General features: G+C 71.8%; 403 protein-coding genes, 8 tRNA genes, 1 other RNA gene, 1 pseudogene and 1 riboswitch (1 of these 414 only partly in view). Of the genes and pseudogenes, 256 read left to right on the forward strand and 157 right to left on the reverse strand.

The window, feature by feature from the left end:
- The 6 genes from ACWGO8_RS14615 to ACWGO8_RS14640 form a co-directional block, all read left to right on the forward strand.
- A protein-coding gene (locus ACWGO8_RS14615) for a peptide ABC transporter substrate-binding protein (RefSeq protein WP_452043768.1) crosses the window boundary here: on the forward strand, positions 1–1511 show its 3' portion. 109 nt of this gene lie to the left of the window's left edge; only the last 1511 of its 1620 coding nucleotides appear in the window; its start codon lies off the left edge, out of view; the stop codon is at positions 1509–1511.
- Between the two features lie 186 nt (positions 1512–1697).
- Positions 1698–2627, forward strand: coding sequence for an ABC transporter permease (locus tag ACWGO8_RS14620; RefSeq protein WP_376955498.1), 930 nt, complete (start codon positions 1698–1700; stop codon positions 2625–2627).
- On the forward strand, positions 2617–3573 hold the full coding sequence (locus ACWGO8_RS14625) for an ABC transporter permease (RefSeq protein ID WP_452043769.1): 957 nt from the start codon (positions 2617–2619) through the stop codon (positions 3571–3573). The genes ACWGO8_RS14620 and ACWGO8_RS14625 overlap by 11 nt, the downstream gene beginning before the upstream one ends.
- Positions 3570–5336, forward strand: a complete 1767-nt coding sequence (locus ACWGO8_RS14630) for a dipeptide ABC transporter ATP-binding protein (protein ID WP_452043770.1) — start codon at positions 3570–3572, stop codon at positions 5334–5336. Before ACWGO8_RS14625 ends, ACWGO8_RS14630 begins: the two co-directional genes overlap by 4 nt.
- 228 nt (positions 5337–5564) lie before the next feature.
- Positions 5565–7469 (forward strand): translational GTPase TypA, encoded by a 1905-nt coding sequence (typA, locus tag ACWGO8_RS14635; protein WP_452043771.1) that lies wholly within the window; start codon positions 5565–5567, stop codon positions 7467–7469.
- Positions 7470–7672: 203 nt separating this feature from the next.
- Positions 7673–8548 (forward strand): M23 family metallopeptidase, encoded by an 876-nt coding sequence (locus tag ACWGO8_RS14640; RefSeq protein WP_452043772.1) that lies wholly within the window; start codon positions 7673–7675, stop codon positions 8546–8548.
- Positions 8549–8637: 89 nt separating this feature from the next.
- On the opposite strand, the gene ACWGO8_RS14645 is transcribed toward ACWGO8_RS14640, so the two are convergent.
- Entirely contained in the window at positions 8638–9459 is an 822-nt protein-coding gene (locus ACWGO8_RS14645) for an enoyl-CoA hydratase/isomerase family protein (RefSeq protein ID WP_452043773.1), read from the reverse strand.
- 158 nt (positions 9460–9617) lie between these two features.
- Between ACWGO8_RS14645 and ACWGO8_RS14650 the strand changes: the two genes are divergently transcribed.
- The 5 genes from ACWGO8_RS14650 to ACWGO8_RS14670 all read left to right on the forward strand — a co-directional run bounded on the left by ACWGO8_RS14650 (position 9618) and on the right by ACWGO8_RS14670 (position 13412).
- On the forward strand, positions 9618–10061 hold the full coding sequence (locus tag ACWGO8_RS14650; protein WP_452043774.1) for a hypothetical protein: 444 nt from the start codon (positions 9618–9620) through the stop codon (positions 10059–10061).
- Positions 10058–10465: a histidinol dehydrogenase gene (locus ACWGO8_RS14655; protein ID WP_452043775.1), complete on the forward strand. Its 408-nt coding sequence runs from the start codon at positions 10058–10060 to the stop codon at positions 10463–10465. Before ACWGO8_RS14650 ends, ACWGO8_RS14655 begins: the two co-directional genes overlap by 4 nt.
- 38 nt (positions 10466–10503) lie before the next feature.
- Positions 10504–10824 carry a ferredoxin gene (fdxA, locus tag ACWGO8_RS14660; RefSeq protein ID WP_148734475.1) on the forward strand — a complete coding sequence of 107 codons (321 nt, stop codon included), beginning with the start codon at positions 10504–10506 and terminating at the stop codon, positions 10822–10824.
- 2 nt (positions 10825–10826) lie between these two features.
- A complete protein-coding gene (dapC, locus tag ACWGO8_RS14665) occupies positions 10827–11942 on the forward strand; it encodes a succinyldiaminopimelate transaminase (RefSeq protein ID WP_452043776.1) in 1116 nt (371 codons plus the stop codon).
- A gap of 159 nt (positions 11943–12101) precedes the next feature.
- Positions 12102–13412: a citrate synthase gene (locus ACWGO8_RS14670; protein WP_452043777.1), complete on the forward strand. Its 1311-nt coding sequence runs from the start codon at positions 12102–12104 to the stop codon at positions 13410–13412.
- Between the two features lie 3 nt (positions 13413–13415).
- Here ACWGO8_RS14670 and ACWGO8_RS14675 read toward each other — a convergent pair whose 3' ends face one another.
- Positions 13416–15995 (reverse strand): penicillin acylase family protein, encoded by a 2580-nt coding sequence (locus tag ACWGO8_RS14675; protein WP_452043778.1) that lies wholly within the window; start codon positions 15993–15995, stop codon positions 13416–13418.
- Positions 15996–16079: 84 nt separating this feature from the next.
- Positions 16080–17039 (reverse strand): 2,3,4,5-tetrahydropyridine-2,6-dicarboxylate N-succinyltransferase, encoded by a 960-nt coding sequence (gene dapD / locus ACWGO8_RS14680; protein ID WP_452043779.1) that lies wholly within the window; start codon positions 17037–17039, stop codon positions 16080–16082.
- A gap of 72 nt (positions 17040–17111) precedes the next feature.
- On the opposite strand from dapD, the gene dapE reads away from it, so the two are divergent.
- The 3 genes from dapE to ACWGO8_RS14695 all read left to right on the forward strand — a co-directional run bounded on the left by dapE (position 17112) and on the right by ACWGO8_RS14695 (position 19788).
- The gene (gene dapE, locus ACWGO8_RS14685; RefSeq protein WP_452043780.1) at positions 17112–18212 is read left to right on the forward strand and encodes a succinyl-diaminopimelate desuccinylase; all 1101 of its coding nucleotides are present in this window, start codon (positions 17112–17114) and stop codon (positions 18210–18212) included.
- 11 nt (positions 18213–18223) lie between these two features.
- Positions 18224–19453 carry a hypothetical protein gene (locus ACWGO8_RS14690; RefSeq protein WP_452043781.1) on the forward strand — a complete coding sequence of 410 codons (1230 nt, stop codon included), beginning with the start codon at positions 18224–18226 and terminating at the stop codon, positions 19451–19453.
- Between the two features lie 161 nt (positions 19454–19614).
- The gene (locus tag ACWGO8_RS14695) at positions 19615–19788 is read left to right on the forward strand and encodes a DUF3117 domain-containing protein (RefSeq protein WP_067875042.1); all 174 of its coding nucleotides are present in this window, start codon (positions 19615–19617) and stop codon (positions 19786–19788) included.
- Position 19789: 1 nt separating this feature from the next.
- Here the strand turns inward: ACWGO8_RS14695 and ACWGO8_RS14700 are convergent, their stop codons facing one another.
- On the reverse strand, positions 19790–20422 hold the full coding sequence (locus tag ACWGO8_RS14700) for an O-methyltransferase (protein ID WP_452043782.1): 633 nt from the start codon (positions 20420–20422) through the stop codon (positions 19790–19792).
- A gap of 84 nt (positions 20423–20506) precedes the next feature.
- Here ACWGO8_RS14700 and ACWGO8_RS14705 point away from each other — a divergent pair, with 84 nt between their 5' ends.
- Positions 20507–20905: a twin-arginine translocase TatA/TatE family subunit gene (locus ACWGO8_RS14705; RefSeq protein WP_376955478.1), complete on the forward strand. Its 399-nt coding sequence runs from the start codon at positions 20507–20509 to the stop codon at positions 20903–20905.
- A gap of 27 nt (positions 20906–20932) precedes the next feature.
- On the opposite strand, the gene ACWGO8_RS14710 is transcribed toward ACWGO8_RS14705, so the two are convergent.
- A complete protein-coding gene (locus ACWGO8_RS14710) occupies positions 20933–22483 on the reverse strand; it encodes a succinic semialdehyde dehydrogenase (RefSeq protein ID WP_452043783.1) in 1551 nt (516 codons plus the stop codon).
- Between the two features lie 56 nt (positions 22484–22539).
- On the opposite strand from ACWGO8_RS14710, the gene ACWGO8_RS14715 reads away from it, so the two are divergent.
- Together ACWGO8_RS14715 and ACWGO8_RS14720 are read left to right on the forward strand one after the other, a co-directional pair.
- A complete protein-coding gene (locus ACWGO8_RS14715) occupies positions 22540–23907 on the forward strand; it encodes an MFS transporter (RefSeq protein ID WP_452043784.1) in 1368 nt (455 codons plus the stop codon).
- Positions 23904–25499 (forward strand): pyridoxal phosphate-dependent decarboxylase family protein, encoded by a 1596-nt coding sequence (locus ACWGO8_RS14720; RefSeq protein WP_452043785.1) that lies wholly within the window; start codon positions 23904–23906, stop codon positions 25497–25499. Before ACWGO8_RS14715 ends, ACWGO8_RS14720 begins: the two co-directional genes overlap by 4 nt.
- Positions 25500–25519: 20 nt before the next feature.
- Here ACWGO8_RS14720 and ACWGO8_RS14725 read toward each other — a convergent pair whose 3' ends face one another.
- From ACWGO8_RS14725 to ACWGO8_RS14745, 5 genes are read right to left on the reverse strand one after another with little or no spacing between them, the layout of a single operon-like run.
- A complete protein-coding gene (locus ACWGO8_RS14725; protein WP_452043786.1) occupies positions 25520–25939 on the reverse strand; it encodes a hypothetical protein in 420 nt (139 codons plus the stop codon).
- 55 nt (positions 25940–25994) lie between these two features.
- Entirely contained in the window at positions 25995–26915 is a 921-nt protein-coding gene (locus tag ACWGO8_RS14730; protein ID WP_452043787.1) for a hypothetical protein, read from the reverse strand.
- Between the two features lie 4 nt (positions 26916–26919).
- Positions 26920–28086 (reverse strand): Mrp/NBP35 family ATP-binding protein, encoded by a 1167-nt coding sequence (locus ACWGO8_RS14735; protein WP_452043788.1) that lies wholly within the window; start codon positions 28084–28086, stop codon positions 26920–26922.
- Positions 28073–28594: a DUF1003 domain-containing protein gene (locus ACWGO8_RS14740; protein ID WP_376955469.1), complete on the reverse strand. Its 522-nt coding sequence runs from the start codon at positions 28592–28594 to the stop codon at positions 28073–28075. The genes ACWGO8_RS14735 and ACWGO8_RS14740 overlap by 14 nt, the downstream gene beginning before the upstream one ends.
- A complete protein-coding gene (locus tag ACWGO8_RS14745) occupies positions 28581–29912 on the reverse strand; it encodes a magnesium transporter MgtE N-terminal domain-containing protein (RefSeq protein WP_452043789.1) in 1332 nt (443 codons plus the stop codon). The genes ACWGO8_RS14740 and ACWGO8_RS14745 overlap by 14 nt, the downstream gene beginning before the upstream one ends.
- A gap of 79 nt (positions 29913–29991) precedes the next feature.
- Between ACWGO8_RS14745 and ACWGO8_RS14750 the strand changes: the two genes are divergently transcribed.
- Positions 29992–30693, forward strand: a complete 702-nt coding sequence (locus ACWGO8_RS14750) for a general stress protein (RefSeq protein WP_452043790.1) — start codon at positions 29992–29994, stop codon at positions 30691–30693.
- 71 nt (positions 30694–30764) lie between these two features.
- On the opposite strand, the gene ACWGO8_RS14755 is transcribed toward ACWGO8_RS14750, so the two are convergent.
- Both ACWGO8_RS14755 and ACWGO8_RS14760 read right to left on the reverse strand, forming a co-directional pair.
- Positions 30765–32324: an aminopeptidase P family protein gene (locus tag ACWGO8_RS14755; RefSeq protein ID WP_452043791.1), complete on the reverse strand. Its 1560-nt coding sequence runs from the start codon at positions 32322–32324 to the stop codon at positions 30765–30767.
- Between the two features lie 29 nt (positions 32325–32353).
- The gene (locus ACWGO8_RS14760) at positions 32354–33373 is read right to left on the reverse strand and encodes an endonuclease/exonuclease/phosphatase family protein (RefSeq protein ID WP_452043792.1); all 1020 of its coding nucleotides are present in this window, start codon (positions 33371–33373) and stop codon (positions 32354–32356) included.
- Positions 33374–33459: 86 nt separating this feature from the next.
- Between ACWGO8_RS14760 and ACWGO8_RS14765 the strand changes: the two genes are divergently transcribed.
- A complete protein-coding gene (locus tag ACWGO8_RS14765; protein WP_452043793.1) occupies positions 33460–34329 on the forward strand; it encodes a PHP domain-containing protein in 870 nt (289 codons plus the stop codon).
- A 64-nt stretch (positions 34330–34393) separates the two neighbouring features.
- Here ACWGO8_RS14765 and ACWGO8_RS14770 read toward each other — a convergent pair whose 3' ends face one another.
- On the reverse strand, positions 34394–35872 hold the full coding sequence (locus tag ACWGO8_RS14770) for a DEAD/DEAH box helicase (protein WP_452043794.1): 1479 nt from the start codon (positions 35870–35872) through the stop codon (positions 34394–34396).
- Positions 35873–36139: 267 nt separating this feature from the next.
- Between ACWGO8_RS14770 and ACWGO8_RS14775 the strand changes: the two genes are divergently transcribed.
- Complete coding sequence (locus tag ACWGO8_RS14775) at positions 36140–36847, forward strand: ferritin-like fold-containing protein (protein ID WP_452043795.1); 708 nt, start codon at positions 36140–36142, stop codon at positions 36845–36847.
- Positions 36848–36929: 82 nt separating this feature from the next.
- Here the strand turns inward: ACWGO8_RS14775 and ACWGO8_RS14780 are convergent, their stop codons facing one another.
- On the reverse strand, positions 36930–37241 hold the full coding sequence (locus ACWGO8_RS14780) for a hypothetical protein (RefSeq protein ID WP_376955459.1): 312 nt from the start codon (positions 37239–37241) through the stop codon (positions 36930–36932).
- 2 nt (positions 37242–37243) lie between these two features.
- Positions 37244–37468, reverse strand: coding sequence for a DUF3107 domain-containing protein (locus ACWGO8_RS14785; protein WP_376955458.1), 225 nt, complete (start codon positions 37466–37468; stop codon positions 37244–37246).
- A 92-nt stretch (positions 37469–37560) separates the two neighbouring features.
- On the opposite strand from ACWGO8_RS14785, the gene ACWGO8_RS14790 reads away from it, so the two are divergent.
- Positions 37561–40707: a PD-(D/E)XK nuclease family protein gene (locus tag ACWGO8_RS14790; RefSeq protein WP_452043796.1), complete on the forward strand. Its 3147-nt coding sequence runs from the start codon at positions 37561–37563 to the stop codon at positions 40705–40707.
- Positions 40704–44267: a UvrD-helicase domain-containing protein gene (locus ACWGO8_RS14795; RefSeq protein ID WP_452043797.1), complete on the forward strand. Its 3564-nt coding sequence runs from the start codon at positions 40704–40706 to the stop codon at positions 44265–44267. The genes ACWGO8_RS14790 and ACWGO8_RS14795 overlap by 4 nt, the downstream gene beginning before the upstream one ends.
- On the opposite strand, the gene ACWGO8_RS14800 is transcribed toward ACWGO8_RS14795, so the two are convergent.
- Positions 44156–45421: a phosphotransferase gene (locus ACWGO8_RS14800; protein WP_452043798.1), complete on the reverse strand. Its 1266-nt coding sequence runs from the start codon at positions 45419–45421 to the stop codon at positions 44156–44158. The two genes, ACWGO8_RS14795 and ACWGO8_RS14800, sit on opposite strands and share 112 nt — an antisense overlap.
- 119 nt (positions 45422–45540) lie before the next feature.
- On the opposite strand from ACWGO8_RS14800, the gene nudC reads away from it, so the two are divergent.
- Complete coding sequence (gene nudC / locus ACWGO8_RS14805; RefSeq protein ID WP_452043799.1) at positions 45541–46515, forward strand: NAD(+) diphosphatase; 975 nt, start codon at positions 45541–45543, stop codon at positions 46513–46515.
- Positions 46500–48299, forward strand: coding sequence for an ATP-dependent helicase (locus tag ACWGO8_RS14810; RefSeq protein ID WP_452043800.1), 1800 nt, complete (start codon positions 46500–46502; stop codon positions 48297–48299). The genes nudC and ACWGO8_RS14810 overlap by 16 nt, the downstream gene beginning before the upstream one ends.
- 977 nt (positions 48300–49276) lie before the next feature.
- Here the strand turns inward: ACWGO8_RS14810 and ACWGO8_RS14815 are convergent.
- Entirely contained in the window at positions 49277–50596 is a 1320-nt protein-coding gene (locus ACWGO8_RS14815) for a zinc-dependent metalloprotease (RefSeq protein ID WP_452044572.1), read from the reverse strand.
- A gap of 213 nt (positions 50597–50809) precedes the next feature.
- Between ACWGO8_RS14815 and ACWGO8_RS14820 the strand changes: the two genes are divergently transcribed.
- The 7 genes from ACWGO8_RS14820 (at position 50810) to ACWGO8_RS14850 (ending at position 57546) form a co-directional block, all read left to right on the forward strand.
- Positions 50810–51913 carry a YlbL family protein gene (locus tag ACWGO8_RS14820; RefSeq protein WP_452043801.1) on the forward strand — a complete coding sequence of 368 codons (1104 nt, stop codon included), beginning with the start codon at positions 50810–50812 and terminating at the stop codon, positions 51911–51913.
- Between the two features lie 99 nt (positions 51914–52012).
- Positions 52013–54922 (forward strand): UPF0182 family membrane protein, encoded by a 2910-nt coding sequence (locus ACWGO8_RS14825; RefSeq protein ID WP_452043802.1) that lies wholly within the window; start codon positions 52013–52015, stop codon positions 54920–54922.
- A gap of 1 nt (position 54923) precedes the next feature.
- Positions 54924–55781, forward strand: coding sequence for a class I SAM-dependent methyltransferase (locus ACWGO8_RS14830; RefSeq protein WP_452043803.1), 858 nt, complete (start codon positions 54924–54926; stop codon positions 55779–55781).
- A 105-nt stretch (positions 55782–55886) separates the two neighbouring features.
- Entirely contained in the window at positions 55887–56261 is a 375-nt protein-coding gene (locus tag ACWGO8_RS14835) for a DUF1304 family protein (protein WP_452043804.1), read from the forward strand.
- Between the two features lie 53 nt (positions 56262–56314).
- Positions 56315–56391: transfer RNA gene (locus ACWGO8_RS14840), tRNA-Met, on the forward strand.
- Between the two features lie 115 nt (positions 56392–56506).
- On the forward strand, positions 56507–56665 hold the full coding sequence (locus ACWGO8_RS14845; RefSeq protein WP_452043805.1) for a hypothetical protein: 159 nt from the start codon (positions 56507–56509) through the stop codon (positions 56663–56665).
- 47 nt (positions 56666–56712) lie between these two features.
- Complete coding sequence (locus ACWGO8_RS14850; RefSeq protein WP_452043806.1) at positions 56713–57546, forward strand: carbon-nitrogen hydrolase family protein; 834 nt, start codon at positions 56713–56715, stop codon at positions 57544–57546.
- A gap of 30 nt (positions 57547–57576) precedes the next feature.
- On the opposite strand, the gene ACWGO8_RS14855 is transcribed toward ACWGO8_RS14850, so the two are convergent.
- A complete protein-coding gene (locus ACWGO8_RS14855) occupies positions 57577–58794 on the reverse strand; it encodes a pyridoxal phosphate-dependent aminotransferase (RefSeq protein WP_452043807.1) in 1218 nt (405 codons plus the stop codon).
- Between the two features lie 168 nt (positions 58795–58962).
- On the opposite strand from ACWGO8_RS14855, the gene ACWGO8_RS14860 reads away from it, so the two are divergent.
- From ACWGO8_RS14860 to ACWGO8_RS14880, 5 genes are all read left to right on the forward strand, one after another.
- Entirely contained in the window at positions 58963–60759 is a 1797-nt protein-coding gene (locus ACWGO8_RS14860) for a S1C family serine protease (RefSeq protein ID WP_452043808.1), read from the forward strand.
- A 111-nt stretch (positions 60760–60870) separates the two neighbouring features.
- Entirely contained in the window at positions 60871–61926 is a 1056-nt protein-coding gene (locus ACWGO8_RS14865) for a glycosyltransferase family 2 protein (protein WP_452043809.1), read from the forward strand.
- A gap of 5 nt (positions 61927–61931) precedes the next feature.
- On the forward strand, positions 61932–62744 hold the full coding sequence (locus ACWGO8_RS14870) for a CDP-alcohol phosphatidyltransferase family protein (RefSeq protein WP_452043810.1): 813 nt from the start codon (positions 61932–61934) through the stop codon (positions 62742–62744).
- Between the two features lie 193 nt (positions 62745–62937).
- Positions 62938–63783, forward strand: a complete 846-nt coding sequence (locus tag ACWGO8_RS14875) for a glycosyltransferase family 2 protein (RefSeq protein ID WP_452044573.1) — start codon at positions 62938–62940, stop codon at positions 63781–63783.
- Positions 63784–63867: 84 nt separating this feature from the next.
- Positions 63868–65160, forward strand: a complete 1293-nt coding sequence (locus tag ACWGO8_RS14880; RefSeq protein WP_452043811.1) for a CDP-glycerol glycerophosphotransferase family protein — start codon at positions 63868–63870, stop codon at positions 65158–65160.
- Positions 65161–65184: 24 nt separating this feature from the next.
- Here ACWGO8_RS14880 and ACWGO8_RS14885 read toward each other — a convergent pair whose 3' ends face one another.
- The 4 genes from ACWGO8_RS14885 to ACWGO8_RS14900 all read right to left on the reverse strand — a co-directional run bounded on the left by ACWGO8_RS14885 (position 65185) and on the right by ACWGO8_RS14900 (position 68671).
- Positions 65185–66267 (reverse strand): hypothetical protein, encoded by a 1083-nt coding sequence (locus ACWGO8_RS14885; RefSeq protein WP_452043812.1) that lies wholly within the window; start codon positions 66265–66267, stop codon positions 65185–65187.
- 121 nt (positions 66268–66388) lie between these two features.
- Positions 66389–66976: a VOC family protein gene (locus ACWGO8_RS14890; RefSeq protein WP_452043813.1), complete on the reverse strand. Its 588-nt coding sequence runs from the start codon at positions 66974–66976 to the stop codon at positions 66389–66391.
- Between the two features lie 103 nt (positions 66977–67079).
- Positions 67080–67853, reverse strand: a complete 774-nt coding sequence (locus tag ACWGO8_RS14895; protein ID WP_376955435.1) for an ABC transporter ATP-binding protein — start codon at positions 67851–67853, stop codon at positions 67080–67082.
- Complete coding sequence (locus tag ACWGO8_RS14900; RefSeq protein WP_452043814.1) at positions 67853–68671, reverse strand: ABC transporter permease; 819 nt, start codon at positions 68669–68671, stop codon at positions 67853–67855. Before ACWGO8_RS14900 ends, ACWGO8_RS14895 begins: the two co-directional genes overlap by 1 nt.
- A 101-nt stretch (positions 68672–68772) precedes the next feature.
- Here ACWGO8_RS14900 and ACWGO8_RS14905 point away from each other — a divergent pair, with 101 nt between their 5' ends.
- Positions 68773–69333: an ECF transporter S component gene (locus tag ACWGO8_RS14905; protein ID WP_452043815.1), complete on the forward strand. Its 561-nt coding sequence runs from the start codon at positions 68773–68775 to the stop codon at positions 69331–69333.
- A 55-nt stretch (positions 69334–69388) separates the two neighbouring features.
- On the opposite strand, the gene ACWGO8_RS14910 is transcribed toward ACWGO8_RS14905, so the two are convergent.
- Positions 69389–70078 (reverse strand): phosphocholine cytidylyltransferase family protein, encoded by a 690-nt coding sequence (locus tag ACWGO8_RS14910; protein WP_376955430.1) that lies wholly within the window; start codon positions 70076–70078, stop codon positions 69389–69391.
- Between the two features lie 280 nt (positions 70079–70358).
- Positions 70359–70898, reverse strand: a complete 540-nt coding sequence (locus tag ACWGO8_RS14915) for a hypothetical protein (protein ID WP_452043816.1) — start codon at positions 70896–70898, stop codon at positions 70359–70361.
- 61 nt (positions 70899–70959) lie between these two features.
- On the opposite strand from ACWGO8_RS14915, the gene ACWGO8_RS14920 reads away from it, so the two are divergent.
- The 3 genes from ACWGO8_RS14920 to ACWGO8_RS14930 all read left to right on the forward strand — a co-directional run bounded on the left by ACWGO8_RS14920 (position 70960) and on the right by ACWGO8_RS14930 (position 74708).
- Positions 70960–72636 carry an ATP-binding cassette domain-containing protein gene (locus ACWGO8_RS14920; protein WP_452043817.1) on the forward strand — a complete coding sequence of 559 codons (1677 nt, stop codon included), beginning with the start codon at positions 70960–70962 and terminating at the stop codon, positions 72634–72636.
- 135 nt (positions 72637–72771) lie between these two features.
- Positions 72772–74346, forward strand: a complete 1575-nt coding sequence (locus tag ACWGO8_RS14925; protein WP_452043818.1) for a hypothetical protein — start codon at positions 72772–72774, stop codon at positions 74344–74346.
- 74 nt (positions 74347–74420) lie between these two features.
- A complete protein-coding gene (locus tag ACWGO8_RS14930; RefSeq protein ID WP_376955424.1) occupies positions 74421–74708 on the forward strand; it encodes a DUF3039 domain-containing protein in 288 nt (95 codons plus the stop codon).
- A 21-nt stretch (positions 74709–74729) separates the two neighbouring features.
- Here the strand turns inward: ACWGO8_RS14930 and ACWGO8_RS14935 are convergent, their stop codons facing one another.
- Together ACWGO8_RS14935 and ACWGO8_RS14940 are read right to left on the reverse strand one after the other, a co-directional pair.
- Complete coding sequence (locus ACWGO8_RS14935; protein ID WP_452043819.1) at positions 74730–76049, reverse strand: nicotinate phosphoribosyltransferase; 1320 nt, start codon at positions 76047–76049, stop codon at positions 74730–74732.
- Positions 76046–76957 carry an EamA family transporter gene (locus tag ACWGO8_RS14940; protein WP_452043820.1) on the reverse strand — a complete coding sequence of 304 codons (912 nt, stop codon included), beginning with the start codon at positions 76955–76957 and terminating at the stop codon, positions 76046–76048. The genes ACWGO8_RS14935 and ACWGO8_RS14940 overlap by 4 nt, the downstream gene beginning before the upstream one ends.
- 68 nt (positions 76958–77025) lie before the next feature.
- Here ACWGO8_RS14940 and ACWGO8_RS14945 point away from each other — a divergent pair, with 68 nt between their 5' ends.
- The 5 genes from ACWGO8_RS14945 (at position 77026) to ACWGO8_RS14965 (ending at position 81261) form a co-directional block, all read left to right on the forward strand.
- Positions 77026–77952, forward strand: a complete 927-nt coding sequence (locus tag ACWGO8_RS14945; protein WP_452043821.1) for a LysR family transcriptional regulator — start codon at positions 77026–77028, stop codon at positions 77950–77952.
- A gap of 11 nt (positions 77953–77963) precedes the next feature.
- Positions 77964–78797 carry a glutamate racemase gene (gene murI, locus ACWGO8_RS14950; protein ID WP_452043822.1) on the forward strand — a complete coding sequence of 278 codons (834 nt, stop codon included), beginning with the start codon at positions 77964–77966 and terminating at the stop codon, positions 78795–78797.
- Positions 78798–78873: 76 nt separating this feature from the next.
- On the forward strand, positions 78874–79665 hold the full coding sequence (gene rph / locus ACWGO8_RS14955) for a ribonuclease PH (protein WP_376955418.1): 792 nt from the start codon (positions 78874–78876) through the stop codon (positions 79663–79665).
- A complete protein-coding gene (gene rdgB / locus ACWGO8_RS14960; RefSeq protein ID WP_452043823.1) occupies positions 79662–80282 on the forward strand; it encodes an RdgB/HAM1 family non-canonical purine NTP pyrophosphatase in 621 nt (206 codons plus the stop codon). Before rph ends, rdgB begins: the two co-directional genes overlap by 4 nt.
- A 58-nt stretch (positions 80283–80340) precedes the next feature.
- Complete coding sequence (locus ACWGO8_RS14965; RefSeq protein ID WP_376955410.1) at positions 80341–81261, forward strand: cation diffusion facilitator family transporter; 921 nt, start codon at positions 80341–80343, stop codon at positions 81259–81261.
- Positions 81262–81307: 46 nt separating this feature from the next.
- Here the strand turns inward: ACWGO8_RS14965 and ACWGO8_RS14970 are convergent, their stop codons facing one another.
- Both ACWGO8_RS14970 and ACWGO8_RS14975 read right to left on the reverse strand, forming a co-directional pair.
- Complete coding sequence (locus ACWGO8_RS14970; RefSeq protein WP_452043824.1) at positions 81308–82570, reverse strand: epoxide hydrolase family protein; 1263 nt, start codon at positions 82568–82570, stop codon at positions 81308–81310.
- Positions 82571–82593: 23 nt separating this feature from the next.
- Positions 82594–83271 carry a helix-turn-helix domain-containing protein gene (locus ACWGO8_RS14975; protein WP_452043825.1) on the reverse strand — a complete coding sequence of 226 codons (678 nt, stop codon included), beginning with the start codon at positions 83269–83271 and terminating at the stop codon, positions 82594–82596.
- Between the two features lie 65 nt (positions 83272–83336).
- On the opposite strand from ACWGO8_RS14975, the gene ACWGO8_RS14980 reads away from it, so the two are divergent.
- The gene (locus ACWGO8_RS14980) at positions 83337–84410 is read left to right on the forward strand and encodes an epoxide hydrolase family protein (protein WP_452043826.1); all 1074 of its coding nucleotides are present in this window, start codon (positions 83337–83339) and stop codon (positions 84408–84410) included.
- Between the two features lie 64 nt (positions 84411–84474).
- Here the strand turns inward: ACWGO8_RS14980 and ACWGO8_RS14985 are convergent, their stop codons facing one another.
- Positions 84475–85218, reverse strand: a complete 744-nt coding sequence (locus ACWGO8_RS14985) for a DedA family protein (protein ID WP_452043827.1) — start codon at positions 85216–85218, stop codon at positions 84475–84477.
- A 138-nt stretch (positions 85219–85356) separates the two neighbouring features.
- The gene (locus tag ACWGO8_RS14990; protein WP_452043828.1) at positions 85357–86100 is read right to left on the reverse strand and encodes a biliverdin-producing heme oxygenase; all 744 of its coding nucleotides are present in this window, start codon (positions 86098–86100) and stop codon (positions 85357–85359) included.
- A gap of 132 nt (positions 86101–86232) precedes the next feature.
- On the opposite strand from ACWGO8_RS14990, the gene ACWGO8_RS14995 reads away from it, so the two are divergent.
- Positions 86233–87105 carry an LLM class flavin-dependent oxidoreductase gene (locus tag ACWGO8_RS14995; RefSeq protein WP_452043829.1) on the forward strand — a complete coding sequence of 291 codons (873 nt, stop codon included), beginning with the start codon at positions 86233–86235 and terminating at the stop codon, positions 87103–87105.
- A gap of 18 nt (positions 87106–87123) precedes the next feature.
- A complete protein-coding gene (locus ACWGO8_RS15000; protein ID WP_452043830.1) occupies positions 87124–87756 on the forward strand; it encodes a TMEM175 family protein in 633 nt (210 codons plus the stop codon).
- Here the strand turns inward: ACWGO8_RS15000 and ACWGO8_RS15005 are convergent.
- Together ACWGO8_RS15005 and ACWGO8_RS15010 are read right to left on the reverse strand one after the other, a co-directional pair.
- Positions 87753–88472 carry a response regulator gene (locus ACWGO8_RS15005; protein ID WP_452043831.1) on the reverse strand — a complete coding sequence of 240 codons (720 nt, stop codon included), beginning with the start codon at positions 88470–88472 and terminating at the stop codon, positions 87753–87755. The two genes, ACWGO8_RS15000 and ACWGO8_RS15005, sit on opposite strands and share 4 nt — an antisense overlap.
- Complete coding sequence (locus ACWGO8_RS15010; protein WP_452043832.1) at positions 88465–90144, reverse strand: sensor histidine kinase; 1680 nt, start codon at positions 90142–90144, stop codon at positions 88465–88467. The genes ACWGO8_RS15005 and ACWGO8_RS15010 overlap by 8 nt, the downstream gene beginning before the upstream one ends.
- Positions 90145–90325: 181 nt before the next feature.
- Here ACWGO8_RS15010 and ACWGO8_RS15015 point away from each other — a divergent pair, with 181 nt between their 5' ends.
- Together ACWGO8_RS15015 and ACWGO8_RS15020 are read left to right on the forward strand one after the other, a co-directional pair.
- The gene (locus ACWGO8_RS15015) at positions 90326–91783 is read left to right on the forward strand and encodes a cation:dicarboxylate symporter family transporter (RefSeq protein WP_452043833.1); all 1458 of its coding nucleotides are present in this window, start codon (positions 90326–90328) and stop codon (positions 91781–91783) included.
- Complete coding sequence (locus tag ACWGO8_RS15020) at positions 91773–92693, forward strand: HpcH/HpaI aldolase/citrate lyase family protein (protein WP_452043834.1); 921 nt, start codon at positions 91773–91775, stop codon at positions 92691–92693. The genes ACWGO8_RS15015 and ACWGO8_RS15020 overlap by 11 nt, the downstream gene beginning before the upstream one ends.
- Before the next feature lie 43 nt (positions 92694–92736).
- On the opposite strand, the gene ACWGO8_RS15025 is transcribed toward ACWGO8_RS15020, so the two are convergent.
- Both ACWGO8_RS15025 and ACWGO8_RS15030 read right to left on the reverse strand, forming a co-directional pair.
- On the reverse strand, positions 92737–93660 hold the full coding sequence (locus ACWGO8_RS15025; protein WP_452043835.1) for an alpha/beta hydrolase: 924 nt from the start codon (positions 93658–93660) through the stop codon (positions 92737–92739).
- Between the two features lie 31 nt (positions 93661–93691).
- Entirely contained in the window at positions 93692–94780 is a 1089-nt protein-coding gene (locus ACWGO8_RS15030; RefSeq protein WP_452043836.1) for an SDR family NAD(P)-dependent oxidoreductase, read from the reverse strand.
- Between the two features lie 71 nt (positions 94781–94851).
- On the opposite strand from ACWGO8_RS15030, the gene ACWGO8_RS15035 reads away from it, so the two are divergent.
- The 3 genes from ACWGO8_RS15035 (at position 94852) to ACWGO8_RS15045 (ending at position 97874) form a co-directional block, all read left to right on the forward strand.
- Positions 94852–95433, forward strand: coding sequence for a TetR family transcriptional regulator (locus tag ACWGO8_RS15035; RefSeq protein WP_452043837.1), 582 nt, complete (start codon positions 94852–94854; stop codon positions 95431–95433).
- A 70-nt stretch (positions 95434–95503) separates the two neighbouring features.
- Positions 95504–97387, forward strand: a complete 1884-nt coding sequence (locus tag ACWGO8_RS15040; protein WP_452043838.1) for a glycoside hydrolase family 15 protein — start codon at positions 95504–95506, stop codon at positions 97385–97387.
- Positions 97388–97508: 121 nt separating this feature from the next.
- Complete coding sequence (locus tag ACWGO8_RS15045; protein ID WP_376955391.1) at positions 97509–97874, forward strand: hypothetical protein; 366 nt, start codon at positions 97509–97511, stop codon at positions 97872–97874.
- Positions 97875–97912: 38 nt separating this feature from the next.
- Here ACWGO8_RS15045 and ACWGO8_RS15050 read toward each other — a convergent pair whose 3' ends face one another.
- Positions 97913–98131 carry a hypothetical protein gene (locus tag ACWGO8_RS15050; RefSeq protein WP_452043839.1) on the reverse strand — a complete coding sequence of 73 codons (219 nt, stop codon included), beginning with the start codon at positions 98129–98131 and terminating at the stop codon, positions 97913–97915.
- A gap of 157 nt (positions 98132–98288) precedes the next feature.
- Here ACWGO8_RS15050 and msuE point away from each other — a divergent pair, with 157 nt between their 5' ends.
- Positions 98289–98888: an FMN reductase gene (msuE, locus tag ACWGO8_RS15055; protein WP_452043840.1), complete on the forward strand. Its 600-nt coding sequence runs from the start codon at positions 98289–98291 to the stop codon at positions 98886–98888.
- A gap of 70 nt (positions 98889–98958) precedes the next feature.
- Here msuE and ACWGO8_RS15060 read toward each other — a convergent pair whose 3' ends face one another.
- Complete coding sequence (locus tag ACWGO8_RS15060; RefSeq protein WP_452043841.1) at positions 98959–99981, reverse strand: VOC family protein; 1023 nt, start codon at positions 99979–99981, stop codon at positions 98959–98961.
- Positions 99982–100144: 163 nt separating this feature from the next.
- Here ACWGO8_RS15060 and ACWGO8_RS15065 point away from each other — a divergent pair, with 163 nt between their 5' ends.
- The 9 genes from ACWGO8_RS15065 to ACWGO8_RS15105 all read left to right on the forward strand — a co-directional run bounded on the left by ACWGO8_RS15065 (position 100145) and on the right by ACWGO8_RS15105 (position 108892).
- Positions 100145–100909 carry an IclR family transcriptional regulator gene (locus ACWGO8_RS15065; protein ID WP_452043842.1) on the forward strand — a complete coding sequence of 255 codons (765 nt, stop codon included), beginning with the start codon at positions 100145–100147 and terminating at the stop codon, positions 100907–100909.
- 118 nt (positions 100910–101027) lie between these two features.
- Complete coding sequence (locus ACWGO8_RS15070) at positions 101028–102221, forward strand: 4-hydroxybenzoate 3-monooxygenase (RefSeq protein ID WP_452043843.1); 1194 nt, start codon at positions 101028–101030, stop codon at positions 102219–102221.
- A gap of 2 nt (positions 102222–102223) precedes the next feature.
- On the forward strand, positions 102224–103021 hold the full coding sequence (gene pcaH / locus ACWGO8_RS15075; RefSeq protein ID WP_452043844.1) for a protocatechuate 3,4-dioxygenase subunit beta: 798 nt from the start codon (positions 102224–102226) through the stop codon (positions 103019–103021).
- Complete coding sequence (gene pcaG, locus ACWGO8_RS15080; protein ID WP_452043845.1) at positions 103014–103613, forward strand: protocatechuate 3,4-dioxygenase subunit alpha; 600 nt, start codon at positions 103014–103016, stop codon at positions 103611–103613. The genes pcaH and pcaG overlap by 8 nt, the downstream gene beginning before the upstream one ends.
- A gap of 13 nt (positions 103614–103626) precedes the next feature.
- Entirely contained in the window at positions 103627–104808 is a 1182-nt protein-coding gene (locus ACWGO8_RS15085) for a lyase family protein (RefSeq protein WP_452043846.1), read from the forward strand.
- An 88-nt stretch (positions 104809–104896) separates the two neighbouring features.
- The gene (gene pcaDC / locus ACWGO8_RS15090; protein WP_452043847.1) at positions 104897–106108 is read left to right on the forward strand and encodes a bifunctional 3-oxoadipate enol-lactonase/4-carboxymuconolactone decarboxylase PcaDC; all 1212 of its coding nucleotides are present in this window, start codon (positions 104897–104899) and stop codon (positions 106106–106108) included.
- 62 nt (positions 106109–106170) lie between these two features.
- The gene (locus ACWGO8_RS15095) at positions 106171–107025 is read left to right on the forward strand and encodes a CoA transferase subunit A (RefSeq protein WP_452043848.1); all 855 of its coding nucleotides are present in this window, start codon (positions 106171–106173) and stop codon (positions 107023–107025) included.
- Positions 107025–107678: a CoA transferase subunit B gene (locus ACWGO8_RS15100; RefSeq protein ID WP_452043849.1), complete on the forward strand. Its 654-nt coding sequence runs from the start codon at positions 107025–107027 to the stop codon at positions 107676–107678. Before ACWGO8_RS15095 ends, ACWGO8_RS15100 begins: the two co-directional genes overlap by 1 nt.
- Positions 107678–108892, forward strand: coding sequence for an acetyl-CoA C-acetyltransferase (locus ACWGO8_RS15105; RefSeq protein ID WP_452043850.1), 1215 nt, complete (start codon positions 107678–107680; stop codon positions 108890–108892). The genes ACWGO8_RS15100 and ACWGO8_RS15105 overlap by 1 nt, the downstream gene beginning before the upstream one ends.
- 7 nt (positions 108893–108899) lie before the next feature.
- Here the strand turns inward: ACWGO8_RS15105 and ACWGO8_RS15110 are convergent, their stop codons facing one another.
- Positions 108900–109412 carry a TetR/AcrR family transcriptional regulator gene (locus ACWGO8_RS15110; RefSeq protein ID WP_452043851.1) on the reverse strand — a complete coding sequence of 171 codons (513 nt, stop codon included), beginning with the start codon at positions 109410–109412 and terminating at the stop codon, positions 108900–108902.
- Between the two features lie 61 nt (positions 109413–109473).
- On the opposite strand from ACWGO8_RS15110, the gene ACWGO8_RS15115 reads away from it, so the two are divergent.
- Positions 109474–109824 carry a VOC family protein gene (locus ACWGO8_RS15115; RefSeq protein WP_452043852.1) on the forward strand — a complete coding sequence of 117 codons (351 nt, stop codon included), beginning with the start codon at positions 109474–109476 and terminating at the stop codon, positions 109822–109824.
- 69 nt (positions 109825–109893) lie between these two features.
- Here ACWGO8_RS15115 and ACWGO8_RS15120 read toward each other — a convergent pair whose 3' ends face one another.
- The 4 genes from ACWGO8_RS15120 to ACWGO8_RS15135 all read right to left on the reverse strand — a co-directional run bounded on the left by ACWGO8_RS15120 (position 109894) and on the right by ACWGO8_RS15135 (position 115162).
- Entirely contained in the window at positions 109894–111198 is a 1305-nt protein-coding gene (locus ACWGO8_RS15120) for a DUF222 domain-containing protein (RefSeq protein WP_452043853.1), read from the reverse strand.
- Between the two features lie 270 nt (positions 111199–111468).
- Complete coding sequence (locus ACWGO8_RS15125; RefSeq protein ID WP_452043854.1) at positions 111469–112659, reverse strand: ArgE/DapE family deacylase; 1191 nt, start codon at positions 112657–112659, stop codon at positions 111469–111471.
- Positions 112656–113873: a pyridoxal-phosphate dependent enzyme gene (locus ACWGO8_RS15130; protein WP_452043855.1), complete on the reverse strand. Its 1218-nt coding sequence runs from the start codon at positions 113871–113873 to the stop codon at positions 112656–112658. Before ACWGO8_RS15130 ends, ACWGO8_RS15125 begins: the two co-directional genes overlap by 4 nt.
- The gene (locus tag ACWGO8_RS15135) at positions 113870–115162 is read right to left on the reverse strand and encodes a hydantoinase/carbamoylase family amidase (protein WP_452043856.1); all 1293 of its coding nucleotides are present in this window, start codon (positions 115160–115162) and stop codon (positions 113870–113872) included. Before ACWGO8_RS15135 ends, ACWGO8_RS15130 begins: the two co-directional genes overlap by 4 nt.
- 82 nt (positions 115163–115244) lie before the next feature.
- On the opposite strand from ACWGO8_RS15135, the gene ACWGO8_RS15140 reads away from it, so the two are divergent.
- Positions 115245–116165: a LysR substrate-binding domain-containing protein gene (locus ACWGO8_RS15140; RefSeq protein ID WP_452043857.1), complete on the forward strand. Its 921-nt coding sequence runs from the start codon at positions 115245–115247 to the stop codon at positions 116163–116165.
- Here ACWGO8_RS15140 and ACWGO8_RS15145 read toward each other — a convergent pair.
- Together ACWGO8_RS15145 and ACWGO8_RS15150 are read right to left on the reverse strand one after the other, a co-directional pair.
- Positions 116140–116490, reverse strand: a complete 351-nt coding sequence (locus tag ACWGO8_RS15145) for a cupin (protein WP_452043858.1) — start codon at positions 116488–116490, stop codon at positions 116140–116142. The two genes, ACWGO8_RS15140 and ACWGO8_RS15145, sit on opposite strands and share 26 nt — an antisense overlap.
- A gap of 131 nt (positions 116491–116621) precedes the next feature.
- On the reverse strand, positions 116622–117422 hold the full coding sequence (locus ACWGO8_RS15150) for an SDR family NAD(P)-dependent oxidoreductase (protein WP_452043859.1): 801 nt from the start codon (positions 117420–117422) through the stop codon (positions 116622–116624).
- A gap of 146 nt (positions 117423–117568) precedes the next feature.
- On the opposite strand from ACWGO8_RS15150, the gene ACWGO8_RS15155 reads away from it, so the two are divergent.
- The 6 genes from ACWGO8_RS15155 to ACWGO8_RS15180 all read left to right on the forward strand — a co-directional run bounded on the left by ACWGO8_RS15155 (position 117569) and on the right by ACWGO8_RS15180 (position 123709).
- Positions 117569–118384 (forward strand): SDR family NAD(P)-dependent oxidoreductase, encoded by an 816-nt coding sequence (locus ACWGO8_RS15155; RefSeq protein WP_452043860.1) that lies wholly within the window; start codon positions 117569–117571, stop codon positions 118382–118384.
- A 98-nt stretch (positions 118385–118482) separates the two neighbouring features.
- The gene (locus ACWGO8_RS15160; protein ID WP_452043861.1) at positions 118483–119466 is read left to right on the forward strand and encodes a fumarylacetoacetate hydrolase family protein; all 984 of its coding nucleotides are present in this window, start codon (positions 118483–118485) and stop codon (positions 119464–119466) included.
- The gene (locus tag ACWGO8_RS15165; RefSeq protein WP_452043862.1) at positions 119463–120476 is read left to right on the forward strand and encodes a cyclase family protein; all 1014 of its coding nucleotides are present in this window, start codon (positions 119463–119465) and stop codon (positions 120474–120476) included. Before ACWGO8_RS15160 ends, ACWGO8_RS15165 begins: the two co-directional genes overlap by 4 nt.
- A gap of 40 nt (positions 120477–120516) precedes the next feature.
- Positions 120517–121650: an FAD-dependent oxidoreductase gene (locus ACWGO8_RS15170; RefSeq protein ID WP_452043863.1), complete on the forward strand. Its 1134-nt coding sequence runs from the start codon at positions 120517–120519 to the stop codon at positions 121648–121650.
- Complete coding sequence (locus ACWGO8_RS15175; RefSeq protein ID WP_452043864.1) at positions 121647–122696, forward strand: amidohydrolase family protein; 1050 nt, start codon at positions 121647–121649, stop codon at positions 122694–122696. Before ACWGO8_RS15170 ends, ACWGO8_RS15175 begins: the two co-directional genes overlap by 4 nt.
- On the forward strand, positions 122693–123709 hold the full coding sequence (locus ACWGO8_RS15180; RefSeq protein ID WP_452043865.1) for a fumarylacetoacetate hydrolase family protein: 1017 nt from the start codon (positions 122693–122695) through the stop codon (positions 123707–123709). Before ACWGO8_RS15175 ends, ACWGO8_RS15180 begins: the two co-directional genes overlap by 4 nt.
- Before the next feature lie 6 nt (positions 123710–123715).
- Here the strand turns inward: ACWGO8_RS15180 and ACWGO8_RS15185 are convergent, their stop codons facing one another.
- Entirely contained in the window at positions 123716–124648 is a 933-nt protein-coding gene (locus ACWGO8_RS15185) for a LysR family transcriptional regulator (RefSeq protein WP_452043866.1), read from the reverse strand.
- Positions 124649–124786: 138 nt separating this feature from the next.
- The gene (locus tag ACWGO8_RS15190) at positions 124787–125491 is read right to left on the reverse strand and encodes a hypothetical protein (RefSeq protein ID WP_452043867.1); all 705 of its coding nucleotides are present in this window, start codon (positions 125489–125491) and stop codon (positions 124787–124789) included.
- Between the two features lie 177 nt (positions 125492–125668).
- Between ACWGO8_RS15190 and ACWGO8_RS15195 the strand changes: the two genes are divergently transcribed.
- On the forward strand, positions 125669–125896 hold the full coding sequence (locus ACWGO8_RS15195) for a YkvA family protein (protein ID WP_452043868.1): 228 nt from the start codon (positions 125669–125671) through the stop codon (positions 125894–125896).
- A 24-nt stretch (positions 125897–125920) separates the two neighbouring features.
- On the opposite strand, the gene ACWGO8_RS15200 is transcribed toward ACWGO8_RS15195, so the two are convergent.
- From ACWGO8_RS15200 to ACWGO8_RS15220, 5 genes are all read right to left on the reverse strand, one after another.
- Positions 125921–126478, reverse strand: a complete 558-nt coding sequence (locus ACWGO8_RS15200) for a putative immunity protein (RefSeq protein WP_452043869.1) — start codon at positions 126476–126478, stop codon at positions 125921–125923.
- Between the two features lie 103 nt (positions 126479–126581).
- A complete protein-coding gene (locus tag ACWGO8_RS15205; RefSeq protein ID WP_452043870.1) occupies positions 126582–127586 on the reverse strand; it encodes a restriction endonuclease subunit R in 1005 nt (334 codons plus the stop codon).
- A 47-nt stretch (positions 127587–127633) separates the two neighbouring features.
- Complete coding sequence (locus tag ACWGO8_RS15210; protein WP_452043871.1) at positions 127634–128038, reverse strand: hypothetical protein; 405 nt, start codon at positions 128036–128038, stop codon at positions 127634–127636.
- A gap of 6 nt (positions 128039–128044) precedes the next feature.
- Positions 128045–128920, reverse strand: coding sequence for a ThuA domain-containing protein (locus ACWGO8_RS15215; protein ID WP_452043872.1), 876 nt, complete (start codon positions 128918–128920; stop codon positions 128045–128047).
- 82 nt (positions 128921–129002) lie between these two features.
- A complete protein-coding gene (locus ACWGO8_RS15220; RefSeq protein WP_452043873.1) occupies positions 129003–130268 on the reverse strand; it encodes an ROK family protein in 1266 nt (421 codons plus the stop codon).
- 52 nt (positions 130269–130320) lie between these two features.
- Between ACWGO8_RS15220 and ACWGO8_RS15225 the strand changes: the two genes are divergently transcribed.
- From ACWGO8_RS15225 to ACWGO8_RS15260, 8 genes are all read left to right on the forward strand, one after another.
- Complete coding sequence (locus ACWGO8_RS15225) at positions 130321–131448, forward strand: Gfo/Idh/MocA family protein (RefSeq protein WP_452043874.1); 1128 nt, start codon at positions 130321–130323, stop codon at positions 131446–131448.
- Positions 131445–132269 (forward strand): hypothetical protein, encoded by an 825-nt coding sequence (locus tag ACWGO8_RS15230; protein ID WP_452043875.1) that lies wholly within the window; start codon positions 131445–131447, stop codon positions 132267–132269. The genes ACWGO8_RS15225 and ACWGO8_RS15230 overlap by 4 nt, the downstream gene beginning before the upstream one ends.
- A 128-nt stretch (positions 132270–132397) precedes the next feature.
- Positions 132398–133912, forward strand: a complete 1515-nt coding sequence (locus tag ACWGO8_RS15235) for an MDR family MFS transporter (RefSeq protein ID WP_452043876.1) — start codon at positions 132398–132400, stop codon at positions 133910–133912.
- 29 nt (positions 133913–133941) lie between these two features.
- Positions 133942–135537 carry a GMC oxidoreductase gene (locus ACWGO8_RS15240; protein WP_452043877.1) on the forward strand — a complete coding sequence of 532 codons (1596 nt, stop codon included), beginning with the start codon at positions 133942–133944 and terminating at the stop codon, positions 135535–135537.
- A gap of 38 nt (positions 135538–135575) precedes the next feature.
- Positions 135576–136877 (forward strand): C-glycoside deglycosidase beta subunit domain-containing protein, encoded by a 1302-nt coding sequence (locus ACWGO8_RS15245; protein ID WP_452043878.1) that lies wholly within the window; start codon positions 135576–135578, stop codon positions 136875–136877.
- Positions 136878–136921: 44 nt separating this feature from the next.
- Entirely contained in the window at positions 136922–138406 is a 1485-nt protein-coding gene (locus ACWGO8_RS15250) for a C-glycoside deglycosidase beta subunit domain-containing protein (protein ID WP_452043879.1), read from the forward strand.
- A gap of 39 nt (positions 138407–138445) precedes the next feature.
- Entirely contained in the window at positions 138446–139405 is a 960-nt protein-coding gene (locus ACWGO8_RS15255; RefSeq protein ID WP_452043880.1) for an alpha/beta hydrolase, read from the forward strand.
- Positions 139402–140886 (forward strand): family 43 glycosylhydrolase, encoded by a 1485-nt coding sequence (locus ACWGO8_RS15260; protein ID WP_452043881.1) that lies wholly within the window; start codon positions 139402–139404, stop codon positions 140884–140886. Before ACWGO8_RS15255 ends, ACWGO8_RS15260 begins: the two co-directional genes overlap by 4 nt.
- Before the next feature lie 24 nt (positions 140887–140910).
- On the opposite strand, the gene ACWGO8_RS15265 is transcribed toward ACWGO8_RS15260, so the two are convergent.
- The 5 genes from ACWGO8_RS15265 to ACWGO8_RS15285 all read right to left on the reverse strand — a co-directional run bounded on the left by ACWGO8_RS15265 (position 140911) and on the right by ACWGO8_RS15285 (position 151027).
- Complete coding sequence (locus ACWGO8_RS15265) at positions 140911–142158, reverse strand: BtrH N-terminal domain-containing protein (RefSeq protein WP_452043882.1); 1248 nt, start codon at positions 142156–142158, stop codon at positions 140911–140913.
- A 215-nt stretch (positions 142159–142373) separates the two neighbouring features.
- Complete coding sequence (locus ACWGO8_RS15270; RefSeq protein ID WP_452043883.1) at positions 142374–144008, reverse strand: DUF5597 domain-containing protein; 1635 nt, start codon at positions 144006–144008, stop codon at positions 142374–142376.
- A gap of 5 nt (positions 144009–144013) precedes the next feature.
- The gene (locus ACWGO8_RS15275) at positions 144014–146230 is read right to left on the reverse strand and encodes a glycoside hydrolase family 3 N-terminal domain-containing protein (RefSeq protein WP_452043884.1); all 2217 of its coding nucleotides are present in this window, start codon (positions 146228–146230) and stop codon (positions 144014–144016) included.
- A 94-nt stretch (positions 146231–146324) separates the two neighbouring features.
- Positions 146325–147473, reverse strand: coding sequence for an extracellular solute-binding protein (locus ACWGO8_RS15280; RefSeq protein ID WP_452043885.1), 1149 nt, complete (start codon positions 147471–147473; stop codon positions 146325–146327).
- 287 nt (positions 147474–147760) lie between these two features.
- Positions 147761–151027, reverse strand: coding sequence for a glycosyl hydrolase (locus tag ACWGO8_RS15285; protein WP_452043886.1), 3267 nt, complete (start codon positions 151025–151027; stop codon positions 147761–147763).
- Positions 151028–151181: 154 nt separating this feature from the next.
- On the opposite strand from ACWGO8_RS15285, the gene ACWGO8_RS15290 reads away from it, so the two are divergent.
- From ACWGO8_RS15290 to ACWGO8_RS15345, 12 genes are all read left to right on the forward strand, one after another.
- Entirely contained in the window at positions 151182–152147 is a 966-nt protein-coding gene (locus tag ACWGO8_RS15290; RefSeq protein WP_376955319.1) for a carbohydrate ABC transporter permease, read from the forward strand.
- A 3-nt stretch (positions 152148–152150) separates the two neighbouring features.
- A complete protein-coding gene (locus ACWGO8_RS15295; protein ID WP_452043887.1) occupies positions 152151–152987 on the forward strand; it encodes a carbohydrate ABC transporter permease in 837 nt (278 codons plus the stop codon).
- Positions 152988–152993: 6 nt separating this feature from the next.
- On the forward strand, positions 152994–153368 hold the full coding sequence (locus ACWGO8_RS15300; protein WP_452043888.1) for a nuclear transport factor 2 family protein: 375 nt from the start codon (positions 152994–152996) through the stop codon (positions 153366–153368).
- A gap of 15 nt (positions 153369–153383) precedes the next feature.
- Positions 153384–154178, forward strand: coding sequence for a TIM barrel protein (locus ACWGO8_RS15305; protein ID WP_452043889.1), 795 nt, complete (start codon positions 153384–153386; stop codon positions 154176–154178).
- A complete protein-coding gene (locus ACWGO8_RS15310; protein WP_452043890.1) occupies positions 154175–155752 on the forward strand; it encodes a GMC oxidoreductase in 1578 nt (525 codons plus the stop codon). Before ACWGO8_RS15305 ends, ACWGO8_RS15310 begins: the two co-directional genes overlap by 4 nt.
- A 103-nt stretch (positions 155753–155855) precedes the next feature.
- On the forward strand, positions 155856–156254 hold the full coding sequence (locus ACWGO8_RS15315) for a C-glycoside deglycosidase beta subunit domain-containing protein (RefSeq protein WP_452043891.1): 399 nt from the start codon (positions 155856–155858) through the stop codon (positions 156252–156254).
- Complete coding sequence (locus tag ACWGO8_RS15320) at positions 156251–157351, forward strand: sugar phosphate isomerase/epimerase family protein (RefSeq protein WP_452043892.1); 1101 nt, start codon at positions 156251–156253, stop codon at positions 157349–157351. Before ACWGO8_RS15315 ends, ACWGO8_RS15320 begins: the two co-directional genes overlap by 4 nt.
- Positions 157352–157356: 5 nt before the next feature.
- Positions 157357–158397, forward strand: a complete 1041-nt coding sequence (locus tag ACWGO8_RS15325) for a sugar phosphate isomerase/epimerase family protein (protein ID WP_452044574.1) — start codon at positions 157357–157359, stop codon at positions 158395–158397.
- Entirely contained in the window at positions 158390–159190 is an 801-nt protein-coding gene (locus tag ACWGO8_RS15330; protein WP_452043893.1) for a nuclear transport factor 2 family protein, read from the forward strand. The genes ACWGO8_RS15325 and ACWGO8_RS15330 overlap by 8 nt, the downstream gene beginning before the upstream one ends.
- A gap of 11 nt (positions 159191–159201) precedes the next feature.
- Entirely contained in the window at positions 159202–159618 is a 417-nt protein-coding gene (locus ACWGO8_RS15335; RefSeq protein ID WP_452043894.1) for a C-glycoside deglycosidase beta subunit domain-containing protein, read from the forward strand.
- Positions 159615–160805, forward strand: coding sequence for a Gfo/Idh/MocA family protein (locus tag ACWGO8_RS15340; protein WP_452043895.1), 1191 nt, complete (start codon positions 159615–159617; stop codon positions 160803–160805). The genes ACWGO8_RS15335 and ACWGO8_RS15340 overlap by 4 nt, the downstream gene beginning before the upstream one ends.
- Positions 160806–161036: 231 nt before the next feature.
- On the forward strand, positions 161037–162950 hold the full coding sequence (locus ACWGO8_RS15345; RefSeq protein ID WP_452043896.1) for an FAD-binding monooxygenase: 1914 nt from the start codon (positions 161037–161039) through the stop codon (positions 162948–162950).
- Between the two features lie 15 nt (positions 162951–162965).
- Here the strand turns inward: ACWGO8_RS15345 and ACWGO8_RS15350 are convergent, their stop codons facing one another.
- Both ACWGO8_RS15350 and ACWGO8_RS15355 read right to left on the reverse strand, forming a co-directional pair.
- Complete coding sequence (locus tag ACWGO8_RS15350; RefSeq protein WP_452043897.1) at positions 162966–163682, reverse strand: IclR family transcriptional regulator; 717 nt, start codon at positions 163680–163682, stop codon at positions 162966–162968.
- A 49-nt stretch (positions 163683–163731) separates the two neighbouring features.
- Positions 163732–164382 carry a uracil-DNA glycosylase gene (locus ACWGO8_RS15355; protein WP_452043898.1) on the reverse strand — a complete coding sequence of 217 codons (651 nt, stop codon included), beginning with the start codon at positions 164380–164382 and terminating at the stop codon, positions 163732–163734.
- 193 nt (positions 164383–164575) lie between these two features.
- Between ACWGO8_RS15355 and ACWGO8_RS15360 the strand changes: the two genes are divergently transcribed.
- The gene (locus ACWGO8_RS15360) at positions 164576–164761 is read left to right on the forward strand and encodes a hypothetical protein (RefSeq protein WP_452043899.1); all 186 of its coding nucleotides are present in this window, start codon (positions 164576–164578) and stop codon (positions 164759–164761) included.
- A gap of 43 nt (positions 164762–164804) precedes the next feature.
- Here ACWGO8_RS15360 and ACWGO8_RS15365 read toward each other — a convergent pair whose 3' ends face one another.
- Entirely contained in the window at positions 164805–165032 is a 228-nt protein-coding gene (locus ACWGO8_RS15365) for a hypothetical protein (protein WP_452043900.1), read from the reverse strand.
- Between the two features lie 224 nt (positions 165033–165256).
- On the opposite strand from ACWGO8_RS15365, the gene ACWGO8_RS15370 reads away from it, so the two are divergent.
- Positions 165257–165619 carry a nuclear transport factor 2 family protein gene (locus ACWGO8_RS15370; RefSeq protein ID WP_452043901.1) on the forward strand — a complete coding sequence of 121 codons (363 nt, stop codon included), beginning with the start codon at positions 165257–165259 and terminating at the stop codon, positions 165617–165619.
- Between the two features lie 245 nt (positions 165620–165864).
- Here the strand turns inward: ACWGO8_RS15370 and ACWGO8_RS15375 are convergent, their stop codons facing one another.
- Both ACWGO8_RS15375 and ACWGO8_RS15380 read right to left on the reverse strand, forming a co-directional pair.
- On the reverse strand, positions 165865–166359 hold the full coding sequence (locus ACWGO8_RS15375; RefSeq protein ID WP_452043902.1) for a DUF1801 domain-containing protein: 495 nt from the start codon (positions 166357–166359) through the stop codon (positions 165865–165867).
- Positions 166360–166485: 126 nt separating this feature from the next.
- Positions 166486–168387: an alkyl/aryl-sulfatase gene (locus tag ACWGO8_RS15380; protein ID WP_452043903.1), complete on the reverse strand. Its 1902-nt coding sequence runs from the start codon at positions 168385–168387 to the stop codon at positions 166486–166488.
- A gap of 261 nt (positions 168388–168648) precedes the next feature.
- Between ACWGO8_RS15380 and ACWGO8_RS15385 the strand changes: the two genes are divergently transcribed.
- Positions 168649–168912 carry a hypothetical protein gene (locus tag ACWGO8_RS15385; RefSeq protein ID WP_452043904.1) on the forward strand — a complete coding sequence of 88 codons (264 nt, stop codon included), beginning with the start codon at positions 168649–168651 and terminating at the stop codon, positions 168910–168912.
- A gap of 525 nt (positions 168913–169437) precedes the next feature.
- A complete protein-coding gene (locus ACWGO8_RS15390) occupies positions 169438–169833 on the forward strand; it encodes a hypothetical protein (RefSeq protein WP_452043905.1) in 396 nt (131 codons plus the stop codon).
- 143 nt (positions 169834–169976) lie between these two features.
- Here the strand turns inward: ACWGO8_RS15390 and ACWGO8_RS15395 are convergent, their stop codons facing one another.
- A complete protein-coding gene (locus tag ACWGO8_RS15395) occupies positions 169977–170645 on the reverse strand; it encodes a hypothetical protein (protein ID WP_452043906.1) in 669 nt (222 codons plus the stop codon).
- 502 nt (positions 170646–171147) lie between these two features.
- On the reverse strand, positions 171148–171465 hold the full coding sequence (locus tag ACWGO8_RS15400) for a hypothetical protein (protein WP_452043907.1): 318 nt from the start codon (positions 171463–171465) through the stop codon (positions 171148–171150).
- Positions 171466–171796: 331 nt separating this feature from the next.
- On the opposite strand from ACWGO8_RS15400, the gene ACWGO8_RS15405 reads away from it, so the two are divergent.
- Entirely contained in the window at positions 171797–172966 is a 1170-nt protein-coding gene (locus tag ACWGO8_RS15405; RefSeq protein ID WP_452043908.1) for a site-specific integrase, read from the forward strand.
- A gap of 1 nt (position 172967) precedes the next feature.
- Here ACWGO8_RS15405 and ACWGO8_RS15410 read toward each other — a convergent pair.
- A tRNA-Leu gene (locus ACWGO8_RS15410) sits at positions 172968–173049 on the reverse strand.
- Positions 173050–173168: 119 nt separating this feature from the next.
- Between ACWGO8_RS15410 and zwf the strand changes: the two genes are divergently transcribed.
- The 3 genes from zwf to ACWGO8_RS15425 all read left to right on the forward strand — a co-directional run bounded on the left by zwf (position 173169) and on the right by ACWGO8_RS15425 (position 176482).
- Positions 173169–174737 carry a glucose-6-phosphate dehydrogenase gene (gene zwf / locus ACWGO8_RS15415; RefSeq protein ID WP_452043909.1) on the forward strand — a complete coding sequence of 523 codons (1569 nt, stop codon included), beginning with the start codon at positions 173169–173171 and terminating at the stop codon, positions 174735–174737.
- 74 nt (positions 174738–174811) lie between these two features.
- Positions 174812–175210, forward strand: coding sequence for a PPOX class F420-dependent oxidoreductase (locus ACWGO8_RS15420; protein ID WP_452043910.1), 399 nt, complete (start codon positions 174812–174814; stop codon positions 175208–175210).
- 129 nt (positions 175211–175339) lie between these two features.
- Positions 175340–176482: a hypothetical protein gene (locus tag ACWGO8_RS15425; protein WP_452043911.1), complete on the forward strand. Its 1143-nt coding sequence runs from the start codon at positions 175340–175342 to the stop codon at positions 176480–176482.
- Positions 176483–176702: 220 nt separating this feature from the next.
- On the opposite strand, the gene ACWGO8_RS15430 is transcribed toward ACWGO8_RS15425, so the two are convergent.
- The 4 genes from ACWGO8_RS15430 to ACWGO8_RS15445 form a co-directional block, all read right to left on the reverse strand.
- Positions 176703–176879: a YegP family protein gene (locus ACWGO8_RS15430; protein WP_452043912.1), complete on the reverse strand. Its 177-nt coding sequence runs from the start codon at positions 176877–176879 to the stop codon at positions 176703–176705.
- A 148-nt stretch (positions 176880–177027) separates the two neighbouring features.
- Positions 177028–177267: a hypothetical protein gene (locus ACWGO8_RS15435; RefSeq protein WP_452043913.1), complete on the reverse strand. Its 240-nt coding sequence runs from the start codon at positions 177265–177267 to the stop codon at positions 177028–177030.
- A 57-nt stretch (positions 177268–177324) separates the two neighbouring features.
- A complete protein-coding gene (locus tag ACWGO8_RS15440) occupies positions 177325–177528 on the reverse strand; it encodes a hypothetical protein (RefSeq protein WP_452043914.1) in 204 nt (67 codons plus the stop codon).
- Between the two features lie 229 nt (positions 177529–177757).
- Positions 177758–178489, reverse strand: coding sequence for a hypothetical protein (locus ACWGO8_RS15445; RefSeq protein ID WP_452043915.1), 732 nt, complete (start codon positions 178487–178489; stop codon positions 177758–177760).
- Positions 178490–178691: 202 nt separating this feature from the next.
- On the opposite strand from ACWGO8_RS15445, the gene ACWGO8_RS15450 reads away from it, so the two are divergent.
- The 8 genes from ACWGO8_RS15450 to ACWGO8_RS15485 are packed head-to-tail and all read left to right on the forward strand — an operon-like array spanning position 178692 to position 183646.
- On the forward strand, positions 178692–179924 hold the full coding sequence (locus ACWGO8_RS15450; protein ID WP_452043916.1) for a CpaF family protein: 1233 nt from the start codon (positions 178692–178694) through the stop codon (positions 179922–179924).
- Positions 179921–180781 carry a type II secretion system F family protein gene (locus tag ACWGO8_RS15455; RefSeq protein ID WP_452043917.1) on the forward strand — a complete coding sequence of 287 codons (861 nt, stop codon included), beginning with the start codon at positions 179921–179923 and terminating at the stop codon, positions 180779–180781. Before ACWGO8_RS15450 ends, ACWGO8_RS15455 begins: the two co-directional genes overlap by 4 nt.
- Positions 180769–181716 (forward strand): type II secretion system F family protein, encoded by a 948-nt coding sequence (locus ACWGO8_RS15460; RefSeq protein ID WP_452043918.1) that lies wholly within the window; start codon positions 180769–180771, stop codon positions 181714–181716. The genes ACWGO8_RS15455 and ACWGO8_RS15460 overlap by 13 nt, the downstream gene beginning before the upstream one ends.
- 60 nt (positions 181717–181776) lie before the next feature.
- Complete coding sequence (locus ACWGO8_RS15465) at positions 181777–181941, forward strand: hypothetical protein (protein ID WP_376955275.1); 165 nt, start codon at positions 181777–181779, stop codon at positions 181939–181941.
- Positions 181942–181973: 32 nt separating this feature from the next.
- A complete protein-coding gene (locus ACWGO8_RS15470) occupies positions 181974–182363 on the forward strand; it encodes a TadE/TadG family type IV pilus assembly protein (RefSeq protein ID WP_452044575.1) in 390 nt (129 codons plus the stop codon).
- Positions 182338–182832: a TadE family protein gene (locus ACWGO8_RS15475; protein WP_452043919.1), complete on the forward strand. Its 495-nt coding sequence runs from the start codon at positions 182338–182340 to the stop codon at positions 182830–182832. The genes ACWGO8_RS15470 and ACWGO8_RS15475 overlap by 26 nt, the downstream gene beginning before the upstream one ends.
- Complete coding sequence (locus ACWGO8_RS15480; RefSeq protein WP_452043920.1) at positions 182829–183278, forward strand: pilus assembly protein TadG-related protein; 450 nt, start codon at positions 182829–182831, stop codon at positions 183276–183278. The genes ACWGO8_RS15475 and ACWGO8_RS15480 overlap by 4 nt, the downstream gene beginning before the upstream one ends.
- A gap of 20 nt (positions 183279–183298) precedes the next feature.
- Positions 183299–183646, forward strand: coding sequence for a hypothetical protein (locus ACWGO8_RS15485; RefSeq protein WP_452043921.1), 348 nt, complete (start codon positions 183299–183301; stop codon positions 183644–183646).
- A 6-nt stretch (positions 183647–183652) separates the two neighbouring features.
- On the opposite strand, the gene ACWGO8_RS15490 is transcribed toward ACWGO8_RS15485, so the two are convergent.
- Together ACWGO8_RS15490 and ACWGO8_RS15495 are read right to left on the reverse strand one after the other, a co-directional pair.
- Positions 183653–183904, reverse strand: a complete 252-nt coding sequence (locus tag ACWGO8_RS15490; RefSeq protein WP_452043922.1) for a hypothetical protein — start codon at positions 183902–183904, stop codon at positions 183653–183655.
- A gap of 14 nt (positions 183905–183918) precedes the next feature.
- Entirely contained in the window at positions 183919–184638 is a 720-nt protein-coding gene (locus ACWGO8_RS15495) for a hypothetical protein (RefSeq protein WP_452043923.1), read from the reverse strand.
- 203 nt (positions 184639–184841) lie between these two features.
- Here ACWGO8_RS15495 and ACWGO8_RS15500 point away from each other — a divergent pair, with 203 nt between their 5' ends.
- Together ACWGO8_RS15500 and ACWGO8_RS15505 are read left to right on the forward strand one after the other, a co-directional pair.
- Positions 184842–185123 (forward strand): hypothetical protein, encoded by a 282-nt coding sequence (locus ACWGO8_RS15500; RefSeq protein WP_452043924.1) that lies wholly within the window; start codon positions 184842–184844, stop codon positions 185121–185123.
- Between the two features lie 40 nt (positions 185124–185163).
- Positions 185164–186117 (forward strand): hypothetical protein, encoded by a 954-nt coding sequence (locus tag ACWGO8_RS15505; RefSeq protein WP_452043925.1) that lies wholly within the window; start codon positions 185164–185166, stop codon positions 186115–186117.
- On the opposite strand, the gene ACWGO8_RS15510 is transcribed toward ACWGO8_RS15505, so the two are convergent.
- The 3 genes from ACWGO8_RS15510 to ACWGO8_RS15520 are packed head-to-tail and all read right to left on the reverse strand — an operon-like array spanning position 186110 to position 188730.
- Complete coding sequence (locus tag ACWGO8_RS15510) at positions 186110–186766, reverse strand: hypothetical protein (protein WP_452043926.1); 657 nt, start codon at positions 186764–186766, stop codon at positions 186110–186112. The two genes, ACWGO8_RS15505 and ACWGO8_RS15510, sit on opposite strands and share 8 nt — an antisense overlap.
- Positions 186767–186798: 32 nt before the next feature.
- Positions 186799–188157, reverse strand: coding sequence for an MFS transporter (locus tag ACWGO8_RS15515; protein WP_452043927.1), 1359 nt, complete (start codon positions 188155–188157; stop codon positions 186799–186801).
- Between the two features lie 54 nt (positions 188158–188211).
- On the reverse strand, positions 188212–188730 hold the full coding sequence (locus tag ACWGO8_RS15520) for an Hcp family type VI secretion system effector (RefSeq protein WP_452043928.1): 519 nt from the start codon (positions 188728–188730) through the stop codon (positions 188212–188214).
- Between the two features lie 87 nt (positions 188731–188817).
- Here ACWGO8_RS15520 and prfB point away from each other — a divergent pair, with 87 nt between their 5' ends.
- The gene (gene prfB / locus ACWGO8_RS15525; protein WP_376955264.1) at positions 188818–189924 is read left to right on the forward strand and encodes a peptide chain release factor 2; all 1107 of its coding nucleotides are present in this window, start codon (positions 188818–188820) and stop codon (positions 189922–189924) included.
- A 79-nt stretch (positions 189925–190003) separates the two neighbouring features.
- Here prfB and ACWGO8_RS15530 read toward each other — a convergent pair whose 3' ends face one another.
- Positions 190004–190753, reverse strand: a complete 750-nt coding sequence (locus ACWGO8_RS15530; protein WP_376955263.1) for a gamma-glutamyl-gamma-aminobutyrate hydrolase family protein — start codon at positions 190751–190753, stop codon at positions 190004–190006.
- Between the two features lie 117 nt (positions 190754–190870).
- Between ACWGO8_RS15530 and ftsE the strand changes: the two genes are divergently transcribed.
- The 4 genes from ftsE (at position 190871) to ACWGO8_RS15550 (ending at position 194545) form a co-directional block, all read left to right on the forward strand.
- Complete coding sequence (gene ftsE, locus ACWGO8_RS15535) at positions 190871–192181, forward strand: cell division ATP-binding protein FtsE (RefSeq protein WP_452043929.1); 1311 nt, start codon at positions 190871–190873, stop codon at positions 192179–192181.
- Positions 192178–193089, forward strand: a complete 912-nt coding sequence (gene ftsX, locus ACWGO8_RS15540) for a permease-like cell division protein FtsX (protein ID WP_376955259.1) — start codon at positions 192178–192180, stop codon at positions 193087–193089. Before ftsE ends, ftsX begins: the two co-directional genes overlap by 4 nt.
- Before the next feature lie 135 nt (positions 193090–193224).
- Positions 193225–193701 (forward strand): SsrA-binding protein SmpB, encoded by a 477-nt coding sequence (gene smpB / locus ACWGO8_RS15545; protein ID WP_376955258.1) that lies wholly within the window; start codon positions 193225–193227, stop codon positions 193699–193701.
- Positions 193702–193807: 106 nt separating this feature from the next.
- A complete protein-coding gene (locus ACWGO8_RS15550) occupies positions 193808–194545 on the forward strand; it encodes a tyrosine-protein phosphatase (protein WP_452043930.1) in 738 nt (245 codons plus the stop codon).
- A gap of 138 nt (positions 194546–194683) precedes the next feature.
- Here ACWGO8_RS15550 and ACWGO8_RS15555 read toward each other — a convergent pair whose 3' ends face one another.
- The 3 genes from ACWGO8_RS15555 to ACWGO8_RS15565 all read right to left on the reverse strand — a co-directional run bounded on the left by ACWGO8_RS15555 (position 194684) and on the right by ACWGO8_RS15565 (position 199034).
- Positions 194684–195346 carry an SIMPL domain-containing protein gene (locus ACWGO8_RS15555; protein ID WP_452043931.1) on the reverse strand — a complete coding sequence of 221 codons (663 nt, stop codon included), beginning with the start codon at positions 195344–195346 and terminating at the stop codon, positions 194684–194686.
- Between the two features lie 107 nt (positions 195347–195453).
- Complete coding sequence (locus ACWGO8_RS15560) at positions 195454–196743, reverse strand: glycosyltransferase (RefSeq protein WP_452043932.1); 1290 nt, start codon at positions 196741–196743, stop codon at positions 195454–195456.
- A 95-nt stretch (positions 196744–196838) separates the two neighbouring features.
- Positions 196839–199034: a glycoside hydrolase domain-containing protein gene (locus ACWGO8_RS15565; protein ID WP_452043933.1), complete on the reverse strand. Its 2196-nt coding sequence runs from the start codon at positions 199032–199034 to the stop codon at positions 196839–196841.
- 237 nt (positions 199035–199271) lie between these two features.
- Between ACWGO8_RS15565 and ssrA the strand changes: the two genes are divergently transcribed.
- The 5 genes from ssrA to ACWGO8_RS15590 all read left to right on the forward strand — a co-directional run bounded on the left by ssrA (position 199272) and on the right by ACWGO8_RS15590 (position 205577).
- Positions 199272–199640, forward strand: a transfer-messenger RNA (tmRNA) gene (gene ssrA / locus ACWGO8_RS15570).
- 182 nt (positions 199641–199822) lie between these two features.
- The gene (mgrA, locus tag ACWGO8_RS15575; protein ID WP_452043934.1) at positions 199823–200878 is read left to right on the forward strand and encodes an L-glyceraldehyde 3-phosphate reductase; all 1056 of its coding nucleotides are present in this window, start codon (positions 199823–199825) and stop codon (positions 200876–200878) included.
- A gap of 153 nt (positions 200879–201031) precedes the next feature.
- Complete coding sequence (gene tatA, locus ACWGO8_RS15580; protein ID WP_452043935.1) at positions 201032–201244, forward strand: twin-arginine translocase TatA/TatE family subunit; 213 nt, start codon at positions 201032–201034, stop codon at positions 201242–201244.
- A 292-nt stretch (positions 201245–201536) separates the two neighbouring features.
- On the forward strand, positions 201537–202694 hold the full coding sequence (locus ACWGO8_RS15585; protein ID WP_452043936.1) for a sugar phosphate isomerase/epimerase family protein: 1158 nt from the start codon (positions 201537–201539) through the stop codon (positions 202692–202694).
- A 108-nt stretch (positions 202695–202802) separates the two neighbouring features.
- On the forward strand, positions 202803–205577 hold the full coding sequence (locus ACWGO8_RS15590) for a PQQ-dependent sugar dehydrogenase (RefSeq protein ID WP_452043937.1): 2775 nt from the start codon (positions 202803–202805) through the stop codon (positions 205575–205577).
- A 579-nt stretch (positions 205578–206156) separates the two neighbouring features.
- Here the strand turns inward: ACWGO8_RS15590 and ACWGO8_RS15595 are convergent.
- Together ACWGO8_RS15595 and ACWGO8_RS15600 are read right to left on the reverse strand one after the other, a co-directional pair.
- Positions 206157–207203, reverse strand: coding sequence for an ABC transporter permease (locus tag ACWGO8_RS15595; protein ID WP_452043938.1), 1047 nt, complete (start codon positions 207201–207203; stop codon positions 206157–206159).
- Complete coding sequence (locus ACWGO8_RS15600; RefSeq protein ID WP_452043939.1) at positions 207200–208720, reverse strand: sugar ABC transporter ATP-binding protein; 1521 nt, start codon at positions 208718–208720, stop codon at positions 207200–207202. Before ACWGO8_RS15600 ends, ACWGO8_RS15595 begins: the two co-directional genes overlap by 4 nt.
- A 281-nt stretch (positions 208721–209001) precedes the next feature.
- Here ACWGO8_RS15600 and ACWGO8_RS15605 point away from each other — a divergent pair, with 281 nt between their 5' ends.
- From ACWGO8_RS15605 to ACWGO8_RS15615, 3 genes are all read left to right on the forward strand, one after another.
- A complete protein-coding gene (locus ACWGO8_RS15605; protein WP_376955243.1) occupies positions 209002–210039 on the forward strand; it encodes a substrate-binding domain-containing protein in 1038 nt (345 codons plus the stop codon).
- 145 nt (positions 210040–210184) lie between these two features.
- Entirely contained in the window at positions 210185–211348 is a 1164-nt protein-coding gene (locus ACWGO8_RS15610; protein WP_452043940.1) for a Gfo/Idh/MocA family protein, read from the forward strand.
- A gap of 34 nt (positions 211349–211382) precedes the next feature.
- Positions 211383–212384 (forward strand): sugar phosphate isomerase/epimerase family protein, encoded by a 1002-nt coding sequence (locus ACWGO8_RS15615; protein ID WP_376955241.1) that lies wholly within the window; start codon positions 211383–211385, stop codon positions 212382–212384.
- Positions 212385–212482: 98 nt separating this feature from the next.
- On the opposite strand, the gene ACWGO8_RS15620 is transcribed toward ACWGO8_RS15615, so the two are convergent.
- The 12 genes from ACWGO8_RS15620 to hisN all read right to left on the reverse strand — a co-directional run bounded on the left by ACWGO8_RS15620 (position 212483) and on the right by hisN (position 224753).
- Positions 212483–213706, reverse strand: coding sequence for an ROK family transcriptional regulator (locus tag ACWGO8_RS15620; protein ID WP_376955239.1), 1224 nt, complete (start codon positions 213704–213706; stop codon positions 212483–212485).
- A gap of 120 nt (positions 213707–213826) precedes the next feature.
- Positions 213827–214417, reverse strand: a complete 591-nt coding sequence (gene idi / locus ACWGO8_RS15625) for an isopentenyl-diphosphate Delta-isomerase (RefSeq protein ID WP_452043941.1) — start codon at positions 214415–214417, stop codon at positions 213827–213829.
- On the reverse strand, positions 214414–215817 hold the full coding sequence (locus tag ACWGO8_RS15630) for an alkaline phosphatase family protein (protein ID WP_452043942.1): 1404 nt from the start codon (positions 215815–215817) through the stop codon (positions 214414–214416). Before ACWGO8_RS15630 ends, idi begins: the two co-directional genes overlap by 4 nt.
- Complete coding sequence (gene eboE, locus ACWGO8_RS15635) at positions 215814–217037, reverse strand: metabolite traffic protein EboE (protein ID WP_452043943.1); 1224 nt, start codon at positions 217035–217037, stop codon at positions 215814–215816. Before eboE ends, ACWGO8_RS15630 begins: the two co-directional genes overlap by 4 nt.
- Positions 217037–217927 (reverse strand): TatD family hydrolase, encoded by an 891-nt coding sequence (locus ACWGO8_RS15640; protein ID WP_452043944.1) that lies wholly within the window; start codon positions 217925–217927, stop codon positions 217037–217039. The genes eboE and ACWGO8_RS15640 overlap by 1 nt, the downstream gene beginning before the upstream one ends.
- Before the next feature lie 3 nt (positions 217928–217930).
- On the reverse strand, positions 217931–218599 hold the full coding sequence (locus ACWGO8_RS15645; RefSeq protein ID WP_452043945.1) for an EboA domain-containing protein: 669 nt from the start codon (positions 218597–218599) through the stop codon (positions 217931–217933).
- Positions 218596–219525 (reverse strand): sugar phosphate isomerase/epimerase family protein, encoded by a 930-nt coding sequence (locus ACWGO8_RS15650; RefSeq protein WP_452043946.1) that lies wholly within the window; start codon positions 219523–219525, stop codon positions 218596–218598. The genes ACWGO8_RS15645 and ACWGO8_RS15650 overlap by 4 nt, the downstream gene beginning before the upstream one ends.
- Complete coding sequence (locus ACWGO8_RS15655; RefSeq protein ID WP_452043947.1) at positions 219522–220394, reverse strand: SCO3242 family prenyltransferase; 873 nt, start codon at positions 220392–220394, stop codon at positions 219522–219524. The genes ACWGO8_RS15650 and ACWGO8_RS15655 overlap by 4 nt, the downstream gene beginning before the upstream one ends.
- Complete coding sequence (locus ACWGO8_RS15660; protein ID WP_452043948.1) at positions 220391–221653, reverse strand: inositol-3-phosphate synthase; 1263 nt, start codon at positions 221651–221653, stop codon at positions 220391–220393. The genes ACWGO8_RS15655 and ACWGO8_RS15660 overlap by 4 nt, the downstream gene beginning before the upstream one ends.
- Positions 221654–221679: 26 nt before the next feature.
- Complete coding sequence (locus tag ACWGO8_RS15665; RefSeq protein ID WP_452043949.1) at positions 221680–222789, reverse strand: polyprenyl synthetase family protein; 1110 nt, start codon at positions 222787–222789, stop codon at positions 221680–221682.
- Positions 222790–223035: 246 nt separating this feature from the next.
- Entirely contained in the window at positions 223036–223959 is a 924-nt protein-coding gene (locus ACWGO8_RS15670; RefSeq protein WP_452044576.1) for an LLM class F420-dependent oxidoreductase, read from the reverse strand.
- An 8-nt stretch (positions 223960–223967) separates the two neighbouring features.
- A complete protein-coding gene (gene hisN, locus ACWGO8_RS15675; protein WP_452043950.1) occupies positions 223968–224753 on the reverse strand; it encodes a histidinol-phosphatase in 786 nt (261 codons plus the stop codon).
- 153 nt (positions 224754–224906) lie between these two features.
- Between hisN and ACWGO8_RS15680 the strand changes: the two genes are divergently transcribed.
- A tRNA-Lys gene (locus tag ACWGO8_RS15680) sits at positions 224907–224982 on the forward strand.
- Between the two features lie 689 nt (positions 224983–225671).
- On the opposite strand, the gene ACWGO8_RS15685 is transcribed toward ACWGO8_RS15680, so the two are convergent.
- Positions 225672–226220: an RNA polymerase sigma factor gene (locus tag ACWGO8_RS15685; RefSeq protein ID WP_452043951.1), complete on the reverse strand. Its 549-nt coding sequence runs from the start codon at positions 226218–226220 to the stop codon at positions 225672–225674.
- Positions 226217–226972 (reverse strand): hypothetical protein, encoded by a 756-nt coding sequence (locus ACWGO8_RS15690; RefSeq protein WP_452043952.1) that lies wholly within the window; start codon positions 226970–226972, stop codon positions 226217–226219. Before ACWGO8_RS15690 ends, ACWGO8_RS15685 begins: the two co-directional genes overlap by 4 nt.
- Before the next feature lie 516 nt (positions 226973–227488).
- Here ACWGO8_RS15690 and ACWGO8_RS15695 point away from each other — a divergent pair.
- Complete coding sequence (locus ACWGO8_RS15695; protein ID WP_452043953.1) at positions 227489–228541, forward strand: hypothetical protein; 1053 nt, start codon at positions 227489–227491, stop codon at positions 228539–228541.
- Between the two features lie 232 nt (positions 228542–228773).
- On the opposite strand, the gene ACWGO8_RS15700 is transcribed toward ACWGO8_RS15695, so the two are convergent.
- The 14 genes from ACWGO8_RS15700 to ACWGO8_RS15765 all read right to left on the reverse strand — a co-directional run bounded on the left by ACWGO8_RS15700 (position 228774) and on the right by ACWGO8_RS15765 (position 240590).
- On the reverse strand, positions 228774–229370 hold the full coding sequence (locus tag ACWGO8_RS15700) for a hypothetical protein (RefSeq protein ID WP_452043954.1): 597 nt from the start codon (positions 229368–229370) through the stop codon (positions 228774–228776).
- A gap of 90 nt (positions 229371–229460) precedes the next feature.
- Entirely contained in the window at positions 229461–230339 is an 879-nt protein-coding gene (locus ACWGO8_RS15705; protein ID WP_452043955.1) for a helix-turn-helix domain-containing protein, read from the reverse strand.
- Positions 230340–230354: 15 nt separating this feature from the next.
- Complete coding sequence (locus ACWGO8_RS15710; protein WP_452043956.1) at positions 230355–230600, reverse strand: helix-turn-helix domain-containing protein; 246 nt, start codon at positions 230598–230600, stop codon at positions 230355–230357.
- Between the two features lie 300 nt (positions 230601–230900).
- Positions 230901–232097, reverse strand: coding sequence for a site-specific integrase (locus tag ACWGO8_RS15715; protein WP_452043957.1), 1197 nt, complete (start codon positions 232095–232097; stop codon positions 230901–230903).
- A 293-nt stretch (positions 232098–232390) separates the two neighbouring features.
- On the reverse strand, positions 232391–233251 hold the full coding sequence (locus tag ACWGO8_RS15720) for a hypothetical protein (protein WP_452043958.1): 861 nt from the start codon (positions 233249–233251) through the stop codon (positions 232391–232393).
- Between the two features lie 94 nt (positions 233252–233345).
- Entirely contained in the window at positions 233346–234284 is a 939-nt protein-coding gene (locus tag ACWGO8_RS15725; protein ID WP_452043959.1) for a 5'-3' exonuclease, read from the reverse strand.
- Between the two features lie 38 nt (positions 234285–234322).
- A complete protein-coding gene (locus ACWGO8_RS15730; protein ID WP_452043960.1) occupies positions 234323–235120 on the reverse strand; it encodes a metal-dependent hydrolase in 798 nt (265 codons plus the stop codon).
- Positions 235121–235362: 242 nt separating this feature from the next.
- Positions 235363–235956: an energy-coupling factor transporter transmembrane component T family protein gene (locus ACWGO8_RS15735; protein ID WP_376955203.1), complete on the reverse strand. Its 594-nt coding sequence runs from the start codon at positions 235954–235956 to the stop codon at positions 235363–235365.
- A gap of 10 nt (positions 235957–235966) precedes the next feature.
- A complete protein-coding gene (locus ACWGO8_RS15740) occupies positions 235967–236647 on the reverse strand; it encodes an energy-coupling factor ABC transporter ATP-binding protein (RefSeq protein ID WP_452043961.1) in 681 nt (226 codons plus the stop codon).
- Positions 236644–237804: a thiolase family protein gene (locus ACWGO8_RS15745; protein ID WP_452043962.1), complete on the reverse strand. Its 1161-nt coding sequence runs from the start codon at positions 237802–237804 to the stop codon at positions 236644–236646. The genes ACWGO8_RS15740 and ACWGO8_RS15745 overlap by 4 nt, the downstream gene beginning before the upstream one ends.
- Positions 237801–239021, reverse strand: a complete 1221-nt coding sequence (locus ACWGO8_RS15750; protein ID WP_452043963.1) for a class I adenylate-forming enzyme family protein — start codon at positions 239019–239021, stop codon at positions 237801–237803. Before ACWGO8_RS15750 ends, ACWGO8_RS15745 begins: the two co-directional genes overlap by 4 nt.
- Positions 239018–239692: a biotin transporter BioY gene (locus ACWGO8_RS15755; RefSeq protein WP_452043964.1), complete on the reverse strand. Its 675-nt coding sequence runs from the start codon at positions 239690–239692 to the stop codon at positions 239018–239020. The genes ACWGO8_RS15750 and ACWGO8_RS15755 overlap by 4 nt, the downstream gene beginning before the upstream one ends.
- A 117-nt stretch (positions 239693–239809) precedes the next feature.
- Positions 239810–240244, reverse strand: a complete 435-nt coding sequence (locus tag ACWGO8_RS15760) for a hypothetical protein (protein WP_452043965.1) — start codon at positions 240242–240244, stop codon at positions 239810–239812.
- A 157-nt stretch (positions 240245–240401) separates the two neighbouring features.
- Entirely contained in the window at positions 240402–240590 is a 189-nt protein-coding gene (locus ACWGO8_RS15765; RefSeq protein ID WP_452043966.1) for a hypothetical protein, read from the reverse strand.
- Positions 240591–240688: 98 nt separating this feature from the next.
- On the opposite strand from ACWGO8_RS15765, the gene ACWGO8_RS15770 reads away from it, so the two are divergent.
- The 3 genes from ACWGO8_RS15770 to ACWGO8_RS15780 are packed head-to-tail and all read left to right on the forward strand — an operon-like array spanning position 240689 to position 246351.
- On the forward strand, positions 240689–241294 hold the full coding sequence (locus ACWGO8_RS15770; protein ID WP_452043967.1) for a TetR/AcrR family transcriptional regulator: 606 nt from the start codon (positions 240689–240691) through the stop codon (positions 241292–241294).
- 9 nt (positions 241295–241303) lie between these two features.
- Complete coding sequence (locus ACWGO8_RS15775; protein ID WP_452043968.1) at positions 241304–244231, forward strand: MMPL family transporter; 2928 nt, start codon at positions 241304–241306, stop codon at positions 244229–244231.
- Positions 244228–246351 (forward strand): YhgE/Pip family protein, encoded by a 2124-nt coding sequence (locus ACWGO8_RS15780; RefSeq protein WP_452043969.1) that lies wholly within the window; start codon positions 244228–244230, stop codon positions 246349–246351. Before ACWGO8_RS15775 ends, ACWGO8_RS15780 begins: the two co-directional genes overlap by 4 nt.
- A 91-nt stretch (positions 246352–246442) precedes the next feature.
- Here the strand turns inward: ACWGO8_RS15780 and ACWGO8_RS15785 are convergent, their stop codons facing one another.
- The gene (locus tag ACWGO8_RS15785; protein ID WP_452043970.1) at positions 246443–247303 is read right to left on the reverse strand and encodes a sugar phosphate isomerase/epimerase family protein; all 861 of its coding nucleotides are present in this window, start codon (positions 247301–247303) and stop codon (positions 246443–246445) included.
- Between the two features lie 96 nt (positions 247304–247399).
- Between ACWGO8_RS15785 and ACWGO8_RS15790 the strand changes: the two genes are divergently transcribed.
- The 7 genes from ACWGO8_RS15790 to ACWGO8_RS15820 all read left to right on the forward strand — a co-directional run bounded on the left by ACWGO8_RS15790 (position 247400) and on the right by ACWGO8_RS15820 (position 257327).
- Entirely contained in the window at positions 247400–249646 is a 2247-nt protein-coding gene (locus ACWGO8_RS15790) for a bifunctional alpha,alpha-trehalose-phosphate synthase (UDP-forming)/trehalose-phosphatase (RefSeq protein ID WP_452043971.1), read from the forward strand.
- 10 nt (positions 249647–249656) lie between these two features.
- The gene (gene ilvD, locus ACWGO8_RS15795; RefSeq protein ID WP_452043972.1) at positions 249657–251351 is read left to right on the forward strand and encodes a dihydroxy-acid dehydratase; all 1695 of its coding nucleotides are present in this window, start codon (positions 249657–249659) and stop codon (positions 251349–251351) included.
- 47 nt (positions 251352–251398) lie between these two features.
- The gene (locus ACWGO8_RS15800; protein WP_452043973.1) at positions 251399–253204 is read left to right on the forward strand and encodes an acetolactate synthase large subunit; all 1806 of its coding nucleotides are present in this window, start codon (positions 251399–251401) and stop codon (positions 253202–253204) included.
- A gap of 2 nt (positions 253205–253206) precedes the next feature.
- Positions 253207–253716: an acetolactate synthase small subunit gene (ilvN, locus tag ACWGO8_RS15805; protein WP_376955185.1), complete on the forward strand. Its 510-nt coding sequence runs from the start codon at positions 253207–253209 to the stop codon at positions 253714–253716.
- Positions 253717–253822: 106 nt separating this feature from the next.
- Positions 253823–254851 (forward strand): ketol-acid reductoisomerase, encoded by a 1029-nt coding sequence (ilvC, locus tag ACWGO8_RS15810; RefSeq protein ID WP_376955184.1) that lies wholly within the window; start codon positions 253823–253825, stop codon positions 254849–254851.
- 188 nt (positions 254852–255039) lie between these two features.
- Positions 255040–256899, forward strand: coding sequence for a 5'-nucleotidase C-terminal domain-containing protein (locus tag ACWGO8_RS15815; protein ID WP_452043974.1), 1860 nt, complete (start codon positions 255040–255042; stop codon positions 256897–256899).
- A gap of 134 nt (positions 256900–257033) precedes the next feature.
- Positions 257034–257327 (forward strand): hypothetical protein, encoded by a 294-nt coding sequence (locus tag ACWGO8_RS15820; RefSeq protein ID WP_452043975.1) that lies wholly within the window; start codon positions 257034–257036, stop codon positions 257325–257327.
- Positions 257328–257429: 102 nt separating this feature from the next.
- Here ACWGO8_RS15820 and ACWGO8_RS15825 read toward each other — a convergent pair whose 3' ends face one another.
- Positions 257430–261653, reverse strand: coding sequence for an nSTAND1 domain-containing NTPase (locus tag ACWGO8_RS15825; protein ID WP_452043976.1), 4224 nt, complete (start codon positions 261651–261653; stop codon positions 257430–257432).
- A gap of 115 nt (positions 261654–261768) precedes the next feature.
- Between ACWGO8_RS15825 and ACWGO8_RS15830 the strand changes: the two genes are divergently transcribed.
- Complete coding sequence (locus ACWGO8_RS15830; protein WP_452043977.1) at positions 261769–262035, forward strand: hypothetical protein; 267 nt, start codon at positions 261769–261771, stop codon at positions 262033–262035.
- Between the two features lie 25 nt (positions 262036–262060).
- On the opposite strand, the gene merB is transcribed toward ACWGO8_RS15830, so the two are convergent.
- Complete coding sequence (gene merB, locus ACWGO8_RS15835; RefSeq protein ID WP_452043978.1) at positions 262061–262750, reverse strand: organomercurial lyase; 690 nt, start codon at positions 262748–262750, stop codon at positions 262061–262063.
- 94 nt (positions 262751–262844) lie between these two features.
- On the opposite strand from merB, the gene ACWGO8_RS15840 reads away from it, so the two are divergent.
- A complete protein-coding gene (locus tag ACWGO8_RS15840; protein WP_452043979.1) occupies positions 262845–263588 on the forward strand; it encodes a copper homeostasis protein CutC in 744 nt (247 codons plus the stop codon).
- Positions 263585–264838, forward strand: coding sequence for a hypothetical protein (locus tag ACWGO8_RS15845; RefSeq protein ID WP_452043980.1), 1254 nt, complete (start codon positions 263585–263587; stop codon positions 264836–264838). The genes ACWGO8_RS15840 and ACWGO8_RS15845 overlap by 4 nt, the downstream gene beginning before the upstream one ends.
- On the opposite strand, the gene ACWGO8_RS15850 is transcribed toward ACWGO8_RS15845, so the two are convergent.
- Complete coding sequence (locus ACWGO8_RS15850) at positions 264823–269055, reverse strand: nSTAND1 domain-containing NTPase (RefSeq protein WP_452043981.1); 4233 nt, start codon at positions 269053–269055, stop codon at positions 264823–264825. The two genes, ACWGO8_RS15845 and ACWGO8_RS15850, sit on opposite strands and share 16 nt — an antisense overlap.
- 113 nt (positions 269056–269168) lie before the next feature.
- Between ACWGO8_RS15850 and ACWGO8_RS15855 the strand changes: the two genes are divergently transcribed.
- From ACWGO8_RS15855 to serA, 4 genes are all read left to right on the forward strand, one after another.
- The gene (locus ACWGO8_RS15855; protein WP_452043982.1) at positions 269169–269456 is read left to right on the forward strand and encodes a hypothetical protein; all 288 of its coding nucleotides are present in this window, start codon (positions 269169–269171) and stop codon (positions 269454–269456) included.
- 54 nt (positions 269457–269510) lie between these two features.
- On the forward strand, positions 269511–270014 hold the full coding sequence (locus tag ACWGO8_RS15860) for a hypothetical protein (RefSeq protein WP_452043983.1): 504 nt from the start codon (positions 269511–269513) through the stop codon (positions 270012–270014).
- 1 nt (position 270015) lies between these two features.
- Complete coding sequence (locus tag ACWGO8_RS15865) at positions 270016–270420, forward strand: hypothetical protein (RefSeq protein ID WP_452043984.1); 405 nt, start codon at positions 270016–270018, stop codon at positions 270418–270420.
- 169 nt (positions 270421–270589) lie between these two features.
- A complete protein-coding gene (gene serA, locus ACWGO8_RS15870; RefSeq protein ID WP_452043985.1) occupies positions 270590–272182 on the forward strand; it encodes a phosphoglycerate dehydrogenase in 1593 nt (530 codons plus the stop codon).
- A 40-nt stretch (positions 272183–272222) separates the two neighbouring features.
- On the opposite strand, the gene ACWGO8_RS15875 is transcribed toward serA, so the two are convergent.
- Complete coding sequence (locus ACWGO8_RS15875) at positions 272223–272786, reverse strand: TetR/AcrR family transcriptional regulator (RefSeq protein WP_452043986.1); 564 nt, start codon at positions 272784–272786, stop codon at positions 272223–272225.
- An 88-nt stretch (positions 272787–272874) separates the two neighbouring features.
- Between ACWGO8_RS15875 and ACWGO8_RS15880 the strand changes: the two genes are divergently transcribed.
- Positions 272875–274458: an MFS transporter gene (locus tag ACWGO8_RS15880; RefSeq protein ID WP_452043987.1), complete on the forward strand. Its 1584-nt coding sequence runs from the start codon at positions 272875–272877 to the stop codon at positions 274456–274458.
- 77 nt (positions 274459–274535) lie between these two features.
- On the opposite strand, the gene ACWGO8_RS15885 is transcribed toward ACWGO8_RS15880, so the two are convergent.
- Positions 274536–274799: a DUF6458 family protein gene (locus tag ACWGO8_RS15885; protein ID WP_452043988.1), complete on the reverse strand. Its 264-nt coding sequence runs from the start codon at positions 274797–274799 to the stop codon at positions 274536–274538.
- A 138-nt stretch (positions 274800–274937) separates the two neighbouring features.
- Here ACWGO8_RS15885 and ACWGO8_RS15890 point away from each other — a divergent pair, with 138 nt between their 5' ends.
- From ACWGO8_RS15890 to ACWGO8_RS15905, 4 genes are read left to right on the forward strand one after another with little or no spacing between them, the layout of a single operon-like run.
- Complete coding sequence (locus ACWGO8_RS15890; protein WP_452043989.1) at positions 274938–275999, forward strand: 3-isopropylmalate dehydrogenase; 1062 nt, start codon at positions 274938–274940, stop codon at positions 275997–275999.
- 25 nt (positions 276000–276024) lie between these two features.
- Entirely contained in the window at positions 276025–277140 is a 1116-nt protein-coding gene (locus tag ACWGO8_RS15895; protein WP_452043990.1) for a branched-chain amino acid aminotransferase, read from the forward strand.
- Positions 277140–277637 carry a GNAT family acetyltransferase gene (locus ACWGO8_RS15900; RefSeq protein WP_452043991.1) on the forward strand — a complete coding sequence of 166 codons (498 nt, stop codon included), beginning with the start codon at positions 277140–277142 and terminating at the stop codon, positions 277635–277637. Before ACWGO8_RS15895 ends, ACWGO8_RS15900 begins: the two co-directional genes overlap by 1 nt.
- 9 nt (positions 277638–277646) lie before the next feature.
- Complete coding sequence (locus ACWGO8_RS15905) at positions 277647–278420, forward strand: fumarylacetoacetate hydrolase family protein (RefSeq protein WP_376955157.1); 774 nt, start codon at positions 277647–277649, stop codon at positions 278418–278420.
- A 30-nt stretch (positions 278421–278450) separates the two neighbouring features.
- Here the strand turns inward: ACWGO8_RS15905 and ACWGO8_RS15910 are convergent, their stop codons facing one another.
- Positions 278451–279506, reverse strand: a complete 1056-nt coding sequence (locus tag ACWGO8_RS15910; RefSeq protein WP_452043992.1) for an aminotransferase class V-fold PLP-dependent enzyme — start codon at positions 279504–279506, stop codon at positions 278451–278453.
- Between the two features lie 82 nt (positions 279507–279588).
- Between ACWGO8_RS15910 and ACWGO8_RS15915 the strand changes: the two genes are divergently transcribed.
- The 3 genes from ACWGO8_RS15915 (at position 279589) to ACWGO8_RS15925 (ending at position 282296) form a co-directional block, all read left to right on the forward strand.
- Positions 279589–280527, forward strand: a complete 939-nt coding sequence (locus tag ACWGO8_RS15915; RefSeq protein ID WP_452043993.1) for a LysR family transcriptional regulator — start codon at positions 279589–279591, stop codon at positions 280525–280527.
- An 81-nt stretch (positions 280528–280608) separates the two neighbouring features.
- Positions 280609–282123 (forward strand): glutamate--tRNA ligase, encoded by a 1515-nt coding sequence (gene gltX / locus ACWGO8_RS15920; protein WP_452043994.1) that lies wholly within the window; start codon positions 280609–280611, stop codon positions 282121–282123.
- 101 nt (positions 282124–282224) lie between these two features.
- Positions 282225–282296 (forward strand) — tRNA-Gln (locus ACWGO8_RS15925).
- A gap of 229 nt (positions 282297–282525) precedes the next feature.
- Here ACWGO8_RS15925 and ACWGO8_RS15930 read toward each other — a convergent pair.
- On the reverse strand, positions 282526–283059 hold the full coding sequence (locus ACWGO8_RS15930; protein WP_452043995.1) for a hypothetical protein: 534 nt from the start codon (positions 283057–283059) through the stop codon (positions 282526–282528).
- A gap of 347 nt (positions 283060–283406) precedes the next feature.
- On the opposite strand from ACWGO8_RS15930, the gene ACWGO8_RS15935 reads away from it, so the two are divergent.
- On the forward strand, positions 283407–283790 hold the full coding sequence (locus tag ACWGO8_RS15935; protein WP_452043996.1) for a RidA family protein: 384 nt from the start codon (positions 283407–283409) through the stop codon (positions 283788–283790).
- Positions 283791–283834: 44 nt separating this feature from the next.
- Here ACWGO8_RS15935 and ACWGO8_RS15940 read toward each other — a convergent pair whose 3' ends face one another.
- The 3 genes from ACWGO8_RS15940 to ACWGO8_RS15950 all read right to left on the reverse strand — a co-directional run bounded on the left by ACWGO8_RS15940 (position 283835) and on the right by ACWGO8_RS15950 (position 286823).
- Positions 283835–284470: a TetR/AcrR family transcriptional regulator C-terminal domain-containing protein gene (locus tag ACWGO8_RS15940; protein WP_452043997.1), complete on the reverse strand. Its 636-nt coding sequence runs from the start codon at positions 284468–284470 to the stop codon at positions 283835–283837.
- A 342-nt stretch (positions 284471–284812) separates the two neighbouring features.
- Positions 284813–285013: a hypothetical protein gene (locus ACWGO8_RS15945; protein WP_452043998.1), complete on the reverse strand. Its 201-nt coding sequence runs from the start codon at positions 285011–285013 to the stop codon at positions 284813–284815.
- Between the two features lie 208 nt (positions 285014–285221).
- Positions 285222–286823: a M28 family peptidase gene (locus ACWGO8_RS15950; RefSeq protein ID WP_452043999.1), complete on the reverse strand. Its 1602-nt coding sequence runs from the start codon at positions 286821–286823 to the stop codon at positions 285222–285224.
- 550 nt (positions 286824–287373) lie between these two features.
- On the opposite strand from ACWGO8_RS15950, the gene ACWGO8_RS15955 reads away from it, so the two are divergent.
- Positions 287374–288132: a class II glutamine amidotransferase gene (locus tag ACWGO8_RS15955; RefSeq protein WP_452044000.1), complete on the forward strand. Its 759-nt coding sequence runs from the start codon at positions 287374–287376 to the stop codon at positions 288130–288132.
- Between the two features lie 41 nt (positions 288133–288173).
- Here ACWGO8_RS15955 and ACWGO8_RS15960 read toward each other — a convergent pair whose 3' ends face one another.
- Positions 288174–289361 carry a hypothetical protein gene (locus ACWGO8_RS15960; RefSeq protein ID WP_452044001.1) on the reverse strand — a complete coding sequence of 396 codons (1188 nt, stop codon included), beginning with the start codon at positions 289359–289361 and terminating at the stop codon, positions 288174–288176.
- Between the two features lie 173 nt (positions 289362–289534).
- Here ACWGO8_RS15960 and ACWGO8_RS15965 point away from each other — a divergent pair, with 173 nt between their 5' ends.
- Positions 289535–291886 carry a transglycosylase domain-containing protein gene (locus ACWGO8_RS15965; protein WP_452044002.1) on the forward strand — a complete coding sequence of 784 codons (2352 nt, stop codon included), beginning with the start codon at positions 289535–289537 and terminating at the stop codon, positions 291884–291886.
- Between the two features lie 77 nt (positions 291887–291963).
- Positions 291964–293466 (forward strand): serine hydrolase domain-containing protein, encoded by a 1503-nt coding sequence (locus ACWGO8_RS15970; protein WP_452044003.1) that lies wholly within the window; start codon positions 291964–291966, stop codon positions 293464–293466.
- Positions 293467–293482: 16 nt separating this feature from the next.
- Here ACWGO8_RS15970 and ACWGO8_RS15975 read toward each other — a convergent pair whose 3' ends face one another.
- Complete coding sequence (locus ACWGO8_RS15975; RefSeq protein WP_452044004.1) at positions 293483–294121, reverse strand: MBL fold metallo-hydrolase; 639 nt, start codon at positions 294119–294121, stop codon at positions 293483–293485.
- A 61-nt stretch (positions 294122–294182) separates the two neighbouring features.
- Here ACWGO8_RS15975 and ACWGO8_RS15980 point away from each other — a divergent pair, with 61 nt between their 5' ends.
- From ACWGO8_RS15980 to ACWGO8_RS16070, 19 genes are all read left to right on the forward strand, one after another.
- Complete coding sequence (locus tag ACWGO8_RS15980; RefSeq protein WP_452044005.1) at positions 294183–295085, forward strand: diacylglycerol/lipid kinase family protein; 903 nt, start codon at positions 294183–294185, stop codon at positions 295083–295085.
- Between the two features lie 67 nt (positions 295086–295152).
- A tRNA-Glu gene (locus ACWGO8_RS15985) sits at positions 295153–295225 on the forward strand.
- A 308-nt stretch (positions 295226–295533) separates the two neighbouring features.
- The gene (locus tag ACWGO8_RS15990) at positions 295534–296574 is read left to right on the forward strand and encodes a TerC/Alx family metal homeostasis membrane protein (RefSeq protein ID WP_452044006.1); all 1041 of its coding nucleotides are present in this window, start codon (positions 295534–295536) and stop codon (positions 296572–296574) included.
- Between the two features lie 133 nt (positions 296575–296707).
- Positions 296708–297601 (forward strand): PP2C family protein-serine/threonine phosphatase, encoded by an 894-nt coding sequence (locus ACWGO8_RS15995; RefSeq protein ID WP_452044007.1) that lies wholly within the window; start codon positions 296708–296710, stop codon positions 297599–297601.
- Positions 297582–298745: an FHA domain-containing protein gene (locus tag ACWGO8_RS16000; RefSeq protein ID WP_452044008.1), complete on the forward strand. Its 1164-nt coding sequence runs from the start codon at positions 297582–297584 to the stop codon at positions 298743–298745. Before ACWGO8_RS15995 ends, ACWGO8_RS16000 begins: the two co-directional genes overlap by 20 nt.
- The gene (locus tag ACWGO8_RS16005) at positions 298745–300427 is read left to right on the forward strand and encodes a protein kinase domain-containing protein (protein WP_452044009.1); all 1683 of its coding nucleotides are present in this window, start codon (positions 298745–298747) and stop codon (positions 300425–300427) included. The genes ACWGO8_RS16000 and ACWGO8_RS16005 overlap by 1 nt, the downstream gene beginning before the upstream one ends.
- On the forward strand, positions 300415–301140 hold the full coding sequence (locus tag ACWGO8_RS16010; RefSeq protein ID WP_452044010.1) for a hypothetical protein: 726 nt from the start codon (positions 300415–300417) through the stop codon (positions 301138–301140). The genes ACWGO8_RS16005 and ACWGO8_RS16010 overlap by 13 nt, the downstream gene beginning before the upstream one ends.
- 147 nt (positions 301141–301287) lie before the next feature.
- A complete protein-coding gene (locus ACWGO8_RS16015; protein WP_452044011.1) occupies positions 301288–306576 on the forward strand; it encodes an Ig-like domain-containing protein in 5289 nt (1762 codons plus the stop codon).
- A gap of 15 nt (positions 306577–306591) precedes the next feature.
- Positions 306592–307560 carry an AAA family ATPase gene (locus tag ACWGO8_RS16020; RefSeq protein WP_376955121.1) on the forward strand — a complete coding sequence of 323 codons (969 nt, stop codon included), beginning with the start codon at positions 306592–306594 and terminating at the stop codon, positions 307558–307560.
- Positions 307557–308870: a DUF58 domain-containing protein gene (locus ACWGO8_RS16025; RefSeq protein WP_452044012.1), complete on the forward strand. Its 1314-nt coding sequence runs from the start codon at positions 307557–307559 to the stop codon at positions 308868–308870. Before ACWGO8_RS16020 ends, ACWGO8_RS16025 begins: the two co-directional genes overlap by 4 nt.
- A complete protein-coding gene (locus ACWGO8_RS16030; protein WP_452044013.1) occupies positions 308867–311209 on the forward strand; it encodes a transglutaminase family protein in 2343 nt (780 codons plus the stop codon). The genes ACWGO8_RS16025 and ACWGO8_RS16030 overlap by 4 nt, the downstream gene beginning before the upstream one ends.
- Before the next feature lie 9 nt (positions 311210–311218).
- Entirely contained in the window at positions 311219–311788 is a 570-nt protein-coding gene (locus ACWGO8_RS16035) for an FHA domain-containing protein (protein ID WP_452044014.1), read from the forward strand.
- A 118-nt stretch (positions 311789–311906) separates the two neighbouring features.
- Positions 311907–313433, forward strand: a complete 1527-nt coding sequence (gene leuC / locus ACWGO8_RS16040) for a 3-isopropylmalate dehydratase large subunit (protein ID WP_452044015.1) — start codon at positions 311907–311909, stop codon at positions 313431–313433.
- A 2-nt stretch (positions 313434–313435) separates the two neighbouring features.
- Entirely contained in the window at positions 313436–314056 is a 621-nt protein-coding gene (gene leuD / locus ACWGO8_RS16045; RefSeq protein WP_452044016.1) for a 3-isopropylmalate dehydratase small subunit, read from the forward strand.
- Positions 314053–315423 carry a UDP-N-acetylglucosamine 1-carboxyvinyltransferase gene (murA, locus tag ACWGO8_RS16050; protein ID WP_452044017.1) on the forward strand — a complete coding sequence of 457 codons (1371 nt, stop codon included), beginning with the start codon at positions 314053–314055 and terminating at the stop codon, positions 315421–315423. The genes leuD and murA overlap by 4 nt, the downstream gene beginning before the upstream one ends.
- Positions 315424–315430: 7 nt before the next feature.
- On the forward strand, positions 315431–316219 hold the full coding sequence (locus ACWGO8_RS16055) for a lysophospholipid acyltransferase family protein (RefSeq protein WP_452044018.1): 789 nt from the start codon (positions 315431–315433) through the stop codon (positions 316217–316219).
- The gene (locus tag ACWGO8_RS16060) at positions 316216–317352 is read left to right on the forward strand and encodes an NAD(P)H-dependent glycerol-3-phosphate dehydrogenase (protein ID WP_452044019.1); all 1137 of its coding nucleotides are present in this window, start codon (positions 316216–316218) and stop codon (positions 317350–317352) included. Before ACWGO8_RS16055 ends, ACWGO8_RS16060 begins: the two co-directional genes overlap by 4 nt.
- Entirely contained in the window at positions 317252–318343 is a 1092-nt protein-coding gene (locus ACWGO8_RS16065; protein WP_452044020.1) for a D-alanine--D-alanine ligase family protein, read from the forward strand. The genes ACWGO8_RS16060 and ACWGO8_RS16065 overlap by 101 nt, the downstream gene beginning before the upstream one ends.
- A gap of 86 nt (positions 318344–318429) precedes the next feature.
- The gene (locus ACWGO8_RS16070) at positions 318430–318864 is read left to right on the forward strand and encodes a pyridoxamine 5'-phosphate oxidase family protein (protein WP_452044021.1); all 435 of its coding nucleotides are present in this window, start codon (positions 318430–318432) and stop codon (positions 318862–318864) included.
- A gap of 31 nt (positions 318865–318895) precedes the next feature.
- Here the strand turns inward: ACWGO8_RS16070 and ACWGO8_RS16075 are convergent, their stop codons facing one another.
- Complete coding sequence (locus ACWGO8_RS16075; RefSeq protein WP_452044022.1) at positions 318896–319402, reverse strand: DUF3515 domain-containing protein; 507 nt, start codon at positions 319400–319402, stop codon at positions 318896–318898.
- A gap of 25 nt (positions 319403–319427) precedes the next feature.
- On the opposite strand from ACWGO8_RS16075, the gene thiL reads away from it, so the two are divergent.
- Positions 319428–320426, forward strand: a complete 999-nt coding sequence (gene thiL, locus ACWGO8_RS16080; protein ID WP_452044023.1) for a thiamine-phosphate kinase — start codon at positions 319428–319430, stop codon at positions 320424–320426.
- Here thiL and rsmD read toward each other — a convergent pair.
- A complete protein-coding gene (rsmD, locus tag ACWGO8_RS16085) occupies positions 320396–320983 on the reverse strand; it encodes a 16S rRNA (guanine(966)-N(2))-methyltransferase RsmD (protein ID WP_452044024.1) in 588 nt (195 codons plus the stop codon). The two genes, thiL and rsmD, sit on opposite strands and share 31 nt — an antisense overlap.
- A gap of 141 nt (positions 320984–321124) precedes the next feature.
- Between rsmD and ACWGO8_RS16090 the strand changes: the two genes are divergently transcribed.
- From ACWGO8_RS16090 to mutM, 10 genes are all read left to right on the forward strand, one after another.
- Positions 321125–321883, forward strand: coding sequence for a tetratricopeptide repeat protein (locus ACWGO8_RS16090; protein ID WP_452044025.1), 759 nt, complete (start codon positions 321125–321127; stop codon positions 321881–321883).
- Positions 321880–324072, forward strand: coding sequence for an ATP-dependent DNA helicase RecG (locus ACWGO8_RS16095; protein ID WP_452044026.1), 2193 nt, complete (start codon positions 321880–321882; stop codon positions 324070–324072). The genes ACWGO8_RS16090 and ACWGO8_RS16095 overlap by 4 nt, the downstream gene beginning before the upstream one ends.
- 51 nt (positions 324073–324123) lie before the next feature.
- A complete protein-coding gene (coaD, locus tag ACWGO8_RS16100) occupies positions 324124–324615 on the forward strand; it encodes a pantetheine-phosphate adenylyltransferase (RefSeq protein WP_376955100.1) in 492 nt (163 codons plus the stop codon).
- A complete protein-coding gene (locus ACWGO8_RS16105) occupies positions 324612–325646 on the forward strand; it encodes an AAA family ATPase (RefSeq protein WP_452044027.1) in 1035 nt (344 codons plus the stop codon). The genes coaD and ACWGO8_RS16105 overlap by 4 nt, the downstream gene beginning before the upstream one ends.
- 2 nt (positions 325647–325648) lie before the next feature.
- A complete protein-coding gene (locus ACWGO8_RS16110) occupies positions 325649–327025 on the forward strand; it encodes a DUF58 domain-containing protein (protein ID WP_452044028.1) in 1377 nt (458 codons plus the stop codon).
- On the forward strand, positions 327015–329354 hold the full coding sequence (locus ACWGO8_RS16115) for a transglutaminase family protein (RefSeq protein WP_452044029.1): 2340 nt from the start codon (positions 327015–327017) through the stop codon (positions 329352–329354). Before ACWGO8_RS16110 ends, ACWGO8_RS16115 begins: the two co-directional genes overlap by 11 nt.
- 8 nt (positions 329355–329362) lie before the next feature.
- The gene (locus ACWGO8_RS16120) at positions 329363–329929 is read left to right on the forward strand and encodes a YceD family protein (protein WP_376955638.1); all 567 of its coding nucleotides are present in this window, start codon (positions 329363–329365) and stop codon (positions 329927–329929) included.
- A gap of 9 nt (positions 329930–329938) precedes the next feature.
- Positions 329939–330142 carry a 50S ribosomal protein L32 gene (rpmF, locus tag ACWGO8_RS16125; RefSeq protein WP_022887809.1) on the forward strand — a complete coding sequence of 68 codons (204 nt, stop codon included), beginning with the start codon at positions 329939–329941 and terminating at the stop codon, positions 330140–330142.
- 76 nt (positions 330143–330218) lie between these two features.
- Positions 330219–330881 carry a ribonuclease III gene (rnc, locus tag ACWGO8_RS16130; protein WP_452044577.1) on the forward strand — a complete coding sequence of 221 codons (663 nt, stop codon included), beginning with the start codon at positions 330219–330221 and terminating at the stop codon, positions 330879–330881.
- Position 330882: 1 nt separating this feature from the next.
- A complete protein-coding gene (gene mutM / locus ACWGO8_RS16135) occupies positions 330883–331854 on the forward strand; it encodes a bifunctional DNA-formamidopyrimidine glycosylase/DNA-(apurinic or apyrimidinic site) lyase (protein ID WP_452044030.1) in 972 nt (323 codons plus the stop codon).
- Here the strand turns inward: mutM and ACWGO8_RS16140 are convergent.
- The gene (locus ACWGO8_RS16140) at positions 331742–332872 is read right to left on the reverse strand and encodes a GNAT family N-acetyltransferase (RefSeq protein WP_452044031.1); all 1131 of its coding nucleotides are present in this window, start codon (positions 332870–332872) and stop codon (positions 331742–331744) included. The genes mutM and ACWGO8_RS16140 overlap by 113 nt on opposite strands.
- A 164-nt stretch (positions 332873–333036) precedes the next feature.
- Between ACWGO8_RS16140 and smc the strand changes: the two genes are divergently transcribed.
- Positions 333037–336555 (forward strand): chromosome segregation protein SMC, encoded by a 3519-nt coding sequence (gene smc, locus ACWGO8_RS16145; protein WP_452044032.1) that lies wholly within the window; start codon positions 333037–333039, stop codon positions 336553–336555.
- Positions 336556–336585: 30 nt separating this feature from the next.
- Here smc and ACWGO8_RS16150 read toward each other — a convergent pair whose 3' ends face one another.
- Both ACWGO8_RS16150 and ACWGO8_RS16155 read right to left on the reverse strand, forming a co-directional pair.
- Positions 336586–338250, reverse strand: coding sequence for an alpha-amylase family protein (locus ACWGO8_RS16150; protein ID WP_452044033.1), 1665 nt, complete (start codon positions 338248–338250; stop codon positions 336586–336588).
- Positions 338247–339215, reverse strand: coding sequence for a TIGR03885 family FMN-dependent LLM class oxidoreductase (locus tag ACWGO8_RS16155; RefSeq protein WP_452044034.1), 969 nt, complete (start codon positions 339213–339215; stop codon positions 338247–338249). Before ACWGO8_RS16155 ends, ACWGO8_RS16150 begins: the two co-directional genes overlap by 4 nt.
- Positions 339216–339291: 76 nt before the next feature.
- Here ACWGO8_RS16155 and ftsY point away from each other — a divergent pair, with 76 nt between their 5' ends.
- The 3 genes from ftsY to ffh are packed head-to-tail and all read left to right on the forward strand — an operon-like array spanning position 339292 to position 342316.
- Entirely contained in the window at positions 339292–340167 is an 876-nt protein-coding gene (ftsY, locus tag ACWGO8_RS16160; RefSeq protein WP_452044035.1) for a signal recognition particle-docking protein FtsY, read from the forward strand.
- Positions 340168–340183: 16 nt separating this feature from the next.
- Positions 340184–340672 (forward strand): hypothetical protein, encoded by a 489-nt coding sequence (locus ACWGO8_RS16165; protein ID WP_452044036.1) that lies wholly within the window; start codon positions 340184–340186, stop codon positions 340670–340672.
- Positions 340673–340726: 54 nt separating this feature from the next.
- A complete protein-coding gene (gene ffh, locus ACWGO8_RS16170) occupies positions 340727–342316 on the forward strand; it encodes a signal recognition particle protein (RefSeq protein WP_452044037.1) in 1590 nt (529 codons plus the stop codon).
- Between the two features lie 68 nt (positions 342317–342384).
- On the opposite strand, the gene ACWGO8_RS16175 is transcribed toward ffh, so the two are convergent.
- From ACWGO8_RS16175 to ACWGO8_RS16185, 3 genes are read right to left on the reverse strand one after another with little or no spacing between them, the layout of a single operon-like run.
- Positions 342385–343041 (reverse strand): DUF305 domain-containing protein, encoded by a 657-nt coding sequence (locus tag ACWGO8_RS16175; RefSeq protein ID WP_452044038.1) that lies wholly within the window; start codon positions 343039–343041, stop codon positions 342385–342387.
- Positions 343038–344933: an LVIVD repeat-containing protein gene (locus ACWGO8_RS16180; RefSeq protein ID WP_452044039.1), complete on the reverse strand. Its 1896-nt coding sequence runs from the start codon at positions 344931–344933 to the stop codon at positions 343038–343040. The genes ACWGO8_RS16175 and ACWGO8_RS16180 overlap by 4 nt, the downstream gene beginning before the upstream one ends.
- 1 nt (position 344934) lies before the next feature.
- Positions 344935–345747 carry a spermidine synthase gene (locus ACWGO8_RS16185; protein WP_452044040.1) on the reverse strand — a complete coding sequence of 271 codons (813 nt, stop codon included), beginning with the start codon at positions 345745–345747 and terminating at the stop codon, positions 344935–344937.
- A gap of 255 nt (positions 345748–346002) precedes the next feature.
- On the opposite strand from ACWGO8_RS16185, the gene ACWGO8_RS16190 reads away from it, so the two are divergent.
- Together ACWGO8_RS16190 and ACWGO8_RS16195 are read left to right on the forward strand one after the other, a co-directional pair.
- Complete coding sequence (locus ACWGO8_RS16190; protein WP_452044041.1) at positions 346003–346947, forward strand: lipid II:glycine glycyltransferase FemX; 945 nt, start codon at positions 346003–346005, stop codon at positions 346945–346947.
- A 145-nt stretch (positions 346948–347092) separates the two neighbouring features.
- A complete protein-coding gene (locus tag ACWGO8_RS16195) occupies positions 347093–348556 on the forward strand; it encodes a GH1 family beta-glucosidase (protein ID WP_452044042.1) in 1464 nt (487 codons plus the stop codon).
- A gap of 48 nt (positions 348557–348604) precedes the next feature.
- Here the strand turns inward: ACWGO8_RS16195 and ACWGO8_RS16200 are convergent, their stop codons facing one another.
- A complete protein-coding gene (locus ACWGO8_RS16200) occupies positions 348605–349753 on the reverse strand; it encodes a glutamate--cysteine ligase (protein WP_452044043.1) in 1149 nt (382 codons plus the stop codon).
- Positions 349754–349883: 130 nt separating this feature from the next.
- Between ACWGO8_RS16200 and ACWGO8_RS16205 the strand changes: the two genes are divergently transcribed.
- The 7 genes from ACWGO8_RS16205 (at position 349884) to ACWGO8_RS16235 (ending at position 356880) form a co-directional block, all read left to right on the forward strand.
- A complete protein-coding gene (locus ACWGO8_RS16205; protein WP_452044044.1) occupies positions 349884–350549 on the forward strand; it encodes a GntR family transcriptional regulator in 666 nt (221 codons plus the stop codon).
- A gap of 123 nt (positions 350550–350672) precedes the next feature.
- The gene (locus tag ACWGO8_RS16210; protein WP_452044045.1) at positions 350673–351830 is read left to right on the forward strand and encodes an NAD(P)/FAD-dependent oxidoreductase; all 1158 of its coding nucleotides are present in this window, start codon (positions 350673–350675) and stop codon (positions 351828–351830) included.
- Positions 351827–352069 (forward strand): (2Fe-2S)-binding protein, encoded by a 243-nt coding sequence (locus ACWGO8_RS16215; RefSeq protein WP_452044046.1) that lies wholly within the window; start codon positions 351827–351829, stop codon positions 352067–352069. Before ACWGO8_RS16210 ends, ACWGO8_RS16215 begins: the two co-directional genes overlap by 4 nt.
- Positions 352066–353436: an FAD-dependent oxidoreductase gene (locus ACWGO8_RS16220; protein ID WP_452044047.1), complete on the forward strand. Its 1371-nt coding sequence runs from the start codon at positions 352066–352068 to the stop codon at positions 353434–353436. The genes ACWGO8_RS16215 and ACWGO8_RS16220 overlap by 4 nt, the downstream gene beginning before the upstream one ends.
- Entirely contained in the window at positions 353433–354365 is a 933-nt protein-coding gene (locus ACWGO8_RS16225; RefSeq protein ID WP_452044048.1) for a dihydrodipicolinate synthase family protein, read from the forward strand. The genes ACWGO8_RS16220 and ACWGO8_RS16225 overlap by 4 nt, the downstream gene beginning before the upstream one ends.
- Positions 354365–355366, forward strand: coding sequence for a proline racemase family protein (locus ACWGO8_RS16230; protein WP_376955069.1), 1002 nt, complete (start codon positions 354365–354367; stop codon positions 355364–355366). The genes ACWGO8_RS16225 and ACWGO8_RS16230 overlap by 1 nt, the downstream gene beginning before the upstream one ends.
- Before the next feature lie 32 nt (positions 355367–355398).
- On the forward strand, positions 355399–356880 hold the full coding sequence (locus ACWGO8_RS16235; RefSeq protein WP_452044049.1) for an aldehyde dehydrogenase (NADP(+)): 1482 nt from the start codon (positions 355399–355401) through the stop codon (positions 356878–356880).
- 24 nt (positions 356881–356904) lie between these two features.
- Here ACWGO8_RS16235 and ACWGO8_RS16240 read toward each other — a convergent pair whose 3' ends face one another.
- Positions 356905–357888, reverse strand: a complete 984-nt coding sequence (locus ACWGO8_RS16240) for a proline racemase family protein (protein WP_452044050.1) — start codon at positions 357886–357888, stop codon at positions 356905–356907.
- A complete protein-coding gene (locus tag ACWGO8_RS16245; protein WP_452044051.1) occupies positions 357888–358832 on the reverse strand; it encodes an ornithine cyclodeaminase family protein in 945 nt (314 codons plus the stop codon). Before ACWGO8_RS16245 ends, ACWGO8_RS16240 begins: the two co-directional genes overlap by 1 nt.
- 63 nt (positions 358833–358895) lie before the next feature.
- On the opposite strand from ACWGO8_RS16245, the gene ACWGO8_RS16250 reads away from it, so the two are divergent.
- The 7 genes from ACWGO8_RS16250 (at position 358896) to ACWGO8_RS16280 (ending at position 364820) form a co-directional block, all read left to right on the forward strand.
- A complete protein-coding gene (locus ACWGO8_RS16250) occupies positions 358896–360221 on the forward strand; it encodes an alpha/beta fold hydrolase (protein ID WP_452044052.1) in 1326 nt (441 codons plus the stop codon).
- On the forward strand, positions 360218–361669 hold the full coding sequence (locus tag ACWGO8_RS16255; protein ID WP_452044053.1) for an aminopeptidase P family protein: 1452 nt from the start codon (positions 360218–360220) through the stop codon (positions 361667–361669). Before ACWGO8_RS16250 ends, ACWGO8_RS16255 begins: the two co-directional genes overlap by 4 nt.
- A 164-nt stretch (positions 361670–361833) precedes the next feature.
- Complete coding sequence (rpsP, locus tag ACWGO8_RS16260) at positions 361834–362256, forward strand: 30S ribosomal protein S16 (RefSeq protein WP_452044054.1); 423 nt, start codon at positions 361834–361836, stop codon at positions 362254–362256.
- Positions 362257–362259: 3 nt separating this feature from the next.
- Positions 362260–362496, forward strand: coding sequence for an RNA-binding protein (locus ACWGO8_RS16265; protein ID WP_148734738.1), 237 nt, complete (start codon positions 362260–362262; stop codon positions 362494–362496).
- A 1-nt stretch (position 362497) separates the two neighbouring features.
- Positions 362498–363163, forward strand: coding sequence for a ribosome maturation factor RimM (rimM, locus tag ACWGO8_RS16270; protein WP_452044055.1), 666 nt, complete (start codon positions 362498–362500; stop codon positions 363161–363163).
- A gap of 10 nt (positions 363164–363173) precedes the next feature.
- Complete coding sequence (gene trmD / locus ACWGO8_RS16275) at positions 363174–363863, forward strand: tRNA (guanosine(37)-N1)-methyltransferase TrmD (RefSeq protein ID WP_452044056.1); 690 nt, start codon at positions 363174–363176, stop codon at positions 363861–363863.
- Positions 363864–364058: 195 nt separating this feature from the next.
- A complete protein-coding gene (locus tag ACWGO8_RS16280; RefSeq protein ID WP_376955059.1) occupies positions 364059–364820 on the forward strand; it encodes a sirohydrochlorin chelatase in 762 nt (253 codons plus the stop codon).
- Positions 364821–364940: 120 nt separating this feature from the next.
- On the opposite strand, the gene ACWGO8_RS16285 is transcribed toward ACWGO8_RS16280, so the two are convergent.
- The 6 genes from ACWGO8_RS16285 to nirB form a co-directional block, all read right to left on the reverse strand.
- Positions 364941–366572, reverse strand: coding sequence for an FAD-dependent oxidoreductase (locus tag ACWGO8_RS16285; protein ID WP_452044057.1), 1632 nt, complete (start codon positions 366570–366572; stop codon positions 364941–364943).
- The gene (locus ACWGO8_RS16290) at positions 366569–368782 is read right to left on the reverse strand and encodes a molybdopterin oxidoreductase family protein (RefSeq protein WP_452044058.1); all 2214 of its coding nucleotides are present in this window, start codon (positions 368780–368782) and stop codon (positions 366569–366571) included. Before ACWGO8_RS16290 ends, ACWGO8_RS16285 begins: the two co-directional genes overlap by 4 nt.
- An 11-nt stretch (positions 368783–368793) precedes the next feature.
- Entirely contained in the window at positions 368794–370194 is a 1401-nt protein-coding gene (locus tag ACWGO8_RS16295) for an MFS transporter (protein ID WP_452044059.1), read from the reverse strand.
- 140 nt (positions 370195–370334) lie between these two features.
- On the reverse strand, positions 370335–371465 hold the full coding sequence (locus ACWGO8_RS16300) for a uroporphyrinogen-III synthase (RefSeq protein ID WP_452044060.1): 1131 nt from the start codon (positions 371463–371465) through the stop codon (positions 370335–370337).
- Complete coding sequence (cobA, locus tag ACWGO8_RS16305) at positions 371462–372238, reverse strand: uroporphyrinogen-III C-methyltransferase (RefSeq protein WP_452044061.1); 777 nt, start codon at positions 372236–372238, stop codon at positions 371462–371464. The genes ACWGO8_RS16300 and cobA overlap by 4 nt, the downstream gene beginning before the upstream one ends.
- Positions 372235–374841, reverse strand: coding sequence for a nitrite reductase large subunit NirB (nirB, locus tag ACWGO8_RS16310; RefSeq protein ID WP_452044062.1), 2607 nt, complete (start codon positions 374839–374841; stop codon positions 372235–372237). The genes cobA and nirB overlap by 4 nt, the downstream gene beginning before the upstream one ends.
- A gap of 201 nt (positions 374842–375042) precedes the next feature.
- Between nirB and nirD the strand changes: the two genes are divergently transcribed.
- Positions 375043–375393: a nitrite reductase small subunit NirD gene (gene nirD, locus ACWGO8_RS16315; RefSeq protein WP_376955051.1), complete on the forward strand. Its 351-nt coding sequence runs from the start codon at positions 375043–375045 to the stop codon at positions 375391–375393.
- Positions 375394–375413: 20 nt separating this feature from the next.
- Here the strand turns inward: nirD and map are convergent, their stop codons facing one another.
- A complete protein-coding gene (gene map / locus ACWGO8_RS16320) occupies positions 375414–376181 on the reverse strand; it encodes a type I methionyl aminopeptidase (RefSeq protein WP_452044063.1) in 768 nt (255 codons plus the stop codon).
- Between the two features lie 87 nt (positions 376182–376268).
- Between map and ACWGO8_RS16325 the strand changes: the two genes are divergently transcribed.
- The 14 genes and pseudogenes from ACWGO8_RS16325 (at position 376269) to ACWGO8_RS16390 (ending at position 387117) form a co-directional block, all read left to right on the forward strand.
- Positions 376269–376781 carry a hypothetical protein gene (locus tag ACWGO8_RS16325; protein ID WP_452044064.1) on the forward strand — a complete coding sequence of 171 codons (513 nt, stop codon included), beginning with the start codon at positions 376269–376271 and terminating at the stop codon, positions 376779–376781.
- Between the two features lie 197 nt (positions 376782–376978).
- On the forward strand, positions 376979–377326 hold the full coding sequence (gene rplS, locus ACWGO8_RS16330; RefSeq protein WP_376955048.1) for a 50S ribosomal protein L19: 348 nt from the start codon (positions 376979–376981) through the stop codon (positions 377324–377326).
- A gap of 89 nt (positions 377327–377415) precedes the next feature.
- The gene (lepB, locus tag ACWGO8_RS16335) at positions 377416–378162 is read left to right on the forward strand and encodes a signal peptidase I (RefSeq protein ID WP_452044065.1); all 747 of its coding nucleotides are present in this window, start codon (positions 377416–377418) and stop codon (positions 378160–378162) included.
- Between the two features lies 1 nt (position 378163).
- Positions 378164–378850, forward strand: coding sequence for a ribonuclease HII (locus ACWGO8_RS16340; protein WP_452044066.1), 687 nt, complete (start codon positions 378164–378166; stop codon positions 378848–378850).
- A 6-nt stretch (positions 378851–378856) separates the two neighbouring features.
- Positions 378857–379180, forward strand: coding sequence for a DUF2469 family protein (locus tag ACWGO8_RS16345; RefSeq protein ID WP_130352672.1), 324 nt, complete (start codon positions 378857–378859; stop codon positions 379178–379180).
- A 118-nt stretch (positions 379181–379298) separates the two neighbouring features.
- Positions 379299–379370 (forward strand) — tRNA-OTHER (locus ACWGO8_RS16350).
- Between the two features lie 120 nt (positions 379371–379490).
- Positions 379491–380189 (forward strand): annotated as a pseudogene (locus ACWGO8_RS16355) (carboxylesterase family protein); the annotation flags it as partial.
- A gap of 164 nt (positions 380190–380353) precedes the next feature.
- Positions 380354–381037 carry a carboxylesterase family protein gene (locus ACWGO8_RS16360; protein ID WP_452044067.1) on the forward strand — a complete coding sequence of 228 codons (684 nt, stop codon included), beginning with the start codon at positions 380354–380356 and terminating at the stop codon, positions 381035–381037.
- 37 nt (positions 381038–381074) lie between these two features.
- On the forward strand, positions 381075–381941 hold the full coding sequence (locus ACWGO8_RS16365) for a 2-oxo acid dehydrogenase subunit E2 (RefSeq protein ID WP_452044578.1): 867 nt from the start codon (positions 381075–381077) through the stop codon (positions 381939–381941).
- Positions 381942–382076: 135 nt separating this feature from the next.
- Positions 382077–382433, forward strand: a complete 357-nt coding sequence (locus tag ACWGO8_RS16370; RefSeq protein WP_148734753.1) for a YraN family protein — start codon at positions 382077–382079, stop codon at positions 382431–382433.
- A complete protein-coding gene (locus ACWGO8_RS16375) occupies positions 382433–383974 on the forward strand; it encodes a YifB family Mg chelatase-like AAA ATPase (RefSeq protein WP_452044068.1) in 1542 nt (513 codons plus the stop codon). Before ACWGO8_RS16370 ends, ACWGO8_RS16375 begins: the two co-directional genes overlap by 1 nt.
- Positions 383971–385245, forward strand: coding sequence for a DNA-processing protein DprA (dprA, locus tag ACWGO8_RS16380; protein ID WP_452044069.1), 1275 nt, complete (start codon positions 383971–383973; stop codon positions 385243–385245). The genes ACWGO8_RS16375 and dprA overlap by 4 nt, the downstream gene beginning before the upstream one ends.
- 52 nt (positions 385246–385297) lie before the next feature.
- Entirely contained in the window at positions 385298–386203 is a 906-nt protein-coding gene (locus ACWGO8_RS16385) for a phosphodiesterase (RefSeq protein WP_452044070.1), read from the forward strand.
- Positions 386200–387117 (forward strand): tyrosine recombinase XerC, encoded by a 918-nt coding sequence (locus tag ACWGO8_RS16390; protein WP_452044071.1) that lies wholly within the window; start codon positions 386200–386202, stop codon positions 387115–387117. The genes ACWGO8_RS16385 and ACWGO8_RS16390 overlap by 4 nt, the downstream gene beginning before the upstream one ends.
- 32 nt (positions 387118–387149) lie before the next feature.
- Here ACWGO8_RS16390 and ACWGO8_RS16395 read toward each other — a convergent pair whose 3' ends face one another.
- Complete coding sequence (locus tag ACWGO8_RS16395; protein WP_452044072.1) at positions 387150–387749, reverse strand: M23 family metallopeptidase; 600 nt, start codon at positions 387747–387749, stop codon at positions 387150–387152.
- Between the two features lie 274 nt (positions 387750–388023).
- Between ACWGO8_RS16395 and rpsB the strand changes: the two genes are divergently transcribed.
- From rpsB to ACWGO8_RS16440, 9 genes are all read left to right on the forward strand, one after another.
- Positions 388024–388956 (forward strand): 30S ribosomal protein S2, encoded by a 933-nt coding sequence (gene rpsB / locus ACWGO8_RS16400; RefSeq protein WP_148734758.1) that lies wholly within the window; start codon positions 388024–388026, stop codon positions 388954–388956.
- 37 nt (positions 388957–388993) lie between these two features.
- Positions 388994–389824, forward strand: a complete 831-nt coding sequence (gene tsf / locus ACWGO8_RS16405) for a translation elongation factor Ts (RefSeq protein WP_452044073.1) — start codon at positions 388994–388996, stop codon at positions 389822–389824.
- A 172-nt stretch (positions 389825–389996) separates the two neighbouring features.
- Positions 389997–390728, forward strand: a complete 732-nt coding sequence (gene pyrH, locus ACWGO8_RS16410; protein WP_376955035.1) for a UMP kinase — start codon at positions 389997–389999, stop codon at positions 390726–390728.
- Between the two features lie 33 nt (positions 390729–390761).
- Positions 390762–391316: a ribosome recycling factor gene (gene frr, locus ACWGO8_RS16415; protein WP_376955034.1), complete on the forward strand. Its 555-nt coding sequence runs from the start codon at positions 390762–390764 to the stop codon at positions 391314–391316.
- Positions 391317–391403: 87 nt separating this feature from the next.
- A complete protein-coding gene (locus ACWGO8_RS16420; RefSeq protein ID WP_376955032.1) occupies positions 391404–392309 on the forward strand; it encodes a phosphatidate cytidylyltransferase in 906 nt (301 codons plus the stop codon).
- Between the two features lie 20 nt (positions 392310–392329).
- Positions 392330–392884, forward strand: coding sequence for a DivIVA domain-containing protein (locus tag ACWGO8_RS16425; protein WP_376955031.1), 555 nt, complete (start codon positions 392330–392332; stop codon positions 392882–392884).
- 206 nt (positions 392885–393090) lie between these two features.
- A complete protein-coding gene (locus ACWGO8_RS16430; RefSeq protein WP_452044074.1) occupies positions 393091–393657 on the forward strand; it encodes an aggregation-promoting factor C-terminal-like domain-containing protein in 567 nt (188 codons plus the stop codon).
- A 117-nt stretch (positions 393658–393774) separates the two neighbouring features.
- A complete protein-coding gene (locus tag ACWGO8_RS16435) occupies positions 393775–394083 on the forward strand; it encodes a hypothetical protein (protein ID WP_452044075.1) in 309 nt (102 codons plus the stop codon).
- Positions 394080–394826 carry an alpha/beta hydrolase gene (locus tag ACWGO8_RS16440; RefSeq protein ID WP_452044076.1) on the forward strand — a complete coding sequence of 249 codons (747 nt, stop codon included), beginning with the start codon at positions 394080–394082 and terminating at the stop codon, positions 394824–394826. The genes ACWGO8_RS16435 and ACWGO8_RS16440 overlap by 4 nt, the downstream gene beginning before the upstream one ends.
- 25 nt (positions 394827–394851) lie before the next feature.
- Here ACWGO8_RS16440 and ACWGO8_RS16445 read toward each other — a convergent pair whose 3' ends face one another.
- Both ACWGO8_RS16445 and ACWGO8_RS16450 read right to left on the reverse strand, forming a co-directional pair.
- Positions 394852–395916, reverse strand: a complete 1065-nt coding sequence (locus tag ACWGO8_RS16445) for an AI-2E family transporter (protein ID WP_452044077.1) — start codon at positions 395914–395916, stop codon at positions 394852–394854.
- 20 nt (positions 395917–395936) lie between these two features.
- Positions 395937–397550 carry a DivIVA domain-containing protein gene (locus ACWGO8_RS16450; RefSeq protein WP_452044078.1) on the reverse strand — a complete coding sequence of 538 codons (1614 nt, stop codon included), beginning with the start codon at positions 397548–397550 and terminating at the stop codon, positions 395937–395939.
- A gap of 229 nt (positions 397551–397779) precedes the next feature.
- Between ACWGO8_RS16450 and ACWGO8_RS16455 the strand changes: the two genes are divergently transcribed.
- Both ACWGO8_RS16455 and ACWGO8_RS16460 read left to right on the forward strand, forming a co-directional pair.
- A complete protein-coding gene (locus ACWGO8_RS16455) occupies positions 397780–399630 on the forward strand; it encodes a hypothetical protein (RefSeq protein ID WP_452044079.1) in 1851 nt (616 codons plus the stop codon).
- A complete protein-coding gene (locus ACWGO8_RS16460; protein ID WP_452044080.1) occupies positions 399627–400562 on the forward strand; it encodes a tetratricopeptide repeat protein in 936 nt (311 codons plus the stop codon). Before ACWGO8_RS16455 ends, ACWGO8_RS16460 begins: the two co-directional genes overlap by 4 nt.
- Positions 400563–400569: 7 nt before the next feature.
- Here ACWGO8_RS16460 and glgB read toward each other — a convergent pair whose 3' ends face one another.
- Together glgB and ACWGO8_RS16470 are read right to left on the reverse strand one after the other, a co-directional pair.
- Positions 400570–402762, reverse strand: coding sequence for a 1,4-alpha-glucan branching protein GlgB (glgB, locus tag ACWGO8_RS16465; RefSeq protein ID WP_452044081.1), 2193 nt, complete (start codon positions 402760–402762; stop codon positions 400570–400572).
- Between the two features lie 8 nt (positions 402763–402770).
- A complete protein-coding gene (locus ACWGO8_RS16470; protein ID WP_452044082.1) occupies positions 402771–404831 on the reverse strand; it encodes an alpha-1,4-glucan--maltose-1-phosphate maltosyltransferase in 2061 nt (686 codons plus the stop codon).
- Positions 404832–404861: 30 nt separating this feature from the next.
- Between ACWGO8_RS16470 and glgP the strand changes: the two genes are divergently transcribed.
- Positions 404862–407429 carry an alpha-glucan family phosphorylase gene (glgP, locus tag ACWGO8_RS16475; protein ID WP_452044083.1) on the forward strand — a complete coding sequence of 856 codons (2568 nt, stop codon included), beginning with the start codon at positions 404862–404864 and terminating at the stop codon, positions 407427–407429.
- 206 nt (positions 407430–407635) lie between these two features.
- Here the strand turns inward: glgP and ybaK are convergent, their stop codons facing one another.
- Both ybaK and glgX read right to left on the reverse strand, forming a co-directional pair.
- Positions 407636–408133 carry a Cys-tRNA(Pro) deacylase gene (ybaK, locus tag ACWGO8_RS16480; RefSeq protein ID WP_452044084.1) on the reverse strand — a complete coding sequence of 166 codons (498 nt, stop codon included), beginning with the start codon at positions 408131–408133 and terminating at the stop codon, positions 407636–407638.
- Complete coding sequence (gene glgX / locus ACWGO8_RS16485; protein WP_452044085.1) at positions 408133–410244, reverse strand: glycogen debranching protein GlgX; 2112 nt, start codon at positions 410242–410244, stop codon at positions 408133–408135. Before glgX ends, ybaK begins: the two co-directional genes overlap by 1 nt.
- Positions 410245–410332: 88 nt before the next feature.
- Here glgX and ACWGO8_RS16490 point away from each other — a divergent pair, with 88 nt between their 5' ends.
- From ACWGO8_RS16490 to gatB, 10 genes are all read left to right on the forward strand, one after another.
- Positions 410333–411565 (forward strand): cysteine desulfurase family protein, encoded by a 1233-nt coding sequence (locus ACWGO8_RS16490; protein ID WP_452044086.1) that lies wholly within the window; start codon positions 410333–410335, stop codon positions 411563–411565.
- A gap of 314 nt (positions 411566–411879) precedes the next feature.
- Complete coding sequence (gene mnmA / locus ACWGO8_RS16495; RefSeq protein WP_452044087.1) at positions 411880–412986, forward strand: tRNA 2-thiouridine(34) synthase MnmA; 1107 nt, start codon at positions 411880–411882, stop codon at positions 412984–412986.
- A gap of 158 nt (positions 412987–413144) precedes the next feature.
- A complete protein-coding gene (locus tag ACWGO8_RS16500; protein ID WP_452044088.1) occupies positions 413145–414056 on the forward strand; it encodes a hypothetical protein in 912 nt (303 codons plus the stop codon).
- A gap of 146 nt (positions 414057–414202) precedes the next feature.
- A complete protein-coding gene (locus ACWGO8_RS16505; RefSeq protein WP_452044089.1) occupies positions 414203–414907 on the forward strand; it encodes a hypothetical protein in 705 nt (234 codons plus the stop codon).
- A 63-nt stretch (positions 414908–414970) separates the two neighbouring features.
- Positions 414971–417322, forward strand: a complete 2352-nt coding sequence (ligA, locus tag ACWGO8_RS16510) for an NAD-dependent DNA ligase LigA (RefSeq protein WP_452044090.1) — start codon at positions 414971–414973, stop codon at positions 417320–417322.
- 27 nt (positions 417323–417349) lie between these two features.
- A complete protein-coding gene (locus tag ACWGO8_RS16515; protein WP_452044091.1) occupies positions 417350–419164 on the forward strand; it encodes an alkaline phosphatase family protein in 1815 nt (604 codons plus the stop codon).
- Between the two features lie 43 nt (positions 419165–419207).
- Positions 419208–419699, forward strand: coding sequence for a carboxymuconolactone decarboxylase family protein (locus ACWGO8_RS16520; protein WP_452044092.1), 492 nt, complete (start codon positions 419208–419210; stop codon positions 419697–419699).
- A 26-nt stretch (positions 419700–419725) separates the two neighbouring features.
- Positions 419726–420028, forward strand: a complete 303-nt coding sequence (gene gatC / locus ACWGO8_RS16525) for an Asp-tRNA(Asn)/Glu-tRNA(Gln) amidotransferase subunit GatC (protein ID WP_376955005.1) — start codon at positions 419726–419728, stop codon at positions 420026–420028.
- A complete protein-coding gene (gene gatA, locus ACWGO8_RS16530; RefSeq protein ID WP_452044093.1) occupies positions 420025–421557 on the forward strand; it encodes an Asp-tRNA(Asn)/Glu-tRNA(Gln) amidotransferase subunit GatA in 1533 nt (510 codons plus the stop codon). The genes gatC and gatA overlap by 4 nt, the downstream gene beginning before the upstream one ends.
- On the forward strand, positions 421557–423080 hold the full coding sequence (gene gatB, locus ACWGO8_RS16535; protein ID WP_452044094.1) for an Asp-tRNA(Asn)/Glu-tRNA(Gln) amidotransferase subunit GatB: 1524 nt from the start codon (positions 421557–421559) through the stop codon (positions 423078–423080). Before gatA ends, gatB begins: the two co-directional genes overlap by 1 nt.
- A gap of 89 nt (positions 423081–423169) precedes the next feature.
- Here gatB and ACWGO8_RS16540 read toward each other — a convergent pair whose 3' ends face one another.
- Positions 423170–424468, reverse strand: a complete 1299-nt coding sequence (locus tag ACWGO8_RS16540) for an acyltransferase family protein (protein WP_452044095.1) — start codon at positions 424466–424468, stop codon at positions 423170–423172.
- Positions 424469–424661: 193 nt separating this feature from the next.
- Here ACWGO8_RS16540 and ACWGO8_RS16545 point away from each other — a divergent pair, with 193 nt between their 5' ends.
- The 8 genes from ACWGO8_RS16545 to ACWGO8_RS16580 all read left to right on the forward strand — a co-directional run bounded on the left by ACWGO8_RS16545 (position 424662) and on the right by ACWGO8_RS16580 (position 431152).
- The gene (locus ACWGO8_RS16545) at positions 424662–425360 is read left to right on the forward strand and encodes a hypothetical protein (protein ID WP_452044096.1); all 699 of its coding nucleotides are present in this window, start codon (positions 424662–424664) and stop codon (positions 425358–425360) included.
- A gap of 74 nt (positions 425361–425434) precedes the next feature.
- Positions 425435–426724 (forward strand): DNA polymerase IV, encoded by a 1290-nt coding sequence (locus tag ACWGO8_RS16550; RefSeq protein WP_452044097.1) that lies wholly within the window; start codon positions 425435–425437, stop codon positions 426722–426724.
- Between the two features lie 30 nt (positions 426725–426754).
- The gene (locus ACWGO8_RS16555; RefSeq protein WP_376954998.1) at positions 426755–427117 is read left to right on the forward strand and encodes a hypothetical protein; all 363 of its coding nucleotides are present in this window, start codon (positions 426755–426757) and stop codon (positions 427115–427117) included.
- 55 nt (positions 427118–427172) lie between these two features.
- Positions 427173–427282, forward strand: a riboswitch (TPP riboswitch).
- Between the two features lie 37 nt (positions 427283–427319).
- Positions 427320–427949 (forward strand): ECF transporter S component, encoded by a 630-nt coding sequence (locus ACWGO8_RS16560; protein WP_376954997.1) that lies wholly within the window; start codon positions 427320–427322, stop codon positions 427947–427949.
- 1 nt (position 427950) lies between these two features.
- Positions 427951–429444, forward strand: coding sequence for an ABC transporter ATP-binding protein (locus ACWGO8_RS16565; RefSeq protein WP_452044098.1), 1494 nt, complete (start codon positions 427951–427953; stop codon positions 429442–429444).
- Positions 429441–430220 carry an energy-coupling factor transporter transmembrane component T family protein gene (locus ACWGO8_RS16570; protein ID WP_452044099.1) on the forward strand — a complete coding sequence of 260 codons (780 nt, stop codon included), beginning with the start codon at positions 429441–429443 and terminating at the stop codon, positions 430218–430220. Before ACWGO8_RS16565 ends, ACWGO8_RS16570 begins: the two co-directional genes overlap by 4 nt.
- A complete protein-coding gene (locus tag ACWGO8_RS16575) occupies positions 430204–430875 on the forward strand; it encodes an AAA family ATPase (RefSeq protein ID WP_452044100.1) in 672 nt (223 codons plus the stop codon). The genes ACWGO8_RS16570 and ACWGO8_RS16575 overlap by 17 nt, the downstream gene beginning before the upstream one ends.
- Before the next feature lie 16 nt (positions 430876–430891).
- Positions 430892–431152, forward strand: coding sequence for a hypothetical protein (locus tag ACWGO8_RS16580; protein WP_376954993.1), 261 nt, complete (start codon positions 430892–430894; stop codon positions 431150–431152).
- Positions 431153–431194: 42 nt separating this feature from the next.
- Here the strand turns inward: ACWGO8_RS16580 and ACWGO8_RS16585 are convergent, their stop codons facing one another.
- From ACWGO8_RS16585 to orn, 4 genes are all read right to left on the reverse strand, one after another.
- A complete protein-coding gene (locus tag ACWGO8_RS16585) occupies positions 431195–432448 on the reverse strand; it encodes a hypothetical protein (RefSeq protein WP_452044101.1) in 1254 nt (417 codons plus the stop codon).
- Between the two features lie 24 nt (positions 432449–432472).
- Positions 432473–432820 (reverse strand): metallopeptidase family protein, encoded by a 348-nt coding sequence (locus ACWGO8_RS16590; RefSeq protein WP_452044102.1) that lies wholly within the window; start codon positions 432818–432820, stop codon positions 432473–432475.
- Between the two features lie 102 nt (positions 432821–432922).
- Positions 432923–432998, reverse strand: a tRNA-His gene (locus ACWGO8_RS16595).
- A gap of 44 nt (positions 432999–433042) precedes the next feature.
- Positions 433043–433663, reverse strand: a complete 621-nt coding sequence (gene orn, locus ACWGO8_RS16600) for an oligoribonuclease (RefSeq protein WP_376954990.1) — start codon at positions 433661–433663, stop codon at positions 433043–433045.
- A gap of 121 nt (positions 433664–433784) precedes the next feature.
- Between orn and ACWGO8_RS16605 the strand changes: the two genes are divergently transcribed.
- Positions 433785–434360 carry a uridine kinase family protein gene (locus tag ACWGO8_RS16605; RefSeq protein WP_452044103.1) on the forward strand — a complete coding sequence of 192 codons (576 nt, stop codon included), beginning with the start codon at positions 433785–433787 and terminating at the stop codon, positions 434358–434360.
- 3 nt (positions 434361–434363) lie between these two features.
- Here ACWGO8_RS16605 and ACWGO8_RS16610 read toward each other — a convergent pair.
- A tRNA-Arg gene (locus tag ACWGO8_RS16610) sits at positions 434364–434436 on the reverse strand.
- A 31-nt stretch (positions 434437–434467) separates the two neighbouring features.
- Positions 434468–435694, reverse strand: coding sequence for a cation:proton antiporter (locus tag ACWGO8_RS16615; protein WP_452044104.1), 1227 nt, complete (start codon positions 435692–435694; stop codon positions 434468–434470).
- 137 nt (positions 435695–435831) lie between these two features.
- Between ACWGO8_RS16615 and nadE the strand changes: the two genes are divergently transcribed.
- A complete protein-coding gene (gene nadE, locus ACWGO8_RS16620; protein ID WP_452044105.1) occupies positions 435832–436653 on the forward strand; it encodes an ammonia-dependent NAD(+) synthetase in 822 nt (273 codons plus the stop codon).
- 74 nt (positions 436654–436727) lie between these two features.
- Here the strand turns inward: nadE and ACWGO8_RS16625 are convergent, their stop codons facing one another.
- The 3 genes from ACWGO8_RS16625 to ACWGO8_RS16635 all read right to left on the reverse strand — a co-directional run bounded on the left by ACWGO8_RS16625 (position 436728) and on the right by ACWGO8_RS16635 (position 438963).
- Positions 436728–437369, reverse strand: a complete 642-nt coding sequence (locus tag ACWGO8_RS16625) for a hypothetical protein (RefSeq protein WP_452044106.1) — start codon at positions 437367–437369, stop codon at positions 436728–436730.
- Between the two features lie 77 nt (positions 437370–437446).
- Positions 437447–437800 carry a hypothetical protein gene (locus ACWGO8_RS16630; RefSeq protein ID WP_452044107.1) on the reverse strand — a complete coding sequence of 118 codons (354 nt, stop codon included), beginning with the start codon at positions 437798–437800 and terminating at the stop codon, positions 437447–437449.
- 155 nt (positions 437801–437955) lie between these two features.
- On the reverse strand, positions 437956–438963 hold the full coding sequence (locus ACWGO8_RS16635; protein ID WP_452044108.1) for an aldo/keto reductase: 1008 nt from the start codon (positions 438961–438963) through the stop codon (positions 437956–437958).
- Positions 438964–438980: 17 nt separating this feature from the next.
- Here ACWGO8_RS16635 and msrA point away from each other — a divergent pair, with 17 nt between their 5' ends.
- From msrA to ACWGO8_RS16660, 5 genes are all read left to right on the forward strand, one after another.
- Positions 438981–439505 carry a peptide-methionine (S)-S-oxide reductase MsrA gene (msrA, locus tag ACWGO8_RS16640; protein ID WP_452044109.1) on the forward strand — a complete coding sequence of 175 codons (525 nt, stop codon included), beginning with the start codon at positions 438981–438983 and terminating at the stop codon, positions 439503–439505.
- A gap of 231 nt (positions 439506–439736) precedes the next feature.
- Entirely contained in the window at positions 439737–440285 is a 549-nt protein-coding gene (locus ACWGO8_RS16645) for a single-stranded DNA-binding protein (protein WP_452044110.1), read from the forward strand.
- A gap of 112 nt (positions 440286–440397) precedes the next feature.
- Positions 440398–440907 carry a DUF6993 domain-containing protein gene (locus ACWGO8_RS16650; protein WP_452044111.1) on the forward strand — a complete coding sequence of 170 codons (510 nt, stop codon included), beginning with the start codon at positions 440398–440400 and terminating at the stop codon, positions 440905–440907.
- A 5-nt stretch (positions 440908–440912) separates the two neighbouring features.
- The gene (gene ettA / locus ACWGO8_RS16655) at positions 440913–442595 is read left to right on the forward strand and encodes an energy-dependent translational throttle protein EttA (RefSeq protein WP_452044112.1); all 1683 of its coding nucleotides are present in this window, start codon (positions 440913–440915) and stop codon (positions 442593–442595) included.
- 1 nt (position 442596) lies between these two features.
- The gene (locus ACWGO8_RS16660) at positions 442597–443073 is read left to right on the forward strand and encodes an acyl-CoA thioesterase (RefSeq protein ID WP_452044113.1); all 477 of its coding nucleotides are present in this window, start codon (positions 442597–442599) and stop codon (positions 443071–443073) included.
- A gap of 21 nt (positions 443074–443094) precedes the next feature.
- Here the strand turns inward: ACWGO8_RS16660 and ACWGO8_RS16665 are convergent, their stop codons facing one another.
- From ACWGO8_RS16665 to ACWGO8_RS16675, 3 genes are all read right to left on the reverse strand, one after another.
- Entirely contained in the window at positions 443095–443625 is a 531-nt protein-coding gene (locus ACWGO8_RS16665; RefSeq protein ID WP_452044114.1) for a hypothetical protein, read from the reverse strand.
- Positions 443626–443635: 10 nt separating this feature from the next.
- Positions 443636–444127: a QcrA and Rieske domain-containing protein gene (locus tag ACWGO8_RS16670; protein ID WP_452044115.1), complete on the reverse strand. Its 492-nt coding sequence runs from the start codon at positions 444125–444127 to the stop codon at positions 443636–443638.
- Between the two features lie 181 nt (positions 444128–444308).
- Positions 444309–444687: acyl-CoA thioesterase (locus ACWGO8_RS16675; RefSeq protein ID WP_452044116.1), on the reverse strand; the 379-nt coding region annotated here is incomplete at its 5' end.

The following is a 444687-nucleotide window of genomic DNA, read 5'->3' on the forward strand; positions in this document are numbered from 1 at the left end:
GCTCGACCGCGGTCATCACGACCAACGGCTCGGAGCCGCAGAACCCGCTGGTTCCCACCAACACCAACGAGACCGGTGGTGGCAAGATCCTCGACGCGATCTTCGCGGGCCTCGTCTACTACGACGCCGACGGTGCTCCGCACAACGACATGGCCGAGTCGATCGAGACCGAGGACGCGCAGAACTACACGATCAAGATCAAGGCCGACCAGAAGTTCTCGAACGGCGAGCCGGTGACGGCGAACTCGTTCGTCGACGCCTGGAACTACGGCGCGCTCCTCTCGAACGAGCAGCTCTCGAGCTACTTCTTCGAGTCGATCGAGGGCTTCAGCTACGACGAGGACTCGGAGCTCACGGGCCTCGAGGTCGTCGACGACCTGACCTTCACGGTCAAGCTCAAGCAGCCCGAGTCGGACTTCCCGCTGCGCCTCGGCTACTCGGCGTTCTTCCCGCTCCCCGAGTCGGCCTTCGAGGACATCGCCGCGTTCGGTGAGAACCCGGTCGGCAACGGCCCGTACATGCTCGACGGCGAAGGCGCCTGGAAGCACAACGAGAAGATCGACCTCGTCGTGAACCCCGACTACGACGGCCCCCGTGTCGCGCAGAACGGCGGACTCGACATCATCTTCTACGCCACGCAGGAAGCGGCGTACGCCGACCTCCAGGGCGGCAACCTCGATGTGCTCGACGCCATCCCCGACGGCGCGCTCTCGACCTTCCAGGACGAGTTCGGCGACCGCTCGGTCACGCAGGCCGCGGCGATCTTCCAGTCGTTCACGATCCCGGCGCGTCTCCCGCACTTCGACGGCGAGGAGGGCAACCTCCGTCGCGCCGCGATCTCGAAGGCGATCAACCGCGAGGAGATCACCGACGTGATCTTCTCGGGCACCCGCACCCCGGCGCACGACTTCACGTCGCCCGTCATCGACGGCTACTCGGAGGACATCCCCGGCTCCGACGTGCTCGACTTCGACGCCGACGCCGCGAAGGACCTGTGGGCCCAGGCTGACGCCATCTCCCCGTGGAGCGGCTCCTTCCAGATCGCGTACAACGCCGACGGCGGCCACCAGGCCTGGGTCGACGCAGTCGCGAACCAGCTGAAGAACAACCTCGGCATCGACGCGTCGGGCGCTCCGTACCCGACCTTCGCCGAGGTCCGCACCGCGATCACCGACCGCACCATCCAGACCGCGTTCCGCACCGGTTGGCAGGCCGACTACCCGGCCCTGTTCAACTTCCTCGGCCCGATCTACGCGACCGACGCCGGCTCGAACGACGGTGACTACTCGAACGCCGACTTCGACGCGCTCCTCAAGGAGGGTCTCGCCGAGACCGACCTCGACAAGGCCAACGAGAAGTTCCAGCAGGCTCAGGAGATCCTCTTCAAGGACCTCCCCGCGATCCCGCTGTGGTACTCGACGGTCAACGGTGCCTGGGGTCAGACGGTCGAGAACGTCCAGTTCGGCTGGAACTCGGTCCCGCTGTACTACGAGGTGACCAAGAGCGAGTAATTCTCGTTCAGGCGTGACTCGGGGTTAGACTCTGAGGCGCCCGTGGGGCGGCAGTCTAATCGACTGCCGCCCCACTCCCACGTATCCCCGGTGCCCGGCCGATCGGCGTAGCATCGTGTGGACGAACTTCCAAACGGTGAGGTTTCTTTCAACATGTCAACATCCACGAACAGCGGGGCCTGATCAATGGCCGGCTACATCGTGCGCCGACTGCTTCAGGCGATCCCTGTCCTGCTCGGCACCACCTTCCTGATCTACTTCATGGTCTTCGCAATGCCGGGAGACCCGATCGTCGCCCTGTTCGGCGACAAGACCCCGCCCCCGCAGGTCATCGAGCAGCTGCGCGAGCGCTACCACCTGGACCAGCCGTTCATCGTCCAGTACTTCATCTTCCTCGGCAACATCTTCCGCGGAGACCTCGGCACCTCGTTCTCGGGCCAGCCCGTCTCGGAGATCCTGGCGGCGACCTTCCCCGTCACGCTCCGCCTCGCGGTGCTCGCCATCTTCTTCGAGATGATCGCCGGCATCTCGGTGGGCCTCATCTCGGGCCTCCGCAAGGGCGGCATCTTCGACGCGAGCGCGCTCGTCGTGAGCCTCATCCTGATCTCGCTGCCGATCTTCGTGGTCGCGTTCGTCGCGCAGTACATCTTCGGCATCCAACTCGGCTGGTTCAGAACCACCGTGGGCGTCGGAGCCCCGACGCAGGACCTGATATTGCCAGCGCTGGTGCTGGCGACGATCAGCTTCGCGCAGATCACCCGACTGACGAGGGCGTCGGTCATCGACACGGACACGCAGGACTTCGTTCGCACCGCCGCGAGCAAGGGCCTGTCGCGCACCCGCATCGTGCCCGTGCACATCCTGCGCAACTCGCTCATCCCCGTCGTCACCTATCTCGCCGTCGACTTCGGCGTGCTGATGGTCGGCGCGACGGTCACGGAGGGCATCTTCAACGTGCCCGGCGTCGGCCGCACCCTCTACCAGGCGATCATCCGCGGAGAGGGACCCACCGTCGTCTCCTTCGTGACCGTCATGGTGCTGATCTACCTCGTGGTGAACCTGCTGGTGGATCTGCTGTACGCCGTTCTCGACCCGAGGATCCGCTATGCCAAGTAACACCACCAGACCCGATCAGCAGCACTTCGTCGCGCCGATCGAGGAGACCCCGCTCGTCGCGATCGACAAGGTCCAGACCGAGGGCAAGCCCTCGAACCTCTGGCGCGACGCCTGGAACGACGTGCGCAAGCGCCCGATGTTCTGGATCTCCTCGGCGCTCATCCTGCTCGTCGTGATCGTCGCGCTCTTCCCGGGCCTGTTCACGCAGGTCCCGCCGAACAACGACTGCCAGCTCGCGAACAGCAACGGCGCGCCCACCGATGGCCACCCGCTCGGCTTCACGAAGCAGGGCTGCGACATCTACTCGCGCATCATCCACGGCACGTCGACGTCGCTCTCGGTCGGCATCATCGTGACCGTGCTGGTCTTCGTGCTCGGCATCGTCTTCGGCGCCTTCGCGGGCTTCTACGGCGGCTGGATCGACTCGGTCCTCTCGCGCCTCGGCGACATCTTCTTCTCGATCCCCTACATCCTCGCGGCCGTGGTCATCATGTCGGTGTTCTCGCAGTACGCGAACGTGTGGGTGATCTCGCTCGCCATCGGCATATTCGCGTGGCCGGCGACAGCACGTGTGCTGAGAGCCGAGATCCTGAGGGTGAAGAACGCCGACTTCGTCATGGCGGCCACCGCCCTCGGCGTCTCGCGGTTCCGCATCCTGGTGCGCCACGTGCTTCCGAACTCGATCGCGCCCGTCATCGTCATCACGACGATCTCGCTCGCGTCGGCGATCGTCGCGGAGGCGACCCTGTCGTTCCTCGGCGTCGGACTGCCCTCGTCCACCATGTCGTGGGGCAACGACATCAGCGCCGCGCAGACCGACCTCCGCACGGCGCCGCAGGTGCTCATCCTCCCGTCCATCGCGCTGTCGATCACCGTGCTGAGCTTCATCATGCTCGGCGAGGTCATCCGTGACGCGCTCGACCCGAAGGCGAGGGCGCAGCGATGACCGAGATCGTCAACACCGACGTCCAGCAGACCAGCGTCGACACCGGCGAGCGTCCCCTCCTCGAGATCAAGGACCTCCAGGTCGGCTTCACCACCCAGGACGGCCTCGTGAAGGCCGTGGACGGCGTGAACATCACGCTCTACCGCGGCCAGAGCCTCGCCATCGTGGGCGAGTCGGGTTCGGGCAAGTCGACGACCGCGCACGCGATCATCAACCTGCTCCCCGGCACCGGCCACATCTCCGGCGGCCAGATCCTCCTCGACGGCCAGGACCTCACCAAGGCGTCGAAGAAGGAGATGGAGTCGATCCGCGGTCGCAAGATCGGCTTCGTCCCCCAGGACCCGATGTCCAACCTCAACCCGGTGTGGTCGATCGGCTTCCAGGTCGAGGAGGCCATCAAGGCGAACGGCATCGCGACCGGGCGCAAGGAGGTCAAGAAGCGCGCGATCGAGGTGCTGAAGCAAGCCGGCCTGCAGGACGCCGACCGGCGCCTGAAGCAGTTCCCGCACCAGTTCTCGGGCGGCATGCGCCAGCGCGTGCTCATCGGCATGGGCCTGGCGGCCGACCCGCAGCTGCTCATCGCCGACGAGCCCACCTCGGCGCTCGACGTCACGGTGCAGCGCGTGATCCTCGACCACCTCGAGTCGCTCACCCGGGAGCTCGGCACGACCCTGCTGTTCATCACGCACGACCTCGGCCTCGCGGCCGAGCGCGCCGAGCAGCTCGTGGTCATGTACAAGGGCCGCGTGGTGGAGTCCGGTCCGTCGGCGCAGATCCTGCAGAACCCGCAGCACCCGTACACGCAGCGCCTCGTGGCCGCGGCCCCGAGCCTCGCCTCGCGTCGCATCCAGGCGTCGGGCAGCATCGCGGCGGCCGAGTCGTCGATGGCCGAGGACGCCTCTGCGGCGGCCGGGGACGCCATCGACCTCATCGCCACCGCCGAGGCACGCGCCGAGGCGCTCGAGGCCCTGGCATCCGCCCCGCCCGCGATCGTCGTCGAGAACCTCACCAAGGTCTTCAAGATCCGCGGCTCGGGCGACTTCACGGCGGTCGACGACATCTCGTTCCAGATCGCGAAGGGCACCACCACGGCGCTCGTCGGCGAGTCGGGCTCCGGCAAGTCGACCGTCGCCAAGATGCTGCTGAAGCTCGAGGACACCACGAGCGGCAAGATCGTGGTCGGCGGCAGGGACCTGGCGAGCGTCACCGGCAAGGAGATGTTCGAGCTCCGCAGTCGGATGCAGCCGGTGTTCCAGGACCCGTACGGCTCGCTGAACCCGCTGCGCAACATCGGCAACACCATCTCGGAGCCGCTGTACACGCACAAGGTCGGCACTCGTGCCGACCGGCGCGCCCGCGTCTACGAGCTCCTCGACCAGGTGTCGCTGCCGCGCACGCTGGTCGGTCGGTACCCGAACGAGCTGTCGGGCGGCCAGCGCCAGCGCATCGCCATCGCGCGCGCGCTCGCGCTGAAGCCCGAGATCGTGGTGCTCGACGAGGCCGTGTCGGCGCTCGACGTGCTCGTGCAGGCCCAGATCCTGCGCCTGCTCGCCGACCTGCAGTCCGAGCTCGGGCTGACCTACCTGTTCATCACCCACGACCTCGCGGTGGTGCGCGTCATCGCCGACCACGTGTGCGTGATGCAGCGCGGCAAGATCGTGGAGACGGCGACCACCGACGAGGTGTTCGACAACCCCAAGGAGCAGTACACCCGCGACCTGCTCGCGGCGATCCCCGGGGCCGGCATCCAGCTCGGCGCCTAGTCACGCGACGACCGGAGCGCCCGGCATCCGCTCATCCGGATGCCGGGCGTTCGGCGTTCCCAGCCGAACCCGCGCCGCGCACGGTAGGATCGGATGGCGCGCGCCGCGCTTCGGCGCCGCGCCATCCCACCGACCTCCACACACAGCGCTTCCGCGCTGCCGTCGTGCCGCCCGCCCAGGGCTGCGCCGGTGCCATGTGACGACACGTACCCCACTGAGGACCCACCAATGGCCAACGCCACCCGCAACGACCTGCGCAACGTCGCGATCGTCGCCCACGTCGACCACGGCAAGACGACCCTCGTCGACGCCATGCTCAAGCAGACCAACTCGTTCGCCGAGCACGCCCACGTCGACGAGCGCGCGATGGACTCGAACGAGCTCGAGCGCGAGAAGGGCATCACGATCCTCGCGAAGAACACCGCGGTCGAGTACCGCGGTGCGCACGCGAACGGCGGCGCCGTCACCATCAACGTGATCGACACCCCGGGCCACGCCGACTTCGGCGGCGAGGTCGAGCGCGGCCTCTCGATGGTCGACGGCGTGGTGCTCCTCGTCGACGCCAGCGAGGGACCGCTGCCCCAGACGCGCTTCGTGCTGCGCAAGGCGCTCGAGGCCCGCCTCCCGGTGATCCTGCTCGTCAACAAGACCGACCGGCCCGATGCGCGCATCGACGAGGTCGTCGCCGAGAGCCAGGACCTGCTCCTCGGCCTCGCGAGCGACCTCGCCGACGACGTCCCCGACCTCGACCTCGACGCGATCCTCGACGTGCCCGTCGTCTATGCGTCGGGCAAGGCCGGCCGCGCCTCGAGCACGAAGCCGGCCAACGGCAGCCTGCCCGACAGCGACGACCTCGAACCGCTCTTCGCGGCGATCCTCGAGCACGTTCCCGCGCCGACCTACGACGACGAGGCGCCGCTGCAGGCGTGGGTGACGAACCTCGACGCGTCGCCGTTCCTCGGCCGCCTCGCGCTGCTGCGCGTCTTCAACGGCACCATCCGCAAGGGCCAGACGGTCGCGTGGGTGCGTCACGACGGCTCGCACTCGAACGTGCGCATCACCGAGCTCCTGAAGACGAAGGCGCTCGAGCGCTTCCCCGCCGAGGAGGCGGGCCCCGGCGACATCATCGCCGTCGCGGGCATCGAGGACATCACGATCGGCGAGACCCTCGCCGACTCCGAGGACGTGCGCCCGCTGCCGGCGATCCACGTCGACGACCCCGCGATCTCGATGACGATCGGCACGAACACGTCGCCCATCGTGGGCAAGGTCAAGGGCCACAAGCTCACCGCGCGCATGGTGAAGGACCGCCTCGACCGCGAGCTGGTCGGCAACGTGTCGCTGAAGGTGGTCGACATCGGCCGCCCCGACGCGTGGGAGGTGCAGGGCCGCGGCGAGCTCGCGCTCGCGATCCTCGTCGAGCAGATGCGCCGCGAGGGCTTCGAGCTCACGGTCGGCAAGCCGCAGGTGGTCACCCGCACCGTCGACGGCAAGGTGCACGAGCCCTTCGAGCACCTCACGATCGACGCGCCTGAGGAGTACCTCGGTGCGATCACGCAGCTCCTCGCCGCGCGCAAGGGCCGCATGGACAACATGGCGAACCACGGCACGGGCTGGGTGCGCATGGAGTTCATCGTGCCGAGCCGCGGGCTCATCGGGTTCCGCACCGAGTTCCTCACCATCACGCGCGGCACCGGCATCGCGAACGCGATCTCGCACGGCTACGACGAGTGGGCCGGCGCCATCATGACGCGCAACAACGGCTCCATCGTGGCCGACCGCGCCGGCGTGGTCACCCCGTTCGCCATCATCGCGCTCCAGGAGCGCATGACCTTCTTCGTGAACCCCACGGAGGAGGTCTACGAGGGCATGGTCATCGGCGAGAACTCGCGCAACGACGACATGGACGTGAACATCACGAAGGAGAAGAAGCTCACGAACATGCGTTCGTCGACGGCCGACACCTTCGAGTCGATGACGCCCTCGCGCCAGCTCACGCTCGAGGAGTGCCTCGAGTTCGCCCGCGAGGACGAGTGCGTCGAGGTCACGCCCGAGAAGGTGCGCATCCGCAAGGTCGAGCTCGACCAGACGGCGCGCGCCCGCGCGGCGTCGCGCCTGAAGAAGCAGGGCTAGCACGCCCGTACGAAGGACGCCCGGGAGTGCACCTCGGGCGTCCTTCGGCGTCTCCGGTGGGCCCGGCCATTGAATCGTTTCGGGAAAGCGTTCTCAGGGCTTTCCCAGATAACGGTTCGATAACGGAGGAACCTCCCAGACTCGGTGCGTACGGTAGGCGAGATTGTCTCAACGCCCCCGAACCCGAATACGTAACGCACTGCATGACTTCCCCCAAGCACGGCCGTCGAGCCGCCTCAACGCCCCCTGTCCGCTTCACCACCCGCAGCACCCGAGCGACCCGTGAGTCCGCCGCACGCTCCAGCGAGCGTCGCGAGGCCGCGGCAGCCACGGCCTCGACGCCGACGACCCGTCCCGACGGCCGTCGTCGGTCGCTCCGCCCGGCCGTCTCGGTGCTCGCGATGTCGTTCGTCGGCGGCATGATGATCGCCACGAGCGTGCCGGCGCTCGCCATCAGCGCGACCGACGCCGAGCCTCGCGCCTCGGTCTACGCCCCCGTCGACGACACGATCTCGCTCGACCCGCAGACGCTCGACGTCGCGAGCGAGGCCGTGCTCGAGCCCATGATGCCCGGCGGCTACTCGGTCGAGGCGGCTCCGCCGCCCATCACGAGCGAGGTCGCCGGCCTCGGCTCGGTCTCGGTCGTCGAGTCCGGCCGCATCGTCTGGCCGGTCGTCGACTGGTCGAAGCGCGCCTCGGGCTTCGGCCCCCGCGAAGCGCCGTGCGACGGCTGCTCGACGTATCACGACGGCGTCGACTTCAATCCCGGCAACGGCACGCCCGTCATGTCCGTCGCCGACGGTGTCGTCGTGCTCGCCACCGAGGACGGCGGCGGGCTCGGCGTGAACGTCGAGGTGCAGCACAACATCGGCGGCGAGCTCGTCACGACCTCGTACGGCCACATGCAGTACGGCTCGCTCCAGGTGTCCGAGGGCCAGCAGATCACCGCCGGCCAGCAGATCGGCCTCGTCGGCACCACCGGCCAGTCGACCGGCCCGCACCTGCACCTCGAGATGTTCGGCGCCGACGGCGTCCGCTTCGACGGGTTCGCCTGGCTCTCCGAGCACGTCAACGCCTGACGAGTGCCGCGGATGCCGCGGGGCGGGCGCGTGCGTGCGCCCGCCTCGCGCTGCATCCGGCGCCGTCGCCGCCGTGATGCCCTGACGTCTCAGGCGCCCCCGAACCGCGGCTCGCGCTTCTCGAGGAAGGCGGCGACGCCCTCCCGCATGTCCTCGGTGCGGAACGCGTCCTCGAACGCGCCGACCTCGAGGTCGCTCGCGACCGCGGTGGGCTGGCCGGCCGCCTCGACGAGCACGCGCTTGGCGGTGCCGACCGCGGTGGGGGAGTTCGTCGCGATCAGGTCGATCGTCGCACGGGCTCCGTCGAGGAGCGCCGCGCGGTCGGCGAAGCTGCGGGCGACGAGGCCCGAGTCGAGCGCCTCGTCGATCCCGATCCGCCGTCCGGAGTAGATGAGCTCCTTCGCGCGTGCGAGGCCCACCGCGCGCGGCAGCCGCACGGTGCCGCCGAAGCCGGGGATGAGGCCGAGCTTCACCTCTGGCTGGCCGAACGTCGAGGCATCCGTCGCGTAGATGAGGTCGCATGCGAGCGCCATCTCGAGCCCGCCGCCGAGTGCGTAGCCGTCGACGCAGGCGATGACCGGTGCCGGGAGCGCCTCGATCGCGGCCGCGGCGCGGTGCCCGCGACGCGAGAGCTCGGCGGCCTCCTCGGGTGTCAGCGCGGTCATGGCGCGGATGTCCGCCCCGGCGACGAACGCCCGCCCGCCCTCGCCGACGAGCAGGACGCCGCGGATCTCCGGCACCTCGTCGGCCAGCGCCGTGAACGCGGCCTCGAGCTCCTCGAGCACCGACGCCGAGAGCGCGTTGAGCGCGGCGGGCCGGTCGATCACGACGATCGCGACGTTGGCATCGCGCTCCACGCGCACCGCCCGCTCGCCGTCGCCCCCGGTCGCTGCAGCATCCGACATCGTCATCGCGTCCTCTCCCGGCGGCGCCGGCGCCGCGCCTCACCCACGCTACGGCATCGTCGCGCCCGGGCGCCGGGAGATAGACTCCGAGCGAGCGGATGCCGCGGCTCCGTGCCGCGCACACGGCTCGCCCTCCGCCATCGACCGCCACCGAGGAGTCCGCCATGTCGACCCCGACCCGCACACGTGCCGCGATCGCCCTGGCGGTCGCCGGCGTCACCGCGTCGCTCCTGACCGGCTGCAATCCCGTCGACGCCGTGCAGCAGGGGGTCGAGGAGGCGATCGAGAGCGCGACCGGCGGCGACGTCAGCCTCGGCGAGCTGCCCGAGGGCTTCCCCGAGTCGGTCCCCGTGATCGACGGCTCGATCGCGGGCGGCGCCGGCGGATCGGCCGAGGGCACCGAGGGATGGACGGTCGTGGTCACGTCCGACGCCGCCGACCCGATGGCCGATGCGGCGGCCGCGCTGGAGGGCGCGGGCTTCACCAAGGACCCGTCGATCGCGACCGGCGGCATGGGTGCCGAGCTCTACTCCGACGGCGAGTACACCGTGCTGCTCGTGGGCCAGGGCAAGAACGTCTCGTACACCGTCACCCCGACGCAGCAGTGAACGACCAGCAGAGCCCGACGCTGCTCGCGCGCGTCGGCACGTACGCCCTCGCGTTCCTCATCGGCGTGATCTACGGCGCGGTCGCCACGGTCGGGCACCGGCAGAGCCTCCGCATCGGCGACGTCGAGGTCCCCTGGGGCCTCGCGCTCGCCCTCGTCGGCGTCTTCGCACTCCTCCTCGGCATCCGGCTCGTGGCCGGCGGTCGCTGGGCCGCCGCGGCCGCCGGCGCCGGCATCGTGGGGATCGTCGCGCTGCTCACGCTGCCCGGCCCCGGCGGCTCCGTGCTCGTCGCCGGCGACCTCGTCGGCACCATCTGGGCGGTGGGACCGGCTCTCATCGCCGTGTTCGTCGTGGCGTGGCCGAGCCTGCCCGCACGACGCACCGCCGTCGCCGACGGCGCATAGACTGGTATCCCAGCCATCCGAGAGGACAGCGAGTCACCGTGACCTATGTCATCGCCCTGCCGTGTGTCGACGTCAAGGACCGGGCCTGCATCGACGAATGCCCCGTCGACTGCATCTACGAGGGTGAACGCTCGCTGTACATCCACCCCGACGAGTGCGTCGACTGCGGCGCCTGCGAGCCCGTGTGCCCCGTCGAGGCGATCTACTACGAGGACGACCTCCCCGAGGAGTGGGCCGACTACTACAAGGCCAACGTCGAGTTCTTCGACGAGGTCGGCTCGCCGGGTGGCGCTGCGAAGGTCGGTGTGATCCCAAAGGACCACCCGATCATCGCCGCCCTGCCTCCGCAGGGCCACTGAGCATGGCGAGAGGCGACCTGCCCGACTACCCCTGGGACCTCATGGGCCCCTACCGGGACCGGGCCGAGTCGCACTCCGGCGGTATCGTCGACCTGTCGATCGGCTCGCCCGTCGACCCCACGCCCACGATCGTGCGCGAGGCGCTCGCCGTCGCGACCGACGCGCACGCGTACCCGACCACCGTCGGCACGCCCGAGCTGCGCGCCGAGATCGTGCGCTGGTTCGAGCGGCGCCGCGGCGTGCCCGGGCTCACCGAGGCGAACGTGCTGCCGACGATCGGCTCGAAGGAGCTCGTCGCGCTGCTGCCGTTCCTGCTCGGCCTCGGCGACGGCGACATCGTCGTGCACCCGCGCGCGGCGTACCCCAGCTACGAGATGGGCGCGGTGCTCGTCGGCGCGACCGCCATGGCCGCCGACGACCCGGCCGACTGGCCCGTCGGCACGCGGCTGATCTGGCTGAACAGCCCCGGCAACCCCGACGGGCGCGTGCTCACGATCGAGGAGCTCCGCGCCGCCCGCGCCCGCGCCCGCGAGCTCGGCGCCGTGATCGTCGGCGACGAGTGCTACGCCGAGCTCGGCTGGGAGGGCCGCTGGGTCGACGAGCCCGTGCCGAGCCTGCTCGACCCGGCCGTCACCGACGGCGACCGGCGCGACACCCTCGTCATCTACTCGCTCTCGAAGCAGTCGAACATGGCCGGCTACCGCGCGGCGTTCATGGCCGGATGCCGCACGCTCATCGCGCGCATCACCAACGTGCGCAAGCACGCGGGGCTCATGCTGCCGCAGCCGCTCCAGCACGCGATGGTCGCCGCCCTCGGCGACGAGGCGCACGTCGCGGAGCAGAAGGAGCGGTACCGGGCGCGCCGCGGCATCTTGAAGTCGGCACTCGAGGACGCCGGGTTCCGCATCGACCGCAGCGAGGCCGGGCTCTACCTCTGGGCGACCGAGGGTCGCGACGCGTGGGACAGCCTCGGCCGCCTCGCCGATCTCGGCATCCTGGGCGGGCCCGGGCACTTCTACGGGGTGCACTTCCCCGAGCACGTGCGGCTCTCGCTCACGGCGAGCGACGAGCGCATCTCCGCGGCCGCGGAGCGGCTCCGGGCGGTCGCCTCGGCGTGAGCCGGGGCAACCCTGTGTGTACCCCCAACGGAAGCCCTGATCTCTTGGCGGATGCCACAGTGTGCCGCGAGCACGTCTAGGCTGTATTCGGATCCGCGGCCCTTCGGCCCCCAATTCGGAAAGCAGGTGACCGCGAACGTGACGATCACAGGAGGCGCCGTGAGCGACGTCGTGACCCCGGCGAGCGGGCAGAACCCCCAGGCCGCCACCCTGTCCTTCCCGGGCGGCACCGCGGAGTTCCCGATCCGCACGGCCGTCGACGGCAATTCGAGCATCGACCTGTCGACCCTCACCCGCCAGACCGGCCTCACCGCGCTCGACTACGGCTTCGTCAACACCGCGTCGACCCAGTCGAAGATCACCTACATCGACGGCGAGCAGGGCATCCTGCGCTACCGCGGATTCCCGATCGAGCAGCTCGCCGAGCATTCCACGTACCTCGAGGTGGCGTGGCTGCTCATCTACGGCAGCCTGCCGACGACCGACCAGCTCGGGGAGTTCGACGAGAAGATCCGCCGGCACACGCTGCTGCACGAGGATCTCAAGCGGTTCTTCTCCGCGCTCCCGCACACCGCGCACCCGATGGCCGTGCTCTCGAGCGCCGTCTCCGCGCTCTCGACCTACTACGAGGACTCGTCGGACCCCCATGACCTCGACGACGTCGAGCTCACGATGGTGCGCCTGCTCGCGAAGCTTCCCGTCATCGCCGCCTATGCGCACAAGAAGAGCATCGGCCAGGCGTTCCTCTACCCAGACAACTCGCTGAGCTTCGTCGACAACTTCCTGCGGCTCAACTTCGGCAACATGGCGGAGCCGTATGCGATCGACCCGGTGCTCTCGAAGGCGCTCGATCGGCTGCTCATCCTCCACGAGGACCACGAGCAGAACGCGTCCACGTCGACCGTGCGACTCGTCGGCTCGACGGGTGCGAACCTCTACGCGTCGATCTCCGCCGGCATCCAGGCGCTCTCGGGCCCGCTCCACGGCGGCGCGAACGAGGCCGTGCTGCAGATGCTCGCACGCATCCGCGACTCGGGCGAGGGCGTCGCGAAGTTCGTCGAGCGCGTCAAGCGCAAGGAGGACGGCGTCAAGCTCATGGGCTTCGGCCACCGGGTCTACAAGAACTACGACCCGCGCGCGAGGCTCGTGAAGGAGTCGGCCGACGAGGTCCTCGCGGGCCTCGGCGTCAACGACCCGCTCCTCGACCTCGCGAAGGAGCTCGAGCAGATCGCGCTGGAGGACGACTACTTCAAGGAGCGTCGCCTCTACCCGAACGTGGACTTCTACACGGGCGTGATCTACAAGGCGATGGGCTTCCCCACGCGCATGTTCACCGTGCTGTTCGCGATCGGCCGCCTGCCCGGCTGGATGGCGCACTGGCGCGAGATGAACCTCGACCCGCAGACGAAGATCGGCCGTCCGCAGCAGCTGTACGTGGGCGAGCCGGCGCGCGGCTACCCCTCGGCCTGAACCTCAGCCTCCGGCCGGCTGCAACTGCAGCGTGTCGCCGGCGGCCTCGCGCACGGCGTCCATGGTGAACGGCCACTCGCGCGTCTCGCCGTCCTGCCAGAGCGGAGCCTGGTCGGCGTAGTGCGGGTGGAACGCGTGCCCCGACGCGCCCGTGAGGTTGACCCACCGTGACGCGTCGAGGTCGTCGAGGTCCACGATCATGCGCATCGACGGCACCCAGTCCACGCCGTACCCGATGCTCGCATCCCAGCCGATCGCGTTCACGATCGACGAGCCGCCGCCGACCTCGTACGGCCCGCGGTTGAACAGCCACTCGATCGGGCCGATGCCCGACTGCCCGAAGCTCTGGTTGGTCAGCGTGAGCGTGTGCAGGAGGCCCCAGCGCCACCGGTCGGGGTCGGCGCCCATGCGGTTGGACGACTCGTCCCACGCGTCGTCGAGGGCCTGCGCGAGCATGGCGTCGCGACCGGCGACGCCCTGGTCCTCATTCGTCCACCAGCGTGCATCGGGCTCGTCGAGCAGCCCGTCGACCACGCCATACCAGCGGTCGCCGCCCACGGGCCGGGTCGCCTCGGGCAGCGAGCCGAACATGTCGTCGAGGAGGTTGCGCCAGAACACCGCGAAGTACGCGGCCTGGCCGCTGTCGACGTCGGCGCGGCCGTCCCAGCCGTCGAGCAGGTCGGCGCCGCGGGCCGCGTCGCCCTCGAGCGACAGCTCTGCGATGACGGGCAGGATCGCCGCGGCGTTCATGTCCGCGGTGTCGAGCTGCATCTCGGCGAGGTCGTCGGCGGTGAGCTTCTCGCCGTCGGCGATGCGCTCCTGCAGCATCCGCTCGATCGTCTCGGCCCGGTAGCCGAGGTCCCAGTCCTGGGTGAGGACGGGCCCGTCGCGGCTGACGGCGTTGTTGGCGGTGATGATCCACCCGCGGTCGGGGTTGAGCATCGAGGGCAGCTGGTCGAAGGGCACCATGCCGCTCCAGCCGTTGTCGCTCGTCCAGCCGGGCATGGGCACGGTGCCGTCGCCCGAGCGCCGGATCGGGATGGAGCCGGGCGCCTGGTAGCCGATGTTGCCGTCGACGTCGGCGTAGACGAGGTTCTGGGCGGGCACGTCGAAGAGGTCGGCCGCGGCGCGGAAGGCGGCCCAGTCCTTGGCCCGGTTCAGCGCGAAGACGGAGGCGGCGGTGGTGCCCGGGGTCAGGGCCGTCCACTGGAGCGACAGCTCGTACCGACCGTCGGGGGCGCCGGATGCCGCGGGGTACTCGGCCGCGATCTCGCCGAAGTCCGAGCCGATGTCGGTCACGATCGGCCCACGCGCCGTGGAGCGCACCGTGATGGTGACGGGGTCGCCGCCGGCCACGTCGATGGTCTCCTCGCGGAGCGTGAGCGGCACGACCTGCCCGTCGAGCTGGTAGGTGTCGCCGTCGACCTTCTCGAGGTAGAGGTCGGCCACATCGGGCCCGAGGTTGGTGAAGCCCCAGGCGATGCGCTGGTTGTGGCCGATGATCACGCCCGGCAGGCCCGAGAACGTGTAGCCCGCGACGTCGAAGTCGCAGTCCTCACGGAGCTCGGCGCAGTGCAGGCCCATCTGGGTCCAGATGGAGGGCATCGCGGGCCCGAGGTGCGGGTCGTTGGCCAGGAGCGGCATCCCCGACTCGGTGAGCGCGCCCGAGACGACCCACGAGTTCGAGCCGAGCTCGCCGCCGTCGGGCCCGAGCAGCTCGGGCACGTCGTCGAGCAGCGCCGCGAGCGACGACAGGGGCTCGGCGATCGCCGCGGCCGTCTCGGGGTCGAGGGTCGAGGGCGAAGCGGATGCCCCGTCGGGCAGCGCCTCGGCGTCGAGGCCGGCCGGCGCCGCCTCGGCCGGCATCCCCTTCATGATGGTCGGCATCGAGTCCCACGCGAATCCGGGGTGCAGCCGCGCGACCTCCTCGGCGGGCAGCTCGCTCGCGAGGAGCGCGCGGTCGACCTCGTCGACGAGGTTGGATCGGAGGTCCCAGGCCATGGCCTTGAGCCACGCGATGGAGTCGACGGGCGTCCACGGCTCGGGCGTGTAGCCCGGGTTCTGCAGGCCCAGCACGGCGTACTCGAGGGAGAGGTCGGCGCCGGTGCGCTCCTGGAGGTACGCGTTGACGCCCTGGGCGTACGCCTCGTAGTAGCCGCGCGTGGCCGGATCGAGCAGCGCGTACTCCTGCTCGGCGATGCCGCGCCAGTCGAGCGTGCGCACGAACGCGTCGGTGGCGACCTGCGACTCGCCGAAGAGCTCCGCCACGCGTCCGGCGGTCACGTGTCTGCGGAAGTCCATCTCCCAGAACCGGTCCTGCGCGTGCACGTAGCCCTGCGCGAGGAAGAGGTCGTGGTCGGTCTCGGCGACGAGCTGCGGGATGCCGGCGTCGTCGCGGTAGACCGTCACCGCGGCCGTGAGGCCCGGCACCTCGAGGCGGCCGCTCGTGGTCGGGAAGGAGCGCTGCACCGTCCACCAGCCGAGGCCCGCCGCGGCGACCACGAGCACGAGCACCGCGATGAGCAGGCCCGTCAGGAACGCGAGTCCCCGGTGCCGGTGGGTCCTGGGTGCGTCGGTCCCCACGTCACTCCTTCGTGATGCGCACGGCGACGGCCGCCGACCGGCGGCCTGAGGACCCCACTGTAGTCGACGTCGCCGTGCGTCGCGTCAGGCGTGCAGCGCGGCGTTCAGGGCGACCCCGTCGCCCGTGCGCGAAAGCACCTCGACCTGTCCGTTGAGCGAGTTGCGACGGAACAGCAGGTTCGGCACGCCCGAGAGCTCGAGGGCCTTCACGGTGCGGCCGGCCTCGCCCGAGCCGCCCACGACGACCACCTTCGTGCCCGCCGTGACGTAGAGCCCCGCCTCGACGACGGAGTCGTCGCCGATGGAGATGCCGATGCCCGAGTTCGCGCCGAGCAGGGCGCGCTCGCCGATCGCGACGCGCTGCGTGCCGCCGCCCGAGAGGGTGCCCATGATGGACGCGCCGCCGCCGATGTCGCTGCCGTCGCCGACCACGACGCCCTGCGAGATCCGGCCCTCCACCATCGACGTGCCGAGGGTGCCGGCGTTGAAGTTCACGAAGCCCTCGTGCATGACCGTGGTGCCGGGCGCGAGGTGGGCGCCGAGGCGCACGCGCGAGGCATCCGCGATGCGCACGCGCTCGGGCACGACGTAGTCGAGCAGGCGCGGGAACTTGTCGACCCCGGTGGCGTGGATGCCGTCGCGCTGCAGGGCGGGGCGCAGCCGGGCGAAGTCGGTCGGATGCACCGGGCCCGCGTTCGTCCACACGACCGCGGGCAGGTGGCCGAACACGCCGTCGAGGTTGACCTCGTTGGGCCGCACGACGAGGTGCGACAGCAGGTGCAGGCGCAGGTAGGCGTCGGACGTTCCCGCGGGCGGCGCGTCGAGGTCGATCACGACGGTGACGGGCTCCACCGACACCGCGCGGCGTTCGTCGCGCTCGGCGAGCGCGCGCAGCTCGACCGGCACGGGCGATCCGTCGTCGACGCCGAGCGCGGGCGACGGGTACCACGTGTCGAGCACGGTCCCGTCGGCGGCGACCGTCGCCAGGCCGTGACCCCAGGCGGTGCGGGCAGGGGAGGAGGCGGCGTCGTTCGTGGCGGGCATGACTCCAGCGTATCCGCGGGCCGCCCGCCCGCGGCATCCGTGACGCACGTGGTCGCTCCGTAGACTCGGAGCATGCCTGCTGACGCCTCGCCCCGGCCCGTCCTCGACCTCACCGCCGACTCGGTGGCCATCACGCAGGCGATCTGCGACGTGCCGAGCGTCTCGGGCGACGAGACGCTGCTCGCCGACCTCGTCGTCGAGGCCCTCGCGGATGCCGGGCACCTCGACCTCATCCGCGACGGCGACACCGTGGTGGCCCGCACGAACCTCGGCCGGGAGCGCCGCGTCGTGATCGCCGGGCACCTCGACACCGTGCCGGTCAACCGCAACCTGCCGACCCGGTTCGAGACGGTCGACGGCGAGCGCTACCTCTGGGGTCGGGGCACGGTGGACATGAAGGGCGGCGTCGCGGTGCAGCTGAAGCTCGCTTCGGAGCTCGCGGATCCCGCGTACGACATCACCTGGATGTGGTACGACCACGAGGAGGTCTCCGCCGAGCTCAACGGCCTCGGACGCCTCGCGCGCAACCGGCCCGACCTGTTCACGGGCGACTTCGCGATCCTCGGCGAGCCGTCGAACTCCCGCGTCGAGGGCGGCTGCAACGGCAACCTCCGGGTCGAGCTGCGCGCCTACGGCGTGCGCGCGCACTCCGCGCGCAGCTGGGTCGGCGACAACGCCGTGCACAAGCTCGCGCCCGCGCTCGAGCGGCTCGCCGCCTACGAGGCCGAGACCGTCGAGGTCGACGGGCTCGCCTACCGAGAGGGACTGAACGCCGTGGGCGTCTCGGGCGGCATCGCGGGCAACGTGATCCCCGACGAGGCGATGCTGCACGTGAACTACCGCTTCGCGCCGAGCCGCACGGTGGCCGAGGCGATCGAGATCGTGCGCGACCTGTTCCCCGAGTACGAGCTCACGGTCGTCGACGAGGCGGAGGGCGCCCGGCCGGGCCTCGACGCCGAGTTCGCGCAGCGGTTCGTGGCCGCGGTGGGCGGGCCGGCGCATCCGAAGTACGGCTGGACGGACGTCGCGCGGTTCAGCGCGATGGGCATCCCCGCAGTGAACTTCGGGCCGGGCGACCCGCTGAAGGCGCACGCCGACGACGAGCGCGTCGCGACCGACCAGATCCTGCAGTGCGAGCGCGCGCTGCGGTCGTGGCTCACCGGCGCGGCCTGAGCGGGGCCGCCGTGACGAGCACGCCGATCGAGCGGGAGCGCGATCCGTTCCGCGCCACCCGGTCGTCGCCGCGCGTGCGGTGGCGACTGCTGCCGTGGTGGGCGAAGGTCGCGATCGTCTACGCCGCGTCCCGCCTCGTCACCACGGTCATCGTGCTGTCGCTCGCGAGCGCGCAGGGCCCGAACCCGTGGACGCCGGCCAAGCCCGGCTACTTCGAGTACGCGAACATGTGGGACGCGCTCTGGTACCAGCTCATCTGGCTGGGCGGCTACCCGTCGACCCTGCCGCTCACCGCCGAGGGGCACGTCGGAGAGAACGCGTGGGCGTTCCTCCCGGTCTACCCGGCGCTCGTCGGCTCGCTCACGTGGCTCGCCGTGCCGTGGAACGTCGCGTCGGTGCTCGTCTCCGTGGCCGCCGGGCTCGGGGCCGCGCTCGTGTTCCACCGGCTCATGTCGCGCTTCCTCGAGCCCGACCGCGCCCTGTTCGCGGTCGTGCTGTTCTGCGTCGCGCCCGTCGCGCCGATCATGCAGTTCGGCTATGCCGAGTCGCTCGGATTCCTCTGGCTGGCGCTCGCGCTCCTGTTGCTCGTCGACCGTCGCTACGGCTGGCTCTTCCCGGTGGTGCTCGCGTGGTCGTTCACGCGCCCCGGCGCGCTCGCGTTCGCGCTGGCGCTGGTACTGCATTGGGCGTGGCGTTGGTTCCGCCGCGACACGGAGCCGTTCCCCGTGCGCGAACGCGTGCTCGCGGCATCCGCCGCCGTGTTCTCGGGGCTCGCAGGCCTCGCCTGGATCGCCATCGCCGGGATCGCGACCGGCGACCTCATGGCCTACTTCGACACGGAGCTCGCGTGGCGCTCGGCCTACATCGGGTACCGCGAGCTCGTGCCGTTCACGGCGTGGTTCCTGTCGGGGGAGTGGTGGCTGCAGCAGCCGATGGGCACCATCGCGGTCATCGCGCTCATCCTCGCCTTCGCGGTGTTCCTGGCCTCGCCGGCGGTCCGGCGCCTCGGGACCGACATCCGGTTCTGGTCGATCAGCTACGCGCTCTACCTGCTGGCCGTGTTCTTCCCGCAGTCGAGCACGTTCCGCATCCTCGCGCCGCTCTTCCCGCTGCTCGGCGCGTTCGCCCTGCCGCGGTCCAAGTGGTACCGCTCGGGACTCGTCGTGCTCTTCCTGCTGCTCCAGGTCGGCTGGCTCCTCATCTGCTGGGGCGTCGACGGGCGCGACTGGACGCCGCCGTGATGCGTGCGCACATCTCCTGATGAGCGGCGGAATCGAGCGTGCGGATGCCGCGTCGCGCGCGCTCGGGGCGTTGGAAGCGTTGTCCACAAGCCGGCCGGGATTTCCCAGCGCCGCTCGGGATGGCCGATAATGGGAAGATCAGCCACGAAAGGGGTAGCTCAATGGCGGCCATGAAGCCACGCACCGGAGACGGGCCTATGGAGGCTGTGAAGGAGGGTCGCCTCATCATCGTGCGGGTTCCGCTCGAGGGAGGCGGTCGTCTCGTCGTCTCGGTGAACGACGCTGAGGCCAAGGAGCTCTACGACGTCCTCGGCGGCGTCGTGAATCCCGCCTGAGTCAGGCCCCCAGCTTCACGATCTGGAGCAGGCCGTCTCCCGCAGGGGAGACGGCCGTCGCAACTGCCGACGAGGCCGAGAGCTCGGAGATGAGCTCGCGGAAGGCGGTCGCGGCGTCGTCCCGGCGCGCCGGGTCGGCGACGCGACCCTTCCAGAGCGCACGGGCGACGAGCACCGAGCCGTAGGGCTTCGCCAGGCGCAGCCCGTGCTCGACGTACTCGATCACCGACGGGGCATCCGCGTCGATGACGACGATGTCGTAGGAGCTCTCGTTCATGCGCGGGAGCACCTCGCTGGCGCGTCCGGCGATGAGCCGGACGCGCGCGGGCGCGATCCCGGCGTCGGCGAAGTGCTCGCGGGCGTGCTGCTGGTACTCGTTCTCGGTGTCGATCGACGTCAGCATCGCGCTGCGCACGGTCTGCAGCATCCACAGGCCCGACACGCCCACGCCGGTGCCCACCTCGATGACGGACTCGGCGCGCGCGGCCGCGGCGATGACGCCGAGCTGGGCGCCGACGGCGGGTGAGACCGGGTCGATGCCGAGCTCGAGGGACTGCTGCCTGGCCTTCGCGATGGCGTCGGACTCCACGACCGACTCGTCGACGTACTTCCAGTTCAGGTCTCGATCGGACACTTCGGCTCCCGGTGATCTCTCGACCCCCAAGCCTACGGTGAGGCGCTTGCGGCGAACACACGCCTCGCCGCCCACTATCCTGTAGTGGTGTTCGGTCTGACGTTCGAGAAGCTCCTCATCATCGGGGTGATCGCCGTCTTCCTGCTCGGGCCCGAGCGACTCCCGCACTACGCCGCGCAACTCGGCCGTCTCGTGCGCTCGCTGCGCGACATGGCGAGCGGCGCGAAGGACCGCGTCAAGGAGGAGATGGGCTCCGACTTCGACGACGTCGACTGGCGCAAGCTCGACCCCCGGCAGTACGACCCGCGGCGCATCATCCGCGAGGCGTTGACCGATGTCGACCCGTTCGCCGAGCCCGAACCGGCGAAGCCCGTCGTGGCCCGCGCGACCGTGAACGAGAACTCGGCCTACCTGCAGCACAAGCGCAAGCGCGAGGTGCTCGGCGCCGGCGAGACCGCACCGTTCGACTCCGAGGCCACCTAGCCTCGAACCACCTCGGCGTCGCGCACCTCAGCGGCGACGGATGCCGCGCAGCACGCGTGCGAGCAGCATGAACGGCTCGGCGAGCAGCGCCACCTCGCGCCCGCTCCGGGGCAGCTGCAGGAGCCCGGTCGCCCTCGAGATCGTGACGGGCTCCACGAACCGCATGAGGCCCTCGGGTCCGTTGCGGCGGCCGACGCCCGACGACTTCACGCCGCCCATCGGGGCGTCGACCGAGGCGAAAGAGCCGCGGTACGCCTCGTTGATGTTCACGCTGCCCGCCTCGAGCGCCTCGGCGACCCGCCGCGCGCGTCTCGGCGACGTCGTGAAGACGGAGGCGTTGAGGCCGTAGTCGCTCGCGTTCGCAGCGAGCACCGCCTCCTCCTCGGAGTCGACGAGGTAGAGCGACGCGACCGCGCCGAAGGTCTCCTCGGCGTGCACGCGCATCTCGGGCGTGACGCCCGTGAGCACCGTGGGCTCGAAGAACCACGGTCCGACGTCGGGGCGCGCGTGGCCGCCGGCGAGCACGGTCGCGCCCTTGCCGAGCGCGTCGTCGAGGTGCGCCTGGACGCGGTCGAGCTGCGCGGCGGTCGCGAGCGAGCCGAAGTCGGAGCCGTAGTCGAGCGACGATCCGAGGGTCGCGGACCCGAGGCGGTCGACGAGCGCCTTCGTGAACGGCCCGGCGACCTTCCGCTGCACGTAGATGCGCTCCATCGAGACGCAGAGCTGGCCCATGGCCGAGAAGCAGCCGAACGCGACATCCGCCGCGGCGCGCTCGGGGTCGACGTCGTCGAGGACGATCGCGGCGTTCTTGCCGCCGAGCTCGAGCGACGCGCCGACGAGGCGGCGGCCGGCCTTCTCGGCGATCCGCCGGCCGACGGCCGTCGAACCGGTGAAGCAGATGAAGTCGACCTCGTCGGTGAGCGCCTCGCCCACCTCGTCGGCCGGCCCGGCGACGACCGCCCACAGCGCCTCGGGCACGCCGGCGTCGACGAACGCCCGCCGCAGGGCGAGGATCGACAGCGCACCCTGGTCGTCGGCCTTCTGCACGACGGCGCAGCCGGCCGCGAGCGCGGGCACGACGTCCATCGCGGCGAGGCTGAGCGCGTAGTTCCACGGCGTGATGACGCCCGCGACGCCCTTCGGGCGGTAGCGCACGCGCGTGGTCATGACGAGGGGGATGCCGGCGCGACGCCGTCGGCCGTGCAGCACGCGCCGCGCGGCGAGCGCGTTGTAGCGGGTCACGGATGCCGCCTGGAAGACCTCCTCGAGCGCCTGCCCGCGCGTCTTTCCGCTCTCGAGCTGCACGAGGTCGAGCAGGAGCTCGCGTCGGTCGAGGAGCAGGTCGTGCGCGCGCAGGAGCACGCGGCGACGCTCGGCGAACCCGGCGCGCGCCCAGGCGAGCTGCGCGAGGCGGGCGCGGGCGACCGCGTCGCGCACGTCGTCGGCGCTCGAGCGTGGCAGCTCGTGCAGGGTCCCGCCGGTCGAGGGGGTGGGGACGGCGGTGGTCTCGGAACCCGACGCGACGACGTCGTCGGCGAGGCTCCGGTACAGGTCGGGGGAGGCCATCGTGGCACGCATGAGGCACAGTCTAGGTCAGTTGTCCCACTTCGCCGTTCGATGAGTACACTGCCTCCATGACCGCACCGGAGCGATCCCTGTCCCGTGGCGTCGTGACCAGGTATGCGATCGGCTCGATCGGCACCGGCGGGTTCGCGACGCTGCCCGGCCTCGTGCTCGTGTACTACCTGACCGACACCCTCGGCGTCGCCGCGCTCGTGGCCGGGCTGGTGGTGACCGCCGCCAAGGTGTGGGACGTCGTGATCGACCCCTGGATCGGGGAGCGCAGCGACCGGGCGCTCGCCCGCACCGGCACGCGCCGCACGTGGATGATCGTCGGCGCGGTCGCGCTGCCCGTGGGCTTCGTGCTCACGTTCGCGGTGCCCGCGGGGCTCGACCCCGCGGCATCCGGCACCTGGGTGTTCATCGCGTTCCTCGCGACGGCGACGGCCTTCAGCCTGTTCCAGGTGCCGTACATCGCGCTGCCGGCCGAGCTCACGAGCGACTACGACGCCCGCACGCGACTCCTCACCTGGCGCGTGGTGGTGCTCACCGTGGCGATCCTGCTGTTCGGCGCGGGCGGCCCCGAGGTGCGCGCCGCGTTCGCCGACGAGCACGTCGGCTACCTCGTGATGGCGGTCGTCGCCGGCGTCGTGATCGGGGCGGGCATGCTCGTGGCATCCTTCACTGCTGTTCGCGGCGCGCCGACCGGCCCGCACGAGCCGCGGAGCCTCCGCGCCGGATACGCCGAGGGCTTCGGGGCGCTCCGCCGCAGTCGCCCGTTCCGCGACCTGCTCGCGGCCTTCGTGCTGCAGGGGCTCGCGACCGGCGTCATGCTCGCGGGCGCCCAGTTCGTCGCGACCTGGGTGCTGCACGACGAGAGCGCCGTGACGTTCCTGTTCATCGCGCTCATCGCGCCCGCGGTGCTCTGCGCGCCCGTCTGGCAGCAGGTCGCCCGACGGGTGGGCAAGGAGCGCGGTTTCGCCATCGCGAGCATCCTGTTCGCCGTGGCCGCGGCGTCGCTCGTCGGCATGCTCTGGGCGCCCGGCGCCTGGGTGTACGCACCCGTCGCCCTCGCGGGCGCCGCCTACGCGGGCATGCAGTCCCTGCCCATGGCGATGCTGCCCGACGTGATCTCGCACGACGCCCGCCAGCACGGCGAGGGTCGCGCGGGCAGCTTCGGCGGCATCTGGACCGCCGGCGAGACGGCCGGCATGGCGCTCGGCGCGACGTTGCTCACCATCGCGCTCGCGATCACGGGCTACGTCGAGTCGGCCGGATCGACGGTCGTCGAGCAGCCCGCCGCGGCGGTCGTCGGCATCGTCGTCAGCTTCAGCCTGCTGCCCGCGGCGCTCGTGCTGCTGAGCCTCGTGCCGATCGGACGCTACCCGCTCAGAAGGCATGACATCCAGGCGGATGCCGCGCTCCGGGCGGTGGCCCTGTGAGCGTCTTCCGGCGCGACCCCGCCGAGGTCATCGCCGAGCTCGAGTCCCTCCGCGCCGCCGACGCGCCGACGCACGGCGGACGCGTGCTCTCGTACGTGTACGACTCCGGCGAGCACGCGCTCGACGAGCTGGCGGGCGAGGCCGCACGCCTCGTGCAGCCCGTGAACGGGCTCGACCCGACCACGTTCACGTCGGTCGCCGCGATGGAGTCGGCCGTGGTCGGCTTCGCCCGACGGGTGTTCCACGGCGAGGCTGGCGGCGCGGGTGCTGGCGACGGGGATGGCGCCGAGGCCGACGCCGACGTCGTGGTCGGCTCGGTGACATCGGGCGGAACCGAGAGCTGCATCCTCGCGGTGAAGACGGCCCGCGACGCCTGGCGCGCGGCCCGCGAGGGCACGCCGCGCATCCCTCGGCTCGTCGCGCCCGTCACGGTGCACGCGGCGTTCCACAAGGCGGCGGAGCTGCTCGGCCTGGCGCTCGACCTCGTCCCCGTCGACCCCGCGACCGGCGCCCCGCGCGTCGACGACCTCGAGGAGCGCCTCGGCGACGACGTCGCGCTCGTGGTCGTCAGCGCGCCCTCGTACCCGTTCGCGACGCTCGACCCGGTCGCCGAGGTCGCCGCGATCTGCGCCACCCGCCACATCGCGCTGCACGTCGACGCCTGCATCGGCGGGTTCGCGCTCGCGTTCTGGCCCGGTGAGCTGCCGGCTTGGGACTTCGCGGTGCCGGGCGTGACGAGCCTCTCGGCCGACCTGCACAAGTACGGCTACGCCCCGAAGGGCGTCTCGGTGCTGCTCACCCGAGGACGCGACCGCCAGCGCCGCCAGTACTTCGCGACGACGGCGTGGCCCGGCTACCCGGTCGTCAACCCGACGCTCGCGGGCTCCCGGCCGGCCGGACCGCTCGCGGCGTCCTGGGCGATCGTGCAGGCGCTCGGCGAGCCCGGCTTCGTCGAGCTCACGGGCCGCGCGGCCCGGGCGACCGCCGCGCTCCGCTCGCTCGTCGACGGCATCGAGGGCCTCCGCGTGGTCGGCGACCCCACCGGTCCGCTGCTCGCGGTCGCGACCGACGACGAGGTCGCGCCCCGTGGTCGGGTCGACCCGCATCACTGGGCGGATGCCGCACGCACCGCGGGCTGGCACCTGCAGCTGCAGCCCGGACTCGTGCAGTCCGACGGCACGCGACTGCCGCACACGACGCACCTCACGATCACGCCCGTGACGGAGTCCGTGCTGCCCGAGCTGTCGGCCGCGCTCGTGGCGGCGGCCGACGCCGTGCGCGGCGCGCCGCCGATCGACGGCGGCGAGCTGCTCGCCGGACTCTCCGCGCAGCTGCCCGGCGGCGCGGACGCGCTCGCCGTGGCATCCGTTCGACAGGCTCAGGGCGCCGCCGCGGGCCTCGACAGCGATTCGGCCGCGTCGCTGCTCGCCGCGTTCGGGCTGCTCGGCGGCGCGGGCGCGACGGGTGCACTGCCCGATCGGCTGGCACCGGTGCTCGCGCTCGTCGAGGCGCTGCCCGGCCCGCTCACCGAGCGGCTGCTCGTGGAACTGCTCGCCCGGGTGGTCGAGCCGCGCCCGGCGGGATCCGACTAGCGCTGCTCAGCCTGCGCTGCTCAGCCCCCGAAGCGGACGCTGGCGACCGTCATCGTGCCGTCCTCGTCGACCCGCACCACGCAACGGACCGTGCGCTCCTGGCTCTCGCCGTCCTCCTCGTAGGACACCGATCCCTGCGTGCGGTACTCCGCGTCGTCGACCTGCTGGACGTCGGAGAACAGCGGCAGGTCCTCGACGGTGTTGCCGCGGGCCTCGAGGTCGTCCTGCACGGCGGTCAGGCACAGCGACTGCACCTGCGCGTCGGGGTCGGACGACGACGCGCCGCCGGTGTAGCGGAGGAAGGTCGCGACCAGGCCGATGCCGAGGAACACGAGCATCACCGGGATCGCCCACCGCGCCCACTCGGGGAGGTCCGAGAACCAGCCGCCGCCCTTCGACCCGGAGGATGTGGATCCACTCGACTGCGGCGCGTCCGTCATGCGTCGCATGCTAGTCCGCGGTCGTCGCCGCGTCGATGGACCTGTCGGGGGGGTCCTAGCCGGCGGGAGCCTCCAGCCCGCAGCGCTCGCCGTAGTACGCGTACAGCTCGGCCTTGAGCCCCCGATCGCTCGGCACGTCGAGGCGACCGGCCCGTCCGTCGCTCGTCTCGATCTCGAAGGGCAGGATCGTGCCGCGCTTGTCGTCGGCGATGGCGTGCGCGTCGCAGCGCGCCGGCCGCACCGGCAGGGTGAGCACGAGCGGCGGGTCGCCGGCCGCGACGTCGACGCCGAGCGTCCAGTCGATGCCGTCCTCGGCGTTGAGCAGCGTGGTGCCGTACACCCGGTCGATGCGCATGGTCGTGTCGCCGGCGGCCACGGGCTCGATCGTCACGTCGATGAACGCGCGCCGATCGGGGCCGCTGCCGGTCGAGCGCAGGTGCTCGGGCAGCACGATCGCGGCGACGTCGGCGACGGACTCGGCCAGGCAGTCCTCCGCGTTCACACGCGCGACGGTGTCGAACGGATCGTCGGCGGTGAGGTCGCCGGACGCCTCGATGCCGGACGCGGTGCGGGTGCTCACGTGCACGACGACCGGCCCGGGTTCGGCGTCGCACCGGCTCTCGGGCAGGTCGAGCCGGATCGCGATCGCGTCGCCGCTGCCGCCCAGCTCGAACGGCTTCGTGCGCTCGAGCCCCTCGGCGAACGTCGGCGTCTCGACCTCGAACCCCTCGACCGTGATCGGCTCGGCGCCGGAGTTGACGAACCGCACCACGAGCCGCCCGTTCACGACGTCGAGGCGGCCCTGCTGGATGGCGACGGCGAGGCCGTCGGGCAGCGGTTCCTGGGCCGGCGCCGCGGGTGCAGCACAGCCGGCGAGCACGGTCGCAGCGGTTGCGATGGCGCCGACGAGCGCGAGCGAGCGGATGACGCGGCGGTGCGGCATCCCGTCGACGAGCTCAGGGCGGCGCCTGCTCACCGTCTCACCGCACCGTGACGTCGAGCCGGCGGCCGTCGAGCGAGCGGGGGAGCGCCGCGAGCTGCGCCGCGACGTCCTCGATCGCCCGAGCGGCGGGATCGTCGGGCGCGGCCACGACGACGGGCACGCCGGCGTCGCCGCCCTGCCGCAGCGCGATGCTCAGGGGCACGCTCGCGAGGAGCGGGACCGGCGCCGGCCGTCCCTCGGAGAGACGCTCGGCGACGAGCTCGCCGCCGCCCGAGCCGAACAGCTCGACGAGGCCGTCGGGGCCGGCGAAGCCCGCCATGTTCTCGACGACGCCGACGATGCGCTGCCCGGTCTGCCGGGCGACGACGCCCGAGCGCTCGGCCACGTCGGCCGCGGCGGGCTGCGGCGTCGTGACGACCACGACCTCCGCGTTCGGCAGCAGCTGGCCGAGCGAGATGGCCACGTCGCCCGTGCCGGGCGGCAGGTCGACGAGCAGCACGTCGAGGTCGCCGAAGTACACGTCGGTGAGGAACTGCGAGAGCGTGCGGTGCAGCATCGGCCCGCGCCACGCCACGGCGACCGACGACGCCCGCCCACCGGGCTCGGTCGGCTCGACGAACATGCCGATCGAGATCACCTTCACGCCGTGCGCGACGGGCGGCAGGATCATCTCGTCGACGCGCGTGGGCCGCGCGGCGTTGCCGTGCTCGTCGACGAGGCCGAGCAGGCCGGGGATCGAGAACCCGTGCACGTCGGCGTCGACGAGCCCGACCGAGAGGCCGCGCGCGGCGAGCGCGACGGCGAGGTTCGCGGTGAGCGTCGACTTGCCGACGCCGCCCTTGCCGCTCGTGATCGCGATGACGCGCGTGAGGCTCCCGGGTCCGAACGGGTTGCCGCGTGCGGCGCGTCCGCCGCGGAGCCGCTCGGTGAGCGCGGCGCGCTGCTCGGGCGTCATGACCGAGAGGGTCACGTCCGCGTTGCCGGCGCCGGCGACGGCCTCGGCCGCCTGCCGAACGTCACGTTCGATGCGGTCGGAGGCGGGGCATCCGACGATCGTGAGCCGGATGCCCACGTGCACGCGCCCGTCGTCGCCGGCCGTCACCGAGTCGACCATGTCGAGCTCGGTGATGGGCTTGCGGATCTCGGGATCGATCACCGACCCGAGCGCCGCACGCACCGATGCCTCGAGGTCAGGACGCGGCATGCTCGCGTTCCTCCTCGTCGCGCCGGTCGAGCTCCTCGAGCACCGCCTTCAGCTCGGCGCGGATGAAGTCGCGCGACGCGAGGTCGCGCACGGCGAGCCGCAGCGCCACGACCTCGCGGGCGAGGTACTCGGTGTCGGCGAGGTTGCGCTCGGCGCGCTGGCGGTCCTGCTCGATCTGCACGCGGTCGCGGTCGTCCTGCCGGTTCTGCGCGAGCAGGATCAGCGGCGCCGCGTACGAGGCCTGCAGCGAGAGCACGAGGGTGAGGGCCGTGAACCCGATCGCGATGGAGTCGAACCGATAGGGCTCGGGCGCGAAGGTGTTCCACGCCATCCAGGTGATCGCGAACACCGAGAGCCCGAGCAGGAAGCCCGGGGTGCCCATGCCGCGCGCGACCCACTCCGTGAAGCGGCCGAAGCGGTCGTTGTCGCCCGTTCCACGGAAGGGCGCAGATCGGCGGATGCCTTTCGGGGTGTCGAACCGGCGGTCCTCGACGTCAACGCGTGCCATCTCCTGCCCTCCTTCCGTTCGGGATCGGGATGCTTCCGGTGGTCAGCTGGGCACGCGCCGCGGCGCGGCGGCCCACCTCGGTCTCCTCGGGATGACTTCGCCAGTCATCGGGCAGGAGGTAGTCGAGCACGTCGTCAATGGTCACCACCCCGACGAGTCGATGCTTCTCGTCGACGACCGGCACCGACACGAGGTCGTAGCTCGCCAGGATGCGGCTGACCTCGGCGGCGGAGGTGTCGGCGGTCACGGGCTCGAGGCCCGCGTCGATGAGGGTGCCCAGGCGCTCGTGCGGCGGGTAGCGCAGCATCCGCTGGAAGTGCACCATGCCGAGGAACCGGCCCGTGGGCGGCTCGTAGGGCGGGAGCGTGACGCACACCGCGGCACCGAGCGCGGGCGGCAGGTCGTGCCGGCGGATGAGCGCGAGGCCTTCGGCCACGGTCGCGTCGGCCGACACGATGATCGGCTCGGTCGTCATGAGGCCGCCCGCGGTGTCGGGTCCGTACGAGAGGAGGAAGCGCACGTCGTCGGCCTCCTCGGGCTCCATGAGCTCGAGGAGGTGCTCGCCGCGCTCCTCGGGCAGCTGCGCGATCAGGTCGGCGGCGTCGTCGGGCTGCATGTGGTCGAGCACGTCGGCGGCACGGTCGTCGCCGAGCCGGGCGAGGATGTCGACCTGGTCGGACTCGGGCATCTCCTCCAGCACGTCGGCGAGCCGGTCGTCGGAGAGCTCCTCGGCGACCTCCTGCCGGCGCTGGGCGGGCAGGTCGAGGAGGGTGTTCGCGAGGTCGGCGGGCTTCAGCTCGGAGTAGGTCGCGATGAGCTGCTCGGCCGACTGGGCCTCGCCCTTCGGAGCGAGCTCGCGCACCTCCCGCCAGGTGACGTAGGCGGACTGGCCCTTGGCGAACGGCGACGCGCTGGTCTTCGGGCGGCGCACGAAGAGCTGGTCGACCTCCCACTCGCCGGGCTCCTGCTCCTCGATCGCGACGTCCTCGATGGTCGCCTCGCCGGAGCCGTCGTTGAACACGACCTTGCGGCCGAGCATCTCGGCGATGACGCGCACCTCGCCGCCGCGCTGCTCGAACCGGCGCAGGTTGATGAGCCCGGTCGTGATGATCTGGCCGCCGCCGATGGACGTGACCCGCCCGATCGACACGAACACGCGGCGCTTGCCCGGGATCTCGACGATGAGGCCCACGACGCGCGGAGGGTCGTTCTTGCGGTACACGACGAGGACGTCGCGCACCTTGCCGACCCGATCCCCGGCGGGGTCGAAGACGGCGCACCCGGCGAGTCGGGCGACGAAGACTCTCGCGGCGCTCACGACTACCAACTTAGCCCCCGGAACCGGGAAGAACGCCCGTTCCCCGGCCCTGCGCGGGCGCCCATGGGAGAATGACCGGGTGAGCAACCCTGGACCCTTCGGCGGCCGCACGGCCCGTCAGTTCCCGACCCTGCCGAAGGGCGAGACCGTGGCGAGCTTCGAGACCTACCAGGAGGCGCAGGCCGCGGTGGACAAGCTCGCGAAGGCCGCCTTCCCGGTGAAGGAGCTCGCGATCGTCGGCACCGACCTCACGAGCGTCGAGCGGATCACGGGCGTCCTGACCTGGGGTCGCGCGGCCGGCGCCGGCGCGCTCTCGGGCGCCTGGTTCGGCACGTTCCTCGGGCTGCTCTTCTTCATCTTCTCGCCCACGGGCGCGGGCCTCGGCATCCTCGGCTCGGCCATCCTCATCGGCGCCGGGTTCGGCATGATCTTCGGCCTCGTCTCGTACTCGATCAACCGACGCCGGCGCGACTTCACGTCGGTCATGCAGGTGCTCGCCACGCGCTACGCGATCATCGCGGAGCCCGAGCACGTCGCCCGGGCCAGGACGGTGCTGGGCACGGATGCCGCGGGCCTCGCGCCCGTCGCATCGGCCCCCGTCGTGCCGCCGACCCCGCCGACCGCACCCGCCCAGCCCGCCGCCGGCGAGCCCGAGGCACCCCTCGCGCCCCAGCCCGGCAGCGCCGAAGGCCAGGACGCGTCCCGCCCGCTCACCTACGGCGAGGCGCAGGACGCCGCCCGCCGGGCTGCGCGAGAGCGCCGCGACGCCGGCGAGTCCTGAGGCACGGATCCCTCGGCCGCGGCTCCCGCGCGCGGACGCAGCGCGACGCCGGCGAATGACGTCCTGACCCGTCAGCCGCGGCTGCCGCGGACCCAGGCCTCGACCTCGTCGACCGTGCGCGGGATGCGCGCCGAGAGGTTCTCGGCGCCGTCGGCCGTCACGAGGATGTCGTCTTCGATGCGCACGCCGATGCCGCGGAACTCGGCGGGCACCGTGAGGTCGTCGGGCTGGAAGTACAGGCCCGGCTCGATCGTGAAGACCATGCCCGGCGCCAGCTCGCCGTCGAGGTAGAGCGACCGGCGCGCCTGCGCGCAGTCGTGCACGTCGAGGCCGAGGTGGTGGCTGGTGCCGTGCACCATGTAGCGGCGGTGGAACTGGTTCTCGGGCTCGAGCGACTCCTCGGCCGAGACGGGGAGGAAGCCCCACTCCGCGGTCTTGCGCGCGATGACCGCCATCGCGGCGGCGTGCACCTCGCGGAAGACCGCACCCGGCCGCACGACGGCGAACGCGGCATCCGCGGCCTCGAGCACTGCCTCGTAGACCTGGCGCTGCACGGCCGAGAAGGTGCCGTTCACCGGGAACGTGCGCGTGATGTCGGCGGTGTAGTAGCTGTCGCGCTCGACGCCCGCGTCGAGCAGCACGAGGTCGCCCGGCACGACGGGGCCGTCGTTGCGCGTCCAGTGCAGGATCGTCGCGTGCGGGCCGGCCGCGGCGATCGAGCCGTAGCCGACGTCGTTGCCGTCGAGTCGGGCGCGCGTCGCGAACACGCCCTCGATGACGCGCTCGCCGCGCACCTCGGACGTGATGCGCGGGAGCTCCTCGAGCACCTCGGTGAATCCGCGCTGCGTCGCGTCGACCGCGGCCCGGAGCTCGGCGACCTCGTAGTCGTCCTTCACGAGGCGCAGCTCGGACAGGACCCGGGCCAGCTCGGCGTCGGGCTCGTGCTCGGCGTTGACCTCGAGCGAGAACGGGGTGTCGGCGGCGTTCGTCGACAGCGCCGTCTCTGCCGCCCAGCGGATGCGGGCGTGGTCGACGCGCTCGGTGATCGCGGCGTCGGCCTCGCGCACCACGAGCGTCGCGGTGTCGACGGTCGAGAGCAGGTGGTCGAGGTCGGCCAGGTCGCGCGTCGCGAGCGCGAGGTCGGCGGCCACGTGGACGAGCGAGGGGCGTGCGCCGATCCAGAACTCGCCGATGGCGGGGTTGGCGTAGAACTCCTCGGAGTCGCGTCCGGCGCGCTCGCGGAAGTACACGGTCGCCTCGTGGCCGTCGGCCGTCGGCTCGAGGATGAGGACGGCCCCCGGTTCGGAGTCCGAGCCCCAGCCCGTGAGGTGCGCGAACGCGGAGTGGGCGCGGAACGGGTAGTCGGTGTCGTTCGAGCGCTGCTTCATGTCGCCGGCGGGCACGATGAGCCGCTGGCCGGGGAACGCGGCCGAGACGGTGGCACGGCGCGCCGCAGCGTGGGCGGCCTGCTCGCGCGCGGGCGGCAGGGTCTCGTCGCGCTCGGCCCAGCCATCGCCGATGAACCGCTTGAAGCCCTCGGAGCCCGGAGTGGTCGAGCGATTCGCGTTGCGGCCCTCCTCGTCGGGGGCGGTGGGTGCGGTGGTCGTGCTGGTGTCGCTCGTCTCGGACATGTGCTCCATTCTCGCACCGTCCGAGGTCCTCACCCGACGGGGGTGAGGGTCGCGACGACGGGCCGGTGGTCGCTGCCCGACTGGTCGACGTCGCCGATCACGCGAAACGCGTCGACGCGCCAGCCCGGGGTCGCGAGCACGTGGTCGATCGGGCTGCCGAGGAGCTCGGGCACGTCGGTCGGCCAGGTCCCGAGGCCGCCGGCACCCGCCGCCACGGCCGCGTCGCGGCACCGGCCGAGGTCGCCGCCGTCGACGCCGCGACCCGCGAAGTGGTCGACGGTCGCGTTGAAGTCGCCCGCCATGATCACGTTCCCGCCCGAGCACTGCTCGGCGAGCCAGTCGAGGTCGCTGCGCCAGTTGCGCAGCTCCCAGCGGATGGGCGCGACCGCGTGCACGGCGACGATCCGCGGGCCGTCGCCGTCGACGGGCTCGGCGACGATCGACGGCAGGGTGTTGGTGTTGCCGGGCGGCCCGGGGGAGAGCGCCGACACCACCTCGTACTCGCCGAGGTCGGGCGAGATGAGGATCGTCGTCGATCGCGCCTTCGCGATGTCGTCGAACGCGACCGTGTGCACCCACATCGGCCGTCCGCCCTCGCGCATCGCGATCGCGACCTCCTCGCCGAGCGGATCGGTCGTCTCGGGGAGCACGACCACGTCGGCGCCCTCGTCGAGCGCCAGGCCCGCGATGGTCGCGGCGTCGGGCACCTCGCCGAGCGTGTTCCAGCTCAGCACGGTCACGGATGCCGCCTCGCCTGCGGCATCCGACCCGCCCGTGCCGCGCGCGGCGATCACCGCGACGTTGCCGACCGCGAAGAGCGCCAGGATGAGCGCCATCGCGACGCCGAACACGCGAGTGGCGCGGGGGATCGCGGCCAGCGCGAGCACGAGCGCGGCGACGCCGGCGCAGGCTGCCGCCGCGCCGCGCAGCGCCACGACGTGCGCCGCCACCCACTGGTTCTGCAGCCCGAAGCCCTGCGGCCACAGGAGCACGGCCGCGACCAGGGCGGTGCCGAGCACGAGAGCCCAGCCGAGGATGCGGGGGAGCATTCCACCCAGCCTAGGCGAGGCTCGGCGCGCGCGGCCGAGGCGCCGCCGCCGATCGGCTGGGAGGATGCCGGGACTAGCATGAGGGGATGCCAGCAGCCCCCCTCACCGTCGGCGAGGCGGACCTGCACGCGCATTCGACGGTGTCCGACGGCACGGAGTCGCCGGCCGAGCTGATGGCGCAGGCGGCCGCGGCGGGACTCTGGGGCGTGGCACTCACCGACCACGACTCGACGAGCGGCTGGGCCGAGGCGGCCGCGGCGGTGCCGGCCACGGGCGTGGTGCTCATCCCGGGCATGGAGCTGTCGACGCGCGAGGGCTTCATGAGCGTGCACATGCTCGCCTACCTCGTGGACCCGCTCGACGGGCGGCTGCTCGCCGAGACCTCGCGCATCCGCGAGTCGCGCCTCACCCGCGCCGAGGAGATCGTGCGGCGCATCGGCCGCGACTACGACCTGAGCTGGGACGACGTGCTGGCGCAGACGAGCGAGGGCGCGACGATCGGCCGTCCGCACATCGCGGACGCGCTCGTCGCCCGCGGGCACGTGGCCACGCGGTCCGCTGCCTTCGCCGGCATCCTGCACCCGCGCGCGGGGTACGCCCAGCCGCACTACGCGCCCGACCCGCTCACCGGCGTGCGGCTCATCCGCGCCGCTGGCGGCGTGCCCGTGCTCGCGCATCCCGGCACGCGCGGCGCCGAGCGCGTCATTCCGCCCGAGCGCCTCGGGCGGCTGGTCGACGCCGGGCTCTTCGGCCTGGAGATCGACCACCCCGAGAACCGCGCCGACGCGAAGGCCCGGCTGCGCGAGCTCGCGCGCACGCACGGACTCGCCGTGACCGGCTCGAGCGACTACCACGGCACGGGCAAGCCGAACCGGCTCGGCGAGCTGCGCACCGCGCCCGAGGTCGTCGAGCGCATCATCGCCGAGGGTCGCGGCTCGGCGCCCGTCACGCCGTAGGGCGCGGGCGCTCGGCCTTGGCGCGGGCGCGCGGCGCGTCTCACGCGCCGTCGCCCGCGCGTGCTCAGGCCTGCGGCGCGGCCCCGCCGGTGCGCGGACCGCGACGGCGGCGACGACGACGCGGTGCCGCGTTGCCGTCGTGGTGCTCGTGGCCCTTGCCGTCGTGCGTGCCGGTGCCGGGCTCCTTGGCCGCGGCGACCGCCGTGTCGGACTTCTCGGCCTGCTCGCCGCCGTCGCCGGCCGGCTGGCCGGCACGGGTGCGACGACGCGAGCGCGACCGGGGTGCGCGCTCGGCGCCCTCGGCGCGGCCCTCGCTGCGGCCCGCCGTGCTCGAACGCGTCGGCGCCGCGGCGGCCGTGGGCTTCAGGCGGCCCTTGGTGCCCTCGGGGATGTCGAGGTCGGAGAACAGGTGCGGGCTCGACGAGTAGGTCTCGGTGGGCTCGGGCTGGCCGAACTCGAGGGCGCGGTTGATGAGCGCCCACTTGTGCAGGTCGTCCCAGTCGACGAACGTCACGGCGATGCCGGTCTTGCCGGCGCGGCCCGTGCGACCCACGCGGTGCAGGTACGCCTTGTCGTCGTCGGGGATGGTGTGGTTGATGACGTGCGTCACGTCGTCGACGTCGATGCCGCGCGCCGCGACATCCGTGGCGATGAGCACGTCCTTCTTGCCGGCCTTGAAGGCGGCCATGGCGCGCTCGCGCTGGTCCTGGTTGAGGTCGCCGTGCACGGCGGCGGCGTTGAAGCCGCGGTCGTTGAGCTCCTCGACGAGCTTCGCCGCCGCGCGCTTGGTGCGCGTGAAGATGACGGTCTTGCCGCGGCCGTCGGCCTGGAGGATGCGCGAGATCACCTCGTCCTTGTCGAGCGAATGCGCCCGGTAGACCAGGTGCTTGATGTTCGCCTGCGTGAGGCCCTCGTCGGGGTCGTTCGCGCGGATGTGGATGGGGCGCGTCATGAAACGGCGCGCGAGCGCGACGATCGGGCCCGGCATCGTCGCCGAGAACAGCATGGTGTGGCGGACCGCCGGAACCTTGGAGAAGATCTTCTCGATGTCGGGCAGGAAGCCGAGGTCGAGCATCTTGTCGGCCTCGTCGAGCACCATCTCGCGCACGTCGGCGAGGGAGAGGAGGCGCTGGTTGACGAGGTCGATGAGGCGGCCGGGCGTGCCGACGACGATCTGCGCGCCCGCCTTGAGCTGCTCGATCTGGCCCTCGTACGCCTTGCCGCCGTAGATGGAGACGACGGTCGTCGGGCGGTTGGAGGCGGCGAGCTCGAGGTCCTCGGTCACCTGCACGCAGAGCTCGCGGGTCGGCACCACGATGAGTGCTTTCACGCCGGGCTCGGGCGCGTCGCCGAGGCGCTGGATCAGCGGGAGGCCGAAGCCGAAGGTCTTGCCGGTGCCGGTCTTGGCCTGGCCGATGATGTCCTGCCCGGAGAGGGCGAGGGGGATGGTCTGCTCCTGGATGGGGAAGGCATCGACGATGCCCTTCCCGGCGAGGGCGTCGACGATGTCGGACGCGACGCCGAGGTCGGTGAAAGTAGTCAAAGATCTGCCTGTCGAAGTTCGTGATGAGGGGGATGCGCCTCGTCTCGATCACAGGCGCATGGCCGCGGATCCAATGCCCGCATGCCCCTCCACCCTATCGGAGTGCGCCTGAGAGACTGTCGCGGGGCCGCGCGGGGGCCGCGGAAAGGCCTTGGGAAGGCCGCTCGGAGGCCGCGCGGAGGCCGCGGGAAGGCCGCTCGGAGGCCGCGAGAACGCGCCCGCCGGCCTCCACGGGGCACCCGGGAGGCTCGGATATAGGCTGGGCCCGTGGTGTTCTGGACGAATCGGCGGGTCCCCCGCCCCGAGACGCCGCGCCTGCGTCCCCGCGTCGCCCCCACCGAGCTGGCGAAGGTCGACTTCACCGAGCTGGTGCCCGAGCCCGTGCCGTTCCTCGGCCAGGCCGCGTACATCCAGCTCGAGTTCTTCGAGAACCTCGCCAAGGCCGTGGCCACCGCGCCGACGCTGCCCGCGAAGGAGGGCCTCAGCGCCGCGGCGGGCGTCGCGTTGCGCAAGCACCACGCCCTCATCGCGGAGCTCCGCCGCCTGGGCGTCGAACCCGACGACGTGATGGCGCCGTTCGCGCCGGCGACCGACCGGTTCCGCCAGGTCTCCTCGGGCGCCGACTGGTACGAGCTCCTGCTCGGCATCCACGTCACGGCAGGGATGCTCGACGGCTACTTCTCGCGCCTCGCCGAGGGACTGCCGGTCGAGCTCGGCTCACGCGTGCGCGCCATCCTCGACGAGGAGGGTGCGTCGGCCGTGCTCGAGACCGAGCTGAAGGCGGCCGTCTCGACCGACCCGCACCTCGCCGACCGGCTCGCGCTCTGGGGGCGCAGCCTCGTCGGCGACACGCTGCTCATCGCGCGGTCGGCGCTGCGGGCGTCCGAGGCATCCGGTGACGACGTCGAGCCGGTGTTCACCGAGCTCATCGCCGACCACACGCGCCGCATGGACGCACTCGGGCTCACCGCCTGAGGGGGGCACGCGTTCGCGCTCGCCGCATGCGTGGCGCGCGCTCGGGCTCACCGACTGATCGGCGAGTCGCGACGCCGGGCGGTCAGGCCTTGCGCGCGGATGCCCCGGGGCGGGCGAGGCGCTCGAACAGCGCCGTGTCGGCGTGCTCGCGACGCGGGCCGATGAGGAGCACCGCACCGACCGAGGCGAGCGCGGCCGCAGCGAGCGACACGACCCAGATCCATCCGCCGTCCCACGCCCAGCCGAGCCAGGTGAGGGCGACCCAGACGATCGCGGCCACGCCGGCGCCGATGGCCGGGACGAGCGCACTGCCGTAGGTGTGGCGACGGGGGAGCGCGTACCGCGCGGCCAGGCCGAGGATCGCCCCGCCGAGCACCACGAAGAGGAGCTCCATCGTCAGGCGACGAATCCGACGCGGCGCGACTCCTCAGAGCCGATCTCCACGTAGGCGAGCGCCGCCGACGGCACGACGTAGACGGTGCCCTTGTCGTCGGAGAGCTTCAGGTGCGCGGCCTGCCCGGCAAGGGCCGCCGCGACGGCCGTCTCCACCTCCGCCGCCGTCTGCGAGGTCTCGAATGAGAGTTCACGGGGGGAGTTCTGGATGCCGATGCGAACGTCCACGGTGCGCCTTTCTGCTCTTGCTGAAACCCTACGACACGGGCCGCGCCGGGTCGTACCCGTTCACTGTCGGCGGAACGCGTTAGCGTTCAGGCATGCCCGGCACCGCGACCCTCCTGCACCCCGTCGCGACCCTCGTCGACGGCGAGCACGCGGCGGTCTTCGGGGCCCCGGGCAGCGGCAAGACCCGGCTCGTGATCGACCTCGTCGCCGAGCGCGTCGAGCATCGCGGCTACACGACCGACGAGGTGCTCGTGCTCTCCGCCACGCGCGCGTCGGCGACCGCGCTGCGCGACGAGCTCGCGGTGCGACTCGGGGTCACCACGCGCGGTCCGCTGGCCCGCACGGCGAACTCCGTCGCGTTCCAGCTCGTCCGCGCGTTCACCGGCGAGTCGGTCACGCTGCTCACGGGCGCCGAGCACGACCAGATCGTCGGCGAGCTGCTCGAGGGCGGCATCCGAGACGGCTTCGGGCCCACCTGGCCCGATCCGCTCACGCCCGAGGTGCGGGCGCTGCGCGGCTTCCGCTCGGAGCTGCGCGACGTCATGATGCGCGCCGTCGAGCACGGCGTCGCCGCCGACGACCTCGCCCGCCTCGGCGAGCGGGCGAGCCGGCCCGAGTGGGCGGCCGTCGCCGCGTTCCTCGCCGAGTACGCCGAGGTGAAGGAGCAGCTGCGGCCGACGCAGTTCGACTCGGCCGAGCTCGGCGCGTTCGCTGCGGCGATCGTGCGGCGCAGCGCGATCGACCCTGCGGCATCCGCGGCGCTCGGGGTGCTCGCCGGGCTGCGGCTCGTCGTCGTCGACGACGCGCAGGAGGCGACGGAGTCCACGGCGGCGCTCCTCGGTGCCTTCGCCTCGCGCGGCGTCGCGATCGTGGCGTTCGGCGACCCCGACGTGGCGAGCAACGGATTCCGTGGCGGACGCCCCGAACTGCTCGGCTCGCTCGGCTCCGTGGTGGGCGCTCCCGTGCGGCGCATCGACCTCGACGCGGTGCACCGCGGCCGACCCCCGATCCGCGAGCTGGTTCGCTCGGTCACGTCGCACATCGGCACGGCGCTCGGCGGCACGCACCGCCAGGCGTCCCTCGCCGGGCCGGGCGATGACGATGCCTCCGTCGACGTCCACGAGGAGGTCTCCGAGCGCTCCGCCGACACCGACCCGCTGGCGGCCGTGCTCGGCATCGAGGCCGTCTCGCACGCCGCCGAGTGCCAGGCGATCGCCGGGCTGCTGCGCGAGCGCCACCTGCTCGACGGCGTGGCGTGGTCGTCGATGGCCGTCGTCGTCCGCTCGGGCGCCGACGTGCCGGCCATCGAGCGCGGCCTCGCGCTCGCCGACGTGCCCACCGCCGGCGACGCCGCCCGCACCGCCCTGCGCGAGGCGCCCGCCGCCGCGGCACTACTCGCCGCGGCATCGTTCGTGCTCGGGCGCGAGCCGCTCACCTCCGAGCTCGCCGTGGGCCTGCTTACGGGTCCGCTCGGCCGACTCGACGGGGTCGGGCTGCGCCGGCTCCGGCTCGCGCTCCGGCACGAGGAGCTGGCAGCGGGCGGCTCCCGGCCCGGCGACGAGCTCCTCGTCGACGCGCTGTCGGCTCCCGGCGGTTTCGAGACGATCGACGCCGCGCCGGGCCGCCGGGCCGCCCGGCTCGCGAAGCTGCTGCATGCCGCCCGCCTCGTCGCCGAGACGGGCGGCACCATCGAGGAGGTGCTCTGGTCGCTGTGGGAGGGCAGCGGGCTCGCGACCGAGTGGGGCGCCCAGGCGCGGGGAACGGGGGTGCTCGCAGAGGAGGCGAACCGTTCGCTCGACGCCGCGGTCGCCCTGTTCGCCGCGGCGACGCGATTCGTCGAGCGCGAGCCCGACGCGCCGGCGCTCCGCTTCGTCGACGACGTGCTCGCGAGCGAGCTCCCCGAGGACTCCCTCGCCCCCCGGCGCAACGCCGAGACCGTGCTCGTCACGACGCCGCCCGCGCTCATCGGCCGCGAGTTCGACGTGGTCGTGATCGCGGGCCTGCAAGACGGCGTGTGGCCCAACCTCCGTCCCCGCGGCACGCTGCTGCACGCCGGCCTGCTCCCGCGCGTCGTCCAGGCCGCCCGCGCCGGGGCACCGATCCCCGCGCCCGAGACGACGGCCGAAGCTCGTGCCACGGTCCGCGGCGACGAGCTTCGGCTGTTCGCGCTCGCCGCGTCGCGCGCGCGCCGCCAGCTGGTGCTGAGCTGCACCGCCAACGACGACGAGCAGCCCTCGATGCTGATGGGCTACGCCGCCGAGCGCATCCGCCCGCGGCGTCGCCCGCTGCACCTGCGCGGGCTCGTCGGCGCACTGCGCCGCGACCTCGCCGCGAGCCGCGACCACGAGGCCGCCGCGGCGCTCGCCCTGCTCGCCGAGGAGGGCGTTCCCGGCGCGCATCCCGACGACTGGTACGGACTCGCGGCGCCCTCGACGACCGCGCCCATCGTCGACCTCGACGGCGACCCCGAGGCGTTCGTGGCGGTTTCCCCGTCGCAGATCGATCGGGCAGAGGAGTCGCCGCTCGGCTGGTTCATCGATCGCGTCGCCGCTCCGCCGTCGGGCATCGCCGCATCGATCGGCACCCTGGTGCACGCCGTGGTCGAGGAGGCCGGGTCGCGCGACGACGGCGACACGAGCATCGAGACACTGTGGGCGGCCGTCGAGGAGCGCTGGCGCGACCTGCGCTTCGAGGCGGGCTGGGTGGCCGAGCGCGAGCGCCGTGGTGCGCGTCGTATGGCCGAGGGCGCGTCCGACTACCTCACCCAGTTCCGCGACGACCGCAAGGTCCTCCTCGGCGCGGAGGGCCGCTTCACCCTCGTCGTCGACCGCATCCGCGTGACCGGCACCATCGACCGGGTGGAGGCGTCGCCCGACGGGACCACGGTCATCGTCGACCTGAAGACGGGCCGCACGACCCCCACGGCCGAGCAGACCGCGCAGCATCCGCAGCTCGCGGCGTACCAGCTCGCCGCACGCCTCGGCGAGGTGCCGAACGCCGGGGTGCACGGCGGCGCGAAGCTCGTGTACGTGGCCAAGCCCGTGCGAGGGCTCGCCTTCAGTGAGCGCGCGCAGCAGCCGTTCGACGACGACGACGAGGCCGCGTTCCGCGAGCGGCTCGCCGCGGTGGCGCGCACCATGTCGGCCAGCGAGTTCGAAGGCCCGGGCGAGCTCGGGTTCCGGTCGCGGTTCGGGTCGTGGCAGTACCGCGTGCACCTGGTCCCGGCGGTGTCCGCATGAGCGCCGACCAGAGCGCGGCTCCGATCCGCGCGGGTTCGATCGGCAGGGGTTCGATCGGCAGGGGTTCGATCGGCAGGGGGTCGATCGGCAGGGGGTCGATCGGCAGGGGGTCGATCGGCAGGGGTTCCATCGGCGCCGTCGAGATCGCCGCGCGCCTCGGGCTCCACGGACCCACCGACGAGCAGCGAGCGGTCATCGAGGCAGACCCGTACGGCGCGAGCATCGTCGTCGCCGGGGCCGGCAGCGGCAAGACCGAGACCATGGCGAACCGCGTCGTATGGCTGCTCGCCAACGGGCACGTCGCCGTGCCCGAGGTGCTCGGACTCACGTTCACGCGCAAGGCCGCGGGCGAGTTGGCCGACCGGGTGCGCGAGCGCGTGGGGCAGCTCGTCGCCGAGGGCATCGCCGACGTCGAGCTCGATCCGCTCGAGTCCGCCGCCGTCGGAACCTACAACGCGTTCGCGAGCGCGATCTACCGGGAGCACGCGATGCTCATCGGCCGCGAGCCCGACGCCTCCGTGCTCGGCGAGGCATCCGCGTGGATGCTCGCGCGGTCGGTCGCCGGCGCGTCGGCCGACCCGCGCCTGGTCGAGCTCGACGCGTCGCTCGACCGGGTCACCGGGGCCGTGCTCGCGCTCAGCCGAGCGCTCGCCGAGAACGTGGCCGACAGCCGCGACGTGCGCGCCTTCGCGCGCGACTTCCTCGCGATGGAGGGGCTGCCGATCGAGGCGCCACGCAAGCGCACCGACTTCGCGACGTTCGTCGACGCACTGGGCGTGGTCGGCGCGCTCCCGCCGCTCCTCGACCTGGCCGATGCCTACCAGGCGGCCAAGCGCGAGCGGGGGCACGTCGAGTTCAGCGACCAGGTCGCGCTCGCGCTCGCCATCTGCGAGCGGCATCCGCATGTCGTGGCGGCCCACCGCGAGCGTGCGCGCACCGTGCTGCTCGACGAGTACCAGGACACGAGCGTCGTGCAGACGCGCCTGCTCGCGACGCTGTTCCGCGGTCACTCGGTCATGGCCGTCGGCGACCCCGACCAGTCGATCTACGGATGGCGCGGGGCGAGCGCCGCGAACCTGGCCCGCTTCTCGCGCGACTTCGCGGCCGACGCCGACGGTGCGCCGGGCGAGGCCGGCGTCTTCGACCTCTCGACGAGCTGGCGCAACCCCCGCATCGTGCTCGACGCCGCGAACGCGATCATCGAGCCGCTCGACGCCGGCATCCCGAAGGCGCCGCTCGCCCCGTCGCCGCTCGCCGGCGCCGGGGTCGTCGACACGGCGTGGGCGGAGACGATCGAAGAGGAGGCCGACCTCGTCGCCCGCTGGTTCCGGGATCGCGTCGGCACGGGACAGGGGCGTGAGGCGCGCAGCGGCGCGCTGCTCTGCCGTACCTTCGCGAACGTCGGCGTGTTCACGGCGGCGCTCCGCGCGCACGGCGTCCCGGCCCACGTGCTCGGGCTCGCCGGGCTGCTCGACCAGCCCGTGATCGCCGACCTCGTGTCGGTGCTGCGGGTCCTGCACGACCCGACGGCCGGGTCCGAGCTCATCCGCGTGCTCGGCGGCGCCCGGTGGCGCATCGGCCCGGCCGACCTCGTCGCGCTCAACGGCCTCGCCCGTTGGCTCGCCGACCGCGACCTGGGCAGCCGTCGCCTCGACGACGACGTGCGCCGCGAGCTGCGCGCGTCGATCGCCCCCGACGAGTCGCCGTCGATCGTCGACGCCCTCGACTTCCTGCTCACGGCGCCCGACGGCCATTCCGCGCTGCGCGGCTTCACGTCGGTGGGCCTCGGTCGCATGCGCCGGGCGGGCGCGCAGCTGCAGTCGCTGCGCCGCCGGGTCGGGTTGGGGCTCGTCGACTTCGTGCACCTCGTGGAGCAGGAGCTGCTCCTGGACATCGAGGTCGCCGCGAACGCCGCCCAGCCGCTCGGCGCGCCGAGCCTCGAGGCGTTCGACGAACTGCTCGCCGGCTTCGCCGACGTGTCCGAGCACCCGACGCTCGGCGCATTCCTCGGCTGGCTCACCGAGGCCGAGCAGCGCGACCGCCTCGCACCGCGCCAGGACGAGCCCGAGCCCGGGGCCGTGCAGGTGCTCTCGATCCACGGTTCGAAGGGCCTCGAGTGGGACGTCGTGGCGATCCCGCGGCTCGTCGACGAGGAGCTGCCGGCGAAGCCGCGCACCACGAAGGGCTGGCTCGCGTTCGGGGAACTGCCGAACGACTTCAAGGGCGACCGCGACGAGCTGCCCGAGCTGCAGTGGCGCGGGGTGCCGAGCCAGGCGGAGTTCGACCGGGCGCTCGGCGCCTTCGCAAGCGAGAACCGCGAGCGTCTCGCCGAGGAGGAGCGTCGACTCGCCTACGTGGCGCTCACCCGCACGCGCGACGAGCTTCTGCTCACCGGGTCGTGGTGGTCGACGCAGAAGTCGCCGCGCAAGCCCAGTCCGTACCTCTTCGAGCTGGCTCGTGCGGGCATCGTCGCGCCCGGCGTGCTCCCGGCCGCGCCGGCCGCCGACGCCAACCCGCGCGCCGGTGCGACCGAGCGCCAGGTGTGGCCGCTCGATCCGCTCGGCGCACGGCGCGACCCCGTGCTCGCCGCGGCCGAGGCCGTGCGGGTCGCCGCCGAGCAGCCGAGCGGTGCGGGCATCGGCCCACGCCTCGCCGAGGAGGTGCGCCTGCTGCTGGAGGATCGGCGTCGTCGCTCCGAGGGGCCGGCGTCGCCGACCATCCCGGCGCGCGTGCCGGCGTCCCGGTTCAAGGACTACGTCGACGACCCGGCCGCGGTGGCCGAGCAGCTGCGCCGCCCGATGCCGCAGCGGCCCTACCGGGCGACCCGGCTCGGCACGCTCTTCCACGCCTGGGTCGAGCACCGCGCGACCGGTGAGGGCGAGGCGTCGGCCATCGACGAGATCTGGCACGACGGGCTCTGGGACGACGACGATGCGCTCGACCTCCGCCTCGATGCGGAGCGGTCCGGCGCCGCAGTCGGCCCGACCAGCGCCGACGGCGCAACCGCCGACACTGCCGACACTGCCGACGCCGGCGCCACCGAGCCCGCGGACGCCGCGCCGACGACCCCGTCGATCGTGACCGCGACCGCCGACCGCCTCCGCGCCCTGCAGGCCACCTTCGAGGCCTCCGAGTGGGGCGGCCGCAAGCCGATCGCGGTCGAGCTCGAGCTGCACCTGCCGATCGACGCGCACGTGTTCGTGTGCAAGCTCGACGCGGTCTACGACGTCCCCGCCGGAAGCGTGCTCGCGAAGCGCGGCATCCGCTACCAGGTCGTCGACTGGAAGACCGGCAAGGCGCCGCGCGACGCCCACGACCTCGAGCTCAAGCAGACCCAGCTCGCGCTCTACCGGCTCGCGTACGCGAAGTGGGCCGACGTGGCGCCCGAGACCGTCGACGCGGTGTTCTACTTCGTCGAGGACGACCGGGTCATCCGGCCCGACCGGCTCTACGACGAGGCGGCGTTGCGGCGCTCCTGGGCATCGGTCGCGGGCGAAGCGGGTCCGGCACCGGACCCGTCGTCGCCATCCGCGGCGTCGGCGCCCTCGCGCGTCGGCTGACCCGCGCCCGGCGCCGCGTCGCCCCAGTCGCTGAGGTCGAGCGGGATCGGCGCGGTCAGGTCCATCGCCGCCGCCGGGCGCTCGCCGGCCTCGCGCCGCTCGAGCTCCGAGAAGTCGTAGCTGTCGGTCAGCAGCGTCGCCCCGCCCTCGCGCGGCACGGCTCCGCGGGGCGTGTCGTCGAGCATCCGCTCCACTTCGCCGACGGTCATGATCGGCCCGGTCTCGGGCGAGAGCGGCTCGCTCGACCGGTCGTGCACGCTCGCGGCGAGCCCGTCGAGCAGTGACACCGCGTCGTCGACGATCGCGCGGTCGCGTTGGTCGATGCCGTGCAGCAGCCAGCGGGCCAGCTCGAGCTCGCCGTAGAGCAGTGCACGCTGCGGCAGGTGCTCGTCGGCGCCGCCGCTCCGCCCGATCACGTAGGCCTCCAGGGCGAGCTCGGCGGATGCCCCACGCGAGGTCATGAGCCAGTGCAGGTCGCGCGCGGGGTCGCCGACCGCCAGCGCCGCCCACCCGACGATCGCGCTGACCGCGTCGCCGTCGACGAGGATCGAGTCGGCGGTGAGGGCGCCGTTGATCACGGTGGGGCGGAACCGCCAGAGCGACTCGTCGTCGGTCGCCTGCTCCCACCGGCGCAGGATCGCCGCGGGCAGGTGCCCGGTGTCGGCGGCGCGCCCGATGAGCTCGATGACCCCGTCGCGGGTCTCGTCGGCGGTCTCGCGGGGGAGCCCGGCGTCGCCCACGAACCCGCTCGGCAGGGCGTGTATCGCCGCGACCGCGGCGCCGACCGCCGCGGCGAGGGCGTCATGCTCGGTGAGCTCGTCGGCGGTGCGCACCCCGCCCGTGAGGAACTCGGTCACGATGGCGCGCGTGCCGCCGATGGGCGCCTGGCCCACGAACTGCGGCACGCGGAACGGCAGGCGGGCGCGGATCCCGGCCGTCATCGCGCGGATGGCGACGAGGTCGGCGGACTGCTCCGTCTCGGCGTTCTGGGACCGCGGCGCGCGGATGACGAGGTGCCGGCCATCGGCCGAACGGAGCTCGACGGCGTCGAAGCCCCCGTGGCTGCGGCGCGTGTGCGCACGGGCCGCGCTCACCTCGAGGCCGGGCACCGCCGCCGTGGCCAACGCGGCTAGAGTGAGAGGGGGTCTGGCCATGGCACACAGCTTAAGCAGGCGGATCCGCCTCCCGGGCGACCGCCACGCCTTCCCGCAGACTCCGCTCCGAAGCGCTCGGGCCCTCCGTGCCCGAGCCTGACGTGCCGAGAGGTGGCCGAGTGCGCGAACCGACTGCCCCGCCGCTCGCGCGCGCGGCCCTCGATCGCGACGGCGACGCCCGGGCCGACGACGCCGCCCACGCGCACTTCGACGCCGATCCGGCGGCCCGCGTCATCGCCGTGCACCGCGACACGGCACTGCTCGCCGAAGTGTTCGAGGGGTCGGTGCCGTCGCTGCAGTTCCTGCGCCCCGGCGACGTGCCCGCGCCCGTGCTGCGCGCCTACCTCGGTCGCACGGTCGCCTCGTCCGAGTCGATCGACGGCCTCCCGCCCGGCACGCCGATCGAGCTGCGGGTCGTCGACGCGGATGCCGCGGCCGCACTCGAGGGCGAGGACGCCCGGTGGTCGGGGCTCCGCGCGGCCGCGCCCGTGCTCGGCGACCGCGACGCCGGGCTCTTCACCGAGGCGCTCGCGCTCGCGAACTGGCACGCCGGCGCCCGCTTCTGCCCGCGGTGCGGTTCGACCACGACCGTGGTGCAGGCCGGCTGGGCGCGCCGGTGCGATCGCGAGGGCAACCTCCTCTTCCCGCGCACGGATCCGGCCGTGATCGTGCTCGTCACCGACGACGACGACCGGGTGCTGCTCGGCTCGAACGCGCTGTGGGAGCAGAACCGCTTCTCGCTGCTCGCCGGATTCGTCGAGCCGGGGGAGTCCCTCGAGGCGGCGGTCGTGCGCGAGGTCGGCGAGGAGGCTGGCCTGCGCGTCGACCGGGTCGACTACGGCGGCTCGCAGCCGTGGCCGTTCCCCGCGAGCCTGATGCTCGGCTTCACCGCGCGCGTCGCCGACGGCACTGTGCCGTCCACGGCGGCGCCCGACGGCGTCGAGATCCTGCAGCTGCGCTGGTTCACCCGGGCGGAGCTCGCCCAGGCGGTCGGCGACATCGCGCTCCCGGGCGGCTCGTCGATCGCCCGATGGCTGCTCGAGCGCTGGTACGGCGGCCCGATCCCCGAGTCGCTCACGTGGACGACGTCGTGACCGGGGCATCCGACCCGTTGCTCGCACCGCTCGACGACGACCAGCGGGTGGTGGCCGAGGCGCTCATCGGGCCCGTCTGCGTGCTCGCGGGCGCCGGCACCGGCAAGACCCGGGCGATCACGCACCGCATCGCGTACGGCGTGGCATCCGGCGCCTACGACCCCGCACGGGTCATGGCGCTCACCTTCACCTCGCGCGCGGCGGCCGAGCTGCGGGCGCGTCTTCGCGCGCTCGGCGCGGGCGGCGTGCAGGCGCGCACGTTCCACGCCGCGGCGCTCGCGCAGCTCAACCACTTCTGGCCGCTCGTGGTCGGCGGGTCGGCGCCGCGCGTGCTCGAGTACAAGGGACGACTGCTCGGGGAGGCGGCCGAGCGGATGCGACTGCGGGTCGACGTGCCGACGCTGCGCGACGTGGCATCCGAGATCGAATGGCGCAAGGTCAGCGTGCTCGGCATGGACGACTTCGAGCGTCGCGTCGCGTCGCGCGGTGCTCCCGGCGACCTCACGGCCGAGCAGCTGTTCGCGCTCATCGCGGGCTACGAGCAGCTCAAGGACGAGCGGCGCATGCTCGACTTCGAGGACGTGCTGCTCGCCACCGCCGGCATGATCGAGGCGGAGCCGTCGGTCGCGATGCAGGTGCGCGAGGGCTACCGGCACTTCGTCGTCGACGAGTACCAGGACGTGTCGCCGTCCCAGCAGCAGCTCCTCGACCTCTGGCTGGGCGGCCGCCGCGACCTCTGCGTGGTGGGCGACGCGAGCCAGACCATCTACTCGTTCGCGGGCGCGACGCCCGAGTACCTGCTCGGCTTCGAACGCCGCTACGAGGACGCGACCCTCGTGCGGCTGGAGCGCAACTACCGCTCGACGGCCGAGATCGTCGACGTCGCCAACCGGCTCATGCGCGGTCGGGCGGGCGCGCTGCGACTCGAGGCGGTGGCGGCCACCGGCTCCGCCGAGCCGACCACGAGCCGAGCGGATGCCGCGCCGCCCGTCGAACCCGTCGTGCTCGAGTTCCCCGACGAGCTCGCCGAGGCCCGGGCGGCCGCAACGCGCATCCGCGAGCGCATCGACGCGGGGATCCGTCCCGAGGCGATCGCCGTGCTGATGCGCGTGAACTCGCAGTCGGCGATCCTCGAGCGGGCGCTCGACGAGGTGGGCGTGAGCTCGCGCGTCCGCGGTGCGGCGCGGTTCTTCGACCAGCCCGAGGTGCGCGAGGCCGTGCACGCGCTGCGCGCGGCGGCGCTCACGATCTCGGGCGAGCCGCTCTTCAAGTCGGTGAGCGACGTGCTGCGATCGCTCGGCTGGACCGTGCAGCCGCCTGAGGGTCCGGGCGCGGTGCGGGCGCGATGGGAGTCGCTCAACGCGATCGCCCGACTCGTCGACGACGCGCCCGACGGCACCACGTTCCGCGCGTTCGCCGACGACCTGCGCGCCCGTGCGGAGGCGCAGCACGAGCCGACGGTCTCCGCGGTCACGCTCGCGACGCTGCACTCCGCCAAGGGCCTCGAGTGGGACGAGGTGCACATCGTCGGCCTCACCGAGGGCATGCTGCCGATCGCCTACGCGAAGGGCTTCGACGCGATCGACGAGGAGCGGCGGCTGCTCTACGTCGGCATCACGCGGGCACGGCGCCGCCTCGCGCTGAGCTGGGCGCGGGCGAGCGGCGCGCATCGAGGGGAACGGGAGCCGTCGCGGTTCCTCCAGGAGCTGAGCACCCGCACTCGGGATGCGGCTCGTGCCGGTGCGACCGCGGGAGCGCGGCCGGTCGTGCGCGACCGAGCCTGATCGACGTCGACGCGAGCGCGCCCGGTCCGTGGGCCAGGCGATCGTCGACGGCCGCGACCGCGATCGCGGCGGCGCCGATCATCGCCCGCGCATCGCGGGTGGCCGAGGGGCGGCCGGCCAGCTGCGCCGCGATGACCGGCCATGCGGCATCCGCGTCGCGACGCGCGAGCTCGAGGCAACGCAGGCACGGGCCGGCGCCGGGCTCGACGAGCGGGCCGACCCGAGCGCCCGCGTCGTCGAACACGATGGCGAGGTGCGGCACGTCGCGGCGGAGCCACCGCAGGTGACGCGCGGGGCGCACGACCCAGTCGGCGGCGATGACGGCGATCGAGACGGCGTCGAGCACGGATGCCGCGACGCCCGTCGTGCCGTCGCGGGCGGGGTCAGCGTGGTCGGCGACCTCTCCGGGGTCGGCGACGCGGTCCGCGTCGCGCTCGAGGTCGACCACGTCGTGGCCGAGGGCGGTCAGGTCGGCTGCGAGTCGCGCGCCGAGCTCACCCTCCGCGTCGATCGCGACCGTGCGGCGTGACGCCGGGCCCGCTGCCTCGGGCGCCGGCACCGGCACCGCCTCGAACGCCGGCTCGAGCGCGGTGAGCAGTTCGCGGACCCGCTCGGGGCTGCTGCCGAGCCCGAGGCCGATCGTGGTCAGCGTGCCGACGCTCGCGCCGTGGCGGAGCGCCGAGATGAGGCCCGTCTCGAGGTCGCCCGCGTCGCGGAGCACCACGCGGGCCTCCGTCGCCCCGAGCTGGAGGTCGGCGGGCGAGCGCCAGACGAGCGGGAGGGCCGGGTCGATGCGCGGAGCCATGACGCGAGCATGCCCGAGCGCGGCGCGGCGGCGCGGCATCCGTCCACAGGTGGCACGCACGGGCCGGACGCGCAGGGCCGGACGCGCAGCGCCGGACGCGCAGCGCCGGACGCGCAGCGCCGGACGCACAGGCGGGACGACCGGAGATCCCGGCACCCGCCGCCCCGTCGGGTCAGGCCTTGGGCTCCTCGCCGTCCTCGCCGGGCGCCGCGGGCGTCTCGCCGCGGAGCAGCTGCTCGAGCGCCTGGTCGAACTCGTCGTCGGCCTCGGACTCGGCGGTGTCGCTGCCCGTGAGTCGTGCGACGAGGCCGCTCGGGTCGTCGATGTCGGCCGACGTCGGCAGCAGGTCGGGGTGCGCCCAGAGCGCGTCGCGCGCCTCGACGCCGACCGCCTCGGTGACCGCACGCCACATGGCCGCCGCCTCCCGGAGTCGGCGCGGACGCAGCTCGAGGCCGACGAGCGTCGCGAATGCGGACTCGGCCGGGCCTCCGGACGCACGCCGGCGCCGGATGGACTCGGCGATCGCGTCGGACTTGGGCAGGCGACCGGTGGCGTCGGCCGTCACCGCGTCGACCCAGCCCTCGACGAGCGCGAGCATCGTCTCGAGGCGGGCGAGCGCCGCCTCCTGCGCCTCGCTCTTCGGGCGGATCAGCGCGCCGTTCACGACCGCGTCGCGCAACGCGTCGGTGTTCGACGGGTCGAAGCCTTCTGCGAGCTCCTCGAGGCGGTCGGTGTCGATGTCGATGCCGCGGGCGAACGCCGTGATGGCGGTGATGAGGTGCAGGCGCAGCCAGCGCGCGTGCCGGAAGAGCCGGGCGTGCGCGAGCTCGCGCACGCCGAGGTAGAGCTCCACCTGGTCGCTGGGGATGTCGAGGCCGTCGCCGAACTCGGCGACGTTCTGGGGGAGCAGCGCAGCGCGGCCGTCGTTCTGCAGCGGGATGCCGATGTCGCCGCCCGAGACCACCTCGTCGGCGAGCTGCCCGACGACCTGGCCGAGCTGCATCGCGAACAGGGCGCCGCCGATGCCGCGCATCATGCGGCTCGCGCCCTGGATCATCGACTTCAGCTCCTCGGGCGCCTGCTCGCTCATCACGCGGGTCAGGGAGTCGGAGATGCTGAGCGCCACGGGCTCCGCGAGCTGCGACCACACGGGCATCGTCGCCGCCACCCACGCGCGTCGCGTGAGCAGCTCGGGGGTGTCCGGCAGGCCGCCGAAGTCCACGACCTCGTCGAGCCAGAGCGCCGCCACCTGGAGGGCCTGGTCGAGGCGGGCGCGCTCCTCGGGCGTGATCTGCCGCTGCTCGGATGCCGCGCGCTCCTCGCCCTGGCGCAGCGCGACGCTCCAGTCGATGCCCTCGTCGCCGCGGTTCATCGCCTGCTGCAGCTGCCCGAACAGGGCCGCGATGCTCGCCGGATCATTGGGCAGTCCGGCTGCGCCCGCGAGCCGGGACGGATCGATGCCGCCCGACCCCGAGAGCAGCTCGCGGAGCATCTCCCGGAACTCCTCCTCGGGGTTCCGTTCGAAGGACTCGTCGTCCCGATCGGCCACGTGCGCCACCTCCAGTCGCGTCACTTCAACCGTAGCCCCGGCACTCAGGCGCGTGTCTGGGAAATGGCCTAGGCTGGGCCTTCCGGCTGTCCGCCCTTCGCGAACATCGCCGCCCGGCGCCCCAGGCGGCGTCCGGCTCGCCCTGGGAGGAATGGGATGGCCCTCTTCGACGACGACCCGTCGCCGCGCCCGCGCGCCCGCTCGCGCCGGGAGCGGATCGGCGGCATCGCGATCATCGTCGCCGTCCTCATCGGCGTGCTGTTCGCGCTGCTCCCGTCGCCGTACGTCATCGAGCAGCCCGGGCCGGTCTACGACACGCTGGGCACCGCCGACCACGACGGCGACGATGTCCCCCTCATCGAGATCCCCGACGAGGAGACCTTCCCCACCGACGGCGAGCTGAACCTGCTCACGGTGACCGTGCTCGGCCGCCCGGGGCAGACGCCGAACTGGCTCGAGGTGCTCGGCGCCTGGTTCGACCGCACGCGCTCGGCGGTGCCGGTCGAGGCGATCTTCCCGCCCGGCGTGACCGACGAGGACCGGGACGCGCAGAACGAGGCGGCGATGGTCGACTCCCAGCAGGACGCCATCGCGGCGGCCCTCGTCGAGCTCGGCTACGACTTCCCGCGCGACGTGACCGTCGCCGGCATCGTCGAGGACTCGCCCGCGGTGGGCGTCCTCGAGGAGGGCGACGTCATCACCGAGGTGAACGGCGAGCCGGTCAACTCGATCGACGAGCTGCGCGGCGCGGTCCGCGACAACGGGGCCGAGGCCCCGGCGGAGCTGTCGATCGTGCGCGACGGCGCGCCGCTCACGGTGCAGGTGACCCCCGTCGAGCGCAACGGCTCGGTCGTGCTCGGCGTCGGCGTGCGGATGGCCTACGAGTTCCCGATCGACGTCGAGCTCCAGCTCGACAACGTCGGCGGCCCGAGCGCGGGCATGATGTTCGCCCTCGGCATCATCGACAAGCTCACGCCCGGCGCCATGACCGGCGGCGAGATCATCGCCGGCACCGGCACGATCGACTCGGCGGGCGAGGTCGGGGCCATCGGCGGCATCCGGCAGAAGCTCTGGGGCGCCGAGGGGGCGGGGGCCGACTGGTTCCTCGCACCCGCCTCGAACTGCGACGAGGTCGTGGGACATGTCCCCGACGGCATCCGGGTGTTCGCCGTCGAGACCCTCGACCAGGCGCGCTCCATCGTCGAGACCATCGGCGAGGGCGGCGACACCTCGGGATTCCCGTCCTGCGAGGCATCCTGAGGCGTCGCTGACAGCGAACGGCCGAACAGCCGTTTCCAAGCATCGCGACCATAGGATGGAATCCCGAGCCCCCACAGCGACCCCGAACAGAGGCCGAGAGTGTCAGCACAGACGCAAGAACCGAGGATTCCGCGACGCCGCGCGCCGATCCTGATCACGATCGGGGTCGTCGCCCTGCTGGTGATCGGGTTCTTCGTGTTCGTCGGACTCTACGCCGACGTCCTCTGGTACGACCAGCTCGGATTCCTGAACGTGCTCACCACGGAATGGATCGCGCGGATCGTCCTGTTCCTCATCGGGTTCCTCGCGATGGCCGTGCCCGTCTGGGCGTCCATCCAGCTCGCGTACCGCACGCGGCCCGTCTACGCGAAGCTCAACTCGCAGCTCGACCGGTACCAGGAGGTCTTCGAGCCGCTGCGCCGCCTCGCGATGTACGGCATCCCGGCCGTGCTCGGCGTGTTCGCCGGCGTCTCGGCATCGAGCCGCTGGGAGCTCACGCTCATGTGGCTCAACCGCACGCCGTTCGGCACGAACGACCCGCAGTTCGGCTTCGACGTGGGCTTCTACGTCTTCGAGCTCCCCTTCTACCGTTCGATCGTCGGGTTCGCCTCGGCCGTCGTGCTCCTCTCGCTCCTGCTCGTCATCGCGACGAACTACCTCTACGGCTCCATCCGCGTGAGCGGTCGCGAGGTCGTCATCTCGAAGTCGGCGCGGATCCAGATCGCCGTCACGGCCGGCATCTACCTGCTGCTGCAGGCCATCAGCATCTGGTTCGACCAGTACGCCACCGTCACCGAAAACTCGACGCTCATGACCGGTGCGGCATACACCGACGTCAACGCCGTCATCCCGGGTCGCGGCATCCTCGCCGCGATCGCCGCCGTCGTGGCGGTGCTGTTCTTCGTGACCGCGATCATCGGGCGCTGGCGCCTGCCGCTCATCGGCACCGCCCTGCTCATCGTGTCGAGCCTCATCATCGGCTCGCTCTACCCATGGGTCATCCAGCGCTTCCAGGTCGACCCGAGCGCCCGTTCGCTCGAGGCGCCCTACATCGAGCGCAACATCGACCAGACACGCGACGCCTACGGGGTCGCCGACATCGAGTCCATCCCGTTCGAGGCGAAGACCGACGCCGAGCCCGGCGCGCTGCGATCGGATGCCGCGACGACCGCGAACATCCGCCTGATGGATCCGCTCGTGATCAGCCCGGCGTTCCAGCAGCTCGAGCAGTTCCGGCAGTACTACCAGTTCCCCGACGCGCTCGACGTCGACCGCTACGACATCGACGGCACCACGCAGGACACCGTGGTCGCCGTGCGCGACCTCGCCCTCTCGGGCCTCGGCGACGCCGAGACGTGGTTCAACTCGCACATCGTCTACACGCACGGCTACGGCCTCGTCGCGGCGGCGGGCAACCAGCGCTCGGTCGACGGTCAGCCGGTGTTCCTGCAGTCCGGCATCCCGTCGACGGGCGTGCTCGGCGAGTTCGAGCCGCGCGTGTACTTCGGCGAGGACTCGCCGTCGTACTCGATCGTGGGCGCGCCCGAGGGCTCCGACCCCGTCGAGCTCGACTATCCGGCGGCCGGCGCGTCGACCGACGAGCAGACCTACACGACGTTCGAGGGCGACGGCGGTCCGAAGCTCGACAACGTGTTCACGAAGCTCGTCTACGCGCTGAAGTTCCAGTCCGAGCAGATCTTCCTCTCCGACGCCGTGAACGACGATTCCCAGATCCTCTACGACCGCGACCCCATCGAGCGCGTCAAGAAGGTCGCGCCGTACCTCACGCTCGACTCCGACACCTACCCGTCGGTCGTCGACGGGCGCGTGGTCTGGATCGTCGACGGCTACACGCTCACCGACCAGTACCCGTACTCCAACAAGGTCAGCATGAGCGAGGCCATCGCCGACAGCGAGGGCCTGCCGCAGTCGCTCCCGTTCGACGAGGTCAACTACATCCGCAACTCGGTGAAGGCCACGGTCGACGCCTACGACGGCTCGGTGAAGCTCTACGCCTGGGACGACCAGGACCCCATCCTCCAGACCTGGCAGAAGATCTTCCCCTCGACGCTCGAGCCGATGAGCAAGATGTCGGGCGACCTGCTCAGCCACGTGCGCTACCCGGCCGACCTGTTCAAGATGCAGCGGGCCATCCTGGGCCGCTACCACGTGACCAACCCCGGCTCGTTCTACTCGCGTGAAGACGCGTGGACCACGCCGAACGACCCGACCGCGGCCTCGAACACGCAGCTGCTGCAGCCGCCGTACTACCTCACGATGCAGATGCCCGGGCAGGACGTGCCGGCGTACTCGCTGTACTCGACGTTCATCCCCGAGGCTCGCGGCGAGCAGAGTCGGAACGTGCTGCGCGGCTACCTCGCGGTGGACTCCGATGCGGGGTCGACCGACGGCGAACGTGCGGAGGGCTACGGCAAGCTGCGCCTGCTGACCCTCCCCGAAGACGACAACGTGCCGGGTCCGGGGCAGGTGCAGAACACCTTCAACGGCGATCCGACGGTGTCGCAGTCGCTGAACCTGCTGAAGCAGGGGCAGTCCGAGGTGATCAACGGCAACCTGCTCACGGTGCCGGTCGGCGGCGGCCTGCTCTACGTGCAGCCGGTGTACGTGAAGTCGACCGGCAACACGAGCTACCCGCTGCTCCAGAAGGTGCTCGTGGCCTTCGGCGACCAGATCGCGTTCCAGGACACGCTGGACCTCGCGCTCGACGTGCTGTTCGGCGGCGACTCCGGCGCCGCGGCGGGCGACGAGGAGGTGGAGCCCGGCACGACGCCGACGACGCCGCCCGAGGGCGGTGAGCAGCCGACCACGCCGACCGTTCCGAACGACGAGACGCAGGCGCTGCTCAACGAGGCGAAGGTCGCCCTGCAGAACAAGCAGGCCGCGCTCGCCGCGGGCGACTGGGCCGCGTACGGCGCCGCCGATGCGCAGCTCGCCGAGATCATCGCCCAGCTCATCGAGCTGAACCAGCCCGACACGAACCCGCAGTAGCGTGACCGTCGACCTGCGGGGCGGTGACTGGCTCGACGACAACCGGGCGAACTGGGACGAGCGCGTGCCCGTGCACGTCGCGTCGGACTTCTACGACCAGGAGCCGCTGCGGCGGGGCGACGGCGTGCTCGACCCCATCGCGCGGGCGGGCATCGATCGCCTGTTCCCCAACGGCATGCACGACGTGCGCGTGCTGCACCTGCAGTGCCACTTCGGCTCCGACACGCTCTCGCTCGCGAATCGCGGCGCGAGCGTGGTCGGCCTCGACTTCTCGCGGCCGGCGGTCGAGGAGGCGCGGCGCATGGCGGCCGAGCTCGGCATCGACGATCGAGCCCGCTTCGTCGAGGCGAACATCTACGACGCGCGACACCTGCTGCCCGAGCCCGAGTCGTTCGACCTCGTCTTCACGACCTGGGGCACGATCGGCTGGCTGCCCGACGTCGCGGAGTGGGCCCGCATCATCGCCTGGTTCCTGAAGCCAGGAGGCCGGCTCTACTTCGCCGACGGGCACCCCACCGCGTTCGTGTTCGACGGCGACGGCGGACCCGGCGGCCTGCCGGTGTTCCAGTACCCGTACGCGAACCCCGAGCCCGACGTGCTCGAGGACGGCCGCGACTACGCCGACGACGAGGTCGAGATCTCGAACGCGCGCACGTGGGAGTGGATGCATCCGCTCGCCGAGGTGCTGCGTGCGCTGCGCGAGGCCGGACTCTCGATCGAGGCGTTCGACGAGCACTACCGGGTGCCGTGGCGGATCTTCCCGCTCACGGTGCCGGTCGGCGAGGGCATGTTCGGGTGGCCGTCCGAGCAGTGGCTCCCGCTCTCGTACGAGGTCGTCGCGACGGCCCCGCCGCGCTGACTGCGCCCCTTCGACGGGGTGCTGCCGAAGGGCTCGCCGAGAGCGCTTTCCATGGCCCGATCTGGGGTATTGTGACGCCGGTGTCGCGCGAGCACACTGTGCCGTATGGGCGTGGTCGCGCAGGTGCTCGCGGTCGTCGAAGGGCTCGCCCTGATCCTGGTCGGGATCATCACGGCGTTCTTCTTCCGCAGCCCGCGGCTCTTCACGTTCCTCTACATCCAGCCGGCGGATCTGGAGGCGGTTCGGCCGTGGGCCGTCTACAGCGGCTACGTCAACATGCTCTGGGGGCTCGGCGTCCTGGCGGGCGTGCTGGCCGTGAACCTCGGCTATCCCGAGGTCGGACGCACCCTCGTGGCGTTCACGAGCATCGTGCTCGTCGTCCTCGGGTTCGTGATCATCTTCACCGAGATCCGGTATTGGCGGAACGTGATCGTGCTGGTAACCGTGCCGGTGCTCGTGATCGTCGCCATGCTCGTCTGAGTCGGGCTCGATTGGACGACCGATGACCCGCATGCTAGTGTTATCTCTTGTGCCGCGGGGTGGAGCAGCTCGGTAGCTCGCTGGGCTCATAACCCAGAGGTCGTAGGTTCAAATCCTGCCCCCGCAACCAGCAACAGAAGATCCCGGTCTCATTTCGAGGCCGGGATCTTCTGCTTTCCCGGCACTCTACGATGGCCGGATGGCCCTTCCCGAGACTCGCTCCGACCTCCTCGACGAGGCCCGCCGTGCGGCTGCTCGTGCGCGTCGCCGGGATCGACGAGGCGAAGCTCTACAGCGCGTCGCGGCATCCGTGGGTCTCGGGGCCGCTCGCGGAGCCCGTGCACGAGTGCCTGGGCGGTCATTACGAGTGGGCGATCGGAGCCATCGCCGCTGCTCGGGACTGACCTGCATGCAGTGACGGGTGCCGCCCCGGTCGCGTTACGCTGACCGCATGGCCGCGCCGACTCCGACCGATCCCGGATTCCCGATCGCCGTCGCCCAGTTCGCGCCCGGCGCCGACGCCGACGCGAACCTCGCCGAGATCACCCGGCTCGCCGAGCTCGCGGTGGCGCGGGGCGCGCGCCTCGTCGTGTTCCCCGAGTACTCGAGCTGGTTCACGCCCGAGCCCGGACCCGACTGGCACGCCAATGCGGAGCCCGTGGGCGGCCGGTTCACCGACGGGCTGGCCGACCTCGCGACCCGCCTCGACGTGCACCTCGTCGCCGGGATGATCGAGCGGCTCGACGACGACGAGCGCCGCGTGGGCAACACGGTGGTCGCCGTCGCGCCGGGCGAGGGCGTCGTCGCCCGGTACCGGAAGCTGCACCTGTACGACGCGTTCGGACAGCGCGAGTCGGAGTCGGTCGCGCCGGGCGACATCGCGTCGCCCGAGGTCTTCGAGGCGGGCGGCCTGCGGTTCGGGTTGCAGACCTGCTACGACGTGCGGTTCCCCGAGGTGACCCGCCGCATCGTTGACGCGGGCGCCGACGTGGTGTGCATGCCCGCCGAGTGGGTCCGCGGGCCGCTGAAGGAGGCGCACTGGCGCGTGCTCACGACGGCCCGTGCGCTCGAGAACACGATGTACGTCGCGGCCGCCGACCACGCGCCGCCGGTCGGTGCGGGCAACAGCATGGTCGTCGACCCGATGGGCGTCGAGGTCGCCACGATCGGCGAGGCGACGGACGTCGCGGTCGCCTGGGTGTCGCGCGAGCGCATCGAGGCGGTGCGGCGGCTCAACCCGGCGCTGGCGCTGCGGCGTTTCGACGTCACCGAGCGGCGCAGCTGAGCCGATCGGCTCTGCCCGGACCCCGAACGGTCAGCCCGCCGCGAGCCCAGCGAGCCGCGCCGACGCGTTCTCGAGCACCGAATGCCGCTTGCAGAACGCGAAGCGCACGAGGCTGCGGTACGCGTCCTGGCGGTCGGGGTGCACGAACGCCGACACCGGGACGCCCACCACGCCCGCGCGCTCGGGCAGCTCGCGGCACAGCACGGCTCCGTCGCGGTACCCGAGCGGCGCGGCATCCGCGACGATGAAGTAGCCCGCGGCGGGGCGCGAGATCGCGAAGCCCGCGGCCTCGAGGCCGACCGCCAGCAGGTCGCGCTTCGCGCCGAGCTCGGCCGCGGCATCCGCGAAGAACGCATCGGGCAGTCCCAGCCCGGTGGCGATCGCGGGCTGGAACGGCGCGCCGTTCACGAACGTCAGGTACTGCTTGACGGCGAGCACGGCGGTCACGAGCGGGGCGGGCGCGGTGACCCAGCCGATCTTCCAGCCGGTCGTCGAGAACGTCTTGCCGCCCGACGAGATCGACACGGTGCGATCCCGGGCGCCCGGCAGCGTCGCGATCGGCGTGTGCGGCGTGCCGAACGTGAGGTGCTCGTAGACCTCGTCGGTGACGATGATCGCGTCGTGCCGCTCGGCGAGGCGCACGACGAGCTCCAGCGTCTCGCGGTCGAGCACCGCACCCGTCGGGTTGTGCGGCGAGTTCACGAGGATGACGCGCGTGCGATCGGTGACCGCCGCTTCGAGCTCGCCGGCGTCGGGCCGCCAGTCGGGGAACCGAAGCGGCACCGTGCGGTGCACGCCGCCGGCGCGCGCGATGAGCGCCGCGTAGGCGTCGTAGTAGGGCTCGAACGTCACGACCTCGTCGCCGGCGTCGACGAAGGCGAGCAGCGTCGCGGCGAGCGCCTCGGTGGCACCGGCCGTCACGAGCACCTCGGATGCCGCGTCGACCTCGAGCCCGTACCAGCGGCGCTGGTGCGCGGCGATCGCCTCCCGCAGCACTGGCATGCCGATGCCCGGCGGGTACTGGTTGACCCCGTCGGCGATGGCCTGCCGCGCCGCCTCGAGCACCTCGGCCGGGCCGTCCTCGTCGGGGAACCCCTGCCCGAGGTTGATCGCGCCCGTGCGCGCGGCGAGGGCGCTCATCTCGGCGAATATCGTGGCGGCGATGCGGCCGTCGGCGTCGAGCAGGCCGGCGCCCGCGGCGGTGCGCTGCCAGGGCCGCAGGCCGGGTGCGGGGGAGAAGTCGCTCACGCTCTCACCGTACGTCAGGGTGGGGCCGGTACGCTGGCGCCCGGGCTCGACGGGCGCCTCCACCGCATTCGGAGGACTCACCGCCCGGTGATAGCCGGATCACAGACTTCGCCGATGCCGTACACAGACTCGCGCGGGATGCTGGCATCGCTTTGGAAGGAGCAGACCATGACCGACACCACTGACGGTTCGACGGGGGAGGCCCGCGAGGGCGTCGTCGACGCCACCTCCGCAACCCCTGTGCCCGCCGCGAGCCAGGCCGGAGAGGCCGCAGCGACGACCCCCGAGACCCCCGCCGCGTCGTCGGAGACGCCGGCAGCACCCGAGGCGGCTCCGGCCGCCGCCCCCGCAGCATCCGAGCCGGCTCCGGCCGCGCCCGCGACGCAGGCCCCCGCGGCGCCCGCCGCACCCGCGACCCACGCGCCCGAGACTCCCGCTCCGGCCGCTCCTGCGACCCCGGCACCGGTCCCGGCCGCCCAGGCGACCGGCACGGTCTACCAGCCCGGCCAGGCCCCGCAGCCCTACGCCGCGCCCGCTCCCGTCGCCGCGGCATCCGCCCAGCAGACGGCCCCGACGCAGCCCGTGAGCGGCCAGGTGCCGCCCGCGTTCGGCGGACCCCGCCCGGCCGACGCCCCGGCGGCCGGCTCCTACGCCGGCGTGCCGCCGTACGGCACGCAGCCCGGCCAGCCCGCACAGGCCGGCCAGCCCGCGCCCAAGCAGCGCCGGGTCGGCCTCGGCGTCGCCGCCGCCATCGTGGCGGCCGCGCTCATCGGCGGCGCGTCCGGTGCCGGCATCACGGCGCTCATCTCGAGCAACCAGCCGCCCGCCACGAGCGACAGCGCCGGCAGCGCGCAGAACATCGTCGTCAACGACACGGACTCGGTGAACCAGATCACCGCCGTGGCGGCGAAGGCCAGCCCGAGCGTCGTGACCATCTCGGTCACCGGCGGCCAGGCCGGCGGCACCGGCTCGGGCATCATCCTGTCGGACGACGGCTACGTGCTCACCAACACGCATGTCGTGACCCTCGACGGCGCCACGGGCGACCCGACCATCCAGGTCAAGACGAGCGACGGCCACCTCTACGAGGCGAAGCTCATCGGGACCGACCCGCTGTCCGACCTCGCGGTCATCAAGCTCGTGGACGCGTCGGGCCTCACGCCCCTCGACTTCGCCGACTCCGACAAGCTCAACGTCGGCGACACGGCGATCGCCATCGGCGCACCGCTCGGCCTCTCGGGCACCGTGACGAACGGCATCATCAGTGCGCTCAACCGCTCGATCGACGTGGCCTCCTCGGCCGCGCCGACGACGCCCGACGACTCGCAGGGCGACTCCGGCCAGGGCGACTCCGGCCAGGGCGACCAGGGCCAGGGCGACGGCCAGAGCCCGTTCGACTTCTTCTTCGACCTGCCCAACCCCGACGGCAGCGAGTCGCAGGCGCCGCAGGCGTCATCCGGCCAGGTGTCGCTCCCGGTCATCCAGACGGATGCCGCGATCAACCCGGGCAACTCGGGCGGTGCGCTCCTCGACTCCGAGGGCAAGCTCATCGGCGTGAACGTGGCGATCCTCTCGGCGGGCGGCTCGGGCTCCGAAGCCGGCAACATCGGCGTCGGGTTCGCGGTGCCGTCGAACCTCGCGAAGCGCATCTCGCAGGAGATCATCGACAGCGGGACGGCCACGCACGGCCTCCTCGGCGCGACGGTCACGTCGGCCGAGGCGGACGGCCAGAGCGACACCGTCGGCGCCCTGATCTCCGAGGTGAGCTCGGGTGGCGCGGCGGAGCAGGCCGGCCTGAAGTCCGGTGACGTGGTCACCGAGTTCAACGGCGTGCCGATCACCGACCAGACCGACCTCACCGCGCAGGTCCGCGCGCTGCCGGGCGGCGAGAAGGCGCAGATCACCTTCACCCGCGACGGCGACTCGCAGACCGCGACCGTGACGCTCGGCACCTTCGAGGGCTGACGCTCGCACGACCGGTCGAACGCAGGGGCCGGGGTCCATGGGACCTCGGCCCCTTCGGCGTCCGCGGATGCACCGGCTGCTAGGCTCGATCGACCCGAACGAGTGAGGAACATGCCCGATCAGCACCATGAGGCGGCAGCGTCGCCGCTCGTCGGCGTCTCGTACGTCATGCCGGTGCTGAACGACGCGACGCACGTGCGCGCCGCCGTGGAGTCGATCCTCGCGCAGGACTACTCCGGGCCCGTCGAGGTGCTCATCGCGCTCGGTCCGTCGATCGACGGCACCGCCGAGCTCGTGGCCGACCTCGCCGCCCGCGACGACCGCGTGCGCGTGCTCGAGAACGAGGTGGGCTCGACGCCGTCGGGCCTCAACATCGGCATCCGCGCCGCGCGGTACCCGGTGGTCGTGCGGGTGGACTCGCACTCGATGCTGCCCGTCGACTACGCCCGCGTCGCCGTCGGCGTGCTCGAGCGCACCGCTGCCGACAACGTCGGCGGCATCATGGACGCCCACGGCGAGACCCCGTTCGAGCAGGCCGTCGCGCTCGCCTACACGACGAAGGTCGGCCTCGGCGGATCCGCGTTCCACGTCGGCGGCGCCGAGGGCCCGGCCGAGACCGTGTACCTCGGGGTGTTCCGCCGCAGCGCGCTCGAGCGCGTCGGCCTCTTCGACGAGACCATCAAGCGCGGCCAGGACTGGGAGCTCAACCGGCGCCTGCGCCAGACCGGCGGCACGGTGTGGTTCACGCCCGAGCTCGCCGTCACCTACCGGCCCCGGTCGAGCGTCGATCGGCTCGCCCGGCAGATGTTCTCCACCGGCCTCTGGCGCGGCGAGTTGGCACGTCGCTTCCCGGCGGCCAACGGCATCCGCTACTTCATCCCGCCGGCGATGGTGGTGGGCGTGACCGTCGGCCTGGTCCTCGGGATCATCGGCCTCGTGCAGGCCGCGATGGGCGCGACGCCGTGGCTGCTGCTCGGCTTCGTCGTCCCCGCCGCCTACCTGCTCTTCGTCGTCGCCGCGACGCTCGTCTACGCCCGCGGACGCGGGGCCGCCGTGGCGTGGTGGTTTCTCGTAGTCTTGCCCTGCATACACGTCTCGTGGGGTGTGGGCTTCGTGCTCGGGTACCTCTCGCTGACGAGCAACATCGCCAAGCACACGGGAAGGTGACGCGGATGTCACAAGCCGGTCCGGCCCAGGCCAGGCCCACGAGCATCGCCGAGCTCCGCGCCGTCACCCAGCCGCCCGAGGTCCGCGGTCGACGCAACGCCGAGCACTGGACGGCGTCGCTCTACCTCCGCCGCTTCTCGCCGTACCTCACGTGGTTCCTGCTGAAGACCCCGATCTCCGCGAACGGCGTCACGGGCCTCATGATCCTCGTCGGCTGGTCGACCGCGGCGGCCCTGCTCATCCCCGGGATCTGGGGCGCGCTGCTCGCGGTCGTGCTCGGCCAGCTGCAGATGCTCGTGGACTGCTGCGACGGCGAGGTCGCCCGCTGGCGCCGCACGTCGTCGCCCGCCGGCGTGTTCCTCGACAAGGTCGGCCACTACACGACCGAGGCGCTCATCCCGCTCGCGCTCGGCATCCGCGCCGCGGCGTACCCGCTCGAGTTCCCGGCCGACTTCCTCTGGACGACGGTCGGCGCCCTGCTCGCGCTCGTCATCGTGCTGAACAAGGCGCTCAACGACATGGTGCACGTCGCCCGCGCGAATGCCGGCCTGGCGAAGCTCGCCGACACGCACGGCGAGACCGCGCCCCGCGGCGGCCTCATCGCGAAGCTGCGCAAGGCGGCGCGCTTCCTGCCGTTCCACCGGCTCTACCACTCGGTCGAGCTGACGCTCATCGCGCTCGCCGCGGCCATCGTGGGCCTGTTCGCCGGGCAGCCGCTCGTGGATCGCATCGTCGTCGTGGTGCTGCTGCCGCTCGCGGCGCTCTCGCTGCTGGGGCACTTCGTCGCGATCATGGCCTCCCGCCGTGTCCGGTACTGACCGTTCGTTCCCTGAGCCCGTCGAAGGGCCCGCTTCGACGGGCTCAGCGAGCGACTCGGTCCCTGAGCCCGTCGAAGGGCCCGCTTCGACGGGCTCGGCGAGCGACTCGGTCCCTGAGCCCGTCGAAGGGCCCGCTTCGACGGGCTCAGCGAGCGGAACCGGGCGGCCGCGGGTCGGCGTCGTGGTGCTCACCATGGGCAAGCGGCCCGACGACCTCGCGCGCGGCATCCGGAGCGTGCTCGAGCAGCAGGACGTCCCCGTGGACGTCGTCTGCGTCGGCAACGGGTGGAACCCCGCGACCGCCGAGCCGCCGCTGCCGAGCGCGGTGAAGACGCTGCACCTCCCCGAGAACCTCGGCATCCCGGCCGGTCGCAACCGCGGCGTGCCCGAGGTGGCGGGCGACGTGCTGTTCTTCCTCGACGACGACGCGTTCCTGCCGAGCCCGCGGTTCCTGGCCGACGGATGCCGCGAGCTCGCCGCCCGGCCCGAGCTCGGCCTCATCCAGCCACGTGTCGTCGATCCCACCGGCGAGGTCTCCCCGCGACGCTGGATCCCGCGCATCCGCAAGGGCGACCCGGCGCACTCGAGCAACGTGTTCTCGTGCTGGGAGGGCGCCGTGCTGATGCCGCGCGCCGTGTTCGACGCCACCGGCGGCTGGGCGGATCCGTTCTTCTACGCGCACGAGGGCATCGAGCTGGCGTGGCGGGTGTGGGACACGGGTCACGTGGCCTGGTACGCGGGCGATCTCGAGGCGGGGCATCCGGTCATCGACCCCGCTCGCCACGCGTACTACTACCGGCTCAACGCGCGGAACCGCGTCTGGCTCGCCCGGCGCAACCTGCCGCTCGTGCTCGTGCCGCTCTACGTCGGCTCGTGGACCGCGATCCAGGTGCTGCGCTGGTTCCGCAACCCGTCGGCGCTCACGGCGTGGTTCGGCGGCTGGCGCGCGGGCTGGCGCGAGGATCCGGGGGAGCGGCGTCCGATGCGGTGGCGCACGGTGTGGCGGATGACGCTCGCAGGCCGGCCACCGATCGTCTGACCCCGATCATCCGACCCCGAGCGTCCGACACCGGTCGCCCGACCCGGGCCCCGGGGCATCCGTGCCTTCGGTACCCTAGTGCGAGTGGGATTGCGGAGAGATGCACAGCGCGCCGTCAAGCTGGCCAAGGACATCATGTGGTCGCGGCGGGCGCAGCGTGAGCTGCTGAGGAAGCTGCGCGACCTCCCGGCGCTCGAACCGCACCACTACCGCGTCGGCGTGTACTTCGCCGACGGCCGGGTCAACCTCTACCAGTTGCGGCAGTGGTACAAGCCGCTGCTCGAGCTCTCGAAGACGCATCCGGTGCTCATCCTGAGTCGCGCCTCCGGGTCGGCGCTCGAGCTCCTCGAGGAGTCGCCCCTGCCCGTGGCGTACGTGCGCCGCGTCGTCGACCTCGAGCAGGTCATCCACGACCAGGACCTCCACGTCGTGTTCTACGTGAACCAGAACGCGAAGAACTTCCAGATGATGCGCTACGGGCGCCGCTGGCACGTGTTCATCAACCACGGCGAGTCCGACAAGATGTACATGACCACGAACCAGTTCAAGGCGTACGACTACGCGCTCATCGCGGGCGACGCGGCCCGGGCGCGGCTCGAGAAGGTCCTCTGGGACTACGACTTCGACAAGCGTGCGATCCCGATCGGGCGCCCGCAGGCCGATCACTACCTCGACGGCACGCCCCTGCCGTACACGCCCGACGAGCGCGAGGTCGTGCTCTACGCACCCACGTGGGAGGGCGATCGCGGTGCCGCCGCGTACGGCTCGATCGCGTCGCACGGCGTCGCGCTCGTGAACGCGCTGCTCGCCACCGGACGGCACCGGGTGATCTACCGGCCGCACCCGCGGTCGGGCGTCGTCGACCCCGACTACCGCGCAGCGAACCGCGAGATCATCGAGGCGATCGCGGCGGCGAACGCGGCCGACCCGTCGGCGCAGCACGTCTACGACGACGGCCCCTCGCTCGGCTGGCAGCTCGCGGCGGCGGATGTCGCGATCGTCGACATCTCGGCGATGGTCTACGACCGGCTCGCCGCGGGCAGGCCGCTGCTCATCACCCGTCCGGCCAACCCCGAGGCGCAGATCGACACGGGCGGCTACCTGCAGGCGTGCGAGTGGCTCGACGCGGGCGACGGGGCGAGCATGCTCGCGCGCGTCGACGAGGTCGCGCACGACGCCGAGGCGCTCGAACGGCTCGGTGTCTGGGTCGAGCGGTACTTCGGGGACACGACCCCCGGCGTCACGACGGCGCGATTCCACGACGCCGTCGACCACCTCATGGACGAGTGGGCGCGCTTCGCCGCGCTGCACGCGGACGACGAGGAGGTCGACGAGTTCGACGAGGACGACGAGGACGAGGCGGAGGCGCTGGCGTAGGCTCCGCGGGCTCGTGCACGGCGCTCAGCCGGCGCGCCGGGCCCCGGTGTCGTCGTCGCCGCGCTCGCCGAGGGGCGGCGTGACGTCCGACGGCGTCGGAGGCTTCGCCCCCACGACGTCGCTCGTCTCCTCGGCCCTGCCCGCTTCGAGCGCGTCGTCGCCCTTCCTCCGGCGGGTGATGCCGCGGCCGACCTTGCCGGCTGCGCCGCGGATGCCGCGTCCGGTCGTCGCCGCGAGCTCGCCGACGGCCACGCCGGCCCGGGTGATCCGGGAACCCGTCACGCGGATGAACCCGTCGCCCTCGCGCGGCTCGAGCTCCGCGGGCAGGACCGCGGGCGCCCCGCCGAACGCGAGCCGGGACTGCTGCAGCACCTTGCGGCCGAGCAGGTGGTTGCCCGTGCCGCCGATCGCGGCGCCGATGCCGAACGGGATCGCCTTGCCGATGATGCCCGCACCGCCGCGCACGGCGAACTGCTTCACGAACACGCGCCGCAGCTGATCGACCATGGTGCCCATGAGCGCCTTCGGCATGCTGTTCGTGATGAGCTCGCCCCAGAACACGTTGCGGGCGGGTCCGCCGCCGGTCGCCTGACCGGCGAACTGGCGCACGAGGTCGACGCCCTCGCGGCCGAGCATGAGGGTCATCACGAGCGCTCGCGCGCGCTCGGGGTTGTCCACGGGGATGCCGTGCACCTCGGCGACCGATTGCGCGAAGAGCGCGGTCGCCTCGAGGAACCCGGCCGTCTCCACCCCCGACAGCGCGAGCGTGATGCCCGTGCTGATGCCGGGGATCACGGCGGTGGCGCCGACGGCGGCACCGCCCGTGGTCACGGCGGCCAGGTAGCGCCGCTCGAGGATCCGCACGAGCTGGTCGGGCGTCGCGTTCGGCACGCGTCGACGGATGCCGCGCAGGTGCGCCAGCACGATCGGACGCTGGATCGACAGCACCGCGTCGATGCCCCGCTCCATGCCCTGGGCGCGTCCGGTGTCGGCCGGGCGCTCGCCCGCTCCGCGGGTCGTCCCCGGCCGGCCCGGATCGGGCTGCCACGCCGCCGACCCGTCGGCGGGCGCACCCGGCTCGCCCTCGTGCGGTCCGGACGGCCCCATCGAGGTGATCCTGTGCACCCGTTCGGCCATGCCGAGCATCTTAGAGCGCCAACCCGAGCGAACCCCCGACGATCGCTCGGGCTGGCCACGTGCGGGCGCGATGCGGTATGCGCCGCTCGACTCACCGCGGCAGCGGGTTCGGGCCCGTCGCCGTGACGAGCCGCTGGGGGACCCAGCCCTCGACGTGGTGGATGCCGTCGAACGCCCCGCCCTGCAGCTCGATCACCTCGCGCAGTGGGCGGCGGTGGAACTTCACGTGCGTGAAGTCCTCGAACAGGACGTAGTACGGCTCGTTCCACCGATTCTGGAACTGCTGGCCGGTGAGCACCTCCCGATGCTCGCGGGAGAACGCGTCGACGTCCTCGCCGACGACCACGCCGAAGTGCTCCATGCCCATCTTGTAGACGCGCTGGTGCACGGGCGGGATGAGCTCGATGAGCGGGATCTGCTGACCGTCGAGGACCTCGAGCGGCTCGGCCAGCAGGAGCATGGACATCGGGCGGCCGTTCCAGACGCCCTCCACGTTGGCGGTCGAGTGGCGCTCGAGCAGGGTCCGCAGGTGCAGGTACTGGTCCCACTCCGCCACGCGGACGGCGAGGTGGCCCAGCTCGTAGGGCGCGATGTCGATGCCCCGGGCGAGCAGTCGATCGTGCTGCTGCGACGTGAACGCCCGGTAGTCCCCGATGATGTCGCCGACCGGATCGGCCATCGCCGACCTCCCCTCAGCCGCCTCAGCCGCCTCAGCCGCCCTCAGCCGCCTCAGCCGCCATGGTACGCCCGGGCATCCGAGGACGTCGTCGGGGGAACGAGGCCTAGGTCGTGCCGTGCTCGGCGTTGTAGCGCTCGAGCACGTCGTCGATGGGCCCGTCGAGCACGAGCGCACCCTTGTCGAGGTAGAGGCCCCGCGTGCAGAACCGCCGCAGGTCGCGTTCGTTGTGCGACACGAAGAAGAGCGTCCGGCCGCCGGCCAGGAGCTCCTCGATGCGCTTGTAGCACTTCTCGCGGAAGGCCTTGTCGCCGACCGCGAGCACCTCGTCGACGAGGATGATCGGCTCCTCGAGCTGCGAGATCACGGCGAACGCGATGCGCACCTTCATGCCGCTCGACAGGTGCTTGTAGGGCGTGTCGAGGAAGTCCGCGATGTCGGCGAACCCGATGATCCCGTCGAACTTCGCATCGATCTGCGATCGGGTCATGCCGTGCAGCCCGGCCGTCAGGTAGACGTTGTCGCGCACGGTCAGGTCGTCGACGAACCCGCCGGTGATCTCGATGAGCGGGGCGACGCCGCCGGTGACCACGACGCGGCCCTCGTCGGGCATCATGACGCCCGCCACGAGCTTCAGGAGCGTCGACTTGCCCTGGCCGTTGCGCCCGACCACGCCGATCGCCTCGCCGGGCCGCACCTCGATCGTGAGGTTCCGGAGCGCCCAGAACTCGCCGGGCCGCGTGCGGCGGCGGCGTCCGGCCAGCAGGTCCTTGAACGACCGGCGGCCGCGCCGGTTCCGGCGGAAGCGGATGCCGAGCCCCTCGGCCCGGATCGCGTACGTCTCGGTCGCCGCGAGGGCGGCGGCTGCGGCATCCGTCATCAGATCTCCTTCAGCACCTGGCGCACGCTGCCGCGGAAGACGAGGAGTCCGATGCCGAGCAGGGCGAGCGACATCAGGGCCGAGATCACGACGTTGAACCAGTCGAGCTCCTGCGGGAAGAAGCCGGCGCGGTAGAGGCCGAAGATGCCGGAGAGGGGGTTGAACGCGGCCCAGACGTGGAGCTGCTCGGGCAGGTTCTCGACGCCGTAGATGATCGGCGACGCGTAGAAGAGGAAGCGCAGGACGAGCTTCACCGCGCGCTCGAGGTCGCGGAAGAACACCACGAGCGGCGCGACGATGAGCGCCACCCCGCACGTGAGGATCGCCTGGAGCAGGATCGCGAGCGGGAAGAACACGAGCTCCCACCCCACCTTCGCCCCGGGCGAGAAGATCACGAAGAGGGCGAGCACCGGCAGCGAGAGCAGGAACTCGATCCCCTTCGACAGCACGATGCGATTCACCCAGATCGTGCGCGGGATCATCGTCGACCGCACGAGCTTCGCGTCCTTCAGGAAGGCCCGGGTCGAGTCGGAGACCGCCCCGTTGAACCACATCCAGGGGAGCAGCGCCGCGAGCAGGAACACGATGTACGGCTCGGTGCCGACGGGCCGGTGGAACACCTGCGTGAACACGAACCAGTAGATGCCGGCCATCACGAGCGGGTCGAGGATCGACCAGAAGTAGCCCAGCGCCGAGGTGGAGTAGCGCACCTTCAGGTCGCGAGTCGTGAGGAGCCAGAGGGAGTGCCGGTAGCGGATCCACGGCGTCCGCTGGAGCGGATGCGTGTCTCCAGCACTCCCGACGGATACCGCGCTCATCACGATCTCATCGTAGAGGCCATGCGGCGGTAGGTTTGAAAGCAGGCGGGCGGCGCGTGCTGCGCCCGGTCGTACGGCCGCGCCCGGTCGGAAGGAGTGTCGTGCACCGCACCAGCACCCGTGTGCTCCTCAGCTGCGCCGCGATCGGCGTCGCCGGGGGACTCGTGGCCGGGGCATCCGGATACCTCGCCGCGGCGTTCGCGGCGTTCATCCCCGTGCTCTACGGGCTCACGATCGGCACGCATTTCCTCCCGAGCGCCGTCGCCCTCGCGCTGCTGCGCCGTCCGGGCGTCGCCGTGCTGGCCGGCTTCATCGCGGGACTCGTCGGCGCCGCGTTCGCGCCGCTCTGGATCTGGCGCTTCGTCGGCACCGGCCTGCTCGTCGGCGCCCTGCTCGAGCTGCCGTTCCTCGTCACCCGGTACCGCAACTGGAGTCCGTGGCTCTACTACCTCGCCGCCGGCTTCGCGGGCGTGGCGCTCGCCGTCGGCACGTTCGTCGTGCTCGGCGCCGAGCACTACGCGCCGTGGGCCTGGGTGCTCTACCTCGCGCTGTTCGTCGCGAGCCCGGTCTTCTTCACGTGGCTCGGCCGCGTCATCGCCGCACGGCTGGCGAAGGCGGGCGTAGCCCGGCAGTCGGTGGGCGACACGCAGAACGCCGGCTGAGACGCGAAGAGCGGATGCCGTCGGGCATCCGCTCTCCACTGCTGTGGTGCTGCGATCACACGAAGTGGTTCGCACGCTCCAGGTCTTCGGCGAAGTCGATCTCGACCGCGTAGAGGTCGGAGATGTCCATCGGCTCGACGAGCATGCCCTGCTTCTCGATGGCGAGCTCGATGCCGCGCTCGAAGTAGTCCTGGTCGCCCACGCGCTGCAGGAACGCGAGGAGCGCGGCCTTGTCGCGGCTCGACACGTAGTTGATGCCGACGGCCTCGCCGAGACCGCCCCTGACGGTCTTCGAGAGCTCCTTGATGTAGCCCTCGGCGGTGGTCGTGTACTTGACCTCCTCGTCGGACACCTTCGCGGTGTTGACCGTCACGAACGACTGGTCGCGCTCGATGAGCGGCAGGGCGCGGTCGAGGATGCGCGGGTCGAACACGACGTCGCCGTTCATCCAGAGCACGCCGCCCGCCTGCGACGCCGCGAGGGCGCGCATGAGGCTCTTCGAGGTGTTCGTCTGGTCGTACTCCTCGTTGTAGACGAAGGACGCCTGCGGGAACGCCTCGATGATGTGCTCGAGCTTGTAGCCGACGACGATCGTCACGTTCGGGTCCTTGCCGAAGGCGTGCTCGATGTTGTCGAACTGCTGGCGCATGATGGTGCGGCCGTCGCTGAGCTCGGTGAGCGGTTTGGGGAGGGATCGTCCGAGCCGGCTCCCCATGCCGGCTGCCAGAATCACGATCTGGGTCACTGCATCTCCTTATGGTGGACGGATGCCGCGGGCGATCGGCCCCTCGCCGATTCTTCACCCGTCGTTCATCCGGAAGTTCACATGTGGACACGCCGTTATGCCGATATACAGGGTACCGGGCGGCCCCTTCGCGGAACGAGCCGAGCCCGACGTCGTAGTGCGATCGTGATGCGACACTCAGGAAACCCACAGCTTCCTCCGCGCGTCGCATGACGCCCCGACTGGGTTACGCGGGTCGCGGTTGGTAGGTTGTCTGGGTGACTTCCGTTTCGCGCTCCGATCACGACGACGAAGCTCCCGAAGGCACCGGCACGGGGGTGTCCGCCGAGGGGGGACCGTCCAGCGCGCCGCGCACCCCGCGCGCGGCGGCGAAGCGCACCACGCGCTCCACGACCTCGAAGTCGGGCGCCGCAGCCGCGTCGCGCACCGCTCGGTCCTCGGCCGCGAAGGGAGCGGCGTCGAAGACCGCAGCATCGCGCGCCGCCGCCTCCGAGGGTGCGCCCACGCGGCGCACGAGCTCGCGACCCGATGACACGTCGGGCGAGACCACGAGCACGACCGCCCGCACGGCGTCCACCGCCAAGAACGCCGCGGCGAAGTCGGCGGCGTCCAAGACGGCCGCGTCGAAGACCGCCACGGCGAAGTCGGCTGCAGCCAAGCCGGCCACGTCGAAGACCAACGCCGCGACGGCCCCGTCGTCGCCCGAGGCCGACGAGACGACTCGGAAGGCACCCGCCGCAGGCACCGAGCAGGGCGCGTCGGGCGCATCGGATGCCGCGTCGGATGCCGCGTCCACCGCGAGCCCGGGTTCGAAGCGCACCACAGCATCGCGTTCCGCCTCCTCGAAGGCGGCGTCCGCCCGTGGCGAGGCCACCAAGTCCGTGCGCGCTGCGCGGGCCTCGGCCGCCTCCACGTCCACCCAGCGCAGCAGGGCGGCCGCGGCCGCCAGCACGAAGCGCCAGACGCAGCGCGTCGCGGCGTCGCTGACCACCGAGACCACGGCCGCCGAGCGCGCGACCCGCAAGCCCGGCGCCGCGAAGGCGGTGCCGCCCACGGCCGACGCGGCGGCGCCCGAGAGCGCCGCCGAGGAGACGACGCGCGAGCGTCCGATCGCCCGGAGCGCCGCGGCCCGCACTGCCGCGGCCGTCGCCGCGGCCGCGATCGCCGATGACGCGATCGCCGAGCCGGCGCCGACCGCGCCGCGCGCTCCCGAGCCCGCGTCGAACGCAGCCGCCGCCGAGGCGCCGGCCGCTCCTGTGGTCGAGCCTGAGCTCGAGGCCGAGCCGGTCGTCGAGGCTGACCCGGTCGTCGAGACGAACGCCGAGAGCGAGGTCACCGCCGAGGCGGGCCCCGTGACCGATGTAGCCGACGAGACGCCGGCGGATCCGGTCGTCACGGATCCGGTCGTCACGGATCCGGTCGTCACGGATCCGGTCGCCGAGGACGCGTCCCTCACCGAGAACCCGCCCGTCACCGAGGACGCGACCCTCGCCGAGCTCGACTCCACCGAGCCCGAGGCCACCGAGTCCGCCGCAATCGCGACCGAGGCCATCGAGCCCGAAACCGAGACCGCCACCGGGAACGTCGTCGCCGCGGCATCCGCTGCCACGCTCACGCTCGACGAGGTGCTCGCCGACGCCGCCGGCGTCGAGGTCGCGGGAGCCGCGCTCGACGGCGACGAGGAATCCGCCGATGCGACGGGCGAGCAGGCCGTGGCCGTGATCGCGGCGCCGCGCAAGCCCGCGCCGCGCAAGAAGCGCACGCTCCGCGTGGCGCGTGTCGCGCCGCCGGCGGACGCACCGCGCGTGCTCGAGATCCAGGGACTCATCAAGCGCTTCGGCGACACCACCGCGGTCGACGGCATCTCGCTCGACGTGCGCACGGGGTCGTTCTACGGCATCGTCGGCCCGAACGGCGCCGGCAAGACCACGACCCTGTCGATGGTGACGGGCCTGCTGCGGCCCGACGCTGGAACCGTGCGGATCCACGGCGTCGACGCGTGGGGCGACCCGCGGGCGGCCAAGCGCCTGACGGGCGCGCTGCCCGACCGGCTCCGCCTCTTCGACCGGCTCACGGGCGCGCAGCTGCTGTACTACTCGGGCGCGCTGCGGGGGCTCGACGACCGCACGGTGCGCGACCGCAGCGCCGACCTCATCGCCGCGTTCGGCCTCGAGGACGCCGTCGACCGCCTCGTCGCCGACTACTCCGCCGGCATGACGAAGAAGGTCGCGCTCGCGTGCGCGATGATCCACGCGCCGAGGCTGCTCGTGCTCGACGAGCCGTTCGAGTCGGTCGACCCGGTGTCGGCCGCGAACCTCACCGACATCCTCGAGCGCTTCGTCGAGGGCGGCGGCACGGTGCTGCTGTCGAGCCACGGCATGGACCTCATCGAGCGCGTGTGCGACTCCGCGGCGATCATCGTCGGCGGTCGGGTGCTCGCATCCGGCACGCTCGACGAGGTGCGCGCCGGGCAGACCCTCGAGGACCGCTTCGTCGAGCTCGCCGGCGGGCGCAAGGCTGCCGAGGGCATGGAGTGGCTGCACAGCTTCTCCGAGTGAGCGCAGCCACGGACGACCACTGAACGTGAGACGACCACTGAACGTGAGAGGGAACGCGGGGTGTTCGCGGGGATGACGCAGGCGACGACGACCGAACGGCCCGCTGCTCCGGTGAAGCCGGTGAAGCAGCGGGGGATGACCGCGCAGTTCCTGCGACTGAAGCTGCGGCTGCTGGGCAACATCTTCCGGCGCAGCCCCTGGCAGGTCGTGGGCATCTCGCTCGGACTCGTGTACGGCGTCGGCCTCGCCACGATCCTGTTCCTCACGCTCCTCGGCCTGCGTTTCGTCGACGACGTCGAGGTGATCCGCGACGTGTTCACGATCGTGGGCGCCGCCGTGGTCGTGGGCTTCGTGATCTTCCCGCTCGCGTTCGGCGTCGACGACACCATGGATCCACGCCGCTTCGCGCTCTTCGGACTGCCCGACCGCACGCTCGCACTCGGCCTCGCGCTGGCCGCCTTCATCGGCATCCCCGCCTTCGTGCTCGCGATCGTGCTCGCCGGCACGGTGGTGACCTGGTCGCGCGGCGTCGGCGAGACGCTCTTCGCCCTCCTCGCCGCACTGCTGGCGCTCGGCACGTGCATCCTGATCGCGCGGGTCACGACCGGCGTGGCATCCGTGCTGCTTGCGACCCGTCGCGCTCGCGAGGTGAGCGGCGTGCTCGGCGTGCTGCTCGTGGTGCTGCTCTCGCCGGTCATCGTCGTGCTCGTCACGCTGGACTGGGCGAACTCGGGGCTGCGAGTGCTCGAGTCGTTCGCCGCCGTCGTGGGCTGGACCCCGCTCGGCGCGGCCTTCGCGGCGCCCGGTGACGCCGCCGCCGGCGACTGGGGTCCCGCGATCCTGAAGTTCCTCATCGCGGCCGCGACGCTCGGCGCCATCTGGCTCGCGTGGCAGGCGCTCGTCGTGAAGATGCTGGTCACGCCCGGTCGCGAGGCATCCGCCCGCAGCTACCGCGGCCTCGGCTGGTTCGACCGGGTGCCCCACACGGCCACCGGCGCCGTCGCCGCGCGCAGCCTCACGTACTGGTTCCGCGACGCACGCTACTGGGTGTCGTTCATCATGGTGCCGATCGTGCCGCTCCTCGTGATCGTGCCGCTCGGCGTCGCCGGCATCCCGCTGCAGTACACGGCGCTCATCCCGGTGCCGCTCATGTGCCTGCTACTCGGCTGGTCGCTGCACAACGACACCGCCTTCGACAGCACGGCCGTGTGGCTGCACACGGTCTCGGGCGTGCGCGGCGCGGCCGACCGCGCCGGGCGGCTCGTGCCCGTGCTCATCGCCGGCGTGATCGTGATCGGGCTCGGCGGGGCGGTCACGGTGTTCGTGCTCGACGACTGGCGGCTGCTTCCGGCGCTCGTCGGCGTGAGCGCGGCCCTGCTCCTCGGCGGACTCGGCGTGAGCTCCATCATCTCGGCCCGGTTCCCGTATCCCGCGGTGAAGCCCGGCGACAGCCCGTTCCAGCAGCCCCAGTCGACCGGGGCCGTCACCGCGCTCGTGCAGTCGTTCACGATGCTCGGCTCGCTGCTCATCGCCGCGCCGGCGGTCGCGTTCGCCGCGCTCGGGCTGCTCGACGACCCCTCGTGGTACATGGCCTCGTTCGCGGCGGGCCTCGGCCTCGGCGTCGTCGTGCTCGCGGCCGGCATCGCCCTCGGCGGGCGCGTGTTCGACCGCCGCGGTCCCGAGATCCTCGCGGCCGCGCTGCGCGCGTAGCAGGCGGGCGGATGCCGCGAGCCGGTCATCCGCGACCGGCCGACCCCGTGGCATCCCCGCGTAGAATCGAGCGCATGATCGATCCCGTACGCGCGAGCATCGCCGACCCCGACGCACCCGGCGGAGGCACCGACGTGCTCGACCGGGAGCTCGAGAAGCTCCTCGAGGAGGAGTCGCTCGACCCGGGCGACCACGATCGCTTCGCGCACTACGTGAAGAAGGAGCAGATCCTCGAGTCGGCCGTCACGGGCAAGCCCGTCAAGGCGCTGTGCGGCAAGAAGTGGACGCCCGGACGCGACCCCGACAAGTTCCCGGTCTGCCCGACGTGCAAGGAGATCTACGAGCGCTTGCGCTCCGAATAGCGCGCAGCGGGCGCGGGCTGCCTAGCGGTAGGTCGTCGGGATCACCGGCTCGCCGCGCCCGAGGCGGAACGCCTCGATCGGCAGCTCCTGCATGACCTCGGCGCGGTGCGCCCGCGCCGCGCGCGTGCCCTCGGGCCCGAGGAAGGCGGGGTCCGCGACGCCGTCCTGCACCAGGTGCACCATGAGGGGGCGCAGTTCGCTGCCGGGCTCGAACTCGGCCTCGCCCTCGGGGCCGTCGCCGACGAACACGAGCTCCTCGCGCGCGGTGCGGGTCGAGTCGAGCCGTCGTGCGGCGTTCTTGCGTCCGCCGACGCTGATCTTGTGCGACGATGCCTTCGCCACGGCGACCCACTCGCCGGCGTCGTCGCGGCGCGCGACGAGCTTGTAGACCATGCCGGCGGCCGGGGAGCCCGAGCCGGTCACGACCGCGGTGCCGACGCCGTAGGAGTCGACGGGCGCGGCCGAGAGCCCGGCGATGGTGAACTCGTCGAGGTCGCTCGTCACGGTGATGCGCGTGTTCACGGCGCCGAGCGTGTCGAGCTGCTCGCGCACGGCGGTGACCACGGTCGGCAGGTCGCCCGAGTCGATGCGCACCGCGCCGAGCTCGGGGCCGGCCACCTGCACCGCGAGCTCGACGCCGCGGGTGATGTCGTACGTGTCGATGAGCAGCGTGGTCTTGGGTCCGAAGGCCTCGACCTGGGCGCGGAACGCGGCCTCCTCGCTGTCGTGCAGCAGCGTGAACGCGTGCGCGGCGGTGCCCATGGTCGGGATGCCCCAGGTGCGGCCCGCCTCGAGGTTCGACGTCGCGTCGAACCCCGAGATGTAGGCGGCCCTGGCCGCGGCGATCGCCGCCGACTCGCTCGTGCGACGCGATCCCATCTCGGCGATCGGACGCCCGAGCGCGACCGAGACCATGCGCGCGGCCGCGCTCGCGACCGACGAGTCGTAGTTGAGCGTGGAGAGCACCACCGTCTCGAGCATGACCGCCTCGGCGAAGCTCGCCTGGATCGTGAGGAGCGGGGAGCCGGGGAAGTACGCCTCGCCCTCGCGGTAGCCCCAGATGTCGCCGCGGAAGCGGTAGTCGGCGAGCCAGTCGAGCGTCTCGGGCCGCACGACCCGGTTCTCGCCGAGCCATTCGAGCTCGGCGTCCTCGAAGCGGAACCGGTCGATGAGCTCGAGCAGCCGTCCGGTGCCGGCGACGACGCCGTATCGTCGCCCGTCGGGCAGGCGCCGGGCGAACGCCTCGAACAGGCTCTCGCGGTGGGCGGTGCCGTCGCGCAGCGCGGCATCCACCATCGTGAGCTCGTATCGGTCGGTGAAGAGCGCAGCTGACCCGGTCACACGGTCAGCCTAGTGGTCAACCTCCGGTTGCCCGACGCGCGCGTGCGAGGCGTGTGCGCCGCCCGCGTCGCACGATTCGGACGGCTCACGGCGATCACGTTTCCGAGCGAGATGAGGCCGAGTCCGACGAGCTGCCACGCGCCGAGCGCCTGCCCGAGCAGCACGAACCCCGCGAGCGCCGCGGCGGCCGGCTGCACGCTCTGGAGCACGCTGAAGAGCTGCTGCGGCAGGCGCCGGAGCACGAGCAGGTCGATCGAGTAGGGGAGCGCCGATGACAGGATGCCGATCGCCAGGCCGATGAGGAGCACGTGCGCGAGCTCCTCGGGGGCGAGGCCCGCGAGCGCCATGACGAGCAGCGGCGAGGTGATGACGGCGGCGAGGAGGCTCGCGAGGGCGGTGCCCTGCACGCCGGGAAGGGACTGGCCCGCACGCTTGCTGAGCACGATGTAGGCCGCCCACGAGGCCGCCGCGACAAGGGCGAGCAGCACGCCGACGAGGTCGATGCCGGGCACGGTGCCGGTGAGCAGGACCACGCCGAGGCCCGCCATGACCCCGCATACGAGGTCGACGCGACGGCGCGAACCGACGAGTGCGAGGGCGAGGGGGCCGAGGAACTCGAGCGTGACCGCCAGTCCCAGGCCGATGCGCTCCACCGCGCCGTAGAGGGCCAGGTTCATGGTCACCAGCACGAGCCCGAGCAGCAGCGCCGGACGGACCGCCCGCCAGCTCAGGTCGCGCAGGCGGGGGCGCGCGACGGCGAGCAGCGCGACCGCGGCGACGGACTGCCGGAGCGCCACCACCCCGCTCGGTCCCACGAGCGGGAAGATGGTGGCGCCCAGTGCCGCGCCGAGCTGCACCGATGCGGCGCCGCCGACGACGGCCGCTGCGGCGATGGGCTCTCGTGACATGTCCTCGACGGTACGCCGGGATTCGTGCGAAGAAAAATGCAATCGGCGATGATTGATACGCTGAGCGCATGGACATCGAGGTTCGCCAACTCCGGGTCCTCGTCGCCGTCGACGAGGAGCGCTCGTTCACGGCGGCTGCCGATCGGCTCCGGATGTCGCAGGCCGCCGTCTCGCGGTCATTGGCGGCGCTCGAGCACGAGCTGGGTGCGCGGCTCATGCACCGCACCACCCGGCGCGTGGAGCCCACCGACGCCGGTGCGTCGTTCGCGGCCACGGCACGACGCGTGCTCGCCGAGCTCGATCGCGCCGTCGCCGAGGCGCGGGGCGAGCGCTCGGTGATCCGCGTCGGCTACCAGTGGGCCGCCCTCGGGGCGCACACGACGCCCGTGCTGCGCGCCTGGAACCGCTCGCACGCCGACGCCCCCATGCGGCTCGTGCGGCTCAACCGCCGCGACGGCGGACTCGACGACGGACTCGTCGACGTCGCCGTGCTCCGCCACGGCGTCGACCCCGAGCTGGACTCCGAGCTCGTGGGCACCGAGCGGCGCGTCGTCGCCCTGCCGTTCGATCACCCGCTCGCCGAGCGCGCGTCGGTCGGCCTCGCCGACCTCGTGCCGTTCCTCGTCGCGGGCGACCGGAACACCGGCACGACGTCGACCGAGCTCTGGACGTCGGTGGGACTCCCCGCCCCGTCGATGACGCAGACGGGCGACGTGGAGGAGTGGCTCGACCTCATCGCGGCGGGCGACGCGATCGGCGTGACCGCGGAGGGCACCGTGCACCACTACCCGCGCCCGGGCGTCGTGTTCGTGCCGATCGACGACGCGCCGCCGATCGAGGTGCACCTGGCGTGGCACCGGCGGCACCGGCATCCGTTCGCCTCGCGCGTGGCCCGCGCCATTCGAACCGCCTACGAGGAGGAGGCGCTCGCCACGCTCCGGGGGGCTCGGGAAACCGGCGGCAGCCCGGCCGACGCGACCTCGGCGCTCGCCTAAGCTTGGATGTCGTGACGGACGCACCGATCGGCATCTTCGACTCCGGTGTCGGCGGCCTCACGGTCGCCCGTGCTGTGAAGGACCAGCTGCCGAACGAGTCGATCCTCTACATCGGCGACCTCGAGCACTCGCCCTACGGCCCGAAGAAGATCGCCGATGTGCGCGGCTACGCGCTCGCGGTGCTCGACGACCTCGTGCTGCAGGGCGTGAAGATGCTCGTGATCGCCTGCAACACCGCGTCGTCGGCGATGCTCCGGGACGCGCGCGAGCGCTATGACGTGCCGGTGGTCGAGGTGATCCAGCCGGCCGTGCGCCGCGCCGTCGCCACCACGCGCAACGGCCGCGTCGGCGTGATCGGCACCGTGGGCACCGTGCAGTCGCGCGCCTACGACGACGCGTTCGCCGCCGCGCCGCACCTCGAGCTGTTCTCGCGGGCGTGTCCGCGCTTCGTGGAGTTCGTCGAGGCGGGCATCACCAGCGGGCCCGAACTGCTGTCGGTCGCCGAGGAGTACCTCGCGCCGCTGCGGGAGGCGGACGTCGACACGCTCGTGCTCGGCTGCACGCACTACCCGTTCCTCAAGGGCGCGATCTCGTACGTCATGGGGGAGCAGGTGGCGCTCGTGTCGAGCGACGTCGAGACCGCCAACGACGTGTACCGGGTGCTCGTCTCCAACGGCATGGAGCGCACGTCGCCGACGCAGCCCAGCTACCGCTACGAGGCCACGGGGGAGTCGACGAGCGCCTTCCTCGACCTCGCCCACCGCCTCATCGCCCCCGAGATCCCGAGCGTCGAGCTCGTGCAGACGGGCGTGATCACCCTTCCCCAGCAGCCGTCGAGCCGCTGAGCGACGCCGTTCCACCCCGCAGTCCGACTTCCATCTTCGACCCACACTTCGACCCCGCACTTCGACAGGAGAACGCATGACCGAGGCATCCGACCCGAGCACGACGAGCGGCACGGCGAACGTGGTGCGGGCCGACGGCCGCGCCCCCGACGAGCTGCGCCCCGTGACCATCGAGCGCGGCTGGAGCACCCACGCCGAGGGCAGCGCGCTCATCTCGTTCGGCGGCACGAAGGTGCTGTGCACGGCGTCGTTCACGAACGGCGTGCCGCGCTGGATGACCGGCAAGGGCCGCGGCTGGGTCACCGCCGAGTACGCGATGCTGCCCCGCTCGACGAACACCCGCAACGACCGCGAGTCCGTCAAGGGCCGCATCGGCGGCCGCACGCACGAGATCAGCCGCCTCATCGGACGCAGCCTGCGCGCCGTCGTCGACACCAAGGGCCTCGGCGAGAACACCATCCAGCTCGACTGCGACGTGCTGCAGGCCGACGGCGGCACGCGCACCGCCGCCATCACGGGCGCCTACATCGCGCTCGCCGACGCGATCGAATGGGCGCGCGAGCGGAAGTTCATCGGCCAGCGCGCGAAGCCGCTGATCGACACGGTGTCTGCCGTCTCCGTGGGCATCATCGACGGAACGCCGATGCTCGACCTCGCCTACGTCGAGGACGTGCGCGCCGAGACCGACATGAACGTCGTCGCCACCGGCCGGGGCCTCTTCGTCGAGGTGCAGGGCACCGCAGAGGGCGCGCCGTTCGACCGCCGCGAGCTCGACTCGCTGCTCGACCTCGCGCTGGCGGGCACCACGGAGCTCACCCGCCTGCAGCAGGCGGCGCTCGCGGCATCCGTCGAGCAGGCCGGCGCATGAGCCTCGAGTTCGTGCTCGCGAGCCACAACGCGAAGAAGGTGCGCGAGTTCCAGCGCATCATCGGCGAGCGGATGCCGCAGGCCGTCGTGCACGAGTACGACGGTCCCGAGCCCGTGGAGGACGGCGTCACCTTCGCCGAGAACGCCCTCATCAAGGCGCGCCGCGCCGCGGAGCACACCGGGCGCATCGCGCTCGCCGACGACTCGGGCATCGTGGTCGACGTGCTCGGCGCCGCGCCCGGCATCCTCTCCGCGCGCTGGGCGGGTCACACCGCCGGCGACGAGGCGAACGTGCGCCTGCTGCTCGACCAGGTCTCGGACATCTCCCGCCCGCACCGCGGCGCGGAGTTCCGCTGCACGATCGCGCTCGTGGTGCCGCCGACGCTGCTCGACGGCGGCCACGAGTACGTCGCCGAGGGCCATTGGCGCGGCACGCTCGCGTACGAGCCGCGCGGATCGAACGGCTTCGGCTACGACCCGATCTTCGAGCCCGAGGGCCTCGAGGTGACGGCGGCCGAGCTGCAGCCCGCGGAGAAGGACGCGCGGAGCCACCGCGCCCGCGCATTCGCCGAGCTACTGCCCGAACTCGAGCGGATCGCTGCGCTGCTGCCCGCCTGAGAACGCGTCTCATTCCCATCACGGGCCGGTCGCGGCGTCCGCGCCTACGCTGGAGGGGATGGCACACTCGCACACCCATGAGGTCCCCTCGCACCGCGGTCGCATCGTGGTGGCGATGGCGATCATCGGCGCGTTCCTGGTGGTGCAGGTCGTCGGCGGCATCCTGAGCGGCTCGCTGGCACTGCTCGCCGACGCGGGGCACATGGCGAGCGACCTCATCGGCCTCGTCGTCGCGCTCGTGGCGGCGATCGTCGCGGCGCGGCCCGCGACCGACCGGCAGACCTACGGGTACCGGCGGGCGGAGGTGCTCGGGGCGCTCGTGAACGGCGTCATCCTGCTCGTCGTGTCGGTGTCGGTGGCCGTCTCGGCGATCGGACGGTTGATGAGCGGCGCCGAGGGCGAGGCGCACGAGGTGCAGGGCGTGCCGATGCTCGTCATCGCGGTCATCGGCCTCCTCGCGAACGTCGCGGCCATGCTCGTGCTGCGCAGCGGCGCGAAGGAGTCGATCAACATGCGCGGCGCCTACCTCGAGGTGCTCGGCGACCTCATCGGGTCGGGGCTCGTGATCATCGCCGCCCTCGTGATCGTCACGACGGGCTTCGACGCGGCCGACCCCATCGCGTCGCTCCTCATCGCCGTGCTCATCGTGCCGCGGGCGCTCTCGCTCCTGCGCGACGTCATGCACGTGCTCTTCGAGTCGGCGCCCGCCGACACCGACGTGGCCGAGATCCGCGAGCACCTGCTCGGCACGGCGGGCGTCGTCGCCGTGCACGACGTGCACGTGTGGCAGATCACCTCGGGGTCGCCGGTGTTCAGCGCGCACGTCGAGGTCGAGCCCGAGGTCTTCGAGTCGGGGCGCGCGGGCGAGCTCCTCGACGAGCTGGGCGGATGCCTCGCCGAGCACTTCGACGTCGCGCACTCCACGTTCCAGCTCGAGCCGGCCGGCCGTGCCGAGCAGGAGCAGCCGCAGCATCCGTAGCGGATGCCGCGACGGTCGCGCTCCGACGCAGCCGCAGGCGCCCAGCTCAGACCGCGAGCAGCCTCGCGAAGTAGGCCCGGATGTCGCCGATCAGCTCCTCCGGCGCCTCCATGGCCGGGAAGTGGCCGCCGCGGCGGTGCTCGCGCCAGAATGCGAGGTGCCCGTCGGGGTTGAGGATGCGCTCCATGAGCGGCTCCTCGCCGAACGCGGCCATGCCCTGCGGACGGTCGTGCTGACGGCCCCACGCGGCCTGGGCGTGCGCGGCCTCGTAGAGCAGGTTCGCGGCGCCGTCGCCGCCGCGGCCGAACCAGGTCACGGTGACGAGGGTGAGCAGCGCGTCGAGGTCGACCGCGTCCTCGGGCAGGTCAGCCTGCGGGTCGGTCCACTCCTGGAACTTCTCGACGATCCACGTCGCCTGCGCGATGGGGGAGTCGGTGAGCCCGTAGGCGATGCTGAGCGGTCGCGTCGTCTGCAGCGCGAGATACCCGAAGTCCTCGGCGCGCGCGTCCTTCAGGCGCTGGTGGCGCTCGCGCTCGTCGTCGGTGAGGTGGTCGGTGGGCGGCGTGTACGCGGTGGCGATCGCACCGGGATCGGTCGCCGCGATCGAGCCCAGCACGCGGTCGCCCGCGTCGAGGCAGAGCTGCTCGCTGACGCCGGCGCCGACGTCCTCGCCGAACACCGCGTAGCGGTCGTAGCCGAGCGCCTGCATGAGCTCGTCGAAGGCCCTCGCCGTGCGCGCGATGTCCCAGCCGTGGCTCGTGAGCGGGGTCGAGAACCCGAACCCCGGCATCGACGGGGCGACGACGTGGAAGGCGGGCGTTGCGGCATCCTCTGCACCGCCCAGCCCCGGCTCGGCGAGCAGCGGCGCGATGCCCGCGAACTCGACGAAGCACGACGGATAGCCGTGCAGGAGCAGCAGCGGCACGGCCCCGTCGTCGCCGGAGCGCACGTGCAGCCCGTGGATCGGCTGGCCGTCGACCTCCGTGAGGAACTGGGGGAGCCGGTTGAGCCGCGCCTCCTCGGCCCGCCAGTCGTATCCCTCGAGCCAGTAGCGGGTAAGGCGCTGTGCGTACGGCACCGGCGTTCCGCGTGCCCAGTCCTCGGTGAGGGCGGCAGGCCAGCGCGTTCGCGCGAGCCGATCCCGCAGGTCGGCGAGCTCCTCGTCGGGGATCGCGATCGTGTACGGCCGGATGTCCATGGCGTGGGTCCTCTCGATGGTGCGATCGCGGGCGGCGTCGTGCCCCGTTCCCTGCGTCGACGCGTCGAGTGAAGCGGATGCCGCGGGCGCCGTCTTGAACCGGAGCGACACGTGTGCGCGGTGCGCCGCCGCGCCTACACCGGCTCGTCGCGACGCTGCGACTCCGCGGGCGTGTAGCCCGTGAGCCGCTTCACGTCGCGGGTGAGGTGCGACTGGTCGGCGTAGCCCAGCGCGTACGCGACATCCGCGATCGCCTCGCCGGTGCGGAGTCGGGCGGCCGCCTCCCTGGCGCGGACGATCTGCCGGACCTGGCCGAGGCTCCGCCCCGTGATGCGGGTGAAGTGGCGCTCGACCGTGCGCGCCGAGGCCGCCGGTTCGTCGCCGTGGAGGGCCGCCTCGATGAGCTCGTCGTGCGCGAGCAGCCCGGCGTCGTCGAAGGTCGCGAGCAGCCCATCGACGTCGTCGAAGTCGGGCACGGGCCAGGTGCGGCCCGCGAGCTCGAAGTGCTCGTCGTCGGGCATCGGCAGCGGCACCGTGCGATCGCACATCGAGTGCGGATCGACGTGCGTGAAGTACGTCCCCTGCATGAACCGGACGCCGACGTTGCGGTTGCCGGCCCGGTAGGGCACGACCGTCGGTCGCGACGACGGGCCGCTCAGCAGCACGCGCGACCCGTGGGGCATTCGCGTGAAGATCATGTCCCAGCAGGCGTCGGCCGCGGCGAGGTAGGTTCCGTCGGTCGTGTCGACGGTGTGCCAGAGCACGTCGACGAACCGGGACGATGAGGCTTTCTCCTCGTAGAGGAAGCTCATGCGGCCGAGTGTAGTCCCGGCCTCCGACAGCCTGCAGGGGCCATCCGTGCCGCTAGCGTCGGGGGATGGAATCCTTCACGATCGCCGTCCCCTCCGAGGTGCTCGACGACCTGCGGTCACGCCTCACGCGTACGCGCTACACCACGCCGAGCGCGCGGGGGTGGGAGGCCGGCACGGACCCGGCCTACCTCCGCTCGCTCGTCGAGTACTGGGCGGTCGAATTCGACTGGCGCGCCGCCGAGGCCAGGCTGAACGCCTATCCGCAGTTCCTCGATCGAGGACAGCACTTCGTGCACCTGCGCCGTGACGCGAGTCGGCCGCCGGTGCTGCTCGCACACGGGTGGCCGAGCAGCTTCCTCGAGATGCTGCCGCTCGCCGACCTGCTCGACGTCGACGTCGTGATCCCGTCGCTGCCGGGATTCCTGTTCTCCGAGCTCGTCGACGGCCCGCTCACCCGCGCCGCCATCGCCGAGACGTTCCACACGCTCATGACCGAGACCCTCGGCTACGAGCGGTACTTCCTCTTCGGCGGTGACATCGGCGGCGCGGCATCCGGATGGCTTGCGACGATGCACCCCGAGGAGGTCGCCGGGCTGCACGTGATCCACGGGCCGTTCCCGGCGAACTTCGACGCGAGCCCCATCACCCCGGAGGAGCAGGCGTTCCTCGATGGCGAGGAGGCGCGTGACGAGGTGGACTCGGGGTACAGCTGGATCATGGGCACGCGCCCCGACACCATCGCGGCCGCCCTCGCCGACTCGCCGGCGGGCCTCGCGGCGTGGATCATCGACAAGCTCGACGCCTGGATCGATCCGGCGGGCGACCTCGAGAGCCGCTTCGACAAGGACACCCTGTGCACCGTGCTCACCCTGTACTGGGTCACCGAGTCGATCGGGACGTCGTTCCGCCAGTACCTCGACTGGCCGAAGAACGGACCGCGCCCGACGATCACCGTGCCCGTCGCCGTCACTCGAAGCCACGAAGCCGGCATGGAACTGTTCCCCCGCTCGATCGCCGAGCGCGCGGCGACGGACATCCGCCAGTACTCGACGCCCGATCGCGGCGGTCATTTCCTCGCATTCGAGGAGCCGCGGCTGATCGCCGACGAGCTCGGCGCGTTCATGCGCGCGGTCGGCTAGCGGGAACCGCCGGACGCGGCGTCGTCGCGCCGGCAGGGGGCGGCCCGCGCTGCAGGGAACGCGCTCAGCGCTCCTCGGGACCGCGCTCGAAGACCTCGGGGTCGAGCACGAGGTGCTCCGCCTCCTCGTGGTCGGTCACGACGTCTTCGCCCGCCTCGGCCGCCCGCTTCGCCTTGTGCGACGACTGGAAGTAGTGCCACAGGGTCGGGATGAGCGTGAGCACCACCGCGCCGATGAGGATGACGTCGATGTACTCCTGGACGAACTCGGCCACGGGCGGGATGTAGCCGATGAGGTAGCCGAAGTACGTGAGCCCGACGCCCCAGATGATGGCGCCGATGAAGTTGTAGAGCGTGTACTTCTTGTAGTTCATGTGGCCGACGCCGGCGGCGACCGGCGCGAAGGTGCGCACGATCGGAACGAAGCGGGCCAGGATGATGGCGAGCGCGCCGAAGCGCTCGAAGAACGCGTTGGTGCGTTCGACGTTCTTCACGCTGAAGAGCCCGGACTCCTTGCGTTCGAAGACGCTGGGGCCGAACTTGTGCCCGATGAGGTAGCCCACCTCGCCGCCGAGGAACGCCGCCAGGCCGATCGCCAGGCACACCCACCAGATGTCGACGCCGAAGACGAGGGACGTGTGCGTGAGCAGCCCCGAGATGACGAGCAGCGTGTCGCCGGGGAGCAGGAAGCCGACGAGCAGGCCCGTCTCGGCGAACACGATGAGGCACACCACCACGAGCGCCCAGGGTCCTGCCGCGGCGATGATCGTCTCGGGGTCGAGCCACGGGATGAGGGCGGTATGGATCATGTGCTGGGCTCCAGTCGTCGGACACGGCGGATCGCCGGGTCAACAGGCGGCGTGGTGTCGTTGCAGTCTACCCAGCGGATGCCGCGGCCGACTGGGATCCCGCCGGGAAATCATCCGAGCGGATGAGCCGGCACGAGCTCAGGCGTCGAGCGCCTCGAAGATCGCGCTGTTCATGCGGAACGACGTGCGCACCTCGGCGATGAGCACGTCGACCTCGGCGGGCTGGAGCGCGAGCGCGTTCATCGCCTCGCGGTAGCCGCGCTTGTAGCGCACCACGCCGTCGTCGGCGACGTCGAACCGGTAGAACCCGAGCTGCTCGGGCGTTGCGCCGTAGTGCCGGGCGACGAGCGACGCGATCGCCTGGCCGCCCGACAGGTCGCCGAGGTACCGCGCGTAGTGGTGCGCGAGGTAGCGCACGTCGTCGTCGGCGACGTCGCGCAGGTGGGCCGCGTACTCGGCCGTCTCCGGCAGGGGCGGGTGCGCGTCACGCCAGTCGGATGCCCCGAGCGCGGCCAGGTCGGCGTCGATCGCCGCCATGCGCGCCAGCTCGGGATCGAACACGACGGGATCGCCCGGGCGGCTGCCGCGCTCCTCGAGGGCCTCGTACACCCACGCGAGCTGCGCGAGGTAGCGCGTGTAGTCGGCGAGCGAAAGCCGGCCGCCCATGAGCGCCGTGATGAAGCCGCGGGACTCGGCGGCACGGTGGTCGTCGGCGGAGGCCGCGCGCACGAGCCCGGCGATGTCGAGGGGCTCGGTCGGCGTTGTCACGGTCGGCGTTGTCACGGTCGGCGTTGTCACGGTCGGCGTTGTCACGGTCGGCGTTGTCACGGTCGAGGTGGGCTCGGTCGAGGTGGGCGCGGCGGGCGGGGGAGCGATCGTCATGTCGAGCCTTCGTTCTGGCCACTCGGGCGGAAGTGGCGGAAGTTAGGTAAGCATTACCTCACCCAGCGTAGGGCTCGGGCGCGAACGAGGGAAGGGTCGCCCCTGTCGGAGGTCGTCGGTAACGTCGCGCGCATGCGGCACGGCTTCATCTTCACCGGCACCGATCCCGAGCTCGCGGTCGAGCTCGCACCCCTCGCCGAGGCGTCAGGGTGGGACGCGTTCTTCGTCTGGGAGGGCATCTGGGCGACCGACCCCTGGGCGGTGCTCGCGGCGTGCGCGGTCGTGACCGAGCGCATCCGGCTCGGCACCATGCTCACGCCCGTGCCGCGCCGCCGCCCGTGGGAGCTCGCCGGCCAGACGATGACCGTCGACCGGCTCTCGAAGGGGCGCGTCATCCTCTCGGCCGGGCTCGGCGTGCCTGAAGACGTCGAGCAGCGGTTCTGGATCTTCGAGGACGACCCGGGCCGACGCGAGCGCGCCGAGCTGCTCGACGAGGGGCTCGAGCTCATGGAGCACCTCTGGCAGGGTGAGCCGTTCACGTACGAGGGCGACCACTTCCACGCGAAGCGCACCGAGACCATGCTGCCGCCGAAGATCGTGCAGGAGCCGCGCATCACCACGTGGGTGGTCGGCGTCTGGCCGCGCATGAAGTCCATGCGGCGCGTGGCGCGCTACGACGGCTGGATCCCGAACTACGCGCCGCCGGGCGCTGCCGGCATCGACCCCGACGAGCAGCAGCGCACGTACACGCCCGAGATCGCCGCCGAGGCCGTCGCGTGGATCCGCGCCGAGCGCGAGCGCGTCGGTCTCCCCGATCGGCCGTTCGACGTCGTGCAGGAGGGCACGACCGGCGGCGTCGACCCCGATGCGGATGCCGCGCGCGTCCGCCCCTGGGCCGAGGCGGGCGCCACGTGGTGGCTCGAGTCCGACTGGCAGGTGCCCGCCGAGCGCGTCGCCGAGTACGCACGCGAACGGCTGCGCGCGGGTCCGCCGCGGGTCGACTGACGCCCCTAGGCTGTGCGCATGACGCGCCTCCGCACCGAGCGCGGCCTCGACCGGCTGGTGAACTTCTCCGACGCGACCGTTGCGATCGCGATCACCGTGCTCCTGCTGCCGCTCGTCGACATCGCCCTCGAGATCGAGAAGCTCTCGCTCGGTGACCTGTTCGCGCGAAATCTCGGCACGATCATCGCGTTCGCCATCACGTTCGCCGTGATCGCACGACTCTGGTTCTCGCACCATCGCCTGTTCGAGGCGGCGATCGACTACGACAGCGGCATGATCTGGGTCAACTTCCTCTGGCTCGCGAGCATCGTCGTGATGCCGTTCACGGCGAACGTGCTGGCTCACTCCGATGCCGCCGACCCCGGCGTCAACGCCCTCTACATCGGCACGGTGCTCTCGTCGAGCGTGGCGTTGCTGTGGCTGGTCCTGCACCTGCGGCGGCATCCGGCTCTGACGTCGCCCGGAGCATCGCAGCTGCTGCACTTCCAGGACTCCGTGCTGACCGTCGTCGCGTTCGCGGTGGCGCTCGTGCTCAGCGTGGTGTTCCCCGAGGTGGGGATGTTCTGGCTCCTCCTGCTCATTCCGGCCAATGTGCTGGGTGGCGTGCTGCACCGCCGTGCAGCGCGCGAAGACGCGCCCGCTTCGCCCTAGCGCAGCCGGTACTCCACCTCGGGCCGGCCCGGCGCGCCGTAGCGGCTCGCCCGCTCGACGACCCCGCTGTCGGCGAGGTGCTCGAGGTACCGCCGCGCGGTGACCCGCGACAAGTCGAGCGCGCCGGCGAGCTCCGTCGCCGAGACCGCGCTCGCCGGTGCGGCTCTCACCGCCGCTCGCACGCGGTCGAGTGTCTCGCGCGTGAGCCCCTTGGGCAGGTCGCCGCCCGAGCTCGTGCGCAGCGCCGCGAACGACGCGTCGACCTCCTGCTGGTCGGTGACCACGGCCGTGCCGACGCGCGCGTGGTAGTCGCGATATGCCGTGAGCTTCTCGGCGAACGCGGCGAAGCCGAACGGCTTGATGAGGTACTGCACGATGCCGAGCGACACGGCCGAGCGCACCACGGCGGCGTCGCGCACGGCGGTCACCGCGATGACGTCGGTCTCGATGCCGGCGGCGCGCAGCGACCGGCAGAGCTCGATCCCCGTCGTGTCGGGGAGGTTCACGTCGAGGAGGATGAGGTCGAACGGCGCGGCGCGACCCTCGCGAGCGTCGCGCAGCATCCTGATCGCCTCGTGCCCCGTGTGCGCGACGCCCGCCGTGCGGAAGCCGTCGACCCGCTCGACGTACGCCGCGTGCGCCTCGGCGGTGATGGGGTCGTCCTCCACGACGAGGACGCGCAGCGATGGGCCGGCCCGGCCGGTCGGCTCAGCCATCGGTCGTCGCCTCCGCGGCGGCCGGCGGGGACGCGGATGCCGCGTCGGTTGCCGGCGCGCCCGCGATGGGCAGCGTCACCGCGAAGCGCGAGCCCGTCACGTGGATGCGCCCGCCGAGGCGCGTGACCGCCTGGCGCACGAGCGCGAGCCCGATGCCGTGTCCGGCGGCGCGCTTCGTGGTGACGCCGAGGTCGAACACCTGGTCGTCGTCGCGCGGTCCGGGCCCGCTGTCGGCGACCGCGATGCGCAGCTCGTCGCCCTCGGCCCGCACCGAGACCTCGACCCGGGGCGAGGGCGTGACGGATGCCGCGTCGAGCGCGTTGTCGATGAGGTTGCCGACGATCGCGATGAGGTCGCGCGCCGGCACCGAGGTGGCTTCGAGCCGGTCGGGGAGATCGAGCTCGAAGGCGATCCCGCGCTCGGACGCCTGCGCCGCCTTGCCGAGGAGCAGCGCGAGCAGCACGGGCTCCTCGACGGCCGAGAGCAGCCGGTCGGCGAGAGCTTGGCTGAGGGCGAGCTCGGATGTCGCGAGCTCCGCGGCATCCTGCGCCCGGTCGAGCTCGATGAGCGCGATGATGGTGTGCAGCCGGTTCGCGAACTCGTGCGCCTGCGAGCGCAGCGCGTCGGAGAGGGTCGTCATGGTGGCGAGTTCGCCGGTGAGCTCCTGCAGTTCGGTGTGGTCGCGGATCGTCGTGACCGATCCGATGCGTCCGGCGCCGGTGCGCTCGCGCCCGCGGTCCCGGTTCCGGTCGCGACCACGCTCACGGGAGACGATGACGTCGCGGTCGATCACGAGCACGTGCGTCGGCGTGATGGCGATCTCGTCGACCACCGCGTCGGTGCGACCGAGCACCTCGGCGACCGCCGGGGGCAGGTCGAACCGGTCGAGCGGCGTCGGCTCGTCGCGCCCGCGCTCGCGGCGGGGGAGGCCGAGCAGCTCCGCGGCGCGGTCGTTGTAGAGCACCACGGCGCCCGAGCGGTCCTGCAGCACGAGGCCCTCGCCGATGGAGTGCAGCACACCCTCGTAGTAGGCGAACATGCGGCTCATCTCCTCGGCGCCGCGACCCCACGTGACGCGCCGGAGGTAGCGGCTGAGGAGCCAGGCGCCGACGGCGCCGATCGCGATCATGGCGAGGGCGGCGAGGATGACGGTCGCGATGCGGCCGCCGAGGGCGACCTGGGTGTTCGACACCGTGACGCCCGCGGCGACGAGCGCGATCACGTCGCCGGCGTCGTCGTCGACGGGGACGACGGCCCGCACCGACGGACCGAGCGTGCCCGTGTACGTCTCGGTGAAGGCCTCGCCCGCGAGGGCGCGGTCGATGTTGCCGAGGAACTTCTGGCCGATCCGGGCGGGATCTCGATGCGTGTACCGGGTGCGGTCGGGCGCCATGATCGTCACGAAGTCGACTCCGGCCTCGGTCATGACGTCCTCGGCGTACGGCTGCAGTCGCGACGACGGGTCGCCCGTGCCGAGCGCGGTGCGCACGAACGGATCCGACGCGAGCGTCTCGGCGACGGCCATGCTCTTCGCGGCCGCGTCCCGTTCGACGTCGGCGCGGGCGTCCGCCCAGATCCACACGACGGCGATCGTCGCGAGCGCCACGATCATGACCAGTTGCAGGACGAAGAGCTTCGTGGCGATGCTCCAGCCCCGGATCCATCGCGTCATCGTGTCACCTCGCTCCGTCGCTGCATTCAGCCTAGGCAGCGTCGCGAGCGCGCGGTGCGAACACTATGAACACAACGCGAGCGCGGGGCATCCGCCGTCTCATGCTTGCCCGATACCGACCCCATCGTCGACCGGCCCGCACCGTCGACCGGCGATGAACCGACACGGAAGGCAGACGGCAATGGCGCTCCAGTCTCGAACCCCGGGCACGAAGTCCCGGCGCAGGATCGACTCCTCGCACTACCTCTACATCGCGGTGATCGGCGCGGTGCTCGCGGGCATCACGGTGGGCCTCGCCGCACCCGAGTTCGCGGTGGGCCTGAAGCCCATCGGCGACGCGTTCGTGCTGCTCATCAAGATGATGATCGCCCCGATCATCTTCTGCACGATCGTGCTCGGCGTCGGCTCGATCGCGAAGGCGGCCACCGTCGGCAAAGTCGGCGGCCTGGCGCTGCTGTACTTCGTCGTCATGTCGACGTTCGCACTCGGCATCGGCCTCGTGGTGGGCAACCTCATCCACCCGGGCGAGGGCCTCGACATCTCGGGCGCCACCTACGACGCCGGCACGACCGAGGCGAAGACGACGCAGGAGTTCGTGCTCGGCATCATCCCGACGTCGCTGCTCTCGGCGCTCGTGGACGGCAACATCCTGCAGGTGCTCTTCGTGGCGCTGCTCGTGGGCTTCGCGCTGCAGAAGATGGGTCCGAAGGGCACGCCGATCCTCGGCGCGATCCGCCAGATCCAGGGGCTCGTGTTCCGCATCCTCGCGATGATCATGTGGATCGCGCCCATCGGCGCGTTCGGCGCGATCGCCGCCGTGGTCGGCGCGACGGGCGTCGGCGCCATCTTCGCGCTCGGCACGCTCATGGTCGCGTTCTACATCACCTGCATCCTCTTCATCGTGGTGGTGCTCGGGTCGCTGCTCTGGGCCGTCACGCGGGTCAGCATCTTCAAGGTCATGAAGTACCTCGGCCGCGAGTACCTGCTCATCGTCTCGACGTCGTCGAGCGAGGTCGTGCTGCCGCGCCTCATCGCCAAGATGGAGCACGCGGGCGTGTCGAAGCCGGTGGCGGGCATCACCATCCCGACGGGCTACTCGTTCAACCTCGACGGCACCGCGATCTACCTGACCATGGCGTCGCTGTTCATCGCGAGCGCCATGGGCACGCCGCTCTCGCTCGGCGAGCAGGTCGGACTGCTCCTGTTCATGATGGTCGCCTCGAAGGGCGCGGCCGGCGTCACCGGCGCGGGCCTCGCGACCCTCGCGGGCGGACTGCAGGCGCATCGGCCCGACCTCGTCGACGGCGTCGGCGTCATCGTCGGCATCGACCGGTTCATGTCGGAGGCGCGGGCGCTCACCAACTTCACGGGCAACGCCGTTGCGACCCTGCTCGTCGGCACCTGGACGAAGCAGCTGGACCGCGAGCAGCTGCGGCACGTGCTGGCGGGCGAGCGCCCGTTCGACGAGGCCACGATGAGCGTCGACGACCACCTGTCGCCCGACGAGCGGGCGGAGGTCGAGCGCGAGGCGGGCCACGAGGTCGACCCGGCGCATGAGGGCCGCCCCTCCACCGCCGCGATCGCCGCGATCGTGGGCGACCTCGACGAGGAGAAGGCCGGGCAGGGCCGTGGGCGCTGAGTCGCCGACGTCGTCGACGTCGACGGGGACCGTCACGGCCTCGGGCGTCGAGGCGGGCACCGCATCGGCGGTGCCCGCCGGGCTCGCCCGCTCGTGGCTCCTCGTGCCGGGCTCGGCGTCCGACTTCGAGCGCCGCGTCGCGGCATCCGTCGCCGACGTCGTCGTGGTCGACCTCGAGGACGGCGTCGCGCCCGACGACAAGGGCCGCGCTCGGCGGGCGCTCGCCGCGGCCGCCGACGCCGGCCTGCGGCCGTGGGTGCGCATCGGCGACGCGGCCTCCGACGAGTGGCGCGCCGACGTCGCCCTGCTGCACGGGCGCGATCTCGTGGCGGGCGTCGTGCTCGCCAAGGTCGAGGCGCGCGAGCACGTGCGGCGCACGGTGGACGCCCTCGACGGCGGGCTGCCGATCGTCGCGCTGCTCGAGAGCGCACGCGGCGTCGAGGCCGCGCTCGAGCTCGCCGAGGCGCCCGGCGTCGTGCGGCTCGCGTTCGGCAGCGGCGACTTCCGGCGCGACACGGGCGCGGCCGACGATCCGCTCGCGCTGCTCTATGCGCGCTCGCGGCTCGTGTCGGCGAGTCGTGCCGCGGGCCTGCCGGGCCCCGTCGACGGACCGACGGTGCCGCGCGGTGCCGACCTGCTCACCACGGCGTCGCGGCACGCGGCATCCCTCGGCATGACCGGTCGGCTCTGCCTGCGCGAGGAGCAGATCGTCGCCGTCAACGCCGCGCTGAGCCCGACCGGTGAGGAACTCGCGTGGGCGGATGACGTGCTCGCCACGCTCGAGCGGTGCGGGATCCGCGACGGCAGCGACCTGCCGCGCATCGCGCGGGCGCGGGCCGTCCGCGACGCCGCCTCGACGTTCGGCATCGAGGCGGATGCCGCACCGCCCAGGTCGGACTACGCCGACTGAGCGGTGCGGCTCCGGCCACCGCGGGATGGCCCGCGTGCGGCGTTCAGCCCAGGAGCGACCCCCGCAGGGCACGTGCCTGCATCCGCCAGAACTCCCGCGAGATGCCGGCTGTCCGCAGGATCGCGTCGAACCCGTGGAACGCGCCGTCGTCGACGACGAGCTCGCACGGCACGCCCGCCTCGCCCAGTCGAGCGGCGTACCGCACGTCCTCGTCGTGGAAGAGGTCGTTGGACCCGACGCCGACCCAGGCGGGCGGCAGCCCCGAGAGGTCGTCCCGCCGCGCCGGAGCGGCGTACGGCGACACCTCGGCCGACCCCGGCTCGCCGCCCAGGTACGCGGTCCAGGCGAACCGGTTGCTCCTGGGCGTCCAGCCGCGCACGCCGGGCACCACGTGGTCGTCGCGCACCACGGTGCGATCGTCGAGCATCGGGTAGACGAGCAGCTGGAACGCGGGGCGCACCTCGCCGCGGTCGTGCGCGAGCAGGGCGAGCGCCGCGGCGAGGCCGCCGCCCGCGGACGCTCGGCCGATCGCGATCCGCGTGGGGTCGACGCCCAGGGCCTCCGCGTCGCCGGCGACCGCACGGAGGGCCGCATACGCGTCCTCGAGCCCGGCGGGCGACGGATGCTCCGGGGCGAGCCGGTACCGCACCGCGAACACGGGGATCCCGAGCTCCCTGGCGAAGCCGATGCTCGACTGCTCGTCCTGCTCGGGCGTGCCGAGGAGGAAGCCGCCGCCGTGGATCCAGAGGAGCGCCGGCGTGGTCCCGGTGCGCCCGACGGGGTCGTACCTCCTGATGCGCACGTCGGGGGCGCCCGGCGATCCGGGCACCGTGAGCTCGTCGATCCGCACATCGTCGGGAGCCGGACGCACCCGCGGCACCTGCCGCATGAGCGGCAGCAGCCGGGGCGTCACCGAGAGCTTCGGGATGAAGCGCGCGACCGCCAGGTCGCGGTGGAACGTGGGCACGGGCTGGACGCCGTCGTCTCGCCGGCTCGGCCTACGCCGCCGACCAGCCGCCGTCGGAGGCGAGCACGACGCCGTTCACGTTCACGCCGTCGTCGGAGAGCAGGAACGTGATGGAGGCCGCGAGCGCCTCGGCCTCGGCGGCGTCGGGCAGGATCGCCATGGCCTGGCGCACGCGCTCCGCACCGAGCGGCGACGCGAACGACGCCTCGATGTTCGTGATGGTCGGGCCCGGGGCCACGGCGTTCACGCGCAGGCCGCTCGGGCCGTACATGAACGCGGTCGACTTCGTGAGGCCGACCACGGCGTGCTTCGAGGCCGTGTAGGCCACGCCGGCCGCCGAGCCGCGCAGCGCCGCCTCGGAGGCGGTGTTCACGATCGAGCCGGTGCCCTTCGCGAGCATCGTCGGCACGACGGCGCGCATGAGCTTCATGGTGCCGTCGACGTTCACGCGCATCACGCGCTGCCACACGGCGTCGGTGAGCTCGCCGATGGGCGTCATGTCGTCCATGATCCCGGCGATGTTCGCGAGGCCGTCGATGCGCTCGCCGGCCGCCGCGACGATCTCGGCCACCTTCGCATCGTCGGTGATGTCGGCGACGAGCGTCACGACGTCGGCGCCCGCGTGGTCCGCGGAGAACTCGTCGAGTCGCTCCTGCGACACGTCGACGGCCACGACGCGGCCGCCCTCGCGGGCGATGCGCGACGCCGTGGCGCGGCCGATGCCCGAGCCCGCGCCGGTCACGATGACGGTCTTGCCCGCGAAGCGGCCCTGGTCGAGTCGCTCGACCCACTCGGGGCGGTCGACGGACATGCCCGCGGCATCCGCGTCGTCAGGGTCGGTCGCGTCGGCAGCCGCAGCGCTCGCGTCGGCGGAGGCGGCGGCGCCAACGGGCACCTCGCCCGCGGCCGCGCGCGCGACGAGGTCGTCGACCATCTGCTGGCTGAACTGCCCCTTGCTGAGCTTGACCAGGCGCTTCAGCGCGAGGCGGTACACCGGGCGCAGCACGCTCGGATCCTGGCCGGCCTGCGCGAGCATGTCGCGGATGATCGGACCGCCGACCGGGTGCTCGAGCCAGGTCTTGATGGAGTCGTCGCCGGTGAGGGGCTTGGGGGTGCTCATGGGGGTGCTTCCTTCTCTCTGGGCGTCCGGAACCATACCGGACATCCTTGTCCGGTAGTAACGTAACACCCGTGCCTGAGCGTGGGAAGGGAATCCAGGGAGAGCGCAAGCCCAATCGCGGGCCGAGCGCCGGACCCGGGAATCGGCGCGCGCTCATCGCCGCCGCGCGTGAGGTCTTCGCGACCGAAGGGCTGCAGGCGCCGTTCAGCGCGGTGGCGAAGAAGGCGGGAGTCGGCCAGGGCAGCCTCTACCGGCACTTCCCCGACCGGCTCTCGCTCGCGGTCGCCGTGTTCGACGAGAACCTCGATGAGCTCGACCTCGCGGTCGCGCCCGCCGATGCCACGCTCGACGACCTGCTCGACGCGATCATCGGCCAGGTCGTGGTGTCGACCGCGTTCATCGACCTCATCTGGCACAACCGCCACGACGAGCGCGTGATGCACCTGAGTGACAAGCTGGCGGGCATCGTCGAGCGGGTGCTGGTGCGCGAGCAGGCCGCCGGGCGACTCGGCGACCACGTCGAGTCCGCCGACGTGCTGCTCGCGATCACCATGCTCGCCGACGTGATCTCGCGGGCGGATGCCGCGGAGCGCCCCGACGTCGCCCGCCGGGCGTGGTCGCTCATGCACCACGCGTTCCTGCCACGCGACTGACACCCGAACGCGGCCCTGAGCCCGCCGCCGCGGCCGTGAGAACATGGCGCTGGGGATTGGGGGCTGGCGCATGGCCGACACGTATCCGAACATCGCCGACCACGGGCTCATCGGCGACCTGCAGACGGCCGCGCTCGTGGACTCGAACGGCACGATCGACTGGTTCTGCTGCCCGAGGTTCGACTCGCCGAGCGTGTTCGCGTCGCTGCTCGACGCCGAGCGCGGCGGGTTCTGCAGCGTGCGCCCCGCGACCGACGACTACGTCTCGCGCCAGCTCTACCTGCCGAACACGGCGATCCTCGTGACGCGGTTCATGACCGAGCAGGGCGTCGGCGAGCTCATCGACTTCATGCCCGTGGCCGACGGCACCGCCACCGACCGGCACCGCCTCGTGCGGATGCTGCGCGTGGTGCGCGGGACGTTGGACTTCGTCGCCGAGGTGCAGCCCCGCTTCGACTACGGCCGGCAGGCGCACGATTTCTCGGCCGTCGAGGGCGAGGGCGCCATCTTCCGGTCGCCCCACCAGGCGCTCACGATGCACCGCGTCGGCGATTTCGTGATGCACGGCAGTCAGCGGGCCGGACGCGCCGAGCTCGTCGGCCAGGGCGTGCGCATCACGGGCTCGCTCAACGCGGGCGAGATGACGGGCGTGATGCTCGAGTCCGGCGGCGTGCCGCCGAAGCGCATCACTCACGATGAGCTGACCGACCTGTTCCTGGAGACGCGCCGGTTCTGGCGCGAGTGGAACGAGCGTTCCACCTACCGCGGGCGCTGGCGCGAGATGGTCGCCCGCTCGGCGATGACGCTGAAGCTCATGACGTACGCGCCGACGGGGGCGCTTGTCGCGGCGCCGACGGCGGGTCTGCCGGAGCAGGTCGGCGGGGAGCGCAACTGGGACTATCGGTACACCTGGATCCGCGACGCCTCGTTCTCGGTGTACGCGCTGCTCGGCCTCGGCTACACCGAGGAGGCCGAGCAGTTCGTCGAGTGGCTCATGCAGCGCGTGCACGAGAGCGCCGGCGACACGTCGGGGCCGCTGAAGATCATGTACCGCGTCGACGGCTCGTCGGACCTCGTCGAGGAGACGCTCGACCACCTCTCGGGGTATCGCGGGTCCGCGCCGGTGCGCATCGGCAACGGCGCCGCCGACCAGCTGCAGCTCGACATCTACGGCGAGGCGATGGACTCGATCCACCTCGCCGACACGCACGGGCTGCAGCTCCCGCACGTCGGCTGGACCCAGCTCAGCCAGTTGCTCGACTGGGTCTGCGAGAACTGGGACACCGCCGAGGAGGGCATCTGGGAGACCCGTGGCGGGCCGAAGAAGTTCACGTACGGACGGTTCATGTGCTGGATCGCGCTCGACCGCGGCATCCGCCTCGCGCAGTCGCGGGGTCGGCCGGCGCCCATCCCGCGATGGCGCGAGCAGCGCGACGCGATCTACGCGTGGGTCATGGAGAACGGCTGGGACGGGGAGCGGAAGGCGTTCGTGCAGTACGAGGGCACCGAGGTGCTCGACGCGTCGCTCCTCATGATGCCGCTGATGGGCTTCATCGCGCCGCGCGACCCGATGTGGCTCTCGACGCTCGACGCCATGGAGGACGAGCTCGTCTCGGACAGCCTCGTCTACCGCTACAACCCGAGCGCGTCACCGGACGGCCTGCGCGGGTCCGAGGGCACGTTCACGCTGTGCTCGTTCTGGTACGTCGACGCGCTCGCGCGGTCGGGGTTCCTCGACGAGGCGCAGCTCGTGTTCGAGAAGATGCTCACCTACGCGAACCACCTCGGCCTCTACGCCGAGGAGATCGGGCTCACGGGGGAGCAGCTCGGCAACTTCCCGCAGGCGTTCAGCCACCTCTCGCTCATCAACGCCGCCATGAACCTCGACTACCAGCTCGACCACGGGTCGGGCTTCGTCGACCCCGTGCTCGCGAAGGGCCGCCGGGTGATCTGAACGGATGCCGCGCGGCGCCGCCGCGGCATCCGTGACACGCCGAGGCGCGCGGTTCGCTCGACCCGAGGCATCCTCGCAGTACGTTGAGGCCAAGCACCTCACTGTGAGCAAAGGAGCCATCGTGGCAGGTCCTCGTCCTGGGGGAGTCACCCTCGTCGCCGTTCTCGCCTGGATCTCTGGAGCACTCCAGATCCTCACCGGCGTCCTCATCCTCTTCGGTGGTCAGGGAGGCGGTACGACCGTCGCCTGGGTGGCGATCATCATCGGCATCATCACGATCATCGTGAGCCTCGGCCTGTTCCGGGGGAACAACGCCGCGAGGATCATCGTGGCGATCATCTTCGCGCTGAACCTGATCTCGGCGATCATCACGATGTTCGCGTATCCGGCGCAGCTCTGGTCGGCGCTGATCGCCGGTGCGCTGGCGCTCATCGGCCTGCTGCTGCTCTTCTCGGCGCGGGCGAACGAGTTCTTCCGCACCGCCTGACCACCGTCATCCGACCAGCGCCGAGCGCGCGTCCTGGCTCAGGACGCGCGCTCGACGCGTTCGGCGACGCGGCGCCGCACGATCGCGTCGGGCGCCGAGGTGAACCGGCCCGGACGGCCGTCGCCGGTGAGGTAGTGCACGCGGATGCCGCGGCCGAGGCGAGCGAGCCTGGTGACCTCGTACTCGGCGCCCGCGGCGTTGACGAGCGTGTCGCCCACGGCCAGTTGCCGTGTCGTCGTGAGCTCGATCGTGGTCATGTTGAGATGATCTCAGCAACCACCGACATCGCACCGGGCCGTGTTCCGGGCGTCGTTCATGGCGTCGCGTTGCGTCGTCTTACCCCGGGCGTCGTCCGCTGACGCCCTGCGACGGGCCCGGGCTCGCGCCCACGAGGAGCAGGCATACGGTCGGGCCATGACTGATGTGGTTTCGATCGTCGCGGTGTCGGGCAGCCTGCACGCACCCTCCAAGACCACCGTGCTCGCGACCGAGCTGCTCGCGTCGTTCACGGCCGCCATCGAGGGCGTGGTGCCGAACGGCGTCGCCGTCGAGCCGCACCTCATCGAGCTCGGTGAGATCGGGCGCGACTTCTCGGGCGCGCTGCGCCGCGACGAGTTGAGCCCCGCCGCCGAGGAGGCATTGCGTCGCATCGAGTCGGCCACGCTGCTCATCGTCGCGAGCCCCGTGTACCGGGCGAGCTTCACCGGGCTGTTCAAGCACGTGTTCGACTTCGTCGGCCAGTACTCGCTCATCGACAAGCCCGTGCTGCTGGCAGCGACGGGCGGCAGCGACCGGCACGCGCTCATCATCGAGCACCAGTTCCGCCCGCTCTTCTCGTTCTTCCAGGCGCTCACCCTGCCGATCGGCGTCTACGCGAGCGACGCCGACTTCGTCGACTACCGCATCGCGTCGGAGGCGCTGCACGAGCGCATCTCGCAGGCGGTGACCCGCGGCCTGCCGGTGGTGCGCGGCACCCTGCCCGACGCCGTGTCGGAGTACGTCTCGGTCTGGTGAACGCGAACGGCGGCCCCGGTCCGATCCGAGAGATCAGTCCGGGGCCGCCGTCGTGCCGGCTGTCTGCGAATCAGCCTTGGCCGTGCTTGCCGTAGGGGTTGAGCAGTGCCTCCTCGGTGCCGGGGACGATGCCCTCCTCCGTGGCGGTCGGGCGGCCCTCGTCGGGCGGGAACGACTCGGTCATCGACATCGGCATGGCGCCGTTGCGGTAGAGGTTGTTCGAGCCCGTCGACGGCTTCCACGTGTTGGCGTCCCAGTCGGGCACGTAGTTGCGGTACCCGCCCGTGTTCACCTCGATGCGCAGGCCGCTCGGGTCGCGGAAGTACAGGAACGACTGCTCGCCGATGCCGTGGATCGACGGGCCGTACTCGATGTGCACGCCGTTCTCCATGAGCACGTCGGCCGCGATGAGGAGCTCCTCGCGGGTGTCGACCCAGAAGGCGTAGTGGTTGATGCGGCCGGGGCGCGACGAGCTGTCGAGCACGACGCCGAGGTCGTGCGACTTCTCGTTGGTCGTGATGACCGCGAAGACCGTGATGGGCGCCTCGTCGAGCTCCGTGTAGGCCATGATGCGGAAGCCGAGCACGTCGTGGTGCCACTTGGCGAAGGCCTTCACGTCGGATGCCGCGATGGTGACGTGGTCGAGGAACCGCGGGGCTCCGGCGACGCTGGAGCGCTTCTCGGGGCGGTCGGGGAAGATCGAGGCGTGCTCGTCCTCGGCGTGGTACTGCTCGACGTCCCACGCGAGGCGGATGGTGTGGCCCCAGGGGCCGGTGAAGACGTACGAGCGGCCGCGACCGGGACCGGAGGCCGACCACTCGCCCGTCACGCCCGCCTCCTCGACGCGCCGCGCCGCCTCCTCGAGGGCCTCGGGGCTCGTGGTGCGCCAGCCGATCTCGACGAGGGCCGGCTCGGGCCCCTCCGAGATGACGACGCTGTGGTGCGTGTAGTCGCCCCACGAGCGCAGGTAGACCTTGCCGCCGTCGCGGCCGACCTCGCGCAGGCCGAGGCGCTCCTCGTAGAACGCGACCGACGCCTCGACGTCGGGTGCCGCGATCTCGACGTGCGAGAGATGTGACAGGAGGGTGATCATCGTCGATCCTTCTTCGTTCCGGGTGGCGGCGCCGAGCCGCAGGATGGTGCGTGCCGCTTCGGCACTGCATCCACTCTCGGTGAGCGGGGCGCATCAGGGAAGCTGAATCTGATGATGCCTCGGATCGATCTGCCTGATACACCCCGAGGCATACGATGTGCGCATGGCCGGTGGAGGCAGCGACGGCCGGTCCGTCGCCGAGAAGCTCTTCGCGATCGCCGACGCCTTCCAGGGCCGCGAGGACCTGTCGCTGAGCGAGATCGCCGCGCGCGCGAACCTCCCGCTGTCGACCGCCCACCGCCTCGTGGCCGAGTGGGTGGAGTGGGGCGGGCTCGTGCGCGGCGACGACGGGCGCTACCGGGTGGGCATGCGCGTCTGGCGACTCGGCGTGCGGCAGCCGACGGCCATGCGGCTCCGGCGCATCGCGATGCCGTACCTCGAGGACCTGCTCGAGGCGACCACCGAGCACGTGCACCTCGCAGTGCGCGACGGGCTCGGGGCGATCTACCTCGAGCGGCTGTCGGGGGCCGACGCGGTCTCGGTGATCTCCGACGTCGGCTCGCGCCTGCCGCTGCACGCCACGGGCGTGGGCCTCGTGCTCCTCGCGCACGCGCCCTCGGAGGTCTTCGACGAGGTGCTCGCCTCCCAGCCGCGCAGGTACCTGCCGAACACGCTCACCGAGGAGCGCGAGCTGCGGCGCCGCCTCGCCGAGATCCGCTCGTTCGGCATCTCCACGTCGGTGGAGGAGCTCACGCGCGGCGCGTTCTCGGTCGCGGCGCCCGTGCGCGACGCGACGGGGGAGGTCGTCGCCGCGGTGTCGGTCATCGCCCACGTCGAGCGTGTGGGGGAGCCGCAGTTCGCCCTCGGCGTGCGCATGGCCGCGCGCGGCATCTCGTCGGCGTTGGGGTACCGACCGGCCGGCGAATAGCGGGGCGGGTTGAGTCGCGCCTGCGATTTCTTCCACTGGGTGGAAGCACGGCCCCGGATGCCGCGGCGCCGCTGCATGCTCGTCACGTCCTTCCCGACGACGTGAGAGGCGTACCCACGTGCGACAGTCCACCTCCGTGGCCATCATCGGCGCCGGCCCCGCCGGCCTGATGCTCGGCCACCTCCTGGCGCAGGCCGACGTGCCGTTCGTCATCCTCGAGGCCCAGACCCGCGAGCACGTGCTCGGCCGCATCCGCGCCGGCGTGCTCGAGCAGGGCTCGGTCGACCTGCTCGCCGAGCACGGCCTCGACGCCGACCTGCGCGAGCGCGGCCTCACCCACCACGGCATCCACCTGCAGTACGAGGGCCAGCGCCACCACGTCGACTTCGTCGACCTCGTCGGCCGCACCGTCACGGTCTACGGCCAGCAGGCGCTCGTGAAGCACCTGCTCGCCGAGCACGAGCGCATCGGCTCGAACGTGGTGTTCGAGGCGCGCGACGTCGAGCCCGTCGGCGTCACCGGCGCGCGTCCCACCGTCATCTACACGAAGGACGGGGTCACCGAGGAGCTCGAGTGCGACTTCGTCGTGGGCGCCGACGGCTACCACGGCGTGTGCCGGCGCAGCATCCCCGACGGCGGCATCGAGGCCTTCGAGCGCAGCTATCCGTTCGGCTGGCTCGGGATCCTCGCCGACGTGCCGCCGTCGACCGACGACCTCATCTACGCGCTCCACCGCGACGGCTTCGGCATGCACTCGATGCGGTCGCTCGAGGTCTCGCGCCTCTACGTCCAGGTCGCGCCCGACGAGTCGATCGACGACTGGAGCGACGCGCGCATCTGGGACGCGCTGCAGACCCGCCTCGGCGTCGACGGGTGGGAGCTGCGCGAGGGTCCCATCACGGAGAAGTCGATCACGCCCATGCGCAGCTTCGTGGTGTCCACGATGCAGCACGGCCGCATGTTCCTCGCGGGCGACGCGGGGCACATCGTGCCGCCGACGGGCGCGAAGGGCCTGAACTCGGCGATCGCCGACGTCGCGCTCCTCGCCCGCGGGATCCTCGACCACCGCGCGGGCGACGACATCGGCCTCGCGCGCTACAGCGACCGCGCGCTCGCGCGGCAGTGGAAGGTGCAGCACTTCTCGCAGTGGATGACCGAGATGCTGCACGTGCACCACGAGGTGCCGGATGCCTCGGCGCGCGCGTTCCGCTACCGCAGCCAGGTCGGCCAGCTCGAGTACGTGACCGGCTCCCACGCCGCCCTCCAGAGCCTCGCCGAGCAGTACGCCGGCCTTCCCTTCACCACGGAGTGACCATGCAACGACCCGCATCCCAGCCCGAGCTGACGCAGGCGACGATCAGCGGCGAGATCGCCGATCGCCACGGCCGCGAACGCGATGCCGCGGCATCCGCCGGCGCACCGCTCGCCGCGCACCCGCGCCGCGACTTCGCGCCGTACCGGTCGACGCTGCTGCGGCATCCGACGCACGAGCTCGTGCGCGCCGACCCCGAGGAGATCGAGCTCGTCTCGCCGGCGTTCGGGCACACCGACGTGACGCCCGAGGAGGCCGACCTCACGATCCAGCACGTCGGCGAGCCGCTCGGCGAGCGCATCGTCATCACGGGACGCGTGCTCGACGGCGAGGGCCGGCCGGTGCGCAACCAGCTCGTCGAGATCTGGCAGGCGAACGCGTCGGGGCGCTACGTGCACAAGCGCGACCAGCACCCGGCCCCGCTCGACCCGAACTTCACGGGCGTCGGGCGCCTGATCACGGGCGACGACGGCTCGTACCGGCTCACCACCATCAAGCCCGGCGCGTACCCGTGGAAGAACCACCGGAACGCCTGGCGGCCCGCGCACATCCACTTCTCGTTCTTCGGCTCGGCGTTCACGCAGCGCCTCGTGACGCAGATGTACTTCCCGGGCGACCCGCTGTTCGCGCTCGACCCGATCTACCAGTCGATCGTCGACCCCGCGGCGCGCGAGCGGCTCGTCGCGTCATACGACCACGACGTGTCGGAGCCCGAGTGGTCGCTCGGCTACCGCTGGGACGTGGTGCTCACCGGACCGAAGTCGACGTGGATGGAACCGGAGGACGCCGACCATGCCTGACGAATCGTTGCCCCGGCAGGCGCCGGCCCGGCATGCGCTGGGCCAGACCCCGTCGCAGACGGTCGGCCCGTTCTTCGGCTACGCGCTGCCGTATCCGGGCGGGCCCGACGTGCGGGCGCCGTGGCTGCACGACGCGATCCGGCTGCACGGCACCGTGTCCGACGGCGCGGGCGACCCGATCCCCGACGCGATCGTCGAGATCTGGGGCGCGGATGCCGCGGGCCGGCCGTCGACCGAGCGCGGCTCGTTCGAGCGCGACCAGCACGGCTTCACCGGCTACGGCCGCGCGGCGGTCGACCGCGACGGCCACTACTCGTTCACGACCCTGAAGCCGGGCGCCGCCCGCGAGGGATCCGCACCGTACCTCGTCGTCGCGCTCTTCGCCCGCGGCGTGCTGCACCACCTCTTCACCCGTGCGTACTTCGACGACGAGCCCGAGGCGAACGCCGCCGACCCGCTGCTCTCGCGGGTCGACGCCGACCGCCGTGACACGCTCGTCGCCCGCTCCGACGCGCCCCGCTCGTACCGCTTCGACGTCCGCCTGCAGGGCGACGGCGAGACCGTGTTCCTCGACTACGGCACCGAGGTCTGACGAGGATGGGGTCATGACCGACTGGGGACTCATCGATCCGGGTGGCGCCGATGCGACCGGCACCGACGACGAGGCCGTGCTCGCGGCGCTCGTCGACGTCGAGCGGGCGCTGCTGCGGGCGTGGGGGAGCGTGCTCGACGAGTTCCTCGGCGCGCAGGCCGACGCGCTCGATCCCGTTGCCCTCGATCGCGACGCCCTGCGTGCTGGCGTCGCGCGCGACGGGGTGCCCGTCGTCGCGCTCGTGCCCGCGCTGCGCGCGCAGCTCGAGGCGGCGGGGCTTCCGGCCGAACGACTCCACCTCGGCGCCACGAGCCAGGACGTCGTCGACACGGCCCTCATGCTCGTGGCTCGCGACGCCCTCGCGGCCGCGCGCGGCTCGCTCGTCGAGGCGGGACGCGGGCTCGCGGTGCTCGCGCAGGGCGCCCGGCACCGCCCGCGCATCGCCCGCTCGCTCGCCCGCCACGCCGAGGCGTCGACCCTCGGCGTGCTCGCCGCGGGCTGGCTCGACGGCGTGAGCTTCGCCGTCGCCGCGATCGACGCGGCCGCGTTCCCGGTGCAGTTCGGTGGTGCGGTGGGCACGGGTGCGGCAGCGGATGCCGCGGCCGGGCGTCCCGGCGCCGCCGAGGAGGTGCGCGCCGAGCTCGCCGCCCAGCTCGGACTCGCCGACCCCGGTCGGTCGTGGCACGCCGAGCGAACGCCCGTGCTCGCCGCGGCATCCGCCACTACCACCGTCGTCGCGGCCCTCGGGCGCATCGCGGGCGACGCGACGTTCCTCTCGCGGGAGGAGATCGGCGAGGTCCGCCTCGCGAACGCAGGCGGCTCGTCGGCGATGCCGCACAAGCGCAATCCCGTCGACGCGGTCGCGATCACGGCCGCGGCCGTCGAGGCGCCCGGGCTGCTCTCGGTCATCTCGAGCGCGGCGATCGCGGGCGACGAGCGGTCCGCCGGCCGCTGGCACGCCGAGTGGTCGGCGCTCAGGCGCCTTGCGCGGCTCGCGCGCTCGTCGTCCGCCGCCGCGTCGCGCCTCGTCTCGGGCCTCGAGTTCGACGACGACCGCGCCGTCGCGCTGCTCGCGGACTCGGGCCCGGCCGGCGCGCGTCCCGACCGCGACGTGCTCGCCGCGGCATCCGACCGAGTGGTCGACCACGCCGTCGCCCGCTTCACCCACCTCGCCGAACCGGAGGTCCGCGCATGACCGTTCCCCGACTCCTCGGCTCGTTCGCCTCGGGCACGGGCCGCGCCGTCGCCCGCTTCACCCGCCTCACCGAATCGGAGGCCCGCGCATGACCGTTCCCCGACTCCTCGGCTCGTTCGCCCCGGGCACTGCGCCCGACGTGGCGAACCCGCTGCTCGTGCTGCTGCCGTCGCTCGGTACCGCGTCCACGCTGTGGGACGGCGTCGTCGCCGCCCTGCGCGCGGACCCGCGCACGGCGGGGCTGCGCATCCTGCGCATCGACCTGCCCGGGCACGGCGCGAGCCCGGCGGTGCCCGGTCCCGTCAGCATCCCCGACCTCGCCGAGGCCGTGCTCGCGGTCGTCGACGAGGCCGGGGGCGGCGGGTTCCACGTCGCGGGCGTCTCGCTCGGCGGCGTCATCGCGCTCGAGCTCGCGGTCGCGCACCCCGAGCGCGTGCAGAGCCTCGTCATGAGCTGCAGCGGCGCGCGCATCGGCACGGCCCAGGGCTGGACGGACCGCGCGGCGCAGGTGCGCGCGAGCGGCACGGCGTCGCTCGTGACGGCCAGCGCGGGCCGCTGGTTCGCGCCCGGGTTCCTCGACCGGGACGCGGGCGGGCCCGGCGCGCGCACGCTCACCGCGCTCGTCGATGTGGACGACGCCTCGTACGCCTGCTGCGCCGAGGCGCTCGCCGACTTCGATCGCACGGCGGACCTCGGGTCGCTGGCCGTGCCGACGCTCGCGATCAGCGGCGAGCACGACGCGGTCACCACGCCCGCGTCGATGCAGGACCTCGCCGACGACATCCCCGGTGCGCGGCACATCGCGCTCGACGGGGCGTCGCACCTCGCCGTGCTCGAGGAGCCCGCGACCGTGGCCGAGCTCATCGCGGAGCACGTCGGCGCCGCCGAGCGTGCCGCTGCGGCATCCGTCGTGCACGACCACGGCATGACCGTGCGCCGCGCCGTGCTCGGCGACGCGCACGTCGACCGGGCGATCGCGGGCACGACGCCCGAGACGGCGGCGTTCCAGGACTTCGTCACCCGCACGGCGTGGGGCGACATCTGGGCCCGGCCCGGCCTGACGCGCCGCGAGCGGTCGATCGCGACGCTCGCGAGCCTCACGACCGGCGGCCATGAGAACGAGATCGCGATGCACGTCCGGGCCGCGCTGCGGAACGGGCTCACGCGCGACGAGATCGCCGAGGTGCTGCTGCACACGGCGCTCTACGCGGGCCTGCCCGCCTCGAACAGCGCGCTCGCGATCATGCGGGACGTGTTCGCGGAGCAGGACGCCGCGGATTCGCCGGACACGAACGACTGACCCCCGCGACATCCCGATTTCCCCCGATTTCCCGATCCCCCTTCCCGATCTACGGAGCATCCATGGACAAGACCTACGCGTCGGCCGACGAGGCCGTCGCCGACATCCCGTCGGGCTCGTCGCTCGCCGTCGGCGGCTTCGGCCTGTCGGGCGTGCCGATCACGATCATCCGGGCGCTGCTCGCCCGCGGCGTCGGCGACCTCGAGGTCGTCTCGAACAACTGCGGCGTCGACGGCTGGGGCCTCGGCGAGCTGCTCTCGGCCGGACGCATCCGCAAGGTCATCGCGAGCTACATCGGCGAGAACAAGGAATTCGCCCGGCAGTACCTCTCGGGGGAGGTCGAGGTGGAGCTCACCCCGCAGGGAACGCTCGCCGAGCGGCTGCGCGCCGGCGGCGTCGGCATCCCGGCGTTCTACACCGCGACGGGTGCCGGCACGGCCGTCTCCGAGGGCGGGATGCCGCTGCGATACGCGCCCGACGGCTCGGTCGCGCTCACGAGCGACCCGAAGGAGCTGCGTCCGTTCGACGTGTTCGGGAAGTCGCGCGAGTACGTGCTCGAGCAGGCGATCCGCGCGGACTACGGCCTCGTGCGGGCCGCTGTTGGCGACCGGCACGGCAACCTGCGCTTCGAGAAGTCGACGCGCAACTTCAACCCGCTCGCCGGGATGGCGGGGCGCATCACGATCGCCGAGGTCGACGAGCTCGTCGAGCCCGGCGTGCTCGGTCCCGACGACATCCACCTGCCCGGGATCTACGTGGACCGCGTGATCGTGCTGACGCCCGAGGAGGCGACCGACCTGCCGATCGAGAAGGTCACCGTGCGGGCGCGGCCCGCGGCATCCGCTGCACCCGACGCCGCCCCCGACCAGCCCGTCGCCGACCAGCCCGTCGCCGACCAGGCCGAGGAGGCCCGCTGATGTCCCTCACCCGCGACGAGATGGCCGCCCGCGCGGCCCGCGAGCTCGAGGACGGCTCGTACGTGAACCTCGGCATCGGACTGCCGACGCTCATCCCGAACCACCTGCCCGAGGGGGTCGAGGTGGTGCTGCATTCGGAGAACGGCATCCTCGGCGTCGGCCCGTACCCGTGGGAGGGCGAGGAGGATCCCAAGCTCATCAACGCGGGCAAGGAGACCGTCACCGTGCTGCCCGGTGCGGCGTACTTCGACTCGGCGGCGAGCTTCGGCATGATCCGCGGCGGACGCATCACGACCGCGGTGCTCGGCGCCATGCAGGTCTCGTCGGGCGGCGACATCGCCAACTGGGCGGTGCCCGGCAAGATGGTCAAGGGCATGGGCGGCGCCATGGACCTGGTGAACGGCGCGGAGCACGTCATCGTCGTCATGGAGCACGTCGCCAAGGACGGCTCCGCGAAGATCGTCGAGCAGTGCACGCTGCCGCTCACGGGCAAAGCGTGCGTCGATCGCATCATCACGGACCTCGCCGTCTTCGACGTGACCTCCGAGGGGCTCGTGCTCGTCGAGCTCGCGCCGGGCGTCACGGTCGAGCAGGTGACGGATGCCACGGGCGCGCCGTTCACCGTCGCTGATGCGCTCGCCGTGGAGGACTGATGACCGAGCTCCGCGACGTCGTGATCTGCGCCCCGCTGCGCACCCCCGTCGGCCGCATGGGCGGCGCCCTCGCGACCGTGCCGGCGCTCGAACTCGCGACGACCGTGCTCGGCGCGCTGCTCGAGCGTACGGACGTCGACCCGGTGGCGATCGACGGGGTCGTCGGCGCTCAGGGATACCCGACGATGGAGGCGCCGGCGATCGGTCGGGTGGCTGCGCTCGATGCGGGATTCCCCGTCACGACGAACGGCTACCAGCTCGATCGGCGTTGCGGATCGGGTCTGCAGGCCGTGCTCAACGCCGCGATGGAGGTTCAGACCGGCGTCTCGGAGGCCGTCGTGGCGCTCGGCGTCGAGTCGATGTCGAACGCGCCGCTCTACACCGTCGAGGGTCGGCGCGGTGTGTCGGGCGCGGGGCTGCTGCTGCGCGACGCACTGTCGCGCGGACGGGAGACGGTCGGCGGCGTGCGCTTCCCGACGCCGGACGGCAACGTGGGCTCGGCCGAGCTGCTGCGCTCGGAGTACGGCATCTCGCGCGAGGTGCAGGACGCGTTCGCGCTGCAGTCGCACCGCCGGGCCGTCGCCGCGCAGGAGTCGGGCGCGTTCGACGCCGAGCTCGTGCCCGTGTCCGTCCAGGGCCGGCGTGGCACCGTCGTCGTCGACCGCGACGAGCATCCGCGCGGGGACTCGTCCTTCGAGGCGCTCGCGGCGCTGAACCCGATCCTCGGGCGTCGCGATCCCGACGCCACCGTGACCGCGGGGAACGCGAGCGGCCAGAACGACGCGGCCGCGGCGTGCATCGTCACGACGCCCGTGCGCGCGAGTGAACTCGGACTGCAGCCGATGCTGCGGCTCGTCTCGTGGGCGGTCGCGGGCAACGACCCGCTGCGCTTCGGCGTCGCCCCCGTGCCGGCGTCGAACCTCGCGCTCGCGCGGGCCGGCTTGGGATTCGACGACCTCGACGTCATCGAGCTCAACGAGGCGTTCGCCGTCCAGGTGCTCGCGTGCCTGGCCGACTGGGGCCTCGATGCGGATGATCCGCGGCTGAACCCTCGGGGAAGCGGCATCTCGATCGGCCACCCGATCGGCGCCACCGGCATCCGAATGCTCGCGACGCTCGCGCACGAGCTGCCCGCGCTCGACGGCGAGCTCGCGCTGGAGACGATGTGCATCGGCGGCGGTCAGGCGCTCGCCGCGGTGTTCGCACGGGTGTAGCTGAGGCTCAACCCGCGGAGAGGCGACCCAGTGCCTCACGCACCGTCGCGGCGTCGCCGCCTCTGGCGACCGCCCCGACCCCGGCCCGCCAGGCCGCGGCGAGCATCCCCCCGAGTTCGGCGGAGGGTGGCGCGCAGAGCTCGGCCAGCGCGCGAGCGATGGTGTCGGGCTCGTCGCCCATCGGGGGTTCCGCGAGCATCCATGCGAACCCGGCCCTGATCGCGAAGTCGAAGCCCACTGCGAGCGCGGCGCTGATGCGCACGCTCGCCGACCCCTCGGGAAGGGCCGCTGCGGCGCCCTCCATGCGGTCGAGCACTCGGCGCTCGACGTCGGTGCGCACGAACGCGTAGATCCCGAGCTTGCCCTCGAAATGGTGGTAGAGCGCGCCGGTCGTGACCTCCGCGGCGCGGGCGAGGTCGGCGACCGTCACGTCGTCGAACGGCCGCGAGCCGAATTCGCGGGCGGCGGCCAGCACGAGGCGTCCCTTCGGGGACGTCGAAACCGGAATCCACTCGCGCATGACTCCATAATGCCGTTATGCTGAGGGCAAGTCACGTTACGACACACGGAAAGGCTGCGCGATGAAGCTCGAGTTCCTCCTGGCCCCCACGTCCGACCTGGCCGCTTCCCTGGCCCTCTACCGCGATGCGTTCGGCGCCGAGGAGGTGTGGCGCGAGGGCGACACGACCGTCTCGCTCGGCATGCCCGGCACCGACGTGCAGCTCATGCTCGACGCGAACGATCCCGACGCCCCGGCCGGTCCGGTGTTCGTCGTCGACAGCGTCCAGCGGTTCCACGCCGACGCGCCTCCAGGTCTCGAAGTGCTGGCCGAGCCGGCTGAGATCCCGGGCGGCCGCCTGGCGACGTACCGCGATCCCAACGGGCTCGTGATCTACGTCATGGACCAGTCGACCGACGCATCCGTCGGCTGACGCGCGCTCGTCACTCCGCCCGGGCGGCGTGCGGCGTGACGTTGCCGGATACGAGTTCACGCGCGTCGGTCAGAACGGTGGCGCCTCCGACATGAACGTGGGCGCGTCCGTGGTGACGGTGTACCCGGTCGGCGTGGTGATCGAGACCTTCCCCGACGGCAATCGCCGATAGCCGACTCGGCTCAGGTTCTTGCGACGGTTTCCGTTCTCGCAGAGCGGGAACAGGTTGTCACGATTCGTGCGCCCCACGTCGCGGACCCACTCCTCGAGATGATCGACATCGGAATCGTGGGCCGGGCGCGAGCACGTCGGATCGATGCAGGTCTCGAATCGAAGCGCGACCCAGTCGCGCTGCGCCTTCGTCGGCCGGTACCGCGTGCGGTCGTAGTCGAGGATCTCAGCGGTGAACGGATCGGTCGCGACTCGTCGGAACGACGGGGCCTTCGCGAACAGGCGCGCCGCCGAGCGTCGATCGATGCTGCCGTATCCCGCGAGCTCGATCGGCTGGTCGCTCTCGCCCAGGAGGGAGAGCAGCGGGACGAGCAGCATCGGACGCACCATCGCCGCGGTCGGAGTGCCGTCGCCCGCGAGCCAACCCACGGCGAGATCGGCGCGGAGCTGATCACGTGAGCGCCAGCCGGGCTCGCCTCTCCGGGTCTTCTGCTGCTCGGCGCGTGCCGTGGCGTTCAATCGCTCGACGATGCGCACGGCATCGGGTGCCGCGACGAGGGCGTGGAGGTACGCCATCCCGTCGTCGGCTCGCTCGACCCAGATGCGCCGGTCGGAGAACGCCTTCGCGTGCCGGTCTTCGGGCGACTCGTGGAGCAGTCGCTCCTTCAGGCGTCGCGCCCGAGCTCGGAACGCCGAAAGCGTTGTCGAGGATGCTGATGCGGCCAGTTGTTCATCGAAGGCCTGCAGGGCTGGTTCGTCGTCGGTCCATCCCGTCACGAGATCGACCGCGGCGCGGACGTGCCCGACCGTTGTGACGCCGGCGACGAATGCATCGCGCAAGGTCGGCAGCCGGTCTTCGAGCACCTGGGCTTCGTGGGCGATCGAGCGCACCTGGTTGGCCGAGAGCTGCAGGCGCAGCCCCGCATCGTAGGCGGCGGTGTCTTCGGCCATCTCCAGCGCGTCTGCTCGTGCCATGCCCTCGGAGCGCAGGTAGACCTGCGGATTGGCGCGAGCGAGTCGCATCAGTTCGGCCAGGGCGGTCCAGAGCCGGGCATGAGCCCGATTCGCTTCGGATTGCGCGTGGGAGGCCTCGTCCAAGCGATCGACGATGAGATCGAGGCCGGCGGCCACTGCGGCGCCCGCGATCGAGGGAAAGCCTGCGGCCGACTCGGATTCGACGGTCGACCCGGATTCGCCGGTCACCACGGCGGCGCGATTTCGTGCAGGGGTGAATGCATGACTGTCTCCAGTTCGTTCACTCCGGCCCGAGTAGCTTGAGTATAGCAGATACATTCGAATGGTCGAGATGGCACATCGGCATTGAATCGAAGAGAGATACGAGTACTGGTCAATCGACGGCATCGTTCATCTGATGCGCCGAGCGATCAGTCCAGGGCATCGATCGGGCAACGTGCCAAGGCGATCGAGCGTCTCAGCCCTCAGCGTTGCGCGCTCAGCGTCGCGCGCCGCAGCTCACCCCACGTACCGCACGATGGTGCGCTCGAGCGTGGCCGTGACCGTCGCGAGCGACGCGAGGTCGACCCACTCGTCGGCCGCGTGCGCCCCGCCCCCGTCGACGCCGAACATCACCGTGTCGATGCCCGCCGCCGCGAGGAGGGCGCAGTCCGTCCAGAACGGTTCGCCGCGGCGTGCGGGCTCGCGGCCGGCCACGTCCGCGAAGCTCGCGGCGAGGGCGGCCGCCGCCTCGGATGCCGCGCCGGCCTCGAACGGACCGCGGTGCGTGGTGATCGCGAGGTCGGCGGCGAATGCGGCATCCGTACGCTCGAGCTCGTCGAGGATGCCCCGGAGCTCGCGCTCGAACGTCACGAGGTCCTCACCGGGAATCGTGCGCCGCTCGATCGTGACCACGCACGCGTCGGGGTAGCTCGACGGCTCGGCGCCGCCCACGATGGTGCCGGCGTGCACACTGCCGGTGCCGAGCAGCGGATGCCGCGGGCCGGCGGCCAGTCGGTCGGCCAGCTCGTCGATCGCGGTGAGCAGTCGCCCGGCCTTGGCGATCGCATCGACGCCGAGGTCGGGTCGTGACCCGTGCGCCGCACGCCCGTGGACGGTGACCGTCGCCCAGGCGAACCCGCGGTGCGAGATGACGAGGTCGAGCCCGGTCGGTTCGACCACGACGGCGCCGTCGGTGACGACGTGCGCGAGCACCTCCTCGGTGCCGAGGCTGGCGTGCTCCTCGTCCGCGACGAGGGCGAGCACGACGTCGCCGCGGTGCGAAGCGGCGTGCGCACGTGCGGCGGCGACCATCATCGCGGCGAGCCCCGACTTCATGTCGTACGCGCCGCGTCCGTGCAGGCTTCCGTCTCGCACCACGGGGTCGAGCCCGTCGCCGTCGTAGCTCGCGAGGGACACCGTGTCGAGGTGCCCGTTGAGCATGAGGCTGCGTCCGCCGCCCGTGCCCCGGGCGACCGCCACGATCGACGGCCGACCGTGCGTCGCCTCGAGCCGGCGGCACTCGAATCCGCGCGGGGTGAGCCACGCGACGACGGCATCGGCGATGCGCGCCTCACCGGCGCCCCCGGGCACGAGCGCCGGATTGACCGAGTCGATCGCGATGAGCTCGCGGAGCAGCTCGAGCTCCTCGGAGCCCGCCTCGGAGCCCCCGCTCGCTGCCTGGGCACCGCTCGGCGGCCCCCCGCTCATCGATGCTCCGGCAGCGGGTTCGCCTGCCGACCCTCGGTCGAGAGCAGCAGGACCGTGGCGTCCGCGCCCAGCGCCGAGCGGGCGCGATCGTCGGCGAGCAGACGACGCACACCCGCGAGTGTCGCCGCACCGCACGGACCCGAGTCGAGCCCGAGCGCCTCGAGGTCGTGGACCCCGCGGATCGCCTCCTCCTCGTCGACCGTGACGGCCGCGTCGAGGCCCGCCGCCAGCACCGGCCACGCGATCTCCGACGGCGTGCCGCAGTTGAGCCCCGACATGACCGTGTGACGCGTCGGCACGCTCACCGGCTCGCCGGCGTGCAGCGACGCGATGATCGGCTGGGCGGCGCTCGCCTCCACGCTCAGCACGATCGGCGCACCGGCACCGGCACCGGCACCGGCACCGGCACTGGCACCGGCACGGGCACCGCCCTCGGCAGCACCGGCACGGGCACCGCCCTCGGCACCACCCGCCCCGGCGCCCGCCGCCCCACCCGACCGGTGATGCCGCACCGCCGCCTGCGCGAGCGACCCGACCCCGACCGGCACCGCGACGAGATCAGCGCCCGCAACCCCGACCTGGCCGAGCTGCGCATCGGCCTCCTCGAACAGCGTCGAGTAGCCGTCGACGATCCACTGCGGCACCTCCTCGTAGCCCGGCCACGCCGTGTCCTGGATGAGCACGGCGTCGTCGCCGGCCGCCTCGGCGGCGCGCGTCGCGGCGGCGACCACGTCGTCGTACGGGATCGCGAGCTCGACGACCTCGGCGTCCTCGCCGGCGATCGCGTCCTTCGCCTCCGCCGTGAGCCCATCGGGGAACCAGATCTGCGCGGGGAGCCCCAGCAGTCGCGCCGTGTGCGCGACCGCACGCCCGTGGTTCCCGTCGGTCGCCGCGACGAGCCGCACCGGCGGCGCGTCGGCGAGAGCCGAGCGCAGCTCGTCGAGCGTGAGCGCCCGGTCGGGCGACCCGACCCGCGCCGAGAGCGCGCGGGCGATCGCGTAGGCGGCGCCGAGGATCTTGAAGGCGGGCAGGCCGAGGCGGGAGCTCTCGTCCTTCACGAACACGCGTCCGACGCCGAGCTCGGCTGCGACCTCGGGCACCTCGACCAGCGGCGTCGGGCGATAGCCGGGCAGGCTCCGATGGAATTCGACGACTCCGGTCGGCCGCTCGGCGCGCCATGCGCGAGCGGCGGGATTCCAGTACGTCGCGCTCATGCGTCGGCCTCCTCGGCGAGCCGCAGCAGCGTCGTGCCGAGCACGGCGATCCCGGCCGCGCAGTCCTCGGGCGTGGAGTACTCGCGCGGGTTGTGGCTGATGCCGTCGTACTGTCCGCGTACGAAGACCATGGCCGTGGGCGAGATGGCCGCGATCTCCTGGGCGTCGTGCCCGGCGCCCGACATGAGGCGCATGGTCGGCACGCCGAGGTCCGCCGCGGCACCGGCGATCGCATCCTGCACCGATCCGGCGAAGGGCACGGCGGTGGTCTTCGCCATGCGCTTCGCCTCCACGCGCAGACCGGGCTGCCGTTCGGCGAGCCCGTCGAGAAACCCGGCGAGGTCGGCCTCGGCCGTGGCCATGAGTGCATCGTCGGGGTTGCGGAGGTCGACGGTGAGCTCGGCGCGATCGGGCACGACGCTCGGCAGGCCGGGCGAGGTGCTGAGGTGTCCGACCGTGCCGCGCAGCCGGCCGTAGCGACCCGAATCGACCATCTCGCGCACGTGCACGACGACCTGCGCGGCCGCGAGTCCCGCGTCGACCCGCAGCTCGGTCGGGGTGGTGCCGGCGTGCGCCGCCCGGCCGTGGATCGTGACGCGCTGCCACGAGATCGCCTGCACGCCCGTGACGACGCCGACCGCGTACCCCTCCTGCGCGAGCACGGGACCCTGCTCGATGTGGCACTCCACGTAGGCGTGCGGCGGGTCGAGCCGCACGGGCCGGTCGCCGCGGAATCCGATGCGCACCAGTTCATCGCCGAAGCGCAGCCCCGCCGCGTCGACGAGGTCGTACGCGTACTCGAGCGTGAGCCGACCGGCGGCGACGGCCGAGCCCAGCATGTCCGTGCCGAACCGCACGCCCTCCTCCTCGGTGAACGCCGCGATCACGAGCGGCCGGCGGGTGGTGATGCCGGCCTCGTCGAGGCTGCGCACGACCTCGAGTGCACCGAGCACGCCGAGGCATCCGTCGAACGCACCCGCCGTCGCGACGCTGTCGATGTGGGACGCTGCCATCACTGGGGCGAGGCCGGGCTCGCGCCCCTCGCGGCGCCCGAAGATCGAGCCCATCTCGTCGACGGTCACCGCCAGTCCGGCCTCCTCCATCCAGCGGATGACCAGGCGCCGACCCTCGGCATCTTCGTCGGTCAGCGACCGGCGGTCGACGCCGACGAGGCCGGTCGCGGCATCCGTGTAGGCGCCGATGCGGGCGAGCTGCATGAGCGAGGCCCAGAGGCGGTCGGCGTCGACGGCGAGCGTGCCCGGCGGGCGAGTGGGGAGCAGGTCGGTCATGCCTCGACCATACGAAGGCGAGACTCATCGATCGATAGCATGAACGGCATCAGTATCGGTGAACCGGATCGAACGGTGCGGCATGTACGACCTCCATCGCCTCCGGCTCCTGCGGGAGCTCAAGCATCGCGGCACGCTCGCCGCGGTCGGCGAGGCCCTCGGGTACAGCCCGTCGGCGATCTCGCACCAGCTCTCGATCCTCGAGCGCGAGGTCGGGGTGCCGATCCTCGAGCCCGTGGGCCGGAGAGTGCGGTTGACGGATGCCGCGGAGCTCCTCGTGTCGCACACCGAGCGCGTGCTCGTCGAGCTCGAGCAGGCCGAGGCCGGCATCGCCGCGAGGCGCACGGATGTCGCGGGCCGCGTGCGCATCGCCGCGTTCCAGTCGGCCGCCCACACGCTGATCCCCGCGGCGCTCGACCGGCTCGCCGCCGACCACCCCAACGTCGAGGTCTCGTTCCTGCACGTCCACGCGGAGCACGGGCTCCCCGCGCTGCTCGCGCGCGACGTCGACCTCGTGCTGTACGAGCAGTACCCGGGCGCACCCGTGGCGCCGATCACGAACATCCGGACCGAGCACCTCCTCGACGACCCGATGCTCGTCGCGACGCCGCACGCGAGGGGCGCGGCAGCGGTGGCCGACCTGTCCGATGCGCGGTGGGCGATGGAACCGCCCGGCACCCGTTCGCGCGAGTGGGCGGTCGCGGCCTGCCGCTCGGCGGGGTTCGAGCCCGATGTCGCCTTCGAGTCGACGGACGTGCTCCTCCACGCCCGCCTCGTCGCGCACGGTCGCGCGGTCGCGTTCCTTCCCGCGCTCATCGCGGCCGAGGCATCCGAGTGCGCCCTCGAGCCCAGCGGAAGCGCGCGGACCATCCGGGTCGCGCTGCGCACCGGCAGCGAGGCCAACCCGGCCATCGCCGCCGCGCGGACGGCGCTGCGGAGGTCGGGCGTGGCTGCACGCCTGAGTTCAGCGGACGAGCTCAGCGAGCGCGCTCGGGTCCGCTGACGCTCCCGTCCACGCTGGTCACGGTCGTGAGCAGGAACACGGCGTCCTCGAGCGCGAGCACCGCGTGTCGATGATGGGTCAGCACCTCGATGCGGCCGTCGCGGATGTCGGTGACGTCCTGGCCGGTCACGCGCACGCTGCCCACGAGCACCTGCAGGCTCGCGGCGGCGGGGGAGTTGTGCTCGGCGAGCTCGACCCCGTCGCGCAGGGCGATGATCGTCTGGCGCATCGGGCCGTCGCGCAGGATGAGCTCGGCACTGCGGCCGTGCTCGTCCGCGAGCGCGGCATCGAGGTGGCGTTGGGCGAGAACGGTGAGATCGGCCACGGCAGTCCTCCGTCGGAAGCGGCTGCCTCCAGTATGCCAAGCGGGGGTCGGCAGGTGGAGTGTCGGCAGGTCAGTCGGCGATGATCGTCCCGCCGTCTGCTCCCATTCATGCAGAGTCCGGCGTCGGCAGGTCAGTCGGCGATGATCGTCCCGCCGTCGATGACGATGTTCTGACCGTTGACGAAGGCGCCGGCGGATGACGCGAGCCAGACGACCGCGCCGGCGACCTCCTCGACTCGGCCGAACCGACGCAGCGGCGTGCGCTCGCGCCGCACGGTCGCGAGCGACGGATCCTCGGTGATCGGGCGGGCGAAGTCCGTCTCGATGACGCCGGGGGAGATCGCGTTCGCACGCACGCCGTGCGGGCCCCACTGCACGGCGAGGTTCCTGGCGAGCTGCGCGTTCGCGGCCTTCGTCATGCCGTAGCCCGACAGCACCCGGTTGCCGCGGAGCCCGGCGATGCTCGACATCACGAGGAACGCACCGCCGCCGGACTCGGCGATGACCGGCACGGCGGCATTCGCGAGCGCGGCGACCGAGCGCACGTGCAGCGCGTACATCCGGTCGAGGGCGTCGAGGTCGGCCGGTCCCGGCTCGTCGAGCGCGGCGCCCGCGTTCGCGACCACGGTGTCGAGGCGGCCCCAGCGGTCGAGGGCCGCGGCGACGATCGCCTCCGCGGCGCCGTCAGCCGTGACATCCGTGCCGAGGCCGTGCACCTCGAACCCCTGGACGCGCATGGCGGCGGCCACGCCCTCGGGGTCGCTCGCAGGCAGCCCGACGAGCAGCACCCGGGCGCCGGCGGCGGCGAGCGCCTCCGCGGCGGCGCGGCCGATGCCGGAGGAGCCGCCGGTCACGATCGCGACCTGTCCGGCGCACGAGAACAGTCGCGCGGGCGCGAGGTCCGGGCGCTCGGCGTCGTCGGTGTCGGTCATCGGCGTCTCCTGCTCCTCGTCGAGTTCCTCACGTCAGCGCACGGACGGTCGCGGCCCTCGGTCATCGTGATCGGTGATGCACGGCATCACGGCGCCGGGGGCACGACACCATGGAACCGGACCGTTCGGAGCGGAAGGGGTCGCCGATGGAGGCGCATGCAGGACGCCGATACGTCGTCACGGGAGCGGCGTCGGGGATCGGGGCCGCGACCGTGACCGCGCTCACCGAGGCCGGGGCCCGGGTGGTCGCCGTCGACCTCGCGTGGGACGACCTCGCCGGCGGCGGCGACCGCGTGGAGCGGGTGGCGCTCGACGTCGCCGATCGGGAGCAGTGGGCCGAGCTCGCCGCGCGACTCGAGGATGCGAGCGCGGCAGACGCCGCCTCCGGCCCGGCCGGAACGGTCGGCGACGACGATGTCCGCCTCGACGGCCTCGTGAACGCCGCCGGCATCACGCGCCGCGCGCGCCTCGACGACGTGACGGCCGACGACTTCGAGCAGGCGTTCGCGGTGAACGCGATCGGTCCGGCGCTCGGCATGCAGGTGCTCGCACCGCTCATGCCGGCCGGCGGCTCCGTCGTGAACGTCGGGTCGGCCGCCGGCACGATGGCGCACTACGGCATCGCGTACGGCGCGAGCAAGTGGGCGCTCCGCGGCATCACGAAGACCGCGGCGATGGAGCTCGGGCCCCGCGGCATCCGCGTCAACCTCGTGAGCCCCGGGTTCATCGAGACGCCCATGACCGCGAGCGCACCCGACGACTTCCGCACCGTGAACCTCGAGGCCACGCCGCTCGGGCGGACGGGCGGCGCCGAGGAGGTCGCCGCCGTCATCGCGCACCTGCTGTCGCCGGATGCCTCCTACGTCACGGGCACCGAGATCGCCGTCGACGGCGGGCTCACGGGCCATGGCGGCGGGTTGCCGATCGCGCGGTCGATGGGGTCTGCGCATCCACGACGCTGATGGACTCCATCATCGATCGGCCCTTCACTGATACCCGGCCACGCGCTTGACTGGATGACACGCACGGCACCGACGCGTGCGTGAATGGAGATCCACCCGTGACATCGTCGTCCGACGGCCTGACCGCCCCCTTCGCCCTGGTCCGCTTCCGCGCGGGCGACGCCGAGCCCGCGCTCGGCCTCGTCGCGGGCGACCGGGTGCGCGCGATCGGCCCCGACGAGCTGGGTTCCCCCGACCTCAATGCCTTCCTCGCCGAGGCGCCCGCCTCGTGGGAGCGACTCCGTGCCGTCGCCGACCAGGCGGATGCCTCGTGGCCGTCGCTCGCCGACGTGACGCTCACCGCGCCGGTCACCCCGCGGCAGGTGCTGCAGACGGGGGCGAACTACCGCACCCACGTCATCGACCTCGTCGCCGCCGGCCGTGCGAAGAACGACCCGCGCCCCATCGAGGAGCTGCGCGCCTGGGCCGCCGACATGATGAACACCCGTGCTCGCGAGGGCATCCCGTACTTCTTCATCGGCCTCCCAGCTGCGGTCGTCGGCGACGACGTCGACCTCGTGCTGCCGTCGTACAGCGACCAGCACGACTGGGAGCTCGAGCTCGCCGTCGTCATCGGCCGGGAGGCGTACCGCGTCGACCGCGAGCACGCCATGGACCACGTCGCCGGCTACACGATCGTCAACGACGTCACGACGCGCGACCTCGTGTTCCGCGAGGACATGAAGGAGATCGGCACCGACTGGTACCGCGGCAAGAACGCGCCGGGCTTCCTGCCGACGGGCCCGTTCCTCGTGCCCGCGCCGTTCGTCGCGGAGCCCGGGAACCTGCATCTCCAGCTCACGCTCAACGGCGACACCATGCAGGACGCGACCACCTCCGACCTGCTCTTCGACCTCCCCGCGCTCATCGCGGGGGCCTCGCAGAACATGCCGTTGCTGCCCGGCGACCTGCTGCTCACCGGAAGCCCCGCCGGCAACGGCATCGTGCACGGCCGGATGCTGCGCGACGGCGACGTCATGGTCGGCGCGATCGAGGGGCTCGGCGCGCAGACGGTGCGCGCGGTGGCGGAGGCTGGATCGTGAACGCCCCCACCGAGGACCCGCGCGCGCTCGACCGCACCGACCCCGCCCGGCACATCGCGGAGGCGGCCGAGGCGTACCGCAACTGGGGTCGCTGGGGCGACGACGACGCGCTCGGCACGCTGAACTTCATCGGCGAGGCCGAGCGGGCGCACGCCGCCACGCTCGTGCACCGCGGAGCGAGCTTCTCGCTCGCCCAGCCCTTCGACATGAACGGTCCGCAGCAGGGCTGGCGCCGCCGCACCAACCCGGTGCACACCATGCTCGACACGGGCACGGATGCCGCGGCCGGAACCCAGGGCTTCCCGCACGGCCTCGGCGGAGCCGACGACGTCATCGCCATGCCATTGCAGTGCTCCACGCAGTGGGACGGGCTCGGGCACATCTTCGACCACGGCGTCGCGTGGAACGGCCGCCCGGCCGGCTCGGTCGTGACGAGCGACGGCGACCTCGTCACGGGCATCGAGCACGCGGCATCCGCCATCACCGGACGCGGCGTGCTGCTCGACGTGGGCCGGTACCTGCGGCCCGAGGCGAGTGAGGACGGCCCGGCGGGCGAGCTGCCCGACGGCTACGCCATCACGACCGCCGACCTCGAGGCGTGCATCGCGGCCCAGGGCGCGACGAGCGCCGTCGGTCGCGGCGACCTCGTGCTCGTGCGCACCGGCCGCTACGCCCGAGCGCTGCGCGAGGGCTGGAACGGCTACGCCGGCGGCCCCAGCGCGGGGCTGAGCTTCACGACGGCGGGCTGGCTGCACCGCACCGAGATCGCCGCGATCGCGACCGACACGTGGGGTTTCGAGGTGCGTCCCAACGAGTTCGACGACGCGTTCCAGCCGCTGCACCAGGTCGTGATCCCGAACCTCGGCCTCACGATCGGCGAGATGTGGGACCTCGAGGCGCTCGCCGCCGACTGCGCCGCCGACGGATGCTACGAGTTCCTGCTCGTGGCGCCGCCGCTGCCGATCACCGGGGCCGTCGGCTCGCCGGTCAACCCCATCGCCCTGAAGTAGTTCCCGAACCACTGGCACGAATCCAACGGAGGATCCCCTGATGTCCGCAGTCTCCCGCGTCGCGATCGTCGGTTCCGGCGTCGCCGGCACCGCCGCCGCCATCCTGCTCGCCGAGGGCGGCGTCGAGGTCGACGTCTTCGAGCGAAAGCCCGACCTGTCGGCCCTCGGCTCCGGCATCACGCTCCAGGGGAACGCGCTGCGCGTGTTCGACCGCCTCGGCGTGTGGGAGCAGGTGAAGGCGGCCGGCTACTCGTTCGACCAGACCGGGTTGCGCGCCCCGGGGCCCGACGCGCCGTTCATCGCGCAGATCCCCGATGCGCGCACGGGCGGTCCCGAGTACCCGGCGGTCGCGGGCATGTACCGCCCCGACCTCGCCCGGATCCTCGCCGATCGCGCGACCGCGCTCGGCGCCCGCATCCACTACGGCACCACCGTGACGACCTTCACGCAGGACGACGACGGCGTCGACGTGACGATCTCCGACGGCTCGACCGGCCGGTACGACCTGCTCATCGGCGCCGACGGCCTGAACTCCGACATCCGGAAGCAGCTCGGCATCGAGGTCGAGCCCGAGCGCACGGGCATGGGCATCTGGCGAGCCTTCGTGCCACGCCCGGAGGACGTCACGCAGACCGACCTCTACTACGGGGGTCCCGTGTACATCGCCGGATACACCCCTACGAGCGACGAGATGATGTACGCCTTCCTGGTCGAGCCCGCCCAGGACCGCCGCCTGAACTCGCCCGCGGAGGGCGTGCAGATCATGAAGGAGCTGTCGCAGGCGTACGGCGGTCCGTGGAACGAGATCCGCGAGTCGCTCGGCGACGCGTCGCGGGTGAACTACACGTGGTTCACGCAGCACGTCGTGCCCGACGCGTGGAATCGTGGCCGAGCCGTCATCATCGGCGAGGCGGCGCACAGCTGCCCGCCCACCATCGCCCAGGGGGCCGCGCAGGCCGCGGAGGACGCGCTCGTGCTCTCCGAGCTGCTGCTCGAGCGCGATGCCGTCGACCAGGCGCTGTGGGACGAGTTCCACGCACGGCGCCTGCCGCGCGCGACCGAGGTCGTCGAGGCATCCGTGCAGCTCGGCCAGTGGCAGATCGACCACGTGCAGGACGCCGACGTGCCCGGCCTGATGCGCCGCATCGCGATCCTCGTGAGCGAGCCCGCATGAGCGCCGCAGCGTCGTTCCAGCGCGAGACCCCCGTCGTCGACGTGCACGCGCACCTGCTCCTGCCCGCGCTGCAGCAGGCCGTCGCCGGTCGCGATCCCGATGGGTTCGCCGCTGCGCAGGCGCTCGAAGCGCGCCGCAACGGCCCCGAGAGCCTCGCCGCGTCGGGGCGCATGATCCAGGAGCGCATCCCGCTGCTCACCTCGCTCGACGCGCGGCTCGCCGAGATGGACCGGCAGGGCGTCGACGTGCAGGTCGTGTCGCCGTCGCCGAGCCACTACTACCCGTGGGCGGGCGAGGAGCTCGCCGCGTGGGCCGCGCGCGAGGCCAACCGCGCCATCGCCGAGCACGTCGCGGAAGCGCCCGAGCGTCTGCGCGGCCTGGGCCTCGTGCCGCTGCAGCATCCGCAGCTCGTCGTCGACGCGCTCGAAGACGCCGTCGTCGGTCACGGACTCGCGGGCGTCGAGCTCTCGTCGTTCGCCGGCGACGTGGAGCTCTCGGACGAGCGGCTGGAGCCGTTCTGGGCTCGCGCCGTCGAGCTCGACGCGGTCGTCTTCCTGCACCCGTTCGGCTGCAGCCTCGACGAGCGCCTCGACCGCTACTACCTCTCGAACACGGTCGGACAGCCCGTCGAGAACGCGGTCGCGCTCTCGCACCTCATCTTCTCGGGCGTGCTCGACCGGCATCCCGACCTCACGCTCGTGGCCGCGCACGGCGGCGGCTACCTGCCCACCTTCCTCGGTCGCAGCGACCATGCGTGGCACGTTCGCCCCGAGGCGCACGGATGCCGCGAGCTCCCGTCGTCGTACCTGCGACGCCTGCGCTTCGACTCGCTCGTGCACGCACCGGGCGCGCTGCGCGCCCTCGTGGACGCCGCCGGCGCCGACCGCGTGCTGCTCGGCACGGACTACCCGTTCGACATGGGCGTCGACGACCCCGTGGAGCGCGTGCGCGAGGCGGGGCTCGACGCGGACGCCGAGGCGGCGATCCTCGGGGCGAACGCCGCCGAGCTCGCGGCGCTGCGGGTGCCCGTCGGGAGCCGCGCATGAGGTTCGCGCGCTGGCGTGAGGCGGGCACCTCGGTTCGTGACGGCGTCGTCGCGTCCGTCGACGGGGTCGACCGGCTCGTCGCGTTCGACGACGGCACGACCGTGCGCGACCTCACGCGGGCCGGGCTGCCCGCCGCGCTCGAACGCGGGCGGGCCGCGATCGACGCGGCCGCGGCATCCGGAGTGCTCGACCGCGCGCCCTCGCCCGCCGACGTCGCGCTGCTGCCGCCCGTCGAGCCCGCGAGCGTGCGCGACTTCGTGGCGTTCGAGGAGCACGTCGAGGGTGTCGTGAAGTCGGTCGGCGGGGGAGCGGTGGTCGACGCCGAGTGGTACGACGCGCCCACGTTCTACTTCACGAACCCGCACACGCTCGTCGGCAGCGGCGCGACCGTGCGTCCGCCCGCGACCGAGCGGCTCGACTTCGAGCTCGAGGTCGCCGTGGTGATCGGCGCCGTCGACGGACGCGAGGGTCGCGACCTCTCGGCCGCGGAGGCGGGCGACCACGTGTTCGGCTACGCGATCTTCAACGACTGGTCGGCGCGCGACATCCAGGCGCGCGAGATGAAGGTGCGGCTGGGCCCGTGCAAGGGCAAGGACTTCGCATCCACCCTCGGACCCTGGATCGTGACCGCCGACGAGTTCGCCGGACGGCTCGACGACGAGGGGTTTCTGCCCATCGGCATGGAGGTGCTCGTGAACGGCGAGCGCATCGGCGTCGACCTGCTCTCGAACATGGGCTGGCCGTTCGCCGAGCTCGTCGCGTACGCGTCGCGCGACTCGGTCGTGGTGCCCGGCGACGTGCTCGGTTCGGGCACGGCCGGCAACGGCGGATGCCTCGGTGAGCTGTGGGGCCGACGGGGCGAGCTGTCGCCGCGACCGCTGCGCGAGGGCGACGAGGTCGTCATGCGCGTGGAGGGAATCGGCGAGATCCGGAACGTCGTCGGAGCGGCAGCGCCCGTTCCCGAGCTCTCGCGCGCGCGGGCCCGGCCACGGAACCGGCCGGCGGTCGTCTAGACGCGCTCAGGCGGCGGCGTCGTGCAGGCCGCTCGCCGCCTCGACCGCGAGCGTGCGCAGCCACTCGTGCTCGGGGTCGCGGCGGTGCACCGGATGCCACCACATCGCGTTGTGGATCGGCGTCGCGTCGAACGGCGGTTCGAGCACGCGCACCCCACCGAGGCTGCGGGCGTAGTCGGCGAGTCCGGCCTGCAGCAGCCCGAGCCGATCGGTGCCGGCGATGAAGAGCGGCATCGCCAGGAAGCTCTCGACGACGGTCTCGACGCGCGGCTCGATGCCGAGCTGTTGGATCTGCCGGGTCGCCGACGTGAACGCCGACCGCGAGAGGTAGGTGAAGACCCAGGGCAGCCGGCCGACGTCCTCGAGGGTGACCTGGTCGGCGACCGCCTCGTTCTCCTCGGCGGCGATCACGACCCAGGTGTCGGTCCAGAGGTCGGTGAACGGCAGGTCGGTGAGGAACCCGTGCGGCATGAGCAGCGCGTCGGCGCCGCGGAGGCGATTGACGGCCTCGTCGACGATCTGCGGGTTGTGCATCATGAAGCGGAACCGCACGCCGGGGGCGCGCTCCGCCGCCAGGGCGGCGATGCGTCGACCGGTCGTCGAGACGCTGTAGTCGGAGCCGTAGATCGCGAACTCGCGCGTCGACTGGCTCGGGTCCCACTCGGCCTGGCTGTCGAACACCCGCTGCGCGGCGTCGAGTGCCGCCGCCGTGTGCTCGGAGAGCCGGGACGCGAGCGGCGTGAGCTCGTAGGTGTTGCCGGTGCGCGCGAGGATCGGATCGTTGAAGTGGGTGCGCAGCCGTGCGAGCGACGCGCTGAGCGCGGGCTGGCTGAGGTGCAGCCGCTCGGCCGCACGCGTCACGCTGCGTTCGGTGAGGAGCGCGTCGAGCGACACGAGCAGGTTGAGGTCGAGCCGGGAGAGCGAGGACTTGTCGGACACGCCGTTGTGTTCCTTCGATGAGGGCTGGGATGCCAGTCTATCAGCGGGATCGATCCCGACCCTAGTGTCATCGCGGTGAGTGATGCGCGATCGAGACCTCAGGTACTCCGACGTACGCGACGAATGCGCTCCGACGCATCAACAGTCAAGCGGTGCTTGACCGTGCCGGGAGAGCGTCGCCCTGATCCGCTGAGCGGCCTCGAACGGAGGCTGCGCGTCGGGGAACGAGACCGCGTTCGCTGCGTCCATGTCCGCCGATTCGGCCACTTGGCCCCAGCTCTCCGCAAGTCGGGCCGACGTCTCACCCAGAAACTGGATGTCCTGCTCGATCTCCACGGGCCACGAGTGATCGAGGAAGACGTCTGCCGCAGCATCGAACGCGCTCGATGCCCGCGCGGCTACGGGAACCAGGCGCGCGAAGTCATTCGCGTCGACCGCGTCGAACAGCTCCTCGCGAGCGGCGTTCGTCGGGCATACGGCCTCGGCATACAACGAATTGGCCGTCGTCCACTGCTCGTCGCCCGCTGATGGAGCAGAGGATGTCGTCGAGAAGGAGACGTAGAACGAGGTCGGTGTGCAGGTGTAGGTCGCAGAGCCGATCGTGTGGATCCCATCGCCCAGTCGCGCACAGGTCTGCGCGGCACCCACGAGTGTCGATACGGCGAAGCTCGTCACCACAATCGTGATGACCACGCCGATCGAGGAGATCACGGTGCCCGCCAGGGCGAACCGATTCCTGAAACCAGCCCGCTTCGAACGGACCAAGGCGATGATGCTGATCGTCAGTCCTGCGAGGTTCAGGAATGCGAAGAACGAGAGGACGAACCCGATGATCCCGAGCACGCGGTACGGATCACGAGCGGGCTCGGAGGCAGCGGGAATCGACGGGGGTGCAGGGACCGTGGGGCTCGACCCGGTCGACTGCTGAGTCTGCGACATTCGCCAAACATATCCAGTCCCAGGTCGCCGTCTCGACACCGGTCGGTCGACGTCGCGGCGTCGGTACCGCACACTTGATGCATGTGGGGATTCCTCAAGGCGATCAAGCGCAAGGAGCACCGTGTCGCCCCGACGACCTGGGCCGCCGCGATCGCCGCCGTCGTCTACACGTTCGCACCGATCGACCTGATCCCTGAACTCGTGCTCGGCCCGTTGGGGCTGGCCGACGACATCGGGCTGTGGAGCGTCTTCGCCGTGCTCTTCCTCCGGGAGCAGCAGCGGTGGCGGGCCGGCCTCGCGTCGGAGTAGGCATCCGAGGCGCGGAGGTGGTGGCTATCCAGCGTCCTCCTGCGAGGATGCATCATCCAGGGCGGCTTGGATCTCCCGGATGATCGATCCGAGGACGCCCGAGGCGAGCAGCCCGGCGCCGAGCGGCCCAGCGGCGTCCTCACCGACGGGAGGCAGCTGTCGAAGGGCCGACCTCGTACGGTCGGTCATGTGCCGGAGCTGCCATGCGATCTCGTCCTGGAGTGCCTCGGGCCTGTCCGGAGCGGCCAGCCCGGCCGCGTTCGCGGCGTAGGCGGCTGCGCCGAGTGCGTGCGCGCCCATGTGCGCGACGCCGGCTGCCTGGGCAGCGGCCCGAGCGGCAGCCACCGCCGCCGGAGAGCTCACGGCGCGCGCCGCCCGACCGGCGACGAACCGGCGGCGAATCTCGCCGGCCGTGTCGAGCTCACCGCGAGCGAACCCCCGAGCTCGAGCGATCGCATCACGGGGTCGACCATCCTCCGGCGCCTCCGACTCGAACACGACCAGGACCCGCTCCGCGCAGTCGGCCGCCCACGCGGCGACCTCACGGCGATCCGATTCGCTCAGCGACTGCGAGGAGGGCATACCAGCAGCCTCGCACGCTCAGCGGGCGCGTGTGTGCAGTCGCATCCGCGCGGCGAAGTCGCCCAGCAGGAGGCGCGTGCGAGCGTCGAGACCCGGATCCGCCTCACGCGCGCGCCAGCCCCTCGGCCAGCGCGTCGCGGGCGAGGGCGAGGTGTCGGCGGGTCATGTCGCCCGCGTCGTCATCGAGCCACTCGTGGCCGCCCCACTCGCTCGCGAGCGTGCCGGCGAAGGCGCCGTCCGCCAGGAGCTCGCCGAGGTCGCGGATGGGCGCGGAGACCCGGCCGTCGGCGTCCTCGAGGTCCCAGAACTTGAGGTGGAATCCGGAGACGAGCGGCAGCACGTCGTGCAGCACCGCGGCGTCCGAACGGCCGAACCGCACGAGCATGTCCATGTACAGCGTGTGCGCCTGGGGCGGCACCTCGCCGGCGCGGAGCGCGGCGACCACGACCTCTGCGGTGGCCGGATCGCGCCACTCCGCGGCGATCCGCTCGAGCAGCGTCGGCGAGACGCCTGCGGCGGCGAGCGCCTCGACGTAGGTCACGGGGAGCGCGGGCATGAGCATGCTGAGGTCGATGAGCACGCGCACGTGCGGATCGTCGAGCACGGCGATCGCCTCGAACGCCGCGGCGGTGCCGGGATCCGAGGGCGTCTGCCGGCCCTGCGCCTCCTCGAAGAGCACGAGGTCGAGCTCGTGCAGCACCGGCAGGAGTCGCGCCAGCAACGCCGGGCCCGCCTGGCCGATCGGCAGCCGAACGCCGGTCGCACCGAGCCGGCTCGCGGCGCGCAGCTGCGGCACGAGGAACGCGAACCGCTCGTCGTCGTCGCGACGCCGACGCTCGGGCAGCGCCCAGTCGTCGATGCTCGCCCCGACGATGCTGACCCGGCCGCCCGCCTCCTCGAGGTCGCGCTGGAGCGCATCCACCTCGCCGTCGTCGGGATCGGGGAACGTGCGCCAGGCCTGGCCGGCCTCGAGCTCGATGACCGGCGCGACGCCGTCGCGCACGATGTCCACCGCGATGTCGGTGGCCGGACGCTCGGCGCGCACGACGTCGGGCGTCCAGTTGAATGCGCTCGCCGTCAGCGTCCAGGTGTCGGGCAGTCGGGGCATGGTGGTCTCCGGGGTGCCGGTCCGGCGGGTGGTCGACGCGCCGGCGCTCATGCGACGTCCCGTCCGGCGAAGGCGCCGGCCGCGGCATCCGCGGTCAGCGTGCGCTCGGTGCGGAACGGCAGCTCGAGCGGCCCGTCGGGGCCCGCCTGCAGGTACGGGACGGCGAGCCGGAACGACACCGCGACCTCGTGCGGCCCCTCGTCGAGCGGGCGGTCGCCCTCGACGACGAGGCGGTCCTGCACGTACCACCAGCCCGCGACGTCGGCCGTGTCGGTCACGAGCCGGTCGCCGATGCGGAGTCGGATGCCGCGGACAGGCATACCGTCGACGGCGACCTCGAGGTCGGACAGGCTCGCGAGCGGCAGCGAACGGATCCACGGCAGGCCCACGCGCAGCGCGAAGCCGTCGGGCGTGCGGGTGAGCGCGTCGTCGCGCAGCGCGGAGAGGCTCACGATCGCCTACTTCTGCGCCGCGGGCTCGCCGGCGGCCACCCACTCGTCGAACATGGTGCGCACCATCGGCTCGAGCGTCGTCGGCCACCAGTCGCCGCCCTCCACCGCCTCGCCGAGGTCGTCTGGGGTGGGGATCGTCACCCGGCCGGTCGCCGCCCACTCGGCGCTGCGCGGGAACAGGGCGCGGAAGGCCGGGTGGCCGATGGCCGCGACGTTGTGGCCGATGCCGATCGACACGGCACGGCCGGCGCCGTACTCGACGGTCCAGGCGACCGGATGCTCCTCGCCCATGCCGGGGAGTGCGCGCCACTGGGACGGCACCTGCGTGTAGCGCAGGGGGTTGTCCCAGCCGGTGAGGAGGACGGTCTTCCGGACGCCTTCGGGCCACTCGAGGCCGACGTAGAGGTCGTCGCCGTAGTGCGGGAACTCGGCCGGCCAGCCCGCCGTGATCGGATGCTCCTCGGCCGTGTGCAGCAGGAAGTCGTTGTTCGGGGCGCGGCGCGAGGTGGTCTCGCGCATGACGCCGCCGAGGAGGCGCTCGTACTCGGGGTCCCAGCCGACGCCGCCCGCGAGCGTCGGGTGGTAGGCGATGAAGCCCTTGCCGCTCGCCACGAAGTCGAAGAGCGCCCGCTCGGCCTCGGGGCCGAAGCGCTCCTCGGGCACGTCACGCCACGGGTCCTGCCGCCCGTAGTAGTTCACGATGACGAGGTCGTACGGCTCGAGCGTGGCGGCGGACGCGCCGCGGAACTCCTCGGTGACGCGCACGTCGAAGCGGCCGGTGCCCTCGAGCAGCTGCGTGAGGGCCGGCGTGGTCGCTCGCCAATCGTGGTGGACGTCCGTCATCCCGGTGATGATGAGCGTCCGGATCTTCGACTCGGGCATGGCACTCCTTCGTGTCTCGGCGAGCGTCGGCTCACTTGAGACGAAAAGGTACACCCTTATGTCTAAAAAAGGAAGAAGCCGGTCAGGATGCCGCCATCACCTCGGTGATCGTCGGCCGGCCGTCGGCGAACCAGCGCGGGAACGTCGCGTCGAACAGCTGCTCGCGCACCATCTCGGCTCCACCGCGCAAGGGCTCCTTCTCGTCGCCGAGCGATCGCACGATCTGGAGGTCGCGCGTCGCGAGGGGGAGCGAGAGCTCGTAGACGCGCTGGCGGACCTCGGCGAGGAACACCTCGCCGGCCGACGAGACGGCACCGCCGACCACGATCACGCCGGGGTTGAACATGTTGACGAGCGCCGCGATCGACTCGCCCACCAGTCGCGCTGAGCGCTGGATGAGCGAGATCGCCAGGGCGTCGCCGTCCATCGCCGACACGGCGATGGCCTCAGGCGTGATCGGCGCACCGCCGTCGACGAGGCGTGCGAGCGCGCCGCCGCCGCCCTCGGCGACCGCGAGCTCCGCATCGCGCACGAGCGCCCAGCCGCCAGCCTCGGCCTCGAGGCATCCGATCTTGCCGCAGCGGCACTGGGCGTCGGAGTCGCGCACCCGGACGTGCCCGATGTCGCCCGCCGCGCCGTTCGCTCCGCGGTGGATGCGCCCGCGCGAGAGCAGTCCCGCGCCGATGCCGCTGCCCACCTTGCAGAAGATGAGGTCGAGCGTGTCCTCGTCGCGTCGTGCGCGCTCGCTGAAGACGAGCAGGTTGACGTCGTTGTCGACCCAGGTCGGGGCGTCGAAGCGCTGCTCGAAGCGGCGGCGCACGTCGAAGCCGTTCCAGCCGGGCATGATCGGCGGTGCGACCGGGCGGCCGCTCTCGAAGTCGACTGGCCCGGGGATACCCACCGCGACGCCCCACACCGGCACGTCGGGGTGACGGGCGAGGATGCCGTCGAGCATCTCGAGCGCCTGCTCGATGGTCTCGGCGGGGCCCTTCGCGATGTCCCACTGCTCGTGGCTGTGGTCGATGATGTCGCCGTCGAGCGAGGCGATGCCTACGCGGATGTGGAGTGCGCCGAGCGCGCACACCACGATGCGGCCCTGCTCGGACCGGAAGCGCAGCGTACGGGGTGCGCGACCGCCCGACGAGGGTCCGAACTCGCCGTCGGCGAGGAAGCCCATGTCGATGGCCTGGTCGACGCGCTGCGTGACCACGCCGCGGCCGAGGCCGGTGACGCGCCCGATCTCGGGTCGGGTGGTGGCCTCGCCGGTGCGGACGAGGTTCACGATGCGCAGCAGGCTCGTGACCTCGTCGGTCTGGGCGCCGAAACGGAGAGTCGACTCACGGGTCATGCACAAGATTCTGACACAACTGATGTCACTCAGCGTCGATTTCGACTCGACTATGGACATTCGGACCGGGACCTTTTGTATAGTCGAGGCGGAAGTCGACGACGATGAGGGCGGGAGTGCGCGCATGACGTGGGGTGTCGGAGTGATCGGTGCCGGTCCGGGCGTGGCCGCGCTGCACCTGCCGACCCTCGAGCGCCTGCGCGGGCAGTTCAGTGTCGTGCACATCGCCGACAACGGCGGCGGACGTGCCGCCGAGCTCGCCGCCCGGGTCGGCGCGACCGCCTCGCAGGGCACGGCGGAGCTCCTCGCGGATCCGGCCGTCGACGTCGTCGCCATCTGCAGCCCGCCCGGCGAGCACGCCCGGCAGATCCGCGAGGCCATCGCGGCGGGCAAGCGCGCCATCCTCTGCGAGAAGCCGCTCGCGACCAGCGAGGCCGAGGCCGAAGAGGTCGTCGACGCCTGTCGTCGCGTCGGCGTCGTGCTGCTCGTCGCCACGAACCACCTGTACGACGAGGCATGGGACCGCGCGAAGCGCCACCTCGTCGCCCTGCAGTCGGAGGTCCGCTCGATCTCCGCCACCGTCGCGCTGCCGCCGAACGGCCGCTTCCACGAGCTCGTGACCGAGTTCGCGGCCGTGCCCGCGGCGCCCGGAGCCGGCGGCGGGCGCGGCGCGCCCGACCTCGCCGACCCGGAGGTCGCGGCATCCGTCGTGCGCCAGCTGGTCGTCGGGCTGGCCGTGCACGACCTGCCCGCGGTGCGCGACCTGGCGCCCGACTTCGAGGGCGTCGACTTCGCCGCGGCGCTCCCGCCGATCGGGTACACGGTCGGCTTCCGGTCGAGCGGCATCCCCGTGCTGCTCACGGCCGTCATGCTGCCCGATGGCCCCGACCCGGTGTGGCGGCTCTCGATCGCGACCGCGATCGACCGCGTCGACGTCGACTTCCCGCCCGCCTTCGTGCACGCGGGCAGCGCCGTGGTGCACGTGCGCGGCGGCGACGTGCGCGAGACCAGCTACCGGCGCGACGCCGAGGACGGGTACGTCCGCGAATGGCGCGCCCTGGCCGCCCTGCTCGACGGGACGGCGACGACGGAGTACCACGAGATCCTCGACGACGCGCGGTTCGCGATCGTCCTCGCCGACGCGGCGGCCGACGCCGTGCGCCGGGGGGCGGCGGCATGAGCGGCGCCGGTCCGGTTCCCGTCGTCACCGGACTCGAGGCCTACCGGGTTGCGGTCGCCGGGCTGCCGATGCGAGCGCGGCTCGCGACCGACGCCGATGCCGACGCCGTGGCCGGCGCGATCGTGGTCGTCGACGGCGCAGGCAGCTGGTGGGATGCCGCGGCGACGGCGGTCGACGCAGGAGCCCGTGCCGTGCTCGTGTCCGAGCCTCGCGTGGCGCCGGTCGAATCGGCGACGAAGCTGCTGGAACGGTCGACGGTGCCGATCGTGGTGCACCGCGCGCGTCTCCGCCAGGACCTCGTCGCGCAGGCGGCCGCCGCGCGCGACGGCGTCCCGCCCCGGATCGTGGTCGCCGAGGCCCGCGGGTCCAACGCCGCGCTGCACGCGATCGTGCGCGACGCGGTCGGCTGGATCCGAGCGCTCGGCGACGGACGCCTCGCGGTCGCGTCGGCGGCCGCCACCTCGCGCGGCGGCGCGGCGATGCTGCGGTCCAGCGACGACGGGCGGGTGGTCGGGTCGCTGATCCTCGCCGCGTCCGAGCCGCGGGGCGAGCTGCTGCGCGTCCGTGCCCTCGGCGAGACCGCGACGGAGGTCGAGATCGACGAGGGAATGGGGCGCTGGGAGGTCGCGACGAGCACCATCGCGGGCCGCACCATCGCGCCCACCCGGTTCGAGGAGGGGGAGCGGGCGGCGCTGCGTCGGGCCGTCGACGCGGTGGCGTCAAGAGTGACCCGCCTTCCCGACCTCGAGGACCTGCTGCACGACGCGGCGGCGGCGGAGACGATCGCACCGTTCGTCCCGGAATCGTCGCTCTTTGGTTGAAATCAGACGAAAGATCGTCTAGAATCGACGTGACGTCGGGATCCAGTCGGATCCGATCCTCACCGTGACGCTGCGGAGGAGGGCACAACCGGTCGCGTCGACGGCCCGATCGTTCGGGCGATCAACGAATGTCCCTTTCTCCGCTGAGGCTCCGCCTCCTCGTCGCGTCGCTGCTGACCGTGTCCATCCTCGGTGCGCTCGACCACACCATCGTCGCGACCTCGCTCGCGACCGTCGCCGGCGAGCTCGGTGCGCTCGAGCAGATGGGCTGGGTCGTCGTCGGCTACACGCTCGCGAGCACCGTGCTGCTGCCCGTGCTCGGCAAGGTCGGCGACCTCGTCGGCCCGCGCCTCGTGTTCCTGGCGTCGCTCGTCGTCTTCCTCGTCGCGTCGCTCGCCTGCGGCTTCGCGCAGGACATGACGCAGCTCGTCATCGCCCGCGTCGCGCAGGGCATGAGCTCCGCCGGCCTGCACCTCATGTCGCAGACGATCGTCGCGCACGTGACGACCCCCCGCGACCGCCCCAAGTACATGAGCATCATCGGCGCCGCGTTCCCGATCGCGATCCTCGTCGGCCCGGTGCTCGGCGGCGCCATCACCGACTTCTGGGGCTGGCCGTGGGTGTTCTGGATCAACCTGCCGTTCGGCCTCGCGGCGCTCGTGCTCGCGGCCTTCGCGATCCCGCACATCGAGCCCGGCGGGCGCCGCCGCTTCGACGTCGCCGGTTCCGTCGTCTTCACGCTCGCGTTCGTCGCGCTCGTACTCGCGGTCTCGTGGATCGGCGATCCCGCCGCCGTCACCGCCGCGCTCGTGGCCTTCGTGCTCGCCGCCATCGGATTCGCCGCGTTCTTCGCCATCGAGCTGCGCGTGCCCGAGCCGATCGTGCCGCTCAAATGGTTCGCCGATCGCACGGTCGCAGCCGGCGTCGCGCTCTCGGCGATCATCGGCATCGGCCTGTTCTCGGTCACGGCCTACCTGCCGACCTACTTCCAGATGGCCTACCGCACCACGGCCACGGTGTCGGGCCTCGTGCCGATCGCGACGGTGTTCGGCATGCTCGTGTCGAATCTCGCGACCGGCTGGCTCGTCAGCCGCACCGGCCACTACCGCGCCTACCCGATCGCCGGCACCGCACTCGGGGCCGCCGGCCTGCTCACGATGGCGCTGCTGCCGGTCGGCACGCCGCTCTGGGTGCCGATGGCGGTGATGGCGGTCGTCGGCATCGGCACCGGCGCCTTCATGAGCCTCGTGGTCGCCGTCGTGCAGGGCGCCGTCCCGCGCAGCGAGACCGGCACGATCACGGCCACCGTGAACCTCGTGCGCCAGTTCGGCTCGACCGTGGCGACGGCCGTCATCGGCGGCGTGATCGGCGTCGGCGTCGCCGCGGCCCTGCCCGCCGGCCTCGACGCCTCGACGCTCACCCCCCAGCTCGTGCAGCAGACGACGCCGACGGTGCAGGCCGAGGTCGCGCAGCTCTACGGCGGGCTGTTCGTGCCCGTCTTCCTGGCCCTCGCCGTCACCTACGCCCTCGGCATCGTGGCCGCCGTGCTGCTGCCCGCCGGGCAGTTGTCCGACGAGCTCGAGCCGGCCGCCGAGCCGACCGAGCCCACGACCGACCCCGCATCCGAACCGCTCACCGCCTGAGCCCGCACGACCTCGAAGAGGAGATCCACATGTCGCACCACCCCACGATCGCCGTCGTCGGCAGCGGGCCCATCGGCTCCGCCTACGCCCGGCTGCTGCTCGAGGGCCTGCCCGATGCCCGCGTCATCATGCTCGAGGCCGGGCCCCAGCTCACCGACATCCCCGGCGAGAGCGTTCGCAACATCGCCGACCCGACCGAGAAGGCGCGCGCCCGTGAGCGGTCGCAGGGCCCGCAGGCGGGGGAGTTCCGCGAGTCGCTCGGCATCCCCGGCGGCACGGTCGTCGAGGGCATGTTCACGGCACGACAGGGCACGCACCTGTTCGACTTCGGCGGCGACGGCTCGGCGCACGCGCCGACGTTCCCCGCCGCCGCCGCCGCGACGAACGTCGGCGGCCAGGGCGCGCACTGGACCTGCGCCATCCCGCGGCCGGCCTTCAGCGAGAAGGTCCCGTTCATCGCCGACGACGAGTGGGACGACCTCATCGCCACGGCCGAGGGGCTGCTGCACGCGCAGAGCGCCGCGTTCGCGGACTCGGCGGTCGGCGGCGGCATCCGCTCGCTGCTCGAGGAGGAGTTCGCGGGCGAGCTGCCCCAGGGCTACGGCCCCGGCACCTTGCCCGTCGCCGGCGACCCGCAGCCCGACGGCTCGATGCGCTGGGCCGGCGCCGACGTCGTGCTCGGGCCGCTGATCGAGGCGGGCGACCCGCTGTCCGAGCGGTTCGAACTGCGCGACCTCACGCTCGTGCGTCGCGTCGAGCACGACGGCGACCACGTGACCGGCGTCACGGTCGAGGACCTGCGCACGCAGGAGACCAACTTCGTGCCCGCCGACCTCGTCGTGGTCGCCGCCGACGCGTTCCGCTCGCCGCAGCTGCTGTGGGCCTCGGGCATCCGTCCGACCGCGCTCGGGCACTACCTGACCGAGCACCCCGTCGTCATCTCCACGGTGGCCCTCGATGCCGAGAAGATCGGCCGCTTCGCGACCGAGGACCAGCTCGACGAGGAGCTCGCACGCCGGGCGTCGAACCCGGCCGACCCCGTCGCGGCCGTGAACCGCATCCCGTTCTCGGAGCCGGGGCATCCGTTCTCGCTGCAGGTCATGTACTCCGAGAACACGCCCTTCCCGATGCCCGACGACGCGCCGCACGCGAAGAACCGCTGGGGCTACGTGAACATGGGCTACGGCATGCGCAAGTTCCCGCGCTACGAGGACGCCGTCACCTTCGACGACGCCGAGCTCGACTATCGCGGGTTCCCGAACATGACGATCACGTACGAGCTCACCCCCACCGAGCTCGAGGAGATCGAGGCCGCGACCGGGCGGCTGCGGCGCGCGGGCGGCGCGCTCGGCGTGTTCGTCGCCGAGCCGCGGCTCATGCCGAACGGCTCGAGCCTGCACTACCAGGGCACCATGCGCATGGGCGACGCCGACGACGGCACCTCGGTCGCCGACCCGTGGTCGCGCGTCTGGGGCTACGACAACCTCGTCGTCGGCGGCAACGCCCTCATCCCCACGGCCACCGCGATGAACCCGACGCTCATGAGCGTCGCGATCGCCGTGCGCGGTGCCCGCAAGGCGGTCGAGCAGCTTCGAGCGGATGCCGCGGCATCCGTCACGGCCTGACACCCATCACCCACCGAACCCAGAGAGAGCGAGCGAAGGTGCTTCTCGAGCGAGACCTCCTCCAGTCCACCGGCTTCCGCAACGTCCGCGAGGGCGGACGCGTGACCGGCTTCCAGTTCCGCGTGCGGATGCCCTCCTACCGGGGCATGGCCGCGTCCCTCATCGACGGCATCGCCGTGCGCGTCGGCGACCTCGTCGATGTGGGTCCCGACGTGCCCCTGTGGACGTTCGGCGGCCGCACGTACACGCTCCCCGAGCTCTGGGACGGTGACGGGGTGCGCTGGCCGCTCGAGGATGCGGCGATCGTCACGGTTCCGCTCGAGGGCGGGCTGCCGGACGGCATCCACGAGGTGTCGATCGAGCTGCGCCTCCGCATGTCGTACATCCCCGAGGAGCACCAGCCGAGCACCTACCGGGTCACGCGCCAGATCACGCTCTCGCCCGAGGCCGACGGCGGGCCGTTCCGATACGGCGTCTCGCTCTACAGCTACATGACCGACTACGGCACGGTGCTCGACCTCGAGACGGCGCTCGCCCACGTGGCCGACGTCGGCGCGACCGGCGTCGAGATCCTCGGCGAGGGTCACATCGCGGGCTACCCCGAGCCCACGGCCGAGTGGATCGACCGCTGGTTCGCGCTCCTCGACCGGTACGGGCTCGAGCCGACGAACTACGGCTCGTGGATCGACACGCGCCTCCACTCGAGCGGATCGAACGCGCGACGGCTCACCGTCGAGGAGGGCGCGGGCATGCTGCAGCGCGACCTGCGCCTCGCGAAGCGCCTCGGCTTCCGCTTCGTCCGGCCCAAGATCGGCGTCGTCTCGAGCGACCTCGTGCCCGACCCCATCTGGACCGAGTCCGTCGAGCGCTCGCTCGACCTCGCCGCCGAGCTCGACGTCGTCATCTGCCCCGAGATCCACTCGCCGACGCCGATCAAGCACCCGGTCGTCGACGACTACGTCGACCTCATCGAGCGCACCGGCACGAAGCACTTCGGCCTGCTGCTCGACACCGGCATCTTCCAGGACCGCCCGATCCCGCTGCGGCCCGGCGAGCTGCCGGGGCAGCGCCCGGCGTTCCTCGACGGCATCGGCGTGGACCCCGCCGACATCGCCGGCATCGCGAAGTACGTCGTGTTCATCCAGGCGAAGTTCCACGACATCGACAAGCACCTCGAGGACCAGCAGATCCCCTGGGAGCCCGTGCTCCGCGCGCTGAAGGACGCCGGCTACACCGGCTACCTCTCCAGCGAGTACGAGGGCGAGCGCACCCCGTGGCGCTCGATCGAGCAGGTCCGCCGCCAGCACTCCCTCATCCGCCGCGTCGTCGCCGGCCTCTGAGCCGCGGCATCCGCATCGAACGCACCACACAGACAGGACCCACCATGCCGAACGGACTCATCCAGGACGACAGCCTGCGAACGCACCCCGAGGGGCTCGCCCTCTCGCTCACCCTGCCCTGGTACCGCAGCCTCTGGCTCTCGTCGGTCTCCACGCTCCGCCTCACCGTCGACGGCGAGCCGGTGGATGCCGCGGACCTCGCGCTCGAGCTCGACGGCGTGCGCTACGCGCTCGACGAGCTGCCCGCGCAGCACGACGTGTTGTGGTACCTGCAGGCGCACCCGCTGCTCGTCGTGCAGCGGGCGAAGCCGATCGCGCTCGGCGAGGCGCACGACGTCGAGCTGTTCGGCGAGCTGCGCCTGCCGTACATGCAGATCGCGCCGGGCGCCGACGGCGGCCCCGGCATGTACGTGCCGAACGTGGTCCGCCAGGCGCTCACGCTCACCGCGACCGACCACGACGCGGCGCCGCCGGCGGAGCTGACCGAGGTCGCGGACGTGTCGTCGCCGGCGCCGGCCGCCGAGGAGGACCCCTTCAAGCTCGGCCTCACGCTCTACTCGGCGAGTGCCGAGTTCCGTGCGGGCTGGTACGACTTCGAAGGCCTGCTCGACCGCGTCGCCGAGCTCGGCATCGGGCCGGGAATCGAGATCGTCGCGTCGCAGGTGCTGCCGACCTACCCGGTCGTGTCCGACGAGTTCGTGCGCACCTGGCGGTCGGCGTTCGACCGGCACGGCTTCGACGCGAGCTCGTTCGGCGCGAACCTCGACATGGGCCGGCGCCGCGACCGCGACATGACGCCCGACGAGGAGTTCGCGTTCAGCGAGACGCTGTTCCGCGGCGCCGCGAAGCTCGGTTTCCCCCTCGTGCGCATCCAGAGCGCCAAGCCCGAGCTGCTGCGTCGCCTGCTGCCGATCGCCGAGGAGCTCGAGCTGAAGCTCGCCTACGAGATCCACGCGCCGATGGGTCCCAACGCCGAGCCGATCCTGAAGGTGCGCGACGTCTACGCCGAGCTCGACTCGCCGCTGCTCGGCTTCGTCGCCGACTTCTCCGCGACGATGCACAGCATGTCGCCGACGCTGCTCCGCGCCGTGCGCCGGGCCGGCCTCGACGACGACGCGGTGCAGGTGCTGCAGGACATCTGGGCGACCGACGCTCCGATGCGCCAGCGGCAGGAGGAGTTCATCGCCTACCTGCGCGGGCGCGACTTCGACCCGGGCCGCCTCGGCTCCTTCGCGCACCTCGCGTTCAACATGCACGGCCACGTCGACCCGCGCGAGTGGGCCGACATCATGCCGCAGATCCTGCACGTGCACGCGAAGTTCTACGACATCGACGAGCAGGGCGAGGAGCCCGCGATCGACTACCCGGCGCTCGTGCGCGTCTTCGTCGAGGGCGGCTACCGCGGGTACTGGTCGAGCGAATGGGAGGGCCACGCGTTCGCCGAGCTCGGCGAGGTCGACCCGCTGCTGCTGGTGCGCCGCCAGCACGACCTGATCCGCCGCAGCATGCGGGCCCTGCAGCCGGCGTGAGCCGCGCGCAGCTGCAGTGACGGTCGAACGGAGCACCCGATGAGCGACACCGAAGCGCTGGAAGCCGAAGCCGGCGTCCCCGACTTCCGTCGGCTGCCGGTGCCCGACGCCATCCGCTGGCTGGCCGAGCACGGCGAGCCGGCCGACCCGCGACCCGACATCGACACGGCGTCGCTCGTGCGGCGCTTCCCGCACCTCGCGGGTGTCGAGGCGGTCGACGAGGTCGTGCGCGGGCCGCACGGCCCGGTGCCGGTCCGGGTGTACCGGGATGCCGCGGCGACGCCGACCGGCTCGGCGCTCGTCTGGGTGCACGGCGGCGCCTTCATCGGCGGCCACCTCGACATGCCCGAGTCGAACTGGTTCTCTCGGGAGCTCGCGGCACGCGGCATCCCGGTCGTGTCGGTGGACTACGCGAAGTGCCTCGGCGACGTGCACCACCCCGTGCCGTCCGACGACGTGCTGGCCGGGTGGGAGTGGGCGCGGGCGGTCGCCGCCGACCGGCTCGGCGTGCGGTCCGAGGCGCTCGTGCTCGGCGGTGCGAGCGCCGGCGGCACGCTCACCTCGGGCGCGGTCACGCGACTCCGCGACGCGGGGGAGCCGGTGCCCGCCGGGCTGGTGCTCGTCTACCCGGTCGTGCACCCCAACGGGCCGGATGCCTCGCCCGACGTCGATCCCGCCTCGCCGCACGGCCAGCTCGCGCTGAACTTCGCCGGCTCCGCCGAGGCACTCGCCGACCCGCAGGCGTTCGCGGGCCTCGGCGACGGACAGGGGTTCCCGCGAACGCTCATCGTGGTGTGCGAGCTCGACGACCTCCGTCCGTCGGGCGAGGCCTTCGCCGCGACGCTCTCGGCCGCAGACGTCGACGCCGAGCTGCGGCTCGAGTCGGGTGCGCGGCACGGGCGCATCGACCAGCCCGGTGACGAGGACGCGCTGCGCACGATCGACGCCGTGGCCGAGTGGATCGGCCGCGGCATCCGTGGACCGGAAGCCGGCGCATGACGGAGTTCACGAACCCGGTGCTGGCGGGCGACCGCCCCGACCCCGCGATCATTCGCGTCGGCGACGAGTACTGGATGACCTACTCGTCGTTCGAGTCGGCACCCGGGCTGCTCCTGTATCGCTCGACCGACCTCGTGAACTGGACGTTCGAGACCGCCGCGCTGCCCGAGCCGCTCGGCAGCACGTTCGCCGTCGACATCGCCGAGCACGACGGGCGCTTCTTCATCTACATCCCGTTCATCCCGACGCCGTGGTCGTCGCTGGCGGATGCGTCGATCTTCGTGATCCACGCGCCGTCGATGGCCGGGCCGTGGTCTGAGCCGATCGACCTCGGGATCCGCGGCGCCATCGATCCCGGGCACGTCGTGGGCGAGGACGGCCGACGTTGGCTCTTCGTCAACGGCATCCGGCGCATCGGCCTCGCCGACGACGGCCTCTCGACGGTCGGCGAGCTCGAGCACGTGTACGACGGCTGGCGGTATCCCGACGACTGGGTGACCGAGGCGTACGCTCTCGAAGGGCCGAAGCTGCTCCGCCGCGGCGACTGGTTCCACCTCATCAGCGCCGTCGGCGGCACGGCCGGGCCGCCGACCGGGCACATGGTCATCGTGGCCCGCTCGCGCTCGGTGCACGGGCCGTGGGAGAACAGCCCGCACAATCCCGTCGTGCGCACGCAGCACGCCGACGAGCGCTGGTGGTCGCGCGGGCACGCCACGATGCTGCAGGGGCCGGCGGATGCCTGGTGGATGGTCTCGCACGGCTACGAGCACGGCTATCGCACGCTCGGCCGCCAGATCCTGCTCGAGCCGATCGCCTGGACCGACGACGGCTGGCCCGTGGCGGGTGCCCGGGACATCGGCGCTCCACAGGAGGCACCCGCCGGGGCGGCGCCGCAGCTCGCCCCCGCGGGCTTCGACGACGACTTCGCGACCCTCCGGCTCGGCCAGCGGTGGGCGTTCCACGCGCCGCGGCCGGGGGAGGCGGAGCGGGTGCGGTCGGACGACGGGCTGGTCGTGGCCGCGAAGGGGAGCGGGCCCGCCGACACCTCGCCGCTGTGCCTCGTCACGGGCGACCACTCGTACGAGGTGGAGGTCGAGGTGTCGCTCGAGCCGGGCTCGGGCTCGGGCTCGGGCCCGCTCGAGGGCGGCCTGCTGCTCTTCTTCAGCAATCGGCTCTTCTGCGGCATGGGGATCGACGGCGAGCGGATGCTGAGCTACTCGGGCGGCGCCCGCACGCATTGGCGGGAACCCGTCGAGCCGACGCACACCCTGCGCCTGCGCATCCGCAACGAGGAGCACATCGTGTCCGGGTGGTACCGGCTGCCCGGGCAGGACTGGGTGCGGCACGGCGTGCGCTACGAGACCGCCGGCTACCACGCGAACACGATGGGCGACCTGCAGAGCCTGCGACCGGCGCTCTACGCCGCGGGCGACGGCGCGGTGCGCTTCCGCGAGTTCACGTACCGGCGCCTCGGCGACTGACGGGCGCGTCCGACCGGCGAAGCCTCACACGGCCGACCTGAGCCGTACCAGCGCGGCGACCTCCGCCTCGTACATCGCCGACACGAGGTCGCCGATCGCGGGCGGTTGGTCGACGGCGTCGTCGCGCTCGCGTTGGAGCGCCCACCGCGCCGCGGCCACCTCGGAGGCGTCCTCGCCGCGGGCGACCAGTTCGTCGGTGCGGTCGATCAGCGTGCGCAGCTCGTCGCCGGGCGGGAGCGCGACGTCGACGATCGGGGCCCAGGCGTCGGCGGCCGCCCGCCATGCGTCGGCCCCGAGATCGCGTCCCAGCAGCTCCGTCGCCTCGTCGAGGAAGTCGGCGTAGAGGCCGCGCAGGTTCGCGCCGTGCCCGGCGCCCGCGTAGATCGAGGCGCGCAGGCTGCCGGTGCCGCGGCCGTCGGCGAACACCGTCGGCCAGCCCTTCCGGTTGCGCGTGTCGGTGGTCATCCGCGCCCACTTGCGCCAGGCCGGCAGCGAGAACGAGTCCGACGTCTCGCCGAGGTGTTCGACCTGGAGGCGCAGGCCCTCCTCGACCGCCGGAACCAGGTCGAGGTCGATCCGGTCGGGATCGATCGTGACGAGCCGGTGCCTGTACGAGCCCACACGGGCTCGCGCGGCGGCCAGCCGTTCGGCGGGAACCGTGATCCGCGCCGCCGAGCGGTCGTCGATCGCGTACTCGTCGCCGTCGCGCTCGTAGACGACCAGCGGGTCTCCGCCGTAGCCGCTGCGCCAGGCCGGCTCGAAGCGGTGCCCGAGCGTCTCGGTGTCGATCCAGGCGATCGCCGGCAGTCCCTCGGCGAGTTGCGCGTCGAGCGCCGCAGCGGCGCCCTTCGCGCCACCGGTCTCGTGCAGCTCGGCGTGCAGGCCGAGCCGCTCGGCCGTGCCGCGCACCCACCGGTCGGGGTACTGCCACAGCCGGCGGAAGCCGAGGGTCAGCACGCGTGCCCGGGACGGGAGCGTGTCGAACTCCCACAGGATGTAGCCGGCGCCGAGCCCGCCGCCCACGCCGAGCACCATGGCCTCGGTCAGCGGTCGACCCGTGTGCGGCGCGACGACGCCCAGGTTGGCCAGCACGTTGGCGAGCGCCGCGGTGTCGCCGTGGACGCCGCCGCGCAGCTCCCACGAAGACGATGATGACGATGACGATGACGATGAATCAGCGTCGACGACGTGGCGGCGTGCGACGGTGTAGCGCTCACCGGTCTTGCGCATCCGGTCGCGGACGAGCTGCTTGAGGTGCTTGCGAGCGGTCATGATCGTGTCCTCCACCGGCGTTCGGCCCGGACTCCACGCGACCGAGGCCCGCCGGATACGGGAGCGGTGCACTGCTCGCTCGTTCACCGGGGACACGCATCCCCTCTGCCCCCGCATCGTCGGCCGGCGTGGACGGCCGATCAGGGGGTCCGGCGCGGAGAACCCGCCGTGGCCACGACCCTACACCTCGCGGGGAAGTCCTGGTGGTCGGTGCCTCAGTCCGTGACCGTCCGACGCAGCAGGCGGATCCGAGCCGCGCCGACCGCGTGCGTCGGAAGGATGTGCAGCCGCTCATCGCCGTTGAGGACGCGGCCCGCGACGATCCGCCCGGCCTCGACGAGGAGCTCCTGCACGGAGTCGAGCTCGAGGTGTTCGTCCGCGCCGGAGAAGTCCACCGTGACGCCCTGTCCCACGAGGAGCACCGTATCCCGGTCCTCCGCGATGAGCAGGCAGAACGGTCGGGTGTCCGCCGGCGCCGGCACGAGCGCGTCGGGCGACGTCTCATCGGGCAGTGCGAGTTCGGGTGCCGGCGCCTCGACGCCAGCGTCGAGCAGCATCCGCTGGAGGAGCGTCAGCGTGCCGCGCGCCTCGAGCTCGAGGTCGCCGAGGCGGACGGTCACGATGTCCGACGTGGGCTCGAGGACGACCGCGGCGAGTGCGTCGTGGCTCGCGGCGGCCGTGATCTCCGCTTCGAGCGCGGTCAGGTGGGCCAGCGTCGTGGCGACCTGCCCCGAGGGGCTCGCGTCGTCGATCCCGAAGGCGCACCAACCGATCGCTCGGTAGGCGCCGATCGCGCGCACGAGCTCGCCCGCGCGCAGGCGGCACTCGGGCACGAAGAGCGGCTGCCCAGCCGCGGCGTACGTGCGCATCGCGGCATCCGCATCATCGACGTAGAGGTCGGGCCCGACGAGGTCGAGCGACGGAGCGCCTGCGCGCCAGACGTCGATCACGCGCGAGGCGGGACCGCCGCTCGGGAACTGACCGGGATCGTCCTGACCTGGCTGCGGACCGAGCCACGCGTTGGCGTACATCGGAACCGGCTTGATCGCGCGTCCGCGGCTGGCGAGGTCCTCGACGTAAGTGGAGAACGCCCACGCCATGAAGATCTCGTCGGCACGCACGTCGTCGCCGAACACGTCCGCCCATGAGCCCGCCGTCGCCGCTCCGCGGTCGCGCCAGAGGTCGCGTGTCGGGGAGGAGCCGCCTCGGGCGAGGTGCTCGAGCAGCGCGCCGGGGACGGGCGAGTCCCATGCCCGGTGGGCGAGCGGGCTCCGATCGCGACTGTCGGACAGCAGCCCCGACTCGTTCTCCACCTGGACCATCGCGACCGTGTCCTCGTGGTCCGCCTCGAGGAGGTGGGTCATGAGCGCTGCGAACGCTGTCGCGTCCGCGGTGCGCAGTTCGTCGCCGAAGACCGAGAGGACGGGCTTGGGGGTCGCACCCTGGTAACTGAACGCCTGGAGGCCGGCCGCGTGGGCGACGGCACGGGGGAAACGAGCCTCGTCGGCGCGCACCCACCGTGGAGCGTACGTCGATGCGGCGTTCTTGAAGGCGCCGAACCACAGCAGCACGAGGCGGAGGCCATTCGCACGGGCCTGTTCGAGCATCATGTCGACGAGGTCGAGGTCGAAGTCCCCCTCGTCAGGTTCGATGAGCGCCCAGCTCACCGGGGCGAGCACCGTGTTGCCGTGCATGCGGCGCACGTGCGCGAACGAGTCGGCGATCGACCGTTCCGACGACGACGAGGAGTTGTGCACCTGCCCGCCGAGGAGCAGCGCGGGGCGGCCCCCGTGGAGGAGTCGGAATCCCTCGTCGATCGTCCAAGCGCTTGCGGGTACTGATCCGGTCATTCGCGTCATCGTGCGCTCCCGTTCGTCGGGTCTGATCGCGGGTGGTCGTGGGTGACCGCGAGCTCGACCGCCTGGGTGCGCTCGAGGGTGCTGCCCACGTGCAGCCGGAACATCCCGGGCTCGACGACGAAGCGCGCGGTCGCGGCATCCGTCGCCCAGAAGCCGAGCTGGGCCGTGCCGAGCTCGAACCGCATGGTGACGGTCTCGCCCGGCTCGATCGTGCGCCGCTCGAACGCGACCAGCCGGCGCACGGGCGGCGCGACGCTCGCGACGACGTCCTCGACGTAGAGCTGCACGACCTCGTCGCCGCGCCGGGCCGACGTGTTCGTGACGTCGAGCTCGAGCGTGACGGTGCTGCCGCCGTCGAGCGCCTCGAGTCGCACGTCCGCGTCCGACACCCGCGGCACCCCGTGCGCGAACGTCGCGTAGCCCGACCCGTGCCCGAAGGCGAACTGCGGCCCGAGCTCGAGGTCGAGGTACTTCGACGTGTACTTCTCCTGCACGTTGTCGGGTCCGTGGAGCCCGACGTCGACGGTGGTCTCGGTGAGGCTGCCGCCGACCGTCGCCGGACGACCGGTGCGCTCGTGCGCGTAGTACACGGGCACCTGGCCCACGGACCGCGGGAACGACATCGGCAGGCGGCCCGCGGGCTCCTCGTCGCCGAGCAGCACGTCGACGATGGCGGCGGATGCCTCGGTGCCGCCGTGCCAGGCCTCGAGCACCGTGGGTGCGTGGTCGATCCAGTCGGCGACGACGAGCGGTCGCCCGTTCTCGAGCACGACGACGAACGGCGTGCCCGTGGCGGCGACGGCCCGGATGAGGTCCTCCTGCCGCCCGGGGAGCCGCAGGTCGCTGCGCGAGGCGGCCTCGCCCGAGAGCGAGCTCGGCTCGCCCACGGCGACGAGCACGAGGTCGCTCGCGCGCGCCGCGGCCACGACATCCGCGATGCCCGACGAGTCGTCGTCGAGGAACCCGACGCCCGGGAGGGCCCGTACCTCGGCGTGCGGCATCCGAGCTCGGAGCTCGTCGACGATGGAGCCGGCCGGGGCGGCGAACGACTGCGTCCACGCGCCGAGGTGATCGGTGGACTCCGCGTACGGACCCGTGACGAGCACCCGGCGCGGATCGCGCAGCGGCAGCGTCCCGTCGCGGCGCAGCAGCACCATGGTGCGGGCGGCCGCCCGACGCACCAGCCGTCGGGCCGCGTCGGTCGGCTCGAGCCGCTCCGCGTCCTCGGGCACGTACGGGTCGTCGAAGAGCCCGAGTGCCTCCTTCAGCGCGAGCACGCGGGCGACGGCGTCGTCGACGCGTGCCGGGTCGAGCAGCTCGGGCCCGATCGCCGCAGGCGGGAGATCGGATGGCGCGCCGCCCATCTCGACATCGAGCCCGGCCGCGTAGGCCTGACGGACCGCGTCGGCGAGGTCGGCCGCGATGCCGTGCGGCAGCAGGTTGCGCACGCCGTCGGCGTCGCCCACGACCACACCCTCGAAGGCCCACTCGCCCTTGAGCACGTCGGTGAGCAGTCGCCGGTTCGCGTGCATCGGGCGTCCGGCCACGGTGTTGAACGACGCCATGATCGACGCGACGCCCTCATCGACCGCCGCGCGGAACGGCTCGAGGTGCACGTTGCGCAGGCGGTGCTCCGAGGCATCCATCGCGTCGTAGTCGCGCCCGCCCTCGGGCTGGCCGTAGCCGACGAAGTGCTTGGCGGTGGCCGCGATGGCATCGGATGCCGCGAGCCCGTCGCCCCGGTACCCGCGCACCATCGCTCGGCCGAGCTCGGCGGTGAGGTGAACGTCCTCGCCGAATCCCTCGACGACCCGGCCCCACCGCGGATCGCGCGAGACGTCGAGCATCGGCGAGAACGTCCAGGTCACGCCCGCCGAGCGCGCCTCGGCGGCGGCGAGTCGCGCGAGGTCGGCGACGAGCTGCGGGTCGAAGCTCGCGGCCTGCGCCAGCGGGACGGGCCCGATCGTGCGGTGTCCGTGGATGACGTCGAGCCCCACGAGCACGGGGATCCCGAGCCGGGTCTCCTCGACGGCGACGCGCTGGAGCGCGTTGACCGCGGCGGCCGACCGCGGCCAGAACACCGAGCCGACGCCGTCGCGCACGAGCTGCGCGGCGTCGTCGAGCGACGGGCGGAACACGGTCTGCAGCTGCCCGAGCTTCTCGGCCCAGGTCATGCGGTCGAGCAGGTCGCGGATGCGCGGGCTGGGGGTCATGCTCGGCTCCAGTACTGGTCGGGTACGGGGGAGAACGGGGTCGCCGCCCGGGGCGCGAGGCTCCGGGCGGCGACCGATCGATCGGACGGGTGGATCAGCTGTCCCAGGCCGCGTCCATGTCCTGCAGCACCTGGTCGACCGTCTTCTGGCCGGTCAGCAGGCCCTGCACGCCGACGCCGAGGGCGTCGTAGACGGCCGGGTTCGGCCAGGTCGCGTTCGGCAGGCCCGTGTAGGCGCCCGACTCGAGCAGGTCGGCGACCGGCTGGTACACGGGGAGGAGGGTGTCGGCGCTCACGCCGGTGATCGGCACGGCACCCGAGAGGTCGGCGTACTGCTGCGCCTGCGCGGGCTCGGCGACCCAGTCGAGGAAGTCCTGCGCCGAGGCCTTGGCCGCGTCGTCGGCCTTGGCGTTGATCGCCCAGGCGTAGTTGGCAGACGCGAGCATGAACTCGCCCTGGTCGTCGGCCGGCGGGAATGCCTGGATGTCGGTCTCGAGGCCGGCACCCGCGTTGATCGAGGTCGCGGCCGAGCCGGGAACCGCGGCGCTCAGCGACGTGCCGCCGCCGATGCCGTTGGTGATCGAGTCGAACGTGCCGCCCGCGGCGCCGTCCTGGAAGCAGCCGCCCTCGTTCATCGCGACGATGTCCTCGAGGGTCTGCTTCCACCCGCTGTCGGCGAACGTGACGTCACCCGACGCGCGCTGCTCGTTCCAGTCGGGCGTCTCCTCGTAGACCCGGGTCGCCGAGATGATCTGGGCGAGCAGGCCGGTGTTGAACGAGACCGAGCCGGCGAGGGCCGTGAAGCTCTTGCCGCCGTCCTTGGCCGTGGTGCAGGCCTTCAGCAGGTCGTCGAACGTCGCCGGGAACTCGTCGACGCCGACCTCTTCGGCGGCGGCGGGGTTGTACACGAAGCCGACGGGCGAGAGCGCGGTCGGCTGGCCGTAGACCTTGCCGTCGACCTCGTACAGCGACTCGGTGCCCTCGGGGATGACACCGGCCGAGGTGTCGTCGAGCGGCTCGAGGAAGCCCGCCTCGGCGAGCGTGATCACCGAGATCGGCTGGCCGGTTCCGGGCGAGAGGATCGCGACGTCGGCCGCGTTGCCGGCCTGGAATTGCGTGGTGACCTGCGTGTTGTACGCGTCGGAGGGATAGGGGATCACCTCGATCGGGGTGCCGGTCTCGTCGGTGTAGGCCTTGGCCATCTGGGCGTAGAAGTCGTCGGCGTCGTTCGCCTGGGCGACCATGAGCGAGAACCCTGCGGCTGCGCCGTCGGAGCTTCCGCCGCTGTCGCCGCCGCCGGAACAGCCGGCGAGGACCATGGCTCCGGCGACGGGCACTACGAGGAGCGACCACCGGAGGGGCTTGGAAACGGGGTGCTGTGGCATTTCGGACCTTTCGTGACGTCGTTGTCGCCAGCCCTGGGCTGGCTCGGCCGCTGGCCGCAGATCCAGCCTGACACACATTCGCACGATTCTGACATTAGTATCGCTTATGCAGCGCAATAGTCCCGCTGATCCGGGGTTCGTCGTGCTCAGCGCGGGGTCGACGTGCGGCGCAGCAGCACCGGTCCGGCCAGCCCCGCATCGAGCGGTTCGGCGGATGCCTCGAACACCCTCGTCATGGGCTCGAACACCTCGCCCGTCGGCGCGCCGGCCTCGGCGATCAGGCGATTGCGCCACGGGGTCACGACCCCGACCTCGAGCACGTTCGGGCCCGTGGCGACGGCCGCCGTGACGTCGACGCGGAACGGCGCGGTCCACGCGACGCCGCAGTCCCGCCCGTTCACGACGACGTGCGCGAGGTCGCGCACGACGCCGAGGTCCAGCACGAGTCGCTCGCCGTCGGTCGGCCCGGTGTCGAGGTCGAACTCGAGCCGGTAGGTGCCGGTGCCCGAGAAGCCGCGCGCCGCGTCGTCGAGGTCGGTCCAGAGTCCCGGCCCGTCGGGCATCGCGAGAGGTGGGCGGCCGGGCAGCGACAGCGTCCAGGCTCCGTCCATCGGCACCGGCTCAGCTGTCTCGACGGATGCCGCCGCCTCGGGCTCGGCCGACGGCAGCACGAACGCGGATCCGAACGCCGGTAGCGACAGCCGCAGGGTCGTCCGGCCCTCGGCCGCCGGGTCGGGCTCCAGCGACACGGACCGCACCTCGACGGGATCCCACGCGACGAGGGGCGCCGCGGCATCCGACGGCCGGAGCCGCAGCTCGATCGGCTCGCCCGCCGGGTTCGCGATGAACGTCACGAGCCGGCCGTCGATCACCCGGGCGATCCGGCGGACCGGTGGGCCCTCGATCTCGAGGCCCGGCCGGAGGCCGAGCTCGGCGAGCGCCGCGCCGAGGTCCGACGTGGCGAGCACGCGGCCGCGCGTCCGGGGGACCGCCCAGATGCGTTCGCACGCCTCCGCGAACGCCGTCGGGTCGTCGCCGAGCGACGGCGAGCCGTCGGGCCGTTCGCCCACGACGGTCGCGCCGTCGTCGAGCAGCCGCTCGATCGCGTCGAGGGAGGCGAGCGTCATCCGTCGGCTGGACCCGCCGAGGTGCAGCACGCGGTAGGCGGCGCCGTCGCTGACGAGCCGGTCGCCGTCGACGCGCAGCACGCCGGCCAGGGCGTCGGGTCCGACGTAGTCGAAGTCGAAGCCCTCGGGCACGCTCGTGTCGAGCCGATGCTCGAACAGGCCCGTGACCGGGGCCTCCTCGCCGACGAAGACCGCGACGTCGACGGCCGGGGCGCCCGCGGCGAGCACGGCCGAGCACCGCGCGAGGTAGTCGATCCAGGGGCGGGCGTGCGCCGACCACGTCTCGTTGACGGTGAAGGCCTGGCCGAGGAACGGCGCGAGGGCGACGCCGGGCGGGGGCGCCGCGAGCGGCTGGTGCGGCGATGTGTGGATGCAGAACCGCGTGACGCCGAGCGCGAGCTGCAGGTCGGCGATGTGCTTCAGCGTCCGCGGGGTCCACGCCCACGGCCGGTCGAACGACGTGAACGCCTCGGCGCCGACGCGCGCCTTCCCATGCACGTGGGCGACGGAGGCCGCGCCCTTGAGGTCGGCGACGTACGTCGGCTGCGGCCCGTGGTCGGGATCGAACGTCCACATCGCGCCCATCGGCACATCGGCGTGCGAGCGCATCGCGAGGTCGTCGCCGAGCTGCGGCCGGCCGTCCTCGAGCGCCTCGGCGTAGTAGGTCATGCCGCGGCGATGCGCCTCGTCGGCCAGCGTGCCGTAGTACTCGTCGGCCAGGAGCTCCGCGATCGTGCGGCGCCAGTCGGAGAGGAAGCGGTCGGCGTCGTCGGGTCCACCGACCAGGACGCCCGCCAGCGCGGGCAGCCACGGCGACGCGTCGTAGCCGCGGCGCCGGCGGAAGTGATCGAGGATCGCGTCCGTCCAATTCTGCGGCCCCGCCTCGATGCTGTCGCTGAGCAGCGCCCCGAAGCGCGGTGCCGAGGATGCCGCGGGCGCGGCGGCATCCGCCTCGACGCCGAACCGGCGGAGGTGCACCGCGAGGTACGACCGCACCCGCCCGCCGTCGAGCTTGTCGACCTCGAGGCCGGTCGAGTCGGCCGGCGCGGGCCCGTTCGTCTGTCCCGTGAGGGATGCCCCGAGGCGCAGGACCGTCCAGTCGCCGGCGGGCGCATCCCAGCGCAGGACGCCGTCGCGGACGTGCCCGGTCAGGTCGACGACGGTCGAGGGGTCGACGGATGCCGCGTCCGCCGCCTGGTCGGTGGCGACGGCGTCATAGTCGGGCACGACGCCGAAGCCCGCCTTCACCTCGGCGTGATGCACGCGACCGCCCGCGCGGAGGGCGAACTCGGAGACCTCGAACGTGGACGCCTTGCGCAGCACGGGCGGCCGGCGCACGCCGGGCGCGACCGGCGGCAGCGCATCGGCGGCACTCCCACCCGAGAGCACGAGCCGGAACCGCTGCGCGGTCACGGGTGCGAAGGTGACGGTGCGTGCCGGGACGGTGGTTGGCGTGAGCTCGGCCACGTCGCGGTACGCCATGCCGTCGTCGCTCGCCTGCAGCACGGCCGCCGCCGGTGGCGCCGCGCCGAACCCGCGCGGACCCGGCAGTCCGACCACGACCGAGCGCACCGTGACGGGCTCGGCGAACTCCTGCTCCACCCAGGCCGTTGACCGGCCGTCAGGGTCGCGGGGGAGCGACAGCGTCGGTCCGAACGACGCGTCGGTGAGGCATCCGGTGGCTGCCTCATCGATCGGCGCCGACGCGTGCACGGCGGCAGGGGCGAGCACCCCGTGCGCCGGGTCGGCCGGGAAGGCCACGACGCGCCAGTCGACCGAGAACGCGGCACCGGGCTCGGCGGCGGCACCCCACCGCGGGCAGTCCTGGTAGAGGCCGGCGACCGCGGGCAGCGGCGGCAGCTCGACCTCGAGCGGCGCGCCACCGCGCACGACCTGCTCGGACCACACGACCTTCTTCATGGCGTCGGCCGGCGCGACCCACGGCCCGCCGGCCGCGCTCCAGCCCGACGACGTCGCGACCGCGAGCTCGAGTCCGAGCTCCCCGGCCGTGCGCGCGGCGGTGTCGACGGCCTCGTCCCACTCGGCAGTACCCGGTCGAACGGCCTCGGGCACCACGAGTGGCCCGCCCATGCCGCCGTCGAAGAGCTGCGCGCCGCGCACGCCGACGCGGTGCAGCCAGCGCAGGTCGCGCTCGATGCCGGCCGGATCGACGTTCCCGTCCATCCAGTGCCACCAGGCTCGTGGCCGCGCGTCATCCGGCGGATCGACGAACGCGTCCCAGAGCGGATCCGCAGGCGGGACGGGCATCGGTGCCGGGTACTCCATGGGGTGCCATCCTTCCAGCCGCACCGTGCGAACGGATCCGCCCCACACTTATACGCGATATCGGGATGACTAATGTGTGATTCAGACGCAAGTATGCGAAAGTGGCCATAGCGCCCGATCCGGCTGGGCGCGTGACGACGAGGTCAGAGAGCAGATGACAGTGACGATCGACGAGAGCAGCACTCGCACACTCACCGTGCCGCCCGAGGCGTGGAACACACCGGCTCCCCGTAAGCGCGGGAAGAAGCCGCTGATCAGCTTCGGCCACTGGTGGTGGGCCATGCCCGCCGTCCTCCTCGTGATCGCGGTGCACTACGTCGCGACGCTGACGGGCGGGTTCTTCGCCTTCACGAACTGGACGGGCCTCGGCGACTGGGACTTCGTCGGCCTCGAGAACTTCCAGCGGATCTTCCAGGATCCGCTCCTCCTCGGCGCGGTGTGGAACACGTTGTTCCTCGCCTTCGCGTCCGTGATCCTCACCAACGTCCTCGGCCTGCTCTTCGCGCTCGCGATCAACCGCATGCTGAAGTCGCGGTACATCCTGCGGACGCTGCTCTTCATGCCCGTCGTGCTCAGCCCGCTCGCGGTCGCCTACGTCTGGAAGTTCATCTTCCAGTTCGACGGACCGCTCAACGGGTTCCTCGGCCTGATCGGGCTCGAGAGCCTGCAGAAGGTCTGGCTGGCCGACCCGACGTGGTCGATCTGGGCCATCCTCATCACCGTCGTCTGGCAGCAGACCGGCTTCACGATGGTCATCTACCTCGCCGGCCTGGCCAGCGTGCCCATCGAGGTCGAGGAGGCCGCGGCACTCGACGGCGCGGGCATCTGGGGACGTTTCCGGTACGTCATCGTCCCGGCCATCCGCCCGTCGATCGCCATCGCGACCACGCTCGGCATCATCCAGGGCCTGCGCATCTTCGACCAGATCCTGGCCCTCACCGGCGGTGGTCCGGCGGGCGCGACCGAGACGCTCGCGACCCAGGTCTACAAGCAGGCGTTCTCGCTCGGGCAGTTCGGATTCGGCTCGGCCCTCGCGCTCGTGCTCACCGTCATCATCCTGGCGTTCGCCATCCTCCAGCAGTACATCACCCGCGACCGCGACGCGGTGGGAAGGGCCTGAGACATGTTCCGCTACACCAAGGCCACCGCGGTCCGCGAGGTGCTCGTCTGGATCGTCACGCTCATCGGGCTCCTGCCGTTCTACCTGCTCGTCGTCACGGCGCTGAAGCCCGACGAGGAGGTGCTCACGACGAGCGCCGTCGCGCCGCCGTCGTCCATCGATTTCGGCGCGTTCGTCGAGGTCCTCACGACGACGGGTCGCAATAGCATCCCGATGAGCATCCTGAACAGCGTCATCATCACGGCCGGAGCGATCCTCGGCCTCGTGCTCCTCGGCTCGGTCGCGGCCTACGTGATCGCGCGCCGGACGCGCACCTGGACCAACCTCACCTACTACCTGGTGCTGATCGCGATCATCCTGCCCGCGCAGCTGGGCACCGTGCCGCTGTACATCGGCGCGCGCTCGGTCGGGCTCACGGGCAACGCGGTCGGCATGATCCTGCTCTGGATCGGCATCCTGCTGCCGCTGTCGGTGTTCCTCTACGCGAGCTTCTTCCGCGGGCTGACGACCGAGTACGAGGAGGCCGCGGTCATCGACGGGGCCTCGCCGACGCAGGCCTTCTTCCGGGTCGTGCTCCCGCTCATGTCGCCGGCCACCGGAACGGTCGCGATCCTCGCCGGCCTGATCGTCTGGAACGACTTCTTCAACTCGCTGATCTTCCTCGGCGGGTCGGAGACGCAGACGCTGCCCGTCGCGATGTACACCTACGTCGGCGGCCTCGTCTCGGCGTGGAACAAGATCTTCGCCGTCGTGATCATCTCGATGGTGCCGATCCTCCTCTTCTACATGTTCGCCCAGAAGCGCTTCATCCAGGGCTTCGCCGGCGGGCTGAAGGGCTGAATCACAGTGAACGCCGACCACCGGGCGGCGTTCGAGACGTTCGTCGACCTCTTCTACACGCAGAAGCGCGTAGCGGATGCCTTCGCCTTCCTCGTCTCGGACGACTACCGCCAGCACAATCCGACGATCGCCGACGGGCCCGCCGCCGCGATCGAGATGCTGACCCCCAAGTTCGACGACTCGCCGGACGCCGCGTTCGAGGTCCAGCGGATCCTCGTCGACGGGGACCTCGCGATGGTGCACGTCAAGGCTTCCCGACCAGGCGCTCCGGACGCCGCGGTCGCGGACATCTACCGATTCGAGGACGGCCGGATCGTCGAGCACTGGGACGTGTTGCAGCAGGTCCCCGTGCATGCCGCCCACGACCACCCGATGTTCTGAACCCAGGAGACGCACGTGTACCGACTCGCACCCAACATCGAACTCCTCTTCACCGAGGCAGGCGACTACCACGACCGCGTGCGCGCGGCCGCCGCCGCCGGCTTCAACGCCGTCGAGATGTGGGGCCCCACGGGAGTGGACGCCCCCGCCAAGCCGAAGGACCTCCCGGCGCTCAAGGCCGCGCTCGTCGAGACCGGCACCCAGCTGACCGCACAGCTCTCGGAGCCGCGGACGCAGTTCATGATCCCGCCGAAGGACCACTCCGAGTTCTATCGCAAGCTCGACGAGGGCGTGGAGATCGCCCGGGATCTCGGCTGCCCGCGGATCGTCGTGGGCAGCGGAACGGGCTTCGGGGGCGCGAAGCGCCAGACCCAGCTCGACGAGCTCGTCGAGATCTACCGGAAGGCGATCGCGCAGATCGATGGCTCCGACATCACGCTGGTGCTGGAGCCCGTGAACATCCGGGTGGACCATCCCGGCTCGCTGCTCGACCGCACGAGCGAGGCCGTGTATGTGGCGCGCGGTGTCGACTCGCCGTACTTCGGTGTCCTGTACGACATCTACCACTCGGCCGTCGAGGGAGAGGACATGGCGGCCGAGCTCACGAACGCCGGCACGCTCGTCAAGTACGTCCAGCTCGCCGACGCTCCGGGCCGCGGAGAGCCCGGGTCCGGGTCGCTCGATTGGGTCGAGCGCCTCGGCATCCTGCGCGCTTCGGGGTACGACGGACCGATCGGACTCGAGTACTACCCGACGCAGGAGTCCGAAGCATCCGTCGCGCTCATCCGCGAACTGTCGGTCTCGGCATGAGCGGCACCGACCTCGAACGCGCGGCGCGCTACCCTGACGCGGTCGACGTCGCGATCGTCGGCAGCGGTCCGACCGGTGCCGCGTATGCGCGCATCCTCAGCGAGGAGGCGCCCGGCCTGACGATCGCGATGTTCGAGGCGGGACCGACCGTGTCGGACCCGCCCGGCGCGCACGTGAAGAACATCGAGGACCCCGACCGCCGTGCCGCGGCCCAGCGCGCGTCGGAGGGTCCGGGTGCGGGCGCCGACACCGTGAACTCCCCGGGCGCCGTGAAGAGCGGCGAGCGCCGCGCGCGTCCCGGCACCTTCCTCCTGGCCGACGGCTACGCGTTCCCCGGCGAGGACGGCCTGCCGGTCGCCGCGATGTCGACGAACGTCGGCGGCATGGCCGCGCATTGGACCGCGGCGTGCCCGCGGCCGGGCGGCAGCGAGCGCATCGCCTTCCTGCCCGACCTCGACGACCTCCTCAGCGAGGCCGACCGCCTCCTCGGCGTGACGACCGACGCGTTCGACGGGTCGCCGTTCGGCGCCGTCGTGCGCGAGCGGCTCGCCGCCGCCGTCGACGAGGGCCGCGTGCCCGCGACGCAGGTGCAGCGGATGCCGCTCGCCGTGCACCGCCGCGAGGACGGCCGCCTGGTGTGGTCGGGCTCCGACGTGGTGCTCGGCGACGCGACCCGCGCCAACGCGAACTTCCACCTCGTCGACGAGTCGCTCGTCACGCGCGTGCTCGTCGAGGACGGCCGGGCCGCCGGCGTCGAGGTGCGCGACGTCCGGACGGGGGAGACGCATCGGGTGCGCGCCCGCGCCGTCGTCGTGGCGGCCGACGCGCTCCGCACGCCGCAGCTGCTGTGGGCGTCGGGCATCCGCCCCGACGCCCTCGGCCGGTACCTCAACGACCAGGCACAAGTGGTGTTCGCGTCGCGCATCCGCGACGCCGAGCGACTCGTGCCCGAGTCGAACGGCGCGCACGGCGCCCGCGAGCAGGTCGCCGCCGAGGGGGCGCTCAGCGAGCAGAGCGGCGTCAGCTGGGTTCCGTTCACCGACGACGTGCCCTTCCACGGCCAGATCATGCAGCTGGACGCGTCGCCGGTGCCGCTCGCCGTCGACGATCCGGTCGTGCCGGGCTCCATCGTCGGGCTCGGCCTCTTCTGCGCGAAGGACCTGCAGCGCGACGACCGCATCGAGTTCGCCGACGACGCGACCGATGCGTACGGCCTGCCGGCGATGCGGATCCACTATCGCCTCACGGAGCGCGACCACGAGGTCATCGAGCGCGCGCGCGAGGAGATCGTGCGGCTCGGCGCCGCCGTCGGCGACCCGCTCGATCCGCGCCCGTTCACGATGCCGCTCGGTGCATCCCTGCACTACCAGGGCACGACGCGCATGGGCGCGGTCGACGACGGCGAGAGCGTGTGCGGTCCCGACAGCGAGGTCTGGACCGCGCCGGGCGTCTTCGTCGGCGGCAACGGCGTCATCCCGACCGCCACGGCCTGCAATCCCACGCTCACGAGCGTGGCGCTGGCCATCCGGGGCGCACGCAGGATCGCGAGCGATCTCGCCCCCGAATCCGCCTGAATCGAAGGCGAAATGTTGCTTATGTCTAAAACAGACATTAGAATGAGGAAATCATGACAAAGAAGTCCGGCGGGATGCATCCGCCACTGACGAGGAGGTCCCGGTGATCCCCGACCGCATCATCGAACAGGGCACGCTCACGACCGACGGCGCCCGCAGCGCCGTCGAGGTGCGCCTGCCGTGGTACCGGGCGCTGCCCGGATCGTGCATCGCCGGCGCGGGACTCCGCGTCGACGGCGTCGCCGCCCCGAAGGATTCGCTGCGCTGGACCATGAACGGCCGCACCTTCACCTTCGAGGAGCTCGTCGACGAGACCGAGGAGTGGTGGTTCCCCACCGACTCGGTCGTGCTGTCGGGCGACGTGCCCGTCGCCTCGGGGGAGGCCGACCACGAGGTCGACGTCGACCTCACGCTCTACATCCCCTACATCGTCATCGGCGAGAACGAGGTGCTCCACATCGAGGAGCACGACACGAAGACCATGAAGGCGGTGGCGGCATGAGCCGGCTCGGCACGCCCGTGCAGGGCGTCACCCTCTACAGCTTCACCCGCGCGTTCCACGGCCGTGAGTACGACCTCGAGGGCCTCGTGCGCAAGGTCGCGGCCGACGGCTACGGCCCCGGCCTCGAGATCATCGGCTTCTCGAGCTTCCGCGGCTTCCCCGAGATCGACGACCGCTTCGCGGGCTGGTTCCGCGACCTCGTCGACGAGGTCGGCCTCGTCACGACGTCGCTTGCGGTGAACGCCGACATCGGCATCCACCGCGACCGCCTGCTCACGCAGGACGAGCTCATCGAGTACATGCGCCGCCAGGTCGAGGCGGCCGCGAAGCTCGGCTTCCCGATCGCGCGCGTGCAGATCTCGCTGACGCCCGACTCGATGGAGCAGCTCGCGCCGATCGCAGAGCAGTACGGCGTCACGCTCGCGCTCGAGGTGCACGCCGACCAGTACGCGTCGCACCCGCGCATCCTCGCGCTGCGCGACCGCTACGAGCAGGTCGGCTCGCCGTTCCTCGGCTTCACGATGGACTGGGGTGCGACGGTCACCGGCTTCGCGCCGTCGCTGCTCGAGGCGTACCGCCGACGCGGCGCCTCCGACGAGCTGCTCGCCCAGGTCGTCGACCTCTGGAACACGTTCTACGAGCAGGGCCCACCCGCCGACCAGGCCGAGCACGGCCAGCGGTTCGGCGCGTTCATCGGGCTCGCCGCCCGCAACGGACGTCCCGACCTCGGCATCGACTTCGGCATCAACGGCACGGGCCTGTTCGGCCCGGCGCGGGTCGACGACTGGCTCGAGATCATGCCCTGGATCCGGCACGTGCACGGCAAGTTCTTCGGCATCGACGAGCGCGGCGAGGAGCCTTCGGTTCCCGTGCGCGACCTCGTGAAGCTCCTCGTCGACAACGGCTACTCGGGCGCCATCTCTAGCGAGTACGAGGGCTGGCATTGGAACTCCTGGCAGAGCCCGTTCGACATCATCGCGGCCGAGCAGGCCGTGCAGCGATCGGCGGCGAACGACGCCGGCTCGCGCATGATCACGGATGCCGCGGAGGCGCGGCGCATCCTCGACACCCATCTCAGGAAGGCGGTCCAGGCATGACCGACATCACCGACGGCATCGCCGGAACGGGCATCAAGCTGGGCACCACCCTGTACTCGATGACCAGCGAGTTCGCGGCGGGGCTCTACACCCCCGAGACGCTCATCAAGGCGGTGCACGACGAGGGCATCGGCCCGGGCGTCGAGTTCAACATCGCCCAGCTGCTGCGCACGTATCCCGACGTGGATGCCGACTTCGTCAGGCTCTGGTTCGACTCGCTCGAGAAGTACGGCCTCGAGGCGAGCGCCGTCGGCACCAACCTCGACATGGGCCGCCGCAAGGACCGCGACATGACGCCCGACGAGGAGCACGACTTCCTCGCGCGCCAGCTCGAGACCGCCCACACCCTGGGCTTCACGAAGGTCGTCATCCGTTCGGCCGGCAAGGAGCTGCTCCGCAGCCTCCTGCCCCTGGCCGAGCAGTACGACCAGAAGCTCGGCTACGAGATCCACGCGCCGTCCGGCCCGAACGATCCGAAGGTCGTCGCCATCCGCGAGCTGTACGAGGAGCTCGGCAGCGACCGGCTCGGCTTCACCGCCGACTTCTCGTCGACCATGCACAGCCTCTCGCCCATGCTGCTGCGAACGCTGGACCAGATGGGCATGGACGAGAAGCACTTCCCGGTCATGGAGGAGATCTGGCACGAGCCGACCCCCATGCACGTGCGCAACCAGAAGTTCGAGGACTACCTCACCGGCGAGGGTGTCGACCCGCTCACCTTCGGACCGTTCACTCGGCTCGCGTTCAACATGCACGGGCTCGTGCCTCCGGAGGAGTGGCTCGACATCATGCCGCAGATCTTCCACGTGCACGCGAAGTTCTACGACATCGACGCGAACGGCGACGAACCGGCGATGGACATCCCGCGCATCGTGAAGCAGTTCGTCGACGGCGGCTACACGGGCTACCTCTCCAGCGAGTGGGAGGGCCACGCATTCGCCGACCTCGGCGAAGCCGACCCCATCGACCTCGTGAAGAAGCAGCACGCGCTCATGCGGCGCGCCATCGAAGACACCGTCGCCGCGAAGGAGGCCGCCCATGTCTGACGCTTCGACAGGCTCAGCGACCGTGGCCGAGGCATCCGTCGCCGACCTGCAGGCCGAGATCGACCGGCTCCGCGACCAGGTCGAGGAGGCGACCCGGCTCGCCCGCCGTGCCGCCGACCGGGGCGACGTCGAGAACCTCTTCAACCGCTACATGTACCTGCACAACGCCTTCCAGGACGAGCAGATCATCCCGCTCTGGGTGAAGCGCGGCACGCCCGGCGTCCGTGCGCGGTACACGAACGCGGGCCAGTACACCGACTACGACAGCGTCATCCGCTACCACAAGGGGCGGCCGACGCCCGTCGGCAAGTTGATCCTGCACGCGACGACCACGCCGGTCATCGAGGTCGCCTCCGACGGTGAGACGGCGAAGGGCGTGTGGATCATGGCCGGCACGGAATCGGGGCTCACGGACCCCGAGGTCGCGACGGCCTTCCCCGACATGTACTCGCCCGGCGAAGTGCAAGGCAAGAAGGTCTGGGCGCACTGGGTGTGGTGCAAGTACGCGATCGACTTCCTCCGCCAGGACGGCGAGTGGAAGATCTGGAAGTTCCGCTGCTACGAGCTCGCGCGCGCCCCGTTCCACGAGGACTGGATCAGCTTCGGCGAGAAGAACCAGGCCGCCTTCGACCTCGACCTCATGTACTTCGGCGACGACGGCAAGCCCGTCTTCATGCCGCCGGCCGACGAGCCGGTGCCGACCGAGTACCACCCGTACAACCCCTCGACCCGTCAGACGCTCGACCCGACACCGCCCGTGCCGCACGAGACGTTCACCGACACGTTCAAGTAAGGCAGGCAACCATGGCCACGCACAATTCGCTCTTCTCCGAGCAGGACGTCCGCCGCACCGGGCAAGGCATCGCCGTCTCGGTGCAGCTGCCCTGGTACCGCAGCCTCTGGCTCTCGGCCGTCGACGACGTCGCCGTCACCGTCGACGGCGAGGCGATCCCGAAGGATCGGCTGCGCTTCGCGTTGGCGGGCCGCGAGTACCGCATCGAGGAGCTGCCCGAGCAGTGGGACACGCTCTGGTTCGTCGCCGACCGTCCCGACGTGCTGATCGACCTCGGCCGCGTCCCCGAGCGCGACGAGCAGCTCACCGTCGAGGTCGTGCTGACCATGCGCCTCCTCTACATGCAGATCATGCCGGGCGTGGACGGCGGCCCCGGTCGCTACGTCACCAATCGGGTGCCCGTCGAACGAGCGGTGGTGCTCGCATGAACGACGTGCTCCGCGTGGCCATGATCGGCCACGGCTTCATGGGTGCGGCGCATTCGCAGGGCTGGCGCACGGCGCCGCGCGTGTTCGGCCTCCCCGCCGAGCCCGAGATGGCGGTCATCGTCGGCCGCAACCCCGAGACCGTCGCCGAGTCGGCGCCGAAGTGGGGCTGGGCCGAGTGGGCCACCGACTGGCGCGAGGTCATCTCCCGAGACGACATCGACATCATCGACATCGTCACGCCGGGCGACTCGCATGCCGAGATCGCGATCGCCGCACTCGACGCGGGCAAGCACGTGCTGTGCGAGAAGCCCCTCGCGAACACGGTCGAAGAGGCCGAGGCGATGGCGGATGCCGCGGCTCGCGCGGCCGCCCGGGGCATCCGTGCCATGGTGGGCTTCACCTACCGGCGGGTGCCGGCCGTGACGTTCCTGCGCGACCTCATCGCGCAGGGCGCCGTCGGACGCATCGCGCAGGTTCGCGCGAGCTACCGCCAGGACTGGCTCGTCGACCCCGAGATGCCGCTCGCATGGCGCCTGCAGAAGGAGCACGCCGGGTCGGGCGCGCTGGGCGACATCGGCGCGCACGCGATCGACCTCGCGCAGTTCGTGACGGGGCTGAAGCTCGAGCGCGTGTCGGGTGTCGTCGACACGATCGTGAAGCAGCGACCGCTGCTCGGCAGCGGATCGGGCCTCTCGGGCACGGCGACCGCCGGGTACGGCGAGGTCACGGTCGACGACGTCGCGATCTTCACCGGGCGGTTCGACAACGGCGTGCTCGGCTCGTTCGAGGCCACCCGGTTCGCGACCGGGCGCAAGAACGCGCTCTCGATCGAGGTCTCGGGCGACACGGGCGCGCTCGCGTTCGACCTCGAGGACCTCAACACGCTCTCGTTCTACGACCGCACGAAGCCGAACCAGACGCAGGGCTTCACGCGCATCCTCGTCACGGAAGCCGAGCACCCGTACGTGGGCGCGTGGTGGCCCGCCGGGCACATGCTCGGCTACGAGCACGGGTTCTCGCACCAGGTGAAGGACCTCGTCGAGGCGATCGTGGAGGGCGTCGATCCGCATCCGACGTTCGCCGAGGGCCTGCAGGTGCAGCGCGTGCTCGCCGCGGTCGAGCAGAGCTCGGAGCACGAGTCCGCCTGGGTGCGCGTGGGCAGCGGAGCACTGACGCCCGCCGCGTAGCATCCGGCACGCGCCATGCGGCGCGAGGAAGGGCCCCGGTTCTGGGCGGACCGGGGCCCTTCGTCGTGCGTTCACCGGGTCGAGCGGATGCCGCGCGGGGTCCGCGGCCGCGGCATCCGCTCGGCTTGCTCGACACGGTGACGGGCTTTACCATCGAACTGCGCGATATGTGAATGTCATGTTCGATAATCGAACACAGATCGCCGCCACACGATGGAGTGAGGAGAGCCCGTGCAGTTCCACCACCACGGCTACGTGTCCGGAGATCCCCGGGTGAAGCCCGCCGCGGGCGTCGGCCTCGACCGGCCCGAGGAGCTTCCCGACGAGGTCGACGTGCTCATCGTCGGCGCCGGCCCTGCCGGGATGATCGCCGCGGCGCAGCTGTCGCAGTTCCCCGACGTGATGACGCGCATCGTCGACCGTCGCCCCGGCCGGCTCGAGATCGGGCAGGCCGACGGCATCCAGGCGCGCAGCGTCGAGACGTTCCAGGCGTTCGGGTTCGCGCAGGAGATCATCGCCGAGGCGTTCTGGCAGACCGAGATGGTGTTCTGGAAGCCCGACCCCGCCGACCCGTCGCGCATCGTGCGGGTCAAGCGCACCCCAGACGACCCCGCGGGGGTCAGCGAGTTCCCGCACCTCCTCGTCAACCAGGCGCGCGTGCTCGACTACTTCGGCGACGTCATGGCGAAGTCGCCCACGCGGGCGAAGCCCGACTACGGCTACGAGTTCGAGCGTCTCGAGGTCGCCGACGAGGCCGACGGCGCCGAGTATCCCGTCACGGTCCACCTCGTGCACACGGCGGGGGAGCACGCGGGCGAGCCCCGTGTCGTGCGCGCGAAGTACGTCGTCGGCGCCGACGGCGCGCGCAGCCGGGTGCGTTCGGCGATCGGATGCCACATGGCCGGCGACCAGGCCAACCACGCGTGGGGCGTCATGGACGTGCTCGCGGTCACCGACTTCCCCGACATCCGCCTGAAGGCGTCGATCCAGTCCGAGGCCGGCAGCATCCTGCTCATCCCGCGCGAGGGCGGCTACCTGTTCCGCATGTACGTCGACCTCGGCGAGGTCCCCCTCGACGACCACCACCACGTGCGCCAGACCACGATCGAGCAGGTCATCGCCCGCGCGAACGAGATCCTGCACCCCTACACGCTCGACGTGAAGGACGTCGCGTGGCACAGCGTCTACGAGGTGGGGCACCGCCTCACCGACCGGTTCGACGACGTCGAGACGGATGCCGCGGGTACCCGCACCCCGCGCGTGTTCATCGCCGGCGACGCCTGCCACACGCACAGCGCGAAGGCCGGCCAGGGCATGAACGTGTCGATGCAGGACGGCTGGAACGTCGGCTGGAAGCTCGGCCACGTGCTCGAGGGCCGCGCCCCCGAGGCGCTGCTCGCGACGTACTCCGCCGAGCGCCAGGTCGTGGCGCAGAGCCTCATCGACTTCGACAAGCAGTGGTCGTCGATGATGGCGAAGAAGCCCGAGGAGTTCTCGTCGCCCGACGAGCTCGAGGAGTTCTACGCGGCGACGTTCGAGTTCCCGGCCGGCTTCATGACGCAGTACGCGCCGTCGCTCATCGTGGGGGCGGGGGAGCACCAGGCGCTCGCCGACGGCTACCCGATCGGCAAGCGGTTCAAGTCTGCGATGGTCACGCGGGTGTGCGACGGCAACCCGGTGCACCTCGGCCACCACGCGACGGCCGACGGCCGGTGGCGCATCTACGTGTTCGCCGACGCGGCTCGCGCGGGCGAGGCATCCGCGGTCGCCCTCTTCGCCGAGTGGCTGGCGAACGCACCCGACTCGCCGCTCGCGGCGACGCCCGAGGGAGCCGACCGCGACGCGTGGTTCGACGTGAAGGTCGTCTACCAGCAGGCCTACACCGACGTCGACCTCGGCGCGGTGCCGAAGGCGTTCCTGCCGACGAGCGGGCCGTTCGAGCTCACCGACTACGAGAAGGTGTACGCCGCCGACCCGGCCGACGACGTGTTCGAGCAGCGCGGCATCGACCGCGGGGGAGCCGTCGTGGTGGTGCGCCCCGACCAGTACGTGGCGAACGTGCTGCCGCTCGCCGCGACCGACGAGCTGGCGGCGTTCTTCCGGCCGATCCTGTCGGCGAAGGAGGCGCAGCCGGCGACCGCGTGAGCGAGGGTTCGATCTTCAAGCGCCGAGGGCGCTGCGGATCGACCGCGACGCGCCCGCGAGCCGCTCGGCGATCTCGGGGTCGGTGCGGCCGCTCGACACGTAGACGACTGCGAGTGCGGCCGGCTGTCCGCTCGGTAGCGCCAGCGGCACGGCCGTCGACCGCAGGCCGGGGATGACCTCGTCGTGGCTGATCGCGTAGCCCTGCGTGCGGGCCTCCTCGAGCTCCGCCCGGTGCGCGGCATCCACCTCGCCCCACTCGCCCTGCGGCGTGAGCGTGCGGATCACCTTGCCCGGCGCGCCGACGCCGATCGAGTGCCGCGTGCCCGGACGCTGCGCGACCGACGCGATGGCGTGGCGCGGCTCGACGCTCGTGAGGGTCACGATCTCGTCGCCGTCGAGCACCGCGAGGAAGCACGTCATGCCGAGGTCGTTCGCCGCCGCGGTGAGCTCGGGCAGCGCCTCGGCCTGCAGGTCGTGCGCGACGCCCGCCGCGAGTGCTGCGAGTCGGGCCCCGAGCGTGATGCGTCCGCGCGCATCGCGCACGGTGAGGCGGTGCGCCTCGAGCGTGCGCAGCAGCCGGTACGCGACCGAGCGGTGCACGCCGAGCCGGTGCGCCAGCTCGTCGATCGAGAGCGGCTCGCGCGCGTCGGCGAGGATCTCGAGCACGCGGATGCCGCGCGACAGCGTCTGCGACTGGGTGCCGGGCGTGGTCTCGTCGGTGGCGGCGGGCATCGGGCTCCTGCTTCGGTAGTCGAACGGCGTGTTCGATTTTAGAACAGCGCTACCGGATCACGCCATCGTCGAGCAGCTCGCGCAGCCCGCGCGTGAACTCGGCGCGGCCGCCGTGCGCGGGGTGACGCACGCGGGGCACCGAGCGGCCCGCCCGCGCGAGGGCCTCCGCGGCGACGTTGCCGACCGCGACGACGGACTCGATCGGGAGGATCCGCTCGAGCTCCTGCCACGACCACGTCCAGGCGGCGGTCTCGGCAGCGGTCGGCTTCCGATTCGTGAGCGGCTCGCCGGGCCGGTGCGGATGCAGCGGGAAGGCGCTCCACATCACCGGCACGAAGTCGAGCTCGACGAGCGTCGTCCACATCACGGTCGCCGTCGGCTCGAGGGCGACCGCGGGAGACGGGTCGGGCAACTCGTAGCCGTTCGCGGTCCCGAGCAGGCCGAACTCCGGGATGCCACGGGCGAGGATCGCCGTGTTCGTGAACGGCACGCCCGTGATCCGCATCCCGCGGTATCCGGGCGCCTCGCCGACCAGGAGTGTCGTCGCGCCGTGGTCGGCGAGCTGCTCGAGGTACCGGGTGAGGTTGCGCCGCCGCGCCGCATTCGCCGGATCGGACCGGTCGAACATGTTGGCGCTGTTCGGCCCGGCCGCGGCGTCCGCGACACGCTCGACGAAGGCCTCGATCGCCGCGTCGGTCACGTGGGCGCTCCTCGCTCGCGTTCGGCGGATGCCGGATGCCCTGCGCGCATGCCCTCCACCGTAATCGGGAGCGGTGAACCGCCGGGCATCGCGTCTGTCAAGGGCTCGTGCCCGACCCCCGAACGGGGTTGGATCAACTGGGCGGCGTCGTCGCCCGAACGCGTCACCCCGAACCCGAAGTGGAGACCCACCGATGAACGAACGGACGGAGGGCCACCACACCGGCGCTCAGCTCACCGACCGAGCGGCCGGTGGACTGCTGCTCGCGTTCCTGACGACCGTGATCCTGGTGCTGGCGGTCGCGACGTCCATCCCCGCCGTGATGGACGACCTGAACACCGGCGAGGTGACGCAGCAGACGTCGGCGGGCGACGACTGACCGACGCTCGTCGCCGGCGACGCTCGTCGCCGTCCAGTGGTCGTCAGCTCGGCGTGTCCTGCTCGTCCTCTTGGCTGTCGTCGATGCTGCGCCGTCGCTGGGCCCGAGCATGCGACATCCGTGCGACGCCCACCAGCGCCGCGACCGTGCCCGCGGCGAACAGCGCGAAGTACCAGAGGGCGGGCTGGTCGAACACCGTCAGCACCACGCCCATGACCGCGGCGACCACGCCGCCGATCAGGAGGGGCAGGCCGCCGCGGGTCGAGTTCATGGAACCAGTATCGCCGGATGACGACCACGGTCGGTGGCGGGACTTCGTCTGCTCCGGTCGCTACCAGACGGCGAGGACTCCGTTTCCGAAGCCATCGCTCTCCCAGAGGCTGAACACCGAGGGAGCGGAGTATTCCGCCTGGGCACTGGCCCGCGAAGGAATAGCGCCACCTCGCCGGAGCGTTGGACTTCTTCACGAGATCGCGTGAACCGATTGGATGACGGATGGCCAGCGTTTCGGAACTGCTTGCGGCGAACCTTCACGACGTGTTCGGCAATCGAGACCCGATCACGAGGCGCCAAGCGATCGAGCGGGTGTATTCAGATGACGTCGTCTTCACCGATCCGGACGGCACCGTACGAGGGCGGTCAGCCGTCGAAGCCAAAGCAGCGGCACTCCTCGCCAGTGCTCCCAGCGACTCCGTGTTCGTCGAAGATGGAAACCGTTATGTCGGCACGGACATCGGCGTCCTCGCTTGGGCGTTCGGCCCAATGGGCGCGCCGGTCGTCCGGGGTATCGATGTCATTACTGTCGTTGACGGGCTCATCACCAGCGTTCGCACGTTGCTGTCGGATGTCGTGAAGTAAAGCTGCTGCGCCTCGACGATCGCGAATCTCGGACCAGTCGTCACGACTCACGACGAGAAGATTGACGGTGAATCTCACTTCATCGCGGTCGCTGGATGCTGATTTCTGCGTACCCGCAAGTACCCAGTGCGTCTCGCTCGGTAGCTGATACCTCCCGCCCGATCCAGTCCAGCCGCGTGCCCGGAACCCCGGCGACAGGCCGGCCTTCACAAGCGCCGCGTATGCCTGGTGGGCCGTTTCCATGTTCACGAGTCACCTCTGTCCGACGGTCGAGCTCGACTGCGGTGGAGATGTGCGGGAGGTGGCGCCTGTCGGACCGCCGGTAGCCGGTGTGCCTCTTCCGCCGCCACTGTCACCTGGTTGCGACGTTGAGTTCCACGGCCTCGGCCACGAGCGCCCTGACCGCGGGCTCGTCCACGCGGTCTCCATCGAAGTAGTCGATGGCTCGAACGACTTTGCTGTCCAGGCGGGTATTGAAGATCGCTGCGTTCCATGCGGGCACCCCTCGCAAACGTCAGCCTTACGGCGTTCTTGAGCACGTCGACGAAGCAGACATCACCGTCATGTGTCCAAAACGGAACTCCCTCCGGTTTGGAGGGCTTCTTGTACTTCACCACCTCGACCGCAGCCGGGTCTGCGGCCGTGATCGCAGCTCGAAGCGCGACGAGCACTTCCTGTTTCCAGCCGCCCTGCTGCGCGATGATGTCGTCGATCTGTTCGGAATCGGACTTGTCACTCATGCGCGAATACTTGCGAAGAGGGCTGTCGAAATCAACACCCGAAGTCGGTCGCAACGCGCGTAGCGGGATCCCTCAGCGGGCGCGCGCAAGCTGGTGTCACTGCATACGGGTCTCGTCGATTGACTGCTACGGCGTGATGATCGCGAAGTTGGGGTCGAACTCGTCGATTACCGTTCCGTACCGTTCGAGTGAGGTCGGATCGCCATCGATCTTGATGCGGCCGGCGGCGGCGAGCTGGGATGCGGCCGCGGGATGGAGGAGGACACCCACGAGGTCGGCCTTGGGTCCGGAGATGGTGGCTTCGGTCAACGGCGATGCGCCGGCGCGGGCGTTGAGCACGCCGTTGCGGATCCATGCCGTCCAGGTCTCACCGATGTCGGTGAACGCGAAGTCGATGCGCACGTCCGCGTCCGCCGCGGCATCACCGATGACATGTACCGCGGCGAAGTCGAAGAGGATGTCCAGTGGCATGGCGAGGATGGTGTCGGGGCTGGCGGTCGCGAACGCGGCGGGGATGACGCCTTCACGCAGCTCTTTGGCGGCAGCGAGATAGATTCCTCGCCATTGGGGCCCCTCGATCTGGTATCCGAGCTGTTCGTAGGCGTCCGCTTGCAGGTTCCGCGCGTCGGTGTCCGTGTCGTCAGCGAAGACGAGGTGATGGAGGACTTGAGCCGCCCAACGGTAGTCTCCGGTCTCGATCGCGCGCCGCCCTTCCGCGAGCAGCCGGTCACGACCAACGAGATCGACGTAGCGGCGGGCGGTGTCGACGGGAGTGTGCGGGTGCAGCGATACGGGGTCGCCGTCCCACATGCCCAACTCCTTGGTGAAGACGGCTCGGATGTCATGGTGCAGGGTGCCGTGATACCCGCGGTTGTGCCACTTGCGTCGAAGAGGCTCGGGCAGCTCCACGATCTCGGCGGCTTCCAGCGGGGTGTACCCCTTGTTCGCGAGGCGGAGCGCTTGGTCGTGGATGTACTTGTACGTGTCTCGCTGGGATTCGAGGAAGGCCACAACCTCCGTGTTGCCCCAGACCGGCCAGGTGTGAGGCCCGTAGTGCACCTCGACCTCGTCGCCCCAGCGCACGAGTGTCTCGTCGAGGTAGCGGGCGAAGTTGCGGGCATCGCGAGTACGTGCCCCTCGGAGAGTCTGGATGTTGTGCAGCGAGTGGTTGGCGTTTTCGGCGCAGGTGAGGGCCTTGAGTTCGGGGATCCAGATATGCATTTCCTCAGGCGCCTCGGTGTCAGGCGCGTAGAGGAACTCGAAGGTCAGACCCGCGATCGTTCGTGTCTGGCCTGTCGCGGTGATCGGGTCGGTGGGAGAGATGTATGAGATCAAGGAGTGGTCGGCGGAGGCGATGCCGATGCCGGCCGTGACCGTAAGGCGAGGTCCATGGCCTACGAGGCTGCCGAAGGCGTAGCCGGCTCGGCGTGACATCGCGTTCCCAGCGATGACGTTCTCCCCGATCGCGAACTTGTCGAACGAGGCGATCGTTCCGGGCGCGATGATCGAGATAGCACCGCTCGCGACGCTCTCGACATCGATCACACCCTTGACTCCGCCGTAGTGGTCGATGTGGGTGTGGGTGTAGATCACCGCGACGACCGGCTTGTCGTTCACGTGCTCCCGGAACAGATCAAGCGCTTGCCGAGCCGCGGACACGTTCGCGGAGCAGTCGATCACGACGATGCCGTCGTCGCCGTCGACGAAGGTCACATTGCCGATATCGGTGTTGCGTACCTGGTAGAGCCGGTCAACCACTCGATACAACCCGGCTTTCTTGATCACCTGCGACTGGCGCCACAAGCTGGGATTGACCGTGTCGGGGTTCTCGCCCTCGATGTAATCAAAGTCGCGCAGATTCAGCGAGATCTTCCCGTCAGCGGAGGGCACAACTCCCTCAGGGATAGGTGCGATCAGACCCCGATTCGCAAGATCAAAGTCCTCCCGGTCATCCAGTGCGTAGAGCGCACGGGCCTCCCGATTCACTCCCGCCGTGATCCGGGTCGCATCCTTCGGTTCGTACGTCATCAGAATCCCCCCGACTCTGCGGCAACCACCGTCGCCACTCACGCCTGACCATACGGGCGCCTCAACAGTCGATCAAGACATATCTCGAGCGACAGGACCGAACACCCGCCGAAGCGCCGTACGCCCTACGCGACTCCAACGCCCATTCCATCGCCGCGCCAACGGGTCGCCCGATAGTCGGCCGCCACCGGTTATCCAGAAGCGGATCCCTGTACGACTCCGACTCGAGCATGCAGAGTTTCGCCCGCGTACCGTTAAGGGGTGAGGTTCGTGGACGCCGTCATCGATAAGGCCCATCGTTACTCCCTCGGAGTCGAGGAGGAGTCTGCTACTGCCTATCTCTCGATCCCCGTTGGGAGCAGCCTGACTGACTACGAGGAGTACTACGCGTTGAGCGATCAGGAATACTCGGGTCTCCTTGCCGATTCGGGAGCGGCCAGGTTATTCGCGGAGCAGTGCCGGCACCGCGACCACGACGACCGGCTGATCCTGAAGCCGGGATGGAACCGCGGAACTCCGTGGTAGCCGAAAACAACTGCCGGGCCCGGCCGTAAGCCGGTCGATCGACGGTGCTCCACGAGATGGGCGCCGTTTCACCACGAACCCGCAAGTCTCACCCCTGGTGGTGATTCGCAATAGATCCGCCCGCGAAGATGCCCGATGAGGGCTCCTTGAATGCAACTGCTTCGCACAAAGAGCGGCGGGCGCTCGCCGTCGGAAGCCTGAGTGCGGAAGGAGGGACTTGAACCCGAATCTGTGGTGCGGCGACCTGCGGTCGGCGCACGAGAACCGCGGATTTCGCCTCGGATGAGGGGTTCCTGGATGCGCAGGAACCGCCTCGTTGACGAGCGGTTGTTGCCGTTTTGTTGCCACGAACTCGGCGTCGCCGCGTCGCTAGCGTATTTGCGCCATGCCCCGGATTCCGCGGGACGCACGCAATGCCCTAGATTCTCAATGAGACTGCCGGAACAGGCCGGAAGGGCGCAGCAGACAGGAGTGTGGGTGTCCGCAACGACGTCGAAACCTTCGCACCCCGTCAGCCTCCTAGCGGTGTTCGGATACACCGCACTTCTGGGGGTGTTGACCGCTGGCACGTTGGCCACGGTTCAGGTGCTAAGCCACACAATCGACCCCGTCCTCGCAGTCGCTTTTTCGGCATATGCGTTGTTGCTCGCCGTTCCGGTCGGCCTTGTTACAGCCTTCTTATCGCTCGGCGTCGCATTTGGCCTGAGGCGGATCTCGCTACGCGTGACCCGTTCGCGCACTGTTGCCAGTGTTGCTGGCGGCATCGGAGTGGTTGCGGTGGGTGGTGCGGTAACCAGCCTCCTCACCCACGAGCTGCTACGCGACCTTCAGCCGATCGGGTGGCTGGCACTCATGGGATCACTCCTCGGCGGGGCGGCTTTCGCGCTCTGGTCCCGCTTATGCTCCGACCGCGCGGCGTGAATGCATCGCCTGCGGGGTCATGCTGCTGACGGGCCTGCCGGCGTTAGATCGACCAGCTGGTCGTGCCAAGGTTGCGTGGTAAAGCGCGAGTGGGATCGCCGTCCTCTGTCCTGACGGTCGTCCTCTGAACTGACAGTAAGGCTCTAGTCACTGATCCTGCGCTCGATGCGAAGGGCACCGAGGCCACCGACAGCCGGACCCACAGCGTTCGTCCGGTACAACTCGACGGCTGCGAAGTCGTACCCAAGCTCGAGTTTGACCTGGGAAAGCGCCGCACGAGCAGACACGGTGGGCGGGTCGTCCGGACAGCTGCAAAGCACGATCACCTCGCGAAGGCCACCGCCGCCTTGCGCCAAGCCGTGCACCGAATACCAGTGCCGCTCCTCGAGCTGAGCGCGTGTCCAGTACTCGTCGAAGAACGTGCCAGGCGGCGGTTCGGCTCGCAACCTGTCGAGTATCTCTTCCAGACGGTCCTGGTCCAGCGGTGGTCGCCGGAACCACGACTGGTCATGAAGTGCTTCGCTCTTCGGCGAGCCGAGCCGAACGATGCCCGAGGCCCTATTGCGCTTGAACTGTTCGATGGAAGTTGTGTACGAGGATTCAACTGGACGGTCGTAGAGCACAGCCGGGCCGAGCTTGGGTTGATCCTCGAACTGCTCGATGCCCACGAAGCCGTCGAACCCCGGATTCGCGTCGCGTCCCGGCGTCCAAACGAAGCTCATTCCTTCGAAATTGCGGCGCAACGTCCAACGGAATACCTGGAGCTCACCGCTCACACTTGGTGAATCGGGGACGATCACGCTCGTCGGCACGCTGCTCTCCCTCCATTCAGACCGCGACACCGGCATTCAGACCGGGACACCGCCCAGCCGCAATCAACATCGTCGATCCTCGCTCAAACCTGAGCTCTTACGCCATCGTCGCGCCGCCTGAATCATTCTCTACGTCGCCACCTCCGCTCTCCGGCCGCCTGATCCACCACCCCGTTCCCTGTCCTGCCGCCCCTGCTTTACTTCCCAACCTCCCCCATGAAGAACGAAGGATGAGTGGGGGAGGTTGGGAAGCGCGCGCAGCGCGGCAAGGGCGGCAGGACAGGGAAAGAACGGGGTGATTCCTTCGCTTGCCTATTCGCGGCGGGTGAACAGTTGAGCGAACACCCACCGATGGCGCCTTTTCCGGTTCCGAGCCTTCGGCGTGGCCTAGCGACCGACCCCATCGGCATCCAGTTTGAGCTGACTGAGCCGCATGCTGTTCGGTATCCTCCATACGCCAGCCGTAGGGCTAGCTGAGGACTACCTCTCGGTCGCAAATTCCTTAGGGTGCGAGCACCGCGAGGTCACTGACGATCGAGACGACGCCGAGCACGACGACCAGGGGACCGAGGATCACGAACGAAATGGCGGCGAAACGAAGCCCCTCGCGGCGATAGCTGAAGCGGGCAATTCGTTCGCCCCAGATCGTCGCGCCGAGCCTCCTGAGGAACGCCGTCGTCGTGTCCAGATTCTGGAGAAAGTAGAGGCCAAGAGCGAAGAAACCCCCGCCGAATGCCACGAACATGACCTTCGGGATGAGCTGTTCCATCGGATTATCATTCCAGATCGGGCGGTCCCCGTCGGACGCGATGCTCGGCATGACCGGGTTCCTCAGCCGTCCCTCACCCCGTCGCACTATTCGGCCTCCTCGCACGTACTGCTTCCTTACTGTTCTTCCTGTTCTTCCTGTTTCTTTAAGGGGTACGGTCAGCGTCCCCCTGCAGGTACGCCTACCGTCCCCCTAAGCGGTACGGTGAGTGACCCCCTGAGGGGTACGGTTAGTGACCCCCTGCGGCGCCACGGACGGCAAGTTACTCACAGGCTGCGAATTCGGGACGGATGGAGCGTCGGCCGGCGTCGATAGCCTCACATCGTGGACACGGACAGCGAGAAGAACGACCGCGAAGATCGACTCGATTCAGGCGCCGCCCGTGGGTAGCATCCACGCGTATGCAACGTCGGCCGGGCGACGGTATCGCGTTGTCTATCGCAAGCCGGATCGGAAGCAGGGGCAGAAGCGCGGCTTCAGGACGAAGCGCGACGCCGAGCTCTATCTCGCCGAGATGGAAGTGTCCAAGGCGAGAGGCAACTTCATCGACGCGGCATCCGCTCGTGTGTCGATCGACGCGCTGGCCACACCGTGGCTGGACTCGCAGGGGCACATGAAGCACTCCGCGTATCGGACGGTTGAGTCGGCCTGGAGAGTTCACGTCCAGCCGAAATGGGGGAGTCGCAGCGTCGGTTCCATCCGGCACTCGGAAGTCCAGGCATGGGTCGCCGACCTCGGTCGAGCCAGAAAGGCGACCACGGTGATTCGCGCGTACGGTGTGCTCGCCGCCATACTCGACGTTGCGGTCAGGGACCGCAGAATCTCCGCCAACCCGGCACGGGGAGTGAACCTGCCGCGTAAGGTCCCCAAGCGCCGCCTGTACCTCAGTCACGCCCAAGTCGAGGCACTCGCCCAAGCGTCGGGAGAAAACGCCACGATCGTCCACCTGCTGGCTTACACGGGGCTGCGATGGGGCGAGCTCACGGCGCTGAAGGTGCGGGATGCCGACGTGCTGCGCCGGCGACTGTCCGTCGTTGAGAACGCCGTCGCGATCGGCGGCGTAGTGCACGTCGGGACTCCGAAATCGCACCAAGCCCGAAGTGTGCCCTTCCCGGAGTTCTTGGAGGTGCCGATCGCGCGACTCTGCGAGGGGAGGCTGCCCGACGATCTCCTGTTCGAAGCCGAGACGGGTGGGCACCTTCACCGACCCAACACGAGCGTCAACACCACGTCCTGGTTTCTCAGGGCACTGGCGGCCGCCGGCCTCGAGCGCATGACCATCCACGACCTTCGGCATACCGCAGCGAGCCTCGCCATCAGCTCGGGGGCGAACGTGAAGGCGGTCCAGCGCATGCTCGGCCATGCCTCCGCGGCGATGACGCTCGACGTCTACGCCGACCTCTTCGACGAGGATCTCGAGGCCGTGTCGACTGCCCTCAATAAGGCGCGGTCGGCTGCGATTGTTGCCATTCCGTTGCCACCGGCCGGTGTCGAGGTCAGCGGCATTGCCCATCTGCCCCTGAATATCAAGGAAGTAAGCGCATCCGTCTGAGTGCGGAAGGAGGGACTTGAACCCTCACGCCCGAAGGCACAGGAACCTAAATCCTGCGTGTCTGCCGATTTCACCACTCCCGCGAGTGCCCGTTCAGTCTAGGCGTCTCCCCGTCCGGCACTGGCGGGCGCGGCCCGCACCGTGGGACGATCGGCCACGAGCGGTCGGGCGCTGAACGCCCGCCCGAGCGACGGGGGCGACGATGGCGAACGCGGATGCTTCGAACGGCACGGCAGCAGCAGGGGCATCGGATGCCGCGGCCGCCACGAACCCGACCACCGATGCCTCAGCGGCGACCAACCCGACCACAGATGCCGCACCGCCCGCCGGCACCCCCGGCGCGACCGCACCGACCGACCGCATGTTCGCCAGCGGACAGGCCGGGATGGGCGCCCGCGGCGACGTGCTCGTGATCTTCGGGCTCACGGGAGACCTCGCGCGCGTCATGACGTTCCGCTCGCTCTACCGCCTCGAGCGCCGGAACATGCTCGACGTGCCGATCGTCGGCGTCGCCGTCGACGACTGGACCGTCGACCAGCTCATCGAATACGCCCGCACGTCGATCGTCGCGACGGGGGAGCAGCTCGACGAGGACGTCTTCAACCGCCTGGCCGCTCGCTTCAGCTACGTCTCGGGCGATTTCGCCGACGCCGCCACGTTCACCAAGGTCGCCGCCGCGATCGAGGGCAAGCAGCATCCGGTGTTCTACCTCGAGATACCGCCGAACCTGTTCGCCACCGTCGTCAAGGGCATCGCCGGCGCCGGGCTCGTGACGGGCGCCCGCGTGATCGTCGAGAAGCCGTTCGGACACGACCTCGCGTCGGCCCGCGCGCTCGCCGCCGACCTGCACCAGTACGTCGACGAGTCGCAGCTGTTCCGCGTCGACCACTACCTCGGCAAGATGGGCCTCGAGGAGATCCTCTACCTGCGGTTCGCGAACACCATGCTCGAGCCCGTGTGGAACCGGAACTACGTGAAGTTCGTGCAGATCACGATGGCCGAGGAGTTCGGACTCGAGAACCGCGGCCACTTCTACGATCCCGTGGGCGCCCTGCGCGACGTCGTCGTGAACCACCTCATGCTCGTCGTCGCCGCCATGGCCATGGAGGCGCCCGCAGGCGGCGATCCCACCACGCTGCAGGACATGCAGACCTCGCTGTTCCGCGCGATGGCGCCCGCCGACCCGCGCACCTACGTGCGCGGCCAGTTCGAGGGCTACCACGACCTCCCTGGCGTCGCGCCCGACTCCACGACCGAGACGTTCGCGGCGCTGCAGCTCGAGATCGAGAATTGGCGCTGGTCGGGCGTCCCGTTCCTCATCCGCACCGGCAAGCTGCTGCCGCTCACGCAGACCGAGGTGCGACTCGTCTTCAAGCCGTCGCCGAAGCTCGGATTCGGCATGCAGAACGCCTCGACCGCGCCCGACGAACTGGTGTTCCGGCTCGACCCGAACACCGGCGTGCGCATCGTGCTCAATGCGAAGCGAGCGGATGCCCCGCTCCCGAGCCCCGTCCAGCTCGACATGGAGTTCGCGTCCGAGGGCGGTGACGGGCCCACCCCCTACGAGGTGCTGCTGCATGCCGCCCTCATCGGGGCGACGCCGCGCTTCGCCCGGCAGGACACCGTCGAGGCGGCCTGGCGCGTGCTGCAGCCGCTGCTCGATTCGCCGCCGCCCGTGCACACCTACAAGCCGGGCACGTGGGGTCCGCCGGAGGCCGAGTCGGTCGCCGCCGACCTCGGCGGCTGGCGCGCGCCCTGGACGGGCGACTGATCTGGGCCGCCTTGCGCTGATCCTGCGGCATCCGCGTGCACGAATCGGATGCGGCGGTGCGCTTGACTGGACGGATGACCCACGGACTCACCGACCACTTCGCCCGCATCCTCGACGCCCCCGTCTACGGGCACCTCGCCACCGTCCGGAAGCACGGCGGTGTGCAGGTGAATCCGATGTGGTTCGAGTTCGACCGCGAAGCGGGGGTCATCCGCTTCACCCACACGACGAAGCGCGCGAAGTTCCGCAACCTGCAGCACCACCCGGGCATGACGCTCGAGGCGCTCGACCCCGAGAACCCGCACCGCTACGTCGAGGTGCGCGGCAGCCTCGCCGAGGTCGTGCCCGACCCCGAGGGCGCCTTCTACGTGCACCTCGCGAACCGCTACGGCGAGCCGGATGCCGCGGCGCCGGCCGACAAGGCCGACCGCGTGATCCTCGTGATGCAGGTCGAGAAGGTCAACGGGCGCTGAGGTCGTGGGCGTGTGCGTGCGCGGCGGGCCCCGAGGACGGCTCGGTCTCGAATGAGCAACGACTACCCATACGCGGCAGGGGCGTCGGCGGCATCCTCGTAGGGTCAGCCCGACCCTGGAAGGACACGCATGCTCGCCCTCTTCGCTGCCGTCTCGCTCGGCGTCGCGTTCGGTGGACTCGTCGGTGCGATCTTCACCGGCGACTGGATCTACACGATCGTGGCGAGCATCGCGTTCGCGATCGGGTCGATCGCGGGCGCGTTCGCGGCGTTCGGGTCCTTCACGGGCGGACTGCGCGCGTCGTCATCCGATGACGGTCTGACGCTGCCGGGGGAGATGGCGCTCGCCCGCGTGGAGGGCATCCGCCGCACGGGCCTCAGCGTGAACGACCAGCCGCAGGTCGAGTTGACGCTCACCGTCGCGCCGCGCTCACGAGCGGCCTACACGACGGTGCACCGCGAGATCGTCGACATCGTGGCGCTGCCGCAGGTGCAACCGGGGTCGATCATGGTCGTACGCCGGCCCGCCCCTGACAAGGCGAACGTGCTCCTCGACTTCAACCCGCTGCCCGACTGGGCCCGCGCCCGCGACGCCGAGCGCCTGCGCACCGGCAACGAGCGCACCGTGCCGCTCGCCGAGCAGACCACGGCGTGGGCGTCGGAGCCGCAGACGCTCTCGGGCGCACCGCGGACGCCCGGCAACCCGTGGAAGCGCCTGCTGTGGGTCGGGGTGTTCGGGGCATCCGCTGCGCTCGTGCTGCTGCCCGTCTACGACACGATCGGTCGCGTCGCTGTCGCGTGGGCGTCGGGCGACCCCGCCTCCGCTGGCGTGGTGCACGGCAACCGGCACGACGAGATCGTCGACGCGCTCGAGCAGGAGACGGGTGGCTCGCAGTTCATCCGCGTCGGGTTCTACGACGAGTACGCGGTCGCCGCCGCGCCCTCGGAGCCCGGCGCGCTCACGATCGACTCGTACACGTACCGCTACGACCGCACGACCCACGACGGACCCGAGCTGATCCAGCCGCAGGATCCGGCCGCCGCGCTGTTCGACACGAACGAGGTCGACTTCTCGCAGATCCCGGGCTTCATCGCCGCCGCGAAGGAGTCCTCGGGCATCGCCGATCCCGACTCGGTCATCGTGGTCGTGCAGCGCTCGTCGATCGCCGACGAGTCGGGCGCGCTGCCCGTGGAGGCGATCGTGCTCATCGACTCGGCCTACGAGGACGCGAGCGTCACGTTCGACCTGGCGACGGGGGAGCCCGCGACCTGATGCGTCCGTGCACGGATGCCGCGGCATCCGCCGCTCGTTGACGCGGCGCAACCCCTTCCGCACCCCGGGCGCGTGCGCAACTCCGGATCCCGCACGCGAAACGCCGCGCGCGACGTCACGACGCGCCGGCAGGCGCTCGTGCAATCCGGAGTTGTGCCTGGGACGCGTCGATGACGGATGCCTCGCGGTCAGACCATCGCGACCCTGGATGCCGTTGCATCTACCCCGCGTCGACCACCTGGGCGTCGGCCGCCGCGCGGCGCACCGCCTCGGTGCCCTGCACCGCGGCCGCGCGACTCGAATACGCCTCGCCGGTGGCGACGACCTCGCCGTTGCCGGCCTTGAGGCGGAACCGCCAGCCGTCCTTCGCCTCGTAGATCTCGAACTTCGCAGCCACCATCGGCTCCTTCCCTCGAGTATTGAGCGTGCTTCACATTCTGGCGGGGGAATGGACCGGAACGGAAGAGCCCGGTCAAGCCCGAGAACGGATGCCGCGATGATGCATGCCGCTCCCGCCCCCATGCCGCACGACCTCGCGCGCTGGATCAGAGCCCGGCAGCTCCGGATGCGACGAACAGGACGCCGACGACGATGCCGACGATCCCGAGGATCAGGCTTGCGGTGCGCCCGTGGTACTGGAAGAACGCGGTGTCGGCGGGCGGGATGAGCACGGTGATCAGGTCCACCATCGCCTGTCGGGCCACGGCGAAGAGCGCGCCCACCGCCACCATCACGACGCCGGCGATGATGAGTGCGATCGGGCTCTCAGGAGCAGCGTAGGCCACGCCACCGTATCGGTGCGGGGGAGGGCGCTGCCTTGCCCGCCTTCGCCGCAGCGATGGTCAGTCGACGTCAGGACCCGTGATGTCTACCTCGACGCGGTACTGCGTTCCGACGACGCCGCCCGTCTCGAGCTCGACGCCGGCCACCTTGTACGTGCGCGGCAGGTTGGTCGGCGACGGATTCTCGTCGACGGCCTGCTGGAACGCCGCCTGGAATCCCTCTCTGGACGTGATCGTGACGCGCATCTCTACTCCATCCCCCATGCCGGTCCTCGACGGGCCGATCCGAGCGCACGCTATCGGTGCGACGACCGAGCGCATCAGCCCCCAGACTTGGGGCTTCCCTCCGCCGCGCGGGGCCCTCCGGCGCGGTAGACGGTGACGGCATACGAAGGGACTTGCGGCAGCGCCCACGTTGAAGGAGCCGAGCGAGCTGGCTAGCCTGCATTCCGCCGCTGCAGAGTCAGAACAGCGCACTGAGAACTGGACTTGTTCAGAAGTGCGTCAGCTCGCCGTCTTCGAACCAGTAGAACTCCCAGTCTCCCGTTGGAACGAGCACGACCGGATCGCCGTCCAGGTCCACCTCGAGTGTCCCGTCTCCGCTGTTCGCACCGGTCCAGGCGATCTCGAGTCTCCAACTGCAGAAGCAGGCGATGCCGTCATCCGTACTCGGCGCTTGGATGTCCAGGACTTCCGGCTCGGCTCCTGCACCGACCATCATCCGGATCGTCTCGCCCTCTTCGTCCACGATCCGGGTCGATCGATCGGCGAAATTCAGCACCATCGTCCGATCCGGCGCCTCGCCTCCCATGGGCGGACACTCACCGACGATCACGGGTGAGTCCGGCTCCGGATACTCCTCAACATCGACGATCGAGATGGCATTGATGATGACGGGTTCTTCGTTGCCCACGATGCTGAGAGTCAGCAGGCGGGGATCGGTTTGCATGCCACCGTGTGCGGACACCCACGCCTCATCGATGTTTCCCTCGGCGTCCACAGGAACTTCTGTCACGAGCGACTCGTCGATCACGAATCGTTCGCAGGCGTCCGTGTACTCCGCCAGATTGGCGTTGAACGGCACTCCGAACTGTTGATCCCACCATCCGGGAATCGCGTTGAACGCCCACGCACCCGCAGCTGTGAGGAATCCGGCTGCAAGCACTCCGCCGCCGACCACGTACCACTTCTTGCGCACCCGCGCGGAAGGTTCGTTCTCCGCCATGGGATCTCCCCCAGTGCATCGTTCTGCACAAGGTACTGCGTCCGACCTCGTCTCGCGAGTGCTCGATTGTCTTGAACCCAGAGAAGGCGAGCCCCAAACAGGGACGGTCAAAGTCGAATTCATGTCTCGTCAGTTGGATGCGATGTGGTGTGCTGTGGATAAGTCCGGAGCGGGGCATCCGCTCTTCTCCAAGATGGGAGCCATGACCGACCCCGTGCGCACGATCGCCGAGCGCGTGCGAACCAGGGTCCTGCGTGAGGGCATCGACCTCGGCGCCGACGGCACGGCCGCACGCCGCTTCGCCGACGAGGAGGTGCGCCGCTACAGCGAGCGGGCACTCGCCGGCGCGCATGCGCAACTGTCCGACGAGTCGGGCACCGCGCGCGACGTCGTGGCCGCGATCACGGGCTACGGCCCGCTGCAGCCGTTCTTCGACGACCCGAACGTCGAGGAGATCTGGATCAACGCCCCGACCCGAGTGTTCGTCGCCCGCGACGGCGTCGCCGAGCTCACGCCGGTGGTGCTCTCCGACCGCGAGGTCCGCGAGCTCGTCGAGCGGATGCTGCAGCACTCCGGTCGAAGGGTCGACTTGTCGTCGCCCTTCGTCGACGCCTCCCTCCCCGACGGCTCGCGGCTCCACGTCGTGATCCCCGACGTCACGCGGGCGCACTGGGCGGTGAACATCCGCAAGTTCCAGCGCAGCATCCGCTCGCTGTCGCAGCTCGTCGAACTCGGCTCGCTCACGCGGCAGGCGGCGGAGTTCCTGCGCATGAGCGTGCTCGCGGGCGCGAACATCCTCGTCTCCGGCGCGACGCACACCGGCAAGACGACCATGCTCAACGCGCTGATGTCGGCGGCGCGCACCGGGGATCGCGTGGTGACGGTCGAGGAGACGTTCGAGCTCGACCTCGACGTGCGCGACCTCGTGTCGATGCAGTGTCGACAGCCGAGCTTGGAGGGCACGGGCGAGATCACGCTGCGACGGCTCATCAAGGAGGCCCTGCGCATGCGGCCCGACCGGCTCATCGTCGGCGAAGTGCGCGAGGCCGAGAGCCTCGACCTGCTCATCGCGCTGAACTCGGGCCTTCCCGGCATGTGCACGATCCATGCCAACACCGCGCGCGACGCGCTGACGAAGCTGTGCACGCTGCCACTGCTCGCGGGCCGCAACATCGACGCGTCGTTCGTCGTGCCGACCGTCGCGAGCTGCATCGACCTCGTCGTGCACCTCGGCATGGATCGCCATGGGAGCCGGCACGTGGCCGAGATCGCGGCGACCTCGGGAGCCGTGTTCGACGGCGTCGTCGAGATCGAGTCGATCTTCACGCGTCGTGGCGGAGAACTCGAACCCACCGGTGCACTGCCGCCGCGCATCGAGAAGTACGTCACGGTCGGGTTGAACCCCGCGATCGTGCTCGGGCGGGATGCCGCGTGAGCCTCATCCTCGGCGGCATCCTCGGGCTCGGGGTCCTCCTCGTCATCTCACCATGGCTTTGGCCTGCCCGGCCGGCGGAGACGTCGAAGCCACGGGCGTTCGAGTCCGCGCGCGACGCCCTCGCGCTCGCCGGCCTCGGCGGCGTCTCGCTGCCGGTGGTCGTCGTGGTCTGCCTGCTGCTCGCGCTCGTCGCGGGGGCACTCGCCCAGGCGGTGTTCCGCGTGCCGATCCTCACGATCGTGGCGGCGGTGCTGGGAGTCGCGCTCGTGCCGATGGTCGTGAACGCCCGTGCGGCTCGGCGGCGAGCTGCGAACCGTGCCGTCTGGCCCGACGTCGTCGACCACCTCGTCGCCTCGGTCCGGGCGGGGATGTCCCTGCCCGACAGCGTCGCCACGCTCGCCGAACTGGGACCCGCCGTCACGCGACCGGCGTTCGCCGAGTTCGAGGCGGACTTCCGGCGGAGTGGCAACTTCGGCCACTGCATCGATCGCCTGAAGGCGTCGCTCGCCGACCCGACGGCCGACCGGATCCTCGAGACGCTTCGGATGGCGCGGGAGGTCGGCGGGAGCGACGTCACGGCCGTGCTGCGCGGACTCGCCGGCTACCTGCGTGAGGACTCCGCCGTCCGGTCGGAGGTCGTCGCCCGACAGTCCTGGATCCGCAACGCTGCCCGTCTCGGCGTCGCCGCCCCGTGGCTGCTGCTGCTCGTCCTCGCCTCGCGGCAGGAGACGCTCGTGGCCTACGACTCGGCTGCCGGAAGCGTGTTGATCGTCGTCGGCGTCATCGTGACCTTCGTCGCCTACCGCACGATGATCGCGCTCGGTCGCCTCCCCGAGGAGCGTCGATGGTTGCGCTGAACGTGGTCGGCGCGCTCGCCGTCGTGCTCGGTGCAGTCCTGGGTCTCGGGCTTTGGCTGGTCACCTCGGCGGTGCCGCGGGTCGGGCGGCCTCGACTCGTCGAGCGCGTCGCGCCGTACGTCGCGGATCTCTCGCCCGCGGCGCGGGCGCTGCTCGATCGTCGTCCGGCGGACCCGAGTCCGGTGCTCGGGGTGTTCGTGGGTCCCGTCGCACGGCGGGCACGCACGATCCTGTCGACTTGGCTCGGCGGAGACGAGACCGTCGCGAAGCGCCTTCGCCAGGCGGGGTCCGCGGCATCCGTCGAGCGATTCCGCGGGGAGCAGCTCGCGTGGGCTGCCGCCGGCTTCGTGCTCGGCGCAGCAATCGCGGTGTTCGTTCCGACGTTCGGCGGACTTCCCGTGGTCGTCCGGCTCGCCACGCCCGTGGTAGCGGCTGCGCTCGGTGCAGCGCTGCGCGACTGGATCCTCCAGCGCGCCGCGCGGCGACGGCTCGCCCGCATCTCGGCGGAGCTGCCGACGGTGCTCGAGTTCTTGACGCTCAGCCTGACCGCGGGCGAGGGGATGCTCGACGCGATCCGCCGTGTCGCGAACGCCGGGTCGGGCGAGCTTCCGCAGGAGTTCGCGAGCGTGGTCAGCCGGGTCGGCACCGGTGTTCCGCTCGGCCGTGCGCTCGCCGACCTGCGCGACGGGCTCGATCATCCGGCGCTCTCACGGGCGATCGACCAGGTGCTGGGAGCCCTCGATCGGGGTGCTCCGCTGGCGGCAGTGCTCCGATCGCAGGCGGGGGATGCGCGTGAGGAAGCCAAGCGCACGATCATCGAGCTGGCCGGTCGCAAGGAGATCTCCATGCTGGTGCCGCTCGTCTTCCTGATTCTGCCCGTGACGGTCGCGTTCGCGCTGTTCCCGGGATACCTCGTGCTGCAGGCGGGCTTCTGATGCCGGCCGAGGCGGCGCTCCGACCGCGCACCGGGGGGTGCGCCGACGAAAGGACGGTCCATGCGAGAGCTCATCACGCGGTTGCGCGAGGAACGCGGCGACGTGCCCGGCTGGGTGCTGATCACCCTGATGACGGCGGGATTGGTGATCGTGATCTGGGGGCTCGCGGGCCCGGCACTGAGCGGCGTGTTCGACCAGGCGATCAGCCGCGTGCTCGGCTTCTGAGCCCGCCCAGCGAGCACAGCGCCCACCGCGTCATCCGCACGCTCGCTCGCGACGAACGCGGGTCGGCGGTCGCCGAGTTCACGCTCGTCGGCATCCTGCTCACGGTCCTCGCGCTCGCGGTCGTGCAGCTTGCGCTCGCGCTCCACGTGCAGAACACCCTGCTCGACGCCGCGGCTGAGGGGGCGAGGTACGCCGCGCTGGCCGGTTCCTCGACGGACGACGGGACGGCGCGCACTCGGGACCTCATCTCGGCTGCCATCTCGACCGACTACGCGCGTGACGTCACCGCGGGCACGACGTCGGTGGGCGGGGTGCCGGCAGTCGAGGTGACCGTTCGCGCGACGCTCCCCGTCGTCGGCCTCCTCGGACTGGAGCGCGGCTTGGAGGTATCGGGCCATGCGGCGCTCGAAACGCTCGACTGACGCGGGTTCGGGGGCATCCGCCCGTCGCGTGCGGGGCCGCCTCGCGGGGGAGCAGGGTTCGGCCTCGCTCGAGTTCCTCACGGTCGGCATGCTCCTGCTCGTGCCGCTCGTCTACCTCGTACTGGCGGTCGCGGCCGTACAGGCGGGTGCGCTCGGCGTCGAGGGTGCAGCCCGCCAAGCCGCTCGAGTTGCGGTGACGGTGACCGACCAAGGGGCGACGGATGCCGCGGTCGAACGTGCGGTCCGGGTGACGCTCGCGGACTACGGCATCGATGCCGACGCGACATCCGTCACAGTGCACTGCGACCGCGCCGACTGCGCCGAGCCAGGAGCGCGGGTGAGCGTGACCGTCGCTGCCCGGGTGGAGCTGCCGCTCGTCCCCGACGTGCTCTCGCTCACAGCGGTCGGCAGCGTGCCCGTCGAGGCGAGCGCCACGCAGACCGTGTCGCGCTTCGCGCGGGCATCGTGATCGACTCGATCCGAGTCAAGCTCGCGCGCGACGAGTATGGCTCCACGCTGCTGTTGACGATCGGCTTCTGCGTGCTCGGGCTCGCGATCATCCTCGTCGTCGCCTCGGCGACGACGCTCTACCTCGAGCGGAAGCGGCTCTTCACCGTCGCCGACGGTGCCGCGCTCGCGGCGGCCGAGGCGTGGGCGCTGGACTCGGTCCGCGTGGACGGCGACCGCCTCACCCTCGATCTGCGGGACGCCGAAGTGAGCCGTGCCGCCGGTGAGTACCTCGCCAGTGCGGCGACCGGGCTCGACGACGTGGTGCTCGTGAGCGCGACCTCGGCCGACGGCCGCAGCGCGACGGTGACGCTTCGCTCGGTCTGGCACGCACCGATCTCGACCGATCTGCTGCCCGTCGAGGTGCCGATCGAGGTGACCGTCACAGCGCGATCGGTCTTCCACTGACGCGGAGGTAGGTTCTCATCGTGACTCAACTCGTGTTCACTACCCGTGCCGCTGCCGCTGTCGCGTTTGTGCTCGTGCTCTCGGGTTGCTGGTCGAGCAACGACGAGGTGCGATACGACGGACCGCGTGAGGAGCTGGTCGACGCCTGCGGGCGCGCCGTGAGCGCAGGGCCGCATCCGAGCCTCGACGGACAGAGGATCGTCGAGAACGTCACGGTTTCGGACCCAGATTCCCGGTACCCGATCGTTGAGGGCGAGCTGGTCGGCGCGTACAGCGGCAGTAGCATTCGATACCGGTTCACGTGCGAGATTCCAGAGGGCGACGACTACCTCGCCGCGCAGATCACCGCGCTCACCCTCGTGGAGTGAGCGCCGTCAGTGCGGTGGTGTCGGCGAGCGTCGCCGCGCGGCGGCCTTCACCTCGAGCACCGTGCCGGTGATGATCATGGCGACCGCGCCCGCTCCGAAGAACACCGCGTCCATCTTGAGGTAGCCCATGCCATCGCCACCGTCTCGACGCTCGAGGTTGGGTATCAGGACCGCGGCCATGAAGACCGTGAGGTAGGCGAAGACGAAGCCCAGCACCACCCACCAGACGCCAGGGTGCCGACCATCGGGCTTGCTCATCTTGTCGTGTCCGCTCAGAACGTCGGCGCGAACCCCGGGCCGAAGCGCTCGAAGAGCTGGGTCTTGCGGCGGATCGCCTCCTCGTCGGTGGGCAGGTCCCAGATGAACACGTGGTCCGACGGCGAGTACTGCATCGTACGGGCGGTCGTCACGATCTCGACCACCTCTCGTCGCTCGCCGAACAGGTCTGCCTCCGTCTGCTGCGCGGACCGCACGATGGTGCCGAGCGAGAGGCCGTCGTCGGTCGAGAGCACGTGTCCGATGTGGTGCGAGCGGATGCCGCGGGCCTGCAGCTTGCGCAACGGACGCGCTTCGGTGCCGTGCACGTTGGGCCAGCACACCTTGCAGCTACGCACACCCGAAAGACCCCGGGCGGACTCCCGGGTGACGAGCGCCGGGAGCGGGAGCCGGTAGGTGCGGTCGTCGTGCAGGCGCCGGCGGTGGCCGGCGGTCCAGCGTGCCCGCAGATCGAGGTGCGGTTCGAGCGAGGCGCACTCGAGCCGGTGCAGCATCCGTTCGCTCGGCGATTCCATGTGCGTCACCGCGAACTCGGCGCCCTCTGCGAACGCCTGTCGCAGCTCGTCGTGCTCCTCGGCGATGATGCGCTCGACGAGCGCGTCGACCGGGTCGACGGCGGCGACGCCTCGGGCCGGCGTCAGCAGGTCGACGATGCCGGCGGCATCCTGCGGTACTGGCGCAGGCCGCGCACGGCCTGCGGGCTCGGATCGGGTCATCCGCGTCCTCCGTCTTCGGGCCCCGGGACCGGCCCTTGCTGCGAACCTAGCGGAGTGCGACGCCTCGGCACCGCCCATCGCCGAAGGACACGCGGCCCCCAACCGGGGCACAGGCCGACCGATCAGAGCGAATGCGGTTGACTGGAGGGCATGATCGCCGACCATCGACGCCTGACCGGCCGCCCGCACGAGAGGTTCGCGCGATGAGCGCCGACCGCCAGGGCGGCACTGCCGCCAAGCGCTCGCGCGTCTCGCTGTTCGCGATCATCGGGCTCGCCCTCGGCGTGCTCGCGTTGGCCCTCCCGGCGGTGCCGGCGCTCGTGACCGCGGCCGGCGGCATCATCCTCGGCGTGCTCGGCCGCCGGCAGTTCAGGCGCGACCCCTCGACCGGTCCGGGCTGGGTGTCGCTCGCCGCGATCATCGTGAGCGCGTTCGTGTTCGTGAGCCAGGCGGTCATCCTCTCGGTCGTGTACTTCTCGGCGTGACCCTTCGCGCCCCGCGCGCCGCCACGCCATGATGGAGGCCATGGCCACCGATGCGCTGACCGCCGCGGCCGACGAGCTCTACGCCCTCGTGCCCGAGGAGTTCACCGCCGCCCGCAACGCTCGCGCCAAAGACGTCAAGGTCGACGACCGGGCGCTCAGCCAGCGCATCGGCGAGTTCCGCAAGCCCTCGCCCGCCGCGTGGATCCTCAACCAGCTCGTTCGCGAGCAGCCCGACGCCGTCGACGAGCTGCTCGACCTCGGCGCCGACCTGCGCGACGCCCAGGCCGCCGGCGACGGCAGGACCCTCACCACGGTCGGCGCCGAGCGCCGCCAGCTCATCGCCGGCCTGCTGCGGCAGGCGACGCACATCGCGGATGCCGCGGACCGCTCGCCCTCCCGCGCCGTGCTCGACGAGGTCGAGCAGACCCTCATCGCCGCCACCGTCGACGAGGCCGCCGGCGAGGCGCTGCGCACCGGACGGCTCACCCGCGGACTGCAGGCCGTGGGCTTCGAGGCCGTCGAGCTCGACGGGGCCGTGGCCGGCGAGGCATCCGCTGCACGACCCCGCAAGCCGCGCGCGGCGAAGCCCTCGACCGCGAGCGGCGCCGCCAAGAAGGGTGGCAAGACCAAGAAGCGCGATGAGTCCGACGAGCAGGCCCAAGCGGATGCCGCCGCCGAACGGGAGGCGGCCGCCCGCGCCGCACGCGAGCAGGCCGACGCCGACGTGGAGGATGCGAAGGGTCGCCTCGACGCGGCCGAGAAGGCGCTCGCCGAGGCGGAGGACCTGCTGAAGGCCGCCGAGTGGAACGCCGACGAGCTGCGCGACGAACGGCACGAGCTGGAGACGCGGTTGAAGGCGCTGCGATCCGAGATCGTCGACGCCGAGCGCGACGAGCGCGACGCCGAGCGGGTTCGCAACAAGGCCGAGGTGGCCGTCGACCGGGCGAAGGACGACGTCGACGCCGCCGAGACGGCCCGCGACAAGCTCAGCTGAGCGACGGCGATTCCGCGGTCGCGTCCGCGGTGCGCTCCATCCAGACGAGGATCGCGCCGATCGCCGCGCCGACCGCGGCCGCACCCCCGTGGAGGTCGCCCACGCCCAGGAGCACCGCGGTGCCGACGAGGCTCACGACCGCGAGGATGCGCGCCGGACCTCGTCCGCGTACGACTGCTACGACCGCCACGGAGGCCGCGAGCCCGTAGACCACGACCGAGTTTCCGGCGCCGACGGGATCCACGAGGAGTCCCCAGAGCTCGGCGAGCAGTGCCGATCCCAGTCCGATGAGCACCCATCGTGCGGGTCCCCAGATCCACTCCGCGATGACGCCGATGAGCGCGAGGGAGAGGAGGTTGGTGATCGTGCCGGTGGCGCCGCTGTCCTGCACCACGATCGGGGTGACGAGCCGCCAGAGCTCGCCGTCGAAGATCCGCTCCCGGTCGCGCTCGAGCGCATCGAGCAGCGACGGCACGGCCGTGAACTGCAGCAGCGTCGGGACGCCCACGACGACGAGGGCGACGATCGTCGCCACCGGCACACATCGGCGGGCGCCGCGCGGTCCGCGGGTCGCGAGCAGGCCGAGCCCGGCGCCGAGCGCAGTGGCCAGCATGATGGTGCCGACAGCTGCGGCGACGGTGTCGATCACGTGTCCAGTATGTCGACGGAGCGAGCCGAGACTCAGTCACCGGGCCCGGGCGCGCCGGGCGGCTCTGGCGGTCGCGAGCCGTCCGAGCCGACAGCCCGTCGCGAGCGCCGCGCACTCGGCACGTACCGAGGCACGTAACGCCACAGGATGCCTGCGCCGACGAACCCGAGCACCCCCATCGTCGCGCTCGCGGCCATGATCGACACCGCCGACGTGACCGCCGCGAGGATGAGCGGCGCGACGGCCTGGCCGGCATCGGCGATGGTGCGGAACGCGGCGAGGAACGGCGCCGGGTGGTCCTTCGGAGCGAGGTCGGCGCCGAGCGTGAGGATCACCCCGCTCGACAGGCCGTTCGCGACGCCGAACAGCAGCGCCACGAGCGTGAACCACGCCTCGGCGCCCGGCACGTCGTGCGTGAACGCGAGGATGAGGTGCCCGGTGCCGAGCCCGACGAGTCCGGGGATCGCGCTCCAGAGCCGGCCGAACCGGTCCATGACCTGGCCGCTCACGTAGAACAGTGCGAAGTCGATCGTCGCCGAGACGCCGATCACGAGCGCGGCGGCCTCGGGCGGCATCCCGATCGACACGGCCCACAGCGGCAGGATCACCGTGCGGCTCGCCCGCACCGCCGCGAGCAGGCCGACGCCGCTGCCGATGCGCAGTAGCACAGCGCGGTAGGTCGCGATCGCGCGGAACACGCCGTGCGACGCGGCATCCGCTTCGGCCTCGCCCGCCGTGCGCGCCTCAGCCGAGCCGGCGCCGGCCGACGAAGGGTCGACGGATGCCTCGCGCGCCAGCCGAGCGGCTCCGAACACCCGTTCGGGGTCGGGCAGCACGATGAGGACCACGACGACCGCGAAGCAGGCCGCGACGAGCACCCAGAACACGACCTCGGAGGAGCCGGTCCACGCGATGAGCGCGGCGGCCACGAACGGGCCGATCGCCCAGCCCGCGCGGAACACGCCCGCGAGCGTCGAGAGCGCCCGCGCCCGCACCGCCTCGGGCACGTAGCTCGTGAGGAATGCATGCCGCGCCAGGCCGAACACCGCGGTCGCGAGGCCGAGCAGGAAGATGCCGATGCCGAGCGCGAACTCGGTGGGGGAGGCGAGTGCGATGAGCACGCCGATCACGGCGAGCAGCGACGCGCCGATCATGGCGTTGCGCTCGCCGATGCGGGCGACGAGCCAGCCCGCGGGCAGGTCGCCTGCGAGCTCGCCGACCATGAGCATGGCCGCGATGAGGCCCGCGAGCGCGAGCGAAGCGCCGCGGTCGGTCGCGACGACCGGGATGACGGGGATGATCGCGCCCTCGCCGATCGAGAAGAGCAGCGTCGGCAGATAGGCCGGGAGGATGATCGAGCGCCAGGAGAACGGAGGCGTCGCGACGGTCATCGCCTTCGACGCTACACCCGGGGGGCGCGGCATCCGTGCGCGCTGAAGCTCACCTCACGGCGTCGTGCCGACCGCGCCCGTCGCGACGTTCCACGAGAACGTCATCGGATCGGCGAGCGCCCCGTCGGGCCGCTGCTTCCGGTACGCGAACTTCACCGAGCGGAACTCCATGCCCACCGTCTGCTCGACCTCGCCGTCGGCCGAGCCCGTCGTCTGCACCGACGTGATGAGGAGGTCCTCCATCGTCACGACGAGCCACGCGTCGCGTCCGCCGTGCCCGCCGCCGCGGGTCACGTGCAGCTCGGCCCTGCGGAGGTGCCGACCCGACGCGACGAACCCGAGCAGCCGCGTGGATGCCGCGTCGAAGACGTGCTCCCACACGAGCGCCGAGGGATCGGGCCGACCGGCGCCACCGCCACCGCCGCCGCCCGGCCCACCGCCTGGACCGCCCGGACCGACCGGCGCCGTCACGCCCCAGTTCCACGACAACAGCTCGATCCAGTCCTCGTGGCCGACCGCGGGCGACTCGCCCACCGCGTCGTCGAAGAACGTGAGGTACGCGTGACCCGCCATCGGTCGCCCCCTTCGGCGCGGCTCCGACCCCCCGGATGCCGCCGTCGATCCGCAGTGTACGCCGGGCGCGACTAGGCTGGACAGGCCATGTTGGATCTTGATCTCTCGCAGGACATCGCCTCGCTGCGCTCCACCTTCCGCGACATCCGTGCTGTCGTCGACGTCGACGCCCTCGAAGCCGAGATCGCCCGTCTCTCCGAGCAGGCCGGCGCGCCCGACCTGTGGGACGACACCGACAACGCCCAGAAGGTCACCAGTGCGCTGAGCCACCGCCAGTCGGAGCTCGCGCGCGTGAAGAACATCGACTCCCGCCTCGACGACCTCGAGGTGCTCGTCGAGCTCGCGAACGAGGCCGACGACGAGGAGTCCGCCGCCGAGGCGCGCGCCGAGCTCGCCGCGCTGCAGAAGACCGTCGGCGACCTCGAGGTGCAGACGCTCCTCGACGGTGAGTGGGACGGCCGCCCCGCCGTCGTCACGATCCGCGCCGGCGCGGGCGGCGTCGACGCCGCCGACTTCGCCGAGATGCTCATGCGCATGTACCTGCGCTGGGCCGAGAAGCACGGCTACAACGCCACCGTCATGGACACGAGCTACGCCGAGGAGGCGGGCATCAAGTCCGCAACCTTCGAGATCGACGCGCCCTACGCGTTCGGCACGCTGAGCGTCGAGGCCGGCACGCACCGCCTCGTGCGCATGAGCCCGTTCGGCGCCGCCGGCAAGCGGCAGACGTCGTTCGCCGCCGTCGAGGTCATCCCGCTCATGGAGGAGACCGAGGAGATCGACATCCCCGAGGGCGACATCCGCGTCGACGTGTTCCGCTCGTCGGGCCCCGGCGGCCAGTCGGTCAACACGACCGACTCCGCCGTGCGCATCACCCACCTCCCCACCGGCGTCGTCGTCTCGATGCAGAACGAGAAGTCGCAGATCCAGAACCGCGCCGCCGCCATGCGCGTGCTGCAGTCGCGCCTGCTCCTCATGCAGAAGGAGCAGGAGGCCGCCCAGAAGAAGGAGCTCGCGGGCAACATCACCGCGAGCTGGGGCGACCAGATGCGCTCCTACGTGCTCGCGCCGTACCAGATGGTGAAGGACCTCCGCACCGAGCACGAGGTGAACAACCCCAACGCGGTGTTCGACGGCGACCTCGACGGGTTCATCGCCGCCGGCATCAAGTGGCGCAAACAGAAGGTCGAGTAGCCGCGACGACTCGGTGACGGATGCCGCGCGCTCGCGGCATCCGCTGGGCTCGCCGTTCGCTGCGCCGGCCCGCCTCGACCTAGGAACGCACCGCGAACTTCGCCCGGGCCCGCGTGCGCGCCGCCTGCACGAACGCCCGGATGAGCGCGATGCCCTCGGGGTCGAGCCGCTCCTCGGGATGCCACTGCACGCCGAGGCAGAACGCTCCGTCGGTGGTCTCGATCGCCTCGACGACGCCGTCGGGCGCGCTCGCCGAGACCACGAGTCCCTCGCCGAGTCGGTCGACGCCCTGGTGATGGTGGGACGAGATGTCGAACTCGGCCTCGTGCGTGATGCTGCGCAGCAGGGTGTCGGGCAGGATCGACACGGGATGCGACGTGTGCTCGCCGTAGATGTCACGATGCGGCGTGAGGTCGATGCGATCGCCGAGGTGCTGCTCGAGCGTGCCGCCGAGCGCGACGTTGAGCACCTGCATGCCGCGGCACGCGCCGAGGATCGGGATGTCGCGCTCGCGGGCGAGCTGGGTGAGGGCGATCTCGAGCTCGTCGCGCACCCGCAGGGGCTTGTCGTTCGTCGGATGCGCGACGCTGCCGTAGAGCTCGGCGTCGAGGTCGCGTCCGCCCGGCAGGAACAGCCCGTCGACGAGGTCGATGAGGCGCTCGGGATCGTCGACGTGCACGTCGAGGCTCGGGAAGATGATCGGCGCACCGCCCGCCTCCTGCACCGCCGAGACGTAGGTGTGCGAGATCGCGTCGGTGGGGATGTCGACCCACGAGCCATAGCTCGCAGACTTGCGATCGGCGACGATGCCGATGAGTGGAACCGTCATGCGTTCCTCCATTGGGTGAGCTCCAGCATCCGGATCCCACGCTACTCCCGGCCCAACCTGAGAAACGGGCGAGTCGCAGGTGCGTTCCGCGCCGGGGCTGCTTAGGCTCGATCCGACATGATCCGATTCGATGCCGTCACCAAGACCTACCCGGGTCAGTCGAGGCCCGCCCTGGACGACATCGGGGTGGAGATCCTCCGTGGTGAGTTCGTGTTCCTGGTCGGGGCCTCGGGCTCCGGCAAGTCGAGCTTCCTGCGCCTCATCCTCAAGGAGGAGAAGCCCAGCACGGGCAAGATCCACGTGCTCGGACAGGACCTCGGCTCGATCTCGAGCCGCAAGGTGCCGTACTTCCGCCGCGACCTCGGCGTCGTCTTCCAGGACTTCCGGCTGCTGCCGAACAAGAACGTCTACGAGAACGTCGCGTTCACCCTGCGGGTGATCGGCAAGTCGCGCGGCTTCATCCAGTCGGCCGTGCCCGAGACGCTCAAGCTCGTCGGCCTCGACGGCAAGGGCAAGCGGATGCCGCACGAGCTCTCGGGCGGCGAGCAGCAGCGTGTCGCGATCGCCCGTGCCATCGTGAACAAGCCCCAGATCCTCCTGGCCGACGAGCCGACGGGCAACCTCGACCCGGTGACGAGCGCGGGCATCATGACGCTCCTCGAGCGCATCAACTCCAGCGGCACCACCGTGGTCATGGCCACGCACGAGGCCGGCATCGTCGACCAGATGCAGCGCCGCGTGATCGAGCTGTCGGCGGGCGAGATCGTGCGCGACGAGCGCGGGGCCGGCTACGGCGCGGCCCTCGGCGACGTCGACTCGGCGCTCACGGTCGAGGTGTCCGACGAGATGGTCGCCGCCGCCTCCGCGCCCGCCGCGGCCGTGCCCGACGAGGAGGCCGTCGCGGCCGTGCTCGCGGGCGGTGCCGCGGCGAAGGGCCGGAAGACCCGCGCCACTCGATCGAAGGCCGCGAAGCCGGCCGAGCCGGTGCCGGCGGCCGCAGCTGCCGCCGCCTCCGCCGAAGCGGCCGCCGCCCAGGTGGCGACCGACACCGACGGCGAGTCCGTGAGCCCCTCCGAGGCGGCGACCGTTGCCGCCGCGACTCCCGCGAAGAAGCCCGTGAGGAAGGCCGCTCCGAAGGTCGACCGCAAGGCCATGGAGGAGAAGCAGCCGCTCTACGTCGAGCCCGAGGAGCGCGACGAGGTGACGGACGCCGCCGCCGCGATCACCGCGGCCGCGACCGCATCGGTCCCCGTCACGCCCGCCGGCGAGGCGGCAGAGCCCACGGCCGAGCCCGGCACCGCCGCACCGGCCGCGAAGGCCGGCGGCGTGGCATCCGAGCACCTGACCCTCGCCGAGCGCCTGGGGTTGCGCGCCCCCGGCGGACCGCGCGAGGGTGACGACCAGCAGGAAGTGGGACCGACGAAATGAGGTTCGGGCTCGTGCTCGCCGAGGCTGCGAACGGCCTGCGGCGCAACGCGACGATGGTCGTGTCGGTCGTGCTCGTCACGTTCATCTCCCTCACGTTCGTGGGCACCGCGGCGCTCATGCAGCTGCAGATCGCCCAGATGAAGAACTACTGGTACGACCGCGCGCAGGTCGCGGTGTACCTCTGCACGTCGGTGTCGACGGCCGCCGGATGCACCGACGGCGAGGCGACCGAGGAGCAGAAGGCCGCCGTCGAGGCGCAGCTCGACTCCGACACGCTCAAGCCGTTCATCGACGAGTTCTACTTCGAGGACCACCAGCAGGCGTACGACAACTTCCAGCAGCAGTTCGAGGGCACGCCCGCGGCGGACTACGTGACGCCCGAGGTGCTCAACGAGACGTTCTGGGTGAACCTCGTCGACCCGTCGCAGGCCGCCGTCATCGCCGAGAGCCTCGCCGGCCTCGCGGGCGTCGAGCAGGTCGTCGACCAGCGCCGCTACCTCGACCAGATCTTTGACGTGCTCAATGCCGCGAGCTACACGGCCATCGCGATCGCGGCGATCATGCTCGTCGCGGCGGCACTCCTCATCGCGACGACCATCCGCCTCTCGGCGTTCTCGCGCCGCCGCGAGCTCGGCATCATGCGGCTCGTCGGCGCCTCGAACCGGTTCATCCAGACGCCGTTCGTGCTCGAGGGCATCTTCGCCGGGCTGCTCGGCTCCCTGCTCGCGGGCGGGGCGGTGATCGCGATCGTGCAGTTCTTCGTGCAGGGCTACCTCGCGCAGAGCCTCTCGTTCACGTTCGTCGACCTCACCGACGCGCTCATCGTGGTGCCGATCCTCGTCGCCGTGGGCGTGCTGCTCGCGGCCGTGTCGGCGGGCATCGCGATCACGCGGTACCTCAAGGTCTGAGTTCATCGCGCGCCGCCGCCCCTGCGGCGCGCAGGCGGGCGGCGGCCGTCCGGCGGCGGCGGCCGCGGCATCCGCTAGAGTGAGAGGCTGCCTCGGATGCCCCGGGGCGCTCGCACTCGAACGAAGGAGCACGTCGTGCCCAAGGAACGCGGTCAGAAGGTCGTCGCGACCAACCGCCGGGCGCGCCACGACTACCTCATCGAGGACACGTACGAGGCGGGCATCGTGCTCACCGGCACCGAGGTGAAGTCGCTGCGCGAGGGGCGCGCGTCGCTCGTCGACGGCTACGCCTTCATCGACAACGGCGAGATGTGGCTCGACGCCGTGCACATCCCCGAGTACACCGAGGGCACGTGGAACAACCACGCCCCGCGGCGCAAGCGCAAGCTCCTGCTGCACAAGCAGGAGATCATCAAGATCAGCCATCGCACGAAGGACGGCGGGTACACGCTGATCCCGCTGTCGATCTACTTCAGCGACGGCCGCGCGAAGGTCGAGCTCGCGGTGGCGAAGGGCAAGCGCGAGTACGACAAGCGCCAGGCGCTGCGCGAGCGGCAGGACAAGCGCGAGGCCGACCGCGCCATCGCGAGCCGGCGGAACCTCGGGGAGTAGGCCAGTCGCGCATCGACGCCGCGGGTCGCGGGCGCGGCTCGCCGCCGGTCCGCTTCCCGGATGCCTCCCAGCCGACGTGTCGGCACCGCGGGGTAGGCTCACTGCGATGGAGACCTCGACCCGCATCCCGGTTCCCGGCACCTACAACTTCCGCGACGTCGGCGGACTGCCGGCGAAGACCGGCACGGTGCGCGACGGGGTGCTCTACCGGTCCGACGGGTTGCACCGCCTCGGCGTCGAGGGGCGCGCCGCGTTGCGCGACCTCGGCATCGGCATCGTCATCGACCTGCGCGACGAGAACGAGGCCGCGGTCATGCCCGACGACCTCGACGGGCTCGACGTGGAGGTGCTGCGCCTGCCCGTCTTCGAGGGCTCAGGCGCCTCGCAGGGCAAGGGCGGTATCTCGCTCGACGCGCTCTACGACCGCATCGTGACCCAGCACGCGCCCATCGTCGTGAGCGCGCTGCGCGAGATCTCGAGCGCGGGGGAGCGGTCGGTCGTCGTGCACTGCACCGCCGGCAAGGACCGCACCGGCATCGTCGTCGCACTCACCCTCCTCGCGGTCGGCGTCGACCGCGACGCCGTCATCGAGGACTACGCGCGCACCGAGGGCAACCTCGCCGGCGAGTGGCTCGAGGACATGGTGACCATGATCGGCCGCTACGGCGTGCCCGACACTCCCGAGCTGCGCGTGCTCATGGGCGGCAGTCCGCGCGAGGCCCTCGAGGGTGTGATCGAGACCGTCGAGCGCGCGCACGGCTCGACGCGCGAGTACCTGCTCGCGTCGGGGCTCACGCTGCACGAGCTGGCGGCGCTCGAGGCGCTGCTCATCGATCAGGGCTGAGTTCCGAGACGCGGGCCGCGCCCATCGGTCCGGGTTTCGTGGGCTGGGTTTCGAGACGCGTCGGGCTTCGCCCGGCGCTCCTCAACCACCGGACGCGAGCGTCGGCTCCGCCGGGCGCTCCTCAACCAGCGGGGGTCGTCAGGCCGGGTCGGCGGTGAAGCGGGCGTCGACGGCGGCCTCGATCACGAGCTCCTGCGGCGCGAACTCGGTGGGCGATGCGCCGCCGACATCGGCGACGGCCCGCATCATCATGGCCTTCGGCATGGGCGGACCGGGGTGCACGGCGAGCAGGCCCTGGTCGGCCAGCTCGACGGGCGTGGGCGCGCCGAGCCCGAGCGCCGACGCGTAGACCTGCGCCTTGGTGACGGCGTCGGCCACGGCCGCGCGCTGCGCGGTCTCCTGCACTCGGCGACGCGTCGCCTCGGTGAGGCGCCAGTCGATGCCGCCGATCGTGATCTCGTCGGATCCGGCCGCCTCGCCGACCCACTCGCCGATGCGGGAGAGGTCCGTGAACACGACCTCGACGTCGGCGCTGGCCTGGTGCACGACCGGAAGCTGCCGGCCCTCGTTGTTCCACGGGCGGTACGACCACACGCGCAGCTGCCCGGCCGACCAGGTCTCGAGCGCGCCGGATGCCTCGAGCTCGCGCACCTCGGCGAGCAGGCGTTCGTGGGCCGCGCTCGTTCGGCCGTAGACGTGCTCGCGTGCGGCGCCCGAGCCGCCGACCGACAGGGTGACGGCCCCGAGCTCGGGAGCGATGCGCTCCTCGGCCCGTCCGGTGACGGCGATCGTGGTCGGCATGTGGTCCCCTCTCGACGGCGAGCGGCGGGCGATGTGATGCGTCCGCGGCCGCACGCGGGCGCGGCCGACCTCAGCATACGTGCCGGGGCGGACCGCGCCGCCGAGCCTCAGGCGGGCTGGCGCGCCGGGAGCACGCCCGCCGCGTCGAAGAGCCGGTCGAACACCGCCATCCGGTCGAACTGCAGTGCGTACGCGCGGGCGCGCTCGGCCCGGGCGGCGCGCTCCTCGGCCGGCAGCGCGAGCGCCTGGTCGATCGCCGCAGCGATCGCGTCGGGATCGTCGACCGGCACGATGAACGCGTGGTCGCCGACGGCCTCGCCGATGCCGCCCGTCTCGGTCGTGATCACTGCGCCGCCGCCCGCGAGCATCTGCTCGGCGAGGGCGATGCCGAAGGTCTCGACGAACTCGGGGCGCGGCTTGCTCGGCAGCACGTAGGCGGCGCAGCCGGCCATGAGGTACGGCTTCTCGGCGTCGTCGACGTCGTCGAGGAAGAGGATGCGGTCGGCGAGCGGCGAGGCCGCGGCGAGCCGCTGGAACCACGCGGCATCCGGCCCCCGACCAGCGATCACGAGCTTCAGCCGGGCGTTCGCGGGCGTGCGTTCGAAGCCCGCGATGAGGTCGTCGACGCCCTTCGCCCTCGTGAGGCGCGAGAGGAAGAACACGTAGCCGCCGCGCTCGAGGCCGCGTGCCGCGAGTACGCCGTCGACGAGATCGGGATCGAGGTCGAGGTACTGCGACGTGTCGATCGCCGGGTACGAGATGCGGATGCGCTCGCGGCACTGTTCGGCGAACCGCGTGCCGTGGAAGGCGTCGATCTCGGATGCCGCGGCGACGATGAGGTCGCGGGTGTACTCCGAGACGGCGACGCAGTGGTCCTGCGCGAGGTAGCTCGAGAGGATGTGGGCCGCGGCCCCGAACCGGCCCTCCTCGACGCACGAGCGGACGACGTTCGTGACATCCGACCCGACCGCCTCGGCGATCGTCGTGACGTTCACGGGCAGGCCCGTGCTCCACGCGGCGCGCACCGCGTCGGTCACGGCGATCGTGTGCGGGCTGAGGTAGAGCGAAAGGCACACGGTGGGCACGCCGTCGGTGAAGAGCTCGACGAGTCGGCCGGTGATGCCGGCCAGCCAGCGGCCGTCGGGCACCTTGTAGTCGCCGACGGGCTCGGGGCGCTCGACGATGATGCCCGCGCTGTAGGGCAGCATGCGGTCGAGCGGCTTCAACGGGAGGCCGGTGGCCTCGAGGCGGTCGATCGGCCAGGTCACGATGCGCACCTCGTCGAAGCCGCGTTCGAGGGCGGCTTCCGCGAGATTGCGTCCCTCGACGGAGTGGCCGCAGATGACGGGATCGGCGCGGTTGACGATCACGAGGCGGATGCGGGGCTTGGTGGTCATGGCTCGTCCTTCCGGATGGGTGGGCGATGGGCTGGTCGGGCGGTGGTCCGGGTCGTGCGGTGGGCCGGGTCGTGCGGGCCTCGCGGCATCCGTGCTCAGGGATCGGACGCCGAGGGCGGCCGGCCGTCGCGGCCCCACGCGCTCGGCTCGGGGCCCAGCTCGATGCGCAATCGGCCGCCGCGGTGCACGTCGTCGCCGCGCAGCCACGTGCGGTCGAGCGGCACGCCGTTGAACGTGGCGGACTGCACGTACTGGGGCGGGCCGTCGCGCTCGGGCTCGACGAATCCGGTGGTCTCGATGCGCAGCTCGCCGTCGCCGAGGCGCAACTCCGACTCGGCGAACGACGGCGCGTTGACGAGGAACAGGTTCTGGCCGGCGACGGGGAACAGCCCGAGCGACGCCCACACGTACCAGGAGCTGAGACCGCCCGAGTCGTCGTTGCCGGGCAGGCCGCCACGGCCGGTGCCGAACTGCTGGTGGACCCCGGCGTGCACGACCTCGGCGGTCCGGTCGGGGCGTCCGGCGTACTGGTACGCCCACGGAGCCTCCATGTCGGGCTCGTTGTTGAGCCCCTCGAATCGGCCGAGCGCGTACCCGTTGGCGAGCTCCTCGAGTCCCGGGCGGATGCCCGGCTGGCGCACGGGCTTGGCTCCGTAGCCGAAGAACGCGTCGAGGAGGCGCACGAAGGCGTCGTCGCCGCCCGCGAGGCCGATGCGGTTGCGCATGTCGTGCAGCAGCCGGAACGAGTAGTTGTGCCGGCTGCCCTCGTAGAACGTCGAGTCCTGGAGCAGGCCGGTGGCGTCGTCGAACGCGTTCACCCAGCGCGCGGCGAGGGTGCGGAACTGCTCGACGAGGGCGCGGTCGCCCACACGTTCGGCGACGCCGGCGGTGCACCAGTACCCGTAGGCCAGGTCGAGCGTGTGGCTGATCGGATGCGCCACGCCGCGCAGCAGGAAGTCCTCGCCGTACGTGCGGCGCAGGTCGGTGTGCATGTGCACGAGTGCCCACTCCCAATCGATGCCCGGCAGGCCGAGGGCGCACAGGTCGGCGAGGAAGGTCTGCGCGAGCGCACTGCCCTGTCGCGAGAAGCGGTCGCTGCCCCGCGCCATGCGGTAGCCGATGGGGAAGTTGCCCTCCTCCTCGCAGATCGTGAGGAGCGCCGTTCCGAGCTCGACCGCCCGATCGGGCATGAGCGCGGTGATGAGCGGCAACTGGGTGCGGTAGATGTCCCACATCGTGGAGAGGTCGTAGACGAACGGGCCGTCCGACGGCCAGAACGGGCTCTCCTCAGGAGCGAGGCACGGCTTGATGAGCGAGTGGTAGAGCGCCGTCGAGAACACCGTCTCGCGCTCGGCCGACGGCGTGTCCACGGTGATCGCCTTGAGCTGGCGGCGCCACGCCTTCCTCGTGCGGTCGCGGCGCTGGGGGAACCGCGCCGGCCCGACGCCGCAGTCGCGCCGGAGGTTCTCGCGGGCCTGCTCAACGCCGCGCAGCGAGAACCCGATGCGCACCTCGACCGTCTGGCCCGCGTCGCTCGGTCCCGCCCACATGAGCCCGAACGGGCGCAGCGTGGTCGGACGGATGTGGTCGAACGCGAGTCGGGTGCCACCCGGCATGAGCCGGCGGTCGTACCAGAGCATCTGCCGCCACGACCGCGCGTCGCACTCGACGTAGACCGCGAGCGGCGCGCCCTCCACGACGATCTCGCCCTGCGCGATCCCCGGGCCGATCGACTCGAGGTGCGCGCGCAGTGGGATCGTCTCGCCGTGCGGGATCGCGAGACCGCCGAGCGAGAAGTCGATCACCACGCGGGCGTTGCGGTTGCGCGGGAAGGTGTAACGGTGCACCGCGCTCTTCGGCCCGACGGTGAGCTCGGCACGGATGCCGCTCTCGAGCGTCGCGGCGTAGTACCCCGGCTCCGCCTCCTCGTCGACCAGGCGCCAGGTGCGACCGAGCACGTCGAGCGGCTCGAGCATGGGCGTCACCCGGAAGTAGTTGTAGTACTTGCGGATCGCCCCCGTCCCCGACTGCTGGAAGTGCGTGAAGCCGGATGCCACGGCGTCGTCGTGGATCGTCGTGGGCACGCCCTCCGTGCTGAGGTCGTAGCGTCCGTAGCCGGTGGGGTAGGCGCCCGAGTACGCGCACGCCGAGACCATCCCGAGCGGAGAGGTCGCACCCGGATGCGTGTTGCCCACCTGCGGCTTCGGCCACCACCACGTGGCCGCGATGCCCGTGGGCGGCGGCAGGTCGGTGACCTCCGTGCCGATGAACGGATCGACGCGGCCGATCACGCGGCTCCCGAACTTCCCATGCCGGGACGCTACGGGCATCACGTGGGCCGTGGGTTACGGTCGGATGAACGATTGCCGAGCGCCGACCCGCGGCGTGGAATGACAGTGACGCCCGGTCCGTTGTATCCTGTAAGGCCGCGGACACCGAGTGCTGAACTCGGAGGATGCGGGACTTGGAAACTCCACAGCGTGCGACAACGGCCCTCCGAACCGGTTCCGACCGGCGCGGTGCCACATGGGGATGATCGGTTTCGACATCGCCTGTGCGCCCACGAGAAGCGGGCCGAGGATGCAGGGTTATCTCGTGAACGCTCCCTGCGAAACAATAACTGCCAATAAGAAGCAGTCTGACTTCGCCCTCGCTGCCTAAGCGAGGCCGATAGTCCGTCAGTCCGGGTTCGTTCCCGCCCCGGTCACTGGCGTCATCTAGGGAACTCGCTGCGCGTCGTCGCCTGAGCGACGTGCGGGACTTTCTTCAGGCTGGGCCCGTCGACTCAGATGCCTGTGGCAAGAGTCGGGGCCGAGCAGAACGCCTCACAGGATGCGCCCGGAGAAGGCGTGGAAACTCAGCGATGGACGGGGGTTCAATTCCCCCCATCTCCACCACCACTGCTGTTGTCGCACGATGTGGACCGAACGGCCGCCCGAGAGGGCGGCCGTTCGTCGTCTCGGCGTTCGTCGTCTGGGCGTTCGTCGTCTGGGCGTTCGTCGTCTGGGAGCCCGACGACGGACGGGGGAGGTAGCCTGCCGGTGGCGCGACCGCCGCACCGCCGAAGGAGCCCTGGACGATGACGTACACCGCCGACCCCGCCCGCTACGACCGCATGCCCTACCGGCGCGTCGGGGCATCCGGACTCAAGCTGCCGGTGCTCTCGCTCGGGCTGTGGCAGAACTTCGGCGATGACCGGCCCCTCGACGCGCAACGCGAGATCGTGCGCCGGGCCTTCGACCTCGGGATCACGCACTTCGACCTCGCGAACAACTACGGCCCGCCGTACGGCTCGGCCGAGGCGAACTTCGGCCGCGTGCTCGCGACCGACCTCGCGCCGTATCGCGACGAGCTCGTCGTCTCGACCAAGGCCGGCTGGGACATGTGGCCGGGGCCCTACGGCGTGGGCGGCAGCCGCAAGTACGTCACCGCATCGCTGGATGCCTCGCTGCGACGCCTCGGGCTCGACTACGTCGACCTCTTCTACCACCACCGACCCGACCCCGAGACGCCCATGGAGGAGACCGCGGGCGCCCTGGCGTCGATCGTCGAGCACGGCAAGGCGCTCTACGTGGGCGTCTCGTCGTACTCGGCGGCCGACACGCGTCGCATGCACGAGCTCCTCGCGGAGCGCGGCGTGCCCCTGGCGATCCACCAGCCCTCGTACTCGATGCTCAACCGCTGGATCGAGACCGATGGTCTCGTGGATGCCGCGGGCGACCACGGCTTCGGCATCATCGGCTTCACTGCGCTCGCCCAGGGCCTGCTCTCCGGCAAGTACCACGAGGGGGTGCCAGAGGGCTCGCGTGCGTCGACCGACGGATCGCTCGATTCGGAGGTCATCACCGAGGAGCTCGTGGAACGCCTCAGGGGGCTCACGGCCATCGCGGAGCGCCGCGGCCAGTCCCTGCCGCAGCTCGCGCTCGCCTGGGCGCTCCGCGACGAGCGGGTCACGAGCCTGGTGCTCGGCGTGAGTCGCGTCGCGCAGCTCGAGCAGAACGTGGCGGCGCTCGACCGCCTCGACTTCGCCGCCGCGGAGCTCGCCGAGATCGACGCGTTCGCGCGCACGACCGAGGGCGTCGACCTGTGGGCCGAGCCTCGCGAGGGCGGCCCGCTGCCGGTGCTCCGCCCCTGATCGAGGGTCATTTCGGCTCCGATTGCCCCGTGAACGAGGCACGATCGGGAGTGCCGATCCATGCGCGCCGATGGACATATGGCGACCGCTGTGCATAAGCTGTAAACGCAGCGACGGAGTCGCGTTTCGCACGATGGAGTACGGAGGAGACCCATGTTCGCCAATCTCAACGGGTGGCACGCCCTGATCGTCGTGGTCGTGATCCTGCTGCTGTTCGGAGCCCCCAAGATCCCTGCGCTGGCGCGCAGCCTGGGCCAGTCCATGCGCATCCTCAAGACCGAGATACGCGACGAGGGCGAGAAGCCGGCGAGCCCGCAGGCGACCGTCGCCCAGCCCGTGGTCAAGGACGCCGACGCGGCCGCCTGAGCCGTCCCCCACCGTCATCCCGGAGGTCCGTTTCGGCCTCCGGGACTGCGGCGTGCCCGGCGTCAGCGAGGCGTGTCCTCACTTATGACGACAACGATTCAAAAGTCAAAACCGGAGACTCGTCTTTTGCTTGACCGCCTCCGAACAAATGCCGTAGTGTCCGAAAAAGCGTGATCCGCTCGGTTCACGTGAGGCGCTCGGCCGGTGCGAACTGGACGGCGTCGAAGGCAATCGGGGCTCGATCACTCGGGCCGCGGCTGCACCCCCCAACACATCAGTGCAAAGGAGCATCATGAGCGATCTGATCGATCGATCCGACGATCCGCAGCTGGGGCGCAGCCTCGGCCTGTCCCGGCGCCAGCTGCTCGCGGCGACGACGGGCATGGCCGCGGCGGCTGCCCTCGGTGCGGCGGCGATCGGCGGGAGCCCCGCCCAGGCCCTCGCCCAGGCGGCCGGTGCCGCCAAGGCCGCCCCCGGCAGCAACGGCGTCCTCATCCCGCCCGGGAAGCGGGGCATCATCCTGTACACCGTTCGCGACGCGATCAGCCGCGACCCGAACACGACCGACCTGGCGTCGGGCTTCAAGGAGGTGTTCCAGGAGCTGTCGCGCATCGGGTACAAGCAGATCGAGTTCGCCGGCTACGGCCAGCACGCGAACGCCGAGGGCGGCAACGTCAACAACGTCGCCGGTGCCCAGCTGATGCGCAAGTGGCTCGACGACAACGGACTCGAGGCCGAGGGCAACCACGGCTCGATCCCCGGGTCGATCACCGACGCCACGCTGGCGCAGTTCGACGCCGCCTGCGAGATCGCGAACATCCTCGGCTTCGGGCACATCGGCACGGGCAGCGACCCGACCGGCAGCGCCTACCTCGCCGACTGGCAGGCCGCGGCCGACCGCTGGAACATCCTCGGCGCTCGTGCGGCGACCCACGGGCTGAAGCTGTACACGCACAACCACGACGTGGCGTACAGCTTCCTGCTCGACAGCGGCCCGAACGACGCGGCCGGCCGTCCGACCCGTTCGAGCGGCGTCCGCCGTCTCGAGTGGTTCCTGGCGAACACCGACCCGAACTACGTGTACCTGGAGATGGACATCTACTGGGCGCACGTCGCGCAGTTCAAGCACAAGGTGTTCACCGCGCCCGACGGCACGGCCGTGACGAACATCTTCGACCCGGCCGGGCTGGTCGCCGCCCAGACCCAGCGGTTCCCGCTCTTCCACGCCAAGGACGGCAAGAGCAACCCGGCCACCGCGAACGGCTACGACATGGTTCCGTTCGGCCAGGGAGACATCGACTACACGACGTTCTTCCAGCGTATGGGCGCCAAGGGCTACCACAACCCGATGTGGGAGCAGGACACGGCACCCGGCGGCGCCGCCAACCCCGGCCAGTCCCTGCAGTTCGCGCAGGTGGCCTACGACGGGATGGCGCGCCTCCGCGGCTGACCGAGTCGATGACCACGCGACGCGTCGCGTGGAACCCCGGGGCCGGACCGTAACCCCGGCCCCGGGGCATCCGCACCACCACCACACCCCTCTACCAAGGAGACATCCATGTCCACACCCCGGTTCCGCCTGGGCGCGCTCGCGCTCAGCGGACTTCTGGCGGTGACGGCGCTCGCGATGAGCCCCGCCACCGCCTTCGCCCATGACGGCGACGATCACGGCGACGAGATCGCCGCCACCACCTGGGCCAACTACGAGAAGGTCACCCTGACGAAGGACGTCGGTGAGCCCATCGACCTGGCCGTGCTGCCCGACTCGCGCGTGCTGCACACGACGCGCGGCGGCCAGGTGCGCCTGACCGACCCGTCCCAAGGCACGACCACGGTGGTCAACACCGTCGACGTCTACGCCAACTCGGAGGACGGCCTCCAGACGATCACCCTCGACCCCGACTTCGAGGAGAACGGCTGGGTCTACCTCTACTACGCGCCGCGCACCATGACGGCGCCGTATCCCGCCACGACGCCCACCGGCTCGGCGCCGAACTCGCTGCCCGCGGGCGCCGACGCGAGCTACTGGAACCAGTGGAAGGGCTACAACCAGCTCAGCCGCTTCAAGTGGAACGCCGCGACGAGCTCGCTCGACCTCGCGACCGAGCAGGTCATCATCAAGGTCGAGGTGAACCGCGGACAGTGCTGCCACGTCGCCGGTGACGTCGCCTTCGACAAGGACGGCAACGTGCTGCTCTCCACGGGTGACAACACACCCGCGAGCGCGCCCGGTGCCAACGGCTACGCGCCGATGAACGACCGGGCCGGCTTCAACCCCGGCTTCGACGCACGTCGCGGGGCCGGCAACACGAACGACCTGCGCGGCAAGATCCTCCGGGTCGACGTGCAGGACGACGGCTCGTACACGATCCCGGCCGGCAACCTGTTCGCGCCCGGCACCGCAGGCACACGCCCCGAGATCTTCGTGATGGGCGTGCGCAACCCGTTCCGGATCGACTACGACCCGGTGACGAACGCGGTCACGTGGGGCGACTACGGCCCCGACGCGGGCACGGCGAACGTGGACCGCGGCCCGATGGGCTACGTCGAATGGCAGTCGACCACCGTTCCCGTGAACGGCGGCTGGCCCCTCTGCCATGGTCCCAACGCGAACTACAGCAACTGGGACTACGAGACCCTCACGGTGCGCAACTGGTACGACTGCACGGCGCCGGTGAACCCGTCGCCCTACAACACGGGCTTGCAGCAGCTGCCTCCGGCGACCGCTCCGCAGCTCTGGTACGGCGACCAGCCGACGCACCAGCCGTGGCCCGAGTTCGGCAGCGGCGGCCAGGCGCCCATGGGCGGCCCGACCTACCGCTACGACGAGGAGAACGAGTCGGCGACGAAGTTCCCCGAGTACTGGGACGGCAAGGCATTCATGGCGGAGTTCTCGCGTGACCGCGTCTTCGCGTTCTCGCAGGACGACCCCGACGGCGAGGTGACGAGGATCCAGGACTTCCTGCCCAACTCGGCGCTCACCGCGGCCGGCATGCCGGTCTGGGACAACGTCATCGACTTCGAGTTCGGTCCCGACGGCTCGCTCTACGTGCTCGACTACGGCGACGGCTTCTTCCGGCCGAACCCCGACGCGGGTCTCTACCGGGTCGACTACACCGTGGGCACGAAGGGTCCGCGCGCCGACCTCACGGCCTCGGTCACGTCGGGCCACGGCCCGCTCGCGGTCGACTTCTCGGCCGCCGGCAGCACGCACCCCGACGACCTCGCGCTCAGCTTCGCCTGGGACCTCGAGGGCACCGGGACGTTCACCGACGGCCCCGCCCAGATCAGCCACACGTACACCACGGACGGGCAGTACACGGCCCGCGTGCGCGTGACCGACAGCGGCGGCCGGGTCAGCCTGACCTCCGTCGTCATCACGGTGGGCAACACCGCCCCGATCGTCGAGATCATCACCCCCGAGAACGGCTCGTTCACCGACTGGGGCGACAAGGTCGCCTTCGAGGTGAAGGTCACCGACCCCGAGGAGACGATCGACTGCAGCCGAGTGCTGTGGAGCTACGGCCTGGGCCACGACAACACGCACGCGCACCCGCTCTTCACGGGCAGCGGATGCACCGCCACCATCGAGACGCAGTCCGAGGCAGGGCACGGTGAGACCGAGAACATCTACGGTGTGATCGGCGCCTCGTACACCGACGCCGGCACCGCGACCGCGCCGGCACTCCTGGGCGATGCGGTGACGCTGCTCAACCCGCGTGAACTGCAGGCGGAGCACGCCGACGCGCGCAGCGGCATCGAGGTCGTCGACGACACGACCGCGCACGGCGTTCGCAAGGTGGTGTCGTTCGACGCGGGCGACTGGATCGCCTACGACCCGGTGAACCTCATCGGGATCACGGGCGTCGAGGCTCGCGCCATCGGCACCGGCACCCTCTCGCTCCGCTGGGGCGCGGCCGACGCCGACGCCTTCCTGACCATCGACGTCGCGAACACCAGCGGCGCGTGGAAGGAGATCTCCTCGCCGCTGCTCGAGGTGCCCGAGGGCACCGACCGGCTCTACGTGACGAGCACGGGTGGTGTCGAACTCGACCAGCTGGCGTTCACCACGTCGACGAGCGACATCCGTTCGCTGCTCGCCGAACTCAAGGCCGACGGGCGCATCACCAACGGCGCGAAGCAGTCGTTCGGTGACACGCTGGCCGAGATCGACGCGGCACTGGCCGCCGGGAACACCACCCTGGCGATCAGCAAGCTCGAGTTCATCGTCAAGCAGGTCCCCAACCGGATCCGCACCGACGCCGACGCGGCCGCCCTGGTGATCCGCGCCGCCCAGGCGGTGATCGCCGACCTCAAGCAGCTGACGGCATAAGCCCCGCCCGACGGACGGGCCCCGGTTCCTCGGAACCGGGGCCCGTTCTCGTGCGCCCGGATCCGGGGCCCTTTGCCGGGCGCCCGGAACCGGGGCCCGTTCGTGTGCGCCCCGGATGCTGCGTTGCGGTGTCTGCGGGCCGAGCATCGGGCTGAGTCGGGATGCCGAGCGGTGTACCCCGATCCGGTCGGCGGCGTCGCGCATCGCCGGCGTGGTGCCCGGCGGCGCCGGGTCGGAGCCGTCGGACCGGCGAGCGCACGTCGGGCCGGTCGATTCGACGCGTCGATGCGGCATCCGCTCGCCCTCGTGTACCCCGCCACCCCCGTGCTGGGGGAGGAACGTCGGCCCGGTGTGGCCTAGGCTGACGGGGCTGCTCCTTTCTTGGTAGAGGGGTGCTGCACTGTCCCGGGTCGCACGTTACGGGTGCGACCCGGGACGCATTCGTCTCCGGGGGAGTCCCGCGGTGGGCGGCTCCCGACGGAGGTCCGCAGATGCATCGATCAGGGATGCATCCCGCGCACACGACGATGCTCCCCGGCGAGTCGCCGGGGAGCATCGGGTCGTTCTGAGCGGTGCGCGTCAGCTCGTGCTGCGACCGCCGGGGCGCGAGGCGAAGCGCTGCTGCAGGAGCACCGCGACCACGATGATGACGCCCTTCACGACGGCCTGGACCGACGTGGAGAGGTTGTTCTGCGTGAACACGTTCGTCAGCGTCGAGAAGATCAGGACGCCGAGCACGGTACCGACGATGGTGCCGCGACCGCCCACGAGGAGCGTGCCGCCGACGACCACCGCGGCGATCGCGTCGAGCTCGTACAGGAGGCCGTGCGTCGACGTGCCGGCCGTGGTGCGGCCGAGCATCATGACCGCGGCGATGCCCGCGGTGAGGCCCACGAGCACGTAGAGAGCGACGAGGTGGCGCTTGACGCGGATGCCGGCGAGGCGCGTGGCCTCGAAGTTGCCGCCGATCGCGACCGTGCGGCGACCGAAGGTCGTGCGGTTGAGCAGGAACCAGCCGACGACGGCGACGATCACGAAGATCCAGATGAGCCACGAGATGCCGAGGAAGGAGCCGCGGAAGAAGTCGAGGAACCCGTTGACGGTGACGATCTGGGTCGTCTTGTTCGACAGGAGTTCGGCGAGTCCGCGGGCGCCGACGAGCATTGCGAGTGTCGCCATGAACGGCACCACCTTGCCGTAGGCGATCACGATGCCGTTGATGAGGCCGGCTCCGGCGCCGACCGCGAGGGCGACGGCGACCATGAGCAGCCAGCTCGTCTGGTCGGCGGCCGCCTGCACCCACGACAACGACGCGACGACGGTCGCGAGGCCCATGACCGATCCGACGGAGAGGTCGATGCCGCCCGCCGTGATCACGAACGTCATGCCGATGCTGATGACGCCGATGATCGAGGCGAAGCGGATGATCGTCAGGAAGTTCTCGAAGTTCCAGAAGCGGTCGCCCGCGGTGATCGCGCCGACGGCGACGAGCAGCAGCAGTGCGATGACGAGGCCGAGGTTGCGGCCCACCGCGCCGCCCAGGAGGCGTCGCGCGAGGCTCTCGTCGGATTTCGGGGCTTCGGTCGTCGCTTCCGCGGCGGCGGGGGCGGTGGTCTGGTCGCTCACGCGGCGACTCCTTCCATGATGAGATCGAGCACGCCGTGCTCGTCGATGTCGGTGGCGGGGGTGGTGTGCAGGACGCGTCCGTCGGCGATGACGAGGACGCGGTCGGAGAGGCCGAGCACCTCCTCGATCTCGCTCGAGACGACGACGATGGCGTTGCCGGCGTCGGCGAGGCGACGGATGAGGGCGTAGATCTCGGCGCGGGCGCCGACGTCGACGCCGCGGGTGGGCTCGTCGAGCAGCAGCACGCGGGTGCCGTGCACGAGCCAGCGGCCGAGGAGGATCTTCTGCTGGTTGCCGCCCGACAGCGTGCCGGTGATGCGGTCGGGATCAGCGGGTCGCAGCTCCAGCGCCTCGATCTGCTCGCGGGTCACCGAGCGCTCGCGGCGCTCGTCGAGGAACGACGCGCGTGCGAAGCGGGCGAAGGTGGCCAGCGTCACGTTCTTGAAGATGGGCTCCTCGAGGATGAGGCCCTGGCTCTTGCGCTCCTCGGGGGAGAGTCCGACGCCGGCCTCGACCGCCGCGTTCACGGATCCGGCCTTGAGTCGCCTGCCCGCGACCGAGACCGAGCCCGACGTGGCCTTGCGGGCGCCGTAGATGGTCTCGAGGATCTCGGAGCGACCGGATCCCACGAGCCCCGCGAGGCCGACGACCTCGCCGGCGCGAACGTCGAACGAGACCTCCGAGAACTCGCCCTTGAGGCCGAGGTCGTCGACCCCGAGCACGACGGGTGCATCGGCGGGGAGCGGCCGGCGTGCCGGGAACACGTTCTCGACCGAACGGCCCGTCATCAGGCGGATGAGCTCGGGAGTCGGGGTCTCGGAGACCTTGAGGCCCGTCGCCATGCTCTTTCCGTCCTTGATGACGGTGATCCGGTCGCCGATCTGGCGGATCTCCTCGAGCCGGTGCGAGATGTAGATGATCGCGATGCCCTGGGCCGTCAGCTCGCGGACGACGCGGAAGAGGTTCTTGACCTCCTCGGAGTCGAGCACGGCGCTCGGCTCGTCCATGATGATCAGCTTGGCGTCGTGCGAGAGGGCGCGCGCCATGCTGACGATCTGCTTGTTGGCGGCCGAGAGCGTGCCGACCTCGCGGTGGGGGGAGAGGTTGCCGTGGCCGAGTCGCGCGAGCAGCGCGCGCGTGTGCTTCGCGGCCTGGCCGCGGTGCAGCACCCCGCCCGTGGCGAGCTCGTGGCCGAGGTAGATGTTCTCGGCGATGCTCAGTCCGTCGACGACGTCGAGCTCCTGGTACATCGTCGCGATGCCCAGGTCGATGGCCGCGACCGGGTTGTCGATCTGCACGGACTCGCCCTGCCACAGGATCTCGCCGCCGTCGGGCTGGTGCGCGCCGGCGAGCACCTTGATGAGGGTCGACTTGCCCGCACCGTTCTGGCCGAGCACGCAGTGCACCTCGCCTGCGACCACCTCGAGGTCCACGCCGGAGAGCGCTCGGACGCCGGAGAACTCCTTCGTGATCCCGCGCATCTCGAGTAATGACGCAGTGTTATCACCTTTGATCATGCGATGAACATAACAGATGACGGGCTGCGACGACTACCCATGCCAGGACGAGCGTCATCCCCAAACGTATACGCGTGCATGCGCGCGCGCGTGGAGAAGTACCGGGATCACGGGTCGGTCACGACTTACGACGAGTCACGATAAAAAGGTGACAACCGAGCGTGCACTTATGCTACGGTGACGATTGTCAGCGTGGACAGCAGCTGCCGATCCCCTCCCCGGGTACGCGCGCTCCGCGTCTCCGCCGGCATGTCTGCGAATCACTGAAACGGAGGAAGCACATGCGCACAGCGCACTCCCGTCGGCACCTTGTGGCCGCGGCAGGCGTCATGCTGGCGGTCACGGGCCTCGTGACCGGCTGCACCGCCTCGACCGACGACACCAACGCCGGTCCGACCAACAACGCCAACAACTCGGAGTCCGGCGACACGGTCCGCATCGGGTTCTCGGGCCCGGCCGCCGACCACGGCTGGCTCGGCGCGATCAACTCGGCGGCCATCGCCGAGGCGGAGAAGTACGACGACGTCGAGCTCGTCGTGGCCGAGGGCACGAACGACGCGAACCTGCAGATCAGCCAGGTCGAGACCTTCATCAACGACGGCGTCGACGCCATCGTGCTGCTGCCGACCGACGGCGCGGCGCTCACCGAGGTCGCGATCAAGGCCATGGAGGCCGGCATCCCGGTGATCAACGTCGACCGCGAGTTCTCGAGCCCGTTCGCCGCCCGCGTCACCGTCCTGGGCGACAACTACGGCATGGGCGTCAGCGCCGGCACCTACATCTGCGAGAAGCTCGGCGACAACCCCGACGCGGTCGTCGCGGAGATCGCCGGCATCGACTCGCTGCCCCTCACGCAGGACCGCTCGCGCGGCTTCGCCGACGCGCTCGACGACTGCGGCCTCGAGGTCAGCAACCGCGTCGCCGCGGACTTCACGGTGCAGGGCGGCGAGGCTGCCGCCTCGCAGCTGCTGGCCGCCGCGCCGAAGATCGACGCCATCTGGAACCACGACGACGACCAGGGTGTCGGCGTCCTCGCCGCGATCGACGCAGCGGGCCGTGACGAGTTCTTCATGGTCGGCGGCGCCGGCTCGAAGAACGCGATGGACCAGATCAAGTCCGGCGACTCGGTGCTCGAGGCGACGGTCATCTACCCGTCGACGCAGGGCGCCGACGGCATCGCGCTCGCGCGACTCGTGGCGCAGGGCAAGTCGCTGGGCGACCTCGTGGAGCAGGACGTGCCGACGCGCATCGTGCTCTACGCACCCGTCGTGACGGCCGAGAACGTGGACGAGTACCTCCCGACCGCGTTCGCATCCTGATCAGCGGCCGGTGAGCGGGCGACGCCCGCCTGGACAGGGTCCGCCCGCTCACCGGGGCAGCCGCACGACGAATCGGACGCCCGCGTCGCGCTCGCGACGCGGGCGTCCCACGACCCACCCCTCGACAGGGACGAGAGAGAGAACGATGAGCACGTTGCGGGTAGCCATGATCGGCTACGGATTCATGGGTGCCGCCCATTCGCAGGGATGGAGGGTCGCTCCGCGCTTCTTCGACTTGCCCGCCACGCCCGAGATGACGCTCCTCGTGGGGCGCAACGGCGGCTCCGTGGCATCCGCCGCAGCGAAGTGGGGCTGGTCCGAGACCGCGAACGACTGGCGCGAGGTGCTCGACCGCGACGACATCGACGTGGTCGACATCGTCACGCCCGGCGACTCGCACGCCGAGATCGCGATCGCCGCGCTCGCGGCCGGCAAGCACGTGCTGTGCGAGAAGCCGCTCGCGAACACCGTCGAGGAGGCCGAGGCGATGGCCGAGGCCGCAGCGGAGGCCGCGTCCCGCGGCGTGTACGCCATGGTCGGCTTCACCTACCGCCGCGTTCCCGCGGTCGCCCTCGCACGCCAGATCGTGACCGGCGGCGGTATCGGCGACATCCGCCAGGTGAAGGCCGAATACCTGCAGGACTGGCTCGTCGACGAGACGGCCCCGCTCGCGTGGCGCCTGCAGAAGGAGCACGCCGGTTCGGGCGCGCTCGGGGACATCGGCGCGCACGCCATCGACCTGTCCCAGTTCATCACCGGTCAGCGCCTCGTCGACGTGGCCGGCACCATCGAGACCGTCGTGAAGGAGCGTCCGCTGCTCGAGTCGGGCTCGGGCCTCTCGGGCACCGCCGGCGCGGGCGTCGGCACCGTGACCGTCGACGACGTCGCCCTCTTCACCGGCCGCTTCGACGGGGGAGCGCTCGGCTCCTACGTCGCCTCGCGCATGAGCACCGGCCGCAAGAACGCCCTGCGCATCGAGGTCTCGGGTTCGAACGGCGCGATCGCCTTCGACCTCGAGGACATGAACGCGCTGCACGTCTACGACGGCGCCGCGCCGACCGACCGCCAGGGCTTCACGAAGATCCTCGTGACCGAGCCCGAGCACCCCTACGTGGGCGCATGGTGGCCCGCCGGGCACATGCTCGGCTACGAGCACGGATTCAGCCACCAGGCGAAGGACTTCGTCGAGGCGATCGCCGCCGGCGTGCAGCCCGAGCCCTCGTTCGCCGACGGACTGCACGTGCAGCGCGTGCTCGGCGCCGTCGAGCGCAGCTCGAGCGAGCGCGGCGTCTGGACGAACGTCGGCTGACCACATATCGTCACATCGCATCGAGGAGGATTCCGTGACCAGACCCATCACCTTGTTCACCGGCCAGTGGGCCGACCTACCGCTCGAGGAGGTCGCGCGCCTCGCCTCGGAGTGGGGCTACGACGGACTCGAGATCGCCTGCTGGGGCGACCACCTCGACCCGTGGCGCTGGGACGACGACGCGTACATCGAGGACCGGCTGGCGCTGCTCGACCGGTACGGCCTGAAGGTGTGGGCGATCTCGAACCACCTCAAGGGCCAGGCCGTCTGCGACGACCCGATCGACTCACGGCACCGCGACATCCTGTCGGCGCGCGTGTGGGGCGATGGCGAACCCGAGGGCGTGCGCCAGCGCGCCGCGGAGGAGATGCAGCACACCGCCCGACTCGCGGCGAAGCTCGGCGTGAAGACCGTCGTGGGCTTCACCGGTTCGGCGATCTGGAAGTACGTGGCCATGTTCCCGCCGGTGTCGCAGGAGCTCATCGACGCGGGCTACCAGGACTTCGCCGACCGCTGGAACCCCATCCTCGACGTCTTCGACGAGGTCGGCGTGCGGTTCGCGCACGAGGTGCACCCGTCAGAGATCGCGTACGACTACTGGACGACCGTGCGCACGCTCGAGGCGATCGGGCACCGCGAGGCGTTCGGCCTCAACTGGGACCCGTCGCACATGGTGTGGCAGGACCTCGACCCGGTGGGCTTCCTCTGGGACTTCCAGGACCGAATCTACCACGTGGACTGCAAGGACACGCGCAAGCGCATGGTGAACGGCCGCAACGGTCGCCTCGGTTCGCACCTCGCGTGGGCCGACGCCCGCCGCGGGTGGGACTTCATCTCGACCGGCCACGGCGACGTGCCGTGGGAGGACGCGTTCCGCATGCTCAACACGATCGGCTACCAGGGCCCCATCTCGGTCGAGTGGGAGGATGCCGGCATGGACCGCCTGGTCGGCGCGCCCGAGGCGCTCGAGTTCGTGCGCCGACTCGCGTTCGACGCGCCCGACGCCGCGTTCGACGCCGCGTTCAGCACGAAGTAACCGCCGACTCGGCGCCGACGGGCGCCGCCAACCGAAGAGGCCCCGGTCGCATCGACCGGGGCCTCTTCGCTTGCGCAGCGGATGCCGCGGAGGCGTCGCTACCGTGCGGGGATGGGTGCGCCCACGACCATCGCCTCGACGCTCTCAGGGGAGAGGGCGTGGTGGATCGCGAGCATGCAGGCGCCGAGCACCGCGGCATCCGACCCGGCCTTCGACTGTGTGATCTGCAGGTGCTCGGTCGCGAGCGGCATGGAGCGCGTGTAGACGATCTCGCGAACCCCGGCGATGAGGTGCTCGCCCGCCTGCGCGAGGTTGCCGCCGATGACGATGACCGAGGGGTTGATGAGGCTCACGCACGTGGTGAGCACCTCGCCGATGTCGCGGCCGGCCTGGCGCACCGACTGGATGGCGTCGATGTTGCCGCGCTTGACGAGGTCGACGACGTCCTGGCTGGACTCGGCCACGAGGCCGGTCTCGCGGAGCTCGCGGGCGATGGCGGGGCCCGAGGCGAGGGCCTCGAGGCATCCGCGGTTGCCGCAGGTGCAGGGCACGTCGGCGCCGCGCGCGACGTAGACGTGGCCGATGTCGCCGGCGGTGCCCTGGGCGCCGCGCTGGAGGATGCCGCCCGAGATGACGCCGGAGCCGATGCCGGTGGCGACCTTCACGAAGATGAGGTGGTCGACCTCGGCCCACGACAGCTCGCGCTCGCCGAGCGCCATGATGTTCACGTCGTTGTCGACGAGCACGGGCGCGTCGAAGACGTCGCTGAACCAGCCGGGCACGTCGAAGCGGTCCCAGCCGGGCATGATGGGCGGGTTGATGGGTCGGCCGGTGCTGTGCTCGACCGGACCGGGCAGCCCGATGCCGATCGCGAGGAGGTCGCGCTCGTCGCGGCCGACGCGGGCGAGGAGTTCCTTCGCCGCAGTGGAGACCCAGCTCAGGACGGCCTCTGGGCCGTCGGAGACCGGGATGCGATCGTCGCTCTCGCCGAGGATGCGGCCGGTGAGGTCGCTCACGGCGAGGCGCACGTGCGAGGCGCCGACGTCGACGCCGAGCACGACACGGCCGCTGGCCGTGATCGCGAACTGGCTCGAGGGGCGACCGCCCGTGGAGACGGCGTCGCCGACCGGGCCGACCAGCCCGAGGTTCATGAGCGCGTCGATGCGGAGCGCGACCGTCGACCGGGCGAGTCCGGTCATGGCCGAGAGCTCGGTTCGGGTGCGCGGTCGGCCGTCTCGCAGGATCTGGAAGAGGTCGCTCGCGACCGAGGATCCGAGGGCGGTGACGTGTGCGTCGTCGACCGGGGGACTTACGTCGTTCATAGTCATATACTCTCACGTTCGAGGGTCGAAGATCGAGCACCAGACTCGGATGTCTCGGCGATTTCCGCCGAGGTTCCGCGAGTCCGGTGAGCTGGTCGAGGAATGACCGGCGCTCGAGGGTCAGTGGCCGACAGGTTCTCGGAAGGCGGTTGCCGGATCGGACATCGTGAGCGCGCTCCCACGGCGGAACTCGGCCGCCTGCAGCACGCTCCACGGGCTGAGGAGGAACGGCGCGGTCTCCGCGAGCTCGAGGAAGGCCGTCGGCGCCACCCAGGCCCACTCGAGGACCTCGTCGGGATCGGGAGCGAGCATCGTCGGCAGCTCCGCGACGAAGACCGGGCACACCTCGTGCTCGACCGTGCCGTCGGGGGCCACCGCGCGATAGCGGAACTCGGGCAGCACGAGCCGGAGGTCGCGCGGCTCGACACCGAGCTCCCGGCGCACGCGACGCACCACGGCGTCCTCGAGGTCTTCGCCCGGAGTCGGATGTCCGCAGCACGCGTTCGTCCAGACGCCGGGCCAGGTCCGCTTGGCGAGGGAGCGACGGGTCAGGAGCATCCGGCCGTCGGCGTCGAAGCCGTAGCACGAGAACGCGAGGTGCAGCGGGGTGTCGGGGCCGTGCACGAGGCGCTTGTCGGCCGTGCCGACGGGCGATCCCGCGTCGTCGAGCAGCACGACGAGCTCGACGTCCGCACTGGCCCTCCCGCTCACCGTGGGACCGCCGCCCCGGTCACGCGCGCCGCCTGCAGCACGAGGTCGCGCACGCCGGCGGCCGGCACGAGGTCGGGCGCGGCATCCCAGAACGGCAGCGACGCGTCGGAGCTGAGGAGCAGCGGCGTGTCGTCGGCCGAGTCGGGCAGCCGGCCGTGGGTGCCGCGCACGCACGACGGATCCAGCGGGATCACGTTCATCGCGTACCGCAGCCCGAGCTTCTTGCGCACGAGGTTCATGCCGGCGCGCACCTTCACGAGCGGGTCGGAGGGGTCGAGGAAGAGCTCGGCCGGGTCGTACCCCGGCTTGCGGTGGATCTCGACGCAGCGCGCGAAGTCGGGCGCCCGGTCGTCGTCGAGCCAGTAGTAGTAGGTGAACCAGGCCCCGGGCTCCGCGACCGCGACGAGCTCGCCCGACCGTTCGTGGTCGAGGCCGTAGCGGGCCTGCTGCTCGCGGTCGAGCACCTCGTCGACGCCGGGCAGCTGCTCGAGCAGGTCGCGCACGCGTGGCACGTCGGCCGGGTCCGCCACGTAGACGTGGGCGACCTGGTGGTCGGCGACGGCGAACGCCCGGGAGGTGAGCGGGTCGAGGAGTTCGCGCCCCTGCTGCTCGTGCACCTCGAGGAGGCCCTCGGCGCGGAGCATCCGATTGACGTCGACGGGTCGATCGGCTCGGGCGATGCCGTACTCGGCGACCGCGATGACGGATGCCCCGAGCGTCAGCGCGTCGTCGAGGAGCGGCGCGAGTGCGGCATCCAGCTCGGCGGCGGCGCGGTCGGCTTCGGGGGAGTCGGGCCCGAAGCGCTGCAGGTCGTAGTCGAGGTGCGGCAGGTACGCCATGACGAGGTCGGAGCCCTGCTCGCGCAGGAGGATGCGCGTGGCCTCGACGATCCACCGGCTGGAGCGGATCGACGCCGTCGGGCCCCAGTAGTGGAACAGGGGGAACGTGCCGAGCTCCTCGGTGAGCCGGTCGTGCAGCGCGGGCGGCCGCGTGTAGGCGTCGGGCGACTTGCGTCCGTCGGCGTGGTAGATCGGGCGCGGCGTCACCGTGATGTCGGTGCTCGCGCCCATCGCGTACCACCAGCCGACGTTCGCGGCCGTGAAGCCGGGCTCGGCGCGGCGCGCGGACTCCCAGACCTTCTCGCCGCCGACGAGCGCGTTGTGCTGCCGCCAGAGGTTCACCTCGCCGATGTCGCGCAGGTACCAGCCGTTGCCGACGATGCCGTGCTGCGCCGGCGCGAGCCCGGTGAGCATCGTGGACTGCACGCTGCACGTGACGGCGGGCAGCACGGTGCCGAGGCGGGCCTGCACGCCGCCGGCCGCCATCGCCCGGAGGCGCGGCATGTGCGCGAGGGCGCGCTCGGTGAGGCCGACGACGTCGAGCAGGAGCACCCGGGTCACGAGGCCACCTCCTCGAGGGCCGCTGGGGTGCGAGCGGATGCCACGGCGGCCGCCTCGTCGGCGGTGAGCAGTTCCTCGACCGCCCAGCGCAGCTCGGCGGCGATGCCGTCGACGAGGTCGTCGACGCCGCCGGGCAGCACCGACCACGTGTACGTCTCGATGTCGAGGTGCGCCTCGTCGCCGTGCGCCGTCGCCCGCACCGCCGCCACGGCATCGCGCAGCACGTCGGTGCTCGCCAGCAGCGGAAGCGTCGGGGCGAGGTGCAGGGGCACGTGGAAGTGCACCCGCCAGGGGCCGTCGCCGGGGAGGTCCTCGAGCGCGTCGGGCAGGTCGTCGACGGGCGTCACGGCGCCGTCGGGGCCGAGCTCGCGGGTCTGGTGCAGGTAGCGCTGCTCGACGAACGCGGCGACCGCCTCCCGGCTCGCCGGGTCGGCGGGATCCTCGACGTGGAGCGCCGCCGAGGCCTGCACCTTCACGATGCGGATGCCGGCCGACTCCACGAGCCGCACGGTCGCGGCCGGGTCGGCGAACGAGACCGCGAGGTGGCAGGTGTCGAGGCAGATGCCGACGTGCTCGGGATCGATGCCGTGGGCGCGGCGGTCGGCCGCGGCATCCGCCTCGGCGTCGGATGCGGGCGCGCGCAGGCGCGGGGCGAGCCAGCGGACGACGTCGGCCACGGTGTCGAGCACGCAGCCCGGCTCGGGCTCGATCGCGAGGCGGATCGTGCGGCCCGTGCGATCGCGCAGGTCGCGGAGCCCGTTCGAGACCCGGCGCAGCGCTGCGGTCGCGCGCGCGTCGTCGTCGGCGGTCCAGGGCGTGCGCCAGCCGAGCGGCAGCGTCGAGATGCTGCCCGACCCGCCGGGCGGCAGCAGCTCGGCGAGTACGGCCGCGCAGTCCAGCGTGTAGTCGGCGCGGCGCCGGTCGGTCCAGTCGGGCCGGTAGACGTCGAGCTTCACGACCTCGGCGTGGAACGCCGCGTAGGGGAAGGCGTTGATCGTGCGCACCTCGAGGCCGTTGGCCTCGAGCCCGGCGCGCAGCCGGTCGCGGCCCTCGGGGTCGGCGACGAGCCGACGGGCGAGGTCGGCCGGCAGCCACAGGCCGACGCCGAGCCGCTCGAGCCCGGCGGCGCGACGGGCGGGTCCTGCGTACGCGTCGAGCTGGGCGAGGACGCCCTCGAGGTCCTCGGCGGGGTGCACGTTGGTGCAGTACGAGAGCTCCATCAGGCGCGCACCCCCCGCAGCACCGAGTTGCCCTCGAACGTGGCACCCGCTGCGGCGAATGCGACGTCCGCGGCATCCGCCTCGAAGCCCGGCACCGGGTCGAGGTTGAGCCAGCCGCTCTGCCCGTAGAAGGCGACGGGGTTCTGCCAGAGCACCACGTCGACGTCGTCGAGGGTGAACCCGGCCTGGAGCATCGCCTCCGCGGTGGCGCGCGTCTTCAGCGGGTCGGAGTGGCCCCAGTCCGCGGCGCTGTTCGCCAGCATCCGCTCGGTGCCGTACTCCTGGAGGATCGCGACGAACCGGCGCTCGTCCATCTTCGTGTCGGGGTAGATGGAGAAGCCCATCCAGCAGCCGCTCTCGGCGACGGCGCGCACGGTCATCTCGTTGAGGTGGTCGACGACGACGCGCTCGGGCGCGAGGCCCGACTCGCGGACGACATCGAGCGTGCGGATCGTGCCCGCGGCCTTGTCCCGATGCGGGGTGTGCACGAGCGCCGGGAGTCCGAAGCGGTCGGCGAGCTCGAGCTGCGCGGCGAACGCCTCGTCCTCGGCGGCCGTCATCGAGTCGTAGCCGGTCTCGCCGACCGCGACGACGCCGTCCTTCCCGAGGTAGCGGGGGAGCAGGTCGAGCACCTCGCGGCAGCGCGGGTCGTTCGCCTCCTTGGGATTCAGGCCGATCGTGGCGTGATGGCGGATGCCGTACTGCGCCGCCCGGAACCGCTCCCAGCCGATGAGCGCGTCGAAGTAGTCCGCGAAGCTGCCGACGTTGGTGCGCGGCTGCCCGAGCCAGAACGAGGGCTCGACGACCGCGCGCACGCCGGCGTCGTACATCGCCGTGTAGTCGTTCGTGGTGCGCGACGTCATGTGGATGTGCGGGTCGAAGATGCGCACGGGTCAGTCCTCCTGCTCGGGGTCGTGGGCGGTCGTCGTGTGGTCGAGGGCGGGGGTGCGGTCGGCGGTGGTCTGGACGCTGCCGCCTGCGAGGCGCGACATGTCGTCGCTGATGTCGCGGGATGCCGCGCGGCGCTCGGCCACGAGGCCGGCGGCCATGCGCGTCAGCTCGTCGTCGCGGCGCCGGTCGACGTCGGCGATCGCCTCGAGCGGGATGCCCATGAACAGCACCTTCAGCACACCGTGCCGCCAGGCGTGCTGGTCGAGGTGCCGCGCGCCGAACGGCCCGAGTGCGGCGGCGACGAGGCGCGGGTCGTTCGTGCGCAATGCGTCGGCGACGAGGTCGAGGCCCGCGTTCACGATCGGCTCGGCATCGGGGTCAGCGGCGCTCAGCCCGCGGACCACCCCGCGCCGCTCGGCGTCGTCGCCGTAGCGGTAGAGGTCGCCGAGCTCGCGCGCCGCATCCTCGGGCGGGAGGGCCGCGAGCAGCGCGGCGACGAGTTCCTCGCGGGCCCGGTCGTCGAGGGTGCCGTGCACCAGCCCGAGCGGATCGCCGTCGGGGTCGACGGGTTCTCGGCCCACCGCCCGTCCGGCTGCGGGGAAGAGCTCGGCGATGCGTGCGGGCTCGGCGGTCACGGCCGCGACGCCCTCGGTGATCCATCCGTCGTTCATCGTGCCTCCCAGGCGTCGTGGAGTGCGGTCATGCAGCGCGCCGCGACGGCGGGCGCGTCGTGGGCGTGCCGGGGGAGCTCGATCGCGGCGATCCCGTCGTAGTCGAGCTCATCGAGGGTGCGCAGCGCGGCGGCGAGGTCGAGCTCGCCCCGTCCGAGCTCGAGATGCTCGTGCGCGCCGGGGAGCATGTCGTCCACCTGCACGTTGCGCAGGAGCGGTCCGGCCGCGCGGAGGGCGCCCACCACGCCGTCGGGCTCGACGACCACGCAGTGCCCCAGGTCGACCGTGAGCCCGAGCGCCGGCGGATCGCCGAGGTCGCGACGCACGCTGAGCGCGTCGGCGACGGTCTCGACCAGCATGCCCGGCTCGGGTTCGAGTGCGAGGTCGACGCGGGATGCCGCGGCGTGGGCCACGAGGCCGTCGAGCCGCTCGCGCAGCCGATCGCCGCCTTGCTCGGGCGACACCTCGTCGGGCAGCACGCCCGACCACAGCGACACGCACTCCGCGTCGAGCACGGCGGCGAGGTCGACGGCGCGCCGGAGGAACACCTCGCGCAGGCTCGCGTCGTCGTCGAGCAGGTTGGGCCGGTGCTTCCGGAACGGATCGAGCGTGTAGCGCGCGCCCGTCTCGACGACGACGCGCCAGCCCAGGTCGTCGAGGCGGCGCCGCAGGCGGGCCGCGACGCGGTCGGCGTCGGCCGAGAACGGGTCGAGGTGCGGGTGCCCCAGCGTGAGCGCGAGCGCGCGGTAGCCGAGCCGGTCGAGCACGAGCACCGCATCGTCGAGTGCGTGGTCGGCGAACCCGTTCGTGCCGTAGCCGATCGTGAAGACGGCGCCCGGCAGGCCGGGCCCGTCGCGCGTCGCGACGCGTTCCTCGAGGGCTCCGAGTGGACCGGCGACGGCGCCGAAGGGCTCGGTCGGGTTCACGTCACGTCTCCCGCGCGTCGGCGCGCCATGAGGAGGCGGCGCGTGCCGTCGAGGGCGGCGATGCCGAGCGCGACGACGAGGGATCCGCTGCGGGCGACGAGGGCCGCCTGGAGCGGCACGACCGAGCCGATGCCGCTGCGCGTGGCGTCGCGCACGCGGACGGGCGACGGGTCGTCGGCGGCCGCGAGCTGGCTCGGGAGCGCGGACGCGAGGTACCCTGCAGCGCCTGCAGCGCCGGCCGCGCGTGCGAGCGGCGTCTGCACCGCGGGCGCGATGGCGTCGATCGAGGCCGCCGCGGCGCCGGTGGCGGCCAGGGCCGTGCCGATCTCGGCGGCCGATCCGCCGTGCACCTCGCCGCGGGAGAGCGCCGTGACACCGGCCGTGTGCGTGCCGATCGTGAGCGCGGCGGGGATCGCGCGCGACGAGCCGCGCGCGCCCATCATCACGTCGAGGGCGCGGCACGCCGCCATCACCAGCGGGCCGGCGGCCGTGGGCTTCGCCACCACGTCGTAGGCGACCACGGCCGCGACGAGCGGCACGGCCACGGCCAGCGAGCGACGTCCGCCGCCCGCGGCCGCGAGCGCGAGGCCGGCCACGCCGCAGGCCGCCGCGATCGCGAGCGCCTGCTTCGGGCGCACGCGGCCCGAGGGGATGGGCCGTTCGGGCCGCTCGACGGCGTCGACGTCGCGGTCGGCCCAGTCGTTCAGCGCCATGCCGCCGCTGTAGATCGCCGCCGAGGCGAGCGGCAGCAGCCAGCCGCGTCGTCCGAATCGGCCGGATGCCGCGTGCGCGCCGACCACGGAGTCCCCGAGCACGGTGAGCGCCGCGGGCGCCCGAACGAGCTCGAGCACGTCACGGACGGTCGTCACCGTGCGCCGCCGATCCCCGCGGGGACCGCGGAGACCGAGGGCGCCGCGACGGCGAGGCCGGTCTCGGCCGCCCACGAGCGCAGCGCGGTCGCCTGGTCGGCGAACGCGTGCACGTCGCTGCCCCACGGGTCCTTGAAGAAGAAGCCGAGGGCCGGGAGTGCACCGTGCTGCCCGGCCGCATCGGCGAGGGAGAGGAGGCGCGCGAGGTCGATGACGAGGGGCGCGGCGAGCATGGAGTCGTAGGCGCTCCACGTGGTCTGCAGCGTGATGCGCGTCGAGAGGAAGCCCTCGACGTGCACGTGGTCCCACGCCGTCTTCACGTCGCCGAGGTCGGGCACGTTGTCGATGTGCAGCGGTGCGACGACGTGGTCGCCCACGAGGCTGATCAGGCCGCGGTTCTTCGAGACGAGCTTGCTGCGCACGGCCTCGGGGTCGGCCAGCGTCGCTCCGTCCCCGCCGCCGAGCAGGTTCGTGCCCGCCCACGAGTGCACGTGCATGCCGCGCTCGGTGAACATGGGCGCGAGCACGGTGCGCAGGAGGGTCTCGCCGGTCTTGCCGTCCTGGCCGGCGTACGGGATGCCGCGGCGCTCGGCGATGGTGCGCAGGGCGGGGAGCCAGAGGCCCGTCGACGGCGTGAAGCAGGCGTAGGCGCTGCCCGACTCCACGGCGGCGAGCGCGGCGACCGAGCTCGGCGGGAGGATCTGCTGCTCGGGATCCGCGAGCGCGGCCACGAGCAGCTCGGGGTCGTGGAACTCGGGCCGGTCCTCGGGCAGCGCCTCCGTGGACGACACGTCGACGACGACGACGTGCGCGAGGCGGTGGCGGGCGCGGAACGCGGTGATGTCGTCGCTCATGCGACGGACCGCGTCGGCCTGCGACCCGGTGTCGGTGGCGGGGTCGTAGCCCGGGCGGATCTCGGCGTCGATCGCGCCGAGCGCCCGGTGCACCTCCGCGACCACGCCGGCCGGGAGCATGCCCACGTCGGCGAGCGCCTCGGCGCGGCGCGCGATCGGCATCGTGCTCACGTCGTGGCCGCCGATCACGATCTCGTCGAACGCGGGCAGCGGCACGCCCGCGAACCCGGGCCCAGCCGTGGCGCAGCCGGTGGGCGGCGCGATGCGCGCGGCGAGCGCCTGCACGCCCACAGCGGCGGTGGTGGCGACGGAGCCGCGGGCGCCGATGAGCCAGAGGCCGACCCGGCCTCGGGTCCACGCGGCATCCGTCGCGGTGTCGTGCAGTTCGTCGGGGGTGATGGTCACGGTGTCTCCTCCTACGTGGATCGGGGTCAGCGCTCGCGGGTGCGAAGCGTGCGGGCGAGGTCGGCGAGGTGCGCGGCGAGCGCGGGCGGCAGGTCGTCGGCCGCGACGCGCACGCCGTGGTCGAGGTGCCGGTCGATGAGGTCGTGCACGGCGGCACGTGCACCAGTTGCGGTGACGACGGCGCGGACGCGAGCGGCATCCCGCTCGTTCGCGTCGGCCCGGCCGAGCACCTCGTCGATGAGGTCGCGGTCGCCCTCGGCCGCGCGGGCGTGCGCGAGCCGGATGTGCTCGGTGCGCTTGCCGTCGCGCAGGTCGGACATGGCGGACTTGCCCGTGATGGCCGGCGATCCGAAGAGGCCGAGGTCGTCGTCGCTGAGCTGGTAGGCGATGCCGAACGCCGATCCGACGCGCTCGAGCGCGCCGAGGGTCGCCGCGTCGTCGGCGCCGGCGGCGATCGCGCCGAGGGTGAGGGGGAGGGTCACGCTGTAGGAGGCGGTCTTGAGGAGCGCCACCTGGAGCGGCTGCGACCGGGCGGGCGCGACGAGCTCGGAGCGCACGTCGAGGAGCTCGCCGGCGATGGTGCGCTCGACCGCCTCGAGGGCGGTCTCGGCCAGCCGTGCACGGGTGGCGACGGGCGTCGGAGCGGTCAGGAGTGCGAGGACCGCGGCGTTGAGCGCGAGGTCGCCCGCGAGAATCCCGGATGCCGCGCCCTGGCGTGCGGCGGCCGACGCGTCGAGTCCGGCCGAATGGGCGTCGCGCTCGCCGAGGCCGATGACGTTCGGCCGGCCGTGCCGCACGCGGTCGCCGTCGATGACGTCGTCGTGCATGCACAGCCCGAGGTGCAGGAGCTGCTGCGCACCGGCCACGCGTCGGAGCAGCACCTCGTCGTCGCCGCCCAGGCCGAAGAAGGCGGTCGCGACCAGCCGGGGTCGCACGAACTTGCCGCCGTCGGCGGCACGAGCGGCGTCGACGAGCTCGGACATCTCGGGGCCGGCCGCGGCCGACCGGCGGCCCACCTCGCCCCAGAGCTCGGCCGTGAACAGGGGCGCCTGGCCCATGAACCGCTCCACGTGCGCGGCGAGCGCCGCGCCGACCGCAGCCGTGACGGCGGGGGCGGTTGCCGGTGCACGGGACATGCGATCCTCCGTCGACGGTGACAGGGCGCGAGGGCGCGACGGAGCATCCCGTCGCGGCTTCGCGTCAGAGCGACCGACAGGGGCTTCGCGGAAACCGTTCTGTCGATATGTGTACTGATCCGCAGACTATGGCGTCGAAAGTGCACTGTCAATCATCGAACATATGTTGACCAACACTCATAAGCTGGGTCGCAGAAATGGAAAACCCCCCTCATCGGGGGGTTCGTTCCTGGGGGCGTGCTCGGGTCAGCGCAGGTGCGGCACGACCTCGGCGGCGATGAGCTCCAGATGGTCGAGATCGCGGAGATCGACGAGCTGGAGGTAGACCCGGTCGGCACCGAGCTCGCGCAGACGCAGGACCTTCTCGACCGCGACCTCGGGCGTGCCGGCGATGTTCACCTCCGCGAACGTGTCGGGGTCGGCGCCGATCGCCGCGAGCCGGCGCAGGTACTCCGCGTCGTCGGTCGCGACCACGGTGGGCAGGGCGACCGACCGGCGGAGCGTGGCTGGGTCGCGACCCGCGTCCTCGCAGGCGCGTCCGACGCCGTCGAAGACCGCCGCGATCGTGTCCTCCGAGCGGAACCCGAGGTTGAACTCGGTCGCGAACCGCGCCGCCAGCTCGGGAGTGCGTCGCGGCCCGGCGCCGCCGACGATGATCGGCACCTGCTGCTGCACCGGCTTCGGCAGTCCGGGCGCCCGGTCGAGCGTGTAGTGGCGGCCGTGGAAGTCGAAGCCCTCGCCGACCGGTGTCGACCAGAGCCCCGTGATCACCTCGAGCTGCTCCTCGAACAGGTCGAACCGCTTGGCCGGGAACGGGATGCCGTACGCCTCGTGCTCCTCGGCGAACCAGCCGGTGCCGAGGCCGAGCTCCACGCGTCCGCCCGACATGGCGTCGACCTGCGCGACCTGGATCGCGAGGAGCGACGGGTGACGGAACGTCGCGGACGACACGAGGGTGCCGAGTCGGATGCCGCGGGTCTCACGTGCCAGGCCGGCAAGGGTGGTCCAGGCATCCGTCGGCCCCGGCAGCGGGTCGGTGTCGCCCATCGCCAGGAAGTGGTCGGAACGGAACCAGCCGTCGAAGCCGAGCCGCTCGGTCGCCTGCGCCTGCGCGAGCTGGTCGTCGTAGCTCGCGCCCTGCTGCGGCTCGGTGAAGATGCAGAGCTCCAGCGGCGCCGTCACTTCGCGAGCTCCGCGAGCACGACCTCGTGCAGCAGCCCGTTGGTGGCGAGGGCGCTGCCGTGGCCGGGACCCCGCTCGCCCGTGATGGACGTGAAGCGCCCGCCGGCCTCCTCGACGATGGGGATCAGCGCGGCGAGGTCGTAGACCTTCACGTCGAACTCGCCCGTGATGTCGATGAGGCCCTCGGCGAGGAGCATGTACGACCAGACGTCGCCGTAGGCACGATCGCGCCAGACTCGCTCCGACAGGGCGAGCAGTCGCTCGAGGTACCCCGCGCCGCGCCACTGGGCGAGGCTCTGGAAGCTGAGGGACGCGTCGGCGAGTTCGGCCACCTGCGACACTCCGATGCGCCGCGGCTTCCCGCCCGGGGCATCCGTCGTGAAGGCGCCGCCGCCCTCGACCGCCCACCAGCGCCGGCCCATGGCGGGGGAGGACACCATGCCGACGAGGGGCACCCCGTCGACCGCGAGCGCGATGAGCGTGCCCCACACGGGCACGCCGCGCAGGAAGTTCGCCGTGCCGTCGATCGGGTCGATGATCCACTGGCGCGTCGAGTCGCCCTCGGTGCCGAACTCCTCGCCGAGGATGCCGTCATCGGGCCTCGCCTCGGCGAGCCGGTCGCGGATCGCGCGCTCGACCGCGAGGTCGGCCTCGGTCACCGGCGTGCGGTCGGGCTTCGTACGCACCTCGAGGTCGACGGCGCGGAACCGGCCGACCGAGACGGCGTCGGCGAGGTCGGCGAGTTCGAGAGCGAGCGCGAGGTCATCGGCGTAGGCGGTCACCGATTCAGGCTATCGGGCGGCCCCGTGACCAGGGCAGCGGAGGCGACGCGCCGCGTCATCGGTTCGATTGGCGCAACCGGCGGTTCTCCTGATAACGTTGACCCTCGGTTCGGTGTTGTCGCAGACACGCCGGCCGCGTCATGAGAATGACATGCACCTCTAGCTCAATCGGCAGAGCAACTGACTCTTAATCAGTGGGTTCAGGGTTCAAGTCCCTGGGGGTGCACCACAGGAAAGCCCGGTCAGGCCCCAAGTATTGACCGGGCTTTCCTTGTTTCCCTTCCACTCCGTGCAATCTATGTGCAATCCGAGCGCCGGATGTTGGTTCTACGAACGTGGTGTGCGAACGCCTCGATCCACGCTTCGTGGCGTCGTTCGACGGCTACGGGAGCAGCAATATCGCCCAGTTGGCGACTGCGGCGACCAGCGTTAGGACAATCAGGGCGTACGTGGACGTTCGCCGAGCAGTTCGATAGCGCACGAGCATCGCTATGAGCGCGATGGCGGTGAACGTGAGGGCGCTCGCGGTCACCCAGAGCTCTGGCATGTCACGCGGATAGACAGAGTTCGCGGTCGTCGGTTCAGGTCGGAATGAGTTCGCCAGTCCGATCCTGAAGAGCACCCAGATCGCCCACAAACTCGGAAGCACCGCACCGATGACGAAGAGGCAGCCGGGAGTTCCCGAGATGTGTCGGTCCCTGTAGTCATCCTTCGGCGTACTCATTCGGCGCAGCCCCTGGTCATCAAGTCAAGGGACGATCCGGGCTGGACAGCGCGGTTGAGGTGGAGCACAACAACATCCGAGCGATGCACCATCCAATACCCCTGCACGAACTTCATCGCGAGGCCGAATCGACGCACGCTTGTAGCTCACCTCCATGGATCCGCTTTCGAGTGATCAAACGTCTTCGCTGCGGTTCATGCGTCAGAACCGGAAGAGTCGCCGTTCTCAAGCGAGGAGCGAAGACGTGCCCGAGCTCGTGAGTATCGCTTGCGGGCTGCGGCCGGACTGATGCCGAGAGCGAAGGCGGCCTCGACGAGGGTGAGGGACTCCCATACGACAAGTTGCACGAGTTCCCGATCTGTTGATGAAAGCCGACGCAACGCGTCGAGCGCGTCGACGTCCTCGATGGCTTCGGACGTGCGCTGGTCCACCAGAAGATGTCCCGCGAGCTGTTCAAGTAGGGCGCGACGTCGTGCGTTCCCCCGACGCTGGTTTGCGGCGACGAGACGAGCGATGCCATAGATCCATGCTCGCCGGTCTTCATGACGAATCGGGAGATCATCGATTCGTCGCCAAGCAGCAAGCAGAGTTTCGGCCAAACAGTCGGCAGAATCTTCGGAGTCTTGGACGCGACGGACGAAGTATCGAAGCAGCTCAGGGGTCATCTCCCGCAGAAGTGCCGCGAAGTCAGTCTGAGTGTTCGCCGTTGAGTTGGCCTCAGTCGCGTTCTGTTGGGCCGTCACTGCGTAGCCTCAAGCAGGTCAGCACAATTGCCGAACCGGTAGGCCTGCTCCACTGCATCCCGATCACCCTGAGCGGCACCGTCGGCGAACGCGAGCAACTGCTCCACGAGGCCCCCGCCATCGTTAGCGACGATCGAGGGGTAGTTCTTTGGATCGTGGAGCCACGCTGTCGCATGTTCGCGACGGCCATCGTCACCGAGGTCGTCAGCGATTAGCCACTCGTTCGTCCAGGCGCAGGTCGCCCAGAACTCGAACGTGGTGGTGGCCAATCCGGATTGTGCCTGTCCACCCTCCGCCGCAAACCGGTCGAAGATCGACTGCACTTTGGTCAGTGCCAACGTACGGTCAACGCTCGGCGGGAGTTGCAGGCCCCGGGGGTACGCAGCAGCGACCGCCTCGGGAAGGTCGGAAGCTGACAGGTCGAGCCATTCCGTCGCGTCCTCCTCAGTGCTTGTCGCGGGGTCACCGAAGCGACCGGTCTGCGCCGCAAAGGTCGCCAAGGCAACTGCCGGTGCAGCGATGCCGACCCCCACCGCGAGGACGGCTGAGGCGAGGGCAACAATGGCCTTCGTCCGCGATGTCAGGCTCCTGCGCGAACCCTCAAGATCCAGGCTTGCGCGAACGGACGGGTCCTCAAGCAGGCGCGTGAGGGACTCCGCAGCCTCGTCAGCGAGCGCGCTGAGCTTGACGTGGCCGGCCGCCGCCAGCCGACGACTGAGCCAGTCGGAATCCTCGTCATGTTGATGGTTCATACCCTGTACCTGTCCAGCACCCCACTAAGTGTGACCTCAAATCACAACGTTTCTGCACGCCGCCACAACCTTCGATGAGCAGCGAGGACGTTGTCACAACGCCATGGCTTCGGCGTAGTCGCGAACCCTGGCAGGGATTACGTCGCCCGCTGCCTTGAATTTATGGGCCGCAAGGCCCAATCCCGAACTTCGGGTCGTCACCGAAAGCTGTGAGGCTTCAGACGCGATGGCGTATCCAGCCCGACACGAAGAAACGGCAACCCCGCATCAGGCTCCCTTGTCATCCTGTGCTACCGCGCGCGAACTCCATGGAGGCGTCCATTGTGCCTATGACGGAGCTCATCGAACGGGAACCGTGAACGCATCGTCTATTGCCGGTGAGCTGTGAGTATCCGTTGATACGCCGAGGCCTTCGTATCCCGTGATGCGCGTCTCGGTGCCAGCTAAGTCGGGCGCGCGGCCATGCTGAAGTCGGCAACCAGCCGCATGTCTCCGTCAAGGTCGTACGATTCGTGCATGGTCGAGCGCGCGGAGATGCTGGCTGCACAGGTGTTCACGGCGCGACGGATGGCCGACTCCGGCCGTGTAGCTGATCTCCGCGTTGCCGTCATCCTGTTCGACAGCGTGATGGAGACGTTGATGGTTCGGAGAATCGACGATCTGTTTGCGCTGTATCGAATCGGCCAACCGCGCCCGTGGGAGGAGGTTCAGCCGGTCGAGATGGACCTCCGGGACGCCAGCCAAAAGCAGCGGGTCGAGGAAGCCTCGGGAACACGCTTGGTTCCTTGGCGGATATCGAAGACGCAAAGGCTTCGAATTGATCGAGAGTTCGGGGCAAAGCTTCAGTTACTCGCCTGGCACGGCGACCTTCGACCAGAGTTGGTACCGGTCGCCACTCGCCTCCACGAGTATCGGAACGAGGTGTACCACCGCGACCAATTGCGGCGGGGCTCTCTGCTTGTCACCGCCAATCTTGCGGCATCGGTAGTGGCCGAGATGTTGCGCGCGCTTCGGCCAGGCGTCGTGGGTTCTTATGGGAGCGACACCCGCGAGACATTGCGACGAATCTATGAATGGATGGGGCGGCCAGATGACGCCCCCGCTGATCCACTCGCGATGTTCACGGGTCTCGATCTTCAAGAGAAGATGGCGGACGCGCTGCTGGATGGTCTCGACGACAGGCTCGAGGCGACGGCATCCGCGCTGTCTGACTACGCAAGGGGTCGACTGGAAGCCTGGCGAGGAAACCTGCGCTTCATTGGCGACTTCGTGTTCTCGGGGTCGGAGTTCGATGAGTTCGACGCTGTTCGGGTGGTTCACTGTGATCGACCACCCGAGCTGACATTGGCGTCCCTTCGGGGCATGCCGTGCTCGATTACCAAGGCCCGGATTAGAGCCTGGGACGAGTATCCGACTCGCATTGGTTTGGCTGCCGATCGCTACGATGCGGCACGGCTCCTCGCTGAGTTCGAAGCGGATTTCGAGCCCTCGGAGCTGAAAGTCTCGGAGGTTGCATCGGACGTGGACGGGGAGATTCAGCGGCAGATTGACTGGATGAGGGGGAAGTGAGCGACTCTGAAACCCGTACGCGATGTCAGCCGCTATACGCGAAGCGGGCTGGACTGGGCGGGGGAGGGGATGGTGGGGTGGGTGGCGCTGTGCGCCCCTGTCGCAGGCGATCGAGGCGTCAGTCGAGTTCGGTCTGCCCAACGGGCGAACGAGGGCGACAAGCGCGCTGAGCGAGTCGAGTGGGGCGAGCGCCCGGGATGGCTGAGCCTCCCCGGGCGCTCGCGATGGGGCGTCAGCTCGCGGCGCGACGCCGGTACTCGTCGAGGTACACGGACGCCAGCTCGCGCGGCTTCGGCAGGTAGTACACCGATGCCACGATGACCTGCGCGTTCGGGTCGAGGAGCTGTCGAATCTGGTCGAGTTCCTGCGCCGCAGCGAGCGCGATGGGGTGCTCGGACACATAGTCGTTCACGATCGCGAGCCACCCTGCCCGAAGCGCTCGGGCGAAGATCGCCTGAACGTGGAGGGCGTCGCTGCGGAGCTTCGCCTCCTCGTACGCGGTGAGCGCGTCGCGAGGGTCGTCGAGCGCATCCGCGAGTTCGGTCGACTCGCGACGCGCGCGGATGGTGGCGACGTCGGTCGTCGGCTCCCATCCGAGAAGCTTCCGCTCCAGTTCGGTGCGGCGGGCGAGCACGGCGTCCGATTCGCGCGCCTGCCACGATTCGACAGCGGCAAGCCGGGCGACATACTCAGTCGCGATCCTGTCGTTCTTGCCCTCATCTGAGAGAGTGCGGTCGTTGCGGATGCCGTCGAGGATGGGCCCGAAGCCGTCGATCAGGACCCGCGCCTGGTGGCGAGCCTGCTCGATCTGTTCGTTGAGATTCTGCATTGTCTTCTTTCTTTGGGATCTGGCAGCTCGATCGAGCCGCGTTGCGAATCGGCCGGCGCGGGGGCGCGGGCCGACATCTGGAGGGAGGACCTACGCCGCGGATGCCTTGCGGAGGTTCGACCTGACGACGCGCACTGGGTCGCGAGCGGTGTCGAGCTTTCCCTCTGTGTGCTGGTCGACGATGCGCACGCCCTTCCACGGGTCCCCATTCCCCAGCCGGTAGGCCTCGCTCAGCAGCTCATCGGGGCTCAGGGGCAGCCGTCGCCGTTCGTGAATTCGGGCGATCCTCAGCCGGGCGTTGTACTCGTGCCGGTGAGCGTCCGGGCGTCGATCGTTCAGCCACACCCAGTACCGGCTGTCGATTTCTGAGCGGGGATCGTCGGGGTCGACTGAGGGCAGTTCGTCGGTTGAGCTCTGCCCAGGGATGGTGAGATCGTCGGGCGGTCCACTGGGCTTGCCGAAGCTTCCATCCCGAGAGCCGATCTGCCGTCCGATCGGCTCGATGCCGCGAGGGCGTAGGGGGTTCTCTTCACTTCCGTTCTGTTCGTGACGGGGCAGCCCGTCAGGTACCCCGTCACATGCCCCGGCAGTAGCCCCGTCACTTGCCCCGTCGGTCCGCGCGGGCGTGGATGTGACGGGCAGCCCCGTCAGTTTGGCGAGCACTCGCCACCGAACCGCGCGACCCGCCTTACCGTCGCGAGCGATGACGTTGGATGCTTCCAGCCCGTTGAGCGCTCGCTGCACGTCGCCGCGCACCATGCCCGCGATATCGTCGGCGAGTCGCTGGGCTGACGGGAACGCACGGCCGTCACGGTCCGCGTAGCCCACCAGAGCAATGAGCACGAGCCGTTGGCGGTCGACGCTCACCTGACGTTTGGTGTCGCCTTCAGGCTTTCGGAGTGGGGTGGCAAGCGCCCATCTCGTCAGCTCGTCGACCGACAGGCCGGGGGTGGAACGATTGGTCGTCACGGTCGACCGGCTCGGTCAGTGGCCCACGACGGCCCGGAACGGAGTACCGGCCTCGTCGAGGCTTGAGCGCTTGACGCGGATCAGGCGTGGCCCGATACGCTCGGCCTCCAGTTCGCCGCGGGCGATCATGCGCCGGATCGTCTGACGGCTCACGGCACGGATGGCTGCCGCTTCCGGAATGGTGAGCCATTCGTGATGTCGGGCGGAGGGCGAGAGGCGAAGAGGGTCGTACATGCGGTCGCGGGAAGGCTTTGCGGGCATTGCGGGTCTTTCTGCTCGTTAGTGGAACGGCGACAACGCTAAGGCCGGTCTGCGACGCCGCGGGTCGAAAACCTCGCCGAAGAACGGCTGTCGAAAGCTCCTTTCGGCTGGGCGGTTGTGGGAAGTCTCCAAAATCCGCTCCGCGAGACTGCGAGACGCTGCGCCGGGCTGGGCAGCGATTGGACAGAACTGAGAATCTGTGCGGATTTCGTGTCGTGGGAACCGAGGATTTTCGTTGCCGCAGATAGAAACGGCCCCCACTCCGTGTTGGGAGCGGGGGCCGGGACTAGAAGCAGCAGGTCAGTCCGCCCCGCCAATCCGAGCGAGGCGGCTCGGGCGCGCGGTCGGCAAGATCATGCGATCGGCCAGCTCAGCGTCACGGCCCGTCGTCGCCTGATATGCCATCGCGGCAACGGTGGTCGAGTGCCCCAGGAAGGCCATCGTTTCGCGAATTGACGCACCCTGCTGCTGGTGCATGGTTCCGGCGAACCCGCGGAGGTCATGACCTCGCACAAGTCCGCGGACTCCAGCGGTGTCGCGCGCCGCGTCCCAGGCCTTGTTGAATCGGGAGTTGTCCAGGAATTCGGCGGTTCCGGGGGGCGGGAAGACGAGCGAGTCGGGGAAGCGGTCGACATAGTTCTCCAGGTGCTCTCGGACCTGAGGAGTGAGGCCGGACGGGAGGAATGCGACGCGTACCCCCTCCTTGCTCTTCGGCTTACCGACCACCCAGCCGTAACCGGTGATCCGCTGTGCCTGACGCTCGACGTTGACACGCACGCGATCGCCCTCGATCGCGATATCGCGGCGACGAAGAGCGCGCCACTCCGACAGTCGCAGGCCGCCGTACGCGGCGATCAAGACGGCCAGCCGATAGAAGGGGTCGATCACGTCCACGATCACGGTCAGCTCGTCGAGGGTGGGCTGACGATGCTCCTGTCCGGTCTGGGTTCGCGTGAGCTGGGCGGCGACGGGGTTTCGCTCGATGATCTGGTCTTCGACAGCGGTGTTCAGAATCGCCCTCAGAAGCCGCGCCTCGTTCCCCGCCTGTGTGGCCCCATGGTCGAGTCGTTCCGCGTGCCAGCGGCGGACCTCAGCGGACGTGACCTTGGTGATCATCGTGTCGGCGAACGGAGCCAATCCGACGCGAAGGTACCGCTCGTACTCGGCGCGAGTCTTCGGAGCCAGTGGCCTACCCTTCTTCGATACTCGCTGACTGATCCAAGTGGTTGCATAGGTGCCGAACCGCTCCGCGGCAGCGCGGTTCGGGTTCCTCCACTTGCCCCGCTCAATGTCAACCCGGACGCCAGTCAGCCACGCGCGCGCGTCAGTCTTCGTGGTGAACGTCATGGGCGCGGGAAAGCGTGTTGCCGTGCCCGTTCCGTGCTCGTCATGGACGTAGGAGGCCTGCCAGCGGCCGGAAGGAAGCTTCCTCACCGACCCCCAGTCGGAGCGGGTCTTCGGGTAGTTGTGGGTTCCGGCGCGGGGCTCTTTGGGCATGGGTTCTCTCGTCCGTCATAGGCGTGGGCGTCGCGCGTGCAATCCGCGTGCAATCCATTGTGCCATCTCATGGTCGCCATGAAGACTTCTGAACCCCGGCAAACCCGCGGGATTCCGCGGTAGTTCACTCCGAGGCCCGGAACCGCGCCGCAGCAGAATCGCGCCATTCACTGACTCTTAATCAGTGGGTTCAGGGTTCAAGTCCCTGGGGGTGCACAGAGAAGAAGCCCGGAACGATTCGTTCCGGGCTTCTCGCGTCTCCGAGGTGCGCCGCCGGCATCGGGTGGTGCACGTCATGATGGTCGGATCGTCTCATCGAGGTCGCTCGACGAGGCCGACGCGCCAGCCGGCTGGCCCGTCGTTCGAGCGGCTGCCCGCGCACGTCGGGTCCGCCGCCACTCGGCGACGGCGGTGATCATGCCGGCGACCGCGGTGAGGAGTCCGCCCACGGCGCCCGCCATGGCGATGTAGTCGTTCAGTTCGATCGACGACGGAGCGGGAGTCGGTTGTGGTGTCAGCGTCGGCTCGGGAATGGGCGGCTCGGGCCAAGCGTCGTCCGCCGCGGCGACGAGCGTCGCTGCTGCCCGGAGCTCTGAGGAGGTGCCCGGTGCCGAGCCACCGGGTTCGGCGGCCGAACGGATGTCGTCGAGCGTCTCGTCGGCCTGTTCGAGCAGCCGTATGGCCCCCGTCGCGCCCTCCTCGATGGCCTCGTCCAGCGACGTGGTGACCGTCTCCGCCACCACGGAGAGCGCGTCGATGATCTGCTCGGAGAAGGCGGGCTCCTTGGCGAGCGTGTCAGCCATTGCGGTCAGCTCGGACTCCGCGTCGGCCAGCGTCACCACTGCGGGTGCGAAGTCGGGAGCGCCGTTCGCACCCTGGTTCTCGGCGAGCGGCAGGTCGAGCGGAGCGTCGCCGGGCTCCTCATCGAAGTACTGGGTCTCCTCGGGTTGCGCTGGCGCCGCCGGCGCCGCGCCGCCATCGGAGGACTCGCCGTCGCCTCGGGCCGAGTTCAGCAGTACGACGCCGGAGATGAGGAAGACCAGGCCCCCGACGACGATCAGCGCGACGGCCCGGCCTCGGCGACGTCGATGCCCTCCGGCCGGGGTGCTGTCGACCTCGGTCGGCTCCCGCTCAGGCTGCGGCGCCGACGCCATGATTCATTGTCGACCCGTCGGCGAACGCGTCACAACGGTGCCGTCCCTGAACACCAGGTCCCGCTGACGCCGGGCTCGTGCGAACGCGACTGCGCTACGCGCGCTCGATGTCGTTTCCCAGTGCCTTCAGCACCCGGGGCACGGAACCGCCGAGGTTCCAGTCGGCGGCGAGGCGCTCGATCTCCGCGACGCCGTCGGGGTCGAGCGGCGCGAGCCGGGCGTCGAACGGCTCGAACACGAGGTCGCGCACGACCTCGACGACCGTCGGCGCCACGTCGAGGTAGTCGGCCGCGCCCGAGATGCGGGCCCGCATCGTGGCCGAGAGCGGAGCGGTCGGATCGGCGGCCGCCGCGATGAGCGAGTCGAGGTCGCCGAACTGCTGCAGCAGGCTCGCTGCGGTCTTCTCGCCGATGCCCGAGACGCCGGGGAGTCCGTCGGAGGCGTCGCCGCGGAGCACGGCGAAGTCGGCGTACTGCGCGGGCAGCACGCCGTACTTGCCGACGACCGTGACATCCGTCACGACCTCGAGCTTGCTCATGCCACGCGCCGTGTAGACCACCCGCACGTCGCGGGCGTCGTCGACGAGCTGGAACAGGTCGCGGTCGCCCGTGACGACGTCGACGGGCAACTCAGCCGTGGTGGCAAGGGTGCCGATCACGTCGTCGGCCTCGTGGTGCTCGGCGCCCACGACGGGGATGCCGAGTACGGCGAGGAGTCGGCGGATCATCGGGATCTGCGCCTCGAGCGGGTCGGGTGTCTCCTCGACGTCGGGTCCGCCGGGCACCACCTCGGCGACGCGGTGGGCCTTGTAGCTCGGGATGAGCTCGACGCGCCAGTGCGGGCGCCAGTCGTCGTCCCAGCAGGCCACGAGGTGCGTCGGCTCGAAGTCGGTGACCAGCCGCGCGATGATGTCGAGCAGACCCCGCACCGCGTTGACCGAGGTGCCGTCAGCGCGCTTCAGCGAATCGGGCACGCCGTAGAACGCGCGGAAGTAGAGGGACGCGGTGTCGAGGAGCATCAGTCGGTCGGCCACACGGTGATCCTCCCACGGACCACTGCGATCGGGTCGGGTCAGCCGAACGGCGGGGCGGCGAGCCAGGCGTCGAGCCCGACCAGTCGCATCCCCTCGTAGGCGAACCCTGCGACGCAGTACAGGCCGAGCACCGCACCCAGCGCCGTCTCGCGGAGCGAGCCGGTGTCGCCGAGCACCGGGAGCGCGACGTAGCCGTTGGGCAGCCAGATCCGGTTGAGCACCGGCACCGGTCGCAGATGCTCGGGCGGTCGCGGCACCCACGGCCAGAACAGGCCCGGCAGTCCACCGGTCGTGAGGAAGTCGCCCGCGAGGTGCGCGACGAAGCCGACCGTGACCGCGAACGGGAACCACGCCACGTGCTCGGGCGCGACGACCGCGACGAACAGGCCGAGCAGCGCGCCGAGTCCCCACGCGGCCGCCCACGTACGGACGTAGTCGCGTGCCTTCAGGCCGAAGCACGTGAGCATGGCGGTGCCGACGCCGGCGCCCACCGCGACGGTTCCCACCTCCTCGGTCGCGACGACGAGCAGGGTGAGCGCCCACGCGGCGGCCGCGACGATCGCCACCGCGATGGCGGAGTGCGCGCCCTGGCGATGCCCGCCCGAGAGCAACCCGACGGTGCCCGTGACCACGCGACCGAGCACGGGCACGGAATGCGCGATGGTTGCGCTGTGGTGGTCGGCGTCGGGCAGCAGCGCGGCGCCCGCGCACACGGCGGCGCCGGCGAGCACGCCGACCGGGTCGAGCGGGTACGACCCGAGGGTGACGATCGGCATGGCGCCGGTGATCGCGATCCACGCCGCCGCGCCGCTCGTCGCGTGCGTGATGCCCATCATGCGGCGGTGCTCCTCCGGTCATTCGAACGGCCGACCGGAGGCCGGGCCGTCGACCAGTGTGCCCGCGACGTGCGACATCGGTGGCGCGGCACGCGGGCGGCGTCGGCGCCCGGCCCGCACGTCGCACGCTGATCGCCCCGGGAACGCGACTCCTGCCTGCATCGAGAAGTCGCGGATGCCGGGTAGCCCCCTGCACCTGCGACGTTTCGATGGATCGAGGCGAGCGAAGGCCGCGACCGACGTCAGTCGTCGAAGCCGCGCGCCGTGAGCGCCTCGCCGAGGTGCTCCGCCGTGCGCAGCGCCCGCACGATCACGGGCACGGCCAGGGCGAGGATCGACCCCTCCGCCCCGCGCGCCTTCCGCGCCTCCATGACCTCGCGCACGAGGTCGGCGAGCAGCGGCACGCAGCGGATCGTCAGCGCGAGCGCGAGTCCGACCCGGTCGGGGTCGATCCACCGCCGGAACGGGCGCAGCAGCGCCTGCATGGCGTCGAGCGTCGCGCTCACGGGCGTCGTGAGCGTGTACAGCGCCGCGAGCGCGACGGCGATCACGAGCCGGACCGCCATGATCGCGGCCGCCTCCCACCCGCCGAACAGCACCTGCACGGGCACCGCGAACGCGAGCACCCAGAGGATGGGCACCACCTGGCGCCAGGCGAGCGCGAACGGCACGCGCGCGAGCGCGAACAGCAGCACCACCGCGACGGATGCCGCGCCGAGCCACACGAGCGACGGTGCGAGCGTCACGGCGGTCACGAGCACCGCGAGCAGCCCGAGCTTCGCGAGCGCGGGCGTGCGATGCACGAGCGAGGTGCCGGGATGGAAGACGCCGATCATGCCCGCCCGCTCATCCGATCAGCGCCCGATAGGCGTCGAGCGCGGCGGACGGCACGTCGTCGGCGACGACCCGCCCCTGCTCCATCACGATGACCCGGTCGAACGACTCCAGCAGCTCGAGCTGGTGGCTGACCACCACGAGCTGCTGGTCGAGCGACTCGAAGTGCTCCGCCACCCGGCGCGCGTTCCGGGCGTCGAGCAGCGTGGTGGGCTCGTCCGCGATGACGATCGCCGGCTCCGCGACGAGCACCGACGTGATCGCGAGCAGCTGCTTCTGCCCGCCCGACAGCCGATGCGCGGGCCGGTCGGCGAGGTCCGCGATGCCGGCGCGCTCGAGCGCGGCGTCGACGCGCGCCGCGGCATCCGCCTTCTCGAGCTTGTGTCGACGCAGGGTGAACGCGACGTCCTCGCGCACCGTCGGCATGACGATCTGGTTGTCGGCATTCGTGAAGACGAACCCGACGCGGCGCCGCACCTCGCGGCCGTGCCGGGCGACGTCGAGGCCGTCGACCAGCACCCGCCCGACGGTCGGCTCCACGAGCCCGTTGATCATGCGCGCCAGCGTGGACTTGCCCGAGCCGTTCGCCCCGACGATGCCCACGCGCCGCTCCTGCAGCACGAGCGACACGTCGTCGACGACGCGCTCCGCCCCGAAGTCGTGGCTCACGCCGTCGAACACGATCTCGCTCATGCCACCCGCTCCACGATCATCGCGACGCCCTGCCCCCCGCCGATCGAGCACGCGGCGAGGCCAGGCCGCGCGTCGTCGGTCGCCGCCATCCGAGCCGCGAGGCGCACGAGCAGCACGGCACCGGATGCCCCCCACGGATGCCCGAGCGCGATGGCCCCGCCGTCCGCGCTCACGAGCTCCTCGTCGAGCCCGAGCTCGTCGGTCACGGCGAGCACCTGCGCGGCGAACGCCTCCGTGATCTCGGCGAACCCGAGGTCGCCGGGCGTCAGTCCCGCTCGGGCCAGGGCGGCGCGCGCGGCGGGTGCGGCACCGAGTCCGGGCAGGGCGGGGTCGCCCGCCGCCACTGCCGCCGCGCGCACGCGCAGGGCCGGCAGGCCGAGCTCGCGCGCGACCGCCTCGGTCGTCACGGCCATGGCCGCGGCACCGTCGGAGAACCCGCATGAGTTGCCCGCCGTGACGGTGCCGAGGCCGGATGCCGCGGCATCGGCGCGCGCCGTTGCGTCGAGGAAGGCCGGGGCGAACCGCGCCAGCCGCGCCTCGTCCATGCCCGCTCGAGGCCGGTCATCGCGAACGACGCCGTCGACCGCCACGATCTCGCCGTCGAACACCCCGAGTTCCCGAGCGGATGCCGCGAGCGCGTGCGACCGCGCCGCCCACGCGTCCTGGCGAGCCCGCGTGATGCCGCGCACGGCGGCGAGCCGATCGGCCGCGGGTCCCATGTCCGGATCGGCGACGCCGACCGGTGCGAACGGCGCCCGGGTGTACCGCTCGCCCGAGTCGGGCCACGAGCGGTGCGGCGCGGTCGACGCCGACTCGGCGCCGCCGGCGAACACCAGACGTGCGTCCCCGGCTCGTACCCGTGACGCGGCCTGCAGCACGGCGTCGAGGCCCGAGCCGCACTGGCGGTCGACGATGACGCCCGGCACGTCGTGACCGAGCCCGGCCCGCAGCGCCGCGACGCGGGCCACGTCGCCGCCCGGTCCCATGCAGTTGCCGAGCACGACGTCGTCGATCGGCAGCCCCGCCGGCGCAACCACGCGTGCGACCTCGGCGAGCACGGGAGCCGCGAGCGCATCGACGGTGTGCTCGGCGAATCCGCGGCCGGCCGTGCCGATCGCGGTGCGCCGGGCGGCGACGATCACGGGCGCGCCGGTCACGAGGCACTCCGTTCGAACGCGAGCGGATGCCCCGCACCGAGCTCGCCCGCCGCGAGCGCCTCGCGCACGGCCCCGCGGGCCACCTTGCCCGAGTCCGTGCGCGGCAGCGCGCGGGCGAACCAGCGCCGGGGGAGTTCGGCCGCGGACAGCTGGTCCCGTGCGATGGCCGCCACCTCGTCGAGGCGGGCACCGTCGGCGAGCTCGACGACCGCGACCACGCGCTGGCCGAGCAGGTCGTGCGGCTCGCCGACGATCGCGGCGGCCATCACGCCGGGCAGCGCGCACAGCTTCGCCTCGACGTGCTCGGCGAGCACGGTGGCGCCCGCGGTGGTGATGGCTGCGTCGCCGCGGCCGAGCACGCGGATCGCGCCCGACGGGGTGCGCTCGGCGAGGTCGCCGACCGTGGCGAAGCCCGCGTCGTCGCGGCGCAGCATCCCGCCGCCGACGGTGCCGAGCGCGAGGTACGGCGATCGTGCCCACAGCTCGTCGCCCGCGGGCCCGGGTCGCAGGGAGACCTCGACGCCGGGAAACGGCTCGAGGCCGTCCGAAGCTCCTGCGAGCACGAACGAGAGCTCGGCCGCGCCGTAGTACTCGGTGAGTCGGATGCCGCGCGCCGCCGCCTGCGACCGCAGCACGTCGCTCGTCGCCGCGCCGGCCACCACGACGGCGGGCGGGCACGCGTCCCCGTCGAGGACCCGCGCGAGGCGCGTGGGCGTCGCGTGCATGACGGTCGCCGTGCGGAGGTCGTCGCCCGCGGTCGCGCCGAGCCACAGGGCGTGCAGTACGGCGTAGAGATGCATCGAGACGTGCAGCGGCCCGGTCACCGCGATCCGGTCGCCGGAGTCGAGGCCGGCGACGTCGGCGAGTGGCCGAGCTGAAGCGAGCCATGACTCGCTCGTGCGGGCGACCACGCACGGAGCGGCCCCCGAAGAGCCGGAGGTCAGCAGGGCGAGCTCGGTGCCCGCGGGGAGCCGAGGACGGAGCGCATCCGCCTCGTGCTGCGCGCCCCCGACGAGCACCGGACGACCACGGGCGAGCGCGGCCAGCACGGTCGTCACGAGCGCGACGGGATCGGCGCCTGCGGGGCATCCGACCGCGCCGTCGCCGTCGGGCAGGTCGACCCGCCCGATCGCTCGAGCGAGCTCGCGGTACCGCACGGCGCCGCCCCCGAAGTCGAGGGCGACGTCGTGCGGGGAACCGCCGAGCCAGTCGCTCATGCTGCGGGAGTCACCGCCGCGTCGCGCTTCCAGGGCCAGCTCCGCGGGGCGATGAGCCCGGGCCATGCCCGGTGCACGCCCTTCGCGACGAACACGGTCACGACGACCTTCGCGAGGTCGCCCGGCAGGAAGATCGCCGACCCGGCGATCGCGACGCCGAGCGGCGTGCCGGTGATGGCGGCGAACACGGGCACGCCCACGAGGTAGACGGCGACGATGCCGCCGAGCGCCGTCCAGAGGAGCGCCGGGAGGATGCGGTAGGTCGGCAGCAGGCGCGCGGTGGCCCAGCCGATGAGCGCGACGCCCAGCAGCCAGCCGAGGAGGTAGCCCACCGAGGGGCCGACGAACACGCTGATGCCGCCGCGGCCGCCCGAGAGCAGCGGGAGGCCCGCGGCGACCAGCGCGAGGAAGAGGAGGACCGCGAGGAAGCCCTTGCGCGCGCCGAGGATCGCGCCGGCGAGCATCACGCCGAGCGTCTGGAACGTGATCGGCACGGCGGTGCCGCCGAGGTACAGCGCGCCGGGGAGGCCGAGCGCGGCGATGAGCGCGGCGAACACGGCGACCTGCGCGAGGTCGGTGGCGGTGCTCCTCCTCCGCCTCGGGCCGTACGGGGAGGCCTCGGGCGGAGCGGCGGCGGATGCGTCGGGCGAGGTGTGCTGCGGGGCGCTCATCTGTGGTCCCTCTCGTCGTGGATGCGGGCGTCGTGGCCCGGTCTCACGCTACGAAAGGCGGGGGAGCGGCTTCTCGACCCGGCCGTACAAGAATCGGGGGTCGAATTTGGAACGCGATCAGGCGGCGCGGGCCTCGAGCTCGGCCGCGGTGCCGATCGAGGGCAGCGACGCGGCATCCGCCTCGGACTCGGGCACGACCACCGGGTCGGCCCACACGACGAGCGGTGCGGGCTCCCAGCTCAGGGCGAGCGGGGCGTCCTCGGCCGACACAACGACGGCGACCGCCTCGCGTTCGTCGAGCACCGTGCGCGTCAGTTCGGCCGCGATCTGGTGCGTGAGCATCGCGTGGAAGATGCGGTCGGTGTCGTCGTCGGTGCGACGCACGAGGGCCCATGAGCCGCCGGGGCCGATGAACTCCGAGAGCTTCGCATTGAGGAGCTCGAAGAGGTGCTCGCCGCGGAGGTCGGCCGCTGTGGGACGCGGCGCGGGAGCGGCGGCGTGGGCGGCGGCTTCGGCTGCGAGCCTCGCACGGCGGCGCCAGCGGCGGAACATCGGAGGCCCCTCTCGGTGGTACGGACCGCACGTTCAGGGTCGTCGTACGGCAGTGCTCTTTCAGTCTGTGCCCTCGGTTCGCGGATCACCGGTGACACGCCGCGTTCGCCGGCATGGGCGTTCGGGCCGAAACGGAGGAAGGCCTCCGGAGAAGATGCTACTCGGTCAGCTCGGCGCGCTTCGTCTCGTCGGCGACGGTGCCGATGGCGATCGCCATGCTCGCAGCCCACGACACCCACATGAGCAGGAGGCGCCAGTCCCTGGGTCCTGCAACGGTCGCGCGGACGACCCCGATTCCGCTGAAGATCGCACTCAACACGGCTCCGCTGAAGAGGTACTTGCGCATGCCGCCACGCTACCGGTTGGTGACGAAGGGCTGTGAGTCATCCGTGAATCTGACCGATCGTGCAGGATCTGACCGATCGGTCAACTAGCGTCGACGGCATGCCCACCGACACCCAACCGACGACACGCGTGCGCGCGGCGGACGAGCTCAAGCAGGTCGCCCTCGAGCAGTTCGCCACCGTCGGGTTCGCCGGAACCTCGCTGCAGCACATCGCCGACCACGCCGGCTACTCCAAGTCGAGCGTGCTCTACCACTACGCCTCGAAGGAGGCGCTGCTCGAGGCGGCGATCGAGCCCGCCATCAGCGAGTTCGAGACGGTGCTCGACGAGTTCCTGTCGAGCACCGATCGCGCACGTCGCGCCCGGCTCGTCGACCGGGTCGTCGACATGCTGCTCGAGCACCGCGAGGCGGTGCACGTCTTCCTCATCCAGGGGCCGAGCCTGTCGGAGCTCCCGATCATCGCGCGCGCCAACGCCTCGGTTCGTCGGCTCGCGGTCGCCATCGGCGAGGAGCGCGAGAGCGTGACCGACCAGGTGCGCTTCGGCATCGCGCTCGGCGGCGCCGCATTCCTCCTCACCGCGGGCCGCACCTTCGCCGACGAGGACACGCTGCCCGCCGACGATGAGCTGCGCGACGCGCTGCACGCCGTGCTCGGCGAGCTGCTCGCGCCGTCCCACCGCCCGCGCCCGACCGCCAACGACTGAGAGACTCCCGTGGCCCTCCTCCTCCACCGCATCGGACGATTCGCCTTCCGGCGCGCCTGGCTCGTGCTCGCCGGGTGGGTGGTCGCCCTCGCCGCCCTGCTCGGCGCCGGCATCGGCCTCGGCGGCCAGCTCCAGGAGTCGTACGCGATCCCCGGCACCGAGTCCCAGCAGGCGATCGACCAGCTCGCCGCCGTGTTCCCGCAGACGGCGGGCGCCTCGGCGAAGGCCGTCGTCGAGGTGCCCGACGGGGCATCCGTCGAGGACCCCTCGTACACCGCCGCCATCGAGGACATGGAGACGGCGCTCGAGGACGTCGACGGCGTCGCGAGCGTGCTCGGCCCGTTCGACGAGTACGCCGGCGACCAGGTCTCCGACGACGCGCGGACGGCCTACATCCAGGTGCAGTTCGACGGGCCGTCGACCGAGGTGACGCAGGAGTCCCTCGACGCCGTCCTCGCCACCGGCGACATCGGCCGCGACGCCGGGATGCAGGTCGCCTTCGGCGGCGAGGTCTTCCAGGACCAGACGTTCGGCCTCACGATCACCGAGGCCATCGGCGTGCTCTTCGCGGGCGTCGTGCTCATCATCACGTTCGGCTCGCTGCTCGCGGCCGGCATGCCGCTGCTCACCGCCCTCGTGGGCGTCGGCGCCGCGTTCGGCGGCATCTCGGTCGTGGCGGCGTTCGCGCCCGTGTCGAGCACCGCGCCGATGCTCGCGGTCATGATCGGCCTCGCGGTCGGGATCGACTACGCGCTGTTCATCCTGTCCCGGCATCGAACGCAGCTCGCCCGCGGCATGGATCCGCAGGAGAGCGCGGCCGAGGCGGTCGCGACCGCCGGCGGCGCCGTCGTCTTCGCGGGCATGACGGTCATCATCGCGCTGCTGGGCCTGCTCGTGGTGGGCATCCCGTTCCTCAGCGTCATGGGCGTCGCGGCGGCGTTCGCCGTGCTCATCGCCGTCATCGGCGCGACGACCCTCCTGCCCGCACTGCTCGGGCTCGCGGGCAAGCGCCTGATCCCGAAGCCGGGCAGCCGCGCGTACCGCCGCGCCGTCGCCGGCGACGAGGGCGGGAAGAAGACCATGGGTCGCCGTTGGGTCGACACCGTGCTGAAGGCGCCGATCGTCTTCGTGCTGCTCGTCGTGGGCCTGCTCGGCGCGGCCGCGATCCCCGCCGCGAGCCTCGACCTCAACCTGCCCTCGGGGGCCGGCGAGGAGGGCTCGAGCCAGCGCGAGGCGTACGACATGATCGCCGACGGCTTCGGCCCCGGCTACAACGGACCGCTCGTGGTGACCGTCGACATCACGCAGACGACCGACATCATGGAGGACCTCGACGCGATCGGCGCGCGCCTCGCCGACGTCGACGGCGTCGCCTATGTCGGCCAGGGCATGCCCAACGCCACCGTCGACACGGCGATCATCCAGGTGATCCCCGAGAGCGCCCCCAACGACCCCGAGACGAAGCAGATCGTGCAGGAGATCCGCGCGCTCGACCCCGAGATCCAGGAGGACTTCGGCACGCCGATCGCCGTGACCGGCTACACCGCCGTCTCGATCGACATCTCGCAGCGCCTGACCGACGCGCTCGTGCCGTTCGCGCTCATCGTCGTCGGGCTGTCGATCATCCTGCTGCTCATCGTGTTCCGCTCGGTGTTCGTGCCGATCAAGGCGGCGCTCGGGTTCCTGCTCTCGGCGTTCGGTGCGATCGGCGTCTCGGTGGCCGTGTTCCAGTGGGGCTGGTTCGCCGACCTCATGCACATCGAGCCGGGGCCGATCCTGAGCTTCCTGCCGATCCTGCTCATGGCCGTGCTGTTCGGCCTGGCGATGGACTACGAGGTGTTCCTCGTGTCGGGCATGCGCGAGGAGTTCGTGAAGACCAAGGAGCCGCGCAGCTCCATCGTGCACGGGTTCCAGCACGCCGCCCGCGTGGTCACCGCCGCCGCGCTCATCATGTTCTTCGTCTTCTTCGCGTTCGTGCCCGAGGGCACGGGAGCGATCAAGGGCATCGCGCTCGCGCTCGCGATCGGCGTGGCGTTCGACGCCTTCCTCGTGCGAATGACGCTCGTGCCCGCCGCCATGGCGCTCGCCGGGCGCGGCGCGTGGTGGCTGCCGAAGTGGCTCGCGCGCATCCTGCCCGACGTGGACATCGAGGGCGAGGGCCTGCGCCACCACCTCGCCGAGAGCGAGTGGGCCGAGGCGGAGGACGCCGACGTGCTCGCGGACGACCTGCTCGTCGGCGACCCGGCCGACCCGATCGGGCCGCTCTCCGTGGCCGTTCGCCGCGGTGGCGCCCTGGTGGTGCGGGGCCGCGCGAACGAGCGCCGGCTCGTCGCCGCCACCCTGGCCGGCCGGGTCACGCCCGCCGGCGGCCGCCTCGCGGTGCTCGGTGCGCCGCTGCCCACCGACGCCGGCGCGGTCATGCGACGCGTCGCCGTGGCCGACTCGGCGACGGATGCCGCGCCCGGCGTGACCGCGGGCGACGTCATCGCCGCCCGGGTCGACGCGACTCGTGCGTGGTACCGCCTCGACTCCAGCCGGGCCGCCGTCTCCGCCGCCCTCCGCCGCGTCGCCGAGGCGCGCACCGCTACGGCCGATCCGCTCGCGTGGCGCACCCGTTCGCTCGACCCCGACGTCCCGTTCGCGTCGCTCGACCCGCTCGACCGCACGCTCGTCGCGGTGGCCGCGGCGCTCGCCGAGCAGCCCGGAGCCGTCGTCGTCGACCTCGACGACGCGTCTGGCCCCGCCGACCGGCTCTGGCCCGCGCTCGCGCGCCTCGTGCCCGACGGCGTGGTACTCATCGCCACCGTGCCGAGCGGCGCCGACTCCATCCCCGCCGTCGACGCGTTCGCAGCTCGCGGCATCCGCTCGCTCGACCTCGACACCGGCCCCGCCGGCATTCCCGATCTCGTCGCCCGCCCCCAGGAGGCACTCCGATGACCCGCCCCGACGCATCCGCCGCGCTCGCCGGCCCGACCCCCGGGCGCCGTCGCGGCCGTCGCGCCGCACTCATCGCCGCCGTCGTGGCCGTGCCGCTCGCGGTCGCGGGCCTCGTCGCCGGCGCGATCGGCGGCGCCGACGATCGCCTCGACGCGATCCCGGCCATCGTCGTGAACAACGACGAGTTCGTCACCATCACGACGCCCGACGGCGAGGAGCAGCCCGTACTCGCGGGTCGCCAGCTCGTCACCGAGCTCACCGGCGACGGGAACACCGGGTTCGATTGGACGATCTCGAACGACGAGGAGGCCGCGAAGGCCCTCGCCGACGGCGACGCGTACGCGGTGCTCACGATCCCCTCGGACTTCTCGGCCTCGGTGACCTCGCTGCAGGGCGACGCACCCACGACGGCGCAGCTCGACATCCGCACCGACGACGCCCACGGCTACCTCGCCGGCGTCATCGGCTCGACCGTCGGCGACGCGATCGCCACGACGTTCGGCACGGCGCTCACGACGCAGTACCTCGAGGGGCTCTACGGCAACCTCATCACGGTGGGCGGCTCGCTCGGCGACGCCGCCGACGGCGCGCAGCAGCTCGCCTCGGGCGCGGACTCGCTCTCGTCGGGACTCGGCCAGCTCGCCTCGGGCGTCGGCGCTTCAGCGTCGGGCGCCTCGGACCTCGCGGGCGGGCTCGACCAGCTCGCCGGCGGCGTGGGATCCGCCGCCTCGGGCGCGTCGCAGGCCGCGACGGGCGCGTACGCCTACGCCGACGGCGTCGACCAGTACACGGCGGGCGTCGACGGGATCGCGGGCGGGCTCGGTGATCTCGCCAACCAGACTTCGCAGCTCGGAGCGCTCGGCACGGGCATCGTCGACTACACCGGAGGCGTGACGCAGCTCTCCGGCGGGTACGACCAACTCGAGGTCGGCCTGCTGCAGCTCATCGACTCGAACGTCGCCGCCACGGCTGCGGCCATCGGGCAGCCCGACGCCACGTGCGCGACCGATCCACTGCCCGTTCCGCTCGAGGGACTCTGCGACCTCCGCGGTGGCGTCGTCGACACGGGCGACGGGCTCACCACACTGTCCGACAGCGGAGCGCCCCTCGCGGCGGGCGGCGCCGGCCTCGGCGCCCTCCAGGGCGGCATCGCCCAGCTCGCGGGCGGCGCGTCGCAGCTCTCGGGCGGCTCCGCCCAGCTGCGCACCGGCGCCGACGGCCTCGCGTCGGGCGTCGACGGACTCGCTGGCGGGCTCGGCCAGCTCGAGTCCGGTGCGTCGGGCGCGGCATCCGGCACGACCCAGCTCGCCGACGGCCTCACCCAGCTGCAGTCGGGTGCGCAGGCGTCGGCGAACGGCGCCTCCCAGCTCGCCGGCGGCACCGGCGAACTCGCCGACGGGCTCGCCAAGGGCGCGGAGGGCACGTCGTCGCTCGACGACATGGACGCCGCCGCGACCGCCGACGTCGTCGCGAAGCCGGTCACGTCCGAGTCGACGCGCGACAACGAGATCACGTCGATCGGGCAGGTCGTCGCGATGCTGCTCGGACCCATCGGCCTCTGGCTCGGCGCGATGGCGCTGTTCCTGATCTGGCGGCCGTTCTCGCGCGAGGCGCTCGCCAGTACCGCGCCGACCGCGCGGATCGTCGCGCGCACGCTGTTCCGGGCCTCGCTGATCGGCATCGTGCAGGCCGTGGCGGTGGTGCTGCTCATGCACGCGGCGCTCGGCGTCGAATGGTCGCTGCTGCCGCAGACGTTCGCATTCTCAGTGCTGCTCGCGCTGTCGTTCATGGCCGTGCACGCGTTCCTGCACTCGTGGCTGGGGCGCGCGGGCACGATCGTGTCGCTCGTGCTCGTGGTGCTGCAGCTCGCGGCATCCGGCGGCCTCTACCCGCTCGAGGTCGTGAGCGGCCCGTACCAGGCGATCAGTCCCTTCCTCCCGCTCACGTGGGCCGTGCAGGGCATGCAGCTCATCGTGTCGGGCGCCGGCGGATCGGGCGTCTGGGCCGCGGTCGGCGCGACGGCGCTGTTCGGCGTGCTCGGCGCGCTCGGCACCGCGTTCGTCATCGCGCGGCGCCGAGCCGTGCGCTCGCCGGGCAGGCTCGCGGTCGCGACCGCCTGATCGGATGCCGCGCCGGCGCGGTCGCGTGCGCGATCCACGCCGGCGCGGCATCCGCCCGACGCCCCCGCTCCGCGGCCCCGCTCGACGCGCCTCAGCGGCGGTGGTTCGGCAGCAGCGCCTCGAGCGCGCGCCGCGACCGGGTCATCGCCCGGTGCCGGAGCGACTGGTGCGTGTGCCGACGGGCGAACTCGAGCGTCTCGCGGAGCAGGTCGAGCCGCTCCTGCTCGGTCTTCGCGCGGCGGGTGTTCACCTCGGCGATGATCGCGCCGTCCCAGCCGCGCGCGGTGAGCGCCTCGATCACCTCGGCGACGGGCTGGCGGCCGCGGCCGGGCAGGAGGTGCTCGTCGAACACCTGGCCGTCGCCGATCGCGCCCGATCCGTCGCACAGGTGCACGTGCCGCAGCCGCGAGCCGAGGTCGTTCGCGAACTGCAGGCTGTCGACGCCCGAGAGCGCGGCGTGCGAGAAGTCGAGCGTCACGGCGTCGCAGTCCATGACGCGCGGGTCCCAGCCGGGGGAGTAGGCCTTGAGGTTCCGGCCCGCCGCGCGCCACGGGAACATGTTCTCGACCGCGATCTCGACGCCGTGCCGCGTCGACGTCTCTCTCACGATGTCGAGGAAGCCGGCGGCGTATCCCGCCTGCCAGCGGAACGGCGGGTGCACGACGACCGTGCCGGCGCCGAGGGCGGTCGCGAGCTCCGCGGTGCGGGTGAGCTTCACGCCGGGATCGCGGCCCCAGACGAAGTGGGTGAGGAGCAGCACGGGCGCGTGCACCGACAGGATCGGCAGCGCGTAGCGCCGTGAGAGCTCGAGCAGCGGCTCGGCCTGCTGCGTCGCCTCCTCCTGCGTGACCATGACCTCCACGCCGTCGAAGCCGGCCAGCTTCGCCAGGCGGAAGGCGTGCTCGGACTCCAGCGGATAGACGCACGAGGTGCTCATGCCGACGCGGATCATCAGGGCACGCAGTCTAGTCCCGCGACCCGCAGGCGGGGAGGGCGGGGAGGGCGGCTGTTAGCCTGAACGAAGCGCCGAGGAGGGACATCCGCCGACATGCACGCCCCTGAACCGACACGCGACGACCTCTACGTCGACCACGTCTACGACATGATCGTCGTCTCCAACCGGCTCCCAGTGGACTACGAGCTGGGGCCCGACGGGCAGATCCGCTGGAAGAGCTCGCCCGGCGGGCTCGTCACCGCCCTCGAGCCGGTCATGCGGGCCGCTGACGGCGCGTGGATCGGGTGGACGGGCGTCGCCGACCGCGAGCTCGACCCGTTCGAGCACGACGGCATCTCGATCATCCCCGTGGCGCTGTCGTCGCAGGACCTCGAGGAGTACTACGAGGGCTTCTCCAACGACACGATCTGGCCGCTCTACCACGACGTCATCGCGCCGCCGTCGTTCCACCGCGAGTGGTGGGATGCGTACGTGCGGGTCAACCGACGCTTCGCTGAGGCCGCAGCGCGCGCGGCATCCGACGGCGCCGTCGTCTGGGTGCAGGACTACCAGCTGCAGCTCGTGCCGCGGATGCTGCGCGAGAGCCGCCCCGACCTCGTGATCGGGTTCTTCAACCACATCCCCTTCCCCGCCTACGGCATCTACTCGCAGCTGCCATGGCGCCGCCAGGTCATCGACGGACTCCTCGGCGCCGACGTGATCGGCTTCCAGCGGGCGGCCGACGCGGGCAACTTCTCGCGGGCGGTGCGTCGGCTCTTCGGCTACTCCACTCGCGGCACCGTCATCGACGTGCCCGAGCCCGACGGCGGGAGCCGCCGGGTGGTCGCCCGGCACTTCCCGATCTCGATCGACGCCGCCGGGTTCGAGGAGATCGCCCGCCGACCCGAGGTGCAGGCGCGCTCGCGCGAGATCCGCGAGAGCCTCGGCAACCCCGAGACGATCATGCTCGGCGTCGACCGGCTCGACTACACCAAGGGCATCCGGCACCGCATCAAGGCGTTCGGCGAGCTGCTGCACGACGGCCGGCTGAAGGTCGAGGACGCCACGCTCGTGCAGGTCGCGAGCCCGTCGCGCGAGCGCGTCGAGACGTACCGGCAGCTCCGCGACGAGATCGAGCTCGCCGTCGGACGCCTCAACGGCGACTACTCGACGCTCGGCCACCAGGCGATCGCGTACCTCCACCACGGCTATCCGCGCGAGGAGATGGTCGCCCTCTACCTCGCCGCCGACGTCATGCTCGTGACGGCCCTGCGCGACGGCATGAACCTCGTCGCCAAGGAGTACGTGGCGTGCCGGTTCGACGACGACGGGGTGCTGCTCCTCAGCGAGTTCACCGGGGCATCCGACGAGCTGCGGCAGGCCGTGCTCGTGAATCCGCACGACATCGAGGGCCTGAAGGACGCCATGGTCGAGGCGGTCCGGATGCCGCGGCGCGAGCGCGCCCGTCGCATGCGGGCCCTCCGCAGGCGGGTGCGCGAGAACGACGTCGCGAACTGGTCACGGTCATTCCTCGAGACGCTCACCGGCGCCGGGATCATCGCCCGTGGCGTGCCCGACCCGCTCATGGCCGCGGTCACCCGGCTCGCGGGCACCGAGCGCCTCCTCGTCGCGCTCGACTTCGACGGCACGCTCGCCCCCATCGTCGAGCGCCCCGAGGACGCGCGCGCAACCGAGCGCGCCCGCGCGGCGATCGAGCGCCTGGCCGGCGCCGACGACACTCGCGTGGCGATCGTGTCGGGTCGCGCGCTCGACAGCCTCGGGGAGGTGGCGAGCCCGCCCACGGGCACGCTCCTCAGCGGCTCGCACGGGGTGGAGCTGAAGCTCGACACGGGTCCGATCCAGATCGACCTGCGCGACACCGAGCTCGAGAAGCTCGACCGGCTGACCGAGATCGTCGAGGGCGTCGCCGACACCAGCCCCGGCGCCTTCATCGAGCGCAAGCCGGCCGGGCTCGCGCTGCACACGCGGCGCCTGAAGGGACCCGAGGGCAGCGCGCTGCAGCAGGACGCCCGCGAGCAGGTCGCCGCGGAGCTCCTCGGCATCACGGTTCGCACCGGCAAGGCCGTGCTGGAGTTCGCCGTGCGGGCGAGCGACAAGGGCGAGTCGCTCAGCCGGCTGCGGCAGCACGTCGGCGCGACGGCCGTCATCTACGTGGGCGACGACGTCACCGACGAGGACGCGTTCGCGACGCTCGACGGCGACGACGTCGGCGTCAAGGTCGGCCAGGGCAAGTCGATCGCGACCTACCGCGTGCGCAGCCCCGAAGACGTCGCCGAGCTGCTCGAACAGCTCGCCGATGCGCGGGACGCGGCGCGCCAGGGCGACTCGCGCTGGCCATAGACTCGAATGCATGCCCGAGTTCGATCCCAAACCGCGTAGCCGCACCGTCACCGACGGCATCGAAGCCATGACCAGCCGCGGGATGCTCCGCGCCGTCGGCATGGGCGATGCGGACTGGGACAAGCCGCAGATCGGCATCGCGAGCTCCTGGAACGAGATCACGCCGTGCAACCTGTCGCTCGCCCGCCTCGCGCAGGCGGCGAAGGAGGGCGTGCACGGCGGCGGCGGCTACCCGCTGCAGTTCGGCACGGTCTCCGTGTCCGACGGCATCTCGATGGGCCACGAGGGCATGCACTTCTCGCTCGTCTCCCGCGAGGTCATCGCCGACTCGGTCGAGGTCGTCATGCAGGCCGAGCGCCTCGACGGCTCCGTGCTGCTCGCCGGCTGCGACAAGTCGATCCCCGGCATGCTCATGGCCGCCGCCCGACTCGACCTCGCCTCCGTGTTCCTCTACGCCGGCTCGATCGCCCCCGGCTGGGTGCGCCTCTCCGACGGCACCGAGAAGGACATCACCATCATCGACTCGTTCGAGGCGGTCGGCGCGGTGCGCGCCGGCACCATGAGCGAGGCCGACGCGAAGCGCATCGAGTGCGCGTTCGCGCCCGGCGAGGGCGCCTGCGGCGGCATGTACACCGCCAACACCATGGCGTCGGTCGCGGAGGCGCTCGGCCTCTCGCTTCCGGGCTCGGCGTCACCGGCATCCGCAGACCGACGTCGCGACTACTACGCGCACCGCTCGGGCGAGGCCGTCGTGAACCTGCTGAACAAGGGCATCACCGCGCGCCAGATCCTCACCAAGGAGGCGTTCGAGAACGCCATCGCGGTCGGCATGGCGCTCGGCGGCTCCACCAACATCGTGCTGCACCTGCTCGCCATCGCCCGCGAGGCCGACGTCGAGCTCACCCTCGACGACTTCAACCGCATCGGCTCGAAGGTGCCGCACATCGGCGACCTCAAGCCGTTCGGCAAGTACGTGATGAACGACGTCGACCGCCGCGGCGGGCTCCCCGTGCTCATGAAGGCCCTGCTCGACGCCGGGCTCATGCACGGCGACGCGCTCACCGTCACGGGCAAGACCCTCGCCGAGAACCTCGCCGAGATGGACATCCCGCCGCTCGACGGCGAGGTGCTGCGCACGCTCGACAACCCCATCCACGAGACCGGCGGGCTCACGATCCTGCACGGCTCGCTGGCACCCGAGGGCGCCGTCGTGAAGACCGCCGGCTTCGACGCCGCCACGTTCGAGGGCCCCGCACGCGTGTTCGAGCGCGAGCGCGCCGCCATGGACGCGCTCACCGCGGGCGAGATCAAGCACGGCGATGTCGTCGTCATCCGCTACGAGGGCCCCAAGGGCGGTCCGGGCATGCGCGAGATGCTCGCGATCACCGCCGCCATCAAGGGCGCTGGGCTGGGAAAAGATGTACTACTCTTGACGGACGGTCGATTCTCCGGCGGCACAACCGGCCTGTGCATCGGCCACATAGCACCCGAAGCGGTGGACGCAGGTCCCATCGCCTTCGTGCGCGATGGTGATCTGATACGGGTCGATATCGCAGCTCGTTCCATCGACCTACTGGTCGACGATGCCGAGCTGGCTGCCCGCCGTGAAGGCTGGGCTCCGCTTCCTCCGCGCTATACCCGTGGCGTCCTCGCGAAGTACTCCAAGCTCGTGCGCTCCGCCGCCGAAGGCGCCACGACGGGCTGAGTGCTGCGCCTCACCGCATTTCCACCGTCCACCAGAACAGGAACCGAATGACCACGGAATCAACGCCCGTGCCTTCGCCCGCCCCCGTGCCGTCCGGCGCCCCGGTGGAGATCACCGGTGCCGAGGCGGTCGTCCGCTCGCTCGAGCTGCTCGGCATCACCGACGTCTTCGGGCTGCCCGGCGGTGCCATCCTCCCCGTCTACGACCCGCTGCTCGACAGCCGCAAGCTGCGCCACATCCTCGTCCGGCACGAGCAGGGCGCCGGCCACGCGGCCGAGGGCTACGCCTCGTCGTCGGGCAAGATCGGCGTCGCCATCGCGACGTCGGGCCCCGGCGCGACGAACCTCGTCACCGCCATCGCCGACGCGCACATGGACTCCGTGCCGCTGCTCGCGATCACCGGCCAGGTGTTCTCGAACCTCATGGGCACGGATGCCTTCCAGGAGGCCGACATCGTGGGCATCACGATGCCCGTCACCAAGCACTCCTTCCTCGTGAAGCGTGCGGAGGACATCCCCGCGACCATCGCGGCGGCGTACCACATCGCCTCCACCGGACGCCCCGGCCCCGTGCTCGTCGACATCACGAAGGACGCCCAGCAGCAGCTGGCGCCCTTCCGCTGGCCGCCGAAGGTCGAGCTGCCCGGCTACCGCCCGATCACGAAGGCGCACGGCAAGCAGGTCGCCGCCGCGGCGCAGCTGCTCGCCGAGTCGAAGCGCCCGGTGCTCTACGTGGGCGGCGGCGTCATCCGCTCGGAGGCGTCGGCCGAGCTGCTCGAACTCGCCGAGACCACGAAGGCGCCCGTCGTGACCACCCTCATGGCGCGCGGGGCGTTCCCCGACTCGCACGAGCAGCACCTGGGCATGCCCGGCATGCACGGCACCGTCCCCGCGGTGCTCGCGCTCCAGGAGGCCGACCTGCTCGTCGCGCTCGGTGCTCGCTTCGACGACCGCGTGACCGGCAAGGCCGCGCTCTTCGCGCCGAACGCCAAGATCGTGCACGTCGACATCGACCCCGCCGAGATCTCGAAGATCCGCACGGCCGACGTGCCGATCGTGGGCGACCTCAAGGACGTCCTCGTCGACCTCTCGGCCGCGTACCGCGAGGCGACGGCCACGACCACGCCCGACCTCGACGAGTGGTGGGCCACGCTCGACGGGCTCCGCTCGGAGTTCCCGCTCGGCTTCGTGCCGACGTCCGACGGCCTGCTCTCGCCGCAGTTCGTGATCTCGCGCATCGGCGAGCTGACCGGCCCCGAGGGCGTCTACGCCGCTGGCGTCGGCCAGCACCAGATGTGGGCGGCGCAGTTCATCAAGTACGAGCGCCCCAACTCGTGGCTGAACTCGGGCGGCGCGGGCACCATGGGCTACGCGGTCCCCGCGGCCATGGGCGCCAAGGTCGCCCAGCCCGACCGCGTCGTGTGGGCGATCGACGGCGACGGCTGCTTCCAGATGACGAACCAGGAGCTCGCGACCTGCACGCTGAACGACATCCCGATCAAGGTTGCGGTCATCAACAACTCCTCGCTCGGCATGGTGCGCCAGTGGCAGACGCTGTTCTACGACGGCCGCTACTCGAACACCGACCTGAACACGGGCCACGACACCGTGCGCGTGCCCGACTTCGTGACCCTCGCCGAGGCCTACGGCGCGCTCGGCATCCGGGTCACGAAGGAGGAGGAGGTCGACGCGGCGATCAAGCTGGCGCTCGAGACGAACGACCGTCCCGTCGTCATCGACTTCGTCGTTTCGGCCGACGCCATGGTGTGGCCGATGGTGCCGCAGGGCGTGTCGAACAGCTACGTGCAGTACGCCCGCGACCACTCGCCGGCGTTCAGCGAGGAGGAGGACTGATCATGTCGACCCACGTGCTCTCCCTCCTCGTCGAGGACAAGCCCGGCTTGCTGACCCGCGTCGCGGGACTGTTCGCGCGACGCGGCTTCAACATCGAGTCCCTCGCCGTGGGCCACTCCGAGATCGACGGGCTCTCCCGCATCACGGTCGTGGTCGACGTCGAGGAGCTGCCCCTCGAGCAGGTGACCAAGCAGCTGAACAAGCTCATCAACGTCATCAAGATCGTGGAGCTCGACCCGGCGCAGTCGGTGCAGCGAGAGCACCTGCTCGTCAAGGTGCGCGTCGACAACGCAACCCGCTCGCAGGTGCTCGAGGCCGTGAACCTCTTCCGCGCGCGCGTGGTCGACGTCTCGACCGACGCGCTCGTGATCGAGGTCACCGGCGACTCCGGCAAGACCACCGCGTTCCTCAAGGTGCTCGAGCCCTACGGCATCAAGGAGATCGCCCAGTCGGGCCTCCTCGCGATCGGACGCGGAGGCAAGTCCATCACCGAGCGCGTCTTCAAGAACTAGCAGAACCGGTCGCTGAGCTCGTCGACCCTTCGACGGGCACAGGGACCGAAAGCGACCAGGGGCCCTTCGACAAGCTCAGGGACCGGAACAAGGAGAAATGAACAGCATGGCTGAGATCTACTACGACAAGGACGCCGACCTCTCGCTGATCCAGGCGAAGAAGGTCGCCGTCATCGGCTACGGCTCGCAGGGCCACGCGCACGCGCAGAACCTCCGCGACTCCGGCGTCGAGGTCGTCATCGGCCTCAAGGACGACTCGAAGTCGAAGCCCAAGGCCGAGGAGGCGGGCTTCGAGGTGAAGAACGTGGCGGATGCCGCGGCCTGGGCCGACGTCGTGGTCATCCTCGCGCCCGACCAGTTCCAGCGGCACATCTACGCCGAGTCGGTCAAGGACAACCTCGCCGAGGGCAAGACGCTCGTCTTCGGCCACGGCTTCAACATCCGGTTCGGCTACATCGAGGCGCCCGAGGGCGTCGACGTGATCCTCGTCGCGCCGAAGGCGCCGGGCCACACCGTCCGTCGCGAGTTCGTCGCCGGCCGCGGCATCCCCGACATCATCGCGGTCGAGCAGGACGCCTCGGGCACCGCGTGGGACCTCGCGAAGTCGTACGCCAAGGCGATCGGCGGCACCCGCGCGGGCGTCATCAAGACGACCTTCACCGAGGAGACCGAGACCGACCTCTTCGGCGAGCAGTCCGTGCTCTGCGGCGGTGTCTCGCAGCTCGTGCAGTACGGCTTCGAGACCCTCACCGAGGCGGGCTACCAGCCGCAGATCGCCTACTTCGAGGTGCTCCACGAGCTGAAGCTCATCGTCGACCTCATGTGGGAGGGCGGCATCGCCAAGCAGCGCTGGTCGGTCTCCGACACCGCCGAGTACGGCGACTACGTGTCGGGCCCCCGCGTCATCGACCCGAGCGTCAAGGAGAACATGAAGGCGGTGCTGGCCGACATCCAGGACGGCACCTTCGCCAAGCGCTTCATCGCCGACCAGGATGCCGGTGCTCCCGAATTCCTCGAGCTCCGCGCCAAGGGCGAGCAGCACCCCATCGAGGTCACCGGTCGCGAGCTCCGCAAGCTCTTCTCGTGGACGCAGGTCGACGACGACGACTACGTGGACGGCGAGGTCGCTCGCTGACGCCTCCGGTGGTCGAGTAGCGCCCGCCGCAGGCGGACGCGTATCGAGACCGTTCGACACGACACCCGCACGGCGGGGTCGGCTTCGGCCGGCCCCGCCGTCGGTGTTGAGGGCCCCTCATCTCATGCGCGAATGAGCAGAGGGAACCCCTTGTCACGGGGGTATGCGGCGTGATCGCATGTGGTCCCATGACCCGAACTGCACACACCCACCCCGAACCCTCTCCACGCTGGTGCTCCTGCGCCGCACCCGACGACGAGGTCGAGACGACGACGTCCGGCCTCACCCGTCGCAACGTGCTGGTCGGCGCATCCGCTGCCGGCGTCCTGGCGGCGGCCGGCTGGCCGACCGCCGCCAACGCCGCGCCCGGTCCCGATTCGCTGACCATCACGATCATGGGCACGTCCGACCTGCACGCCAACGCCGTGAACTGGGACTACTACAAGGACGCCACGTACAGCGACAGCGCCGGCAACGCCATCGGCCTCGCTCGCGTGTCGAGCGTCGTGAACCAGATCCGCGCCACGCGGGGGCGCGACCGCACGATGCTCTTCGACGCCGGCGACACCATCCAGGGGTCGCCGCTGGGGTTCTACTACGCCCTCGTCGACCCCGTGAACACGTCGGGTGCCGTCCACCCGATCGCGGCGCAGATGAACGCGATCGGCTACGACGCCGTCGCGCTCGGCAACCACGAGTTCAACTACGGGCTCGACTTCCTCGACTACTGGATCTCGCAGATGGACGCCGACGTCCTCGCCGCCAACGCCGTCCGCGCCGGCACGAAGGTGCCCGCGTACACGCCGTACACGATCAAGACGATGAAGGTGCCGGGGCGGCCGCCGCTCCGGGTGGGCGTGCTCGGCCTCACCAACCCCGGCGTCGTGATCTGGGACAAGGCCAACGTGAGCGGCAAGCTCGAGGTGCAGGACCTCGTCGAGGCCGCGGCGCGCTGGGTGCCCGTGATGCGCCGCGCCGGTGCCCACGTCGTGGTCGTGAGCGCCCACTCGGGCGACAGCGGCCGCTCGTCGTACACCGGCGACCTTCCCGTCGAGAACGCGGCCGCGCTGGTCGCCGAGCAGGTGCCCGGCATCGACGCGATCCTGTTCGGCCACGCGCACGTCGACGTGCCGCAGCGCATCGTGAAGAACCTCGCGACCGGCCGCGAGGTGGTGCTCAGCGAACCGAAGAACTGGGGCCAGCGGCTGAGCGTCTTCGACCTCACGGTCGAGTACGCGAAGGGCAAGTGGGCCGTCACGTCGGGATCGTCGACGACCGTCAACACGAACACCGTCGTCGACGACCCGGCGCTCGTCGCCGTGGTGCGGGCCCAGCACGACGCCGTGGTGCGCTACGTCAACACCCCGGTCGCCGTCTCGACCGAGGCGATGTCCGCGGCTGAGGCGTGCTGGAAGGACACGGCGATCCTCGACTACGTGAACGCCGTGCAGACGGCGACCGTCGCGGCCGCAGTTGCGGGCACTCCCGAGGCGGCGCTGCCGATCGTGTCGATCGCGGCACCGTTCAACCGGGCGGCGACCTTCCCGGCCGGGCAGGTGACGATCAAGGACGTCGCGGGACTGTACATCTACGACAACACCCTGCTCGCGTCTATCTTGACGGGCGCCCAGATCAAGGACTACCTCGAGTACTCGGCGAAGTACTTCGCGGTGGTCGCGCCCGACGCACCGGTCGCGCCGGCGACGTGGACGAACGCGGGCAGCACCCCCGACTACAACTACGACCAGTTCTCGGGTGTGGAGTACGGCGTCGACATCTCCCAGCCGGTCGGCTCGCGCATCGTGGGGCTGTCGTTCGACGGCGCTCCGGTGGCCGCCGACCAGCGGTTCCTCGTCGCGGTCAACAACTACCGGCAGTCGGGCGGTGGCGGGTTCCCGCACATCCAGGGCGCGCCGGTGGTCTACAACGCCCAGGTCGCGATCCGCGAAGCCATCGTCTCGTACGCCTCGGCGGCGGGGACGATCGATCCGGCAGACTTCCACGTCGAGAACTGGCGGCTCGTCCGGAACGGGACGCCCGTGTTCTGATCCGTCGTGCCGCGGCACCACGGCGGGGTCGGCTCCGGCCGGCCCCGCCGTCCGCATTCCCGGGCGACCGGGTGCATACGTCGCGCATACCGGTCGCGAGACGGCTGCATACCGCGGCATCCGATGGTGGATGCATGAACACCACCACCGCACTCACCCGCCTCACCGCCGCCGCGGCCGCCGCCGCGCTCGCGGTGACCGTCATCGGATCCGCCGGCGCCGCGAGCGCCGCCGAGGCCGACGCCAACGCCGCCCGGATCGTCCGTCCCGTGACCTCGCCCGCCATGCATCGGGAGCTCGTGCGCGAGTCCGCGCTCCGCTACGTGAGCGAGCTCGAGGTCCGCCACGACATGGCCGTGGGGACCCTCCCCGAGACCGACGCGGCCGCACCGGTCCACGACGACCTGAGCCCGCTCGGCGGTCGATGACCGATTCCCGGTCGCGAGCTCGCGACCTCCACGCACCCCGGCGGGGTCGGCTCGGGCCGGCCCCGCTCCTTCCTGCCAGAGCGGTAGGTCGTGCCTGGGCGATCAGTCGAAGTCGCAGGTGCTCTGCGGATCGCCGAGGTCGGCGAGGTACGTGTTCCACTCGTCCTCGGTGAGGTCTCGGCCCGCGAGCTGGCAGGCGTACTCGAACTGGTGCTCGGGGTCGAGATCCCAGAGCATGACGCCGTCGGGCATCGAGACGGCCATCTCCCGACCGTCGGGGCGGAGCACGCCGACGCCGAGCGTCTGGCCGTCGGTGCGGAGCGGATCGCCGATCCGCGTGCCCGTGGGTGCGTCGTAGAGCAGCGCCGTGCCGTCGGCGGCCATGACGAGCAAGGTCCGTGCGTCGCGGCTCAGCGACGGCGCGTGGAGTCCGCCTGCCGCCCCGGCGATGGTGCCCACACGCGCGATCGGCTCGGTCGTGTAGCGGCCGATGCGGTTGTCCTCGAGGCCGATCATGTCGCCGTCCGCGAGCAGCACGTGCTCGGAGCTCGACATGGGCTCGTCGTACAGCACGCGATGCTCCGCCGCATCCACGATCGAGAGATGACGTTGGAGCTGTTCGCTCGTGAGCCCCTCGGTCTCGGATCTCGCGAACTCGTTCGCCGCGTACGTGATGGCGATGCGATCCCCGTCGGGTGAGATCGAGAGTCCCTGAGCCCACCCGTCCACCGGCCATGAGTCGTCGGCCGCCTCGGCCGTCTGGGGATCGAAGGCCTGGATCCGTCCGTCGGTCCGAATCGCGTAGAGCAGCTCGGCGTCGCCGGTCGGGAAGAACCGCGCGACGGTCCAGAGCGACTCGCCGATCGGTTGCCAGTTCGCCGTGTCGAGGAAGCGGAACTGGCCGGTCTCGGCGCTCCGTGCGATGAGACGCCCATCCGCCCAGGCCACGTCGCCGACACGTTCGCCGAATCGATACGCGATCTCGCCGGTCGCCGTGTCCCGCACGACAACGCCATCGAAGGTGCTCGGCGTGTCAGTGATGATCGCCTGGGGTGCGGTCACCACCGAGCGGCCGTCCGTGGAGTACGGCCCCGCCACCATGTGCTCCGGCGCGAGCATGCGGTGTCCGAGACCCTCGCCGTCGAGCCGCCAGCGCGACAGGAGCGGGTGGCTCCCGCTGATCGCCACGAGCGTCGCGTCGTCCACGACGTCCATCGGGCCGACCTCGCCGTACAGCGGCCCGAGCTCCTCGTCGGGCAGTGGCGTTCCATCGACGAGCGAGTACGCGCTGATCCTCCCGAACAGGCTGCCGCAGTACGCCCGTTGCACCGCCTCCGCCACGGCCAGCCAATTGCAGGGTGCCAGGTACGGGCGGGCGATGTCGGTCGACCAGCGAACGGTCCCGTCATCGGCGTCGAACGCGACCAGTCGCGTGTCGCCGGATGCCACGACCAGTCCTGAGGGAGTCACGGTCATGGCGACGTGCGCCGAGTCCTGCGGCACGTTCAGGGTGCCGACGATGCTCGCCGACGTCGCGTCGATCACGTCCATGCGGTCGTCGAGTCGTCCGACGAGGAGGCGATCGTGGTCCTCGAAGGCGAGCGCCGCGGCGTACGAGTCGCGGTCGAGGGCGACCGTCGTCTCGCCCGCGACCTTGGACAGGCTCCCATCCGCGGTGGCCAGGAGCGTGACGGCGCCGTGGCGCGAGTCGGCGATGGCGACGATGGAGCCGTCGTCGTTCACCGCGAGTGCTCCGGTGCCGATGGGAATGAGTTCGGGTCCGAAGAGGCGCTGTCCGGTCTCGACGTCGAAGACCACCACCTGCGACTGCGTCGAGGTCCCGTACCAGGTGGGGCCGGTCAGCTGCGTGCGCACGGGCCAGAGGACGGCGGCCACTCCGCCGTCACCGCTCACCTCGACGAGCGGGGCGGGCCTGGGCGCTCCGGGCGCGAACCCGAGATCCAGCTCACGGACCACGTCCCCGGTGGCAGCGTCGCGCACGGCGGCGTCGCCGTCGGTGCTCACCACGACGACCTGCCCCCTGCCAGGGACCACGCTCCCGTACGTGTTCCCGCCGTCGGCCACGATCGTGTTCCCGAGGAACCCGCCGGCGCCCTGCAGCACGCCCATGAGTCCCGACCGCGTGCGCGGGTCGTCGGGCCAGCGCCGATACGCCTCAGCGGCGAGCAGCGCCGACACGTCGCGCTCCGACGAGCGCAGCGCGAGGGCCGTGCCGACCAGTGCTTCGATCGCGGCGCTGTCGCGTTGCGCGTTCGCCTCTTGGGACGAGACCACGGCGACCGAACCGGCGCCGACGAGCAGGACGATGAGGCCGCCCGCCACCCCGAGCAGGACGCGCAGTCGCCGGTTCTGGCTGCGGTCCCGGCGAGCTCGCTCCGCGAGCTGCTCCTGCTCGGCGGTCGCCCGGGCTGCGGATGCGTCGAGGAACGCGGACTCGACGTCGGTCAGGTCGTTCGGCGAGGCGTCACGCCACTCGAGGGCGGCCTGCAGGCGAACGCCTCGATACAGGTCGTCGTCGGGGCGCTCGGCGGCGTTCCACGCCTCCGCGGCGGCCGAGACGGCCGTGAGCATGCGCGCGCTCTCGGCGTCCTCCTCGAGCCAGGACTGGAGCCGCGGCCACGCCGTCGCGAGGGACTCGTGGGCGACCTCGACCGAATCGGCCTCGGTGCTCACGAGCCGCGAGCCGGCGAGCATGGTCAGGACCTCGTCGCGCGCGGCATCCGTTCGCAGCGGCTTCGACGAGACCCGGCGACGCACCGGGCTGCCGTCGGGCGCGAGCGCCATGAGCCGCAGCAGGAGGGAACGGCACACCTTCCGCTGATCGGGGCTCATCGACTGGTAGAGACGATCGGCGGACTGGGCGATCGCGCCGGAGATGCCGCCGGACGCCTCGTACCCGGCGACGGTCATCGTCGCGCCCTCACGTCGCAGCCAGGTCTCCACGAGCGCGTGGGAGAGGTGGGGGAGCGCACCGGTCTCGCCCGCGGCATCCCGCAGGATGACCTCGACGAGGCCCGGCTCGAGTCGCAGGCCGGCGCGGCGGGCCGGCAGCTCGACGGCCTGGCGCAGCGCGTCGGTGGCCATCGGTCCCACGAGGTGGACGCCCTCGGCAACGAGCGGAGCGAGGTACGGGTTCGCGGCGCATTCGTCGAGGAAGTCCGAGCGCACGACCAGGATGACCGTCGTCTCGATCACGACGGCATCGAAGATGGCGTGCGCGGCGGCGTCGAGGTCGGCCTCGCCGGCGTGGAACACCTCTTCGAACTGGTCGATGACGACGACGTCCGCTCGCCTTGCGCCCATGGCGGCGTCGCGGATCCGAACGTCGAGGTGGTGCTCTGGCGTGAGGATCACGACGCGATCGCCGCGCCGCCGCAGGGCGGGGACGACGCCGGCACGCACCAGCGAGGACTTGCCGCTGCCCGAGGCTCCCGAGACGGCGAGGAAGCCCGATCGGGCCAGCCGGCCGAGCGCGGCGGCGATATCGACGTCGCGGCCGAAGAAGAGGTCTTCATCGTCGACGCCGAACGGTTGCAGGCCGCGATAGGGGCAATCGACGCTCGCCGTCGAGGGCGCCGCATCGAGGTCGAGCGCGTCGTCGTGCCGCAGGATGCCGAGCTCGAGCTCGGTCAGCTCGGCGCCCGGCTCCGCTCCGAGCTCGTCGGCGAGGCGTTCTCGCGCGGCACGGATGGCCGCGAGCGCGTCGGCCTGGCGACCGCTCCGATAGAGAGCCGTGGCGAGCAGCACCCAGCGGCGCTCCCGCAGCGGCGCCTCACGCACGAGCTGCTCACCGTCGCCGATGGAGGCCGCGTGCTCGCCCATGCGGAGGCGGCCGTCCAGCCGCACCTCCTCGAGCTCCATCCGCACCTCGTCGAGCCGCTCCGTCTCGGCGACGGCGGGCGGCCACGACGCGAGGTCGGAGTACGGCGAGCCGTGCCAGAGGGCGAGGGCCCGGTCGGCGGCGTCCACCGCTCGGGCCGGGTCGTCGTCGAGGTGCTCGCGCGCGGATGCCGCGAGGCGCTCGAACCGCTCCACGTCGACGCTCTCGGGGTCGATCCGCAGCACGTACGCGCCGGGGGCGGTCTCGATCGAGTGGTGCCCGATCGCGGTGCGGACGCGACCGACTGACGCCTGCAGCTGCTTCGGCCAGGTGCCCGGAAGGTCGTCGCCCCAGAGCGCCTCGGCGAGCTCGTCCGTCGTGACCTGCCGTCCGGCGCGGAGCACCAGTGCCGACAGCACAGTCCGTTCGCGCGGACTGAGCGAGACCCCCTCGACGGTGAGCGGGCCGAAGACTCCCAGGCCCATGCTCCGCATTGTTCGCCGTTCGACCGCCACCGTCAACGACGTCCACATACCGCGCATACCGGTTGCATACCGATCCGGGGCCCGGCGCATACCCGCTCGGCGGATCGTGGGAGGCATGAACACCGCAACCGCCTCGCTCCGACTCGTCGTCGCGGCATCCGTGGTCGCACTCGCAACGTGCCTCGTCGGCTGTGCGACACCGGCGTCGACCGCCGGATCGCGCGCCCACCTGCTCCCACCGCACGTCGATGCCGCGATGCACGACGTGCTCGTGCACCAGGCCGCCGACCGCTACGTGATCGAGCTGCTGGTGCGTGCACGCCTCGCCGACGAGGCCGTGGCGTCCCGGGGTCTGGTGATCACCCGCGTGCACGGGCGCTGAGGGCGACCGCCGACGTCGGCGCGCCTCAGGCCCGCTCGCCTGAGTCCGGCGCGTTGCCCCAGAACGGCCCGACGAGCCCGACGCTCGCGAAGTAGTCGTGCGCCTCCGTCGGCTCGCGCCGCCGGTAGGGCGTGTCGAGCCGGCCGGCGTACCACTGCGACGCGAGCCGCCAGAGCGTCGCGAGGTCGAACACCGCACCTCGTTCGTTGCCCGTCTCGGCGAGCCAGCGGTCGAGGCACGCCTCGTCGCAGAAGATCCGCTGGTGCTCGCAGGCGTGGATCACGTCGTCCCAGACGTGTGCCATCGGCGTGAGGAAGTGGGCGATCTGCGTCCCCTCCGGCGGACCCTCGCGCGTCACAGTCCAGGAGTGCGCGGTGCCGCACGCGGGGCACGTCGTCGCGACGAGTGCCGACGGCTCGTCGGGCACGAGGTTCGGGATCGCGAACCCGTCCCAGGCGCATCCGCCCCACCACAGCGTGTGCTCGCCCATCACCGAGAACGCGAAGTTGCGCGTCGCGAACGGGTGCGCGAGCACGATCGCGTGCTCGCCGTCGAACACCAGGTGGCGGGATGCCGCGAGCTCCTCCATCGCCTCGGCGAGCTCGGGTGCGGAGAGCCCCGTCTCCTCCACGAGCTCCGATTCCGACGGGAGCCGGCCCGTGCCGGCGAGGCCCGAGTAGATCGCGAGGCGCACGGTCTCGTTGCGGTCGGTCATGACATGAGTGTCCTCCTGAACCATTGCGCGGGCCAGCGCGGGGCGGCGTGGACCGTCGCAGGCCGCGCAGGCCGTCGCTCGATAGGGTGACGAGGTGCCACGAATCCTTCCCGTCGAGATCGCCGTCCAGGATGCCGCCGGGGTCCGCATCGCGCTTCACGAGAGGGCCACGCGTGTCGAGCTGTGCCAGGCGCTCGGCCTCGGCGGGCTGACGCCGTCGCCCGGATTCGTCGAGGCGGCCGTGGAGGCTGCGCTCGCGGCATCCGTGCCCGGATTCGTGCACGTGCTCGTGCGCCCGCGGGGCGGCGGGTTCGTGTACGACGCCGACGAGGTCGACGCGACCGTGCGCGACATCCGGTTCGCCCGATCGCTCGGCGCCGACGGGGTCGTCGTCGGCGCGCTCACGGATGCCGGCGAGCTCGACCTCGACGCCCTGCGTCGGTTCATCGACGCAGCAGACGGCCTCGACGTCACGGTGCATCGAGCCGTGGATGCCGCGGCCGACCCGCTCGCGGCGGTGTCGTCGCTCCCCGGGCTGCGCGTCCGCCGCGTGCTCACCTCAGGCGGCGCGGCCGACTGCCGTGCCGGGCGCGAGACGCTCGCGCGGATGGCGACCGAGCTCGGGGGAGCCGTCGAGCTCATGGCGGGTGGCGGCGTCGGCGTCGACGACATCGCGGCGCTCGCCGAGGCCGGGGTCGATGCCGTGCACCTGTCGGCCCGCAGCCGGGTGCAGCGTGGCGGCCCGAGCGGCCCGGGCGGCGGCGAGGTCGGCTTCGACACGACGGATGCCTCGGTCGTCCGCGCAGCGATCGAGGCGGCCGCTGCGGCTGCGCGATGACGTCGACCGACCAGGCAGTACCCGTCGCCGAGGTGCGAGGCGCACCGTCGGAGCCGCCCGAGCACCGCATCCTGCGGGCCGCGGCGCAGCTCGCCGGCACGGCGATCCTGGCGGGGTCGATCGCGACGGTGGTCGGGTTCGTGGTCGCATTCGCGTTTCCCGTGCTGTTCCTCCTCTTCCTGGTCCCGTGGCCGCTTGTGCCGCTGGCGGCAGCTTCGGGCGGGATCGCCGGGGGAGCGGGCCTCGCCGTCGTACGGGCACTGAGCTGGAGCGCCACGGTCGAGCGCGTCGTCGTTCCGGTAATGGCCGCGGCCGGTTCGATCCCGGTGCTGCTCGCCGTCTCCGCGGTCAGTCGGGCGAGCCCGTCCTGGCTCTGGGTCGCGTGGATCGTGGTTGCCGTCGCCGCGGCCATGTACGGGCATCGGCGGACACGGCGGCATCCGCTCGACGAATGGCGACCGGTGCTCGTTCGCCTGCTGGTCGGCATCGGACTGGCGTTCGCCATCGCCGGGGTCTTCATGCTCCCGTCCGCGCCGTGGTTCGGCGGCGCGCTGCCGACCTTCCTCGCAGTCGGCGGCGTGCTCCTGCTGTGCGGGATCCTCATCTCCCTCGGGCCCTTCCCCAGTCGCACGTCGGCGGGCCTGGCGTGGGCCGGGTTCTCGCTGCTCATCGCGTCGATCACGGCGGTGATCGTCGGGATGACCCTCCAGTCGACGTTCGGGGCACGTGACGGTGCGCCCACGCCTCCTCCGACGGTCGAGGCGGGCGATCCGGCCGATTTCGATCCGACGACCGACCTCCCGCGGGATCCCGCCCACGCGGCGGTGCCGCCGCCCACGCTCGAGGAGGGACGCGCCCAGTTCGCCGCGCTTGCGGCCGCCACCATCGACGCCGCCGGACCCGACGCGCGCTGGCGCGACCAGCCGGGCGCGGTGGTGCGCGAGGTCGACTGCGGCGACGGCACCACGATGCTGCGCATCGACGCGGAGTTCGCGATGGGGGAGATCACCGACACCACGACCGACGAGCAGGATCGCGCCGTCACCGAGGCCAACCTCGCGGCGGCGGACCGCATCGTGCTCGCCTGGTCGGCGGCCGGCCTCGGCACGCCCGAGGTGCTGCACGGCGAGCCGATCCTCGGCGGCGCCGCGACGTCGTCGGTCGACTTCGCGAAGGTCGACTTCGCGTTCGGGGTGGCGCAGCCGCACATCGAGGGGCGGTGCCTGCCCGTCGGTCAGCCGGCGAGCTGACGCACGGGATCAGACTCACCGAATCCGCAGGTCGACCGATACGGGCCGATCGCCGAGAGGTAGGTCTTCCACTCGTCGCGGGTGAGATCGCGACCGGCCATCTTGCACGCGGCGTCGGCGTGCGACGAGGGGCGCAGGTCCCACAGCGCGATGCCCGTCGGCACGTTCACGGCGAGCTCGGACCCGTCTGCTCGGATCACCCCGGAGACCGCGCCCTGACCGGGGTAGGTCCACGCGCCCGCGACGCGGATGGGGTCGCCGAGCCGGCGCCCGCCGAGGAGGTCGTACACCGAAACGGTGTCGTCCAGGGCGTACACGGCGAGGGTGCGGCCGTCGCGGCTCACGTTGATGCTGTCGATCTGGTCGGAGGTGCCCGGAAGGGCCCCGGTCCGCTCGAAGGTCTCCGCATCGAAGCGGAGGATCGACTTGCCCCGGAAGACGCTGACGACCTCGTCCCGCCCGGTCAGTGCCGTGACGCCGATCCGCACGAGGCCGGTCTGGATCCGCTCGCCGGTCGTCGCGTCGAACAGGATGGAATCCGGCTTGAACTCCATGTTCCAGCTCGTGACGAGCACCCGGCGGCCGTCGGTACTCGTCGAGATGTAGGCGGGATAGCCCCCGTCGGTCTGCAGCGTGGGTTCGATCCGACGACCCGTCGTCGGGTCGACGGTCCAGATCTCGCCACCCGCGCGGCCGACGTACATGCGGTCGCCTTCCACGTTCGTCCAGATGCCCTCGATCTCGTCGGGGAGCGGATCCCCTGGGAAGCGCTCGGCCGTTCGCGTGTCGAAGAAGCCCGTGCGCGTCGGTCCCTCACCGCCGAAGTCGCCCACGAGCGTTGACGCTCCCGCCCACTGGACCCCGTACGACGGGTTGGGCAAGGGCGTCAACTCCTCTGTTCGCGAGTCCAGCAGCGCGAACTCCCGGTAGTCCTGCCAGCTCTCCGCGTCGGCCACGGGCTTCGCGACCACGAGACTCGAGCCGCGCGCGGAGTAGTCGTCGCGGATCATCCAACCGGGTGCGATGACTCGGGTGACGGCACCGGATCCATCCAGCTTCCACCGCGTGATCGCCGTTCCGCGACCGACGACGACGAGTTCCCGTCGATCTTCGAGGATGGACATGCTCCCGACGAAGCCGAGCTGCGGATCGAAGGATCGCTCGGTCGGAGCGCCCGAATCGAGGCTGCGCTCCTCGACGTGTCCGAACAAGTCGCCGCAGTAGACGGTGCCCAGTTCCTCGGACGCGGTCACCCACGGGCAGGGCTCATTCGAGAGGGCCGCGAACGGCTGCGACCATCGGACGTTTCCAGTCGTGACATCGACCGAGGAGATGCGTCGGTCGCCGGTCGTGATGACGTTCCTGTCGGACGCCACGGCCATGGAGACGTTCGTCGAATCCGCAGCGACGGGCACCGACGCGACCACGGTCGCAGAGCTCGGATCGACGATGAGCAGCGACCCCTCGACGGTGCCGTACACCAGTCGTCCCTCAGGCGTGAAGCGCACAGCCCCGGCCCGATCCGTGTTCCATTGCGCCTCGTGGACGGACGTGCCGGACACCTGCCTCACCTGGCCCGTGCCGACATCGATGAGGCGGAGCATGCCGACCTCGTCGATCGCGGCGATGAGGCTGCCGTCGTGATTCATCGTGATGGAGCTCAGCGGGAAGTCGAGCTGGAGCGCACGAAGGATCGGTGCACCGGTCTGGACATTCGCAACGGAGAGCCGGATCCCCACCACGTCGTCGTCATCGTCGAAGATGAGTTCGGCGAACGCGACCCGTTCCCCGTTCGCACTGACCGCGGGACCGTACCGGCTGTCGGTGTCGGGCCCGTCCTTCGGGAGATCGATGGGGTAGAGGAGTGCGCCGGAGTCGATGTCGTAGACCGCGACCGAGTCGCCGTCCACCGCCACCGCGCGTCGCGTCCCGGGGATCAGCGCGCCCGCCGCGCTGTCGACATCCTCGAGGTACGTCGTCGCGAGCAGGCCGTGCGACTGGGTCATGACGCCCATGAGCGCGGATCGCGTGCGCGGGTCGTCGGGCCACCGCTGGTACGCCTCCGCAGCGAGCAGTGCCGCGACATCCCGCTCATCGGTGCGAAGCGACAGCGATGCGTTGGTGAGCGCTTCGATCTGCGCGGTCTGCCGCTGCCGCTCGGTCTCGTTCGATCCCGCCGCGACGAAGCCCCCGGCCGTGACGGCCACGGCGAACAGGGCGACGGATGCCCCGAGCGCCACGCGCAGCTGCCGGTTCTGCCGGCGGTCCTGACGTGCCCGCTGCTCGACCTCCTCGAGTGCGGCGCGCTCGTGCCCTGCGGATGCCGCGAGGAAGGCCGCTTCGGTCTCGGTCAGCTCGGGGTCGGCGGTGTCGCGCCACGTCAGGACGGCGTGGAGGCGCGCCCCCCGATAGAGGTCCTCGTCGGGTCGCCCGTCCGCCTCCCACGACTCGGCAGCCGCCGCGAGGGCGCGCATGATGCGCAGGCCCTCGGCATCGTCCTCGAGCCAGCCGCGCAGTCGCGGCCAGGCCGTGGCGAGCGACTCGTGCGCGACGACGAGGGAGTCCTCCTCGGTGCTGACGAGGCGCGCACCGGCCAGGCTCGTGAGGACCCGGTCGTGGGCCACGTCCTTGCGCATCGGCCGGATCGGGATCCTCCGACGCATCGGCGCACCGTCGGCGCCGATCTCGACGAGCCGCAGGAACGTCGACCGGCAGGTGGCGCGCGCCTCGGGGTCGAGCGAGAGGTAGAGCCGGTCGGCCGACTTGGCGATCGCGCCCGAGATGCCGCCGGAGTCCTCGTAGCCTGCGACGGTGAGCGTGGATCCCTCGCGCCGCGCCCAGGTCTCGACGAGGGCGTGGGACGCATGCGGCAGCACGCCGGGCGCTCCGGCGGCGTCGCGGAGGATCAGCTCCACCAGCCCGGGCTCGAGCCGAAGCCCCGCGAGGGCTGCGGGCCCCTCGATCGCGCTGCGGAGCCCCTCCGGCGTCAACGGCCCGACGAGGTATACGCTCTCCGCGAAGAGCGCGCCGATGCCGGGCGCGGCGGCGCAGGTGCTGAGGAAGTCGGCCCGGACGGCGACGATGACGCGTCGACCAGCAGCGACGGCAGCGGCGATCGACGATCCCACCGCCTCGATGTGCGACTCCGGCAGTCCCGAGTGGAACAGCTCCTCGAACTGGTCGATGACGACGACCGAGCCGCTGCCGTCCGCGAGCGCGTCCTGCAGCCTGCTCGACGGTGCCGAACCGGTGCCGATGACCACGACCTGCTCACCACGCGCCCGGAGCGCCGGGACGATCCCGGCGAGCAGCAATGAGGACTTCCCGCTGCCCGAGGCGCCGGAGATGGCGAGGAACGGCGAACTCGAGAGTCGCGCGAGCGCGGCGCTCACGTCGCCGTCCCGCCCGAAGAACTCGCCGGCGTCCTCCGTGCCGAAGGGCTGGAGGCCGCGGTACGGGCAGTCGCCATCGCCGACCGGAGCGGCGACCGGGGCCTCGAGCGCCGCGTCCTGGTTGAGGATCGCGGTCTCGAGCGCCGTGAGCTCGGGCCCGGGGGAGATGCCGAGCTCATCGGCCAGCCGTTCCCGGGCAGCACGGAGGGCCGCGAGCGCGTCGGCCTGGCGACCCGAGCGGTACAGCGCGGTCGCGAGGATCGCCCAGCGGCGCTCGCGGAGCGGGTCGTTGCGCACGAGTCGCTCGGCGTCGGGCACGACGGCCCGATGCTCGCCACTCTCGAGGCGGGCCATCAGCAGGTCCTCCTCGGCGGTGGCCCTGATCTCGTCGAGTCGCGCGGCCTCGATGACGGCGGGCGGCCATTCGCCGAGGTCGGAGTACGGCCTGCCGCCCCAGAGCGCGAGCGCGCGTTCGCTCAGGTCGACCGCGCGCTGCGGATCGCCGTTCGTGCGGTGCGTCGCCGCCGCATCCAGGAGCCCTTCGAACCGCACGGCGTCGATCGCGTCACCGTCGACGCGCAGCTGGTAGCCGATGCGGGTGGTGCCGATCGCCGTCGATCCGAGCGTCCGGCGCACGTGCACGACGAACGCCTGCACCTGCTTGCGCCATGTTGCCGGCACGTCGTCGCCCCACACCCCATCCGCAAGTTCGGACGGCGAGACGACACTTCCGGATCGAAGGACGAGGACGGCGAGGAGGGACCGCTCCTTGGGGCTGAGCCTGCCGCTGTCGATCGTGAGGTCACCGAGTACTCGGATCTCCACACCTGCATTGTCGACTCGCCTCAGAGGGGTGTCAACGAATGCGGGTCGGCGGCCATACCCGTTCCATACCGTCGGCGCGACGGGGCCATACCGGCGCGCGCGAACGTGCGGTCATGGACACCACGAAGAAGACCCGCACCACCGCCCTCACCATCGCGCTCGCCGCGATGCTCGCCGCCGGACTCGGGGCCTGCGCCAAGGCCGACGTCGACACGTTCGCCGAACGACGGGCGAGCGATCTCAGCCACGAGGTGCAGCGCGCCGAGAACCGCGTCGACGCCTTCGCCGCGAGGTCGCAGTACCGCGACCAGGCCGACCGCCGCACCGGCATCGAGACGCCGAGCGACTCCGAGTCGCACTACCAGGATCAGGTCGAGCGACGCATGCGCGTCCTCCGGTGACCCGCCCGATCGCGTCGTCGTCGGGTCCGGTGCGCGGCTCGCTAGTCTGGTCGCATGAGCCCGGATCCCGACGACGACGCGCTGCGCTGGGAGGGCGACGACGACCCCACGCTCGCTCCCGGATGGAAGGTCGTCGGCAACCCGTCGGGGTCGAAGCCGGCGGATGCCGCGGCATCCGGTCAGGCCGTCGAGTCGAACGGCACCACCGCGGTCGACCACGCCGACGCCGAACGCGCCGAGACGGCCGAAGAGGCCGACGACGCGGATGCCGCGGCGCAGCCGGGCTCCGCCGAACTCGTGCTGCTCGGCGTGCTCGGCGGCGTGTACCTCCTCTACTCCGTCGGCTGGCTCATCTGGGCGATCTCGTCGGCCCCCGACCTCGGCGACCCGGTCGCGCAGTTCATGTACGGGCTCGGACGCTGGCTCGCCGTGCTCGCCCCCGCGCTGTGGTTCGGAACGACGCTGTGGCTCGCGTCCGAGCGTCGGCGCGCCCGGCTGCTCTGGCTCATCGTCGGCGCGATCGTCCTCGTCCCCGTCCCGTTCCTGCTGCGAGGTTGAGATGACCGAGGCATCCGTTCCCGCCGACGCCGACGCCGGCACCGCGGCATCCGCCGACGACGCGGTCGCCCCGCGATCGGCGACGCCGCTCTGGCTCGCCGTCACGATCGCCGTGCTGTTCGGGGTGCTCTACGCGTACGACGTGTGGGAGGCCGTCGGCAACCTCGTCGGCCTGAACCTGCAGGCCGCATCGCTGGGCATCGCGATCTCGGGTGTCGGCCTGACGCTGCTGATCGTCGCGCTCGTGCTGCCGTTCCTCGTGTTCGGCATCGCCTTCTGGCTCGGCCACCGACGCGGTCCGCTGCCGCAGGTCGTGCTGTTCCTCGCGGGCTACGCGGCGGTGCAGGCCATCTCGTTCGGGCTCACCGCGCTGTTCTTCCAGCTCGGCGGCCTCGACCTCGGCTGACGGCGGAGACCGGTCGGCCGGTCGGCCCCTGTGACGACCACGTCGTCACAGAACGGATGCCGCATGCGCCCTCCAGTAGAGTGAGCGGGTAGCGCCCCCACGGCGTGTGGCGCATCCCCACCCGCACATCAGAGCGCCCCGCGCGCGCTTCGCCCCGAAGGAATCGTTCGTGTCAAAGCCGGTCGTGCTGATCGCCGAAGAACTCTCGCCCGCCACCGTCGACGCCCTCGGGCCCGACTTCGAGATCCGCAACGTCGACGGCACCGACCGTCCGGCGCTGCTCGAGGCGATCGCCGACGCGAACGCGATCCTGGTCCGGTCGGCGACCAAGGTCGACGCCGAGGCGATCGCGGCCGCGCCGAAGCTCCAGGTCATCGCCCGTGCGGGCGTCGGCCTCGACAACGTCGACATCAAGTCCGCCACGACCGCGGGCGTCATGGTCGTGAACGCGCCGACCTCGAACATCATCTCGGCCGCCGAGCTCACCGTCGGCCACATCCTGAGCCTCGCCCGCCACATCCCGGCGGCGCACTCCGCGCTCGCGCAAGGGGAGTGGAAGCGGTCGCACTACACGGGCGTCGAGCTCTACGAGAAGACCATCGGCATCATCGGCCTCGGCCGCATCGGTGCGCTCATCGCGGCCCGCCTGCAGGCGTTCGGCACCGAGGTCATCGCCTACGACCCCTACATCACGGCGGCTCGCGCGCAGCAGCTCGGCGTGCAGACCGTGAGCCTCGACGAGCTCCTCGAGCGCAGCGACTTCATCACCATCCACATGCCGAAGACCCCTGAGACCACGGGCATGATCGGCACCGAGCAGCTCGCCAAGATGAAGCCGACGGCCTACGTCGTCAACGTCGCCCGCGGCGGCCTCATCGACGAGGACGCGCTCTACGAGGCGCTCGCCGCACGGCAGATCGCGGGCGCCGGCCTCGACGTGTTCGTCTCCGAGCCGCCGCGCGAGTCGCCGCTGCTCGCGCTGCCCAACGTGATCGTCACGCCGCACCTCGGCGCGTCGACCGACGAGGCCCAGGAGAAGGCCGGCGTCTCGGTCGCGAAGTCGGTGCGCCTCGCGCTCGCCGGCGAGCTCGTGCCCGACGCGGTGAACGTCGCCGGCGGCGTCATCGACCCGTACGTGCGCCCGGGCATCCCGCTCGTCGAGAAGCTCGGCCAGCTCTTCGCCGGCCTCGCCGACACCGCGATCACGAGCCTCGACGTCGAGGTGCACGGCGAGCTCGTCGACTACGACGTGAGCGTCTTCAAGCTCGCCGCCCTGAAGGGCGTCTTCACGAACGTCGTGAGCGAGACGGTCTCCTACGTGAACGCCCCGCTCCTCGCCGAGCAGCGCGGCATCGACGTGCGCCTCATCGTCGACGCCGACTCGCCCGAGTACCGCAACGTCATCACGCTGACCGGCGCGCTCGCCGACGGCCGCCAGATCTCGGTCTCGGGCACGCTGACCGGCACCAAGCAGATCGAGAAGCTCGTGGGCGTCAACGGCTACGAGATCGAGGTGCCGATCGCGACCACGCATATCGTGATGCAGTACACCGACCGCCCCGGCATCGTGGCGATCTACGGCCGCGAGTTCGGCGAGGCCGGCATCAACATCGCGGGCATGCAGATCGCGCGTCGCGAGGCGGGCGGCCAGGCGCTGAGCGTCCTCACGGTCGACTCGCCCGTGCCGACCGAGGTGCTCGACCGCGTGCGCGCGGCGATCGACGCCGACGTGCTCGTCGAGATCGACATCACCGAGGAGTAGCGCGCGGCGCGAAGGCGCCGCGACGAGGAGCCGCGACGGCTCAGCCCGTCGGCGGCTCCGCCGCGAGCCGCTCGAGCATCGCGACGAGCGCGTCCATCTCGCTCGCGCGCGGCGCGTCGACGCCCGTCTCGGCGTCATCGCCGTGCAGCGCGGAGTCGTAGTAGAGGCCGTCGCCGATCAGGGTGATCGCGAGCGCCACCGTCGGGTCGGCCACGTGGGCCCGCACGGCGGCCATCCATCGCTCGCGCACCGAGCGGATCATGCGCACGGCCGACGGATGCCCCGCCTGCGCCAGTCGCGCCGCCGCCACGCCCGCGCGCTCGAGCGCCGTGCCGTGCGACACCGACGAGCGCACGAAGTACGCGACCGCGCCCTCGGGTGCCTCGGCCATGACCTCGAGGTCGGCGTCGACGAGCGCCGAGAACCGGCCGAGCACGCCCTCGACGAGCGCCTCGCGGTTGGGGAAGTGGTAGAGCAGACCGCCCTTCGAGACACCGGCGGCACGGGCCGCGGCGTCGAGGGTCGCGGCGCGCTCGCCGTCCTCCACGAGGAGTCGCTCGAACGCGTCGAGCACGGCGTCGCGTGCGGCTGGTGGGCGGCTCATGTGCTCGATGCTAGCGAGACGTGAGCGAGCGGCATCCGTGCATGGTCTGATACTATACCGGCTGGACGGTATAGTAATGGAACCCGAGATGACGAACACCACGGAACGCACGACCACGCCCATCGACCACGCGACGGATGCCGTCGCGCGCATCGATCCCGGCCGGTCGACGCGCGCGCCGCGCCGTGCGTGGTTCGCGCTCGCGGTGCTGATGCTGCCGGTGCTGCTCGTCTCGATCGACAACACCGTGCTGAGCTTCGCGCTGCCGGCCATCTCGGCCGACCTCGCACCGACGGCCGCGCAGCAGCTCTGGATCATCGATGCGTACCCGCTCGTGCTCGCGGGCCTGCTCGTGGCGATGGGCAGCGCGGGCGACCGCTACGGACGTCGCCGGATGCTGCTCATCGGCTCGACCGGGTTCGCGATCGTCTCGATCGGCGCCGCGTTCGCGCCCACGGCCGAGACCCTGATCGCCGCCCGCGCGGCGCTCGGATTCTTCGGCGCCATGCTCATGCCCTCGACGCTCTCGCTCCTGCGCGCGGTGTTCACCGAGCGCGAGCAGCGCCGGCTCGCCATCGCGATCTGGGCGTCGGGCTTCGCCGCCGGCAGCGCCATGGGCCCGCTCGTCGGCGGCGTGCTCCTCGAGCACTTCCACTGGGGTTCGGTGTTCCTCCTCGCCGTGCCCGTGCTCGTGCCGCTGCTCGTCTTCGTGCCGATGCTCATCCCCGAGAGCCGCGACCCCGCGCCGGGCCGCATCGACCTGGTGAGCACCCTGCTCTCGCTCGCGGCGATGGGACCCATCGTCTACGGCATCAAGTCGCTCGCGACCGAGGGCGTCGAGGGGTTCGGCGTGCAGGCGATCGTGCTCGGCGTGTTCTGTGCGATCTGGTTCGTGCGGCGCCAGCTGCGCAGCGAGACGCCCATGCTCGACGTGCGCCTGTTCCGCCAGGGCTCGTTCGGCGGCGCGGTCGTCGTGAACCTGTTCAGCGTCATCGCGCTGGTCGGATTCCTCTACTTCGTGTCGCAGCACCTGCAGCTCATCGCCGGCCTCAGCCCGGTCTCCGCCGGGCTCGCGCTGCTGCCGGGCCTCGTCGCCATGATCGCCGCCGGCCTCCTGGTCGTGCCGGTCGCCCGACGGGTGCGTCCGCGCGTGCTCGTCCCGGTCGCGCTCGGCCTGTCGGCGAGCGGCTACCTTGTGATCGCGCTCTTCGCCGGATCCGGGTCGATCGGACCGATCGTGCTCGCGTTCGTGCTGCTCGGCGTGGGCATCGGCGCGGCCGAGACGGTCTCGAACGAGCTCATCCTCTCGAGCGCGCCGCCCGCGAAGGCGGGCGCAGCGTCCGCCGTCTCCGAGACGGCCTACGAGCTCGGCGCGGTGCTCGGCACGGCGATCCTCGGCAGCATCCTCGCGGTACAGTTCCGCTCGGGCCTCGTGCTTCCGTCGGTGCTCACCGACCAGCAGGCGGATGCCGCGCGCGAGACGCTCGCGGGTGCGATGACGGTGGCCGACACGCTGCCTGGCGCGATCGGGGAGCAGCTCGCGGCATCCGCTGCGCACGCCTTCGACGCGGGCGTCGTGGTGACCTCGCTCATCGGCGTGGCGCTCATGGCGGCCGCGGCGGTCGTGGCCGCCATCGCGCTGCGGAACCCGAAGGCTCCGCGCGCCGAGTGAGTGCGCGGCCGACCCGGCCCCTGAACGACGAACGGCCGCCGCCCCTCCCGGGCGGCGGCCGTTTCGTGATGCGAGCGCTAGAGCACCGTGGGGTCTTCGGGCGCCGAGTGCTCGTTGCGGGTCACCCGGCTACCGGTCGCGGGGTCCACGCTGGTCTGCGAGGTGGACACCGAACGGCGACGGCGCGCGAGGAGGACGATGCCGAGGATGATCACGATCGCGCCGGCGACCATGAGGATGTAGCCGACGAGCTGCAGGTTGATCCAGTCGACGGTGAGGTTGAGCGCGAACGCGAGGATCGCGCCGATGACGAAGAGCACGATGCCGAGACCGAGACTCATGTGGGGGTTCCTCTTTCTCTCCGGCGGCTTCGGGTGCCGCGCTTCGATGAGGTGGATACCTCGTCCTGAGGCCCACTGTAACCATCGGCCACTCGGACGGACACTACGCTGGGAGGGCTGGCGCACGAAGGAGAATCCATGGTAGGTACGGTCAGGCTCGCAGTCATTCCGGGCGATGGAATCGGCCCCGAGGTCGTCGCCGAGGCGCTCAGGGCGCTCGATGCGGCGGTCGCCGGCGCCGACGTCGCGTTCGAGCAGACGCCGTTCTCGCTGGGCGCTGCGCGCTACCTCGAGACGGGCGACGTCCTGACCGACGACGACCTCGCCGCCATCAAGGAGCACGACGCGATCCTGCTCGGAGCGGTCGGGGGCGTGCCGGGCGATCCTCGCCTCGCGGGCGCCAACATCGAGCGCGGGCTGCTGCTGAAGCTCCGCTTCGAGCTCGACCACTACGTGAACCTCCGCCCGTCGGTGCTGCACCCGGGCGTCGCGAGCCCGCTCGCCGATCCGGGCGAGGTCGACTTCGTCGTCGTGCGCGAGGGCACCGAGGGCCCCTACGTGGGCAACGGCGGCGCGATCCGCGTCGGCACGCCCGCCGAGGTCGCGAACGAGGTGTCGGTCAACACCGCCTACGGGGTCGAGCGCGTCGTGCGCTACGCGTTCGCCGCGGCATCCGCCCGCCAGCGCAAGAAGCTCACGCTCGTGCACAAGACCAACGTGCTGGTCTTCGCCGGGTCGCTCTGGAAGCGCACGGTCGACGCGGTCGCGGCCGAGTACCCCGAGGTGACCGTCGACTACCTGCACGTCGACGCCGCGACGATCTTCCTCGTCACGGATCCTGCTAGATTCGACGTCATCGTCACGGACAACCTCTTCGGCGACATCCTCACCGATCTGGCCGGCGCGATCAGCGGCGGCATCGGCCTGGCGGCCTCGGGCAACATCAACCCCGACGGCCGGTTCCCGAGCATGTTCGAGCCGGTACACGGCTCCGCACCCGACATCGCCGGGAAGGGCATCGCCGACCCCACCGCCGCGATCCTCTCCGTCGCCCTGCTCCTCGACCACCTCGGTCACGGCGAGCAGGCGGCGAAGGTGCAGCGGGCGGTCGCCGCAGACATCGCCGAACGCGGCGACGCACGTCGTTCGACCTCCGAGGTCGGCGACGCGATCGTCGCCCGCATCGGCGCACACGAGTAACCAGCGCATCCGAAGGACGAAGCACATGACCATCAACCTCCCGCTCCAGGCACCCTCCGCGGCAGGGCTCACCTGGGCCGTCACCCGCAACGACGAGGCGAAGACCGACGCCGAGCGCGGCGCGATCCTCGCCGACCCGGGATTCGGCAACCACTTCACCGACCACATGGTCGACCTCTGCTGGTCGGAGAAGGGCGGCTGGCACCGCCCGCGCGTCTCGCCGTACGGGCCGATCCAGCTCGAGCCGTCGGCCGCGGTGCTGCACTACGCGCAGGAGATCTTCGAGGGCCTCAAGGCCTACCGCCACGCCGACGGGTCGATCTGGTCGTTCCGCCCCTACGAGAACGCGGCGCGCCTGCAGCGCTCGGCTGCCCGCCTCGCGCTGCCCGAGCTGCCGAGCGAGTACTTCATCGACTCGCTGAAGCAGCTCATCGCGGTCGACGGCGCCTGGGTGCCCACCGCCCCCGAGACGAGCCTCTACCTGCGCCCGTTCATGTTCGCCAAGGAGGCGTTCCTCGGCGTCCGGCCCGCGAAGAAGGTGGCCTACTACCTGATCGCGAGCCCGGCGGGTGCGTACTTCCACGGCGGCGTGCAGCCCGTGTCGATCTGGCTCTCCACGCGATACGCGCGTGCGGGCAAGGGCGGCACCGGCGCGGCGAAGACCGGCGGCAACTACGCGTCGAGCCTGCTGCCGCAGGCAGAAGCGGCCCAGCACGGATGCCAGCAGGTGCTGTTCCTCGACGAGGGGAAGTACCTCGAGGAGCTCGGCGGCATGAACGTGGTGCTCGTCTACCGCGACGGCACCGTCGTGACGCCCGAGTCGGACTCGATCCTCGAGGGCATCACTCGCGACTCGGTGCTGCAGCTGGCGAAGGACCGCGGCCACGTGGTCGAGAGCCGCAAGGTGACCATCGACGAATGGCGCGAGGGCGCGGCATCCGGCGACATCGTGGGCGCGTTCGCGTGCGGCACGGCCGCCGTGGTGACGCCCATCGGCCGCCTGCTCGCCGAGGACTTCGAGATCGTGCACTCGGGCCCGCAGGCGACCGAGCTCGCCCTGTCGCTGCGCGAGGAGCTCACCGGCATCCAGTACGGCCGCGTCGAGGACCGCCACGGCTGGATGACGCGGCTCGACGCCTGATGGCGGGGGCCGTGATGCCCGGCGCGGTCGCTCCCGCGGGCTCCGGCGCGGCCATCCGGCCGTTCCGGCGCGAGGACACCGAGGCCGTCGTGGCGCTGTGGCGCCGCGCCGGCCTCGTGGTCCCGTGGAACGACCCGTACCGCGACATCGAGCGCAAGCTCACGGTGCAGCCCGAGCTGTTCCTCGTGGCCGAGGACGGGGCATCCGCGCCGGTCGTCGGCGCCGCGATGGTCGGGTACGACGGGCACCGCGGCTGGGTGAACTACCTCGCGGTCGACGAGTCGCGTCGCGGAGAGGGCATCGGCGCGACGATCATGGCCGAGGCGGAGCGCCTGCTCGTCGAGCGCGGCTGCCCGAAGCTCAACCTGCAGGTGCGGTCGACGAACCAGGGCGTGATCGACTGGTACCGCTCGCTCGGGTACGAGCCCGACCATGCAGTGGGCCTCGGCAAGCGGCTCATCCCCGACGTTCCCGAGGCCGGTGCGCCCGCGCAATAGGCTGGCTCCATGAAGATCGCGCGCTTCTCCCACGGCGACACCATCGCCTTCGGCATCGTCGACGAGGAGGAGGACGAGCTCGTCGTGTTGAAGGCCGATCCGATGTTCGCGGGCTACGAGCCGACCGGCGCACGCGTGCCGCTCGCCGAGGCGCGCCTGCTCGCGCCCGTCATCCCGCGGTCGAAGGTCGTCGCCGTCGGCAAGAACTACCGCGAGCATGCCGAGGAGATGGGCGGGGAGGCGCCGGCGGAGCCGCTGCTGTTCCTGAAGCCGAACACCTCGGTCATCGGCCCGGGCGACGCGATCGTGCTGCCCCGTCAGAGCGAGCAGGTCGAGCACGAGGGCGAGGTCGCGGTCGTCATCGGCCGCATCGCGAAGAACGTGGCCGAGGCGGATGCCGCGAGCGTGATCTTCGGGTACACGATCGCGAACGACGTGACCGCCCGCGACCTGCAGCGCCGCGACGGCCAGTGGACCCGTGCGAAGGGGTTCGACACGTTCTGCCCGCTCGGACCGGTCATCGACACCGAGCTCGACCTCGAGGGCGGCACGATCGAGACCGTCGTCGATGGCGAGCGACGCCAGCACGGCCGCCTCGCCGACATGGTGCACTCGATCCCCGCGATCGTCGCCTACGCGTCGAGCGTGTTCACGCTGCTGCCCGGCGACGTGATCCTCACGGGAACGCCCGCGGGTGTGGGCCCGCTCGTGGACGGCGACACCGTCGAGGTCACGGTCTCGGGCCTGGGCACGCTGTCGAACCCGGTGCGCGCGGCGGGCTGATCCGTCTGGCGCTGCGGCCCGTGGCCTGCCTCAGCGGCCGAGCGTGCGCGCGGCGAGGTCGACGTCCTCGTCGTCGTTCCACAGGTGGAACGCCACGCGCGCGCGGCCGGCGCGGCCCGAGGCGGTGATGCCGGCCGCGGTGAGCGCCCGCAGCGAGGTGCCCTCGGCGTCGGGCCAGGCCACGATCGCGCTGTCCGAGGGGTCGAGGCCGATGCGCTCGCGGAACGCGTTCGCGAGGCCCACGGCGTGGTCGCGCACCTCGGTCGGGTCGAGCGACGCGGCGAGGCCGAGCGCGGCCTCCGCGCCCATCCACGCGTGCCACGCGGGGGAGACGTCGAAGCGGCTCGCGTCCTCGGCGAGGTGCAGGTCGGGTCCGTAGCACGAGGCCCACGGGTCGGTCCCCGACCACCAACCGGCGGCGAGCGGCACGAACTCGTCGAGGGCGCGGTCCGAGAAGGCGGCGAAGGCCGCGCCGCGCGGCGCGCAGAGCCACTTGTAGGAGTGGCACACGAGCAGGTCGGCCTCGACGTCGGTCGTCGGCATCCAACCGGTCGCCTGGGTCGTGTCGACGAGCACGCGCGCGCCGACGGCACGGGCGGCCTCGGCGACGGATGCCGCGTCGGTCACCCGGCCCGTCGCGGACTGGACGAGCGAGTACGCCACGAGCCACGTGCTCGGCCCGATCTCGTCGGCGAGCGCGTCGAGGGGCACGTGTCGCACGCGCAGGTCGCCGCGCACGAGGAACGGCGCGACGAGCGACGAGAAGTCGCCCTCGATGCAGACGATCTCGGCACCGGCGGGGGCGGATGCCGCGGCGAGCGCCACGAAGGGGGAGACCTGCGACCCCGTGGCGATCCGGCTCGCGTCGACGCCGAGCAGCGTCGCGGCGTGCACGCGCGACCGGTCGACGGCGGACGTGTACTCCATGGAGTCGGCGGTGCCCGCGGCCCAGCGCTCGAGGTCGCGTCGCACGGCGTCGACCGTGACATCGGCGGGCAGGCCGAGCGTGCACGCCGCGAGGTAGCCGCGTCCGGCGGTGAATCGATCGCGGAGCGCGGCGGGTCGGTTGCGCACGGTGGAGGTCATGCCCCCAGTCTCCGCTCGTGGCATCCATTCGACAACAGCAGGTATGTGATCACACCCATGCCGTCACGTTATGCTTCGAGACATGTCGGACGCCTCCATCGACGGCCTCGCCGCCGCCCTCGACCTCCAGACCGTGCGGGTCGTGCGCCAGGTCGCCGAGCACGGCTCGCTGACCGCCGCCGCCGAGGCGCTCGGCTACAGCCAGCCCGCGGTGAGCCAGCAGCTGCGCCGGTTCGAGGAGCGCACGGGCATCGCACTCGTCGAGCGGGTCGGTCGCGGCATCCGCCTCACGCAGTCGGGACGCGTGCTCGCGCGACACGCCAACGCCGTGGCGACCGCGCTCGAGGCCGCTGCCGGCGAGCTCGCCGAGATCCGCGGCCTGCGCGCCGGACGCGTGCGGCTCGTCGCGTTCCCGTCGGCGTCGGCATCGGTCGTGCCGCGATTCATCGCGGCGCTCGGGGCGGCGCATCCGGGCGTCTCCGTGACGTACGTCGAGGCCGAGCCGCCCGAGGCGGTGGCCGCCGTCCGCGCCGACCGCGCCGATCTCGCGATCACGTTCAGCTACCCCGGCGACCGCGACGACCCGCACCGCGCGAGCGCCCGAGGCCTCGACGTGCGAGCGTTCGGCGAGGAGCCCATCCGGCTCGTGCTGCCGTCGGGGCATCCGGCCGCGGCATCCGACGTGGTCGACCTGGCTGCGCTGCGCGACGACCCCTGGATCGCCGGCTGCCCACGCTGCCGTGGGCACCTGCTCGAGCTGGCGGATGCCGCGGGGTTCGCGCCGCGCATCGCGTTCGAGACCGACAACTTCGTCGCCGTCGAGGGGATGGTCGCGCAGGGGCTCGGGGTGGCGCTGCTGCCGGCGCTCGCGCTCGCGGCCTCGCCGCGGCATCCCGACGTCGTGACCCGGCCGACGGCCCGTGCCGACGTGCGGTCCTTGCACCTCGTCACCGCGCGGGGCGCCGAGCGTGTGCCGGCCGTCGCGGCCGCGATCGCGGCACTCGAGTCGCTCGCCGCCTGACACGGCGGCTCGACGCGGCGGCCAGCCGGAAAGACCGGGGAGGACGCGGCGGCGTCGCGCCGATCGCTAGCATGGACGGGTATGTCCGAGACAGCCCACCCCACCACGTCCGCCACCGGTTCCGAAATCCGCGTGCGCTTCTGCCCCTCTCCGACGGGCACGCCCCACGTCGGCCTCGTGCGCACCGCCCTCTTCAACTGGGCGTACGCCCGGCACACCGGCGGCACCTTCGTGTTCCGCATCGAGGACACGGATGCCGCGCGCGACAGCGAGGAGAGCTATGAGCAGCTCCTCGACGCGCTCACCTGGCTCGGGCTCGACTGGGACGAGGGCATCGGCATCGGCGGGCCGCACGCGCCCTACCGCCAGTCGCAGCGCAGCGAGATCTACGCCGATGTCGTCGAGCGGCTGAAGGCGTCGGGCCACGTCTACGAGAGCTACTCGACTGCCGACGAGATCGACGCCCGGAACGAGGCCGCCGGCCGGCCGAAGCAGCTCGGCTACGACAATTTCGACCGCGACCTGACCGACGAGCAGCGCGCCGCGTTCCGCGCCGAGGGTCGCGAGCCGGCGCTGCGCCTGCGCGTGCCCGACGTCGACCTCGGGTTCGACGACCTCGTGCGCGGCCGCATCGACTTCGCCGCCGGATCGACGACCGACTTCGTGGTCGTGCGCCCCAACGGCGCCCCGCTGTACACGCTCGTGAACCCGGTCGACGACGCGCTCATGGGCATCACGCACGTGCTGCGGGGTGAAGACCTGCTGAGCTCGACCCCGCGCCAGATCGCGTTGTACCACGCGCTCATCGACATCGGCGTCACGACCTTCGTGCCGCGCTTCGGCCACCTGCCCTACGTGATGGGCGAGGGCAACAAGAAGCTCTCGAAGCGCGACCCCGAGTCGAACCTGTTCCACCACCGCGACCGCGGCTTCATCCCCGAGGGCCTGGTCAACTACCTCGCGCTCCTCGGCTGGGGCTTCTCTGCCGACCGCGACGTCTTCAGCCGCGACGAGCTCGTGGCCGCGTTCGACGTCGTGAACGTCAACCCGAACCCGGCGCGCTTCGACCTGAAGAAGGCCGAGGCCATCAACGGCGACCACATCCGGCTGCTCGAGTCGGGGGAGTTCGCTGCCCGCACGGTGCCGTACCTGCAGTCGGCCGGCGTCGTCGAGACGCCGATCTCGGCTGCGCAGGAGGCCGTGCTCGTCGAGGCGGCGCCGCTCGTGCAGGAGCGCATCGGCCTGCTCGGCGAGGCGTCCGGCATGCTGGGCTTCCTGTTCACGGATGCCGCGGGCCTCTCGTACGACGACGACGCCCTCGCCGGCCTCCCCGCCGACGCCCCGGCCGTGCTCGCCGCCGCCCGCGACGCCCTCGACCGCCTCCCCGCCGACGCGTGGACGCACGACCAGATCGAGGAGGCGCTCCGCGGCGCCCTCGTCGACGGCCTCGGCCTCAAGCCGCGCGTCGCCTTCGGCCCCGTTCGCACGGCGATCTCGGGTCGCCGAGTGTCGCCGCCGCTGTTCGAGTCGATGCAGATCCTCGGCAAGATCGACTCGATCGACCGCATCGACCGGCTCGCGGCGCGGCTCGGCTGACGCGCGGCAGGGCCGCCGCGGGGCGAGGCTCGCTCAGTTTGGTCGGTGCCCGGTGCGTAGGCTAGAGTTGCGTGTCGGCCCGAGCTTCGGTTGAGGGCCATTGGGGTATGGTGTAATTGGCAACACGGCTGATTCTGGTTCAGTTGTTCTTGGTTCGAGTCCAGGTACCCCAGCAGTGAGGAAGCCCCCGGTCAAGCGGGGGTTTTCGTGTTTCTGCGGTCGAACGAACCGCTTGTCCGATTCCCGCCGCCCTCGCCGGTCTCCACGCACCGCCTCCCTGCTTCGAGTCCGGAAATCCGGGGATCTTGGCGCGTTCGAGCTCGTGGTCCCGAGAGGACCTGATTCAGGGCGGATCGTTCTGTGTTCGAGTCCGCCGTAGCGACCGTTCTGTTCCAGGCCTCGTCAGCCGACGTTCTCCTCGAGGGCGACCGTGCAGCGCCAGTAGAACGGGGCCCCTCCGACGGGCTGACCCTGTGCGTCCCACGTGAAGACCTCGATTTGGGCGTCACGGTCCGCGTTCACGAGCGAGGCGCGAACGGTCGCGTGAATCGCACTTTGGGCACGGGGCGTCGCAACGACGTTGATCGGTGCGCTGGCGACCAAGAAGTTCTCGCCAGCCTGCGGAGGAGCAAACAGGCAGGTCACATCCTTGAGGCGGATCGTGGCCTTGCCATTGGCGTCGGTCACACCGCCGCCCGAGACGTCCAGCATTCTGCTTCGGACGCAGCGCTTGCCAAGAAGCAGGTTCTGGATGGTTGTCGTGCTGTCCGTGATCGAGGAGATGGCGATTGGCCACTGGATGAGGATCTCGCCGCGATCGACGATCGCCCCTTCTGGGATGGCTCCGAGAGCGGCTTTGAGCTGCTCGCGCGCATCGACTTCCTTATCTGGCATCGCTCGGCCCTCCTTCTCTTCCTCGGAGGCGAGCTTCTGCATATGGCCAGCCGCTGGATCGCCTCCGCAGCGATCGCGCGCCTCCGCCTTCGTTTTCGTCTTCCGCCCCGCGATCAAGGGAACGTCAGCGATGAAGTCCCGATACGTGCCGGGGAGCGCAGATGGCCGTGAGTAAACTCCGACCCGCAGGGCGCCGCAAGTCCCCGTAAATGAGGACTGCTCACAGTCGTGGCTGAGGGGCGGTACCGTCGCCAGGCCCGCCTCGTGGTCAGTGCACCCAACCATGCCGAGTGCCCCCCACCGTGGTTGACGCTCGCAGTCCGCCTCCAGTCCGGGCGCTCTCAGTCCGAGATGACGGCGTCCTCGCATCTCGGCGTAGGCTCCGGTGCATGGCGAGGCAGATCATCGCGACAGGCAATGCGCCGAGTTCTCCACTGTTCAGTCAGGGTGTTCGAATCGGATCGACGATCTTCGTGTCGGGGATGGCGGGCGTCGATCCGGCAACCGGCGAGCCGGCGGGGGCATCGATCGGGGATCAGACTCGGCAGGCCCTGCGCAACTGCGAGTCCGTGCTCGAGGCAGCGGGGTGTTCGCTGGACGATGTGGGGTTCGTCACCGTGTTGCTCGCGCGCCCGGCCGACTTCGCCGGCATGAATGCAGCGTATGCGTCGGTCTTCAGTGACCGCCCTCCCGCCCGCGCCGTGACGAGGCTGGGCCCGGAGCTCCCCGGCATCCTGGTCTCGATCGCGATGACGGCGCACATCGCAGAGTGAGTCGACGCGACCGGACGACAGCTCACGCTGCACGCTCGCAGCCATCATGACCGAGGAGCAACCGGATACGCCGTCGTGCCCTGCATGATCACGTCCAGGCAGTCGCGGAACAGGTCATCGGGCGTGAGGCCGTCATGGAAGTACTCGGCGATGCCGGCCACGACCGTGGGGTAGGCGTTCGTGAAGGACTCGAGGTCGAAGTCCTCCGCGGTGTCCGCGGCGGGGCGGCCGATCTGCTCCTCGAGCACATGGCCCACCGTGAAGTGCTCCACGGTCAGGACGATCAGGCGAGCCTGCCGCAGGGGGACCCCACGAGCGACCAGGGTGCTGATCGCGAGTTCGGAGATGGCAGCCATCCGCAGGGAGAGCTGCGACGTCGAGATGATCCGCGCGCCATCGGGATGCGCCAGGAGCGCTCGGCGCAACCGCTCGGCGAGGGCGACCAGCCACTCCTGCCAGGTCTCTTCGGGCTTGGGCGGCACCATCTCCGGGAACTCCTGTTCGAGGATCGCGTCGGCGATCGCCGTGAGCAGGGCCGCCTTGTTGGGCAGGTACCAGTAGAGCGTGGGCTGCTGCACGCCGAGTCTGGCCGCCAGCTTCCGCAGGGTCACGCCGTCGAGGCCGTCGGTGTCGAGCAGCGCGATGGCTTCGGTCACGATCTGGTGCTTGTCCAGCGCCATGGCCCCACCTCCGCGGCCAATCTATCAGCGATAGACGCCGCTCTCTATCGGTGATAGATTTCGTCTCGATCACTGAGACAGCACGAAGGGACGGCACCATGACGACGAAGGCTCGCGCACTCGACCGACTCCACGACGCAACTCACCTGGTCCCCGGAGTCCCCGCTCACACGAGTCGGCCGGCCGGACACCAGGGCGCCACGCAGCACGGTCGCAGGACCCACGTGCCCGTCGACGGCCGGCGTTCACCGCGCGGCACGATCAACGTTGCAGCGCGGCAGCCGCGCGTACTGGTCGCGTGGCAGCGACGGGTCGCCGCGTTCTTCGGTCAGAAGGCGTGATTCAGAGGAGCCCTCCACCTGCGTCCCCGCCGGGACCGCCGGGGCGGTGCTTCGCGGCATCCGCGTCCTGCACTTCACGTTGACCGTCCCGGTCGAGTCCGCCGATCGGCGCACGACCCTTCCCGAACCGGTTCCAGAGCCCGACTCCGACCGCGGCCAGCACGATCACCCCGCCGACCACGATCCAGCTCACCGGGTCCATGACGTCCTCCGATCGACTCGCCGCAACGCAGCGGCTCCTGCGCCGGATGCTACGCCCCGCCATGCACGGTCGACATGACCACACCGGACGAGCGGCGCCGAGGCATCCACCCCAAACCGAGGGACGCTGATGCGGCGACACGTACCGGCCCGCCCGGTGCGCGACGACGCGGCGGGTACCCGAAGGCACCCGCCGCGTCGCGCGAGCGTCAGCTCTCGAACTTGTTCTTGAACGCGTCGGAGCTCTTGCCCGCGCCGTGCGACTTGCCCGGCACGCGCACGCCGTTGACCGTCGACGTGTCGAACGCGAACGTGGCCACCGCGGCCGCCACGGCGTCGGCGTTGAGATCGAGGGCGCCGACATTGACGTTGCCCTCGAGGTCGTAGTCCGCACCCAGCTGGTCGTACAGGGCCACGTTCTGGCCGGCCCCGGTCAGGTTGTCGCACGGAGCGTGGTAGCACGGGTCGTACGCCGCGCCGGGCACGCCACCGTAGAGCGCGGCCTCGGCCGCCGTCTTCACGCCCTCGGCACCGGTGAACAGGCCACCGGCGGGGATCCCCACCGCGATGAAGGGGCCGTAATCACTGCGCCCCGAGAACTCGGTGTCCTGGTACGGCGATCCGCGGCCCGCGTAGAACGCCTCGAACACGTCCTCGATCTGCGCTGAACCCGGCGGGATGAACCCGGCCGGCGCGGTGCCGCTCGAGTTGTCGCCGTCGTAGATCCCGAGCATGTAGTTCGGTGAGGCGATCATGTCGAAGTTGAGGTAGAGCGCGATCTGGGCGATCTGGGCGTCCGTGAGCTCGCCGACGTAGTGCTCGGAGCCGAGCAGGCCCTCCTCCTCGGCGCCCCACCAGGCGAACCGGACGTTGTTGTTCGGCTTCACCTTCTTCATCTGGATCGCCGTCTCGAGCAGAGCGGCGCTGCCCGAGCCGTTGTCGTTGATCCCGGCGCCGTCCTGCACGCTGTCGAGGTGCGCGCCCGCCATGATGGTGTTGGCGCGGTTGCCCGTCGCAGTCTCGGCGATGACGTTGTAGGCGGTGCGTGTGTCGGCGTCGAAGTCGACCGTCACGGTGACGTTCGCGCCGGGCGTGGAGGCGAGGTTCTCACCGGCTGCCGACGTGACGAACACCGCGGGGATCATGAGCCCGGTGGCGTCGCCGATCATGTTGATGAGCCCGGTACGTCCGGGCTGACCCTCGTTCATGATGACGACACCCGCCGCACCGGCGGCCTGTGCGTTGAGCGCCTTGACGGCGAAGCCGCACGTACCTCGCTGCATCAGCGCGATCCCGCCTGCGGGGAATCCGGCGAAGTCGCCCGACTCGCAGCCGCTCGTGTTGCTGTTCGGGGGAAGTGCTGCGGCGGGGACGACCAGTCCGACCGGCGTGAGCGTGCCCGTCGCGGTCCCCTCGGGCGTGCCGGAGTCGAAGGTGTTCCGCAGGAAGTCGGTGCCCTCGACGAACGTCCTCGGCTGCGGGCTGTTGCGGATGAGCCGGTTGTTCTCATCGAAGTACGGGAACGAGAACGACTGCACCTCGGGTGCGTACCCAGCGGCCTCGAGCTGCTCGACGACGTAGTCGACCGACGCGGGATGGCCGGGGCGACCGACGGCGCGGTCGCCGAAGGTGTCGGCGATGCCCTGCAGGGCCTCGAGGTGGTCGAGCACCCCCTCGGCGGTCACGGCGTTCGTGAGTTTCTTGACGGAGTTGTTGTTCGGTGCTGCATACGCCGGGGTCGCCGCCACTGCGACCGCCGCGAGTGCGGCGATGGTGGCGACGCTCCAGATGCGTCTGTTCCGGTTCGGCATCTCGCCCTCTCCGCCGGCGCGCCATCGAGCCGGCTGTCCGTGCTTGGCATGCTGGCACAGGAGGAGGAACGGAGTCGACCCCCCGTTTCCGCTTCGGGCGAGGTCCGCACGCGCGACGTCGCCGAGCGGAGGGCGGCGTGCACCGGGGCATCCGACCAAAGCGAAGGACCCCGACCCGGAGAAATTGATCGGGGCCCCTCGTTCCCTTTGGGTGTCGGGCTCAAGGGCGCACATCGAGATTGAGGATGCCTCGACAAACGCAGTCCTCCAATCGTAGGGGGGCGCCCGCGCGGACTCTGCCCCCAGAACTGGGCGATCGCGGGGGTCGACGTGCACGACCGTCGCACGATATGGGGGACCGGGATCGGCTCGCTCTGGCGGCCCCGGGGCGGCGCGCGTACCCTCCGACACAGGGGGACGCCGGATCCGCACAGGTCGAGTGCGGACGGCCCTCGTGCCGCAGGGAGATGTGGACATGTGCCGCTGGCTCGCATACTCGGGTGAACCGCTCCGACCGTCGACGCTGATCCTCGACGCGCAGCATTCACTCGTGAAGCAATCGCTCAACTCGCCGCTCGGCGCCGAGACCGTGAACGGCGACGGGTTCGGCTTCGGCTGGTATCCGACGGACGGCGGCAAGCCCGCGGTGTTCCACAGCACGGAGCCGGCGTGGAACGACGAGAACCTGCGCGAGCTGACCGAGGCGATCACGACCCCGCTGTTCTTCAGCCATGTGCGCGCCGCGGGCGGTCCGCCCATCCAACAGACGAACTGCCATCCGTTCCGCTACGAGAACTGGATGTTCATGCACAACGGGTTCCTCGGCGAGTTCGCGAAGATGAAGCGGGATCTCGCGTTCGCCGTCGACCCGTCGCTCTACACGCACATCAAGGGCACGACGGACTCCGAGATCGTGTTCCACCTCGCGCTCACGTACGGGCTCATGGACGACCCCGTCGCGGGCATGCGACAGGCAGTGCAGCAGGTCGAGTCCGTCGGGCACGAGCACGGCGTCCGGTTCCCGATGCAGGGCACCATCGCCGTCTCCGACGGCTCGACGATCTGGGCCTTCCGCTACTCGACGCAGGGGCGCTCCCGCACGCTCTTCCACTCCGTCGAGATCGACACGCTCCGCGAGATGTATCCCGACGTCGAGCGGCTGCAGCTGTTCGGCAGTCGCGCTCGGGTGGTGGTGTCCGAGCCGCTCAACGACCTCCCCGGCGCATTCGTGGAGGTCCCCGAGTCCACGGTCGCGATCCTCCACGAGAGCGGCTACGTCTACGAGCCCTTCCTCGCCGACGCCGCCTGACCGGCGGGTCCACCGGATGCCGCGGAGCCCGACCAACTCGCTCAGCGACAGGTCGCGGCGAGTTCGATGAGTGCCGTCGACGGGCGGCCGTAGAGGCTCTCGCCGTTGCCCGGTCCGTCGTAGCCCATGGAGATCGCCCACGCGGTCGCCCACGCCTCGCTCTCCTCGCGCGTGCTCGGCACGAACAGCGCCCGGCACTTGCTCGACATGGCGTGGCCGATCTCGTGCACCACGACGGCGCGCGGGATTGCCGACGACGCCCAGTCGTTCGCGATCGAGTCCGAGAGCGAGATGGTCGCCTGCGGCGCCGTGTCCTCGGGCACCGTCGCCCATCCGCCGTACGAGTCGCCCCCGCCGTACCCGTTCACCACGGGCGCCCAGTCGAACTCCAGCACGACCCCGGCGGCGATCGACCGCGCGAAGGCCTCCACGTCCTGCCGCTGACCCTCGAGCCCGCCGGCCCGCTGCTGCTGCTCGGCAGCGTTCGAGGCGGCGAGGACGGACGCGGCCGCAACGTACGACTCGACCTCCGTCGCGCTCCGCTCGTCCCACCGGCCCACGCGCGCCTCCATCGCGTCGGCGGCCGCGCGGAACGCGAGGAGGTCGGCGTTGCGTGCCGACGGGTTCGCGGCCTCGAGCGACGCGCGCGAGCCGGCGATCGCGGCGACGAGCTCGTCGCCGGCGGCCTCGACCCGATCCTTGGCCGCCTCGGCGTCGTCGGAGTAGGCCTCGAGGGCCTCGGTTCGGTCGTCGAGCTCTCGCGCGGCCGTGCCCAGGGCTGCGCCGGCTTCGTCGAGTGCGGGCGGCCATCCCGAGTCGACGGATGCCGCGGGCGCGCCCGGTTCGTCGGATGCCTCGGGCTCGTCCAGTCCGTCGAGCTCGTCGGCCGCGCGCTCGAGCGGGTCCGCGACCGCGGCATCGACGGCCGGCGAGAGGTCGAGGGCGGTGTACCGCGCGGCGAGCTCGAGGGCGTCGTCCGCCTCGCGCCCGGCGGCGGCGGCCTGGTCGACGGCGTCGTCGTAGGCCGTGCGGGCGTTTTCGTAGTCCGCGGATGCCGCGGCGTACCGCTCCCGCGCGTCCGCCGTCCACCATCCGACGCCGGCCAGCACGCCCGCCCCGGCGACGACGATCGCCGCTCCCGCGGCGACGCGGCGGAGCATCCGGCCGCGACGCATGTGCAGTGCTGTCTCGCCCGCGTCGGCGGAGGATCCGCGGTCGTCCGTGTCCACGGGGCCATTCAACGCGGCGGGCCGCGACGGCACAACGCCGGCGACACGGGCGCGGACGTCGCGTCGGGTGCTGGACAGCGAGCCGATGCTGAGGTTCGATGGTGAGGGAACGCCGCTGTCGACCGCCCGAACCGGTCGACGGGCCGCGTTCCTCGACCCCGGGGGGTGAGTGCATGGTCGTTCGGAACAAGGTCCGGAACAAGCGGGCCCGCGATTTCGCGGAGACGCGAACGCCGGCCGGCGTCCTCGGCGGGTTCCTCGGGCTCATCGCCGCGAGCGCGGCGGCGGCCACGCTCGTCGTCGTCGGGGTGACGCCGGCGATCGCGACCGTGGGCATCGCGGCATCCGGCACCATCGGCATGTTCGAGAACCTCCCGGGCTACCTGCAGATCGGGGAGCTCTCGCAGAAGAGCAACATCTACGCCACCCGCTCCGACGGCTCGACCGTGCTGCTCGCGTCGTTCTACGACCAGAACCGCATCGAGGTCGGCTGGGACCAGATCAGCCAGTACGTGAAGGACGCCGCCATCGCGGGCGAGGACCCGCGGTTCTACGAGCACGGCGGCGTCGACCTGCAGGGCACCATTCGCGCTGCCGTGACGACGGCGACGGGGCGCGAGACGCAGGGCGGCTCGTCGATCGCGCAGCAGTACGTGAAGAACGTGCGCGTGCAGGAGTGCGAGCGCATGGCCGCCGACGAGGAGGAGCGCCTCGGCTGCTACGACAAGGTGACCGAGACCTCGATCGACCGCAAGCTCAAGGAGATGCGCCTCGCGATCGGCGTCGAGAAGCGCTACACGAAGAACGAGATCCTGCTCGGCTACCTCAACATCGCGGGCTTCGGCGGCACCGTCTACGGCATCGAGGCCGCCGCGAACTACTACTTCAGCACCTCCGCCGCCAACCTCACGCTGGCGCAGGCGGCGTCGCTCATGGCGATCGTCAACAACCCGGTGAAGTTCCAGCTCGACAAGCCCGACAGTGAGACGAACGGCGTCGCCAACGGGTACGCCGACAACACCACCCGGCGCAACTACATCCTCACGAGCATGCTCGAGGAGCGGAAGATCACGCAGGCCGAGTTCGACGAGGCCATCGCGACGCCGGTGACCCCGGCGATCACCGAGCCGAGCACCGGCTGCCAGACCGCGGGCGGCAGCGCCTACTTCTGCGACTACGTGAAGAACATCCTGCAGAACGACCCCGTCTTCGGCGAGGACGACGAGGCCCGCCTGATGAACTTCCGTCGCGGCGGGTACGACGTCTACACGACGCTCGACCTCGACCTGCAGAACGCGGCCGAGACGGCGATCGCGCAGAACGTGCCGCAGACCTACCCCGGATGGGACGTCGGCGCCGTGATCTCGAGCGTCCAGGTCGGCACGGGGCGCGTGCTCGCCATGGCCCAGAACCGCACGTACAGCCAGGACCCGGCCGTGCTCGCGTCGGGCCCGCAGTACACGAGCATCAACTACAACACCGACTTCGACTACGGCGGATCGCGGGGCTTCCAGCCCGGATCGTCGTACAAGGTGTTCACCCTCGGCGAGTGGCTCAAGGAGGGCCATGGGCTCTCCGAGCGCGTCGACTCGGCGCCGAAGTCCAACTGGGGCGTCTTCCAGGACAGCTGCGAGGGCCCGCACTACGCCGGCAACTGGAACCCCCGCAACGACGCGGGCGAGTCGGGCGGCAACTACAGCGCCCTGGAGTCGACCATCGGCTCGATCAACACCGGCTTCATCGGCATGGCGAAGCGGCTCGACCTCTGCGGCATCCGCAAGACCGCAGAGGCCTTCGGCGTGCACCGCGCCGACGGCGACCCCCTGGTACAGGGCCCGTCGTCGGTCATCGGCACGAACGAGGTGGCCCCGCTGAGCATGGCCGTCGCGTTCGCGGGCATCGCCAACAACGGCGTCGCGTGCACGCCGATCGCGATCGACCGCATCACCGACCGCGACGGCAAGGAGGTGCCCGTCCCGCAGTCGACGTGCTCCGCCGCCGTCTCGCCCGAGGTCGCCGCGGCGATGCACACCGCGATGATCGGGGTGATGACGCGAGGCACGGCCGTCGCGTCGAACGCGGCCACGAACCCCCGGGTGCCGCTCATCGGCAAGACCGGAACCACCGACGGCGCGAAGGACACCTGGATGGTCGGGGCGAGCTCGAAGGTCGCCACGGCGGCCGCCGTCGTGAGCGTCAACGGCGAGGCGAACCAGCGCGCGATCTCGTTCGACAGCGGTTCGGCGGCCACCGCGCGCCACCGGATGTGGCCGATCGTCATGTCGGTCGCGGACGCGAAGTACGGCGGCGATCCGTTCAGCGAGGGCGGGCTGGGGCCGGTGGCGCCGCGCGCCGGCGACCAGTCCGAACCGGCGGATGTCCCGGCCGACGACGGCGGCCAGCCCGACGACGGCGGCGGCCAGCCCGACGGCGGCGGCAACGACGGCCCGGGCAACAACGGGAACGGCAACGGGAACGGCAACGGGAACGGGAACGGCAACGGGAACGGCGGCGACGGCGGCTAGTCCTCGAGGCGACGACGCGCGCTGCAGTCCGCTTGTACGCTGGTCGCGGCCTGCCCGCGCGCCGATCAGGAGGACCCATGCCCATCGCCGCCGAGACCGTCCGCGCCGTCGAGGAGCTGTTCGACCGGCGCATACAGGATGAGCGTGCGCCCGGGTCGGCCTGGGCGGTCTTCGATCACACGGGGGTCATCGCGGCAGGCGGGCGGGGCGCGGCACGGTTGACCGAGGCACGAGCAGGCGACGCGCAGCGCGCCGACGCGGCATCCGATGCCGGTGCCCTCGGGTCGGACGCCGACGTGCTCTTCCGCGTCGCCTCGTGCACGAAGAGCTTCACGGCCGCCGCGCTGCTCCTGCTCCGCGACCGCGGCGCCCTCGACCTCGACGCGCCCGTGCGGGCGTTCGTGCCGAAGTTCGCGCCCGAGGTGCCGGGCGGGGTCGACGCGCCCGTCAGCGTGCGGATGCTCATGACGATGTCGGGCGGGCTCCCCACCGACGACCCGTGGGCCGACCGCGAGGAGTCGATGACGCGCGATGCCTTCCGTCGGGTGCTCGCCGGCGGCATCCGCTGCGTCACCGTGCCCGGCACGGCCTACGAGTACTCCAACCTCGGGTACGCCGTGCTCGGGCAGGTCGTCGAGGCCGTGAGCGGCGACGGCTACGCGGACTTCGTCGAGCGGGAGTTCATCGCGCCGCTGGGCCTCGACGCGCGGTTCGCGGCGCCGACGGGCGACTCGCCCGCGGTCGCGATCGGCTACCGGCGCGGACCCGATGGCTGGATCGAGCTGCCGTTCACCGGCCCCGGCGTCTTCTCGGCGATCGGCGGCGTGTTCGCGTCGGCGCGGAGCCTCGCCGCCTGGGCCGGGTGGCTCGCGTCCGGATGGCGCGGCGACGAGGCGGGGCCGCTGTCGGCGGCGAGTCGTCGTGAGCTGCAGCAGCTGCACCGCGTGGCGCCGCCGCGGACGCCCGCACCCGACGATCCGATGCCGATGCCGGCGCCGCTCGTGCACGGCTACGGCTACGGGCTCGTGGTCGAGCACGATGCCCGGTTCGGGCCGGTGGTCTCGCACTCGGGCGGGTACCCGGGGTTCAGCGCGCACATGCGGTGGCACGCGGCATCCGGGCTCGGCGTCGTGGCCCTCGAGAACGCGACGTACGCGAAGGTCTCGCGCGGCGCCGAAGCGGCGCTCGAGCGCCTGCTGCTGGACGCCGATGCGGTCGAGTCGCTCCGCCCGCCGATCGTGCCGTGGCCCGAGACGTTGCGCGTCGCCGACGGGCTCGGCCGCCTGGCCGTCGAGTGGTCGGATGCCGCGGCCGACGAGCTGCTCGCGACGAACGTCGCGCTCGACCTGCCGTACGCGGAGCGGCGAGCCGCGATCGAGTCGGCGTGGGCCGCGGTCGGCGGACGCGCGGGGGAGCGAGCCACGGCTGAGGACGTCACGTGCGACTCGCCCGACCACCTGGTCTGGTTCCTCCGCGGCGCTGCCGGCCGCCTGCGGCTCGAGACGCGGCTGACGCCGCTGGTCGGCGGGCGGGCGCAGACGTTCATCGTCGGGGTCGAGGGCGCCGACCCGCAGGGGTGAGGCGGGGCGTCGCGCGTCAGAGGTCGATCGTGTCGCCCGGCTCGAGCGGCAGGTACTCGCCGCCGCCCTGTTCGGCGGCCCAGCCCAGCCGCGCGTTCGAGATGGCCTTGCCCGCGGTCGACAGCAGCATCTCGTGCGTCGGGAACGCGCGCTTCGGCGCGAGCTGCACGACGTAGTCCATCGCCTCGCCGATCTTCATCCACGGCGCGCCGGCGGGGGCGGCGAGCACCTGCACGTCGACCCCCTCGGGCACTGCGAAGGAATCGCCCGGGTAGTAGAGCGCGTCGTTCACGAGCACGCCGAGGTTGTCGATGATCGGGATCGAGCGGTGGATCTCCGCGTGCTTCCCGCCGAAGAAGCGCAGCAGGAACGGGCCGACCTCCCGCTCGTCTCCGGCCTGCACGGTCTCGACCGGGAAGTCGGAGGCCGCGGCGGCAACCCCGGCCGGCCCGAAGATGCGGACGTCGGGATTCGCGTCGCGGATGCGCTTCAGCTGCTCGGGCGTCCAGTGGTCGTCGTGCTGGTGCGTGATCACGACCGCCACGGCGCCGGCCGACTCGGTGATCGGCGTCGTGAACTTCCCGGGGTCGACGTAGAGCTTGTCGCCGGAGTCCTCGAGGACCAGGGCGGCATGCTCGAGCTTGGTGAGTCGCATGCGTCGAGCCAACACCGCACGCCGGTCGGCGCGCAAGCCCGCCGCCTGCCAGAATCGCTCCATGACTGCAGCCCCTCGGCGCCTGCTCGTCGCGGTGAATCCCGCCGCGTCGTTCGGCCGCAACCGCACGGTCGGCCCGGCCGTCGTCGAGCGGCTGGTGCACGCCGGCTACGACGTGTCGATGCTGCGCGAGGCGAACTTCGAGCTGCTGCGCCGTGAGACGGAGGCCGCCTTCGCCAATGGCACCGACGGGCTCGTCGTGGTCGGGGGCGACGGCATGGCGTCGCTCGGCGTCAACCTCGTCGCGCAGACCCGTGTTCCGCTCGGGATCGTCGCGGCCGGCACGGGCAACGACCTCGCGCGCGGGCTCGGCCTGCCCTACGACGATCCGGCCGCGGCCACCGACGCGCTCGTCGCCGCGCTCGAGCGGCCGACGCGCGCGATCGACGCCGGCGTGATCCGGCACGGCGAGCTGCGCACCTGGTTCGCGGGCGTCGTCTCGACCGGGTTCGACGCGGTCGTCAACGAGCGGGCCAATCGGATGACCCGGCCGCGCGGTCCGAGCCGGTACACGCTGGCGCTGGTCGGCGAGCTCGCCACCTTCCGCCCCCGCACGTACGCGATCACGATCGACGGCGTGCGCCGCGAGCAGAAGGCGATGCTCGTCTCGGTCGCGAACAACTCCTCGCTCGGCGGCGGCATGCGCATCGTGCCGCACGCCGACCTCGCCGACGGGCTGCTCGACGTGTTCATCGTGCACCCGCTGTCGCGGGCGGGGCTCCTGGCGGTGTTCCCGAAGGTGTTCCGCGGCGAGCACGTCGACCATCCGGCGGTCGAGTTCGTGCGGGGGAGCCGCATCACGATCGCTGCCGACGACATCGTCGCGTACGCCGACGGGGAGCGGATCGGACCCCTCCCGATCGACGTCGAGGTGGTGCCCGGAGCGCTGTCGGTGTTCGCCTGAACGGGCGGCGCGGCCTCGATTTGGAGGGAAGCCCGCGCCTGTGTCATACTCTTCAAGTTGTCGATTCGGCCCCATCGTTTAGCGGCCTAGGACGCCGCCCTCTCACGGCGGTAGCGCGGGTTCAAATCCCGCTGGGGTCACAACAGCGAAAACCCCCGGTCATCCGGGGGTTTTCTGCATTTCCGGGGAGGCCAGCACGCGGCATCCGCTGCGCTTGCGCTCGTGCCTCGTGCGCCGGCCCGGAGTGTGCACGAGGCAACGGGCTGCGCCGGGGCATCCGCTAGACTCGCCTGAGCGAAGGGGAGTATCCCGCGGGGCCCATGGCCCCGGCCAACGATCGTCAGTACGAGCGCCGAAGACGCCGCTCCGGTCGTGGCGGCGCGCCGATGGCGCAGCCGGGAGAGACTTTCGGGTCCGTCTGTACCCTCCAACCCCCGGAAGGCCTCCTGTGCTCGAACTCCCCATCTGGTTCGAAGTGGGATCCCTCGTGGTCCTCACCCTGATCCTCATCGCCGACCTGCTCCTCGTCGTGAAGCGACCGCACATCCCGTCGTTCCGGGAGTCGACGCTGTGGGTGCTGTTCTACGTCGGGCTCGCGCTCATCTTCGCGCTGCTGATGCTGCTCCTCGGCGACGCCGAGCACGCCGGGCAGTTCGTGGTCGGCTGGCTGACCGAGTACAGCCTCTCGATCGACAACCTCTTCGTGTTCGTGGTGATCATGGCGCGATTCGCCGTGCCGAAGAAGATGCAGCAGGAGGTGCTCATGGTGGGCATCATCCTCGCGCTGATCTTCCGCGGCGCGTTCATCCTGCTCGGCGCGCAGCTCATCGAGAACTTCAGCTGGATCTTCTACATCTTCGGCGCCTGGCTGGTCTGGACCGCGATCCAGCAGGCGTTCCTGCACCGTGAGGAGAACGCGGAGGAGAACGACAGCGCGATCGTGCGGATGCTGCGCAAGCGCGTGCGCATCTCCGACGACTACGACGGCATCAAGTTGCGCACGACGGTCGACGGCACGCGGATGTTCACGCCGATCCTCATCGTGTTCATCGCGATCGGCACGACCGACCTGCTCTTCGCGCTCGACTCGATCCCGGCGATCTTCGGCATCACGCAGTCGGCGTTCATCGTCTTCACGGCGAACGTGTTCGCGCTCATGGGCCTGCGCCAGCTCTACTTCCTGCTCGGCGGCCTGCTCGAGCGCCTCGAGTACCTCAAGTACGGCATCGCGTTCATCCTCGCGTTCATCGGCGTGAAGCTCGTGTTCCACGCACTGCACGTGAACGAGCTGCCGTTCATCAACGGCGGTGAGCACGTCGACTGGGCGCCCGAGATCTCCACGTGGGCGTCGCTGGGCGTCATCGTCGCGGCGATGGCCGTCGCGACCGTCGCGAGCCTCGTCAAGGCGCGTCTGGACTCGAGGCGCCGCGGCGCCAAGCTCCTCGACGAGGTGCCCCACTTCACGGAGGACTCGCCCCGGGAGCGCTGACCGCCGGCTCCCGCCGTCGTCGCGCCGTGCACGACGGTCCGCGACGGCGGCCCGGAGTTGCTAGCGTTGGGAGGCGGCGCCTGGGTGGGGCGCCCGGGCCGGGGGTCCGGATCGAGCTGCGACGAGGAGAACCGTGTCCGCTGACGGCGAGGACATCGTCCCGCTCCCACACGGATCCGCCGTGATCGCGCACAGTGCGCAGACCGACGTGGGCCGCGTCCGCACCATGAACGAGGATGCGTACCTCGCCGAGGCGCCCCTCTACCTCGTCGCCGACGGCATGGGCGGCCACGCGCGCGGCGACGCGGCGAGCCGCGCCGTCGTCGAGACGTTCCGCCGCCACATCGAGGCCGGCAAGCCGACGTCGCCCGAGCAGGTGCTCGACGCGATCCACACCTCGAACGACGCGGTGCGCGCGCTGAGCGCCGAGGGCGAGGAGGGCACCGCGGTCGCGGGCACCACGCTCACGGGCGTCGCGCTCGTCGACGCGGGCGACGGCAGCGGCTTCCACTGGATGGTCTTCAACATCGGCGACTCGCGGGTGTACTCGTGGGACGGCCGGACGCTCGAGCAGCTCAGCGTCGACCACTCGGCCGTGCAGGAGCTCGTCGACGCCGGCCTCATCAGCGCCGACGAGGCCGAACGCCACCCCGACCGCAACGTGATCACGCGGGCCATCGGGGCCGACGACGTCGTCGATCCCGACGTCTGGCTCATCCCCGCGACCGGGCGCCAGGTCTTCCTCGTGTGCTCCGACGGCCTCTCGAAGGAGGTCGACGACGACCGCCTGGCGCACATCCTCGCGGGCGACACCGGCCACGCCGCCGGCCTCGCGGGCGAGCTCGTCGACGCCGCCCTCGAGCACGGCGGCCGCGACAACATCACCGTCATCGTCGTGGAGTCCGAGCTCGGCTCGACCGGCGACGACGACGAGACCACGCGCGACCGTCCCGACGGGCTGACGCGATCGATCGAGGACACCACGCCGCGCACCGACGGGGGTGACCGTGGCGACGTACCGGCCTGATCCCGCGAACGAGTGGATCGCCGCCGTCCGCGGCGGCGTCGTGCTGTTGGCCCCGTCCGCGTCTGCCACCGAGGTGGCGGCCCTCTGGCCGCGGCTCGCCGACGCCGATCCCACCCCCGCGGTGCTCGACGCGCTCACGTCGCGCGGACTCGCCGCGACGCCGCCGTTCGCCCTCGTCGTGCGCGATGCGGCCGCGGGCTCGGCGCGAGTCGTGGCTCGTGGCCCTGTCGCCGTGCACGTCGGCGCCGAGGTCGTCTCGGGCTCGGGCATCTCCACCTGGGCCGAACGCGTCGTCGCGGTCGGCGATGCCGAGGTGCGCGTCGAGGCGGTCACGGCCGGCATGGCAGCGGATGCCGCGACGTCGCTGCCCGTCGTCGAGGCGATCGTGCCCGCGGTGTCGGTGCGCTCGGCGGGCGTCGAGTCGATCGCGCCGGTCGTGTCGGGCGACGAGGTCGACGAGCAGACCCGCGTGGTGGCGCGCGTGGTCGCGGAATCCGCGACGCCGGTCGCAGCATCCGACCCGATGCCCGCTGCCACCCCGCCGGCCGCACCGTCCGCGCCGACGATCACGGTGCCGCCCGCGGTGGTCGCCGCCGTGACGCCGGCCGAGCAGACCATCGTCCCCGCCGAGGACACGATCGCCGCGCCCGTGTCGCCGCCGTCGCCCGATCCGCTGTCCGAGCTCGACGGCGACCACGACGGGCTCACCGTCGCGAGCGTCGACCTCCGACGCCTCCGCGCCGAGCGCGCCACCCGCCAGGGACCCGCGACGCCCGCCCGCGGCGTCCCGGCGCCCGAGCCCTCACCCTCGTCGAGCCTCCGCATGCCCGACGGCAGCATCGAGGCCATCGGCACCGAGGTCCTGCTCGGCCGCTCGCCGAGCGTCAGCCAGGTGTCCGGCGTCCGGCTTCCCCGGCTCGTCACCATCGGCGCGGGCGATCCCGACATCTCGCGCAACCACCTGCGCGTCGCGGTCGAGGGCGACACGGTCGTGGTCACCGACCTGCACTCCCGCAACGGCACGCACGTCGTCGCCCCCGGCAAGCCGCCCGTGAAGCTGCGCGCGGGCGAGCCCACGCCCGTGCTCACGGGCACGGTCGTCGACCTCGGCGGCGGCTGGACGATCCAGGTGGTCGGAGCCTGATGCGTCGCGCCCCCTCCACGCCGCCCGACCTGCCCGGGTACCGATCGCTGCAGCTGCTCGGCTCCGGGGGGTTCGCCGACGTCTTCCTCTACGAGCAGCGGCTCCCGCGCCGCAAGGTCGCCGTCAAGGTGCTGCTCACCGAGGAGCTCGGCCGCGACACCCGCGCGCAGTTCGTCGCCGAGGCGAACCTCATGGCGCAGCTGTCGGCGCACCCGTTCATCGTCACGATCTTCCACGCCGACGTGGCCGCCGACGGCCGCCCGTACTTCGTCATGGAGTACTGCTCGGGTCCGAGCCTCGCCGAGCGCTACAAGCGCGAGCGGTTCACGGTCGAGGACGCGCTGCGCACCGGCATCCGCCTCGCCGGCGCCGTCGCGACGGCGCACGCCGCCGGCATCCTGCACCGTGACATCAAGCCCGCGAACGTGCTCACGAACGACTACGGCTGGCCGGCGCTCACCGACTTCGGCATCTCGTCGAACCTCGAGGGCGAGCTTCCGGTGCACACCGTCACGTCGCCCGAGGACGCCTCGGCGACCGGGTCGGGCCAGTCCGCCGTCGGGATGAGCGTGCCCTGGTCGCCGCCCGAGATGTTCGAGGACGATCCCCGTCCCGACCAGCGCAGCGACGTGTTCTCGCTCGCCGCGACCGTCCACACGCTGCTCGCCGGCCGCACGCCCTTCGAGATCCCCGGCCGGCCCAACGGCTCGCTCGACCTGATCGGCCGCATCGAGCGCGGCGCGATCACCCCGATCGACCGGACGGACGTGCCGCGCAGCCTCACGGCGGTGCTCGCGAAGGGCATGGCGACCCGCCGCGACGACCGATACCCGAGCGCGATCGAATTCGCCCGGGCCCTGCAGCGGGTCGAGCTCGAGCTCGGCTACGCCCCGACGGGCATCGAGGTCCCCAACCTCGCGTCCGCCCGCGCCGAGGCGCCCGACGGCCCGGCCGGCGACGACGCGGATGCCACGCGCGCCCGCGCCGTGCGGTCGGTCGACGCGCAGCCGCGCCCCGCGGCATCCGCCGGCGACGACGCCACCCGGGCGCGCACCCCGCGCTCGGTGGAGGCGCAGCCCACGCCCGACGACGGCACCGTGCTGCGCGGCGCGGCCGCGCGCACGTCCGCGTTCGAGCCGGCGCCCGTCGACGCGACCGTGGTCCGCCCGGTGCGGAGCGCGTCGGGGCCGGTCGACGCCACGCAGGTGCGCCCGCGCGGCGGCGTCCCCGCGGCATCCGACGCCGGCACCGGCACGCGCACGGCCGCACCGAAGCGCTCGCGCGCAGGCACGATCGTCGGGGTCGCCGCGGGCGTGGTCGTCGTGGCCGCCATCGGCATCGCCCTGGCCCTCTCGGGCACGCTGCAACAGGGGTCGGCCGATCCCACCGCCGCGCCGGGCGACCAGGACGCGATCGTCGCCGCGACGGTTCCCGCGCCCGTCGTGGAGGCGGGCGAGCGGTCGGCCGACGGCGTGAGCGTGAGCTTCCCGGTGTCGCATCCGAGCGCCGAGGACGGCGACCGCTATCGCTGGCACCGTGCCGACGGCTCGGGGTCGACCGAAGTGGCCGAAGGACCGGCGATCGTCGTCGCGGGCGTGAGCTCGGGGGAGCGGGTGTGCATCGAGGTGCAGGTGCAGCGCGGCAGCAAGACGTCGGAGCCGGTGACGGGATGCACGCCGTGAGGCCGCTGAAGGTCGAGTTCTGCGGCGAGTGGTACACCGTCGAGGAGGGCGCGCCGTTCACGATCGGACGCGAGTCCGACCTCACGATCGACGACAACCCCTACCTGCACCGCACGTTCCTCACGCTGTCGTCGGAGTTCGGGCTGTGGTGGCTCTCGAACGTCGGCCAGCTGCTGTCGGCCACGGTGTCGGATGCCACGGGGAGCGTGCAGGCGTGGGTGGCGCCGGGCGCCAAGCTCCCGCTCGTCTTCCAGACCGTGCACGTCATGTTCAGCGCCGGATCGACGACCTACGACTTCACCGTGCACGCCGAGGAGGACTTCTACAACACGTCCCTCACCGCCGAGCCGGCCGACGGCGGCACGACGATCCTCCCCGTGACGCTCACGACGGGCCAGCGGCAGCTCGTGGTCGCGCTCGCCGAGCACGTGCTCTCGCAGCCCGTGGCCGGCCGGGCGACCGTGCCGACGTCGGCCGAGGCGGCGGCGCGTCTCGGATGGAGCATGACGACGTTCAACCGCAAGCTCGACAACGTCTGCGAGAAGCTCGACAAGATCGGCGTCGACGGCCTCCGCGGCGGTCGTGGCAGGCTCGCGACGAATCGCAGGGCCCGCCTCGTCGAGTACGCCGTGGCCACGCGGCTGGTCAGCGCCGACGACCTCCCGCTGCTCGATCGCGGGGCGGACGGCGAGGCCGAGCCGGCCCGCGCCTAGGCCGTCCGACATGGGGAGGCGTCCCCATTTCAGGGGTGCGCGCGACCGTGTTACGTTGAGGGCCGTTCGCGTCCGCGCGCCCGTCCGTCCGAGGCATCCGACCGAGGCATCCGACCGTCGGGAAGACGAAATCCAGGGGAGTTGAGAGTGGGGAGTTTCGCGTCCTGGGTGCGTGCGCGCAAGCCCATCGCCTCGGTCGTGGCGCTCGCAGTCGTCATCGGCGTCCCGGTGACGATCGCCGCGTTCCACCAGGGCTTCCCGGTGACCGATCCCGACCTCACCGCACGCGACGTGTGGGTCACGAACGGGCAGGAACTCCTCGCCGGTCGACTCAACCGCCAGATCGAGGAGCTCGACGCGGCCGTCGCGACGGCGTCCAACGACGTCGACGTCTTCCAGGACGGCGACGACGTCTTCCTCCTCGACCGGAGCGCGGGCTCACTCGAGCGCATCGACCCCTCGTTCACGACGCTCACGCAGCGCATCGACGTGCCGCTCGGGTCGCGCATCGCCTACGGCGGCGACACGCTCGCGATCCTGTCGCCCAAGGGCGAGCTCTGGACCACGCCCGCGGGCGGCGACCTCTCGTTCGACGCGAACGGCACCGACCCGGTCGCCGAGCTCGGCGCCGACGCGCGGGTCGCCGTCTCCGACCGCGGGACCGTGTTCGCGACCTCGGCCGACGACGACGAGCTGCTCCGCATCGAGGCGGGCGGCGGCGAGCCCGCCGTGTCGTCGCTGCCGAAGCTCGGCGCGCACCAGCTCGCCGCGGTCGGCGAGCGGGCCGTCGTGTTCGACGAGGACCGGAACGTCGTCGTGGTCGACGGGCGCGACGTGCCGCTGCCCGAGCCCGGCCTGCGGCTGCAGCAGACCAGTGCCGAGCACGAGGTCGCCTACGTCGCCGGCGCGGCCGAGCTCATCGCGGTCCCGCTCGGGGGTGGCGATGCCCGGGTCATCGAGTCGGATGCCGCGGCGGCGCCGGCCCGCACCGCCGACGAGGTCGCCGCACCCGTCTGGGTGAACGGCTGCGCGCACGCCGCTTGGGCGACCTCCTCCACCTACCTCGCCGCGTGCGACGGCCGCGAGCCGGCCTCGCAGTCGATCGAGCAGCCCACCGCGGGCTCCCGGCTCGAGTTCCGCGTGAACCGCGACGTCGTGGTGCTCAACGACCTCACGACCGGCAATGCGTGGCTGGTGGACTCCGACCTCCGCCTCGTCGACAACTGGGAGGAGGTCACCCCGCCCGAGGAGACCGACGAGCTCGAGGGCGACGAGAAGAGCGCGCAGCAGACCTTCGAGGACACGCTCGCCGAGCGCACCGACGTCAACCGGCCGCCGGTCGCGCGCGACGACGAGGCCGGCGTGCGGCCGGGCCGAACGACGGTGCTCGAGGTGCTCGAGAACGACACCGACCCCGACGGCGACGTGCTGACCGTGTCCTCGATGTCGGAGGTCGCGGAGTCGCAGGGCCGCCTCGAGCTCATCGACGGCGGACGCGCGCTGCAGTTCACGCCCGCCGAGGGCGCAGCGGGAACGGTGTCGTTCCGCTACTCGGTCGACGACGGACGACTGGGCGTGTCCGAGGCATCCGTGAACGTGCGGATCGTGCCCGAGCCCGAGAACGCGGCGCCCACGTCGATGCGGTCGGGCGCCGTGAGCGTCGAGCAGGGCCAGCAGATCTCCTACAACGTGCTCGCCGACTGGAACGACCCCGACGGCGACGACGTCTTCCTCGTGAACGCCTCGCCGACGAGCGGCGACTCGGTGCGGTTCAGCCCCGACGGCTTCGTGACGTTCGACCACAAGTCGGGCGAGCTCGGCCTCAAGGACGTCGCCTTCACCGTCTCCGACGGGCAGCTCACCGCGACGGGCACGCTCACCGTCGACGTGAAGCCCGCGGGCACGCTCAACCCGGTCGGCACGCCCGACTTCGCGCAGGTGTTCGCCGGCGAGACTGCGCTCATCGAGCCGCTCGAGAACGACCTCACCCCGTCGGGCGCGCCGCTCGCGCTGCTCGGCGTCGACCAGGTGCCCACCGGGGCATCGGTCACCCCGAACCCCGAGCGCGGCACCGTCGCGTTCTCGTCGAGCCAGCCGGGCGAGTACATCTTCCTCTACAACGTGGGGGCGGATGCCGCGGTGAGCGTCGGCCTCATCCGCGTGCAGGTCGTGGAGCCGCCGGCCGAGGCGCCGCCGCCCATCGCGGTCAAGGACACCGCGTACCTGCGGCCGGGGGAGCCCACGACCGTGCCGGTGCTCGTCAACGACGTCTCGCCGTCGGGCCGCGTGCTCGCCGTGCAGTCCGCCGACGACTCCGCGACCGACGACCTCGTCTCGGTCGAGATCCTCACGAACACCGTGGCGCGCGTCACGGCGTCGGAGGCCCTCGACCGGCAGCTGCAGTTCAGCTACACGATCTCCGACGGCGTCGACACGGCGACCGCGACGGTGACGGTCGTCGCCGTGCCGCCGCTCGTGAAGCACCAGCCGCCCGTCGCCGTCGACGACGCCGTGAACGTGCGCGCCGGCGACATCGCGACCGTGCCGGTGCTGGCGAACGACTACCACCCCGACTCGACGGCGATCCACGTGCTGCCCGAGCTCGCCGACATCGGCTCGCTGCAGGGGCTCGCGTTCGTCGACGACGACGACGTGCGGTTCCAGGCGCCCGACGAGCCGGGCACTTACTCGGCCGTCTACACGATCGGCGACGACTTCGAGCAGACCGCGCGTGCGACCCTCACCTTCACGGTCGTCGCGAAGGACGCCGGCGAGAACCGTCCGCCACTGCCGACGCCGCTCACCTCGCGCACGTTCGCGGGCTCGGCCGTCTCGATCGACATCCCGCTCGACGGACTCGACCCCGACGGCGACTCGGTGGTGCTCACGGGCATCTCCTCCGCGCCGAACCTCGGCCGCGTCGCCGAGCGAACGAGCACCTCGATCACCTACGAGGCCTTCGCCGGGTCGACCGGCACCGACACGTTCACCTACGAGCTGCGCGACACGTTCGGGGCCACCGCGAAGGGCACCATCCGCATCGGAGTGATCCCGCGGCCCGCCGTCGCCCTGCCGCCGAAGGCCGTCGACGACGCGATCGAGATGAAGCCCGGCCGCACGGCCTCCGTCGAGGTGCTGCTGAACGACTCCGATCCGAGCGGCTACAGCCTGAAGGCCGTCGACCTGCCCGAGGTCGACGAGGGCATCGAGGCCGAGATCCGCGACAAGCGCCGCGTCGTGGTCACGGCACCCGACCAGGAGGGCGCGTTCACGATCCGCTACGAGATCTCGAACGGCCACGGCGGCGCCGACACCGCGTTCCTCCAGGTCGCGGTGAAGGACGACGCCGAGATCCTCCCGCCGACCGCCGAGGACCAGATCATCGAGCCCGAGGACGTCGTCGAGGTCGACTCCGTCACGGTCGAGCCGCTCGACGACGCCACGAACCCGGGCGGCCTCGTGGAGGATCTCGTGGTCACGCTCGAGGGTCCGAACGCGGGTCGCGCCGAGATGCGGCCCGACGGCGCCATCGTCGTGCAGCCCGGCCGGGAGCGGTACGCGGTCGCGTACCGGCTCACGAACGAGCTCGACGACCTCTCGGCGATGGCGTTCGTGATCGTGCCGGCCGCGGCTTCCGCCGAGGACATCGAGGAGGACGAGCCGACGATCCCGGCGCCCCACCTCGCGAAGCTCGACCCGATCATCGTGCCGATGAACGGCAGCATCACCTGGGACGTCGCCGACCTCGTCGTCGTCCCCTCCGGCAAGCCCGCCCTCGTGCTGTCGGCCTCCGCCGCGAACGCCCGGTCGGAGGCGTACGTCGACGGCACCACGCTGCGCTACGAGCCCGCGCAGAACTACCGCGGCGAGGCATCCGTCACGTTCGAGGTGACCGACGGGCGGGACGCCGACGACCCCGAGGGTCGGAAGGCGCTGCTCACGGTGCCCGTCACGGTCGGCGACCCGAACTTCGAGGACACGCCGCCGGTGTTCACGCCGCGGCAGGAGACCGTCGAGGCGGGCGAGCAGCCGCTCGACATCGACCTGCGCTCGTCGAGCGACCACCCGAATCCCGACGTGATCGGACGGCTCGGCTACGGCAACCTGCAGGGCACGACCGCCGACATCCAGGCCTCGATCGACGGCGGCACGCTGCGCGTCTCGTCACCGCTCGGCGTGCAGCCCGGCACGTCGACGCGACTCACCTTCGACGTGACGTTCAAGGAGTTCACGGTGCCCGGGTACGTGGACGTGAAGGTGGTCTCGTCGACCCGGGCGAAGCCGCAGGCCGTCGACGACGGACCCGTGTACCTCACGCGCAGCGACACCCAGACGATCGACGTGCTCGCGAACGACTTCAACCCGTTCCCCGAGTCGCCGCTGCGGATCGTCGACGCGCAGGTCGACCAGCTCGACGTCGGCTCGTCGGCGTCGGCGAGCTTCACCGCAAGCGACGTCACGGTGCGCACCGGCGCCGCGTTCACGGGCACGCTCAGCGTGATCTACCGCATCCAGGACGCGACGAAGGACCCCGCGCGCGAGACGCAGGGGCGCATCACCGTGATCGTGCGCGACCGGCCCGACCAGCCCAACGCACCCACCGTGACGGCGGGCGACGGCTGGGCCGACGTGCGCTGGCAGGCGCCCGCGCCGAACAACTCGCCCATCACCGGCTACGAGGTGGACTACAACGGCCAGAAGGCGACCTACGGGGCAGGCGCCGCGGGAATCACCCAGCGCATCGGCGGTCTGACGAACGGCACGGCCTACACCTTCACCGTTCGCGCGATCAACGACATCGGCGCGTCGACCTGGTCGGCCGGCACGACGGCGACGCCGTACGGCACGCCCACCGCGCCGCGCAACGTGCGCCTCCAGTCATCGGGCGACGCTCCCGCGGACCTCACGGCGAGCTGGACCGCGCCCTCGTCGACCGGCGGCGGCGCCATCACGTACGAGTGGCGGATCCAGGGTGCGCAGGGCTGGACGCAGACGACGGGCACGTCGGCGCGCGTGAACAACGTCGGCGCCGGCACGTACACGCTCGACGTCCGCGCCGCCAACAACGGCAGCCGGCAGACCGGCCCCGCCGCGTCCGACTCGGTCGGCGTGAGCAACCCGCCGCCGCCGCCGCCGCGTGCCTACATCTGCAAGGGCGGCGCCCAGGGCGGCGGCAACGCGGTGCAGGTGCGCTACGAGAACTTCTCCGGCGGCGGCCACCGCATGTACACGTCGATCGACGGCGACTCCAGCGCCTTCTACAAGGAGACGTTCTCCATCGGCGGCGACGGCAAGCAGACCCTCCAGAACTGGCTCGGCGTGCGCTTCGACGGGGGCATCTGGGTCGTCATCGAGGGCCCCACGAGCATCAGCAAGACGAACACGATCTCGGGCGCGCAGTGGAACGCGCTGTCGCCCGGCCAATGCAGCGGTTGACGCGAGGAGCATGACATGGCAGTGACATCCGAACAGGCGCTCTGGTTCCAGGACGCCTTCTCGAAGCTGGTCGACAACGTCGACCAGGCGATCCTCGGCAAGCGCGAGGTGATCGAACTCGTGCTCATCGCGCTCCTGTCCGACGGGCACGTGCTGCTCGAGGACTTCCCGGGTACCGGCAAGACCGTCCTCGCGAAGTCGCTCGCCAACACGCTCGACGGCTCGAACTCGCGCATCCAGTTCACGCCCGACCTGCTCCCGTCGGATGTCACGGGCGTGACGATCTACGACCAGGGCAAGGGTCGCTTCGAGTTCCACCGCGGCCCGATCTTCGCGTCGATCGTGCTCGCAGACGAGATCAACCGCGCCAGCCCGAAGACGCAGTCGGCGCTGCTCGAGGTGATGGAGGAGGGCCGGGTCACCGTCGACGGCGTGAGCTACGACGTGGGCTCGCCGTTCATGGTCATCGCGACGCAGAACCCCGTCGAGCAGGCCGGCACCTACTCGCTGCCCGAGGCGCAGCTCGACCGCTTCCTCATCAAGACGTCGCTCGGCTACCCCGACCACGACACGGCGGTCACGCTGCTGCTCGACTCGGCGAACCGCGCCCGCGCGGCGAAGGTGTCGCCCATCATCGCGGCCAGCTCGGTCACGACGATGGCGCAGCTCGCGTCGGAGGTCTTCGTCGACGCGGCCGTGCTCGGCTACCTCAACCACATCGTGTCCGCGACGCGCGAGCACCAGGACTCGGCGCTCGGCGTCAGCATGCGCGGCGCGCTCGCGCTCGCCCGCACCGCGAAGACCTGGGCGATCGCGCACGGACGCACGTACGTGACGCCCGACGACGTGCGCGAGCTCGCCGTGCCCGTGCTCGCGCACCGCATCATCGTCGACCCCGAGTCGGAGTTCGCCGGCGTGACCGCCGAGGACATCGTGGGACGCGTGCTCGTCGAGGTCGCTCCGCCCGCCTACCGGGCGGCATGAGCGGCGCGACGGGAGCCGAGGCGCCCGCCCCGCCGGGGGCGCCCTCGCAGGCGAGGATCGCGGCGCGCGCAGTCGCGCGCTCGGCCGCGGCATCCGCCCGCTCGCTCGCCGCACACGCGGCGACGGCCGGCCGCGCCCTCGCCCGGCTCGCGGCGCCGGTGACCGGCGTCGTGTCGACCACCGGATGGCTCGTGCTCGCCGCCGCGTCGGTGTCGCTCGTCGTCGCCTGGGCGTTCGGCTGGATCGAGTTCACGTTCCTCGGGTTCACGCTGCTCGCCGCGGTGCTCGTGTCGATCGGGTTCGTGTTCGGCCGCATGCACTACCGCGTGGGCATCGAGCTGCAGCCGGCCCGCGTGGTCGCGGGGGAGCGGGCGCTCGGCCGCCTGCTCGTGACGAACGCGGGCACGTCGGCCTCGACCCCGTCGCGGATCGAGCTGCCCGTCGGCGCCGGGCTCGCCGAGTTCGTCGTGCCCGCGCTGCCGCCCGACGGCGAGCACGAGGAGCTCTTCGCCGTGCCGACGCACCGGCGCGCCGTGATCGTCGCCGGACCGGCCGTCTCGGTGCGCGGCGACCAGCTCGGACTGCTCCGCCGCACGGTGCGCTGGACGGATCCCGTCGAGCTCTTCGTGCATCCGGTCACCGCTCGCCTTCGACCGTCGGCGGCGGGCCTCGTGCGCGACCTCGAGGGCGAGGTCACGAAGACGATCACGAACAACGACATCTCGTTCCACGCCCTGCGCGCCTACGAGCCGGGCGATGCGCTGCGCAACGTGCACTGGCGCACGTCGGCGCGCACCGGGCAGCTCATGGTGCGCCAGTACGAGGAGACCCGTCGCTCGCAGCTCATCCTCGTGCAGCCGACCGACCGCGACCACTACGCGTCCGACGACGAGTTCGAGCTCGCCGTGTCGGTGGTCGCGTCCCTCGGCGTCCAGGTCATCCGCGACGCCACCCGCCTCGCCGTCCTCACGGAATCGCTCGCCCTGCGCACCGCGACGCCCACCGCGCTGCTCGACGACACGTCGCGCATCGAGCCGTCGCGACGCGCGTTCCCGAGCGTCCGCGACTTCGTGCGCGAGGCGACGAAGCGGCTCCCGCCGCCGAGCGTCGTGATCACGGTCGCCGGCTCCCTCCTCCCGGTCGCCGACCTGCGCACGGTCGAGACCGTGTTCGGCCCCGACACCGAGGTCATCGCGTTCCGGGCCGAGCTCGGCGCGGCATCCCGCATCACGCGCATCGCCGGCACCACCGTCGTCACCGTCGGCGACCTCTCGGAGCTCGCGCGGCTCGTGCGGAGGGCGCGACCGTGACTCGCCTGCCCCGCACCGCCGTGACCGACCTCCTCGTGCTCAGCCTGCTCTCGCTGCTCGGGATCGCGGGCTACGAGACCGCGTTCGGCGGCCTGAACTTCCTGGTGGCCGCGGTCGCGGGCCTCGTCGTGGGCACGCTGGCAGCGGTCGCCGGCGCCGTGTGGCGCCTCGGGGTCGTGACGACCGTGCTGCTCGCGATGGCGGGCTACCTGCTCGTCGGCACGGCGGTCACGATGCCGGATGCCGCGCTGTTCGCCGTGCTGCCGTCGCTCGAGGGCCTCACGGGGCTGGTCATCGGCCCGGTCTACGGCTGGGCCGACATCGTCACCATCGGCACGCCCGTGGAGGCGCCGTACTACGTCGCCGTGGTGCCGTACTTCGCCGCGTGGCTCGTCGCCCTCGTCGGCACGCTCCTCGCGACGCGCTGGCTGCCGCGACGCCGTACCGCGCTGCGCGCCAGCGTGCTCCTGATCGGCCCCGTCGTGCTCTACCTGTCGGGCATCCTGCTCGGCACCGACGAGGCGTACCTGGCGGCGGTTCGCGGCGTCGCGTTCGCGGTCGTGGCGCTCGTGTGGCTCGCCTGGCGCCGCAGCGCGACGGTCGAGGCGAACGGCGACGGCGCCGCGCGCCTGCGCCGGCAGAAGGTCGTCGGCACGTCGGCGGTCGTCGCCGGCGCCATCGCGATCGGCGCCGTCGCCGGCATCGCCCTCGCGCCCGTGTCGCCCGACCGGTTCGTGCTGCGCGACGAGGTCGTGCCGCCGTTCGACCCGCTCGAGTTCCCGAGCCCCCTCGCGGGGTTCCGTCACTACACGAAGGACCTCGCCGAAGCGCCGCTCTTCGAGGTGACGGGGCTCGAGCCGGGCGACGTCATCCGCCTCGCGACCATGGACGCGTACACCGGCCGGCTCTGGAACGTCGCGGGGCCCGACGACGTGGGACCCGACGGCGGCGGCTATGCGATCGTCGGCGAGACGCTGCCCGACCCGCTCCTCGCGACCCTCGGCAGCGAGCGTCGGGTGCAGGTGCGGGTCGAGGGCTACGACGACGTGTGGCTGCCCACGGTCGGCTACGGCGAGACGCTCGCGCTCCAGGACCGCGCGTCGACCAAGCGTGCCGGCGACCTTCGGTACAACCCCGCGGCCGGCACGGCCGTGCTCACGAGCGGCCTCACCGAGGGTGCCGCGTACGAGCTCGACGGCCGCGTGCAGGTGGAGCCCGAGACCGACGAGCTGCTCGACGTGCCCGTCGCCGAGCTCGCGATGCCCGCCGTGCAGAACGTGCCCGACGTGGTCGCGGCCAAGGCCGACGAGTACGTGGGCGAGGCGGCCACGCCCATCGAACAGCTGCGCGCGATCGAGACCGGCCTGAAGACGAACGGGTTCCTGAGCCACGGCCTCGCCTCCGACACCGTGCCCTCCCGTGCCGGCCACGGCGCCGACCGCATCATCGAGCTGTTCACCCGCACGCAGATGGTCGGCGACGAGGAGCAGTACGCGTCGGCGATGGCGCTCATGGCGCGCCACCTCGGCTACCCGGCACGCGTCGTCATGGGCTTCGCGCCAGAGGTGCGCGAGGGCGAGGCGGTCGAGGTGCTCGGCGGCGACGTCACCGCGTGGGTCGAGGTGCCGTTCGAGGGCGTGGGCTGGGTCTCGTTCCGCCCGACGCCCGACCAGGTCGACGTGCCGCAGGAGCAGACGCCGAAGCCGAAGTCCGAGCCCCAGCCGCAGGTGCGCCAGCCGCCGCGCTCCGAGGACGAGGAGGAGCAGCTCCTCACGACGGTCGAGATCGACGACTCCGACGACGACCGCGACCGCCCGTTCGTGCTGCCCGGCTGGGTGTGGGTCACGATCGCGTCCGTCGGCATCCCCGCCGCGATCGTGCTGCTGCCGCTGCTCGCCCTCGGCCTCGTCAAGCGCCAACGACGCCGTCGCCGTCGGAGCGGCGCCAACGACCGGCGCGCGGCCGGCGCGTGGGAGGAGCTGGTGGACCGGTACGCCGAGCTCGGCTTCGAGCCGCCCGTGCAGGGCACCCGGCTGCAGGCCGCACGCGTCCTCGAGCGGCAGGTCGACGAGCAGGGCCTGGCCGGCGCGCTGGCGCCCGCTCCGGTTCCGGCGCCCCGTCGAGCGGATGCCTCGGCGCCCACGTTCGCGGCCGAACCCGTGCGGCTCGCCACCCTCGCGGCCACCATCGACCGCGACGTCTTCGGCGGCCGCGACGTGACCGACGCGGTGGTCGACGACCGCTGGACCGCCGCGGATGCCTCGACCGACGCGGTCGCGCGCGCCGCGGGCCGCCTGCGCCGCCTCGTCAGCCGCTACCGGCTGCACCGCCGGCGTTAGAGTGATGCCGTGGATTCGCCGGACTTCATCGTCCCGCCGCCGGGGCTGATCCCGTCGGCGCCGCCGCCGAGCGAGGAGCCCGACCGCACCGTGCGCAACGCACCGCCGCGCTCGCTGCCCGCCTTCCCCGCACCGCCCGGCTTCCGGCCGTCGGCGGTGCCCGGGCCGCCGCCCGCGCAGGGCGGCGAGGCGCTCGAGGAGCGCGTCGAGGCGCCGACGCCCACCCCGCAGCCCGGCGCCTGGCGACTGCGCGCGCCCGGCGGACTCGAGGTGCTGCTGCTGCGCCCGGTGGTGCTGGGGCGCGATCCGTCGGCCGAGGCCACGCGCCCGGATGCGGCGCCGATCCCGCTCGCCGACCCGGCGCGCTCGGTCTCCAAGACGCATGCCCTCGTGGAGGTGGTCGACGGCCGCGTGACGGTGACCGACCTCCACTCGACGAACGGGACGCGCGTGCTGGCGCCCGACGGCGAGGCCCGCGAGCTCGATCCCGGCGTGGCATCCGAGGTGGCAGGCGGGTCGACCCTGCTGCTCGGGGAGGTCGCCGTGCGCGTGGATCGGGCCCCGCTCCACACGGTGTAGCCTGTCATGGTGCGTGCTCCGCGACTTCTCCTTCGGTGCCGCGGCGGGGCCTCGTTCTAGGCCGATCCCGTCGCGGAGTTCGTCGTCGGCTGACCGCAGATCCTGAGGAAGCGAACGCATGGAAGCAGCACCCGCGAACGGCGTGACCACGCCGGAAGCACGACCGCGCACCCTGGCCGAGAAGGTCTGGGACGCCCATCTCGTGAAGAAGGGCGAGGACGGGACGCCCGACCTCATCTACATCGACCTCCACCTCGTGCACGAGGTCACGAGCCCGCAGGCCTTCGACGGCCTCCGCGTGGCCGGACGCCCGGTGCGGCGTCCCGACCTGACGATCGCGACCGAGGACCACAACACCCCGACGCTCGACATCGACAAGCCCATCGCCGACCCGACGAGCCGCACGCAGATCGAGACCCTCCGCCGCAACGCCGCGGAGTTCGGCATCCGCCTGCACTCGCTCGGCGACAAGGAGCAGGGCATCGTGCACGTCGTCGGCCCGCAGCTCGGGCTCACGCAGCCGGGCATCACCGTGGTCTGCGGCGACTCGCACACGTCGACCCACGGCGCGTTCGGCGCCATGGCGTTCGGCATCGGCACGAGCGAGGTCGAGCACGTGCTCGCCACCCAGACGCTGCCGCTGAAGCCGTTCAAGACCATGGCGATCAACGTCGAGGGCGCGCTGCGGCCCGGCGTCACGGCGAAGGACATCATCCTCGCGGTGATCGCGAAGATCGGCACGGGCGGCGGGCAGGGCTACGTGCTCGAGTACCGCGGCAGTGCCATCCGCGCGCTGTCCATGGACGGGCGCATGACCATCTGCAACATGTCGATCGAGGCCGGCGCCCGCGCCGGCATGGTCGCGCCCGACGAGACGACGTTCGCCTACCTCGATGGCCGGGCGCACGCGCCGCAGGGCGCCGACTGGGACGACGCCGTCGCGTACTGGCGCACGCTCGCCACCGACGAGGGCGCCGAGTTCGATGCCGAGGTCTTCATCGACGCCGACGCGCTCGAGCCGTTCGTGACCTGGGGCACGAACCCGGGCCAGGGCGTCTCGCTGAGCGAGGCCGTCCCCGACCCGGCGACGATCGACGACCAGCACGAGCGCGCCGCCGCGGAGCGGGCGCTCGAGTACATGGACCTCGCGCCCGGCACGCCGCTGAAGGACATCCACGTCGACGCCGTGTTCATGGGCTCGTGCACGAACAGCCGCATCGAGGACCTCCGGGCGTTCGCGTCGATCGTCAAGGGCGAGAAGAAGGCCGACGGCGTGCGCGTCATGGTCGTCCCCGGGTCGGCCCGCGTGCGGCTCGAGGCCGAGGCCGAGGGCCTCGACAAGGTGTTCGAGGAGTTCGGCGCCGAGTGGCGGTTCGCGGGCTGCTCGATGTGCCTCGGCATGAACCCCGACCAGCTCGCGCCGGGGGAGCGCTGCGCCTCCACCTCGAACCGCAACTTCGAGGGCCGCCAGGGCAAGGGCGGCCGCACGCACCTCGTGTCGCCGCTCGTCGCGGCGGCCACGGCCATCCGCGGCACGCTCTCGAGCCCGTGGGACCTGCAGAATCCGGTCCCCGAGCCCGTCGACGGGACGTTCGCTTCGACGAGCTCAGCGAACAAGACGAGCTCGGCGAACGAGGGGAACTGACCATGGAGAAGCTCAGCACCGTGACCGGCGTCGCCGTCCCGCTCCGCCGCTCGAACGTCGACACCGACCAGATCATCCCGGCCGTGTTCCTCAAGCGCGTGACGAAGACCGGGTTCGACGATGCGCTGTTCTTCGCATGGCGCCAGGACCCCGAGTTCATCCTCAACGACCCGGCCTACACGGGCGCCCGCGTCCTCATCGCCGGCCCCGACTTCGGCACCGGATCCAGCCGCGAGCACGCCGTCTGGGCGCTGCGCGACTACGGGTTCGACGTGGTGATCAGCTCGCGCTTCGGCGACATCTTCCGCGGCAACTCGGGCAAGCAGGGCCTGCTCGCCGCCCAGGTCGCGTACGAGGACGTCGAGCGCCTCTGGGAGGTCGTCGAGGCCGAGCCGGGAATACCCGTCACCGTCGATCTGGTTGAGCGTACGGTGAGCGCGGGTGCGCTCACCGTGCCGTTCGACATCGACGACTACACTCGGTGGAGGCTTCTCGAAGGGCTCGACGACATCGGGCTCACCCTGCGGGACGAGGAGTCGATCGCCGAGTTCGAGTCACATCGCGAGGCTTGGCGGCCGAAGACCCTCCCCATCCGGGAGCCGGCAGAATCAGGGAGTCTGTGAACACACTCGGGCAGGACGCCAAGAACCACGCGACGGCAGTCGGATTGAACGTCGACCGCATCACCATCAACGGCGGCAAGCCGCTGCGCGGTCGCATCGAGCTCAAGGGCGCGAAGAACCTCGTCACGAAGGCGATGGTCGCGGCCATCCTCGGCGACACCCCCAGCGTGCTGAAGGACGTGCCGAACATCAGCGACGTCCGCATCGTGCGCGGCCTCCTCGAGGTGCACGGCGTCAGCGTCACGCACGGCGTCGACGAGGGCGAGCTCATCCTCGACCCGTCGGCCGTCGAGTCGGCGCACATGGCCGACATCGACGCGCACGCCGGCTCGAGCCGCATCCCGATCCTGTTCTGCGGGCCGCTCCTGCACCGTCTCGGCGAGGCGTTCATCCCCGACCTCGGCGGATGCCGCATCGGCGACCGTCCGATCGACTTCCACCTCGAGGTGCTCCGCAACTTCGGCGCCATCGTCGAGAAGCTCCCGAGCGGCATCCGCATGTCGGCCCCCGGCGGCCTGCACGGCGCGAAGGTCTCGCTGCCCTACCCGAGCGTCGGCGCGACCGAGCAGGTGCTGCTCACCGCCGTGCTCGCCGACGGCATCACCGAGCTCTCGGGCGCGGCGATCGAGCCCGAGATCATGGATCTCATCAACATCCTCCAGAAGATGGGCGCCATCATCACGGTCGACACCGACCGCGTGATCCGCATCGAGGGCGTCGAGAAGCTGCAGGGCTACACGCACCGCGCGCTCTTCGACCGCAACGAGGCCGCCAGCTGGGCGGCCGCGGCCCTCGCGACCGACGGCGACATCTTCGTCGGCGGCGCCCGCCAGGCCGAGATGCTCACCTTCCTCAACGTGTACCGCAAGGTCGGCGGCGCGTTCGAGATCCAGGAGGACGGCATCCGCTTCTACCACCCCGGTGGCGAGCTCAAGCCGGTCATCATCGAGACCGACGTGCACCCCGGGTTCATGACCGACTGGCAGCAGCCGCTCGTCGTGGCGCTGTCGAAGGCCAAGGGCGTCTCGATCGTGCACGAGACCGTGTACGAGCAGCGCTTCGGCTTCGTCGACGCGCTCGTCGAGATGGGCGCGTCGATCGACGTGCACAAGGAGTGCCTCGGCGGCCGCCCGTGCCGCTTCGGACAGCGCAACTTCCAGCACTCCGCGGTCATCTCGGGTCCGGCCAAGCTGCACGGCGCCGACATCGAGGTGCCCGACCTCCGCGGCGGCTTCAGCCACCTCATCGCGGCACTGACCGCCGAGGGTCGCTCGACCGTGTCGAACGTCGGGATCATCGCGCGCGGCTACGAGAACTTCATCACCAAGCTGGAGCTGCTCGGGGCGGACTTCACGCTCGAAGGATAATGGGTCCGTGCCACAACAAGACCCGACCGCTGCGCGTGCGGCGAAGCCGGGGGCCGAGAAGCGCCGTCCGTCGTTCTTCTGGGTCCTCGCCGTCCTGATCCTGCCGCTCTGGAACCTGGCGGTGAAGTACCGCTTCCACCACCCCGAGCGGATGCCGCGGACCGGCGCCTTCGTGATGTCGCCGAACCACTACAGCGAGGTCGACCCCGTCGTCATGGGCGTCGCCGCGTGGAAGCTCGGCCGTGCGCCGCGGTTCCTCGCCAAGGCGTCGCTCTTCAAGAACCCGGTGGTCGGGTGGTTCCTGCGCAGCTCGGGGCAGATCCCGGTCGAGCGCAGCGGCAGCCAGAGCCACGCGGCCATCCGCGCTGCTGAAGACCTGGTCTCCAAGGGCCGCATGGTCATCGTCTACCCCGAGGGTTCGCTCACGCGCGACCCCGACATGTGGCCGATGCGGGGCAAGACCGGCGCCGTGCGCATCGCGCTCGAACGCGGCATCCCGCTGGTGCCCGCCGCCCACTGGGGCACGCAGCAGATCCTCCCGCGCTACGGCAAGAAGCTGAGCCTCTTCCCGCGCAAGACGGTCGACGTCATCATCGGGGAGCCGATCGACCTCTCGGCGTACGAGGGCAAGCTCGACCAGGCGAGCCTGACGGCGGCGACCGCCGTGCTCATGGACGCGATCGCCGCGCTCCTCGCCGAGCTGCGCGGCGAGCCGGCGCCGGCCGAGCGCTGGGACCCGGTCAAGCACGGCCAGAAGGAGACGGGTCGCCTCGACCGGAAGGACGGGTCGCGGTGAACCGTCGGTCGGGGCGCCGCGCGCCCGGCAAGCGCGTCGCGGTGCTCGGCGCCGGCAGCTGGGGCACCACCTTCGCGAAGATCCTCGCCGACGGCGGCGCCGACGTCATGATCTGGGCGCGCCGGCCCGAGCTGGCCCGCGAGATCCAGGAGGCGCGGCGCAACAGCGACTACCTCCCGGGCATCAACCTGCCGATCGGCCTCCGCGCCACCAGCCGCATCGACCTCGCCCTCGCGGGCGCCGAGCAGGTGTACGTCTGCGTGCCGAGCCAGACGCTGCGGCAGAACCTCATCGCGGCCGAGCCGCACCTGCACGCCGAGGCGACCGTGGTGTCGCTCATGAAGGGCGTCGAGAAGTCGACCGGGCACCGGATGAGCGAGGTCATCGCCGAGGTGCTGCCCATCGCCGAGTCGAACATCGCGGTGATCTCGGGCCCCAACCTCGCCCTCGAGATCGCGAAGGAGCAGCCGACGGCGGCCGTCGTCTCCTCGACGAGCCTCGAGACGGCGCAATCCGTGGCCTCCATCTCGCGCAACAAGTACTTCCACTCGTTCGTGAACACCGACGTCATCGGCACGGAGTTCGGCGGCGTGCTGAAGAACCTCATCGCGGTCGCGATCGGCATCGTCGACGGCGCGGGGTATGGCGAGAACACGAAGGCCTCGATCATCACGCGTGGCCTCGTCGAGATGACCGACTTCGCGGTCGCCTACGGCGCGCACCCCGACACGCTCTCGGGCCTCGCCGGCCTCGGCGACCTCATCGCGACGTGCCAGTCGCCGCTGTCGCGCAACAACACGGCCGGGCGCCTGCTCGGCCAGGGCTACAAGCTGCCCGACGTGGTGAACCGCATGCAGCAGACCACCGAGGGCCTCGCCTCGGTGGGCCCGATCCTCGAGCTCGCGCGGGCGAAGGGCGTGGAGATGCCCATCGTCGAGCAGGTCCGGCAGGTGCTCGCGGGCACCCTCGCCCCGAAGGACATGGCACCGCACCTCACGACCGACGACGAGCCGCAGGGCGAAAGGACATTGGATGGACAAGCTCAGGGTGGTTCTGCTGTTCGGCGGGCGTTCAAGCGAGCATTCGATCAGTTGCGCAACGGCGGGCGGGATCCTGGGGGCGATCGACCGTGACCGCTACGAGGTGATCCCGGTCGGGATCACCCGCGACGGCGCCTTCGTGCTCGAGGCCGACGATCCGGCCCGGTACGCCCTCGACCCGGCGCACCTGCCCGAGGTCGTCGACAACGGCACCCGCGTGCGCTGGCCCGAGAGCTCGGCGTCGCGTGACGTGCGGGTGACTGATGCGTCGGGCGAGCGCTCGCTCGGCGACGTCGACGTCGTCCTCCCGATCCTGCACGGCCGCTTCGGCGAGGACGGCACCGTGCAGGGCCTGCTCGAGCTCGTCGGACTGCCGTACGTGGGCAACGGCGTGCTGGCGTCGGCGATCGGCATGGACAAGCACGTCACGAAGACCGTGCTCGAGGGCGCCGGCATCGCCGTGGCTCCATGGGTGACGCTCACGCGGGCCGCCCTCGCGGAGGACCCCGAGCTGTGGACGCGCCGGGTGCACGGCCTCGGCCTCCCCGTGTTCGTGAAGCCCGCCCGCGCCGGTTCGTCCGTGGGCGTGAGCAAGGTCTCCGACTGGTCGGAGCTCGACGCGGCGCTCGACGTGGCGTTTGCCGAGGACCGCACGGTGCTCGTCGAGTCCGCCGTCGTCGGCCGCGAGATCGAGTGCGGCGTGCTCGAGGGACGTGACGGCCATGGGCCGCGCGTGAGCGTCGCGGGCGAGGTCGTCGTGACCGGTCGCGACTTCTACGACTTCGAGGCGAAGTACCTCGACGCGCCCGGTGTCGACCTCATCTGCCCGGCCGACCTCGGCGACGGCGAGCTGTTCGAGCTCCGCCGCATCGCCCGGCGGGCGTTCGAGGCGATCGGCGGCGAGGGGCTCGCCCGCGTCGACGTGTTCCTCACCGACGAGGGCTTCGTCGTGAACGAGGTCAACACGATGCCGGGGTTCACACCCATCTCGATGTTCCCGACGTGCTGGCTGAACTCGGGGCTCACGTACCCCGAGCTGATCTCCGAGCTCATCGAGGTCGGGCACGCGCGCGGCAGCCGCTGAGCCTCGGCGGCCCGTCGCGGCATCCGTGCCGGTTCGTGGGCCGTTGGACCCATGACGCCGCGAGTTCGGCGTGCCACGATGGTGACATGGCTGATGAACGCGAACCGGTGAAGGTCCTCAGCGACGACGAGTGCTGGGCGCTGCTCGTGGAGAAGGACTTCGGACGACTGGCCGTCTCGATCGGCGACCAGCCCGAGATCTTCCCGATCAACTACACGACCGTCGAGGGCGGTGTCCTGCTGCGCACCGCGGAGGGCACCAAGTTGTTCGGGGTGACGGTGAACAACCGGGTCGCCTTCGAGATCGACGACTACGGCGCGACCGACGGCTGGAGCGTCGTCATCAAGGGCCGCGCCAGGGCTCTCGAGACCGCGGCCGACATCGCCGAGGCGGAGGAGGCGTCGCTCGTGCCGTGGATCCCGACGGTGAAGCGCAACTTCATCCGCATCGACGCCGACCAGATCAGCGGCCGCCGAGTGACCTTCGGGCCCGAGCCGGAGGCGGACCTCGACGCGAGCTGAGCGCGGCCGCGTCGCGGAAGAGTTCGGCCGCTCAGCCGAGGATCGCGTCGTCGACGTTCGTGCAGCCGCCCTCGGCGGGGATCGCCGAGACGGCCGACGACAGGTCGGCGATCGCGGTCGTGCCCGACACCACGTCGTTGTCGATGAGCACCTCGACCGCGGGCGTGCGACCGAAGGTCGTGAACAGGTAGCGCGGGGCATCCGACTCGTCGATGACCCAGTCGACGCCGTCGACGCTCACGCAGCGGTCGGTCGTCGGACCGAGCGGCTCGACGCCGCAGCGCAGCAGCACCGACGCAGGATTGCCCCAGGCGCCCGTGCCCTGCGCGTTCGTCTCGCGCTCGGCCTGGCCGGCGACGACGTCGGGCAGGCGCACGATGACGGCGGCGCAGTCGGCGTCGGTCGCCTGCGGCGCGGCGTCGAACACGACGGGCTGGCTGCAGCCGGCGAGCGCGATCGTGCCGGCGACCGCGAAGCCGATGGCGAGCGCGACGCGTCGCAGCCCGCGTCGGGGCAGGGGAGCGGTGGGGTGGGGCATCGCCGTTCAGGCTACCGTGAGTGGCATGGAAGCAGCTGCGCGCCCGGATTCGCCCACGATCGGCGAACTCGGCGAGTCGCGTACGCTCGCACGCATCCTGCCGCGGCTCTCGCCGGGCGACGCGTCGCTGCTCGGCGCCGGCGATGACGCCGCGGTCGTCGCGGCCGCCGACGGACGCTACGTCGTGACGACCGACCTGCTCGTGCACGGGCCCGACTTCCGCCTCGCGTGGTCGACGCCGTTCGAGCTCGGCTGGAAGGCAGCCGCCACCAACCTCACCGACGTCGCCGCGATGGGCGCCCGGCCCACCGCGCTCGTCGTCGCCATCGCCGCGCCGCCGACCACGCCCGCGGCCGTGCTCGAGGGCATCGCGGACGGCCTGCGCGAGGGACTCGCGGCGCTCGCGCCGGGTGCCGGCGTCGTGGGCGGCGACCTCTCGGCGTCGACCGTGCTCACGATCGCGGTGACGGCGTTCGGCGACCTCGAGGGCCGCGCGCCGGTGCTCCGCTCGGGCGCGCGCGTCGGCGACGTCCTGGCCCACGCGGGCGCCCGGGGCGACGCCGCACGCGGGCTCGCGCTGCTCTTCGCCGAGGGCACGGATGCCACGGGCGAGCCCGACCCCGACCGGGCCGCCGACGTGCGCGCGCGGCATCCCGAGCTCGTGGCGGCGCAACTCGCGCCGAATCCGCCCGTCGCCGCGGGCGTGGCCGCCTCGCTCGCCGGTGCGACGTCGATGCTCGACGTCTCCGACGGACTCGCCCGCGACGCCCGCCGCATCGCCGAGGCGAGCGGCGTCGGACTCGACTTCGACGGCGAGGCGCTCGGCACCGACCTGCGCGTCGCGTTCGCCGGCGCCGAGGACCACGGCCTGCTCGCGACCTTCCCGGCGGACGTCGACGTGCCCGCACCGTTCGAGGTGGTCGGCCGCGTGGTGCCCGCTCCCGGCGAGGTGCTCATCGACGGGCGCGGGATCGACGCCGAGGGCTGGGACCCCTACTCGGGCTGGGACGGCCGCTCGGGCTGAGCCGCCGCCCACCACAGCGTGGTCTCGCCGTAGTCGCGGCGGCGCTCGGGCACGATGCCCTCGGGCCAGCTCGGCTCGGGCGAGCGCGAGCTCCGCTCGACGACGATGATGGCGTCGGCCGCCAGCAGGGGCGCGAGCAGCTCGAGGTCGTGCGCGACCGCGGCCTCGCCGAGGTCGTACGGCGGGTCGATGAACACGAGGTCGAACGGGCCCGTCGCCGACTCGAGGTACGACGCGACGCTGCGCATCGCGACCCGGATGCGCGGCCGATGGCCCCGCGCCGCGCGGGTCACCGCGTCGGCGTTGCGACGGCAGATGTCGGCGGCGGGCTTCGCCTTCTCGACGAGCACGACCTCGGCCGCGCCCCGGGAAGCCGCCTCCAGCCCGAGCGCGCCCGACCCGGCGTAGAGGTCGAGCACCGCGCCGCCGTCGACGGCGTCGCGGGCCTCGAGCGCGGAGAAGATCGCCTCGCGCACGCGGTCGCTGGTGGGACGCGTGCCCGAGCGCGGCACGGCGAGGGAGAGCGAGCCGGCGAATCCGGCGATGATGCGGGTCATGCTCCCGGCAGCATATCCGCGAGGTTGCATGCTGTCATGCCTGCGCGAGCACGTGCCCGGCGCTGCCATGATGGAGGGGTGGATGACTCGACAGACCAGGCGCCCGCCGAACCGTCCCGCCACCGGGGGGACGAACAGCAGTTGATCGACCGACTCTGGGACTTCGGCGACCCCGCCGCGAGCGAGGAGCGGTTCCGCGAGGCGGCCGACGACGACTCGCATCCGGCGCACGTGCGCGCGGTGATGACGACCCAGCTCGCCCGTGCCGTCGGCATCCAGGGCCGCGCCGACGAGGCGCTCGCGCTGCTCGACGAGGTCGGGTCCCGCGGCATCCCGTCCGACGACCCCGAGCGCGACGCCGCCGAGGTGCGCGCTCGGGTGTCGATCGAGCGCGGGCGCATCCTCGCCGCCTCCGACCGCCGCGCCGAGGCCGTGCCCGAGCTCACGCGCGGCGTTCGCGAGGCCGCGCTCGCCGGATCGAACTTCCTCGTCCTCGACGCGCTGCACATGCTCGCGCTCAACGACGAGGGGCACGAGGAGGAGTGGGCCGCCGAGGGACTCGACGTGCTCGCCGGATCGCGCGACCCGCGCGTGCTGCGCTGGGGTGTCGCCCTGCACAACAACCTCGGCTGGACCATGCACGACTCGGGCCGCGCCGAGGCGGCGCTCGCCGAGTTCCAGCTGGCCGTCGACGCAGCCGATCGGTACGGCACCACCCAGCAGCAGCACGTCGCGCGCTGGTCGGTGGCCCGTTGCCTGCGCACGCTCGGCCGGAACGACGAGGCGCTCGAGCTCCAGCGCGAGCTCGCCCGCGCGCGCCCAGACGATCCCTACGTGCAGTCCGAGCTCGCGGAACTCACGACGGACGAGTCGGGCGGGGAGCCTACGATCGAGGCATGACGGCCGAAGGAGCGGATGCCGCGGGCGCCGGTCGGTTCACCCTCGACACCCGGCTCTCGGGCGCGCTCGGCGGCCGCACCGCGCAGGCGATCGAGCGTGCGTTCGGCTACCGCACGGTGGGCGAGCTGCTCGCGCACTACCCGCGCCGATACGCGCTCCGCGGTGAGTTGACGGCCCTTGCGAGCCTCCCGCTCGACGAGAACGTGACGATCGTCGCCGAGGTGCTCGAGGTGCGCGTACGCGACATGCGCCAGCGTCGGGGGTCGATCGTCGAGGCGAAGATCTCCGACGGCACCGGCATCCTGACGCTCACGTTCTTCAACCAGCGGTGGCGCGAGAACGACCTGCGACCCGGCCGCCGCGGCATCTTCGCGGGCAAGGTCGGCGACTACAAGGGCAACCGGCAGCTCGCGCATCCCGACTACGAGCTCTTCGACGACGCCGAGATCGTCGCCACGGATGCCGCGAAGCGCTGGGTCGAGGCGCCCATCCCGATCTACCCGGCCACCGGCACCCTCGCCAGCTGGCAGCTCGCGAAGTCGATCGCACTGCTGCTCGACGGACTCGGCCCCGTCGACGACCCGCTGCCCGAGCAGGTCCGCCGAGCACGCTCGCTGCTCGACCACCGGCGGGCGCTCGAGCAGGTCCACCGGCCCGAGACCGAGGCCGACTGGAAGTCGGCACGCCGCACGCTGCGCTTCACCGAGGCGTTCGTGCTGCAGACCGCGCTGCTGCTGCGGCGGGCCGAGCTGCGCGAGCACTCCACGACCGCGCGGCCGCCGGCGCCCGAGGGACTGCTGGCTCGCTTCGACGCATCGCTGCCGTTCACGCTCACCGACGACCAGCAGGAGGTCGGCGGAGAGATCGCCGACGACCTCGGACAACCCGTGCCGATGAACCGGCTGGTGCAGGGCGAGGTGGGCTCGGGAAAGACGCTCGTCGCGCTGCGCGCCATGCTCGCGGTCGCCGACTCGGGCGGGCAGTCGGCGCTCCTCGCGCCCACCGAGGTGCTCGCGGCGCAGCACGTGCGGTCGATCGCGCGGATGCTCGGCCCCGACCTCGCTGCGACGCTCATGCCCACGCTGCTCACGGGCCAGCTGCCGACCGCCGAGCGCAAGAAGGCGCTGCTGCGGGCGGCCGCAGGCCAGTCCCGCATCGTGGTCGGCACGCACGCGCTCATCGGCGACGCGGTGTCATTCGCCGACCTCGGGCTCGTGGTCGTCGACGAGCAGCATCGGTTCGGCGTCGACCAGCGCGAGGCGCTGCGCCTCAAGGGCCAGCACCCGCCGCATGTGCTCGTGCTCACGGCGACGCCCATCCCGCGCACGGTCGCCATGACGGTGTTCGGCGACCTCGACGTGTCCACGATCCGGGAGCTCCCCGCGGGCCGGGCCGGCATCGAGTCGTTCGTGGTGCCGCTCGCCGACCGTCCGGGCTGGCGGCCGCGGGTCTGGGAGCGGCTCGCCGAGGAGGTCGAGCTCGGCCGCCAGGGCTTCGTGGTCTGCCCGGCGATCGAGGCGAAGGTCGCGGAGGATGACGGGGAGCCGCTCGAGGAGGGGGCCGAGGGCGGGGCGCCCGCGGCATCCGTGACCTCGGTGCTCGCCGAGCTCGCCGCGCACCCGCGCTTCGCCGACAAGCGCGTCGCCCCCCTGCACGGGCGCATGAGCGCCGACGAGAAGGATGCCGCGATGCGGGCGTTCGCGGCGGGCGAGCTCGACGTGCTCGTCGCCACCACCGTCATCGAGGTGGGCGTCGACGTGCCGAACGCGAGCGCCATGGTCGTCGTCGACGCCGACCGCTTCGGCGTCTCGCAGCTGCACCAGCTCCGCGGCCGGGTCGGCCGCGGGAGCGTGCCGGGCCTCTGCCTCCTCGTCACGAACGCGGAGGCGGGCTCGCTCGCCCGCCAGCGCGTCGAGGCCGTCGCGGCGACGCTCGACGGGTTCGAGCTGGCCCGCGTCGACCTCGAGCTGCGGCAGGAGGGCGACGTGCTCGGGGCGAGCCAGTCGGGCGGGCGCTCGTCGCTGAAGCTCCTGCGCGTCGTGCGCGACGGCGACGTCATCTCCGACGCCCGCGACCTCGCCGCCGAGGTGCTCGCCGACGACCCGGGGCTCGGCCGACACGCCGCCCTCGCCGCCGAGGTGCGCCGCCGGCTGGACGCCGAGACCAGCGGATTCCTGAGCAAGGGCTGAGACTCTCCGACAGCGCTTCCGGTGCCGCGAGCGGGCACTACGCTGGTGCGTATGCAGCGGATCGCCGTCGTCCCAGGCTCGTTCGACCCCGTCACGCTCGGCCATCTCGACGTCATCGGTCGGGCCGCGGGGCTGTACGACGAGCTGCACGTCGTGGTGGTGCACAACCCCGACAAGACGGCCCTGCTGCCCATCGCGCAGCGCGTGGCGCTCATCGAGAAGTCGATCGTCGACGCCGGCATCGAGGGTCGCATCGTGGTCGCCTCCTGGAGCATGGGGCTCCTCGTCGACTACTGCACCGACGTGGGCGCGACGGTGCTCGTGAAGGGCATCCGCTCGCAGGTCGACGTCGCGTACGAGACGCCCATGGCGATCGTGAACCGGCATCTCGCGGGCGTCGAGACCGTCTTCCTCCTGCCCGACCCGGCGAACGCGCACGTGTCGAGCTCGCTCGTGCGTCAGGTGGCCGCGCTCGGCGGCGACGTGTCGCCATACGTGCCCCTCGTCGTGGCCGACTACCTGCAGGGAGCGGTGACGGCATGAGCGAGGCGGCGGTCACCGTGGGCGGCCAGGCCGACGCCGGCCGCACCGAGCTCGCGCTCGGGATCGACGAGGTCGGCTCGCTCGCGGCGAGCATCGTGCAGAACGTCGAGACCGTCATCGCCGGCAAGCGCGAGGCCATCACGGCCGCACTGACCGTGCTGCTCGCCGAGGGCCACCTGCTCATCGAGGACGTGCCCGGCGTCGGCAAGACGATGCTCGCGAAGGCGCTGGCCCGATCGGTCGACGCGAGCGTGAGCCGCATCCAGTTCACCCCCGACCTCCTGCCGAGCGACGTGACGGGCGTGAGTGTCTTCGACCAGTCGACCCGGCAGTTCGAGTTCAAGCGCGGCCCGGTGTTCGCGAACCTCGTCATCGGCGACGAGATCAACCGCGCCAGCCCGAAGACCCAGTCCGCCCTGCTCGAGTGCATGGAGGAGCGCCAGGTCACGGCCGACGGCACGACCTACGTGCTCGATCAGCCGTTCACCGTGGTGGCGACCCAGAACCCGGTCGAGATGGAGGGCACGTACCCGCTGCCCGAGGCACAGCGCGACCGCTTCATGGCCCGGGTCTCGATGGGCTACCCGTCGCCGGCCGACGAGATCGCGATGCTGTCCACGCGCGAGACGTCGAGCCCGCTCGACCGGCTCGAGCCGGTCGTGTCGCTCGCCGAGCTCCGCGACATGATCCAGGGCGTGCAGCACGTGTTCACGTCGCAGCCGGTGAAGGAGTACGCGGTGCAGCTCGCCCGCGCCACCCGTGAGGACCGCCAGCTCCGCCTCGGCGCGAGCCCGCGGGCCACGCTGCAGCTCATCCGCGCGGCCAAGGCGCACGCCGCCATGCACGGCCGCGACTTCGTGCTCCCCGACGACGTCGACGCCCTCGCGGTGCCCGTGCTCGCGCACCGACTCGTGCCGACGAGTCGTGCCATCGGCGCCCACGACCGCGACAGCGGGCCGCTCATCGACGCCATCGTGCGGCGCATCGTGGGGGAGACGCCGGTCCCAGTCGGCAGCGCACGAAGGAGTTAGCCGTGTCCCGCCCCCGCTCCGTCCGCGTCTCGGCCTGGCCGCGACTCACCAGGCGCGGGGGCGCGCTCGTGGCGGTGGGCGTGCTGCTGCTCGCCGTGTCGCTCTGGTTCGACCTGCGCGACGTCATGCTGCTCGCGTTCGTCGGCATCGCGATGCCCCTCGCGGCGGCCGTCTTCGTGCTCGTCCGCACGCCGCGGCTCGCCGTGACGCGCACGTTCGCCCCGCCGGTCGTGCCGGCCGGCGGGTGGACCCGGGTCTCGCTCGTGGTGAAGAACCGCGGCCGGCGCACGTTCGACGGCGCGCACTGGCGCGACACGACGCCCGACGGCATCCAAGCGCCGCCCGAGGCGATCCTGCCGGGCATCGGTCCGTACGAGAGCGTGCTCCCGTCGGGCGACGACACCGTGCGTCTCGAGTACCGGGTGCGGATGCCGCGGCGCGGCGTCCCGACGGTCGGCCCGCTCCGCGTGGCGGTCTTCGACCCGTTCGGCCTCGCGCGCATCGACCGCGACGTGGGCACCGGGCACGAGATCGTGGTGACGCCGCGTGTCACGGTGCTCGACGCCGCGCTCGGCAGCGCCGCGTCGATCGACGGCGTGGTGCACGGGCTGCAGCGGCGCACGCATCCGAACTCCGACGAGCTCATCGCCCGCGAGTACCGCTACGGCGACCCGCTCCGCCGCGTGCACTGGGCGGCGACCGCCCGGCGCGGCGAGCTCATGGTGCGCGAGGAGGAGCAGCGCGGCGACCCCGAGGCGCGCCTGCTGCTCGATACGACGCTCTCGGGCCGTCCGCGCGTCGCGTCGCTCCGCCGCGAGCACGACGACGCCCCGCACTTCGGGTACGAGCTCGGCATCGAGCTCGCCGCGTCCATCGGGGTGCACCTGCTCGAGCGCGGCTTCCGCGTGCGCTGCACGCAGATCGCCGATCCCGAGCGCGGCGTCACCACCGGGGCCGCCTACGACGGCGGCTACCGCATGCCCGGCGGCGACCGGATGCTGCTCGAGGACCTCGCCCGGCTCGAGGAGCCGAGAATCTCCGCCCACGCCGGCAACGAGCCCGGGGGCTCCGAGGGCCGGCCGCGCGCCCGCGAGGCGCGGGCGCCGGGCTTCGCGGTGCTCATCGACCCCGACGAGCAGGACGCGCGCAACCTCGTCGCCCTGCGCCCGACGCTCGAGCCGGCGATCGCCTTCGCCGTGGAGGGCGTCTCGCGGCGGGTCCTCGACGAGCTCGAGGACGCCGACTGGCGCATCATCCGGCTGCGTCGACCCGCCGACATCGGCGAGGCCTGGGCCGGCATCACGGCGGCCGCGCGCCGCAGCGGCGCGATCGACGCGAGCAGCGACGACGAGCCCGGGGAGGTGGGCGATGGACGCTGACTCCGCACCGCTCACCCGCGCCCAGCGCCTCGCGCTCACGACCGCGTCGTTCCTGCTGCTCGCGGTGGCGGCGATGGCGCTCGGCCCGCTCCTCTCGGGAAGCGGCTGGTGGTGGCTCTGCGCCTTCATCGCGGCGGGCACGCTGTTCTCGGGCTTCGGGCTCCGCGCCGCTCGGACGCCGCCGTCGCTCGTCCCCGTCCTGGAGCTCGGCGTGCTCCTGCTGCTGCTCACGCTGCTGTTCGGCGGCGGCACGAGCATCGCGCTGATCATCCCGACGCAGGGCACCTTCGAGACGTTCGGCGAGCTCTTCGTGGGCGCGCAGCGCACGATCGAGCAGCAGTCGGTGCCGGCGCTCACCGTGCCGCCGCTGTCGTTCGCGCTGGCGCTCGGCATCGGGCTGCTCGCCGTCGTCACCGACATCCTCGTGCAGACGGTGCGCATGCCCGCGCTCGCCGCCGCGCCCGCGCTCGTGCCGATCCTCATCCCGGGCTTCATCATCGAGGCGGGCGCCGAGCTGCCGACCCTCGTGCTGACCGCCGCGGCGTACCTGCTGCTGCTCCGCGTCGACGTGCGCGTGCGACGCCGCGCGCAGCTCCTCGCCGGTGAGGACCCGGCGGGCCAGAGCACCGGGCAGGCCGCGACCGTCATCGCCCCCAAGCGCGTGCCCATCGTGTCGACGCTCGGCGCGTCGCTCGGGCTCGCGGCGGTCGGCCTGCTCGCGGCATCCGTGCTGGCGGCGTCGACGCCGAGCATCTCGACGAGCCTGCTGCTCGGCTCGCCGTCGCAGGGCACCCTCTTCGCCCGCGGCGTGAGCCCGTTCATCGACCTCGGCCGGGACCTGCGCCGGCCCGAGGCCCGGGCCGCGTTCCACTACCTGGCGCGCGACGGCGACCGCCCGTACTTCACCCTCCTGACGCTCGACCGCTTCGAGGGCGAGGTCTGGAGCGCCACCGAGCGCGCCGTCGACGGCGACAACACCGTCGACGCCATGCCGCGGCCCGACGGCCTGTCGCGGCGCGTGCAGACGGCGGAGCATCCGATCGACGTCGTGATCGACGACGTGAGCACGACCTGGCTGCCCGTGCCGTACCCGACGGCCGCCATCGAGGGCCTCCGCGGCTCGTGGTTCTGGGACGACGGCTCGCTCACGGTGCGCAGCGTCGACTCGAACACCGACGGGCAGCGATACCGCGTGACGCGGCTCGACGTCGAGCCGACGCCGGCGCAGCTGCGCGCGGCGAGCAACGTGCCCGAGCAGTTCGCCCCGTTCCTCGAGCTGCCCGACGAGATGCCGCAGATCATCACGGACACCGCGGCGGTAGTCACGTCCGGCACCGCCACGAAGTACGACGCGGCGGTCGCCATCCAGGCGTACCTGCGCGGCCCCGACTTCGACTACTCCACCGAGGCGCCAGTCGAGGAGGGCTACGACGGCGGCGGGTTCGACGTCATCGCCCGGTTCCTGGAGACGAAGGCGGGCTACTGCGTGCACTTCGCCTCGACCATGGCCGTGCTCGCCCGCGAGGTCGGCATCCCGGCGCGCATCTCGATCGGCTACACGCAGGGCTCGCCCACCGAGGAGCGCGTCGACGGCGTGCAGCGGGTCGAGGTCGACTCGCACGACCTGCACGCGTGGCCCGAGCTGTACTTCGAGGGCGTCGGCTGGGTGCCGTTCGAGCCGACCCCGGGCCGCGGTCTCGTGCCCGACTACTCGCGACCCAACGCGGGCGAGGAGCAGGGACCGAACATCCCCAACGCGGCGACGTCGACGCCGGGCGCGAGCGGACGTCCCGAGCTCGACCCCGACCGGGGGCTCGCAGGCCCCGACGGCGGCGTGCTGGGCTCGGCTGGCGACCTGTGGCTGCGCGGCGGTGCGCTGCTGCTCGTCGTGCTCGTGCTGCTCGTGACTCCCGCGGCGTTCCGCGGGAGCCAGCGCCTCAGCCGGATCGGCCGCATCCGGCGGGGCGAGCGGCCGGCGGATGCCGCGTGGGACGAGCTGGTCGCCACGGCACGCGACCTCGGCACCGGGCTCGGCGACGTCGAGACCGCGCGCGCCTTCGCAGCGCGCATGGCCGCACGCCCGGCGTTCGCCGAGGACGTCGTCGCCCGCAGCGCGCTGCTGCGCCTCCGCGACGGCGTGGAGCGCGAACGGTACGGTCCCGTGGGTCGTGCGGCGGGTCCCGGGATCGCCGAGGACCTCGTCACGGCGAGGACGGCGCTGCTCGCCGACGCCACGGCGGGGGAGCGCGCGAGGGCCGTCTTCGTGCCGCGCTCGCTCTTCGAGCGGGCCCGCCGCCTGCTCGGCGATCGGGTCGCTCCCGGGGCGTAGAATCGTCGATCGTGGCCACCCAGCATTCGCCGTTCAGCCTGAACGCGCGCGACCTCGTGAACCGTCCCGGCGAGATGCGCGAGCAGCGCCTCGCGATCCCCGTCGCCCAGCAGATGGGCGAGGGCCTCGTCTCGGTTCGGGAGGGTTCCGAGCTCGATCTCGACGCCCGTCTCGAGTCCGTGCACGAGGGGATCCTCGTCACGGCCGAGGTCGACGCGGTCGCCGAAGGGGAGTGCGGTCGCTGCCTCATCGACATCGCCCTGCCCGTCGAAGTCGAGTTCCAGGAGCTTTTCGCGTATCATTCTGGGGAAGCTTTCGAGTATGAGGTTCAAGACGACCACGTGGATCTTGAATCGCTCATCCGAGATGCGGTGGTGCTGGCACTGCCGTTCCAGCCGGTGTGCCGGCCGGACTGCCCGGGTCTCGACCCCGTGACCGGGCTCCGACTGGCCGATCATCCGGAACTCGTCACCCCTGAGCAGCGCGACCCGAGGTGGGACGCGCTCGCGGGGTTCAAGGCTTCCGAAGACCAAGGCACGGGTGCTGCACCCGAGGCCGACCAGCAGAGAGATTGAGAGAGAGTCATGGCTGTTCCCAAGCGGAAGAAGTCACGAGCCAACACCCACGCGCGCCGTTCGCAGTGGAAGGCCGAGGTCCCCACGCTCGTCAAGACCGTCGAGAACGGCAAGGTCACCTACAGCCTTCCGCACCGCGCGAAGGTCGTCGAGGACTCGGCGGGCACTCCGCTCTTCCTCGAGTACAAGGGCCGCAAGGTCGCCGACGTCTAGTCGGCCGCAGGCACGCCACCGACCGGTCGTGACGCGAACGGAGCAGGCAGGGAATCCAGATCCCACGCTCGACGAGCTGCAGCGCACGCTGCAGGTCGAGGTGGATCCGGCCCTCCTCCAGCTCGCGCTCACGCACCGGTCGTTCGCGTACGAGAACGGCGGCATCCCCACCAACGAGCGCCTCGAGTTCCTCGGCGACTCCATCCTGGGGCAGGCCGTCACGGTCAAGCTGTTCCGCGACCACCCCGAGCTCGACGAGGGCGAGCTGGCCAAGCGTCGCGCGAGCCTCGTCTCGAGTGCCGCGCTCGCCGAGGTCGGCCGGTCCATCGGCGTCGGCTCGTACGTCCGGCTCGGCAGAGGTGAGACCATGACCGGCGGAGCCGACAAGCCGTCGATCCTCGCCGACACCGTCGAGGCGATCATCGGCGCGGTCTACCTCGACGCCGGCGGCGACGCCGCAACGGCGCTGGTGCTGCGCCTCGTCACGCCGCTCCTCGCCGACCCCGACCGGTTCGGCGCGGCCATGGACCCGAAGACGAGCCTCCAGGAGATCGCCGCGCGCCGCAGCGCGCCGCCGCCCGTCTACACGGTCACCGAGTCCGGACCCGACCACAACAAGCACTTCGTCGCCACCGTGTCGGTCGGCGAGCTCGTGCAGGCGAGCGGCGAGGGCTCGAGCAAGAAGCAGGCCGAGATGGCCGCCGCGCTCGAGGCCTGGACCGACCTGAACAGCCGCTGACGTGCCCGAGCTTCCCGAGGTCGAGGTCGTCCGCGCCGGACTCGCACCCGCGGTCACCGGCGCGCGCATCGCCGCCGTCGACGTACTCGACACGCGTTCGCTGACCCGGCACGACGCTGCATCCGGCGACTTCGAGGCGATCCTCACGGGCGCCCGCATCGAGGCCGCCGTGCGACGCGGCAAGTTCCTCTGGCTGCCGATCTCGCCCGACCGTGCGATCGTCGGGCATCTCGGCATGAGCGGCCAGCTGCTGCTGCGCACGCCCGACCACCCGGGCGACGACCGGCATGCCCGCATCCGGCTGCACCTCGAGCATCCCGAGCACGGCGAGCTGCGCGTCGACTTCGTCGACCAGCGCACGTTCGGCTCGCTCGCGGTCGACCGCCTCGTGCCCACGGCCGACGGCGAGATCGCCGGGTTCTCGGCGGGCGTGACCGGACCGTGGGCGCGCAGCATCCCCGCCCAGGTCGCGCACATCGCCCGCGACCCGCTCGACCCCGCCTTCGACGACCGCGCCTTCCTCGACGCGTTCGGGCGCCGTTCGTCGGGCGTGAAGCGCGTGCTGCTCGACCAGAACCTCGTGAGCGGCGTCGGCAACATCTACGCCGACGAGTCGCTGTGGGCGGTGCGGCTGCACGGCGAGCAGCCCGCCTCGTCCATCCCGCGTCGCCGGGCCCGCGAGCTGCTCTCGGCGGTACGCGAGGTGCTCGGCAAGGCGCTCGCCGAGGGCGGCACGAGCTTCGACGAGCAGTACGTCAACGTCAACGGGGCATCCGGCTACTTCGCCCACTCGCTCAACGCCTACGGGCGCGCCGGCCTGCCCTGCCCGCGCTGCGGCACGCCCATGGTGCGCGAGGCCTTCATGAACCGGTCGTCGCACTTCTGCCCGAGGTGCCAGCGGCTCCGGATGCCGCGGCCGGCCGCTGCCACGTCGACTCCAACGCGAACGGGCGGAATCCCAGCGCCACGTTGATCGCGAGCATGTGCTCGTTCTCGTCGGCGTTCCACGTGTAGATGCGCTCGCGCGTCGGGTCGGCGTCGTCGAGGGCGACGAGGTTCGCGAGCTTCATCCGCAAGCCCAGGCGATGGCCCCGGTGCGGAGCGAGCACGATCGTGTCCCACTGCTCGACCGCCGCGGAGTCGGGCAGCAGCGACAGCTCGGTGAATCCGGCGACCTCGCCGTCGGGGGCCACTGCGACGACGTTGAGGTGCGTGCGACCGACGTCGCGCGCACGGCGCTCGCCGTCGCGGATGCGCGCGGCGTCCCACTGCTCGAGCCCCCACTCGATGGCCCCCGCCGGCGGATCGGTCGACATGCGCTCGTGGGCGGCCGCGAGCGAGTCGAGGAGCTCGTCGGGGGCCTCGTCCTGCCAGGCCACGAGGCGGTAGCCGTCGGATGCCTGCTCGAGCGATGCGCCGAGCAGCCGTCGGAACTCGTCGCCCCGCCCTGCGACGTCCATGGCGCTCACCCGGTACAGCTGGCCGAGCGCATAGCCGCGCGCGAGCGCGAATCGGACCGCCGGCGCATCGGCTGCGATGTCGGCGTCGCCCTGCGGCGCGTGGAGGCGGGGGCCGGCCGCGTCGGCCGCGTCGATCAGGTGGTCGGCCGAGAGCACGGTGGTGGGGCGCCCCGCCGTGCGCGACGCCTCCTCGGCGGCGGCGAGCAAGGCCGAGCCGATGCCCGCGCGTCGCCGGTCGGGCTCGACGCCCAGGATCTCGATGTACGCCGTCGCGGCGTCGTCATCGAGTTCCCACTGCACCTCGACGAGGCCGACCAGCCGATCGGCGTCGAACGCGCCGATCGCGGTGTAGCGCGTGAAGTCGGCCCGGCGCAGGTCCTTCAGCACCTCCTGGGGCCGGCGAGTCAGGTCGGAGGTGCCCAGTGCCTCGATGTCGAGGCGCCGCAGGAGCGCGGCGTAGGCGCCCAGCTCGGCGTCATCGGCCGCGCCGGCGTGGTGGGGGAGTCGGATCGGACGGATCTCGACGCTCATGATCGCTCCTCACCTGGGCGCAGGCAGCCGCCCAGACTAGCGCGGGCGCAGCGTCGGCGGCAAGGGTCGATCGGGCGGTGACGGCGCGCGCGGCGGGGCGCGAGGGCCCGTCTCGGGTACGCTTCTGCGAGGCATCCGCACCATCGAGCCGAACCCGGGGGAGCATGTACCTCAAGAGCCTGACGCTGAAGGGCTTCAAGTCCTTCGCGCAGCCGACGACGTTCGCGTTCGAACCGGGCGTCACCTGCATCGTCGGCCCCAACGGCTCGGGCAAGTCCAACGTCGTCGACGCGCTCGCGTGGGTGATGGGCGAGCAGGGCGCGAAGACCCTGCGCGGCGGCAAGATGGAGGACGTCATCTTCGCCGGCACCGCGACGCGCGGGCCGCTCGGCCGCGCCGAGGTCAGCCTCACGATCGACAACGCCGACGGCGCGCTGCCCATCGAGTACACCGAGGTCACGATCTCGCGCACGCTGTTCCGCAACGGCCAGAGCGATTACGCGATCAACGGCGAGACGTGCCGCCTCCTCGACGTGCAGGAGCTGCTCAGCGACTCCGGCCTCGGCCGCGAGATGCACGTCATCGTGGGGCAGGGACAGCTCGACGCGGTGCTGCACGCGAGCGCCGAGGACCGGCGCGGCTTCATCGAGGAGGCCGCCGGCATCCTGAAGCACCGGCGGCGCAAGGAGAAGACGCTCCGCAAGCTCGACGCGATGCAGGCGAACCTCACGCGGCTGAGCGACCTCGCCGGCGAGATCCGCCGCCAGCTGAAGCCGCTCGGACGCCAGGCCGAGGTGGCCCGCGAGGCGGCCACCATCGCCGCCGTCGTGCGCGACGCGCGCGCCCGCCTGCTCGCCGACGAGGTCGTCGGCCTCCGCCGTGCGCTCGAGGAGCACGGCCGCAGCGAGCACGAGCGCCACAGCGAGCGGCTCGTGCTGCAGGAGGAGCTCGAGCAGCACCAGGCGAAGGTCGAGCGGCTCGAGGCGACCTACCTCGGGGACGACGTCGACGCGGCCCGCTCCACCACGCACGCGCTCGAGTCGGCGCAGGAGCGACTGCGTGCGCTCGACGCGCTCGGCAGGCAGCGCATCGCCCTGCTCGGCGCGCAGGTCGAGCCGGCGGATGCCGCGCCGAGCGTCACCCGCGCAATGATCGACGAGGCGACCGACGGCCTCGACGGCTTCACCGCCGCCGTGGGCGACGCGGCCTCCGCGCTCGAGTCCGCGGTGGTCGCGACCCGAACCGCGCGCGACGAGCTCGACGTCGTCGACCAGGGCATCGCCCGCCAGAGCGCGCAGGTGACGGCCTACGACCTCGAGCTCTCGGGCCTCGCCGGGCAGGCCGACACCGCCGCATCGAAGCTCGCCGCGGTGCGCGGCGAGGTGCTCCGGCACGCCAACGCACTCGAGGCGGCCGCCGCGCGCCGGGAGGCCGCGGGCGTCGCGCTCGCGCGCGTCGAGGCGGAGGCGGAGGCGGGCGGCGACGCCGAGACCGACCTCGACGAGGCCTACGAGCTCGCGCAGGCCGCCGTGTTCGAGGCCGAGGCCGAGATCGAGCGCATCCGCGAGGAGCTGCACGCCCGCGAACGGGAGCAGGGAGCGCTCGCCGCACGCACGGCCGCGCTCTCGCTCGCGCTCGACCAGAAGGACGGCTCGGCGGCGCTCGTCGCCGCGAACGTGGACGGCGTCCGTGGGCTCCTCGCGGAGTCGCTGCACGTCGAGCCCGGGTTCGAGGCGGCGATCGCCGCCGCGCTCGGCTCGCTCACCGACGCCGTGCTCGTCGACGACCGCGACGCCGCCTGGCGCGCGCTCGAGCACGCCGAGCGCGGCGAGCTCGGCCGCGTCGCGCTCGCGCTCGCCGACCCGGGCGTCGCGCCACGCACGGCCACCGCGGTCGACGGGCTCACCGCGGCATCCGACGTCGTCACCGCCCCCGCGGGCGTGACCGCGCTGCTCGCCGAGGTGCTCATCGCCGACGACCTCGCCGCCGCGCGCGCCGCGGAGCCCGCGCTCGCGCGACTCGACGGGCCCGCCACCGTGATCACCAAGGACGGCACCGTCGTCGGCCGCTATGTCGTGCGCGGCGGCACCGGCCGCGAGCAGAGCCGCATCGAGCTCATCGCCGAACGCGACCGCGCGGGCGCCCGCCTCGAGGAGGTCCGCTCGGAGCTCGAGCGCAGCCGGTTCGAGCTCGCCGAGCAGCGCGAGCTCGTCGAGCGCTCGAAGGAGCAGGCGAAGGCCGCGCTCGCCGCGCTGCGCGAGTATGACGCGCAGCTCGCCCAGCGCACCGAGCTGCTGAACCGCGCTCGCGTGCAGGTCGAGGCCGCCGACGCCGAGGCCGCGCGCCTCGAGCAGGCGGCCGCGAACGCGCAGGAGCGCGTCGCCGAGGCCGAGCGCGCCGCGGAGGCTGCGAAGGCGGCGCTCGAGGCGGCCCGCGCGGTACCGCGTCCGGTGCTCGATGCGACCGCTCGGGACGGCGCGGTGTCGGCGCTCGACCGTGCGCGCGAGCTCGAGGTCGAGGCGCGCCTCCGGGTCGAGACCGCCAAGGAGCGCGTGCGCGCCGAGGAGGCCCGGGTGCGGGCCATGGAGCGCCAGTTCGAGGCCGAGCAGCAGGCCGCAGCGGATGCCGCGCGGCGGGCGGTGCTCCGCCGTGCGCAGCTCGCGGCTGCCTCGCGGGTCGCCGAGTCCCTGCCCGCGGTGCTCGCGTCGGTCGACGCCTCGGTCGCCGAGGCGCGCGTGGCGCTCGGACGGGCGGAGGCGCAGCGGGCGAGCCGCAACGAGGAGCTGCAGCGCGTGCGCCGGCAGGAGGCCGCCGTGCGCGAGCGGCTGCACGCCGTGACCGAGGACGTGCACGGCCTGGAGCTGCGCATCTACGAGAAGAAGCTGCACGCCGCCGGGCTCGTCGAACGCGCCGAGTCGGAGCTCGGGCTGACCGAGGACGTGCTCGTGGCCGAGTACGGCCCCGAGGCCGAGGTGCCGGCCGAGTCCGTGGACGCCGAGCCCCGCCCGTTCGTGCGCGAGGAGCAGCAGCGCCGCCTCGCCGTCGCCGAGCGCAAGCTCGCCCAGCTCGGGCGCGTGAACCCGCTCGCGCTCGAGGAGTTCGCGGCGCTCGAGCAGCGGCACCAGTTCCTCACCGAGCAGCTCACCGACCTCGCGAACACCCGCAAGGACCTCCTCACGATCATCGAGGAGATCGACGGCAAGATGGAGTCGATCTTCCGGGGAGCGTTCGAGGACACGCGCGCGGCGTTCGCCGAGGTGTTCCCGGTGCTCTTCCCCGGCGGCGAGGGCCGGATCGCGCTGACCGACCCCGACGACATGCTGACGACCGGCATCGAGGTGTCGGTGAAGCCCGCCGGCAAGAAGATCGAGCGCCTCTCCCTGCTCTCGGGCGGCGAGCGCTCGCTGGCCGCGGTCGCGCTGCTCATCGCGATCTTCAAGGCCCGCCCGAGCCCGTTCTACATCATGGACGAGGTCGAGGCCGCGCTCGACGACGCGAACCTCGGGCGCCTGCTCACGACCCTCGAGGACCTGCGCGAGTCGAGCCAGCTCATCGTGATCACGCACCAGAAGCGCACGATGGAGATCGCCGACGCGCTCTACGGCGTCTCGATGCGCCAGGACGGCGTCTCGGCCGTCGTGGGACAGCGCGTGCGCGAGGAGCGCGAGGCGAAGGCGAGCTGAGGCGGGCGCGCGGCATCCGCTCGGCGGGCCTCAGGTGAGCCGGCGATCGCGCGAGTCGACCGTGCGGAACCACCGGTAGCCGTAGGCCGCCACCTCGACGTCGGCCCGGCCGCGATCATCGATGGGCACGACCGTGTCGGCCAGCAGGTCGGAGAGCCGTGCCCCCTCGGTCACGTCGCCGAGCGGGAGGCGCACGGTGACCGGCGTCGATGCGAAGTTGTGCACCGCGATGAAGCTGCCGACATCGGCCGACAGGCGATGCACGAGCACGGCCGGTTCGCCGGCGTCGAGCAGCTCGAGCCGTCCCCAGCCGATCTCGGGCGAGCTGCGGAAGCGGTGCGCGAACAGGCGGATCTTGGCGAGCAGCGACTCGGGGTCGTGCATCTGCGACTCGACGTTCACGTGCTCGGGCGCGTAGCCGTCGGTGGGCGGCTTCGCCACGAGTTTGCGCGCGGGCGCGCGCGAGAACCCGCCGTTCGCCTCGGTCGACCACTGCATGGGCGACCGCACGGTCATGCGCCCGCCGAGGTCGGGGTTCTCGCCCATGCCGATCTCCTCGCCGTAGAACAGCACGGGCGTGCCCGGCAGGGAGAAGAGGAGGCTGTAGGCGAGCTCGATCCGCCGCGGATCGCCGCCCACCATCGGGGGAAGCCGACGCGTGATGCCGCGCCCGTAGATGCGCTGGGACTCCTCGGGCGCGAAGGCGTCGAAGACCTCCTCGCGCTCCTCGTCGCTCAGCTTGTCGAGCGTCAGCTCGTCGTGGTTGCGCACGAAGTTCGCCCACTGGGCCTCGATGCGCAGCTCGGGACGCTCGGCGAGCATCTCCGCGAGCGGCGTCGCGTCCTCGCGGACGAACGACAGGTACATGCGCTGCATGACGGGGAAGTCGAACTGCATCGTGAGCTCGGCCGGCGCATCGACGTGGCCGAAGAAGTCGAGCTGCCCGGCGTAGTCGAGGTTCACCTCGCCGAGCAGGATCGCGTCGCTCGAGCGCCGCTGCAGGAACCGGCGGATGTCCCGGAGGAAGTCGTGGGGATCGCCGACGTCGACGCCGGACGGCGGCTCGATGAGGAAGGGCACGGCGTCGACGCGGAACCCCGAGACCCCGAGCTCGAGCCAGAAGCCCATGGTCTTCGCGATCTCGTCGCGCACGGCCGGGTTCGCGATGTTCAGGTCGGGCTGGTGCCGGTAGAAGCTGTGCAGGTAGTACTGCTCGGTGCGCTCGTCGTACTCCCAGACGCTCGACTCCTCGCCGGGGAAGACGACCTGCTGCTGCTTCGCGGGCGGCTCGTCGCGCCAGACGTAGAAGTCGCGGAACCGCGAGTCGCGACTGCGGCGGGCGTCCTGGAACCACGGATGCCGGTCGGACGTGTGGTTCATGACGAAGTCGATGATGACCCGCATGCCCCGGTCCTTCGCGGTGCGCATGAACTCCACGAAGTCGCCGAGGGATCCGTACCGCGGGTCGACGGCCTGGAAGTCGGTGATGTCGTAGCCGTCGTCGCGTCGGGGCGACGGCTGGAACGGCATGAGCCAGAGGCAGCTGACGCCGAGCTCCGCGAGGTGGTCGAGCCGGTGCGAGAGGCCCTCGAAGTCGCCGATGCCGTCGTCGTTCCAGTCGAGGTACTTCTCGACGTCGAGGCAGTAGACCACCGCCGTCTTCCACCAGAGGTCGCTGCGATCGGTGATCTTCATCGTCCGGCCACCTTCAGCTCGGGCACGACCTGTTCGCCGAACACGTCGATGAACTCGTCCTGCTCGGTGCCGACGTGGTGCAGGAACACCCGGTCGGCGCCGACGTCGGCGAGCTCGGCCAGCTTCGCCAGGTGGCGGGCGGGGTCGCTCGAGACCTGCACCGTGCGGGCGACGTCGTCGGGCGTGGCATCCGCCGTGGCCGCGTCGAACGCCTCGGGGCGGTCGATCTCCCAGATCGTCGGGCCCGGGAGCACGCCCGTGCGCCACTGGTCGTGCGCGATCGCGAGCGCCTCCTCGTCGGTGCGCGCCCAGCTGAGGTGCACCTGCACGGCGACGGGGCCGTGCCCGCCGGCATCGCGGTAGGCACGGATGACCTCGCGCAGCGCGTCGCGGGGCTGGTCGACCGTGATGAGCCCGTCGGCCCACGCGGCCCCCGAACGCGCCGTCTCCGCGCTCACGGCCGCGACGTGCAGCGGCGGCGGTACCTGCGGCAGGCTCCAGACGCGGGCGCGGTCGAGGCGCACGTGGCCGTCGGCCGTCACCTCCTCGCCGCGGAGCAGCCGTCGGATCGCGTCGACCGACTCGCGGAGGCGCTCGTCGCGCTCGACCTTCGGCGGGAACGGGTCGCCCGTGACGTGCTCGTTGAGCGCCTCGCCGCTGCCCAGCGCCGTCCAGAACCGGCCCGGGTACATCGACTCGAGCGTCGCGATCGCCTGGGCGGTGATCGCCGGGTGGTAGCGCTGGCCGGGAGCCGTGACGACGCCGAGGGGGATGAGCGTCGCCTGCAGCACCGAGCCGAGCCAGCTCCAGGCGTAGCCGGACTCGCCCTGCCGCACGCTCCAGGGCTCGAGGTGGTCCGAGCACATCGCGGCGTCGAAGCCGGCCTCCTCGGCGCGCAGCACGGCGTGCAGGAGGCGCGCCGGGGCGATCTGCTCATGCGAGGCGTGGAATCCCACGATCGTCATCCGCCCTCCTTCCGTCACCCTCGACGCTTCCGTGCCCGTGCCGGGGCGGCAAGGCCTTGCAAATAGACTCGATCGCATGGCAGAACGCGCATCGTGGTCGCTCGGGGCGGCCCTCCGGGGGGTCTTCGGCGCGAAGACCATCGACGAGGACACATGGGACGACCTCGAGTCGGCGTTGATCCGCGCGGACTTCGGGCCGGCCGTCACCGAGGAGATCGTCGACGCGATCAAGGCCCAGGTCGAGCGGTACCGCACGACCGACCCGCGCGACGTGCAGCGGATGCTGCGGGAGCTCATCGAGGAGCGGCTCTCGAAGTACGACCCCACGCTGAAGCTCACCGAGCGACCGGCCGTGGTGCTCGTCGTCGGCGTGAACGGCGTCGGCAAGACCACCACGATCGGCAAGTTCGCCCGGTTCCTGCGCAGCTACGACCGCAGCGTCGTCGTCGGCGCGGCGGACACGTTCCGTGCGGCCGCGGTCGACCAGCTCGCGACATGGGCCTCCCGCGCCGGCGTCGACGTCGTGCGTCCCGAGCGCGAGGGCCAGGACCCGGCATCCGTCGCGTTCCGGACCGTCGAGAAGGCGAAGCAGGAGGGCATCGAGATCGTCATCATCGACACGGCCGGCCGCCTGCACACCAAGGGCGGGCTCATGGACGAGCTGTCGAAGATCCGGCGCGTCGTGGAGAAGCAGGCGCCGATCAGCGAGGTGCTGCTCGTGCTCGACGCGACGACCGGGCAGAACGGCCTCGCGCAGGCCGAGGCGTTCATCGAGCACGGCGGCGTGACGGGCCTCGTGCTCACGAAGCTCGACGGCAGCGCGAAGGGCGGCTTCGTGCTGGCCGTTCAGGAGAAGACGGGCCTGCCGATCAAGCTCATCGGCCAGGGCGAGGGCATCGGCGACCTCACGGGCTTCACGCCGCACGTGTTCGCCCAGAAGCTCGTCGGCTAGGGCAGGGGAGGACATCATGGCGACCGAGCACGACTACTTCGGGGTCGTCGGCGACTACTGGTCGGAGATGATCGAGTACGCCGACCAGCGGGTCGAGGTGGTGCTCGAGGCCGAGGACGAGATGGTGGCGAGCGCAGCCCTGGATGCCGCGGCGGTGCTCGTCGGCGAGCTGGAGCTCGTCGACGACGAGCTGCGGTCGGCGTTCGTCAGCCAGCTCGACTCCGGGAGCACGCCCGTGATGCGGTTCCTCGACGTGCTGCTGGACCCCGAGCTCGAGCAGGCCGAGGAGATCGAGGCGGCGATCGGCCGCGATTCGGGCGACCGGCAGGTGGATGCGCTGCGATCGCTGTCCCTGCTGCGCGTCGACCTGCGGCCCGAGGCCGACGGCCCGGGCGAGCCGTTCGCCGAGTTCGAGTACGCGCTCGCCCCAGACGACAGCGACGAGCGGCTCATCGCCGCGATCGACATCGGTCGCGAGGTCGTCGACGTGCGCTTCGAGGGCTGACCGCCGGCACGTGCTGCTGGGAGGCATCCGCTCTCGCTTACAATCGAAGGCACCATGGCTACCTTCGGAAACCTGTCTGACCGCCTCGCCGAGACCTTCAAGAACCTCCGCACCAAGGGCAAGCTGTCGGCGGCCGACGTCGACGGCACCGTGCGCGAGATCCGTCGCGCCCTGCTCGACGCCGACGTCTCGCTCGACGTGGTCAAGCAGTTCACGGCGCACGTGCGCGAGCGTGCGCTCGGCGACGAGGTCAACAAGGCGCTGAACCCCGCGCAGCAGGTCGTGCAGATCGTCAACGACGAGCTCATCGCCATCCTCGGCGGCCAGCAGCGCCGGCTGCAGTTCGCGAAGAACCCGCCGACGGTCATCATGCTCGCGGGCCTCCAGGGCGCCGGCAAGACCACGCTCGCGGGCAAGCTCGCGAAATGGCTCGTGAAGGACGGCCACACCCCCTTGCTCGTCGCGGCCGACCTCCAGCGTCCGAACGCCGTGAACCAGCTCCAGGTCGTGGGCGGGCAGGCCGGCGTGCCGGTCTTCGCACCCGAGCCCGGCAACGGCGTCGGCGACCCCGTCAAGGTCGCGAAGGACGCCGTGGCGCAGGCCGTGCGATCGCAGCACGACGTGGTCGTCATCGACACCGCCGGCCGTCTCGGCGTCGACGCCGAGATGATGAAGCAGGCCGCGAACATCCGCAAGGCGACGAACCCCGACGAGGTGCTGTTCGTCATCGACGCGATGATCGGCCAGGACGCCGTCACGACGGCGAAGGCCTTCCAGGAGGGCGTGGACTTCACGGGCGTCGTGCTCTCGAAGCTCGACGGCGACGCACGCGGCGGCGCCGCGCTCAGCGTGGCATCCGTCACCGGCCGCCCGATCATCTTCGCGTCCACGGGCGAGGGCCTCGACGACTTCGAGCCGTTCCACCCCGACCGCATGGCGAGCCGCATCCTCGACCTCGGCGACATCCTCACGCTCATCGAGCAGGCCCAGCAGGCCTTCGACGAGGAGGAGGCCATCAAGGTCGCCGAGAAGCTCGCGACCGAGCAGTTCACGCTCGAGGACTTCCTCAAGCAGATGCAGCAGCTCCGCGGCGCCGGCTCGATCAAGAAGATGCTCGGCATGCTGCCGGGCGCGGGCGGCATGAAGCAGCAGCTCGAGAACTTCGACGAGCGCGAGATCGTGCGCACCGAGGCGATCATCCAGTCGATGACCGTCGCCGAGCGACGCAACCCCAAGCTCCTCAACGGCTCCCGTCGCCTGCGTATCGCGAGGGGCTCGGGCATGACCGTCACCGACGTGAACCAGCTCGTGCAGCGGTTCGAGCAGGCCGCGAAGATGATGAAGACCGTCGCACGCGGCGGCGTGCCGCAGGTCCCCGGCATGGGCCCGATCCCGGGCGTCGGCACCTACGGCGGCGGCAAGCGGCAGGCCGCGAAGGGCAAGAAGAAGTCGTCGGGCTCGCGGTCGGGCAACCCCGCGAAGCGCGCCGCCGAGAACGCCGCGATCGCGTCGGGCGTCGCGCCGGCCGGTCCGACGTCGGCTCCCACGGGGTCGGGCTTCGGACTCGGCACGGGCGGCGCAGCGCCGAAGGCGGCTCCGAGCGAGGACGAGCTCGCCGCCCTGCAGAAGTTCCTCGGCCGCTGACGGTCCACGGCCGGTCGCGGCTCGCCTGACCGTCGCCGGTCGGCCGAGCGGATGCCGCGCGGCCGACGTCAGCCGGCCGGGAGCCGTGCCTCGATCTCGAGGAGCCGGTCGATCTCGAGCGCCTGCGCGGTCGCGATCGCGCGCGCCCAGCGGGTGACGGCGGAGTCGCCGCGCTCGGCGAGCCGGGCCTCCGCCATCTCGATCGCGCCGCGGTGGTGCGGCACCATCGCCTCGATGAACAGGCGGTCGAAGGCCGCGCCGTGCAGCTCCCCGGCCCGGTCGAGGGTCGAGCGGCTGATCGCGCCGGCCATGTCCTCCGCGTGATCGTGCTCCTCGGCCGCGGCGTCGCGCGTGCTGCGACGCTCGAGCCAGGTGCGCATCTGCTCGGCCTCGTCGGCCTGGACGAGGGCGATCCGTTCGGCCAGGTCGGCGAGCTCGGCGTCGGCCACCCGTCCGGGCGCGAGCTCGGCGAGCTCGACGGCCTGCTCGTGGTGCACGATCATCGCGGCGACGAAGGCGACGTCGGCCGCGGTCGCGTCCTGGTCGACGGTCGCGCCGGTGGCCGCGCCGTCCGACTCGGCGCCCGCCGGTGGCGCCGGCGTGACGAACGCGGGGGTCGGCGCGGCGGTCCCGGTGTCGGCCGTGCATCCGACGACGCCCCCGAGCGCGACGAGCGCCAGGGCGACGGCGGGGATCGCGAGCGGGCGGGTGCCTCGTGCGGTCATCGGAGCATCCGTCGGCGACGCCGCACGGCGAGCGCCGCGTGGTACGCCAGCGCGACGGCGAACGGGATGAGCACGAGCAGCCACCAGGCCCCGCCGTCGGGCGTCTCCGACGTGGCATCCGCCGCCGGCGCCGCCGTGTCCTCGGCCACGACGACGCTCGCGAGGGCGACCTTCGGCGCCGAGGCGTCGCCCCGCACCACGAGGTCGTACGAGCCGGGGACGAGGGGACCGGGGAGGGTCACCTCGGTCGGTGCGAGCGCGCCGTCCTCGGCGGCGGTCACCGTCGCGAGCACGGCCTGCGTCGGCATCCACCACACGTCGGCCGTCTCGCCGGGGGTGAGCGATCCCGCCGGTAGCGACACCGTGACGGTCGCCGTCTCCGCGGGCGCCAGCTCGGCCGGCTCCACCGCGAGCGTCTCGAGCGGCGCCCGCTCCTCGGCGGCGGTCGGCACCACGGGCGCCTCGCGCCAGACCCAGGCGAACGCGGGCTGCGTCTGCGGGTTCAGGCTCGCGTCGTCGTATCGCGCGGCGTCGGCGAAGAGCGGATCCGTGAGGCGCAGCACGTCGAGGCCCTCGTACATGTCGCTGGCGTAGAGGTAGCCCCGATAGGGGTAGACCGCCCAGACTCCGGCCGTGTAGTCCATCGAGTACCCGTAGGAGGGCCGGTCGAACCAGGCGAGCTCGACGGGCGCTGCGGGGTCGGTGAGGTCGACGACTGAGACGCCGCCTTCGAGCCATGCCTGCGCGATGATGAACCGCCCGGGCACCGGCACCAGTCCGCCCGAGTGGGCGACGCACTTCTCGAGGTCGGACTGCTCGCGCGCCAGCTTGTAGGTGCCCGCCTTGACGAGGCCCTCGGGCTGGATGGCCCACACCGCGTCAGCGCCGCGGTCCGCGCCGTAGGCCGGCGAGCACGTGTTGATGAAGCCGTCGCCGAGCTCGTCCTGGAACACGATGCGCGTCGCGTCGTTGTCGAAGATGCCGGAGTGCCAGAACGTGACCGCCGGGTCGCGGACGCGCTGGAGGACCACCGGGTTCAGCGGGTCCGCGATCGAGAGGAGCAGCCCGTCGCCGCGGCACGCCGCCACCGCGAGCGCCTTCGCCGGGTACGCCGTGATGTCGTGGCATCCGGTGGTCGACCGGGTCTCGGCGCCGCCCGCCACCCGGTCCTCGGGACCGAACGCCGTCTCGTCGTCGAAGAGGTCGAGCTCGCTCACGATCGTTGCGTTCTCGGGCGCCGCGAGGGGCACCTCGATGATCTGCAGGGGATTGCGTCCCGTGCAGTGCAGCGAGGCGCCGCGGCTGTAGGCGTTCATGTAGACGAACACGCGGTCGGTACTCGCCGGATCGGGCACGACCGTGTGCGTGTGGCCGCCGCAGCGGGTGCGCACGGCCGCGGCGTAGCGGGGTGCCGCAGGGTCGCTGATGTCGAAGACGCGCAGCCCCTCCCAGTTCTCCTCGGTCTCGGGCACCCGCCCCGCCGCGCAGGAGTCGTCGGACATGGTCTCGTCGATCGCGATGAGGACCAGGTTGCCGACCGTGCTGACGTCGCCCTGCCCGCCCGGGCACGACACGGCGCTCACGAGCGTGGGCGCGGCCGGATCGGCGATGTCCCAGATCGAGAAGCCGGCGTAGTTGCCCTGCACGAGGTAGTCGCCCGAGAAGGCGAGGTCGGAGTTGATGAAGTCGGCGTCGTCGCCCTGCCGGAACGGGTTGTCGCGGTGGGCGACCCACTCGATCCCGCCGCCCATCGACGGCTCGCGGCCCGGCGGTGCGACCGGGGGTTCGGACTGCGCCGTCGCCGGCCCGCCCACGGCGGTCGCGGCGAGCACGATCGCGACGAGGCCGATCGCGGCGCCGCGCGCCCGCGACCACGCGCGACCGGCCGCCATGTCAATCCAGGCGGTCGTCGTCGCGACGCACCGGCGCGTCGCCCACGAAGGCGATGAGCGCCGCGTCGCGGAGGAGCTCGATGGGTCGCGGACCGGTGTCGGCGTGGCGCAGCATCTCCTCGCCGGCGAGGGGCTCCGACGACGCCGCGATCACGACGTTGCCGAGGCTCATGCCCTCCACCACCGCCGGAGCGGCGAGCGCGAGCACGTCCTCGTACCGCGCAGCGAGCGTCGCGATCACCTCCCGGCTCATGCCGAGTCCCGCGGTCGCGAGGGTGTTCACCACGACGAGCCCGTCGGGGGCGAGGAGCTGGTCGAGCTGGCCGAAGAACTCCGCGGTCGACATGTGCCGGGGCGACACCGCGCCCGAGAACACGTCGACGACCGCGACGTCCCAGCCGCCGCCCGCGCGCGCGGCCCGCTCCACTGCGACGCGGCCGTCGTCGAACTCGACCGAGAGCTCCACGTCGTCGTCGAGCGGCAGCACGTCGAGCACGAACTCGAACAGCTCGCGATGCAGCTCGACCACGTGCTGCACCGATCCCGGTCGCGTCGCCGCGACGTAGCGGGGGATCGTGAGGGCGCCCGCCCCGAGGTGCAGGACGCGCAGGGGGACGCCGGGCTCGCGGCATCCGTCGATGACCGACGCGACGAGCCGGGTGTACTCGAGCTGGAGGTCGAGCGGGTCGTCGGGGTTCACGTGCGACTGGGTCGTGCCCTCGATCACGAGCGAGTAGCCGCCGTGCGTGCCGCGCTCGGGCAGGAGCCTCGCGCTGACGTGCTCGCCGTCGAGTTCGAGTCGGGGATCGCCCATGCTGACCACACTAGGTCGGGGCCGGACGGCAGGCCAGACGCCGTGACGACATCGGAACCTTCGGGGTCGAGTTCGCCTGCCGGACCTGTGACCCGCCTATGATGTGCGCCAGAGGCCGTGGTATCCGAAGGCGGGCCCTAACGCCCCCGGACCACGTCGGATGGGGGCATGGTGCAGGCGGCGCAGTCACAGTCCCAGCAGGTTGCCGCGGCATGGGACGAACGGGTGCTCGGGACCCACTCGACCCCGCATTTCATGCAGTCGAGCACGTGGGAGGCCGTGCGCTCGCGCGGCCCGTGGCACGTGCACCGGCGCGGCCTCGGCACCCAGCGGGACTACCCGGTGCTCGTGTTCGAGCGCCTCGTCCCGGGGTACGGCCTGTTCCAGCACCTGCCCCGCGTGAGCGGCCTGGAGCCCGCCGACGTCGGCCCGCTCACCGAGCGGGTCCGCGCGGAGCGAGGCACGGCCTTCGCCACGAAGATCGAGGTGCACCAGCCTCGCGACGAGGCGCTCGGCGAGGCGTTCCTCGCGCACGGGTGGCTGCCGGCCAAGGCGTCGCAGTACCGGCACACGGTCGTCGTCGACACCTCCGCGAGCGAGGAGGAGATCCTCGCGAACATGAAGAAGCGCGCCCGCGCCGAGATCCGGGTCGCCGAGCGGCACGGGGTCGACGTGCGCCGGGCCGGGCTCGACGCCGCGAACCGCGCCCGAATGATCGACCTCGTGCGCGAGACCGAGGAGCGCTCGGGCGCGTATTTCCGCGGCGACGACTACCTCGAGGCGGTGTGGGAGACGTTCGCGGCCGACGATCGCGGGCGACTCTACTTCGCCCGGTACGGCGACCAGGTCGTCGCCGGAGCGTTCATCGCCCGGTACGGGCCGAACGCCTGGTACAAGGACGGCGGTTCGACCCGCGACCACCCGCACCTCATGGCGTCGCGACTCCTGCAGTGGCGCATCATCCGCGACCTCGCCTCCGACGGCGTCGAGCGGTACGACCTCGGGCACGTCCCGCCGCCGGGGGAGCCCGATGCCCCCGGGCACGGCATCCTCATCTTCAAGAGCGCCTTCACGCGCGAGGTGCTCGAGTACATGCCGGCGTTCCAGCTCTCGCACGAGGAGCGGGGCGAGGCGTGGCGGCAGGGCGAGGGGGAGTTCATCGCCGCCTACCGCGAGCGCACCGGCGACTACTGGTACTGAGCCGCGAGGGTCCTGAGCCGCGAGGTCCTGAGCCGCGCGCGGTCCCGCGTCGCGTTGCGAATGCTTACAGGGCGGTAAGTCGCCGTTCCGGGCGACGCGATACAGTGAACGCGGCGGCCGGCCCGATGCCGCGAACGACCGGCGGATGCCGCGACACGACGACTGGAGCACCACCATGACCACCGGCTCGGCCGACTACCGCGACGCGGGTCTCGCCTTCCCCGACGACTTCCTCTTCGGATCGGCCACGGCGTCGTACCAGATCGAGGGCGCGGCCGACGAGGACGGCCGCGGGCCGTCGATCTGGGACACGTTCAGCCACACGCCGGGCAAGGTCTGGAACGGCGACACGGGCGACGTGGCCGACGACCACTACCACCGCCTGGAGCAGGACCTCGACCTCATGGCGGAGCTCGGGCTCGAGGCGTACCGCTTCTCGATCGCGTGGCCGCGGATCAAGCCGACCGGCCGCGGGCCGGCGAACGAGGCCGGACTGGCGTTCTACGAGCGCCTCGTCGACGGGCTCATCGCCCGCGGCATCCGCCCGATCGCGACGCTCTACCACTGGGACCTGCCGCAGGCCCTCGAGGACGAGGGCGGCTGGGCGAACCGCGCGACGGCCGAGGCCTTCGCGGACTACGCGCGGATCGTGGGGAAGCGACTCGGCGACCGGATCGCCGTGTGGACCACCCTCAACGAGCCGTGGTGCAGCGCCTACCTCGGCTACGGCTCGGGCGCCCACGCGCCCGGCCTCATGGACGGCGCCAAGGCGCTCGCCGCGGTGCACCACCTGAACCTCGCGCACGGCCTCGCGATCTCGGCGCTGCGCGAGGTCGTGACCAACGACCCCGGCTACTCGATCACGCTCAACCTGCACGTGATCCGCCCGCACGGGCCGACCGGCGCCGAGGCCGCACGCCGCATCGACGGGCTCGCGAACCGGGTGTTCCTCGGACCGCTCCTCGACGGGGAGTACCCCGCCGACGTCATCGCCGACACGGCCGAGGTCACCGACTGGTCGTTCGTGAAGCCGGGCGACCTCGAGCTCATCCGGCAGCCGATCTCGCTGCTCGGCGTGAACTACTACTCGACGGTCACCGTCGAGATGTGGGACGGCGTCTCGCCGCGGATCAAGGCCGACGGCCACAAGGACATGGGCGGCACGCCCTGGCCGGGCTCCGAGCACGTCGAGTTCCTCGTGCAGCCGGGCCCGTACACCGCGATGGGCTGGAACATCGACCCGTCGGGCCTCGAGGACCTGCTCGTCGCGCTGCACGAGGCGTACCCGTCGCTGCCGCTCATGGTCACCGAGAACGGCGCCGCGTTCGACGACGTCGTGACCGACGAGGCCGACGGTCCGGCCGTGCACGACGTCGAGCGCGTCGACTACCTGCGCCGGCACTTCACGGCGGCGCACCGCGCCATGGGGCGCGGCGTCGACCTGCGCGGCTACCAGGTGTGGTCGCTCATGGACAACTTCGAGTGGGGCTACGGCTACTCCAAGCGCTTCGGCATCGTGCGCGTCGACTACGACACGCTCGAGCGGCTGCCGAAGGACAGCGCGAAGTGGTACGCCGAGCTGATCCGCACGCGGGCGATCCCGGCGTAGCCGAGGGATGCCGCGGCGCGGCGCCTCGGCCGGGTCACGCCGGCCGGCTCACGCCTGCGGGTTCACGCCGGCGCGCAGCTCGCGCGCCAGGTGCGCGACGACGGCCGTGAGGTCGCCGCCCGCCGCCTCGGCGACGCGCAGCTGCCGCTGGTAGCTCGCGCCGCCGTCGAGCATCGCGCGCACCTGCTGCAGCTCGACCTCGCAGCCGAGGTGCTCGGCGACGGGCACGAGCGTCGTGAGGAGCTCGCGCAGGTCGTCGCCGACGAGGCGCTCGCTCCCCGCGACATCCGTGATGATCTCGGCGTCCATGCCGTAGCGCGCGGCGCGCCACTTGTTCTCGCGCACGTACCAGGGCTGGAGCACGGTCAGCGTCTCGCCGTCGTCGAGGCGCCGGCTCATCCACTCGACGAGGCACTGCACGAGCGCGCCGATGGCGGCGATCTCGGCCGCCGACGAGACGCCGTCGCAGACGCGCACCTCCACGGTGCCCCAGCGCGGCGACGGGCGGATGTCCCAGCGCACCTCGGTGTGGTCCTCGATGACGCCCGTGCGCACGAGGTCGTCGACGTAGCGCTCGTAGGCGGCCCAGTCGGCGAGCGGATAGGGGAGTCCGGCCGTGGGCAGCTGCTGGAACATGAGCGCGCGGTTCGACGCGTACCCGGTCTCGACGCCCGCCCAGAACGGGCTCGACGCGCTCAGCGCCTGCAGGTGCGGCATGTAGGCGAGCAGTCCGTCGAGGATGGGGAGCGCCTTGTCGCGCTCCTCGATGCCGACGTGGACGTGGATGCCCCAGATCATCATGTTGCGCCCCCACCAGCGGGTTCGCTCGATGAGCTTGTGGTACCGCGGCTTGTCGGTGAGGCGCTGGTCGTACCACTGGCTGTAGGGATGCGAGCCGCTGCAGATGAGCTCGTACTCGCCGAGCTCGTCGATCACCGCGCGCACCTCCGCGAGCTGGCCCTCGAGGTCCGCGACGGCGCCCGCGACCCGCTGGTGCACGCCGCTCACGAGCTCCACCGTGTTCGTCAGCAGCTCCGAGGTGATCGACGGATGCGTCCCGCCCTCGCTGCGCTCGTCGAGGAGCTCGAGCACGCGATCGGCGATGGACGCGAGCTCGCCCGTGGCGCGGTCGACGATCGCGACCTCCCACTCGAGGCCGACCGTGGAGCGCGGGGAACGTGCGAACTCGATCGGCATGCGCGGCCTCCCTCGGGGCGGGCGGGAATCGTGCCGCAATCATCGCATGTGACCACGTTTCGGGGGCCACCCCTTGCGTGGAACGGTCGCGTAGGATGTGCCGCATGATGCAGCGAGACGGCGAGGCCCGATGAGCGGCCAGCCCATGCGGGTGCTCGAGGTCCTGAGCCTGCGCGAACAGGTCGAGCGCACGCTCTCCTCGCGCATCGTCGCGGGCGAGTTCGCCCCGGGCACGGTGCTGACGGTGCCGACCCTGGCCGGGGAGTTCGGCGTGAGCGCCACGCCCGTCCGCGAGGCGATGCTCAACCTGGCTCGTCGCGGCTTCCTGAGTCCCCTGCGCAATCGCGGGTTCGAGGTGACCGAGGTGTCGCCAGACGAGCTGCGCGAGCTCGGCGAGGTCCGGCTGATGCTTGAAGGCCCGCCGATGCGCGAGCTCGCGGGCACGCTGTCCGACGACGTCGTCGAGCGGCTCCTCGGCCTGGCCGAGGAGATCGTCCGAGCCGGTCGCGAGGGGCGCTTCGAGGACTACCTCGAGGCCGACACGACGTTCCACCTGACCCTGCTCGAGCTCACGGGCAATCGGCAGCTCGTGCGCCTGGTCCGCGAGCTCCGGCAACAGACGCGGCTGGTCGGCCTCGTGAACCTCGCCGACTCCGACGAGCTCGAGGGCTCGTCGCTCGAGCACGCCGAGCTCGTCCGCCTCCTCGTGGCGGGCGACGGGGCCGGTGCCGAAGCGCTCATGCGCCGGCACATCGGCCATGTCGCCGGCCTCTGGAGCGGGCGCGACGAGGAGTAGCGCAGCGGCGATCGCGCGCACCTCGGCGAGGTGGACGCGGCGGAGGTTCCGTGTCCGCGCGTCGCGTGCGCGTCGTCCGATCGCTGGTGGTAATATGTCACGCACCACAAGGAGGAGCACAGCATGCGGGTCGTCGTGATCGGGGCCGGCGCCATCGGCGCGTCGTGCGCCCTCGCGTTGGCCGAGGCCGGCGCCGAGGTCGTCGTCGTCGACCGCTCGGGCGTCGCCGCCGAGACCTCGAGCCGCTGCGAGGGCAACATCCTCGTCTCCGACAAGGCGCCAGGGGCCGAGGCCGAGCTCGCCATCGTCGCCCGACGCGCCTGGCGCGACCTCGCCGCCGTGCTCGACGACGACCGTGCGCCCGGCCAGCCCGCGACCGAGTTCGAGGAGAAGGGCGGCGTGGTCGTCGCGTTCCCGGCCGGCGTCGATGCGCTCGAGGCGTTCGCCGCGTCGCAGCGGGCGATCGGCATCCGGGCCGATGCGGTGTCGACGGAGGAGCTCCGGCGCCTCGAGCCCCACCTCAGCCCCGAGGTCGCCTGCGGCATCCGCTACCCCGAGGACGCGCAGGTGCAGCCGAGCCTCGCGACGCAGGCGATGCTCGCCAGGGCGCGCCGCCTCGGGGCCGAGCTGCGGATCACCGAGGTCACGGCGTCCGTGCGCGCGGGCGACCGGATCGCCGGCGTGCTCACGCCCGAGGGGCCGATCGCGGCGGACGCGGTCGTGAACTGCGCGGGTCCCTGGGCGGGCGAGGTCGCGACGCTGCTCGGAGCGCGACTCGACATCCGGCCCCGGCGCGGCGCGATCCTGGTCACCACGCCGATGCCGCAGCGCGTGTTCCACAAGGTCTACGACGCCGACTACGTCGGCGCGGTCGGCTCGAGCGATGCCGCCCTGCAGACGTCGACCGTGGTCGAGTCGACGCCGGCGGGCACCGTGCTCATCGGCTCGAGCCGCGAACGCGTGGGGTTCTCCACGGCCGGCACCCTCGCACCCATCGCCGAGATCGCCGCGAAGGCGACGCGACTCTTCCCCTTCCTCGCCGAGACCATGCTGCTGCGCAGCTACGTCGGCTTCCGCCCGTACACGCCCGACCACCTGCCCGCGATCGGCGCCGACGGCCGGATCGCCGGGCTGTTCCACGCCGCAGGGCACGAGGGAGCCGGCATCGGCCTCGCCCCGACGACCGGGCAGCTCATCGCGCACGCCGTGCTCGGCACGCCGGCACCACTCGACCCCGCGCCGTTCCTGCCCACCCGCGCGAGCCTCGAGGAGGCGGCGTGAGCATCCGCATCGCCGTCGACGGCGCCGAGGTCGCGGGACGCGAGGGCCAGACCATCGCCGGCGTGCTCATCGCCGCGGGGCGGCGCACCTGGCGCACGGCCGACGGCGCCGAGCGCGGCGTGTTCTGCGGCATCGGCGTCTGCCAGGACTGCATCCTGACCGTCAACGGCGTCGAGGGCGTGCGGGCCTGCCAGCGTGCGGCCTGCGACGGCGACGTCGTCGAACGGGAGTCCCGATGAGCCGGCGCGTCGTCATCCTGGGCGCCGGACCCGCAGGCCTCGCCGCGGCGCAGGCCGCGCTCGCCCGTGGCGCGGAGGTCACCGTGCTCGACGAGGGCGAGCGCGCGGGCGGCCAGTTCTGGCGACACCACGATGGGCTCACCGATCCGCGCATGCAGCACCAGTGGCCGCGGTTCGAACGCCTGCGCGGCGCGCTCGAAGGCGCCCGGGTGCACGAATCGGCGAGCGTCTGGCGCGTCGCGGCCGACGGCGGCCTCCGCGTGCACGCGCTCATCGGCCCGGCCGACTCCGCCGGCCGCACCGCCCTCACCGTCGACGCCGACGCCCTCGTCATCGCGACCGGCGCGCACGATCGCGCCCTCCCCGTGCCCGGCTGGACCCTGCCGGGCGTCGTGACCGCCGGGGCCGCGCAGGCGCTCGCGAAGCGCGACGGCGTCACTCCCGGGCGACGCACCGTGGTCGCCGGCGCCGGACCGTTCCTGCTGCCGGTCGCCGCGAGCATCGGCCTCGCCGGCGGCACGGTCGCCGAGGTCGTCGAGGCCGTCGGGAGCGCCGCCATCATGCGCGGCTGGGGCCGGGCCCCGTGGCAGCTCGCCGGCTCGGCCGGCAAGGCCGGCGAGCTCGCGGAGTACGTCGGCGACCTGCTCCGGCATCGGACCCCCTACCGATTCGGCAGCGCCGTCACCCGCATCCACGGCCAGCACGCCGTCGAGGCCGTGACCGTGCAGCGCATCGACGCCGACTGGCGCCCGATCCCGGGGACCGAGCGCACCGTCGACTGCGACTCGGTCGCCCTCGGCCACGGGTTCACCCCCCGCCTCGAGGCGGCGATCCAGGCCGGATGCGCGATCTCGCCCGAGCGGTTCGTCGCGGTCGACGACCGCCAGGCCACGACCGTTCCCGGCGTCTTCGCGGCGGGGGAGGTCACGGGCATCGCCGGCGCCGACGCAGCGCTCGCCGAGGGCGCGGTGGCCGGCTTCGTCGCCGCGGGCGGCGAGCTCGGCGACACCCGCCTGCGCCGCATCCTCGACGCCCGGCGGCGCATGCACGCCTTCGCCGAGCGCCTCGCCACGCACGCCATCCGGCCGGGCTGGACGGCCTGGCTCGACGACGACACGATCGTCTGCCGCTGCGAGTCCGTCACGCGCGCCCGCATCGCCGAGTACGCGGACGCATCGAGCCGCGGCATGCGCCTCGCCACCCGCGCCGGCCTCGGCGCGTGCCAGGGGCGGACGTGCGGACGCAGCGTCGAAGCGCTCGTCGCAGCATCCGTCGACTACGACCACCGGCCGGTGCTCTCCTCGATCCGCATCGGGGAGCTCGCCGGCCTCCACGACCACCGAACACCGCACCAGGAGCAGGAATGACCGAGCAGACCATGGACCTCGGCGGCGTCGTCGTCGCCACGACCCTCGCCTTCAAGGAGGACGCATCGGCCCCCGCGGGCCTCGCCGTCGACTACGACCGGTTCGGCGAGCACGTCGACTTCCTCATGTCGAACGGATGCCGCGGCGTCGGCCCGAACGGCTCGCTCGGCGAGTACTCGTCGCTCACCGACGAGGAGCGCCGCACGGTCATCCAGGTCGCGGTCGAGGCCGTCGACGGGCGCGGCATCGTCGTCGCGGGCGTGCACGGCGTCGGCAGCCACCAGGCTCGCACGTGGGCGGAAGCCGCACAGGAGGACGGCGCCGACGGCGTGCTGCTCCTGCCGCCGACGCTGTACCGTGCCAACGAGGGCGAGGTCATCGCGCACTTCGAGGAGGTCGCCAAGGTGGGGCTGCCGATCATGGCGTACAACAACCCGTTCGACACGAAGGTCGACCTCGTGCCGTCGCTCGTCGCGAAGCTCGCCCAGATCCCCGAGGTCGTGGCGATCAAGGAGTTCTCGGGCGACGTGCGCCGGGTGTACGAGATCAAGGAGCTCTGCGACATCGACATCATCGCCGGTGCCGACGACGTGCTCTTCGAGCTCATGGTGAACGGCGCCGTCGGCTGGTTCGCCGGCTACCCGAACGCCTTCCCGAAGGAGGCCGTTGAGCTCTACGACCTGTGCGCTGCGGGTGAGTGGCACGAGGCGAAGGCGCTCTACGAGCAGCTCGTCGCCGTGTTCCGCTGGGACTCGCGCACCGAGTTCGTGCAGGCCATCAAGCTGTCGATGGACATCTGCGGCAACTCGTACGGCGGCCCGACCCGCCCGCCGCGCGGCCCCCTCTCGCCGGAGCAGCACGCCCAGGTCACGGCCGACACCGAGCGCGCGCTCGCGGCGCTCGCGGCGCGGTCGGCGGCGGTCGCCTGATGCGTGCGCGGCGGGTGATCTCCGCGGTCGACTCGCACACCGAGGGGATGCCCACCCGCGTCGTCACGGGCGGCGTCGGCCGGATCCCCGGCGCGACGATGAACGAACGACGGCTCTGGGCGATCGAGCACCTCGACGGGCTGCGCGGACTGCTCATGAACGAGCCCCGCGGCCACGCCGCGATGTCGGGCGCGCTGCTGCAGCCGCCGGTGCGCGACGACGCCGACTGGGGCGTCGTGTTCGTCGAAGCGAGCGGGTTCCTCCCGATGTGCGGCCACGGCACGATCGGCGTGGCCACGGTGCTCGTCGAGACCGGCATGGTCGAGGTGACCGAGCCGGTCACCGAGATCCGCCTCGACGTGCCCGCCGGACTCGTCGTCGCGCGCGTCGAGGTCGAGGACGGCCGGGCGAAGCGGGTCACGATCGAGAACGTGCCGAGCTTCGTCGAGCGGCTCGACGAGACGATCGAGGTGCCGGGGTACGGCGAGGTGCCGTACTCGGTCGCGTTCGGCGGCAACTTCTACGCGCTCGTCGACCTCGACGACGTCGGCCTGCCGTTCGATCGCGCGCGCCAGGACGACATCCTGCGCGCCGGGCTCGCCATCATGGACGCGATCAACGAGCAGAAGCCGCCGCGGCATCCCGAGCTCTCCGGCGCCGACCACGTGCATCACGTCGAGTTCATCGCGCCCGGCTCCGACGCGGTGCGATCGCGCCACGCGATGGCGATCCATCCCGGATGGTTCGACCGCTCGCCGTGCGGCACCGGCACGAGCGCCCGCATGGCCGAGCTCCACGCACGCGGTGAGCTCGCGCTCGAGACCGACTTCGTCAACGAGTCGTTCATCGGCAGCGAGTTCACCGGCCGGCTGCTGCGCGAGACCGAGGTCGGCGGCGTCCCCGCGGTCGTGCCGACCATCTCCGGCCGGGCCTGGGTCACCGGCATCGGCCAGTACTTCCTCGACGAGGACGACCCGTTCCCCGAGGGCTTCGTCTTCTGACCTTCGCCCCGACCCGACGACCAGGAGCATCCATGGACACCGACCGGATCGCGGCAGCCGCCTCGCGCGCCGCGCGACCCTTCGCCGAGACCGAACCCCGCGCCCGGGCGGCGGCGCTCGTCGCCGTCGCCGACGCGCTCGACGCCGCCGCCCCGGAGCTCATCGCCATCGCGATGCGCGAGACCGGGCTCGCCGAGGCCCGACTGACGGGTGAGGTGCGACGCACCAGCAACCAGCTCCGCCTCTTCGCCGAGGTCATCGTCGACGGCGCGTACCTCGACGCCCGCATCGACGACGCCGACCCCGGCTATGTCATTGGACCGCGGCCCGACGTGCGCCGCGTGCTCGAGCCCGTCGGACCCGTGCTGAACTTCGCGGCCTCGAACTTCCCGTTCGCGTTCTCCGTTGCGGGCGGCGACTCAGCGGCCGCGCTCGCCGCGGGCTGCCCGCTCGTCGTGAAGGCGCACTCGGGTCACCCCGAGCTCTCCCGCCGGACGGCGGAGGTCGTCACGGCCGCCCTCGAGGCGGCGGGGATGCCCGAGGGCGTCTTCCAGCTCGTCGAGGGCCAGGACAACGGCGTCGCGCTCCTGCGCGACGACCGCATCCGGGCGGGCGCCTTCACCGGCTCCACGCACGTGGGCCGACTGCTCGCCGACATCGCGGCGTCGCGCCCGCGTCCCATCCCGTTCTACGGTGAGCTCGGCAGCGTGAACCCCGTCTACGCGACCGCCGGTGCGGTGGCGACCGAGCCCGAGCTGCTGCAGGGCTTCCTCGGCTCGGTGGCGGGCTCCGCCGGGCAGCTGTGCACGAAGCCGGGCTTCCTCTTCGTCCCGGCGGATGCCGAGCTCGAGCCGGTCGCGGATGCCGCGTCGGGCGTGCCCGAGCATCGCCTGCTCAACCCCGGGATCGGCCGCGCCTTCGAGGACCGCCGGGCTGCCGTGCTCGGCGCCGCGGGCGTGACGGTCCTGGCTGCAGGCGCCGTCCGGGTCGACGACGCGGAGCAGCGCTTCGCGACGCCGACCGTCGTCGAGGTCGACGTGGACACGCTGCGCGAGCACCGCGACGAGCTGCTCGAGGAGTCGTTCGGGCCCCTGTCGATCCTCGTGCGCTACGGCGACGCCGACGCGCTGCCCGCCCTGCACCGGGAGCTGTTCCCGGGCAACCTCACCTCGACCGTCCACGCGACCGACGACGAGCTGTCCGACGGGCGGCTCGTCGACCTCGTCGACGCCCTGGCCGAGACGAGCGGGCGCGTGCTGTTCGGCGGCTGGCCGACCGGCGTCTCGGTCACGGGCGCCATGCAGCACGGCGGCCCGTTCCCGGCGACCACGACGGATGCCACGAGCGTCGGCACCGCCGCCATCACCCGGTTCCTGCGGGGCGTCGCCTACCAGGGCGCGCCGCAGGCCCTCCTCCCTCCGCCCCTGCGCGACGACAACCCGTGGGGCGTACCGCAGCGTCGGAGCGCCGCAGGCCGGTCGGCCGGGTGGGGGAGCCTCGACGGCGAGTACTGACGAGCGGGGTGCCGCTCGCCCGGCTCAGCGGAGGCTGAAGCCGTCGGAGAGCGGATCGCCCTCCTCGAGCTCGAACTCGCTGCGGCCGACGCGGTACGCCTGGCCCGTCACCTCGGGGATCACGCCGTCGGCGGTGCGTTCGGCGATCCGTGCGAGGAAGCGGGTCCCGATGATCGAGTCGTGCGTGAGCACCTCGCCCTCGCGCAGCGCGCCGGTGTTCGCGAGCAGCGCGACGCGCGCCGCGGTGCCTGATCCGCACGGGCTGCGGTCGACCTCGCCGTCGGCGAAGACGGTCACGTTGCGCTGCCACGGGCCGCGCTCGGTGCGGCCGAGGTCGTCGACCCAGATCGTGCCGTAGACGCCCGACAGGCGCGCATCGTCGAGCTGGGTCGCCGGATGGTCGTTCAGCGCCCACTTGATCTCGCGACCCATCCGGATGAGCTCGCTCGTGTGCTCGGGCGCCACCGTCAGGCCGACCGCCGCGGCGGGCAGGGTCGCGTACACGGCGCCGCCGAAGACGAGGTCGACCTCGACCTGGCCGGCGGTCGTGGCCAGTCGGATGCCGCGCTCCAGCACCCGGGACTCGACGTTGCGGAACACGACCCCGGTGGTCCGCCCGCCCTCGCGCTGCACCCGTGCCTGCACCCGACCGCTCGGGACGTCGATCGTGACGACGGCCTCGCCGTCGTCGGGAGCCGCGACGCGGCCGGTGCGCACCGCCCACGCGCCCAGCGCGATGGTGCCGTGCCCGCACGCTGTCGAGAAGCCGTCCTTGTGCCAGAACAGGACGCCGAAGTCGGCGCCGTCGTCGTCGGGCGGGGTCAGGAACCCGCCGTACATGTCGTCGTGTCCACGTGGCTCGAGGCAGAGGAACCGTCGAACCGCGTCGGGATCGCCCGTCATCGCGTGGACGCGGCGCTCGGCGACGGTGGTGCCATCCGTTGCGACGCCGTCGACGATGCGGAACGGCTCGCCCGCCGTGTGCCAGTCCTCGGTCGTCCAGCGCATCAGTCCGCCGCCGTTCCGTGGTCGAGCACCGCCGTCGCGACGGCGAGATCCTCCCAGCCCATGCCGCTGGTCTTGAGGACGCGCGGACGGCCGACGTCGACCGGCGCGCGTCGGGTGACGACCTCGGCGAGGGACACGAGGCTTCCGGGGTCGAACGCACCCTCCTCGATCGCGAGCACGACGTCGCCGGCCTCGCGGAGCGCGACCTCCGGTGTCTCGACGACCACCTGGCTGCGGGCGATGAGGGCCGCGTCGAGCTCACGGGCATCGGGCTCGTGCGATCCCACGGCCACGACGACGGCGTGGTCGGCGACGAGGTCCGCCTCGAAGAGGGGCGAGCGCGCCGTGGTCGCGCAGACGACGAGGTCGGCGTCGCGCACGTCGTCGACCGATCCGACCGCGGCATCCAGCCCGGGCGCCTCGATCGCACGGACGGCGTCGTCGGCACGGGCCCGATCGCGGCCGACGAATCGCACGCGCTCGATCGGGCGGATCGCCCGCATCGCCTCGACGTGGCGGATGCCCTGCGGCCCGGTGCCGAAGACGACGAGCGAGCGGGCGTCGGCCGGCGCGAGGAGGTCGACGCCGGCGGCCGAGACCGCCGGGGTCCGGATGCTCGTCAGCTCGGTGCCGTCGAGGATGGCCATCGGCGTGAGCGTCTCCCCGTCGAGCAGGAGGTAGACGCCCTGGATGCGCTCGAGGCCGCGGGCGGGGTTGCCGGGCGCGACCGTCGCGAGCTTCTGGCCGACGTACCGGCCGAGTTCCGAGGGCATCAGCAGGAGCTGGCCGTGCTCGACGTCGACGATGGTGCGGATGGGGTCGCGTGCGGGGTCGAACCCCGACTCGAGCACCGCCTGGACGGCTCGGATGGCCACGCTCATCGGCACACGGCTGCGGAGCTCCATCGCGTCGATCACGACGAGTCGATCGAGGAGGCCGGTCATGGCAACAGGTATACACCAGTCGGAGGAGGTGCTGCGTAACATGGCACCTGTTACGGTCGGACGGTGAGCAACGGCTACCTGATCGGTCGCGACATCCTCGCCCGCGATGCGTGGACCACGGTCCCGCTCGACTGGGACGACCCCGACGGCGAGACGATCCGCGTCTTCCATCGCGAGCTCGTCGACGCCCGACGTGCGAGAGAGGAACTGCCCCTGCTGGTGTATCTGCAGGGCGGCCCCGGCGGGAAGTCCCCGCGACCGCTCGGGCGCGAGGGGTTCCTCGAGGCGGCGCTCAAGCGCTTCCGCGTCGTGCTGCCCGATCAGCGCGGCACCGGACGGTCGACCCCGGTCGACGGCGACGACTTCGCGGAGCTGTCGGCCGCCGAGTCGGCCCGGCGGCTCGCGCTCCACCGCGCCGACGCGATCATCCGCGACCTCGAGGCGGTCCGCCACCGCCACTACGACGGCACGCAGTGGTGGACGCTCGGCCAGAGCTACGGCGGCTTCCTCACCCTGCACTACCTGTCGGTCGCGCCCGAGGCGGTCGTCGCCTCGGCGGTGACCGGCGGCCTGCCTGGGATCGAGCCGTCGGCCGATGCGGTGTACGCGCGCACCTTCCCGCGCGTGCGCGGGAAGAACGCCGAGTTCCGGGCGCGGTTCCCGCACCTCGCCGACCGCGTCGCGCGCATCGCCGACGTGCTCGACGCGACCGACGTGCGCCTGCCCGACGGCGACCGCCTGACGGTACGCCGCTTCCAGGCGCTGGGCTTCGACTTCGGCATGTCGGTCGGCTACGACCGCGTGCACTGGGTCCTCGACGAGGCGTTCGCGGATGCCGCGGAGGACCGCCTGACCCAGACGTTCCTCGCCGACCTCCAGGAGCAGACCGGCTTCCGGCGCAACCCGCTGTTCATCGCGCTGCAGGAGGCGATCTACGGGCCGGGTCCGACCGCCTGGGCCGCCGAGCGCGCACGGGCGGCGCATCCCGACTTCGCGCCCGAGGCGCGACCGCTGCAGTTCACGGGCGAGATGGTGTTCCCATGGATGTTCGAGGAGATCCGGGCGCTGCGCGGCTTCCGCGCCGGCGTCGAGTTGCTCGCGGCGGCGCACACGCCCATCGAGTTGTACGACCTGCCGCGGCTCGCCGCGAACGAGGTCCCGATCGAGGCGGCCGTCTACTTCGACGACATGTACGTCGACGCGGGCCTCTCGCTCGAGACGGCCGGGCGCGTCGGAGCGCTGCACGCGTGGGTCACCAACGAGCACGAGCACGACGGCCTGCACCGGGGCGACGTCGGCGAACGGCTGTTCGACGCGCTCGAGGTCCGCCTCGGCGTGCATACCACCACGAAGGGCTCGCCACGAGCGAGCCGGGAGGAGACCGCATGACCACCGACCGCGCCGTCGTCGACACCGGGGCCCGTTCTATGCCCCGTCCGGCCGAGCCCGACCCGCGGATGCCGCGCCTCGCGGACGCGCCGGGGTTCAGCGCCTGGATGCTCGACGGGTGGGGCGAGGCCGACCGCACGCCCGTCGTGCCGAGCGGGTCGCCGACGGCCACTGCCATCCACCGGGATCGCCTCTCGTCGGCGCTGCCCGGGAGGACGCTCGCGATCGCGGCCGGCCGTGCGCCCATGCGCGCCAACGACACGGCCTTCGAGTTCCGCGCCGACAGCGACTTCCTCTGGCTCGTCGGCGTCGGCATCGAGGACGCGATCGTGGTGCTGGAGCCCGTGGCCGGCGGGCACGACGCCGTCCTGTACCTGCCGGCGCCCTTCCGGCCGGGTGACGTCTCGTTCTTCGCGGACCCGCTGCGCGGCGAGCTCTGGGTGGGGGCAATGCCCGGTCTCGGCGAGTACGCCGACGCGCTGGGCGTCCGGACCCGCCGCATCGAGGAGCTCGACCTGCCGGGCGACGCGCTGCTCGCCGGCGCCGTGCCCGCGAGCGGCCCGCTGTCGGCGCTCGGCGGCCACCCCCGCTCCGGCGAGCTCGCGCAGGTGCTCGCAGAGCTCCGCATGGTCAAGGACGACTGGGAGATCGCCGAGCTGCGCGCCGCCGTCGACGCGACGGTCGACGGCTTCGCGGCGACCGCGCTCGAGATCCCGCGTGCGGTCGGCCGCGGCGGCGAGCGCTGGCTGCAGGGCACGTTCGACCGGCACGCCCGCACGTTCGGCGCCGGTCCCGGTTACGCCACCATCGTCGGCTCGGGTGCGCACGCGCCGATCCTGCACTGGGTGCGCGCCGAGGGCGCGGTCGACCCCGAGGCGCTGCTGCTCCTCGACATGGGCGTCGAGCGACGCTCGGGGTACACCGCCGACGTCACGCGAACGGTGCCCGCCTCGGGCACCTTCAGCCCGGTGCAGCGCCAGGTGCACGACCTCGTCGAGGCCTCCCACCGCGCCGGCCTCGCCGCCGTGGGTCCGGGTCGGGACTGGGTCGACTTCCACACCGCGTCGATGGAGGTGATCGCGCAGGGGCTCTCGGACTGGGGCATCCTGCCGGTCTCGGTCGACGAGGCGCTCTCGCCCGAAGGGCAGCACCACCGCCGCTTCATCGTCTGCGGCGTCGGACATCACCTCGGGATCGACGTGCACGACTGCGCCTCGTCGAGCCACGCGGCGTACCAGGGTGCGAGGATGGCGGCGGGCATGGTGCTGACCGTCGAACCGGGCCTGTACTTCCATGCGTTCGACGAGACCCTGCCGCCCGAGCTCCGCGGGATCGGCGCCCGCATCGAGGACGACGTCCTCGTCACCGACCGGGGCTCCGAGGTGCTGTCGTCGAGACTCCCGATCGACGCCGCCGGCATCGAGGCGTGGATGGCCACCCTGCGCTGACGCGCGGGTTCGCGGCATCCGCCGCGATCTGGCAGAATGGTTGGTTGGACCGCCGCCCGACCCTCTATCCGGCCGTGGTCCGACCATTTTCGAGCTTCCGCCGGGTGTGCACCCCACGCTCCAGGCGATCGGTTCAACCTCTTTCGACATTTTTCAGGAGAATTGTGGCTGTCAAGATCCGCCTCAAGCGCCTCGGCAAGATCCGGGCGCCGTACTACCGCATCGTCGTCGCCGACTCGCGCACCAAGCGCGATGGTCGTGTGATCGAGGAGATCGGCAAGTACCACCCCACCCAGAACCCCTCGTTCATCGAGGTCGACTCGGACCGCGCGCAGTACTGGCTCTCCGTCGGCGCCCAGCCGACCGAGCAGGTCGCCGCCATCCTCAAGCTCACGGGCGACTGGGGCAAGTTCAAGGGCGACAAGGACGCGAAGTCCACCGTCCAGGTCGCCGAGGCCAAGGCCGCGTTCGTGGCCGACGAGTCGAAGAAGCCGGTCCTCAAGCCCAAGGCCGAGAAGCCCGCGAAGGCCGAGGAGGCCCCCGCCGAGGCCGCCGACGCCGATGAGACCGCGACGGACGAGGCGTAGGCCTTGCTCCAGTCCGCGCTCGAACACCTCGTCAAGGGGATCGTCGATCACCCTGACGACGTGAAGGTCGTCACCGCGTCGAGCGCACGCGGCGAGGTCCTCGAGGTTCACGTGAACCCCGAGGACCTCGGTCGCGTGATCGGCCGTGCCGGCCGCACCGCGAAGGCGCTCCGCACCCTCGTGACCGCGCTCGCCGACGGTCGTCGCGTGCGGGTCGACGTCGTCGACACCGACGACTGACGTGGCGCGCGCACCCCGGACGCAGCTCAGGGTCGGCCGCCTGACCAAGGCGCACGGCCTCAAGGGCGCCATCAAGCTCGAGCTCTACACCGACGACCCCGAGCGCCGCTTCGTGCCGGGCGCCGAGTTCTCGCTGCAGGTGCCCGAGTCCTCGCCGTGGCATGGCAAGCACCTCACGCTCCGCGAGCTGCGCTGGTACAACGGCCACCCGGTCGGGTTCTTCGAGGGCGTCGACGATCGCACCGCGGCCGAAGGCCTCGTGAAGGCCATCCTCTGGGTCGAGCACGTCGACGACGAGACGCCCGAGGACGACGCCTGGTACGACCACCAGCTCGTGGGCCTCGCCGTCATGCGCGACGGCGTGAAGGTCGGCGAGGTCGTCCACGTCGACCACCTCCCCGCGCAGGACCTGCTCATCGTGAAGGCCCAGGGCCGCGAGGTCATGGTGCCGTTCGTGTCGGCCATCGTGCCCGAGGTCGACATCGCCGCCGGCACGCTCACCGTGACGCCGCCCGCCGGGCTGTTCGAGGAACTCCCCGAGGAGCCCGAGACGCCCGAGACGCCCGAGGCGCCCGCCGCCGAGGCCGGCAGCACCGAGGGAGACGCCGAAGCTCCCACCGACGGCGACGCCGCGGCATCCGACCGCACCGACGACGCCGCCGAGTAGGGTCGGCCCCATGCGGATCGACATCGTCACGATCTTCCCGTCGTTCTTCGACGTGCTCGACCTGTCGCTGCTCGGCAAGGCGCGGCAGTCGGGGCTGATCGACGTCCGCACGCACGACCTCCGCGAGCACACGCACGACCGGCACCGCACCGTCGACGACACGCCGTACGGCGGCGGCGCGGGCATGGTCATGAAGCCCGAGCCCTGGGGCGAGGCGCTCGACGCGATCGTGGGCGACGGGGCATCCGACGCCCTGCTCGTCGTGCCGTCGCCCGCCGGCGAGCCGTTCACGCAGGCGCTCGCGCGCGAGCTCGCGGCCGAGGAGCACCTGGTGTTCGCCTGCGGACGCTACGAGGGCATCGACCAGCGCGTCGTCGACCACTACGCCGGCCGGATGCGCGTGCGCCTCATCAGCCTCGGCGACTACGTGCTGAACGGCGGCGAGGTCGCCGTCATGGCCATGATCGAGGCCGCCGGACGGCTCGTGCCCGGCGTCGTCGGGAACCCCGAGAGCCTCGTCGAGGAGTCGCACGCGGACGGCTTGCTCGAGTACCCGAGCTACACCAAGCCGGCCTCGTGGCGGGGACTCGACGTGCCGCCCGTGCTGCTCTCGGGCAACCATGGCGCGATCGCCGCGTGGCGGCACGAGCAGCAGGTCGAGCGCACCCGGCGCGTGCGGCCCGAACTGCTCGACGACTGACGCTTCGCAGGCGCAACCGGATGCCGCGTCCCGCGCCCCTGCGCGGAAGCGCACGCCCGCCGCGCACCTCCCCGCCGCGGGCGTGAGGCAGTCTTCACGTCCCGGAAACACATGGGCCCCGTCTGCGAAACACGCCGTGCATAGCGTCGAAACCGGCGGCGAGACCGGATTCCGCCGGGAAGCGCGGGGCGGAACATGGTCGGGACGAGCGGTGCGGTCGTGCCGGCGGACATACCCGGCATCCACCCCCTCCGGCTCGTCGCGGTCACGCACGGCGCCCCCTCGGCGGAGAACCGCGAGGCCGTGATCCGGCTCGTCGACGCCGTCGCCTCAGAGCGGCCCGAGCTCGACGTGTCGATCAGCTTCGTGGATGCCGCGAACCGCGACGTCGCGGCATCCCTCGCCGCAGCGGCCGAGCCTGACGCGGTCATCGTGCCGCTCGTGCTCTCGGCCGGCTTCCACGTGCGCACCGGACTCTCGCTCGGACTCGACCGCCTCGGCGGCGGCGCCCAGCTCGCCGACGAGCTCGGACCCGACGACCGCATCGTCGCCGTGCTCGCGCGGCGCCTCCGGGACCTGGGCCTCGACGAGGAGGACACCGTCGTGCTCGCCGCCGCCGGATCCAACGACCCGCGTGCGGTGCGCGAGTGCTTCGAGACCGCGCGACGGCTCGGCCAGCGCCTCGGACGACCCGTGACCGTCGGGTTCATCGCGGCGGCGATCCCTCGACTGCCCGACGCGATCGAGATGATCCGCGAGGTGCACCCGGGCACGCGCGTCGTCATCGGCGCGTACCTGCTCGCGCCGGGCACCTTCTACGACGCGGCCGCGGGCGCCGGGGGAGACCTCATCGCCGAACCGCTGCTGCTGCCCGACCACCCGGCGCCGCACGAGCTCGTCGAGCTCGTGCTCGAGCGTTACGCGGCGGTCGACGCGAACGACTGGGAGCCCGCCTGACACGCTGCGCGTGAGCGCGCGGTCGGCACGGCTTGCGACGGCTCGAGGCCGGCGAGCGCCGGTCGCCGGCGGCCGTCATGCCCGGGCCGGGCGGCACGCGCACGCCTCACGCCTCACGCCTCACGCCGTGAGGCTCGGCGTCCCGTCCGCCGCGGCCACGCGTGCGAGCACCTCCGCGATGCGGCCCTTGCAGCCGCCGCAGCCCGTGCCCGCACGGGTGTCGCGGCCGACGCACTCCACGGTCGTGCTGCCGCATGCGGCCGCCTCCTCGATGCGACCCACGGTCACGCCGTTGCACCAGCACACGGTCGTCGTGGGCGCGAACGCGTCGGCGTCCTCGCTCGGGTCGTAGTCGGGACCGTCGAAGCGCAGGAGCATCGAGCGGTCGGCCGGCAGCTCGCCTCGGCGCTCGAACAGCAGCGTGAGCTCGGCGGCGGTCCGCGGCATCCCGACGCTCACGAAGCCCGTCAGGGCGCCGTCCTCGGTGACCATCTTCACGTAGCGCAGGTGCTCGGGGTCGGCCCACTGCGAGACGCGGCGGCGCGGGTGGAGGGCGTCGTCGTCCCAGGGGTCGGCCGAGATGTCGCCGACCGCGACGACGTCGATGTGCTCGGCCTTGAGCATGACGATGGGGTCGCGCTCGGCGGGCACGGCATCGCCGCCGCCCGCGCCGCCCGCGCCGTCGCCGGCGCGCTGCCCCGCTTCGGTCGCGAACGCCTCGGCGAGCCACGCGGCCTGGCGCCATCCGGGGCCGATGAGCCCCGACGGCGCTCCAGGGAGCACGCGCTGCCCGACGAGCTCCTCGGTGCGCTCGACGACCTGCGCGCAGTCGCCGATCGCGTAGACGTCGGGATCGCTCCACGACTGCAGCCGCGGATTCACGACGATGCCGACGGCCGTGCGCAGGCCCGCGAGCGTGGCGAGCTCGTTGCGGGGGCTGACGCCGCACGAGAGCACGAGCAGGTCGCCGCGCAGCTGCTTGCCGTCGGCGGTCACGAGCATGTCGAACCGGCGACGGCCGTCGTCGTCGGTGCGGAACGCGACCGCCTCGGCGCGGCTGTGCGCGATCACGGTGATGCCGGTGCGTCGGAGTGCCGCCCGCAGCACCTGGCCGCCGCCCCGGTCGAGGTTGCGCGGCATGGGGTGCGGGCCGTGGTGCACGACGCACACCTGCGCGCCGGCGTGGGCTGCGGCGAGGGCGAGCTCGAGTCCGAGCACACCGGCGCCGAGCACGATGATGCGGCGACGCTCGCGCACGGCTTCGAGGACGCGCTCGGCGTCGGCGAGGTCGCGCAGCGCCGTGACGCCCACGGGCAGGTCGTCGTCGCGGGCCACGAGCTGCCGCGCGTACTTCTCGAGCGAGGCGAGGTCTCGGCGGTGGCGCTCGACGCCGTCGAGCGTCGGCACGTTCGCCCGCGATCCGGTGGCGAGCACGAGGCGGTCGTACGCGAGGTCCTCGCCCGTGCTCAGGCGCACGGTGTGCGCGACCCGGTCGATCGAGGTCGCCGCGACGCCGAGCAGCACGCGCGCTCCGGCCTCCTCCGCGGCCTCCCGATCGCCGACGAGCATCGCGTCGAGGTCGGTGTTGCCCACGGCGAGCTCGGCGACGAGCACGCGGTTGTACGCCTCGACGTCCTCCCCGGCGACGACGGTGAGCTCCATCGCGCCGGCGCGCACCGAGGGCAGCAGCTCCTCCACGAACCGGGCGCCGACCGGCCCGTATCCGACGAGGACGATCCTGAGAGCGCTCATGCGGGGACCCCGGCTTCCGTGAGGCGTGCGTCGCCGACGTCGTCCGCGAGGCGGATGACGCGCACGACGTTGGTCTTGAACTCGGGCATCGACGAGATGGGGTCGACCGCGTCCGACGTGAGCAGGTTCGCGGCCTGCTCGTCGCCGTAGTGGAACGGCAGGAACACCGCGTCGGGCCGGATGTCGGTCGTGAGCCGCGCCCGGACGCGCACGGCGCCGCGGTGGTTCGTCACCTCGAGGTCGTCGCCGTCGGCGATGCCGAGCCGGTCGGCGGTGGCCGGATGCACCGAGGCGAGCGCCTCGGGCTGGGCGTCGAGCAGCTCCGGCACCCGCCGGGTCTGCGCGCCGCTCTGGTAGTGCTCGAGCAGCCGCCCGGTGACGAGTGTCAGCTCGCCGTCGCCCGGCCGCGGACGCGCCGATTCGCGCACCGCGACGGCCACCAGGCGGGCGAGCCCGTCGGGGTGCGCGAACCGGTCCGCGAAGAGGCGCGGGGTCCCGACGCTGCCGCGCGGGTACGGCCAGAAGACCGCCGCGCCGTGGTCGAGCATCGCGTAGTCGATGCCGGAGTAGTCGGCGATGCCGCCCTCCGAGGCGAGCCGCAGTTCTTCGAAGACCCGCTCGGGGTCGGTGTCGAAGGCGGCGGTGCACTCGAGGCGTCGCGCGAGCTCCGCGAAGATCCACAGCTCGTCGCGCACGCCGGCCGGCGGCGTGATCGCACGCCGGCGACGGATGACGCGTCCTTCGAGGTTCGTCATCGTGCCCTCGTCTTCCGCCCACTGCGTGATCGGCAGCACGACGTCGGCCATCGCCGCCGTCTCGGAGAGGAAGAAGTCGCATACGACGAGCAGGTCGAGGCGCTCGAGGCCCGCGCGCACGGCCTCGACGTTCGGCGACGAGACCACGAGGTTGGAGCCGTGCACCATGAGCGCGCGCACTCCGCCCGGCCGGCCGAGCGACTGCAGCAGCTCGACGGCCGGCACGCCCGGTCCGGGGATCACGTCGGGATCGACGCCCCACACACGAGCGACGTGCGCGCGAGCGTCGGGGTCGACGATCTTGCGGTACCCGGGGAGCTGGTCGCACTTCTGCCCGTGCTCGCGGCCGCCCTGGCCGTTGCCCTGGCCGGTCAGCGTGCCGTATCCGCTGCCGAGGCGGCCGGGCAGGCCGAGCAGCAGCGCGAGGTTGATCGCCGCGGTCGCGGTGTCGGTGCCGTCGACGTGCTGCTCGACGCCGCGGCCCGTGAGGATGTAGGTGCCCGCGCCCGACGCCAGCCGTCGCGCGAGTCGCCGGAGCGTGAGCGCGGCCACGCCCGTGACCGACTGGACACGCTCGGGCCACCACGACGCGACGCTGCGGCGGAGCCGGTCGAACCCGACCGTGCGCGTGGCGACGTACGCCTCGTCGACGAGGCGCTCGGCGATCACGACGTGGATGAGGCCGAGCAGCAGCGCCAGGTCGGTGCCCGGCGCGGGCTGCACGTGCAGGCCCTTCCCGTCGTCCGTGAGCCGCGCGGTCGCGGTGCGGCGCGGGTCCACGACGACGAGGCCGCCCGCCGCCTGCGCGCCCGCGAGGTGCCCGATGAAGGGCGGCATCGTCTCGGCGACGTTCGTGCCGAGCAGGAGGATCGTGGACGCGCCGTCGAGGTCCTCGAGCGGGAACGGCAGCCCTCGGTCGATGCCGAACGCGCGATTCCCGGCCGCCGCGGCCGACGACATGCAGTACCGGCCGTTGTAGTCGATGCGGCTCGTGCCGAGCGCGAGGCGGGCGAACTTGCCGAGCAGGTACGCCTTCTCGTTCGTGAGCCCGCCGCCGCCGAACACGCCGACCGCGTCCGCCCCGTGCGCCGAGCGGATGCCGCGGAGCCGCGCCGCGACGAGGTCGAGCGCCTCGTCCCAGCTCGCCTCGTGCAACGCGCCGTCGGCGCCCCGCACGAGCGGGGCGCCGAGGCGCGAGGGTGCGCGGAGCAGTTCCGCCGAGGTCCAGCCCTTCTTGCACAGCCCGCCGCGGTTCGTCGGGAAGTCGCGGCCGGCGATCGTCACGGGCGGGGCGGCCGGCGGCATGGCCGGCGTGGCCGCCGCGGTCCCTTCGACGGGCTCAGGGACCCCTTCGACGGGCTCAGGGACCGCCGCGATGGGCTCCGGGACCGGCGTGAGGGTCATCGCGCACTGCAGGGCGCAGTACGGGCAGTGCGAGTCGGCGGGACGGGTCATGCGGCCTCGATTCAGATCTTGTGCGCGCCCATGCGGCCCGACCGCACGTAGACGACGTAGGTGAGCACGAGGAGCACGGCGTAGCCGACCACGAACCCGAGGAAGGCACCGGCGTAGCCGCCCGTCGCCTGGAACGACAGGTTGAGCGCTTGCGGGATGAGGAAGCCGCCGTACGCGCCGATCGCGGAGATGAGTCCGAGCGCGGCCGCGGCCTTGCGCTGGGTGGACACGTCGCCGGTGCCGCCGCCGCGGACCGCGAAGACCACCGGCACCATGCGGTAGGTCGAGCCGTTGCCGATGCCCGCCGCGGCGAACAGCAGCAGGAAGCATCCGAGGAACAGCCAGAAGTTGCCGAGCGGCAGCGTGAGCAGCACGCCGACGGTGACGGTGCCCATCGCCGCGAAGGCGAGCATCGTGATGCGGGCGCCGCCGAAGCGGTCGGAGAGCCGGCCGCCGTAGGGGCGGGCGAGCGAGCCCACGAGCGCACCGAGGAACGCGAGCGAGACCGACGCGCCGCCGACGGCGATCGTCGAGAAGTCGGGGAACTGGTCGGCGATGAGCTTCGGGAACACGCTCGCGAAGCCGATGAACGACCCGAACGTGCCGATGTACAGCAGCGAGAGCAGCCAGAGGTGCGGTTCCTTGAGCGCCGCGGCGGAGCCTGCGAGGTCGGCCTTCGCGTTCGACAGGTTGTCCATGAAGCGGAAGGCGCCGAACATCGCGACGAGGATGAACGGGATCCAGATCCAGCCGGCGACCGGCAGGTTGAGCGTGGCGCCCGCGCCGATCGTGATCACGATGGGCACGACGAACTGCGCGACGGATGCCCCGAGGTTGCCGCCTGCGGCGTTGAGGCCGAGCGCCCAGCCCTTCTCCTTCTGCGGGTAGAAGTACGTGATGTTCGACATGGAGCTGGCGAAGTTGCCGCCGCCGAAGCCGGCGAGGGCCGCCGCGGCGAGGAGCACGCCGAACGGGGTCTCCGGGTTCGACACGCAGACGGCCAGCGCGACGGTCGGCAGGAGCAGGAGTCCCGCCGAGATGATCGTCCAGTTGCGGCCGCCGAACCTCGGCACGAGGAACGAGTAGGGGATGCGCAGGGTGGCGCCCACGAGGCTCGGGATCGAGATGAGCCAGAAGACCTCGCCCGTGCCGAGGTCGAAGCCGGCCGCGGGGAGGGTCACCGCGACGATGCTCCAGAGCTGCCAGACGACGAAGCCGAGGAACTCGGCGAAGATCGACCAGTTCAGGTTCCGGCGCGCGATCGCGCGGCCCTGGGACGACCACTGGGCGGTGTCCTCGGGGTTCCAGTGGTCGATCCAGCGGCCCGGCCGGGTGGCGAGGGCGGGCGCGGTGGACTCAGGCGCCTGGGGCGGTGCGCCGTGCGGGGGAGCGGCGCTCAGGGTCTCGGTCATCGGTGCCTCCGGGGGTGTCGGTCACGTGGTGGAGCTCGTGCAGCCGACGCTATGGGCGGCGTGTTTCCTCGGATCGGTCCGGTGGTAAACCCTGCGTCTCCACCTGCTCACCCGGGACGAGCGTCCGTGTGAGGTCGTGCTCAGACATCGATCCGGTATCCGCGCTTGACGACGGTGGCGATGAGTCCCGGGACGCCGAGCGTCTGGCGCAGGCGGCTCAGGGCCACCTCCAGCGCGTGCTCGTCGCTCGTGCCCGGCAGCCCGGAGGCGAGCCGCTCGCGGCCCACGACGGAGCCGCGCGCCTGCACGAGCGTGCGGAGGATCATGAGCGCGACGGGGGCGAGCGGGACCCGTCGTTCGTCGACGTCGACGACCGAGCCGCGCAGGGCGAGCGGGCCGTGCCGGGTGTCGAGCCGGATGACCCGCGAGGACTCCAGGTGCTCGCAGACGAGCCGGATGAGCGCCCCCATGCGGAACCGCTCGGGCTGGATCGGCACGATCCCGGCCGCGACGAGCGGCTGCGCGGTGACGGGTCCGACGGCCGCGGCCACGACGGGGCCGCACATCGCATCGACGAGGTCCTCGTAGCGCCCGCGCGCCTCCGCCGCGCCGAACAGCGCGTGCACGGCCGGCGCGCTCGTGAACGTGATGCAGTCGAGGCCACCCGTGCAGGCGGCCTCGATGAGCCGGTCGACGCGATCGTCCCCGTCGTCGGGCTGCACCCACCGGTACGGCTCGACGGTGAGCACGCGGTCGTGCGCGTCGCGCAGCCGGTCGAGCTGCGACGGGTTGAGGAACCCGTGCAGCTGCACCGCGACCGTGAGTCCGGCCGGGTAGTTCGCGAGCACCTCGTCGATGAGCGACTCGGTGGTCTCCTCCGCGCTCATGCCCACGTCGTTGAGCCCGGCGGCGCGCACGCCGCCCCGAGCCTTCGGCCCGCGCACGAGGATGGCCGTGTCGGCGAGCGCGTCGACGAGGTCCTCGCCGAGCCCCGCGGCATCCGCGACCTCGAACCAGCGGCGCACGCCGTAGGCGGTCGTCGCGAGCAGCACGTCGGGCCGGGCCGCGATGATCGCGCGCGTGTCGGCGATGACGGGGTCGTCGGAGACCGCGTTCGTCATGCGGAGCGTCGGCGCGTGCACGACCTGGGCGCCGCGCCGGGCGAGCGCGTCGATGAGGTCGGCCGAGCGCCGGTCGCTCGTGACCCCGATGCGGAACCCCGCGAGCTGGTCGGGCCGGAAGCCCGGCGGGCACTCGATGACGTCGGTCACGTGGCCACCGCCGCGTAGCCCGCTGCGCGCTCCATGAGCTCGGATGCCGCGGCGTCGCCGTCGTGGGCCAGCCGCACGACCTCGCCGACCACGACGACCGCGGGCGACGACACGCGTGCGCGCCCGGCGGCCCAGACGATGTCGGAGAGATCGCCGACGGTCGTGCGCTGGTCGGCGGAGAAGCCGCGCTCGATGATCGCGACGGGCATCCCGGCCGGCATGCCGGCGCGCGCGAGGCCGGCGGTGAGCGACGGCAGCGAGTTGACGCCCATCAGCACGACGATCGTGCCGCCGAGGCCCGCGAGGTGCTCGAGCTCCGCCTCGGTGAGCGGGGCGTGGCCCGACACGACCGTGAAGAGGTGGCTCACGCCGCGATGCGTCAGCGGGATGCCGGCGGCGCCCGGCACGGCGATCGCGCTGGTCACGCCGGGGATCACCTCGACCGGCACCCCGGCGCGGTGGCACGCGAGCACCTCCTCGCCGCCTCGCCCCAGCACGTACGGGTCGCCGCCCTTGAGTCGCACGGCATGCCGCCCCGCGAGGGCGTGCGCGACGAGGAGCGCCTCGATCTCGTGCTGGGGGATGGCGTGATGTCCGGGTCGCTTGCCGACGTCGACGAGCTCGGCGTTCGGTGCCAGCTCGCGCAGGCCCTCGTGCGGCGCGAGCCGGTCGTAGAGGACGACATCGGCGGCCGCGAGCGCGCGCACCGCGGCGAGCGTGAGGAGGTCCTCGCGGCCGGGACCGCCGCCGACGAGGGTCACCCGGCCGGTCATGCGTCGGCTCCCCGCACGGGGATCGTGGTGCCGGCGACGAGCACGGCCTCACCGCGCTCCCGCTCCTCCGCGGTCGCCGGGCGGAACTGCCCGCGCTCGGGGACCCGTGCGACCGACGGATCGGGCGTGCCGGGCGCGTTCACGAACGAGCGGAACCGCCGGAGTCGCTCCGGGTCCGCGAGGGTCGCCGCCCACTCGTCCTCGTAGGTGTCGACGTGCTTGGCCATCGCGGCCTCGAGCTCGTCGGCCAGGCCGAGCGAGTCGTCGACGACGACCTCGCGCACGTGGTCGACGCCGCCTTCGAGGTCCTCCATCCAGCGCGCGGTGCGTTGCAGCCGGTCGGCGGTGCGGATGTAGTACATCATGTAGCGATCGATGTAGCGGATGAGCGTCTCGTCGTCGAGGTCGCTCGCGAGCAGCTGCGCGTGCGCCGGCTGGAAGCCGCCGTTGCCGCCGACGTAGAGGTTCCAGCCCTGGTCGGTGGCGATGACGCCGACGTCCTTGCCGCGGGCCTCCGCGCACTCTCGCGCACAGCCCGAGACGCCGAACTTCAGCTTGTGCGGCGAGCGGAGCCCGCGGTACCGCAGCTCGAGCCGGATCGCCATGGCGACCGAGTCCTGCACGCCGTAGCGGCACCACGTCGAGCCGACGCAGCTCTTCACGTTGCGCAGCGACTTTCCATAGGCCTGGCCGGACTCGAAGCCGGCGTCGACGAGGATCCTCCAGATGTCGGGCAGCTGGTCGAGCCGGGCGCCGAACAGGTCGATGCGCTGGCCGCCCGTGATCTTCGTGTAGAGCCCGAACTCCATCGCGACCTGCGCGATGACCGCGAGCTTCTCCGGCGTGACCTCGCCGGCCGGGATCCGCGGGACGACCGAGTACGTGCCGTCCTTCTGCATGTTGGCCATCGCGCGGTCGTTGGTGTCCTGCAGGCCGCCTCGGCCGCCGTCGAGGATGTACGAGCCGTGCTGCGACGCGAGGATGGAGCCGACCACCGGCTTGCAGACGTCGCAGCCTCGTCCGGTGCCGAGCCGCCCGATGATGTCGTCGAACGAGGTGAGCTCCAGCACGCGCACGCTCTCGAAGAGCTCCTGCCGCGACAGCTCGAAGTGCTCGCAGAGCGCGCGCGAGATGGCCTGGCCCGACTTCGTCAGCTCGGACTCGAGCAGCTTCTTCACGAGCGGCACGCATGATCCGCACTGGGTGCCCGCCCGCGTGCACGTCTTCAGCGCGCCGAGCTCGGTGCAGCCCTCCTCGTGGCCGACGCCGTTCACCGCGTCGCGGATCGTGCCGGCGGTGACGTTGTTGCACGCGCAGACGAGCGCGGCCGCCGGCAGCTCGTCGCCCGCGGGCGCCTCCATGCCCGAGGCGGACAGGTAGGCGGCGGGCTCAGCCGACAGCTCCGTGCCGAGCAGGGGGCGCAGCGAGGCGTACGGCGACGCGTCGCCCACGAAGATGCCGCCGAGGAGCGTCTTCGCGTCGTCGGTCATCACGAGCTTCTGGTAGAGGCCGCGCGCCGGGTCGGCGTAGACGATCTCGAGCGCCTGCTCGGTGCGGGCGAGCGCGTCGCCGAAGCTCGCGACGTCGACGCCCGAGAGCTTGAGCTTCGTCGCGTCGTCGACGCTCGTGAACTCCGCGGAGCCGCCGAGCAGGCGGTCGGCCACGACCTCGGCCATCGCGTTCGCGGGGGCGACGAGGCCGGTGCAGCGGCCCTCGAAGCTCGCGACCTCGCCGATGGCCCAGATGCCGGCGGCGGATGCCGCGCAGGAGGTGTCGATGGCGACGCCGCCGCGCGGTCCGAGCTCGAGGCCGAGGTCGCGGGCGAGTTCGTCGCGCGGGCTGATGCCGATCGCGAAGACGATGAGGTCGCACGAGATGGTGCGTCCGTTCGTGAGTTCGACGCCCACGACCGCGTCGTCCTCGACGAGGACCGCGGACGGACGGGCGCCGAGGTGCAGGCCGATGCCCTGGCCGGCGATGATGCGCCCGAGCGCGCGACCGGCACCCTCATCGAGCTGCGCCGACATGAGCCAGCCGCCCGAGTGCACCACGGCGGCGTGCGCGCCGAGCTTCGCGAGCCCGCCCGCCGCCTCGAGGCCGAGGAGCCCGCCGCCGGCGACGACGACCTGCGCGGGGCGCCCGTGGCGCTCGGCGAGCTCGCGCGTCTCGCCGACCAACGCGTCGACGTCGTCGATCGTGCGGTAGACGCGCGCGTGGTCGCGCCCGGGGAGGTCGGGCACCGGCGCGCTCGAGCCCGTCGCGAGCACGAGCTCGTCCCACGGCAGCACCAGTCCGCCCGACGTGGTCGCGGTGCGCGCAGCCGCGTCGACGGCGACGACGCGCTCGCCGGTGACGAGCCGGGTGTGGCCCTCGTCCCACATGGCGGTGGGTTCGAGGGTGAGGTCGGTCGCGGCATCCGCCAGCCTCGTGCTCAGCGCCACCCGGTCGTAGGGGCGGTGCAGCTCCTCGCCGACGACGGTGACGCGCAGCGTGCGCTCCTCGTCGCGGGCGTGCAGGCTGTCGGCGAGCCGGTGGGCGGCGGGTCCGCCGCCGACGATCACGACGTCGCGGATCCCGGTGGGGGTGGGAGTGGTCTCGGTCATGGGGGCCTCCATGGCTGGGAATGGAGGCGACGTTACGACCGGGCCGTTTCCGCCCTGTTACGGCGACGTAACCGCGTCGGCACGCATCCGCACATCGGGCGTGCGCGGATGTGAGGGGAGTTTCACCTCGGGGTAACACCCGGATGCCGCGGGGGAAACACCTGGACCCTAGCGTCGTCGGCAGGACGAGGGGAGACCGCCATGGCGCCGACGATCGAGATGACGACCACCTGGGAGCGCACCTGCGAACTCGAGGACCTCGAGCCGGGCTGGGGCGAGGTCGCGCTGCTCGGCGCCCGCCAGGTCGCGCTCGTGCGCGTCGGCGGCGACGAGGTCTACGCCGTCGACCACCACGACCCGCACACGGGTGCGCCCGTGATGGCGCGCGGGATCGTGGGCTCGCGCGGCGACCGGCCGACGATCGCGTCGCCGCTGCACAAGCAGGTCTACGATCTCGGCACGGGCGCGTGCTTCACCGACGCGTCGCTGGCGCTCCGCACGTATCGCACGCGCGTGGTGGGCGGCATGATCGAGGTCGAGCTGGACGACTGACGCGGGCCGCACCGCTCGGCTCAGCCGCGCTGCGTGAGCACGATCGGGTCGCCGTCGGTGACCGCGATCGTGTGCTCGGAGTGCGCGCCGCGCGAGCCGTCGGCACTGCGCAGGGTCCACCCGTCGGGGTCGGTGAAGATGCGGTCGGTGGTCTCGAGGAACCACGGCTCGATCGCCACGACGAGACCGGGCTTCAGCGGCAGTCCGCGTCCGGGACGACCGTTGTTCGGCACGTGCGGGTCGCCGTGCATCGTGCGGCCGACGCCATGGCCGCCGAAGTCGGTGTTGATCGAGTAGCCCTCGGCCTTCGCGACGTCCGCGATCGCCCGGGAGATGTCGCCGATGCGGTTGCCCGGACGGGCGGCGGCGATGCCCGCGTCGAGTGCGCGACGCGTCGTGTCGATGAGACGCAGGTCTTCGTCGCGGGGCGTGCCGACCACGATCGAGAGGGCCGAGTCGGCCACCCAGCCGTTCACCGAGGCCGCGAAGTCGAGGCTCAGCAGGTCGCCGTCGCGCAGCTTGTAGTCGTGGGGGAGTCCGTGCAGCACGGCGTCGTTGACCGACGTGCAGAGGACCTTGCCGAAGGGACTCGCGCCGAACGAGGGGTGGTAGTCGATGTAGCAGCTCTCGGCGCCTCCCTTGCGGATCATCTCGTGCGCGAGGGCGTCGAGCTCCAGCAGGTTCACGCCGACGGCCGCAGCCTGCGCCGTCGCCTCCAGCACACTCGCCACGAAGCGGCCAGCCGGACGCATCTCCTCGATCTCGGCCGGGGTCCTCAGTTCGATCACGCTCATCCCTTTCCGCCCTCCATTCTGGCGGGTCCGCCCTGAGTGAACACCCGGTCGACGCGCAGGCAGCGGCGTTACGCTGAGCGCATGCTCATCAGGCGGGCGTTCCTCAGGTGGCTGGTCGCAGCCGTCGTCGTGCTGCCGGTGTGGCTCGGCGTGGGCTGGTTGATCTACGGCGGCGGCGGCTGGGGCACCCTCGGCCTCATCATCACCGTGCCCGTCGCCTTCATCTCGCTGGGCATCATCGCGCTGATCGTGTGGGCGCGTCCGACCGTGCGCGCCGAGCGCGCCGTGTCGTGGACCGACGTCGGCGTCGTCGGCGCCTGGCACCTCTCCATCATCGGCGTGGGTTTCTACGGCGAGACGGCGACGATCTTCAGCGTGCTCGCGATCCTCCTGGCCATCGCCGCGTTCTGGAGCAGCATCTGGCAGCTCGTCTCCGACGGCGCCCGGCGCGTGCAGGCCAGCATGGCCGAGTTCGAGCGGCTCGCCGCGCAGCAGTCCGGTGCATCCACGGATGCCGCGGGCGGCACGTCGACGCGACGTCCGCCGCATGGTGACGGCGACGACGTCATCATCATCCACGAGGTCCGCGACTGATCGCAGGCGGCCGGCAGCGGCATCCGTCGGCCCGCTTTGGCGTGCAGCGCTGCGACATGGCACAATAGAGGATTGTGCCGCCGCAGGACTCTGCCTCCGGGGAGCACGCACAGCGCGAGTGATCGCGCGGGCGGCACCAGACACTTCCAATCCATGATCCGCGTTCGACCGGTGGCGGGCGCAGAGAGCGAACCATCATGCACATCCTCGACCATGTCGACGCCGCGAGCCTGAGGTCGGACATCCCCGACTTCCGCCCCGGCGACACTGTCAAGGTGCACGTCAACATCATCGAAGGCACGCGCGCCCGCATCCAGGTCTTCCAGGGCGTCGTCATCGGCCGCCAGGGCGAGGGCGTGCGCGAGACCTTCACGGTCCGCAAGGTCAGCTTCCAGGTCGGCGTCGAGCGCAAGTTCCCGGTGCACTCCCCGATCATCGACCACATCGAGATCGTCACCCGCGGTGACGTCCGCCGCGCGAAGCTCTACTACCTGCGCAAGCTCCGCGGCAAGAAGGCGAAGATCAAGGAGAAGCGCGACAGCTGATCCGTCGCACCCGCCCGCGCGTCGCGGGTGACCGCGTCATTCCACCGAGCTCCCCACCCCTAGACTGGGTGGGGAGCTCGGGCGGTTAAATGACAGAAGAAATCAGCACCACGCGGACAGACCGCGCGGGCTCGGCATCGGCACGCAGGAAGAAGAGCACGCTGCTCTTCCTGCGAGACCTGCTCGTCATCTTCCTGGTGGCGGTGCTGGTCTCCTTCCTCATCAAGACGTTCCTCATCAGGTCGTTCTTCATCCCGTCGCAGTCGATGGAGCAGACGCTCGTCATGGACGACCGGATCATCGTGAACCAGCTGGTGCCTGAGGTGACGCCCATCGAGCACGGCGACGTGGTCGTGTTCAAGGACCCCGGCGGCTGGCTGCCGGCGCGCGTCGAGACCGATCAGCCGCCGCTCATCGCCGCGGTCGACTGGTTCCTCGCGTTCGTGGGCCTGTCGGCGCCCGACTCGAACGACCACCTCGTGAAGCGGGTCATCGGCCTGCCGGGCGACCACGTGACGTGCTGCAACGCGCTCGGGCAGATGAGCGTCAACGGCGTGCCCCTCGACGAGCCCTACGTGGCGCTGCCTCCGGGGGAGACGAAGGTCTCGCGCGACGACTTCGACGTCACGGTGCCCGACGACTCGCTGTGGGTCATGGGCGACAACCGCTACAACTCCAAGGACTCCCGCTACAACACCGAGACGCCGCTCAAGGGGTTCGTGCCGATCGACAACGTCGTCGGGCGCGCGTTCGTGGTGAGCTGGCCGATCGACCACTGGGCCTGGCTCGGCAACTATCCCGAGGTGTTCGCCGGCGTCGACGAGGGATCCGGCTGACATGAGCCCGTCGGCGATCCCGAACCTCAAGGTCGAGCGCGAGCTCTTCGACACGGGCGCCGGCATGGTGCTCGCGTGCGACGAGGTCGGGCGCGGCGCGATCGCCGGACCGGTCACGGTGGGCCTCGTGCTCATCGATCCGACCGTGCGCCGCATGCCCGCGGGGCTCCGCGACTCGAAGCTGCTCGTCGAGCCCAAGCGCGAGGCGATGGCGCCGCGCGCGAAGGCGTGGGTCCGCGGCTGGGCGGTGGGCGAGGCATCCGCCGCAGAGATCGACGAGCTCGGCATCATGGCGTGCCTCGGGCTCGCCGGAGCCCGGGCGTTCGCGGCGCTCACCGCGGCCGAGGAGGTCGCGTTCGGCACCCCGCTCGTGCTCGACGGCAACTACGACTGGCTCAGCACGTCGGTCGAGCACCGGGTGCAGGTGTCGACCCGCATCAAGGCCGACCGCGACTGCGCGTCGGTGGCCGCGGCATCCGTCATCGCCAAGGTGCACCGCGACCGCGGCATGCGCCGAGCACACGACGACCTGCCGCTCTACGCCTGGAACGAGAACAAGGGGTACTCGAGCCGGGGCCACTTCGCCGCGCTCGAGGAGCACGGCCCGAGCGACCTGCACCGCCACACCTGGCTGCACGAGCGCCCCGCGGAGGCGGAGCCGGCGCTGTTCGAGCTCGGCGTAGGATGATCCACGATGGATGAGGACGAGTTCGAAGACTACGACCGCGAGGTCGAGCTGGCCCTGTACCGGGAGTACCGCGACATCGTGTCGCAGTTCCAGTACGTGGTCGAGACGGAGCGGCGGTTCTACCTCGCGAACGAGGTGGAGCTCGTGCGCCGCGACACCGAGCACGACTTCTACTTCGAGCTCAACATGAAGGACGTCTGGGTCTGGGACGTGTACCGCGCCGACCGGTTCGTGAAGTCGGTGCGCGTGCTCACGTTCAAGGACGTGAACGTCGAGGAGCTCGCGACGCGCGAGTTCGAGCTGCCCAAGGAGCTCGCGCTCGACGAGTGATCGTCGGGCGCTCTGTGCCTCGTCCGGGTCGTCCGACGCTGTCCTCCCGTGTCCTCCCTCGTGTCCCCCGAAAGGTGGACTCGCGGCGGAAGATAACGAAAAGGTAACATCGCCGCATCGCGACGTTCCGGGTGGACCGGGGCACATGCTCTAACTGGGTGCGTCGCGGGTTCGAATCCCGCCGTCGCGTCTGAATCTGATCCCTTCGTCGCCGTTTCAACGGCGCCGCTCGGGACCTTCGCCCCTACGGCGGTGCACGTGGACGTGCACGGTGGTGCGTATGAGCGAGGCCGAACGCACCGTCGTGCGGATGAGCGGGGTGGTCCGGACGCATGCGGGGGACGTGCGCGGCAGCACCACCGAGACCGGATACGCGTTCCGCGGGATCCCATACGCAGCGCCGCCCACGGGGGCGAACCGGTTGCGGCCGCCGCAGCCGGTCCAGCGGTGGGACGGCGTGCGCGACGCCACGCGGCTCGGGCCTGAACCGCCCCAGGTCGCACCTCCCTCGACCGGCGGCACCGCGTCGGGCCCCGCCGAGGACTGGGAGGACGTCGACGAGGCGTTCGCGAAGGTCGAGCGGGCGAACGGCACCGACGACTGCCTGAACCTCAATCTCTGGACTCCGGATCCTGGCGCAGCCGACCTTCCCGTGATGGTCTGGATCCAGGGCGGCATGTTCGAGCTCAGCTCGACGGCCGCCTACGACGGCCGCCGATTCGCCCGCGACGGGGTCGTGTGCGTGGTGATCAACTGGCGACCCGGCGCGGAGGGGTTCCTCTACCTCGACGACGGCATCGCCGACGTCGGCCTGCTGGACCAGGTCGCGGCGCTCGAGTGGGTGCGCGAGAACATCTCGGCGTTCGGCGGGGATCCCGGCAACGTGACGGTGTTCGGCGAGTCGGCCGGCGCCATGAGCATCGGGACGCTGCTCGCCATGCCCCGCGCCGAGGGACTGTTCCGTCGCGCGATCCTCCAGAGCGGCGCGGCCCACCACGTCATCCCGGCCGACGACGCCCTGCGGATCGGACGGGACCTCGCCCGGCGCCTCGGCGTTCCGCCGACGCGTGCGGACATCGCGGCGGCCGGCGTCGACCGGCTGCTCGCGGCGCAGGCCGCCCTCAAGGCGGACCTGCTCGCGCACCCCGACCCGGACCGGTGGGGTCGGCGGTCGTGGCCGGCTCGATGCCGTGGCAGCCGGTGGTCGATGGGGACGTCGTGCCCGCTGCGCCGATCGAGCGGATTGCCGGCGGCTCGGCGACCGGGGTCGACGTCGTCGTCGGGACGAACACCGAGGACTGGCGCCTGTGGCTCCTGGTCAGCGGGATGCTGGCGCGGGTCACCGACGAGATGCTCACCGGCGAAGTCGCCGTCCACGGCCCCCGATCGATCACCGCGTACGGACTCCCGGTCGACGCGGCACTCGCCGCCTACCGGGACCGGTACCCCGACACCGCTCCGGGGGAGGTGCTCGCGGCAGTGCAGACCGACTGGTGGATGCGCATCCCCGCGCTGCGCCTGGCGGAGGCGCACGCAGCGGCCGGCGGGAGGACCTGGATGTACGAGTTCGCGTGGCCGGCGCCGGGGCTGGGCGCCGTGCACGCCATCGACATCCCGTTCGTGTTCGACACCCTGGCGCCCGACGCGCCCCTGTTCGGACCGATGCTCGGTGCCGACCCGCCGCAGGTGCTCGCCGACGCGATGCATACGGCATGGATCGCGTTCGCGGCGACGGGCGACCCGGGCTGGCCCGCCTACGACCTCGAGCGCCGGGCGACGATGCGATTCGACACGACCAGCCGGGTCGTCGAGGACCCGAGGGCCTGGGAGCGGAGCCTCTGGGGCAGCCGGCGCTGATCCCGACTCGATTCGCGCATCCGAGGAGGGATGGCACATGGTTCGAACGGAACCGGGGACGAGCCACGATGCCCGTCACACCGGGGGAGCACCCGGGTACGTCGTCCGGCGCATCCCGCCGGAGCGCCAGCCGGTGCTCGACCGGCTCGCGGGCGCGAGCCGCCGGTTCCAGGTGCACGCGCTGACCGAGTTCGACGTGACCGAGGCGCGAGCTCGACTCGTCGACTCCGAGGTGCGGGTGACGTGGACCGGGTTCGTGGTGGCGTCCCTGGCCCGGGCCGTCGCGATGCACCCCGAGGTCAATGCTCGCAAGGCGGGGAGTCGCATCCTCGCGTTCGACCGCGTCGACATCGGCGCCACGGTCGAACGGGAACAGGCGGGGACGGCGGTCCTCGACGTCGCCGTCGTCCGCGATGCCGACCGTCGGTCGTGCGCCACGATCTCCGAGCTGCTGTCGACGGCCAAGCACGGGCCGGGCGAGCCGCATCGGCAGCGAGGCCTCGCGCTCGGACTGGTTCGGCTTCCCGGGCCGCTCCGCCGCACGGCGCTGCGGATGGCCGCCACCAGCCCGCGCGTCTCGGCGACGTTCGGACCGGCGATCGGCGTCACCTCGCTCGGCATGCTGTCCGACGCGTGGGCGTGGGCCGTTCCGCTCGCGCCGCTCACGGTGATCGCCACGGTGGGTCGGGTGACGCAACGACCGGCGGTCCGCGACGATCGCATCGTCGCGCGATGGATGCTGCCGCTCACGCTGTCGTTCGACCACGCCGTGATCGACGGCGCCCCCGCCGCCCGATTCACCGAGACGTTGCGGGTCCTGATCGAGTCGGGCGCCGCGCTTCGGGACGACGCCGCTCCGCCGGGAGACGTCGTGCTCCACGACGAGACCGCAGCCGGGCGCTGAACGGCGCACGTCGCCGATCGATGCCCCTCGACTCGTCCTCGACACCCACGCCACCGAGTCTCGTCGACCCCGATCTGCATCGCCGCGATCCGCGGGTCGCCGCGCGCCACGACGCTGGTCGCGGAGGTGGTGCGGATGGCCCACAACGCGGAACTCGGTCGGCGCGGCGAACAGCTCGCGGTCGACCACCTGCTCGGTCGCGGCATGACGGTGGTCGAGCGCAACTGGCGCTGCCGGCTCGGCGAGATCGACATCGTCGCGCGCGACGGCCGCGACACGGTGTTCGTCGAGGTGAAGACCCGCACGACCCACGACTTCGGGCATCCGTTCGAGGCCATCACGCCGCTGAAGCTCGCGCGCCTTCGCCGTCTCGCGGTGGCCTGGTGCGAGGCGACGGATGCCCCGGTGGCCCGCATCCGCATCGACGCGGTCGCCGTGCTCGCGCCGACCGAGGCGCCCGCGATGATCGAGCACCTCGAGGGCATCGGCTGATGCCCGTCGCGCGCACCCGCTCGGTCGCCCTCCTCGGCCTCGCGGGCTCCATCGTCGAGGTCGAGGCCGACCTCTCGTCGCAGCTGCCCGGCATCTCGATCATCGGTCTGCCCGACGCGGCCCTCGCCGAGGCGCGCGAGCGCGTCCGGTCCGCCGCGACCAACGCGGGCTGTCCGCTGCCGCAGCGCAAGCTCACCGTGAACCTCTCGCCGGCCGCCCTCCCGAAGCACGGGTCGGGGTTCGACCTGGCGATCGCCATCGCGTGCCTGGCCGCAGCAGGCGAGATCTCGGTCGAGTCCGTCGACCGCGTCGTGCACCTCGGCGAGCTCGGCCTCGACGGGCGTCTGCGCCCGATCGACGGGATCCTGCCCGCCGTGCTCGCGGCCTCACGCGCCGGCCACGACACCGTGATGGTGCCGACCGCGAACGCCCCAGAGGCCGCGCTCGTGCCGGGCGTCGAGGTGATCGGCGTGGGGTCCCTGCTCGAGGCCGCCATCCGGCACGGCGGCGAGTACGAGGAGCGACCGGTCGAGCCGGTGCCGGCGTCCATGCGCGCCGACGACGGCGAGTCGGCGCCCGGCGACCTCGCCGACGTCGCGGGCAACGACGATGCGGTCGACGCCCTGCTCACCGCGGCGGCCGGCGGTCACCACGTCTACTTCCTCGGCCCGCCGGGAGCCGGCAAGACCATGCTCGCCTCTCGGCTGCCGGGCATCCTGCCCGATCTCGCGCCCGACGCCGCGCTCGAGGTCTCCTCGATCCGCTCGCTCGCGGGCCGCTCCGTCGGCGACGCGCTCTCGGTGCGGCCGCCGTTCGAGGCGCCGCACCACACCGCGACCGCCGCCGCGATCGTCGGCGGCGGCAGCCGCCTGATCCGTCCGGGCGCCGCGTCGCGCGCCTCGCACGGCGTGCTCTTCCTCGATGAGGCGCCCGAGTTCCCCTCGGCGGTGCTCGACGTGCTGCGCCAGCCGCTCGAGTCGGGAACGATCAGCATCCACCGGGCGAACTCGGTGGCGTCGTTCCCCGCGCGGTTCCAGCTCGTGGTGGCCGCGAACCCGTGTCCGTGCGGCAACCACGGCCTGACGAGCCTGGACTGCACGTGCACGCCGATCATGCGGCGTCGCTACCTCGGTCGCATCTCCGGACCGCTGCTCGATCGCATCGACCTGCAGATCTGGGTGCCCCGCATCACCGCGGCCGGACTGCGTCTCGCCGCCGAGCGACCCGGGCTGTCGAGCGCAGAGGCGCGTGCCCGGGTCGTCGCGGCGCGCGACATCGCCCGCGACCGGCTCACGGGAACCCCGTGGCGCACCAACGCCGAGATGCCGGGCCCGTGGATGCGCGGCCCCGGGCGGCTCCATCCAGGCGGTCGCGCGAGCGCTGCGGCCGACCGGGCGCTCGAGCTCGGCGGCATCACCATGCGCGGCTACGACCGCGTGCTGAAGACCGCGTGGACCCTCGCCGACCTCGAAGGCGCGGCCGTGCCGACCCGGGAACACGTCGGTCACGCCCTGTTCATGAGGAAGGGATTCGACCTGTGAAGCTGTTGACCGAGGCCGCGGGGGAGTCCGCGGCCGACTTCGCGACCGTGCGCCGCGGCGCCGAGCCGTCGCTCGACGCGTTCGCACGCGCGGTGCTCGGTCTCGTCGCCGAACCGGGCGACGGCGTGCTCGGACGGGCGATCGTCGCGGTCGGCGCGCCCGCGGTGGCCGAGCACCTGCTCGCCCGTGCGCCGGCCGACGCACTGGTCGACGCGGTGGTCGAGGCCGGCGGCGACCTCGACGAGCGCGAGGCGAACTCGGCACGCGACCGATGGCTTCCACGGCTCGACCATCGGGGCTTCGTCACGTCGCTGGCGCAGGCCGCACGGGTGGGCGCACGACTCCTGGTGCCGGGCGACCCATGCTGGCCGACCGGCGCCGACGAGCTCGGCGCGCACGCGCCGCTCGCCCTGTGGGTCCGAGGTCGCGTCGAGGCGCTCGGCGGCGGGCAGCCGACGATCGCGCTCGTCGGTGCGCGCGCGGCCACCGGCTACGGCGAGCACGTCACGATGGAGGCCTCCGCGGGCCTCGTCGACCGCGGCTTCGCGATCGTCTCCGGCGGCGCCTACGGCATCGACGGAATGGCGCACCGGTCAGCGCTCGCGAGCGACGGTACGACCGTGGCGTTCCTCGCCGGCGGAGTCGACCGCTACTACCCGCTCGGACACGAGTCGCTCCTCGCGCGTATCGCCGAGACCGGCGCCGTCGTCGCCGAGCTGCCGTGCGGCGCGGCGCCCACGAAATGGAGGTTCCTCCAGCGGAATCGCTTGATCGCCGCCGCCAGTGAGGCGACCGTGGTGCTCGAGGCGGGCATCCGCTCGGGCTCGCTCAACACGGCGGGCCATGCGGCTGCGCTCGGGCGGCCCATCGGTGCCGTGCCCGGTCCGGTCACGAGTCCCGCCTCGGCCGGATGCCACCGCCTGCTGCGCGAGTTCGACGCGGTGTGCGTCGTCGATGCCGACCAGATGGCGGAGCTCGTGTCGGGTGGTGGGCGACGGCTCTGGCGGGGGCCCGCCGGCGCCATCGTGGTCGATGGGGCGGCTGGAGGCGAAGGCGAGGGCGCCGAGTCGTCCTCGCCTGACGAACGCGCCGATCCAAGGCTGGTGCGCGTGCTCGACGCCCTGAGCACCCGCACGCCGCGTCCGCTCGACGACGTCGCGCGTCGCGCCGGACTCACGGTGACCGAGGTCATGTCGGTGCTCGGCGGACTCGAGGCTGAGGGCATCGCCATGCGGGACGCCCGCGGCTGGCGTCGGCGGCGTGCCGGGTGATCGCCGGGCCGGCGTGAGAGGCACGCCATAGGCTGACCGCGAGGAGGTCGGCATGGCGGAGCAGCTCGGCAGGTATCCGGCGGCGAAACGGGTCATCGCGCATGTGAGCGACACCCACCTGCTCGACGGCGGTGCGCCGCTCGGCGGCCGCGCCGACACGGTCGGCGCACTGCGACAGGTCGTCGCGCAGCTCGAGCGGCTGGGCGACCGCCTCGACGCGATCGTGGTCACGGGCGACGTCACCGACCTCGGGGAGCCCGACGCGTACCGGCGCGTGCGCGAGCTCGTCGATCCGCTCGCCGAGTCGTCGGGCGCCCGCGTCGTGTGGGTCATGGGCAACCACGACGTGCGCGGCCCGTTCCGCGAGGGCCTGCTCGACGAGCCGGCCTCCGACGAGCCCGCGAACCAGGTCGTCGACCTCGACGGCCTGCGCGTGATCGCCCTCGACACGAGCGTGCCCGGCTGGCACCACGGCCGGCTCGACGACGCCTCGCTCGCGTGGCTCGACCGCGTCCTCGCCGAACCCGCACCCGAAGGCACCATCCTCGCGATGCACCACGCCCCGCTGGCCACGCCGCTCGCCCTCATGGACGTGCTCGAGCTCCAAGGACAGGACGCGCTCGCCGAGGTGGTCCGCGGTCGCGACATCCGGCTCATCCTCGGCGGCCACCTGCACTATCCGACGAACGGCGAGTTCGCCGGCATCCCCGTCTCCGTCGCGGGCGCCACGGCGTACACCATGGACCTCTCCGCGCCGCCGCGCGAGCTCGTCGGCGTCGATGGCGGACGGTCGTTCGACCTCGTGCACGTCTTCGACGCTTCATATGTGTCCATCGTGGTGCCGCTCGGCCCGTTCCCCGTCGTGACGAGCTTCGGCGAGGAGTTCCTCGCAGAGGTCGAGGGCCTCCCGCCCGAGGGGCGGCTCGATCGCTTCTCGCGCAAGCTCGAGGGGTCATGACCCTCGACGCCGTTCTCGACGACTACCTCGCGCACGTCCGCACCGAGCGCGGCTATTCGGAGCACACCGTCGCGGCGTATCGCGCCGACCTCGTCGATCTCATCGGGTTCGCCGAGCAGCGCGGCGTCGACGACCCCGGCGGGATCGACCTCGGGCTGCTCCGCGACTGGCTTTGGGCGGCCACCGAGCGCGGCCTCGCACGTGCGACCATCGCGCGGCGCGCGGCATCCGCTCGGGGCTTCACCGCCTGGCTCCACCGGCGCGGCCTGATCGCGACCGATCCCGGTGCACGGCTCAAGGCGCCGCGGGCACAGCGCACGCTGCCGCGCGTGGTCACCGAGCACGCGCTCGCCGACGCGCTCGCGGCCCTCGGCGACCGGGCGGCCGACGGCGATCCGGTCGCGGTGCGCGATGCCGCGATCGCGGAACTGCTGTACGCCTCCGCGTTGCGCGTGTCGGAGCTCGTGGGGCTCGACCTCGCCGATGTCGACCGGCGGCGACGCACGGTGCGCGTCACGGGCAAGGGGGCGAAGGAGCGCGTCGTCCCGTACGGAGCACCCGCCGCGCGGGCGCTCGACCGGTACCTGGAGGCCGCCCGTCCGGCCCTGGTCGTCGGCGCTGCGGGAGCGCCGACGACGTCGGCCGTGTTCCTCGGCGTGCGCGGCGGTCGGCTCGGCGTGCGCAGCGTGCATCGACAGATTGCGACGCTGCTCGAGGCGATCCCGGGCTCGGGCCCGGGCGGTCCGCACGCCCTCCGGCACAGCGCCGCGACGCACCTGCTCGACGGCGGCGCCGACCTCCGTGCGGTGCAGGAGTTCCTCGGCCACGCCAGCCTCGGCACGACGCAGATCTACACGCACGTCTCCGCGGAACGGCTCAAGCAGAGCTACCGGACGGCGCACCCGCGGGCCTGAGGCGCGAGCCGGCGGCCAGCGGCCCTCCACCGTCAGAACGGCAGCAGCACCGCGCGCGGAATGCCGCCGAGGAAGAGGAACGGCGACACGTACTCGCCGTCGATGCGCACGCCGAAGTGCACGCAGCCGGAGCAGTGGCCGCCCGACGAGACGACGCCGATCGGGTCGCCGGCCGCGACCGCCTGGCCCTCGGCCACGAGCGCGTCGACGGGCTCGATCGCGCTCACGATGCCGCCGCCGTGGTCGATCGCGACGACGCCGCGCCCGGCCACCGCGCCGGCGAAGCTGACCGTGCCCGGCTCGGGCGCCACGATCGTCGCGCCGGGCACGACCGCGATGTCGATGCCGCGGTGTCCCGACGCGTACGGCGAGGCCGGCGCCCGGAACGGAGAGACCACGCGGATCGGCGGCGGCACGGGCCAGCGCCACTGCACCGGCGCCGCCACCGCGGCCGGCGTCGAGGCGATGGCCGGTGCGAGGCCGAGCGCACCAGCGGTGCCGGGGCTGATCGCCACGAGTGCGGCGCCGACGAGCAGGGTCAGCACGGCGGCGACGAGTGCGCCGATCCGTCGTCGACGACGACCGCTCGACGCGGGCGCGGAACGGGCGGAGGAGGGCTCGGTGACGGTCATGCATCGAGGCTGGCCGTGCCCCCGGCATCCGTGCGCGCAGGCGGCAAGGACGGGAACGGCCGACACCCGCGCCCGGGCTGGGGAGGACGGGTGCCGTGATAGAGTATCCGATGCACCTCGGCCCGCCGGGGTGACTACGCGTGCCATTCGGCCACCGACTCCACTCAGTCCCGCGAAGCGCTGGTTCTCCAGCCTGAGCAGGCGGAGCCGTGCCGGGCACCAGGGCTCCGCGCCGCCGGCGCGAGCGACAACTGAGAACAAAGGAGTACGGCTCATGGCCGTCGTCACCATCCGCCAGCTGCTCGACAGCGGCGTGCACTTCGGGCACCAGACCCGCCGTTGGAACCCGAAGATGAAGCGCTTCATCTTCACCGAGCGTTCCGGCATCTACATCATCGACCTGCAGCAGTCGCTCGCCTACATCGACAAGGCGTACGACTTCGTCAAGGAGACGGTCGCCCACGGCGGCACCATCCTCTTCGTCGGCACGAAGAAGCAGGCTCAGGAGTCGATCGCCGAGCAGGCGACCCGCGTCGGCCAGCCCTACGTCAACCAGCGTTGGCTCGGCGGCCTCCTCACCAACTTCTCCACGGTCTCCAAGCGCCTCGCGCGCATGAAGGAGCTCGAGGAGCTCGACTTCGAGGGCACCACCAGCGGCTTCACCAAGAAGGAGCTGCTGATCAAGAAGCGCGAGCTCGACAAGCTGCACAAGTCGCTCGGCGGCATCCGCAACCTGTCGAAGACGCCGTCGGCGCTCTGGGTGGTCGACACCAAGAAGGAGCACCTCGCGATCGACGAGGCCAAGAAGCTCGGCATCCCCGTCATCGGCATCCTCGACACCAACTGCGACCCCGACGAGGTGCAGTACCCGATCCCGGGCAACGACGACGCGATCCGCTCGGTGAGCCTGCTCACCCGCATCATCGCCGACGCCGCCGCCGAGGGCCTCATCGAGCGTCACCAGAAGCCCGAGGCCGAGGGCAACGTCTCGGCCGTCGAGCCGCTCGCCGAGTGGGAGCAGGAGCTCCTCCAGGCCGGCAGCGCGACCACGCCCGAGCAGGCGTCGGCCGAGACCGCGGACGTCGCGGAGACCGTCGCCGAGGCCAAGGCCGAGGCGGCCGAGGTCGTCGACGAGGCCGCCACGGAGATCGCCGCGACCGAGTCGGAGGCGGACGCCGAGGGCGCCGCGGCAGCCGAGTCCAAGTAATCCACTCCACCTACGACCACAAGTCCAGGAGACAACTATGGCCAACTTCACCCTCGAAGACGTCAAGACCCTGCGTGAGCGCCTCGGCACCGGCATGGTCGACACGAAGAACGCACTCGTGGAGGCCGACGGCGACCTCGAGAAGGCCGTCGAGATCCTCCGCCTGAAGGGCGCGAAGGGCAACGCGAAGCGTGCCGACCGCTCCACCGCCGAGGGCCTCGTGGCCGCCGTCGACAACGGCGACGGCACCGCCACCCTGCTCGAGCTCGCGTGCGAGACCGACTTCGTCGCCAAGGGCGACAAGTTCGTCGGCCTCGCCGACCGCGTGCTCGCGGCCGCCGCTGCGGCTCGCGCCGAGACCGTCGAGGCCGCCCTGGCCGCGCCGGCCGAGGGCAAGACCGTCGCCGACGTCATCAGCGAGGAGGCGGCGATCCTCGGCGAGAAGGTCGAGCTCCGTCGCATCCGCCTCGTGAAGGGCGAGCAGTTCTCGATCTACCTGCACAAGACGTCGAAGGACCTGCCCCCGCAGGTCGGCGTCGTGCTCGGCTACGCCGGCGACGACGCGGAGACCGCGCGTTCGGTGGCGCAGCACATCTCGTTCGCGAACCCCGAGTACCTCACGCGTGAGGACGTCCCGGCGGACGCGGTCGAGAAGGAGCGTGCCATCGTCGAGCAGATCACGCGCGACGAGGGCAAGCCCGAGGCCGCCCTGCCGAAGATCATCGAGGGTCGCCTCGGTGCCTACTTCAAGCAGGTCGCCCTCCTCGAGCAGCCCTACGCCAAGGACGACAAGGTCTCCGTCGGCAAGGTGCTCTCGGACGCGGGCCTCACGGTGAGCGACTTCGCTCGCTTCAAGGTCGGCGCGTAAGTCGAGGTGAGGGAGTCCGGATCGCACAGGCGATCCGGGCTCCCTTTTCCATGCGCGGATGCCGCCGCCACGCGAAGTGGGGCAGGGGCACGCCGCGCGACATCGGGCACCGGCACTGCGTCGGGGCCGGTGAACCACTAGTTTTGACACGGGGACGAAGGGACGGTCGGGGATGACGGAACGCAAGCGCAGGGTGATGCTGAAGCTCTCCGGAGAGGCGTTCGGCGGGGGAGCGCTCGGGGTCAACCCCGACGTCGTCAGCGCGCTCGCACGCGAGATCGCGGATGCCGCGCGCACCGTCGAGGTCGCGATCGTGGTCGGCGGCGGCAACTTCTTCCGCGGCGCCGAGCTCTCGCAGCGCGGCATGGACCGCGGCCGCGCGGACTACATGGGCATGCTCGGCACGGTCATGAACTCCCTCGCGCTCCAGGACTTCCTCGAGCAGGCGGGCGCCGAGACCCGCGTGCAGTCGGCGATCTCGATGACGCAGGTCGCGGAGCCCTACATCCCGCGCCGTGCTGAGCGCCACCTCGAGAAGGGCCGGGTCGTCATCTTCGGCGCCGGCGCGGGCCTGCCGTACTTCTCGACCGACACGGTCGCCGCGCAGCGCGCGCTCGAGATCGGCGCCGACGTCGTGCTCGTCGCGAAGAACGGCGTCGACGGGGTCTACTCCGACGACCCGCGCACCAACCCCGACGCGCACAAGATCGACACCATCAGCTACCAGGAGGCGCTGCAGCGCGGCCTGAAGGTCGTCGACTCGACCGCGTTCAGCCTGTGCATGGACAACGGCATGCCCATGCAGGTGTTCGGGATGGAGCCGAGCGGCAACGTCACCAAGGCCATCCTCGGTGCAGAACTCGGCACGATCGTGAGCAACGGCGTGCCGGTGTCCACTCGATAGACTGTCCCGAGCAGCGAAACAGAAGGAGCCCCCGTGATCGCGGATGTACTGTCCGATGCCACCGCACGCATGCAGAAGGCCGTCGAGGTCGCGAAGGAGGACTTCGCGACGGTGCGAACCGGCCGAGCGAACCCGCAGCTGTTCCAGAAGATCATGGTGAGCTACTACGGCACTCCGACGCCGCTCGCGCAGCTCGCCTCGCTCCAGAACCCCGAGGCCCGCACGCTCGTCGTGACGCCCTACGACAAGAGCGCGCTGAAGGACATCGAGCAGGCGATCCGCGACGTGCCCAACCTCGGCGCGAACCCGAACAACGACGGCAACATCATCCGTGTCACCCTGCCCGAGCTCACCGAGGAGCGGCGCAAGGAGTACGTGAAGATCGTGCGGTCGAAGGCGGAGGACGCCCGCGTGTCGGTGCGCAACATCCGTCGGAAGGCCAAGGACGACCTCGAGTCGCTCAAGGGCGAGGTCGGCGACGACGAGGTGACCCGCGGCGAGAAGGAGCTCGAGCACGTGACCAAGGCGAACGTCGACGCGATCGACGAGGCGCTGAAGCGCAAGGAAGCCGAACTCCTCGAGGTCTGAGGGAGCACGATGTCGGGCGTCCCAGGGGATGACAGGTCGGACGCCGGGGGGCATGAGCGGACCTCGCGCGAGGAGATCCGCGCGCAGGTGCAGTCCCGCAAGGCCGACCTCGAGCGGCAGTTCGAGGCGTCCAAGGCGCAGTTCGACCAGGCGCAGGAGAAGATCAAGGCCCGCACGGGCCGCAACCTGATCCTGGCGATCCTCATCGGACTGGCGTTCGGCGGTGCGCTGCTGCTGAGCCTCCTGGTGATCAAGGAGCTGTTCATGCTCTTCGCCGTGGTGCTCGCGGGCTTCGCGGCGTGGGAGCTCAGCCAGGCGCTGCGCAAGGGCGACTTCGACGTGCCGCGCATCCCGACGGTGGCTTCGGCCGTCATCGCGATTCCGATCGCGTACTACGGCGGCGCGAGCGGGCAGCTGCTCGCCGTGCTCGGCGGCATCGTGCTGGTCACCGTGTGGCGGCTCGTCGAGCAGGCCGTCCCGTCGCGCCGCCGCAGCGGCGCGAGCCTCGTGCGCGACCTGTCTGCCGGCGTCTTCGTGCAGGGCTACGTGACGCTCCTCGCCACGTTCACGGTCGTGCTGACGGCCGCGGAGGGCGGGCAGTGGTGGACGCTCGCGTTCATCGTGATCGCCGTGGCGGCCGACGTGGGCGCCTATGCGTTCGGGCTCATGTTCGGCAAGCACAAGATGGCGCCCGTCATCAGCCCGAAGAAGACCTGGGAGGGCTTCGCCGGCGGAGCCGGCGCCAGCCTCGTGGCCGGCGTGCTGCTCTCGCTCTTCATGCTCGGGAACACGTGGTGGTTCGGGCTGATCTTCGGCGCCGCGATCTTCCTCACCGCGACGCTGGGCGACCTCGCCGAGTCGCTCGTGAAACGCGACATCGGCATCAAGGACATGAGCTCCTGGCTGCCGGGACACGGCGGCTTCCTCGATCGGCTCGACTCGATCCTGCCGTCGGCGGCCGTTGCATTCGTGGCCTTCCGCATCTTCGGTTGAGCGTCCGCGATAATGGTGCGGTGGACTCCACCTTCCCTCGCGCCAGAAAGCCTCAGCTGGGCTACAACACCGCCCAGGTCGAGGAGTTCCTGCAAGTGGCCCGACGCGCCTACGACGGCAAGGCCCGTGGCGACGACCCGCCGCTGTCGTCCGAGCGCATCCGCCTGACCGCCTTCGCGATGCAGAAGGGCGGCTACTCGACCGCGCACGTCGACGCCGCGCTCGAGCGCCTCGAGGACGCGTTCGCCGCCGAGGAGCGCCAGGTGGCCGCGCGCCTCCACGGCAGCGAGGCGTGGCTCACGGAGGCCCGAAGCACGGCGCAGGTGGTCTCCAACCGCCTCGCACGGCCCGAGGGCCAGCGCTTCGACCGGGTCAGCCCGCTGGCGCTCGGCTACCGGGTGCGCGACGTGGATCGCTTCGCCGACAAGCTCACGCGGTACTTCCGCGACGGATGGCCGATCTCCATCGACGACGTGCGCACGGTGGTCTTCACGACCCAGCGCGGCGGGTACCGCGAATCGCAGGTCGACCTGGTGCTCGACGCCGTCGTCGACGTCATGCTCGCCGTCCGCTGACCTCCGGTTCGACTCGGCGGCGATCGCTCCGATACACTCGACGAATCGTGGGCAGGCATACCGGGAACGAAGCTTCGACGACACCCGTGCGTCAACCGTCCACCGGTCGTTCTCCGGCCCCCGTCGATGCCCCCGCCGCGTCGCGCACGTCCTCGAGCGCAGCGTCGCGCACCGCGACGCGCAGCCCCGTCAAGCAGGGTGCGACCGTGATCTTCGCGTTCGTGGCATCCGTGAGCTTCCTGCTCGTGAACGTGGTCGATCCGTTCTCGGGCGCCACGGCGTCGCCCGACTTCGCCGAGCGCGGCGAGCGGTTCGGCGGTGCCGACGTGCAGGCGTTCGACGTCAACGGCGAGTACACGATCGACGTCTCGCGAGAGGGCTACGTCGTCGAGAAGAAGCCCGAGGTGAAGCTCGCGCCCGCCGCGACCTCCGCCTCGAGCGGCTGGGCTCCGCCCGCCATCACGCCCGACCCCGGCTCGGCGCAGGAGTACGCCGCCGGCGCCGTCGCCGCACGCGGCTGGCCGTCGACCGAGTTCGACTGCCTCGTCGTGCTGTGGAGCAAGGAGTCGGGCTGGCGCGTGAACGCCTACAACGCGTCGAGCGGCGCCTACGGCATCCCGCAGGCACTGCCCGGGTCGAAGATGGCCACGGCCGGCGCCGACTGGGAGACGAACGCGGGCACGCAGATCGAGTGGGGCCTCGGCTACATCCAGGGCCGCTACGCGACGCCGTGCGGCGCGTGGGCGCACTCGCAGGACGTCGGCTGGTACTGATCCGCCTGCGACCCGATCGGTGCCGGCTGACGCCATGCTGCTGAGACGCCGCGGCGGTCCGCCGGGCGGGTCCTTCGCGAGCGAGCGGATGCCGCGCCCCCGCCTAGACTGGAACCCATGGCACGCTCGAACCGATCTCGCGGTCGAGCGGCCCGTGCTCGCGAGGAGCACCCCGAGCTCGACGTCGATCGGCTCACCGCCGGCTGGCGACGCACCGAGGTGCGCGGCGGTCGCGAATGGAACGTGCAGCCGGTCTCGGAGGCGCAGGCCGTGAAGGCCTACCTCTGCCCGGGCTGCGGACTCGAGGTCGCGCCCGGCATGGCGCACCTCGTCACCTGGCGCGCCGACGGCGTGCTCGGCGACGCCGCCGACCTCGCGGCGCGGCGTCATTGGCACACGCACTGCTGGAGGATCGGCGCCCGGTGAGTTCCCCTGACACGACCCCCGTCGAGATCCGAGCCGGCGTCGAGCTGCCGGCGGTCCGCGAGGAGATCGAGCTCCGCACCTCCGACGGGCTGCGGCTCGTGGGCGAGCTCGCCACTCCGGTCGACCGACCGCCCGTCGCGACGCTCGTCACGCTGCATCCGCTGCCCACCGCCGGCGGCTTCATGGACTCGCACATCCTGCGCAAGGCCGCCGCGCGGCTGCCCGCGCTGGCCGACCTCGCGGTGCTGCGGTTCAACACGCGCGGCACCTCGTCGCCGCGCGGCACGAGCGAGGGCGCCTTCGGCGAGGGCGTCGCCGAGCGCGCCGACGTGGCCGCGGCCATGGACTTCGTCGCGGCGCGAGGATTGCCGAACCCGTGGCTCGTCGGCTGGTCGTTCGGGACCGAGCTCGCGCTGAAGTACGGCCTGGAGCACGGCATCTCGGGCGCGATCCTGCTGTCGCCGCCGCTGCACCGCACGACCGACGAGGAGCTGCGACGGTGGAACGGCTCGGCCGCACCGATCGTCGCGGTCATCCCCGAGCACGACGACTACCTGAAGCCCGACCAGGCCGCCGAGCGCTTCGCGGTGCTGCCCAGGCTCCGCCGGGTCGACGTGGCGGGCGGCCGGCACCTCTGGGTGGGGGAGTCGCAGACGCGCCGCGTGCTCGACGAGATCGTCGCGGCTGTCAACCCGTCGGCGCTCCCGCTGCCGACGACGTGGCCGCCCGCAGCGGCGCGCTGAGGGCAGCTGGCGCCGAGGCGCGCGCTCAGAGCTCGTTCTGGCGCGGGATCACGACCTGCTTGATGATGAGCAGGATCGACGCCGCGACCGGAATGGCGATGAGCGCGCCGAGGATGCCGAGCAGCGCGCCGCCCGCCAGCGCCGCGATGACGACGAGCGCGCCGGGCACCTTCACCGCGCGGTTCATGATGCGCGGGCTCAGGATGTACGCCTCGACCTGCATGTAGATCAGGTAGTAGATCGCGGCCACGAGGGCCGTGACGGGCGAGCCGAGCCCCGGGATGAGGCACACCAGCACGATGATCACCGATCCCGTCACCGTGCCCACCAGCGGCACCAGCGAGAACAGGAACGCCAGGAACGCCAGCACGGCCGGGAACGGCGCCTGGATGATCGAGAGGAAGATGAAGCTCAGCACGCCGTTGCACGCCGCGAGCGACACCTGCCCGGCCACGTAGCGGCCCACCGACTGCGTGATCTGCTCGGTCAGGTCGGCGAACCGCTCGCGGCGCGAGGCCGGCACGAGCTGGTACGTCGCGCGCTTCATGGTGTTGAGCGACGCGGCGAAGTACAGCGTGAGGATGAACACGATCACGATGGCGAACAGGCCGGCGCCGATCGCGACGGCCACCTGCAGCACGCCGCCCGCCAGTTCGCTCAGCTTCTCGGGGTTCGTGACGAACTCGTTCACCGCCGTCGTGACCTGCCGGCTGATCTCGTCGACCTGGACCTGCGGGAACTGCTCCTGCAGGCTCTCGATCCAGTCCTGCGAGTTCACGCGGGCCACGATGAACGGGATCTCGTCGACGAGCTGGCTCACCTGGTCGACCACGATGGGCACGACCGCGAGCACGAGCGCCGCGACGACGAGGCCGACGGCGGTCATCACGATGAGGATGGCGGACCAACGCGGAAGCCCCCGGCGCTCGAGCCAGCTGATCGCCGGATCGAGGCCGAGGGCCAGGAAGAGTGCCGCGCCGATGTACGCGATGATCGTCGAGAGACTCGCGATCGACATGAGGATGAGCAGGCCGACCCCGACCCCGAGCGTTCCGATCAAGCCGATGCGGAACGCGTTCTGGATCTTCATGGGGCCGGCCGCCCGTCGGCTCAGCGGTTGTCCGCAGCCACCTGCTCCGCCTGGGTGAGCACGCCGCGGAGGCTCTCGAAGTAGCCGGCCACGGCGTCGCGCTCGATCTTGATCTGGGAGAGGCGGTCCTCGGCGTCGGCCACGAGCGCCCGGGTGCGCTCCTCGGCGTCGGCGATGAGCTTGCGAGCTTGGTCGTGCGCGGCGGCCACGCGATCGCGGGCCTCCTCGTCGGCCTTGTCGCGGACCACGGCGATCTCGCTGCGGACCTTCGCCTCGAGGCGCTCGGCCTCGGCGCGGCTCGCGGCCGTGCGCGCGCTCGTCTCGGCGAGCTCGGCGTTCGCGTCGTCGAGGAACTTCTGCGTCTGCGCGGTCGCCTCCTGCTGGGCGGTGAGCAGCTCCTGCTCGGCCTCGTCGCGCTTGGTGGCGAGCTCGGCCTCGAGGTCGAGGCGGGCCTTCTCGACCTCGCGACGCAGGCGGTTGACCTCGTGCGTGGTCTTCTTGCGCATCGCGGTGAGCTGGTTGTCGAGGTCGATGCGCGCCTGCTCGGACTCCGCCTCGAAGTCGGCGCGGGCCTGCTCCTGCTCGAGGGCGAGGTCGGCGCGCATCTGGTCGAGGTCGGCGGCGTGCTTCGCGCGGATGCGCTCGAGTTCGTGCTTGAGCTTCAGGCGCGCGGCCTCGGCCTCGCGCTCGCGGTCGACCTTGGCCTGCTCCTGCTGCTGCACGAGCTGGGCGCGGCCGCCTTCGAGCTCCTTGTCGAGGTCGGCGCGTGCCTGCTCGAGCTCGTGCACGAGTGCGGCGCGACGCTCGGAGATCTCGGCCTCGATGTCGGCGCGGCCCTCCGCGGTCTCGCGCTCGAGGTCGAGACGCGACTGCTCGGTCTCGCGGGCGAGGTCGATGCGGGCCTGCTCGGTCTCCTTCGCGAGCTCGGCACGGGCCCGGTCGAGCTCGATGGCGACCTCGGCGCGGGTCTGCTCGGTCTCCTGTGCGAGGCCGGCGGCGGTCGCGCGCGCCTCGTTCGCCTCGGTGTTCGCGGCGACGAGGATCTCGGATGCCTTGCGCTCGGCCGACGAGACGGCGGCGGAGGCCTCGCGCTTCGCGCTGGAACGCACCTCGGCGGCCTCGGTGGCGACGGCGCCCCGGATCGAGGCGGCGTCGCGCGCGGCCTCCTGGCGGAGCTGCTCGCTCGACTCGTGCGCGCGGGAGACCATGTCGTCGACCTCGGCGCGGGCGTTCTCGAGCAGGCGGTTCGCCTGCGCCCGCGCCTCGGTGAGGGTGCGCTCGGCGAGCTCCTGCGCGTCGGAGCGCATGAGGTGCGCCTCGTCTTCGGCGGCGCGACGCAGCTTCTCGGCGTCGATGTCGGCCTGCGCGATGAGGCGGGTGGACTGCTCCTCGGCGACGCGGAGGGTGTTCTCGAGCTTGGTGCCGAGCCCCGAGAAGGTGGGGCTGCCGACCTCCTCGAGCTCCGCCGTCAGCTCTTCGATGCGGGCGAGGAGTCGCTTGTTCTCCTTGCCCTGCTCGGCGAGCTGGTTGTTCGTGTTGATGACGTCGCGTCGGAGCCCATTGATGCTCTTGTCGACCTCGTCCTTGTCGTATCCGCGGAACACCTGCGTGAACTCGGTCTCTTCGACGGCCATTCTTCCTCCGGGCTCTGTCCCGCGTTCGTGGGGGCGCTGCGGGATGTGTCGATTGTAGAGGCACGCGGCATCCGCCGTGCGCGCCGTTCACAGGCCGCGAGCGCCCGGAACGCGGCCCCCCGGGGGCCGACGCGATGCTCAGGGTGCGGTTAGGAACCTCCCAGACACCGCCGGTAGTGTGGGGTGTCTTTGTTCGAAGCCGCCACGGGCGGCACCGGAGGTAATGTTCGTGCGATTCGCCCTGGCAATCGTGGCATTCGTCGCCGCGGCCGTGATGATCGGGTTCGGCATCGCCCAGCGCACCGTCTTCCTCGAGCCCGACCGCGTCTCGCTGTCGGCCGAGATCGAGGGCGACGCCGCGTACACGGTGATCGAGCCCGAGGCCCTCGGCGCCCACCCCGGCAAGCAGACGATCACCGTCTCGGGAACCGACGCGGTCTTCGTCTCGTACGGGCGCAGCTCCGACGTCTCGGCCTGGATCGGCGACGCGCCCTATGTCGCCGTCGGGTACGACAGCGAGGCCGACGAGTTCACGAGCGAGGTCGTCGAGCCCGAGTCCACGGATGCCGCGACCGACGGCACCGCGACCGCCACGCCGCCCGCGACCGACGCGGCCGCGCCCGTCGAGGCCGATCCCGCCGACTCGCCGGTCGGCTCCGACCTCTGGCTCGACGAGTTCACGGGCGAGAACGAGGTCACGACGACGATCGACGTCCCCGACGACATCTCGGTGCTCCTCGCCAGCGACGGCACGTCACCCGCGCCGGCCGACCTCGCGATCGCCTGGCCGCTCGACAACGCCACGCCGTGGGCGGGCCCGCTCATCCTCGGCGGCGCCCTCGTGTTCGGCCTCGGCATCGCGCTGCTCGTGTCGGGCTTCGTGCACCACCGCCGGTCGCGCGGCCCTCGTCGCAACCGCGGCAAGCTTCCCAGCGCCCCCAAGCCCTCGCGTCGCAACCAGGTCACGAGCGGCGGTCGCCGCTCGATCAGCCGCGCGAAGCGCGTGGCGATCGTCCCGCTCGTCGCCATCCCGGCGCTCGCGCTGAGCGCCTGCTCGGCCGACTACTGGCCCACCTTCGACGCGGCTCCGGCGACGACCGCCCCGGCGACCGAGACGCCCGCGCCCACCGGTGACGCAGCGGCGCCCGAGGAGTCCGAGGAGATGGAGCCGGCCGTCACCGTGCCGCAGATGGAGCGCATCATGCGCTCGATCGCGGTCTCCACGAAGGAGGCCGACGAGGCGCGCGACGGGGGAGCGCTGGAGGCGCGGTTCACCGGCCCGGCCCTCGAGGCCCGCCAGGCGAACTACACGATCCGCAACTCGCTGCCCGACCAGCCCGGACCTACGCCGATCCCCGCCGCGCCGCTCACGCTGACGCTGCCGCAGCAGGTCTCGGGCTGGCCCGCGTCGGGTCGCACCGTGCTGACCATCGCGACGAACGGCGACGACCCCACGGTCGCTCCCACCGCGCTCGTGCTGCAGCAGGACGCGCCCCGGAGCAACTACAAGATCGCCTACGCGATGTCGCTGGCCCCCGACGCCGACGTGCCCGAGGTGGCGCCCGCGTCGATCGGCGCGCCGCTCATCTCGCCCGAGTTCAAGGGCCTGGTGCTCCCTCCCGGGCAGGTCGCCGCGGCCTACGGCGACGTACTGCTGAAGGGCGACGAGTCCCAGTACGCCGCGCTCTTCGACCCCGAGGGCGACGTGCTGCGCGAGCAGCTCGGCGTCACGGGCCAGCAGGCGATCAACGACGCGCTGCCGCCCACGGCCGACATCGCGTTCTCGAACGTCGTGGGCGACAGCCCTGTCGTCGCGCTCGCGACGAACGACTCCGGCGCCCTCGTGACCGCATCGATCGAGCAGACCGAGAAGGTCACCCCGAACGACGGCGGCACGATCGGGTTCGAGGCCGGCGCGCCCGGCGCGGCGCTGTCGGGCTTCACCGAGAAGAGCGCCAGGGGCGTGCAGCGCGTCATCGGCGTGCAGTTGCTGTTCTACGTGCCGAGCGTCGGCTCGGACGAGCAGATCCGGCTCCTCGGGTGGTCCGAGAGCCTGATCGGAGCATCGGAGGTACCGTGACCGACCCCACCCCGACCGGCGGCCTCCGCGGAGCCGTCGACCTCTCCGCACTCGTGCAGCGCCAGCAGCAGCCCGCGGCGACGACGGGTGGGCCCGTCGCGGGCGACCCGGTGGTGTTCGCGACGGATGACGCGAGCTTCGGCTCCACGCTCGAGCTGTCGCGCACCGTGCCGGTCGTCGTCGTGCTCTGGGCCACGTGGAGCGAGCAGTCGACCGAGCTCGTCGGCACGCTCGAGCGGCTCGTCCGCGCACGCGACGGCCGTCTCGTGCTCGCCGCCGCCGAGGCGGACCGCAGCCCGCAGCTCGTGCAGGCGTTCCAGGCGCAGGCCATCCCCACCGTGGTGGCGGTCGTCGCCGGCCAGCCGGTGCCGCTCTTCGCCGGGCTGCAGCCCGACGACGTCATCGACCAGGTCTTCGACCAGCTGCTCGAGCTCGCCGCCCAGCACGGCGTCACCGGCCGCATCGACCCCGAGGGCGGGGCGGAGGGCGACGAGCCCGCCGAGCCCGTGGAGGAGCCCCTCCCGCCGCTGCACCAGGAGGCGTACGACGCGATCGAGCGCGGCGACTACGAGGCCGCCGCGAACGCGTACCGCACGGCGATGGCGCAGGATCCGCGCGACGAGCTCGCGGTCGCGGGCCTCGCGCAGGCGAACCTGCTGTGGCGCCTGCAGGGCAAGACGCTCGACGCCATCCGGAACGCCGCGGCATCCGCCCCCGACGACCTCGACGCGCAGCTCGACGTCGCCGACCTCGACCTGTCGGGCGGGCACGTCGACGACGCGTTCGACCGGCTGCTGTCGCTCTTCCCGAAGCTCGACGCCGACGGCAAGAAGCGCGTGCGCGAGCGCCTCGTGGAGCTCTTCGAGGTCGTCGGCACCGAGGACCCGCGAGTCACCGCGGCACGGCGCCGCCTCGCGAACCTGCTCTTCTAGGCCCGTCTCACTCGTCGAGCGTGAACCACACGGCCGCGAGCGGCGGCAGGGTGAACACACCCGACGCCGGCCGGCCGGCCCACGGGTCGTCGGTCGCCTCGACGCCGCCGAGGTTGCCGACGCCCGAGCCGCCGAACTCCGCGGCATCCGAGTTCAGCAGCTCGCGCCACCGACCCGCTTTGGGGAGCCCGAGCCGGAAGCCCTCGTGCGGCCGGCCCGCGAAGTTCACGGCGCACAGCAGCGGCCGCCGGTCGCGGTCGTAGCGCAGGAACGCGATGACGTTCTCGGATGCCGCGCCGCCCTCGACCCACTCGAAGCCCGAGGAGTCGTCGTCGAGCTGCCAGAGCGCCGGCTGCTCGCGGTAGGTGCGGTTGAGCGCGCCGACGAATTCGGCGAGCTGCTTGTGCGTCGGCTGGTCGAGGATCCACCAGTCGAGCCCGCGCTCCTCGCTCCACTCCGAGAGCTGCCCGAACTCCTGCCCCATGAACAGCAGCTGCTTGCCGGGATGCGCCCACATGTACGAGAGGTACGCGCGCATGTTCGCGAGCTGCTGCCAGTGGTCGCCGGGCATCTTGCGCAGCAGCGAGCCCTTGCCGTGCACGACCTCGTCGTGGCTGATCGGCAGGATGAAGTGCTCGCTGAACGCGTAGAGGAACGAGAACGTGAGGTCGTGGTGGTGGTACGACCGGTACATCGGGTCCTTCTCGACGTACTGGAGCGTGTCGTGCATCCACCCCATGTTCCACTTGTAGCCGAACCCCAGGCCGCCCGAGCTGGTTGGGGCCGTGACGCCCGGCCAGCTCGTCGACTCCTCGGCGATCATGACGATGCCGGGATTGCGCTTGTAGGCCGTCGCGGTCGCCTCCTGCAGGAATCCGATCGCCTCGAGGTGCTCGCGGCCGCCGTAGATGTTCGGGGCCCACTCGCCGTCCTCGCGGGAGTAGTCGAGGTAGAGCATCGAGGCGACCGCGTCGACGCGCAGGCCGTCCACGTGCATCTCCTCGAGCCAGAACAGCGCATTGGCCACGAGGAAGTTCCGCACGCGCGGATTGCCGTAGTCGAAGACGTACGTGCCCCAGTCCTTCTGCTCGCCGCGCCGCGGGTCGGCGTACTCGTAGAGCGCCTCGCCGTCGAAGCGCGCGAGCGCCCAGTCGTCCTTCGGGAAGTGCCCGGGCACCCAGTCCATGATCACGCCGATGCCGGCCTGGTGCAGCCGGTCGATGAGGTACTTCAGGTCGTCGGGGGAGCCGAAGCGACTCGTCACCGCGTAGTAGCCGGTGACCTGGTAGCCCCATGAGCCGCCGAACGGATGCTCCGCCAGCGGCATGAACTCCACGTGCGTGTAGCCCAACCACTGCAGGTACTCGATCAGCTCGTCGGCCACGTCGCGGTACCCGCGCCCGGGCCGCCAGGACCCGAGGTGCAGCTCGTAGATGCTCATCGGCTCGCTGTGCGCGTTCACCCGCGCGCGTCGCGCCATCCAGTCGCCGTCGGCCCACTCGTGCGTGCTCGTGCTGACGACCGACGCCGTCGCGGGCGCGATCTCGGCCTGGCGCGCCATCGGGTCGGCCTTCATGATCCACTCGCCCCAGGTGGTCAGGATCTCGAACTTGTAGACCGTGCCCGGCTCGAGGTCGGGCACGAAGAGCTCCCAGATGCCCGCGGAGCCCATGCTGCGCATGGCGTGGCCGGCGCCGTCCCAGCGGTTGAACTCGCCGACGACGCGCACCGCGCGTGCACGCGGCGCCCAGACGCTGAAGGCGGTGCCGCGAACGCCCGAGCCGACGCCCCAGTGCTCTCGGTGGTGCGCGCCGAGCACGTGCCAGAGCTCCTCGTGGCGGCCCTCGCCGATGAGGTGCAGGTCGAGCTCGCCGATGGTCGGGGCGAACCGGTACGGGTCGTCGCTCGTCCACTCGTCGTCGCCGTAGGCGGCCCGGATCCGGTAGTCGACGGGCCCGAACTCGCCGGCGCCGGCCCAGATGCCATGGCCGACGTGCTCCAGCTCGAGCACCTCGCCGCCGTCGAGGACCGCCTGCACGCGGTCGGCGAGGGGCCGGCGCGTGCGGATCACGGTGTGCGTGCTGGGGGATCCCGCGACGTCGAACCCGTGCTGGCCGAGGATGGCGTGCGGATCGAAGGAGCGGCCCTCGGCGACCGCCGCGAGCTCGGCGTCGGCGACGGCGGGGCCGGTGCGCGGCATCCGCTCGCTCATCGCGACCCCCGCACGACGTGCAGCACGTGGGCCGGTCTCGTGAAGGCATCGAGCCGGACGTAGTTCGCATCGCCCCAGTCCCATCGGTGCCCGGTGACGAGGTCCTCGACCTCGAAGCGGGTTCCGGGCTCGAGTCCGATGGCGGCGAGGTCGAGGTGCACGGTGGTCTCCCTCACGGAGTGCGGGTCGACGTTGGCGACCACGATGATCGTGTCGGCGACGCCGTCGGGGGTGAAGCGTCCGTCGAGGTGCTTCGAGTACACGAGCACCGAGTCGTCCTCGCTGCCGTGGAACCGGATGTTGCGCAGCTGCCCGAGCGCGGGGTGGTCGGCGCGGATGCGGTTGAGGATGCCGAGGTACAGCGCGAGCGAGCGGCCCTCCTTCTCGGCGGCGGCGAAGTCGCGCGGCTTGTACTCGTACTTCTCGTTGTCGATCGCCTCCTCGGCGCCCGGCCGGGCGACCGACTCGAACAGCTCGAAGCCGGCGTAGACGCCCCAGAGCGGCGCAGCGGTCGCGGCGATCGTGGCACGAACGGTGAACGCCGCGGGGCCGCCGAACTGCAGGTACTCGGTGAGGATGTCGGGCGTGTTCACGAACAGGTTCGGCCGCATGAAGTCCGCCGTGTCCTGCGACACCGACGTGAGGAACTCCTCGAGCTCCTCCTTCGTGTTGCGCCAGGTGAAGTACGAGTACGACTGCTGGAAGCCCACCATCGCGAGCGCCTGCATCATCGCGGGGCGCGTGAACGCCTCCGCGAGGAACACCACGTCGGGGTCGTCGGCGTTCACCGTGCCGATGAGGCGCTCCCAGAAGGCGAGCGGCTTCGTGTGCGGGTTGTCGACGCGGAAGATGCGCACGCCCTGCTTGATCCAGTGCCGGACGATGCGGAGCACCTCCTCGAAGATGCCCTCGGGGTCGTCGTCGAAGTTGACCGGGTAGATGTCCTGGTACTTCTTCGGCGGGTTCTCGGCGTACCGGATCGTGCCGTCGGGCAGCTGGGTGAACCAGTCGGGATGCTCCGCCACCCACGGGTGATCGGGCGAGGCCTGCAGCGCGAGGTCGAGCGCCACCTCGATGCCGAGCGCCGCTGCGCGGCGCACGAACGCCCTGAGGTCGGCGAGCGAGCCGAGGTCGGGATGGATCGCGTCGTGGCCGCCCTCCGCGCCGCCGATCGCCCACGGCGATCCCGGATCCTGCGGGCCGGGGTCGAGCGTGTTGTTGCGGCCCTTGCGGTTCGTGACGCCGATGGGGTGGATCGGCGGCAGGTAGACGACGTCGAAGCCCATCGCGGCGACCCCGTCGAGGCGCTTCGCCGCGGAGCGGAACGTGCCGCTCTTCCAGCGGCCGTCGCGCAGGCGCTTGGCGCCCTCGGACCGGGGGAAGAACTCGTACCAGGCGCCGACGCCGGCGCGCCGGCGCTCGACGAGGATCTCGTGCTCGGGCGTGTCGCTCGTGAGCTTCGCGAGCGGCCAGCCCGCGAACAGGTCGAGCACTGGGGAGTCGATGAGGGCGCGGCGCTCGGCCGCCGTCGCCGTGTCGTCGCGCAGCGCGTTCGCCAGCGCCGTGAGCCGGCGCCGGGCCGCGACGGGCCGCGCCTTCTCGTCGGCGGCGCGGTCGAGCAGGCGCGCGCCGATCTCGTACATGAGCTCCGCGTCGACGCCCGCGTCCACCTTCAGGGCGGCGTCGTGCCGCCACGTGGCGATCTCGTCGTCGAAGCCCGTGACGTGCCAGTGCCAGACGCCGCGCTCGTCGAGGAGCACCTGCGCCTCCCACCGGTCGGTGCCGGCGGTCAGCGGCGACATCCGCTCGTGGCGCACCGCGCCTGACGGGCTCGTGATCACGAGCATCGCGCCGACCTGGTCGTGGCCCTCGCGGAAGACCGTGGCCCGGAAGGGCACGACCTCGCCCTCGTACGCCTTCGGTCTCCACCGGCCGTCGGGGACGGCTGGGGTGACCCCGGTCACCGGGATGCGGCCGGCCTGCACTGCGTGGGTCGTCACGCATCCGACCGTAGCGCGGAATGGGCGTCCGCGTCGCGGGGTTGCCCGTTCACACATTCGACACGCGTGCGACTTAGGGTGGAGCGCGTGAAGCCCATCCGCAAGTTCACCGTCCGGGCCGTGGTGCCCGGCTCGCTCTCCGCGCTCGAGGAGCTCGCCGGCAACCTCCGCTGGTCCTGGCACGAGCCGACGAAGCGCCTCTTCGAGCACATCGATCCCGAGCTCTGGCGCACGTCGCGGCGCGATCCGGTCGCGTTCCTCGGCGAGGTCGACCCGGCGCGCCTCGACCAGCTCGCAGCCGACGGCGGGTACGTGGAGTGGGCCGAGCGCGAGCGGGCGGGCCTTCGCGAGTACCTCTCCGAGCCGCGCTGGTTCCAATCCCTCGGCACGGATGCCCCGCGGCTCGTCGCCTACTTCTCGCCCGAGTTCGGCATCACCGCGGCGCTGCCGCAGTACTCGGGCGGACTCGGCATCCTCGCGGGCGACCACCTGAAGGCGGCATCCGACCTCGGCGTGCCGCTGCTCGGCGTCGGCCTGTTCTACAAGGCCGGATACTTCTCGCAGTCGATCTCGCCCGACGGCTGGCAGCAGGAGCGCTACCCGGTGCTCGACCCCGACGGACTGCCGCTCTCGGTGCTGCGCCGTCCCGACGGGTCGCCCGTGCAGGTGACCCTCGCGCTGCCCGACGACGCGGCGCTGCACGCCCGCGTGTGGAAGGCGGCGGTCGGCCGGATCACCCTCCTCCTGCTCGACACCGACATCCCGGCCAACGACGACGAGCTGCGCTCGGTCACCGACCGGCTCTACGGCGGCGGCGGCGAGCACCGGCTGCTCCAGGAGCTGCTGCTCGGCGTGGGCGGCGCACGCGCGGTGCGCGCCTACACGGAGCTGAGCGGCGGACCGGCGCCCGACGTCTTCCACATGAACGAGGGCCACGCGGGCTTCCTCGGACTCGAGCGCATCGCGACCCACATCGCCGAGGGACGCTCGTTCGCCGAGGCGCTGCAGCTCGTGCGCGCCGGCACGGTGTTCACGACCCACACGCCCGTCCCCGCGGGCATCGACCGGTTCGAGCGCGGCCTCGTCGAGCGCTACCTCACGAGCTCGCTGCTGCCCGGCGTCGAACCCGCCGACGCGCTCGCGCTCGGCGTCGAGCCCGGCGCCGACCCGGCGACGAGCCCGTTCAACATGGCGGTCATGGGCCTGCGGCTCGCGCAGCGCGCGAACGGCGTCTCGAAGCTGCACGGCCAGGTCAGCCGCCGGATGTTCGGCGACCTCTGGCCCGGGTTCGACGTCGCCGACGTGCCGATCACGTCGATCACGAACGGAGTGCATGCGCCGACCTGGACCGACCCGGCCCTCGTCGGCCTCGCCGAGTCCCGGCTCGGCACGGGCGACACCGAGCACGCCGACTGGTCCAGCGGTGCGCTCACCGACGGCGAGCTCTGGGCGGTCAAGCGGGGCATGCGCCTGCAGCTCGTCGAGGACGCGCGGCGGCGGCTGCGCGCGGCGTGGACGGAGCAGCATCCGGGCAGCCAGGCGCCCTCATGGGTCTCGCGGGTGCTCGACCCCGACACGCTGACGGTCGGCTTCGCCCGGCGCGTGCCGACGTACAAGCGCCTCACCCTCATGCTCAGCGACCCCGAGCGCCTGAAGGCGATCCTCACGAACCCCGAGCGGCCCGTGCAGTTCGTCATCGCCGGCAAGTCGCACCCCGCCGACGACGAGGGCAAGCGCCTCATCCAGCAGCTCGTGCAGTTCGCCCAACAGCCCGAGCTCCGCGAGCGCATCGTGTTCCTCCCCGACTACGACATGGGCATGGCCGAGCTGCTCTACCCCGGCTGCGACGTGTGGCTCAACAACCCGCTGCGCCCGCTCGAGGCGTGCGGCACGTCGGGCATGAAGGCCGCCATGAACGGCGCCCTGAACCTGTCGATCCTCGACGGCTGGTGGGCCGAGTACGCGGGCGACGACTACGGCTGGGTGATCCCGTCCGCGGATGCCGCGGGCGACGCCGGCGAGCGCGACGCCCTCGAGGCGGCGGCGCTCTACGAGCTGCTCGAGCACCGCGTCGCGACCCGGTACTACGAGCGCGACGGCGACGGCGTGCCCGTGGAGTGGGTGCGCCGCGTGCGGCAGACGCTGACGACGCTCGCGCCCGAGCTCGGCGCCGACCGCATGGTGCGCCAGTACGTCGAGGAGCTCTACCGCCCGGCGGCCGAGCAGGCGGCCCGCGTGGAGGCCGACGGCGACCGCGGCGCCCGCGAGCTCGCGGCGTTCGGCGCCCGCGTGCGCGCCTCCTGGCCGAAGGTGCAGGTCGTGCACGTCGAGTCGGGAGGCGTCGAGTCGCCGCACGTCGGCGACGAGCTCAACCTGCGCGCCTACGTGGAGCTCGACGGCCTCGCCCCCGACGACGTCGCGGTCGAGGTCGTCTACGGCCGCAGCCGCACCGACGAGTCGATCGAGGGCGCGCGACGCACCACGCTCGAACCCGACCGGTCGGCGGATGCCGCGAGCTCCTCGGGTCCGCGCCTGTACACGGGCACCGTGGTGCTCGATCGCGCCGGCGCCTTCGGGTACACCGTGCGCGTCGTGCCGCGGCATCCGCTGCTCACGTCGCCCGCGGAGCTGGGGCTGGTCGCGGTCGCGGGGTAGTTCGGTCCCTGAGCCCGTCGAAGGGACCTGACGTCGCCCGTTCCCTGAGCTCGTCGAAGGGAACCCGCCCGTGGGGTCTCGCTTCGACGGGCTCAGCGAGCGGGAGCGGGCTCGCTTCGACGGGCTCGGTGAGCGGCGCGGGCTCGCTTCGACGGGCTCGGCGCGCGGCGCTGGCTCGTTTCGACGGGCTCGGCGAGCGGCGCGCCTCAGCGCCCGCGCGCGATCGGCGCGTAGCGGCCGGCGGTGACGGCGAGCAGGTCGTCGGGCGCGAGCTCGAGGTCGAGCCCGCGACGGCCGCCCGAGACGAGGATCGTCTCGCAGAGGATCGCGGACTCGTCGAGCACGGTCGGCAGCGCGGTCTTCTGCCCGATCGGGCTGATGCCGCCCACGACGTAGCCGGTCCTGCGCTCGGCGACGGCGGGATCGGCCATCTCGGCGCGCTTGCCGCCGAGCGCTTGGGCGAGGGCCTTGAGGTCGAGCTGCTGCGCCACCGGCACGATGCCGACCGCGAGCGCGCCGTCGACGTTCGCGAGCAGGGTCTTGAACACGCGGTCGGGGTCGATGCTCAGCTTCTCGGCCGCCTCGAGTCCGTAGGCGGCGGTGCGGGGGTCGTGCTCGTAGGCGTGCGCGGTGAAGGCGACGCCGGCACGGGTGAGCGCGACGGTCGCGGGCGTGCCCGCCGAGGCATCCGCGCGCTTGGCCATCAAACGCCGCCGTCGGACTCGGGAGCCGCGACCGCGCGCGGCGTCGGCCGCTCGCCGTCGGCGCGGAACAGGTGCATCGACAGCGGCGGGATCGCGAGCGTGTCGCCAGGAGCGTGCACGGTCGGGTCGTCGATCGGCTCCTCGCCGGACGAGTCCCAGAGGCGGGAGTAGCCCGTCACGCCCTCGTGGTCGGGCAGCACGACCTCGGTCGCCTCCTCGTGCGCGTGCACGACGAGCAGGATGCGGTTGAACGCCTCGAACTCGGGCGTCGACGCGGCGAGGAACTGGAGCGTGCGCTGCTCGGGGGAGTTCCAGTCGTCGATGGTCATCGTGGTGCCCTCGGCGTTGAACCAGTCCATCTGCGAGGCGCTCGGGATCGTCTCGCCGAACCGGCCGAACCGCACCGGACGCAGCGCGGGGTTCTCGGCGCGCAGGCGCAGGAGCCGCCGCACCGTCGCGAGCAGCCCGGCGTCGCGCTCGTCGTCGCGCCACGCGAGCCAGGTGAGCTCGGAGTCGTGGCAGTAGGCGTTGTTGTTGCCGCGCTGGCTGCGGCCGTACTCGTCGCCCGCCGTGATCATGGGCACGCCGGCCGAGAGCAGCAGGGTGCCGAGCAGGTTCCGGATGCTGCGGCGCCGCGCCGCGCGGATCTCGGGGTCGTCGGTGTCGCCCTCGACGCCGTGGTTGTAGGAGTTGTTGTGGTCGGCGCCGTCGCGGTTCTGCTCCCCGTTGCCGAGGTTGTGCTTCAGGTCGTAGGCCGTGAGGTCGGCGAGCGTGAAGCCGTCGTGCGCGGTGACGAAGTTCAGGCTCGCGAGCGGGCCGCGCTCCTGGGAGAACGTGTTCGCCGAGCCGGCGAGGCGGGTCGCGAAGCGGCCGATGCCGCTGCCGGCCGAGCCCGTCTCGCGCTCGCGGCGCAGGTCGCCGAGCCAGAAGTCGCGCATGCGGTCGCGGTAGCGGTCGTTCCACTCGCTGAACCCCGCGGGGAAGTTGCCCGTCTGCCAGCCGCCGGGGCCGACGTCCCACGGCTCGGCGATGAGCTTCGAGGCGCCGATGACGGGATCCTCGAGCATGCCGCGCAGCAGCGGGTGCTCGGGCGTGTAGGCGCCGTGGTCGTCGCGCCCGAGAGTGGCGGCGAGGTCGAGCCGGAAGCCGTCGACCTGGAGCTCCTCGGCGAAGTAGCGCATCGAGTCGAGCACGAGCCGCTGCGGGGCCGCGTGCCCGAAGTCGAGCGTGTTGCCGCATCCGGTCGTGTCGACGTAGCGGCCGTGCGCGTCGTGGCGGTAGTACGACGCGTTGTCGATGCCGCGGAACGAGTACGTCGGGCCGCGACGGCCCTCCTCGGCGGTGTGGTTGTAGACGACGTCGAGCACGACCTCGAGCCCCGCCTCGTGCAGCCGGCGCACCATGCCCGCGAACTCACGTCGCACGGCGTGTGCGCCGGCGGCCTGTGCTGCGGCGGTCGCGTAGGGCGCGTGCGCCGCGAAGAAGCCGAGCGTGTTGTAGCCCCAGTAGTTCGGCCGGCCCTGTCGCACGAGCCGCTCCTCGGAGACGAACGCCTGCGCGGGCAGCAGCTCGACGGTCGTGACGCCGAGGCCCGTGAGGTACTCGAGCGAGGCGTCGTGCGCGAGTCCCGCGTAGGTGCCGCGCAGCGGCTCGGGGATCGCCGGGTTGAGCTTCGAGAAGCCGCGCACGTGCGTCTCGTAGACGACCGTGTGGTCGAGCGGGACGCGCGGCTTGGCCGTGCCGGTCCAGTCGAAGCCGTCGTCGACGAGCGAGTTCATCGCCACGCCGCGCCACGATCCGTCGGCCGCTGCGGTGAGGCCGCGGGCGTACGGGTCGAGCAGCGTGTGCACCGGGTTGAACGCGTGCTCGACGCCCGCGGGCCCGTCGACGCGCAGTCCGTAGCGGGCGCCCGGCACCAGTTTCGCCGAGCGGCCCTCCCAGACGCCGTGCGCGTCGCGGGCGAGCGGCGTGCGCTCGACCGCCCAGTCGAGGTCCCCGTCGGCGAACACGACGAGGTCGATCGACGTCGCGTGCTCCGACCAGACCCGGATGCCACCGCCGTCGGCGCCCGTGCGGACGCCGAGGTCGTGCAGGGGGCCGGACGCGGACATGCGATCTACAGTAGTTCGTAGTGCAAGCGCTCCCACGCGCGGACGCGACGTGCCGCGCACGGGCCCGAACGGGGGAGGAGGTCCGCCAATGGTCTACCTCGACCACGCCGCGACGACCCCCATGCGGCCCGAGGCGGTCGAGGCGCTCACGTCGGCGCTCGCCGTGGTGGGCAACCCCTCGTCGATCCACAGCGCGGGCCAGCGGGCCAAGCGGCTGCTCGAGGAGTCGCGTGAGCGCATCGCCGCGACGCTCGGCGCCGACGCCATCGAGGTGGTCTTCACGGGCAACGGCACCGAGGCCGTGAACCTCGCGATCAAGGGGCTGTGGTGGAGCCGGCAGGCGTCGGCGCCGGCCGGTCGCCCGCGGTCGCGCATCCTCGTCCCGGCGGGGGAGCACCACGCGACGCTCGACACGATCGAGTGGCTCGCGACGCACGAGGGCGCGGTCATCGACGAGGTGCCGCTCGACGACCTCGGGCGGCTGCGCCTCGACCTGCTCGAGGCCGAGCTCGCCCGCGACGCGGCATCCGTGGCGCTCGTGACCATGCTGTGGGCCAACAACGAGGTGGGCACGATCCAGCCCGTCGAGGACGTCGCTCGGCTCGCCGCGCGTGCCGGCGTGCCGCTGCACGTCGACGCGATCGCCGCGTACGGGCAGCTGCCGATCGACTTGCGCGGGCTGCGACGGGCGACGGATGCCCCGCGCGGCGCCGGTCTCGTCGCCCTCAGCGTCTCGGCGCACAAGATCGGCGGTCCGGCCGGCATCGGCGCGCTCGTCCTCGACCGGTCGGCCATCGTCGAGCCGCTCATCCACGGAGGGGGACAGCAGCGGCGCCTGCGCTCCGGGACGCAGGACGTGGCGGCGGCGGCCGGCTTCGCCGCGGCGGCGACGTCGATGCACGATCGGCTCGATGCCGACGCTCGGCGGATGTCGGCCCTGCGCGACCGCCTCACCGCCGGCGCGCTCGCCGCGGTGCCCGAGGCGAGGCTCTCGGGCGACCCCGATCCCGCCGGGCGCCTTCCCGGCAACGTGCACCTCTCGTTCCCCGGCTGCGAGGGCGACTCGCTGCTGTTCCTGCTGGATGCCGCGGGCGTGGCCGTCTCGACCGGGTCGGCGTGCCAGGCGGGCGTGCCCGAGCCCTCGCACGTGCTGATGGCCATGGGCCGCACCGAGTCCGACGCGCGCGGTGCCCTGCGGATCACCCTCGGGCACGACTCCACCGAGGCCGACGTCGACGCGTTCCTCGCGGCGCTGCCCGCCGCGTACGCGCAGGCGGCGAAGGCCGGGCTCGCGGGCCGGCTGACGTCGTTCGGCCGCTGACCGGGACGGCCGGGGCATCCGTCGCTCACCGCTGACGCGCCGCGGCATCCGCTCGCTCCACCGCTTTTCTCAGGAGATCTGCGGCCGCGGCGTCGCCGCGAGCGGCGTGTCGTCCTGAGAAGCGCCGGTTCGGGCGGGGCCCGTCCTGAGAAAAGGCACGGACCGGTCGACGGAGCCTGTCCTGAGAAGAGGCACGGATCGGTCGAGGGGCCCGTCCTGAGAAGAGACGCGGACCGGTCGATGGGGCTGTCCTGAGAACGGCACGGACCGGTCGACGGGGCATCCGTTCAGGCGGCCCTGCCTACACTTGACGGGTGAAGGTTCTCGCAGCGATGAGCGGCGGCGTCGACAGCGCCGTAGCCGCGGCGCGCGCGGTGGAGGCCGGCCATGACGTGGTCGGCGTGCACCTCGCGCTCAGTCGTATGCCGGGAACGCTGCGCACCGGCAGCCGCGGCTGCTGCACGATCGAGGACTCGATGGACGCGCAGCGCGCCGCCAACGTCCTCGGCATCCCGTACTACGTCTGGGACTTCTCGGAGCGGTTCAAGGCCGACGTGGTCGACGACTTCATCGCCGAGTACTCGGCGGGCCGCACCCCCAACCCGTGCATGCGCTGCAACGAGCGCATCAAGTTCGCCGCCCTGCTCGAGAAGGCGCTGGCGCTCGGCTTCGACGCCGTCTGCACGGGCCACTACGCCACGATCGTCGCGGATGCCGCGGGCAACCGCGAGCTCCACCGCGCGAGCGCCTGGGCGAAGGACCAGTCCTACGTGCTCGGCGTGCTCACGACGGAGCAGCTCGCGCACGCGTACTTCCCGCTCGGCGACACGCCCTCGAAGCAGCTCGTGCGCGAGGAGGCCGCCCGCCGCGGCCTGAGCGTCGCGCAGAAGCCCGACTCGCACGACATCTGCTTCATCCCCGACGGCGACACGCGCGGATGGCTCGCCGAGCACGTCGGCGAGGCGCCCGGTGAGATCGTCGACCGGACGGGCGCCGTCGTCGGCGCGCACGAGGGCGCGCACGCCTACACGGTCGGCCAACGCCGCGGGCTCCGGCTCGGCACGCCCGCACCCGACGGGAAGCCCCGGTTCGTGCTCGAGGTACGACCCAAGGAGAACACGGTCGTCGTCGGCCCGAAGGCGGCGCTCGCGACGGCGCTCATCGCCGGGTCGCGCTTCACGTGGGCCGGGATGCCGCCGGCCGAGCCCGCAACGCCGTTCGCGTGCGAGGTGCAGATCCGCGCGCACGCCGATCCCGTGCCCGCCACGGCGGTCGTCGCCGACGGCGAGCTCGTGATCACGCCCGGGCATCCGCTCGACGGCGTCGCGCCGGGCCAGACCGCGGTCCTCTACGTCGGCACGCGCGTGCTCGGGCAGTGCACCATCGACCGCACGGTGAGCGCCGTCCCCGTCGAGGCCTGAGCGCCGACATCGAATCGCACGGCGATGCGCGGCGCGTTCGCGCGCGTATGGCGTGTCGGTCCGGGGCATGTCAAGGCCTGTCCGTTGCGGATTCGCGCCGCGTAGATTCTCGCCTGCGCCGACCCCGATGGCGCGACCCGACGACGAGAGGATGCACCGTGAGCACCCCCCGAGAACCCGCAGACCGACCCTCAGAGCGGCCGATCGCCGCGACCGGCGACACGATCGCCGTACCCACAGCAGAGCGAGCGGATGCCGCGTACACCGGCGTCGACCGTGACGGCGACGGCGTCGACGATCGGCGTGAGGCCGTCGTCGACCGTGACGGCGACGGCGTGGCCGACCGCCGTGCGACGGTCGTGGACCGTGACGGCGACGGCGTCGGCGATCGCCGTGAGGCGCTGGTCGACCGTGACGGCGACGGCGTCGACGACCGCCGTGAGGCCGTGGTGGACCGCGACACCGACGGCGACGGCGTGGCCGATCGGCCCCACGCCGAGCTCGCGGCCGAACGGAAGCAGGTCGCCGCCCGCGAGCGCGAGGCGTTCGGCGGCGTGAAGGTCGGCGCTGCGTTCTTCGGCTGGCTCGCCGCCTTCGGCTTGGCGACGCTGCTCACCGCGCTCCTCGCCGCGACCGGCGCTGCGCTCGGCCTCGGCGTCGAGGACGTCGACGCGGCCGCCGGCCAGGTCGGACTCGACGCCGGCACCATCGGCTGGATCGGCGCGATCGCGCTCCTGCTGATCCTGTTCCTCGCCTACTACTGCGGCGGCTACGTCGCCGGTCGCATGGCGCGCTTCAACGGCGTCGTGCAGGGCCTCGCGGTCTGGGTGTGGGCGCTCGTCATCGCGATCGTCATGGCGCTGCTCGGTGTCGTGATCGGCAGCCGCTTCGACGTCTTCGCCGACCTCAACTTCTTCCCGCGCCTCCCGGTGAGCGAGGGCGACCTCACGATGGCCGGCATCGTCACGGCGATCGTGGTCGCCATCGCGAGCCTCGGCGGCGCGATCCTCGGCGGCAAGGCCGGCACGCACTACCACCGCAAGGTCGACCGCGCCGGCTTCGGCGCCTGATCGGCGGGCGGATGCCGCGTGCCCGAGCACGCGGCATCCGCCGTGCCCGACGCGCCCGACGCTCGCTCGCGTCGCGGTCGGGAAGCGCTTCGCGTAGATTCGCGCTGGCGCTTCCCCCGGCGCCGAGCGAGTGACGAGGAGATCCCGTGAACTACCCGCTGTACCCCTCCGACCCGAACCGCGACCCCGCCGAGCTGTTCCGGAACCTCGATCCCGCGCCCGCGACCCGCCCCGTCGCGACGCTCGAACCCGGGCCTGCGGCGTGGGACGACATGGTCGACCCGTTGACGCTCACCACCGACGAGGTCATCGAACGCCAGCGCGAGCGGTTCGGCGGCGTGAAGGTCGGCTCGGCCTTCTTCGGGTGGCTCATCGCCTCGGCGACCTTCGCCATCCTCACGGGACTCCTGACCGTCGCCGGCGTGGTGCTGGGCCTCGACGTGCGCAACCCGATGCTCTTCGCGCGAGAGCTCCCGCTCGACCTGCAGACGCTCGGCTGGATCGGCGCCGGCACGCTCCTCGTGCTGCTGTTCGCCTCGTACTACTGCGGCGGCTACGTCGCCGGCCGCATGGCCCGCTTCAGCGGCGTCGCGCAGGGCGTGGCCGTGTGGGTGTGGACGATCGCGATCGGGATCCTGGCGGGGGTCATCGGCTTCGTCCTCGGCCGGTTCGACCAGTCGACCGGCGTCGGCGTGCTCCGGCGCATCCCCCTCCCCGAGGACCTGCTGACGATCGCGGGCATCGCCGCCTCGGTCGTGCTCGCGGTGGTGACCCTCGGCGGCGCGATCCTCGGCGGCGTCGTCGGGGTCCGCTACCACCGGCGCGTCGACCATCTCGTCGACGACGAGTGACGGGGGGACGTTCGCCGTCGCGTCCGCCCGGCGCTTCCGATGCCGTCGGAGGGGCCTCCTAGGATGGCACCTGTGAGCGACATCCCAGCCGACTTCGAGACCGCCCGCGCCGAATCGGAGCAGCTCGCCGACCTCATCGACCGAGCGCGACTGGCCTACTACGGCGACGGCGACACGCCGTACTCCGACGCCGAGTACGACCTCGCGTTCCACCGACTCGAGGCGATCGAGCGCGCGTTCCCCGAGCTCGCCGGCCAAGACAGCCCGACGCAGCAGGTGGGCGCGGTCGTCGCGACCGCCGGCTTCCCCGAGCACGAGCACGCCGAGCGCATGCTCAGCCTCGACAACGTGTTCTCCGTCGACGAGTTCCGAGAGTGGGCCGTGAAGGTCGAGCGCGATGCCGGGCGGGCGGTGCACTGGCTCTGCGAGCTCAAGATCGACGGGCTCGCGATCAGCCTCGCCTACCGCGACGGCGTGCTCGAGACGGCGACCACGCGCGGCGACGGCCGCGTCGGCGAGGACATCACCGAGAACCTCGAGTTCATCCCGGCCATCCCGCGACGGCTCGAGGGCGAGGGGTTCCCGCCATTCTTCGAGGTGCGCGGCGAGGTCTTCCTGTCGACGGCCGACTTCGAGGAGCTGAACCGCCGCCAGCACGAACTGCAGGCGGCATACGAGGCGGAGGAGCTGGCCAAGGGCAAGCCCGAGGCGGCCATCAAGGTGCGCTACCCCGAGTTCGCGAACGCGCGGAACACGGCGGCGGGCAGCCTGCGCCAGCGACGGGAGCGCAAGAGCGCATTCGAGCTCGACCTGATGCGCGACCGGCTGGGGCGGCTCTCGCTCTACCTCCACGGCATCGGCGCCTGGGATCGCCCGCCCGTCGCGACGCAGTCCGAGATCTACGGGCTGCTCGCGCAGTGGGGTCTCCCCGTCTCGCCGTACGCGCGGGTGCTCGACTCCGTCGACGACGTCGCGGCGTTCATCGCGCACTGGGGCGAGCACCGCCACGACGTCGAGCACGAGATCGACGGCATCGTCGTCAAGGTCGACGAGCTCGCACTGCACGACGAGCTGGGCGCGACGAGCCGGGCTCCACGGTGGGCGATCGCCTACAAGTACCCGCCCGAGGAGGTGCACACGAAGCTCCTCGACATCGCGGTGGCCATCGGCCGCACCGGTCGCGCGACGCCGTACGCGATCATGGCGCCGGTCAAGGTCGCCGGTTCCACGGTGCGCCAGGCGACGCTGCACAACCAGGACGTCGTCAAGGCCAAGGGCGTCCTCATCGGCGACACGGTCGTGCTCCGCAAGGCGGGCGACGTCATCCCCGAGATCCTCGGCGCCGTCGAACAGCTTCGCGACGGCACCGAGCGCGAGTGGAGCATGCCCGCCGACTGCCCGGTGTGCGGCACGCCGCTCCGCCCCATGAAGGAGGGCGACATCGACCTCCGCTGCCCCAACGCGCGGTCGTGCCCCGCGCAGGTGCGCGGTCGGGTCGAGCACATCGGCTCCCGCGGCGCCCTCGACATCGAGGCGCTCGGCGAGGTCACCGCGGCCGCGCTCACGCAGCCCTCCGTCCCCACGACGCCGCCCCTCGAGACCGAGGCCCGGCTGTTCGACCTCACGCTCGACGAGCTCGTACCCATCCAGGTCGTCGTCCGCGACGCCGAGACGGGCGAGGTCAAGGTCGACGAGGCCACGGGCGAGCCGATCCGCCGCGCACCGTTCCAGAAGTGGGCGCCGGCGACCTACCCGCCCGGCACCGAGCACCTCGACGCGGCCGAGCGCCGCCGTGCCGGCATCCGCAAGACCCACCGCGAGCTGCTGCCATCGGGGGCAGCGACGAAGCTCCTCGAAGAGCTCGAGAAGGCCAAGACCAAGCCGCTGTGGCGGCTCCTCGTCTCGCTGAACATCCGGCACGTCGGTCCGGTCGCCGCCCGCGCGCTCGCCGACCACTTCGGGTCGCTCGACGCGATCCGCGAGGCGAGCGTGCAGGAGCTCTCCGACGTCGAAGGCGTCGGCGGCATCATCGCCGACTCGCTCACGGAGTGGTTCGACGTCGACTGGCACCGCGAGATCGTCGAGCGGTGGCAGGCGTCCGGTGTGCAGTTCCGTACCGAGGGCCATCCCGGACCCGGCGCGGCGGCCGCCGCCGCGGCCGACGGCGTGCTTGCGGGCCTCACCGTGGTCGCGACCGGCTCGCTCGAGGGCTTCACGCGCGAGGGCGCGCAGGAGGCTATCATCGCGGCAGGTGGCAAGGCGGCCTCGAGCGTGTCGAAGAACACCGACTTCGTGGCCGCCGGGCCCGGTGCCGGCTCCAAGCTCGCGAAGGCGGAGGAGCTCGGCATCCGCGTGCTCGACGCCGCGCAGTTCGCGCGGCTCGTGACCGAGGGGCCGGGCGCGCTCGACGCCTGAGCGGCGCGGAGCGGAGTGGGGGAGCGCGTGGGGGACGACGTCGAGCCGGAGTCGAGCGAGCCGGGCAGGTCCGACGAATCGGGCACGGGCGCAGATGCGGGGGCGGATGCCGCGGCCGATGCGCCGCGCGCCACGTCGCGTCGCGACTTCCTGAAGATCGGCGGCGCCGCGGCGGCGGGCGCCGTGGTCGGCGGTGGCATCGGCGCGGCCGTCGGAGCTTCGATCGGTCACCAGCTGGGCTTCGAGGAGGGCGTCGACGACTTCGTGCCGCTCACGGCCCGTCAGCAGGCCGGCTTCGACCACCTCGTCGTGCTCATGGGCGAGAACCGCTCGTTCGACAACCTGCTCGGCTGGCTCTACTCGCAGGACGACCTGCCCGCCGGTGAGACCTTCGAGGGCCTGGCCTTCGGCGACTACACGAACACGGCGCCCGACGGCACGGTCGTCGCGGTGCACGTGTACGAGGGCTCCACCGACGAGATCATGGGCCGACCGAACCCCGATCCGGGCGAGGAGTTCCCGCACGTCAACACGCAACTGTTCGACACGGTCGACCCGGCGACGAACGCCGAGCTCTTCGTCGAGTCGATGCAGGCGCCGTACAACGCGCCCGGGCGCGAGGCCGCCGCCGACATGTCGGGGTTCGTGCGCGACTACTGGATCAACTACATGCGGCTGAAGAAGGGCACGGCACCCACGATCGACGAGGCGAGCCAGATCATGGGCTCGTTCTCGCCGCCGATGCTGCCGGTGCTCTCGACCCTCGCCAAGAACTTCGCCGTCTACGACAACTGGTACTGCGCGGTGCCCTCGCAGACGTTCTGCAACCGGTCGTTCTTCCACGCCTCGACGTCGCACGGCTTCGTCACGAACAAGGCGGGCGGCGGCTACGACAAATGGCTCGACGCCCCAGCGACGCCCACGATCTTCAATCGCCTCGAGGAGGCGGGCGTCTCGTGGCGCGTCTACTTCGACGAGCTGCAGCTCGTCTCGTTCACCGGCGTGCTGCACGCGCCCGTGCTCGAGCCGTTCTGGAAGACCGAGCGGTTCGCGACCATGAGCCAGTTCTACGAGGACGTGAAGCTCGGCCGGCTCCCGGCGTATGCGTTCATCGAGCCGCGCATGACCTACAACCACAACGACTTCCACCCGCCGTTCGGTCGCCTCCGCGAAAGCGACGTCGACGGCGTCGAGGTCATCGACTCGGCGATCTCCGATGTACGCGCCGGCGAGGCGCTCGTGCACGAGGTCTACGAGGCGATCAAGCGCAGCGCGTCGCCCACGGGCTCGAACGCGCTCAACACCATGTTCCTCATCACGTTCGACGAGCACGGCGGCACGTACGACCATGTTCCGCCGCCCTCGGCGACGCCCCCGCACGAAGACAGCGAGGGCGAGATGGGCTTCGGGTTCGACCGGCTCGGATGCCGCGTGCCGGCGATCGCCGTCTCGGCCTACACCCGCGCGGGCACCGTCATCCACGACGAGATGCACCACGCCGCGGTCATCGCGACGCTCTCGCGGCTGCACGGACTGAAGCCGCTCACTCGACGCGACGTCGGCGCGAACAACCTCTTCAACGCGGTCAACCTCCGCGAGCCGCGGGCGCCGATCACCTGGCCGTCGACCACGCCGCAGTTCATCCCGCCGAACCCGCAGGCCGAGGCTCCGCATCCCGCGCACCAACACAAGGACAAGCCGCTGAGCCCGCCGGCCCGTGGCCTGCTCGGGCTGCTCCTCGCGAAGTACGGCGCGCCCGACGCCGAGGAGCCCGCCACCTACGCCGATGCCTACGAGATCCTCCACCGCTACGGCGAGGGGCTCTTCGGCAGGCCGAGCTGACGCGGCATCCGTCGACGGTCGACGCGCTGGGAGGAGACATCGCATGGCGATCCGGTTCGAGAACACCCGATTCGACTCCGACCTCACGGAGTTCGACGAGCTCGCCAGGGGGATGGCCGCGAAGTTCGGCTACACGGCCGAGCTGGGCCTCGACGCCCGACTCGCCGAGCTCCTGCGCCTCAGGGTCGCGCAGCTGGATCCCTGTTCGTACTGCCTCATCCTGCACACCGCGGCCGCGGAGCGCGTCGGCATCGACGCCGAGACGATCGCCCACCTGCCGAGCTGGCGCGAGAGCGCCGTGTTCACCGACGCCGAACGGGCCGCGCTCGCGTACTGCGAGGGGCTCACGACCTACGATCTGGCGGGGTTCCCCATCCTCCACGCGCAACTGGCCGCCCACTTCGAGGCGACGTCCATCGCGGAGATCGCCGCGGTCGTCATCAACATGAACGTCTGGACGCGGCTCAAGCTCGCGGAGGGAGCCGTTCCGGTGCCCGTCGCAGGGGAGGAGACGAGCCCCGATAGACTCGGGTGATCCCCATCCCGACACGACGGAGCAGCATGTCCGAAATCAGTGCGGAGCAGGTCGCCCACCTCGCGAACCTCGCACGCATCGCGCTCACCGAGGAAGAGATCGAGCACCTCACGGCGGAGCTCGGCCAGATCATGCAGGCGGTCGAGAAGGTGAGCGAGGTGGCCACGCCCGACGTGCCGCCGACGAGCCACCCGATCCCGATGCAGAACGTCTTCCGCGACGACGTCGTGGGCGACACCGTGCTGTCCGTCGAGCAGGCGCTCTCGGGTGCACCCGAGGCGGCCGACTCGCGCTTCGTGGTGTCGGCGATCCTGGGGGAGGAGCAGTGAGCGACCTCATCCGCCTGTCCGCCGCCGAGCTCGGCGCGCGCCTCGCCGCCGGCGACGTGTCGTCCGTCGAGGCGACGCAGGCCCACCTCGACCGCATCGGCGCCGTCGACGGCGCCGTGCACGCGTTCCTCCACGTCGACACCGAGCGCGCCCTCGCGACCGCCGCCGACATCGACCGCCGCCGCGCCGCGGGCGAGCCGCTCGGCGAGCTCGCCGGCGTGCCGATCGCGGTGAAGGACGTGCTCGTCACCGAGGGCATGCCCTCGACCGCGGGCTCCCGCATCCTCGAGGGCTGGGTGCCGCCGTACGACGCGACGCCCGTGCGCAAGGTGCGCGAGGCCGGCCTCGTGCCGCTCGGCAAGACCAACATGGACGAGTTCGCGATGGGCTCGTCGACCGAGCACTCGGCGTACGGCCCCACGCACAACCCGTGGGACCTCGAGCGCATCCCCGGCGGCTCGGGCGGCGGCTCGGCCGCCGCGGTGGCGAGCTTCGAGGCGCCGCTCGCGCTCGGCAGCGACACGGGCGGCTCGATCCGACAGCCGGCGCACGTCACCGGCACCGTGGGCGTGAAGCCGACGTACGGCGCGGTGAGCCGCTACGGCTCGATCGCGCTCGCGTCGTCGCTCGACCAGATCGGCCCGGTCACGCGCACCGTGCTCGACGCCGCGCTGCTGCACGACGTGATCGCGGGGCACGACCCGCACGACTCCACGTCCATCCCCACCGAGTGGCCGTCGATGGCCGAGGCCGTTCGGCGCGCGGATGTCTCGGGCCTCCGCATCGGCGTCGTCAAGGAGCTCGACTCCGACGGCTTCCAGGCGGGCGTGCGCCAGCGCTTCCACGAGGCGCTCGCCCTCCTCGAGCGCAACGGCGCCGAGATCGTCGAGGTCAGCGCCCCGAACTTCGAGTACTCCATCGCCGCGTACTACCTGATCCTCCCGGCCGAGGCGTCCTCGAACCTCGCCAAGTTCGACTCGGTCCGCTTCGGGCTCCGAGTCACCCCGAGCGGCGGCGGCACGGTCGAACAGGTCATGGCCGCCACGCGCGAGGCGGGCTTCGGCCCCGAGGTGAAGCGACGCATCATCCTCGGCACCTACGCCCTCTCGGCCGGATACTACGACGCCTACTACGGCAGCGCCCAGAAGGTGCGCACGCTCGTGCAGCGCGACTTCGACGCCGCCTTCGCGAACGTCGACGTGCTCGCGACGCCCACCGCGCCCACCACGGCGTTCAAGCTCGGCGAGAAGCTCGACGACCCGCTGGCGATGTACCTCAACGACGTCGCGACCATCCCGGCGAACCTCGCCGGCGTCCCGGGCATCTCGATCCCCTCGGGCATCGCGCCCGAGGACGGCCTGCCCGTCGGCATCCAGTTCCTCGCGCCGGCTCGCGAGGACGCACGGCTCTACAACGTCGGCGGCGCGCTCGAGCAGCTGCTGCTCGCCGAGTGGGGCGCCCCGATCCTCGAGAGCGCGCCCGACCTGTCCACCCATGAGATGCTCGCGAGCGAGGAGGGTGCCGTCTGATGGCCCGCGCCGACCTGATGGACTACGAGAAGGCCCTCGAGCTCTTCGAGCCGGTGATCGGCCTCGAGGTGCACGTCGAGCTGAACACCACGACGAAGATGTTCTCGCCGGCCCCGAACCCGGCGAACTCCGCCTTCCACGGCGCCGGGCCGAACACGCTCGTCGCCCCGGTCGACCTGGGGCTCCCCGGCTCGTTGCCGGTCGTGAACGGCGAGGCCGTGCGCTCATCGATCTCGCTGGGCCTCGCGCTCGGCTGCTCGATCGCGGAGTCGAGCCGCTTCGCGCGCAAGAACTACTTCTACCCCGACCTCGCGAAGAACTACCAGATCTCGCAGTACGACGAGCCCATCGCCTTCGAGGGCAGTGTCGAGGTCGAGCTGGAGGACGGCCGCGTCTTCCAGATCCCGATCGAGCGTGCGCACATGGAGGAGGACGCGGGCAAGCTCACGCACGTGGGCGGCGCCACCGGTCGCATCCACGGCGCGGAATACTCGCTCGTCGACTACAACCGCGCCGGCGTGCCGCTCGTCGAGATCGTGACGAAGCCGATCTTCGGCGCCGAGGCAGACGCGCCGCAGCTCGCGAAGGCATACGTCGCCACCATCCGCGACATCGCGATCGCGCTCGGCATCTCCGACGCGCGCATGGAGCGCGGCAACCTGCGCTGCGACGCGAACGTGTCGCTGCGCCCGCGCGGCTCCGAGAAGCTCGGCACCCGCACCGAGACGAAGAACGTGAACTCGTTCCGCTCGATCGAGCGCGCCGTGCGCTACGAGATCCAGCGGCAGGCCGCGATCCTCGCCGCGGGCGGCAGCATCACGCAGGAGACCCGGCACTGGCACGAGGACTCGGGCACCACGAGCCCGGGCCGCCCCAAGTCGGACGCCGACGACTACCGCTACTTCCCCGAGCCCGACCTGCTCCCGGTCGTGCCGTCGCGAGAGCTCGTCGAGGAGCTCCGGGCGGCCCTGCCCGAGCCGCCCGCAGCCCGCCGTCGTCGCCTGAAGGCCGAGTGGGGCTTCACCGACCTCGAGTTCCAGGACGTCGTGAACGGCGGCCTGCTCGTCGAGGTCGCGGAGACCGTCGCGGCGGGCGCCACGCCCGCCGCCGCACGCAAGTGGTGGACCGGCGAGCTCACCCGCCTCGCGAACGCGCAGGACACGGATGCCGCGTCGCTCGCGTCGCCCGCGCAGGTGGCCGAGCTGGCCGCGCTCGTCGACGCCGGCACGCTCACCGACCGGCTCGCCCGGCAGGTGCTCGAGGGCGTCGCAGCGGGTGAGGGATCGCCGCAGGAGATCGTCGAGGCCCGCGGGCTCGCGGTCGTGTCCGACGACGGCGCGCTCGTGGCCGCCATCGACGAGGCGCTCGCGTCGCAGCCCGACGTGCTCGCGAAGATCCGCGACGGCAAGGTGCAGGCCGCCGGTGCGGTCATCGGCGCGGTCATGAAGGCCATGCAGGGCAAGGCGGATGCCGCGCGCGTTCGCGAGCTCGTGCTCGAGCGCGCCTCGGCGACCGACGCGTAGCATCCGGCGACCCACCGGGCCATGCGCGCGGGCGACCGGGCGGTGCGCCCGGTCGCCCCGGCGCGAGCATGCCGGTGGGCGGCTCGCGCCTAGGGCGTGACCGCGCTCGGATCACGCTCGCGCGCCCCCGCCGGCAGTGGATTGAGCAGCAGCACGGCGCCCGTCAGCAGGAGGGCGCTGCACGCGGCGACCATGAAGTCGAGCCCCCAGACGAGCACGGCGAACGGCGGCAGCACCATGCAGGCGGACGCCAGCCCCGTCGCCCAGTCCGACGGGCGCTGCCTCGGCGGGGGCGACGGCCGTTCGAGCCGCCCGAGCACCGCGGAGATCCCGGCCAGCACGACGATCATGACGACGAGCACCCCCGGCCGGGTCAGCCACCACGCGGGTGATCCGGCGGGCGGTGCCGGCAGCGGGGTCAACAGCAGCAGGCCGATCACCAGCGCGAGCACGGGCACGTGCCAGAGGTACACGGTCATCAGCCGCGCGCCGACGACCGCGACCACGACCCGCACCGAGCGCACGGCGACGAGCTTCGTCAGCGCGGGATGCGCGAGCACGAGCAGGCAGGTCTGCCCGAGCGCGAGCGCGACGATCGCGAACGTCGGCGGATAGAGGTTGTCGAGCATGTTGCCCGGGTAGCCGAGGCCGACGAGCCCGAACAGCACGAGGTACGCGCCCGCGCCGATCGCGGCGATCGTCGCGGGGGAGCGCCGCGCGAACCAGCCGTCGGCGACCCAGAAGCCCAGTTGCTGGGCGAAGAGCCACACGAAGGTCATGTCGAGCAGGGCGAGCGCCTCGAACCCGGTGGCGAACCGCAGGACGTCGCAGGCCAGCGCCCCGACGGCGAGTGCGGCGAGCGTCCACCACGGCGCGCGGGCGTGGAACGTCGCGAGTCCGGGCAGGTACGCCTGCGCGAACGCGTACGCCGCGAGGAACCAGATCGGCGCCGAGATGCCGAGGCCGATGAGCCGGATCGAGACGGGGTCGACGCCCGTGAGGTGCATGGCCAGGATCCCGATCGCGAGGGCGGCGAACAGTGCGATCGATGGCCGGGCCAGCCGCAGGATGCGGGACCGGATGTAGTCGGAGGCCGTTCCGCCCGAGGCCTCGAGCCGTCGCCAGGCGCCGATCCCCGCGAACCCGCCGACCACGAAGAACAGCGGCATGATCTGCGCGATCCACGTCAGCGGCCCGATCCAGGGCGTCTCGAGCAGGGTGCGCTCGACGACGAGCCCGCGGCCGGGCACGATCGAGGCGCCGATCATCAGGAGGTGGCCGGCGACGACGAGCACCACGCAGAGCACCCGCACGAGGTCCATCGCGGGGTCGCGGGGCGTCCGATCGCGCGCGGAAGCGTCGGGATGCGTCACGCTCGACTCGGTCACGGCCCCTCCGACGTTGGCTGGCCTACGGCAAGTCTCGCACGATCGCGGGCGCGCAGCGCCAGGGGCGGACGGGCGAGTCGGTGGCGGATGCCGCGTGCCGGCGGCCCTGCTCAGCGGTATCCGCCGACTCACAGGTGACGTGATGCCGGCACCCATAGAGTGGTCGTCCGCTGAGACGATTGACGAGGACACCATGGGCTTCCTGGACCGACTGTTCGGCACCGACGACCGGGCGGAGCCGCCCGCCCGGCCCGTTCCGCCCGCACGCCAGCTCAGCGAGGACGAGCTGGCCGTCGAGCGCTATCGCTACCTGCTCCGCACCGCGCCGCCCGAGTCGATCGAGGCGGTGCACGCCGAGGCGTTCGCGAAGCTGTCGCCCGAGCAGCGCCGGCTCGTCTACCAGTCGCTGGCCGACCAGGCCCCGGCCGGTGAGCGACTCGTCTCCGACGAGCCGTCCGCGCTCGCCCGCGCGGCGACGCGGCAGGAGCTCCGCCAGCCCGGCAGCGTCGAGCGCGCCTTCGCGAACGCGGATGCCGCGGGCCGCCGCCAGGGCGCCACGGGTCCGTCGATGGGCGGCATGTTCGCGACCTCGATGCTCGGCACCGTCGCCGGCGTGGTCGTCGGATCGGCGATCGCGCAGGCGTTCCTGCCCGATCCGTCGAGCTTCGAGGCCGGGGCCGACGGCTCCGGCGAGGCGGGCGACTCGGGCGGCGACACCGGCGGCGACGCCGGCGGCGACGCATCGGGCGACGCGGGCGGGTACGACGGCGGCGGGTACGACGGCGGCGGGTTCGGCGGTGGCGACTTCGGCGGCGGCGGCGGCGATTTCGGCGGCGGCGGCGGCGATTTCGGCGGCGGCGGCGATTTCGGCGGCGGCGACTTCGGGTTCTGATCCGTGCCGATCGTCGGCCGGGTCGCGCGTTCGCGGGCCCGGCCGATGACGGCGGATGCCGCTAGGGTCGGGGCATGAGCAAGCAGGACGGCTCGTCGCGGCAGGTCACCACCGGCCCCGTCGACGATTCAGCGACCCCGATCCTGCACGTCGACATGGACGCGTTCTTCGTGTCCGTCGAGCTGCTCAAGCGCCCCGACCTGCGCGGCAAGCCGGTGCTCGTCGGCGGCACCGCCGGCCGCGGGGTGGTGTCTGCGGCAAGCTACGAGGCGCGGCGCTACGGCGTCAACTCCGCCATGCCCATGTCCGTGGCCCTGCAGCGCTGCCCGAACGCGATCGTGCTGCGCGGCGACTACTCGAGCTACGCGAGGTACTCGAAGCAGGTCATGCGCATCTTCGAGCAGCACACCCCGCTCGTCGAGCCGCTCTCGATCGACGAGGCGTTCCTCGACGTGTCGGGCGCGCGGCGCCTGCACGGCAGCCCGGCCGAGATCGCGTGGACGATCCGCGAACGGGTGCACGCCGAGACCGGCCTGACATGCTCGATCGGCGTCGCCGCCACCAAGTACGTCGCCAAGGTCGCGTCGAGCCGGGCCAAGCCCGACGGCATGCTCGTCGTGCCCGCGGCGCAGACCGTCGCGTTCCTGCATCCGCTGCCCGTCTCCGCGCTGTGGGGCGTCGGGCGGGTCACCGAGGAGTCGCTGCTCCGCCTCGGCCTGCGCACGGTGGGCGACGTCGCGGCCATGCCGCACGAGGCGCTCGAGCGCGCGGTCGGCCCCGCGCTCGCCGCCCGCCTCGGACAGCTCGCGAACGGCATCGACCCGCGCGACGTGCACACCACGCGCACCGAGAAGAGCATCGGCCACGAGAACACCTTCGACCACGACCTCGTCGATCCCGTCGAGATCCGGCGCGAGCTGCTCCGGCTCTCGAACAACGTCGCGGTCCGCCTGCGCAAGGGCGGGCTCGTCGGCCGCACGGTGACGCTCAAGCTGCGCTACGGCGACTTCCGCACGGTCACGCGTTCGCGCACGCTCGCCGAGCCGACGGATGTCGCGCGCCGCATCTACGACGAGGCATCCGACGCCCTGGGCGAGCTCATCGGCGACGGTGAGCGCGTGCGCCTCATCGGCGTGCGCGCCGAGCACCTCCGGCCCAGCGGCAGCGGCGCGATGCTGTGGGACCCCGACGAGGAGTGGCGCGACGCCGAGCGCACGATCGACGAGGTCACCGCGAAGTTCGGCACGGGCGCGGTGCGGCCCGCCGCGCTCGTCCGTCCGGGCGGCGATCGGCGACCCGAGCGACCCGCCCCCGGTGCCGACGACGACGATGCCGAGGCCGCAGCCGCGGGCTGGGGGTGGTAGGCCGCGGCATCCGCGAGTAGCGTGGCCCGCATGGCTGAACTCGTACTGGATCTGGCGGGGACCGTCTCGGGCGTCGGGGTGAAGACCTCCTACGGCGAGACGGTGGATGTCGAGGGCACGAAGGTCATCCCGGTGGCGCTCGGCGCGTACGGCTTCGGCGGCGGCAGCGGCAGTGGCAGCGGTGGGGGCAACGTCGGCAGGGAGCTGCAGGGCGAGGGCGAGGGCAGTGGCGGCGGAGGCGGCGGGGTATCCATTCCGCTCGGCGCATACGTCGGCAGCCGCGGCGAGGTCCGCTTCGAGCCGAACGTGATCGGCCTCCTGCTCGTGGCCACGCCGCTCGTCTGGGCCTCCGGCCGCGCCCTCAAGATGATCATCCGCGCGCTGAAGCACTGACCTGCGCCATCGGTCCCCCGGCGGCGACGTCGGGCTCCGCGTCGCGCGTATACTCGGTCTTGAACACGGGAGTCCGGTGAGCCGGGCTGAGAGGAAGGTTCTCAACCTTCGACCGTCGAACCTGATCTGGGTCATGCCAGCGCAGGGAGGGCAGCGCATCTCATATCCCGTGCCTCTTTCCACGAATCGAAAGGGCACGACAGTGCACGCAACCACCGCATCATCCGCTTCCACCGCGCGCACCGGCGAGCGTCGACTCCGCTGGCGGGTCGTCGACATCGTCGTCGCAAGCGTCATCGGCGTCGCCGTCGGCGTCGTCTTCTGGGCGTGGGGCGTCGTCTGGGGGCCGATCTCGGCTCCCATCGAGGCCCTGCTCCCGGGCCTGCAGGCCGCACCGGCGGCCGTGTGGCTCATCGCCGGCGTCCTCGGCGGACTCATCATCCGCAAGCCCGGCGCCGCGATCTACACCGAGCTCGTCGCGGCCGTGGTGTCCGCGCTCATCGGCAGCCAATGGGGCGGCCTGCTCACGATCGAGGCCGGACTCGTACAGGGTCTCGGCGCCGAGCTCGTCTTCGCGATCTTCCTGTACCGGAACTGGCGACTGCCGGTCGCGCTGCTGGCCGGCGCGGGCGCGGGCCTCGCGATGGCGATCAACGACCTGATCCTCTGGTACGCCGGTGCCGCGCCGACGTTCGCGATCGTCTACACGATCTCGGCGGTCGTCGGCGGCGCGGTCATCGCGGGCGGGCTGTCGTGGCTCGCCGTGCGCGGGCTCGCCAGGGCGGGCGCGCTCGACCGGTTCGCCGCGGGACGCGAGTTGCGGACGGTCTGACATGACGACGCGTGATGCGTCGTCGCCGGGCGCGGCCTCCGTCGTCGCGCGCGGGTGGGGCTGGCGGCACGGCGGGCGGCGACTGCCCGCCGTGCAGGGCCTCGACCTCGAGATCCGGCCGGGCGAGCGCGTGCTCCTCCTCGGTGCCTCGGGGTCGGGCAAGTCGACCCTGCTGCACGGCATGGCGGGCGTGCTCGGGGGCGACGACGAGGGCGAGGTCCTCGGCGAGCTCCTCGTCGACGGACGACCCGCGGCGGCGGCGCGCGGCCGATCGGGCCTCGTGCTGCAGGATCCCGACGCCCAGGTCGTGATGGCACGGCTCGGCGACGACGTGGCGTTCGGCCTCGAGAACCTCGGCGTCGCCCGTCAGGAGATCTGGCCGCGCGTGCGGGCGGCGCTCGACGCGGTGGGACTCGACCTGCCGCTCGACCACGCCACCGCTGAGCTCTCGGGCGGCCAGCGCCAGCGACTCGCCCTCGCCGGAGTGCTCGCCATGCGGCCGGGGCTCATCCTGCTCGACGAGCCCACCGCCAACCTCGATCCGTCGGGTGTGCGCGAGGTGCGCGACGCCGTCGTCCGCGTCGCCGACGAGACCGACGCGACGCTCGTCGTGATCGAGCATCGGGTGTCGACCTGGCTTCCGGCGGTCGACCGAATCGTGGTCCTCGGCGCGGGCGACGGACTGCTCGCCGACGGCGCGCCGGAACCGGTGCTCGCCGCACGCGCGGCCGAGCTCCGGGCCGCAGGCGTCTGGCTCCCCGACGAGGTGCCCTGGCGCGCGCCGGCGCGCGACGTCTCGGCGGGGCGTCCACTGCTCACGACCGAGGGGCTCGACGTCGCCCGCGTGCCCGGCTCGCCCGTGCTGCGCGGCGTCGACGTCACCGTCGATGCGGGCGGCATCCTCGCCGTGACCGGGCCGAACGGCGCCGGCAAGTCGACGCTGGCGCTCACGCTGGCGGGGCTGCTGCATCCCGAGGGCGGTCGCATCGAGCCGTCGGATGAGCTCGCACGGGGACTCCGCGGCGAGCCGTGGCGCTGGCGCTCGCGCGACCTGCTCACGCGCATCGGCACGGTGTTCCAGAGCCCTGAGCACCAGTTCCTCACGGGATCGGTGCGCGCGGAGCTCGAGGTGGGGCCGCGGGCGCTGAAGCTGCCGGCCGACGAGCGCGCACGCCGCGTCGACGAGCTCCTCGCCGTGCTGCGCCTCGAGCGGCTCGCCGAGGCGAACCCCTTCACGCTCTCGGGCGGCGAGAAGCGCCGCCTCTCGGTCGCGAGCGCGCTGGCCACGCGCCCGCGCATGCTCGTGCTCGACGAGCCGACGTTCGGACAGGACGCCACGACCTGGCGGGAGCTCGCGCGCCTGATCGTCGACCTCCGCGACGACGGCGTCGGCGTCGTCGCCGTCACCCACGACGACGTCTTCGTCGACGCGATCGCCGATCGTCGCCTCGAGGTCGGTGCGGTCGCGCTGCCATCGGGCGGAGGCGCCCGATGAGCATCGCCGCCATCCGCCCGGGGCTGCCCCTCGCGACGATCAACCCCGTGGCGAAGATCGCCGCGACCGTGCCGCTGAGCATCGTGCTGGTGCTCACGCTCGATGCCGTGTCGGCGGCCGTCGCCATCGCGTGCGAGCTCGTGCTGTTCACGGCGGTCGGGCTCGGCCGCCTGCTGTGGTCGCGGCGCACCCTGCCCGTCTGGATCGCCGCACCGCTCACGGGCATCAGCATGGTGCTCTACGGCGCTCCATCGGGAGCCGTGCTGTGGGACTTCGGCGTGATCCACGTCACCGAGGGATCCGTGCAGATCGGCATCGCGACCACCCTGCGCGTCATCGCGATCGCGCTGCCTGCGGTCGTGATCTTCCTCACGATCGACCCCACCGACCTCGCCGACGGGCTCGCGCAGACCCTCCGGCTGCCGGCGCGGTTCGTGCTCGGCGCGCTGGCGGCGCTGCGTCTCGTCGGCTCGTCGATCGACGACTGGCGCACGCTCAGCCTTGCGCGGCGCGCGCGGGGCATCGCCGACCACGGCGTGATCCGGCGTGGACTCGGCCAGGCGTTCGCCCTGCTCGTACTCGCGATCCGGCGCGGCAGCACGCTCGCCACGGCCATGGAGTCCCGAGGGTTCGGGGCGCCCGGCGCTCGCACGTGGGCCCGGGTCGCGCACTTCCGCGGGCGCGAGTGGGTCGTCATCGCGGTCGGATGCCTCGTCGCGGCCATCTCGGCGACGGCGGCCGTCGCGACGGGGAGCTGGAATGTCATCTGGGCCTGACGCCGCGGCGACGGGCGCCGGTGGCGCACTCGTCGGCGCGCACGACGGCGAGCCCGCCGCCTCGGCGGTGGCCGCCGTGGTCGCGGCGGCTCGCGGCATCCGTGCACCCGTCGTGCTCATCGACGGACCGAGCGGCGCGGGCAAGTCGACGCTCGCTGATGCGCTGATCGAGCGCTGGCCCGGGCGGGCGCCGACCCTCGTGCGGCTCGACGACGTGTACCGGGGCTGGACCGGGCTCGAACGTGCCGGCGACGACCTCGCACGCACCCTCCTACCGCCGACCCGGCGAGGCGCCGTCGGCAGTTGGCGCCGCTGGGATTGGGCGCGCGACGCGCCGGGCCGTCTCGAGCACGTGCGGCCCGGACGGAACGGGCTCGTCATCGAGGGCTGCGGCGCGTTCACCGCCGGCGAACGCGCCGCCGATGCCGTGCGCGTCTGGGTCGACGCCTCCGACGCGACTCGCAAGCGGCGAGCGCTCCGACGCGATCGCGGCGCCTACGACCCGTACTGGGAACTGTGGGAGCGGCAGTGGCGACGGCACGTACGGCGCACGTCGCCCGAACGGCAGGCCATGGTGCGGCTCCGAGCGGCGCCCGACGGGCGCATCGAGCCCGGCATCGCCGCGGGCGCGGTGGCTGTGCACGCCCGAGAGTGAGGGATAACGTAGTGCCATGAGCGCAGACACGAGTCCAGCAGAGTACGTCGCCGAATTCATCGACGGCCCGCTCGAGGGCGACTTCGAGCACCGCGTCCTCGTGGGGGGCAAGGCCGAGGCGCGCGTCGGCATGATGGCCGCCGTCGACGGCCTCGAGTCGCTGTTCTGGTACGACGCGGTCGACGAGCGCGAGGTCAACGGGCAGCTGCGGGTCCGGTTCCGGTTCGACGCCGACGACTCCGACCCGGTGGAGTTCGACGAGGACGACAACGACTGACGTCATCGCTCGACGGTTCGCGAACTCGGCAACCCGTTCGGGTCAGGACGCCTGACCCGCGAGGAACGCGCCGATGACGGTGGCGGGGTTCGTGAGCCGCCACACCGGTCCGGGGTCGCGGATGTCGCCGGTGAGCCGCAGCGGCGAGGCGAGCTCGCCCGTCGCGGTCGCCACCGATACGCGTCCGACCTCCCGGCCCTCGGGCGCGGTCGAGAAGCCATCGACGGTGACGGACGCCTCGCTCGGAGCCTCGCCCCACGCGGCATCCGTGCGGCTCACCGAGGCGACGAGCTCGGCCTCGTCGCCCCACGGCGCCACCACGCGTGCGTAGGGCGTGCCCTCCGCGATGACCGTGACGGGGGCTGACGCGGCGGCGGCCGAGTCGACGGCGGCGGTGACGGCCGGGTCGAGCGTCTCGTAGTCGGGCATCAGGAGCATGGCCCCGGTGATGCGACGCAGGCCGTCGACGCCCTCGACCGCGGGCAGCTCGGTGGTGAAGACGTAGCTCAGGGCCGCCTGGTCGGTGAAGCTCCGGGTGATCGCGCGCACGGCGCCGTCGTCGGCACGTGCGACGAGGTCGGGCACGACGCGCGCACCGGGCGGCGCCTCCTCGGGGTCGTCGAGCATGGCCGCGAGCTGGTCGTCGGCGAGCACGAGTGCCGCGAGGCGCGCGAGCTCGTCGGCGGTGCCCACGTTGTCGCCCGAGAGTCCGGTCGCGTCGTCGACGCGGGTGGCGGTGAAGCCCTGCTCCGCGAGCCACGCGTTCGCGGCCTCGACGTAGGCGTCGGGCGAGCCGAACGCCCACCGCACGAGCGTGTCGGCGTGGTTGTTGCTCGACGCGAGCAGGACGGCACGCACGACGTCGCGCTCGGTCCAGGTCTCGCCGGGGGAGACCGGCAGCGCGCGCGAGCCCTCGCCCGAGTACCGCAGGTAGTCGACGTAGTCCTCGGGTCCGATCGGGATGGCCGGGCCCGCGCCGTCGGCGGGCAACGGGAGCGAGTCGAGTGTCACGCGGAGCGTGACGAGCTTGGCGGCGCCGCCGATCGGCACTGCCGCCGGGTCGCCGGCGCTCGCGATCGTCTCGGCGGTGCCGTCGTCGCCGACGACGGCGATGGCGCTGGCACCGGTCTCGGGCAGCGTGAGCGCGGAGACCTCGGCCGGAGCCGCGGCCGCGGACGTCGTGCGGACCGTGACGTCGGGGAGCGGACCGAGCAGCATCGCGGGGCCGTACACGCCGATGCCGAGGATGGCGAGGGCGCCGACGGAGATGCCGATGATCCGGCCGGGGGAGGTCATGCGTAGAGCGTAACCGGCGGGTGCTCAGGCCCAGCCCAGTTCGTGCAGCCGGTCGTCGTCGATGCCGTAGAAATGGGCGATCTCGTGCACGAGCGTGATGTGGATCTCCTCGCGGAGCTGCTCCTCGTCGTCGGCGACGGCCAGCAGCGGCTCGCGGTACAGGATGATGCGGTCGGGCATCTCGCCCATGCCGTAGCGGTCGCGCTCGGTCAGCGCGAAGCCGTCGTAGAGGCCGAGCAGGTCGAGGGAGCCGTCCTCGGGGCGGTCCTCGACGACGAACACGACGTTCTCGAGACCGTCGATCATCTCGTCGGGAAGCTGGTCGAGCTCGTCGACGACGAGGGCCTCGAACGCTTCGCCATCGAGTTCCACGACTGCTCCCGTCGGTGGCGGGGGATTCACGCTACTTGGGGTGAGTAACGGGGCTTGAACCCGCGACCTGCTCTTGGAACCGTACCGCGACCAGGCGCTCATTGGGGTGAGTAACGGGGCTTGAACCCGCGACCTCCTGGACCACAACCAGGCGCTCTACCAACTGAGCTATACCCACCATGTGTCGACCGCCGAGGCGATCGAGGCAACTGTAAGAGACTACTACACCTTCGCCTCGAACTCGTCCACCACGGCGGCGGCGAGCGTCTGCAGCTCCTGGCTCGACGGACCGGGGTCGGCGACGAAGATCGCGCGGCGGTAGTAGTGCAGTTCGCGGATCGACTCGAGGATGTCGGCGAGCGCGCGGTGGCCGCCGTTCTTGGCGGGGGAGTTGAAGTACGCCCGCGGGAACCAGCGCTTCGCGAGCTCCTTGATCGAGGAGACGTCGACGTTGCGGTAGTGCAGGTGCGAGTCGAGCCGCGGCATGAACTTCGAGATGAACCCGCGGTCGGTGCCGATCGAGTTGCCGGCCAGGGGAGCCTTCTGCTCCTCGGGGACGTGCTTCAGCACGTATTCGAGCACCTCGTATTCGGCCTCGGCGACGCTCACGCCGTTCGGGATCTCCTCGATGAGCCCCGACTCGGTGTGCATGGCGCGGACGAACTCGCCCATGTTCTCGAGCGCGCTCGCATCGGGCTTGATCACGATGCTCAGCCCGGCGTCGACGGGGTTGAGGTCGTAGTCCGTGATGACGACGGCGATCTCGACGAGCTCGTCGACCTCGAGGTCGAGCCCGGTCATCTCGCAGTCGATCCAGACCAGTCGGTCACTCGAGGTTGCCATGCGGCGAGTCTACCGGGGGCGTCGGACACGCCGGCCTCGCCCGGTGTGCTCGTCACGTGGGTCGTCGCGGGCGAATCGACGACGGATGCCTCGTGCGGCGCGTTGCTCGTAGGCTGGCGCGATGGCCTCCTTCGACGACCTCGTGCGCGCGGCCGACGAGCTGCGATCGCGGATGCCGCGGGCCGTCGTCGGGATCTCGGGCTTCGGGGGCGCGGGGAAGTCCACGCTCGCGCGGCGCCTCGTCGAGGCCGTGCCCGGCGCCGTCCGCCTGCGCGGCGACGACTTCATCGTGCCGTCGCGCGCCGGGGAGCGCTCGCCCGACTGGGCCATGGTCGATCGCCTGCGCCTGCGCACGGAGGTGCTCGAGCCGTTCCGAGCGGGCTCGCCGGGTCGCTTCCGTCGCTACGACTGGGCCACGTCGGAGCTCCTGCCGAGCGAGCCGCTGCCCGACGCCGGCCTGCTCGTGGTCGATGCGGTCGGCATCCTCCATCCCGATCTGGACGGACTGATCGACCTGAGCGTCTGGACCGATGTGGACCTCGACACCGCGACCGCGCGGGGCAAGTCCCGCGACCGTGCGGCCGGAAACGATCACGACCGGCTCTGGGACGACGTGTGGGTGCCGAACGATCGCGACTTCGCTGCGCGGTTCCGCCCGCGCGAACGGGCTGACCTGCGGTACGACGAGTCGGCGTGACGGTGCCCCCGGCAGGAATCGAACCTGCGACCGACAGATTAGAAGGCTGCTGCTCTATCCGCTGAGCTACGGGGGCCGGCCACGCCAGCATAGCGGGCCGTGCTGGATCACCCCTCGGTGGGCACGAAGGCGTCGTCCTCGCGCGTGCGGGCCGCGGCATCCGGCGATCGCCTGCGCAGCGCCAGTGCGATGAGCGGGAACAGCAGCACCGAGAGCATGCCCGCCCCGACGAGCGCCGAGGCGGTGCCGCTGGCGAGGTCGCCCGCCTCGACGCCGATGGCCGTGACCGCGACGATGATCGGCAGGCCGGTCGCGCCGAACAGGCCGATGGCCGCCCGATCGCGCACACTCGACCCCGCGGGCGCGGCGAGGAGCGACGGCAGCCCGCGCACGACGAGCAGCAGCACGAGGAAGATCGGCACGAGCGCGAGCGTGCGGGGATCGGCGAGGAGAGCGTCGAGGTCGAACGTGACGCCCGTGAAGATGAAGAAGATCGGCACGAAGAAGCCGTAGCCGAGCGCCTCGACCTTGCTCTCCATCATCTCGATGTCGTGCTTCGGCGCTCCCGACAGCAGCAGTCGGTAGATGACTCCGGCCGTGAACGCGCCGAGGAGCATGTCGAGGTCGAGTGCGAGGCTGAGCGTCACGAGCGCCATGATCACGAGCACCACGAGTCGCACGCCGAACTGGCCGCTCGTGTGCAGCGTCGCCGTGATGACGCGATGCACGCGATGACGCACATCGCGTGTGGCGAGCCAGATGCCCGCGGCCGCGACGACGGCGAAGCCGAGCAGCACGAGGGTCGCGACGAGGGGGGAACGGCCGCTGAGGAAGAGCGAGATCGCGAGCAGCGGCCCGAACTCGCCGATGGCGCCGAGCGCGATGACGGCGATCCCGAAGGGCGTGCGCAGATCGCCCGAGTCGCGCAGCACGGGCATGATCGTGCCGAGCGCCGTCGAGGTCAGGGCGATGCCGATGAAGGCCGCCGCGCCGAGGCTCGGCGCGAAGAGCACGGCGATGCCGAAGCCGGCGGCGAGCGAGACGATCCAGCCGATCGCGGCGCGGCCGATGGGACGGCCACGGATGGCGCGGAAGTCGATCTCGCTGCCGGCCAGGAAGAACAGCATCGCGAGACCGAAGTCCGAGAACGCCTGCGCGAACGGCCCGGGCTGGATCCAGCCGAGCACTGCCGGCCCGAAGACGAGGCCGAGCACGATCTCGAACACGACGAGCGGGATCGCCACCCAGCGTCCCAGCCCACGGACGAGCAGCGGTGCCACCACCGCGATCGCCGGGATGAGGACCAGCGTCCCCAGCGAGTAGTCGACTTCCATGTCCGCCCCCAGGTCCCTCCGGCGATGGCCGCCCAGTCGCGATGCTACTGGAGGGGTGGGCGGGTCGGACGTCGAGCACTCGGATGCCGCGGACCCGTCGTCTCGCCCCGGAAACACGGCGGTTGTATCGTCGAGGAATGCGCGACGTGCAGGCGAGCATCATCGCCGAACTCAATGTCAGCCCGGTCATCGATCCCGCCGAGCAGGTGCGAGCTCGAATCGACTTCCTGAAGGCGTACCTCCGCACCTCGGGCGCCGCGGGCTTCGTCCTCGGGATCAGCGGCGGACAGGACTCGACCCTGGCCGGCATGCTCTGCCGCAAGGCCGTCGAGGAGCTCGTCGAGGAGGGCGACCGGGCCCGGTTCATCGCGGTGCGCCTGCCGTACGGCGTGCAGCGCGACGAGGCCGACGCCCAGGTGGCGCTCGCCTACATCCGCCCGCAGGAGACCGTCGTGTTCAACATCAAGGAGAGCGTCGACGAGCTCGCCGAGGAGTACGGCGAGGGCGTGGGCACGGCGCTCAGCGACTTCGGGAAGGGCAACGTCAAGGCGCGCATGCGGATGGTCGCCCAGTACGCGATCGCCGGCGAGGGCCGCCTGCTCGTCGTGGGCACCGATCACGCGGCCGAGGCGGTGACCGGTTTCTTCACGAAGTACGGCGACGGTGGCGCCGACATCCTCCCGCTCACCGGGCTGACGAAACGGCAGGGTCGCGCCCTGCTCGAGTACCTCGAGGCGCCCGAGGACATCCACCTCAAGGTGCCGACCGCCGACCTGCTCGATCACAACCCGGGCCAGTCCGACGAGGCGAACCTCGGGCTGAAGTACCACGACATCGACGCGTTCCTCGAGGGCGAGGACATCGATCCCGAGATCGCCGAGCGGATCGAGCAGCGGTTCCTGCAGACGCGGCACAAGCGCGCCGTGCCGGTGTCGATGTTCGATGACTGGTGGATCTGAACGCGTCCCGCCGTACGACGACGAGGGCCCGACCGCGGTGCGGTCGGGCCCTCGGGCGTTCGTGGCGGTGGGGCTCAGGCCCGCGCGTCGTCGAGCGTCGGGGTCGGCGCGGTATCTGCTCGGACCTCGGGGTCGATGGATGCCGCGGACTGGTAGCGCTCGTGGTGCTGGCCGGCGACCCAGGTGTCCTGCGCCTCGACGGCCACCTGCTCGGGCTCCTGACGCTGCGCGCGCCAGCGGACCAGGTCGTTCTGGAACTGCTTGCGTGTGCGTGAAGGTCGTCGCTGCCACTCGAGCATGCGGTCGCGGAACTCCACGACGGCGGGGTCGAGCTGGTAGCCGAACGTCGCGGACGCGCGCTTCAGTTCGTGGAGCTGGTGGGACGCCCAGTTGGCGGCGACGTCCGCGCCCCTGAGCGGGAGCAGGCGCACGAGGATGTCGGCCTGCCCGACCGCCCGGTCGGCGAGCACCTGCTCCTGCGGGGTGAGCGAGTTCCACACCGAGGCCTCGGTGGCCGCGTCGATGAGCGCCGCGATCGCCGCGTTCTTCGCCTCGCGGTCGCGCTGGGCGACCACACGGCGTATGGCCATCGAGGCGATCCACGACGCGAGCAGTCCGGCGACGAGCACCGCGACGAAGAGGACGATGCCCGCGTAGACCGTCGGTCGTGCGGCGCTCGAGGTGAGCCAGGAGATGAGGTCGTTCCACCACTGCATGAGCGCAGGCTACCGGCGGTCGGCCGCGCCGCGGCCGAGGCGGCGCGGCGTGCCCGGATCACGGTCGCGCCCCCCGATCAGCGGAAGCACTCCGCGGCATCCGTCGGCGACCAGAACTCGCCGAGCTCGATCGAGCGCAGGCCACCGCGGAGCAGGCGCCGCGCGACGAATCGCTCCTCGCCGTCGCGCTGGCGCAGTTCGATGTGGCCGAGCACCGGGCCTCCGATGAGCGCCACGCGCCAGAGCCCGGGCGCCGCGGTGATGATCGACAGGCCGCGCGGCGCGGGCGGCGGGGCATCCGCTCGATCGTGGACGACCGGCGCGCCGGCGGTTCGGCCGACCGCGCCCACGGCGGGCACGGGCGCGCCGAACTCGACGTCGGTGAGTTCGGGCTGAATGGATACGGGTGCGGTGAGCACAGTGGCGGACATGGCGCTCCTCTCGTCGTGCAGCCGGCCCTGCGTGTGATTCGAAGATACGTTCGACCACCGACATCCATCGCAACCGTCGGATCAGGTGGACCCGAGAGCATGCGACGGGGCGCCCGACCAGCAGGTCGAGCGCCCCGGACAGCCGGTGCCGCGGCTCAGCCGAGCACGGTGCCGTCGGCTGCGAACGGCTCGAGGCGCGCGATCTCGTCTTCGCCGAGGGGTGCCGCGTCGAGGGCGGCGACGTTCTGCTCGAGCTGGGCGACGCTCGACGCGCCGATGAGCGCGCTCGCGACGAGCGGCTCGCGCAGCACCCATGAGAGGGCGAGCTGGGCGATGCTCTGGCCGCGCTCCTTCGCGACCGCGTCGATGCCGCGGATGCGCTCGAGGTAGTCGTCGCTGATCTTCTCGGCCGAGAGGAAGCGGCTCGTCGCGGCTCGCGAGTCGGCGGGCACCTCGCCCGACAGGTATCGGTCGGTGAGCAGCCCCTGCGCGAGCGGCGAGAACACGATGCTGGCGGCGCCGACCTCCTCGAGCACGGGGAAGAGCCCGTCCTCGATGTGGCGGTCGAACATCGAGTAGCGCGGCTGGTGGATGAGCAGCGGCACGCCCTCGGCCTCGAGCGCGGCGGCGGCCGCACGCGTCTGCTCGGGGTCGTAGTTCGAGATGCCCACATAGAGCGCCTTGCCCTGTCGCACCGCGTGCGCGAGCGCGCCCATCGTCTCCTCGATGGGCGTCTCGGGGTCGGGTCGGTGCGAGTAGAAGATGTCGACGTAGTCGAGGCCGAGGCGAGCGAGGCTCTGGTCGAGCGACGAGAGCAGGTACTTGCGCGAGCCGAAGTCGCCGTAGGGACCGGGCCACATCTCGTACCCGGCCTTCGACGAGACGATGAGCTCGTCGCGGTACTGCGCGAGGTCGTCGGCGAGGATGCGGCCGAAGTTCTCCTCGGCGCTGCCGGCGGGCGGGCCGTAGTTGTTCGCCAGGTCGAAGTGCGTGATGCCGAGGTCGAAGGCGCGGCGCACGATCGCGCGCTGGGTGTCCAGCGGGCGGTCGTGGCCGAAGTTGTGCCAGAGGCCGAGGGAGAGCGCGGGGAGCTTGAGTCCGCTGCGCCCGACCCGGTTGTAGCGCATGCGGTCGTAGCGTTCCGGAATGGCGACGAAGGTCATCCCGTTACTCTATGGCGATGGAAAGCTACGTTCTGGCGGGTGGCTGCTTCTGGTGCCTCGACGCCGTCTACCGCACACTCAAGGGCGTCGACGACGTCGTCTCGGGGTACACGGGCGGCTCGACGCCGAACCCGAGCTACGAGGCCGTCTGCACCGGCGCGACGGGCCACGCCGAGGTCGTGCGCGTCGACTTCGACCCCGACGTCATCCCACGCGAGGTGATCCTCGACGTCTTCTTCTCGCTGCACGACCCGACGCAACTGAACCGCCAGGGCGCCGATGTCGGTACCCAGTACCGCTCGGCGATGTTCCCGGCCGACGACACGCAGCGCGAGCAGTTCGAGGCCGCGCGCGAGCGTGCCGCGGACTGGTGGCCCGGCGACATCGTGACGACGATCGAGCCGCTCGGCGACTTCCACCGCGCCGAGGAGTACCACCAGGACTTCTTCGCGAAGAACCCCGGCCAGGGCTACTGCCTGGCGGTCGCGCTGCCCAAGGTGAACAAGATCCGGCGCTCGTACGCCGACTACGTGCTCGCCTGACGGTTGGCTCGATCGGCGGCTTGCTCGATCGGCGACTCGCTCGTTCGGCGACTCGTCCTCGACAGCGCCCTCGTGACGGATGCTCCGCACGGGGGCGCTTCGTCGTCCTCCGTCGCGGCGGCGGCGCGGCGATGCTGGTGCGACGCGGCATCCGGGGCCTGATCCGGCACGAGCAGCTCCGGATGCCGCGAGCCGCCGATTTCGCGGCGGCGCCGACTCGAGGAGCACATCATGACCGACACCATCACCGTCACGGGCGTCGTGGGCAGCGAACCGCGCCTGCACGTGACGACGCAGGGACTCGCGATCGCGTCGTTCCGGCTGGCGTCCACGCGGCGCTACTTCGACCGGGCGAAGGGCACGTGGGAGGACGGCGAGACCAACTGGTACACCGTCTCCGGGTTCCGCCAGCTCGCGAGCAACGCCATCGCCTCGGTGCACAAGGGCGACCGCGTCGTCGTGCACGGCAGGCTGCGGGTCCGCTCGTGGGAGAACGGCGAGAAGTCCGGCCTGGCCGTCGAGATCGAGGCGGATTCGATCGGGCACGATCTCTCGTGGGGCATCACGTCGCTCACCAAGGTGCGCCGCGAGGCGGCGGGCGACGGCGAGCAGCCGAGCGCGACGAGCGAGTCGAACACGTGGCCCGGGGTCGCGCCGCAGCTCGCGGGCGGTGACGAGGAGCTCTCCGCCCGCGACGGCTTCGCCGAGGACGTCGACGCCGCCGACGACGACGTCGACGGGGCTCGGGAGGACCGCCCGCAGCTCGAACCCGTCTTCTGAACCCCCGCCCGCTCCACGACGCCAACCGGTCGGCGGCACCACCTAGACTCGCCTCGGGCGGTCGCCGCCGCCGGAACGACTCGGGCGGTCGCGCCGCCGGAACAGGGGAGCCATGGCCGCGCGTGTCGGCACCGTCGCGGTCCTGGCGCTCGCCGGACTCGCACTCGCCGTGGGTGCGTGCGGCTGCGCGGCTGGAGGCTCCGCACACGTCGAGAGCCCGACGCCGAGCGCGGTGACGGATGCATCTGACGAGCGTTCAGCGACCGCTTCGCCGACGCCGGTTGCGCCGGCGACGCTGAGCCCGCATCTTTCTGCGGCCGAGAACCTCGCGTTCTTCGACGCGGTCAACCTCGGCGTGGTCTCGGCGAACGCGGATGCCGGTGGGCGCGACTTCATCGACGCACTGGTTGCGGCCGGCTTCGACCGGGCGCAGATGCAGGTCACGGCCGATCGCACGACGGTCGACCTCGCAGCGGACTCGGTGCAGTTCTCGGTGCTGTTCCAGGGCGAGTGCCTGGTCGGGCAGTACGGCCCCGCCTCCGGCGGATACCACAGCGCGGTGCGCCCCGCGCTCGGCACCGGCGGCTGTCTCGTGGGCCAGACACGCCCCATAGACTGGTAGGCGACATGGCGGATTACATTTACTCGATGGTGCGCGCCCGCAAGGCGGTCGGCGACAAGGTCATTCTCGATGACGTCACGATGGCGTTCCTCCCCGGAGCCAAGATCGGCGTCGTCGGCCCGAACGGGGCCGGCAAGTCCACGATCCTCAAGATCATGGCCGGGCTCGACCACCCGTCCAACGGCGAGGCGCGGCTCACCCCCGGCTACAGCGTCGGCATCCTGATGCAGGAGCCGGTGCTCGACGAGTCGAAGACCGTGCTCGAGAACGTCCAGGAGGGCGTCGGCCCGATCAAGGCGAAGCTCGACCGGTTCAACGAGATCTCGGCGGCGATGGCCGACCCCGACGCGGACTTCGACAAGCTGCTCGCCGAGATGGGCACGCTGCAGGAGGACATCGACGCGGCCGACGCGTGGGACCTCGACTCCCAGCTCGACCAGGCGATGGACGCGCTGCGCTGCCCGCCGGGCGACAGCCCGGTCTCCGTCCTCTCGGGCGGTGAGAAGCGCCGCGTCGCGCTCTGCAAGCTGCTGCTCCAGAAGCCCGACCTCCTGCTCCTCGACGAGCCCACCAACCACCTCGACGCCGAGAGCGTGCTCTGGCTCGAGCAGCACCTGGCGAAGTACCCCGGCGCCGTGCTCGCGGTCACGCACGACCGGTACTTCCTCGACCATGTCGCGGAGTGGATCTGCGAGGTCGACCGCGGCCGCCTCTACCCCTACGAGGGCAACTACTCGACGTACCTCGAGAAGAAGGCCGAGCGCCTCCAGGTCCAGGGCAAGAAGGACCAGAAGCTCCAGAAGCGACTGAAGGACGAGCTCGAGTGGGTCCGTTCGAACGCCAAGGGCCGCCAGGCGAAGTCGAAGGCGCGTCTCGCGCGCTACGAGGAGATGGCAGCGGAGGCCGACCGCACGCGGAAGCTCGACTTCGAGGAGATCCAGATCCCGCCGGGGCCGCGTCTCGGCGACGTGGTCCTCGAGGCGAAGAAGCTCGAGAAGGGCTTCGGCGACCGCTCGCTCATCGACGGGCTCAGCTTCTCGCTCCCGCGCAACGGCATCGTGGGCATCATCGGCCCGAACGGCGTCGGCAAGACGACGCTGTTCAAGACGATCGTCGGGCTCGAGCCGCTCGACGGCGGCGACCTGAAGGTCGGCGAGACCGTGAAGATCTCCTACGTCGACCAGTCGCGCGGCGGCATCGACCCCAACAAGTCGCTCTGGGAGGTGGTCTCCGACGGGCTCGACTACATCCAGGTCGGCAAGACCGAGGTGCCGAGCCGCGCCTACGTCTCGACGTTCGGCTTCAAGGGACCCGACCAGCAGAAGAAGGCCGGCGTGCTCTCGGGTGGTGAGCGCAACCGCCTGAACCTCGCGCTCACGCTCAAGCAGGGCGGCAACCTGCTGCTGCTCGACGAGCCGACGAACGACCTCGACGTCGAGACGCTGTCGAGCCTCGAGAACGCGCTCCTCGAGTTCCCCGGCTGCGCCGTGGTCATCACCCACGACCGGTGGTTCCTCGACCGCATCGCGACGCACATCCTCGCCTACGAGGGCACCGACGACGATCCCGACAACTGGTACTGGTTCGAGGGCAACTTCGAGGCGTACGAGGCCAACAAGGTCGAGCGCCTCGGCCCGGAGGCCGCGAAGCCGCATCGCTCGACGTACCGGAAGCTCACGAGGGACTGAGATGCGCCTCCACGTGCCGACGCCGCTCCGCTGGAGCGACCTCGATGCCTACGGCCACGTGAACAACGCCCGGATGCTGAGCCTCCTCGAGGAGGCTCGCATCCAGGCGTTCTGGGTGAGCGACGACACGTCCGAGCATGCGGTCGGCGCATCCACGGCCGTGCTCGACGCGACTCCGGGCGCGACCACCATCACGCTCATCGCGCGCCAGGAGGTCGAGTACCTCGCGCCGATCCCGTACCAGCGCCAGCCGGTCGACATCGAGCTGTGGATCGGGCACATGGGCGGCGCGAGCCTCGACGTCTGCTACGAGGTCTTCTCGCCTCAGGGCGTCGAGCCGCGCGTGCTGTACACGCGAGCGGTGACCACGATCGTCCTCGTCGACGCCGCGACCGAGCGGCCGCGCCGCATCGACGATCGCGAGCGCGCGGCCTGGGAGCCCTATCTGGGCGAGCCCATCACCTTCCGCCGTCGCTGAGGCGCGTCTGCTCGAGCAACGTCACTGCTCGAGCGGCTCGTCGCTGAACGACCCCTCCCAGACGGCTCGACTGCCCGACTCGCCGATCTGGAAGACCGTCCACGAGGCGCCGGCGGTCACGCCCAGTGCGGCGATCGTCAGCACCGCGCCCACGGCGATCCGGATGCCGCGTGCCGGGCGCCGATCGTCGGCGTCCACGGAGTCCGCCGAACGTCGCGCCGCTACCAGTTCGATCACCGCCCACGCCGCCACGAGCACCGCGACCCCGAGCAGCGCCCACAGCCACGGCACGATCGACTCGCCGATGCTCGTGTGCTCCTGGATCAGCGGCGCCACCGGAACGCGGGCCTGCAGCCACTTGCCGGCCTCGATCGTGACGAGGCCGAGCGGCACGAGCAGCGCGGCCGCGATGAGGACCGGCAGCCACAGCACGCGCCGCGCGGCCGGCCAGGCCGCGATCACGACGAGCGCGAGACCCACGAGCGGCACGAGCACAATGACCGCGTGCACGAGCAGCACGTGCAGCGGCAGGTCGTCGAAGACGTAGTCCATGCGCGGCCGCTCAGGAGGCCGCGACGATGCGGTCACCCGACACCGACACCGCGATCGGCGAGAGCGGCTCGAGCGCCGGCCCGTTCAGCACGTCGCCCGTGGCGGCGTCGAACCTCGAACCGTGGCACGGGCAGTCGAACTCCGACCCGGCGGCGGCGACCACGCACTGCTGGTGCGTGCAGATCGCGCTGAACGCGACGACCTGCCCGGCCGTCGGCTGCGCGATGAGCGCAGGCTGTCCGTTGATCGTCGCGTCGATGCTGCCGCCGACCGGCACGTCGGCGAGCGCCGCGACGTCCTCACCGACGGCCGGCGCATCGGGTGCGGTCGTCGGCTCGGTCCCGGGCTCCTCGGTGAGCGTGGGCGACGGCGACGCGGTCGGGGACGCGCTGCCGTCGGAGGCATCCGCCGAGCAGCCGGCGAGCACGAGTGCGCCCCCGAATGCGCCGAACGACCCGAGCGTCAACATGGTGCGCCTCGTGAGGTCGGTGGGATCCGTCATCGCCTGAGCTCCTCGCGTCTCGCCATCGCTCGCGCCGTGCGCGCGCCTTGCCCCATTCTGGGGTCGCCGGTGGTCGCAGGGCCGCAACCCACAGGATCTATTCAGTCGAATGGAACTCGCCTGACGCTTCCCGTTCGCACACCGGTGTCGAGACAACGAGACGGAGGAGCGATGCGTTCGGTCAGTCGAGCTCTTCGGAATGCGGCACGCGGACCATGCCCTCCTGCGCCACGCTCGCCACCAGCACGCCGTCGCGCGTGTAGATGCGGCCGAGCGACAGGCCGCGCCCACCGCTCGCCGACGGGGACTCCTGCACGTAGAGCAGCCACTCGTCGACGCGCGCATCGCGGTGCCACCACATCGCGTGGTCGAGGCTCGCCACCTTGAGTCCCGGCGTCGCCCAGGCGACGCCGTGGGCACGAAGCACCGGCTCGAGGATCGAGTAGTGGCTCGCGGACGCGAGCGCCCCCCCGGGGGTCTTCGGATAGTCGGGCAGACGGCCGAACGCCGTCAACCACACCCCCAGGCGCGGCACGCGCGCGCCCGCGACCCGGAGGTAA

The organism is Agromyces sp. NPDC055661 (genome assembly GCF_053618135.1).

Excerpts from the sequence above, each read along its gene's own strand:
- ACWGO8_RS15340 (WP_452043895.1), top strand. The coding sequence starts at position 159,615 with ATGAACGACGTGCTCCGCGTGGCCATGATCGGCCACGGCTTCATGGGT.
- ACWGO8_RS15690 (WP_452043952.1), bottom strand. The coding sequence starts at position 226,972 with ATGAACCATCAACATGACGAGGATTCCGACTGGCTCAGTCGTCGGCTG.
- ACWGO8_RS15825 (WP_452043976.1), bottom strand. The coding sequence starts at position 261,653 with ATGGGCCTGGGAGTCTTCGGCCCGCTCACCGTCGAGGGGGTCTCGCTC.
- ACWGO8_RS15140 (WP_452043857.1), top strand. The coding sequence starts at position 115,245 with ATGTACGACCTCCATCGCCTCCGGCTCCTGCGGGAGCTCAAGCATCGC.
- ACWGO8_RS14735 (WP_452043788.1), bottom strand. The coding sequence starts at position 28,086 with ATGCCGCGTCCTGACCTCGAGGCATCGGTGCGTGCGGCGCTCGGGTCG.
- ACWGO8_RS15500 (WP_452043924.1), top strand. The coding sequence starts at position 184,842 with ATGAGCGCCGACCGCCAGGGCGGCACTGCCGCCAAGCGCTCGCGCGTC.
- ACWGO8_RS15010 (WP_452043832.1), bottom strand. The coding sequence starts at position 90,144 with ATGACGCGATGGATCCGGGGCTGGAGCATCGCCACGAAGCTCTTCGTC.
- ACWGO8_RS15250 (WP_452043879.1), top strand. The coding sequence starts at position 136,922 with ATGCCGAACGGACTCATCCAGGACGACAGCCTGCGAACGCACCCCGAG.
- ACWGO8_RS15450 (WP_452043916.1), top strand. The coding sequence starts at position 178,692 with ATGACCGACCCCGTGCGCACGATCGCCGAGCGCGTGCGAACCAGGGTC.
- eboE (WP_452043943.1), bottom strand. The coding sequence starts at position 217,037 with ATGGAGCTCTCGTACTGCACCAACGTGCACCCCGCCGAGGACCTCGAG.
- ACWGO8_RS15645 (WP_452043945.1), bottom strand. The coding sequence starts at position 218,599 with ATGAACGACGGATGGATCACCGAGGGCGTCGCGGCCGTGACCGCCGAG.
- ACWGO8_RS16570 (WP_452044099.1), top strand. The coding sequence starts at position 429,441 with ATGAGCATCGCCGCCATCCGCCCGGGGCTGCCCCTCGCGACGATCAAC.
- ACWGO8_RS16205 (WP_452044044.1), top strand. The coding sequence starts at position 349,884 with ATGAGCGGCCAGCCCATGCGGGTGCTCGAGGTCCTGAGCCTGCGCGAA.
- ACWGO8_RS15820 (WP_452043975.1), top strand. The coding sequence starts at position 257,034 with ATGAACACCACCACCGCACTCACCCGCCTCACCGCCGCCGCGGCCGCC.
- ACWGO8_RS14820 (WP_452043801.1), top strand. The coding sequence starts at position 50,810 with ATGGCCCTCTTCGACGACGACCCGTCGCCGCGCCCGCGCGCCCGCTCG.
- ACWGO8_RS16240 (WP_452044050.1), bottom strand. The coding sequence starts at position 357,888 with ATGCGCTGGACGACCGAGGACTGGCACACGGCGGGCGAGCCGTTCCGC.
- ACWGO8_RS15170 (WP_452043863.1), top strand. The coding sequence starts at position 120,517 with ATGTCCGCAGTCTCCCGCGTCGCGATCGTCGGTTCCGGCGTCGCCGGC.
- ACWGO8_RS15135 (WP_452043856.1), bottom strand. The coding sequence starts at position 115,162 with ATGACCGACCTGCTCCCCACTCGCCCGCCGGGCACGCTCGCCGTCGAC.
- ACWGO8_RS15860 (WP_452043983.1), top strand. The coding sequence starts at position 269,511 with ATGAGCCCGGATCCCGACGACGACGCGCTGCGCTGGGAGGGCGACGAC.
- ACWGO8_RS15335 (WP_452043894.1), top strand. The coding sequence starts at position 159,202 with ATGGCCACGCACAATTCGCTCTTCTCCGAGCAGGACGTCCGCCGCACC.
- ACWGO8_RS16670 (WP_452044115.1), bottom strand. The coding sequence starts at position 444,127 with ATGACGGATCCCACCGACCTCACGAGGCGCACCATGTTGACGCTCGGG.
- ACWGO8_RS16165 (WP_452044036.1), top strand. The coding sequence starts at position 340,184 with ATGGCGACCGAGCACGACTACTTCGGGGTCGTCGGCGACTACTGGTCG.
- ACWGO8_RS15830 (WP_452043977.1), top strand. The coding sequence starts at position 261,769 with ATGAACACCGCAACCGCCTCGCTCCGACTCGTCGTCGCGGCATCCGTG.
- cobA (WP_452044061.1), bottom strand. The coding sequence starts at position 372,238 with ATGACCGGCCGGGTGACCCTCGTCGGCGGCGGTCCCGGCCGCGAGGAC.
- ACWGO8_RS16295 (WP_452044059.1), bottom strand. The coding sequence starts at position 370,194 with ATGACCGAGACCCTGAGCGCCGCTCCCCCGCACGGCGCACCGCCCCAG.
- ACWGO8_RS14765 (WP_452043793.1), top strand. The coding sequence starts at position 33,460 with ATGCCAGCAGCCCCCCTCACCGTCGGCGAGGCGGACCTGCACGCGCAT.
- ACWGO8_RS15505 (WP_452043925.1), top strand. The coding sequence starts at position 185,164 with ATGGCCACCGATGCGCTGACCGCCGCGGCCGACGAGCTCTACGCCCTC.
- ACWGO8_RS15945 (WP_452043998.1), bottom strand. The coding sequence starts at position 285,013 with ATGGACCCGGTGAGCTGGATCGTGGTCGGCGGGGTGATCGTGCTGGCC.
- ACWGO8_RS15350 (WP_452043897.1), bottom strand. The coding sequence starts at position 163,682 with ATGCCCGCCGCCACCGACGAGACCACGCCCGGCACCCAGTCGCAGACG.
- ACWGO8_RS15105 (WP_452043850.1), top strand. The coding sequence starts at position 107,678 with ATGACCGAGCTCCGCGACGTCGTGATCTGCGCCCCGCTGCGCACCCCC.
- ACWGO8_RS16555 (WP_376954998.1), top strand. The coding sequence starts at position 426,755 with ATGGCTGAACTCGTACTGGATCTGGCGGGGACCGTCTCGGGCGTCGGG.
- ACWGO8_RS15720 (WP_452043958.1), bottom strand. The coding sequence starts at position 233,251 with ATGGCGTCGGCGCCGCAGCCTGAGCGGGAGCCGACCGAGGTCGACAGC.
- ACWGO8_RS14995 (WP_452043829.1), top strand. The coding sequence starts at position 86,233 with ATGCGGCACGGCTTCATCTTCACCGGCACCGATCCCGAGCTCGCGGTC.
- rpmF (WP_022887809.1), top strand. The coding sequence starts at position 329,939 with ATGGCTGTTCCCAAGCGGAAGAAGTCACGAGCCAACACCCACGCGCGC.
- ACWGO8_RS15895 (WP_452043990.1), top strand. The coding sequence starts at position 276,025 with ATGACCATCAACCTCCCGCTCCAGGCACCCTCCGCGGCAGGGCTCACC.
- ACWGO8_RS14895 (WP_376955435.1), bottom strand. The coding sequence starts at position 67,853 with ATGACGGATGCCGCAGCCGCCGCCCTCGCGGCGACCGAGACGTACGCG.
- ACWGO8_RS16520 (WP_452044092.1), top strand. The coding sequence starts at position 419,208 with ATGGCGATCCGGTTCGAGAACACCCGATTCGACTCCGACCTCACGGAG.
- ACWGO8_RS15665 (WP_452043949.1), bottom strand. The coding sequence starts at position 222,789 with ATGTCCCGTGCACCGGCAACCGCCCCCGCCGTCACGGCTGCGGTCGGC.
- ACWGO8_RS15520 (WP_452043928.1), bottom strand. The coding sequence starts at position 188,730 with ATGGCGGGTCACGCGTACCTCACGTTCTTCGACGACGCGGTGGGCGAG.
- ACWGO8_RS15240 (WP_452043877.1), top strand. The coding sequence starts at position 133,942 with ATGTCGCACCACCCCACGATCGCCGTCGTCGGCAGCGGGCCCATCGGC.
- coaD (WP_376955100.1), top strand. The coding sequence starts at position 324,124 with ATGCAGCGGATCGCCGTCGTCCCAGGCTCGTTCGACCCCGTCACGCTC.
- ACWGO8_RS16115 (WP_452044029.1), top strand. The coding sequence starts at position 327,015 with ATGGACGCTGACTCCGCACCGCTCACCCGCGCCCAGCGCCTCGCGCTC.
- ACWGO8_RS16470 (WP_452044082.1), bottom strand. The coding sequence starts at position 404,831 with ATGTGTGAACGGGCAACCCCGCGACGCGGACGCCCATTCCGCGCTACG.
- ACWGO8_RS15550 (WP_452043930.1), top strand. The coding sequence starts at position 193,808 with ATGGAGACCTCGACCCGCATCCCGGTTCCCGGCACCTACAACTTCCGC.
- ACWGO8_RS15200 (WP_452043869.1), bottom strand. The coding sequence starts at position 126,478 with ATGCCCTCCTCGCAGTCGCTGAGCGAATCGGATCGCCGTGAGGTCGCC.
- ftsX (WP_376955259.1), top strand. The coding sequence starts at position 192,178 with ATGAGGTTCGGGCTCGTGCTCGCCGAGGCTGCGAACGGCCTGCGGCGC.
- ACWGO8_RS15130 (WP_452043855.1), bottom strand. The coding sequence starts at position 113,873 with ATGAGCGCGACGTACTGGAATCCCGCCGCTCGCGCATGGCGCGCCGAG.
- ACWGO8_RS14865 (WP_452043809.1), top strand. The coding sequence starts at position 60,871 with ATGCCCGATCAGCACCATGAGGCGGCAGCGTCGCCGCTCGTCGGCGTC.
- tsf (WP_452044073.1), top strand. The coding sequence starts at position 388,994 with ATGGCCAACTTCACCCTCGAAGACGTCAAGACCCTGCGTGAGCGCCTC.
- ACWGO8_RS15310 (WP_452043890.1), top strand. The coding sequence starts at position 154,175 with ATGAGCGGCACCGACCTCGAACGCGCGGCGCGCTACCCTGACGCGGTC.
- ACWGO8_RS15600 (WP_452043939.1), bottom strand. The coding sequence starts at position 208,720 with ATGATCAAAGGTGATAACACTGCGTCATTACTCGAGATGCGCGGGATC.
- leuC (WP_452044015.1), top strand. The coding sequence starts at position 311,907 with ATGGAAGCAGCACCCGCGAACGGCGTGACCACGCCGGAAGCACGACCG.
- ACWGO8_RS15730 (WP_452043960.1), bottom strand. The coding sequence starts at position 235,120 with ATGATGGGCATCACGCACGCGACGAGCGGCGCGGCGGCGTGGATCGCG.
- prfB (WP_376955264.1), top strand. The coding sequence starts at position 188,818 with ATGTTGGATCTTGATCTCTCGCAGGACATCGCCTCGCTGCGCTCCACC.
- dapE (WP_452043780.1), top strand. The coding sequence starts at position 17,112 with ATGCCTGCTGACGCCTCGCCCCGGCCCGTCCTCGACCTCACCGCCGAC.
- tatA (WP_452043935.1), top strand. The coding sequence starts at position 201,032 with ATGTTCGCCAATCTCAACGGGTGGCACGCCCTGATCGTCGTGGTCGTG.
- ACWGO8_RS16450 (WP_452044078.1), bottom strand. The coding sequence starts at position 397,550 with ATGGCCGTCGAAGAGACCGAGTTCACGCAGGTGTTCCGCGGATACGAC.
- ACWGO8_RS14780 (WP_376955459.1), bottom strand. The coding sequence starts at position 37,241 with ATGGAGCTCCTCTTCGTGGTGCTCGGCGGGGCGATCCTCGGCCTGGCC.
- ACWGO8_RS15155 (WP_452043860.1), top strand. The coding sequence starts at position 117,569 with ATGGAGGCGCATGCAGGACGCCGATACGTCGTCACGGGAGCGGCGTCG.
- ACWGO8_RS15700 (WP_452043954.1), bottom strand. The coding sequence starts at position 229,370 with ATGCAGAATCTCAACGAACAGATCGAGCAGGCTCGCCACCAGGCGCGG.
- ACWGO8_RS15880 (WP_452043987.1), top strand. The coding sequence starts at position 272,875 with ATGACGAACACCACGGAACGCACGACCACGCCCATCGACCACGCGACG.
- ACWGO8_RS15115 (WP_452043852.1), top strand. The coding sequence starts at position 109,474 with ATGAAGCTCGAGTTCCTCCTGGCCCCCACGTCCGACCTGGCCGCTTCC.
- ACWGO8_RS15050 (WP_452043839.1), bottom strand. The coding sequence starts at position 98,131 with ATGACCACGATCGAGCTCACGACGACACGGCAACTGGCCGTGGGCGAC.
- ACWGO8_RS15400 (WP_452043907.1), bottom strand. The coding sequence starts at position 171,465 with ATGCCGAGCATCGCGTCCGACGGGGACCGCCCGATCTGGAATGATAAT.
- ACWGO8_RS16365 (WP_452044578.1), top strand. The coding sequence starts at position 381,075 with ATGGTTCGAACGGAACCGGGGACGAGCCACGATGCCCGTCACACCGGG.
- ACWGO8_RS16375 (WP_452044068.1), top strand. The coding sequence starts at position 382,433 with ATGCCCGTCGCGCGCACCCGCTCGGTCGCCCTCCTCGGCCTCGCGGGC.
- lepB (WP_452044065.1), top strand. The coding sequence starts at position 377,416 with ATGACAGAAGAAATCAGCACCACGCGGACAGACCGCGCGGGCTCGGCA.
- ACWGO8_RS15030 (WP_452043836.1), bottom strand. The coding sequence starts at position 94,780 with ATGAGCACCCCCAAGCCCCTCACCGGCGACGACTCCATCAAGACCTGG.
- ACWGO8_RS15620 (WP_376955239.1), bottom strand. The coding sequence starts at position 213,706 with ATGAACGACGTAAGTCCCCCGGTCGACGACGCACACGTCACCGCCCTC.
- ACWGO8_RS16075 (WP_452044022.1), bottom strand. The coding sequence starts at position 319,402 with ATGCCCCACCCCACCGCTCCCCTGCCCCGACGCGGGCTGCGACGCGTC.
- ffh (WP_452044037.1), top strand. The coding sequence starts at position 340,727 with ATGGCTACCTTCGGAAACCTGTCTGACCGCCTCGCCGAGACCTTCAAG.
- ACWGO8_RS15150 (WP_452043859.1), bottom strand. The coding sequence starts at position 117,422 with ATGACCGACACCGACGACGCCGAGCGCCCGGACCTCGCGCCCGCGCGA.
- rpsB (WP_148734758.1), top strand. The coding sequence starts at position 388,024 with ATGGCCGTCGTCACCATCCGCCAGCTGCTCGACAGCGGCGTGCACTTC.
- ACWGO8_RS16370 (WP_148734753.1), top strand. The coding sequence starts at position 382,077 with ATGGCCCACAACGCGGAACTCGGTCGGCGCGGCGAACAGCTCGCGGTC.
- orn (WP_376954990.1), bottom strand. The coding sequence starts at position 433,663 with ATGGCAACCTCGAGTGACCGACTGGTCTGGATCGACTGCGAGATGACC.
- ettA (WP_452044112.1), top strand. The coding sequence starts at position 440,913 with ATGGCGGATTACATTTACTCGATGGTGCGCGCCCGCAAGGCGGTCGGC.
- ilvD (WP_452043972.1), top strand. The coding sequence starts at position 249,657 with ATGCCCGAGTTCGATCCCAAACCGCGTAGCCGCACCGTCACCGACGGC.
- rdgB (WP_452043823.1), top strand. The coding sequence starts at position 79,662 with ATGAGCCTCGAGTTCGTGCTCGCGAGCCACAACGCGAAGAAGGTGCGC.
- ACWGO8_RS15005 (WP_452043831.1), bottom strand. The coding sequence starts at position 88,472 with ATGGCTGAGCCGACCGGCCGGGCCGGCCCATCGCTGCGCGTCCTCGTC.
- ACWGO8_RS15930 (WP_452043995.1), bottom strand. The coding sequence starts at position 283,059 with ATGCAGAAGCTCGCCTCCGAGGAAGAGAAGGAGGGCCGAGCGATGCCA.
- ACWGO8_RS15375 (WP_452043902.1), bottom strand. The coding sequence starts at position 166,359 with ATGAGTGACAAGTCCGATTCCGAACAGATCGACGACATCATCGCGCAG.
- ACWGO8_RS15765 (WP_452043966.1), bottom strand. The coding sequence starts at position 240,590 with ATGCGCAAGTACCTCTTCAGCGGAGCCGTGTTGAGTGCGATCTTCAGC.
- gatC (WP_376955005.1), top strand. The coding sequence starts at position 419,726 with ATGTCCGAAATCAGTGCGGAGCAGGTCGCCCACCTCGCGAACCTCGCA.
- ACWGO8_RS15695 (WP_452043953.1), top strand. The coding sequence starts at position 227,489 with ATGGTCGAGCGCGCGGAGATGCTGGCTGCACAGGTGTTCACGGCGCGA.
- ftsE (WP_452043929.1), top strand. The coding sequence starts at position 190,871 with ATGATCCGATTCGATGCCGTCACCAAGACCTACCCGGGTCAGTCGAGG.
- ACWGO8_RS15560 (WP_452043932.1), bottom strand. The coding sequence starts at position 196,743 with ATGACCACCAAGCCCCGCATCCGCCTCGTGATCGTCAACCGCGCCGAT.
- ACWGO8_RS16630 (WP_452044107.1), bottom strand. The coding sequence starts at position 437,800 with ATGTCCGCCACTGTGCTCACCGCACCCGTATCCATTCAGCCCGAACTC.
- ACWGO8_RS15555 (WP_452043931.1), bottom strand. The coding sequence starts at position 195,346 with ATGCCGACCACGATCGCCGTCACCGGACGGGCCGAGGAGCGCATCGCT.
- ACWGO8_RS15495 (WP_452043923.1), bottom strand. The coding sequence starts at position 184,638 with ATGACCCGATCCGAGCCCGCAGGCCGTGCGCGGCCTGCGCCAGTACCG.
- ACWGO8_RS15940 (WP_452043997.1), bottom strand. The coding sequence starts at position 284,470 with ATGGCGCTGGACAAGCACCAGATCGTGACCGAAGCCATCGCGCTGCTC.
- nirD (WP_376955051.1), top strand. The coding sequence starts at position 375,043 with ATGGCGCCGACGATCGAGATGACGACCACCTGGGAGCGCACCTGCGAA.
- glgX (WP_452044085.1), bottom strand. The coding sequence starts at position 410,244 with ATGTCCGCGTCCGGCCCCCTGCACGACCTCGGCGTCCGCACGGGCGCC.
- ACWGO8_RS15475 (WP_452043919.1), top strand. The coding sequence starts at position 182,338 with ATGCGGCGCTCGAAACGCTCGACTGACGCGGGTTCGGGGGCATCCGCC.
- ACWGO8_RS16325 (WP_452044064.1), top strand. The coding sequence starts at position 376,269 with ATGCTCATCAGGCGGGCGTTCCTCAGGTGGCTGGTCGCAGCCGTCGTC.
- ACWGO8_RS16200 (WP_452044043.1), bottom strand. The coding sequence starts at position 349,753 with ATGCCGATCGAGTTCGCACGTTCCCCGCGCTCCACGGTCGGCCTCGAG.
- ACWGO8_RS15790 (WP_452043971.1), top strand. The coding sequence starts at position 247,400 with ATGCACGCCCCTGAACCGACACGCGACGACCTCTACGTCGACCACGTC.
- ACWGO8_RS15085 (WP_452043846.1), top strand. The coding sequence starts at position 103,627 with ATGACCGACTGGGGACTCATCGATCCGGGTGGCGCCGATGCGACCGGC.
- ACWGO8_RS15905 (WP_376955157.1), top strand. The coding sequence starts at position 277,647 with ATGAAGATCGCGCGCTTCTCCCACGGCGACACCATCGCCTTCGGCATC.
- thiL (WP_452044023.1), top strand. The coding sequence starts at position 319,428 with ATGGAAGCAGCTGCGCGCCCGGATTCGCCCACGATCGGCGAACTCGGC.
- ACWGO8_RS16660 (WP_452044113.1), top strand. The coding sequence starts at position 442,597 with ATGCGCCTCCACGTGCCGACGCCGCTCCGCTGGAGCGACCTCGATGCC.
- ACWGO8_RS15590 (WP_452043937.1), top strand. The coding sequence starts at position 202,803 with ATGTCCACACCCCGGTTCCGCCTGGGCGCGCTCGCGCTCAGCGGACTT.
- ACWGO8_RS15865 (WP_452043984.1), top strand. The coding sequence starts at position 270,016 with ATGACCGAGGCATCCGTTCCCGCCGACGCCGACGCCGGCACCGCGGCA.
- ACWGO8_RS16175 (WP_452044038.1), bottom strand. The coding sequence starts at position 343,041 with ATGACCGCACGAGGCACCCGCCCGCTCGCGATCCCCGCCGTCGCCCTG.
- nirB (WP_452044062.1), bottom strand. The coding sequence starts at position 374,841 with ATGACCGAGACCACTCCCACCCCCACCGGGATCCGCGACGTCGTGATC.
- ACWGO8_RS15965 (WP_452044002.1), top strand. The coding sequence starts at position 289,535 with ATGGTCGTTCGGAACAAGGTCCGGAACAAGCGGGCCCGCGATTTCGCG.
- ACWGO8_RS15330 (WP_452043893.1), top strand. The coding sequence starts at position 158,390 with ATGTCTGACGCTTCGACAGGCTCAGCGACCGTGGCCGAGGCATCCGTC.
- ACWGO8_RS15175 (WP_452043864.1), top strand. The coding sequence starts at position 121,647 with ATGAGCGCCGCAGCGTCGTTCCAGCGCGAGACCCCCGTCGTCGACGTG.
- ACWGO8_RS15875 (WP_452043986.1), bottom strand. The coding sequence starts at position 272,786 with ATGAGCCGCCCACCAGCCGCACGCGACGCCGTGCTCGACGCGTTCGAG.
- ACWGO8_RS16340 (WP_452044066.1), top strand. The coding sequence starts at position 378,164 with ATGAGCCCGTCGGCGATCCCGAACCTCAAGGTCGAGCGCGAGCTCTTC.
- ACWGO8_RS15710 (WP_452043956.1), bottom strand. The coding sequence starts at position 230,600 with ATGCCCGCAAAGCCTTCCCGCGACCGCATGTACGACCCTCTTCGCCTC.
- ACWGO8_RS15235 (WP_452043876.1), top strand. The coding sequence starts at position 132,398 with ATGTCCCTTTCTCCGCTGAGGCTCCGCCTCCTCGTCGCGTCGCTGCTG.
- ACWGO8_RS14790 (WP_452043796.1), top strand. The coding sequence starts at position 37,561 with ATGCCCGGCACCGCGACCCTCCTGCACCCCGTCGCGACCCTCGTCGAC.
- ACWGO8_RS16025 (WP_452044012.1), top strand. The coding sequence starts at position 307,557 with ATGAGCGGCGCGACGGGAGCCGAGGCGCCCGCCCCGCCGGGGGCGCCC.
- ACWGO8_RS16345 (WP_130352672.1), top strand. The coding sequence starts at position 378,857 with ATGGATGAGGACGAGTTCGAAGACTACGACCGCGAGGTCGAGCTGGCC.
- ACWGO8_RS15605 (WP_376955243.1), top strand. The coding sequence starts at position 209,002 with ATGCGCACAGCGCACTCCCGTCGGCACCTTGTGGCCGCGGCAGGCGTC.
- ACWGO8_RS15815 (WP_452043974.1), top strand. The coding sequence starts at position 255,040 with ATGACCCGAACTGCACACACCCACCCCGAACCCTCTCCACGCTGGTGC.
- ACWGO8_RS15890 (WP_452043989.1), top strand. The coding sequence starts at position 274,938 with ATGGTAGGTACGGTCAGGCTCGCAGTCATTCCGGGCGATGGAATCGGC.
- ACWGO8_RS16230 (WP_376955069.1), top strand. The coding sequence starts at position 354,365 with ATGCGTGCGCGGCGGGTGATCTCCGCGGTCGACTCGCACACCGAGGGG.
- ACWGO8_RS16095 (WP_452044026.1), top strand. The coding sequence starts at position 321,880 with ATGACGGCCGAAGGAGCGGATGCCGCGGGCGCCGGTCGGTTCACCCTC.
- ACWGO8_RS15320 (WP_452043892.1), top strand. The coding sequence starts at position 156,251 with ATGAGCCGGCTCGGCACGCCCGTGCAGGGCGTCACCCTCTACAGCTTC.
- ACWGO8_RS15530 (WP_376955263.1), bottom strand. The coding sequence starts at position 190,753 with ATGACGGTTCCACTCATCGGCATCGTCGCCGATCGCAAGTCTGCGAGC.
- ACWGO8_RS16235 (WP_452044049.1), top strand. The coding sequence starts at position 355,399 with ATGGACACCGACCGGATCGCGGCAGCCGCCTCGCGCGCCGCGCGACCC.
- ACWGO8_RS15970 (WP_452044003.1), top strand. The coding sequence starts at position 291,964 with ATGCCCATCGCCGCCGAGACCGTCCGCGCCGTCGAGGAGCTGTTCGAC.
- glgB (WP_452044081.1), bottom strand. The coding sequence starts at position 402,762 with ATGCCGCGCACCGGCCCCGCCGTCGCCGACGCCGAGCTCGCGGCGGTC.
- ACWGO8_RS16580 (WP_376954993.1), top strand. The coding sequence starts at position 430,892 with ATGAGCGCAGACACGAGTCCAGCAGAGTACGTCGCCGAATTCATCGAC.
- msuE (WP_452043840.1), top strand. The coding sequence starts at position 98,289 with ATGACTGATGTGGTTTCGATCGTCGCGGTGTCGGGCAGCCTGCACGCA.
- ACWGO8_RS14800 (WP_452043798.1), bottom strand. The coding sequence starts at position 45,421 with ATGGCCAGACCCCCTCTCACTCTAGCCGCGTTGGCCACGGCGGCGGTG.
- ACWGO8_RS15180 (WP_452043865.1), top strand. The coding sequence starts at position 122,693 with ATGAGGTTCGCGCGCTGGCGTGAGGCGGGCACCTCGGTTCGTGACGGC.
- ACWGO8_RS15445 (WP_452043915.1), bottom strand. The coding sequence starts at position 178,489 with ATGGCGGAGAACGAACCTTCCGCGCGGGTGCGCAAGAAGTGGTACGTG.
- rph (WP_376955418.1), top strand. The coding sequence starts at position 78,874 with ATGACCGAGGCATCCGACCCGAGCACGACGAGCGGCACGGCGAACGTG.
- ACWGO8_RS16065 (WP_452044020.1), top strand. The coding sequence starts at position 317,252 with ATGGACAAGCTCAGGGTGGTTCTGCTGTTCGGCGGGCGTTCAAGCGAG.
- ACWGO8_RS15255 (WP_452043880.1), top strand. The coding sequence starts at position 138,446 with ATGAGCGACACCGAAGCGCTGGAAGCCGAAGCCGGCGTCCCCGACTTC.
- ACWGO8_RS15230 (WP_452043875.1), top strand. The coding sequence starts at position 131,445 with ATGAGCGGCGCCGGTCCGGTTCCCGTCGTCACCGGACTCGAGGCCTAC.
- ACWGO8_RS15000 (WP_452043830.1), top strand. The coding sequence starts at position 87,124 with ATGACGCGCCTCCGCACCGAGCGCGGCCTCGACCGGCTGGTGAACTTC.
- ACWGO8_RS16255 (WP_452044053.1), top strand. The coding sequence starts at position 360,218 with ATGACCACCGACCGCGCCGTCGTCGACACCGGGGCCCGTTCTATGCCC.
- ACWGO8_RS14645 (WP_452043773.1), bottom strand. The coding sequence starts at position 9,459 with ATGACGATGTCGGATGCTGCAGCGACCGGGGGCGACGGCGAGCGGGCG.
- ACWGO8_RS16625 (WP_452044106.1), bottom strand. The coding sequence starts at position 437,369 with ATGCAGTGGTGGAACGACCTCATCTCCTGGCTCACCTCGAGCGCCGCA.
- ACWGO8_RS15515 (WP_452043927.1), bottom strand. The coding sequence starts at position 188,157 with ATGACCGTCGCGACGCCTCCGTTCTCCTGGCGCTCGATCATCCTCCCG.
- ACWGO8_RS15760 (WP_452043965.1), bottom strand. The coding sequence starts at position 240,244 with ATGTTCCGCCGCTGGCGCCGCCGTGCGAGGCTCGCAGCCGAAGCCGCC.
- ACWGO8_RS16285 (WP_452044057.1), bottom strand. The coding sequence starts at position 366,572 with ATGAGCGCTCTCAGGATCGTCCTCGTCGGATACGGGCCGGTCGGCGCC.
- ACWGO8_RS15915 (WP_452043993.1), top strand. The coding sequence starts at position 279,589 with ATGTCGGACGCCTCCATCGACGGCCTCGCCGCCGCCCTCGACCTCCAG.
- ACWGO8_RS15040 (WP_452043838.1), top strand. The coding sequence starts at position 95,504 with ATGGCCGACACGTATCCGAACATCGCCGACCACGGGCTCATCGGCGAC.
- ACWGO8_RS16280 (WP_376955059.1), top strand. The coding sequence starts at position 364,059 with ATGGTCGGGACGAGCGGTGCGGTCGTGCCGGCGGACATACCCGGCATC.
- ACWGO8_RS16615 (WP_452044104.1), bottom strand. The coding sequence starts at position 435,694 with ATGGAAGTCGACTACTCGCTGGGGACGCTGGTCCTCATCCCGGCGATC.
- ACWGO8_RS15785 (WP_452043970.1), bottom strand. The coding sequence starts at position 247,303 with ATGATCCGCGTCGGCATGAGCACCTCGTGCGTCTATCCGCTGGAGTCC.
- ACWGO8_RS14815 (WP_452044572.1), bottom strand. The coding sequence starts at position 50,596 with ATGCTCCGCGAGCTGCTCTCGGGGTCGGGCGGCATCGATCCGTCCCGG.
- ACWGO8_RS16020 (WP_376955121.1), top strand. The coding sequence starts at position 306,592 with ATGGCAGTGACATCCGAACAGGCGCTCTGGTTCCAGGACGCCTTCTCG.
- ACWGO8_RS14965 (WP_376955410.1), top strand. The coding sequence starts at position 80,341 with ATGGCACACTCGCACACCCATGAGGTCCCCTCGCACCGCGGTCGCATC.
- ACWGO8_RS15015 (WP_452043833.1), top strand. The coding sequence starts at position 90,326 with ATGGCGCTCCAGTCTCGAACCCCGGGCACGAAGTCCCGGCGCAGGATC.
- ACWGO8_RS15425 (WP_452043911.1), top strand. The coding sequence starts at position 175,340 with ATGCTCGCCCTCTTCGCTGCCGTCTCGCTCGGCGTCGCGTTCGGTGGA.
- ACWGO8_RS15715 (WP_452043957.1), bottom strand. The coding sequence starts at position 232,097 with ATGCCCAAAGAGCCCCGCGCCGGAACCCACAACTACCCGAAGACCCGC.
- ACWGO8_RS16395 (WP_452044072.1), bottom strand. The coding sequence starts at position 387,749 with ATGACCGTCACCGAGCCCTCCTCCGCCCGTTCCGCGCCCGCGTCGAGC.
- ACWGO8_RS16650 (WP_452044111.1), top strand. The coding sequence starts at position 440,398 with ATGGCCGCGCGTGTCGGCACCGTCGCGGTCCTGGCGCTCGCCGGACTC.
- pyrH (WP_376955035.1), top strand. The coding sequence starts at position 389,997 with ATGACGGAACGCAAGCGCAGGGTGATGCTGAAGCTCTCCGGAGAGGCG.
- nadE (WP_452044105.1), top strand. The coding sequence starts at position 435,832 with ATGCGCGACGTGCAGGCGAGCATCATCGCCGAACTCAATGTCAGCCCG.
- ACWGO8_RS14975 (WP_452043825.1), bottom strand. The coding sequence starts at position 83,271 with ATGAGCTTCCTCTACGAGGAGAAAGCCTCATCGTCCCGGTTCGTCGAC.
- ACWGO8_RS14945 (WP_452043821.1), top strand. The coding sequence starts at position 77,026 with ATGGACATCGAGGTTCGCCAACTCCGGGTCCTCGTCGCCGTCGACGAG.
- typA (WP_452043771.1), top strand. The coding sequence starts at position 5,565 with ATGGCCAACGCCACCCGCAACGACCTGCGCAACGTCGCGATCGTCGCC.
- ACWGO8_RS14875 (WP_452044573.1), top strand. The coding sequence starts at position 62,938 with ATGGGCAAGCGGCCCGACGACCTCGCGCGCGGCATCCGGAGCGTGCTC.
- ACWGO8_RS16140 (WP_452044031.1), bottom strand. The coding sequence starts at position 332,872 with ATGAGCGTCGAGATCCGTCCGATCCGACTCCCCCACCACGCCGGCGCG.
- ACWGO8_RS16195 (WP_452044042.1), top strand. The coding sequence starts at position 347,093 with ATGCCGCGACACGACGACTGGAGCACCACCATGACCACCGGCTCGGCC.
- smc (WP_452044032.1), top strand. The coding sequence starts at position 333,037 with ATGTACCTCAAGAGCCTGACGCTGAAGGGCTTCAAGTCCTTCGCGCAG.
- merB (WP_452043978.1), bottom strand. The coding sequence starts at position 262,750 with ATGACCGACCGCAACGAGACCGTGCGCCTCGCGATCTACTCGGGCCTC.
- ACWGO8_RS14925 (WP_452043818.1), top strand. The coding sequence starts at position 72,772 with ATGACCGCGCAGTTCCTGCGACTGAAGCTGCGGCTGCTGGGCAACATC.
- ACWGO8_RS16245 (WP_452044051.1), bottom strand. The coding sequence starts at position 358,832 with ATGACCGGCCTCCTCGATCGACTCGTCGTGATCGACGCGATGGAGCTC.
- ACWGO8_RS14890 (WP_452043813.1), bottom strand. The coding sequence starts at position 66,976 with ATGGCCGATCCGGTCGGCGACATCATCGGGGACTACCGGGCGTTCACG.
- ACWGO8_RS15220 (WP_452043873.1), bottom strand. The coding sequence starts at position 130,268 with ATGACCCGTGAGTCGACTCTCCGTTTCGGCGCCCAGACCGACGAGGTC.
- ACWGO8_RS16635 (WP_452044108.1), bottom strand. The coding sequence starts at position 438,963 with ATGACCTTCGTCGCCATTCCGGAACGCTACGACCGCATGCGCTACAAC.
- ACWGO8_RS16665 (WP_452044114.1), bottom strand. The coding sequence starts at position 443,625 with ATGGACTACGTCTTCGACGACCTGCCGCTGCACGTGCTGCTCGTGCAC.
- ACWGO8_RS15060 (WP_452043841.1), bottom strand. The coding sequence starts at position 99,981 with ATGATCACCCTCCTGTCACATCTCTCGCACGTCGAGATCGCGGCACCC.
- ACWGO8_RS14870 (WP_452043810.1), top strand. The coding sequence starts at position 61,932 with ATGTCACAAGCCGGTCCGGCCCAGGCCAGGCCCACGAGCATCGCCGAG.
- ACWGO8_RS16150 (WP_452044033.1), bottom strand. The coding sequence starts at position 338,250 with ATGAAGATCACCGATCGCAGCGACCTCTGGTGGAAGACGGCGGTGGTC.
- ACWGO8_RS15420 (WP_452043910.1), top strand. The coding sequence starts at position 174,812 with ATGACCCACGGACTCACCGACCACTTCGCCCGCATCCTCGACGCCCCC.
- ACWGO8_RS16070 (WP_452044021.1), top strand. The coding sequence starts at position 318,430 with ATGGCTGATGAACGCGAACCGGTGAAGGTCCTCAGCGACGACGAGTGC.
- ACWGO8_RS15950 (WP_452043999.1), bottom strand. The coding sequence starts at position 286,823 with ATGCCGAACCGGAACAGACGCATCTGGAGCGTCGCCACCATCGCCGCA.
- ACWGO8_RS16645 (WP_452044110.1), top strand. The coding sequence starts at position 439,737 with ATGACCGACACCATCACCGTCACGGGCGTCGTGGGCAGCGAACCGCGC.
- ACWGO8_RS15285 (WP_452043886.1), bottom strand. The coding sequence starts at position 151,027 with ATGGAGTACCCGGCACCGATGCCCGTCCCGCCTGCGGATCCGCTCTGG.
- ACWGO8_RS14740 (WP_376955469.1), bottom strand. The coding sequence starts at position 28,594 with ATGGCACGCGTTGACGTCGAGGACCGCCGGTTCGACACCCCGAAAGGC.
- pcaDC (WP_452043847.1), top strand. The coding sequence starts at position 104,897 with ATGACCGTTCCCCGACTCCTCGGCTCGTTCGCCCCGGGCACTGCGCCC.
- ACWGO8_RS15910 (WP_452043992.1), bottom strand. The coding sequence starts at position 279,506 with ATGACCTCCACCGTGCGCAACCGACCCGCCGCGCTCCGCGATCGATTC.
- ACWGO8_RS15265 (WP_452043882.1), bottom strand. The coding sequence starts at position 142,158 with ATGACCGCTCGCAAGCACCTCAAGCAGCTCGTCCGCGACCGGATGCGC.
- ACWGO8_RS15205 (WP_452043870.1), bottom strand. The coding sequence starts at position 127,586 with ATGCCCCGACTGCCCGACACCTGGACGCTGACGGCGAGCGCATTCAAC.
- ACWGO8_RS15275 (WP_452043884.1), bottom strand. The coding sequence starts at position 146,230 with ATGACCCCCAGCCCGCGCATCCGCGACCTGCTCGACCGCATGACCTGG.
- ACWGO8_RS15110 (WP_452043851.1), bottom strand. The coding sequence starts at position 109,412 with ATGCGCGAGTGGATTCCGGTTTCGACGTCCCCGAAGGGACGCCTCGTG.
- ACWGO8_RS15270 (WP_452043883.1), bottom strand. The coding sequence starts at position 144,008 with ATGACCGGATCAGTACCCGCAAGCGCTTGGACGATCGACGAGGGATTC.
- pcaG (WP_452043845.1), top strand. The coding sequence starts at position 103,014 with ATGCCTGACGAATCGTTGCCCCGGCAGGCGCCGGCCCGGCATGCGCTG.
- ACWGO8_RS15465 (WP_376955275.1), top strand. The coding sequence starts at position 181,777 with ATGCGAGAGCTCATCACGCGGTTGCGCGAGGAACGCGGCGACGTGCCC.
- ACWGO8_RS15460 (WP_452043918.1), top strand. The coding sequence starts at position 180,769 with ATGGTTGCGCTGAACGTGGTCGGCGCGCTCGCCGTCGTGCTCGGTGCA.
- ACWGO8_RS14755 (WP_452043791.1), bottom strand. The coding sequence starts at position 32,324 with ATGTCCGAGACGAGCGACACCAGCACGACCACCGCACCCACCGCCCCC.
- dapD (WP_452043779.1), bottom strand. The coding sequence starts at position 17,039 with ATGCCCGCCACGAACGACGCCGCCTCCTCCCCTGCCCGCACCGCCTGG.
- ACWGO8_RS14695 (WP_067875042.1), top strand. The coding sequence starts at position 19,615 with ATGGCGGCCATGAAGCCACGCACCGGAGACGGGCCTATGGAGGCTGTG.
- msrA (WP_452044109.1), top strand. The coding sequence starts at position 438,981 with ATGGAAAGCTACGTTCTGGCGGGTGGCTGCTTCTGGTGCCTCGACGCC.
- ligA (WP_452044090.1), top strand. The coding sequence starts at position 414,971 with ATGGCACCTGTGAGCGACATCCCAGCCGACTTCGAGACCGCCCGCGCC.
- ACWGO8_RS14625 (WP_452043769.1), top strand. The coding sequence starts at position 2,617 with ATGCCAAGTAACACCACCAGACCCGATCAGCAGCACTTCGTCGCGCCG.
- gatB (WP_452044094.1), top strand. The coding sequence starts at position 421,557 with ATGGCCCGCGCCGACCTGATGGACTACGAGAAGGCCCTCGAGCTCTTC.
- ACWGO8_RS15100 (WP_452043849.1), top strand. The coding sequence starts at position 107,025 with ATGTCCCTCACCCGCGACGAGATGGCCGCCCGCGCGGCCCGCGAGCTC.
- ACWGO8_RS16225 (WP_452044048.1), top strand. The coding sequence starts at position 353,433 with ATGACCGAGCAGACCATGGACCTCGGCGGCGTCGTCGTCGCCACGACC.
- mgrA (WP_452043934.1), top strand. The coding sequence starts at position 199,823 with ATGACGTACACCGCCGACCCCGCCCGCTACGACCGCATGCCCTACCGG.
- ACWGO8_RS15225 (WP_452043874.1), top strand. The coding sequence starts at position 130,321 with ATGGACATTCGGACCGGGACCTTTTGTATAGTCGAGGCGGAAGTCGAC.
- ACWGO8_RS14760 (WP_452043792.1), bottom strand. The coding sequence starts at position 33,373 with ATGCTCCCCCGCATCCTCGGCTGGGCTCTCGTGCTCGGCACCGCCCTG.
- ACWGO8_RS16180 (WP_452044039.1), bottom strand. The coding sequence starts at position 344,933 with ATGGCGGCCGGTCGCGCGTGGTCGCGGGCGCGCGGCGCCGCGATCGGC.
- ACWGO8_RS16220 (WP_452044047.1), top strand. The coding sequence starts at position 352,066 with ATGAGCCGGCGCGTCGTCATCCTGGGCGCCGGACCCGCAGGCCTCGCC.
- gltX (WP_452043994.1), top strand. The coding sequence starts at position 280,609 with ATGTCCGAGACAGCCCACCCCACCACGTCCGCCACCGGTTCCGAAATC.
- ACWGO8_RS16290 (WP_452044058.1), bottom strand. The coding sequence starts at position 368,782 with ATGACCCGTCCCGCCGACTCGCACTGCCCGTACTGCGCCCTGCAGTGC.
- ACWGO8_RS15800 (WP_452043973.1), top strand. The coding sequence starts at position 251,399 with ATGACCACGGAATCAACGCCCGTGCCTTCGCCCGCCCCCGTGCCGTCC.
- ACWGO8_RS14620 (WP_376955498.1), top strand. The coding sequence starts at position 1,698 with ATGGCCGGCTACATCGTGCGCCGACTGCTTCAGGCGATCCCTGTCCTG.
- ACWGO8_RS16445 (WP_452044077.1), bottom strand. The coding sequence starts at position 395,916 with ATGAAGATCCAGAACGCGTTCCGCATCGGCTTGATCGGAACGCTCGGG.
- ACWGO8_RS15885 (WP_452043988.1), bottom strand. The coding sequence starts at position 274,799 with ATGAGTCTCGGTCTCGGCATCGTGCTCTTCGTCATCGGCGCGATCCTC.
- ACWGO8_RS15490 (WP_452043922.1), bottom strand. The coding sequence starts at position 183,904 with ATGAGCAAGCCCGATGGTCGGCACCCTGGCGTCTGGTGGGTGGTGCTG.
- ACWGO8_RS15980 (WP_452044005.1), top strand. The coding sequence starts at position 294,183 with ATGACTGCAGCCCCTCGGCGCCTGCTCGTCGCGGTGAATCCCGCCGCG.
- ACWGO8_RS15750 (WP_452043963.1), bottom strand. The coding sequence starts at position 239,021 with ATGAGCGACTGGCTCGGCGGTTCCCCGCACGACGTCGCCCTCGACTTC.
- ACWGO8_RS16105 (WP_452044027.1), top strand. The coding sequence starts at position 324,612 with ATGAGCGAGGCGGCGGTCACCGTGGGCGGCCAGGCCGACGCCGGCCGC.
- ACWGO8_RS16550 (WP_452044097.1), top strand. The coding sequence starts at position 425,435 with ATGAGCAAGCAGGACGGCTCGTCGCGGCAGGTCACCACCGGCCCCGTC.
- ACWGO8_RS15380 (WP_452043903.1), bottom strand. The coding sequence starts at position 168,387 with ATGACGTACGAACCGAAGGATGCGACCCGGATCACGGCGGGAGTGAAT.
- ACWGO8_RS14900 (WP_452043814.1), bottom strand. The coding sequence starts at position 68,671 with ATGAGCGCGGTATCCGTCGGGAGTGCTGGAGACACGCATCCGCTCCAG.
- ACWGO8_RS15740 (WP_452043961.1), bottom strand. The coding sequence starts at position 236,647 with ATGAGCGAGATCGTGTTCGACGGCGTGAGCCACGACTTCGGGGCGGAG.
- ACWGO8_RS15095 (WP_452043848.1), top strand. The coding sequence starts at position 106,171 with ATGGACAAGACCTACGCGTCGGCCGACGAGGCCGTCGCCGACATCCCG.
- ACWGO8_RS14940 (WP_452043820.1), bottom strand. The coding sequence starts at position 76,957 with ATGTCACGAGAGCCCATCGCCGCAGCGGCCGTCGTCGGCGGCGCCGCA.
- ACWGO8_RS15295 (WP_452043887.1), top strand. The coding sequence starts at position 152,151 with ATGTTCCGCTACACCAAGGCCACCGCGGTCCGCGAGGTGCTCGTCTGG.
- ACWGO8_RS16010 (WP_452044010.1), top strand. The coding sequence starts at position 300,415 with ATGCACGCCGTGAGGCCGCTGAAGGTCGAGTTCTGCGGCGAGTGGTAC.
- ACWGO8_RS14630 (WP_452043770.1), top strand. The coding sequence starts at position 3,570 with ATGACCGAGATCGTCAACACCGACGTCCAGCAGACCAGCGTCGACACC.
- ACWGO8_RS14650 (WP_452043774.1), top strand. The coding sequence starts at position 9,618 with ATGTCGACCCCGACCCGCACACGTGCCGCGATCGCCCTGGCGGTCGCC.
- ACWGO8_RS14710 (WP_452043783.1), bottom strand. The coding sequence starts at position 22,483 with ATGCGTGCCACGATGGCCTCCCCCGACCTGTACCGGAGCCTCGCCGAC.
- rsmD (WP_452044024.1), bottom strand. The coding sequence starts at position 320,983 with ATGACCCGCATCATCGCCGGATTCGCCGGCTCGCTCTCCCTCGCCGTG.
- ACWGO8_RS16210 (WP_452044045.1), top strand. The coding sequence starts at position 350,673 with ATGCGGGTCGTCGTGATCGGGGCCGGCGCCATCGGCGCGTCGTGCGCC.
- ACWGO8_RS15585 (WP_452043936.1), top strand. The coding sequence starts at position 201,537 with ATGAGCGATCTGATCGATCGATCCGACGATCCGCAGCTGGGGCGCAGC.
- pcaH (WP_452043844.1), top strand. The coding sequence starts at position 102,224 with ATGCAACGACCCGCATCCCAGCCCGAGCTGACGCAGGCGACGATCAGC.
- ilvN (WP_376955185.1), top strand. The coding sequence starts at position 253,207 with ATGTCGACCCACGTGCTCTCCCTCCTCGTCGAGGACAAGCCCGGCTTG.
- ACWGO8_RS15975 (WP_452044004.1), bottom strand. The coding sequence starts at position 294,121 with ATGCGACTCACCAAGCTCGAGCATGCCGCCCTGGTCCTCGAGGACTCC.
- ACWGO8_RS15065 (WP_452043842.1), top strand. The coding sequence starts at position 100,145 with ATGGCCGGTGGAGGCAGCGACGGCCGGTCCGTCGCCGAGAAGCTCTTC.
- ACWGO8_RS14930 (WP_376955424.1), top strand. The coding sequence starts at position 74,421 with ATGATCGATCCCGTACGCGCGAGCATCGCCGACCCCGACGCACCCGGC.
- ACWGO8_RS14795 (WP_452043797.1), top strand. The coding sequence starts at position 40,704 with ATGAGCGCCGACCAGAGCGCGGCTCCGATCCGCGCGGGTTCGATCGGC.
- ACWGO8_RS15855 (WP_452043982.1), top strand. The coding sequence starts at position 269,169 with ATGGACACCACGAAGAAGACCCGCACCACCGCCCTCACCATCGCGCTC.
- ACWGO8_RS16185 (WP_452044040.1), bottom strand. The coding sequence starts at position 345,747 with ATGGGCGATCCCCGACTCGAACTCGACGGCGAGCACGTCAGCGCGAGG.
- zwf (WP_452043909.1), top strand. The coding sequence starts at position 173,169 with ATGGCGAACGCGGATGCTTCGAACGGCACGGCAGCAGCAGGGGCATCG.
- ACWGO8_RS16385 (WP_452044070.1), top strand. The coding sequence starts at position 385,298 with ATGGCGGAGCAGCTCGGCAGGTATCCGGCGGCGAAACGGGTCATCGCG.
- ilvC (WP_376955184.1), top strand. The coding sequence starts at position 253,823 with ATGGCTGAGATCTACTACGACAAGGACGCCGACCTCTCGCTGATCCAG.
- ACWGO8_RS15290 (WP_376955319.1), top strand. The coding sequence starts at position 151,182 with ATGACAGTGACGATCGACGAGAGCAGCACTCGCACACTCACCGTGCCG.
- ACWGO8_RS16435 (WP_452044075.1), top strand. The coding sequence starts at position 393,775 with ATGGCACGCTCGAACCGATCTCGCGGTCGAGCGGCCCGTGCTCGCGAG.
- ACWGO8_RS15280 (WP_452043885.1), bottom strand. The coding sequence starts at position 147,473 with ATGGTCGCCCAGGCGAACGACGCCGACGACTTCTACGCCCAGATGGCC.
- ACWGO8_RS15360 (WP_452043899.1), top strand. The coding sequence starts at position 164,576 with ATGAACGAACGGACGGAGGGCCACCACACCGGCGCTCAGCTCACCGAC.
- ACWGO8_RS16565 (WP_452044098.1), top strand. The coding sequence starts at position 427,951 with ATGACGACGCGTGATGCGTCGTCGCCGGGCGCGGCCTCCGTCGTCGCG.
- ACWGO8_RS15610 (WP_452043940.1), top strand. The coding sequence starts at position 210,185 with ATGAGCACGTTGCGGGTAGCCATGATCGGCTACGGATTCATGGGTGCC.
- rplS (WP_376955048.1), top strand. The coding sequence starts at position 376,979 with ATGCACATCCTCGACCATGTCGACGCCGCGAGCCTGAGGTCGGACATC.
- ACWGO8_RS16390 (WP_452044071.1), top strand. The coding sequence starts at position 386,200 with ATGACCCTCGACGCCGTTCTCGACGACTACCTCGCGCACGTCCGCACC.
- ACWGO8_RS16155 (WP_452044034.1), bottom strand. The coding sequence starts at position 339,215 with ATGACGATCGTGGGATTCCACGCCTCGCATGAGCAGATCGCCCCGGCG.
- ACWGO8_RS16190 (WP_452044041.1), top strand. The coding sequence starts at position 346,003 with ATGCAGTCGAGCACGTGGGAGGCCGTGCGCTCGCGCGGCCCGTGGCAC.
- ACWGO8_RS16545 (WP_452044096.1), top strand. The coding sequence starts at position 424,662 with ATGGGCTTCCTGGACCGACTGTTCGGCACCGACGACCGGGCGGAGCCG.
- ACWGO8_RS16585 (WP_452044101.1), bottom strand. The coding sequence starts at position 432,448 with ATGACCTCCCCCGGCCGGATCATCGGCATCTCCGTCGGCGCCCTCGCC.
- ACWGO8_RS15735 (WP_376955203.1), bottom strand. The coding sequence starts at position 235,956 with ATGATCGGCGTCTTCCATCCCGGCACCTCGCTCGTGCATCGCACGCCC.
- ACWGO8_RS15900 (WP_452043991.1), top strand. The coding sequence starts at position 277,140 with ATGGCGGGGGCCGTGATGCCCGGCGCGGTCGCTCCCGCGGGCTCCGGC.
- ybaK (WP_452044084.1), bottom strand. The coding sequence starts at position 408,133 with ATGGCCAAGCGCGCGGATGCCTCGGCGGGCACGCCCGCGACCGTCGCG.
- ACWGO8_RS14850 (WP_452043806.1), top strand. The coding sequence starts at position 56,713 with ATGGCCGCGCCGACTCCGACCGATCCCGGATTCCCGATCGCCGTCGCC.
- ACWGO8_RS15260 (WP_452043881.1), top strand. The coding sequence starts at position 139,402 with ATGACGGAGTTCACGAACCCGGTGCTGGCGGGCGACCGCCCCGACCCC.
- ACWGO8_RS15755 (WP_452043964.1), bottom strand. The coding sequence starts at position 239,692 with ATGAGCGCCCCGCAGCACACCTCGCCCGACGCATCCGCCGCCGCTCCG.
- leuD (WP_452044016.1), top strand. The coding sequence starts at position 313,436 with ATGGAGAAGCTCAGCACCGTGACCGGCGTCGCCGTCCCGCTCCGCCGC.
- ACWGO8_RS14860 (WP_452043808.1), top strand. The coding sequence starts at position 58,963 with ATGACCGACACCACTGACGGTTCGACGGGGGAGGCCCGCGAGGGCGTC.
- ACWGO8_RS15935 (WP_452043996.1), top strand. The coding sequence starts at position 283,407 with ATGGCGAGGCAGATCATCGCGACAGGCAATGCGCCGAGTTCTCCACTG.
- ACWGO8_RS14725 (WP_452043786.1), bottom strand. The coding sequence starts at position 25,939 with ATGACGGACGCGCCGCAGTCGAGTGGATCCACATCCTCCGGGTCGAAG.
- ACWGO8_RS15365 (WP_452043900.1), bottom strand. The coding sequence starts at position 165,032 with ATGAACTCGACCCGCGGCGGCCTGCCCCTCCTGATCGGCGGCGTGGTC.
- dapC (WP_452043776.1), top strand. The coding sequence starts at position 10,827 with ATGGCGAGAGGCGACCTGCCCGACTACCCCTGGGACCTCATGGGCCCC.
- ACWGO8_RS15770 (WP_452043967.1), top strand. The coding sequence starts at position 240,689 with ATGCCCACCGACACCCAACCGACGACACGCGTGCGCGCGGCGGACGAG.
- ACWGO8_RS15215 (WP_452043872.1), bottom strand. The coding sequence starts at position 128,920 with ATGCCCGAGTCGAAGATCCGGACGCTCATCATCACCGGGATGACGGAC.
- ACWGO8_RS14835 (WP_452043804.1), top strand. The coding sequence starts at position 55,887 with ATGGGCGTGGTCGCGCAGGTGCTCGCGGTCGTCGAAGGGCTCGCCCTG.
- ACWGO8_RS15195 (WP_452043868.1), top strand. The coding sequence starts at position 125,669 with ATGTGGGGATTCCTCAAGGCGATCAAGCGCAAGGAGCACCGTGTCGCC.
- trmD (WP_452044056.1), top strand. The coding sequence starts at position 363,174 with ATGCGGATCGACATCGTCACGATCTTCCCGTCGTTCTTCGACGTGCTC.
- ACWGO8_RS15780 (WP_452043969.1), top strand. The coding sequence starts at position 244,228 with ATGACCCGCCCCGACGCATCCGCCGCGCTCGCCGGCCCGACCCCCGGG.
- ACWGO8_RS15370 (WP_452043901.1), top strand. The coding sequence starts at position 165,257 with ATGGCCAGCGTTTCGGAACTGCTTGCGGCGAACCTTCACGACGTGTTC.
- ACWGO8_RS14990 (WP_452043828.1), bottom strand. The coding sequence starts at position 86,100 with ATGACGATCGCTCCCCCGCCCGCCGCGCCCACCTCGACCGAGCCCACC.
- ACWGO8_RS14980 (WP_452043826.1), top strand. The coding sequence starts at position 83,337 with ATGGAATCCTTCACGATCGCCGTCCCCTCCGAGGTGCTCGACGACCTG.
- ACWGO8_RS15440 (WP_452043914.1), bottom strand. The coding sequence starts at position 177,528 with ATGGGGGATGGAGTAGAGATGCGCGTCACGATCACGTCCAGAGAGGGA.
- ACWGO8_RS14985 (WP_452043827.1), bottom strand. The coding sequence starts at position 85,218 with ATGATCCATACCGCCCTCATCCCGTGGCTCGACCCCGAGACGATCATC.
- ACWGO8_RS16575 (WP_452044100.1), top strand. The coding sequence starts at position 430,204 with ATGTCATCTGGGCCTGACGCCGCGGCGACGGGCGCCGGTGGCGCACTC.
- ACWGO8_RS15125 (WP_452043854.1), bottom strand. The coding sequence starts at position 112,659 with ATGAGCGGGGGGCCGCCGAGCGGTGCCCAGGCAGCGAGCGGGGGCTCC.
- ACWGO8_RS16605 (WP_452044103.1), top strand. The coding sequence starts at position 433,785 with ATGGCCTCCTTCGACGACCTCGTGCGCGCGGCCGACGAGCTGCGATCG.
- ACWGO8_RS16490 (WP_452044086.1), top strand. The coding sequence starts at position 410,333 with ATGGTCTACCTCGACCACGCCGCGACGACCCCCATGCGGCCCGAGGCG.
- ACWGO8_RS14715 (WP_452043784.1), top strand. The coding sequence starts at position 22,540 with ATGACCGCACCGGAGCGATCCCTGTCCCGTGGCGTCGTGACCAGGTAT.
- ACWGO8_RS14640 (WP_452043772.1), top strand. The coding sequence starts at position 7,673 with ATGACTTCCCCCAAGCACGGCCGTCGAGCCGCCTCAACGCCCCCTGTC.
- ACWGO8_RS15845 (WP_452043980.1), top strand. The coding sequence starts at position 263,585 with ATGACGTCGACCGACCAGGCAGTACCCGTCGCCGAGGTGCGAGGCGCA.
- ACWGO8_RS14885 (WP_452043812.1), bottom strand. The coding sequence starts at position 66,267 with ATGGGGCCGTCCGGACCGCACGAGGGCGAGCCGGGTGCGCCCGCCGAC.
- ACWGO8_RS16005 (WP_452044009.1), top strand. The coding sequence starts at position 298,745 with ATGCGTCGCGCCCCCTCCACGCCGCCCGACCTGCCCGGGTACCGATCG.
- ftsY (WP_452044035.1), top strand. The coding sequence starts at position 339,292 with ATGGCAGAACGCGCATCGTGGTCGCTCGGGGCGGCCCTCCGGGGGGTC.